307 protein-coding genes, 2 tRNA genes, 1 rRNA gene and 2 pseudogenes are annotated in these 337996 nt (G+C 41.2%); 152 read left to right on the top strand and 160 right to left on the bottom strand.

Going from position 1 to position 337996, the window contains the following annotated elements; genetic code table 11:
• Positions 1-12: 12 nt before the first annotated feature.
• A 5S ribosomal RNA gene (gene rrf, locus PROVRUST_RS06835) occupies positions 13-128 on the top strand.
• A gap of 287 nt (positions 129-415) precedes the next feature.
• Positions 416-841, top strand: a complete 426-nt coding sequence (locus PROVRUST_RS06830; protein ID WP_006814020.1) for a hypothetical protein — start codon at positions 416-418, stop codon at positions 839-841.
• Between the two features lie 112 nt (positions 842-953).
• Here the strand turns inward: PROVRUST_RS06830 and PROVRUST_RS06825 are convergent, their stop codons facing one another.
• From PROVRUST_RS06825 to acs, 7 genes are all read right to left on the bottom strand, one after another.
• Positions 954-2348, bottom strand: coding sequence for a 3-deoxy-7-phosphoheptulonate synthase class II (locus tag PROVRUST_RS06825; protein ID WP_006814018.1), 1395 nt, complete (start codon positions 2346-2348; stop codon positions 954-956).
• Positions 2349-2578: 230 nt separating this feature from the next.
• A complete protein-coding gene (locus PROVRUST_RS06820) occupies positions 2579-2986 on the bottom strand; it encodes a cupin domain-containing protein (protein WP_006814017.1) in 408 nt (135 codons plus the stop codon).
• A gap of 32 nt (positions 2987-3018) precedes the next feature.
• The gene (locus PROVRUST_RS06815) at positions 3019-3546 is read right to left on the bottom strand and encodes a prephenate dehydratase domain-containing protein (protein WP_006814016.1); all 528 of its coding nucleotides are present in this window, start codon (positions 3544-3546) and stop codon (positions 3019-3021) included.
• A 22-nt stretch (positions 3547-3568) separates the two neighbouring features.
• On the bottom strand, positions 3569-4267 hold the full coding sequence (locus PROVRUST_RS06810; RefSeq protein ID WP_006814015.1) for an RraA family protein: 699 nt from the start codon (positions 4265-4267) through the stop codon (positions 3569-3571).
• A 382-nt stretch (positions 4268-4649) separates the two neighbouring features.
• Positions 4650-6299 carry a cation/acetate symporter ActP gene (actP, locus tag PROVRUST_RS06805; RefSeq protein WP_006814014.1) on the bottom strand — a complete coding sequence of 550 codons (1650 nt, stop codon included), beginning with the start codon at positions 6297-6299 and terminating at the stop codon, positions 4650-4652.
• Positions 6296-6607 carry a DUF485 domain-containing protein gene (locus PROVRUST_RS06800; RefSeq protein ID WP_006814013.1) on the bottom strand — a complete coding sequence of 104 codons (312 nt, stop codon included), beginning with the start codon at positions 6605-6607 and terminating at the stop codon, positions 6296-6298. The genes actP and PROVRUST_RS06800 overlap by 4 nt, the downstream gene beginning before the upstream one ends.
• Positions 6608-6780: 173 nt before the next feature.
• Complete coding sequence (gene acs / locus PROVRUST_RS06795; RefSeq protein WP_006814012.1) at positions 6781-8736, bottom strand: acetate--CoA ligase; 1956 nt, start codon at positions 8734-8736, stop codon at positions 6781-6783.
• 395 nt (positions 8737-9131) lie between these two features.
• Here acs and sodA point away from each other — a divergent pair, with 395 nt between their 5' ends.
• The 3 genes from sodA (at position 9132) to PROVRUST_RS06780 (ending at position 11495) form a co-directional block, all read left to right on the top strand.
• The gene (gene sodA / locus PROVRUST_RS06790) at positions 9132-9758 is read left to right on the top strand and encodes a superoxide dismutase [Mn] (RefSeq protein ID WP_006814011.1); all 627 of its coding nucleotides are present in this window, start codon (positions 9132-9134) and stop codon (positions 9756-9758) included.
• Positions 9759-9902: 144 nt separating this feature from the next.
• A complete protein-coding gene (yiiM, locus tag PROVRUST_RS06785; protein ID WP_006814010.1) occupies positions 9903-10583 on the top strand; it encodes a 6-hydroxyaminopurine reductase in 681 nt (226 codons plus the stop codon).
• A gap of 6 nt (positions 10584-10589) precedes the next feature.
• Positions 10590-11495, top strand: coding sequence for a LysR substrate-binding domain-containing protein (locus tag PROVRUST_RS06780; protein WP_006814009.1), 906 nt, complete (start codon positions 10590-10592; stop codon positions 11493-11495).
• 45 nt (positions 11496-11540) lie between these two features.
• Here PROVRUST_RS06780 and PROVRUST_RS06775 read toward each other — a convergent pair whose 3' ends face one another.
• Positions 11541-12416, bottom strand: a complete 876-nt coding sequence (locus tag PROVRUST_RS06775) for a pirin family protein (RefSeq protein WP_006814008.1) — start codon at positions 12414-12416, stop codon at positions 11541-11543.
• A gap of 266 nt (positions 12417-12682) precedes the next feature.
• Between PROVRUST_RS06775 and PROVRUST_RS06770 the strand changes: the two genes are divergently transcribed.
• The gene (locus tag PROVRUST_RS06770; protein ID WP_006814007.1) at positions 12683-13360 is read left to right on the top strand and encodes a hydrolase; all 678 of its coding nucleotides are present in this window, start codon (positions 12683-12685) and stop codon (positions 13358-13360) included.
• A gap of 83 nt (positions 13361-13443) precedes the next feature.
• Here PROVRUST_RS06770 and PROVRUST_RS06765 read toward each other — a convergent pair whose 3' ends face one another.
• The gene (locus tag PROVRUST_RS06765; RefSeq protein ID WP_006814006.1) at positions 13444-14568 is read right to left on the bottom strand and encodes a T6SS immunity protein Tli4 family protein; all 1125 of its coding nucleotides are present in this window, start codon (positions 14566-14568) and stop codon (positions 13444-13446) included.
• Complete coding sequence (locus tag PROVRUST_RS06760; protein ID WP_006814005.1) at positions 14555-16213, bottom strand: esterase/lipase family protein; 1659 nt, start codon at positions 16211-16213, stop codon at positions 14555-14557. The genes PROVRUST_RS06765 and PROVRUST_RS06760 overlap by 14 nt, the downstream gene beginning before the upstream one ends.
• Before the next feature lie 284 nt (positions 16214-16497).
• On the opposite strand from PROVRUST_RS06760, the gene PROVRUST_RS06755 reads away from it, so the two are divergent.
• Positions 16498-17040: a toxin-antitoxin system YwqK family antitoxin gene (locus tag PROVRUST_RS06755; RefSeq protein ID WP_006814004.1), complete on the top strand. Its 543-nt coding sequence runs from the start codon at positions 16498-16500 to the stop codon at positions 17038-17040.
• Between the two features lie 55 nt (positions 17041-17095).
• Here the strand turns inward: PROVRUST_RS06755 and trpS are convergent, their stop codons facing one another.
• The 11 genes from trpS to pilM form a co-directional block, all read right to left on the bottom strand.
• On the bottom strand, positions 17096-18139 hold the full coding sequence (trpS, locus tag PROVRUST_RS06750) for a tryptophan--tRNA ligase (protein WP_006814003.1): 1044 nt from the start codon (positions 18137-18139) through the stop codon (positions 17096-17098).
• An 82-nt stretch (positions 18140-18221) separates the two neighbouring features.
• Positions 18222-18908: a phosphoglycolate phosphatase gene (locus PROVRUST_RS06745; protein WP_006814002.1), complete on the bottom strand. Its 687-nt coding sequence runs from the start codon at positions 18906-18908 to the stop codon at positions 18222-18224.
• Positions 18905-19579 carry a ribulose-phosphate 3-epimerase gene (gene rpe, locus PROVRUST_RS06740; protein ID WP_006814001.1) on the bottom strand — a complete coding sequence of 225 codons (675 nt, stop codon included), beginning with the start codon at positions 19577-19579 and terminating at the stop codon, positions 18905-18907. The genes PROVRUST_RS06745 and rpe overlap by 4 nt, the downstream gene beginning before the upstream one ends.
• Before the next feature lie 36 nt (positions 19580-19615).
• Positions 19616-20446 (bottom strand): adenine-specific DNA-methyltransferase, encoded by an 831-nt coding sequence (dam, locus tag PROVRUST_RS06735; RefSeq protein WP_006814000.1) that lies wholly within the window; start codon positions 20444-20446, stop codon positions 19616-19618.
• Between the two features lie 83 nt (positions 20447-20529).
• Positions 20530-21444: an SPOR domain-containing protein gene (locus PROVRUST_RS06730; RefSeq protein ID WP_006813999.1), complete on the bottom strand. Its 915-nt coding sequence runs from the start codon at positions 21442-21444 to the stop codon at positions 20530-20532.
• A 295-nt stretch (positions 21445-21739) separates the two neighbouring features.
• On the bottom strand, positions 21740-22828 hold the full coding sequence (gene aroB / locus PROVRUST_RS06725) for a 3-dehydroquinate synthase (protein ID WP_006813998.1): 1089 nt from the start codon (positions 22826-22828) through the stop codon (positions 21740-21742).
• Positions 22829-22869: 41 nt separating this feature from the next.
• Complete coding sequence (gene aroK, locus PROVRUST_RS06720) at positions 22870-23391, bottom strand: shikimate kinase AroK (protein ID WP_006813997.1); 522 nt, start codon at positions 23389-23391, stop codon at positions 22870-22872.
• 506 nt (positions 23392-23897) lie between these two features.
• Positions 23898-24938, bottom strand: a complete 1041-nt coding sequence (locus PROVRUST_RS06715; RefSeq protein WP_006813996.1) for a transporter — start codon at positions 24936-24938, stop codon at positions 23898-23900.
• Positions 24925-25464 carry a hypothetical protein gene (locus PROVRUST_RS06710; protein WP_006813995.1) on the bottom strand — a complete coding sequence of 180 codons (540 nt, stop codon included), beginning with the start codon at positions 25462-25464 and terminating at the stop codon, positions 24925-24927. The genes PROVRUST_RS06715 and PROVRUST_RS06710 overlap by 14 nt, the downstream gene beginning before the upstream one ends.
• Entirely contained in the window at positions 25457-25996 is a 540-nt protein-coding gene (locus PROVRUST_RS20515) for a PilN domain-containing protein (RefSeq protein ID WP_006813994.1), read from the bottom strand. Before PROVRUST_RS20515 ends, PROVRUST_RS06710 begins: the two co-directional genes overlap by 8 nt.
• Entirely contained in the window at positions 25997-26824 is an 828-nt protein-coding gene (pilM, locus tag PROVRUST_RS20510) for a pilus assembly protein PilM (RefSeq protein WP_006813993.1), read from the bottom strand.
• A gap of 116 nt (positions 26825-26940) precedes the next feature.
• Between pilM and mrcA the strand changes: the two genes are divergently transcribed.
• A complete protein-coding gene (gene mrcA / locus PROVRUST_RS06695) occupies positions 26941-29478 on the top strand; it encodes a peptidoglycan glycosyltransferase/peptidoglycan DD-transpeptidase MrcA (RefSeq protein WP_039854678.1) in 2538 nt (845 codons plus the stop codon).
• Positions 29479-29576: 98 nt separating this feature from the next.
• Here mrcA and nudE read toward each other — a convergent pair whose 3' ends face one another.
• Entirely contained in the window at positions 29577-30131 is a 555-nt protein-coding gene (nudE, locus tag PROVRUST_RS06690) for an ADP compounds hydrolase NudE (protein ID WP_006813991.1), read from the bottom strand.
• A 299-nt stretch (positions 30132-30430) separates the two neighbouring features.
• Between nudE and PROVRUST_RS06685 the strand changes: the two genes are divergently transcribed.
• The 4 genes from PROVRUST_RS06685 to pckA all read left to right on the top strand — a co-directional run bounded on the left by PROVRUST_RS06685 (position 30431) and on the right by pckA (position 35732).
• Positions 30431-32530 carry an IgaA/UmoB family intracellular growth attenuator gene (locus PROVRUST_RS06685; protein WP_006813990.1) on the top strand — a complete coding sequence of 700 codons (2100 nt, stop codon included), beginning with the start codon at positions 30431-30433 and terminating at the stop codon, positions 32528-32530.
• 67 nt (positions 32531-32597) lie between these two features.
• Positions 32598-33008: a ribosome-associated heat shock protein Hsp15 gene (gene hslR / locus PROVRUST_RS06680; RefSeq protein WP_006813989.1), complete on the top strand. Its 411-nt coding sequence runs from the start codon at positions 32598-32600 to the stop codon at positions 33006-33008.
• A gap of 28 nt (positions 33009-33036) precedes the next feature.
• Positions 33037-33909, top strand: a complete 873-nt coding sequence (gene hslO, locus PROVRUST_RS06675) for an Hsp33 family molecular chaperone HslO (protein ID WP_006813988.1) — start codon at positions 33037-33039, stop codon at positions 33907-33909.
• A gap of 203 nt (positions 33910-34112) precedes the next feature.
• Positions 34113-35732 carry a phosphoenolpyruvate carboxykinase (ATP) gene (gene pckA, locus PROVRUST_RS06670; RefSeq protein WP_039854675.1) on the top strand — a complete coding sequence of 540 codons (1620 nt, stop codon included), beginning with the start codon at positions 34113-34115 and terminating at the stop codon, positions 35730-35732.
• 91 nt (positions 35733-35823) lie between these two features.
• Here the strand turns inward: pckA and PROVRUST_RS06665 are convergent, their stop codons facing one another.
• Entirely contained in the window at positions 35824-36522 is a 699-nt protein-coding gene (locus PROVRUST_RS06665; protein ID WP_039854673.1) for a pirin family protein, read from the bottom strand.
• 449 nt (positions 36523-36971) lie between these two features.
• A complete protein-coding gene (locus PROVRUST_RS06660; protein WP_006813985.1) occupies positions 36972-38174 on the bottom strand; it encodes a BaiN/RdsA family NAD(P)/FAD-dependent oxidoreductase in 1203 nt (400 codons plus the stop codon).
• A gap of 376 nt (positions 38175-38550) precedes the next feature.
• Between PROVRUST_RS06660 and pitA the strand changes: the two genes are divergently transcribed.
• Positions 38551-40038, top strand: coding sequence for an inorganic phosphate transporter PitA (pitA, locus tag PROVRUST_RS06655; protein ID WP_006813984.1), 1488 nt, complete (start codon positions 38551-38553; stop codon positions 40036-40038).
• A 127-nt stretch (positions 40039-40165) separates the two neighbouring features.
• On the opposite strand, the gene uspB is transcribed toward pitA, so the two are convergent.
• Positions 40166-40501, bottom strand: coding sequence for a universal stress protein UspB (gene uspB / locus PROVRUST_RS06650; protein WP_039854671.1), 336 nt, complete (start codon positions 40499-40501; stop codon positions 40166-40168).
• A 417-nt stretch (positions 40502-40918) separates the two neighbouring features.
• Between uspB and uspA the strand changes: the two genes are divergently transcribed.
• Positions 40919-41353 carry a universal stress protein UspA gene (gene uspA, locus PROVRUST_RS06645; RefSeq protein WP_006813982.1) on the top strand — a complete coding sequence of 145 codons (435 nt, stop codon included), beginning with the start codon at positions 40919-40921 and terminating at the stop codon, positions 41351-41353.
• A gap of 266 nt (positions 41354-41619) precedes the next feature.
• Positions 41620-42954 carry an NADP-specific glutamate dehydrogenase gene (gene gdhA / locus PROVRUST_RS06640; RefSeq protein WP_006813981.1) on the top strand — a complete coding sequence of 445 codons (1335 nt, stop codon included), beginning with the start codon at positions 41620-41622 and terminating at the stop codon, positions 42952-42954.
• 80 nt (positions 42955-43034) lie between these two features.
• On the opposite strand, the gene rsmJ is transcribed toward gdhA, so the two are convergent.
• Complete coding sequence (gene rsmJ / locus PROVRUST_RS06635) at positions 43035-43805, bottom strand: 16S rRNA (guanine(1516)-N(2))-methyltransferase RsmJ (RefSeq protein ID WP_039854665.1); 771 nt, start codon at positions 43803-43805, stop codon at positions 43035-43037.
• Positions 43798-45840 carry an oligopeptidase A gene (prlC, locus tag PROVRUST_RS06630; protein ID WP_039854663.1) on the bottom strand — a complete coding sequence of 681 codons (2043 nt, stop codon included), beginning with the start codon at positions 45838-45840 and terminating at the stop codon, positions 43798-43800. The genes rsmJ and prlC overlap by 8 nt, the downstream gene beginning before the upstream one ends.
• 286 nt (positions 45841-46126) lie before the next feature.
• Here prlC and PROVRUST_RS19735 point away from each other — a divergent pair.
• The 7 genes and pseudogenes from PROVRUST_RS19735 (at position 46127) to PROVRUST_RS06600 (ending at position 52134) form a co-directional block, all read left to right on the top strand.
• Positions 46127-46221, top strand: a tRNA-Sec gene (locus PROVRUST_RS19735).
• 236 nt (positions 46222-46457) lie between these two features.
• Positions 46458-47492 carry a virulence RhuM family protein gene (locus PROVRUST_RS06625; RefSeq protein ID WP_006813976.1) on the top strand — a complete coding sequence of 345 codons (1035 nt, stop codon included), beginning with the start codon at positions 46458-46460 and terminating at the stop codon, positions 47490-47492.
• A gap of 1 nt (position 47493) precedes the next feature.
• Positions 47494-48273, top strand: coding sequence for a hypothetical protein (locus PROVRUST_RS06620; RefSeq protein WP_006813975.1), 780 nt, complete (start codon positions 47494-47496; stop codon positions 48271-48273).
• A 154-nt stretch (positions 48274-48427) separates the two neighbouring features.
• The gene (locus tag PROVRUST_RS06615; protein ID WP_039854661.1) at positions 48428-48652 is read left to right on the top strand and encodes a hypothetical protein; all 225 of its coding nucleotides are present in this window, start codon (positions 48428-48430) and stop codon (positions 48650-48652) included.
• A 994-nt stretch (positions 48653-49646) separates the two neighbouring features.
• Positions 49647-51017 carry a hypothetical protein gene (locus tag PROVRUST_RS06610; protein WP_006813972.1) on the top strand — a complete coding sequence of 457 codons (1371 nt, stop codon included), beginning with the start codon at positions 49647-49649 and terminating at the stop codon, positions 51015-51017.
• Positions 51018-51565: 548 nt separating this feature from the next.
• Positions 51566-51757: pseudogene (locus PROVRUST_RS06605) on the top strand (hydroxyacid dehydrogenase); the annotation flags it as partial.
• A 20-nt stretch (positions 51758-51777) separates the two neighbouring features.
• Positions 51778-52134, top strand: coding sequence for a DUF7079 family protein (locus PROVRUST_RS06600; RefSeq protein ID WP_148449423.1), 357 nt, complete (start codon positions 51778-51780; stop codon positions 52132-52134).
• A 340-nt stretch (positions 52135-52474) separates the two neighbouring features.
• Here the strand turns inward: PROVRUST_RS06600 and PROVRUST_RS06595 are convergent, their stop codons facing one another.
• From PROVRUST_RS06595 to PROVRUST_RS06535, 13 genes are all read right to left on the bottom strand, one after another.
• The gene (locus PROVRUST_RS06595) at positions 52475-52837 is read right to left on the bottom strand and encodes a YibL family ribosome-associated protein (protein ID WP_039854928.1); all 363 of its coding nucleotides are present in this window, start codon (positions 52835-52837) and stop codon (positions 52475-52477) included.
• A 100-nt stretch (positions 52838-52937) separates the two neighbouring features.
• A complete protein-coding gene (locus PROVRUST_RS06590; RefSeq protein WP_112835839.1) occupies positions 52938-54059 on the bottom strand; it encodes an SPOR domain-containing protein in 1122 nt (373 codons plus the stop codon).
• Positions 54060-54127: 68 nt separating this feature from the next.
• Positions 54128-55243, bottom strand: coding sequence for a hypothetical protein (locus PROVRUST_RS06585; protein WP_006813965.1), 1116 nt, complete (start codon positions 55241-55243; stop codon positions 54128-54130).
• Between the two features lie 18 nt (positions 55244-55261).
• Positions 55262-58006, bottom strand: a complete 2745-nt coding sequence (locus PROVRUST_RS06580; protein ID WP_006813964.1) for a fimbria/pilus outer membrane usher protein — start codon at positions 58004-58006, stop codon at positions 55262-55264.
• 81 nt (positions 58007-58087) lie between these two features.
• Positions 58088-58885, bottom strand: a complete 798-nt coding sequence (locus PROVRUST_RS06575) for a fimbrial biogenesis chaperone (RefSeq protein ID WP_006813963.1) — start codon at positions 58883-58885, stop codon at positions 58088-58090.
• Positions 58872-59639: a fimbrial biogenesis chaperone gene (locus PROVRUST_RS06570; RefSeq protein WP_119246295.1), complete on the bottom strand. Its 768-nt coding sequence runs from the start codon at positions 59637-59639 to the stop codon at positions 58872-58874. Before PROVRUST_RS06570 ends, PROVRUST_RS06575 begins: the two co-directional genes overlap by 14 nt.
• A 13-nt stretch (positions 59640-59652) precedes the next feature.
• Positions 59653-60231 (bottom strand): fimbrial protein, encoded by a 579-nt coding sequence (locus tag PROVRUST_RS20505; protein WP_006813961.1) that lies wholly within the window; start codon positions 60229-60231, stop codon positions 59653-59655.
• A gap of 21 nt (positions 60232-60252) precedes the next feature.
• Entirely contained in the window at positions 60253-60834 is a 582-nt protein-coding gene (locus PROVRUST_RS20500; protein WP_006813960.1) for a fimbrial protein, read from the bottom strand.
• Between the two features lie 22 nt (positions 60835-60856).
• Entirely contained in the window at positions 60857-61408 is a 552-nt protein-coding gene (locus tag PROVRUST_RS06555) for a fimbrial protein (RefSeq protein WP_006813959.1), read from the bottom strand.
• Complete coding sequence (locus PROVRUST_RS06550; protein ID WP_006813958.1) at positions 61392-62117, bottom strand: fimbrial biogenesis chaperone; 726 nt, start codon at positions 62115-62117, stop codon at positions 61392-61394. The genes PROVRUST_RS06555 and PROVRUST_RS06550 overlap by 17 nt, the downstream gene beginning before the upstream one ends.
• 84 nt (positions 62118-62201) lie before the next feature.
• Positions 62202-62744, bottom strand: coding sequence for a hypothetical protein (locus PROVRUST_RS06545; RefSeq protein ID WP_006813957.1), 543 nt, complete (start codon positions 62742-62744; stop codon positions 62202-62204).
• A gap of 366 nt (positions 62745-63110) precedes the next feature.
• On the bottom strand, positions 63111-63434 hold the full coding sequence (locus PROVRUST_RS06540; RefSeq protein ID WP_039854658.1) for a helix-turn-helix domain-containing protein: 324 nt from the start codon (positions 63432-63434) through the stop codon (positions 63111-63113).
• Between the two features lie 787 nt (positions 63435-64221).
• Entirely contained in the window at positions 64222-66510 is a 2289-nt protein-coding gene (locus PROVRUST_RS06535) for an FdhF/YdeP family oxidoreductase (protein ID WP_039854656.1), read from the bottom strand.
• A 1513-nt stretch (positions 66511-68023) separates the two neighbouring features.
• On the opposite strand from PROVRUST_RS06535, the gene PROVRUST_RS06530 reads away from it, so the two are divergent.
• From PROVRUST_RS06530 to PROVRUST_RS06450, 17 genes are all read left to right on the top strand, one after another.
• Positions 68024-68299: a helix-turn-helix domain-containing protein gene (locus PROVRUST_RS06530; protein ID WP_006813953.1), complete on the top strand. Its 276-nt coding sequence runs from the start codon at positions 68024-68026 to the stop codon at positions 68297-68299.
• Positions 68300-68449: 150 nt separating this feature from the next.
• Positions 68450-68998 (top strand): type 1 fimbrial major subunit FimA, encoded by a 549-nt coding sequence (gene fimA, locus PROVRUST_RS06525; RefSeq protein WP_006813952.1) that lies wholly within the window; start codon positions 68450-68452, stop codon positions 68996-68998.
• An 80-nt stretch (positions 68999-69078) separates the two neighbouring features.
• Complete coding sequence (locus PROVRUST_RS06520; RefSeq protein ID WP_006813951.1) at positions 69079-69615, top strand: fimbrial protein; 537 nt, start codon at positions 69079-69081, stop codon at positions 69613-69615.
• Between the two features lie 64 nt (positions 69616-69679).
• Positions 69680-70378: a fimbria/pilus periplasmic chaperone gene (locus PROVRUST_RS06515; protein ID WP_039854655.1), complete on the top strand. Its 699-nt coding sequence runs from the start codon at positions 69680-69682 to the stop codon at positions 70376-70378.
• Positions 70379-70469: 91 nt separating this feature from the next.
• Positions 70470-73106, top strand: a complete 2637-nt coding sequence (locus PROVRUST_RS06510) for a fimbrial biogenesis usher protein (protein WP_006813949.1) — start codon at positions 70470-70472, stop codon at positions 73104-73106.
• Between the two features lie 43 nt (positions 73107-73149).
• A complete protein-coding gene (fimF, locus tag PROVRUST_RS06505) occupies positions 73150-73653 on the top strand; it encodes a type 1 fimbrial adaptor subunit FimF (RefSeq protein ID WP_006813948.1) in 504 nt (167 codons plus the stop codon).
• Between the two features lie 34 nt (positions 73654-73687).
• Complete coding sequence (gene fimG / locus PROVRUST_RS06500; RefSeq protein WP_039854653.1) at positions 73688-74179, top strand: type 1 fimbrial minor subunit FimG; 492 nt, start codon at positions 73688-73690, stop codon at positions 74177-74179.
• A 14-nt stretch (positions 74180-74193) separates the two neighbouring features.
• Complete coding sequence (locus PROVRUST_RS06495) at positions 74194-75129, top strand: fimbrial protein (protein WP_392397986.1); 936 nt, start codon at positions 74194-74196, stop codon at positions 75127-75129.
• Positions 75130-76038: 909 nt separating this feature from the next.
• A complete protein-coding gene (locus PROVRUST_RS06490) occupies positions 76039-76377 on the top strand; it encodes a helix-turn-helix domain-containing protein (protein WP_039854920.1) in 339 nt (112 codons plus the stop codon).
• Positions 76378-76459: 82 nt separating this feature from the next.
• The gene (locus PROVRUST_RS06485; RefSeq protein WP_006813944.1) at positions 76460-76993 is read left to right on the top strand and encodes a fimbrial protein; all 534 of its coding nucleotides are present in this window, start codon (positions 76460-76462) and stop codon (positions 76991-76993) included.
• A gap of 71 nt (positions 76994-77064) precedes the next feature.
• Complete coding sequence (locus PROVRUST_RS06480; RefSeq protein WP_006813943.1) at positions 77065-77595, top strand: fimbrial protein; 531 nt, start codon at positions 77065-77067, stop codon at positions 77593-77595.
• 27 nt (positions 77596-77622) lie between these two features.
• Entirely contained in the window at positions 77623-80148 is a 2526-nt protein-coding gene (locus PROVRUST_RS06475) for an outer membrane usher protein (RefSeq protein WP_006813942.1), read from the top strand.
• A gap of 76 nt (positions 80149-80224) precedes the next feature.
• Complete coding sequence (locus tag PROVRUST_RS06470) at positions 80225-80965, top strand: fimbria/pilus periplasmic chaperone (RefSeq protein ID WP_006813941.1); 741 nt, start codon at positions 80225-80227, stop codon at positions 80963-80965.
• A gap of 34 nt (positions 80966-80999) precedes the next feature.
• On the top strand, positions 81000-81626 hold the full coding sequence (locus PROVRUST_RS06465; RefSeq protein WP_039854650.1) for a fimbrial protein: 627 nt from the start codon (positions 81000-81002) through the stop codon (positions 81624-81626).
• 52 nt (positions 81627-81678) lie between these two features.
• The gene (locus tag PROVRUST_RS06460; RefSeq protein ID WP_006813939.1) at positions 81679-82578 is read left to right on the top strand and encodes an MrpH family fimbial adhesin; all 900 of its coding nucleotides are present in this window, start codon (positions 81679-81681) and stop codon (positions 82576-82578) included.
• Positions 82579-82729: 151 nt separating this feature from the next.
• Positions 82730-83149: a fimbrial protein gene (locus tag PROVRUST_RS06455; RefSeq protein ID WP_248696627.1), complete on the top strand. Its 420-nt coding sequence runs from the start codon at positions 82730-82732 to the stop codon at positions 83147-83149.
• A 155-nt stretch (positions 83150-83304) separates the two neighbouring features.
• Positions 83305-83844 carry a DUF2058 domain-containing protein gene (locus PROVRUST_RS06450; protein ID WP_039854648.1) on the top strand — a complete coding sequence of 180 codons (540 nt, stop codon included), beginning with the start codon at positions 83305-83307 and terminating at the stop codon, positions 83842-83844.
• Between the two features lie 17 nt (positions 83845-83861).
• On the opposite strand, the gene PROVRUST_RS06445 is transcribed toward PROVRUST_RS06450, so the two are convergent.
• Complete coding sequence (locus tag PROVRUST_RS06445) at positions 83862-84560, bottom strand: RluA family pseudouridine synthase (RefSeq protein ID WP_006813936.1); 699 nt, start codon at positions 84558-84560, stop codon at positions 83862-83864.
• Positions 84561-84737: 177 nt separating this feature from the next.
• On the opposite strand from PROVRUST_RS06445, the gene PROVRUST_RS06440 reads away from it, so the two are divergent.
• On the top strand, positions 84738-85226 hold the full coding sequence (locus PROVRUST_RS06440; protein WP_039854645.1) for a cold-shock protein: 489 nt from the start codon (positions 84738-84740) through the stop codon (positions 85224-85226).
• Between the two features lie 85 nt (positions 85227-85311).
• Here PROVRUST_RS06440 and hypT read toward each other — a convergent pair whose 3' ends face one another.
• Positions 85312-86220, bottom strand: a complete 909-nt coding sequence (gene hypT / locus PROVRUST_RS06435) for a hypochlorite stress DNA-binding transcriptional regulator HypT (RefSeq protein WP_006813934.1) — start codon at positions 86218-86220, stop codon at positions 85312-85314.
• Between the two features lie 405 nt (positions 86221-86625).
• On the opposite strand from hypT, the gene cuyB reads away from it, so the two are divergent.
• The 6 genes from cuyB (at position 86626) to dmsD (ending at position 93942) form a co-directional block, all read left to right on the top strand.
• Positions 86626-87333: a cysteate racemase gene (gene cuyB, locus PROVRUST_RS06430; RefSeq protein WP_006813933.1), complete on the top strand. Its 708-nt coding sequence runs from the start codon at positions 86626-86628 to the stop codon at positions 87331-87333.
• 89 nt (positions 87334-87422) lie between these two features.
• A complete protein-coding gene (locus PROVRUST_RS06425; RefSeq protein WP_039854644.1) occupies positions 87423-88724 on the top strand; it encodes an anaerobic C4-dicarboxylate transporter in 1302 nt (433 codons plus the stop codon).
• A 568-nt stretch (positions 88725-89292) separates the two neighbouring features.
• Entirely contained in the window at positions 89293-91737 is a 2445-nt protein-coding gene (gene dmsA, locus PROVRUST_RS06420; protein ID WP_006813931.1) for a dimethylsulfoxide reductase subunit A, read from the top strand.
• An 11-nt stretch (positions 91738-91748) separates the two neighbouring features.
• Positions 91749-92366, top strand: coding sequence for a DMSO/selenate family reductase complex B subunit (locus PROVRUST_RS06415; protein WP_039854643.1), 618 nt, complete (start codon positions 91749-91751; stop codon positions 92364-92366).
• A gap of 1 nt (position 92367) precedes the next feature.
• Positions 92368-93225: a DmsC/YnfH family molybdoenzyme membrane anchor subunit gene (locus tag PROVRUST_RS06410; protein WP_006813928.1), complete on the top strand. Its 858-nt coding sequence runs from the start codon at positions 92368-92370 to the stop codon at positions 93223-93225.
• 102 nt (positions 93226-93327) lie between these two features.
• Positions 93328-93942: a Tat proofreading chaperone DmsD gene (dmsD, locus tag PROVRUST_RS06405; RefSeq protein WP_006813927.1), complete on the top strand. Its 615-nt coding sequence runs from the start codon at positions 93328-93330 to the stop codon at positions 93940-93942.
• A 49-nt stretch (positions 93943-93991) separates the two neighbouring features.
• Here the strand turns inward: dmsD and PROVRUST_RS06400 are convergent, their stop codons facing one another.
• The 6 genes from PROVRUST_RS06400 to codB all read right to left on the bottom strand — a co-directional run bounded on the left by PROVRUST_RS06400 (position 93992) and on the right by codB (position 100462).
• A complete protein-coding gene (locus PROVRUST_RS06400) occupies positions 93992-94597 on the bottom strand; it encodes a protein-methionine-sulfoxide reductase heme-binding subunit MsrQ (protein ID WP_006813926.1) in 606 nt (201 codons plus the stop codon).
• A complete protein-coding gene (gene msrP / locus PROVRUST_RS06395; protein ID WP_039854641.1) occupies positions 94597-95607 on the bottom strand; it encodes a protein-methionine-sulfoxide reductase catalytic subunit MsrP in 1011 nt (336 codons plus the stop codon). Before msrP ends, PROVRUST_RS06400 begins: the two co-directional genes overlap by 1 nt.
• Before the next feature lie 89 nt (positions 95608-95696).
• Positions 95697-97061 (bottom strand): heavy metal sensor histidine kinase, encoded by a 1365-nt coding sequence (locus PROVRUST_RS06390; RefSeq protein WP_006813924.1) that lies wholly within the window; start codon positions 97059-97061, stop codon positions 95697-95699.
• Positions 97058-97729: a response regulator transcription factor HprR gene (gene hprR / locus PROVRUST_RS06385; RefSeq protein WP_006813923.1), complete on the bottom strand. Its 672-nt coding sequence runs from the start codon at positions 97727-97729 to the stop codon at positions 97058-97060. The genes PROVRUST_RS06390 and hprR overlap by 4 nt, the downstream gene beginning before the upstream one ends.
• A 206-nt stretch (positions 97730-97935) precedes the next feature.
• A complete protein-coding gene (locus PROVRUST_RS06380) occupies positions 97936-99222 on the bottom strand; it encodes a cytosine deaminase (protein ID WP_006813922.1) in 1287 nt (428 codons plus the stop codon).
• Positions 99215-100462: a cytosine permease gene (gene codB / locus PROVRUST_RS06375; RefSeq protein ID WP_006813921.1), complete on the bottom strand. Its 1248-nt coding sequence runs from the start codon at positions 100460-100462 to the stop codon at positions 99215-99217. Before codB ends, PROVRUST_RS06380 begins: the two co-directional genes overlap by 8 nt.
• An 805-nt stretch (positions 100463-101267) precedes the next feature.
• On the opposite strand from codB, the gene dcuC reads away from it, so the two are divergent.
• Together dcuC and PROVRUST_RS06365 are read left to right on the top strand one after the other, a co-directional pair.
• Positions 101268-102542, top strand: a complete 1275-nt coding sequence (gene dcuC, locus PROVRUST_RS06370) for a C4-dicarboxylate transporter DcuC (RefSeq protein WP_006813920.1) — start codon at positions 101268-101270, stop codon at positions 102540-102542.
• Positions 102543-102557: 15 nt separating this feature from the next.
• Positions 102558-103823: an amidohydrolase gene (locus PROVRUST_RS06365; protein ID WP_006813919.1), complete on the top strand. Its 1266-nt coding sequence runs from the start codon at positions 102558-102560 to the stop codon at positions 103821-103823.
• A gap of 162 nt (positions 103824-103985) precedes the next feature.
• Here PROVRUST_RS06365 and PROVRUST_RS06360 read toward each other — a convergent pair whose 3' ends face one another.
• The 12 genes from PROVRUST_RS06360 to PROVRUST_RS06305 all read right to left on the bottom strand — a co-directional run bounded on the left by PROVRUST_RS06360 (position 103986) and on the right by PROVRUST_RS06305 (position 120096).
• Positions 103986-105227: a M20 family metallo-hydrolase gene (locus tag PROVRUST_RS06360; RefSeq protein WP_006813918.1), complete on the bottom strand. Its 1242-nt coding sequence runs from the start codon at positions 105225-105227 to the stop codon at positions 103986-103988.
• Positions 105228-106003: 776 nt separating this feature from the next.
• On the bottom strand, positions 106004-106288 hold the full coding sequence (locus tag PROVRUST_RS06355; RefSeq protein ID WP_039854640.1) for a helix-turn-helix domain-containing protein: 285 nt from the start codon (positions 106286-106288) through the stop codon (positions 106004-106006).
• Positions 106289-107213: 925 nt separating this feature from the next.
• Positions 107214-114335 (bottom strand): inverse autotransporter beta-barrel domain-containing protein, encoded by a 7122-nt coding sequence (locus tag PROVRUST_RS19730; protein ID WP_006813916.1) that lies wholly within the window; start codon positions 114333-114335, stop codon positions 107214-107216.
• A gap of 321 nt (positions 114336-114656) precedes the next feature.
• A complete protein-coding gene (locus tag PROVRUST_RS06345; RefSeq protein ID WP_006813914.1) occupies positions 114657-115082 on the bottom strand; it encodes a YbaY family lipoprotein in 426 nt (141 codons plus the stop codon).
• Positions 115083-115108: 26 nt separating this feature from the next.
• Positions 115109-115537, bottom strand: coding sequence for a winged helix-turn-helix domain-containing protein (locus tag PROVRUST_RS06340; protein ID WP_006813913.1), 429 nt, complete (start codon positions 115535-115537; stop codon positions 115109-115111).
• 330 nt (positions 115538-115867) lie between these two features.
• The gene (locus tag PROVRUST_RS06335) at positions 115868-116359 is read right to left on the bottom strand and encodes a hypothetical protein (RefSeq protein WP_006813912.1); all 492 of its coding nucleotides are present in this window, start codon (positions 116357-116359) and stop codon (positions 115868-115870) included.
• On the bottom strand, positions 116349-116993 hold the full coding sequence (locus PROVRUST_RS06330) for a hypothetical protein (protein WP_006813911.1): 645 nt from the start codon (positions 116991-116993) through the stop codon (positions 116349-116351). Before PROVRUST_RS06330 ends, PROVRUST_RS06335 begins: the two co-directional genes overlap by 11 nt.
• The gene (locus PROVRUST_RS06325; protein WP_006813910.1) at positions 116971-117522 is read right to left on the bottom strand and encodes a hypothetical protein; all 552 of its coding nucleotides are present in this window, start codon (positions 117520-117522) and stop codon (positions 116971-116973) included. Before PROVRUST_RS06325 ends, PROVRUST_RS06330 begins: the two co-directional genes overlap by 23 nt.
• Positions 117506-118255, bottom strand: a complete 750-nt coding sequence (gene sctJ / locus PROVRUST_RS06320) for a type III secretion system inner membrane ring lipoprotein SctJ (RefSeq protein ID WP_006813909.1) — start codon at positions 118253-118255, stop codon at positions 117506-117508. The genes PROVRUST_RS06325 and sctJ overlap by 17 nt, the downstream gene beginning before the upstream one ends.
• 3 nt (positions 118256-118258) lie before the next feature.
• Complete coding sequence (gene sctI / locus PROVRUST_RS06315) at positions 118259-118555, bottom strand: type III secretion system inner rod subunit SctI (RefSeq protein WP_006813908.1); 297 nt, start codon at positions 118553-118555, stop codon at positions 118259-118261.
• A 53-nt stretch (positions 118556-118608) separates the two neighbouring features.
• Positions 118609-118923, bottom strand: coding sequence for an EscF/YscF/HrpA family type III secretion system needle major subunit (locus PROVRUST_RS20495; RefSeq protein WP_006813907.1), 315 nt, complete (start codon positions 118921-118923; stop codon positions 118609-118611).
• 9 nt (positions 118924-118932) lie between these two features.
• A complete protein-coding gene (locus PROVRUST_RS06305) occupies positions 118933-120096 on the bottom strand; it encodes a PrgH/EprH family type III secretion apparatus protein (protein ID WP_272519355.1) in 1164 nt (387 codons plus the stop codon).
• Between the two features lie 249 nt (positions 120097-120345).
• Here PROVRUST_RS06305 and PROVRUST_RS06300 point away from each other — a divergent pair, with 249 nt between their 5' ends.
• The 19 genes from PROVRUST_RS06300 to PROVRUST_RS06210 all read left to right on the top strand — a co-directional run bounded on the left by PROVRUST_RS06300 (position 120346) and on the right by PROVRUST_RS06210 (position 139742).
• Positions 120346-121122, top strand: coding sequence for a helix-turn-helix domain-containing protein (locus PROVRUST_RS06300; protein ID WP_006813905.1), 777 nt, complete (start codon positions 120346-120348; stop codon positions 121120-121122).
• Entirely contained in the window at positions 121112-122815 is a 1704-nt protein-coding gene (gene sctC, locus PROVRUST_RS06295) for a type III secretion system outer membrane ring subunit SctC (protein ID WP_006813904.1), read from the top strand. The genes PROVRUST_RS06300 and sctC overlap by 11 nt, the downstream gene beginning before the upstream one ends.
• Complete coding sequence (gene sctW, locus PROVRUST_RS06290; RefSeq protein WP_006813903.1) at positions 122806-123903, top strand: type III secretion system gatekeeper subunit SctW; 1098 nt, start codon at positions 122806-122808, stop codon at positions 123901-123903. Before sctC ends, sctW begins: the two co-directional genes overlap by 10 nt.
• Positions 123904-123926: 23 nt before the next feature.
• Positions 123927-125993 (top strand): EscV/YscV/HrcV family type III secretion system export apparatus protein, encoded by a 2067-nt coding sequence (locus tag PROVRUST_RS06285; protein WP_006813902.1) that lies wholly within the window; start codon positions 123927-123929, stop codon positions 125991-125993.
• Between the two features lie 11 nt (positions 125994-126004).
• A complete protein-coding gene (locus PROVRUST_RS06280; RefSeq protein WP_006813901.1) occupies positions 126005-126409 on the top strand; it encodes an InvB/SpaK family type III secretion system chaperone in 405 nt (134 codons plus the stop codon).
• Between the two features lie 6 nt (positions 126410-126415).
• Positions 126416-127708 carry a type III secretion system ATPase SctN gene (sctN, locus tag PROVRUST_RS06275; RefSeq protein WP_006813900.1) on the top strand — a complete coding sequence of 431 codons (1293 nt, stop codon included), beginning with the start codon at positions 126416-126418 and terminating at the stop codon, positions 127706-127708.
• On the top strand, positions 127705-128160 hold the full coding sequence (locus PROVRUST_RS06270) for a hypothetical protein (protein ID WP_006813899.1): 456 nt from the start codon (positions 127705-127707) through the stop codon (positions 128158-128160). The genes sctN and PROVRUST_RS06270 overlap by 4 nt, the downstream gene beginning before the upstream one ends.
• Positions 128135-129280 carry a SpaN/EivJ family type III secretion system needle length determinant gene (locus PROVRUST_RS06265; protein ID WP_006813898.1) on the top strand — a complete coding sequence of 382 codons (1146 nt, stop codon included), beginning with the start codon at positions 128135-128137 and terminating at the stop codon, positions 129278-129280. The genes PROVRUST_RS06270 and PROVRUST_RS06265 overlap by 26 nt, the downstream gene beginning before the upstream one ends.
• 2 nt (positions 129281-129282) lie before the next feature.
• Complete coding sequence (locus PROVRUST_RS06260) at positions 129283-130212, top strand: FliM/FliN family flagellar motor switch protein (protein ID WP_006813897.1); 930 nt, start codon at positions 129283-129285, stop codon at positions 130210-130212.
• Between the two features lie 2 nt (positions 130213-130214).
• Complete coding sequence (locus PROVRUST_RS06255; protein ID WP_006813896.1) at positions 130215-130880, top strand: EscR/YscR/HrcR family type III secretion system export apparatus protein; 666 nt, start codon at positions 130215-130217, stop codon at positions 130878-130880.
• 16 nt (positions 130881-130896) lie between these two features.
• The gene (locus PROVRUST_RS06250) at positions 130897-131169 is read left to right on the top strand and encodes an EscS/YscS/HrcS family type III secretion system export apparatus protein (RefSeq protein WP_039854915.1); all 273 of its coding nucleotides are present in this window, start codon (positions 130897-130899) and stop codon (positions 131167-131169) included.
• Entirely contained in the window at positions 131166-131960 is a 795-nt protein-coding gene (gene sctT / locus PROVRUST_RS06245) for a type III secretion system export apparatus subunit SctT (RefSeq protein WP_006813894.1), read from the top strand. The genes PROVRUST_RS06250 and sctT overlap by 4 nt, the downstream gene beginning before the upstream one ends.
• A 17-nt stretch (positions 131961-131977) precedes the next feature.
• Positions 131978-133063: an EscU/YscU/HrcU family type III secretion system export apparatus switch protein gene (locus PROVRUST_RS06240; RefSeq protein WP_006813893.1), complete on the top strand. Its 1086-nt coding sequence runs from the start codon at positions 131978-131980 to the stop codon at positions 133061-133063.
• Between the two features lie 129 nt (positions 133064-133192).
• The gene (sicA, locus tag PROVRUST_RS06235; protein WP_006813892.1) at positions 133193-133732 is read left to right on the top strand and encodes a type III secretion system translocator chaperone SicA; all 540 of its coding nucleotides are present in this window, start codon (positions 133193-133195) and stop codon (positions 133730-133732) included.
• On the top strand, positions 133647-135437 hold the full coding sequence (sctE, locus tag PROVRUST_RS20145) for a type III secretion system translocon subunit SseC family protein (RefSeq protein ID WP_377093657.1): 1791 nt from the start codon (positions 133647-133649) through the stop codon (positions 135435-135437). The genes sicA and sctE overlap by 86 nt, the downstream gene beginning before the upstream one ends.
• An 18-nt stretch (positions 135438-135455) precedes the next feature.
• Positions 135456-136766: an IpaC/SipC family type III secretion system effector gene (locus tag PROVRUST_RS06225; RefSeq protein WP_006813890.1), complete on the top strand. Its 1311-nt coding sequence runs from the start codon at positions 135456-135458 to the stop codon at positions 136764-136766.
• A 77-nt stretch (positions 136767-136843) separates the two neighbouring features.
• Complete coding sequence (locus tag PROVRUST_RS06220) at positions 136844-137773, top strand: IpaD/SipD/SspD family type III secretion system needle tip protein (protein ID WP_169305265.1); 930 nt, start codon at positions 136844-136846, stop codon at positions 137771-137773.
• A gap of 55 nt (positions 137774-137828) precedes the next feature.
• On the top strand, positions 137829-139472 hold the full coding sequence (locus PROVRUST_RS06215; RefSeq protein ID WP_006813888.1) for a hypothetical protein: 1644 nt from the start codon (positions 137829-137831) through the stop codon (positions 139470-139472).
• A 9-nt stretch (positions 139473-139481) separates the two neighbouring features.
• Entirely contained in the window at positions 139482-139742 is a 261-nt protein-coding gene (locus PROVRUST_RS06210; RefSeq protein WP_006813887.1) for an acyl carrier protein, read from the top strand.
• A gap of 51 nt (positions 139743-139793) precedes the next feature.
• On the opposite strand, the gene PROVRUST_RS06205 is transcribed toward PROVRUST_RS06210, so the two are convergent.
• From PROVRUST_RS06205 to PROVRUST_RS06180, 6 genes are all read right to left on the bottom strand, one after another.
• Positions 139794-140744, bottom strand: a complete 951-nt coding sequence (locus PROVRUST_RS06205) for a carbamate kinase family protein (RefSeq protein ID WP_006813886.1) — start codon at positions 140742-140744, stop codon at positions 139794-139796.
• Between the two features lie 77 nt (positions 140745-140821).
• Positions 140822-142384, bottom strand: coding sequence for a permease family protein (locus tag PROVRUST_RS06200; RefSeq protein WP_006813885.1), 1563 nt, complete (start codon positions 142382-142384; stop codon positions 140822-140824).
• A 256-nt stretch (positions 142385-142640) separates the two neighbouring features.
• Positions 142641-144056 carry a YlbE family protein gene (locus tag PROVRUST_RS06195; RefSeq protein WP_006813884.1) on the bottom strand — a complete coding sequence of 472 codons (1416 nt, stop codon included), beginning with the start codon at positions 144054-144056 and terminating at the stop codon, positions 142641-142643.
• Complete coding sequence (gene fdrA / locus PROVRUST_RS06190; RefSeq protein WP_006813883.1) at positions 144056-145606, bottom strand: acyl-CoA synthetase FdrA; 1551 nt, start codon at positions 145604-145606, stop codon at positions 144056-144058. The genes PROVRUST_RS06195 and fdrA overlap by 1 nt, the downstream gene beginning before the upstream one ends.
• Positions 145596-146519: an oxamate carbamoyltransferase subunit AllH family protein gene (locus tag PROVRUST_RS06185; protein ID WP_006813882.1), complete on the bottom strand. Its 924-nt coding sequence runs from the start codon at positions 146517-146519 to the stop codon at positions 145596-145598. Before PROVRUST_RS06185 ends, fdrA begins: the two co-directional genes overlap by 11 nt.
• 19 nt (positions 146520-146538) lie before the next feature.
• On the bottom strand, positions 146539-147144 hold the full coding sequence (locus tag PROVRUST_RS06180; RefSeq protein ID WP_006813881.1) for an ankyrin repeat domain-containing protein: 606 nt from the start codon (positions 147142-147144) through the stop codon (positions 146539-146541).
• A gap of 589 nt (positions 147145-147733) precedes the next feature.
• Between PROVRUST_RS06180 and PROVRUST_RS06175 the strand changes: the two genes are divergently transcribed.
• A complete protein-coding gene (locus PROVRUST_RS06175) occupies positions 147734-148672 on the top strand; it encodes a LysR substrate-binding domain-containing protein (RefSeq protein WP_006813880.1) in 939 nt (312 codons plus the stop codon).
• Between the two features lie 7 nt (positions 148673-148679).
• On the opposite strand, the gene PROVRUST_RS06170 is transcribed toward PROVRUST_RS06175, so the two are convergent.
• Complete coding sequence (locus PROVRUST_RS06170) at positions 148680-149600, bottom strand: alpha/beta hydrolase (RefSeq protein ID WP_084789699.1); 921 nt, start codon at positions 149598-149600, stop codon at positions 148680-148682.
• Positions 149601-149615: 15 nt separating this feature from the next.
• Positions 149616-151661, bottom strand: a complete 2046-nt coding sequence (locus PROVRUST_RS06165) for a TonB-dependent receptor domain-containing protein (protein ID WP_172459974.1) — start codon at positions 151659-151661, stop codon at positions 149616-149618.
• Positions 151662-152246: 585 nt separating this feature from the next.
• Here PROVRUST_RS06165 and emrA point away from each other — a divergent pair.
• A complete protein-coding gene (gene emrA / locus PROVRUST_RS06160) occupies positions 152247-153419 on the top strand; it encodes a multidrug efflux MFS transporter periplasmic adaptor subunit EmrA (RefSeq protein WP_006813876.1) in 1173 nt (390 codons plus the stop codon).
• A gap of 4 nt (positions 153420-153423) precedes the next feature.
• Positions 153424-154953: a DHA2 family efflux MFS transporter permease subunit gene (locus PROVRUST_RS06155; RefSeq protein ID WP_006813875.1), complete on the top strand. Its 1530-nt coding sequence runs from the start codon at positions 153424-153426 to the stop codon at positions 154951-154953.
• A 60-nt stretch (positions 154954-155013) separates the two neighbouring features.
• Here the strand turns inward: PROVRUST_RS06155 and paaY are convergent, their stop codons facing one another.
• The 13 genes from paaY to paaA all read right to left on the bottom strand — a co-directional run bounded on the left by paaY (position 155014) and on the right by paaA (position 166563).
• Positions 155014-155607, bottom strand: coding sequence for a phenylacetic acid degradation protein PaaY (gene paaY / locus PROVRUST_RS06150; protein ID WP_006813874.1), 594 nt, complete (start codon positions 155605-155607; stop codon positions 155014-155016).
• Between the two features lie 30 nt (positions 155608-155637).
• Positions 155638-156579, bottom strand: coding sequence for a phenylacetic acid degradation operon negative regulatory protein PaaX (paaX, locus tag PROVRUST_RS06145; protein WP_006813873.1), 942 nt, complete (start codon positions 156577-156579; stop codon positions 155638-155640).
• Between the two features lie 153 nt (positions 156580-156732).
• Entirely contained in the window at positions 156733-158046 is a 1314-nt protein-coding gene (gene paaK / locus PROVRUST_RS06140) for a phenylacetate--CoA ligase PaaK (protein WP_006813872.1), read from the bottom strand.
• Between the two features lie 119 nt (positions 158047-158165).
• On the bottom strand, positions 158166-159368 hold the full coding sequence (pcaF, locus tag PROVRUST_RS06135; RefSeq protein ID WP_006813871.1) for a 3-oxoadipyl-CoA thiolase: 1203 nt from the start codon (positions 159366-159368) through the stop codon (positions 158166-158168).
• On the bottom strand, positions 159365-159805 hold the full coding sequence (gene paaI / locus PROVRUST_RS06130) for a hydroxyphenylacetyl-CoA thioesterase PaaI (RefSeq protein ID WP_006813870.1): 441 nt from the start codon (positions 159803-159805) through the stop codon (positions 159365-159367). The genes pcaF and paaI overlap by 4 nt, the downstream gene beginning before the upstream one ends.
• The gene (locus tag PROVRUST_RS06125) at positions 159802-161370 is read right to left on the bottom strand and encodes a 3-hydroxyacyl-CoA dehydrogenase (RefSeq protein WP_006813869.1); all 1569 of its coding nucleotides are present in this window, start codon (positions 161368-161370) and stop codon (positions 159802-159804) included. The genes paaI and PROVRUST_RS06125 overlap by 4 nt, the downstream gene beginning before the upstream one ends.
• A 2-nt stretch (positions 161371-161372) precedes the next feature.
• Positions 161373-162182, bottom strand: a complete 810-nt coding sequence (gene paaG / locus PROVRUST_RS06120) for a 2-(1,2-epoxy-1,2-dihydrophenyl)acetyl-CoA isomerase PaaG (RefSeq protein ID WP_006813868.1) — start codon at positions 162180-162182, stop codon at positions 161373-161375.
• 2 nt (positions 162183-162184) lie between these two features.
• Entirely contained in the window at positions 162185-162958 is a 774-nt protein-coding gene (gene paaF / locus PROVRUST_RS06115) for a 2,3-dehydroadipyl-CoA hydratase PaaF (RefSeq protein ID WP_039854909.1), read from the bottom strand.
• Between the two features lie 11 nt (positions 162959-162969).
• Positions 162970-164025 (bottom strand): 1,2-phenylacetyl-CoA epoxidase subunit PaaE, encoded by a 1056-nt coding sequence (gene paaE, locus PROVRUST_RS06110; RefSeq protein ID WP_039854630.1) that lies wholly within the window; start codon positions 164023-164025, stop codon positions 162970-162972.
• Between the two features lie 10 nt (positions 164026-164035).
• Positions 164036-164536 carry a 1,2-phenylacetyl-CoA epoxidase subunit PaaD gene (gene paaD, locus PROVRUST_RS06105; protein ID WP_039854628.1) on the bottom strand — a complete coding sequence of 167 codons (501 nt, stop codon included), beginning with the start codon at positions 164534-164536 and terminating at the stop codon, positions 164036-164038.
• Between the two features lie 5 nt (positions 164537-164541).
• Positions 164542-165300, bottom strand: a complete 759-nt coding sequence (gene paaC, locus PROVRUST_RS06100) for a 1,2-phenylacetyl-CoA epoxidase subunit PaaC (protein ID WP_039854626.1) — start codon at positions 165298-165300, stop codon at positions 164542-164544.
• A 10-nt stretch (positions 165301-165310) separates the two neighbouring features.
• Positions 165311-165598, bottom strand: coding sequence for a 1,2-phenylacetyl-CoA epoxidase subunit PaaB (paaB, locus tag PROVRUST_RS06095; protein WP_006813863.1), 288 nt, complete (start codon positions 165596-165598; stop codon positions 165311-165313).
• 26 nt (positions 165599-165624) lie between these two features.
• Complete coding sequence (gene paaA, locus PROVRUST_RS06090) at positions 165625-166563, bottom strand: 1,2-phenylacetyl-CoA epoxidase subunit PaaA (RefSeq protein WP_006813862.1); 939 nt, start codon at positions 166561-166563, stop codon at positions 165625-165627.
• Between the two features lie 325 nt (positions 166564-166888).
• Here paaA and paaZ point away from each other — a divergent pair, with 325 nt between their 5' ends.
• From paaZ to PROVRUST_RS06075, 3 genes are all read left to right on the top strand, one after another.
• Positions 166889-168949: a phenylacetic acid degradation bifunctional protein PaaZ gene (gene paaZ / locus PROVRUST_RS06085; RefSeq protein ID WP_039854622.1), complete on the top strand. Its 2061-nt coding sequence runs from the start codon at positions 166889-166891 to the stop codon at positions 168947-168949.
• A gap of 143 nt (positions 168950-169092) precedes the next feature.
• A complete protein-coding gene (locus PROVRUST_RS06080) occupies positions 169093-169335 on the top strand; it encodes a type II toxin-antitoxin system ParD family antitoxin (protein ID WP_039854619.1) in 243 nt (80 codons plus the stop codon).
• A complete protein-coding gene (locus PROVRUST_RS06075) occupies positions 169328-169621 on the top strand; it encodes a type II toxin-antitoxin system RelE/ParE family toxin (RefSeq protein ID WP_006813859.1) in 294 nt (97 codons plus the stop codon). The genes PROVRUST_RS06080 and PROVRUST_RS06075 overlap by 8 nt, the downstream gene beginning before the upstream one ends.
• A gap of 59 nt (positions 169622-169680) precedes the next feature.
• Here the strand turns inward: PROVRUST_RS06075 and PROVRUST_RS06070 are convergent, their stop codons facing one another.
• Positions 169681-169992, bottom strand: a complete 312-nt coding sequence (locus tag PROVRUST_RS06070; protein WP_006813858.1) for a monooxygenase — start codon at positions 169990-169992, stop codon at positions 169681-169683.
• A gap of 164 nt (positions 169993-170156) precedes the next feature.
• Here PROVRUST_RS06070 and PROVRUST_RS06065 point away from each other — a divergent pair, with 164 nt between their 5' ends.
• The 3 genes from PROVRUST_RS06065 (at position 170157) to PROVRUST_RS06055 (ending at position 174229) form a co-directional block, all read left to right on the top strand.
• Positions 170157-171749 (top strand): lipase family alpha/beta hydrolase, encoded by a 1593-nt coding sequence (locus PROVRUST_RS06065; protein ID WP_006813857.1) that lies wholly within the window; start codon positions 170157-170159, stop codon positions 171747-171749.
• Between the two features lie 142 nt (positions 171750-171891).
• A complete protein-coding gene (locus PROVRUST_RS06060) occupies positions 171892-172971 on the top strand; it encodes a T6SS immunity protein Tli4 family protein (protein WP_006813855.1) in 1080 nt (359 codons plus the stop codon).
• A gap of 187 nt (positions 172972-173158) precedes the next feature.
• Positions 173159-174229, top strand: a complete 1071-nt coding sequence (locus PROVRUST_RS06055; protein ID WP_006813854.1) for a T6SS immunity protein Tli4 family protein — start codon at positions 173159-173161, stop codon at positions 174227-174229.
• A 215-nt stretch (positions 174230-174444) separates the two neighbouring features.
• Here PROVRUST_RS06055 and phrB read toward each other — a convergent pair whose 3' ends face one another.
• Both phrB and proP read right to left on the bottom strand, forming a co-directional pair.
• The gene (gene phrB, locus PROVRUST_RS06050) at positions 174445-175881 is read right to left on the bottom strand and encodes a deoxyribodipyrimidine photo-lyase (RefSeq protein WP_006813853.1); all 1437 of its coding nucleotides are present in this window, start codon (positions 175879-175881) and stop codon (positions 174445-174447) included.
• Positions 175882-175901: 20 nt separating this feature from the next.
• Positions 175902-177404, bottom strand: a complete 1503-nt coding sequence (gene proP / locus PROVRUST_RS06045; RefSeq protein WP_006813852.1) for a glycine betaine/L-proline transporter ProP — start codon at positions 177402-177404, stop codon at positions 175902-175904.
• 770 nt (positions 177405-178174) lie between these two features.
• Here proP and poxB point away from each other — a divergent pair.
• Positions 178175-179899 carry a ubiquinone-dependent pyruvate dehydrogenase gene (gene poxB / locus PROVRUST_RS06040; RefSeq protein WP_006813851.1) on the top strand — a complete coding sequence of 575 codons (1725 nt, stop codon included), beginning with the start codon at positions 178175-178177 and terminating at the stop codon, positions 179897-179899.
• A 61-nt stretch (positions 179900-179960) separates the two neighbouring features.
• On the opposite strand, the gene PROVRUST_RS06035 is transcribed toward poxB, so the two are convergent.
• Positions 179961-180872 carry a DNA-3-methyladenine glycosylase family protein gene (locus PROVRUST_RS06035; RefSeq protein ID WP_006813850.1) on the bottom strand — a complete coding sequence of 304 codons (912 nt, stop codon included), beginning with the start codon at positions 180870-180872 and terminating at the stop codon, positions 179961-179963.
• A 167-nt stretch (positions 180873-181039) separates the two neighbouring features.
• Between PROVRUST_RS06035 and PROVRUST_RS06030 the strand changes: the two genes are divergently transcribed.
• Complete coding sequence (locus PROVRUST_RS06030) at positions 181040-181393, top strand: DUF488 domain-containing protein (protein ID WP_039854614.1); 354 nt, start codon at positions 181040-181042, stop codon at positions 181391-181393.
• 11 nt (positions 181394-181404) lie between these two features.
• The gene (locus PROVRUST_RS06025) at positions 181405-181929 is read left to right on the top strand and encodes a DUF2569 family protein (protein ID WP_006813848.1); all 525 of its coding nucleotides are present in this window, start codon (positions 181405-181407) and stop codon (positions 181927-181929) included.
• Positions 181930-181962: 33 nt separating this feature from the next.
• On the opposite strand, the gene PROVRUST_RS06020 is transcribed toward PROVRUST_RS06025, so the two are convergent.
• Positions 181963-183531 carry an ATP-binding cassette domain-containing protein gene (locus PROVRUST_RS06020; RefSeq protein WP_006813847.1) on the bottom strand — a complete coding sequence of 523 codons (1569 nt, stop codon included), beginning with the start codon at positions 183529-183531 and terminating at the stop codon, positions 181963-181965.
• 309 nt (positions 183532-183840) lie between these two features.
• Between PROVRUST_RS06020 and PROVRUST_RS06015 the strand changes: the two genes are divergently transcribed.
• Both PROVRUST_RS06015 and PROVRUST_RS06010 read left to right on the top strand, forming a co-directional pair.
• Complete coding sequence (locus PROVRUST_RS06015; protein ID WP_039854611.1) at positions 183841-184143, top strand: helix-turn-helix transcriptional regulator; 303 nt, start codon at positions 183841-183843, stop codon at positions 184141-184143.
• Positions 184144-184149: 6 nt separating this feature from the next.
• Positions 184150-185409, top strand: coding sequence for a type II toxin-antitoxin system HipA family toxin (locus tag PROVRUST_RS06010; RefSeq protein WP_039854609.1), 1260 nt, complete (start codon positions 184150-184152; stop codon positions 185407-185409).
• Positions 185410-185498: 89 nt separating this feature from the next.
• Here the strand turns inward: PROVRUST_RS06010 and glpD are convergent, their stop codons facing one another.
• The 6 genes from glpD to PROVRUST_RS05980 all read right to left on the bottom strand — a co-directional run bounded on the left by glpD (position 185499) and on the right by PROVRUST_RS05980 (position 190651).
• A complete protein-coding gene (gene glpD, locus PROVRUST_RS06005; RefSeq protein ID WP_006813844.1) occupies positions 185499-187001 on the bottom strand; it encodes a glycerol-3-phosphate dehydrogenase in 1503 nt (500 codons plus the stop codon).
• A 258-nt stretch (positions 187002-187259) separates the two neighbouring features.
• Positions 187260-188018 carry a DeoR/GlpR family transcriptional regulator gene (locus PROVRUST_RS06000; RefSeq protein ID WP_006813843.1) on the bottom strand — a complete coding sequence of 253 codons (759 nt, stop codon included), beginning with the start codon at positions 188016-188018 and terminating at the stop codon, positions 187260-187262.
• A 28-nt stretch (positions 188019-188046) separates the two neighbouring features.
• The gene (gene glpG / locus PROVRUST_RS05995; protein ID WP_006813842.1) at positions 188047-188892 is read right to left on the bottom strand and encodes a rhomboid family intramembrane serine protease GlpG; all 846 of its coding nucleotides are present in this window, start codon (positions 188890-188892) and stop codon (positions 188047-188049) included.
• A gap of 15 nt (positions 188893-188907) precedes the next feature.
• On the bottom strand, positions 188908-189231 hold the full coding sequence (glpE, locus tag PROVRUST_RS05990; RefSeq protein ID WP_006813841.1) for a thiosulfate sulfurtransferase GlpE: 324 nt from the start codon (positions 189229-189231) through the stop codon (positions 188908-188910).
• A 92-nt stretch (positions 189232-189323) separates the two neighbouring features.
• Positions 189324-189902 (bottom strand): Fe-S biogenesis protein NfuA, encoded by a 579-nt coding sequence (nfuA, locus tag PROVRUST_RS05985; protein ID WP_006813840.1) that lies wholly within the window; start codon positions 189900-189902, stop codon positions 189324-189326.
• A gap of 65 nt (positions 189903-189967) precedes the next feature.
• Positions 189968-190651 carry a hypothetical protein gene (locus PROVRUST_RS05980; RefSeq protein ID WP_039854606.1) on the bottom strand — a complete coding sequence of 228 codons (684 nt, stop codon included), beginning with the start codon at positions 190649-190651 and terminating at the stop codon, positions 189968-189970.
• 55 nt (positions 190652-190706) lie between these two features.
• Between PROVRUST_RS05980 and bioH the strand changes: the two genes are divergently transcribed.
• Entirely contained in the window at positions 190707-191486 is a 780-nt protein-coding gene (gene bioH / locus PROVRUST_RS05975; RefSeq protein ID WP_006813838.1) for a pimeloyl-ACP methyl ester esterase BioH, read from the top strand.
• A gap of 44 nt (positions 191487-191530) precedes the next feature.
• On the opposite strand, the gene PROVRUST_RS05970 is transcribed toward bioH, so the two are convergent.
• From PROVRUST_RS05970 to PROVRUST_RS05945, 6 genes are all read right to left on the bottom strand, one after another.
• Positions 191531-192658: a hypothetical protein gene (locus tag PROVRUST_RS05970; RefSeq protein WP_006813837.1), complete on the bottom strand. Its 1128-nt coding sequence runs from the start codon at positions 192656-192658 to the stop codon at positions 191531-191533.
• A 191-nt stretch (positions 192659-192849) separates the two neighbouring features.
• On the bottom strand, positions 192850-194052 hold the full coding sequence (locus PROVRUST_RS05965; RefSeq protein WP_039854604.1) for a hypothetical protein: 1203 nt from the start codon (positions 194050-194052) through the stop codon (positions 192850-192852).
• 169 nt (positions 194053-194221) lie between these two features.
• The gene (locus PROVRUST_RS05960; RefSeq protein ID WP_006813835.1) at positions 194222-194455 is read right to left on the bottom strand and encodes a FeoC-like transcriptional regulator; all 234 of its coding nucleotides are present in this window, start codon (positions 194453-194455) and stop codon (positions 194222-194224) included.
• A gap of 12 nt (positions 194456-194467) precedes the next feature.
• On the bottom strand, positions 194468-196786 hold the full coding sequence (feoB, locus tag PROVRUST_RS05955; RefSeq protein ID WP_006813834.1) for a Fe(2+) transporter permease subunit FeoB: 2319 nt from the start codon (positions 196784-196786) through the stop codon (positions 194468-194470).
• A 55-nt stretch (positions 196787-196841) separates the two neighbouring features.
• Positions 196842-197072, bottom strand: coding sequence for a ferrous iron transporter A (gene feoA, locus PROVRUST_RS05950; protein ID WP_006813833.1), 231 nt, complete (start codon positions 197070-197072; stop codon positions 196842-196844).
• A gap of 450 nt (positions 197073-197522) precedes the next feature.
• Positions 197523-199853, bottom strand: a complete 2331-nt coding sequence (locus PROVRUST_RS05945; protein WP_006813831.1) for a Tex family protein — start codon at positions 199851-199853, stop codon at positions 197523-197525.
• Positions 199854-200015: 162 nt separating this feature from the next.
• On the opposite strand from PROVRUST_RS05945, the gene greB reads away from it, so the two are divergent.
• The 14 genes and pseudogenes from greB to hemN all read left to right on the top strand — a co-directional run bounded on the left by greB (position 200016) and on the right by hemN (position 214344).
• On the top strand, positions 200016-200501 hold the full coding sequence (gene greB / locus PROVRUST_RS05940; protein WP_006813830.1) for a transcription elongation factor GreB: 486 nt from the start codon (positions 200016-200018) through the stop codon (positions 200499-200501).
• A gap of 115 nt (positions 200502-200616) precedes the next feature.
• Positions 200617-201336 (top strand): osmolarity response regulator transcription factor OmpR, encoded by a 720-nt coding sequence (gene ompR / locus PROVRUST_RS05935; RefSeq protein ID WP_006813829.1) that lies wholly within the window; start codon positions 200617-200619, stop codon positions 201334-201336.
• On the top strand, positions 201333-202664 hold the full coding sequence (gene envZ / locus PROVRUST_RS05930) for a two-component system sensor histidine kinase EnvZ (protein WP_039854601.1): 1332 nt from the start codon (positions 201333-201335) through the stop codon (positions 202662-202664). Before ompR ends, envZ begins: the two co-directional genes overlap by 4 nt.
• 464 nt (positions 202665-203128) lie before the next feature.
• Positions 203129-204172, top strand: a complete 1044-nt coding sequence (pstS, locus tag PROVRUST_RS05925) for a phosphate ABC transporter substrate-binding protein PstS (protein ID WP_006813826.1) — start codon at positions 203129-203131, stop codon at positions 204170-204172.
• 110 nt (positions 204173-204282) lie between these two features.
• Entirely contained in the window at positions 204283-205239 is a 957-nt protein-coding gene (pstC, locus tag PROVRUST_RS05920) for a phosphate ABC transporter permease PstC (RefSeq protein WP_006813825.1), read from the top strand.
• A 1-nt stretch (position 205240) separates the two neighbouring features.
• Positions 205241-206122 carry a phosphate ABC transporter permease PstA gene (gene pstA, locus PROVRUST_RS05915; RefSeq protein WP_039854598.1) on the top strand — a complete coding sequence of 294 codons (882 nt, stop codon included), beginning with the start codon at positions 205241-205243 and terminating at the stop codon, positions 206120-206122.
• Between the two features lie 36 nt (positions 206123-206158).
• Positions 206159-206935, top strand: coding sequence for a phosphate ABC transporter ATP-binding protein PstB (pstB, locus tag PROVRUST_RS05910; protein WP_006813823.1), 777 nt, complete (start codon positions 206159-206161; stop codon positions 206933-206935).
• Positions 206936-206948: 13 nt separating this feature from the next.
• The gene (gene phoU / locus PROVRUST_RS05905) at positions 206949-207662 is read left to right on the top strand and encodes a phosphate signaling complex protein PhoU (RefSeq protein ID WP_039854596.1); all 714 of its coding nucleotides are present in this window, start codon (positions 206949-206951) and stop codon (positions 207660-207662) included.
• 264 nt (positions 207663-207926) lie between these two features.
• Positions 207927-208769 (top strand): ABC transporter substrate-binding protein, encoded by an 843-nt coding sequence (locus PROVRUST_RS05900; protein WP_006813821.1) that lies wholly within the window; start codon positions 207927-207929, stop codon positions 208767-208769.
• Positions 208770-208845: 76 nt separating this feature from the next.
• Entirely contained in the window at positions 208846-209598 is a 753-nt protein-coding gene (locus PROVRUST_RS05895; RefSeq protein ID WP_006813820.1) for an amino acid ABC transporter permease, read from the top strand.
• 1 nt (position 209599) lies between these two features.
• Positions 209600-210351: pseudogene (locus tag PROVRUST_RS05890) on the top strand (amino acid ABC transporter permease).
• Between the two features lie 187 nt (positions 210352-210538).
• The gene (locus PROVRUST_RS05885) at positions 210539-211873 is read left to right on the top strand and encodes an NCS2 family permease (protein WP_006813817.1); all 1335 of its coding nucleotides are present in this window, start codon (positions 210539-210541) and stop codon (positions 211871-211873) included.
• 362 nt (positions 211874-212235) lie between these two features.
• On the top strand, positions 212236-212754 hold the full coding sequence (gene yihI / locus PROVRUST_RS05880; protein ID WP_006813816.1) for a Der GTPase-activating protein YihI: 519 nt from the start codon (positions 212236-212238) through the stop codon (positions 212752-212754).
• 216 nt (positions 212755-212970) lie between these two features.
• Positions 212971-214344, top strand: coding sequence for an oxygen-independent coproporphyrinogen III oxidase (gene hemN / locus PROVRUST_RS05875; RefSeq protein ID WP_006813815.1), 1374 nt, complete (start codon positions 212971-212973; stop codon positions 214342-214344).
• 172 nt (positions 214345-214516) lie between these two features.
• Here the strand turns inward: hemN and ampC are convergent, their stop codons facing one another.
• Entirely contained in the window at positions 214517-215659 is a 1143-nt protein-coding gene (gene ampC / locus PROVRUST_RS05870; RefSeq protein ID WP_039854594.1) for a class C beta-lactamase, read from the bottom strand.
• A gap of 154 nt (positions 215660-215813) precedes the next feature.
• On the opposite strand from ampC, the gene PROVRUST_RS05865 reads away from it, so the two are divergent.
• A complete protein-coding gene (locus PROVRUST_RS05865) occupies positions 215814-216692 on the top strand; it encodes a LysR substrate-binding domain-containing protein (RefSeq protein WP_039854591.1) in 879 nt (292 codons plus the stop codon).
• 57 nt (positions 216693-216749) lie between these two features.
• Here PROVRUST_RS05865 and PROVRUST_RS05860 read toward each other — a convergent pair whose 3' ends face one another.
• From PROVRUST_RS05860 to PROVRUST_RS20140, 29 genes are all read right to left on the bottom strand, one after another.
• Complete coding sequence (locus PROVRUST_RS05860; RefSeq protein ID WP_006813812.1) at positions 216750-217037, bottom strand: helix-turn-helix domain-containing protein; 288 nt, start codon at positions 217035-217037, stop codon at positions 216750-216752.
• Positions 217038-217096: 59 nt separating this feature from the next.
• Positions 217097-217336: a helix-turn-helix domain-containing protein gene (locus tag PROVRUST_RS20320; RefSeq protein WP_006813811.1), complete on the bottom strand. Its 240-nt coding sequence runs from the start codon at positions 217334-217336 to the stop codon at positions 217097-217099.
• A 296-nt stretch (positions 217337-217632) separates the two neighbouring features.
• Positions 217633-218601, bottom strand: coding sequence for a fimbrial protein (locus PROVRUST_RS05850; RefSeq protein WP_006813810.1), 969 nt, complete (start codon positions 218599-218601; stop codon positions 217633-217635).
• Positions 218598-218873: a helix-turn-helix domain-containing protein gene (locus PROVRUST_RS05845; RefSeq protein WP_006813809.1), complete on the bottom strand. Its 276-nt coding sequence runs from the start codon at positions 218871-218873 to the stop codon at positions 218598-218600. The genes PROVRUST_RS05850 and PROVRUST_RS05845 overlap by 4 nt, the downstream gene beginning before the upstream one ends.
• Before the next feature lie 37 nt (positions 218874-218910).
• A complete protein-coding gene (locus PROVRUST_RS05840; RefSeq protein ID WP_006813808.1) occupies positions 218911-219417 on the bottom strand; it encodes a fimbrial protein in 507 nt (168 codons plus the stop codon).
• Positions 219418-219423: 6 nt separating this feature from the next.
• Positions 219424-219933 carry a fimbrial protein gene (locus PROVRUST_RS05835; RefSeq protein ID WP_006813807.1) on the bottom strand — a complete coding sequence of 170 codons (510 nt, stop codon included), beginning with the start codon at positions 219931-219933 and terminating at the stop codon, positions 219424-219426.
• An 11-nt stretch (positions 219934-219944) separates the two neighbouring features.
• Positions 219945-220925, bottom strand: a complete 981-nt coding sequence (locus PROVRUST_RS05830) for a fimbrial protein (protein ID WP_119246407.1) — start codon at positions 220923-220925, stop codon at positions 219945-219947.
• A 10-nt stretch (positions 220926-220935) separates the two neighbouring features.
• Positions 220936-223452, bottom strand: coding sequence for a fimbria/pilus outer membrane usher protein (locus PROVRUST_RS05825; protein WP_006813805.1), 2517 nt, complete (start codon positions 223450-223452; stop codon positions 220936-220938).
• A 25-nt stretch (positions 223453-223477) separates the two neighbouring features.
• Positions 223478-224146, bottom strand: coding sequence for a fimbrial biogenesis chaperone (locus PROVRUST_RS05820; protein WP_006813804.1), 669 nt, complete (start codon positions 224144-224146; stop codon positions 223478-223480).
• Positions 224147-224204: 58 nt separating this feature from the next.
• Positions 224205-224729, bottom strand: coding sequence for a fimbrial protein (locus tag PROVRUST_RS05815; protein WP_006813803.1), 525 nt, complete (start codon positions 224727-224729; stop codon positions 224205-224207).
• Positions 224730-225245: 516 nt separating this feature from the next.
• Complete coding sequence (locus PROVRUST_RS05810; RefSeq protein ID WP_006813801.1) at positions 225246-226214, bottom strand: fimbrial protein; 969 nt, start codon at positions 226212-226214, stop codon at positions 225246-225248.
• 66 nt (positions 226215-226280) lie between these two features.
• Entirely contained in the window at positions 226281-226601 is a 321-nt protein-coding gene (locus PROVRUST_RS05805; protein WP_006813800.1) for a helix-turn-helix domain-containing protein, read from the bottom strand.
• 34 nt (positions 226602-226635) lie between these two features.
• On the bottom strand, positions 226636-226905 hold the full coding sequence (locus tag PROVRUST_RS05800; protein WP_006813799.1) for a helix-turn-helix domain-containing protein: 270 nt from the start codon (positions 226903-226905) through the stop codon (positions 226636-226638).
• Positions 226906-227164: 259 nt separating this feature from the next.
• Positions 227165-227662, bottom strand: a complete 498-nt coding sequence (locus tag PROVRUST_RS05795) for a fimbrial protein (RefSeq protein ID WP_112835953.1) — start codon at positions 227660-227662, stop codon at positions 227165-227167.
• Positions 227663-227673: 11 nt separating this feature from the next.
• Complete coding sequence (locus PROVRUST_RS05790) at positions 227674-228189, bottom strand: fimbrial protein (RefSeq protein ID WP_006813797.1); 516 nt, start codon at positions 228187-228189, stop codon at positions 227674-227676.
• A gap of 8 nt (positions 228190-228197) precedes the next feature.
• Positions 228198-229169 (bottom strand): fimbrial protein, encoded by a 972-nt coding sequence (locus tag PROVRUST_RS05785; protein WP_006813796.1) that lies wholly within the window; start codon positions 229167-229169, stop codon positions 228198-228200.
• An 11-nt stretch (positions 229170-229180) separates the two neighbouring features.
• Complete coding sequence (locus PROVRUST_RS05780; RefSeq protein WP_006813795.1) at positions 229181-231691, bottom strand: fimbria/pilus outer membrane usher protein; 2511 nt, start codon at positions 231689-231691, stop codon at positions 229181-229183.
• 27 nt (positions 231692-231718) lie between these two features.
• On the bottom strand, positions 231719-232387 hold the full coding sequence (locus tag PROVRUST_RS05775; protein WP_006813794.1) for a fimbrial biogenesis chaperone: 669 nt from the start codon (positions 232385-232387) through the stop codon (positions 231719-231721).
• A 56-nt stretch (positions 232388-232443) separates the two neighbouring features.
• A complete protein-coding gene (locus tag PROVRUST_RS05770; RefSeq protein WP_006813793.1) occupies positions 232444-232974 on the bottom strand; it encodes a fimbrial protein in 531 nt (176 codons plus the stop codon).
• A gap of 505 nt (positions 232975-233479) precedes the next feature.
• Entirely contained in the window at positions 233480-233758 is a 279-nt protein-coding gene (locus PROVRUST_RS05765; RefSeq protein ID WP_006813791.1) for a helix-turn-helix domain-containing protein, read from the bottom strand.
• Between the two features lie 72 nt (positions 233759-233830).
• Positions 233831-234340: a fimbrial protein gene (locus PROVRUST_RS05760; protein ID WP_006813790.1), complete on the bottom strand. Its 510-nt coding sequence runs from the start codon at positions 234338-234340 to the stop codon at positions 233831-233833.
• Positions 234341-234349: 9 nt separating this feature from the next.
• Entirely contained in the window at positions 234350-235327 is a 978-nt protein-coding gene (locus PROVRUST_RS05755; RefSeq protein ID WP_006813789.1) for a fimbrial protein, read from the bottom strand.
• 10 nt (positions 235328-235337) lie between these two features.
• Entirely contained in the window at positions 235338-237872 is a 2535-nt protein-coding gene (locus PROVRUST_RS05750) for a fimbria/pilus outer membrane usher protein (RefSeq protein ID WP_112835959.1), read from the bottom strand.
• 9 nt (positions 237873-237881) lie between these two features.
• Positions 237882-238550 (bottom strand): fimbrial biogenesis chaperone, encoded by a 669-nt coding sequence (locus PROVRUST_RS05745; RefSeq protein ID WP_006813787.1) that lies wholly within the window; start codon positions 238548-238550, stop codon positions 237882-237884.
• 37 nt (positions 238551-238587) lie between these two features.
• Entirely contained in the window at positions 238588-239112 is a 525-nt protein-coding gene (locus tag PROVRUST_RS05740) for a fimbrial protein (RefSeq protein ID WP_006813786.1), read from the bottom strand.
• Positions 239113-239522: 410 nt separating this feature from the next.
• Positions 239523-240968, bottom strand: a complete 1446-nt coding sequence (gene glnG / locus PROVRUST_RS05735) for a nitrogen regulation protein NR(I) (protein WP_006813785.1) — start codon at positions 240966-240968, stop codon at positions 239523-239525.
• A 9-nt stretch (positions 240969-240977) separates the two neighbouring features.
• The gene (glnL, locus tag PROVRUST_RS05730) at positions 240978-242027 is read right to left on the bottom strand and encodes a nitrogen regulation protein NR(II) (protein WP_006813784.1); all 1050 of its coding nucleotides are present in this window, start codon (positions 242025-242027) and stop codon (positions 240978-240980) included.
• Positions 242028-242194: 167 nt separating this feature from the next.
• Positions 242195-243604: a glutamate--ammonia ligase gene (gene glnA, locus PROVRUST_RS05725; protein WP_006813783.1), complete on the bottom strand. Its 1410-nt coding sequence runs from the start codon at positions 243602-243604 to the stop codon at positions 242195-242197.
• Between the two features lie 367 nt (positions 243605-243971).
• Positions 243972-244748: a PadR family transcriptional regulator gene (locus PROVRUST_RS20140; protein ID WP_223844748.1), complete on the bottom strand. Its 777-nt coding sequence runs from the start codon at positions 244746-244748 to the stop codon at positions 243972-243974.
• A gap of 424 nt (positions 244749-245172) precedes the next feature.
• Here PROVRUST_RS20140 and typA point away from each other — a divergent pair, with 424 nt between their 5' ends.
• A complete protein-coding gene (typA, locus tag PROVRUST_RS05715; protein ID WP_006813780.1) occupies positions 245173-246996 on the top strand; it encodes a ribosome-dependent GTPase TypA in 1824 nt (607 codons plus the stop codon).
• A gap of 94 nt (positions 246997-247090) precedes the next feature.
• On the opposite strand, the gene PROVRUST_RS05710 is transcribed toward typA, so the two are convergent.
• On the bottom strand, positions 247091-247642 hold the full coding sequence (locus tag PROVRUST_RS05710) for a helix-turn-helix transcriptional regulator (RefSeq protein ID WP_039854575.1): 552 nt from the start codon (positions 247640-247642) through the stop codon (positions 247091-247093).
• Between the two features lie 401 nt (positions 247643-248043).
• Here PROVRUST_RS05710 and yihX point away from each other — a divergent pair, with 401 nt between their 5' ends.
• From yihX to fabY, 3 genes are read left to right on the top strand one after another with little or no spacing between them, the layout of a single operon-like run.
• A complete protein-coding gene (gene yihX, locus PROVRUST_RS05705) occupies positions 248044-248658 on the top strand; it encodes a glucose-1-phosphatase (protein ID WP_006813778.1) in 615 nt (204 codons plus the stop codon).
• A gap of 60 nt (positions 248659-248718) precedes the next feature.
• Positions 248719-249156 carry a D-aminoacyl-tRNA deacylase gene (gene dtd, locus PROVRUST_RS05700; RefSeq protein ID WP_006813777.1) on the top strand — a complete coding sequence of 146 codons (438 nt, stop codon included), beginning with the start codon at positions 248719-248721 and terminating at the stop codon, positions 249154-249156.
• 22 nt (positions 249157-249178) lie between these two features.
• Positions 249179-250102, top strand: a complete 924-nt coding sequence (gene fabY / locus PROVRUST_RS05695) for a fatty acid biosynthesis protein FabY (protein WP_006813776.1) — start codon at positions 249179-249181, stop codon at positions 250100-250102.
• A gap of 60 nt (positions 250103-250162) precedes the next feature.
• Here fabY and PROVRUST_RS05690 read toward each other — a convergent pair whose 3' ends face one another.
• Positions 250163-251941 (bottom strand): AsmA family protein, encoded by a 1779-nt coding sequence (locus PROVRUST_RS05690; RefSeq protein WP_039854572.1) that lies wholly within the window; start codon positions 251939-251941, stop codon positions 250163-250165.
• 126 nt (positions 251942-252067) lie between these two features.
• Positions 252068-253456, bottom strand: a complete 1389-nt coding sequence (locus PROVRUST_RS05685; protein ID WP_006813774.1) for a uracil-xanthine permease family protein — start codon at positions 253454-253456, stop codon at positions 252068-252070.
• A gap of 234 nt (positions 253457-253690) precedes the next feature.
• On the opposite strand from PROVRUST_RS05685, the gene gltS reads away from it, so the two are divergent.
• The gene (gltS, locus tag PROVRUST_RS05680; RefSeq protein WP_006813773.1) at positions 253691-254905 is read left to right on the top strand and encodes a sodium/glutamate symporter; all 1215 of its coding nucleotides are present in this window, start codon (positions 253691-253693) and stop codon (positions 254903-254905) included.
• Positions 254906-255005: 100 nt separating this feature from the next.
• On the opposite strand, the gene recG is transcribed toward gltS, so the two are convergent.
• Genes recG through gmk form a run of 5 tightly spaced genes read right to left on the bottom strand, consistent with a single transcriptional unit; the run spans position 255006 to position 260934 of the window.
• Positions 255006-257087, bottom strand: coding sequence for an ATP-dependent DNA helicase RecG (gene recG, locus PROVRUST_RS05675; protein WP_039854567.1), 2082 nt, complete (start codon positions 257085-257087; stop codon positions 255006-255008).
• 9 nt (positions 257088-257096) lie between these two features.
• Positions 257097-257810 carry a tRNA (guanosine(18)-2'-O)-methyltransferase TrmH gene (gene trmH / locus PROVRUST_RS05670; protein WP_039854565.1) on the bottom strand — a complete coding sequence of 238 codons (714 nt, stop codon included), beginning with the start codon at positions 257808-257810 and terminating at the stop codon, positions 257097-257099.
• 31 nt (positions 257811-257841) lie between these two features.
• Entirely contained in the window at positions 257842-259959 is a 2118-nt protein-coding gene (spoT, locus tag PROVRUST_RS05665) for a bifunctional GTP diphosphokinase/guanosine-3',5'-bis pyrophosphate 3'-pyrophosphohydrolase (protein WP_006813770.1), read from the bottom strand.
• 19 nt (positions 259960-259978) lie between these two features.
• Positions 259979-260254 (bottom strand): DNA-directed RNA polymerase subunit omega, encoded by a 276-nt coding sequence (gene rpoZ, locus PROVRUST_RS05660; protein WP_006813769.1) that lies wholly within the window; start codon positions 260252-260254, stop codon positions 259979-259981.
• Positions 260255-260310: 56 nt separating this feature from the next.
• Positions 260311-260934 carry a guanylate kinase gene (gmk, locus tag PROVRUST_RS05655; RefSeq protein ID WP_006813768.1) on the bottom strand — a complete coding sequence of 208 codons (624 nt, stop codon included), beginning with the start codon at positions 260932-260934 and terminating at the stop codon, positions 260311-260313.
• 289 nt (positions 260935-261223) lie between these two features.
• Here gmk and ligB point away from each other — a divergent pair, with 289 nt between their 5' ends.
• A complete protein-coding gene (gene ligB / locus PROVRUST_RS05650) occupies positions 261224-262933 on the top strand; it encodes an NAD-dependent DNA ligase LigB (RefSeq protein ID WP_050767611.1) in 1710 nt (569 codons plus the stop codon).
• Between the two features lie 9 nt (positions 262934-262942).
• Here ligB and PROVRUST_RS05645 read toward each other — a convergent pair whose 3' ends face one another.
• Positions 262943-263557, bottom strand: a complete 615-nt coding sequence (locus PROVRUST_RS05645; protein WP_006813766.1) for a trimeric intracellular cation channel family protein — start codon at positions 263555-263557, stop codon at positions 262943-262945.
• A 123-nt stretch (positions 263558-263680) separates the two neighbouring features.
• On the opposite strand from PROVRUST_RS05645, the gene PROVRUST_RS05640 reads away from it, so the two are divergent.
• Positions 263681-265009: a YidR family protein gene (locus PROVRUST_RS05640; protein WP_006813765.1), complete on the top strand. Its 1329-nt coding sequence runs from the start codon at positions 263681-263683 to the stop codon at positions 265007-265009.
• 291 nt (positions 265010-265300) lie between these two features.
• Here PROVRUST_RS05640 and PROVRUST_RS05635 read toward each other — a convergent pair whose 3' ends face one another.
• Positions 265301-265624 carry a YceK/YidQ family lipoprotein gene (locus PROVRUST_RS05635; RefSeq protein WP_039854562.1) on the bottom strand — a complete coding sequence of 108 codons (324 nt, stop codon included), beginning with the start codon at positions 265622-265624 and terminating at the stop codon, positions 265301-265303.
• A 333-nt stretch (positions 265625-265957) separates the two neighbouring features.
• Between PROVRUST_RS05635 and PROVRUST_RS05630 the strand changes: the two genes are divergently transcribed.
• Entirely contained in the window at positions 265958-267616 is a 1659-nt protein-coding gene (locus tag PROVRUST_RS05630; protein ID WP_006813763.1) for a putative transporter, read from the top strand.
• 222 nt (positions 267617-267838) lie between these two features.
• On the opposite strand, the gene PROVRUST_RS05625 is transcribed toward PROVRUST_RS05630, so the two are convergent.
• Entirely contained in the window at positions 267839-269095 is a 1257-nt protein-coding gene (locus PROVRUST_RS05625) for a valine--pyruvate transaminase (protein ID WP_006813762.1), read from the bottom strand.
• A gap of 204 nt (positions 269096-269299) precedes the next feature.
• A complete protein-coding gene (locus PROVRUST_RS05620) occupies positions 269300-269878 on the bottom strand; it encodes a DNA-3-methyladenine glycosylase I (protein ID WP_006813761.1) in 579 nt (192 codons plus the stop codon).
• Between the two features lie 200 nt (positions 269879-270078).
• Between PROVRUST_RS05620 and glyQ the strand changes: the two genes are divergently transcribed.
• The 10 genes from glyQ to PROVRUST_RS05570 all read left to right on the top strand — a co-directional run bounded on the left by glyQ (position 270079) and on the right by PROVRUST_RS05570 (position 282444).
• Positions 270079-270987 (top strand): glycine--tRNA ligase subunit alpha, encoded by a 909-nt coding sequence (glyQ, locus tag PROVRUST_RS05615; RefSeq protein WP_006813760.1) that lies wholly within the window; start codon positions 270079-270081, stop codon positions 270985-270987.
• 9 nt (positions 270988-270996) lie between these two features.
• Positions 270997-273066, top strand: coding sequence for a glycine--tRNA ligase subunit beta (gene glyS, locus PROVRUST_RS05610; protein ID WP_006813759.1), 2070 nt, complete (start codon positions 270997-270999; stop codon positions 273064-273066).
• A gap of 231 nt (positions 273067-273297) precedes the next feature.
• Positions 273298-273374 (top strand) — tRNA-Pro (locus tag PROVRUST_RS05605).
• A gap of 624 nt (positions 273375-273998) precedes the next feature.
• Positions 273999-275609 carry a dipeptide ABC transporter periplasmic-binding protein DppA gene (dppA, locus tag PROVRUST_RS05600; RefSeq protein ID WP_039854558.1) on the top strand — a complete coding sequence of 537 codons (1611 nt, stop codon included), beginning with the start codon at positions 273999-274001 and terminating at the stop codon, positions 275607-275609.
• A 177-nt stretch (positions 275610-275786) separates the two neighbouring features.
• Positions 275787-276806, top strand: coding sequence for a dipeptide ABC transporter permease DppB (gene dppB, locus PROVRUST_RS05595; RefSeq protein WP_006813757.1), 1020 nt, complete (start codon positions 275787-275789; stop codon positions 276804-276806).
• Positions 276807-276817: 11 nt separating this feature from the next.
• Positions 276818-277720, top strand: coding sequence for a dipeptide ABC transporter permease DppC (gene dppC / locus PROVRUST_RS05590; protein WP_006813756.1), 903 nt, complete (start codon positions 276818-276820; stop codon positions 277718-277720).
• Between the two features lie 13 nt (positions 277721-277733).
• Positions 277734-278714: a dipeptide ABC transporter ATP-binding protein gene (dppD, locus tag PROVRUST_RS05585; protein ID WP_039854553.1), complete on the top strand. Its 981-nt coding sequence runs from the start codon at positions 277734-277736 to the stop codon at positions 278712-278714.
• A complete protein-coding gene (gene dppF / locus PROVRUST_RS05580) occupies positions 278711-279721 on the top strand; it encodes a dipeptide ABC transporter ATP-binding subunit DppF (protein ID WP_006813754.1) in 1011 nt (336 codons plus the stop codon). The genes dppD and dppF overlap by 4 nt, the downstream gene beginning before the upstream one ends.
• A 195-nt stretch (positions 279722-279916) precedes the next feature.
• Positions 279917-280615, top strand: coding sequence for a HAMP domain-containing protein (locus tag PROVRUST_RS05575; RefSeq protein ID WP_039854550.1), 699 nt, complete (start codon positions 279917-279919; stop codon positions 280613-280615).
• 293 nt (positions 280616-280908) lie between these two features.
• Positions 280909-282444, top strand: coding sequence for an insulinase family protein (locus PROVRUST_RS05570; protein WP_039854547.1), 1536 nt, complete (start codon positions 280909-280911; stop codon positions 282442-282444).
• Positions 282445-282491: 47 nt separating this feature from the next.
• Here PROVRUST_RS05570 and PROVRUST_RS05565 read toward each other — a convergent pair whose 3' ends face one another.
• Entirely contained in the window at positions 282492-283484 is a 993-nt protein-coding gene (locus PROVRUST_RS05565) for a serine hydrolase domain-containing protein (protein ID WP_039854544.1), read from the bottom strand.
• Positions 283485-283736: 252 nt separating this feature from the next.
• Here PROVRUST_RS05565 and PROVRUST_RS05560 point away from each other — a divergent pair, with 252 nt between their 5' ends.
• Complete coding sequence (locus tag PROVRUST_RS05560) at positions 283737-284795, top strand: NAD(P)H-dependent flavin oxidoreductase (RefSeq protein ID WP_006813747.1); 1059 nt, start codon at positions 283737-283739, stop codon at positions 284793-284795.
• Between the two features lie 38 nt (positions 284796-284833).
• Here the strand turns inward: PROVRUST_RS05560 and yhjD are convergent, their stop codons facing one another.
• Both yhjD and PROVRUST_RS05550 read right to left on the bottom strand, forming a co-directional pair.
• A complete protein-coding gene (gene yhjD, locus PROVRUST_RS05555) occupies positions 284834-285826 on the bottom strand; it encodes an inner membrane protein YhjD (protein WP_050767610.1) in 993 nt (330 codons plus the stop codon).
• Between the two features lie 180 nt (positions 285827-286006).
• Positions 286007-286408 (bottom strand): DUF1090 domain-containing protein, encoded by a 402-nt coding sequence (locus PROVRUST_RS05550; RefSeq protein ID WP_006813745.1) that lies wholly within the window; start codon positions 286406-286408, stop codon positions 286007-286009.
• A 227-nt stretch (positions 286409-286635) separates the two neighbouring features.
• On the opposite strand from PROVRUST_RS05550, the gene PROVRUST_RS05545 reads away from it, so the two are divergent.
• From PROVRUST_RS05545 to darG, 4 genes are all read left to right on the top strand, one after another.
• Complete coding sequence (locus tag PROVRUST_RS05545; protein ID WP_039854902.1) at positions 286636-287478, top strand: 23S rRNA (adenine(2030)-N(6))-methyltransferase RlmJ; 843 nt, start codon at positions 286636-286638, stop codon at positions 287476-287478.
• Between the two features lie 117 nt (positions 287479-287595).
• A complete protein-coding gene (gene gorA, locus PROVRUST_RS05540; protein ID WP_006813743.1) occupies positions 287596-288948 on the top strand; it encodes a glutathione-disulfide reductase in 1353 nt (450 codons plus the stop codon).
• A 170-nt stretch (positions 288949-289118) separates the two neighbouring features.
• Entirely contained in the window at positions 289119-289760 is a 642-nt protein-coding gene (darT, locus tag PROVRUST_RS05535) for a type II toxin-antitoxin system toxin DNA ADP-ribosyl transferase DarT (protein WP_006813742.1), read from the top strand.
• Between the two features lie 13 nt (positions 289761-289773).
• Positions 289774-290814 (top strand): type II toxin-antitoxin system antitoxin DNA ADP-ribosyl glycohydrolase DarG, encoded by a 1041-nt coding sequence (gene darG / locus PROVRUST_RS05530; RefSeq protein ID WP_039854900.1) that lies wholly within the window; start codon positions 289774-289776, stop codon positions 290812-290814.
• 86 nt (positions 290815-290900) lie between these two features.
• Here the strand turns inward: darG and PROVRUST_RS05525 are convergent, their stop codons facing one another.
• Both PROVRUST_RS05525 and PROVRUST_RS05520 read right to left on the bottom strand, forming a co-directional pair.
• On the bottom strand, positions 290901-291500 hold the full coding sequence (locus tag PROVRUST_RS05525; protein WP_006813740.1) for a glutathione S-transferase family protein: 600 nt from the start codon (positions 291498-291500) through the stop codon (positions 290901-290903).
• 50 nt (positions 291501-291550) lie between these two features.
• Entirely contained in the window at positions 291551-292249 is a 699-nt protein-coding gene (locus tag PROVRUST_RS05520; RefSeq protein WP_006813739.1) for a helix-turn-helix transcriptional regulator, read from the bottom strand.
• A gap of 223 nt (positions 292250-292472) precedes the next feature.
• Between PROVRUST_RS05520 and PROVRUST_RS05515 the strand changes: the two genes are divergently transcribed.
• The 6 genes from PROVRUST_RS05515 to PROVRUST_RS05490 are packed head-to-tail and all read left to right on the top strand — an operon-like array spanning position 292473 to position 298232.
• The gene (locus tag PROVRUST_RS05515; RefSeq protein WP_006813738.1) at positions 292473-293693 is read left to right on the top strand and encodes an ABC transporter substrate-binding protein; all 1221 of its coding nucleotides are present in this window, start codon (positions 292473-292475) and stop codon (positions 293691-293693) included.
• Between the two features lie 47 nt (positions 293694-293740).
• Positions 293741-294604: a carbohydrate ABC transporter permease gene (locus PROVRUST_RS05510; RefSeq protein ID WP_039854539.1), complete on the top strand. Its 864-nt coding sequence runs from the start codon at positions 293741-293743 to the stop codon at positions 294602-294604.
• A 2-nt stretch (positions 294605-294606) separates the two neighbouring features.
• Positions 294607-295419 carry a carbohydrate ABC transporter permease gene (locus tag PROVRUST_RS05505; protein ID WP_006813736.1) on the top strand — a complete coding sequence of 271 codons (813 nt, stop codon included), beginning with the start codon at positions 294607-294609 and terminating at the stop codon, positions 295417-295419.
• A 12-nt stretch (positions 295420-295431) separates the two neighbouring features.
• Entirely contained in the window at positions 295432-296481 is a 1050-nt protein-coding gene (locus PROVRUST_RS05500) for an ABC transporter ATP-binding protein (RefSeq protein WP_006813735.1), read from the top strand.
• On the top strand, positions 296471-297220 hold the full coding sequence (locus PROVRUST_RS05495) for a ribonuclease Z (RefSeq protein WP_039854536.1): 750 nt from the start codon (positions 296471-296473) through the stop codon (positions 297218-297220). The genes PROVRUST_RS05500 and PROVRUST_RS05495 overlap by 11 nt, the downstream gene beginning before the upstream one ends.
• A complete protein-coding gene (locus PROVRUST_RS05490) occupies positions 297207-298232 on the top strand; it encodes a LacI family DNA-binding transcriptional regulator (RefSeq protein ID WP_006813733.1) in 1026 nt (341 codons plus the stop codon). Before PROVRUST_RS05495 ends, PROVRUST_RS05490 begins: the two co-directional genes overlap by 14 nt.
• Positions 298233-298276: 44 nt before the next feature.
• Here the strand turns inward: PROVRUST_RS05490 and mobB are convergent, their stop codons facing one another.
• Together mobB and mobA are read right to left on the bottom strand one after the other, a co-directional pair.
• Positions 298277-298795 (bottom strand): molybdopterin-guanine dinucleotide biosynthesis protein MobB, encoded by a 519-nt coding sequence (mobB, locus tag PROVRUST_RS05485; RefSeq protein ID WP_006813732.1) that lies wholly within the window; start codon positions 298793-298795, stop codon positions 298277-298279.
• A gap of 2 nt (positions 298796-298797) precedes the next feature.
• A complete protein-coding gene (gene mobA, locus PROVRUST_RS05480; RefSeq protein ID WP_006813731.1) occupies positions 298798-299385 on the bottom strand; it encodes a molybdenum cofactor guanylyltransferase MobA in 588 nt (195 codons plus the stop codon).
• Positions 299386-299599: 214 nt separating this feature from the next.
• Here mobA and PROVRUST_RS05475 point away from each other — a divergent pair, with 214 nt between their 5' ends.
• The 5 genes from PROVRUST_RS05475 (at position 299600) to spfP (ending at position 305244) form a co-directional block, all read left to right on the top strand.
• Positions 299600-299869, top strand: a complete 270-nt coding sequence (locus tag PROVRUST_RS05475) for a YihD family protein (RefSeq protein WP_006813730.1) — start codon at positions 299600-299602, stop codon at positions 299867-299869.
• Between the two features lie 6 nt (positions 299870-299875).
• Positions 299876-300871, top strand: a complete 996-nt coding sequence (locus PROVRUST_RS05470) for a serine/threonine protein kinase (protein ID WP_006813729.1) — start codon at positions 299876-299878, stop codon at positions 300869-300871.
• A 33-nt stretch (positions 300872-300904) separates the two neighbouring features.
• Positions 300905-301528 (top strand): thiol:disulfide interchange protein DsbA, encoded by a 624-nt coding sequence (dsbA, locus tag PROVRUST_RS05465; RefSeq protein ID WP_006813728.1) that lies wholly within the window; start codon positions 300905-300907, stop codon positions 301526-301528.
• Positions 301529-301857: 329 nt separating this feature from the next.
• On the top strand, positions 301858-304662 hold the full coding sequence (polA, locus tag PROVRUST_RS05460; protein WP_006813726.1) for a DNA polymerase I: 2805 nt from the start codon (positions 301858-301860) through the stop codon (positions 304660-304662).
• A 534-nt stretch (positions 304663-305196) separates the two neighbouring features.
• Positions 305197-305244, top strand: a complete 48-nt coding sequence (gene spfP, locus PROVRUST_RS20780) for a small protein SpfP (protein ID WP_438361642.1) — start codon at positions 305197-305199, stop codon at positions 305242-305244.
• Positions 305245-305359: 115 nt separating this feature from the next.
• Here spfP and yihA read toward each other — a convergent pair whose 3' ends face one another.
• The gene (gene yihA / locus PROVRUST_RS05455) at positions 305360-305974 is read right to left on the bottom strand and encodes a ribosome biogenesis GTP-binding protein YihA/YsxC (RefSeq protein WP_006813724.1); all 615 of its coding nucleotides are present in this window, start codon (positions 305972-305974) and stop codon (positions 305360-305362) included.
• 270 nt (positions 305975-306244) lie between these two features.
• On the opposite strand from yihA, the gene ppiA reads away from it, so the two are divergent.
• From ppiA to argD, 3 genes are all read left to right on the top strand, one after another.
• Positions 306245-306817, top strand: a complete 573-nt coding sequence (ppiA, locus tag PROVRUST_RS05450; RefSeq protein ID WP_006813723.1) for a peptidylprolyl isomerase A — start codon at positions 306245-306247, stop codon at positions 306815-306817.
• Positions 306818-307195: 378 nt separating this feature from the next.
• Positions 307196-307771: an aminodeoxychorismate synthase component II gene (locus PROVRUST_RS05445; protein ID WP_006813722.1), complete on the top strand. Its 576-nt coding sequence runs from the start codon at positions 307196-307198 to the stop codon at positions 307769-307771.
• Between the two features lie 131 nt (positions 307772-307902).
• Positions 307903-309120, top strand: a complete 1218-nt coding sequence (gene argD / locus PROVRUST_RS05440; RefSeq protein WP_006813721.1) for a bifunctional acetylornithine/succinyldiaminopimelate transaminase — start codon at positions 307903-307905, stop codon at positions 309118-309120.
• Between the two features lie 44 nt (positions 309121-309164).
• Here the strand turns inward: argD and PROVRUST_RS05435 are convergent, their stop codons facing one another.
• The 3 genes from PROVRUST_RS05435 to crp all read right to left on the bottom strand — a co-directional run bounded on the left by PROVRUST_RS05435 (position 309165) and on the right by crp (position 311663).
• On the bottom strand, positions 309165-310289 hold the full coding sequence (locus PROVRUST_RS05435) for a hypothetical protein (protein ID WP_006813720.1): 1125 nt from the start codon (positions 310287-310289) through the stop codon (positions 309165-309167).
• A 394-nt stretch (positions 310290-310683) separates the two neighbouring features.
• The gene (locus tag PROVRUST_RS19725; protein ID WP_006813719.1) at positions 310684-310833 is read right to left on the bottom strand and encodes a hypothetical protein; all 150 of its coding nucleotides are present in this window, start codon (positions 310831-310833) and stop codon (positions 310684-310686) included.
• Positions 310834-311030: 197 nt separating this feature from the next.
• Positions 311031-311663 (bottom strand): cAMP-activated global transcriptional regulator CRP, encoded by a 633-nt coding sequence (gene crp, locus PROVRUST_RS05430; RefSeq protein WP_006813718.1) that lies wholly within the window; start codon positions 311661-311663, stop codon positions 311031-311033.
• A gap of 330 nt (positions 311664-311993) precedes the next feature.
• Here crp and PROVRUST_RS05425 point away from each other — a divergent pair, with 330 nt between their 5' ends.
• Positions 311994-312398, top strand: coding sequence for an OsmC family protein (locus PROVRUST_RS05425; RefSeq protein ID WP_006813717.1), 405 nt, complete (start codon positions 311994-311996; stop codon positions 312396-312398).
• 77 nt (positions 312399-312475) lie between these two features.
• On the opposite strand, the gene PROVRUST_RS05420 is transcribed toward PROVRUST_RS05425, so the two are convergent.
• The 3 genes from PROVRUST_RS05420 to PROVRUST_RS05410 are packed head-to-tail and all read right to left on the bottom strand — an operon-like array spanning position 312476 to position 314601.
• Positions 312476-313342 carry a phosphoribulokinase gene (locus PROVRUST_RS05420; RefSeq protein WP_006813716.1) on the bottom strand — a complete coding sequence of 289 codons (867 nt, stop codon included), beginning with the start codon at positions 313340-313342 and terminating at the stop codon, positions 312476-312478.
• Between the two features lie 60 nt (positions 313343-313402).
• On the bottom strand, positions 313403-313621 hold the full coding sequence (locus tag PROVRUST_RS05415; RefSeq protein WP_006659547.1) for a YheU family protein: 219 nt from the start codon (positions 313619-313621) through the stop codon (positions 313403-313405).
• Positions 313618-314601, bottom strand: coding sequence for a hydrolase (locus PROVRUST_RS05410; RefSeq protein WP_039854527.1), 984 nt, complete (start codon positions 314599-314601; stop codon positions 313618-313620). Before PROVRUST_RS05410 ends, PROVRUST_RS05415 begins: the two co-directional genes overlap by 4 nt.
• Positions 314602-314703: 102 nt before the next feature.
• On the opposite strand from PROVRUST_RS05410, the gene PROVRUST_RS05405 reads away from it, so the two are divergent.
• Positions 314704-315309, top strand: coding sequence for a LysE family translocator (locus PROVRUST_RS05405; RefSeq protein ID WP_006813714.1), 606 nt, complete (start codon positions 314704-314706; stop codon positions 315307-315309).
• Between the two features lie 65 nt (positions 315310-315374).
• Here PROVRUST_RS05405 and murP read toward each other — a convergent pair whose 3' ends face one another.
• Complete coding sequence (gene murP, locus PROVRUST_RS05400; RefSeq protein ID WP_006813713.1) at positions 315375-316841, bottom strand: PTS N-acetylmuramic acid transporter subunit IIBC; 1467 nt, start codon at positions 316839-316841, stop codon at positions 315375-315377.
• Positions 316842-316868: 27 nt separating this feature from the next.
• Positions 316869-317780: an N-acetylmuramic acid 6-phosphate etherase gene (gene murQ / locus PROVRUST_RS05395; RefSeq protein ID WP_006813712.1), complete on the bottom strand. Its 912-nt coding sequence runs from the start codon at positions 317778-317780 to the stop codon at positions 316869-316871.
• A gap of 249 nt (positions 317781-318029) precedes the next feature.
• On the opposite strand from murQ, the gene PROVRUST_RS05390 reads away from it, so the two are divergent.
• The 3 genes from PROVRUST_RS05390 to adiA all read left to right on the top strand — a co-directional run bounded on the left by PROVRUST_RS05390 (position 318030) and on the right by adiA (position 322370).
• On the top strand, positions 318030-318890 hold the full coding sequence (locus PROVRUST_RS05390) for a MurR/RpiR family transcriptional regulator (RefSeq protein WP_006813711.1): 861 nt from the start codon (positions 318030-318032) through the stop codon (positions 318888-318890).
• A gap of 307 nt (positions 318891-319197) precedes the next feature.
• The gene (locus PROVRUST_RS05385; protein WP_231705399.1) at positions 319198-320001 is read left to right on the top strand and encodes a TauD/TfdA family dioxygenase; all 804 of its coding nucleotides are present in this window, start codon (positions 319198-319200) and stop codon (positions 319999-320001) included.
• A gap of 98 nt (positions 320002-320099) precedes the next feature.
• The gene (gene adiA / locus PROVRUST_RS05380) at positions 320100-322370 is read left to right on the top strand and encodes an arginine decarboxylase (protein ID WP_006813709.1); all 2271 of its coding nucleotides are present in this window, start codon (positions 320100-320102) and stop codon (positions 322368-322370) included.
• 96 nt (positions 322371-322466) lie between these two features.
• Here the strand turns inward: adiA and PROVRUST_RS05375 are convergent, their stop codons facing one another.
• From PROVRUST_RS05375 to PROVRUST_RS05365, 3 genes are all read right to left on the bottom strand, one after another.
• The gene (locus tag PROVRUST_RS05375; RefSeq protein WP_006813708.1) at positions 322467-323177 is read right to left on the bottom strand and encodes an Lnb N-terminal periplasmic domain-containing protein; all 711 of its coding nucleotides are present in this window, start codon (positions 323175-323177) and stop codon (positions 322467-322469) included.
• Positions 323178-323192: 15 nt separating this feature from the next.
• Positions 323193-324416: a hypothetical protein gene (locus PROVRUST_RS05370; protein WP_006813707.1), complete on the bottom strand. Its 1224-nt coding sequence runs from the start codon at positions 324414-324416 to the stop codon at positions 323193-323195.
• A gap of 441 nt (positions 324417-324857) precedes the next feature.
• Positions 324858-326792, bottom strand: a complete 1935-nt coding sequence (locus tag PROVRUST_RS05365) for an ABC transporter ATP-binding protein (protein ID WP_006813706.1) — start codon at positions 326790-326792, stop codon at positions 324858-324860.
• Positions 326793-326943: 151 nt separating this feature from the next.
• Here PROVRUST_RS05365 and kefG point away from each other — a divergent pair, with 151 nt between their 5' ends.
• The 4 genes from kefG (at position 326944) to slyD (ending at position 330211) form a co-directional block, all read left to right on the top strand.
• Complete coding sequence (gene kefG, locus PROVRUST_RS05360) at positions 326944-327504, top strand: glutathione-regulated potassium-efflux system ancillary protein KefG (protein ID WP_006813705.1); 561 nt, start codon at positions 326944-326946, stop codon at positions 327502-327504.
• A complete protein-coding gene (gene kefB / locus PROVRUST_RS05355; protein ID WP_006813704.1) occupies positions 327497-329305 on the top strand; it encodes a glutathione-regulated potassium-efflux system protein KefB in 1809 nt (602 codons plus the stop codon). Before kefG ends, kefB begins: the two co-directional genes overlap by 8 nt.
• A gap of 10 nt (positions 329306-329315) precedes the next feature.
• Complete coding sequence (locus PROVRUST_RS05350) at positions 329316-329519, top strand: YheV family putative zinc ribbon protein (protein WP_006813703.1); 204 nt, start codon at positions 329316-329318, stop codon at positions 329517-329519.
• A gap of 86 nt (positions 329520-329605) precedes the next feature.
• The gene (gene slyD / locus PROVRUST_RS05345; RefSeq protein ID WP_006813702.1) at positions 329606-330211 is read left to right on the top strand and encodes a peptidylprolyl isomerase; all 606 of its coding nucleotides are present in this window, start codon (positions 329606-329608) and stop codon (positions 330209-330211) included.
• Between the two features lie 59 nt (positions 330212-330270).
• Here the strand turns inward: slyD and PROVRUST_RS05340 are convergent, their stop codons facing one another.
• Positions 330271-330492: a SlyX family protein gene (locus tag PROVRUST_RS05340; RefSeq protein WP_006813701.1), complete on the bottom strand. Its 222-nt coding sequence runs from the start codon at positions 330490-330492 to the stop codon at positions 330271-330273.
• Between the two features lie 234 nt (positions 330493-330726).
• Between PROVRUST_RS05340 and fkpA the strand changes: the two genes are divergently transcribed.
• The 9 genes from fkpA to tuf all read left to right on the top strand — a co-directional run.
• A complete protein-coding gene (gene fkpA / locus PROVRUST_RS05335; RefSeq protein ID WP_006813700.1) occupies positions 330727-331470 on the top strand; it encodes an FKBP-type peptidyl-prolyl cis-trans isomerase in 744 nt (247 codons plus the stop codon).
• Between the two features lie 341 nt (positions 331471-331811).
• On the top strand, positions 331812-332516 hold the full coding sequence (locus PROVRUST_RS05330) for a helix-turn-helix transcriptional regulator (RefSeq protein WP_006813699.1): 705 nt from the start codon (positions 331812-331814) through the stop codon (positions 332514-332516).
• Entirely contained in the window at positions 332513-332917 is a 405-nt protein-coding gene (tusD, locus tag PROVRUST_RS05325) for a sulfurtransferase complex subunit TusD (RefSeq protein ID WP_006813698.1), read from the top strand. The genes PROVRUST_RS05330 and tusD overlap by 4 nt, the downstream gene beginning before the upstream one ends.
• A gap of 25 nt (positions 332918-332942) precedes the next feature.
• Positions 332943-333302, top strand: coding sequence for a sulfurtransferase complex subunit TusC (gene tusC / locus PROVRUST_RS05320; protein ID WP_006813697.1), 360 nt, complete (start codon positions 332943-332945; stop codon positions 333300-333302).
• A 39-nt stretch (positions 333303-333341) separates the two neighbouring features.
• Complete coding sequence (gene tusB, locus PROVRUST_RS05315) at positions 333342-333629, top strand: sulfurtransferase complex subunit TusB (RefSeq protein ID WP_006813696.1); 288 nt, start codon at positions 333342-333344, stop codon at positions 333627-333629.
• 136 nt (positions 333630-333765) lie between these two features.
• Positions 333766-334140: a 30S ribosomal protein S12 gene (gene rpsL / locus PROVRUST_RS05310; protein ID WP_004265905.1), complete on the top strand. Its 375-nt coding sequence runs from the start codon at positions 333766-333768 to the stop codon at positions 334138-334140.
• A gap of 97 nt (positions 334141-334237) precedes the next feature.
• Positions 334238-334708, top strand: coding sequence for a 30S ribosomal protein S7 (rpsG, locus tag PROVRUST_RS05305; RefSeq protein ID WP_006813694.1), 471 nt, complete (start codon positions 334238-334240; stop codon positions 334706-334708).
• A gap of 86 nt (positions 334709-334794) precedes the next feature.
• A complete protein-coding gene (gene fusA, locus PROVRUST_RS05300) occupies positions 334795-336921 on the top strand; it encodes an elongation factor G (RefSeq protein ID WP_006813693.1) in 2127 nt (708 codons plus the stop codon).
• A gap of 76 nt (positions 336922-336997) precedes the next feature.
• A partial coding sequence (gene tuf / locus PROVRUST_RS05295; protein ID WP_006813692.1) for an elongation factor Tu occupies positions 336998-337996 on the top strand: 999 nt, incomplete at its 3' end.

Raw genomic sequence — 337996 nt, 5'->3', positions numbered from 1 at the left:
AAACAGAATTTGTCTGGCGGCAATAGCGCGGTGGTCCCACCTGACCCCATGCCGAACTCAGAAGTGAAACGCCGTAGCGCCGATGGTAGTGTGGGGTCTCCCCATGTGAGAGTAGGGAACTGCCAGACATTAAATTAGCCGAGAAGCCACCCAATGGGTGGCTTTTTTGCGTTTAAAGATCACTGAAATAATTCTAATCATTATTTACCAGATATTGCTTTTAGTTCTATCCCTCACCTTATTATTATCACGTTTGTAGATAAAAACGCCATTAAATGTAAATGCTATAGATTAACATTGTTAAATTGATGTTTAATTATGTTGGTAATATACTATTAAAAATGGTTATTTTTATCTAATCAAGTTATTGCGTAGCTAAAAGGATGGATTTATGTTCATCCAATAGGTGGATAAAATGAAAAGCAAGAATAGTGAAATTTTTGAACAGATTATTTCTGTTAATAAACAGCAAGAAAATGAATTTAATAATGGTCAGGATGGTGCTCTAATTCTTTCTTTATTAATGATATTTTTAATTCCGCTCTCTTTGTTTGTTATGATGAAAAATTATGTAGGAATGGATAATAGTCTTATCGCTACTATTGGGGTTGTTGCACTAAGTTTATTGATTGCTATCGTTTTATATAAGTCTTTGAAAATTAATACTCGTTTTATTGAAAAACGCCCTATGTTAGAGAGACTTCTATCTCAATATAGTCCGAATGATAAAAATGAATTTGAAAAATTACAGCTTGAAAGCCAGCGTGAACCAAGCTTACTTTATAAACTCGTTGATGACTGGCTACAAACCGAAAAGATGTTGGCAGTTACGGTCAAATGAAGTGTTAACTTATTTTTATGATAAAAATCTCCCTATACCTACAGGGAGATTTTTGTATGAATTGTTTGTTGATATGCCTAAAGCATGCAAATTGTCGTTTTAGTCAATGTTATTACCAGTTTTGACCAAGAAAATAAGCTAATTCAAGTGACTGCATCCTATTTAGTCTAGGGTCACACAGGGTCTGATACTTATAAGATATATCGTTGGTATTGATTTCTTGAAGTCCACCCGTACATTCAGTGACATCTTTTCCTGTCATTTCTAAGTGTAATCCACCAGGGTGTATTCCTGCATTTTTTAATACACTGATAAATTGCAAAACCTCATTTTTCATATCTGAAAAATGCCTTGTTTTATATCCGCTGTTTGTACCCTTTGTATTCCCATGCATTGGATCAATCATCCAAATTACAGGAGCACCGTGGTTTTTTACGGCGGCGATTAGGTTAGGTAATGAATCAAGAATATTATTAACCCCCATTCTGATAATCAATATTATTTTTCCTAACTCATTGTTAGGGTTTAATTTATCAATCAGTTCTATAAGGGTTTCTGAACTTATTTTTGGGCCACATTTAATACCAATAGGATTCTCTATGCCTCTTAAGTATTCAACGTGTGCTTGATCGATATCTCTCGTTCTTTCACCCACCCAGACCATATGAGCTGAGCAGTTATACCATTTTTGATCACTTGAATCCTGTCGTGTCATCGATTCTTCATACGGAAGTAGCAATGCTTCATGGCTGACATACATAGACTTTGAGGTGTTATCTTTGTTAGAAAGATAGCTAGAGGTCCGATAAAGCTCTTCTAAAAAATGTATATAGTGAGACTGTTCGGTTGACCCAGGATAAATTTTTATGTTGCAGCGATAAGAGTACTCGGGAGATTCAGATGAATTCACCGCTCTAATTAAATTCAACGTTGCAGATGAATGATAATATGCGTTCAACATTCTATGGGGGTCAGGTGTCCGGCTGGCATCAGTAAAGTCTAGCCCATTAATAATTTCACCTCGGTAGCTAGGCAGTTCTATCCCATCCTGCGTTTCAAATGGGTTACTACGGGGTTTCGCATATTGTCCTGCGATTCTGCCTATATTGATAATGGGTAGTTTAATTGATTGATGTATTAATCCTGCCATCTGACCAAAAGTATAAATCAGATCTTTAATTACTGTTGATTTACAACTATCAAAGGATTCTGCGCAATCACCTCCTTGTAATATAAAAGCCTTACCTTCTGTAGCGAGGGAAAGTGTTTTTTTAAAATGTCTAATTTCTGAAGCAAGTACGAGTGGCGGGTAGCTTTTTAGACGAGTTTGATAATATTGCAAAGCACACTGATCAGGATATTCTGGGTTCTGCTCAATGGGAAAATCTTTCCATGAAGATGGAGACCATGAATTTAGCGAGTTTTTCTTAAAGAAAGGATAGCCTTCAGCGTTAGAAATATCGTCATGTTTTCCCGTAATGACGTCATAATCGAAAGAATGTAACATATCCACTCCTTAACTATGAAACTAGGCACATCTGGGTATTACTGGTGTTTCATAGTTACTATTTGAAATAGAGCATTAGGTCAAAAAAGACAATAACGGCCTATAAAAATGCTAAATGCATCTTTAATGGTTTAATTATCTCAATATATTTAAGGCAAGTAGTCGCCCAATATGGGCAATAATGCTGCTTTAAATTCTGGTGAAAACTAATCTTAAGGTATTAATATCTCCTAGGAACAGTCAGCTTTCTTCTGGGAAGTATTAAGGTAAGTTTCAATCGATCCATTTTGTCTTGCCAAATAGTCTTCTCTAATTGGCGTATACACATCGATAACTTCTGATGGCTCTAGTGCTTCAGCATCATGGGTAGCCCAAGAGGGAATGATAAAAGAGTCACCGGCATGTAAATACACCGTTCTTCCATCAACCGTTAAACGCAATGACCCTTTTAAGATAGTTGTTGCAGTCTCATGTTCATGTACATGCTCAGGAATGATTGCGTGTGGTTTAAACGTCCAAAATGCCATGGTAAAGCCGGTTCCATGGATAAATTTTGCTTGTATTTTACTTTCTTCACCTTCGCTACGGTTCAGATCCATATCGTAGGAGGTCATTTCATTCGATAAAAATAGACTCATGATGCACCCTTATTTTGGGATGAAAGATATGATTAGTTGATTTTTGTATGAATGGAGAATCCCATAGGCACGGGACCAAAATCATGCAAGATAGTTAAGTGATTACTTTCGGCAGCTTTAAGCGTTGTAATGCAGGCATCAACTGTGCCTTTTGCACACTGTAATGCGGACTCACTATTTGAATTAAATAAAATAGACTCTATGCTAGGATTTAAATGATGTATTTCAGAAATTAAATCTTTAGGTGCAGGATGTGAACCTACGGATTTAATTTTCTTAAACTCATTGAATCGACTAGCAAATAACATATTGTGTGTATCCATTACAAAGCAATCTGTTAATTTTAATAAATTTAAATTTTTAAAAACGATATTATGTAAATAAGGATAAACAATACAGCCAAGTAAAATACAGTCTGTATCTTTTTTTATTTTTTCTACTGCATCTTCTAACGTTTCATGAAGTATGACATTTCCATGAAGTTTTTTTTGCTCTAACCAATAATGGGCAGCTTTTTCACAATTTGTATCTTTAGGTCCTAATGTATGGATGTTAAACATAATATTATTACCTCTCGCTAATTTATATTCTTCCTGTTTCGTTAATTAACTCTGGTAATCGCTGACCAGACTTTATTTTTGTCAACATGGTGTTTTCAGTGCTACTAATTGAAATTGCTTCACTAATTACTTTGTCGATTAAATTAAATGGAATAACGACAGAGCCATTTTCATCGGAAATAATTAAATCTCCAGTATGTATAATGTTATCTTCGATTCTACAACTAGTACCTGTTTCACTTACACAGTAAGCCCCCTGTGTATCAGACGGTATTATGTTACTTGCAATGACTGGGATATCTAGCTCTCTAAGCTCACTGATATCTCTTACTGCTCCTCCTAGGATGATGGCATTAAATCCCAACTTTTGAAAATAGGTACAGCTCATTCCTCCTGCCAGTGCTGCATGCTTGAGTAAATCTCCGGCACCAGCTACGTATACTAATCCATCAGCAGAGTTCAGTTCAGGTACAAGAAATTGGCGTACTTGTTCCCACGTTGAGGGTTGTTTATCTGTGATACTTTTCCCTTTTTTAACCAGTCTCCATTGAACGGTATAAGCCTGTCCTACCGTGTAATAATTAGTAATATTTAAAGATAATAACTGATGAGATAATACATCACCGGATTTAAGTCCATCTAATATATCTATAATGGTTGATGTGCTTATTTTAAGTGACTTTATTTTATCTATTATATTTGAGTCTATTTTTTTCATCATGATTATTTATTTACCTTTAGTTAGAATAATTGGCAATTTAATTAATAGTTCTAATCCATAAAATTAGCAAGGTTAAAAATGCAATAATTTTTAGTAGAATTGTATTAATGGTTATTTTTTTATAAAAAATAAAGTTATATTTATATGAAAACAAAGCATTAGTTATCTAATAATTTTATTGTCATAATTTATTTTTATTTGGCTATAAGTAAGTATTGTTTTTTATATTGTGATTATAAGGACTTAGTTTCAATTATTTATTGTTATTATGTTTATTATAAATAATATAAATATTTTCCATTGTATTAAATTAACTCATTGTTATTTTAGAAATAAAAAAACGACTCAAAGAGTCGTTTTTCAGAGAAATAAAAATATTAATTTAGTGGGATTTACCTTGCTCTATACCAAGACCAATCTGTGAGCGAATAAATTGCTCTTTAAATCGAGATCTCTCCATCTTACCTTGCTCTGAATTATCCGTAACAGAGAATAACCATGAAGCCACAAATGCGACAAGCATAGAGAAAATGGCTGGGTATTCGTACGGATAAATAGGTTTATCATGGTGTAAAATGGTTACCCAGATTGTAGGGCCTAAGATCATTAACACCACCGCAGTAATGAGCCCTAACCAGCCACCGGCAAGAGCACCACGCGTTGTTAGTTTGCTCCAATACATTGATAGCAGAATGATTGGGAAGTTACAGCTTGCAGCAATGGAGAACGCTAAGCCAACCATGAAGGCAATATTTTGCTTTTCAAATAAAATACCTAAACCGATAGCGACAAAGCCTAAGATAACGACGGTGATTTTGGAGACTCTCAGCTCATCTCGCTCATCTGCTTTACCATTCTTCATTGCCATCGCATATAAGTCATGGGACACAGCTGAAGCCCCTGCTAAGGTTAATCCAGCAACAACCGCTAAAATAGTGGCGAAGGCTACGGCAGAAATAAAGCCAAGGAAGAAATTGCCACCTACCGCATCGGCAAGGTGAATCGCGGCCATATTGGTGCCACCAATTAATGCCCCTGCGGCATCTTTAAAGGCGGGGTTTGAACCCACCAGAACGATAGCACCAAATCCAATAATAAAGGTCAGTATGTAGAAATAACCGATAAATCCAGTTGCGTAGAATACGCTTTTACGTGCTTCTTTAGCATCACTTACCGTGAAGAATCGCATAATAATATGGGGCAGACCGGCAGTACCAAACATTAATGCTAACCCAAGAGATAGGGCGGATATGGGATCGGAAACTAAGCCTCCGGGACTCATAATCGCAATACCGTTTTTATGAACTGCCACCGCCTCTTTGAATAAGGTATTGAAATTAAATCCAACATGTTTCATGACCATAACCGCCATGAAAGTTGCTCCGGCTAGCAATAAGATTGCCTTGATAATTTGTACCCAAGTGGTTGCTAACATTCCGCCAAACAAAACATAAAGCACCATTAAGATACCGACAATCACTACCGCAACGTGGTAATTCAATCCGAAGAGTAATTCGATCAGTTTACCGGCACCAACCATTTGAGCAATGAGGTACAGCGCCACAACAACCAGTGAGCCGACCGCCGATAATATCCTGATTGGTCGTTGTTTCAATCGATATGAAGCCACATCCGCAAAAGTATAGCGTCCAAGATTTCGCAAGCGCTCTGCAATTAAGAAGAGAATAATCGGCCAGCCAATTAAGAACCCGATGGAGTAGATTAATCCATCGTACCCAGAGGTATAAACCAGCGCGGAGATCCCTAAAAATGATGCTGCTGACATAAAGTCCCCAGCAATCGCCATACCATTTTGGAACCCGGTAATTTTACCTCCCGCAGTATAGTAATCAGAGCGAGAGCGTGTTCTTTTTGATGCCCAATAAGTGATATATAACGTAAAGCCAACAAACAGCAAGAACATGATGATGGCTTGGATATTGACGGGTTGGCGCTCGACATCGCCAGTTAGCGCCTCAGAAAAAGCCATCGATGAGGTAAAAAACAGAATAAGCGAGAGTAAGACTTTCATTTTTCTACCTCTTGTAAAATTTCCGCGGTTAAACGGTCATATTCCCCGTTTGCACGGATAACATATAAACCCGTTAGGATAAATGAAATAACGATGAGCCCAACCCCAACAGGGATACCTCTTGTGATATAGGAGCCTTCAGAAATGGGGGTTCCTAGCCAGCTAGGATCAAACGCGATAAGAAAAATAAAACCAACATACAGAACTAATGTTATTGCAGATAATAACCATGAAAAGCGACTACGTTTTCTCACCAGTTCTTGGAAGCGAGGGTTATCCTCTACCTTTTCGTAAGCAGTAGCATTCATCAGAGTTCTCCTCTGTTATTGTATAATTGGTATACTCTTTTTCCTCAAAGGGCAGATTTTAGGGCTACGTTTGGCTACCCACAGAATTAACTGGGTATTTTGGCGAACTCTATTTCTACTTATTGAATGATACTGAGTATTTATTAAAGGTCGCCCGTAGGCGACCTGTAGGGTTATGACATACTCATTGACTGTTTTTCTTCTAGCAGTTTTTCGACAACACCTGGATCTGCCAGTGTGGAGGTATCTCCAAAGTTACTGGTGTCCCCTGATGCAATTTTTCGAAGGATGCGGCGCATTATTTTGCCGGAACGTGTTTTTGGTAAAGAATCTGTCCAATGTAAAACATCTGGGGTTGCAATCGGGCCAATTTCTTTACGAACCCAATTACGAACTTCGGTATACAGTTCTGGTGATGGCTCTTCACCGGATATCAACGTGACATAGGCATAAATTGCCTGACCTTTGATACTGTGAGGAATACCGACGACAGCGGCTTCTGCAACTTTTGGATGTGAAACGAGAGCTGACTCAATTTCTGCGGTACCTAAACGGTGGCCAGAAATATTCAGAACATCATCCACACGTCCGGTGATCCAGTAGTAACCGTCCTCATCACGGCGAGCACCATCACCACTAAAGTACATACCTTTAAAGGTAGAAAAATAGGTTTGTTCAAAGCGCTCATGGTCACCAAATAGTGTACGAGCTTGACCTGGCCATGAATCCACAATCACCAAGTTACCTTCTGTTGCGCCATCAAGTGGTTCGCCGAGGTTATCGACCAGTGCAGGACGAACACCAAAGAAAGGTAAGGTTGCAGACCCCGGTTTTAAGACAGTAGCTCCCGGCAGCGGGGTGATCATGAAGCCACCAGTTTCTGTTTGCCACCACGTATCAACCACAGGGCAGCGGCTATTTCCCATTTTCTTATAGAACCATTCCCATGCTTCTGGGTTGATAGGTTCACCAACGGATCCCAAAATACGCAGAGAATCTCGGCGAGTACCTTCAATGGCCTTATCACCTTCAGCCATTAATGCACGGATAGCTGTTGGGGCGGTATACAGGATATTGACTTGGTGTTTATCTACCACTTGAGCCATACGATTAACGGCAGGATAGTTTGGAACACCTTCAAACATCAGCGTTTTAGCACCATTGGACAGCGGCCCATACAGTAAATAACTGTGACCTGTTACCCAGCCAACATCTGCTGTACACCAATAGACCTCATTCTCATGATAATCAAAGGTATATTTAAAGGTGAGGGTGGCATATACCAAGTAACCACCTGTGGTGTGGAGAACCCCTTTCGGTTTTCCTGTTGAACCGGAGGTATACAGAATAAATAAAGGGTCTTCCGCATTAATTTCTTCAGGAGGACAGTCTGCGCTCATACCTTCGGTGAGCTCATGCCACCAAAGATCTCGGCCTTCAACCCAGCTTGGTGCATTACCCGTACGGCGGTAAACAATCACGTTAGAAACCGTCGTGACTTGCGGATTCATCAAGGCATCATCGACATTCTTTTTCAGCGGAATAGCGCGCCCTGCACGTAACCCCTCATCTGAAGTTATGATCAACTTAGCTTTACAGTCGATAACTCGACCAGAAACCGCTTCTGGAGAGAAGCCTGCAAAAATAACAGTGTGGATAGCTCCGATACGTGCGCAGGCTAACATTGCGACAGCAGCTTCCACCACCATTGGCATATAGATAGCAACAACGTCTCCTTTACGGATACCTTGTTTTTTCAGCACATTAGCAAACTGACACACATCGTGGTGCAGTTCACGGTAAGTGACATTTTTTGATGCAGAAGGGTCATCACCCTCCCAGATAATGGCAGTTTGGTCGCCTCGAGTAGCAAGGTGACGGTCTAAGCAATTGGCACTGAGGTTGAGGGTGCCATCTTCAAACCACTGGATATTGATATGCCCAGGATCGAAAGAGGTATTTTTAACGCGAGTGTAAGGTTTAATCCAATCAACGATTTTTCCTTTTTCGCCCCAGAATCCTTCGGGGTCTTGAATAGAGCGTCGGTACTCATCGTTATACTGTTGTTCGTTAATCAGGGCATTTTTTGCAATATCAGCAGGAACGGAATGTTTAGTTATTTGAGTCATATTATTATCTCCTTGCAGATGTTAATAATATGTCAAAAAACAGTTAACTGAAGTATCGATGCTTATTTTGTTTTTCTTTTGAGCGGAAGATCACGTATTAATAGTCATGGGATTTGCAGTATGATCATTTGATGCTAAATGCTTGTTTGGAATTAAACTCTACAAATATAACCATTATTGAAATTAAAGAAAAATAAAGGGTAATAATAATGGCATTAGTTACTGAATAAGCTAGTGATGACAGAGAATGAGAATAACCACATAATTCACATGGGTTTGATAATGATTTTCATTAACAACAAAATAACTATAATGGAGTGGTGTTTACAAAACGCAGTTACTGAAGTCCGATTCAGTCTGTGAGGTAGAAAGATAAGTCACTGGAGACTAACAATATGAGTTATACATTACCTGCTTTACCTTATGCTTATGATGCGCTGGAACCTCATTTTGATAAACAAACCATGGAAATCCATCATACTAAGCACCATCAAACCTACGTTAATAATACCAATACTGCACTCGAAAAATTACCTGAATTAGCAGGTTTGGATATTGATGTTTTAATTCAAAAATTAGATCAAATTCCTGCGGACCAACGTACTTTTGTTCGTAATAATGCGGGCGGTCACTCAAACCACAGCCTGTTCTGGAAAGGTCTAAAATTAAATACTGAGTTAAAAGGCGAATTGAAATCAGCGATTGAGCGTGATTTCGGTAGCGTTGATGCGTTTAAAGACCTATTTGAAAAAGCCGCTGCGACACGCTTCGGTTCCGGTTGGGCATGGTTAGTCTTAAAAGATGATGGCAAGCTGGCGGTTGTTTCTACGGCAAACCAAGATAACCCATTAATGGGTGAAGCTATTTCTGGCACATCGGGTTATCCAATCATTGGTTTAGATGTTTGGGAACACGCTTATTACCTGAAATTCCAAAACCGTCGTCCTGACTATATCAAAGCATTCTGGTCAGTTGTGAACTGGGATGAAGCGGCAAAACGCTTTGCAGACAAAACAAAATAAATTTTCTGTCTGTGACTGATTTACCTATCAACGCGGTTCTGATGAGCCGCGTTTTTTATTTCGTCTGGTTGGACGATTATTGTTATCTGTATGCGCATTCTTTAGAATGAAAATTATTTCATACAGTTTCATAGAGAGCCTACCATGCAAATTTATCCTCAAGTTTTTATTGGATCAGTTCAAGAAACACAGCATTGTGGTGTTAGCGCCATTCATAAACGAGGCGTAGACGATGTGTTGGTGTTAGGGTCTTTAGGAATTGAAGGGGATGAGCAAGCAGAAAAACGCTATCATGGTGGGCCCGATAGGGCGCTATGCCATTATCCTCAAGAGCATTATGAGTTTTGGCACCATCGCTATCCTGAGCTCGAAGACTTATTTGCTCCTTGTGCATTTGGTGAAAATTTATCAACTCTAGGTATGACCGAAGAAAGTGTATTTATCGGGGATATTTATAGCTGGGGTGATGCACGAATTCAAGTGACTCAACCTCGTTCTCCTTGCTACAAACTCAACGGATTCACTGGGATCGAAAATTTTGCCCAAGTGATGCAGGATGAAGGGCGTTGTGGTTGGTTATATCGGGTGATTAAAGGGGGAAAAGTTGGCAGCAACATGCCAATGAAATTACTCAGCCGTAATAGTGATGTTTCTGTACAAGAAGCTATTATGATTGCTTTTCATGCACCCTATGATGAAGAATTGTATCAACGCCTTCTCTCTGCTGCGGGGCTATCTGCCAGTTGGAGCCTCACCATGCAAAATCGGCTAGACAATCATAAGATTGAGGAATTTCATCATCGTTTATTTGGCAAGGGTCGCTAATCCACTATGCAATATGACCTGAACGATCTCTATTATTATGTGAAAGTTGTCGAATGTGGCGGTTTTTCTCAAGCAGGATTAGCGCTAGGTATTCCAAAATCTAAGCTTAGCCGACGAATTGCAGATTTAGAGCAGAAACTGAATGTTTCTTTAATTTACCGTTCGACTCGGCAATTTCATGTTACGGAGATCGGACAGGTTTTTTATCAGCAATGTAAAAATGTGGTGGATGAAGCGAATATCGCCCATGAGCTGATTTGCTCTGTTCAAACGCACCCTAAAGGCACCATAAAGCTGTCTTGCCCTGTGGCGTTATTGCAAGTGTACCTGCAAGATTTATTGATTGATTTTATGGTGAAATATCCTGACATCGATGTCCAGATCTTGGCCGTAAATCGTCCGGTTGATGTGATCAGTGAAGGGCTCGATCTGGCATTAAGGGTACGGTCTCTTCCCCTTGATGATTCTGGCCTGATGATGAAAGTATTGGGATATTCCCGGCGAGTACTTGTTGCTAGCCCATCATTATTTATTGAAAAAGGTGAGCCGACGGAGCCTGAGCAGCTGGTCAATTACCCAATGTTAGGGAATACGGAGCATTCCCAGCGTTATACTCTCACGCTTAAAAATAATGATGACCTAAGTTTTACTCAACATTTTACGCCTAAATTAGCAACGACCGATGTTTTGACCCTTTACCATGCAGCATTGAAAGGTGTTGGAATTGCCAGATTACCTCTTGGCGTTGTAGAAAAAGAGTTGCAGACAGGGGCGCTGGTGGAGGTGCTACCAGAATGGAAATTTCCAGAGGATATCATTCACGCGGTATACCCATCCCGTAAAGGATTACTGCCTTCGGTACAGCTATTACTCAGTTATTTAGCCGAAAATATTTCGCCGGAGGTGAAATAAAAAACGCCCTAATCGAGAGCAATTAGGGCGTCAAGTTACACCAAACTAATTTGTATTGGGAATTCGACCAAATTTCCCACTATTAAAGTCATTGATTGCTTCATTGATCTCTTGAGTGGTGTTCATCACAAACGGACCATAACCCACGACTGGCTCATCAATAGCTTCACCACTGAGGAATAGAACTAAAGCATCATCAGTGGCTTCTAACACGATATTACTGTCGCTGCCATCAAGGATCATCAGCTCACCTTCAGTTAACGCAGTATGACCATCCACATATATTGAGCCTCTCAGCATCACTAAGCCAACATTGCGACCCACTTTAGTTTGGATACCGACGGTTTTTCCTTTATTCAGCCGTAAGTCCCAAACATCCAGAGAGGTAAATGTCCGTGCGGCACCTGAGTGGCCTAAATAGTCACCAGCGATCACTCGCAAGACACCTGCATCATTTGGCAGATCAATATTTGGGATGCTATCCCGTTGCAGTAATTGATAACCCGGTGCAGCCAATTTATCTTTTGCTGGTAGGTTAACCCACAATTGCACCATATCGAGGGTTCCACCATTCTTCATAAAGTCATCAGATTGATATTCCTGATGCAAAATTCCGGATGCTGCGGTCATCCATTGCACATCACCGGGACCAATCACGCCACCTTCACCGGTTGAATCGTGGTGGGCAACTTCGCCGTCATACACGATAGTTACAGTTTCAAACCCTTTATGTGGGTGCTCGCCAACGCCACGATTGGCCGCATCAGAGCTTGGAAAACTATGAGGTCCCGCCCTATCGAGTAACAAAAATGGGTTCAAATATTTTCCATGATTACTGTAAGAAAACATGGAACGAGCAGGGAAGCCATCACCGACCCAATGGCTACGAGGGGATTGATAAATACCAATGATTTTTTTCATGGTTTGACTCCTAAATTCAGTTTTGATGAATGAATAATAGAAGAGTCTTGGAGAGGTGAGTAGAGGCAAAAATGGATTTCATTGTTGCAAAAATAGGACAATGAGTTAGGAAGACATTATCCTATTTATAGGACGGTGTTTATCAAAATCCAGACTACTCAGCTAAAAATCGATGTATTACTGTAAACAGCAAGAAAAAGAGCCTGTCAGTGTTCTATTTTCTAACCTAATAATGTTTACGACTTTATCGATTAAGAGGTTCTATTATGAGTAATCCAGCAAATTTCAATGGTCAGCGTCCTGTTATCAACCCAGATGATGCTGTTATGTTGTTGATAGACCATCAAAGTGGTTTATTCCAAACGGTCGGTGATATGCCAATGACTGAATTACGCGCTAGAGCTTCAGTCCTAGCGAAAATGGCATCGTTAGCGAATATTCCTGTTATTACGACCGCTTCAGTTCCTCAAGGTCCTAACGGTCCATTGATCCCTGAAATTCATCAAAATGCACCCCATGCGCAATATATTGCTCGTCGTGGTGAAATTAATGCGTGGGATAACCCTGAATTTGTTGCTGCGGTCAAAGCGACGGGTAAAAAGCAGTTGATTATTGCTGGAACTATTACCAGCGTATGTATGGCATTCCCTGCGATTAGTGCAGTAGCGGATGGTTATCAAGTTTTTGTCGTTATTGATGCATCTGGCACTTACAGCAAAATGGCTCAAGAAATTACATTAGCACGCGTTGTTCAAGCTGGGGTTGTTCCAATGGATACTGCGGCTGTTGCCTCTGAATTACAAAAAACATGGAATCGCGAAGATGCAGCAGAATGGGCACAGGCTTACACTCAAATCTTCCCTGCTTATCAACTGCTAATTGAGAGTTACACCAAGGCTCAAGACGTTCTCAGCAATAATGAGCAATTAGATTCTAACCGTTAATTATCTGATTGATTGCAGCCTTTATGTTAGGTAAAGGCTGCCTATTTATACCTTCAGTATTTGAAAAATCGCTCTAGTGTGAATTAAAACGCATTCGGTTTATAACGCAGAGAACCAACAATCCGATCCCAAATTTCAACCATTTGAGCATCGCTGTACGAAGAGAATTTATTTCGATTATTCATACCTACATGTAGTAATGGCATCATTTCAGTTGATATTGCTTCATTAGCAAAAAGCCAAAAATCATAATAGGGTAAGTTGGATATCCTTTTATTCTCCATCTTAGAATAAACTTCCTGATTTCCTGCCATTAACCATTCTTGTATTGGAATGTTATTAATCGATAAATTTCCTTTTTTTATTGTACGCATCCCTTGTTGGCTCATTGCCTCATTTATCTCTTTTTCTCTATTTAATAATGTATCATCAGATCCAACGTAACGATTATCAGATTCCAAGAACAATAAAAGCTCATCATTTTTATAGGAAAAAGCGATCTTTTGTTGATGTTTGTTAGTATCATCTAGAATAAAGCCATTCGGGATACAAACGCCTTTATCTGTAGGGATTTCATGATCTAACCGTCCACTTAACCGAGAAATAAGCGATTGCATAGCAGCCAATTGAGAATGTTTTGTATTCGTTTCAAACTCACTAAATCCAGAAATATCTATATATGATTTTTTTTCTTTTGCATACTTATCTGCTGATAAATCTAAAATTTCCGTCGTAATAATAAATGCAATAAGATTAGTATATACATGCGCCTCCAATATTCGATATGCATCATCAGCTCCGGGTTTATTTCTGTCAAAAATAACGCCCTTACCATCCGGTAATAGGATCACCTCTTTCAGGTATGGAGCATTCTTCATCTCATTTTCAGGGCGGTTAATCGCTTCTCGAAGCTCTTCTTCTCGTAGTTGAATTCGTTGTTTAAATGCAGGGGGGTAAATAAACTTACTCTCTATTTTAAAATCATCAATATAAATTTGGTCATTCAATTTGTTATTAAATGACTCAGGAATATCGATAACATAACGCCCAATACACTGGGGTTTCGTTTTTTCAAATAAGGTATCAATCATCACGTTTTCCTTGTCTGTCAACTCAGGGAGTTGATAAGGTAATAAATACCAAGTCAGCCCTCCCACAATAAGCACAATACCTAATATTCCAACGAATAATGCCTTATTCCGCCGCACGAATATCCACCTCTTGTACTATTTTAATTATCGACTGCAACGTGAATTTAATGGCTTCACTGTACTTCTCAGGATTCAACCCACTGACTTCATAAGCATCTTGATGGTCAACATTTGTCGCTAACCATCCTTTAAGTAAAGGGTATTTTTTTATTTCATGTAACGATTCAACGGGAACAGTTCCATCTCCAGCCGTATTTGATTGTGTTAATAAGTATTCACAATATTCCCCATTGGGGAGTTGAACTATCTGACGGTCATGTGTTGTATATTGGGGAATAAAAGATTGCCCTGTATATGGATTTTGATATTTTTTATTTTCTTTTACCCATGTTAAAAAACTATCTGATTTAACTTTTTTTCCATAAAAAACATAGGTGTTCGGATGATATTTTCCTTGTTCCATCTTAATCATGAATGTTTTAACAGAACCTCTCATTAACTTAGCATAAGATTTTTCATTCTTTCGTATGGTTACTTGATCCTTATCCAAAATATCCGGCTCATAAAGTCGCCACCACACATCATTTCGTAAATAAATCTCTTCGAATGGATCAACTTTCGGGTAACTTTCTCCTTCTTCAAACTTGAGCCAATTTGAAGGGTATTTTGGTGAGGGTAATAGTTGTAAAGGAGCAGGTGCAAATGCCAACACCGACATGAGTTCCTCTGCATTCTTTCCTAAAACCAGACCTGCGGTACCTTCCTTTCCTGCCCCTGTTTTCATTCGACGATATGCCGCAGGTGAACCAATGTCAGGAATAACCCCGTGTACGATACCTAAAATTTTCTCTTTGGCACCTAAAACTTGAGAGGCATAACGGGCAATCAATCCTCCCATGGAGTGCGTGACAATAATGACTTTTTCTACTGCCAAACCATGCCCATGTTGATACTTGTAGGTTTTTATAACCTCATTAATATAGTCAACCAGTTGAGCCGCTGATATGGCATTATCAACCAGCCAGTTATATCCAAAAACATGGACTGGGAATAAAAAATGCTTGAAGTGACTCAGTTCTTTTTCCGTAAAATCAGACTCATAACTTTCATCATTTTTTTTACTTACTGCCTGTAATTGACTTAACACTCCATTAATATTTATCGTTTTATCTATTTGCTTCGCCAATACTGGATTGGTCATTCGCTTTATATCTCGTTGCCAATCATCGATCAATGTAGTTTGAAATACATCTAAAAACTCACCATAACTGAGATAAAGGGCTTCACCCCAATGGCGTTCTTTCCGACTCGGAAATAAATTACCATCATCTGAATAAACAGTGAGATTACTGGATTTAATCTTACCTTCACCATCAACCTTGGTCGTATCAACATTTAATAGTTCGCGTCTTTTTTTACCATTTAATCCGACGAACGGTAACGTATCCGCGCCTTTAATCCAATCAGCTCTCCAGATAGGTTGGTCATCCATATTATTTTTTAAATTCGTTCCCATAATCCCTGGGATAAAAATGACAGGTATAGCTTTAGTTGGCGGCACGATGCATTTAGCTTCGGCATTGAGCGATTTATGTTGACGTTGAATATCAACCCAACTGCATTTCCCATTTTCACTCCAATGAGGTCTGTGATACGAGACGTGTTGGCATTCACCTATTTCGGGGGAGTCTTTCTCTGACATAATATAAATCCTTTTAAACAAACTTAAGACAAATAGATTAGCCTAATTTAATTTAAGTGTCTTCTAGTTAAATCCGCTTTTCATTGTTCTGCACAACTAAATCAGGACACTTTCTTAAGGAATTTTGTTCATACTCAACTGTATTGATTCTTCAATTAACTTTCTTGCCATTCAAAATAAGAAGATTCTGCTTCATTTCCTCAGAGACAACATGAACTATCGTGGCACTCAATATATTTTGTGCATCTTCAAGTCAGTAAATGGCTTGAGTTAAAAGGATAGTGATGAAAATTATCAATATTGCGATTGTGTTCTCTGTGACCTTAGCGTTGTCCGGTTGCCTTTCTCAGCCAGCCTCTCAGGGTGATAACGGCGTCCCATTAGAAGAGTTTAAAGAGTTAGAAAACTTGAGAATGCCTGAGCTAAACATCCCCGAAGGCGCTCCTGATGGTGAGTATGTTGAGCGTTATCCGAATGGAAATATCCAATTTAAATCGTGGGTTAAAAATAACTGCCTAGATAAAAATATCTACACTTACTACGAGAATGGTAAGTTGAATATGCATATCCCAGTGAAGAATTGCAAGGTGGATGGGGTGATTAAGTCTTACCTCGAAAATGGTAATTTAGATACAGAGATGGGATACAGTAATGACCGCTTAAATGGCGATTATAAATCCTATTATGATACGCCAAAAAATAATCTACACATTAAAGCTAGCTTTGTGAATGGCTCTGTTGAGGGTGCGCTTGAAGAGCGAGATCAAAATGGAGAATTATCAAAATTAGGTTATGTGAAAGATGGCAAGCTGTATTCAGCAAATTAATCTAAAAAATAAAAAGCCAATCAAATGAATTGATTGGCTTTTCGGTGACGATAACTTACAGCTGTGGACGTTTTACAAAGCCGATCGCATCGTAAACTTTATCTAAAGTTTCTTGAGCGCGTGCTGCGGCCTTGGTTGCACCTTCATCCATTATCTGGTTTAGCAGCGCTTCATTGTTACGGAACTCATGATAGCGAGCTTGTAAGTTAGTCAGCATCTCAGAAACCGCTTCGGCAACAGCGCCTTTCAGGTGACCGTACATTTGACCTTCAAATTCAGCTTCCAGTGTTGCGACACTTTTGCCTGTTACGCCAGCTAGGATATCTAATAGGTTAGAAACCCCTGCTTTGTTTTCAATATCGTAGCAAATACGTGGCGGCTCTTCAGAGTCAGTCATTGCACGCTTAATTTTCTTCACAACGGATTTTGGATCTTCTAACAGCGCAATGACGTTATTGCGGTTGTCATCAGATTTTGACATCTTCTTGGTTGGCTCTTGTAGCGCCATCACGCGTGCGCCACCATCTTTAGGAATGAATGGTTCAGGTACAGTAAAGATCTCGCCGTAGATGGCATTGAAACGCTGTGCAATATCACGGCTCAGCTCAAGGTGCTGTTTTTGATCTATCCCAACAGGAACTTGGTTAGTTTGGTAAACCAGAATATCGGCAGCCATCAGGACTGGGTAGTCAAACAGACCCGCATTGATGTTTTCTGAATGGCGTGCTGATTTGTCTTTAAACTGCGTCATACGGCTAAGTTCACCGAAATAGGTATAGCAGTTTAATGCCCAGCTCAGTTGTGCGTGTTGTGGTACATGGGACTGAACGAAAATGGTACTTTTCTTAGGATCAATACCGCAAGCTAAATAGAGCGCTAATGTATCGAGGGTTCTTTTACGCAGCTCAACCGGATCTTGGCGAACAGTGATGGCATGTTGGTCAACGATACAGTAAATGCAGTCGTAATCATCTTGCATCTTAACCCACTGACGTAACGCCCCCATATAGTTACCGATGGTTAATTCACCGGAAGGCTGTGCGCCGCTGAATACAATAGGTTTCTGGGTTGGTTTGGATTTCTCAGTGGGTGTACTCATTTTTTTGTCTGTCCTTTTAGTATTTTTATACCCTTTTAGATTTCGAGCTGTGAGTGAGTACAGCTCGAATTATTGGGGAGTTTTATTTCGATAAATCAATAACGGAGAGTAACTCAGAAAAATGAGTTAACACATAGTCTGGCTCAGTAATTGCGATTGACTCACCGTAGTTGTAACCGTAGGTTAACCCTACGCTTGGGCAGCCAGCACTGTGGGCTGCGATAATATCATTACGGGAATCACCGACAAAAAGCAATTCTTCTTTGCGTAATCCAAACTTGCCCATGGTTAAATACAACGGCGCTGGGTGCGGCTTGGTTTTTTTCACATCATCACCGCCAAGCACTAAAGAAAAGTAGCTATCAATGCCTAGCTTTTCTAATAATGGCGCAACAAATGGCGTTGGCTTATTGGTAACGATTGCCATTGGCAGGTTATGTTTTGCCAAGGTATCTAGGGTCTCTTTAACTTCAGGGAATAGCTGACTGCCAGTATTAACTGTCGTCGCATAATGCTTATCAAAATTCTCACGCGCATTTTTATGCAATTCCGGAGTTAGTGTAACGCCCGCCCATTCCAATGCGCGTTTAACTAAAATATCAGCACCGTTACCGACCCAAATGGAGACACGTTCTTTACCTGCTGGTGGAAGATTCAACTCTTCTAGGGTTTTATCGATAGCGTCGGCTAAGCCACCTGCGCTATCAACCAGTGTGCCATCTAAATCAAAAGCAATTGCCTTAATACTTTCTAAAACTGCGTGTGTCATTGAGATACCTTTTGTAATTCTTTACGCATGGCATCGATAACCGCTTTGTAGTCAGGTTGACCAAAGATTGCGGAACCCGCAACAAAGGTATCTGCACCTGCCGCTGCAATCTCAGCAATATTGTCTACTTTAACGCCGCCATCGACTTCTAAACGAATATCATAACCACTTTCATCAATCATTTTACGAACTTGGCGCAATTTGTTCAGTGTTTGTGGGATAAAAGATTGGCCGCCAAAACCAGGATTTACTGACATCAGCAAGATCATGTCGACTTTATCCATCACGTAATCGAGGTAGCTTAGGGGAGTTGCAGGGTTGAATACTAGACCCGCAGTACAGCCACTTTCTTTGATTAATTGCAATGTTCTATCAACGTGTTCGCTGGCTTCAGGATGGAAACTAATATGCGTTGCACCTGCTTTTGCAAAATCAGGAATAATGCGATCTACGGGTTTAACCATCAAATGCACATCAATAGGTGCGGTGATGCCGTATTTTCGTAGTGCTTCACAGATTGGTGCCCCGAAGGTTAAGTTCGGTACATAGTGGTTATCCATTACATCAAAATGCACAATATCTGCACCCGCAGCGAGGACTTTGGCAGTATCTTCGCCTAAACGAGCAAAGTCAGCAGATAAAATAGATGGGGCAATGAGAAAATCTTTCATAATTGTCTCCGATTATTCGTCGTTGTCTGACAGTACCTATAGAGTTTTCGATGTTCCCGCGTATAAAGCCAAGAGCTCATTGACTTTGGCACGGTTCAATATATTTCGACTAATAGTGCGACGTACTTTAACAATATGCAGCTGTGCTTGATGATACCACTCTCGAGTCAGTGGGGTCTCATGATTTGAAATCAGTACGGGAATTTCGCGTTCTGATGACAACTTATGTGCCAGTAATGCTAAATTTTGCTGCTCTTTTGCGTTGAATGAATTGGTATGATAAGCCGTAAAATTAGCCGTTTCAGAAAGCGGCGCATAAGGCGGATCACAGTAAACAACGGAGCCTACTGGCGCATTGAGTAATGTCTCGCTGTAGCCTTGAGTCACGAAGATCGCATTTTGTGCTTTTTCAGCAAACCACAGTAATTCGTCTCGTGGAAAATACGGTTTTTTATAGCGCCCAAAAGGGACGTTAAATTCACCTCGTAAGTTATAGCGGCATAACCCGTTATAGCAATGGCGGTTGAGATACAGAAATAGGATGCTACGTTTTGCGGGGTCTTTAGATTTGTTAAAGGTTTCCCGCATTAGATAATACTGTTCAGACGTATTATATTCAGGTGTGAATAGCTGCTGTGCTTCTTCAATAAAAGCATCAGGTCGATGTTTAACCGTGTTATAGAGGTTGATTAAGTCACTGTTAATATCTGCTAGCACATATGAATCATAGCTAGTGTTTAAAAACACTGACCCTGCACCTACGAAAGGTTCTACTAAGCAATTACCTTGTGGAAGATACTTCTTAATCTCTTCCACAAGTGGGTATTTACCCCCAGCCCATTTTAAAAAAGCGCGTTTCTTTTTCATGCCGTCTTATTATTACAATCGTTTAGAGTAACTCTGTCGGTACTCTTTCAGGACAACACATATGCGCCCGGGGAAAAACGTTGTTATTTTTGATCCTGTTTAACTTGTTTCATATTGCGAACCCACGGTTTTTTAGCTTGAACTGGCGCAGGTAATTTTGCAATTGCGCTTTTAGCTTCATTGACTGAGCTGTAGTTTCCGTGGATCAAAACATACCAAGTTTGCCCATTACGAATGGTTTTATAGACTTGATAGTTAGCGAGTTTATTCTCTTTAGCGAATGCTTCCAATGTATCTGAGCGGCTTGCGCTGCTTAATTGCAGAGTATAGCTGCCGGATGCTGCTACCGAATTACCGCTTTGGTTACTAGCTGCAGGTTTAGTCACTGGTTTAGATTGAACAGGTTGTTTCTGCTCAGCTGGCTTAGTCGCTTTTGGTTGAGTTTTTTCTGGAGAGACAGGTTTAACCGCAGGTTGCTGTTCTACCGGCTTAACTTGTGATGGTGTCAACGGAGTCACATTTTGCGCTGGCGCTGTTACTTCAGGTGGTAAGGTTTGGCCTTGATTGAGTGCATCCGCCACATCGCCAGGAATTTCAATACGTTCACCGAGACCATTAGTTTGAATTTGTGGCTCACTTTGGGTCGGGGTTGGATTGATTTGCTGACCGTTTAACTCTTGAGTTTGACCTGGTTGAGTTAGTGTTTGGCTATTAGAGTTAGTTAGTGATGATGAACCGGATAAATCGATATTACGTTCATTTGCACTATCTGATTGTAATTTCTCATGCTCTGTTGGTGCTTTTAACGCGGAACTGATAGCAATGATCAGTAACAACAACACTAAGACCCCAACACCAATCATGATGTGCTGGCGTGATAGTGTGATTTTTGGCTTAGCCGTGGCAGCGGGACGCGAGCGTCCTGTTGGTCTGTCTGATGTATCAGGCCTTAAATCATTTTGTGCTTTAGGCTGATTATCTGGTTTAAATTCGTCCATTTTCCTCTCCCGAAATGAGTTTGCCTGTAGTAGAGATAAAATGTCTCTTATCGTTACGACCTGTTCACGACCAAACAGTGTGTTACTGCTTACTTTTAAAGGATAGATTGTTTAGCAAATTCATTCCAATTTCAATGAGATTGCTATTATCTTAGCCACTTAATCAGTAATTCGTTTATAGGTGTTAGGCTGAGCCTATAATTTAACGACTTTAGTTGATATCTGCCAGTAACATTTCAAAACCCCTGAAAATAATCAGGAATAAATAATGCTTTTTACGTAAAGTCGCAAAACCTTAAGGCATGCAGGAGGTGATTGCAGCCACGACTGTCGGTGCATCCACATCAGAACGCATTTCGGCGTGTCCAATCGTGGTTGGGAGGATTAAATGTAATTTCCCGCCCATCACTTTTTTATCTCGCATCATGTGAGGTAAATAGTCATCTGGTTGCATTTTTTCAGGACCCGTGACGGGTAAGTCAGCGCGTTTTAGTAGAGCGATAACACGTTGGGTTTGCTCTGGTGTAAAGCGACCCATTAATTCTGCAGTTTTAGCTGCCATAACCATACCCGCAGCAACCGCTTCACCATGTAGCCAAACGCCATAGCCCATTTCAGCTTCAATGGCATGACCAAAGGTGTGCCCAAGATTGAGTAGCGCACGTAATCCACTCGTCTCTTTCTCATCAGCGGCAACGACTTGAGCTTTGAGCTCACAGCAACGGCGAATACAGTAGGCCATAGTTTGGTTATCGAGTGCCATTAAGGCTTCGATATTATTCTCTAACCAACTGAAAAATTCACCATCCAGAATTATGCCGTATTTGATAACTTCGGCGAGTCCTGAGGAAAGTTCTCTTTTGGGAAGGGTTTTTAAGCAGTCTAGGTCGACAATGACAGAAGCGGGTTGATAAAACGCCCCGATCATGTTTTTACCTAGAGGATGGTTAACCGCAGTTTTTCCGCCAACAGAAGAATCTACTTGAGATAACAGGGTGGTTGGTACCTGGATAAAGCGTACGCCACGCTGATAACTGGCAGCGGCAAAACCGGTTAAATCACCGATCACTCCCCCACCAAGAGCAATGAGAGTTGTGTCGCGGTTATGGTGCTTTTCGAGTAATGCGGTAAAAACATCATTCATGATGAATAACGATTTGTACTGTTCACCATCAGGAAGAATGATCGAATCGACTTTCACTCCTGATGCTTCGAGAACATGTTGGATCTTATTCAAATAGAGTGGCGCGAGAGTTTCATTCGTCACTATCATTGCTCGTTGACCCGCAGTTAGTGGCCAAAATGCATCCTGTTGTTGGTACAATCCAGGTGCAATATTGATTGGATAGCTGCGTTCATCCAGAGTAACAGTGACTTTTTCCATCTTGCTTTTACCTTGAATTCATTACATCTGATTTAAAAGGATTAGTTCTTTTCTAACAGCTCAATGATTTGGTTAGCAACAACTTTAGCGCTTTGCTCATCTGTATGGATCGTAATATCTGCGATCTCTTCATACATAGGGTTGCGTTCATCGGCTAATTTTTCTAAAACTTCGCGTACGGGTTCATCCACTTGTAATAGAGGACGTTTTTTATCACGTTGTGTGCGAGATAGTTGTTTCTCAATAGTGGTTTCGAGATACACAACGACACCACGAGCTGATAGGCGATTACGAGTCTCTTTAGATTTAACAGAGCCGCCACCAGTCGCTAGAACAATGCCTTGCTTCTCTGTAAGTTCGTTGATGATTTTCTCTTCACGATCGCGGAAGCCTTCTTCACCTTCGAGGTCGAATACCCAGCCTACATCTGCACCAGTGCGTTTTTCAATCTCGTGATCGGAGTCGAAAAACTCCATATTAAGCTGTTGAGCCAACTGACGACCAATAGTGCTTTTTCCGGCTCCCATTGGTCCAACCAGAAAGATATTGCGTTTCTCTGCCATGTTTTTTGGTATTACTACGATTATTCGTTAATGATCACCCGCCCCGCCAATCGAATTAGCGGCGGGACCTAAACTGAAACCTCATTAATTGATGATGTGAGATCAGATATGAAAATTATCTCAATACATCAACCTGAATTGCAACTACATAAATCTGGCACTCAGGAAACAAAGTGTCAGATTTGCAGTTACTGGTTTCTATATTTGAGCTGTCTACATTACATAATGCATTGATTAGCATGAGTTTTAACAGGCTATAAAACCCACAAAAAATGAGGGAAGCTGTTAATTCTAAAGCAAAAATATTGTTGCTATTTTATAAGCAGTTGACAGCTTGTTCTTTAATCTACCGATAGTTAGAACACTTAATGGATAACCTTGTATGCTAAAACGACCTCAGCGTCAAATTTATCCGGTAGGTTTATAGAATAAAAAATAATAATTTCATCGAACTTACGCATTTTAAACATTCAACTAATTGAATGTATGGATGTTATTTTTTTATGCTAAATATTGATAAGTTTTGGTGTAATAAAAACGATCAAAACGCGCCGATCAATATGTTGAAAGCTATTTGTAAATAAATTTCCTAATAAGGGTAGTTGAGATAGAAATGGAATACCAGCCTCCGTTTTTTCCTGTTTTTGTTGAAAAATGCCCCCAAGAATTAATGTGTCATTATTTTTTATCGTGACCGATGTAGCTATCTCTTGTTTATTAATGGATAAATGGTGATTTTGGCTGGTAGTGATGGCGGTATCGGGAGAGTTATGGCTAATTTTCAATACCATTTCCACCTTGTTATCCCGTGAAATCGTTGGTGTGACTTCCATACCAAGCACCGCGTCCTTAAATTGTACATGGCTTTTTTTATCTGTATTTGTGACATAGGGAATTTCAGTACCTTGCTGAATACTGGCAGGTTTTTGGTGAGAGGCAACCAGCCTCGGGCTAGCAATAATCGACAATAAATTTGCTTTTTCTAGGGCACTAAGCTTCATTTCTAATAGCCCATCCCCCAATTTTAAAATGTTCAATGCCACTTTCCCTGGTTCGGTGTTATAGCGGTTATATCGGCTATGGTGTGGGTTGGTTGCCATCTCTCCCAGCATTCCCCACTCTAATCCCAAGGCCTGTAATGCCGTACGGGTGCTACTCACAATATGGGCGGTAATTTGCACTTGCTGCTGAGGAATATCTTTTTGTTTTAGCCATTCGGTGATCAAGGCCATCCGTGGTTTACTCTCGGTGATGATTAGGCTATTGGTTGTTGTATCGAAGCTTGCTTGCCCCTTTTCGGATAATAGCTTCAGATCAGTTTGGATTATCTGCTGGTAAACCAATTGCGCATCCACCGAAATTAACGGAAATATTTTTTCACTTAATGGTTCTTCAACGGGAATAATTTTGGGCGTATGTTCTGCAAGTAATGGAATGTCTTCATCGGGCAGTAACGCTATAAACGGGTCTCTTCCTCTCTCGGCATAGCTCATCATGCAGAACAATAGAGGGAAAATCCCAATATAAAAAATGTTATGGTGACTCATGATTTTCCTCCTTGAAAAACGATACTGACAGCGTAGCCACTAACGCATTATTTTTTTGTGTTAATGAAACTTCAGATAAGCGCCAGTGGTTTAGTGAGGGGTGGATAATAAGAGACTGGATTAAATGGATAAGATTGTTAAATTCGCCTTGTATTTCTAATTGATAGCGTGAGTTTTCAACATCAATTGGCTGTAGTTGATTCAATATCACCCTTGAACGTGAAACAGCGTGTTGTAAATAAACAATAAAAGAGTGGGGATCCGATGGCGAATCTGTGGATGATATGTCCCCTTGTATTTGTTGTTCTAGCTGGTGCAATGATGGGTTTTGAGTGAAAAACTCGTGATATTGAAGATTATCGTTGTGTAGCTGTACATTGGCATCATTAAGGCCATTTTGTTGTTGGTTCTGTACTTGCCAATAGCCGTAATAACTGACAATAGAACCTAGAATAAGTAATAAAATAATCAGGATAGACTGTTGCCAAAGTGGGCAATACCAGAATCGATGAAAACTGTTATTCATCGGTTCCTCCTTCAAAATTGGCACTAACATGTAATTGGTTGAGCGCTTTTATTCGTCGAAGTTTAATTAGCTGAACATGGTCAATGTGAGGGTTATCCATAAGTTGAGAAGAGAGTTGATGAATATCTTGAAAATAATAACTATGGGCTTTTAGCTCCAAACGTTGCTCCCGTAGCTGGAAAGAAGAAAGCCAACTTTTTTCGGGTATTATGGATGTGAGCGAGGTTAATAAATTTAATAACGATTGGTTGTATTGAGCATCTAGATCAATTGTTTTTCGGCGATTCAATAGCTTTTCTAATTGCTGCTGTTTTTCATTAACTTGATGTTTTAGCTGCTGTAATTTTTGTCGTTGTTCTTGATGATGGGCATGACGAATTTTGGATTGTGCTATACCAAGAGTTTGCAAGATAGTCCAGTACCCCCCTAAACTCACAAAGAGAACGGTCATCATAAAAGCGAATATAAAAAATAGTCGCTTCTGCTTAAGGGTATTCTGTGTGCGCCACGGAAGAAAATTTACTTGGTACATTCAAATATCCTTATGACGAAGTGCTAATCCGGCTGCAATCACAAAATCCCCTAGTTGGCGAGGAAGTTTGATGGGATAGTGATGAAAAGCTTGCAGTAAATCCCATTGCGGAGGTGAATCAGGTTGTGAATGGTCACTAATGTAATAGATGGGTAATTTTAAATATTCGAGGTCATTAGTTAATAATGGAATTATTTGGGTGATGTCGGTCAATTGATTATCTTGAATATGGTTATAATTTGCAGGTTGGCTGATAGGGCCAGACCATAACCATTCGCCATTCCGGTAATGGATTAGCCAACTTTCATCGGGAAGATGGGCTTGTTTAGCGAGATAGCGAAGTGCAATCGGTGCGATATCTACAGCTGAGAGTGAATAGCCACTCTCCTTGAGTAAATGTTGCCAAAATAGGATATCGGATTGGCGAGCCGCATTGAAATAGACTTGTTGATTGATGATGCGATAATCCACCGAAAGGTCTTCCGCTTGCATCGGAAACCGTTTTTCGATTTGAGTTTGTAAATACCAGCCTAATTCTGGTTGTTGCAAATTCATTTGATTGGGTAGGCTAACTTGCTGCTTTAATGTTCTCATTGAAGGTAGTGCAATGGAAACTGAACAATTTTTCGGTAATTTCTGACGCCATTGCTTTAAAATATTCAGTAAAATTACGCGTTGTTCCTCAAGGACTAAATGATTTATTTCAGTGGGTAATTTTTGCTGCCAGCATTCACATAATGACCAGTATTTTCGGTGTTTTTTAGCAGCAACAAGTTGAATGTGATGCTGAGAAAGTTCAATTCCAATGTTCCATTTTGGTGAGTACATACATAATGTCCTTATCATTAACAATTAAATTACGTTTTCTATTGCGCTGTATAAGCTTTATACTATGCGGCTGTGATATCTAAACCCGCCTGTCAGTTGAGTATGGGAATTCTTCGGTGAAGTTCGTAAAATATTTTTTGATTCTTGTGGTTTGTTGCATTTTTTTGGGAACCGCTTCGATTTATGGCATGTATAAATATGTCGAGGGCGAGTTACCTGATGTCGCAACAATGAAAGACATCCGTCTGCAAACCCCAATGCAGGTATTCAGTGCAGATAATGAACTGATCGCCCAATATGGTGAGAAACGCCGTATTCCATTGCCACTAACTGACATTCCACCGATGTTAGTGCATGCCTTTATTGCGACTGAAGATAGCCGCTTTTATGACCATCATGGTATTGACCCGATTGGTATTTTCCGAGCGGTTACCGTTATGGCATCATCGGGGCATGCTTCTCAAGGGGCGAGTACAATCACCCAGCAATTAGCGAGAAACTTCTATTTAAGTCCTGAAAAGACATTGATGCGTAAAGCAAAAGAAGCTTTCCTTGCCATTCGCATAGAGCAGCTTTTCACCAAAGACGAAATTATGGAGCTATACCTGAATAAAATTTATTTAGGTAACCGAGCTTATGGTGTGGGTGCCGCGGCTTATGTGTATTTTGGTAAAACAGTCAATGAGTTGACCTTAAGTGAAATGGCGATGATTGCGGGGTTACCAAAAGCGCCATCGACGTTTAACCCGCTGTATTCTTATGAACGCGCGATTAACCGACGTAACGTTGTACTGATGCGAATGTTGGAAGAGAAATACATTACGCGCGATCAGTACGAACAAGCGAAGAGTGAAAAAATTGAAGCGTCATACCATGCACCGAAGGTTGATTTTTCTGCCCCATATTTAGCCGAAATGGCGCGCCAAACTATGTATGAAAAATATGGTGAAGACGCATATACCGACGGTTATAAAGTTTACACAACGGTGGTGCGTAAAGATCAATTGGCTGCAACTGAAGCGGTCCGCAATAACTTGATTGATTACGATATTCGTCATGGCTATCGTGGTCCTGCTGAAGTGCTATGGACAGCCAATGAAACCCCATGGACGCAAGAGCAGATTGTTGAAAAACTGAAAAAACTACCCACATATGGCCCATTGATCCCTGCGGTTGTCATTGCGGCAAATAGTAGCGATGCGAAAGTGATGTTAGCCGATGGTTCAGACATTCAAATCTCTATGGCTGGTGTTCGCTGGGCACGTAAATTTATCTCTGATACTCAACAGGGTGGAACACCAACTGCGGTGAATAAAGTGGTGCAGGTTGGAGAACAAATTTGGGTTCGTCAGGTAAAAGATAGCTGGTGGTTAGCACAAATTCCGGATGTTAATGCCGCATTTGTGGCATTGAATCCAAATGATGGGGCTGTGATAGCGTTAGTGGGCGGTTTTGATTTCAACATGAGTGAATTCAACCGCGTCACCCAATCTCTGCGCCAAGTCGGTTCGAACATTAAACCATTCTTGTACACCGCAGCGATGGATAAAGGCTTAACGCTAGCCTCATTATTGAATGATGTGCCGATTAGTCGCTGGGATGCAGGGGCTGGTTCAGATTGGCGTCCGAAAAATTCACCGCCACGGTATGATGGTCCCATTCGTTTACGCCAAGGTTTAGGGCAGTCGAAAAACGTGGTGATGGTGCGGGCTATGCGTGCAATGGGTGTGGATTACGCCGCAGATTATTTAACCCGTTTTGGTTTCCCAAAAGAAAATATTAACCGCACAGAAGCGTTGGCGTTAGGTGCTCCGTCGTTTACACCAATGCAGATGGTTCGTGGCTACGCGGTGATGGTTAATGGGGGATATTTAATAGACCCTTACTACATTTTAAAAATTGAAAATCATAATGATGAAGTGATTTTTGAGGCGGAACCAAAACTGGCCTGTCCGGAATGTACCGATATTCCAGTTATTTATGGGGATACGGAGCGTACTATTGCAATCAGGGATTCAGAAGATGATGCAACGGAAGAAGTGACACAATCTCACAGCAGCGTCGTTAATCAGGAACCAACAATGGACGTTCCAGCTGCGGCTGAGCAGGTTCGTTCAGAGGATAAGTATGCGCCTCATGTGATTAGTACTCCGTTATCTTTCTTAATTCGTGATGCGATGGTTACCAATATTTATGGTGAGCCAGGTTGGTCTGGTACGGGTTGGCGAGCTGGACGAGATTTAGCTGGGCGACGGGATATTGGCGGTAAAACAGGAACAACCAATAGCTCGAAGGATGCGTGGTTCTCCGGATATGGGCCTGATGTGGTTGCATCTGCTTGGATTGGCTTTGATGATAACAAACGTACTCTAGGCCGAACGGCTGCGGGTGGTGGTGAAGCCGGAGCTAAGAGCGCGCAGCCGATTTGGGATGATTTTATGAAAGTCATTCTTGACGGTGTTCCCGTTAAAACCATGAAGCCACCAAAAGGTATTATTTCAGTTTCCATCGATACGCGAACAGGTAAATTGTCATCAGGTGGGCCGTCACGAAGTGAATACTTTATTGAAGGTACTGAGCCGAAAGAACGTGCGGTACAAGAAGTTGGAACGATGATTTCAACAGATGGCGGATCAAGCCAAGAACTATTCTAATCTCGTTATTGTGATCTTTATTACACCCCATCGTTTCTTAACATGGGGTGTAATTATTTTAAAGCTACGTAAATGCCAGAGATGGATAATATTTTGTATTACCCCGCGTTATTTTTTAGATAACGCTCAACATAGAACAGCGCACTAATATTACGAGCTTCATTGAAATCAGGGTGATCGAGTAACTCCATCATTCGAGCTATCGGCCATTTAACTTGTTGTAATGGTTCGGGTTCATCGCCCTCTAGCTTTTCATTGAATAGGTCATTAGCAATGAGGATATTCATCTTACTAGAGAAATAAGATGGGGACATGGTGAGTTTTGCCAAAGGAATAATTTGGCGGGCACCATAGCCAATTTCTTCTTTGAGTTCGCGCTGGGCAGCATCAAGAGGCTCTTCTCCAGGGTCAACAGCTCCTTTGGGGAAACCCAGCTCATAATTTTCAATACCAACGGCATATTCACGAATCAAGATTAGGTGGTCATCGATGATCGGAACAATGAGAACCGCTTCGCGTTTTGCTGGACGCATTCTTTCATAAACGCGTTTTTCACCGTTGCTGAATTCGAGATCAACAGATTGGATGCTGAATAATTTGGACTGTGCGATATCTTGAATATTCAGGATTTTTGGTTTTTTGAGTTCCGTCATAACGATTTCCGAACCAGATGATTGAATCTATGGATAAAAGCATTTTTTCGATGAGAAAGATGGCCTTTACCTTGTCCTTAACTATGACGCATATCAAAAAAAAATGATAGAGATTATAAGGCAGAGAAAATACTGCTAGTATAATTACCTAGAAAAAGAGTATCGCAGAATGAGTAAAAAATTATATTTACAAGGTATTGTAAAGTAGAACAAAACTGAAAATAGAATAGGAATTGGCTGATATAGGGATTCACATTGAATTGCTATGCTTGCTGGTAGACAGTTCCATTGGGATAAACATGCTAAACACTATCATTATACTGGCTCTGATTGTAGCTAGCCTAATTATAATGGTTCTCTTCCTATTCTTCAGGCGGGGACGGCGTTCTAGCGTCTATCAAATACCCTCGTTAGCCGCTCCTTCATTTAAAAAAATGATTGAATCAGACTACCAAATCCTATCGCAGTATCTCAATCATAACGCTTCAAAAAATATTCACGTACCGTCACAACCTGCTTGGCAAATTAAACGAAATTCGATTGTTGCAACGATTTGCAATGCCGTCACTCGGTTTAATCTTCGGCAAGAACAAGGAAATAGCTGGCGCTATTTTATTGATACGGTTGAAGTGCAATTGCCTGAACAACTCGAACCCTTTTTGCAGCGGCAAAACGTGATGGAAATCATTGATACTGACCATCTACCGCTCATTGTGGCATTGAATAGCCACTCCCTGAAAGAGTTTAGTCATGAGTGGTCTGCGTCCTCTTCTGTGGAGTCTGTGTTACCAGAAGCCGCTATCCAAGAAGGCGAGCAAAACACGATTCAATTATTAAAAGTACGCAAAGAGAGTAAAGAAGAGCATCGGCTACACAATTCATCGGGATGGCTAGGAGCCATAGTGGTGAGTCTAAGCTTCTTTTTAGGCTACCTCACGATGATTTCTATCCCGGTTTTACAAGGATGGGGACTGACTTTTGCGATAATCGTCTTTTGTATTGGCGTATTTTTACTGTTTCGGTTACGAATTCTTCCCAAGCCTTATCAAGATGTACAGTGCATTTATGGGCAACCCAAACGCTGGGAGCTCTATGGTGAGTTAGATAAAAAGTACTCATCGACAGTCTCTATTGGAGGGGTAGATCTTCACTATCCTTCTTATTGGACTCCTTATCTAAAATATGAATTAAATCAAGCAACTAATATTGATCTCTATTCTTCGGGGGAGGTAGTGAAATATGGTCGCTGTCTCTCCATTCATGAAGAAGAGCGTTATTACCCTTACAAGCGATTTAAAAAGAACATATTGATGTTCTCTAGTGCCTTACTTTTTTTGGTACTTACGATGACTTATCAACCCATTAGTTTGCCAATTAAACTTGGCATTGCATGGCTAGAGGGTACTCACAAAGTTGTTGTTACAGACCCAATGGAATTGAGCATAAAAAAAATTAAGGTTGGGGATACGCTGTTAGCAAAAGGGGTGGGTATGTGTTATCGCCCCCCAAATTTGAATGATGAAAATCAGGCACTTTTTGTGCCTTTTGACTGCTCCGGAATGTATTGGAACAACATCAATTTGGTGACTGAGCCACAGTCTGAAACGGTAAATCATGCCATTGATTTACTTAATAGTGTTAAAAATCAGCTTCACCCTGATAAAGATGCCCCAGGAATTAACCCCAGATTACAACGAGAAATTATGAAGTCAGGGATGAATATTATCTTTGATTTTTCGGAAATAATATTAAAAACCAATGCATTATGTGGTGGATCAGAGAGTTGCGTTAAACTCAAAAATGCGTTATCTAACCTCGGTGGTAGTGCGGATGATTGGTCTACTCTAGTGAAAAAAGCATCATCAGGAAAATTAAGCGGGGCACACGTTTTATTACGTGCAGGAAGTGCTGAGGCCTTGGAAAAGTTAGTTGAAGACACCACATATGATTTCATCAGGAAAGAAATTGAAAAAGAAATTCGTAAACTCAATAGCCCCCCTCCAGGCGGCGTGTTGTTGATTAGCGATGAAAATCATCCATTAGTTGATTTGATTCCAATAAATTCCTTCAATGAAATGACGCAGTTACAGCGTTGGTATGAACTTCAACGCTTAGCGAGTATTTTGAATAACACACCGTTTGACGTGCAAGGTGTCGTGACGAATTTATCGGTTGATGCAAATGGAACGCTGTATATTTCGCTCCACGAGGCATTAAATGAAGATGCGTTACCGCTCTTTGTTTGTCGGGCTATGTTTATTCTTTTTCTGGCAATATGTGTTGTAATCAATGGTTCATTAATAATTATACGAGTTTTGAATAACAAAAGGCGTTTACGTAAAATCACTGAATATTACGATAAATGCTATGAGGTCGATAATCCTTCCGCGCCTAGATAGTATTATCCTTCCGATATAATGGAAGCCTCATTTTGGTTTTAATTCAAACTGATATTGAGGAGGCATCATGAAACAATCATCTGTAGAACCCGTTCGCCTCGATAAATGGTTATGGGTTGCACGTTTTTATAAAACACGTTCAACGGCCCGTGAGATGATAGATGGCGGGAAGGTTCACTATAATGGACAGAGAACTAAGCCCGGGAAAATTGTTGAGATAGGCGCCTTGATCAAACTACGGCAAGGAAATGATGAGCGTATCATTGAGGTGCTTGAGATCAGCAATCAGCGTAAAGGCGCTCCGGAAGCTCAATTACTGTATCGTGAAACAGCTGAAAGCATCGAACAACGTGAAAAAATGGCGATAGCACGCAAAATGAATGCGTTAACTATGCCCCATCCAGACCGACGTCCTGATAAAAAAGAGCGTCGAACTCTGCTAAAATTTAAACAAACTAATTCCAATGAATCGTCTTAATAGACGGTCTGAGTAATAGAGAGAAATTATGGCTAAACAAGACCAACTTCATCGTTTTCTATTTGAACAGCATGCTGTGCGTGGGGAAATGATTACTGTCGATGAGACTTTTCATCATATTTTACAAAATCATGATTATCCAGAAGCGGTAAAAGGTCTGCTGGGTGAGTTACTGGTTGCGACCAGTTTACTGACTGCAACATTGAAATTTGATGGTGATATTACCGTTCAAATTCAAGGTGATGGCCCCGTAAAATTAGCGGTTATTAATGGTAATAACTTACAGCAAATGCGTGGTGTTGCACGCGTTGATGGTCCGGTAGTCGCGGGTAGCACTTTAAAACAGATGATCGGTAATGGTTTTATTGTCATCACTATCACGCCAAAACAAGGCGAGCGCTACCAAGGTATTGTGGCTATTGAAGGCAACAGTATTGAAGAAAGCATAGATGCTTATTTCCGTCAGTCTGAGCAACTACCAACTCGCTTATTTATTCGTGTTGGTGAGTTAGATGGCAAAGGTATCGCGGGTGGTATGTTGCTGCAAGTTCTGCCAGCAGCGGAAAATTCTAGCCATGAATTTTTTGATCATCTAGTACAACTGACAGCCACGATTAAAGGCAAAGAGCTTAGCGAGTTAGATATCAAAGAAGTGCTACATCGTTTATATCACGAAGAAGATGTGACGCTGTATGACCCTCAATCTGTTGAGTTTCGTTGCACATGTTCTCGGGAACGTTGTGAAGCTTCATTGATTACACTTTCCAACGAAGATGTTATGGAAATTTTACACAAAGATGGAAAAATTGATATGGAGTGTGAATTCTGTGGCACACACTACGTATTTATTGAATCCGATATTGAAGGGTTAAATAATGAGCGTAATCAGCAACTTCACTGATACGATTTAGCAACCTATTTATGTGACGAGGGTGCAATTCTGCACCCTTTTTTGACAAATTTAAAGGATTATAACGTGCTCTAAGTCTCATTATGAATTAAAAAAAATTATGCTTTTTCAATTCTTTGATAGCTATCGCTGTTAATTAGTCGTAAAGATTTATGATCGTCGGCAGAATAGCTATGTTTACCAGGAGCAATATAATGAGCGCTAAAAGCATTACCCTGAAGGATCTCGAAAAGTACGGCATTCATGACGTCGCAGAAGTTGTTTATAACCCTAGTTATGAACTGTTATTTCAGGAAGAAACCAAGCCAGGTCTAGAAGGTTATGAACGCGGTACAGTAACGACTTTAGGTGCTGTTGCTGTTGATACCGGTATTTTTACGGGTCGTTCTCCAAAAGATAAATATATCGTTCGCGATGATATAACTCGTGATACCGTTTGGTGGGCAGACCAAGGTAAAGGTAAAAACGATAACAAACCTATGAGCCAAGAGGTTTGGAGCAGCCTGAAGCACTTAGTGACCGAGCAGCTCTCTGGCAAACGTCTGTTTGTTGTCGATGCATTCTGTGGTGCTAACGCAGATACGCGTCTGAAAGTCCGTTTTATTACGGAAGTTGCATGGCAAGCTCACTTCGTTAAAAACATGTTCATTCGTCCTTCTGAAGAAGAATTAGTCGGTTTTGAGCCTGACTTTATCGTGATGAATGGCGCAAAATGCACTAACCCGAATTGGAAAGAGCAAGGTCTGAATTCAGAAAACTTTGTTGCATTCAACTTGACTGAGCGTATGCAGTTAATCGGTGGCTCATGGTACGGCGGCGAGATGAAGAAAGGGATGTTCTCTATGATGAACTACCTGCTGCCATTAAAAGGCATTGCATCAATGCACTGTTCCGCTAACGTAGGTGAAGATGGCGACGTTGCTATTTTCTTCGGCTTATCGGGTACAGGTAAGACAACACTGTCTACCGATCCAAAACGTAAGTTAATTGGTGATGATGAGCACGGTTGGGACGACGACGGTGTATTCAACTTTGAAGGCGGTTGCTACGCGAAAACAATCAACCTGTCTAAAGAAGCTGAGCCAGATATCTATGGTGCTATCAAGCGCGATGCATTACTGGAAAACGTCATGGTATTGGCGGATGGCTCTGTTGATTTCAATGATGGTTCAAAAACTGAAAATACGCGTGTTTCTTACCCAATTTATCACATCGAAAATATCGTTAAGCCTGTTTCTAAAGCGGGGCACGCGACTAAAGTTATCTTCCTGACGGCAGATGCATTCGGTGTGTTACCACCAGTTTCTCGCTTAACGCCAGAACAAACTCAGTATCACTTCTTGTCAGGTTTCACGGCGAAATTAGCAGGTACTGAACGTGGTGTGACGGAACCAACACCAACATTCTCTGCATGTTTCGGTGCTGCCTTCCTATCTCTACACCCAACGCAATATGCGGAAGTGTTAGTGAAGCGAATGGAAGCTGCTGGTGCGAAAGCTTATTTAGTTAACACAGGCTGGAACGGTACTGGTAAACGTATTTCTATCAAAGATACACGCGCAATTATTGACGCTATCTTAAGTGGAGATATTGAGAAAGCGGATATGATTAAGTTGCCAGTTTTTGATTTAGAAGTCCCAACTGCATTACCGGGTGTGGATACGAATATCCTTGACCCACGTAATACTTACGCGGACAAATCACAATGGGATGAGAAATCAAAAGATTTAGCTGACCGCTTTACGAAGAACTTCGATAAATACACAGATACTCCAGCGGGAGCTGCACTGGTTAAAGCCGGTCCAAAATTGTAATCGCATCGAAATTCCGTGATAAAAATAAGGCGCTACCGAGATAGCGCCTTTTTTGCCTTAAAAATAAGTGAGTACTTATTCACATCTGTATTTATTCCATTGCTGGCAAGTCAAATAACAGAATTTCACTGTCATCATCAGCATGGATAGTCAGCTGACTTTCTTGCCAAACAGCTAAACCATCGCTGGTCGTTGCTTTTTGACCATTAACTTCAATGCTACCTTTCACGACTTGTATCCAGACGACGCGTTTATCGGCAATCTCATAAGTATCGTGTTCTTTGGCCGACAATGCCCAGCGCCATAAGGTCATATCTTGGTGGACTTTTAGCGACCCTTCACGGGCATCTGGGGACAGTACAAGCTGCCTACCATTCTTAGAGTCAAAACGTTTTTGTTCATAGCGTGGCTCGATACCATTGGCATTTGGCATAATCCAAATCTGGTATAAACGCAGCGCTTTTTCATTATCCGGGTTGTATTCAGAGTGACGAATACCGGTGCCCGCGCTCATGATTTGGAATTCTCCCGCAGGGATTTGTTCCATATTGCCCATGCTATCTTTATGTTCAACTGCGCCATCAAGGACATAAGTCAATATTTCCATATCCTTGTGTGGGTGAGTACCGAAACCTTGTCCAGCGGCAATATAGTCCTCATTGATGACCCTCAATGCAGAGAATCCCATAAATTTTTCATCGTAATAGCTAGCAAATGAAAAAGAATGCCAACTGTCGAGCCAGCCATGGTTGGCGTGCCCACGTTGATTTGCTTGGCGTAAATAGATCATAGAGTCATCTCCTAAAAGCGTATATCCAACTTTCATTGGGCTTTTTCTAAACTTGTTGATGATAGTTTAGCCAAATTAACGCCAGAGAGAAGTAGGGGAAATTAATCATAGGATCCAAAAAATTTGAATAAGATTTCGGTCGCTAATAAGAAAATTTTGTATCAAGAAATAGAGATATATGACGAGGAGATAAAAAAATAGCCAGCATGTAAGCTGGCTAAAGTAAACACTGGAAGCAATGTGAGCAATGTCGTACCTCCAACAAGATGCTGACTAAGTTAAGCACCCTGCGGAAGATGTGATAATGATAATAGTTATCACTATCGTTTGTAAAGGGTTATTTTTAACCAATTTGATATTTATGAGAACCTAATTCTCAACTGTATGATTTGTATGTAATTAAATAATATCCATTATTTTTCAATGGATTAAATAAAATTATCAAATAGTTAGCTATTTTGAGATGCTGGTAAACTTTCAGCACAAGCAGAGGCGGAACTCCATGCCCATTGGAAGTTATACCCACCAAGCCAGCCAGTGACATCCATCACTTCCCCTATAAAATACAGGCCTGGAGCTTTAAGCGATTCCATGGTTTTAGAGGAAATTTCATGGGTATCGACTCCGCCTAAAGTCACTTCAGCAGTGCGATATCCTTCGGTTCCATTAGGTTGAACTTGCCAGTAATGGAGTAGGTTATCTAATGCCTCAATCTGCGGATGGTTGAGTTGTTTGAGTGGGCAATCGGGGAGTTGCCCTAGTTGTTGAAGAACATCAAGCAAGCGTTTCGGTAGCAATGTCGCTAAGGTATTTTTCAATGATTGATTCGGACGGTGTTGCTTTTCATTGGTCAGGAATTCCCTCACAGAAGTTTCTGGAAGTAAGTTAATACTCACATACTCCCCCGGTTGCCAGTAATTCGAAATCTGTAAAATGGCAGGGCCAGATAAGCCTCTATGGGTAAACAAAATATTTTCTTTAAACACCACGCCGCAGGCTGAGGTGACGGTAGCTGGGACGGAAACCCCTGACAGTACCTGTAGAGTCTCCAATAGGGGCTTATGAAGCGTGAACGGTACCAAGGCGGCTCGGGTTGGCACGATAGTGTGTCCAAACTGCTCTGCGAGACGATAACCAAATGGCGTTGCTCCTAGCCCCGGCATAGAGAGCCCTCCGGTAGCTACAACAAGTGAGCGAGCACTTACTTGAGAGCCATTAACGGTGACGATATATTCGTTATTTATTTTTTCTACGTGGGTAATTTCACTGCGTAGTTTGATGCTAACATTGGGTAAATTACATTCATTTTGCAGCATATCGACGATATCTTGCGCACTATTATCACAAAATAACTGTCCGAGTGTTTTTTCGTGATAAGGAATCTGATATTTGCTTACGAGAGAAATAAAATCCCATTGGGTATAACGTGCAAGGGCTGATTTACAAAAGTGAGGGTTAGTCGAAAGGTAGTTACTGTGATCGGCGTACATATTAGTGAAGTTACAGCGACCACCACCTGACATAAGAATTTTTCGACCTAATTTTTTGCCGTTATCCAGTACCAAGGTATTTAAACCACGCTTACCCGCGAGTGAAGCACAAAATAGTCCAGCGGCACCAGCCCCTAAAATAATAACGTCGATATTTCTCACGATTAAAATTCTCTATATACTTGATTTTTAATATATTTGATATTACTGATGGGGGTATTTTACGCTATTAGATAGCGGTTGTAATGCAATGGATTAGAGAAGAATTGATGAAAAGTATATCAGACGTATTATAATTAGGGAAAACTGCGAAAAAAGACTATTTTGCCTTCGATAATCTGAAATTATCCTAAAAAAGTTTCAAAAATTCAGAATAACTTTGATTTGGGTAACGTTATGATATTTAAGGGGTAATGTCTAATTGGTGTTTTTTTGATGGGTAGTTAAATCAAAAAAAGGTCAGATTTCGCTTCCACCGCTAGCGTTTGTCAATGATAATGCGCCGCGTTCATGTCCAACCTATAATGGCTTAACGTCTATGCTACATCTTTTTACAGGTTTAGAATTTTACACGGGTCTATTATTAGTTCTAGCACTGTTATTTGTGCTGGTCTATGAGGCTATAAATGGTTTCCATGATACCGCAAATGCGGTCGCGACGGTTATTTATACCCGAGCAATGCGAGCTCAGTTCGCAGTTGTCATGGCGGGAGTTTTTAACTTTTTCGGCGTCTTGCTGGGAGGGTTGAGCGTTGCGTACGCCATTGTTCACCTCTTACCAACAGACCTTCTACTCAATGTGAGCTCTGCTCACGGCCTTGCAATGGTCTTTTCATTGCTATTGGCTGCTATCATCTGGAACCTTGGAACCTGGTATCTCGGAATTCCTGCATCAAGTTCTCACACCCTGATCGGGGCAATCATTGGTGTTGGTTTAACCAACGCATTGGTGACTGATTCATCCGTGGTTGATGCATTAAACATACCGAAGATGATCAGTATTTTCATGTCGTTAATTCTTTCACCCGCTATCGGATTTGTGATTGCAGGGCTGATGATTTTTGTTTTGCGCCGTTATTGGAGCGGAACTAAAAAGCGTCGCCGAATTCACTTAACACCAGCAGAACGTGAGAAAAATGATGGTAAGCGTAAGCCGCCATTCTGGACGCGTACTGCGTTGATCCTATCTGCAGTCGGTGTGAGTTTTTCTCACGGTGCGAACGATGGGCAGAAAGGTATCGGTCTTATCATGCTGGTTCTGATTGGTGTTGCACCAGCTGGCTTCGTCGTCAATATGAATTCTAACGGTTACGATATCGCAAGAACTCATGACGCTGTTGTTCATCTGCAACAATACTATGAGACACATAAACCAGCATTAAACCACGCGATTGAAAATACCCCAGCGTTAGCAGAAAACAAACCTGAAGAGGGTGAGTTTCACTGCGACAGTTCACGTACGCCAGTCATCTTAGATCAAGCTCAGAAAATGCTGAGCGGGATTCAAAGCTATGATGAGCTGACACCAGAACAACGTAACCAAGCTCGCCGCCTGCTAATGTGTATCTCTGATACTGCAAATGCAGTTGCCAAGTTGCCAGAAACTAGCGCGAAAGATGCTAGCTTACTGAAGAAACTAAGCAATGACCTGCTGTATACCGTTGAGTATGCACCGCTGTGGATCATCATTGCCGTCGCACTGGCATTGGCACTGGGAACGATGTTTGGTTGGCAGCGTGTGGCTGTGACTATCGGTGAGAAAATTGGTAAAAAAGGAATGACTTACGCTCAAGGGGTTTCTGCACAGGTGACTGCGGCAGTTTCTATCGGGGTAGCAAGTTATACGGGTATGCCAGTTTCAACGACTCAGGTTCTCTCCTCTGCGGTTGCAGGTACCATGGTAGTTGATGGTGGTGGTGTTCAGAGTAAAACTATCAAGAGCATCGCTCTAGCATGGTTACTAACGCTGCCAGTTTCAATTTGTCTATCAGGTGCTTTATATTGGATCGCACTGAAGATTATTTAATGGTCTTCCGTAGAGCTCGAAAATAACATTTGGGCTCTATGCAAAATAGAAACATTCTAAAATAGTGATTATCGGTTTCGGTCATCACTATTTTTTTATATTGAATGGGTTACACGATAAATTACAACTAATTGACTATCAGAAGGTAAATCAGGCTCACAACGACCAAAATACTCAATCGACTGATGAGCATAAATTGTTTACGGATCCGTTCACAACGAAAAATGACGTCGGGATCGTAGTGTTCAAGATACTGCTTGCTATTGATATAGCGAACTAAGCGAAGTTGTTTATTAAGTTGACCATGAGTGGTAAAAAAGCCATTACCATCAACGGATTGATAGAGTAAAGGATCGGAATCCCTCAATATAGACAATAAAACACGAATAGAAGAAAAATAGCGCATCATATTTAAAATGCACAGAATGCAGAGTGCCCAAAATAATGCAACCATACTGAACATAATCCCCTCCTTAGAACGAACTGATCAAACCGCCGTTGTCACTAAAGGAAACAAAGCCAAAATATTGCACTTACTCGATTAATTTTTATTGTAGGATAGTTTTTTGCTTAAAAAAAGTGCAATTGACTCAAAATTTTCATTCTAGGGATGGATATTTATCGACTTTCAATTTAGGGATGGTTAATTACACTTAGATATATCACGGAAGCTCGAATTTTGGGTGGATGTATATTAAAATTGAATGAATGATGTTATTGTTTTATCAAATGTTATGTCTATTTATCGTTAAAAATTTAATCTGCTAGATGTGATCACGACGACACTTACTCATCACTATTTGCAGGTATAGTATATTCATAAGATATTGGTGAATGTCGTTAACCACCAGTTAAATCAGCATTTGGAAGGAGTTTACTTATGGCTTATAAACATATTCTTGTTGCGGTAGATTTGTCACCTGAAAGTAAAGTATTACTGGATAAGGCTGTTTCAATGGCTAAACCGTACGGAGCCAAAGTATCCATGATCCATGTTGATGTAAACTACTCGGATCTTTATACCGGTCTTATCGATGTGAATCTGGGTGACATGCAGCAACGTATCACTGATGAAACCCGTAACTCACTGAAAGATCTCTCTGCTGGTGCAGGTTATGAGATCCAAGAAACCCTCAGTGGTAGCGGCGATTTAGGTCAAGTGTTAGTGGATGCTATCAAAAAATACGATATGGATTTAGTTGTCTGTGGACATCACCAAGATTTCTGGAGCAAGTTAATGTCCTCTGCTCGCCAGTTAATTAATACCGTTCATGTGGATATGCTGATTGTTCCATTGAATGACGAAGAAGAATAATCTGTAATCTCTAACTTGATAATTATTCACTAAAAACGCCTGCTTATGCAGGCGTTTTTTTTACGCCAAATTACTCGGTGAAAGGGAATGATTGGCAGGTCAAGAAATTTTTTTTGCAAATGAGTAAAAAAAAACCTTGAATTAAGAATACAAACTAGTGATATATTCAATAGGCAAACACAAATCGACCTCACATTTCGCAAAAAAAAAGATAAGAAATAGTGAGGCTCCTCACAACAATATCCACATAAAAAAGGAAGTCAAAGATGGCTCAAACACTATCTTCGTTCTTGGAGTCTGTCCAAAAAAGAGACCCTTCACAACCTGAATTCCTACAAGCAGTGCGTGAAGTATTCACCTCCCTGTGGCCTTTTATCGAACAAAATGAAAAATATCGTGATCAAGCTTTGCTGGAACGCTTTGTTGAACCAGAAAGAGTGATCCAATTTCGCGTTTGTTGGGTTGATGACCACGGTAAAGTACAAGTAAACCGTGCATGGCGTGTCCAATTCAGTTCTGCCATTGGTCCGTTTAAAGGCGGAATGCGTTTCCATCCATCGGTTAACTTATCCATTCTGAAGTTTTTAGGCTTTGAACAAACCCTGAAAAATGCACTGACAACCCTGCCTATGGGCGGCGGAAAAGGTGGCTCTGACTTCGACCCTAAAGGTAAAAGTCACGGTGAAGTTATGCGTTTCTGCCAAGCTCTGATGACTGAGCTTTATCGTCATTTAGGCGCAGATACTGATGTTCCCGCTGGTGATATCGGGGTTGGTGGACGTGAAGTTGGCTTTATGACAGGGATGATGAAAAAGCTGTCTAACAATACGGCGTGTGTATTTACCGGTAAAGGTTTGTCTTTCGGTGGTAGTTTAATTCGTCCAGAAGCAACCGGTTACGGGTTAGTTTACTTCACTGATGCCATGCTAAAACGTCACGGATTAGGCTTTGAAGGCATGCGTGTTGCTGTTTCAGGTTCAGGTAACGTTGCTCAATACACGATTGAAAAATGTCTGGAACTGGGTGCGAAAGTGGTTACTGCATCAGATTCTAGCGGTACAGTTGTCGATGAAGATGGCTTTACACTCGAAAAATTAGCGCGCTTAGAAGAGATCAAAAATAATTATGGTCGAGTTGAAGAGTACGCGAAAGAGTTTGGGCTGACTTACTTAGCGGGCAAACAGCCTTGGTGTGTACCTGTGGATATCGCACTACCATGTGCAACGCAGAATGAGCTGGATGTCGAAGCCGCTAAAGTATTGATCCAAAATGGCGTGAAAGCGGTTGCGGAAGGCGCGAACATGCCAACAACAATTCCTGCAACTGACCTATTCCTTGAAGCGGGTGTTCTGTTTGCACCAGGTAAAGCTGCTAATGCTGGTGGTGTGGCAACATCAGGTCTGGAAATGGCTCAAAACGCAGCGCGCTTAAGCTGGAAAGCTGAAAAAGTGGATACTCGTCTGCACCATATCATGTTGGATATTCACCACCATTGTGTTGAGTTTGGTGGCGAAGGTAAACAAACCAACTATGTACAAGGTGCGAACATCGCGGGCTTCGTCAAAGTCGCTGACGCTATGTTTGCACAAGGTGTTGTGTAATAGTTAACTGAAAACGTACGCGAAAGGGCGGTAGTACAAGTTTATTGCCAATTGTACAAAACGCCCTTCGCCGTTACGTTTTAATCACTGTTTTTAATGCATGGATAAATATCGAATCGATGGCTTTTAGTCGTAACCGCGGAAGGTGCTTTTTGTCCCGCTAGAGGTTCCGCATAATCAGGGCGTTTAACCACAACACGGCGTTTTGCCAACGCGATTGCAGGAGCGAGTAAAGAATCTGCATCATCATCGGCACCCACTAATGACTGAAATACCCGCATTTCCTTTTTCACTAACGCGCTCTTCTGCCGATGTGGATACATTGGATCGAGATAAATCACGTCTGGCGCATCTGTAATTTCTGCTAATGCATGGAGACTCGACGCGTGGATCAGTGACATACGTGCTTGTAGCCATTGACCAATTTCAAGATCCTGATAGCCGCGTTGCAAGCCATCATCCAGCAGTGCCGCGACGACAGGATGACGTTCTAGCATGCGGACTTTACAGCCCAGCGCTGCCAGCACAAACGCATCGCGCCCTAAACCCGCTGTAGCATCAATCACATCCGGTAAATAGTCTTTTTTGATCCCAACCGCTTTGGCAACGGCTTCACCTCTACCGCCGCCAAATTTGCGCCGATGTGCCATTGCCCCTGAAACAAAATCCACAAAAATGCCACCTAATTTAGGTTCATCCATTTTACGTAATTGTAGATTTTCAGGCGTTAAGACCAGCGCCATTAGCGCATCTGGAGTATGGACTAACTGCCATTTTTCAGCGAGTTGGGATAGGGTGCCGGCATCGGCACCCTCTTCACAGATTAATTGAATTGCAATGTGATCAGCCATGAATGCCATAGCTCTTCAACATCGCATCCAATTCTGGTTTACGGCCACGGAAACGCTCGAACAGCGCCATTGGTTCTTCTGAACCGCCACGACTTAAAATATTATCGAGGAATGATTGACCCGTTTCACGGTTGAAAATACCTTCTTCGGAGAAACGCGAGAATGCATCAGCTGCCAAAACATCCGCCCATAAATAGCTGTAATAACCCGCAGCGTAGCCACCAGCAAAAATATGGCTAAATGCATGAGGGAATCGGCTCCATTCAGGGGATGGTACAACCGCAACTTTCTCTTTAATAGCGTACAGGGTTGGCATGACGCGTGCGCCTTTCGCTGGGTCATATTCTGCATGTAACGTGAAGTCAAACAGACCGAACTCTAGTTGGCGTAGGACAAACATTGCTGATTGGTAGTTTTTTGCCGCTAGCATGCTGTTCAGCATTTCGGTTGGCAGTGGTTCGCCTGTTTCATAATGACCGGAGATAAATTCCAGCGCTTCAGGTTCCCAGCACCAGTTTTCCATAAATTGGCTTGGCAGCTCAACGGCATCCCATGGAACACCGTTAATGCCAGCAACATCAGCAACATCAATTTGGGTCAGCATATGGTGCAGACCATGGCCAAACTCATGGAACAGCGTAATGACTTCATCGTGAGTAAACAGTGCAGGCTTATCACCAAGAGGCTTGTTGAAGTTACAAGTCAAATAGGCGACAGGATTCTGTAGGGTGCCATCCTTATGCACCATGCGGCCAACACAGTCATCCATCCACGCGCCACCACGTTTATTCTCACGGGCATATAAATCGAGGTAGAAGCTACCACGTAGTGTGTCGGTATCATCATATAATTCAAAGAAACGCACATCACCATGCCAAGTTTCAACATCATGACGTTCTTTGGCGGTTAAACCATAGATACGGTGAACCACTTCAAACAGCCCATTTAATACGCGCTGTTCCGGGAAATAAGGGCGTAGTTCTTCATCATTTAATGAGAATTTATGCTGTTTTTGTTTTTCGCTGTAGTAGGCGAGATCCCAAGATTCGAGGGTATCGACACCATAATGCTCTTTAGCAAAGGCGGTTAAATCTGCTAATTCGTCTTTACCTTGTTGATGCGCACGATCGGCTAACCCATTCAGGAAGCTTAATACTTGCTCTGGGGATTCAGCCATTTTGGTAGCGAGAGATTTTTCTGCGAAGTTTTTGAAACCGAGTAATTGCGCCAGTTCGTGGCGCAGTGCCATTAACTCTTCAATCAGTTCGCTGTTATCCCATTTACCTGCATTTGGCCCTTGGTCAGATGCACGGGTACTGTAGGCTAGGCTCATTTCGCGGCGCAATTCTGCGTTATCCGCGTAAGTCATCACAGGCAGGTAGCTTGGCATATCCAGTGTGAGTAAATACCCTTCTTCACCTTTGGACTCAGCCATGGCTTTGGCCGCTGCAATAGCACTTTCTGGCATTCCAGCTAGCTCGCTTTCATCTTTGATAAGCTTGCTCCAACCCATGGTCGCATCAAGCACGTTGTTACTGAACTTAGAGGCGATTTCTGACAAGCGTGCTACGATCTCGCCGTAACGTTGCTGTTTTTCAACGGGCAGGCCGATGCCGGATAATTCAAAATCACGCAGGGTATTTTCAATTGATTTTTGTTGTGCTCGGGTTAGCTTATTAAATTCATCGCCTTCTTTAAGGGATTTATAAGCTTGATACAGTGGCTCATGTTGCCCCATCCAAGTGCTGAACTCAGACAGTAAAGGAAGACATTGTTCATAAGCTTCCCGCAGTTCTGGGCTATTTTTGACAGAATGCAGGTGACTAACGGGAGACCAAACGCGGGACAGTTTATCGCTCGCTTCTTCTAATGGTTGGCACAGGTTATCCCAAGTGTATTGGTCATTGGCAGCCAGTAGGTTTTCAACAGTTTGGCGATATTCGCCTAAAACGTGTTGTACGGCTGGAAAAATATGCGCAGGTTCAATGCTTGAAAAACGTGGTAGTGCAGAATCGGTCAATAATGAATTTGTCATAAAAAACATCCTTGATGCAGGCTTGCGCTCGAAGGCCAAGGCTTACTGTGCTGACAATAAAAGTAGGTGGAATGATTCGTTAAATAAATCAGTGCACCGTTATGAATATAAGCAAGTATATGGGGGCAGATATGCAAAGCTCAATATCACAATTGTGCTTTTTGTTATTGCGGTTTAACAAATTGTGGCACGGGTTATTGGTTTGTATCAAGAATTTGAATGGTTGTTCTTACAATACCTTGGAAAATAAATAATTCAGTTTATAATCGAACTCCTACCAAGTAGAGGAAGATCGTCGTCTCCGGTGAGGCGGCTGGATTTCAAATCCAGTTGGGGCTGCCAGCAGTCCCGGGCAGGTTCGACTCCTGTGATCTTCCGCCACGATTTGCTTCTTTCGTCATGTCTCAAAAACTTCTTGTTAATTAATCAATCCAATTCTCTATAGCTTGTCCTAATTTGTGAATGTTTGTTGGTATTTACTACCATTAAAAACCGCGTTTTTTCTGCTGCTAAGTGATGCGGAGAATATGGCTATTTTTGTCAGCCTTATCTTTTGTGGTGACATAGTATATTGTTGGTCATAATTTATTCTTAGCTCGTAAATTGGGGGCAATTTGATGAGTGAAAATCTTCCGGAAGCACCACAGGGTGAATTTGTTTTATTTCGTAGTGTTGATGGCCAAACTCGCGTCGAATGCCGCTTTGAATCCGATACGCTGTGGTTATCTCAGGCTGAAATTGCCAATCTTTATCAGGTAACACCTCAGGCAATAACTCAACATGTTAAAGCTGTTTACGAAGAGGGTGAGCTTGTACAAAATTCAACTTGTAAGTCTTTCTTACAAGTTCGACGAGAAGGTAATCGGCAGGTTAATCGCAACACACTGCATTACAACCTCTCAATGATCCTCGCGATTGGTTATCGCGTCCGTTCGGTTCGCGGTACACAATTTCGCCAGTGGGCAACACAAACTTTAGAACAGTATCTGATCAAAGGGTTTGTGATGGATGATGAGCGGCTGAAGAATCCGCCTATTGGTCAGTCTGTTGTGCCTGATTACTTTGATGAGATGCTCGAACGCATCCGTGATATTCGCGCCAGTGAGCGGCGGGTGTATTTACGAGTGAAAGAGATCTTCACTATGGCAGCGGATTATGAGCCTTCCAATAAAGAAACCACTCGTTTTTTTCAAACCATCCAAAACAAACTGCATTTTGCTTGTACGGGAATGACTGCCGCTGAACTTATTGCCAGTCGCGCAGATGCCAGTCAGCTGGATATGGGATTAACCAGCTATAACTCCGACGAAATTCGTAAAACCGATGTAATTATTGCAAAGAACTATCTACGTGAGAATGAGCTCAAAGAGTTAAACCGTATCGTCAATATGTGGCTCGACTTTGCAGAAGACCAAGCATTGCGCCGCAAGCAGGTTTTTTTACAGGATTGGGATACCAAGTTGGATCAGTTTTTAAGTTTCAATGACCGTGACGTATTACAAGGCGCTGGTGAAATTAGTAAGAAAGTGGCTGATGAAAAAGCCAAAGAGATATTTGATGTTTATGCTCAAAAACGTCGTCAATTAAAAGAGGCTGAAGGGGCAAGGGCGAATATTGCGGCGCTGAAAGATTTACTGAAAAAAGATAAGTAAAATGTATGGCGAAGGTCGCTACGCTCCTCGTTATTTTTTATATGCCCACTACAGGGGCATTAGTTCTCTTTTTGCCAAAATTAATCCTATGGGAAAGACTGAAATGATCAGATTCAAACCTACCGTAATTACTTTCGCAGCATTTCTCTTAAATGCATGTTCACTTGGCACAGCACCAAGCAATCCACCAGACCCAAATAAAATAAAAATAGCATGTGAACAACGCAATGGCACTGGAGTACTAATTGAGCTACGTATAACGCTTAATCGAGATATGTCATCTCTATCAACGGGATTTGAAGAATATAACCTTTATTCCTCTAGTGCTAAGGACTCAACATGGAAATTTAAAAAAGACTTAGCACATATCACCGTAAGGAAAGATAACGACAAATTTTTAATTGATTCAAGTCACGACGGATATGGATACACGTGCACACTCCCAAAAAATGAAACAACTAATTCAATCTCTGCGAGAGATTACAAATCAGAAAATGCGCTCAAGGATGAGAAAATAGTCAAAGAATACGAAGATGAAAGAAGAAAATTAGAGATAAAAAACAAACCAATAATGGATAGAGCGAAAAAGCAATGCTCGATGTATCTGAGTGATTTAAAAACAAAATATACTTTCAACAACGCAAAGATAACTCATGTATCTTCAGGCGGTTCTCAAGGGATTACAGTGTGTGTAATTATGGCGGAGGACCCTATTTACAAATACTATCACACAATAATTGTTACCGGCAGAGGCCAAAACTACGAATACAGAATCAATTGATGCGCACATCAATAAAAATGGATATCAAAAAAACATAATGAAAAAACTAATAGCAACCATATCATTAATATACTCTCTTTCTTCATATGCATATGGATTTGAAATTCCTTGTAGGCTAGTTGGAGATGATGGGAAGCCAAACGGAAAAATATCCATGGTCATCCCATACAAAGACCGAGCGGAAATCATCACGCCGAACAATACTCGAATTGTTGTTCCTTACTACGGAGATGCTGATGGCGCGGGATGGGAATATCAGAATGAGAGATGGGTTGTGCTCATCGGGAAATCATCCGAATCAAGGATCAGCGTAATGGCTGCTGGCTCTAAAAATGACTTCATATGTGGGGGGTTCTTAGATTTACCAGAAATTTTCTAGCCGACCGTGAGACGTTGGCAGGGTGTCGGAGTGCAGGCATGATAAAATATCTTATGGGGAGTGAAACAGCCCATACTCGGAGACTTGTTGCCTTTGAATTTACGCACCGTTTCTGATCGAAGTAAAGAAACGCCTAAGTGCACATTTGCATTATATTAGTTTTATAAAAATTACCGGATGGCAGGGTTACAAAGATGTGTAATGCAGAAATAGAGTGACCATGCATCATGTTATCTCCAAGAACTAGTCTAAAAACTAGTATTAAGATTATCACTAATTTAAGTGATACCAACTGTCTGGAGATCTAAGGGGCCAGTCTAATTACGTCTCCTAACTCATTCACTTACTACGTTCAGATGAGTCTGCGGCTTTATCAGGCTCCAGATGTACCAGAGCCCCATGACAGCGTCATGAGGCTCTGGTACTCTAAATCTTGTGCATACATTGCTAAGATTCCGATTCGCACTCCAATTTTAGCAATGGGAAGCTCGCTTGTCACGACTTCCTTAAAACCATTCAACGACATTAACACTCTATGCACCACTTGATTGACTCGGACTTAGCCCGGTCTCCGAAATGATAAACAGGCAAATTGTGGTAGTAAAACGTACCGGAACACGAAATTCCGGCTCTGCCTCCGAATCACGCTGCGGTATCGAAAGATTACAGTGCGTACCTGATAAGAGCACCAATCAACGGACTAGGGATTTTTTGGATTGCACCGTCGAAAGAAGCCCAACCTAACCAGACTTAGCTAAATTAGCCAGCTAAGAAACCATGACCCAATAGCTGATCGTGGAGAAAAGCAAAGACAAACAATAGATAAAGAAATGCCGAATAGTTTTTGTGGTTCTATGTTTTAAATGATTGTTGTTTTAGCTGAACTAATCTTAGACAGGCAGATAGACATCCAAAAGTGGACACTGTTAACTTCTTACCAAATTAGTCGAGAGGCAAGCAGGTCACGCTAATTAATTTCATAAGGTGGGATTGCGTGGATATTCAATCAATCAAAGAATCAAGATTTAATGCTCTTGCGGCTTATGCGAGGAATCCAGATGTTAAGCTTATTAGCGAAGAGGTTAGTTGGTATCAAACAGATGATCTATGCATTGTGGCCTGTATGATATTTGATAGTATTGATGGTGAATATGCAGGAAATATAATGGCAAGAGATGAAGCGGAAAGGTATCGTCATGTAGCTCTGACAAGCTTTTTCTCTGATATTGAGCTTGCAAAGGTCGCTTTATTCAGAAGAATTGAAGAATGTCACTCGAATATTGATAGTATTCGCTTACAGTATCAGGATGAAGTTAATCCCCCAACTCCAGTTGACTTCTTTACACCGTTGAGAGGGACGAAAGATAGACTAGACCCTTTATTTGATGAGTTGATTAACAACCCAATGCATTTGTCCGCAAAAAATATTATTGAGCCAATGATGCGATGGCACGAGGATGCCGATGGAAATTTTATCGAGCAGTTTCAAACCACCGGCTTTAAGCAGCGGATTTGGGAGTTGTATTTATTTGCTATGCTCATCGAGAATGATGTAATAATTGAGCCAAGAGAGGCTATTCCTGATTTTATATGTGATAGTTTCTATAGTCGTTTTTGTGTAGAAGCAACCACTGTAAACCCAACAGTGACACGAGGCGTAGTCGAATCCATTCCAGTGTCATCTTCCCTAGCAGAATTAGAAAATATTCAGCGTAACTATTACCCAATCAAGTTCGGTAGCGCTTTATTTTCCAAACTGAGAAAGGAGTACTGGTTAAAGGAAGCATGTGTTGGAAAACCTTTGGTTTTTGCAATTACTGATTGCTTAAGTCCTGAATCAGGAAAAATTTCTAAAGTCTCATTGGCATATTATCTATATGGTTATATTCATGAATGGCAGCATGATGAGAACGGTCAATTACAAATACTACCACGACGAATTGACGAACATAGATGGGGTGATAAAGTTATACCTTCTGGCTTTTTCAATCTGGAGAACTCTGAACATATAAGTGCTGTTATATTTTCAAACGATGCGTCATTTGGTAAATTTAATAGAATGGGATTAATTAATAGTTTTGCTCCCGAGGGAACTCAGATGAGGCGGGTCGGAACACAGTATGATCTAGATCCTAATGCCACAAAGCCGTTGCAGTTTGATTTAAACGTTAATGATGAAAGTTATCAGGAGTTATGGATTGAAGGGTTAGATGTTTATCACAATCCTAACGCACTTATTCCTTTATCACCTTCAATTTTCAAAAATGCAGCTCATTACTATTTGTTGCCTGATGGAAATGTAAGGTCTAATTTTCCAGCATTTCAGCCGCAAGGGTCTATCACTCGGATAAGTCTCCCTGAATAATCTTGTTTGGGCTGGGGACAGATGCTGAACTATAAGCAAAGTAATACTAGAATTACTACTAATCTGGTTTATCGACCAGCAAGCTTGTTGATTAACTAGCACCAGCATATTTGTTTTGGTCTTACTCTTCCAAAGATAACGTGAGCTTGAGCTAATGGATAATTAGTACATAATAAAAGAAATTTTCCATCTCCCATCCCCCTCAAAAACCAATCTGGGGGCATTAATGGGGGCACTGCTATTTATCCATCTCAATAAACTCATTTAATATCAACACTATTACTCACCAAATGCGACTCCTGTGATCGCCACGATTTGCTTCTTTCGTCACGTCTCAAAAACTTCTTGTTAATTAATCAATCCAATTCTCTAGAGCTTGTCCTAATTTGCGGATGTTTGTTGGTATTTACGACCATCACAAATAGCGTTTTTTTTTGCCGCTAAGTGATGCGGAGAATATGGCTATTTTTGTCAGCCTTATCTTTTGTGGTGACATAGTATATTGTTGGTCATAATTTATTCTTAGCTCGTAAATTGGGGGCAATTTGATGAGTGAAAATCTTCCGGAAGCACCACAGGGTGAATTTGTTTTATTTCGTAGTGTTGATGGTCAAACTCGCGTCGAATGCCGCTTTGAATCCGATACGCTGTGGTTATCTCAATCCTGGATTTGTGAGCTTTACGGTAAAGCTAAAGCCACGATTAGTGAGCATATCAGCAATATTTTTACTGAAAACAAGTAAGCAAAAGAAGTGATGTGGTGAATACAAGTCAACTGTTTACAGACAAAGACCTCTGTGCGGCATTATCCGACATATTTGTGGACAATCGGGTGGATTATCAATATATCGCCTCAGTCGCAAAACATTTTCCCGTTGAGTATGTTCAAGTCATGCTGTGTCGGTATGTTGCTCCTATTTGTTACTGTAATCTGTTATCTCCTGTACCTTCGGTATGGACTTATTTTGATGCGGATGAATTATGGGAAGATATTGGTATATTGAAAAATAAAGAGCAAAGCATATTTGGTAAATTTAAAAGAGATCTCTGTACGTTATATTTCAAAAATAGACTTAAGCCAGAGTGGCAAGAATTAATGTGTTTTTTGCAAGATTAGCTGATTTCTCTCTATAAAAGTTGGTATTTACTACCATTAAAAACCACGTTTTTTCTGTTGCTAAGTGATGCGGAGAATATAGTCGAATGCCGCTTTGAATACGAAACGTTGTGGTTGTCTCAAACCATGATTTGTGAACTTTAGGGTAAAGCCACGCTCAGCGAGCATATTAGTCAGGTATTTACTGAGGGGGTTAGTTGAAGATTCGGTTTTACCAAACAACTGCGGACACAGCAAATATTGGGGCTAATGACTGACAGTTCATAATAACGCAAAGGAGATTAAGAACCTGCCAGTATTAGTCGGTCATGATAAATTTTTAGTTAGGTTGATTTTCTAACTAGAAATCAGTTTTAGAAAAACCTGTCATAGCATCCAGCTCCATTTCGCGACCTAATGCCGTCATGGGGTGGACAATAACGAGGCCTCGTACGGATTTCTTCAGCTTGCCCATATCCGCTTGCTCTTTCTTCGTGATCGGGCGCTTGAATGGCATATCCATCAACTTTTGTGCTTCTTTGCTGAGCTTCTTGTTACGAGTTTCCTTCACGCGAGCGATCTCAACTTCCAGCGTCGCTTTTTCTTTCTCAAGTTCGGCGTATTTTTCTGCTTCGTTCGTCAGCTGCATACTTGCCATCTGGTGACGAACAAGGTCTAAGCGGTCGCTAAGCGTTTTGATTTGTGTTTTTTCAGTTTCTTTCATCATTATTTAACCGTGAATAAATTTCCTGCCGGCAAGTATACATCATTCTGGATTAGAGGGGGAAAGGGATACGATTTTGAAGCGATCCCATAAAATAGGTTTAGTGTAATTCAGATTGAACGTGTTTTAGGCTACGGGCCCAAGGTTTATCTTTTTGTAGACCCCGCGGCAGTGCTATTAAGGCCTGTTTGGCTGCACTCATCGTTGGATACTCTCCATACACCAAAACATACCATTGTTGACCATTTCTGATGGCCTCATACACCAAATAATTGCTCAATTTATGTCGACGAGCGCGGTCATAAAGCCCTTCAGCACTGCCCGCACTGCCTAATTGTAATGTGTAATGGCGAGGAGCAGCAGAGCGAATATCGCCGCCTAAATTAGTATGTACAGAGGCGTTTTTCGTTGCTGGGATCGTCTCTTCTATGGGTTTGCTAGGCATGTCGATTGACATCGATTCTACCCGTTCAGTTTTACCTTTTTGTTCTGACGGTGGTAATACAAGGGGAATGATCACTTCAGTCGGTTCGTCAGAAACGGTTTTGTTCTCTGCTGGTATAGTTTGTTGCTGAGTATGAGCTTTATGTGCAGCGGCTAGCATCAGGCGTTCACGGTGCTCGGCAATAGGTTGCCATATTTTAGTCAGCGCATTTTGCAGTCGACGCAATGTGGTATAAATCCGGTGCGGTTGGCGGTTTTTTAAAGCTTCCAGTAGCGCATGATTTTCCTCGGCGGAAAGTTCGATAGCGTTAACTTGCAGTTCTGCTTGAGCGGGCTTGGTAATAGGTAAACTGATTAAGTTGTATGAATATTGTTGGCAACGTTGTTCATCAACGACTTTTGTTGTGATAACGATATCTTCCTGAATGTCATTCAAGGCTTGTTGCGCTCTTTCACGCACTTCATTATTCGCGTCGATGGCTTTTTCCAGCCACCACGTTGCACAGACTGAGTTTTGAGGGCCGCCTTCACCAGTGAAAAACAGAATTCCCAAATGGTATTGACCGAGAGGGTAACCCTGCAATGCGGATTGCTGAATATAGTAACGCCCTTTGGCGAGATCGATAGGCACGCCATCTCCATTGATGGATTGCACGCCGAGGTCGTGAATTTGCTCTAAGGATGTTGGCGATGTGACTGAAAGTGCAGGGCGGCACAATAGAAGCGAAATTCCCATTAGTAATAATAGGAAAGACCAGTGGTGGTGAGTAAATATCATGAGATTCTTATCTTTGGATTATAAAAACTTAGTGGTTTGTTGTTAAAACCACTAAGCAGCTAGGCAGGTTATTCCCAATCAATGGTGACGGTGGCGGTGGCAGAAGCGGCGCCAGATTTAAAACCTTCTCCAAGCGCACAGAGGCTAAAACGGTAAGGCACTTGGTGTGAACCGGTAGTGAGCACGCCTAAATCAACTTCATTTGATGGTGGGGTCAGGCCGCCAGAACCAAAATGGGTCCCAGATATATTACAGGGAGAAGTTATTGATTTAATTGAGGCTCGTACAGTTGCAGGAGCAACCTCACCAGTGGCATCCATCGTCATTTTTAAGTCGTTCGAGTATGTTTGAAGTGTTCCCGTAAGTGTTAATTTAGCGGGAGTAACAACGTTATTATTACCAGTACAATTTATGGAAAAATTGCCATCAACCACCCCTAAAACATCCTTACGATTCCCCCCTGGTGTACCAGAGGTATTACCTTCCCAATCCCAAACATTGACCTTGCCGAAATCAATCGTAGGTGGTGTAGAAATAGAGCAAGATAACGGCGTTTTTACTGTAATATATCCTGCTGAGGAAAGGGGGATCCCTGTTTCCATGTATAGGCCAGCATAAAAAGCAGGGATGCTATACTTCCCTGACTGTGCATTAGGCCCCACATAAATAGCCACCGTCCCATTAAAAGAGAGACTTCTTCCTGCCCCCATCGGGTTAGGAAAACTATTATAAGATGTCCCTGTAACACAATATGTAAATGGAGACTTTTGGATCACTGCGCTACCGGTAGCAGTCGTCTTTCCATAAGAATTAAACGTGGCTCCACCATTTTGCCCTCCTCCTCCAGAGGTATTGGCTGTAGCATCCTTTACAATAAAAAGGATGTCTTCAGCAATCTTTAATCCCGTATATTTACCATCTGAGGATGTATATGTTGTACTTGCACTATTAAAAACCGTATTATTATCTGTACTACGAATATTAAAGGCAAAACAGCTTTGATCCATCAAAGTTTGGTACCCCCAACCTGTTGCTGAACGATATGTATCATTAACAGCATCGCTCCATACTAAACCATCGCCTATATCATATTCACCAGAAGGTCCGCTAAGAGATAAAGCGTGAGGCTGACCTAGCAAAAAGAAACAAATACTCCCAATCAATTTATAAAAATAATATTTCATATTTTATTAATCCTTTTATTACCCAAAGTTTGTCCATTGTGAAAATGGAGATTTTTCTTCATTCGCTAGGTCATCTAATGTCTGTATCTCTGAAGCAAAGCTAACGGGTTCTTTCGCAGGTAACACCACTTCAGCTCTACTTTCAGTACCGCAGGTATAGGTCACTTGACGAATTGGCATGTCTGCAGAGATGTCAACATAGCGCAAATCAAAACTCACCTGACATTGTTGTGCGGCAGCTTCCCCCCATTTCACCAACAATTCCCCCGTTTCGGGTAATCCCGTGAGGTACACCTGCCCTGCATCCCCGACAATGCTGCTAATATTTTCAGCGCTGTTATCGGACGTTAAGGTGGCAATCGCCCCAAATGGCACATATTTGGCACCTTGTTTTAAGGTCATTAACACTTGGTAGCCGATACGGGTACGAAAATTCGCTTTCACCACCGCGCCTTTGGTTGGGTAAACGTTGGTATTGGATTGCGGTAAATCGACGTTTTCAGGTAGCGTACTTGGGTCTAAGCCAATGCTGTTTTTGTTATAGTCGGACAGATAAGGCGCCACAGCATAGCCTCGCCAATCGGTCACGGCAGTTCCGCCATTAACACTGACACCCTCGGCACCCGGCGCACTGATCAGCGCGACAGAATCCCCCATGGAGCGGCTTAAGGTTAGCCCCTCGGAATGCAGCAAAGCACCACCGCTGGCGTTCATATTGATTGACTGGGAATTATTGCTATAGCTATAACCTGCACTGACGCTGCCTTTGTTGCCTTGATAGCCGGCATTCAGGTTGGTGTTCGCAATTTGCCCTTTATTTCCCCAGCTTTGTGACGCGCCATAAGACAGCTTGCCATCCATCATGTTGCCGCTGAGACCGCTATTATTTTGTGTGCGACCATTTTGGTCTTGGCTCATGGAATAGGTGGCATAAATCGACTGTAAATCACGGTTTTGGGTAAACACACTAAACGGCACGCTTAAGTTAAAGGAGAGCTGGCGGTTTTCCGGCCAGTTATTGTGGCTGTCTTTTACGCGGTCGATATTGTAATTCACACCATAACTGATCCCTTTAAAGCTGTTGCTGTAGCCCATGGATAAGCCTGTTAAGGTTCGGCTGCTACCCCAGTAATCATCACGATTAGCGCGAAAATGCAGTGAGCCATACTGTTGCATCTGTTGGCTGAGTTGGGTTTGGAAGCTGCTACGACGACGCTGCAAAGTCCATGGGCTGAGACCATCCTCAAGGCGATAACCTTGGCTGTTAAATTCACTGAAATTATAGAAATGCTCCGTGGAGTAACGTAATGCGGTTAAATCCACCGACGTGCCTGTTGCCATTAAGCTTTTTGAGTAACGGATACGGTAGGATTGCCCAGTTTTTCGCTCACTGGAGCTGGCAACTTGGTTAGAGTAAGTAAATTTTGCGGATGAGTGAGTGACGTCAGTGGAGACGGCACCGAAGTCCCCTAAAGAGACCCCAGCTCCTGCACTCAGTGATTGATAATCTTTTGCCAGCAAAGCACCGCCATACACCGTGACATCGTTATGCAGTCCATAAACGGCGGTACCGAGAATAAAGTCAGAGCGACGGGAGCTCGTGGTTAAGCCGCCATCATAACGACCAGAGGCAATTTCATATTTCCAACCTCCCGGGCGTAACATAACGGGAAGGGATGAATAAGGCACCACAAACTGGCGTTCTGAACCATCAGCTTCCGTGACCGTGACGTCGTAATCTCCAGATAACCCCGCTTGCTGGATATCATTGATATAAAAGGGTCCCGGTGCCACATAGGCCTCATACACGATATTGCCATTTTGGCGAATAGTGACGCGGGCATTACTGTTGGCAACGCCACTAATTGCTGGAGCATAGCCGCGTAATTGGCTTGGCAACATCTGCTCGTTGGAGGTCAGCTGCACGCCCTTAAAGGGAACGCCATCAAACACATCACTGCCCGTACTGCTTTCACCGACTAACAATGTTGAGCGCAATGCACGAATATCCCGTGATAGCGTGGTATTTGAAAAGTAGGTTTGGGTATTGGTTGTGGCGGATTGATTACCGCTCCCACTGTATTCGAAACGAGAGTGTGTGAGGTTACTGCGTAGACGCCACGGTCCCGCATTAGCGCCCAATCGTGCGGAAGCAAATACGTTAGTATTTTGATTTTTTTTGCCGTGATCATAACGGCTCGTTGTGCGACCTGCGCTGATGTTATAGTTTGCCATTAATGCGGGAATACCATCATCCCACAATGAAGGATCTGCATTACGATTGACTTGAGATTGCATCGCCACTTGCGGCACGCTGATGTTTAATCGCAAGCGTGATAAATCTAATCGCGTTGTTGCTTGCGGGATCAATGCCCCGAGATCTGAAATAAATTCGTCATTGGGTAAGTCTTTCAGTACGGGAATTTGCGGCACATTGACACCAAAAGTGTCGAGCTGTGCAGGGGTTAATTCAGGCGCAATCTCACCTTGGGCATTTTTGATAAAATTGAGTGTGAATTGCCCCACATCTTGTTGGTTAACAAAAACGGAAACGGTGTATTCCCCTTCGGCAACGCCACCGGCTTGTGAGAAGGCGGATAAATCCACGTTTGTGTTTTCACCAACCACCCCTAAAAAACTGGGGTCAAAGTAATCTTCTGCTTGTGTTGGGGCTATTGCAAATAGCAATAAACACGCCAGCGGGTGATAACGGAAAAAGGGAATTTTTGGCTGATGTCCCGCAATTTTATGGGCTTTCTTCATGGTCTTCCTTTATCTTGCGAATGCAAGAACCCCCCCGTTGCTTATGAGCATCGGGTGAATTTGTTTATCTGTATAGTGCGGTTACATTGCTGAGAGTTGGCGTGTTCTCATTTGGTTGGTTCCGCCATCGTCTTCCATTAACTGCCAATGAATGTCGTTTGCGACATGGCTGGCATCAAGGGGCCATTGCGCCTCACCAAAGGGGGGAACCATGCGTGAGGGACTTAAATTCAGGGCGTTTTTCCCCACAGACAGTGACGCTAACGTGACATAAAAAGGCGTCGGGTTTTTCAGCGTTAGCGTATTTTTCGTGCGCTGAAATTGCAGCTGTTCGGCGATATTATCGAGATTATGTTCCGGTAATCCCGCAGGGCGATAAAACAGCTTCAAGTTATTTTGTACCGCAAGGATCATTTGCGCGCCTTCAGCTGCATCTTTTGATTGTGCGGGGATCGCAGTCAGTGACAACTGCGCAATCGACTCTTTATCTTGCGTTAATAAATTATGCTTTTGAAGAATACGCAATGTGAGCGTTTCGCCCGGTTCGAAGCGTTGTAACGGCGGTAATGCAATAAATGCCGTCAGGTTTGCATCTGCTGTATCGCCCGTAGTTTTGCTTGATGAACTCCCTTCCCACGGTAATAGGCGCGCCTGTAATAAATAGGGTATCGCGGTATTATTGGTGAGCGTGTACGTCACCCCATTTTTGGCATCATGGGGGTAAATCACACGGGTTGAATGCAGCGTTAGCCCATTGATTTGGTCTTGTAGGTTATTTGCCCATGCAGGCTGGGTAAAAAGTGCAGTCAATAGGGCGACTCCGCTAACCAGGCGATATAACACAGGCTTTTTAATCTTCAATAAATTAATGTTGTTCATCGCGAGTAGCTCCTGATTGAATATTCCCCTGATAGGCAGTGCTCATATCCCCATAATCGGTGATGACTCTCCACTCTGCGTGTGTGGCACCGCCTTTTACGGGGTAAGTTTGTGTGGAGAAGGGCGCGATCATAGGGCCCAGTTCTCGTACATCAATGGGGTGCTGATTGACACTCAACTGCGCTAACGTGATGTAATAAGGCGTTGGGTTGCTGACTTCGAGCTGTTGACCTTGATGGCGAAAAGTCAGTTGGCTTGAGGCAGTTTCGATGCTCATGGGTAACCCTTTCGGGCGATAAAATAGTTTGATAACGTTGCGGATCCCCACAGAAACTTGAGCGCTAGTCATCTCGCCTTCGGGGGCGTTAGCTTTTGTGGTGGCGGGGATCGCTAATAAACTTAAATAAAATACGGATTCTCGGTCCGTAGGTAGCTCCGCGGTACCATTACGAACAATGAGCAGCGTGTTTTGGCTCTCTTTTTCTAAGCGGAACATCGGTGGTGTCGCAATAAATGGTGGCGCGGGTTTGTGTGCATTTCCCTCGGGGGTATTGATGACATCGGCTTTGATTAAGTAAACCTGTGGGCTGCTATTTTTGATGGCAATTTTGGCATTTGGGTTTGCTGCATCGAATATGACGCGAGTTTGGGCTAAACGCAGTCCGCCTTCTGCTGCGAAAGATAGCGCCGAAAAATTGCTGCATATCAATAAAATAATTAGAGCGCGATAGTCAGAGAAACGATTTGAAAACATACTTATTACCCAATTAGTCATATAAGAAGCTAAACGTGACGGTTGCGGTGAGTTCACCATTTTGCAAATTGTCACTGGCCGTGCAGGTGCCGCAGGCAAGCACGGCAGTAAAATCAAGTGAGCTATTTAATCTCTCCACATTGCTGGTTCCACCCGATGGCCATGTCTTGATGGTAATGACCTCATTGCCGGATTTCGCAGTATTGTCATTGGCATTAAAAAGCGTATTTCCGGGGGTGGATAGCCTAACGCCATAGCCTTTTGTGGTACTGGATGCATCGGCATAGAGCCGTTCATTGTTATCTGCGGCGAACGTATTTCCTTTGACCGCAATTCTGGGTGTTAAAAAATAGCCTTGGCACCCTGTGAGGGTTAACGTGAATTGGCTACTTTGCTTATTGTTTGGGAGCTCATCGTAGGGCAGTGGCGCACCATTGTTGTACGTGACGGTATTTGGTACTGTCACATCGCAGCTACCGCCATAAAAAAAAGCTGAAAATGAGACGGTCGTTGAGGCACTTCCTGCCTGTAATTCACCGGCTGGTAATAGCAACCCTACAATCACGCTAAAGAAAGAAAGTTTTCGTATCATTGTTATTAACAGCCTTCAAAATCAGTTATAGAAAAAATTAAATGTTAATGAGGCGGTCAGTTCACCACCTTGTAAGTCATTGGCGGTGCATGTTCCACAGCTTACCGCCGCCTTCAGTGGGATTTTTCCATCCAATGTGTTGGCAAAGGTCTTAGACCATTCTTTGGTGGCTAGCGCCGTGATTTTTTTATCGGTAGCGAGGTTGTCATTAGCAGTAAAATTAGTATTACCTTCTGTGGATAATAAAATGCCATAACCTGTACTGGTGCTGCCTGTACTGACAAAAAGGTCTTTTCCTGAGGTGCTATCAGAGTCCCCTTCGATAGTTATCGAGGGGGTCAATCCGTAACCTTTACAGCCAAGGATAGTGATATCAAAGGGCTCGCTAATATCGCTGGTCGTTGTGATTTCTTCTGCGGGAATCAGATCCCCATTACGGATTGATACGGTAGATGGCGCCGTAATTTGGCAGCCACCACCGACAATGCTGGCACTGATTTTGGTGGTTGCCGTGGTTGCCGCCATTGCGGATTGCCCCATGCTTGCCGCATACAATGCGGTGGGAATGAGCAGGGAATAGAGTGACTTTTTAGTCAGTGTCATGATGAGTTCCTATTTTTAGGTATTACTGAAAAATAAGGTTAAACGTCAACGAAGCTGAGAACTCACCGGGGATAGCCTCCCCATCCACGGGCCCCACTAAACCCACGAGAAAAGTCTCTTCAGTTTGGTGATAGTTCTCTTTGGTCAGTGGTGTTAAGGCAATTTGTTCACCGCGTTTAAAGGCTTTGCTTGTGTCATAAAAATCACTCAAGGAGAGCGGCGTGCCGTCGCTGAGGCGTAACATAAACCCTGTGCTGTTTGGGGTTCCATCCAAGAAAATGGTGCTTTCGTTATAGGGGGTATTTCCCTGTAACGTAATTTTTGGGGTGAGATTTCCCGTTTTATCCACACAGATAAATTGTGCTTTCAATGGCTTAATTTGATGCGTGGTAACCGCGCCTTGAAAATCGGATGTACGCATCGGTGTAAATTGCAATGAATTGGGGATGCGAATTTCACACCCGACATCATCGGTGATTACTGCTTTAATCTCGGTATTTTCTGCCAGTGCCACGTGCCAGCTGTTAAGTAACATGGCAAAAAAAACAATGAGTAATTTATTGAATTTGCGCATGAAACTGGTCCTTTCCGCCATAGTCATTAATGGCTTTCCATTCAACAGTGCCTTGTCGTTGAACGTGGGAATAGGTGATGCTGCCAAAAGGCGCAATCATGTTATTTCCTTTTGTTGTGCTCAAAGGAACGGATTTATTGGCAATTTTTACGCTGTCTAATGTGATGTAGTACGGGGAAGGATTGGACACTTGAACCCCATTATTCACACTTGAAAATTTCAGCGATTTCATGGCTTGTTGCTGAGTCATGCCTAAATGATTCGGGCGATAAAACAGCTTGATGACATTTCCCGTCGAAACTTGTACGGCGCCATCAATATTATTTTGTGGTGTATTCAGCCCTTTTTCGCTGGTCGGCATCGCGACGGTACGAAAATAAAAAACAGATTCTTTATCTTGCGGGAGCACCACGTTTTTTTTCATTATGCGAACTTGATTGGTCGAACCTGACTCTAATCGGAATAACGAAGGAGTCACCACAAAGGGAGTCTCACCATTGTCACCATAGGGGGTTCGCAAAATTTGTGCTTTGACTAAATAAGGCGTGAGTGATTGACTCGAGCTGGTGATCCCCACACTTTTTCCGGTGGTGTTATCACTTTCTGAAAAGATAATTCGAGTGGTATCGATAGCGATCCCTGCTATCGATGAACCAGATAGCAATAGCAAGCCAGCGCAGATCCCTTGTATAAATCGGTTGTTTCGCATTTGTCTATCCTCATAGTCTTTGTGGCAGAATGTAGGTAAGACGGCGCCCGCCTTACCTCAGTCTACTGAGTTAATTAAATCGAATTAGTCAACGATATAAGCAACTAAGATGGGTGCACTGTAGGAACCTGCATCAGGTGAATCTGTTGTCGTTGCCATACCGACTTTGAAGGTATATTGAGCGTCAGTATTTTCTGCACCAACACCAAATGCGATTTTTTCGCCATTAGTGACGGTGGCATTAGCTTCGTTTTTAATCATAAAACCAACGGTTTTCGAATCGTCAGAAACAAAGAGGTTATGTTCGTTGTTACCCACTGAAGTAATACCTTGAATGATCAGGTTGCCGTTTTCACCCTTGGTACAACCGACTAAAGTAACCGGCATATCAACGGGTGTAGAGGACATTGCATTGACAGCAGCAAAGTCTGAATCTGATTCACCCACTGAGGTTTTTAAAACACCTACGTTTAAGACTGATTTACCGCCATTGATAGTGACATCACAAGTTGTGTTGGTCAGGATCCCTTGCAAAGTCACTTCTGCAGAAGGTGCAGCCATTGCGTTTAAACTTACACAGGAAGCGCCAGCGAATAATGTTGTTAACGCTAATTTTTTAAAAGCCATATTGAAATTCCTTTATATATAAAAAATAAAAAACGAAATAAAACGTACTTCAAGAAACCAGTGAAGGTGGCGATACATTTACCCACATTCACAGCAAAAACAGACGCGCTCATTGAGCTAAAAGCAAGCGTGTCTACAATGATTTTTGTATTAATCTAATTTGACTTAATTAATTAAAAAAATAGATAGCTTTAAATAAAGCCATATTAAAAATATTTATTGAAATAAATAGAAAATATCCATGAGAAATGGATTTTTAATTTAATGGTTTTTATGGATTAATAATATTAATCTTAATTAATAAGTTGGTTTAATTTAAATAAAGTTAAATTTAACGCTAATATAGTGTTATTAATCCACTGTGATTTATTTTGAAATTAGAGCACCATGTTGCTCAAATAATAAATTAAACTCACCGTAAAGCTCAGGTTCCTTAGTTTCTATACGTTCAGAAACAAAGAAGAAGAATGTTTCTAAAGATACACCCAAGTAATGAAGCAAAATACATAAAGTAGATAACGTTATTTCACAGATACCATTTTCATAGCGTGAAATCTGTTGTTGGGAAACTCCAATGAGTGAACCTAATTGTCTACCTGATAATAATCTTTTCCTTCTTAAGCTTGCAATTTCATCTGCGATAGCTTGAGAAAATGATTCTGTAATTCTCTCTATTTTTTTCAAACTCATCATAAACCTTACATAAGAATCAATTTCAAAACATATTAAACAAATGCGTAAGCACGAATCTGTTTTTATTTTTAAACAATATATGAGTAAAAACAATAGTAGGAAATTTATGAGTTTGTTCATTTAAAGCATGATTTACATATTACTAACACGCTAGCTTTGTTAAATTAAATAAATAACAAAAGGTTGCGATATCCTTACTCGTAATGTGCTTAAAATTGGTAGTGATAAACTTCATTTTTTGTCACTTTAAGAGTCGAATACAGAATTAAGTATTAAAAATAACATTTATTAACACTTACATTTTGAAATCTTGATGTTAAAAGGGTGCCCTCTAATTGAAGTTAAAAAAAACAATAAAATTCAATCATCTATGCTTTATTTTATAGATACATGCTTAGTAACAATTATGAATTTAAAATCGAAGGTATAAAAAAATATGTCGAAATGTGACTTTTATGACATTAAACAACATTTAATTTGACTTAGGGGGTGATTGATTGTGATGTAAATCACATTTGATTGGATTAAAAATAACACAATGGCTTTAAGACTGTTGTTTCATTTATGGTATTGAAACAAATTTAAGTGGGGGAGGCTGGTCAAAATGAGGAATTTAGTGGTATAGCCTTCAATATCAGTCTGAAAGCTAGGATAAGGGCGCTATAACTTACACTGCTCAGTTTGTATCAAACCATTATTCCCAAAAATGACATTTATATGCCTAGCATTTCAAAAAAAAGCAGCCTCGATGTGTTATCAAGACCGCTTTATCTGGGCACAATAACTAGCTGGCAACATCCACTTTTTCCAAAAGAATTGGAATGTTTTTATAAGCTGGAATACCACTTTGAGGATCAAAATTATCGAGCGCAATTAAATTATTGGCTTCAGGGAAATAGGTAGCAACACAGCGATCGGCCATATCATAGATCACCACCTTCAGATTATCTAAACGGCGATTTGTGCGCTTTTGTTCATTATCTAAAGCGATAATATTGACGCGATCACCCGCAGATAAATTTTGTTTTTTGGCTTGAGCTTCGCTAATAAACATCACATCTCGTTGCCCAAAAACACCACGATAACGGTCATTCATCCCATAAATCGTCGTATTATATTGGTCATGACTGCGTAGCGTCGCCAAAATTAACTCACTGTGTATTGCGGATTTGGGATCTTCAATAACCCCTTTGGTTGTCATAAAGTTAGCTTTTCCAGATGATGTTAACCACTTACGCTGTGAGGCTGCATTGGTTAGATGGAAACCACCAGGAACACGAATTCGTGCATTATAATCTTCGAAACCCGGTAATATAGCTTCCATGGCATCACGAATTTTATCGTAATCATCAATAAACTCATCCCACTCAACTTTCGTGTGAGGAAGAGTCGCTTTAGCGAGTCCAGCAACAATTGCACATTCAGATTTCAAATGTGGGCTGGCAGGTTTTAATTTCCCGTGGGAGGCATGTACCATCGACATTGAATCTTCAACGGTAATACTTTGTGGTCCAGATTTTTGAATATCTTTTTCCGTACGCCCTAATACAGGGAATAAAAAGGTATTTTTTGAGGTTAACAAATGTGAGCGATTGAGCTTTGTTCCTATATGAACGGCTAAATCGAGTTTTTTCATTCCGCTATAACAGGCATCTTTATCTGGCATTGCAACCGCGAGATTTCCACCCATACAGATCAGCGCCCGCGCACTACCTTGTGAAATGGCTTGCAGACTTGCAACCGCAGCATGCCCAAAAGCTGCTGGCGGCTTAAAGCCAAAACGTTGTTCAATTTTATCTAGAAATGCTTGGCTTGGTTTTTCTGTGATACCAACAGTTCGGTCACCTTGTACATTCGAATGACCTCGTAATGGACAAATTCCTGCACCATCTCTACCAATATTACCTTTTAATAACAGTAAGTTGACAAGTTGCTGAATATTTTGAGTACCATGTTGATGCTGAGTAATTCCCATGCCGTAACAAATTATGGTGCTTTTTGCTTCAATGTAGAGCTGAGCGATTTGCTCTATTTCACTTTGAGTTACACCACTAATAGATAAAATATCCTCCCAGCGGGTAGACAGAATATCGTGTTTAAGCGCATCAAAACCAACAGTGTGGTTTTGTATAAATTCATTATCTAATATTGGGGCTTGCCCTTTGGCTACTGCGGCATCGTGTAGCTCAATAATTACGCGCATGATACCTTTCATTAGAGCGGTATCCCCACCAATGCGCACTTTATAGTAATGTTCTGCTAAAGGGGTAGACTCAAGCGTTAACATTTCGATCGGATCTTGAGGGTAGGTAAATCGTTCTAATCCCCTCTCTCGAAGTGGATTAATGGCGATAATTTTAGCGCCACGTTTTGATATTTCCCGTAGGGAGCTGAGCATTCTGGGATGGTTAGTGCCCGGATTATGACCAATGCAAATAACCAAATCCGCTTTATCAAAATCTTCCAGTAACACCGTTCCTTTGCCGACCCCTATCGCAGCAGCAAGACCAACGCTGGTTGGTTCATGGCACATATTCGAGCAGTCAGGGAAATTGTTGGTACCGTATTCTCTGGCAAAAAGTTGATATAAGAATGCGGCTTCATTAGAGGTTCTACCGGAGGTATAAAATTCGACAGAGTTTGGGTCGGGGTAATGGGATAAGAGCTGACCTATTTGGTTGAATGCATCATTCCATTCTATGGGTTCATAATGATCGGTTTGAGCATTGTACTTCATTGGGTGAGTTAAGCGCCCTTCATTTTCTAAATCGTAATCTGCCCATGTTAACAATTCACTGACAGTGTGTTTCGCAAAAAATTCAGGTGTGGTTTTTTTTGCTGTCGCTTCCCATGCCATGGCTTTCGCACCATTTTCACAAACATCAAATGATGCACTGTGTTTAGGATCTGGCCATGCACAGCCAGGGCAATCAAAACCTTGCGGTTTATTCATTTCAAACATGGTAATAATATCTGGCACTATTTCCATTTGCTCGCGTATCGCTTCAGCAACGGCTTTAACTGCCCCCCAGCCTGCAGCAGGCCCAGTATAATCTTCAATTTTTTCTTTCATTTGCATTACTCTTTCTAATTTAAATATAACAAAAAATAAACATTGATTTATTACAGTCTAATTATGATTTGAATAGAGCGAGAAACATCGGTTTATTACAGTCTAATTATGATGAGAAACTAAATTCATAACCAATAAAAACATATCAAATATTAATAATAACAATAAGAGACTACCTTATATTAATAAAGTGATAATTTATTAAAGGCAAATCAAATTTTCATTTGACCTTAGATTGATTTGATATACCTCAAGATAATCTCAATCACTTGAAAATACTGGGGTTTTATTCTTGATTGAGTTGTTTTTAGGCCTATTTCGATAATGGAATCTAAAATTCCCATCAAGAATTCGACTATTTTCAATTAAGCATTTATCCGTTTCATCATAATAGTAAATATGCTAATCCTTTGGTTTATCTTATTTTAAATAAAAATTTAGGGGTGGATGCATTCTTTTTTTACTACGAATTTTTTCATTAGTTGATGTTATTGAGCAAAAGGCTAAATCGTATTTTGACATTTATCAGCAATATTTTTATACGTTTGGCTAGAAAAGTACGGGCTAATTACTTGCCATATTGGAAGCGTAGTCTCATTAGTACCCTTCGTGATGGTCCATAGTCTATTTTTTCAATGCTCATTTTTCCTGTGAAGTGCTCACATCAGATTTCAATCTTTCATTAAAATTCTAAAATTATTCTTACCTATTGGAACGGTTATGGATTAGGGGGGAAATCTAGAATGGTGGGATTGCCCTGAAAGCGTTGTGAATGCGAATCATTAATAATTATTGACAATACTCTCATGGTGAGTTGGTGCCTCTAAATGAAGAACAACTTATTAATAACCTTTCAAATATTATAAATATAGAATTTTTTTCTAATTAAAATGTCATTTTATATATTAGTAAACTATATTGATTATTGATCGAGGTCATTTTTTTTATATTTTTTTTTACATAATTATAACTTTTTAGTGTATTGTTTTGGCGTCTATAATTGTTGGTTATTTCTGTTTTGATTATTTTATTCTTTTATCTATCTTATTTTGCAATCAGTCTTTTTATGACTGATTATTAAAAAAACTCTTATTTCGGATATTTTTGTTTTGTATTAAATATTCAAAATCTAGATCAAGTTTTTTGTTTTTTCTATTTTATGTGGAATTTACTTATTTATTGTAAATTATTGTTTCTAAATTACGCGAATTGCGCGTAATTGATTTTTAACGTCTAAATGTCTAAATTCGATTTTCATTTTTTGTGTCAAATTTAACTTTGGTTAGACTTATAATAAATAAAGACTTTTTTTTACTCTCTAGCTGAGTTGATCGAAAAAACCGATCAAAATTAGCACTCATAATAGTTACTGGCTATCAAATATCACTTATTTGATCGGAAAAACCAATTTTTAACTATAAGTATCATTCTATACCTTAATAAGAGTTGACGAATATTTCCTTTATCGACAATACATAAAATTAGTCAACTAAAATGATTTGAGAGGTTTAGTATGCAAGAGAATGATCCGCTATCAAATAATATTGGCAAAATGTTGAAGTCTTATCGTAGGAGAACTGGATTAACCGGAACTGAATTAGCGAAAAGAATTAATGTCAGCCAACAGCAAATATCACGTTATGAAAATGGTGTTAATAATATAACGTTTGATAAGCTAATGATCCTATTCAATGCTCTAGAGATGAATAGATATGATATCGATATTTTTTTTGAGCAAATAAAATGCTTTGCTGATCCCTATGAACACGGGAACTCAAAAAACAGGTAATAGCATCTAAAAAACATTTAAATTTAATTGAATTATAAAATCGTAATTCAATTAAATTCGATCATTTTAATTATGGTGTTATCAGGCGTCATTTAACCCTCTTGTATTATTAATTTTTGCAATAAATAAACATAAACATAAGGAATCTTTATGAAAGTTAAATCATTAGCACTTGTTGTTGTTTCTGCTCTGTCTTTAAGTTCAGTTGCTGCTTTTGCTGCAACCACAACAGTTAATGGCGGCACTGTACATTTTAAAGGTGAGTTAGTAAACGCAGCGTGTGCTGTTGATGCTGGCTCTGTAGAGCAAACTGTTCGCCTTGGTCAAGTTCGTACCGCTAAGCTGGCAAAATTAGGCGATACCAGTGGTCCTGTTGGTTTCAATATCCAGCTGAATGACTGTGACACTGAAGTTGCAACTTCTGCAAAAGTTGCTTTCACCGGCGTATCTGCTAACGCAGCTAACCCAACAGTATTATCCGTTGCTTCTTCTGCTTCAGGTGCAGCAACAAATGTTGGTATCCAAATTTTAGATGGTAAAAGCGTACCATTAGGTCTGGATGGTGCAACATTTGGTAGCCCGATTACGTTAAATGATGGTGCTAACGTGCTGCCATTCCAAGCTCGCTACTTCGCATTGGGTGCAACCACTGCGGGTGTTGCTAATGCGGATGCAACATTTGCTGTTCAATACGAATAATCACTAAAAAACGTTAAGGATATCGAGTTAGATAAACCAAGGATGGTTTTTTATAAACGAAACTAAAAAGGTGAATATTCATGAGAGGGCTGATGCTTGGTCTACTGCTTCTGTTTTCCCCATTTCTGCAAGCTGGAAATAAATGGAAAGTTCAGCTTCCCGGCGGCGGAATGCGCTTTCAAGGGGTGTTGATTGCAGAGGCTTGTAGTGTCGAAACGTCAGATCGAACTTTGACCGTTAACATGGGGCAACTGCGAACCAATATGTTGCATGCTCCGGGTCAAGATACGGCACCCGTTATCTTTGATATTCATCTTCGAGAATGTACTCAGGCTGTCAGTGAATATGTTTCCATCACTTTTTCTGGGGTCGCGAATGATAAGAACCCCGATATATTTTCTGTTGGTGATGAACCGAATACTGCGCAAGGCGTGGGATTAGCTATTTTTGATTCAACCAATACGTTGATTCCTATAAACAGCACACCTCGAAGAATTGATCGCATCACCAATGGTGATATGACATTACATTTTGTCGCTAAGTATCGTGCGACTAGCTATGAAATTACCGGTGGAAAGGCCAATGCACAAGCATTGTTCTCGCTAACCTATGAATAAGAATCTAAAAAAAATAGTCACAGATATTTTAAATTTTTTTAGTCAAAGAAGGACAGATGTAAACATGAAAACAAGAATAACTCGTCAACTTATTACAGCCTTATTTATCTTACTCTGTTCTGGTGTATCCACTCAGGTCTATGCAGGGGTTGCATTAGGTGCAACTCGCGTAATTTATCCTGCGGATCAAAAGCAGGTTCAACTTGCCGTAACAAATAATGATGACAAAAGTGTATTTCTTATCCAATCATGGGTAGAAAACGCTAACGGCCAGAAAGATAACCAATTTGCGATTACACCACCACTGTTTTCGATGAAAGGTAAAAAAGAAAATACGTTACGCATTATTGATGCAACAAATAACCAGCTACCGAAAGATAGAGAAAGCCTTTTCTGGTTAAACGTTAAAGCGATACCGGCGATGGATAAGGCTCAGATGAACGAAAATACGCTGCAACTTGCCATTATCAGCCGTATCAAATTGTATTATCGCCCAACCGGTTTATCGGTTTCTCCGGATACCGTTGCTGAAGCATTGCGTTTCAAACGACAAGCTCAAGTGCTGTCTGTTATCAATCCAACACCGTATTACGCCACAGTGACAGATCTCAATGTCGGTTCAGTGAAATTGGAAAATACCCTCGTTCCTCCGTTTGGTGAGGTATCTATTAATGTGCCTGTCAATGCGAATGGTGCGATTAGCTATAAAACCATCAATGATTACGGTGCGTTAACTGCGAAAATGACAGGGAAAACTCAGTAAAGGCTGGCTTTCTTATTCTTAATAAAGCGCTAAATATCATTCTGAATCAAAGAGTTTACTGAGAGACGTCATTGATCGGATTGGAGGGATCATGTCATATCTGGCATCTGAAAAAAGGCAATTAATTTCGGAAAAAGGATCATTTTTGGGATGTAGATTTGATCTGCGTTTTCCCTTAATTCCATTGACATTCTTTATTGGCATATCTCTGTATCCCTCTTGGGCAGGGGCTGAGCTGTATTTTAATCCGCGCTTTTTGGCCGACGACCCTTCCGCAGTGGCTGACTTATCGGCTTTTGAAAAAGGGCAAGAGGTTCCAGAAGGTACTTACCGTGTGGATGTCTATCTTAATGATGGCTATCTGTTTACACGTGATGTTCGCTTTGTCATTGATGAAAATAATAAAGAATTATCGCCATGTGTAACTCAAAGTGAGTTAGCCAAAATGGGGGTAAATACGCTCGCTATTCCTGAGATCAGTAAATTAGCCAAGGATACTTGTGAGCCTTTAACTTCATTGGTCACCGATTCAACCGCGAGATTCGATGTTGGTTTACAGCGTTTAAATATCACTGTTCCTCAATTATTTATGAAGGATAGGGTCCGAGATTTTATTCCGCCAGAATTATGGGATTCGGGTATTACAGCTGGAATTTTAAACTATAGCCTGACAGGAAGTAATGCACGTAACCAAGATGGTAAAAACAGCAGCTACAGCTATTTAAACCTGCAAAGTGGATTAAATTTTGGGGCGTGGCGCTTACGTGATAACTCGACATGGAGTCACAGTACAGGGAGTGCGAACAGTGAAACGCGTTGGGAGCATATTAATACTTATCTTGAACGTGGGATTAATCAGATTCGTTCCCGTTTAACGATTGGTGACAGTTATACGCCAGGTGACATTTTTGATAGCTTTAATTTTCGCGGTATTCAATTAGCGTCGGATGACAATATGTTACCGGAAAGTCAGCGAGGCTTTGCGCCCGTTATTCGTGGGATGGCACAAGGTACGGCAGATGTTTCCATTAAACAAAATGGTTATGAAATCTACCGTAATACTTTCCCGCCGGGGCCATTTGTTATTAATGATCTCTATGCCGCAGGGAGCAGTGGCGACCTTCAAGTCACGATCACTGAAGCAGATGGTTCAACCAAAAGTTTTACAGTGCCTTATTCATCCGTACCTTTATTACAACGTGAAGGTCACACGCAATATGCGGTCACGGTGGGTGATTACCGTTCGGGTAATGGGCAACAAGAAAAACCAACCTTTTTACAAGGTACAGTAATGCGTGGTTTATCATATGGTTGGACACTATATGGTGGAACGCAATTGGCAAATCGCTATCAAGCGATTAATGCGGGTATCGGTAAAAATATTGGCATATTTGGGGCGCTATCTGTCGATATTACTCATGCGAATGCTAAGTTGCCAGATGACAGTAACCATGAAGGGCAATCAATACGGTTCCTATATAACAAGTCTTTGAATGAGACGGGCACAATTATTCAGCTTGCTGGTTATCGCTATTCCACAAAAGGGTATTACTCATTTGCGGATACGACTTACAAGCGCATGGATGGATACAACTTGGCAACCCAAGATGGTGTCATCTATGTCACGCCAAAATTCTCAGATTATTACAATTTAGCGTACAACAAGCGTGAAAAAGTTCAGTTGAGTTTAACTCAGCAAATCGGAGAGCAATCCACTTTATATGTGACGGGAAGTCATGAAACGTATTGGAATACTAGTAAATCTGATAAGCAATTACAGGTTGGTATTAATACGCTAATTGAAGGAATTAACTGGGGCTTAAGTTACAGTTTATCTAAGAATTCTTGGCAAGAATCGAATGACCAAATGTTGGCGCTGAACGTGAATATTCCGTTTAGTCATTGGCTTCGTTCAGATAGTCAGTCTATCTGGCGCAATGCCAGTGCTAGCTACAACGTATCCAATGATCTGAAAGGGCGAATGACCAACACCGCCGGTTTGTATGGCACATTGCTAGAAGATAATAATTTAAGTTATAGCGTACAAACTGGGTATTCCGGAGGTGGGCAAGGGACGTCTTCGGCGACTGGGTATACCTCGTTGAATTACCGTGGGGCATATGGTAATGCGAACGTCGGTTATAGCTATACCGATAGCTTCCGCCAAATTTATTACGGCTTTAGCGGCGGCATTTTAGCGCATGCTAACGGCGTCACACTGAGTCAGCCGATGAATGACACTGTGGTATTGGTCAAAGCACCGGGTGCTGGGCATGTCAAAGTTGAGAATCAAACTGGCGTAGAGACAGATTGGCGTGGCTATGCGGTTTTACCGTATGCCACCGAGTATCGTGAAAATCGCATTGCTCTCAACACAAACACTTTGGCGAATAATGTTGACCTCGAAGATCCGGTTGTGAGTGTTGTTCCTACTCGTGGTGCGGTTGTCCGTGCAGATTTCCACCCTAAAGTCGGTGTGAAGGTATTGATGACATTGCTGCGAAATGGAAAACCCGTGCCATTTGGTGCGGTCGTTTCCTCAGAAGAGAACAGCGGCGGCAGTATTGTTGCGGATGATGGTCAAGTTTACTTAACCGGATTACCACTCTCGGGACAGCTTATTGCTCGTTGGGGCGATGGTCCTGATGCACAGTGCCATGTTAACTACACTTTGCCGGAACAGAGCCAGCAAGAAATACTCAGTAAGTACCGTGCAGAATGCCTCTAAGGAGCGAATAGTGTCTGACAAATCAACCGTTTTTTCTGCCACGATGCTGACATTTATGCTGCTATGTCAAAATGCATTTGCCGCAGACAGTACGATAAATATTAAAGGCAATATTAAGGATAATACCTGTGCCGTTGCCCCGGGATCACAAAATCAAGTTGTTGATTTACTGATAAATGCGGTGAAACAGCTACATTCTAACGGCGAAGTGACGCCGCTTGTTCCATTTAGTATTGACCTCACGCCTTGTGGGACAGCGGTGACAGCGGTCAAAGTCGGTTTTGTGGGCATTGCAGATGGAAATAATAAGTCATTACTTGCTTTGGAGGCGGGTAGTGCCAATGCTTCTGGCGTGGGAATACAGATCTTAGATGGTGCTCGAACGCCTCTGGTACTCAATGCAGATAGCAATAATATTTCATGGACACCCTTGATGGCTGGTAAGAGTAATACGCTACATTTCAATGCCCGATTAATGGCCTCTAAAACGCCTGTCGTGGCTGGGCATATTCGTGCAACCGCAACTTTTACTCTTGAATTTCAGTAAGCGGGGGGATGTCATGATAAATAAGAAATGGAAAATGAGGACGGCACTGATATTGGGATTGATCTCGTTATCCATCACGTCAACATTTGCAGCAGATGTAACTGTTACGGTTAATGGAAGTGTGGTTGCTAAGCCTTGTACGGTAGCGACAACAACCGCGAATGTGGATTTAGGGGATCTGTATACCTTTAATTTGGTGTCTCCAGGTGCTGCTTCACAATGGCATGAGGTGACGTTGGATTTAGTGAATTGCCCGGTTGGAACATCTGCGGTAACGGCGACATTCAAAGGAACGACGGATACCACGGGATATTACAAAAATCAGGGAACGGCGACGAATATCCAACTGCAATTACAAGATACCGCGGGTAACAATTTAAATAACGGCGTTCAGAAAAAACTACAGGTCAATGACTCTACATTATCGACAAGTTTCCCGTTACAGGTTAGAGCATTGTCGGTGAAAGGCGGTGCGACGCAAGGAAGCATACAAGCGACTATTGATGTCACCTACACTTATCAGTGAGTTACGTTATGAATATAAAAAAAGTGTTGAAGTTACTGTCGGTTAACGCGTTTATTTATTTTGCTGGGATTTCTTCAGCATCTGCATTTACCTGCCGTGACACAACAGGCAACGTCTTGAGTTACACTCAAAGTCCTGCGACTGCAAATGCCTACGTTAATCTGGTACCCAGTGTTCAAACGGGACAAAACTTAGTTGTCGATTTATCGCAATCCATTTCTTGTCGGAACGATGATCCTACAGGACGAAAAGACTTAGTGAGTATGACCAGAGGTTCTGCTTATGGTGGTGTTTTAACAAATTTTACAGGCTCATTAAGGTACTATGGTTCTAGCTATCCATTCCCATTAAATTCCGCAACCCATCAACAAAATTTCAATTCAGGTAGTTTTACGCCTTGGAATACGCAGTTGTATCTGACGCCAGTTTCAGCGGCGGGGGGTGTTGTACTAAAAAAAGGAACGCATTTTGCGACGCTGGTTATGTACCAAGTCGGCTCGGATATCCCCGGTGGCGGAAATATCAATACATCGACATTTACATGGAACTTATACGCCAATAATGATGTGGTTGTTCCTACGGGTGGCTGCGATGTCTCTTCTCGTAATGTTGTGGTGACATTACCTGAATATCCAGGCAGTGCTCAGCCTGTCCCTATTTCTATTCATTGTGCATCCAATCAAAATATTTCTTATTACTTATCTGGTGCGACGGATACCAGTACCTCGATATTTGCGAATACGCTTTCTGGTACTAATACGGCAACAGGAATTGGAATTCAAATATTGCGTAATGGAACGGCGATCTCTGCTAATCAGAATGTCCAGTTGGGGCGAGTCGGAACATCGGCAGTAAATTTAGGTTTAACGACCAATTATGCTAGAACGAAAGGGCAAGTTACGGCCGGAAAGGTGCAATCTGTGATTGGTGTAACTTTCATGTACGACTAGAAGTACATCAAGGAGCCGCAATACGCTGGGAGTATTGTGGTTCTTTGGTTTGCTATCTTTATATACTATTTTTTACTCACCTCGAATAGCTTAGTTTTCACTCCGTTTTTTCTTGATTATTTTACTCTCTAGCACTCATCTAATATTAGAAAAAAGAAACCTTATTTATTATCCCATCTATATTCAATAGACTGTATTTTATCTGTATAAAGATATTATCATGGTTGAACTTGCCCTCTGTTATCTAGAGTCGTTGCTTAGATATAACGTCATCAATTTTTTGGAGGATGACGCTGTTGCATTCAAAGGATATGGGTATAAATTGATGTGCAATGAGATTTTTTATTCAATTTCTAATGTCTTTATTTGAAATGGTATTTTTTAAGATAAGCGAATTACATCACTTAAATACAGTGATTCATTATTTATAACAAGAATTTAATTGTAGTTTTTTGTAGATTTGCACCTGTAAAAAGAGTGAGGCTTAATGATTTGATTTATTTTGGTTTTTTTGTTTTATCCTTTCTTTCTTAATGTTTCAATTACTCTCTATTTGTGTTTTTTTGATGAAAATCAAGTTTTTCTGTTACTGATCACGAGTAATTATTAAAAAATGTTAATTTAAGGTAAAAATATTGTTTTTATTAATTTTATAGATATAAATATTGGAATGTTAATGTCTAAATCTGATTTCTTTAAAAAGAATAAAAACTTTAATATTACATAATGTGCTGTTATATAAAAACATAATTGAATTGTAAAAAGTGTAAATATAGCTATTTCGGGGGAGTCTCATATTTCCATACATTTGATTTAAAATAATCACTCCTTATAATTGTAAGCACTTAAGGCAATTATTCTTAAAACCAATTAAGTTAAAGATGTTAATTTGAGATGCAGTTATTAATTATGAATAAAATTAATTTAGATTTAAAAAAATACAATTCATCAGAGAATGTATTTTCCTTATACTGTGGACTAGTTATAAGAAAAATTAGAAAAGAAAATGGTATTTCCGCATGTGAACTAGCAAAAAAAGTAAATATTTCACAGCAGCAAATGTCCCGTTACGAACGTGGAATCAATAAGTTTAGTATTGACATGTTATTTGATATAACAGTTGCTTTAAATATTCCATTTGAAAGATTAATCAAAACTGTGATTTCTGAAGTTCAAAAATCTCCTTCAGATAATGCAACTATATTAAAAAATAAAATATCAGCGTCTGATATGATTTATTTTTATTAACCAAATTAAATAAATTTATTTATTTATGTAAAACACATATAAATATTTATATGTGTATCTATATCTATCGTTTGAGGAAAGTATGAAAAAGATTATTTTAGCAACACTGATTTCTGGCGTAATGAGTTCATCTGCATTAGCTGTTGATGCAGGTAGCGGAACAGTAACATTTTCTGGTTCTATTATTGAAGCACCGTGTTCTATTGCTCCGGGTGAAGAAAACCAAGAAGTTGCATTGGGCCAAGTATCTAATGTGACTTTAGATAATGGTAGCGAGTCATCGGCACAACCTTTCCAGATTAAATTAGAAGGTTGTAATCTCAAAGGTGATAATCAAGTTGCCGTCACCTTCAAAGGAACCGAAGCGGGAACAAATACGGGTTATTTACAAATCACGGGCGATGCAACTGGTGCAGCAGTAAAGATCATGAATGGATCCGGCGCTCAGATTAAAGTTAACTCTAGTGCTAAACAAAATTATGTTGAAGGAAATAATACATTAAAATTCCAAGCATCATTAATTGGATTACAATTAGTTGATAAAGATAGTAAACCTCTTCCTGTTACACCAGGCCAATTCCAAGCGGTGACTAACTTTACATTAGCATATAACTAAATAAACCTTTATAAGATGCTCCTTCACCACGAGTTAATGAGACTCGTGGTGTATATCTTAATGGCTATAATATGAGAATAAAGAAAAAAGAAGTTATTTTTTTATTACCATTTTTTTTAATATTAATGTTTTCCAGATGTTCTTTTGCAAAAAACTCAATGGATCTCATAATGCAAGGTAGCATTATGGATACCGCATGCGCTATTGATACGGGATCTTATGAACAATCTATTGATATGGGAGTTTTGCCTCTCTCATTAATAAAGAATCAAGGTCAGGGACAAGCTCAGGATTTTTTTATTACATTAATTGGTTGCAAGCTAACATCTTATACTGGGGAACTGTGGAAAACTTTTGATATTTCCTTTGAGGGGCCAGTTAATGGTAATTGGTTTTCTGTGTCAGGCTCTGCTCAAGGTGTTGCATTATCATTAACGGATTCTGCTGGGGAATCAATTTACCCAGGGGGAAAACTACTTCCTAAAAATATAAAATCTGGAAATAACATTTTAAATTACCAATTTAAAATTGTTTCAGATAGGACACCGTTGCGTGCTGGGGAATATCAGGCATCGATCCGCTTTAAACTTGATTACTACTAAATAATAAATTATTGACAGATTTTAGGAATGTTTTTTATGTCTTCGTTACCTATTTATACACCGCAATTAAAATGTTTAAGTATTATTCTTGGATTAACGGTCGGTTTTATTTCGTCAGCAGCGACTGCGACTAATTATATGGAATTTAATACTGACGTTTTAGATTTAGAAGACAAAAATAACATTGATTTAAACCAATTCTCTCGTGCTGGGTATATTATGCCCGGTATTTATAATTTTACGTTAAAAGTTAACAATGAACAGATCTCTGATGTCGAGATACCTTACTATATAAGTGAGCATGACCCCGAGAATAGTTTGCCTTGTTTATCCCCTGAATTGGTTAATCAATTAGAATTAACACCCGAGTCATTGAAAAAATTGACATGGTGGCATGATGGGCTGTGCCTTAATGAGAATAGCTTACCCGGATTATTATTGAGAGGGGATTTAGCTACGTCATCGTTATATGTCAGTATTCCTCAAGCTTATATGGAATATACCTCACCAAATTGGGATCCGCCTTCCCGTTGGGATGATGGAATATCGGCATTACTTCTTGATTATAATGTCAATGCTAATACAACACGCTCCTACATTGGAGGCTCAGACTCCTCCTCGGTAAACAGCAATGGAGTGACGGGGATTAATTTGGGCGCTTGGCGGTTTAGAGCGGACTGGCAGAGTCGTTATACTCATACCACGGGTCGACAAGGTAGCAACCAAACGGATTTCACTTGGAACCGTTTTTATGCTTATCGAGCATTGTCGGCATTAAAGGCTAAATTAGTGTTGGGTGAAGACTATCTGGCCTCAAATATTTTTGATGGATTCCGATTTCTTGGTGCTAGCCTCCAATCTGAATTGAGTATGATGCCGCCGAACTTACGTGGATATGCTCCGGAAATAACAGGGATAGCAAAAAGTAATGCGACGGTAATTATCATGCAACAAGGGCGAGTATTGCATGAAACCCAAGTTGCTTCAGGACCTTTTCGTATCCAAAATTTAAGTGATGCCATAACGGGAACGTTGGATGTCATTGTTAAAGAACAAGATGGTTCTGTGCAAGAATTTCAGGTCGATACAGCAAACTTGCCCTATCTGACAAGACCTGGACAAATTCAATATAAATTAGCGTTAGGACAGCCAACGAATATCGACCGTCAGAGTGAAGGGGAAAATTTTATTACGGGAGAATTCTCTTGGGGTATAAGCAACGGTTGGTCTTTAATTGGCGGTAGTTTAAATAGCCAAAATTATAATGCGTTATCTATTGGTCTTGGTCGTGACTTACTTGCCTTTGGCGCGCTTTCATTTGATGTAACACAGTCTATTGCTCGTTTGTCGGGCGAAGATACATTAAGTGGTGGCTCATATCGCATCAACTACTCTAAGCGATTTGAACAATTCGATAGCCAAATACAATTTGCAGGCTATCGTTTTTCGGAGCGTAGCTATATGAGTATGAGTGATTTTCTGAATGCCCAAAAAACGGGTGAGCGCTATTACGGTAGTAAGGAATTGTACACGATATCAATGAATAAAAATTTCAACGATATAGGACTATCGCTATATTTAAACTACAACCATCAGACATATTGGGATCGACCGGACAATGATTATTATAGTTTGATGCTATCGAAATATATGGATATCGGTTCGATTAAAAATGTGAGTATCAGTGTATCTGCTAATCGTAATTTTTATAATGGAGTTAAAGATGATAGCGCTTATGTATCATTATCTTTCCCATTAAGTAATGGGGCCAATGTTGGCTATTCGATGAATACAAGCCGCGATGATACCACCAACCGAATTTCTTATTATGATCGATTAGGTGATAGAACAAATTATCAAATCAGTGCTGGAGCAAATCGAAAAGGCGGCACCGCAAGTGCCTTTATTACTCATCAAGGTGATAATGCTCGTTGGTCAGCAAATGCGAGTCATACGAATAATCAATACAGTGCAATTGGTTTGTCCGCCGCTGGTGGCTTTACTTTAACGACAGAAGGTGCGGTAGCTCACCGCATGAATAATCTAGGTGGAACTCGCCTACTTGTTGATACGGATAGTGTTCCCGATATTGCTATTCGCGGTGTTGGTGCTCCAGTCGCATCGAATCGATTTGGGAAAGCGGTTATTTCCGATGTCAGTAGCTATTATCGTAATAAGGCTCAAATTGATTTAAATAAGCTGCCTGATGATGTTGATGCCCAGCAGTCAGTTGTTCAAGCAACATTAACAGAGGGAGCGGTAGGCTATCGTTCATTTTCCGTTATTTCAGGTCAAAAAATAATGACCGTAATTGCATTAAGTGATGGCTCTCATCCACCATTGGGTGCTCAGGTAACAAATCACAAAAAACAAAATGTTGGGATTGTTGGTGATTTAGGTAATACCTATATTAGTGGTGTTCATTCCTCCGAAGTTATGAATGTCTCATGGGGTAAAAATAGGTCTTGTGAAATTATTTTCCCATCTGAATTAATGAATCGAGAAATCCAAGATAGCTTATTACTTCCTTGCCATGAAGTAATTAAAAGCTAAGAGATTTAATCAATTTTCATTTTCAAAGATTATTGAATTTAACCAGATAAAAGTTATAGATAAAGGTAATAACCAAATGAATATTAAAACGATATTAATTAGTGGTATTTTTGGATCTTTAGCCCTAATTAACCTATCCGAGGCTGCAGTATCATTAGATAGAACAAGAATTATATTTGATGGGGAAAATAAGTCAGTTTCTTTAAGTATTAATAATAATAATAAACAGCTTCCATATCTTGCTCAGGGATGGATTGAAAATGAAGAAAGTAAAAAAATAACGTCGCCATTAATTGTACTTCCACCAGTTCAACGATTAGAACCAGGGAAATCAAGCCAAATGAAAATTGAATCTCTACCCAGTATAAAAAATTTACCACAGGATAGAGAATCTTTATTCTATTTTAATATGCGTGAAATTCCACCTAAAAGTGATAAACCAAATACATTACAGATTGCATTACAAACAAAAATAAAATTATTTTATCGTCCGGCTGCCATTGCACCACAACAAAATAGCGCACCATGGCAAGAAAAAATGCAGCTTGAAAAAAAAGGGAATCTTGTTATTGCTAAGAACTCAACGCCTTATTACATCACAATAATTAATGCTGGTGCTCATGCAAATACGGATGCAAAAGAATTTAATCCCATCATGATCGCACCGTTTGGTGAGGAAAATATAGGAATAACAAGTGAACAGTTAGGAAATACACCAGTCATTACCTATATCAATGACTATGGTGGTCGCCCAAAATTGACGTTTGATTGTAAAAATACAATATGCTCCGTTGCAGCAAACTCATTAACTAAATAATAAAATCAAAATGAAGCTAAATGGAGATATCTTTATGATCTCAACTATATATCGCTGGCTGTACCAAGAATATACCATCGGTGCACTTTGCTTAGTTGCCGTATTGCCCGCGGTTGCCAATGATAACCGTTATTTATTCCGGCCTACAGATGGCTGGGAGGTTGATGGCCAACATGGTGTCATTCATGTTTCAGGGTCTTTAACTGAAAACCCATGCGAATTAGCGATGGAGTCCAGTAACCAATCGGTATCGCTGGGCAATATTTCATTCAGTGAGCTGAATCATTCTGAGCGAACAATGCAACCTGTGCCATTCAAAATTGAGTTGTTAAATTGCTTACAAGTCCAAACTGAGCTGCAAAATTTCCAAACGGGGCAATCAGTGTGGAGTAGCACACAACCCGCGGTTAAAGTTAAATTTTTAGCAGCAAGCGTACCTGAAAACGCCAATATTATTCGTATTAATGGTGCGCATGGTTTTGGATTACAAGTCGCCAATTCAGCTGGGCAAATGTTGCCAATAGGAAAAGCGAGTAATCCTACGTTAATCTCATCGGGTCAAAATAGCCTAATATATTATGTCTCTGCAATAAGAACGTCTGGCCCACTTATTCCCGGTGCTTTCTCTGCATTGATTGCATTTGAAATGCTATATGATTAATTCCATCGTATTTAAATATACTGATTGATAAAAATGAATAGGTAATAGCGTAATGCTAAGAAACAAAAATATTTTTTTTATAAAATTAATTATACTGACTCTATTATTTATAATTAATTTTAATGTGAGTGCAAACCCATTAAACCCGAATAGTATTTATACCACTAGTATAAAGCATCCACTTGTTAATGGTGCGTATTCTACAATTCCGGAAACAGTAGGGCCTTATTTTTTATATATCCCCGATGATATTAGAAATAGTACCAATCCAGAGTGTAATATTAAAGTTATTGTAACAGCTAAGACGTCAATAGGTACATTTCAAACGATGGCATCTCCATTCTCTTATCTTTTAGATGGTTTTAGTAATATATATGCTTTAGGAGTAGTGAAGTCGTATACGGTCACACGAAATTCTTCAAAGCATTGCAATGATACACTTCTTGATTTTGGTGTGAAATATGGACGATTTGCCGTTGGTTATATAAACGTATTTGCTACTCAAGTCTCTTCGTCGGGTTATGCAGATATGTGTTTACGAATATTTATAAATGAGAAAGAAGTGGGCACAACGTGTTCAATCCATGTTCCAGAAATTCCGGTATTGCCTTCTTGCGATATATTTATGCCATTAACCCTATCTCACGGTGAAGTGAATGCAAATAATGTGAACGGTAATATTGCCAAGGTTAATGGTGATATCACATGTACTGGGGACATGAGTGCGACATTTCAATTTTTACCTGAAAATGAAGTTGATTTATCACAAGGTGTCAAAAGCCAATTGGATGTGTGTGTTTCAGGAAAGTGCATGTCGAATAATGTGGTTCAAGCCGAGATAAAGAAAAATACCCATTTAGCATTCTCCGTTAATTCAACATTATCTGCATTGGGGAATCCTGAGCCTGGTTCGAGGGTTGGAAATGTCGTTCTATCGATTGTGATTAATTAAAACGCAGCTTATTGACTATAACGATTGGAGTATGAATCGCTATGATGATTTTTATTAAAATAATAAAAAAAGAGTCTTTTTATTATTTACAGTATTTATTAACACGTTGATTATTTTTTTTAGTGGTTTTTGTTTTGCAGAAACGTATTCATTGACGATTAAAGTTGATGTGATTGAAAGTACCTGTGATATTTATGGTAATGACGGACCTGGTAACCCTATTGAGGTTTCATTTGGTGAAATGAACTTGAATGGTTTCACCAGCGAAAGGTATACCAGAGATATTCATTACGCTATAGACTGCGGTGGTAATACATCGAGTAACCCAAATTTAAAACTCAAGTTTGAGAGTGATATTTCAGATTTTGATGCCACTTTAGTGAAGACATCAAATCCAAAATTAGGTTTAAAAATTCAAGCAGATAATAAGTTATTATCCCCTAATGAGTACCGTAATTTTACCTATTCTAACAAGCCATTACTGAGTGTATCTCCGGTTTTGGATGAAGGGAAAAAGATCGAGTTTGGGGCATTCACGGCAATAGGAAGGCTCAAGGTGGAATATCAATAATCTCTTTTTTACGTATAGAAATAGCCCATGACTTAATGTCACTTGGATATTGGCGATATGGGGACAGTCAGAGCCTTTGCTCCCCATTCCCTAACACTCCCGCTGAAATAACAGGTATAATCCCTCAAATCTTATTCAATGGGCTTAAAACCAATATGGCAAAACTTACCTTACAAGAGCAGATGCTCCAAGCGGGACTCGTCACCAGCAAAAAAATGGCGAAAGTCCAAAGAACAGCAAAAAAATCACGAGTTCAGGCTCGAGAAGCTAGAGAAGCCGTAGAAGAAAACAAAAAAGCACAGCTTGAGCGCGATAAGCAGCTAAGCGAACAACAAAAACAAGCGGTGTTATCGAAAGAAGCAAAAGCACAAGTGAAGCAGCTAATTGAAATGAATAGAATTCATATCGCAAGAGGCGATATCAGTTTTAACTTCACTGATAATAATCTCATTAAAAACGTCTCTGTGGATAAAACCACTCAAGCTCAGCTCATTAGTGGGCGTCTCGCCATCGCGCGTTTATTAACGGACAACCCAGAAGTGAATGAATACGCGATTATCCCTGCGGTTGTTGCCGACAAAATTGCTCAGCGTGATGAGAGCTATATCGTATTAAATAATGCATTGAGTCAGGAAGCGCAAGACGAAGACGACCCATACGCAGACTTTAAAATCCCTGATGATTTGATGTGGTAATTCGCAATAATATCCGCTTAGAACGGGCTGGCATTATGGGTATTGAGCGGTTCACCGGTGACCGGATGGATAAAATCCAGTTCGCAGGCATGTAACATCAATCGCGGAGTCTGTTCGGTTCCTAATAACAGGCGACCACCATATAAATCACAGCCCAAAATCGGGTGCCCTAACAGCTGGCAATGAATACGGAGTTGGTGAGTCCGCCCCGTTTCTGGCGTAAGTTGCACCCGAGTTAACGGTAACTGCCCCCCATCATCCAACTCTCGATAAAAACGTTCAATAACCCGATAGTGGGAGCGAGCGGGCTTGCCATTAATTGCACTAATCGACATGAGCGGGAACAGCGCGGGATCTTTAGCTATCGGTGCATCAATCACACCTTCATCATCATCCAAATGCCCACAAAGTAGCGCACTATACATTTTGCCTACAGTGCGTTGGCTGAATTGGTGGCAAAGGGCGGCATTAATGGCTTTATTGCGAGCCACCACCATCAATCCTGATGTCCCAAAATCGAGACGATGAACCAGCGTACATTCAGGAAAAATTTTGACCATACGATGATGCACTGAATCCAAATTTTGGGGATTTTTTCCCGACAGGCTAAGTAGCCCCGAGGGCTTATTGATTAATATCAGGTGGTCATCCTGATAGAGATACTCAATCGGATCATGGCAAAATGGGGCAATAAAGGTATCAATAATGGTAGACATCGGGCTATCCGGACGAAGAGTGAGGCTGGATGATAACCAATTTTAAGCAGACTAGCGAACCCACTATTCACGCACCAAAAAATTATCATCTAGACTTAAACCAAAGGCGTGGTCTGTACAAGCATTGTGTTTTATACTGCGCGCTGTGAACACTGAGTAAATATTAAGTAGGCGGTAATAACGATGAACGGAATAATCACAACGTGGTTTGAAGAGAAAGGTTTTGGCTTTATCAAAGATGAAAATGGGGATAACCGTTATTTTCATGTGATTAAGGTCTCCAATCCTGATCTGATCAAGAAAGATGCGGCGGTGACTTTCGAACCGACTACCAATACCAAAGGTTTGTCTGCCTATGCCGTTAAAGTCATACCGGAAAGCAAATATATTTATATTGCAGGCGAGCGCATTAAACTGACTGCGATAAAATCCTTCCGTATTTATTATGAAGATGTACCCGCAGATACCCGTATTGATAAAGAAAATACGGTGCTGTCTATTGGCGCCTTGATGAACAGTATCAAACCTAAATCTGACATTAAGCCGGGTCAAATGCGTACACTGAAAAAATTAATTATCGAGACGCTTCATGGCACGACGCTGACTTTTACCGAAGACGAAATTGATGTCGATGATACGCTCAAGCAGTTAAAATCTATCAAATAATTGCTTCCAATATTCTGCCGTTAGCGTTGTGCTGGCGGCAAAATCTTTGCATTTCCATCCTATCACTAGTTGCCTATCTTACCTGCTATAGATGCTTTAAATCTTCGGGTATATTTTTCTTTAAGATCCGCCAAAAATCTTCTGCGGTTTTATTTAATCGCGTATTCATGCGATAAATATAAACTTGGATAGGAATTGTCAGTTCAGGGGTATTCAAACAGGCTAGTTTCTTCTCTTTCAATTCGTTGATAACAGAATAAATGGGTAACCAAGCAATACCATGCCCATCTAATGCCATGTTTTTCAATAACTCACTCATTGAAGACATAAACAGAGTTTTAGAACTGATGGCTCCAAATTCACTTAACCGACGATTGACCAACCTTCCCATATATGAGGCGCTGGTATAATTCAATAACGGAACTTCGGGCTGGTAAATATCAAAAAGGGGCTTTCCATTTTTATCTGTCGCACAAATGGGGTATAGCTCGGATTCAAATACGTTTAAGCAGCAAAAAGGAGATTGCATTAAATCTTCGTCATAGAAAGAGATAATAAAATCACTCTTACCCTCCCTTAGTGTGTTGACCACTTGCACGACATCGATGGCTTCCACATGATAAACAAACTCCCCACCATAATCAGACAATGAATGCACTAATTTGGGTAGCAGAGCTAACGATAATGAATGTGCTGCGGCAATTTTGATATTCGGTAGGCTCAAAATATTATGCCCTGACAGCTCATTAAGGTTGCACTCCAATTGCTGCAAAAGGCTGCGAGCTTGTGAATGAAATATTTTACCTTCTTCAGAAAGCTGTAAGGGTGATGTTGTTCTATCGAATAACTCTACGCCGATTGCTTCTTCTAACGCTTTAATTCGTCGGCTAAATGCGGGCTGAGATAGATTTCTTTGTTCTGCTGCATGAGAAAAGTGGCGACAAGATTCTAGCGTTAAAAAGTCATACAGCCACTTAGTTTCAATATTTTTCATTTGCTTGGCCTTAAAATGACATAAAACGGAAAGATAATAACAATGATGTTTAACGTTAATTATTAGTTACACTATTCAATATTTATTGTGGCACTATTATTCGTATTATGCATGCCGATAACGTTTCAAACATTAATAAAAATCAAACTCTATTTTTTATTTTGATAAAAAGTGATAAATATTAGTTATTAACCACGAGTTTAATGAAGTAAATCGAAATAACCAATAAATTTGCTATGCACTTTTTGCATCAGCCTATACATACTTGCATTTCTCTTACGCTCAGAATACTGATAAATCTTATTCATGCTTTAATTCATTGAACAAATTAATAATTAAGTTCATTTGAAATATTCAAGTATTTCAATCAAAGAATTAAGATATAAAATATTGGGAGTTTTAATTATGAAAGGTTTGATTGGTGTTCTAGGTGGAATGGGACCCGCGGCAACTGTCGATTTATTTAATAAATTTGTTACTTTTAATCATGCAAATAAGGATCAGGAACACATTCCATTAATAATATCATCTATCCCAGATATTCCAGACCGTACAGAGGCACTACTCAATCATGGGGTTTCACCGCTTCCATTGATGGAGGACTATCTTCAAAGACTTGAAGTTGCAGGCGCAGAATGCATCGTTATTCCTTGTAATACCGCTCATTTTTGGTTTGATGAGCTTAAGAAATCATGCCATGTAGAAATATTAAGTATTATTGAAGCGACAATGAATGAAGTTATTTCTACACAGAAAAATAAAATTGGTTTATTAGCTACTGATGCCACCATGCATATGGGGCTGTATCAGCAGAGTATTGAAGATCAAGGTTTGATTTGTATTAAACCTGATAATGAAAACCAAAAAATGATAATGAAAAGTATTTATTTATTAAAATCAGGTGAATTTTCTTTAGCAGAAGACATTATGAAAAAACAAGCAGATATTTTATTTTCAAATGGTGCTGAAATTATTGTTTTAGGGTGTACTGAAGTTCCAGTCATTCTTTCTAATGAAGTTAAATCTCATCCTGATAAATATATCGACTCAACAGGCGCATTAGTTCGGGCGGGTATTAATTGGTATAAAAAAAGAATCGGTAAAATAAATTAAAAATAACAATAATTATTTAAAAACTAAATTAATACAAAAAATAAATTCTCATATTACTAATGACAAAATATTGTCTATTGGAGACGATTATGGTTTTTCTAGAAATCATTGTTGTATTAGGGGCGATTTTCTTCGGGATACGAATGGGAGGAATCGGTATCGGTTTATGTGGTGGATTAGGATTAGCGATTTTAACCATCGGATTTGGTTTACCAATAGGCTCTCCCCCGGTTGATGTTATTTTAATCATCATGACTGTTGTTGTCGCCGCTTCCGCATTACAAGCGGCGGGAGGAATGGATTACCTCGTACGCCTTGCGGGTACATTTATGAGGAAAAATCCAAAATATATCAATATCATTGCGCCGATTACAACGTGGGTAATGACCATTATGGCGGGAACAGGCTTTATCGTGTTCTCCATGCTTCCCGTTATTGCCGAGATTGCGAAAGACTCTGGTGTTAGACCGTCAAGAACACTGGCTGGCTCAGTTGTGGCATCGCAGATTGCAATTTCAGGTTCACCAATTAGTGCCGCAATGGCAGCAATGCTCACCATCATGGAAGGCAATGGCGTCACATTTATTACCGTGATGTCTGTATGCTTACCAGCCTCTTTTGTCGCGGCAATGGTTGCGGCATTCATTGCGTCACGTCAAGGTTGTGAATTAGAGGATGATGAAGTTTATTTAGACCGTTTACAGAAAGGTTTAATCCATAAATATGAAGAGAAAAAAGGGGAAAGCACACCAAAAGAAAAATTCTCTGTCATCTTATTTATTATTGCAACTATCGGTATTGTTATTCTGGCGGCATTCCCTCAATTACGTCCTGGTTTTGATATTGGAAAACCAATGGGGACGCGAGACATCATTATTATCTGCATGTTGAGTGCGGCTTGTTTAATGGTAGTTTTCTGTAAGACATCACCGAACTCGATTGTGTTAGCGTCGACTTTCCGCTCTGGAATGAGTTCACTGGCCGTCATATTAGGTATTGTCACGTTAGGTACCACATTTGTTGATGCTCATATGGTACAAATAAAAGAGATCGCAGGAAATGTTCTTTCTTCCTATCCTATTTTACTCTCATTAGTTTTATTCTTTACCTGTGCATTACTTTATTCCCAAGGGGCCACCACGCCACTCATTATTCCTTTAGCCATCGCATTGGATGTACCAACATGGGCGATACTTGCATCATTTGTTGCGGTTACGGGGGTATTCGTTTTACCGACCTATCCAACCTCATTGGCTGCCATGGAGTTTGACTCAACAGGTTCAACTAGGGTAGGGAAATATATTTTAAATCATCCGTTTATGTTGCCGGGATTAGGCGGAATTATTGCTGGAGTCGCATTCGGTTTCATTATCGCGCCTATGGTGGTGTAACCGTTTAAATATCACCAGCACCAGAGAATAATCGCCAGAAATAGGAAAACGTTAAGATAACTATTTCTGGCTGATTTAAGAGGTTCGACATCCTTAAACAAAATGACATTTAAATTTGATGACTTGGCTTTATTTTTGAGGAATAAATTTTTTCCATCAAAAATAAAGCCTTTTTTATGATCTCTGAATCTTATTTTTCTGGAATAGAAATAACTAATATGGAATAAGAAAACTAAAGTAATTTATTCATCCCGCTACAACCATCAGTAGTATTTTTTGTATAAAACGCTTATTTATGTATTCGAGTATATAACGTAAGTCTAAAAATTACTTATAAAATCAATTGGATAATAAATCTCATTCGCTTAATAAGCCATAACTTTCTTGACCTAAAACAACTCCTCAATTCTTGTGATTGGTATATTGATTAAATCAAAATTTTAATTACTGCCACTTTTGTGGCTCGTAGTTTTATCGCTAATCGCACGCAGGTTGCGTGCCTACATTCAAATAATTATAGCGAACAGACGTCATACCCTTTTAAGCAATCTAAGTGAGCGAGTTATATATGGCCAATATCAAAGAGAAAGCCGCTGTTTTTGCTCCTCTAACCCGTCGTGGATTTGTTAAAGCCGGAACAATAACGGGTTTAGCTGCGGCGGCTGGAGGATTTTCTCTCCCGTTCAGCGCCTCAGCGGAGACCGAGCAAAAAACAGCTGCCCCGGCAGGGGATGAAAAAGTGGTTTGGAGTGCATGCACCGTTAACTGCGGTAGCCGTTGCCCGTTACGCATGCATGTGGTTGATGGTGAAATCAAATATGTCGAAACCGATAATACCGGCGATGACGTTTACGACGGACTACACCAAGTACGGGCGTGCTTACGGGGTCGCTCCATGCGCCGTCGCGTTTATAACCCAGACCGTCTGCGCTATCCAATGATGCGCGTAGGCAAACGTGGTGAAGGTAAATTCAAGCGGATCAGTTGGGAAGAGGCTTATGATGCCATTGCTGACAACATGAAACGCATCATCAAAGAGTATGGTAACGAGTCAATCTACCTAAACTATGGTACGGGTACTCTGGGTGGCACAATGACAAGATCATGGCCACCGGGCGCAACCTTGATTGCTCGCCTGATGAACTGTTGTGGCGGTTACTTAAACCATTATGGAGATTACAGCACCGCGCAAATTGCCGCAGGCTTGAATTACACCTTTGGTGGCTGGGCGGATGGTAACAGCCCATCAGATATCGAAAATTCAAAATTAGTGGTGATGTTCGGTAATAACCCCGGTGAAACACGCATGAGTGGCGGCGGGGTAACTTATTATGTCGAACAAGCACGTGAAAAATCTAACGCGAAGATGATTATCATCGATCCTCGCTACACGGATACAGGGGCTGGGCGTGAAGATGAATGGATCCCAATCCGTCCGGGTACCGATGCTGCGCTAGTGAACGCCATTGCTTATGTGATGATCACTGAAAACCTCGTCGACAAGCCATTTCTCGACAAATATTGCGTAGGTTACGATGAAACCACGATGCCAGCTGGGGCACCAAAAAATGCGCACTATAAAGCGTATATTTTAGGTGATGGACCCGATGGGCAAGCGAAAACACCGGAATGGGCGGCGACGATTACGGGTATCCCTGCGGATCGTATCGTTAAACTCGCTCGCGAAATTGGGACGGCAAAACCCGCTTATATCGTACAAGGCTGGGGGCCTCAGCGCCGTTCTAACGGTGAGTTAACGTCCCGTGCTATCTCCATGCTCGCTATTTTAACGGGCAATATTGGTATTAGTGGCGGTAACACTGGGGCGCGTGAAGGTTCATACAGTATTCCATTTGTGCGGATGCCGACCTTAACTAACCCAGTGCAAACGAGTATCTCTATGTTTATGTGGACCGACGCTATTTTGCGTGGCCCTGAAATGACCGCAACCCGCGATGGTGTACGTGGTAAAGATAAACTGGATGTACCAATCAAAATGATCTGGAACTACGCGGGTAACTGCTTAGTTAACCAACATTCAGAAATTAACCGTACCCACGACATTCTTCAAGATGAATCGAAGTGTGAAATGATTGTGGTAATTGATAACCACATGACCGCATCAGCAAAATATGCGGATATTCTACTGCCAGACTGCACAGCTTCTGAGCAAATGGATTTCTGCTTGGATGCTTCAGCGGGGAATATGTCCTATGTGATTTTTGCAGATCAAGTCATTAAACCGCGTTTTGAAAGCCGCAATATTTATGAAATGACCAGCGAAATTGCTAAACGCATGGGGGTTGGTGAGCAGTTTACTGAAAACCGGACCCAAGAAGAGTGGCTACGTCATTTGTATGAGCAATCTCGCGAAGCATTACCGGAGCTGCCAACATTTGAAGAGTTCCGCGCTCAAGGTATTTTCAAAAAACGTGACCCTAACGGACACCATGTCGCCTATAAGAGTTTCCGTGAAGACCCTGTTGCGAACCCATTAACCACACCATCCGGTAAAATTGAGATCTATTCGGCGCAATTAGCGGAGTTGCAAGACACGTGGGAATTAAATGAAGGGGATGTGATCCATCCGCTGCCAATTTACGCGATGGGCTTTGAACACCATGGCGACCCACTGATGGAAAAATATCCATTGCAACTGACTGGTTTCCACTACAAATCACGAACCCACTCAACTTATGGCAACGTGGATGTATTGAAAGCAGCGTGTCCTCAAGAACTCTGGATCAACCCACAAGATGCGGCTAAGCGCGACCTAAAACAGGGTGACTTAGTGCGTGTATTTAACGACCGAGGCGAAGTACGAATTAAAGTCAAAGTGACGCCACGTATTTTACCGGGCGTGGTGGGAATGGGGGAAGGTGCTTGGTATGACCCAGATGGTAATCGTGTTGACCATGGGGGAAGTATTAACGTGCTGACCACTCAGCGCCCATCGCCATTGGCGAAAGGCAACCCATCACATTCTAATCTTGTTGAAGTTGTGAAAGCTTAAGGATGTCAGTTATGTCAACGCAATATGGTTTTTATATCGACTCAAGCCGTTGCACTGGCTGCAAAACCTGTGAGCTAGCGTGCAAAGACTTTAAAAATTTATCTCCGGAAGTGAATTTCCGTCGGATTTATGAATATGCAGGTGGGGATTGGACAGAGCAAAACGGTGTCTATGGGCAAAATGTTTTTGCCTATTATCTGTCTATTTCTTGTAACCACTGTGACGACCCAGCTTGCGCCAAAGTATGCCCAAGTGGGGCGATGCATAAACGTGAAGATGGCTTCGTGGTTGTGGATGAGGAAGTGTGTATTGGTTGCCGCTATTGCAGCATGGCATGCCCTTACGGTGCACCTCAATTTGACCAAGAAAAAGGTCACATGACCAAATGTGATGGTTGTTATGAGCGCGTGGCAGAAGGCAAAAAACCAATCTGTGTGGAATCTTGCCCACTGCGCGCATTGGATATGGCACCGATTGAAGAGCTACGCGCTAAATATGGCGATTTAGCGGAAATTGCACCATTGCCATCAGCGGAATATACCCATCCGAATATTGTTTTAAAACTGAATGCCAATAGCAAACCTGTCGGTGATACCACGGGGCATCTGGCTAACCCGGAGGAAGTTTAATATGGGCGCGGGAATTCATGAATGGCCATTGATGTTTTTTACGGTCATTGGTCAAAGTGTGGCGGGAGCATTTGTGATGATGGCGGCGGTGCTATTTTGTGGCAAATTATCCGTCGATCTTAATCGCAAAGTGCATTACAGCATGTTTGGTTTATGGGTGTTAATGGGCATTGGTTTTCTGTTATCTACCATGCACATGGGAACGCCGCTGCGTGCATTTAATGCCTTTAATCGCCTAGGTGCTTCTTCGCTGAGTAATGAAATTGCCAGTGGGGCGCTATTCTTTGCATTGGGCGGTTTATATTGGCTATTAGCTGTATTAAACAAGATGCCGGCGGCGCTAGGCAAATTATGGCTGGTGGTGGTGGCGGTATTGGCGGTTATTTTTGTCGTGGCAACGTCTCGAGTCTACCAAATCTCGACCGTGCCAACCTGGAATAACCACTACACTATGATCAACTTTGTGTTAACCGCATTCCTCGGTGGCCCGATTTTAGCTGCCTTGTTATTGCGTGTGGCAGGGTTTGATTTACAGTGTATTCGCCGCGTTCCTGCTATTTGCGTGATTGCGTTACTGGTCAGCGCGGCAGCCGCTATTTCCCAAGGTTTTGACTTGGCGAGTATTGAGACATCGGTACAAAAAGCCACAGATTTAGTACCTGACTACGGTTTCTTAATGGATATTAAAATCGTGGCAGTGGCGATGGGATTGGGTTGCTGGATCATGCCAATGATAGCAAAACGTAATCCATCCATACTGAACTTAGGTATTGGTTTCCTACTTGTGATGGTGGGTGAAATCGTAGGGCGCGGAGTGTTCTACGGTCTGCATATGACCGTTGGAATGGCCGTGAATTAAGCCAGATTGAATTAAAGGCTTAGCAAAATATCGCTAAGCCTTTTTTCTGGTAGGATAATATTAATTAGCTAAGTCACTAATAATAAGCGAATCAAAGACACTATGAGCGAACAATCCTTGAATGATATTGACGTAACTGCGCGAGTGCTTGGTGCTGCATTTTATTACGCGCCAGACCAAGTGCCTGATATTATCGAATTATTGATTTCGTCGAAGTGGGTAGAGGATTGGCCCTACGGTTCCGTCGAGCAAAAGCAGGCGATTACTGAGAAAATGACGAAGGCACAACGTGATGATGAAACCTTGGACGAGGCTTATCAGCGATTATTTATCGGGCCTTATGCGCTGCCATCTCCACCTTGGGGCTCGGTGTGGTTAGATAAAGAAAATGTGTTATTTGGTGAGTCGACGTTGCAATTACGTGAGTGGATGCAACGCAATAAGATAGATATTCAGCTGACGCAAAATGAACCGGAAGATCATTTTGGCTTGCTGCTGATGATGACCGCCTGGGTGGCAGAACATTGCCCAGATAAATTAACAGAATTATTAGCGCAGCATATTTTGCCTTGGGGCTTTGCCTATTTAAATAAAATGCAGGAAAAAGGCGATTCACCATTTTACGTGGGGCTGGCGGAATTAGCCCAATTAACCTTAGCTGCGTGGCAGGAAACGTTAAACATAGTAGCGGATAAAAAAATTATTTTTTATCGTTAAACTGGATTTATGTTGGCGACCATTCCGTGTCGCCAACCATTTTCAATCCCTATATCACCGCTGGTTTTTTCAGACTCCAAGTTCGATAAGCAAACGCACAACCGACAATTACCAAATAGATAATCGGCTCGGGTGTCATGGTTTTCATGGATAAAATATAGTGTGTGATAACCAGTAACAGGGTGGGATAAAGCAGCGTATGAATTCTTTTCCACCACACACCTAAGCGGATCCGTATGCCATTGAATGAGCTGATCGCCATCAAAAACAGGCAAAGCCAACCGACCATACCGAGAATTAAATACACACGAGAAAACACCTCTTCGAAAAATAGCGCTAAATTATTCACGCCAATTTCCAATAATAAATAACTACTTAAATGCAGTGCCGCCCAGAAAAAACACCATAATCCCAGCAATTTTCGAGTCTGAAACAGGATGTTAAACCGCAATAAACGTACCGCTAATGGGATTAGGGCGATAAGCACTAGCAAACGTAAAGTGGCAATTCCCGTATAGTGTTGGATATCTTTGGCGGGGTCAGCACCGAGTTGCCCTGAATCAATTAAAAAAATCAGCCAGAGTAAGGACAGTAACCCGACTAAATGGAAAAAAGCTTTAGTTCCCCACAGGAGCCAGCGATTTTCTTGAGGCATCAATAATATCTCCGTAAATCCATGCCCTGATACAAACTCGCCACTTGTTCACCATAGCCATTAAATAGCAAGGTGGGTTGTCGAGTCACTTGTCCTAGTCCCCCTGCGCCAATAAAACGTTCTGTGGCTTGTGACCAACGGGGATGGTCAACGTTCGGATTCACATTGGCATAAAAACCGTATTCGCTAGGAGCGGATAGATTCCATGTGGATTGTGGCATCTGTTCAGTTAAATGAATTTTGACGATGGATTTGATGCCTTTAAACCCATATTTCCACGGTACGACTAAGCGAATTGGCGCGCCATTTTGATTTGGTAACGTTTTCCCATATACCCCAGTGGCCAATAATGTGAGCGGGTTCATCGCTTCATCCAGCCGGAGTCCCTCAACATACGGATAAGGCAATCCACCGCCAATGTAGCGACTCTTTTGCCCCGGCATTTCTTCCGGTGCGTAGCGGGTTTCAAAAGCGACATATTTGGCTTTGCTGGTGGGTTCAACTAATGCGAGTAGCTTCGCAAGAGGAAAGCCGACCCATGGGATCACCATTGACCATGCTTCGACACAGCGCATGCGATAAATACGTTCCTCAAGGGGAAATTTTGTATTGATATCATCTAAATTGAGGGTGAGTGGACGATTGACTTCACCCTCGATAGTCAGTGTCCACTCATCGGTTTTTAGTGTATGGGCATTCTCCGCTGGGTCGGATTTTCCCAGTCCGAACTCATAAAAATTATTGTAGCCAATCACCTTATCTTCAGGTGTGAGGACCAGTGAAGAGGATTGATACTCTTGCGGTTGAATAAAAGTCAGTTCTTTTCTGGGCACGGTGGGCACGGCAGGCTGATCGTCACTGAACCACGAAAATAACCCCGCATTGGCGGTCGAGGCAACCGCAAGACCTGCGGCGCCAACGCCTAATACCTTTAGCAGTTCCCGACGCTTCATAAAAAAGACGGATTCAGAGGTCACTTGAGATGACGGAATTTTAGGGGACTTTTTCATTGTGCGCTCCATAGCAAAAGATTTATTGGGTTTGTTATACCGAAAGCGCAATCAAAAATAGCTGACAGTAAGATGACAAATTTGTCATCTTACTGAGTTGTTGGAAAACGCAACGTTACCGTGCTAGTGCCTTCACGGTGTTCAAAATCAACGGTACCCTCATGTAGCTCGACGATAGCTTTGACAATCGATAGACCTAGGCCCGTTCCTTCTGTTGTACGCGCATTATCACCGCGCCAGAAGCGGGTAAAAATTTCAGGGTTGTTCAGCAGCATTTCACCATGATTCTCGATCTGGATGATCACGCACTGATCTTGCTGGCTGATTGTCGTCATGACTTGAGTTTGAGGATCGGAATATTTAATGGCATTAGAAACTAAATTAATTAACACCCGAGTGAGCAGAACTTTATCGACAAATATCGATAGGGAGGATGGCTCGCAATATAGCGAAATTTGTTTCTCTTCTGCATAAGCAGAAAATAGCTCATAAACCTCATTAACTAACGTAGATATAGACAGGTTTTCTCGATTTAACGGGATGTTTTTATTTTCTGCTCGTGCAATAAACAGCACGCTTTGGATCATCTGTGCCAGTTTATCCAGCTCTTCGATATTACTGATTATCATGGCTTCATATTCTTCAACACTGCGTGAGCGTTGCAGGATAATCTCATTTTGTACGCGAATAGCATTTATCGGTGTTCTCAGCTCATGGGCTAAGTCGTCGGCTAATTGCGTCAATTTGACAAAATCATGTTTCAGCCGCTGGCGCATGATATTCATGGATTCCCCCAGCTCTTTCAGCTCTTGGGGAAGTTGTTCAATATCAATGGGATTATTAAGAGAGTGAACATCGGTTTTTACGGTAATACGGCTTAATGATTGAATATCGGATAACCCTTTTTTCAATAGCCACAAACTTAATATTCCCATCAGTAAAATGGATAAGACCGAAATCAGCAAACTTTGGGTCAAATATTGGTTTAGCACGCCGCTTCGGTCGACGGAGACTTTACCTAATACCACATACAATTGACCCATTGGCGAATTCATCTCGAAATAAACCGCGGCAATTGGGATACCTTGAGATGTTTGCCAATGATTGATGGCATTAATATTCAGTTGCTCAAGATTGACGAGTTGCAGGCGATGGGTATTGAGTGGTTCCGAATGGGTTTCCACCAAGATATTTCCTGATGCATCCGATATTTGAATAATATCTTGGCGCATGTCCATCATACTTTGAAAATACATGGGGAGCGTTTTGATATTAATGCCGCTGGCAATCAGTTTAGATAGTTGGTTCGCGCGATTAACCAGTAAATTATTATCCTGCTCTGCTAGCTCACTTTTGAGTGAGTGATACAAAATCCAAGTCACAAAGCTGGCATTGGCAACCATCAGAATGATAAACAGAGAGATTAATTTAAAGCGTAGGGACTTTTTTTTCATTCTGTCGGCCTATTAAGTCGATATCCCATTCCTCGAATGGTTTCAATGAGCTTAACGTCAAACCCATCATCAATTTTTTTGCGTAGTCGGCGAATTGCCACATCGATGATATTGGTATCACTGTCAAAATCGATGCCCCACACTTCACTGGCAATTAAGGTTCTGGGTAATATTTCATCGCAATGCAGCACAAAAAACAGTAATAAAGAGAATTCTTGGCGAGTCAGAATGATTTTTTGGCCGCCACGTTCTACTTCATGACGGACTAGGTCGATTTTTAAATCGGCAATCGTCATGTTGGTTGAGGTGGGTTGATGAACTTTTAATTGATTTTTAACCCGAGCCAATAACTCAGAAAAAGAAAAGGGTTTTACTAAATAATCATTGGCGCCTAATTCTAACCCTTTTATACGGTCATCAACGGCATCACGGGCGGTGAGGCAAATGACAGGAATATTTTTAGAGGTACGCAATACTTTCAGGATATCCCAGCCATTCATACCGGGTAGCATAATGTCGAGAATGACCAGCTGGTAATTATTTTCTAAGGCAAAGTAGAGCCCATCGCGTCCATCGGTGGCTACATCAACCAGAAAGCCGGCTTCTTCTAAGCCATTTTTTACCCAGCCTTGGGTTTTCAGATGATCTTCAATTAATAGTATTTTCATGCACTCCAACTATCACCTCAATTTTGCTTAATTTCATCTTAATCAAGTTTTCAGAGGTTGAACAATCAAAAATTTATGGTGGAGCAAGGAGGTGATTGAGAAGTGAAAATTATCGATTAATTTAATTTAGAGCGGTATTCAATTGAAATTGCTCACCCATCCATAAGGAGGATGAGCAATATAACGGTATTAAACTTTGCGCTAACTTACGATTGATAACCGTAACGCACAGTTTCAACGTCGTCGAGTTGGATCTGGGTAACCGTCGGCTGGGTGGTGGCAATTACGCGACCATCGCGGACAGAATAACGTACTGGAACCTGGCGGCGCACAGCATCAAAACCATTCTCAGCTGGCAGGATCAGCAAGCTAGCGCGTTTCCCTTCAGTTACGCCATAATCTTGTAGGTTCAGCGTCTTCGCACTGTACTCAGTGATTAACTTCAGACCATCATTGATCTGACCGTAACCCATCAGTTGGCAAACATGCAGTCCCATATGCAGCACTTGCAGCATATTCGCTGTTCCTAATGGATACCATGGGTCGAACACATCATCGTGACCAAAGCAGACATTCACATTGGCGGCCAGCATCTCTTTCACGCGAGTAATACCGCGGCGTTTTGGATAGGTATCGAAACGCCCTTGTAAGTGAATATTCACTAATGGATTCGCCACAAAGTTAATTCCGGACATCTTCAATAAGCGGAATAAACGAGAAGCGTAAGCGCCGTTATAGGAATGCATCGCGGTGGTATGACTTGCGGTTACACGAGCGCCCATCCCTTCACGGTGAGCAAGGGCAGCAACAGTTTCCACAAAGCGAGACTGTTCATCATCGATTTCATCACAATGCACATCGATTAAACGGTCATATTTCTGCGCTAAGGCAAACGTTTTATGCAGTGATTCTACGCCATATTCGCGGGTAAATTCGAAATGGGGGATAGCGCCAACAACATCTGCACCTAAACGCAGTGCTTCTTCTAATAGCTCTTCCCCGTTCGGGTAAGACATGATGCCTTCTTGTGGGAAGGCAACGATTTGCATATCGACCCACGGTGCCACTTCTTTTTTCACTTCCAGCATCGCTTTGAGCGCCACGAGGGTGGCATCAGAAACATCGACGTGGGTACGAACGTGTTGGATGCCGTTAGCGATTTGCCACTTTAATGTCTGCCATGCTCGGGATTTTACATCTTCATGGGTCAGTAGCGCTTTACGTTCTGCCCAACGTTCAATTCCTTCGAACAGTGTGCCGGATTGGTTCCAGTTAGGTTGCCCCGCCGTTTGTGTGGTATCCAAATGGATGTGCGGCTCAACAAAAGGTGGAATGACTAAACCGCCTTCACCATCGAGGCTATTAGGTAAGATTTCACCTTCTGTATAAGGAACAATGGCGGTGATTTTTTGGTTTTCGATATCGATACGCCACAAACCATCACGTTCAGGTAAGCGGACATTATAGATATGTTGGACTTGTTGATTAAGCACGGGTCATCTCCGAATTGGTGACGCGAAAGCGATTCATGAGTGGATTTAAAATCACATAGCAGAAAGCGCCGCCAAGAACGGCGTTCACAGGGACAATGCCCGGTAGCCAATGTCCTGCGGCAACACCCGCAGCGACAGCGATTATCGCACTCATATTCACATCGCGCATTTTGCTTGCGTCAAAGGTGTTATAACGATGACGGTACATTAAGTAATCCGCAATAATAATGCCACCGATTGGTGGGATGGCGGCGGATAAAAAGGTTAGCCAGCTGACAAAATTATTGTATAGCCACAGTGCGCAGATGGTGCCCACTAAGCCGTTGACGATAGATAACGTTTTGCTTGATAGCCCGGTGATGTTAGCGAAGCCTAAGCCGGAGGCATACAGCGCATTGTCGTTGGTGGTCCAAATATTCAGACCCAGTACGATAATCGCAGGTATCAGCAGCCCTTGAGCTATCATGACGTCAGAAATATCTGCCATTCCGAGGGAGGCGGCGCCCGCAGCACCAAAGATAAACATCAATGAGTTACCGAGGAAGAATGCCACAATCGCCACGAGGACGGCAATTTTTGGTTTGCGCCCGAAGCGAACGAAGTCTGCGGTTAAGGTTCCGGCGCTGACAAATGAACCGACAACCATCGCAAGCGCTAAATTGAAATCAATTGGTTGTGCTGGCGTGATAGCTTGCAAGGTACTCAAACCGCCTGCGCCAGTGACCGCGAGATAGACAGAATAACTACCTAAAACGGCAATTGCCGGAACCGCGACAATCGACAACACCGTTAATGCTGATATCCCGAAGAACACTGTGACGGTCATCAAAACACCGGAAACGCCAATCAACATATTGATGTCCCAGCCCGTCGCCTTACCCACTGGAATGGCAAACATAGCGACACCGACGCCGAACCAGCCGACCTGTGTACCACCGAGTAAGAAAGAGGGGAGCCAAGAACCGCGAATACCGAAGGAATAACGAGCGAGAAGGTGAGTTGTTAAGCCAGTTTTTGAACCAATGAAACCAAGAAAGGCGGTGTAGACACCAAGAATAAGATTACCGATAAGAACTGCGAGGAAGAAATCATTGAAACTAAGACCGGTACCGAGAGCACCTCCGGTCCACATACTTGCGGAAAAGAACGTTAAACCCAGCATTACAAAGGTTAATGCGAGTCCGCCTTTTCGCGCGGATATGGGCACTGGCCCATGACTGTAATTTTTATCCCCAGACACAATTACCTCCCGTTACTATTCTCAGGCCAAAAAAATCTGACGAATTCTATAGCCACCAAAATAAAAAGCAAACGTTTTCTTTTCTAGTTAAACATAATTAATGCATTCGGATTTTGTACGCTTTTCGTTCGACTAATGTAGTGGGTAGGGAGGTGGGATTGGGCTCTAGCCGATTTATCTGCCAGATAAATTAATTGAAGTGTAAAAATGGTAAATAGAATTTAGACCCGATAAATCAGATTAGTTAAAAATAAAATGCTTCCGAATAAGAGTGAGTTAATTGATGATGCCTTTTATTTATATTTGTTCATTTTGTAATAAAATTAAAACTAAATTATTTTTAATAAAATATGATGTTTTTTATTCGAAAAATAGGGAATGAGGCTAAATTTTTAAATTATAGGGAAATAAATGTCTACTCTGGCTGGAATTTTATTCTCCGAGTTATCGTTTAAATTTAACAAATTCTTAAATGGTTAATTTAGCAGTAAAATTTTACTGAAACTATAGGGTTGTGGCACTTGGGTTAAATTGGGTTAAGCCCGGTTAGATTAAAAACAAATAAGATGTTTCTCTCCAGTTAAATATATAATTCGAATTAAAATATATTTTTAATCTTAAAAAATAACCGCATGATAATTTTGTGGTAGGTCACAAAATAGCAGGTGAATTCTCTATTGGAGAATAAAATTGATATCCCTCAATTAAATAAAACAATTAATGCTCACAATGAATTACCAACCAAAAAAATTTTTTTCTTTATTTATTCTTATCAATTTAACCCGGGAATATAAGAGGTGCGGTCATGATAATTCAATTTATCGCGGCATTAGTTATTGTTATTACGATTTATCTTTTAATAAAAAAATATGAAACACGGATGGTATTAATTGCGGCTGGACTGGTGCTTTGTATTATCAGCCTTGTTCCGATGCAAGCCTTGGCGGCGTTCAGTGAAAGAATGGTCTCCGCTCCATTGATTCAGGCGATCTGTTCGAGTATGGGTTTCGCTTATGTGATGAAATATACCAAATGCGATAAACATTTAGTTTTGGTTTTATCCAAAGTATTAAGTCGTCTTGGATTCTTTCTGATCCCCGCCGCTGTGGTGTTGACATTCTTCATCAATATCGCGATTCCTTCCGCTGCAGGCTGTGCCGCGGCAGTAGGGGCAACATTGATCCCGTTATTGATTGCCGCACGTATTCATCCTGCGATTGCTGGTGGGGCTGTTCTCTGTGGCACCATTGGGTCGATGTTAAGCCCTGGTCTGTCTCATAACCCTTTTGTCGCTCAAATGTCGAATATGAGCATCGTTGACTTAATTGCTCGTCATGGTCCTTATAGCCTCGCAGTAGGTGGAATTGCAGCGGTTTCTTTAGCTGTTGTTGCTCTGGTCAAGAAAGAGTACAACATGAAAGTGACTTTAGAGACTAACGGAACGGCGGAACAAGGACAAAATGTTGCGACAGAACAACCGAATTATCTGTATGCAACGGCCCCTTTTATTCCTTTAATTTTATTAATTTTACCGTTTATGGATGCGCTGAAAGCGTATCAAATTACCGTACCTGCTGCGATGGTGATCGGGGCAATCTATGCACTGGTGATTACTCGTACAAATCCATCAACCATTACCAAAGAATTCTTTAAAGGAATGGGAAATGCTTATGGTGATGTCTTGGGGATCATTATTGCTGCCGCTGTATTCTCTGCGGGTCTAAAAGCCTCAGGCTTAATTGATTCATTCATTAGTTTCCTGATCCATTCACCGGAATTTGCTCGCTGGGGTGGAACACTGGGTCCATTCTTAATGGGGATTATTACCGGTTCAGGTGATGCGGCAGCATTTGCTTTTAATGAAACCGTGACGCCATTTGCTCAACAGTTTGGTTATGAAATACCGGATCTTGGTATGGCTTCTGCAATTTCAGGGGCTTTAGGAAGAACCATGTCACCACTGGCGGGTGCCGCGATTGTCTGTGCGGGTTTAGCCAACGTTAACCCGATGGAAATTGTTAAGCGTACCGCACCTGGCATGATTGTCGGGGTGATCTTTATTGCACTAATTATGCTTTAATTGTAAGGAGTTACTATGTCAGTCATCACATTAGAACAATTGATAAAATGGCGTCGCGAGTTCCATCAATATCCTGAAATTGGTTGGTCTGAATTTTTAACCACGGCGAAAATCGTTAATATATTACGCGACCTCGGTTTAGAGGTGAAAGTGGGCACTGCGGTTATTAATCCCGAGTATGCCTTTGGTCGCCAGCAGAAAGTGGTGGATAAGGGATTAGGTGTCGCCAGAAAGCATAATGTGAGTGAGGCGTTATTAGCTGAAATGCAGGAATTGACCGGTTGTGTCGCTATTTTTGATAGTGGAAAACCAGGTCCAACTGTTGCTCTACGTTTTGATATTGACTGTGTCGGTGTGACGGAAAGCAGTCAAGAAAACCACCGACCAAAAATGGATAATTTTAGTTCCTGCCATCCAGGGGAAATGCACGCTTGCGGTCATGATGGGCACATTTCTATTGGTTTAGCTGTTGCCCATTGGTTAGTGGCGAATAAAGATAAATTAACCGGAAAAGTAAAATTGCTGTTCCAGCCAGCGGAAGAGGGCGTGCGTGGTGCAAGAGCCATGGCAGAAAGTGGGATTGTAGATGATGTTGATTATTTCTTAGGGGCGCATCTCGGTTTTATCGCCAACAGTGGGGAAATTGTGATTAATCCAACGCATTTCCTTTGTACCACTAAGCTGGATTTTCGTTTCAAAGGTGCGCCATCTCATGCAGGGGCAGAGCCTGAGCTAGGGTTAAATGCGCTTGCAGGTGCTTGCCATGCAACAACCCAAATGCTAGGAATTTCTCGACACGGTAAAGGCATGTCTCGCATCAATGTCGGGGTTTTGAATGCGGGTGAAGGTCGCAATGTCACGCCATCTTATGCACAAATGCAGGTTGAAGTTCGCGGTGAAAATGAAGAAATCAACCGTTTTATGAGTGAAAACGCCACTCGTATGGCAGAGGGTTCAGCACATAGCTTCCAATTAGAAATGGAAAGCGAAGTCATGGGGGAAGCTGTTGATTTAACCAATGACCAAGAGCTGATTGATACGCTCACCAATGTTGTTGGTCAGCATGGGGAATTAGCCGCAGTGGCGACTCGACCTTTCGGGGGCAGTGAGGACGCGACTATCCTTGCTAAACGCGTACAGCGTAACGGTGGGAAATCACTCTATTTTGTGGTGGGTGCAGATAGAACCGCTGGGCATCACCAAGCCGGTTTTGATTTTGATGAAAATGAGATGCTAACCGCCTATAAACTTTATACGGGTTGCTTATTATCTTTGTTATAAATTAATCTGAAATATTTTTCTAAAATAAAGAATCAAATAGCTGGAAGTTTTCGACTTGCAGCTATTTTTTTATTTCTAATTTATCAAAGTCAAAAAATGACCTTTATATTGTATAGAAACAATAAAAATAAAGGTCATTGCGATAATTTATGATTGGAAAAATTATTTAGCGAGGGAGTACAGTGTCTCTTTTAGTAAATCGGCGGCAATAATAATATCGTTAAAGTCGGTAAACTCATCGGGATGATGGCTGATACCGTCTTTTGATGGCGTAAAAATCATAGCGGTTGGGAATTTTTTCGCCATATTCATGGAATCATGCCCTGCACCGCTCAACATAGTCATATATTTCAATTGCTTTTCAATACAATGCTGCTCAATGACATGGCAAATTTCATTGTCTAATTTCACTGGATTCTCGGATGAAATTTCACGGATATTGATGGATACTTCGTTGTCATGTTCAGATTTTTTTATGGAATCTTTAAGATGATCGGCGACGCGGCGAATACTTTCTGGTTCGATGCCACGAATATCAACTAAAAAATTAACCTCTCCGGGAATGACATTCATGGAGTTCGGATAAACGTTTAATTTTCCGATAGTACCGACGGTTCCCCAAACTGCTTCTTTACAGGCTGCTCGGTTCAAATCATCGATAATGGCAGCGCTGGCGACTAAAGCATCATGGCGCTGGTACATTGGCGTGGCACCAGAGTGGTCGGCGTGACCGGTCACTTTAACGCTATAACGTGTCGGGGCCGCAATCCCATTCACGATACCGACATTTTTCTCTTCCAATTCCAGTCGGCGACCTTGCTCAATATGGAGCTCAATAAAGGCAGAAAAATAATCATCGGGTAATTTACATTGTTCAATTTGCTGGCTGTTATAGCCACACTCATCGATAACCTCAAAGAAATTCTTCCCATTATCATCAAGATTTAACGCCCATTTTTCGTTGTCTACAGCACCAAGTAACACTTTGCTACCAATACATGAGAATCCAAATCTGCTGGACTCTTCTGCGCGGAAGACGATCAGCTCAAGGTCTCGGGATAATTGCTGTGGCTGAAATTGCATTAGGGCATAAAATCCAGCAACGACTCCGAGTGTGCCATCATAAGCTCCACCATCGGGAACAGTATCAAGATGTGAGCCAGTACCGACGGCGGGTAAATCAGGATTTTTACCAGGTAAGCGGCAAAATATATTACCAATGGCATCTTGGCGAACGATAAACCCGGCTTGCTGCATGGTTTCCATCATATATTGATGGGCTGCTTGGTCAGTGGGAGTATACGCTATACGTGTGACTCCTTTATTATTGGGATGAGAAGAAAATGACGCTAATTTTTCAAATAATAATTTCATTTTATTAGTAGAAAATAATTCCCTAGTCATGAAAACCTCTTTTATTAAACGTAATCGGATATATTTAATTTTGGTGTGTTAAAAATAAAAATAGCAATGTGAGAAATAAGGTTTGAAAATTATATAAATATAAGTAAGAGACTATTGAATATACCAATATGACAAATCTAAGTTGGATGTGTCAAACAGAAGATAGGAAAGATAGGGATTGTATGATATTTATCAAATTACTGATATTAAACGAAAAAATAACAATGTTTACGTTTTCAAAACACAGTTCAGAGCATGGTTATAATTAAAGAATAATTTTAAAAATTAAATTATTTTTTAATTTAGAATTGAATTTATATTTTTAAATTACTATTTTAATAAGGCGTTTATTTTAAATAATTATTTTACAGAGATAATTTGTATTTTTGTTTTCATACTGTCATTAATTGTTATTTTTTATCTTTAATTGTTAGCACCTAAATAGTTGTAGTAGAGTGAAATATTATTGTTACGTTGAATTTTTCAACCGCTGTAAGCGGAGCTGTGATTATCTCGGTAAGATGAACGTCGGTGTTTATGGATGGAATGGAACACTAGGTTGTTTTACTTATTATCACTTGATTTTGCTACTGAGTTTCGCTGAATAAATTGAGTCGATAGGTAAAATAAAAAGTAAAAGCCTTCAAGTTAGCTTTTACTTTTTATGCTGACTTATCATAATTAGAGTAAATTGAATTACGTTACTCAAATATAGAGTAATTTTGTTTTTTAACCAAAATCTTCACCTATTTAAAAATGAAGCGTAATGACTCATTTTATGCAAAAGATTCAACAAATTCTTGGGCTTTATGTACAGGCTTAATCTCGAGATCTTCTTGGAAGATATCACTGAATATATCACTGATATTTACATTCAATATTTTTGATACTCGAGCTAAACAATCAATATCAATACGATTAACACCACGCTCATAACGAAACAGCTGTTGTTCACTGATATTGCACTCTCGTGCTAATTGGAAAACAGTATAGCCTTGAGATTTTCTTAATGATTTAACTTTTTGCCCGACAGCGTAAGCAATAGGAAATTTTCTATTCATAAACATTCTCTATTAAATTATTTTATTGGAATAACGTTAAACATGAATCCTTAGACCTTATAAATATCATTTTATATAGTCTTTGTGTTTTCATTTTTAGCTGGATATATAGTGACCATTGGGAGTCACTAAGTAAATGATATACTATCCTTATAATTGTTTTCAATTGATCAAAAAATGACTTTTTAAATATTATAATTATTATGTTCAATATTTTTTAATATTTTGAGCTTTGATAAATTTATTATTTTCAATGGGTTAAATTTGATTTCATATAATGAGTAAGTAAATGGAAATTTTAATACATGACCAATATCCAGTTTTATGCTTCGATCATTTACTGTCTTGCAGGATTATAATCCAAAAAAATGCAAAATAAAACATGAATAATATTCAATCAATCTATTTATTTCATGTGATTTAGCTTAGTTATTTTCAATTTTTGGTTTATTTGATTAAAGAGTCAAACTAAGAAGATCGTTATTTGATCAATTTTATTTTTTATTACACTAAATATATCTAGGAATGTTGATTAATAAATTTACAATTGAGTCTTTCCATTTTTTTGTTTTTAGTTTGATTCTGATTTTGGGGCTAAAGATATTATGTAGAGATATAGCCATTTTGTATGATAATTAACATGAAAAGTTATCGTTAACATTATTTTGATAAATTTTTCATTAAACGTATTTTTCTTGATAACTACGCTTCTATTCCTCTCTTTTAGTACATGAAAATACACTTTTTTAGATTGTTAGGTGGGCAATTAAATTTATACGATGAGCTGTAAGTATATTAATTTTTTTGTGATTATATTACATCAAAGTTAGGTAATTATGCTTATATCTTAGTGATAGAAAGGGAGAGTCAGTTGATAAGGAAGCGGTTGTTAGTAAAAACAGGGAGCAAAGCTCCCTGTTTTTGATTAATTATTTTTTCCGTTCCATGAAAAGTGATGTTTAAGTTCATCACTACTTCCTAAGAAACTTAACGTGGTGGTAATGTTTCCGCTACCACTGTGATTTTCATAACAATTATTTTTCAATACCTTTCTGTAAATATCGTTATTACTGTAAACATAGTCATCATTAGTATTCGGAGTACTGATTTCAGGATAGCTAATGCCCGCAGCCCCCGTTCCAGAATATTCACTAGAGAGAATCTCATGTTTGACATAAATAGGCGCCAGCAAACGTCTGCCATTAGTATTAATATTCATAGTCGGTGCAATCACAAGGTCGATAGTTCTATCCGTTAGATAATAAGCGCAAATGTTTCTTTCACTCGTTTGTCCTTCAAGAAAATACTTAACTTTGTGCCCTAATGTTTGTTGACCAATTTCTTTTGGTGATGTCACCTGAATCGGAGTATCTATCACCACAAATTCATTTTTGAGTTTATGACTCGATTTACCTGTCGCCGAAATTGTGACCTTTAAATTTCCCGATTGGCTGAAATATTCACGTTTAGGTGGAAGCGTAATTTTTTGAATACCCGCTTGAACTGTGACAGGATATTCAAAGGTATTACCATTTGGCTCGGTAACAACAGCTTTGATTGTCGCCGCGGTATCAAATTCACTGCTACCATTTAATGACCAGTTAATTTCCAAATTATCATCGGTATAGACGGGTGACCAATTACTTGTATTATCTTGTCTATTACCATTATTTCCGTAGGTAATGATATTTGCGCTGATAGCTGGTTTGGTATAAACCTTAACACGATATTCCCCACTAGTTTGCTCAAAATAATCGTTGGCTTTTACTGTCATGATGAGATTCGCTTCACCTTTCGCAAGGTCTTTTAACGTACCATTTTTTTCTAAATTAACGACACTGTCAGCGCCAGAAGTCCAAACAATATCGGCTTTGGAAGGCACTGTTATTTGAGTATTTTGTAGAGCAAAATGACCTTTTTCATCGGTAATTTCTTGCTCTTTTTGCGCAAAATCGATATTAAAGCGAGCTTTAGCTAGGTTGTAAGTGACCTCTTGGCTTTCCGATAAAAACTGTTCGGTTTCTTTGGAACGAATCGTTAATTTGGTCACTCCAGGTTTTACTTGAGTAATAGCGCCTGAAGCAGAATCAATTTGAGCAATACTGGCATCTTGGCTGATATATTCCACAGGGATACTGGCTGCATCAGTATGATTAAATGCAGATTGAATAGGATGATTGTTATTATCCGCCCAAGTTGCCGAAATTGTACTATTACTGGTTAAGGTTAGATTTGGTCTGGCTTTCTCAACCTCTAACTCATAGTTAGCTGCCGCAGATTTATACACGCCATTTCCATCGATGCGCGCCCAAATCTTAGTGCGTCCTGCTTTTTTCAGTTTCACTTTCCCTTGATTATCCACGGTTGCAATACTGGTGTTATCACTTGACCAAACAGGGGCTGCTCCAGCGGGTAAACCTTTGATAACCTGTCCATTATCAGTTATTGATGAGTAAGTTAAACGTTTTTGAATATTATCAAAGCGTAAAGTCGGATTGATAGCATCCACTTTTATATTCAGTGGGTTAGCGATGATGTCACTGCCCACTCTAGCGGTTAATCTCACCGTACCTTGTTTGGTGGCCGTTGCCGTAGAGGTATAGCTACCATCTTGGTTATTGGTGATTCTCGCAATAGTGAAGTCAGTATTGGGTGCATTACTATTGATAGTCACTATTTCATTGCTGAGTGGGTTACCAAAATCATCCTGTAACTTAATCGTGAGGATGGTTTCTTCTATACCATCAGGGCCAATATCCATTTTACTGGCAGTAAATGTCGAGTTTTGGCTATTGACGGCTCCCGCATTGACTTGAACTGGGGTGGCCACTTTATTTTGGCTGCTTGATAGCACCGCGGTCATCACTAATTGTCCCATTTGGTGGCTGGTGACTTTTACGTGTGCGACACCTTGGGCATTAGTCACCGTCGAGTGAGCAAACGGCTCTGCTTTTCCTTGCAGGTGCCATGAAACATGAATACTTGGGAGTGGATTATTAAATTGATCCACAACGGTGGCGTAATAGGTCACTCCAGTTTGGTTTCCTGCCTGCATATGGTTAACGCTTGGCATCAAACTAGAAATTGAACCATTGGCAGTATCTCCCTGTACCGTTAAGGTTTTGGTCTGAGGTAAAGATTGAGTACCAATATCGACGGATAAAATAGCAGTATCCGCTTGCTCGCTGCTGACGGAAACTTGATAAACTCCGTCATCTACAACGGTTACCGGCGAGATAACAACATGATTTTTATCCTTACGAACATGAATAGCTGTTTGTTGATTGACCAATGGATTACCAAATTGATCTTTTAATACTAGTTTTAACGTTGTCGGTTTACCCGCAGTGACCGTACTTGGCGTTAAATTCAATGATGATTTACTGACATCAAGTGCGCCTTGAACGAAAGCCACTATTGGGGCTCTAGCACTATTTTGTGATATCAGATTAAGGCTGACTAATGCTTCACCGATGGTATCTCGTTGAACTTGGATCGCGCTACGGCCCGTTGTATCTGTCATCGTCTGGTTATCGGATAATAGAGTATTATCATTACCCACCCAAAACACAGGTACTCCAGCACCTAATAAGTTGCTATTAGCATCTTCAAAAATTGCACTATAGGTGACGGAGCGACCAACGGTTTCAGTTGTTTTACTAGCGGTGATCCCGCCTCTCACACGTGCGGTTTGGCTATCCGGAGTGATAGTTAGAGACACAGAATTATCCAACGTCACATTATTTGCTTTTACCTTAATCAATGTGCTTCCAGCTTTAACGCCACTCAATTTTCCGCGATAAACGCCTTTACTGATTTCGTTAAATCGTGGAGTAGCGATACTTAAATTGGCTGAATAATCGAGAATAATTTTATTGGCTAAGCCGGTTAATGGGTTACCAGTATTATCTTTTAACGTGATGGTGATGTTGGTTTCACCCGTCGCAGCGATAATAGAAGGCACTGCGAGTGTCACGCTCGAGGCACTACGAGACACTGTACCTGCAAGAAACTCAATTTGATTGGTTGTCTCTTTGGTTGATTGCCCGACGATAGCAGCGACCTTACCTTTCCCGGCAACGGTGCTAGTTAGGGTTATCTGCGCAATACCATTATTGTCCGTTAAGCTAACAGGCTGAGAAAGTTCGCCAATATCGCTACGCCAACCAACGGCAATGCCGGCTGGTGCTGGATTGTTGGTCGCATCTGTGACTGTCGCTCGCAGTGTAATGGGATTTGTACCATCGGCAGGTGCTGTGGTTTTTCCTACTATATTAATATTTTTTAGATGTGCGGTACTGCTATCCGCAATCAGTCCAATCATTTTTTGGCTGGTGACAGAACCCGTTTGTGCGGATATATCAAATGTTCCAGCAAGATTACCGCTGATATTAACTTGGTATTCGCCGTTATTCGGCAGCTCTCTAGCTCCTGATAAACTGAGTCCGGTGTTGTTCTTACTCCATTGGATATTTTGCCCTAATACTGGGTTATTCCATTGGTCTCTTAAGATGAGCGTTGCTGTCGCTTGTTCGTGATTATTTGCCACGATAGTTTGTGGTTTTATCTCTAATACACTGTTTTGTTGATGAGGAATGTCCGCCATAAATTGGATATTCTGGTGAGCTGTTTGGCGATTCATCAATTGTGCGGTGACTTGTGTTTCACCTGAAATATAACCAGACAGTTCAACTTTAGCTTGCCCTCTTAGGTCAGTCACGGTGGTGTTGGTGCTTAACCGGTTATGATTGGTTAACCATGTCACTGGAGTACCAATTAATGGGTTTTGCTGATCGTCAATTACGGTGGCCGTTAAGATAACAGTTGGTGTTTGTTGACTAATTTGAACTCGATCAGTCGAAGAGACGATAGTCACCTTAGCGGTATTATTATCTGCGAGGGCTTTGATATGCTTAGCAACAGGTTGTGATTGTGAGCCCACCACATTTGCCGCAACCATAATATCGCCCGTAGCTTGGTTAGTGGCCAGTTCTGCTTTTACTCTACCGTCGACGGTGGTTTTGGAGAACGGAGTTAACGTGGTAATCGTTGCGCCATTGTTGGCTTGTAATAGAACGTCGATACCTTCAACAGGATTACCAAAGTTATCTGTGACAATAACATCCAACAGGGCTTTATCATTCCCATTGGCGATGATAGTCGCTTTATTGATAGCTAATGTTGCCACTTTGGCTTGGTTTTTATCTGCGACAAAAGTAATAGGTACTGCCAATTGTCCATTCCCATTGGTAGAGGCAGTCACAATGACAATTCCGGCTTTATTACTGATGATTGACGTTGTTGCAATCCCTTGAGCATTGGTTTTGGAGGTTTCTTTCTCAAAGTGAAGCTCAGATCCATTGAGGTTAGATAACCAGTTAACATCAACATCAGAAACTGGGTTGTTGTTGGTATCAAGGACTTTTGCAGTATAAGTTACAGCGGTTCTGCCATCTGCAATATAGCTAGCTTTTGGCTCAGGTAGCACATAGTCAACCTTGGCAGTTTGACCATTTGCGGAGAATAAAAGGGTTTTATTTAGAGTGTGATTACCAACTGAGGCTGTGATAGTTGCACTACCAGACTGGGTGCTGGTGATCTGTGTTTCTGAAATACCTTGATGATTGGTCACGACTTTATCGTTAGTTAACTGACCTTTATCTGTGGCAAATTGAACTTCAACATTGGGAATAATATTGCCGCTAGCATCCGTTACAGTCACGGTTAATGTATTGGGTGTTATCCCATCAGCGAGAGTATGGGATTGCGATGCGTGAAAATTTTGAGGCCTTATCATCGCTGATTTTATATCGGGAATAAAGGTGACCGTGAGATCCTGAGACTCCCCCAAACCAGCGCTAGCTGTGATCAGTACATCGCCAGCAAGGGTGCTGGTGACAGTGGTAGAGGCAAAACCGTTTTGATCGGTGCTGGTGGTGTTGCTACTGAAAGAGACCTTATTCGGATTTTTGTCTGAGCTCCACGTGACCCGTGTGTTAATCAGTGGGTTGCCGTTAGCATCTTTTAATTGCGTTTTGATTTCGAGTGGCGTTTTACCATCAGCAGGCTGTGACTGCGAGATGTTGGTCATCAATTTGGCAATTTGCGTTGTGGCACCATCAGCAAGGACAGAAACTTTGATTTCTGGAAAAACGGCATTGCGTGCTTTAGACACTAAAACAAAATTTTCCGGTGTCGTTCCGCTTGTTAATATCGCTTCATATTGTCCTGCAGCGATACGGGTAAAGCCACTGACGGTTGTTAAATTGGCAGTATTAGCGGAATTTACACTTCGTGCGGCTGTCTTATTTGCCACCACTTTTTCAATGCCAATTTCATTTGCGGCGAGGTCAATGTAGTTTCCCGCTTTATCTCTGATAGAGAGAGATAACTTTTTTGTATTTTTACCATCAGCAATTAAGTCGATCTTTCTGGGGGTTAGTGCACTTTTTATGGGATAAATCGCCGGCTGGGTGACGACAACACGTAACATGGTATTGGGTGATATATTCCCTTTTTTATCGATAGCAACGGCGCTGATGGTGTAGTTGTTAGCACTTTTGGCATCATTGCGATAAGCGGGGAGAACAAGACTATATTTACCATTTTCTTGAACAATATGACCTCCGGCAGCAACCAGAGTCTCTGCGTTCCATTTTAAATGGCTAAGACCGTATTTACTGGCCACCGTGAAACTCAGTGGAATTTTTTCCCCTGCATAGCCGGTTATAGAATTAGCGATATTTAACTGAATAACATCATTTTTCTTATATTCCAAAACAATATGATTATTACGGCTAACGAAATCGTAGCGGTTACCCATTAATGAACGGAATGTGGTCACTGATCCAGGGTCTAAATGTTGTTTCCATGTTTTACCAAATTGGTAATTTAGCTGGAGACCAAAGCGGGAATCTTGTTTACTGGCCTTCCCTTGGCGGTGCTCAGCATTAAATGTGACTAATGGAATTGGCGTATAGTTGAGTCCGGCAGTAATGGAATAAGGGTTTTGTTGTAGATTTTTTGTGCCGAATAGAGCAACGCTATCCCCATAATATTGTTCGTAGGTAAGTTTTCCACCAATGTGTGGATAGCTTGGTAGCCAGCCTTCAGCACGGACATCCCAACCATTGGAAGGACGAGCAGAATGATCCGCTAAATCTCGAGAGCTTCTCCAGCCACTTAGACGATGATAGCTATTGGCAGATAATTTTAAGAAGTCACGACGATATTCGACACCCAGCCCTAAACGGGAATGTTTGCGTGAAATATCATAGTCGAAAAATGTATTGCCACCGATCATTTGGCCTTCACCATACCAACGAGCACCGAGACCTAAGTTGGTCTCGATGCGGCCTTCTTTTCGGTGCAAACTGGTTTGACTAAAAATCAGATTATCTTCTGTCTCATACCAAGGCATGAGTAAGTCTATCTGTGAGTTTTTTAACGAAAATTTCTTATCAGCCTCAAGGTGGATTTGTGAGCTACCAAAGCGATTAAACCAATCTTGAGCATAGCTGCTAGCGGCAGTGGTCAGCAGTTCACGGGCAAAAGCTTTCGTTTTTTCTTGATCAGGATTGGTGGAGAAAAATTTACCTGCTTGAGATGCTAATTGAGCGACGCGTATTTCGTTTTCACTTGCTGAAGAAGGCAGAACGATTTCAGGCTTATCATCATCCCATTCCACAATTGGTAGCGGAGCCATTGGGATGTCTAATTCATCGCCAGGCTGTAAATTTTCAAAATTTTGAGAGAAAGTTCGAAATTGGTTTAATTTTCGTAATTGTTGCAGGTTAATATTATATTTGTCTGCAATACTTTGAGCTGTTTCACCCACTTGTAGCGTATAGCGTTGCGTTTCTCTAAATACGGAACGGTTATTTTTAGGTAATAAAAATTCATGTTGCTTATCGTTTTGCTCATTAAAAGCACGAACGGCAACAGGAGTGAAAATAGAGGCTAAAGGAAAAATAATTTGTATAGCAATATTTATCCATGCAATAAATTTTAAACGATGAGGAATGTGGTTCCCTGATCCGCTATTCATTAAATAACTCCGAAACAAAATGGGTAAAATAAATTTTTTAAGTGAGTGATTTTTAAATCCATTTTCCGAAGAATATTTAATGATGTTTATTTATCGGTAATACTCAAAATCATCCTTGATATAAACGTGTTGTGATTATATTTATTATTTCTGTTTGTTCTGCGTGAATAATTTGGAATTGTTTTGGAATTTAAATGAATATTCAGATAATCAATGTGATTTACTGGGCTTTCACTGGGATGCCCTATTCAAAAAATAAATATCTATTAGCAATTAAGCTAATTAAATATTGTCTATTATTTTGTTTTTTATATAACTGAGTTAGATAGCGTTAACTCTTAATGACAGTCTTTCCGAGGAATTCCGAATGACAGGAATGATTTGATTACTCATCATCAATAATTCTCCTTGTACCTCAACGCGTACACTGAGCCCAAAATAACGATCTTGATTTAATAGTTCTTCGGGTAAGTTAATGGAGAAATTAACGGTTCGGCCTGCTTTGCGAGTAGTAAAGCTATAATCATAATGACTTTTTTCTGTGTAATCAGTACCATTTAATGAGGATACTGAAAGGGTAATGAGAGCATCAGCAGGGATATCTATCGATTGGGAGTAGATATCACCTCTGAGATTAAATGTGTTTTTTGATTTATTTAGTGGAGTATTGCATGCTAATAAAAATAAACTACTCACTAATATAAATATTAAAAATAGACTATTTTTTGAGATATAAAATTTAGGCATGATTATCTTTCTTTTATATGAATAGATTATTGGAATGAACGCTTAAAGACTTTTTGGAAAAAGCACCGTACATAGCTATACATGTTTTTTCTCTCATAATTCCTTGTTAATATTGGCATTTCTGCTTTTTCGCCTGTGTATAATATACCGATTCTTGGCAGTGTCATGATCAGATTTTCATCTAATTCAACCTTTTTAAAGGACTGGCGTAATTGTCTGACAAGCTTATAATAACTGCTCTCAGTCACGATGGTTCCTCGTTTCTCCCAAATTTCATGCATCACTTCTCGCTTACTATTGGTTTTCAATAATAATAATTTTAATAAACAGGATTCATTTTCTGATAAATTAATGGTTTTTTTACCGCGAGAAAGTGTTCTTTTCAGTGGGTCATAGACAACCTGATCACATAAAAGAATCATTGGTTCTACTTGTGTGTATTCCATTTTATTCATAATAATTCCCACGAATATAGTTAAATAGAAAAATAATTATATACATCGTAACCGCCAGTAAAGTGGTGTTCAATATAAAAAAACGATGAGGTATACGATAAATAAAAGATTAAATCGTTTTTTTAAAAGTGAACAAGGTGTTTTGATGATGTAAATTTAAACTACTACCTGTGGGTGTATATATCAATTTCAAATTTATTTTTTTTATATTTCTAAAATTTGATAGATGAAAAAAATTAGACTATAGAAAATATAGCCTAAGCTTATCAATATTCGCCGGATGAGAGATTAATAGAGTTTGGATGAAATGAAATAATCTAATCATGGGATTTATATAAACAAGTCATCGTCCTCATCATCAGCGTCATCATTTATATTAATATTCGTCATATTTTTGTTTAATTGGTCAGTAAACGGAGTATTCATTAAGCTGATTGCCATATATCGCTGTAGAGCTTTAGTAAAATCTTTATATAAAGGAGAACCTTCTTCAGATGAAGATTTTAATGTTTTTCCAACTTGCTCAATAAATGACTCTTTTTCACTCCGATTTAGGTTAATCATTGTTTTAAAAACAAAGGCAAATCGAGCTTTTTCATTATCATGATTTTGTAACTCCGTAATGAATTTTGTTACCTTAACATCTGTTTCCTCAGAGATATGGGGAATGTTTTTAGCGTGATAATTCTGTATATCTTTCATAATATTGCGGCTTGTCCAAAGGTTACTCATTTTTGTGTGTAGATCGTGTGTACTCACCGACTTCACTTCATGAGTACCTGGTGTTGAAAAATTATGTGGCGAAAAAGTACTAATCTTCATTGTGGTTTTCCATTACCTGTAATTGCTTTATTAAATTGTTATAGGCTTGCTTATGTTGTTGGTGTATCTGACAGCGGGTTGAGATGGCAAATATTTGTGGTAGTGTTTTTTTAGTCGCAATTTTTGGGGAAAAATAAGTAATTTTATTATCAATTTCAAAAGCAATCGTATTATCGGATGCCGGTATTACAGTTAGTCCTACCATGTTATTGGGAATTTTTGCCTGCAACTTAGCCGGAATATGCAATCTTGCATTGCTTCCATGATGGTATGACTGTGTAAAGTGCTCAGCGACAATCTGTTGCAACCGTTCATCAGAGAACAGAGATGTTAATGAATTCACGAGATGAGTTTCAGTTTGGTTAATGGTCTTCTGATACTCTTTTTCGCTGGTTTCAATCGCATCAATAAAATCATGCAATAATTGGGCTAGGCCATCTTGATAGCCTTGCTGATAGGCGATTGCATGAATAGCTTCTTGAGCTAGTTGAGCTTGCTGATGGCAGTCACTGGCCTTTTGCTGTGCTTGCTTGATCACTGCCTGAGCATATTGATTGGTGCTTAAAGCTTGATGCTTAATCAGCACATTCTCAATCATGGTTTGCTGGATATTAGGTGCTGTTTTTTCTGACATAATGGCAAGTTTCTTCAATAATGTTCCAAGGTAACAACACATTTTCAGAGGTATCAATTAACCGCTGAGTTGAACGACTAAACATATATTTTGCGCGTGCGGAGTAGCTCTCACAAAAAGGGGCTAAACAGGTTAATAGTTGCCAAGCACCCAGTGCGAGTAATGTTTGTGGCGTTGCTACCAACGTATTTTTTACCTGCCATAATGGATGGCTCAATTGTGAATGCAGCTCTTGGTATTGAGATAGCTCACCCCACCATGGAAGTGGTTTTGGGGATTGAATCACACCTAAACCCCATGCCACTTTAGGTAATTGCGCCCAGTTCTGAGCAACTGCATCTGGCAACATTTGTGTATTCTCATCAGGTAAACCGAGAGAATACCGCTGTATCAATTTTTGATTCTGCCGGTGCTGTAATGGCACCGGTAACAGATGGTAGTTATCATGGTTAAATTCTGGGTGAAAATAGCATCCGGGTGCTAAAAAAATATCCTTTTGATCAATTAGCAGTTTATTCAACTGGGTCATCTTTTGGATTCTCCGTTCCATCTTCATTATTCTGTTTTTTTAATCTCTGCGGTAAATACATGAATAATGCAATTAATGAACCGATAATCGCCGCAATTGTTGCAGTGAGAATGACTGGATTGAATGTACGTTCTGGCCCTTTCTTGGTTTGATAGATTAATGGCTTGCGATTAACGATAACCACGGAAACATTGTCATAGGTAGTTTCCGCAAAGCTATTGTTTAAAAACAGTTTTATTTTATTCATCATGACTTTAGGATCTTCATTCCCTGAATAAGTCACGAGACTAGATACTTTTTGTACTGGTTTAATTGGACCATTACCAGCAACAGGGTAGCTGACGTGAACTCGCGCGTTTACCACATGAGGGATCGTCAGTAAAGACTGTTCGAGGCGCTGCTCTATTAATGAAAGCACACGAGTTCGCTCCGCCTGAGGTGAAGCAACCAACGAATCACCCGGGAAGGCATGGATGATTTCTACAGGTCCCTTAGATGGCAAATTATATTGACGTAGCAAGTCTACCGAGATCACAAAATCATCGGGTGAAACGCGGATTGAATCCCCGTTTTTGGAGTCTTGTTTACGTTGTGCTTCAATACCATGCTCTTGTAAAACAGCAAGAACTTCATTGCTTTGTCGTTGGCTGAGGTCACTCAACAGCAATTGGTTATCACAGCCAAGTAATAAGCCAACAAAACCCACTAAGAGAAGCTTTTTCAATATATTCATGATCTACTGTGCTTTTAAAACGGTATCAATCGCCGAGACACTTTTATGAGTCAGTGTGCTGATCATATTCATGGCTAGACTGTAATTACCGACTTGGTTTTGTAATTCCAGAAGTTTTGCTGGATTACTGGGATCGATATTATTAACTTTTTCTATAATATCGGCCTTCTCCTGACCCACTGATGTTGTATATTCAGAGAACAGTTTTTTCACTTTCTCTTCGATTGGCATCGATGGTGCTGTGAGTGCATCAATGTCTACAATATTCGATACTGCAATACTCGAAATAATAGGTAACATAAATTTTTTCCTATAAGGAATAGAGCATCAAAATGCGCGATGCTCATGGGGAATTACACGTTACGAATAATCGCTTGTGCCGCATCTTTAATCGATTTCATTACGTTACTTTGTAATTGACGAGCCATATTATAATTACCACTCAGAGCCGTAATTTTTCCGAGTACTAATGGGTTATCAACTTCCAGAGATTTATCATCCAGCATTGATTTTAATTCATCAGCAATAGTTTTTGTTCTTTCACTAACGCCTGCAGTGCTGCGATACATCATTCCCCACTTGCTATCATTACTGGTTGCTGAAGATGTGACTGTATTTTCAAAATTTGCCCCAACCCAATTCCCCGTTGTTTTGTCAATACCTGACATATTGATACCTCATTGATTAAATTTATTTGCATTAAATAACCAATGGTTTTTACCTAAAAGCGTATAACCATTGACATGGGTGATAAACGATTTTCCAGCAAGTTCATTATTTGCTAGGGAAACAGAAAATTGAATTTGTTTATTTCCCCATTTTTTATTAAATGAATTGGTGAAGTTAATTAAAGAGATCGTCTGTTTATCATTTAAACTATCTCTTATAACAAAGATAACTTTATTACCTTTGGTTATTCTATTCCATTGAACATTGCTTTCTGTTAATCCTAGCTCGGCTTTTTTTAATAAATCATCAAAATTAAAATATTCAATTTTACTTTTTGTATAACAGCTAAAACGTTTAGATATAACTCGGTCAATATCTTCATTAATATTGATATTTTTTTGATTTTTGATAACTCTAACAATAGGATTGCAAGGGTTTTTAATTTCAACTTTTAATAGGCTTGGTACAATATCAATAAGAGTGTCTTCAATTTCAGATTCTAGTTTATAGCTATTGATGATTGTAAATTTCTCATTGTATTTAGCTTTTATTAAATTTTGCCTACTCCAATCTTCATCACGTTGAGAACTTACAATGATCAAGGTTTTATTTTTATTATCTTGTGCGAATGATATTGGATGATGACTATCATTTAGGATATTTTCTAGTGTTTGATATTTTTTATCATCATTATTTTTAGGATTAATTTGGAATGAAAAAATAATTAATAAAATAATGACTAATATTAATAAGATTGTAATGATTTTTTTATTAAAATTGGATTTTTGTTTAACGATAGATTGATTTGATGGGTTTGTTTTAATTTCAGGTGCATTTAAATTCAGCGCCTGAGAAATTAACGAATTCCATCTGTCATTCAATGGCTTGACTGCTATTGGAAATGAGTCTGCTAATAAAACTTCTTGAAAAACGACGGGTAATATATAGTTATTACGACCTTGACTAAATCGAATAAATAGCGTGTCTTGTTGAGCTGGATCAGAATCAATAGAAAATTCACATCGCTCCCCATCACTTGGGATATAATAGGTAGTTAATCCATTTTCATCGACATCAGTGTGATAACTAATGTTGCTATCAATGATAATAAGATTTTTATCTATACTTATCATTAATTCTTGACCATTCATCGGGCCGCTAATAATTTTCATTATGTAATTGCGGCTATTTGTATCTATCATAAATATAATCTCAACTAATAAATTTGATTAAGTCTGTTCGATATCAATAAAAAGTATTAAAGATTAAATTCATTGTTGAGTCAGCTGAATTTATCTTATTCATTCACACTTTGTATTTTCATTTCATATTCCGATTTATTCCGGAGTATTCATTTGTCTTTTATTATCTAATCACCCACTCTACGCTCACTGGAAATCAATGGTTAAGGCCTATTTATAATGTCAGATAAAGAGATTGCTAAATTATTGGAAAGTAGAAATAGTTGCTTTTCTTTACAGGACACATTGGTCTTGTCAATCCCCAAAAGAAATACAGCGACGCTTTTTTATAAATCCGTATATTCTAATTTGAATATTAAAATACAAGAACCCGCTATTTTTATTTGCCAGCTTAAACATTTAAGTGTTGATAATGAATTTTGGGATATATATACCATGAGCGTATCTGAATTGGTTGAGACTCTCGCTATTATAGATACTGCAATGGGACAATCTTTTCTTGCAAAAAAAGAGCGTAAAGTAAATGAACAAGATACTTTTCCAGAATCAATTTTTATTGAAGATGAAATATCATCTCCAATATTAATAAAGAATATTATTATTGACCTAATTATTAAAAATCAAATCCACTTTGAACAATGGTGCGATGTATTAAGACGCTATGAAGCCTATGGCATGATGCGTTTTTTAATTACGTTTGCGCAAAAAGATAAAAATGCCAACATTAACCAATTATGTGTTCGCTATGGTATTTCAGCCTCTTATTTTAGACAGCTATACAGAGAGAATTTTAATAAAACAGCTAAACGAAAAATAATGAGTGTTCGTATGGCACATGCCATTTTGCAATTAATTGAAAGCGAAGATTCAATTCTTGATGTGGGATTAGAGGCAGGATATTGCTCTGCATCTCACTTTACTAATGATATTAAAAAAGAATTGGGCTTAACACCCTCAGAGATAAGGCACCTTGGAGCAATGTTATATGAACAGTAAAAGATACGTAGCGGTTGTTTTATCGCTATTTTTACTGAGTGTAAATATGAATACTGCGCAATCAGAAATGATGATTGCACAGCCAGTTACACAGGAAAAAAACTACGATACTTTCGTTGCAAATAATATTGCAGTAGGAAAAGTATTTGATGCGGTAGCAGAACGAATCAATAAACCGATTATTTTGAGTCGGTTAGCTGCACAAAAGAAAGTCACTGGAAATTTTAATCTTGCGAATGCGGATGAGATGTTTAAAGCATTAACCCGCCGAATTGCCTTAGTTTGGTATGACGACGGTGCAGGGATTTATGTTTATGACAATAGTGAAATGCGTAGCTTAATTATCCCAACCCATAAAGTGAGTAGCCAGCAGGTTATTAGCTACATTCAACGTAATGGAATTTATGACTCGCGCTTCCCTGTGCGTTCACAAGGTGGCGATACCATGCTCTTTGTTTCTGGCCCACCATTATATGTGGAACTGATTAAAGGTGCTGCGTTATATCTTAGTGAACAAGTTAAACAAGAAGAAAAAGGCAGCGGCAATGTAGCGGTTATTCCGTTAAAACATGCTTCTGTTACAGATCGTAGTTACTCATTACGCGGTCAAACAGTCACGGTACCCGGTATGTTATCGGTAATGAGTTCACTGTTTAAAAGCGGGGGTAGCACGGTTGAGGAAACATTAGATATTGAACCTGCCAGGTTGAATTCCTCGGACGATGATATTGATGCGCTGATGGATGCCCCAATTGGTGGCAGCACTAACACAAACAATCGACAAGTGGTCATCAAACGTGGCGGTGGCGCGAAAAGCACCTTTTCTCTTGTGGCTCATCCAGATAGTAACAGTTTGATTGTAAAAGGGAGCCCAGAACAAATTCGCTATGTGCGAGAGCTGGTAAAAAACCTAGATAACCGTCGTCGCCAAGTTGAATTGTCCCTATGGATCATCGATATCACTCGTTCTGAATTAGATAACTTAGGAGTCAATTGGGAAGTCGGTTCTTTTAAAGCGGGTGGCGGGGCTATCTCTTTTAACCGCAGTACATTACCGGATACCAGCAAGTTTCTAGTCCAAATTGATGCACTGAGCAAAAATGGGAATAGCCAAATTGTTTCCCGCCCCGTGCTGTTAACCCAAGAAAACGTCCCGGCATTATTTGATAACAACACCAGCTTCTACGCCAAGTTACAAGGGGAGCGTATTGCCACCTTAGAGCAAGTGACTTACGGAACCATGATCAGCGTGATGCCGCGTATATCTGCGGGTCAAAGTGTGGAAATGGAAGTCAATATTGAAGACGGTGCAGAAAATCGCGATAGCAGCGGAAAAACATCCAATGTTGAAGGTCTGCCTTCAGTTAACCGTACCAGTATTAATACCGTGGCGCGTATTGCGAAAAACAGCAGCTTGTTAATCGGTGGATATACTCGGGAACAATATGTTGAAAATGAAAGCAAAATTCCATTATTAGGGGATATTCCATGGGTCGGTCGTTTATTCAGCCATACATCGACCAACCAACAAAAAATGGTCCGTATTTTTTTAATCCAGCCGCGTTTATTAGATGAGAACGAAGCATGGGATGGGCGACAATTTTCAGAAAGTCATCGTATTACTGAAAAAGATAGTCAGCTACATGGCACGGTGCAGTTCTTGCAGCAATACATGAGGGATTCATGGCAATAACACCACTGAACTACAACAGCCGGATGTTGCTGAACTCGCAAGAAAAAAGCCGTTCAACAACCAAAAACAGTGATGACGCTGGTGAGGTTGCTCGTGGTTTAGGTGTGATAGACAGTGCCAGTGAATATGCCTCGATGTCGATGCTAGCCGCGAGTCATATTCGCCGAGGTAATGCACGAAAGGATAATGAAGAGGAATGGATGCGTTTTGCAGAACGCATTTTGGAAAATAATGCCGATGAAAAAGTATTGCGCATTGAGGGAATATTAAATCGCCAATTAATGACGCCTCAGCAATTACGTGCCTTTTTATTGCAGTTTTTTTTGGATCCCAGTGATTTATTGATGGTATTAGCCGCATTAATTAATAGAAAAAAACTCAAGCAAGAACAAATTGATAGCTTACAAGAATTAGAAAGTTTGTTACTGGCTGAAGATACCCAGCGTACTGCTCAAGCTGGGATCAATGTGGCTCTGATTGCCAAAGCGTTTGCGCAAACATTGCGGGAAAGTGCGGGTAATTTACGCGGGTTATATCGCGAATTTATTGGTTATGACGGTCCGGTTGTATACCTGTACGAGCAATGGGCTGAAGAGATGGAAATGGTGAAGCGTGAAAATATGATGCGCTACCTTGCCCGCGCATTGGCGTGTGACCTGCAAGCACTGCCTCTCGGCGACCTGAATATTAGTGAGTTTGGAAGTTTCTTTACGCGCATTGGGCGACTGCGAGAACTGCAATCTTTAGACCGTATTTTTAGTCAGCAATTTATCCAATCGGGTCTGTTTCGCCATCGAGCGGCATTATCGCAGAGCCATTTGGAAAAGGTGTTGAGCCAATTATTCACCAGTGGCATTCGTAGCCAAGACAGTTTTAGTGACAAAGTTATGCACTTTATTCGTGATGAACTTCAGGTCATGACCAGCGATTTACGGGCTCGGTTTTTACAGCTGCTGATTATTGCATTTTCAGTCATACCCGTCGGCGTATTTCATTCGCTAGAAGCGCGGGAAGAATTACTCGACCAATTAAAAATATACATGGATTCATTACTGGCGCAAGAACAGCGCTTACGTCGTCAGCCATGATTTGATAGGAAATAAATTACCCCATGAACAATTTCACCGGATTTTTATTACAAATCCGTAATCGCCCAGAATTGATGGTTTTAGTCATCATGATCATGGTTATTGCGATGCTAATTATCCCGTTACCTACGGTGCTGGTTGATTTGCTAATTGCACTGAATATTATGATTTCAGTGCTGATTTTTATGAGCTCGTTTTATATAACCCGAGTCCTTAACTTCCAATCATTTCCTTCAATTCTATTAATTAGCACGTTATTTAGATTGGCATTATCCATCAGTACCAGTCGACTTATTTTATTAGAGGCCGATGCTGGAGACATTATTGATACTTTCGGTAAGTTTGTTATTCAGGATAACTTGGTCGTGGGAATGGTGGTATTTGCCATTGTTACGATTGTGCAATTCATTGTTATTACCAAAGGTTCTGAACGTATTGCCGAAGTGGCCGCACGCTTCTCGTTGGATGCGATGCCCGGTAAACAGATGAGCATCGATGCAGATTTACGTGCTGGCGTTATTGATGAAGCGACGGTCAAAATCAAGCGTGGTGAATTGGAAAAAGAGAGCCAGTTATTTGGTTCATTTGACGGTGCGATGAAGTTTATTAAAGGGGATGCAATCGCGGGTATTGTCATTATTTTTGTTAACTTTATTGGCGGCATTTCGGTGGGAACAGCTCAGCAAGGCATGGATGTTTCCACGGCATTAAACACCTTCACATTATTAACTATCGGTGATGGGTTAGTGGCGCAAATCCCCGCATTATTAATTTCCATTAGTGCTGGTTTTATTGTGACGCGCGTAGGCGGCAATGATAAAAACTTGGGTGAAAATATTGTTTCCGAATTATTTGATAATGATTTCACCATTTTAATTACTGCATTAATTGTATTTTTTATGGGGTTCTTACCGGGATTCCCGACAACAATATTTTTATTCCTGTCTTCATTATTAATGGGATTATTTGCGGCACGTTACATTAAAAAACGTAAAAACCAGCGTAACGAGCAGCTCTCTAATCGAGAAAATGTACAAACAGAGGCGACGGAAGGGGAAACTCAGCGTTCCAATGCCGATTTTGACGATGACTATATTCCAGAAACTCTTCCCGTCATTATCTCAGTAAATCAGCAATATAAGCAGCACCTTGAGGATAACGCTTTTTTATCTCGCATGAAAAAAGATGTCTTTATTCGCTACGGCTATCGCATTCCGGATATTGCTATCAATTACTCGCCCATTGTGCCTGAAAATAAAATTGTGGTGCTGATTAATGAAGTTAAAGCGGGTGAATACGACGTTTATTTCCATGGGCATCGCTTATTAACGGCGAACGACGAATTGGAATATCTCGGCATAGAATTAATTAAATATGCCGATGAATATGGCTCCATAAGTACATGGTTCGGTCATCAATATTTATCGGATATTGAGCAGCTTGGATTAATGGCGCGTGATGATGTGACCGAAATGATCGATTGTGTCAGTACGCTATTACTTCGACATATCAATGAATTCTTCGGCATACAGGAAACTAAAAATTTACTGGATGATCTTGAAAGAAAATACCCCGAATTACTGAAAGAATGTTATCGCCACGCCACGGTTCAAAAAGTAACAGAGGTTTTCCAGCGTTTATTAACGGAAAAAATCTCGGTACGAAATATGAAGTTAATCATTGAAACTTTGGTGCAATGGGTGCCAAAAGAGAAAGATAGCATGATGCTGGTTGAACATATCCGCAGTTCAATGGCGCGCTATATATCGTCACGTTTTTCCGTGGATGGGCGTTTAAATGTGCTGATGGTCAATGCGGAAATTGAAGACACCATTCGTCAGGGAATTCGTCAATCATCGGGTGGAGTCTATTTACACTTAGAACCTGAAAAAACCAATGAGCTGATTCAAGCCGCCGAATTAGCTTTAGAAAATAGTTACTTATCAACACGAGATATTAACGTGTTGGTGCCAGTCGATATTCGTCGATTTGTGAAAAAAATCTTGGAAGGTCGTTTCCCAGAATTAGAGGTGCTGTCATTTAATGAAGTCTCTGAAATGGTGAAAGTGAATGTTATTAAAACAATATAAGGAACTTATCAATGAAGTATCGTTTTGTCGAAAAATTAAATGAATTTTTAAATTCAATGGGTCGTAGTGATTTAATTAATTCACAATTAGATTGCCATTCAAATATTCAGTTGGAGATGAATGATTCTCCGGCAATTAATATTGATTTATCCACGGATGAATTAATTATTTGGTGCAATTTAGCTGAATGTAATTATAGCCGATTGGATTCAGTTAGCGCCTCGCTGTTAAGAAGCTTAATCGAGTATCCACCTCGTAATTTTCAACCGGGGCAGCCAGCATTAAATATCATTGACAATACCTTGGTGTTGTCTGCGGTATTAAAAGAAAAGTCTATGGATAACATGCAGTTATTCGCCGATAGTTTTGAAGAATTTTTCGAGCGAGCTAACGAAATTAGAACACAATTAGTGTAACTCATTATGAAACTATTTGATTCCTGCGCACATCCAGTGCGCATTCATGGATGCCTAATCGAGGCTCCTCTTCATGGCGTGTTTATCGGTGAGATTTGTTTTGTTGAGCAATCTCTCACTCAGCCAGAGGTGATTGCTAAAGCTCAAGTGATTGGCTTTAAAGAGGGCATTACTGTCTTGAGCTTGATTGGTCGAGCTCAAGGATTAACCCGCGAAGTGGTTATCCGACCTAGCGGATACCCGTTTGTTTTCCAAATGGGGGAGCATCTTGCTGGGCGCATTTTCAATGCGGCAGGTGAACAAGTGGGATCATTAGTTGATGAAAATATTGAAATTTCTCAGTTAAAAAATCGCTTACAACGGATTGATAACCCTCCCATTAGTGTTACTAAGCGGCGACCTGTAAGTGAACCTTTGGTCACGGGGATCCGCGCTATTGATGGGCTATTAACGTGTGGATTGGGGCAGCGACTCGGTATTTTCGCGTCGGCGGGAAGCGGTAAAACATCGCTGATGAACATGTTGATCAATCATGCCCATGGGGACATTCATATTGTGGCGTTGATTGGTGAACGTGGTCGGGAAGTTATTGAATTTATTGAAGAGTTAAAAACTTCACCTCATGCAGATAAAACAATTTTAGTGTATGCCACCTCGGATAGCCCGCCAATTGAGCGTTGTAATGCGGCGCTATTAGCCACCGCAATGGCGGAATATTTCCGTGACCTTGGACGTCACGTTTTACTGTATGTGGATTCGATGACCCGTTATGCCCGTGCTTTACGGGATGTGGCGTTATCAACGGGAGAGCTACCGGCACGTCGCGGTTATCCCTCATCTGTTTTTGAACAGCTCCCTTTATTACTCGAACGTCCTGGGCGAATCAAAGAAGGGGCAATTACCGCCTTTTATACGGTATTGCTAGAAAGTGAAGATGAATCAGACCCCATTGGCGATGAAATTCGCTCGATTCTTGATGGGCATATTTACCTGAGCCATAAGCTAGCGGGGCGCGGGCATTACCCTGCAATTGATATTCTGCACAGTATTAGCCGTGTATTCCAAAAGGTGACTACACCAGAACATCGACAGTGGGCGGTGGATGTACGAGATAACTTAGCACGATTGGAGCAAATTCAGTTGTACCTAGAGTTGGGAGAGTACCAGCGTGGAGAAAGTGCTGAAAACGACCGAGCATTAGATAAGCAACCAGAAATAACCCGCTTTTTACAACAGCCAATGGATGATTTTGTCAGCGCAGAGGAAACCTTGGCTCGATTAGGTGACCTAGCATCATGATGATTTCTAATCTTTTGGCGTTAACTGAAAAACGACTCGAAAGAGTACAGCTTGAACAGAAGAAACTGCGATTGGCGATGATTCATTTACAGCAGGAACAGGTTCATTTACGCCAAAAGATAGACATTTTATTCACCCACGTCACGGTGTATGAAAAATCAGAAGAATTAAATCAAATTGATTTTTGGGAACGTCAACGATTAAAAGCCGTGGTTTTATCAGAAATCGCCCAATTTGAGTATCAAATAGAAAATATTGTCAGTGAATTATCTAAGTACCATTTATTGAAGCAGCAAATGTCTGAGCGCGGGTTCATTTTGCGTAATAAGTGCGAGAAATTCCGAAAATATCTCAAGCAACAATGTCGTGCTAGATGGTTAAAATTAGAGCATCAGCAACAGAACGAAACTGAGGAACTGTTAGTCCATGTCGATAATAAAATCTATTCCTAACGAGAGTAAATTTAATTCCATAGCGGAAGGTAAAAATACATCGGTAGGTTTTAACCATCAAAAGTATGGTCAACAACACTCAGCGAAAAAAGTGGCTCAAGCTATTGTGCAAAAAAAGATGGAGCAAGCTAACAGCCATAAAAAAAACAAGAATAATGTTGATGAGGGTGGAGTTCCCATCATGATGGCATTATCAGCCAATGTTCAAAACATTCGTTCAGGGTCAAACATCGCGTTATTCGCTCAAATGACCCCAGCGAATGATCAGCCGACTGAATTTCTGATGAAAACAGCGGCGACGGAATCACCACCAATATCGAAGGATGAGGAGGTTATTCCATTGGTTAATATTATGGCAATCCCATTGACGACAAATCAAATTTTCCCCTTAAAGTTAGGGGCTAATATCCCGACTTATGGACATAAAACAAATTCTACGTCGTTAATTGAACAATCATGGCTGGCAACATCGTTGAATCAACAAACAACATTTATGGATTCATCATCACCAAAATCATTTGAAAATAAAAAATTGTCAGCGATAACGGGGCCGTATTTAGCGGGATCGGAAAATAAGGCTTCTACACAGAATAATATTACTCAAGCCAAAGACGCATTGGCCATTGCCGATAAGCCTCAACCGAGTGATGCGCCACAAATGCAACATTTTCCTGATGCCAAAAGCTTCCAGTTGGAGCAATCAGAAATTATTCAGCCAGATCAAATTGATATTACAAAAAATATTGTAGCTCAGGTGATGGCAGAGTCTTCAGTTCGGGCGCCTGTAACTACACCAACGCCTTCGACCCAATCATCTGCTGATAAAGCGGTGCAGTTGGCTGAATTAATGGCATCCGGTATGTCGAATGACAACCATGAAACTGTACCGGCACGAACTCTGAGTTATACATTTAGCCACTGGAAAAATACGCCTTCGGTCTCTTTTACATTAGCGAATCGAGAAGAAGTCGTGGCATCCACTTACAGTTATGAAGTTCAACAGGCTTTGCGAGACAGTCAGCATTTATTCCACGGCGAACAAAAAGTGGTTATTCGACGCGAAGAGCATGAGGGTCAACAACGTCATCAACAGCAACAACAGCAGAACGATGAGGAGTAATCATGCTTAATTTGCGTCGAATCAGTACCCGAAAAAAACAACTTCAAGAATGGCAGCAACGCTTCCAGAACGAAATGACACTGCAAACGCCGAAAGCAGGGGAACGTTATTTTCAACTAACCCTACAGAGTGATACTCAAAAATCGTATGTATTTCTGGCTGCGGAGGATTGGTGCCGCCATCGTTGGCCGAAATTGGCACATTACGCATGGGATATGTTAGACGGCAAGAGTCTGTGTAAGGTTTTTACCTATGAAAATACCGGAAAGACATTTTTCTCCAATCAATTCCGTTGTAGTTCTGTCGAGATTGTCGATGATGAACGCCTACAGCAGCCTTGGTTATCGGTTAAAGAGAAAACCCTTGGTAACGTGTTGCTATCCGAGCCTCTCGAAGGAATGAGCGAGTCAAAGCACAGCAATGGTGCGCTAGAAAAATTTAAGTTACAGGCAGATTGGATCCTTGGATATAGCCATATCAGCGGAAAAGCGTTGCAGTCTATTGCGCTGCATGACGTGCTTTATATTCAGCAATTACAACTGAATATGTCGATTGACGGACGTTTATTTGCCCAGTTTCAAAAGCAACAAGAAGGTATTTTTATGATTGAACATTTAATGACTCCAGAAGATGAGCCGACAAATACTGAAATGGAAGAAGCATTCGTTGATGAAGCAGCTCGTCCTTTTAATGTGAACGACTTGACCGTAAAACTGACTTTTGTCTTAGGACATTCAGAGGTCAGTCTTGCTGAATTAAATCACATGCAACCAGGCACAATTTTCTCGATTGGTGAAAATAAAGAACGAGAAGTAAAAGTGTACGCCAATAAACAATTATTTGCCGAAGGCGAATTGACCTACATTGGCGAAAGTGAAGAGTTAGGCTTGGAAATCACTCGGTTGGTGAGCTTAGGCGATAAAAGGTTATAAGTATGCCGACGGTTCCGAATGAAATTCCATTATTAGTCCTAATCGCATTTTCCACATTGCTGCCTTTTATTATTGCAGCGGGGACCTGCTATTTAAAAATTTCAATCGTACTGATTATGGTGCGTAATGCTATGGGAGTGCAGCAAGTCCCCTCCACGATGGCATTAAATGGGATTGCATTGTTACTGTCCATTTTTGTGATGATGCCGATTCTGCAAGATGTGAATAATCATATGCGCAGTGAACGTGTTGATTTTAGCAATGTGGAGTCAATTGATAACTTTGTTGATAACGGCTTAGGGCGTTACAAAGATTACTTAGTGAAATATTCCGACCCGCAGTTAGTCACTTTTTTTGAGTCAGTTCAACAAGGAAAAAGTGAAGCAGAAGTGAGTGAAGAACAAGCCGAGCCAACATTATTTTCACTATTACCGGCTTATGCTCTCAGTGAAATTAAATCTGCGTTTGAGATCGGTTTTTATATCTATCTACCCTTTGTGGTCATCGACTTAGTGATCTCCAGTATTTTGTTGGCGCTCGGTATGATGATGATGAGCCCTGTAACTATTTCAGTACCCGTAAAGTTAATCCTGTTTGTGGCGATCGATGGTTGGTCATTAATTTCGAAAGGGTTAGTTATGCAGTACTTCGAACTCGCACAGCATTAACTTAGGGGAATGGATGATGGATTCAATCGTTTATGTGAGCAATAAGGCGATGTTGCTGATTGTTATTTTGTCTGCCATTCCCGTGATTGTCGCGACTGTGGTTGGATTGCTGGTGGGTCTTTTGCAGACAGTGACACAGCTTCAAGAACAGACATTACCTTTTGGTATCAAATTATTAGCCGTTTTTGGTTGCTTATTTATGATCTCGGGTTGGTTAGCAGATAAAGTCATGAATTATGCCCTTGAAGTTATGACGGCAGCGTTGCCATCCATAGGGCTATTTGGATGAATCAGGAGATGATTTCTCTGGCATCCTCTGTCTATTTTAATTTTCAGCATGGGTTAATGAAAATTGCTTTAGCTTGGCTACGCATTGCCCCTGTCATGTTTTTTCTGCCTTTTTTGAGCAACAAGCTGCTCAACGGGGGGATCATTAAGAACTGCGTTGTAGCGTATTTGGCGCTAGGAATGTGGCCCTATTTATCGGCGAGAGACATTGATTGGGCACAAATGAGTCTTAGTGAAGTATTTTTATATGAAATTTGCATTGGTATCGTACTGGCACTGATTTTGGGCTTACCGTTTATGATTGCCAACATTATTGGTGAACTGATTGATACCCAGCGAGGGGAAACCATCAGTAGTATCGTGGATCCGGCAAGCGGTAGCGAAGCTTCTGAGCTCGCGGTTTTTATCAGCTATATCGTGTGTATGGTTTTTTTAGCTCAAGGCGGTATGTACCAGCTCGCTAATGTTTTTGCGCAAAGTTACCAATTATTGCCATTTGCTCATGGGTTTACGTCTTTTAACAGCTTGCCGTTGGCTGAATGGTTAAACAAAGCCGTGGTGAATGGTGTTATTTTAACGGCACCCATTATTGTGACGTTATTTATTTCGGAAGTCGCGCTCGGGTTATATTCCCGTTTTTGCCCACAATTAAATGCATTTTCATTATCGCTCGCCATTAAATCGATTATTGCATTTATTGTTTTTTTACTTTATTTCCAAAATGAAGTACCGGACATCTTAGTGAATATGATTTCAATGTCGCCATTGAATAGCGTATTTCTTGATCCTTAATGTAAGTAGAGATTGCTATGGCTGAAAAAACAGAAAAGCCTACCGACAAAAAAATAAAAGACTCTGCTAAAAAAGGACAAAGTTTTAAAAGTAAGGATACGGTTGCAGCCATTGTATTAGTTGTCGGTGCATTAGTTATTGATGGCGCCGCTAGCTTATATGAACTTGGCGGGCTAATGAAAAGAATATTATTGCATCCATACGATATTCATATTGATAATTTACTTTGGCAGTTTTCAAAAATATTTTTAAGTTTGGTTTTGCCTATTTTAATTGCCTGCTTTTTATCGGGGACGATTGTTTCTTTATTACAGAGTCGATTTCGATTGGCAACAGAAGCAATCAAAATTGATTTTACTAAGTTAAATCCAATTGCGGGGTTTAAGAAAATATTTTCTTTAAACTCACTAAAGGAACTTATTAAAGCTATTTTATATTTATTGGTATTCAGTATTTCAGCCGCAACTTTTTTTGTGGTGTGGCGACAAGAGATTTTTATGCTCTATCGAACCACCATCAACGGCATGATGAGTAGTTGGGTAACACTTTGTATTTTATTTGTTTTTGTGTTTCTGGCGGTGGCGGTTTTCATCGTTGTGATTGATGCTATTGCAGAGTTTTTCTTGTTTATTAAAAACTTAAAAATGGAAAAACAAGAAGTTAAAAAAGAATTTAAAGATAATGAGGGTGACCCGCATATCAAGAGCGCTCGAAAAGGTTTACACCAAGAAATCCTCTCTGAGGAAGTGAAATCAAACGTGCGAAATTCGACATTTATTATGGCGAACCCTACGCATATTGCGATGTTAATTTATTACGATTCAAACATTGCGCCACTACCTTTTTTAATGGCAAAAATGCGCGGAGTACAAGCAAAAGCCATTATTAAATATGCACAGCAGCAAGGTGTTCCCGTTGTAAGAGATATTATATTGGCTCGCCAAATATGGCGAACATATAAAAAAGACAGTTTTATTGATGACCAAGGATTACAGAGTGTTATGCAAATAATTACCTGGTTAATTCGTGTTGAATTAGAAAAACTGGGAATAGATGTTGACGAAACATTGGAAAAACTAATTAAAACCGAATCACATTCATAATTTGATAAGGGTGTAAATTAATTATTATTTTGCTAAATCGTTTTTTATAAGAAACAGATTATTTGATTAATTATGATGCAATCATCAGGGTTTGCATCATATGCCACACATTAATAACAAGGTGAGAATATGAATCATACCGCAACCGACGATTTAAAAGACGTTGATATGGAAGCTTTACTCGACAGTATTACCAGCGCCTTAATGGAAGGTGCTACCTATAAAGATATCCACGGTATTCCTCAAAGTACCATGGACGGTATCTATGCTTATGCTTATGAGTTTTATCAGCAAGGTAAATTAGATGAAGCGGAAACCTTTTTCCGATTCTTAAGCATCTATGATTTCTACAATACCGATTATGTCATGGGACTTGCCGCGGTTTATCAATTAACGAAACGTTATGAGAAAGCGACGGAGTTATATGCGTTGGCATTTGTATTGACCAAGAATGATTACCGACCACTGTTCCATGCGGGGCAGTGTAATTTGCTGTTGAAAAAAAGTAGCGCAGCCATTCACTGTTTTGAAAATGTCACCAGAGGCTCAGCAGGAAAAGGGATTCAATGCCAACGCGGTATTAATCGATACGTTTGCAACGTTACGCCAACTGTTGTTTGCTGGAAACTTAACGGAGTTAAGCAACCGCTTACAATTGCTGAATATTGAATCGGCTGCGTTACGAGAAAAAGGGGCTTTGTTGCTCGACTCATTTGCCGTAGCAACAGAGCAACTTAATGGCTCCGCAGCCGAGTTCGACACGCAAAAAAACCAGTTACTTGCCGCAAAAAATGCGTTACATAGCTTAAAGACACAGCAACAGACTTCACAATTATCGATAAAACAGAATCAAGATGAATTGGCGCAGCGACAATCTCAACTCAATGAAAATAAAGCGTCTTTAGTCCAACTCTCTTCATTACCAAACACACCAGAAACCGACAGCGCACAGCTAATGCTGCAAGCAAACATCGCAGAGCTGACTCATCAAATCCAACCATTACAGGTGCAGAATCACCAGCTTACGGAGAACCTCCGGACATTAAATAGCCAAGTGACTACATGTCATGATGATATCAACGTGTTACAGAGCAAATTGGAAGTTATCGCAGAAGATGCAGCTAAATTAGCTCAAAATGCAGATATAGAGCGCCAAAAATTAAATCAATTTATTGAAACTGCGCCACGCCCTACAGAGGTCGATGGGGATAAATGGGAAAACACCATTGCTTTACTCACCATGCTCACCGCTACGCTCAAGAAAGCGATGAATGAAGATTCGATTCGCAACCTCAAAGAGCAAGAAGAGGTGATGATGAAAGTTAGTGAAGCGGCGCGTAAAGACTCCGATAAAAAAGCTAAAGAAGCGGCAGAAGCGGAGCGCAAAGCGGCGGATGCCAATAAAGCAGCCTCTTGTGCGAGCAAGATTTTCAGTTACGTAATGCTCGCAATTTCGGTGATTGCGACGGTAGCGACCTTTGGCGCGGCTGCCCCATTAACCTTAGCGGTAGCTGCGATTGGTATCGCATTAGCGGTGACAGATATTGTTTTAGAAGAAACGGGGCAAGGGAGCTTAATGCAGATGCTTGCCGCTGAAATATCCAGTGCCGTCACCGATATGCTAGTGGCGTTTGGGGTTCCTGAAGAGGAAGCCAAACGTATCGGTAGCATTGTCGGTATGGTGCTTGCAGCGATTGCCTTTTTAGCAATTTCATTGCTTTCAATGTCCTCATTTGTGAAGAACATCGCCAATACGGTCACCAACGTGACCAAGATGTTGGCAAAAAATGTGGGAACTATATTAAAAAGCGCCATTAAGTCTATGCCGAAAAGTTTCACTAATGCTCTCGGAAATATGGCAACTAAAGGTGCCAAAGTTGGACAATCAGCCGCTGATAATGCCGATGAAATGGTTAAGCTCACGAAATTAACCAAGCTAGCAGATAAATTTGATGATGCCCAAGAGATTGCTAAGTCTGTCGAGCAAGTGGGTAGCAAAGTCGATGATGTTAAAGACATTGCAAAAACCGTAAAAGATGTGGCTGCAAACAGTAAAACACAGAGTGTAACGATGGCTCGCTTGGAAGTGGGAATGAAAGGGACAGGCGCTGGGTTATCTGTTGCAAATGCGGCAACGACAGGCGGATTACGTTTAAGTGCCGCAGCGCAGCATAGAGATATGAAAGAGATGTTAGCGGGCATGATGTTAAATAGTGAGGTGATACAGGCTCTTGAAGAATTGCTAAATGCACTAATTAAGTCTGTTTCAAAAAACTATGAACAGTTAGATGAAATGTTCACCACCATGATGAATTCTTTGAATCGCTCAAACAGTAACAAAGTCGACATGCTAAAAACAGCACGCTTCGCTTAATTTTTTGGAGATAATCTTATGACAACCGTAACTCAATCCCTATTTTCTCCAGTATTATCCAAGCCAGTTGGGCAGACAAATGCTCAAGCATCTACACCATCTACAGCAGCAGAAAATACACCAAAATCAGTTACTATCAGTGATATTACAGCGAATGCAGCTGAAATTTCGGGTGAAAGAGTCGCCCTAAAAATCCCAAGTGGCACAGTGAATGCTGAGGCACTCACTAATGCATTAGACCAATTAGATTCCCCAGAAAAAGCGCTGTTATTAAATGATTTACGCACTTTTATCTCTTTGACTCCTGACATGGTTGAAACCACCTTAACTAAGGTGGTCAATGAAAGTACTGAGTTAACAGCAAAAAATATGCTGTTGGATGATGAAGCCGTAATTAAGCAATTTTCACAGGCAATTTATGTGATTTTAGCTGGGTCTTTCTTTAAAGATGTTTTAAATAACCAAGGCGTTACGGGAGTTTCTTCAAAAGAGACTAAATCCGTTCAAGCCGTGAAGAACAGTGAATTTGTTGGGATCATCAGCAGCGACTTGATCGTGGAATTGATGAAAATAATCCGCAAGGTTGTGGCTGAATTAAATATTTCTGATCGTCGTATTAGTGCTGATTTCTTAATGCTAAATGCCAAAATGGTGGAATCCGCTGCGGAATCTACCATTAAAGAAGGTAAAGAGATGTTTGCGGGTGCTTTAACGGGTTTCTTTACCTCATTAGCCATTAGTACCGCAGGCGCTGCATTCCAAGCGCGTTCTCTTCATAAACAAACACAATCGATTAAAAATAATCTAGTCAAAGCGAACCAAAATGGTGCGGCGGCTGATCGCTTAAATGAGTTAAATGCCGGTTCCCTCTCTTCAGCTAATGGACTGAAAGGAAACAATTTATCTTTAAAAACTAAAGATGGCGTAGATGTGGATATGGTGGATAGTGCAACACCAGCACAAAAAGCATTGGCAAACCAACGTGGAGCTGAAGCCGCCCAGCGAACCAATAAATTAGGGTTAGCGGAGCGAGACGAGCATGAGCGCATTATGAATAAAACGCGTGTCCATATGGGGGTTGCAGAACAAGGCTCTCGTTTATCTGACAACGCGGGGCAGATGGCAACCTCCGCTAATCAAGTCAATGTTAAATCGGAAGAAGCCAACAAAATGACTCAACAATCTGTCGCGGATATGGCTCGCTCGGTATCTGCCGATAAAGATAAACAAGTCGACAAAAATAGTGATCTCGTTAAAGAGATGCGTAAAAGCGTCAATGAGATCAAAGAAGAACAGCAAAGAACATTCCAAAGCATTGTTAGGGGATAAAAAGGTTAATTATGATGATGGATACTTTTTCACTCACTAGCTATGCCCATTCTCCCCTGTTAAAAGGGGGGAAGCCCGTGGAATCACAAACGCAGGTGAACACGTCAGTACGTGACGCTGGCCTATCTCCGCTGGATGCCCAGGGAGATGCATATCAACAAGCGACTCAGCATTTTCAACAGTTGGGTTATGACGTTGCCCTTGAGCCTTATCAGGAAAGAGCAGTTTCTTCGGATATTGAGCGACTCAATGATCAAATCAAAGATGTGAAACGTCGAAGTAAACGCGCAGTTGACCGTTATAATCAAGCTTCTCGTCATATTGCAGATGCCGTGGCGGATGGGCGTCCACATGTTCAGGGTATCAGCAACCTAATCGAGAATATCCATTCTGGGTACCAAAAGAAATACGGTGAAGTGGTCAAAGCCTCGACTCAGTATATGCAAGATGTGAATACGGCAGTGGGTAAGATGAGCCAGTATATTACGGCGGGAAGTGATGGGAAAATTCAACTGAAGCCAGAAGCCCTATTACAAGATATGGATAAAATGATCAGTAAATACTCGGGTAAGAGTTACTCAGGTAGTGATCCTGGGGCCTATTTTGGCGGCTGGTCGGCAGATTTCAGTAACGCGACCCCGTTAACTGCCATTAAAGGAACTCAAGAAGAGTTTGAGTTTTGGGATAAAAAGCTTTCTGGGCAAGGGTTTATTGTTGAATACAAGAATAATGAGATCAAAATATATCCTGATATGAAGCCCATTGCTGAAATGTATTATTCGGTTACCCACTCCTCAGCAACTTGGAATGGTAGCGATATTATGTCTCAAGAACTACAGAGCTTACAGACGGCGATTGATGCTCAAAAAAACGCAGTGAATAGTAGCGTTTCAAGGCTTTTAGAAACGTTCCGTCAGGATAATAGTCACTTTGAAACATTAGTTCAGCTATTAATTCAGTTAATTAAAGATTTAAACCAGAACAACAATAGCCTAATCAATATGTGATTTAGGTAATTAATAAATTTTAAAGTTTAATCATAAGTAATTATGAGGAATATTTATGCCTATTGGAAGCACCGCGCTATCAAATAATCGATTGGTAAACTCACCATCCGATCCCCGTAAAATCGCTGATACCAGTGAAATGGCGTCACAAATTGCGTCAGTACATACAGCGCAAAATGAGCGTGTTTTTCCAATTAGTGAAGAAATGAATAATATGATTTCTATTGCGGGAGACCGTAATAAATTGCATCAGCATAATCATATTGAGCAATCGCTCAATATTCATAAATTATTAAAGAGTCGCTACCCTGAAATTACACGGAATATGATTCTGTCGGTAATCTGTGCGGGGGCAAGTGGTAATTTGGCACAGCAGGAAATCAATTATCGCCCAGAGAATAACTTAGTTCTTTTAACATTGCTCAAGCCTGAAGAGTTAAGCGGCATAAGCTCATTATTAGATTCAGCGGCTGATTTAATTACAACACTTTATAAAATGGGAGAAAAAAACTCCCATGCAAAACGCGTATTAAGCCATGAAGAAAAAGTATTTGATAAAAAAATCGAATCGGCATTATTGAAATTGGGGCAGGGTAAACTGCAAGTATTAGCTCAACGATATCAGCAGCAGTATGTTGATCCCTCTATTAAGCAAGTTTTAGAAACCTACTTTAGCCAAGACGAAATTGCTAGCCACCCTATCGATAGCTTTTTGGTTAGCTCACTGAACTATGGTTGTGAACAGCGAGCCGCTGGCGCAATTCGTGAATATGAGCAGCATAAACGTGAAGCTTTTGTCGATAAAGCCTGCCAAATCCACAATATGTTTTTATCTTTGGAAGAAAAAATAGAAACTATTCGCCCACTCAAAATCAAAATGGATTTAGGGGAGCCAAAAGCACCGTCTTTACCGGTATCAGCTCCAGAGGAGGACACGGTTGATGGCCGACAATATTTCCCTGCATCTGCCCCTAAAGAGTCATTATTACCAGCCACCACTACACATAATGAAAATATGTATAATACTTATAATACAAGTAATTATTATGCGTCGCCGCAAGAAATAACGAGCATCAATAACGTCAAATCGGCAGAAGTCACTAGCGAAAAAACGGTTATCGAAAAAGTCTTAGTTGAAAAAGATTCAATTGAAAAAGCTGGGTTGCCTTCGTCATTTCGATCGGTATTGAATGTGGAGCTTTGTGCACCAGTTGTTAAATCGCCAGCGCGTTTTACAACAACGTTAGACGTGCCAATCATCCGTCATATTCAGGAAGTTGTCACCGAGGCTCCGACATTGGTGGAAGAAAAGCAACTGGGTGGAAGTTTTGCGAATAAATATGTTCGCGTATCGATGAATGATCCCGCAACAGGAAAAGTTCGACATTCATGGCAGTTATCTGGAAAGGAAACTAAGCCTGTGACATTAAGTGAACGCGGCGCATTAACCCGTGACTCATCGTTACAAGAAGCCTACAGCCAGAATACAGACATGAAGATTCAAACACAAAATACGGTATTCGCTAACCGATTTGAAGCGGTGGAAGTGGAAGATGAAGTCACTGGGCAAATCAAAAAAACGTGGCAACTGGCGGAGACCAAAACCAGCAAGCCTGTAACCTTGACGGAAATGGGGGCGCTAACCCGTGACCAAGTCGCCAAAGAGAAGTATGACGACAATGGAAAACACTTCTCATAAGGTAACTTAATGACCACACAACATGCGACTGCGCAGCAATGGCTAGAAAATCATATTCAGCAAATGCGGACTTATTCAGGGATTACGAAACAATATTCAATGGATGCTGAGCTTATCGCGGATGTACACATTGATTCTTTAGAGCTGTTAGAGTTGATTGCCGCGGTTGAAATTTATACGGAGCAGCCATTGCGTGATGAAGTGTGGATGAAATGGCGACGTTTACAAGATATTGTGGATTATCTCGCTAAAACCGTGGTCATTAACTAAAAAATGATAAATGCGTTTCCTACTTATCAACCGTAGGAAACGCGAATCGAATTACCCCTGAACAATATGAGTGCCAGTTTCACCGCGTAATGCATCCGGCAATTTTTCAGGTGTGGTGATAATCACGCGTTTTCCACCCTGTTTAATGAATGACAAACTCGCCTCGATTTTTGGTAGCATACTTCCCGCAGGGAAATGCCCCTCTTCCATATAGCGTTGCATATCACTCACGGACGTTTCCCCAAGGGCTTGTTGTTGCGGTTTCCCGAAGTGAATACACACTTTTTCCACGCCCGTGGTGATCACTAAAATCTCCGCTTTTAATTCCTCAGCCAGTAACGCAGTCGATAAATCTTTATCAATGACCGCATCGATACTTTGATATTGTCCATGACTGTTCTTAATGACTGGAATGCCACCGCCACCAGCGGCAACCACCACATATTGGTTATCGACTAGCGTGCGAATCGCTTGTGATTCAATAACATGTTTAGGTTCTGGTGAAGCAACCACGCGACGATAGCCTCGTCCAGAGTCCTCCACAAAATGCCATTCAGGGTTATTTTGCTTTAACTGGTTAGCTTGGGCTTCAGTAAAAAATGCGCCGATCGGTTTGGTGGGTGCATCAAAATTAGGATCGTGCTGATCAACTTCCACTTGGGTGATCATCGTGACCGCTTGTCGTTGATGGCGTTGCATCAGCGCATTAGTGAGTGCTTGTTGAACTAAATAACCAATCCCACCTTGGGTATCTGCCACACAGTTGGCTAATGGGGTTAATGGCAAGCCTTCTTCCCGATGGGCAATTTCTGCACGGCGTAGATCAAGACCAACTTGAGGTCCGTTGCCATGGGTCAAAACAATGTTGTAATTGCCTTCGAGCATATCGCAAATATGTAGAGCCACTTCTTGCACGGCTTTTTCTTGCGCTTCGATAGACTGGCTGTTGTTATCTTTAATAATACTGTTGCCCCCGATGGCAACAACCACGAGTTCTTTCATTGTGATATATCCTGATACAGAGAATTTAGCGAATACGTCGGTGCGCTAGGCACACCGACGATTAAAGGCTGGTTTGATTACGCTGATTTACTGATTTTTTCAGCATGTTCAGGTTGTTGTTGTTCTACCGATTTGCGGCTATCCAAAAAGTGTTTGAGTACAAACAAAGCGGCCATCATGAGGTAAGCGTAAACAAACATCAAGGCTGGACCGGTTGCAATACCTACCGCAGGTGAATGGATGATACCGAAGAATACCAGTACGGCGCCAACTGCCGCGGCAATTGCACCACGTAATGGCTGATTTAAGATAGCGAAGATCGCAATACAGCCCCACAGCATACTGGCTAACGGTGCACCGTTACCTAAGTGAACAAGACCTTGATAATAAACACCTTTGTGTAACAGTGTCTCAACACCAATGGCACTTGCAGAGGTTCCTGCCGCATTCATCACGCTGTTAACCATGGTCAATGCCCAGTTGGCTATCCATGGGAATAGACAGATAAAGATAACGGGCACTTCAATTTTCGGTGTTTCCCGCACCACTTGGTTGGCGGTGACCACGCCGATAAACACCAGAATTGGCACAATAGCGGTCATTGGGATGATGGCTAACATGAATGCGCCGATCCCGAATAGTGGAACAAGGAACATGGTGATACCGGATGCCAATGTATAACCAACACTGGCGCCCATCGCTTTCCAACCCGCGTGACCCACATACACGGTGACAGGGAATGGGTTACCCATAAAACAGCCAACAGTCGAGGATAAACCGTTAGCGAGCATAACTTTACGAGTGTTGTACTCATCGCCAGCCGCGTGAGCACTTTCGATGTTTTCCAAGTCAAAGATATAGTTTGCTAAGCCTAGTGGTACGGCTGAGGCTAAGTAAGGTAATGCATGAGGTAAGCCTTGTAAGAAGCTATCAATATGGATGCCTGGTGGGTTAAAGCCGAATGACACCATGGAATCTTTAATGGCTTCAGTACTTTGTAAACCCGATATCCATGCTAATGCAGTACCCGCAATCAGCAGTAATAAGCCGGTAGGAATACGGGCAAAGATCGGCTTTTTACCAAACCAGTTGATGAAAATTAACAGTAATACGATGAATGAAACGGTTGGCGCTTCAAATGCTTGCAGCATTGGGTTCATCGCCAGTAACAGTAATCCCAGTCCGGAAAGACAGGATAACAGCACGGTACGCGGGATCATCTTACGGATAGTTTCACCTAAGAATGAACCTCCTACGAGGATCATCGCTTCCACGAAACACCAAACTAGCGCGATTTGAATCGCAAACTCAGCATTTTGTGTGGTCTGGTACACCGGCATGATAACCAAGAACGTGACGGTGAAAATAGAGGGAGCACTCGGTCCGGATGGCAACGCGGTGACATCATTACGACCGGTTTGCTTGATCATCTGCTGACCAAAGTAAGCGTAGCTAATACTGGCAAGTAAAACAGCAAAACCAAATGCAGGAGCAATACGGCCGTAAACAATTTCAGAGGGAATTCCAACAACGAAAATTAATAATCCCATCATGGTGAGTAAGTTGGTTAGGTTATTGGTCATCAACCCAAAGTAGGCGGCCAAGTCCCCACGTTTCCACTTAATATTCAATAGATTCATTATATACTCCCCATACCCGTCATTCTTTGAACTGCAGCGTGGTTGGTTGCGTTCATTCGCCCTAGTCACATATTGGTATGTGCCTTGGATTTCATTGACTTGCCGCCTAGCTGCAATTCAAATTATGTTGGGGTTAATTCCATCGATATTTTGAGCTACAGCGCTGTTTTCCATTAAGACTAATCAGGGTATACGTCACTTTATATTTATTTTTTTACCCGACCGAAGTCGGGCGTTATTTAGCTATTGCTGGTGGTTATGCATATTTTTGAGCATAAGAAAGCATGGCTTTTTCAAAACACTCAAAGGGTGGATGAACAATACCTGCACCAATCATGCCGATACCGGCATCTTTATGGGCAATGGCGGTATTGATGACAGGTAAAATGCCGCTTGCAGAAACTTTGGTAATATCAATGGCGGTTGGAATTCCCATGAAACCAAGTAGTGGGATCGTAATATTTGGGTTTTCACCAAGGGTAATCTCACGCATTTGACGAGAAAAATCTACAGCTTCGTCAACGGTACCACCGACAAGAGCAACAATTGCCGGTGCTGTTGCCATGGCAAAACCACCGATACCGTAGGTTTCTGTGATGGCAGAATCCCCAATATCTAAGCCGGAATCTTCAGGTTTATAACCCGCGAACATGGGACCGATAACCTGTTGAGAAGGTCCCGTAAACCAATGACCCGGTAACCCGCTAATGCGTAAACCAAATTCATAACCATTACGTGCCATGGTGGTGACGACGGTGCTGTATTCGATACCATGAGCAGCATCCATCGACGCTTTACACATCGCCATCCACGTAGGGCCTGAGAAATAATCGCTGCTGGCAACAAAATCAAACACTTCTTTTTGTTGAGCCACAGAGAAATTAGTCTGAATGATCCCTGTTGTTAGTGCCTGAATGAGCAATGTGGTTCCCGCATTATTACGGTTATGGCACTCATCCCCCATATGTAGGGCTTGTGCGAGCATTAAACGTAAATCAATTTCGCCAATAATGTTCATTGCGTCACGGAGCATTGGACCTAATACATCGCGCATCCAATTTAAACGGTCGATAACGCTTTGGTCGTTAGCGCCCATCCGTAAAATTTTCGCCATCTGCTCACTGAGGTTGGTGAAAGCGCGGTTACCATAGGTTTTGTTTTCAACGATGTGCATGAACATGGAGGCGGAAGTCACGCCAGCCATCGAACCGACACAATCATGCTCATGGCAAGGAGAGAAAATAATATCTCCAGATGCAGCAACACGTTCTGCATCGGCTAAATCTTTAGCTAACCCTTCAAAGACTAACGCACCCGTGACAGCGCCTTTCATTGCGCCACACATGTTTTCCCAAGCAACCGGAGGACCCGCATGCAGGATGGTATTTTTAGTCATACCCGGAACTACATTAATCGCTTGGTCATAACCGACTAATACAGGTTGGGATTGGATAATTCGCTCAAGAGCTTGCGCATTAGCCGCTTCAATTTTTTCCTGTAATGCCGCGTTATTTTCGATGCTATCTAGAGCGCGGATCACCGCAACGTTACCTTGACCAGGGGGAGTCCAGCTTAAATGGGTCACAGGAACATGTTGTTTTTTCAGGTCATCGCTAAACATTTCGATGCCAATGTTAATTACGTTTAATGGTTGCTTAAATAATGAAGTCATTATGCTTTTTCCCCTTTCCAAACAAACTCACGTCCTAATAAACCGGTATTGGTGCTGCTGCTTGCCCAAATGACATCTGCATCGGTGAGCATTTTGACTTGTGCATCCATTGACGGTGAATCTTGGTCAGTACCGAGAACGTAGCCTAAAATCACCAGTTCACGACCGTCTTTCTTCGCGATATTTTTGGCTTCTTTAATCGCATCAATCATTACGCCAACTGGGTCTTCATGGGAGCCGTAGCCAAGCACAAAGTCCATCATGATGACACCGACTTCAGGATCACGGGCTTCTTGTAGTAAACGCCCGATACGGTTTGTTGGGTCAATCATTGGGTGCGGTTTACCGTTGGTGAAGTCATCATCGCCAAAATCTAGGAAGGTATGGGCGATACTTTTATTGACATCTTTTAAGCGGAAATCAGGGTTTGGCTGAATATTGCTGTACACATCGTCATATTTTTCGAGTGCTGCGAACATCGCTTCATCACACAATGTGCCGCCACAGAACAGTCCGCGAATATATTTTTGCTCTGGTTTCAGTATGGCTCGGACTTCATCAATCAGCGGTAAATTCAGTGGATGCAGGTCTAGCGTCTCTTTTTTAATACCGGTTAACAGAACCGCTTTCAGTGCCGCTTCTTTGGTACCTTGAGCAAAGGTCAGTCCCGGTTCATCATCCGGTAATGGTTGGCTACCTAAGAAACAGACCACAACGGGCTTATGGCATTTTTTCGCTTGCTCGAGCACTTTTTTGGCGACGGAAGGGGCTGGTGGTTTCGAGATTAAGGCAATAACGTGGGTTTCATCATCGGCATCCAGCATTTTTAGGGCATCAATCATCATGATCCCGCCAATTTTTTCGCTAAGATCACGTCCACCGGTACCGATTAGCTGGGAAACTCCTGCGCCAAATTCGTGAATACGCACGCTGAGTTCTTGGCTTCCCGTTCCTGATGCGCCGATGATCCCAATGTTGCCACGACGAACATCATTACCAAAACATAATGCCGTGCCATTAATGATGGCGGTGCCACAATCGGGTCCCATCATCAGTAAGCCTTTGCGGCTGGCTAATTGCTTAAGCGCTAATTCATCTTCAATGGAGACGTTGTCAGAAAATAGCATCACGTTTAGGTCATTTTCTAACGCAATACGAGCTTCACGAGCCGCAAACTGACCATTCACGGAAATGATGGCAAGATTGCTCTCTGGGATATGTGATTTAGCTGAATTGAGTGTGGCATATTTCGCTTCGTGGGTAGAGCCACCTTGGTTCTTCTTATTGAATAACTCTTCGATGGCGAGTAGTGAGGCTTCATTTGCTTCATCACTAGGGCCCTTAATCACGATCATTAAGTCGCCATTCTTCGCGTTTTCTAATTCTGGGGTCAATAAGCCAACATTGCTTAATACACCTTTATTCATCTCGGTTGCCATCGCAACGAATGCTTGCTCAACATTTTCAAGTTGATTGGCTTTCGTTGAAATTGACATCAGGGATACGGAATCAAAATAGGTATTCTTTTTTATGACAACTTTAGTCGACATCTGTTTCTCCAAAATAATGAGTGAGATACAAGGCATCACGAACGCCAAATAGCATGTCGCAACCTGAACTCGACCCGATATTTAAAATCGCTAAAAAATTCGCCTGCATATCGTCGTTATTCCCATCAACAATGGATTGAATAAGCCGATACATATTTTCTCGGTACTCATGGCATAGCGCCTTTTCTAAGGTGACCGCGCTAATCGGTGTGGTTTGTGCTTTTGCCGGTGTAATTCCTTGATAAAATTCGGAATAAATGTCGCTCAAAAAATGGTGCTTTAAGAGCAAAATAGACATTAATCCCACGAGATAATCATCGCCTGTCGGCGTCAATCCAATGCCTAACCCGACAAATTGCGAAATAACAGAAATAACGTCAGAACGTTTTTTTTGTTTTATTAATTCAATTAATTCAACGCGTAATTGAATTAATTTTCTCGCCATTGAAAAATAAAATACATTATCGCCTTGATAATTAAACAAGGTACCTGGATGGTTTTTTAAAATTAAATCTAAATCGTTTATTTGTTTTTTTAAAAATAAAAAATATTTAATATCCTTTTGGTTATTAGGATTATATTCAATAGGTGGTGGTTGCCATTTTTTACATAATTCAAAACTTAGTGAGTATTTTTCACCTATAGTCATATACTGACTATTGATGGTGATAAGGTCTCCATCATGGATATCAAATAGAGAAAAGTCTTTAATTAATAATCGACAGCTGTTTGGTGCATTATCTAATTGTGAGCAAAGTAACGTGAATAAAGAGTTATTAATGGAAAAATTAATCGCTTTATTAAATACCTGCTCAATATGTCCTGTTTCTAACGGCTGGTTTAACAGATGATAAAAATGGGGGGCAGCCGTTAGTCCATATAATATCTGTCGATGGGGCGCGATATTATTCACATGCTTCCTCGATTAGGAATTAAGCACCTGCCGCGACCAGCAATTTTTCAATTTCGTGATAACCTTTTTCACGGGCTAACTCTAATGGTGTTTTACCATATTTATCAGTCATATGTGGATTGGCACCATGTTCTAAGAGTAATTTCACGATTTGCTGTTGCTTCTCTTTTCCATCATTTAATACGATGGCTTCTAATAAAGGAGTCCAGCCAACAAAGTTAGTGTGATTGACATTGATGTCTGTTTTTTCCAGTAATTCCTGAACAATTTCCACATGGCCTTTTTCACTGGCTGGGGTAATACCCACACCACCGAAACGTGTTAATAAATCAAGATTAGGATTGGCGGGTAATACAAGACGTAATAAAGTTAAATCGTTGGTTAGGCAACTTAACAAAAATGGATTAAAACAGGTTTGGTCTTGTTTATTGATATCCACACCAATACTGATTAAATAAGTGATGCAATCATAATGCTTATTTAAACTTGCATTCACAATTGCTGTACGACCTTGTCGGTTCGTCGCGTTAATATCCACACCTTTCTCGACACAATTTTTTAATGTCGCTAATTGACCTTGTTCTGCTGCGTTAAGAAATTCTTGAACTAGTGCGTTGGCTGTCATAACGCTCTCCTGTATTAGGGCTTTAATTTTTATTTATCGATTTTAAATCGATGAATATTTGATAAACAGAGCATACCAATAGGGACTAATAAATAGAATCCATTTAAATATCATTCATCAATAGGAGGGCTGATTGTTGAATTGAATTTAATAATGCGTGCTTTTTGTGCGTGAAAGCATCATTTTAATCGTTTAAATGCCGGTTTTTGGGCTTTTTCCCGGCTTTTTTTGGGTGAAAATTGACGTGTTATGGTGAGTCCAAAATGATTTGATCAGTTCTGTGATACACATCAAATTAGAAGTTTAATAAATGTTATTATTGTAATGATTTTGTAGGTAACGACAAAGTTATGCAAAGTGATTTTAATGTTTTTAATTCAATAATATGAGTTGGTTATATTTGTTTTTCCGTTTTTGACTGAATGTCATTTTAGCTAAGTCTAAACATTAAAAATTAAACATTCCATCAAAGTAAATATTTCTGTTACTCTATAAAAAATGGTGAATAAATAATCGATTTTTCAGGCTATTGAATAGTATTCACATAAAATGCATTTTTGAACGTTTTTTATTCAATACAGGAAACGCGATGAACTCAATTTTTATCGAAGAAAACTTACTGACATTCACCACCGCAGCAAAGTATGGCAGCTTTAGTAAAGCGGCGGAAGAATTGGGGATTACCACCTCGGCAGTGAGCTATACCATCAAGCGCATTGAAACCTATTTGGATGTTGCGCTGTTTATTCGTGATACTCGCAATATTGAGTTAACGGAGGCTGGGTTCTATTTTTACCGCAAAGCCACTGATTTATTAAATGATTTTCATTCGATTAAAAAGAGTATTTACTCCATTGAACAAGGGATTGAAGCGCGCGTCCGAATTTGTATTAATCAGCTTCTCTACACGCCCTATCACACTGCCAGACTGTTACAGATATTAAAAAAACAATTTCCCACTTGCCAGATTACAGTGACAACTGAAGTTTATAATGGGGTCTGGGATGCGATTATTAATAATATCGCCGACATTGCGATTGGCGCTCCCGGTACGTTGATGGATGGTGGCGGGATTGATTATATGGAAATTGGTGCGATTCATTGGCAATTTGCAATTGCCTCTACTCATCCACTGGCATTAATGCCTGAACCCATAGCTGAAAGCCAGCTACGGCTGTATCCCAATATTATGGTGGAAGATACGGCGCATACGATTAATAAGCGGGTTGGCTGGCTATTGCATGGGCAGGAAGCGATACAAGTACCCGATTTTAATACCAAGTGCCAATGCCAAATCTTAGGGGAAGGGATCGGATTTTTGCCCGATTATATGGTCAAAGAGCATGTTAAAAATGGGCTATTAATTCCGAAACAAATACAAAATCCACGGCAGGATTCACATATGTTGCTAGCGACTCAGCACTCTGCAACGGGGTTAGTGACTCAGTGGATCCGTAAAGAATTTACCAACAATGGGATTTTAGCGAATCTGTATAACGATATGCTAAAACCCATTAGTCCACAATAACCCGGATTTAAGGCTGAGATACGGTAATTTCCAGCGCTTGGTTTATCGCATCAGGGATCACGCCGCCATGGGTTTTTCCCTCAAAAAGAGTAAAAGAACATGCTCGCTGGTGAGCCTGAATTTCTTCACAGATTTTGCGCGATGTAATCCAACTTTTTCGAGTTTGGTAATTCTGTTTTTGTTCATCTGTTAGTCGGGTTAAATCAGGTTTTTCTTCTAATCCACCCAGCGCAATGTGGATGGGGGAAGCATTCGCTATGTTAGTCAGTTTCGCTAAATCCACCATTTTTCCTTCCCCCCACCATAATGACGGGCTAGCGGACACAAAATGCTGGAAAGCAGTGGGATGGTTTTGGTATGCCATTAAGGTAAATAAGCCACCGAAAGAGTGCCCAAATAACGTTTGGCGTTGGGTATCAATGGGAAATTGTTGCTCTGCCCATGGTCGAACCGTATCCGTTAAAAATTGATAAAGGGCATCGGAGCCACCTCCTTGTTTGAATGCCTCACCGGATACTTTCGGGGTGTAATCGTAGGTACGCTCTTTTTTAGGGAAAGCTTCATGGTTGGGATACCCCATGCCAATAATGATTGGCAGGGTTTCTGGGGTAAATTTGTTCGCAGCTTGATTGACGGCGTGGGGGTATAGCCCATTGCCATCTAACATAAATAATACTGGACGCTTACCCGTTATGTTCAGGGGGACGGCGCTATAAATACGAAATACTCGCTCGCCATTGCGCAGATCGTGGTGCTGAAGGTCATAAACCTGCTTTGCACTTTCATCAATGCTAGGAATATTCGGGTTAGGCCGAGCCCAAGGACTGGTTGCGATACACATCAATAGGCTCGCCATAAACAGTTTTTTCATCATCGGAATTGCCATCGAACAAGAAGAAGTCGGCGGGTAATTGGCTGCTAGCGTCATACCCGCACTCAGGGATTAGAATGTTACGTTGATATTCGCCCAGTAGCGACGTCCATCTTCAACATCCCAGTTACCGCCATTATCCGCATCGATTTTTGGACCTTTCTCGTTGCCAAGATTTAATACCGCAAGGTTCAATTTGGTATTTTTGAACAACTGATAGGTTGCCCCCACATCCATGGTGGTATAGGCATCACGATAACGAGGAACGGATGAACCATTACGTTGTGCAGCCCAAATTTGCTCGCCTTCATAGTGAACTCGGGTATAGAGATTCAGCTCTGGATTGTATTGCCAATCCAATTTAGCATTGGCTAAATGTTTTGGCGTTTTGTCCAGTGGGTAGCCTTTGAGGGATTCGCCGCTGGTCAGCTTCTCATCATTACTTTTACGTTCTGAATCGGTATAGGTGTAGTTGAGGCTCAGGTTCCAATCTTCAGCGAATGGAATACCCGCAGCCACTTCAATCCCTTTGATATTGGCTTCACCCACGTTGTCATAGGTGTACAGATTCAAATTAGTGATTGGGTCTTTTTCACCAGTGTAATAGCTAGTGAGTTTATTTTTAAAGTCTGTATTGAAGAACATTAAGCTCGCATTAAAGCCAGACTCATGGTCATAAGCAATACCGATTTCTTGGTTAAAGCTTTTCTCTGGTTTTAGGTTGTCATTACCGTAGATAATGCCCAGCCCTTTCTCTGTTGATGTCCCATAAGTTGGGCTGATTTCACGCAAGGTTGGTGCACGGAAAGCCTGTGATACCCCACCTTTAAGGGTAATTTCATCGGTTAAGTGGTAAATCGCATAGCCGCGAGGGTTCCAGTGATTACCATAAAACTCATGGTGATCTAAACGTAGCCCACCGGTTAAGATCAGATTCTCGGTAGCGGTAAACTCATCTTCTAAGAACAGGGCATACTGATCTGCGGTGAGGGAAACATTCTCAGTGGTTTTCGCTCCGGTTGCAGAAGTATCTTTCAATTTTGCATGTTGGTATTGGCTGCCCACCGTCAAAATATTATCCGGTAAGAACGCCACCACTTTACCATCAACGACAGTATTGGTGATTTCAGGAACACGGGCTTCGTATGCAAAATTATACAGCCCAGTTTTCGTATCTTTGGTTTCAGACTTAGTTTTACGCTTTGTTTGTTCTTGATAAACGCTCACTTCCGTTTGGATGATATCCCAGTCACCTTTGTAGGTTAACGCCATATGGTTACGGTCGTTGTGGATCTCTGATTTGGTATTATCGCGACGCTTACCATTGAACATGGAGTATTCAGCTAAAGATTTTCCGGGTTCTGAGTAACGTTCTTGGGTGGTTCTTCCCGCTTCAAATAAGAAAGTTTGATTTTCCATCGGGGTGAAAGTCAGTTTGGCCGTTAAGCTTTTATTGTCTTTCTTATTGTGTCCATCAGGAATTTTATCTTCCTTACGATAATCACCGCCGCCATACAGTTGCAGGCCTAATTTATCTTGGATTAATGGCCCTGACAGGTAGAAGTTACCATCCATGGAATCGCCGCTTTCGCTATTTTCTTGGATGATGGCTCCAGTTGTGACGCTACCATGCCACTCATTGGTCACTTTTTTCGTGATGATATTGATAACACCGCCCATGGCATCTGAACCATACAGCGATGACATTGGTCCACGGATGACTTCAATACGCTCAATCGCTTCAACGGGCGGCATAAAGCCCGCTTCGAATCCACCGCTACCATTTGGACGGGATTCACGGCTATTTTGGCGACGACCATCCACCAGAATTAGTGTGTATTCGCCAGATAATCCACGAATATTAATATCTTGTTTGTTTGCACTACCAACGACGCTCACACCTTCAACATCTTTAACGGCATCAGCTAAGTCACGTACCGGTTTATTTTGTAATTGTTCTGCGGTGATAACGGTAATACTGGCTGGTGCATCACGTAACTGCTGTGAGTATCCGGATGCGGTGACAATCATTTTGTCGGATTCTTCTTGTGCTGTGGCGCCAAACGAGGCAATAGCTGCGCAAACACCCGCAGCAAGTAGTGAATATTGAGAACGCATTTTCATATTTATCCCTAGTAAATCTAAATGATAATAATAATCATAAGTCTTGCGAATATTACCATTGAAACACATCTGAAATAAATAATTAGCTAGCTATTTTTTAGGCGAAGTTTGATCTCGGTTAACTTTTTTTTGCAGAAAATCATCGGAAAAATAGGGGGATTGTTAGTACCAATAAGAGGCTATCAAGGCATTCTAGATAGAATTCATTATTGGCGAGTAAAATTATTTTGATTATCTTATTTCGATATATTCAAATTAGAGTCAGGCAATAGAATAATTTAATAAACTCATCATTTTTAGAATAAATTAAATGCGGAATTGGATTTCTTATTTGTGAATTATTTCTACTGATGAATATTAATATCCTATTTAGATTGTTTTTTTTCGTGGATATTAGGCTATTTAGTCATTTATTATTTTATATCTAATTGAATAAACTATGATTCTCGTCAATTTTAAAATATAAATTTTCACGCGATAATCAATTGAATTTAAAAATAATTGGCTATTGCATTATTACAGTGAGTTCGTAAATATAGTGGATAGAAATATTACTGAATCTTTTGCCTGAGAATTATTATGGAACAATCAACAAATTCAACTGAAACACCGCAAGAAACTAAAATGAAAAATAAAAGAACGTTATGGATGGTGATTGCCACCATTATTATTGTTCTATTATTTGTCGCTTATGGTGTGTATTGGTTTTTAGTCTTACGTTTCCAAGAATATACCGATGACGCCTATGTCTCTGGTTTGCAAATTCCGATTGTTGCGCAAACAACAGGGAATGTGACTCAGGTTAATTTCGAAAATACAGATTTGGTGAAAGCCGGCGATGTATTGGTCGTGTTGGATCAAACCAATGCCAAGCTTTCCTACGAACAAGCTAAACATGATTTAGCCACCACAGTGCGCAAAACCAAAGAGCTGTACATTAATGGGGATCAGTATCAGGCGCAAATCCAACAAAACCGTGTCTCCCTTGCGCAAGCCCAAAAAGATTACCAGCGGCGCATTGCATTAGGGCGCAGCGGAACAATTTCAAAAGAAGATTTACAGCACTCCCAAGAAGCGGTGCAACTTGCCCAAGCCGCGTTGGATATCTCTATTCAACAATATAATGCGAATCGTGCATTATTGCGCAATACCGCTTTGAAAAATCAGCCAGCGATTCAACAAGCGGCAGATAGCGTGCGCAGCGCCTGGATCAATTTACAGCGCACTGAAATTAAAAGCCCAATGACCGGTTATGTCTCCCGTCGTAACGTTCAAGTGGGTTCGCAAGTGAGTTCACAAAGTTCCCTGATGGCGATTGTCCCTGTACAGCCAGTTTGGGTCGATGCTAACTATAAAGAGACGCAATTAGAGAGCGTGCGTATCGGTCAGCCAGTGACCATTAGCAGTGACTTTTATGGTAGCGATATTGTGTACAAGGGAACAGTCGTTGGATTAGACATGGGAACCGGCAGCGCGTTCTCGTTGCTACCCGCACAAAATGCCACGGGTAACTGGATTAAAGTAGTACAACGTTTACCAGTACGTGTGGAATTAGACCCAGAACAAGTGGCTAAGCACCCGTTACGTATTGGTTTATCGATGAATGTCACCATTGATATTAAAGATCAAAATGGGCCCGTGTTATCGGAGGTTCAGCGCACAGTACCGGCCTTTGAGAGTGATGTCTTGGTCTTGAAGCTGAACGAGGTTGATCAGGTGATCGATACCATCATTAGCAATAACGCGGATTAGCCCCATGGCAGAGATTAAACCGCTCAAAGGGGCTAAATTAGTGTGGGCAACCATCGCGTTGTCCCTCGCCACATTTATGCAGGTACTCGATTCAACGATTGCCAACGTGGCTATCCCGACAATTGCGGGTAACTTAGGTGTTTCGGTATCCCAAGGAACGTGGGTTATCACCTCGTTTGGGGTATCGAATGCCATTTCTATTGCGATTTCGGGCTTTCTTGCGAAACGCTTTGGGGAGATAAGGGTCTTCCTGTGGGCTACTGCGCTATTTACGCTATTTTCATTACTGTGTGGTTTTTCCGACAGCCTCGGCATGCTGATTTTATGTCGCGTGTTGCAAGGTGCGGTTGCAGGTCCGGTTATCCCGCTCTCACAGAGCCTGATCATGCGCTGTTATCCACCTAAAATGCAGAACATGGCGTTGGCATTTTGGTCGATGACCATTATTTTAGCCCCTGTTTTTGGTCCTATTTTCGGCGGTTATATCAGCGATAATTTCCATTGGAGCTGGATCTTCTTTATGAATATCCCTCTGGGGATCTTCGTGATCATTGTGGGCTCGATCATTCTTAAAGGCATGGAGTCGACCGTTGTTAAAGTGCCATTTAACGTGATCGGTTTAGCGCTGTTATCTGTGGGTGTAGGTTGCTTGCAAGTATTGCTGGATAAAGGAAAAGAGTTGGGCTGGTTAGCATCCAATGAAATCGTCATCCTTGCGGTGGTCTCTGCGATTGCGCTGGTCTTTATGGTTATTTGGGAACTCACCTCTAAAAATCCGATTGTGGAGCTATCGCTGTTTAAGTCACGGAATTTTACTATCGGAACCATTTCCGTCAGCTTGGCCTATATGGCGTATTTTGGTGCGATAGTTTTGTTGCCTCAGCTATTGCAGGAGGTATATGGCTATACAGCGACATGGGCAGGATTGGCATTAGCGCCAATCGGATTGCTACCCGTGTTGTTCTCGGCACCAGTGGCGAAACTGTCTGACTTCTTAGATATCCGCTGGATAGTCACCTTCAGTTTCGTATTCTATGCCATCTGTTTCTTCTGGCGCGCTTATACCTTCGAACCTTCAATGGGCTTTTCAGCCGTGGTGTGGCCGCAATTGGTGCAGGGGATGGCGGTGGCGTGTTTCTTTATGCCGCTCACAACGCTCACCTTATCGGGGCTCCCTCCCGAAAAACTGGCTTCTGCATCCAGCTTAGCTAACTTTTTCCGGACATTGGCGGGTTCAATTGGCACGTCAATCACCACCACGATGTGGAGCGATCGGGAAGCAGTCCATCATAGTCAGCTCACTGAGTTTATTACTGATTACAATCCGGAATCTCTGGACATGTACCAAGGAATGGCCGCCCACGGGATGACCACGGAACAAACATCCGGTTTCATTGCTCAGCAAATTACCAGCCAAGGGTTGATTATTGCGGCAAACGAAATCTTCTGGTTATGCGGTTGGGTGTTTATTGCGCTGATTGTGACGGTATGGTTTGCGAAACCACCTTTTGGCAGTAAGGCGAACAAGCACTAAGATAAATAGGCGCGTGAGAAGTTAGCACGCGCTTACTTTTTTATGGATTATGAGGGAAATTTATAATCTGGATTTTGGGATCACATCCTCGAAGATCAGTTTTTTACGATCCGCTTCCTCTTCTGCCAATGGGGTCACTTCTTGAAAACTATTGAGGCAGCGAGTTACCAGCGTTTGGTAGTCTTCAGTTCCTTTACTTTTCCACGCAATTTCTTGTTCCGATAGGCTGCGCAACACTTTGGCAGGTGTGCCGACAATCAAACTGTTATCGGGGAAAATAGCATCGGCTTTCACAAAGGCACAGGCACCAACAATCGAATTTTCGCCAATCACCGCGCCATCCATCACCACGCTATTCATGCCCACTAACGCATTGCGCTTAATATGGCAGCCGTGCAAAATCGCGCCATGACCAATATGCCCATTTTCTTCAATTACCGTGTCAAATTGCGGAAAACCGTGCATCACACAGTTATCTTGCACATTGGCGCCATCTTTAATAATTAAGCGTCCAAAATCCCCACGTAGGCTGGCATTAGGACCGATGTAGACATTCTTGCCAATAATGACGTCGCCAATGATAACGGCGGTAGGGTGTACAAAGCTTTCAGGGCTAACAACAGGGGTGATCCCATCAATCTGATAAAACGGCATACAGACTCCTTTAATGCCAACAGGCAAAGATTATGCGGCAGAAAGCTCTTTCAAAACCCCGCCAAAACGTCGGTAATAAGCGCTCGAGGGTTGAGGAAGTTCGCCAAAAGTGGTCTCACATATTTGTGTGACGTACTGCGTAGCACCTTGGTCGATACGTTGATAAATATTGGTACACAGGTGACGAGCGATATGCCCCTCCCATTGGGTGGGTAACAACTCATCCGGCAGTAATGGGTCTTTTAACACGACGCGGCGATAAAAATGGATCAACAATAGACGCAACTGGAAGCACAGCTCTGGCGAAATGACTTGCTCGGAATACTCTTTTAGTAACAAGGCCACGGGACGGAATAAGGTAATAAACTGATGGTAATGCTCGGAAATATCGGGCAGTGACCATGCATCAAAGACGAGGGATTTTAGATTTTTTTCGGAACGGTTAAAGGGATAATCTGCATGGAAATAGACAACATTTTCTGCGGCATTTAATTCACTCAAAAGTGCAGGAATATCGCTTTGATTACTGTTAGGCGCTGCCATTAATGAGGTATTAAATTGCCCAAATCCCAGCCAACTTAACTCTTTTTTGAGGCGGATTTTTTCGTCTTTATCGGCACTTTCCAATAACAGTAAATCCCATTTTCCATTCCATTCAGATTGCTCGCTTAAATAAATTTTGCTTTCAGCGCGGCGAAAACGGCTCTGTCCTCGTTCAGAAATTCGGTAATAGCTGCGACGCCCAATTTTTTCGACATCTAACCAGCCCTCTTTTTGTAGACGGAAAACGGAGGTGCGCACAAAACGGTCTGAAAAGCCCATTGGCTCAAGTAATTTAGTGAGGCTGCCTAACCAGACTTCTCCGCCACGATGATGCAGGGCATCGCCATATAAGGAGCTAATCAATGAGGTGCCACTGATCGGCTGGCTCTCAATGGCGTGCTGAATAAACTGATTGAGCTTGGTTTCCATTATTCGCTTATCCCTAAAATTAATGTATCAGATGCCCACAAATCTTAGACAAAAATTAGACGATTGTCTTGTACTTGCTAAATAGCGTATGGTGCACTGAGTGGAAACCGGATTTAAGACAGGCTGTTGCCAGCCATATCTTAATCTTTTGATTTAAATTGCAATTCGCGTATCAATTACGCGTTGAGCTTTCCCTTGGGAGCGAGGAATATCACCGCAGTTCATAATACTGACGCGGGTACTGATCCCGACCATGGATTTGATACGGTGTTTGAGGTTATGGCAGATATTACAGCGTTCATCGAACGTCAATTGTTCCGGATGCTTCAATTCCACACGTACCGACAAGTTATCCATATTCCCTTGGCGACCAATTTCCAACTGGTAGTGGGGAGATAACTCTTTGAATTGCATGATTTGCTCTTCAATTTGAGAGGGAAATACGTTGACCCCACGGATAATCATCATATCGTCAGAGCGACCGGTGATTTTCCCGATACTGCGCATATGACGATGACTGCCTAAATTCAGGTGCGTTAAATCGCGAGTTCGGTAGCGAATAACGGGCATAGCCTCCTTTGTGAGAGTAGTGAACACTAACTCACCATGTTCACCATCCCCCAAGGTTTTCAGGCTATTGGGGCAGATAATTTCGGGATAAAAATGGTCTTCCCAGATAGTGGGGCCTGAGCACCCTGAATCCGCACATTCCATGGCAACGCCGGGCCCCATGACCTCCGAAAGCCCATAAATATCCAATGCTTTGATACCTAAGCGAGTTTCAATTTCTGTTCTCAGGGATTCAGTCCAAGGCTCAGCCCCAAACACGCCTAATCTCAGTGAGCACTTACTAGCGTCTCCGCCCATGATTTTCTCGAGCTCATCGATAATTGTTAAACAATATGAGGGGGTGACCATGATGATATCAGGCTTAAAGTCAGCAATCAGTTGCGCTTGTTTTTCGGTTTGCCCACCGGACATGGGGATCACTGCTGCGCCAAGACGCTCCGCACCATAATGGGCGCCAAGTCCGCCCGTAAACAGCCCGTAACCGTAGGCGACATGGATTTTATCTCCTCGAGTTGCTCCCGCTGAACGTAGGCTACGAGCGATTAAATCTGCCCAATTATCAATGTCTTGTTGGGTATAGCCAACAACAGTTGGGCGACCTGTTGTTCCCGATGAGGCATGGATGCGAATAATTTTATCCATCGGCACGGCAAAGGTGTCGAACGGGTAGTTTTCACGCAAATCTTGTTTGGTGGTATAGGGAAATTTTTCAATATCACTCAGTTGCTGAAAATCGTCAGGATGAACCCCAGCATCGTCGAATTTCTTGCGATACATCGGCACATTTTCATAGGCGTGAGTAAGTGTCCACTTCATTCTAGCGAGTTGCAGCGCCTCGATTTCATCGCGAGAAGCAAACTCGATTGCGTCGATATTGTCTTGTTGTGTCATGCTCATAATTGCCAGTCCTCGTTATTATAGTTACCAGCACATTTAGGGAATGAAGCGATTAAATGCGTTGATATTTGCCTGTACAGGTGTCGAGCTATCAGGCTTTTTTATATTGGTTAAGATGTTCAGACTCGTTCAATAATCATTGCAATGCCTTGACCCACACCGATGCACATGGTGCATAAACCGTAGCGACCTTGTTTGCGGTGTAGCTCATTGACGGCGGAGATCACTAAGCGTGACCCACTCATTCCCAGAGGATGACCCAAGGCGATTGCGCCACCATTGGGGTTAACCTGTGGTGCGTCATCAGGAAGACCTAACCCACGTAATACCGCGAGTGCTTGAGCGGCAAAGGCTTCATTTAACTCAATCACATCCATTTGTTCGATGGTTAACCCTGCGATTTTTAATACTTTTTGAGTGGCAGGTAGTGGACCAATTCCCATCAAACGTGGCTCGACGCCACAAGTTGCCGTCGCGATGACCCGAGCACGTGGCGTTAGCCCTTGCTGCTTGGCGATGGCTTTTGATGCGATAATTAATGCGGCAGCACCATCATTGACCCCTGAAGCATTGCCGGCAGTCACGGAACCATTATCACGAAAAGGCGTTTTCAGTTTTTGTAGCTGTTCTTGGGTAGTTTCTGGGCGTGGGTGCTCATCTTCACTAATCTGTTGCTCACTTTTGCGCAATTTCACCGTAACGGGAACAATCTCTTCCGCAAAAATCCCTTTTACCCGCGCAGCCTCAGTACGCTGCTGGCTCCGCAATGCAAAAGCATCTTGGTCTTCACGGCTAATATTGTAGGTTTGCGCAACATTTTCCGCCGTTTCCGGCATGGAGTCGGTGGAAAATTGTTTCTTCATTTCGGGATTAATAAACCGCCAGCCAATGGTGGTATCGAAAATTTCTGCCTGACGGGAAAATGCTGAATCTTGTTTTCCCATCACAAACGGCGCGCGGCTCATGGACTCCACGCCTCCCGCCACCATTAACCCAGACTCTCCCGCTTTGATACTTCTGGCAGCAAGTGCAATAGCATCTAAGCCTGAGCCACACAGACGGTTGATGGTGGTACCTGATACAGAGATGGGTAAGCCAGATAGTAGCCCCGCCATGCGTGCCACATTACGGTTATCTTCCCCTGCTTGGTTGGCACAGCCGAGAATAATGTCATCGGTCAGGCTCCAATCCAGTTGTGGGTTTCGTGCCATTAAGGCTTTTAAGGTGATCGCCGACAGGTCATCGGGGCGAAGGGAGGATAATGCACCGCCATAGCGACCAATTGGGGTACGAATACCATCGCAGATATAAGCGTCATTCATGATTGTTCTCCAACTAAACGATGACCTAAACGGTGTGAACGCCCTTGAAATAACGCCAACGGCTTGCCATCTTGATTGACAATTTCCACGGCATATAATCCGTTGCGCTTACCTTGGTGCTGCATTTTTGCGGTTGCGGTGAGGGTATCCCCTTCAAAACCTGGACGCAGAAAATCAATGGAACACATGGAAGCTACCGCCGCATAACCTTGGCTATTACAGGCGTAAGCAAAGGCGGTATCTGCCAAACTAAACAGTTGCCCGCCATGGCAGGTTTTATGACCGTTGAGCATATTGGCGGTCACGCTCATGGTGAGTTGCGCATATCCCTCAGCAACCTCGTCAATGTGCATGCCCATGGCTTTTGCACAGGTATCATCGCGATACATGGCATGTGCCGCTTGTTGGGCGAGGGTAATAGTCGGCAGTGAATTCATGGCAACTCCTTGAATGATAAAGTGGCATAGCCCGCAGCGAGCTTTCGTAATAGCGGATTTGGGCGATAGCGAGCATCCCCATAAAACTCGCTGAGTTGTTGAAGTACCTGCAAAATAGACTCCCAACCCACTTGGGCTCCCCATGCCAAAGGTCCTTTAGGGTAATTCACGCCAAAACGCATGGCATTGTCCGTATCCTCGGCGGTTGCAATGCCTTTATTCACCACGTCCAACGCTTCGTTACACAGCATGGCAACCGTGCGCATGGTCAGTAATGCCGGATAATCTGGCAATACAATCACTTGCTTCCCAATAGATTGGAAAAACGCGATAGCATCTTGGTTCTGTTGGTGGCTATTTTGGGTAGCGCAACTGAGGGTGATAGTCGTTGCCGCAACATAATCCGCCGATAGGTCAAATTGCACGACGGGCTTACCTAAAATTTGCGCATGTTTAGAAGTTAGTTCACCATTTGTTAACATAATAACAACCCCGTTAACAATCAGTGAGGGTGATTGGAACGTATTTTGTTTTGGTTCTTCGAGTGTGATCCCGTTTTGCTGCAAAATGCGTTTAAATTCTGGAAATATTTGCCAATTTCCAGAGGCAATAATATTCAGTGGGTGGGTTAATGTAATGGGTGGCTCAGCATTGGGTTTTGATTGGGATTTATTGTGATCGTAATGATTATCCGGTTGATACCGATAAAATCCACGCCCCGATTTACGCCCTAAATGCCCCGCTTGCACCAATTCTAATTGCACCAATGAGGTTTGAAAGCGTGGGTCATAGCCAAAAGCGTGAAAGACGGATTGGGTTACTGAGTAATTAATGTCATGACCAATTAAATCCGTGAGCTGCAACGGTCCCATGGAAAAGCCCCCCGCATCACGGATGGCACTGTCCAGCGTCGCGGGATTGGCAATTTTTTCTTCTAATGCGCGTAAGGTTTCCGCGTAGAAAGGGCGCGCCACGCGGTTAACAATAAATCCGGGTGTCGAACGGCAAATCACGGGCACCTTGTTAAAAGATAGGGCGAGTGCTTTTAGGGTATCGATAACCACGTCAGCCGTTTCTAAACCACGGATCACCTCCACCAGTTTCATTACCGGAGCCGGATTAAAAAAGTGTAATCCGGCCATGCGCTCTGGATGAATTAATTGGTTAGCAATCGCGGTAATCGATAATGAGGAGGTATTACTAGCAAAAATCGTATTTTCACGACAAATGGCCTCAAGTTCACCGAAAATAGCTTGTTTAATTTCCAGTTTCTCAGCGACCGCTTCGATAACCAAATCAGCGGCTGACAATTCAGATAAGTGATGGGCAACCTGAATACGGGCAAGGGTCGCTTCTGTTGTATGGGATTCCGCTTTTCCTTGGCTGACGCGTTTGCGTAAACGTGCAGAGAGCGCCGCTAAAGATTGCTGCAACACGTGCGAATTTACATCAAAAATTTGTACTTGCAGACCTGCGCTGGCAGCCACTTGCGCAATGCCTATGCCCATGGTACCTGCGCCAATCACAGCGACATTTTGTATCGATGTGCTGAGTGAAGTTTTCATGGTTATTTTCCTTGAAACTTCGGTTCGCGCTTATTTAAGAAAGCGCCCACACCTTCGCGATAATCGTGACTGCGACCTGCTAAGCGTTGTAAATCTCGCTCAAGATCCAGCTGTTCATCAAGGGTATTGGTGGCAGCGCGATGAATGGCTTTTTTAATCAGACCTAACCCATAAGTTGGTTGAGTGGCAAGGTGCTGAGCGAGGGAGTCCACGGTTTGAGTCAGTTGGTCATTGTCGGTGACTTGCCAAATCATCCCCCACTGTAAAGCTTGCTCAGCGCTAATTTTGTCCCCTAACATAGCCATACCCATCGCTCGGGCTTGCCCGACTAAATGGGGTAAAAACCAGCTGCCACCAGAATCGGGAACCAATCCAAGTCGGCAAAAAGATTGAATAAAACTGGCGTTTTTGGCGGCAATCACAATGTCTCCAGCAAGGGCAATCGCGGCTCCGGCTCCTGCGGCAACACCATTAACGGCACAAATAATCGGCTTGGGTAGCGCGGTTAATCGGCGGATCAATGGGTTATAGTAAGTTTCGACAGAAAAACCGAGATCAGGTGTTGCAGATCCCACGGCAACATTGCGATCGTTAAGATCTTGTCCCGCACAAAATCCGCGACCCGCGCCGGTGATCACGAGGCAGCGCACCGTTTCATCCCGTTCGGCAATTTTGAGGGCATCACTCAGTTGGCGGTGCATTTCATCATTAAAGCTATTGAGCCTATCAGGGCGATTCAACGTGATGGTGAGCACGCCATTTTCCTGTGCAGTAAGGATCATCTCTTCGGTGATCACGGTGTCATTTATCATGATTAGCGTCCTGTAAACTGGGGAGATCGTTTTTCGAAAAAGGCGTTGATCCCCTCTTGGCGATCGTCCGTTCCGGCAAGAGCGACAAAATATTGGCGCTCTAGTTTCAAGCCTTCAGTAAGGTGAGTTTCTTGCCCATTGATTAACGCGGCTTTGGCGGCGTTGACTGCCAGTGGAGCGTGACTGGCAATGCGTTTGGCAATAGTTTGCGCACGTTCGAGGACTAACTCGTCCACGCACACTTCACTGACCAGCCCTACGCGTAAGGCTTGTTTGGCATCAATGGGTTCACCTGTCAGCACCATTTGCATAGCCAATGACTTACCGACGGTGCGAATCAGACGCTGAGTACCGCCTGCTCCGGGGATCAAACCCAAGGTAATTTCAGGCAGACCAAAACGCGCGGATTCCCCCGCGATAATCATGTCGCTGGCGAGCAGTAATTCAAACCCAGCACCTAATGCATAGCCGTTGGCTGCACCAATAATCGGCTTAGTAATCTGTGAGAAACGGCGCCAGACTTGCGGGCGTTTATCGGTGATGGCACTGGCGACCGTTTGTTGCTGAAGTTCTTTAAGATCAGCCCCCGCTGCAAAAAAACGTGGGTTACCCGTGATCACAATCGCCCCAATATTTGGGTCTTCTTGGGCGCGTTCTAAATGTTTAACTAGCTGCTCTAAGCACGGGGTGCTCAGGGCGTTGCGTACCTCTGGGCGATTAAGGGTGAGTGTCAGAACGCGGTTTTGTTGTTGGGATAAAATCCAATTATTTTCCATGGTTTCCATCCTTAAACGTCAAAATCCAGCACCACACCATCGCCTTTTGGCCATGCTTGGCAACTGAGAATATAGCCATCGGCTATCTGGTCAGGTTCAAGGCTGTAATTCACCCCCATTTCCACTTCTCCTGAACGCAATTTGCATTTACAGGTTGCGCAAACGCCGCCTTTGCAGGCATAGGGCAAATCGGCTCCTTGGCGTAAGGCGGCATCGAGAATGCTGTCATCTTGGCTATCCATACTGATGTCCAAAGTACGTCCATCAAGGTGAATACTGACTTGGCGGCTTTCGCTGGTGGCATGAGTCGGTTTGAATTTTGCACCAGAGGTATTAAAGCGCTCGGTATGGACACGCTCTTGGGGCATGCCTTGGTGAATTAACGTCTCTTGAGCTTCATCCATCATGGACTCAGGACCGCAAATAAAAGCGCGATCAAATTGACTAAAGTTCAAGAGAGATTCCCCTAACGCTTTGAGTTGCTTGGCATCAATGCGTCCACTGAGTAGCTCGCTTTCTTGGGGTTCTTGACTGAATAGATACAGAACTTGGAAACGGGCGGCAAAACGGTTTTTTAAATCCGCAATGGCTTCTTTAAACATCACGGTACGGCTATTGCGGTTTCCATAAATCAACACAAAGCGGCTTTTCGGCTCAATGTGTAGGGTGGCTTTAATGATGGATAGAAGTGGCGTGATCCCCGAGCCTGCCGCAATCCCGAGGTAATGGGCAGCATGGTGGCTATCGGGTTGATAACCAAATTGCCCTTGGGGGATCATGACCTCCAAATTATCCCCAACATTGAGCTGCTGGTTGATAAAGTTGGAAAAACGCCCCTCATAGATGGCTTTGACCCCAATTTTTAACGTTGCTTCATCGGGAGCGCTACAAATGGAGTAGCAACGGCGTAAATCTTCCCCATTAACTGAAGCTTTTAACGTGAGATGCTGGCCTGGGCGGTAACGGTATTGCTCCCGCAAGGTTTCAGGAATATTGAAGGTGACAGCAACCGCATCTGGCGTATCACGTTCGATGGCGGCAATACTTAAACGGTGAAATACAGTCATGAGCGTGCCCTTAAATACATTTAAAATAATCAAAAGGTTCTAAGCATTCAGTGCAGCGATACAGCGCTTTGCAGGCTGTTGAGCCAAATTCACTAATTTTTTCAGTGTGTTGGCTATCACAACGTGGGCAGCAGATAGCACCCGTATGCTCAGGATGTTCGCAGGCGGTAGCTTGCGGTGGCGCAATGCCAAATTCCCGCAAGCGTCTTTTGGCATCTTGATTCATCCAATCGGTGGTCCACGCGGGGGTCAGTACCACTTCCACATCCACATTTTGAAATCCTGCACTATCAAGAACAGTTTTGATTTCATTGATTAAAAACTCGGTGGCGGGGCAGCCGGAATAGGTCGGGGTAAATCCCACCTGCCAGCCTTGCTCCGTCGGCACAACATGGCGAACCATACCCAGATCGGTGATGGAAAGAGCGGGCAACTCCGGATCTGGAATTTGGTGCAGTTGTTGCCAGATTTGGTGAATATCGGGGGCTTGAAGTTGCATTCTCTGTTCCATCTTCATCACCATTGGCTATTAGGGTAAGCGCGCTGCACAAATTGCAGTTGAGTTAAAATCAGACCTAAGTGCTCGGTATGGCTACCTTGTTTGCCACCTAAGCGGTAGGCTGCTTGTTCTGGCAAAGTGAGAGTGGCTTCTTCCAAGGTTTCTGTGACGGTTTGTAGCCAAATATCGCGTAAGGCTCGTGGGTCGACAGCAATTCCCGCTTCGCTCAGATCAATCTCAATCTCGTCCCCATGAAATAATTCCCCAGTGAAGCGCCATAGACGGTGAATAGATTGCTGAATTTTTTGCTGACTTTGTGCCGTACCATCCCCTAAACGAACCATCCAATTACGGCTAAAACGTAGATGATATAGGGCTTCTTTTAAGGATTTTTCGGCGATAGCGGCGAGTTGTGGGTCGCGGCTTTGGGTTAATGCGCTATACAGTGGAACGTGGTAGGCATCGATAAAAAACTGACGGACTAACGTATCGTTAAATCCCCCATTGGGTTGTTCTACGAGCAATAAATTACTGAATTCACGCTCATCTCGCAGGTAAGCTAGCTTATCTTCGTTGCAACCAGCGCCTTTGAGTTCGGCGGCATAGCTGAGAAAGTTGCGCGCTTGACCGAGTAAATCTAATCCAATGTTGGAGAGAGCAAGGTCAATTTCGATTTCGGGTGCATGGCCGCACCATTCACACAAGCGCTGGGCGAGAATTAACGGCGTATCCCCGAGACGTAAAACATAATGTTGGAGCTGCTGTTGCTGATTCATTCCGTGCTCCTTACATGTTTTTGATGCCATCAGGGATGGTGTAAAAAGTAGGATGGCGGTACACCTTGGTATCCGCAGGGTCGAAAAATTGGCTCTTTTCATCGGGTTGGGAGGCCACTAAATGTGCCGCTTTTACCACCCAAATCGAGCAACCTTCACTACGACGGGTATAAGCATCACGGGCATTTTCCAGCGCCATTTGATCATCTGCCGCATGCAGGCTGCCTACGTGGCGATGGGCTAAACCTTGTTTGCTACGCACAAATACTTCATACAATGGCCAGTCTTGATTGCTCATGGTGTATTCCTTTTTATTTCGTGTGGTTAGGCGGCGGATTTCATCGCTTGTTGTTTATGGCTGTGCGCCATGGCACCTTCGCGAACCCAAGCGCCGTCTTCCCAGCCTTTACGCTTGGCCTCTAAGCGTTCTTGGTTACAAATGCCCTGACCTCTAATCACTTGAAAAAGTTCTTCCCAGTCAATCTCACCAAAACGGTAATGCCCGAGTTGCTCATCCCACTGTAAGTCAGGGTCTGGGATAGTCATGCCGAGGGCTTCCACTTGCGGCACGGTGTTATCCACAAATTTCTGACGTAGTTCGTCGTTACTAAAACGTTTGATTTTCCACGCCATGCTTTGGGCGCTATGGGGGGAATCGGAGTCGTTGGGACCGAACATCATCAGTACCGGCCACCAGAAGCGGTTAATGGCATCTTGCAGCATGGCTTTTTGCTCATCAGTGCCTTGCGCGAGCACCATCACGGCTTCATAACCTTGGCGCTGGTGGAAACTTTCTTCTTTACAGATTTTCACCATTGCACGGGCATAGGGGCCATATGAAGCTCGGCAGAGGGCGACTTGGTTAACGATGGCGGCACCATCGACAAGCCAGCCAATTACACCAATATCAGCCCAGTTCAGGGTCGGGTAGTTGAAGATGGAGGAGTATTTCATTTTTTCATCCAGCATCTTTTGGTAGAGGTCTTGGCGAGTGCATCCCAAGGTTTCTGCGGCGCTGTACAGATACAAACCATGTCCCGCTTCATCCTGAATTTTAGCGAGCAGTACGGCTTTACGGCGTAAAGTTGGCGCACGAGTGAGCCAGTTGGCTTCCGGTAACATGCCAATCACTTCAGAGTGTGCATGTTGCCCAATCTGGCGGATCAGGTTTTGTCTATAGGCATCGGGCATCCAGTCCTTGGGCTCGATGGAAATATCGGCTTCGATTTTGGCCTCGAAGAGTGCCTGATTTTGCTCGCTCATTGATCTCTTCCATTAAAATGATTCAAAAAAATATTTTAAATATAAAAATATGAAACACATTTATTTAACATTAATGCTAGGAATAGTTAACAATAAGATCAATGCCATTTGTGTGGTTTTTGCGATTACCATCACAGTGATTTTATTTTAATTGTTAAATATCAATAAATTAAATTATTCATATTTTGTGTGGTTTTGACGGTAATCGTATTTATAACGGCAAAATGTTTTTTATTTGTTAAATTTAGATTGGCATCTATGATTGGATATATGATACATATTTGTTATCAAAATAAGTTATTGTCGTTTTTCTGGAGAGGGAAATATGCAACATTTAACGAGTTATATAATGGGGAAGTGGGTCAATGGCGCTGGTGAGGGACGCAAAATCTATCATGCGCTGACCAACGAAGCGTTGTATTCCGTCACAACGGAAGGACTGCCATTAGCCAAGAGCCTGCAATATGGTCGTGAAATCGGTGGGGAAGCATTAGCCAACCAAACGTTCCAGCAACGTGGGGAAATGATTAAGGCATTGGCAAAATATCTCTTAGCCCATAAGGATGAGTTATATGCAATTTCTGCACAAACCGGCGCGACAAAAGCAGATAGTTGGGTCGATATTGAGGGGGGAATTGGGACGTTGTTCGCCTATGCGGGGTTAGCCAGCCGTGAGCTGCCTGATGACACTGTTTGGTCAGAAGATGAAATGATCCCGCTCTCTAAACAAGGGCAATTTATTGCGCGCCATATTTTAACGTCTCGCCGTGGTGTTGCTTTGCATATCAATGCATTCAACTTTCCCTGTTGGGGAATGTTGGAAAAACTCGCACCAACGTGGTTGGCGGGAATGCCTGCTATCATCAAGCCCGCGACGGCATCCGCTCAAGTCACCCAAGCTATGGTGAAATTGATGGTGGACAGTGGGTTGGTTCCCGAAGGGGCAATCCAATTAATCTGCGGTGGAGTCGGGGATATGTTTGACCACCTCGATTTTGAAGATGTAGTGACCTTTACAGGCTCGGCAGGGACAGGGCAAAAGCTAAAATCCCATCCGCGTATTCATCAAAAATCCGTTCCGTTCACCATGGAAGCCGACTCACTGAACTGTGCGATTTTGGGTAGCGACGTTCTACCTGAAAGCCCAGAGTTTGCTTTATTTATCAAAGAAATTGCCCGTGAAATGACCGCGAAAGCAGGGCAAAAATGTACCGCAATTCGCCGGATTATCGTGCCAAAATCTCAGTTGGAAAATGTGAAACACGCGCTACTGAAACGCTTATCTGGCGTGACCATGGGCGATCCTGCGGTGGATGGCGTGCGTATGGGGGCGCTGATTAATTTAGAACAGCGCCAAGATGTGCAAGAAAAAGTGGATTATTTGCGAGCAAATGGCTGTGAGTTGCTGTGCGGTGGTAGTTTCACCAACTTACAAGTGATGGGGGCAGATAGCCAAAATGGGGCATTTTATCCGCCTACATTACTGTATTGCGCACAACCATTTATCCACCAAGCAGTGCATGAAACGGAGGCGTTTGGTCCGGTTGCCACTTTGATGAGCTATGACTCATTAGAGCAGGCGGTGCAGCTGGCAATTCTCGGTGGAGGTAGTTTGGCTGGAACGTTAGTCACCGCAGATAGCCAAGTGGCACAATCGGTGATCCGCGCTAGCGCTCGCGCGCACGGTCGAATGTTAATTTTGAATGAAGCGGCAGCGGCAGAGTCGACGGGGCATGGCTCTCCATTGCCGATGTTGGTGCATGGTGGACCGGGGCGTGCGGGTGGTGGGGAGGAATTAGGTGGTTTAAGAGCTGTAAAACACTATATGCAGCGCACCGCTATCCAAGGCAGCCCATCCATGTTAACCGCCATCAGCAAACAGTGGATGCGCGGAGCCGATACCGTTGCCGATGTGGTGCATCCGTTCCGCAAATATTTTGAAGATTTGGTGATCGGTGACACGCTGCTCACCGCTAGACGCACCGTGACTGAGGCGGATATTGTGAATTTTGCCTGTCTCAGTGGTGATAATTTCTATGTTCATGTGGATAAACTCGGTGCTGAGCAGTCGATGTTTGGCGAGCGTATTGCCCACGGTTATTTTGTGGTATCCGCGGCCGCTGGGTTATTTGTGGATGCGGGCGTCGGTCCGGTGATCGCTAACTATGGTATGGAAAATCTGCGTTTTATTGAACCCGTAAAAATTGGTGACACTATCCAAGTGCGTTTAACGTGCAAGAAAACCATCAAAAAAGTGCAGAAAAAAGCCGAAGATAAGCCCAATGGGGTTGTGGAATGGGATGTTCAGGTGTTTAACCAGCGCAATGAAGTGGTGGCATTGTACAGTATTTTAACGCTGGTGGAACGTCGCCACGGGGATTTTTAATGGGGTAAGAGAGGGGGAAATCCCTCTCTATTTCAGTCGGTTATTTCTGGATAAATTGCGCTTGGTTGAGCTGGCTAGCAGTAAAATAAATTCGTTGCTATAGTTGTATGACAGAGTAATACAAAGTAATGGTAGGTGAGTTTATGGCTAGGGTAACCAGTGTGACATTGGGCGAGCATTTCAACCGTTTTATTGGTGACATGATCCAGTCGGGGCGTTATGGCAATACGTCAGAAGTGATCAGAGATGCATTACGTATGCTGGAAGAAAGAGAGCAACGTATTGAATATGTACGTAAAATGGTATTGGATGGGCTAAATTCTCCCGAGAGTGAAAGTAGCATGGATGATATTTTTGCCAGAGCTGAAAAGGACTTAAATGTATAAAATCTCTAAGGTTGCTGAAGAGGATATTTATCAAATTGCTCATTACACCATACGGCAGTTTGGTGTAAATCAAGCCAAAAAGTATCATCATGAATTGAAAAAAACGTTCGAGTTATTAGCCGCTTCCCCATGGATAGGCAGAGAGTGCCATTGGGTATATGAGGGAATGAGGCGTTTTGAATTTAAAAAACATTCTATTTATTACATGCCACAGACCCCATTTATTTTTATTTCCCGCGTTATTCATCAATCTGTGGATGTTGATGAATTCGATTTTATCGAATAAACCTCGGTATTTTTAAATGGGGTAAGAGAGAGTAAAAAAACGCCCTCTCTATTTGAATGCTATTTCTGGATAAATTGTGCTTGGTTGAGCTGGCTGAGGGCAGTATTCACGCTAAAAATTTGTCCACTCACTTCAGGTACACCAAAGGATTTGAGTCGAGCGCTGTGCATTTCAAGGTAGGCTTGCGCATCCGTTTGGTTTGCAAATAAGTAAATCCCACCGGCACGCTGAGTTTGCTGGTTTTCCGTCCAAATTTTCCAAATAAACCCCGGCTCTTGGTTGATGGACTGCGCCAGTCCATCCATTGCAGCCGTCATCTCGTCACCCCACGGTCCTTGGTATGGGAAATCCACCTGTAAAATTACTTGCATCACTGCCTCCTATGGTTGTTGTTTAACTATCATACCCAGTAAATAGTTTTAAACAGTGATCAATTTGGGGGAATGTCATATAAAAATCTGTCCGATAATCCTAATGCAGTTCTTTAATATTTAGGTTATGTTGGCCTACATAACCTAAATTATAAGGATGTGATATGAATCAGGATGAGCAAAATGAAAATATCCAACATAGTTTTTGTAAATTTGATGAGAAGAAACAAGTTTCTTGGGAATGTACAAGGCAACATCGATCACAAAATGCTAAAGCTTACCTCCATTTACCTTCAATCAAAGTTGTTCCCGTAATTTTTTTACCTGGGATCATGGGGTCTAACTTACGGAGTAAGAAAGATAAAAAATCAATCTGGCGCATTCGAACGAATAAGCTTGGAATGGCGATGGATGCTTTTGGTTGGCTTTTGACTTCCGGCAATAAACGGAAAAAATTACTCGCCCCTGAAGCCACAGAAACAGATTCGACCCAAGATGTCGATAATAACGATAATGAATCGACTTATTTTGCGAATTCTCGGCAAAAACGTGGCTGGGGAAGTGTTTTACAATTTTCGTATGCCGAGCCTCTCGACAAATTACAGAAAGAATTGCTGATATGGGAAGATTATTATAACAAGGCAAAAAGTAATGGAATTGGCTCTGCGGATGAGGCGGCTGAATATTTTGCGGGTAATGGTTCGGACTCTATTTTTCAGCATATTTTAGGCAAAAAATTGTCTCCGGATGATACAAACCCGCTTTCGATTGATGAAGCAGGCAAATATCGCCGCTTGCTACTCCCTCTTCACGCTTTTGGCTATAACTGGCTACAAGACAACGCTCAGTCTGCGCAAGACCTCGCCAAATATATTGATGATGTTTTAAATCTATATCGGACGAAAAAGAATGGGGATATTGGACATGGACTGGCGTTTGAAGAAGGGCATGAAAAGGTCATTCTGGTAACGCATTCTATGGGCGGATTGGTGGCGCGTTATGCCTCCGAATTATTAGATACGCCATACAGAGATAAAATCCTTGGGATAGTTCATGGTGTGATGCCAGATTTAGGTTCTCCAACAGCCTACAAAATGATGAAAATAGGGGAGCATTCTTTTCCTATGGGGCTAGTGCTTGGCATGAGTGCAACACGCTTAATGTCGGTATTGGCTCAGTCACCAGCACCTTTACAACTTTTACCTTCGTCGAAATATAACCATGGTCAGCCGTGGTTACGGATTGAAAAAGGTAGCGCTGATGGCGTGACGGATTTGTTGTTACCGCAGAATGGTGATCCGTTTAACGAAATTTACCTCAAGGAAAAAATATGGTGGCAGATGTATGAACCGGATATTTTAGATAAAAAGCAATTTACTATTGATGATAACTTTAGTGCTTATAAAAATATTATTAGATATATAGTCAAACCATTTATGACAAAAATGGACAGTGCTTATCATGATAACACTTACCAATTTTATGGGGCGTATTTTGATGCGAATGACTCGAAAGATTCTCGCCGTTCAGATGAAACGTTGACATGGAAATTACGGGATAAGACCTCGTGGCTATGGGTGTCTGATGACAGTCGAGCAACGGAGGCGTATGGCGATAAACGGGAGTATACGTTACTTAAATCCAGTTTTAAGTGGAAGAATACTTCATCGAGGGATTATGAGGGGGGGCCGGTGATGGCACCGTGCCTAAATACGCCATCAATTTACAGGCTAAAGGTCGATTTAAAGAAATTTTAGAAATGAACGTTGACCATCAAAACGCGTATCAATTTCCACCCATGAAAGGGGATGGTAGTTATGGCGATGGAGACTTGTCCCCGGCGATAAAATTTACCTTGCGCTCCTTATGCCGAATCTTGCAAACGGATGAGGTTAAACCATGATAAGAAATAAATTTATTGTTTTTTTAGGTTTAGTTTTATTGAGCGCCTTAGTGGCGTGCTCTGTACCCAATAAAACCTATTCACGCCCGCTTAATGAAAAGGATTCCGCTGTGATTAATTCTCTGTTTGATGATGCCCCAACCTATTGCTTAGGTCGCTATACGTTTAATTATCCGAAAGCGTTAACACAAGAACTTTCATCGGTGATTACCATTGATGATATGACGATTGAAAGTCAGTTTATTTACCCACCTTCGTTTAAACAACGCATTGAATTACGGGAAGAAGAATTAAAAAAACAGCGCGTGAGTGAGGAGTCAGATGGGCCCTTTTTGAAAGATATTGTGCGATTAGATAACGGGGTCATTTTTGAAAGAAATGAAAGCTATGCTTATCCTGATGTCCTTCGTTTATTAGAAGCTCATGTCTACATTGATAATGTAGCTTTTATTATTAAATCAAAGACTAAAGATGTTTCTAGCTCTAAATATAAAGATGAACAGTTAGAGTACGATGAAAAAAACAAACCATATACGAATAAACCCCAAAAGCTAGCCGCTATGCGATCGTTGATTTCTCGCTTACACGGTCGCCCAAAAAATGAAATTCCGACCGAAAAAGGAATTTGCATTCCTTATGGCTTTATTCAGGATGATGGAAATCCGCACCAAGAAGAAATCTCGATGGTTTTTGAAAACCCTCAATTTTATTGGGCGGTTGATATGGATAACACGATAGAAAGCGAAAAAGAAAGCATGCTGGATAGAGCTGATGAAATAAAGTCTGTTCTCTCTCAATATGGCGGTAAAACCTTACGGAAAGGAAAAACACAATTCAATAATGTGGCGGGTGAGGAGTGGCTAACGTTAGGTCGAGACCCCCGTTATGATAACCAATCCGATAAATTTTATTATTTTCAATATTATGCGAATGAAAAAAATATTGGCTATCTACATCCTTCCGTTAGCATACTGATGCATTCATCGAGTAAGGTTGTTCATTATAGCGACGAGCAAATGGTTGAAATTTGGGACCGTATATTGCAATCCTTTAAACTTCGCCCGAACGCGTATTAAGGTTAATGGCGCAATGAACGGAGCGTCATTGCGCCAGTTATGTATCTTTCCTTGAGCCATAGCCTATTTATTGGCTGACGGAACCTATTGATAGATTGGTGTTTATAGACGAGTCAGCGCATTAACCCACGTGAAGGTTTGTGGGGGCAGTGACGCACAGAAGTAGGGATGAGGTAAAAGTAATCGCATGAAAAAACAGATAATTATCGTGTCATTGGGAGCCTTATTGCTCATGGTGTTAACCGCCTGTTCAGTCGTAAACCGTTCTTATTCTTACACACTCAATGAACAAGATTCCGCTGTGATTAATTCTCTGTTTGATGATGCGCCGAGCTACTGTTTAGGTCGCTATACGTTTAATTATCCGAAAGCGTTAACACAAGAACTTTCATCGGTGATTACCATTGATGATATGACGATTGAAAGTCAGTTTATTTACCCGCCTTCGTTTAAACAACGCATTGAGTTACGAGAAGAAGAATTAAAAAAACAGCGCGTGAGTGAGGAATCAGATGGACCCTTTTTGAAAGATATTGTGCGATTAGATAACGGGGTTATTTTTGAAAGAAATGAAAGCTATGCTTATCCTGATGTCCTTCGTTTATTAGAAGCTCATGTCTACATTGATAATGTGGCTTTTATTATTAAATCAAAGATTAAAGATGTTTCTAGCTCTAAATATAAAGATGAACAGCTAGAGTACGATGAGAAAAACAAACCATATACGAATAAATTCCAAAAACTAGCCGCTATGCGATCGTTGATTTCTCGCTTACACGGTCGCCCAAAAAATGAAATTCCGACCGAAAAAGGGATGTGTATTCCTTACGGTTTTATTCAGGATGATGGAAGTGACCACAAATATAAATTGTCCATGCTATTTAAAAACAGTCAATTTTCGTGGGCCATTGTGATGGACAATTTGTTGGGGAGTGAAGATGAAAGCTTGCTTGAGCGTTCATCCGAGATTAAGCCAGTTATGCGGCAGTTGGGTGCATCCACGTTGAAAAAAGGTCAAGTGCAATACAATATGATTGCCGGTGAAGAATGGCTAATTTCGGGTGAAGAAGATGGCGATAAAAAATACCGTTTTCAATACAATGCGAATGAAAAAAATGTCACTTACCTGAAACCTTTAGTGCTGATTTTGCTCCACAATTCAGGAATATTGACTGTGAAAGAGTATAGCGACGAGCAAATGGTTGAAATTTGGGATCGTGTATTGCAATCCTTTAAACTTCGCCCGAACGCGTATTAAGATTGATAGCGCAATGAACGGGGCATCATTGCACTTTAATATAAACATACTTAGTTTTCTTCTGGTTATATTCATTAATTACGAATATAGAGAAGCACAGTTTGTATGGCATAAAGGATAGAGCCTTATTGCGGAGGTATGACAATCCACTGATTTTTTAAAAGATAGTGGGGCTGGCGATTCATGAGTGAACTCTCCGGGGGCATCAATAAAATTTACCTTATTGTCATACTCCCCCGCTTCCCTGCCTCAAACGCTTCCAACGTATTCAGCCGCGCTTGTTTATGGTCGACAATCGGGGTTGGGTAGTTCAGAGTGACCTGATTAGATTCAGCCCATGTGTGGGGTTCGTGAATAAATTGCTCTGGAACATTTCGAAGTTCAGGCAGCCATTTGTGAATAAAGGTGCCTTGTGGGTCGAATTTCTTGCCCTGCGTGGTTGGGTTAAAAATACGAAACCACGGGGAAGCATCGACGCCAGTAGAGGCTGACCATTGCCAACCGCCATTATTGGCTGCCAATGTGCCATCAATTAACTGGCTGATAAAATAGTGCTCCCCTTTACGCCAATCAATCAGTAGGTCTTTCACCAAAAAACTCGCCACAATCATTCGCAGTCGGTTATGCATCCAACCCGTCTGATTAAGTTGGCGCATGGCTGCATCCACAATCGGGTAGCCTGTTTGTCCCGTTTTCCATGCGGTGAATGCGTCTTCATCAGGGTTCCATTGAATATGCTGAGTCCACTCAATAAATGGTTGATGACGACAAAGGCGAGGGAACGCGACCAATAAATGGCTGTAAAATTCACGCCAAACTAGCTCATTTAACCAACTAAACCCGCCACTGTCAGGGGAATCAAAAATATGTGGATTTTCAGCGAGTAACCGATTTACACACTGACGAGGTGAAAGAGTGCCAATGGCTAAATAAGGGGATAGCTGGCTGGTGCCATCAATGGAAGGAATGTCTCTATCTCGCTGATAGTCTTGTACTCTTTCACGACAAAATAATCTCAATTTTGCCAGTGCGGCCTGTTCTCCAGCAATAAACTGTGGCGCGATTTCTACCGGAGTATGTGGAAACAGTGGCTGAGAATTATCGATGATAATGGGCTCACTTCGTGGCTTGGGAGCGGGAAGTGAGCGGTAATCAGTCATCATTAATTGGCTGAGAAAGGCGCGACGAAATGGTGTATAAACCTGATACATTTCGCCTTTTTGTGTTTGAACTACACCAGGCGAAATTAAGACCGCATCATCATAAGAAAAAACGTTTAGGGATTGGGCATGTTGAGTAACCCATTGGTCACGTTGGCGCTCATTCAATTCATATTGCTGATTGAAAAACAGCGCCTTCACTTGCTGCTGCTTGGCATATTCTAATAGCCATTTCGCGGAATCTGCAAATGTCGAAACCGTGTGGCAAACCAGTGGGATGCCGCGTTCAGCAAGTGCGCGCTGTAGCTCAATAAGGTTTTGGTGCATAAACGTGATTTGCCTTGGCGAGACTCCGTGGCTAGCCCACTGATCGGGTGTTGCAATGAACACGCCGATTACTTGGGAATCAGAGTCCTGACAGGCAGAGGAAAGGGCTTTATTATCGGTGACTCGTAAGTCGCCGCGGAACCAAACAAGGTGACGTGCCGACATACCTTTCCTCTTAGTAATGGTTAATCTAATTTTGGATGCTGATTAATTAGCGATTGACGCTGTTTTTCCAGCTCACTAATTTGCTGTTCAATATCTTCAACTTTCTGCTCGATATTGTCAAAATGCTCGCTCAAAATTTCTTTCGCTTCAGCTCTATCCGAAGCAGCAGGTGTTGCACCACGTAATGGCTTATTGGCCGTTTCAGGCATACGTAAACCTGTATATAAACCAATGAAAGCAATCACGATCAGGTAGTAGGCTGGCATATAAAGGTCATTAGTTGATTCCACTAACCATGCAGCAACGGTTGGTGTTGCACCTGCGATAAGCACTGAAATATTAAAGGCGATGGCTAATGCACTATAACGAATATGTGTCGGGAAAATCGACGGTAAAATCGACGCCATAACCCCAGTAAAACAGTTGAGTAATACCGCTAAACCTAATAATCCAATGAAGATCAAGCCTACGGATCCGCTATTAATCATCATAAACGCGGGGTAAGCAAATAAAATCAGACCTACACTACCGATAATCACAAATGGGCGACGACCAATTTTATCGCTGGTTAAACCAATCAGTGGTTGAACAAATAGCATACCAATCATGATCGCAATAATAATTAACACACCGTGGTCGGTAGAATAGTTCAGGTTATGGGATAAATAGCTCGGCATATACGTCAGTAACATATAGTAAGTCACGTTTGTCGCGATCACTAAGCCGACACAAATCATCAAGCTTTTCCAATATTTAGAGACAACCTCACGAAATGAAACCTTCGGTGGGTTTTGGATATTGGCTTTATCTTGTTGTTCTAAACTTTCAATATGTTGTTGGAATGCAGGTGTTTCTTCTAAAGAGTGACGTAGATAGAGACCGATGATCCCTAATGGCAATGCTAAGAAGAAAGGAATTCTCCAGCCCCAATCGTGGAAGTTCGCTTCACCCACAATACTGGAAATCAGGACAACTACACCCGCACCCATGACGAAACCGGCGATAGAACCAAAGTCTAACCAGCTTCCCATAAATCCACGTTTACGGTCAGGAGAGTATTCAGCGACAAAGATGGCCGCACCGGAATATTCACCACCGACTGAGAAACCTTGAGCAAGCTTCGCAATCAATAATAAGATTGGTGCCCAAATACCGATAGTTTCGTAAGACGGGATCAAACCGATACAGAAGGTACTGACCGCCATGATAATTATCGTCATGGAGAGGACTTTTTGGCGACCATATTTATCACCGAGAACCCCGAAGACCAGTCCACCAAGGGGTCTGACCAAGAAAGGCACGGAGAATGTCGCTAACGCGGCAATCATCTGAACGCTCGGTGATGCGCCCGGAAAGAAGACTTGACCCAGTACATAGGCTAAAAAGCCGTAGACACCGAAATCAAACCACTCCATCGCATTACCCAGCGAAGCTGCGGTGATTGCTTTTTTCAATTTTCCATCATCAATGATTGTAATGTCGTTGATATTTAATGGCTTTTCTTTTTTCTTTCTGATTTTCATGGAACCATCCTCTTATTTGAATTTTTTGCCATATTGTTAGCAATATTTAAGATGTGGGTTTCCCGATCCGACTTGCTCGGACAATCTGCAAATAATGAAAGTTAGTATGGATAATTAAATGCAGTATCTAAACTAATAGAATGGAAATTTATTGCTTAAAAGCTTATTGGATAAGCTATATGAAATTTTTATAGCGAAGCATGTTAATGGGGGAATATTGATTTTTTGTGTTTTTAAAATAGAGCAAAAATATCACCTGTAGATAGTCAAATATGGATCCATTATACGATAATATCGACAAGATGTAAAATTTCGGTATTTTGTTTCGGTTTTGCCGGTATTTTAAGTGGGTAAATTTAGACAGTGTTAACTTTATTTATTTTTAGTTAATTTATTATATTTCAGTCTGTTATGTGACCATGCGCGTAATAAAAATTACGCTATGAAATATTTTGTTATTTTTATATATAAATATCGATAGATTGCCGATTTCAGAGCAAAAATATTAATTAAATAGAATGTTCTTTTTTGAAACGTGCTTGTCCTTTTACGACCTTGAATTTGTCCTGTTATTTCATTCTTCTTTCGATATTCACGGAGGAATATCTCGTTCTGATTTAGAATGAGTGTCACAAGTAGGAATGGGTAATTGATTTAGTTAGAATCCAAAGCATTCAACTGAATAAATATGAATATCAGCACTGGCTGCTAAATGCATCATTGTTATAGCGAATAAGCTAAATTTAATCTGACTTAAAAAGAGTGCCATTATGAAAAAACAGAGTATTGCATCATATGTTGCGAAAGTACTGGATAATGCCGGCGTTAAGCGTATCTGGGGTGTAACTGGGGACTCATTAAACGGTTTAACTGATAGCTTGCGTAAGCAAGGCGCGATTGAGTGGCTGGGGACTCGCCATGAGGAAGTCGCAGCGTTTGCCGCGGGTGCGGAAGCACAACTGACTGGTAATCTAGCTGTATGCGCAGGATCTTGTGGACCAGGAAATATGCACCTGATTAACGGGCTATATGATTGCCACCGTAACCGTGTACCTGTATTAGCCATTGCAGCCCATATTCCATCAAGCGAAATTGGCAGTAACTATTTCCAAGAAACTCATCCAACTGAACTGTTCCGCGAATGTAGCCATTATTGTGAAATGGTCACTAACCCTGAGCAAATTCAGCAGGTTTTGGGTATCGCAATGCGCAAAGCTATTTTGAACAAAGGTGTTTCAGTGGTGGTGATTCCGGGGGATATCGCATTAAAAGACGCTCCTGAATCGGCAAAAGAAACATGGTATCAACCACAAGCGCCATTGATCATGCCTCAGCGCTCTGAAATTGAAAAATTAGCTGAGGCCTTGAATCAATCTGAAAATATTACCCTATTTTGTGGTAATGGTTGCGCGGGTGCTCATGATGAAGTGATTAAGCTATCTGAAACCTTAAATGCGCCAGTGGTTCATGCATTACGCGGTAAAGAGCATATTGAGTGGGATAATCCAAATAGCGTGGGAATGACCGGCTTAATTGGTTTCTCATCGGGTTATCATGCGATGATGAATGCGGATACCGTGGTGCTGCTGGGAACGCAATTTCCTTATCGCCCGTTCTATCCAACCGATGCAAAAATCATTCAGATAGATATTAATGCTGGCAGCTTAGGTTCCCATTGTCACCTTGATATGGGGCTGATTGGCGATATTAAAGCTACGCTAACGGCATTACAGCCTCATTTACAAGCTAAACAGAATCGTCAACATCTGGATGGTGCACTGAAGCATTATGCTGAGGCGCGTAAAGGGTTAGATGATTTGGCTAAACCGGGGCATGAAGGTTTAATTCATCCACAGTATTTGGCAACCAAACTCAGTGAGTTGGCAAACGATGATGCTATCTTTACTTGCGACGTGGGAACGCCAACTGTATGGGCTGCTCGTTACCTGAAAATGAACGGTAAACGTCGCCTGATTGGTTCGTTTAACCACGGTTCGATGGCGAATGCGATGCCGCAAGCAATTGGTGCACAAGCCGTAGATAAAAGCCGTCAAGTTATTGCGATGTGTGGTGACGGTGGATTCAGCATGTTGATGGGAGACTTTATTTCTCTATCACAAATGAACCTGCCAGTTAAAATTATCATTCATAACAACGGCGTATTAGGTTTTGTTGCCATGGAAATGAAAGTGGCTGGCTTTATGACTGCGGGCACTGACTTACAAAATCCAAACTTTGCAGCAATTGCTAATGCCGCAGGAATTAAAGGCATTCGAGTTGAGAAGAGTGAAGATCTGGATAGCGCGCTGAAGGAAGCTTTTGCCCATGATGGCCCAGTAGTCGTGGATGTACTAACCGCGAAACAAGAGCTTTCTATGCCGCCAGAAATTGAAGCACAAGAAGCGAAAGGCTTTAGCTTATATATGCTGAAAGCGATTATGAGCGGTCGTGGTGATGAAGTCGTGCAGTTAGTGAAAACCAACTGGCTACGTTAATCACTGCCATTAATTGTGAGATATATACCCCAATTCGGAGTACCGGATTGGGGTTTTTTCATTAATAGCCTGCGGCAGATTGATATCGCCATAAATGGGCTGCAACCAATGCTCGCCATGGCGCGAATTGCACTAACCAATGTTGGGTCTCTTTGGTGCTAGGCTGCTCGGTGTGGTTTAATAAAGTTTGCAGGTTACGTCGAACTGCTACATCCCCATGTAGAGAACCATCCAGATAGTTAAACCCACGCAGTAGCGCATAACTTATTGTCCAAGGTCCAATGCCTTTGATTGCCAGCAATTGCGCTGTAACGTCTTCGACATTATCGGGTGTAACGGTAAGATCAAGATCGAGCCGCTGGTTTTCAATGGCTTCACAGACGCCGCGCAGTGCAATAATTTTTCCAGTCGAAAACCCCGTTTTACGTAAAATATTGTCATCCACTTGGGCAACCTGCTGTACGGTTGGAAAACACCAAATTCCTGAAGAGTGTTGCATTCCTACGGCTTGAATAAAGCGTCTACGAATGGCAATAGCAGCTAATACACTGATTTGCTGACCGATAATCGCCCAAACTAAGGCTTCAAAGGTACTGGCAGACTGATAGACACGAACGCCCCGCTGGGGAGTGATCAGTTTGCCCAGTATCGGATGGGATAAATAAATATCTTCAAACAGCTCCACGGGTTGGTTGAGCCCTAATAAATGTGTGGCTAAAGTGAGCTTTTCATGTTGCGTTGCACTGACTTGTAACGCGTCGATGTCTAATGAAAAAGTGGCGTTATGATTTTCAATCGACAAGGTAATTTGTGCGGGATATTGTTGCCAGATAATGCCTTTGCGTAAGGTATTTTCTGTCACGATCTCGGCAATATTTTGCGGATCACGTAAGTGAAAGGCAAAAAAATCATCAACTCGGTAGTGAGGGGGCAACAATAATTGGATAGTTTGTGTAGGGGTCATATTCATCATCTTCTTATTTATGACCCTTTTAGGTCAAATTTTGATAAAAATTGCGAGTCGCTACATTTTTAACCGTGGGAGTATGTTAATTTTATTGAATATATAGGGAGTAATTTATCGTGCCCACAGGTATTCATCAACGGGATAGTGGTGAAATAGAAAGAGGAATAATTCCGATGATTTATTGCAAACGGGTGTATGACGCGAGTAGTTCACAGGACGGCTATCGAATTTTAGTCGATAGATTATGGCCACGAGGTATTAAAAAAACCGATTTACAGTGTGACGAATGGCATAAAGAGGTTGCACCCTCAAATGAGTTGCGTAAATGGTTCCATCAACATACCGATCAATTTGATCAGTTTATTGAGAAATATCGTCAAGAATTACAGGCTAATACAGCGTGGCAAGTATTGGTGGAAAAAGCGAGGCATGGCAATCTAACGTTGCTGTATAGCGCTAAAGATACCCAGCATAATCAGGCGCAAGTTTTAAAGGCGTTTATAGAAGAACAATTACAAGAAAAATAAAGGTTATCAGAATGGAAGTAAATTCATCATCAAGTGGAGAACCTTCGCCGGTTTCCTATTCTACACTGAAAAATGAGCTAAAGGTTCAGCCTCGAGGTATTGGTGGTTGGCTGATTTTACCCTTACTGGGCCAGCTGTATATGTTGTGCAATTTAATCTCGATGATGCTACAAGATATTACTTTGGTTAAAGGGGTTTGGTCTCTTGCGACGGATTCAGATTCTGATTTCTATATTGCGGGGTTTGCGCCCACTTTTTATAGTGTTCAGGGGGGGTTGGGCGTGGTGATTGCCTTGATGTTATGGTCTTTTATCGCTGCGTTTAAAGGTAAAAGTAGCACCAAATTATTGTTTATTATTACCATGTTGCTTTATGTATTTATTATCGCGATTGCTCGCATCGCATTTCCACTCGCTTTTGACTTAGAAATCGATTTTAACTATGTGATGAGCTTATTCTATGCCAGCTTGTATTGTTTGATTGGCATTGTTTACTTTTTGGTGTCTGCTCGGGTAAAAAATACGTTTATTCATTAAGTTGCAGGGCTGTGAACGCCAGCCCTGATGCTGTTAATCCGCTAAATCTAAGGTATGCGTGATATTGCACTGTTCCACAAAAGTGTCATCGTGGGAAACGAGCAATAGTGTGCCTTGGTAGTCTTGCAAAAGTTCCTCAAGCAGTTGTTTAGAATCCAAATCTAAATGGTTATCTGGCTCATCCAGCAATAATACTGCGGGTGGTTTTGGGCTATGGATAAGCGCTAATAATGTCGCTTTGAGTTGTTCTCCACCGCTGAGTTTATTCAAGGGTAGCAAGGATTTATCTCCTCGAATCCGCAACATACCGAGTTGAGTTCGCCATTGTTCTAGGGGGATAGCAGGTTGATATTGATGTAATGCTTCAGCAACAGGTAAAGACTTATTTAATAAGTTAAGATGCTGATCCAGATAACAAAACTCCCCACTGATACGATGTTCACCTGAAATTGCAGTAAGCTCTCCCGCTAATACTTTTAAGAGTGTCGATTTTCCGCAACCATTTCTGCCTTTTATATGCCAGTGCTCGCCGCTATACGCAGTGAATGATAAAGGTTGGTTATAGCCGTAAGGCAGCATTATTTGAGAGACAAATACCGTGATTTTTCCGCCTTCACGTTGGTAATTCAATACCATTTTTTGGGGTTTTGTGTGGTTAATTTTATCTTGGTTTTCTTGTAATTGATTATGTAAATTACCCAGAACACGCTGATGGCGTTCAGCAACATTGGATTGTCTTTTCTCTGCGCGGTTTTTTTGCATATCCAGTAATAACAGAGATTGAGAGCCGCTATTACGGATTTGTTCTCCCTGTTTACGTCGTTGAGCCGCTTTTTGTAACGTGGCTTGCTGCTGTTTTTTCTCTTGGCGAATTTGTTTATCTAAATGCTCCCCTTGCGCTTCAATGGCTTTGATTATCAAGGTTTTTTGTTCATCATACAGTGTGTAATTACCGCCGTACTCTTGTAGTCCTTTCTCAGTTAATTCAAAGATAGTATCCATTTTATTGAGCAAATTACGGTTGTGGCTGATCACTAGGCTACCCGCTTTGTGCTGACTAAGCTTTTCGCTTAGCCATTGACGCCCAGCACTATCGAGATGGTTATCCGGTTCATCCAATAATAGGTAGTGTTCAGAATGTAAAAATGCACGGCATAGAGCTAAGCGAGTTCGTTCTCCGCCACTCAGTTGCTCAATCGGGGTTTCCATGGAAACTGGTAACTGTGCAGAATCCAATAGACTTTGCCATGTGGCAGGAAGATGCCATTGGTCTTCCGCTTGCTCAAAATCTGCCAATGTACCGTGACCCGCTTCAATACGAGCAAATACTTGATGTAGTTCATCGACGCCTAACCCCTGCGCAATAGTGTTGCCGGGTAAGCGGGTGAGCTGATCCACATGGATAAATGGCATGTGCCAATTAACGTTACCGCTGCTGGGAACGAGTTGTTGGGCAAGTAAGCGCATCAATACTGATTTTCCACGACCATTGTGACCAATTAGGGCGGTTTTTTGGCTAAATAGCGAACCCGTTAATGGTGGAAATAGGGGCGATTGATGAAATTCAACGGTGAGTTGTGAAAAGTGGCAAACCATCGTCATAGAAACCTCCAGAATATAGAGGGCAGACAACGGGATGCTATCCTTCGCAAAAGAAGAGATCAGAACGTTATGTCTGCCAGGAACAGAAAAATGAATACCTTAAAGAAGGCATTGGAAATATTTTCTGGCAGGACTTAGTTCATCGTCAGGAAGACTCTCTTTGAAAAGTGCAAGATTGCGGACGAATTATAGGCAGGGTGCGAAGAAGATGCAAGCCTAGGTTGTATGAAAAGTAAACTTGCAGTAATTGACCTTTAAATCCATAATATTGTGTGTTAACGGCAATATTTTAATTTAAGGCATAATATATTGGATTTAAGACTGAGTAAACCGAGTGAAATTGTCAAAAAACTCTGTGAAAGATTACGTTTAGAGCGACTGACATTAAAAATGACTCAGCTTGATGTCGCTGAACGTGCTGGAGTGAGTGTAAATACAGTTTCAAATCTAGAGGCAGGGAAAAATGTCAGCTTTGAGAATATTATCCGAGTTGCAATGGTGCTTGGACGTAGTAAAGAGCTTGAAGGGCTGTTTTTACCTAACTTAAATAGTGTTGATGATATTATTCGCTATGACGAGAGTAAAAATCGTCAACGGGTGAAAAAAGGATAGGTGAAAATGCTTAATCGAGTTGATGTGTATTATAACGGATGGGGAGAGCATTGGTTATGGGGAACTCTTGTTTCAACAACCAATATTACGGGACGTCCTCTGATCGCATTTGAATATAGTCATGAGGCTAAAAACAAAGGATTGGAACTTTCATCCCTACTTCTTCCATTACAAGAAACTCAACTTCGCACCAATTTTCCATCTCATCAATTAGGGTTACCTGGCCCTGTTTATGATGCGCTACCGGATGGGTGGGGTATGTTATTAATGGACCGCTTGTTTAAACGTCGAGGTCTGAATGCCGCTAGAATAGGTGCATTAGAGCGTTTAGCTTATATCGGTGATAATGCGATTGGTGCTATGTCATTTGAACCTATTTCCTCTGAACTTGAGAATGGCGAAATTGATATTTCTCTTGAGCAGCTAGCTGCGGAAGTACAAGATGTATTAAATGGGGAAGGGGAACAATTTCTCCAGCAATTATTACAAATTGGTGGTTCCCCTCAAGGCGCTAGACCGAAAGCATTAATCTATCGAGATCTTAAATCTAACTTATTCACCACTGTCAGTTCCCCTAATTTAGAGGCTTGGTTAGTGAAGTTTCCTGCAAACCATGAACACCCTGAAGTTTGTGCAATCGAAATGGTTTATGCAGAATGCTTGCGAATGTGTGGAATTCAAACCCCAGATACTTTACTTTTTACGTTGAAAAACGGGTTAACAGCATTTGCGTCTAAACGTTTTGATAGGGAAAATAATTTGAGAGTACCGATGCAAAGCCTTGCATCTTATACTGGTGCTGACTATACAATTCCTGGGTCTATTGATTATCTTACTTTCTTACGAGCAACCCATAAATGTACGAATGATGTACGAGAGAAAAAGCTTGCTTTCGAACGTGCAGTTTTCAATGTTATCTTCAATAATCGAGATGATCACCCAAAGAATTTTGCCTATGTTATGTCCTCATCAGGGGAATGGAAGCTTGCACCAGCCTATGATGTTACTTTTTGTGAAGGTCCTGGTGGGTATCATCAAATGGATATTATGGGGCAAGCTCTGGAGATAGATCGTGGCTCATTGCTGGGTTTAGCTAGGGATGCGGATATCAGCGAAGTTAATGCGAATGAGATTATTAGTAAGATATGCCAAGTAGCTCAACAATTTACTCGTATTGTTAAGGATAGATATGAAAATAAAATTACTCAGCAAACACTAAAACATATCCAGCAAAGAATTAATGAGAATATGAGAGTATTGGATTAGGTTTAAAAGTAAAAGAGCCAATCTGTGGGTACGGATTGGCTCTTTTGGTATAACAACGAGTTTTTTACGATTTTATCTCTTTGACGAGATTATGCTGTCACAGCCACTTTAGTGTGCTCTGCTAGCCATTGTGCAATGCGCTGTTTTTCTGAATCATTCAGCCACATGCCCAATTTGGTACGACGCCAAATTGCATCGTCTAATTCTACAACCCACTCATTTTCGACTAAGTAACGCAGCTCTGCTTCATACACATTAGCGCCAAATGCTTCGCCAAGATCAGCAAGAGAATTTGCACCCGCCAAAATGAGCTTACTGTTGCTACCGTAAGTTCTTGCATAACGCAGTGCCAGACCTTCTGGCAGCCATTGGTAATGTTGACGCAGCACGCGGGCATAACCATCACGGTCGCAGCCTTCAATATCACCGCCTGGCAGCTGGCCATTTTTAGTCCATGGGCCGCTAGCATGTGGATAGTAAGCTGCTAGTTTACCCACAGCTGCTTCCGCTAATTTACGGTAAGTGGTTAATTTTCCACCGAATACTGATAGTAAAGGTGCTTTGCCTTCTTCATCGTGAATGTCTAATGTGTAGTCACGAGTGATAGCTTGTGGGGAGTCAGATTCATCATCACACAGAGGACGAACTCCGGAGTAATCCCACACAACATCTTGTTTAGTCAGTTGTTTTTTAAAGTGGTCGTTATACACTTTTAATAGATAATTGACTTCGTTTTCGTCAATTTTTACATCTTTTGGATCGCCGTTGTACTCGACATCAGTGGTACCGATGATTGAGAACTCATCCATCCAAGGGATCACGAAGACAATTCGATTATCTTCGTTCTGTAAAATATACGCTTGTGGCTCATCATGAGCGCGTGGAACCACGATGTGGCTACCTTTGATTAGGCGAATACCATAAGGCGATTTCAGTTTTAAGCCATCATCAAAGAACTCTTTTACCCAAGGACCGGTAGCATTGACCAGACCTTTGGCTTTCCAAGTATGAGTTTCGCCAGTGCGTAAGTCTTGAGCTTCAACAACCCATAAACCGTTTTCACGATAAGCGCGAGTGACTTTAGTACGGGTACGGACTTCACCGTTTTTACGTACCACTTCTTGAGCGTTTAATACCACTAAACGCGCATCATCAACCCAACAATCTGAATATTCGAAACCTTTGGTTAATTCAGGTTTTAACACGGAATTTTGGTTGAATTTTAAGCTCTTACTGCTTGGTAAGCTAACGCGTTTTCCTAAGTGATCATATAAAAATAGACCAATACGGATCATCCACGCTGGGCGCAAGTGTGGTTGATGAGGAAGACGGAATCGCATTGGAAATGCGATATGTGGAGCCAGTCGTAACAGAACTTCACGTTCCGCAAGAGCTTCACTGACCAGTCTGAACTCATAATGTTCAAGGTAACGTAAGCCACCATGAATTAATTTTGAACTTGCGGATGAAGTTGCACTCGCTAAGTCTTGAGCTTCTAGCAGCAGTACAGATAATCCACGCCCCGCGGCGTCTGCCGCAATACCAGCGCCGTTGATTCCGCCGCCAATTACAATCAAGTCTTTAGTTTCCATGCATCCCCCTGAGATGTTCGAACAACTTTCTATAATGTTCGTTTTCGCTCATTTGATTGTAATCAAATTTTGTATGTATGCCAACCTGTAATGCATAAAAATAACAAGCGCGTGATGCTAATAACATTTTGTGTATAAATTTAATCTGTTTAATAAATTGTTAATATTGCAATGAAATGACAAGGGGATGAAAAGAAAGGAAAAAGGTAGAAAAAGATGATGGCAGCTGGGCTACCATCATTGAGAGAGAATTTTTAACTAGCAGAGTTCTAATTGAACGTTATGCTGCTCGATGACTTTTAAAATACTGTCAGGGGGCATTTGATTGGTAAAGAGGTAATCAATCAGATTCATATTACCTAAATTTACCATAGCGTTACGACCAAATTTTGAGTGGTCGGTAACTAACATAACGCAGCGAGAGTTTTCAATAATGGCTCGCTTAGTACGCACTTCGTGGTAATCAAATTCTAACAGGGAGCCATCCATATCGATGCCGCTGATCCCCAGAATCCCATAATCCAATCTAAATTGGGAAATAAAATCGAGGGTCGCTTCACCAACAATCCCCCCATCACGGGAGCGCACTTCTCCACCTGCCAGGATCAAACGAAAATCCTCTTTTGGCATCAGCAGAGTCGCCACATTTAAGTTATTGGTCACGACACGTAAATTTTTATGGTTCACTAAGGCATGAGCCACGGCTTCAGGGGTCGTTCCGATATCGATAAATAAGGTTGCGCCATCAGGAATTTGGCTAGCAACATGCTGCGCAATACGTGCTTTTTCATCTGACCACATGATTTTACGGTCATTGTAAGCGGTATTGACGGAGCTAGAAGGCAAAGCTGCGCCACCATGGTGCCGTAAGATCTTATTCTGTTCAGCAAGCTCATTGAGGTCTCGACGAATAGTTTGAGGGCTGACCTCAAATTGTTCGACGAGTTCTTCAGTACTGACATATCCCTGAAGACGCACAAGTTCAACAATTGCATCATGTCTCTGGGTTTGTTTCACAGCGTTAGCCTCTAATTATGAAAATGTTTTATTTGGAGCTTTGGTGTTTAAAACTAAGCCTATTATCCCATACTCCCATCAATAAACCGATGATTAACCCCGAAGTATGTGCGGCATTGGCGATATCCATGCCTAAGAGATCGAAATAGCCAAAAAATAGCCAAACAATAGAGAACACCATTAGCCCACGGGGGATGCCGATACCGATTTCCGGACGACGTTCACCTGTGATCCAAACGTAGCTGACCAGAGCATAAACTACTCCAGATAAACCACCAAAATTGTTTTCGCTAAACAGCGATTGCCCCCAGTTACTAAAGAGTGCGGAGACTAAAAAGATCGTCAACAGTTTTCCTGTTCCCATTTTTTTCTCCACCTGACCTGCCAGAAACCACCACAGAGCAAGGTTGAAGCCAATATGAGAAATGGAAAAATGGACGAGGGCAGGGCTAAACCACCGCCATAATTCACTTTGTTGGTCGCCAATTGGCCAGCCTAAATAAGACAGAACCTCTCGTGGGTCTGCCATGGTGACCCAAAGATATACAATAATAGACAGCAGGATAACCGCGATAGTCAATGGGCCGGATTGCTGTTTTAAATAGCTAAAAGTCAGATAATTACGATATTGAAACTGGGCATCAGTGCGACCTGTTTGCCAGCTGGCTTCAAGATAACGTGGGTCATTCGGATTTTGTAAAAAAATTTCTAGTTCTTTGCGAACCAGCTCAACCTGTTGGTCGTCTGCTAACCATACCTCAAATTGTTGTTGTTCGGATGAAGGTTGGATTTGCAGATGGATATGTTGGCTCGCCATATAGTCGACAAACGCTTGTGCCATCCGTGGGTTAGCAAACGAAATAATATGGATCATGGATGCGTTTCTCGTTTAGAGCGCCGTAATGGCTTGTGGGTATGTCCGTGACCATGCTTCAAACCCGCCATTAATGCTATATACAGATTCGAAACCAATATTAATCAGATATTGTGCTGCACCTTGGCTACTGTGCCCGTGATAGCACATCACCATAACAGTTTGTTCATAATCAGTTTTTTCTAAAAACTGGCTAAGAGTTTCATTGGTTAAATGATAGGCACCCGTTGCATGACCAGCACGAAAACTTTGGGGATCGCGAACATCGACAAGAATTGCACTACCATCGACTAAATGTTGGTAAGCTTGTTCAGGTGTTAGTGTCTCAAAATGGTCCATAAAATACCGGATAGTTAGGAAAAAACCCGTCAGGGATAATCAATTTGGCATCCGTCAATAAATTGCGGATGCCAAAATTAGAGCAGGGAAAATTAGTAGAAAGAGTGCTCGCCACGTTGGTGCTCAGTTAGGTCTTTAACACCTTTCAGTTCACCGTCGAACATCTTCAGTAACTCTTTTTCAATCCCTTCTTTTAGAGTCACGTCAACCATTGAACAACCATTACAGCCGCCGCCAAACTGTAAAATTGCAAAGCCATCTTCAGTGATTTCCATTAAAGAAACTCGACCGCCATGACCTGCTAATTGCGGGTTGATTTGGGATTGTAAAACGTATTCAACACGTTCGATTAATGGCGCGTCATCAGAGACTTTACGCATTTTTGCGTTAGGGGCTTTCAGTGTGAGCTGAGAACCTAATTGGTCAGTGACAAAATCAATCTCCGCATCTTCCAAGAATGGTGCGCTAATTTCATCAACATAAGCAGAGAGTTTTTCAAACTTCAGCTCTTTATCAGTGGCTTCTACAGCACCAGGAGGGCAATAGGAGACACCACATTCGGCGGTTGGTGTGCCTGGGTTAATGACAAATACTCGAATTTGGGTTCCTGGCTCTTGACCTTCCAATAATTTGGAAAAGTGAGCCTGTGCTGCTTCAGTAATATTAATCATAGTCTCTTGCTCAATATAATAGTTGACTGCTTTAGTTGGTTATAATACGCCCATTTACACCTATCCTACAAGGTGCGACACAGTGACCATGCATCAACAGTATGCGCTCCCGCACAAATCAACAATTGTGCAGCGGCATTCATTGTGGCGCCTGTTGTAATAACATCATCAATAATAGCTATGTGTAGCCCATAAACAGAAGTTTCAAGGGTAAATGCCTGATTTAGGTTTTTGTGGCGTTGATGACGTGCTAAGGAAACTTGTGCCAGTGTATCACGAGTGCGTAGTAATGAATTTTGCGAATAGCCAATATTTAGCCATCTGGCTAATCTATCGCCAATGAGTTCCATGTGGTCGAAGCCTCGACGCCAGCGTCGACGCGGATGAGCGGGTATCGTCATCAATAAATCGGGTTTATTCCAGCGTTGCTGACGGTAGCCCATCTGCCAAAACAACAGAAAAATTCGAGTCAATGCAGAGGCCAACTGAGGTTGCCGCTGAAATTTATAATGGTGGATGAGCTTGCGTAGTGGTGCTTGATAGGGGCTAACAGCAATTAATCGTTGCCAAGCGGGGGGATGTCTTAAGCATCGACCACAAGGAATATGAGGCTGTTCGCTAGGTAAGCCACATTGTAAGCAACAGCGAGGCATCATCGGTAAGCTTTTGAGACAAAAACTACAAATGCCCTGATGGGGTAATTTTAGTGATTGATGGCATAGCCAACAGCCCCCTTCCATTGTTAGCATAGGTTCATCCTCAATTGAGAAATTACAATAAAAGCTATAGCAAGAGAGTGTAATCATGGCGCAGTTATATTGGCAGACGGTAGGTGACGGAAAGCAAGATCTTGTGTTACTGCACGGATGGGGGCTGAATGCACAAGTGTGGCAAACACTCATTCCGCGAATCGCTTCACAATTTCGCATTCATCTCGTTGATTTACCAGGATATGGGCGTAGCCAAAATTTTAGCCCCATGAATATTCAGTCAATGGCAGAAACTTTATGGGCGCAGGCACCTAAAAATGCAATTTGGTTAGGGTGGTCGTTGGGGGGATTGGTTGCCAGTCGCATTGCTCTTGACCATTCCAAGGAAGTAAAAGGTCTTATCACGGTGGCATCTTCCCCATGCTTTGGGGCTGAAGATAATTGGGCGGGTATAAAACCTGATGTACTTTTAAATTTTGAAAAGCAACTTTCTGCGGATTTTCAACGTACTGTAGAACGTTTTTTAGCGTTACAAACCCTAGGTACAGAGAGTGCCCGTGATGATGCTCGTACTTTGAAATCCGTCGTATTGGCACAACCCATACCCACGGTTGATGTGCTCAATGCAGGATTGGAGTCTTTGCGTACAGAAGATTTACGTGAAGAGCTGAAAAACCTAGCGATACCATTCTTGCGTATATATGGCTATTTAGATGGTTTAGTTCCGCGTAAAATTGTTGGGATATTGGATGAGATGTATCCAGAGTCCAAATCAGTCATGATACGCCAAAGCGCCCATGCTCCCTTTATTTCCCATCCTGATGAGTTTTCTAAATACTTAATTGAGTTTTCAAATCAATTAGATAAGCCATAAGCTCGCTCATTTAATTGATTTTTAGTTAATGGGGATAGGGTTGACTATAACGTCAGGTAGGAGCCCACTAAGGTATCTTCATTGACTTGCGGATGAAATGCTTTCACATAAACCAAACTGCTCGGTAGATTATTTTTATGATTATATTGAGCAATTTTGGTTTCTAGGCTTTGCATAAAACCATCGAAATCATCAAATTGTTGAAGCTCTTTATGGGTATCAAAAATTTTATAACTCATCCCAGATCCTGATGAATTGGGTTGGATGCTAGCAGCTAGTGTATCGTTGGAAAATAGAAACTGCAGATATATGGCTGATGAATTTGAGGGTTGTCGATATTGTTGCAAATCAGAATTAAGCTGAGTTACGGTTTTTTTCTGAGGTAAATAGGGTGTGTTTATATCTGAATGTGTGATTAAGCCATATAACGTCAACAGATGATCAAAATTACCAAACTCCTTGTTGCGCATTTCAGCATGAGCGGCAATGAGAAAGCGATTTGCTAACGCGTTAGTGGGATGTTCCACCAGTTCTTTTAGTTTGGAGTGATCAGTAAAATGATTTTCGAGTGTTTTAAACTCTTGGTCATGACGGAATTTATCCCCTTCTTTTGTGTACTTATAAACACCATCACTAATTCCTTGGTAATAGTACCGTGCAAGCTTATGTACTTGCTGATTATACGATTGGAAATGGCGAGTTGTATTTAATTGAATAAGGGGCTTACTTGCTTCTTGCTGTTGATGCTCTGTTATTTTTTTGAGTACATTTTTACTGCCTTTTAAGTCGATTTCACGACTCATTTCATAATATTGTTTATAAAATTTCAACGAAGTATAAAAATCTTGAAATTGCAGAACTTCGGTTAGGCATTCACGAAAAACTTTCTTACAGAAACTTTTATTATCAACAGGTTCTTGAGTTGTGATCTGCTCATTTATTTGTGGCGTGGCATGGGATTGGATGCGGCTTTTATTCAACAAATTAATAAAACTAATTCCTTTATTATTGACCTCATTGATTAGAAAAGTACTGGTTAGTCCCCTTGATAAAGAAAGTTTCGCGGAATTGATGAGTATTTGGTTATTGGAATAGTAAGTTTTGATACATTTCTGACTATTGGTATCGTTAATTAATGTGTTTTGTTGGAATGGTATTGATGAAATCAACATGATTGGGAAGCTCCTTACGGTTAGCATGAGCGCTATTGCGAGGCAGGTGAGGTGACATTATGATGAACTTTCAAATGAAGTGAGTCTTAAAAAGCATCTTAAGGATAATAAATCAGATAAACTTCAGATTGTGGAATACTCAAAAGCGCATAAGCCACCGTATTGGGAGTGACTTATGCAGAAGGTGAAAATTAAGAGTCGAGTAGGCTTATTGGTTCATTTTTTTGACGATATTGCTGGAAAATAACGCGATCCAGCGGTAAGCCATTTTTGAGGTTACTGGCTTTGAGGGTTGTTTCTAATGCTTCAATAAACGTGGTGAAATTTTTAAATTCTGAAACACTATTATCTGCTTTAACGAGCTTGAAGACTTTTTGATTAGTTCCCCGATGAGATTGAATGCTGGCGGCATACGTTTCTTGTCCAGCAATAAACTGAAGAAAAATCGCGGGAGCATTATCCGCACTTTGTTGCTTGAGGACTGTTTTTATGTGGTTGAAGGTATCGACTTGCGGCAAATAAACGCCTGCTTGCTGGGTTTCAGTGATCAAACCATGGTGTTGCATAAGCTGTGCAAGGCCGCTATATCCATTATTAATAATGGTTTCATGAGCCGCTTTTAACAGGTGTTGGGTAGTTTGTTTACTGATTTTGTGTGTTGACTGTAACTTGCCTGCAAATTCATTCGATAAATTTTGTAATGCTGGGTGTTGATAAATATCTCTGCCTTCAAATGTATTTTTATAATTTACATCACTCAGGTATTTAAAATATTTAATCGCGAGGTCATGAACCTGCTTATTATATTTTTGAAATTGAAGTTCTTTCTTGTCAGTAATGAGTTTATTTTTCTCTTCTCCAATTCGGTGTTTATTGATTGACTTTATTGCGTCTTCTTTACCGTGGAAATTAGCCGGTAAGCTTATTTTAAACAGGTGCTGGTTATGCTTAATTGATAAATAGTGATCTTTAATTGCAGAGATTGTGTGTAAAAAAGCGGGAGATTCATTTTTTAAGGTAGAAAATTGACTGATAGTTTCATCGTATGAAGGTAATAAATTATTTGCTGTATCGTAAGCCGCATAGGGGCGATTGGCTTCGGTATATGTAGGTAAATGGGTTGCTTCACTGTATGTCAGCAGCCCAGGTAATTGATTTGAGCAGGCTTCATCGTACGAAGGTAAACTGGATAAACTCTGACTTTCTCTTAAAAAATCAATATTATGGTTTGATACTTCATTGATTAAAAATACATTTGCTAGGCTACGAGAGAGGCAGTTTGCTTCAATATTTTGCTTAGTATTGGTTTGAGGGATTGAAGGGGTGGCGGGTTGTCTAGATTTAAATGGATTAATAAATGAACGGCTAAATGTGGATAAAGATTGATTTCTCATATACATCCTCTCTATATATATCAAATGGTTAATGCTTAGTAACCTCCATTCTAAATAGCGAAAGTAAAAATACTTTTAAAAAAGGATGAGAATTAATGAGGGTTAGGAATTTTATGAGGAATATTAAAATTGGTCAGGATTCTTTAACTCAATAGGAAATTCAATAAGACTATTTAATTTTATATACGAAGTGTGAACAATCGTTAATTTCTGGACAACCTTTGCAGCTAGTGCCTGTTAAACAGGCACTGATGTCTACTTTTTCTACTTTCCCCATGCTCACTAGCTTTTCTGCCATGGCATTCACCAATGGAGCAGGGGCATTGAGTTGAGTGCTTAATAACGTGATGTCAGCTTGCCCATATAAAGCAATTAAATCTCTGACTTGTAGCAAGCTGACCATCACGTTAATTCCTTAGTGACAACTATTATTGGAGCAACCGGAACATTGTTGCACGGTTTTAGATTTAATATTGAGAGTAACGCGGCTGCGCACACGGCGTAGAACAGCAATCAACACAATATTAAATAGGAGTACGGCACTTATCGCTATCAAGCTACTTTGTGGGTGCTCACTGAACGTTGCTGTTTGGTAGAACAGTGTTGCAAGGCTATAAGCGACGTTGAGTCCCCAAAGAATAGAGAACATCATCCAGCTTTTATTGGTCTCACGTGCAATTGCTCCCATTACAGATACGCAAGGCACGTACAGAAGAACAAATATCAGGTAGCTATAAGCGCTAATATCAGAACCGAATTTAGCCGCCATGGTGCCCATTGAACCAGATTCCATCTCTGCATCACCCATACTGGCTTCAATAGGGTTAGACAGCGCACTGATTGAGAACGTATCTTTCAGGCTATTCCATGTGTCAGTCACGGCGGATCCAAGCTCATCGAGTAAATCAAATGCTTCAGGATCGAATGGTTCTGCGGTAATTGCTTCTGCGGTGTACAGGGTATTCAAGGTTCCGACGACCACTTCTTTTGCCATGGCTCCGGTAATTAGACCGACAGTTGCTTGCCAGTTATCACTGTGAACCCCAATAGGTTGCAGAACTGGGGTGATGACCTTACTCACGGAGGCTAGTGCGGAGTCATTAATATTATCAACGGGCTTACCGGAAAGAGAAAAGCTATTAAGTGCTCCGATAAAAATACTCGCCACAACAATCACTTTACCCGCACGCAGTACGAAGCCTTTCAAACGTTGCCATGTTTGGATCAGCAATGTTTTCAGGTGAGGAACATGATAAACCGGTAACTCCATAACGAATGGGGATGCTTCTCCGCGCATCAGGGTATGTTTCAATAACAGCCCCGTTAGGATGGCAACTACAATACCAAGTAAATAGAGGGAAAATACAACGCTTGCACCATTTTTACCAAAGAAGGCAGCGGCAAAGACGGCAAAGATAGCCAGACGAGCACCACAAGACATAAACGGTGCCATCAGTACGGTAATTAGCCTTTCTCTAGGCGCATCAAGCGTTCTTGCGCCCATAATAGACGGTACGTTACAACCGAATCCGACAATTAACGGCACAAATGATTTACCCGGTAAACCAAGAGCTTGCATTAACCTATCCATCACGAAAGCAGCACGGGCCATATAACCAGAGTCTTCCAATATGGATAAAAATAGGTACATCATCCCAATTTGTGGCACCAATGGTAGAACGGTATTAATACCGCCCCCAACACCTTGGGCAAGGAATATGGTGAGCCAATCAGGGAAGTTTGATGTTGCTCCAATCCATTGAATTCCATGAATGAAGATAGCTTCAGAGGCGCCTTCAAAGAAGGGCTGTAACGCACCACCGATATTGATCGCTAACACAAACATTAAATACATGACAAACAAGAAAATCGGTACCCCTAACCACCGGTTGAGGATAAATCGGTCAAGGTTTTGAGTGAGGCGGTTGGGTTCGGCGGCACTATTATTGATAGCGGCATTACAGATGCTAGCAATGGATTGATAGCGCGCATCAGCAATCAATAATTCAGGTTCTTCTTGTAAGGCATTTCTGAGGTTAGAGCGAGTTTCTGCCAGTAATTGTTCAGAGACATTAGCACGCTGACGGCTGTAAATATCCCCTTCTAAAATTTGCAGAGCTAACCAACGACGTTGTTGTAGGCTAAATTGTTGAGCCGATATTTTTTCAGAAAGCTCATCTACAGTTTTGAGTAGCTCCGCTGGGTATTGCACTAACGCCTGTTGGCTATTTTGTGGGTGGCTATCAATAGCTTGCTTGAGTTGCTCAAGACCTGTAGCTCGGGTTGATACCATCGGGATCACCGGGCAACCAAGCTGTTTCTCAAGTTGTTTGATATCGATTTCAATACGCTGGCTTTGAGCGATATCTAGCATATTGAGTGCAACGATGCAGGGAACCCCTAACTCAACAAGTTGCAGGGTAAGGTACAGGTTGCGCTCCAAATTGGAGGCATCAACCACGTTGATTAACATGTCTGCTTCACCACTTAAAATAAAGTAGCAAGCAATCTGTTCATCAAGAGATGTTTGCTCAGAAATCGTGGTGAGAGAATAAGTCCCTGGAAGGTCAACCAGTTCAATTTTGTGTTCAGGAGTGTGGAAACGTCCAACTTTACGTTCAACGGTGACCCCTGCCCAGTTACCGACACGCTGACGTGACCCTGTTAACTGGTTAAACAACGTGGTTTTACCTGCGTTCGGGTTACCGATAAGGCCGATAGTTAATGGTTTCATAGTGTATGCCAGTCGTAAAAATAAAAATCTTTATCAGAACAAATCTAATAAATTATTAATTTATTTGCACTTCATCTAAGTTAATGAGCGCTAAATCTTTTTTGCGTAATACTAAGCTCACTCGGTGAGTTTCAATTTGTACGGGATCACCAAATGGGGCGATACGTACCACTTTAAATACCGAGCCTGGTAGCAAGCCAAGAGAGAGGAGTTTTTGGCGATAAGCTGGGCTGATCTCTGGTGAAAAGCCAAGTATTTTGTAACTGCATTGGGGAAGTATGGACATAGTACCTTCCAATTACTGTTTATTCCGTTGATTGAAATGAATATTATCATTTTCAATCAATAGATAGTGTTATTAAGAATAATATTGATAATTATTATTATAAAGTGGTTATCTTTAAAAGAAATAGCGTGGGAAATAAAAATAAATCTAATTAACAATGAGAATCATAATCATCTACCATGTTGTATATTTAGCCTCTTTTTTCGCTATCATTAAATGATGTGGATCAAGAATAGATTTGGTTTGCGGAGTTTTTAAGACAATAAAGACAATGTTAATATTGTTAATTAAAGTCATTAAATAAAACAAAAGAATAGATAGCCAATTGAATTAGCTAATTTAATATTAGCAATAATATTAAATACAAAAAATTAATGTCAATGTGATTAATTATTTTCGGGTGAGATTTAATGAATGCCCTTGCAAAGAATCGCAAGAGCATTTTGGTTATTAACGTTTTTTACCCAATGCAGCGGCAAGTGCATCACTCATCGCACTATTACCAGTATTCGCGGTGTTTTGGCGCGAATTGCCTCGTGGTGCTGGTGCCTTACGTGCATTTTTATCCTGTACAGGGGCAGAACTGCGGGGCGCGTTATTACTGTCTCCGGCTTGTTCATCTAAACGCATCGTTAAAGCGATACGTTTACGTGGAATATCTACATCCAATACTTTGACTTTAACAATATCACCCGCCTTGACCACTTTGTGTGGGTCTTCAACGTAGCTATTTGATAAAGAAGAGATATGCACCAGCCCATCTTGATGAACACCAATATCCACAAATGCACCGAAGTTAGTGACGTTGGTGACCGCACCTTCTAAGATCATGCCCGGTATTAAGTCGTTCATGGTTTCGACACCATCGGCAAAGGTCGCTGTTTTGAACTCAGGGCGCGGGTCTCGTCCTGGTTTTTCTAACTCTTTGATAATGTCAGTGACGGTTGGAACACCAAATTGCTCTGTCGTAAATTCACGTGGGCTTAAGCCATTTAATACTTGGGAATTCCCCATAATTTCTTTTAGTGGCTGACGTACAGTTTCGAGAATTTTTTCCACAATAGGATAGGCTTCTGGGTGAACTGTCGAGGCATCTAGTGGATTATCACCATTGGAGATACGTAAGAATCCGGCACACTGTTCAAATGCTTTAGGTCCTAAACGAGGCACTTTTAAGAGCTGTTTTCGGTTATTAAATTGGCCATTTGCATCACGCCAGTCTACAACGTTTTGGGCAATCATCTTACTGAGCCCTGCAACGCGGGTAAGCAATGGAACAGAAGCGGTATTCAGGTCAACGCCGACGGAGTTTACACAATCTTCAACGACCGCATCGAGCTTACGTGCTAATTGGGTTTGGCTAACGTCGTGTTGATATTGACCTACACCGATAGATTTAGGATCAATTTTTACCAGCTCCGCAAGGGGATCTTGTAAACGACGAGCAATGGAGACTGCACCACGTAGAGTTACATCTAGGTCTGGGAATTCTTGGGCTGCAAGCTCAGAGGCAGAATATACTGATGCACCGGCCTCGCTCACAATCACTTTTTGTGCGGTGACATCAGGGTACTGTTTTTGTACTTCAGCAAAGAAACGTTCGGTTTCTCGGGAGGCGGTTCCATTACCGATAGCCACTAACTCCACATTATGTTTTTGACATAACGCGGCTACGATAGCGGCGGCTTTTGCTGCCTGCCCAGTATGCGGGTAAATGGTGTCGGTCGCGATCACTTTGCTTGTGGAGTCCACAACCGCAACTTTAACACCTGTACGTAAGCCAGGATCTAATCCCATTGTGGCTCGCATACCCGCAGGCGCTGCCATGAGCAGGTCGCTTAAGTTACGTGCGAATACATTAATGGCTTCCTCTTCCGCTTTCTCACGTAAGGTGCTCATGATTTCGGTTTCTAGATGCAATAAGACTTTGACGCGCCATGTCCAGCTGATAACGGCTTTGCGCCATTGATCTGCTGGCGCATTATTGAAACGTACATCGAGATGGCGAGTAATAATTTCTTCGCAATAACTCTCTTTTGGCGGTTCTTCAAATTGCGGGTCACAGTTTAGTGACAATTGCAAAATTCCTTCATTGCGTCCACGGAACATGGCTAAAGCACGGTGAGAAGGAACTTGAGAAACAGGCTCATGGTGATCAAAATAGTCGCTAAATTTCACGCCTTCAGTTTGTTTACCATCAGCAACTACCGAGACAATGTGGGCATTTTTCCAAATATAATCGCGAACTTTGGCCAATAAGGCCGCATCTTCGGCAAAACGCTCCATTAAAATATAACGAGCGCCATCTAAAGCAGCTTTCACATCTGCAACGCCCTTGTCTGCATCGATATAGCGCTGTGCTAATTCTTCAGGAGATTGGCTCGGGTCGTTCCATAAGGTGTCAGCTAAAGGTTCTAATCCGGCTTCAATTGCAATTTGACCGCGGGTACGACGCTTTGGCTTGTAAGGGAGGTAAAGGTCTTCAAGTTCAGTTTTATTTAGTGTGGTATTGATTGCGGAGGTGAGTTCCGGGGTAAGCTTACCTTGTTCTTCAATGGATTTTAGGATGGTTTGCTTACGGTCATTTAACTCTCTCAAATACCCTAAACGGCTCTCTAGCTGTCGAAGCTGAGTATCATCCAACCCTCCAGTGACCTCTTTACGGTAACGGGCAATAAAAGGAACGGTGTTACCTTCATCCAATAATGTGATAGCGGAAAGTACCTGTTGTGGCTGGGTTCGCAGTTCAGCTGCAATAATTTGGCTTAGAGTTTCATTCATGTCGTGTTTAAATACCTACTCAAAGAACGGTGAAAATTTACTGCACAGTTATACTTGGTGGTTGGCATAATTTCCAGACAGAATTTCCATCTAATGCAAGGAAAGTCGCAGATAAATTTTTATAACATCCTATAATCATTCGTTTTATATACCCTTAATGTTATGAATAAGAGCCTGTTAATTACCCGTGAAGGTTGGGACGCTTTAGATAAAGAACTCAAATATCTTTGGAAAGAAGAGCGCCCAAGAGTGACTCAATCCGTCTCTGAAGCTGCGGCTCAGGGGGATCGGTCAGAAAATGCAGAATATATTTACGGTAAAAAAAGATTGCGGGAAATTGACCGCCGCATCCGTTTTTTATCCAAAAGATTAGATCAATTAAGAATAGTCGAACCCGATCCTCGTCAGGAGGGGCGTGTCTTTTTTGGAGCTTGGGTTAAACTTGAAGACGATAACGGAAATATCCGAATTTTTCGTTTAGTTGGTGCAGATGAATTCGATCCGGCAAAGCAATGGATTTCAATCGATTCTCCGGTAGCCCGCGCGCTGATTGGTAAACGGGTTGATGATGAAGTTGTGGTTAGCACGCCGGGCGGGCAAGTAACCTATTTTGTATTAGAAATTAGCTATAAGCCATTATTCAATTAAAGAGTAAAAAAATTCATTAAAACTAAGGTTAGTGATAAATTAGTGGCATAAATATTATTTTTGTTTATTTTCATGAGCAAAATAATTCGAAGGATCTACACTTTGGGGGCTACAAATGCAGGAAAGTTATAAGATTCTTGTTGTCGATGATGATATGCGTTTACGTGCTCTGCTCGAACGTTACCTTACGGAGCAGGGTTTTCAGGTAAGAAGCGCAGCGAATGCTGAGCAAATGGATAGGATCCTAACGCGGGAATCTATTCATTTAATCGTATTAGATTTAATGCTTCCTGGGGAGGATGGATTATCTATCTGTCGTCGATTACGTAGTCAAAACAACCCAATTCCTATCATTATGGTCACGGCAAAAGGTGAAGAAGTTGACCGTATTGTTGGTTTGGAAATTGGTGCGGATGATTATATTCCTAAGCCATTTAATCCTCGTGAATTATTGGCTCGTATTCGCGCAGTATTACGTCGTCAAGCGAACGAATTGCCGGGGGCGCCATCTCAAGACGATGCCGTGATTACTTTCGGTAAATTTAAACTGAACCTCGGTACTCGTGAGATGTTCCAAGGCGAGGAGAATATGCCATTAACCAGCGGTGAGTTCGCTGTATTAAAAGTTTTGGTATCTTATCCGCGTGAGCCTTTATCTCGAGACAAACTGATGAGCTTAGCGAGAGGTCGTGAATACAGTGCGATGGAACGATCAATTGACGTTCAAATTTCACGTTTACGCCGCATGATTGAAGAAGATCCTGCCCATCCTCGTTATATTCAAACGGTCTGGGGTCTGGGGTACGTGTTTGTTCCTGATGGAAGCAAAGCATGAAGCGACTGAGGTTCTCACGACGTAGTACATTTTCTCGTTCGTTATTTTTATTTGTAGCACTACTGTTTGCAAGCCTTGTGACCAGCTATATGGTCGTTTTGAACTTTGTTGTTATGCCTAGCTTACAACAGTTCAATAAAGTGTTGGCGTATGAAGTGCGTACATTGATGACGGAGAAAATGGTTCTACAAGATGGAACCTCTGTGCGGGTATCTCCTGCGCTGCGTAAGAAAATCTATAATGAATTAGGTATTACTTTTTATGCACATTCAGCCGCTATGAATGAAGGGCTGAATTGGGCAAAGGAGTATGATTTTCTTAGTAAAAATATGTCGGAATACTTAGGCGGCAAGGCCAGTGTACATCTTGAACTTGGGCGTGAGTATCCGATATTATGGTTAACTTCCTATCTTGCACCAGATATTTGGGTGCGAGTCCCGCTTACTGAAATTGGTCAAAATCAATTCTCGCAAGTCTTTCGCTATACTCTCACCGTCTTCCTCACTATATTTGCAGGGGTTTGGTTGTATATTCGCTATCAAAATAAACCCTTATTAGAGTTGGAATATCATGCTGGTGAAGTCGGTAAAGGGCATATATTACCGCCAATGCAGGAAAAAGGGGCGACAGAGGTGCGAGCAGCGATCCGCTCGTTTAACCATATGGCTGCCGGTATCAAAACCCTCGAAAATGACCGTACCGTCCTTATGGCGGGGGTGAGTCATGACCTGCGAACACCGTTAACACGAATTCGTCTTGCCACTGAAATGATGAGTCCTGAAGATAGCTATCTGGCTGAATCTATCAATAAAGATATTGAAGAATGTGATGCGATTATCGGTCAGTTCATGTCTTACCTGAAAACAGGTCAAGAGATGGATATGGAATTCTGTGATCTCAATACCATCCTCAATGAAGCTGTGGTGGCAGAAGTTAATGTAGTCGGAGAAATTGAAACGAAACTTGTGCCGGGCCCTGTTATTTTCAATGGAAATCCGCTAGCAATTAAACGCGCGATAACCAACATGATCGTCAATGCATACCGCTACGGAAATGGTTGGATTAAAGTCAGTAGTGGTAAGAATGAAGATTATGTTTGGTTCCAAGTGGAAGATGATGGTGCTGGGATCAAAGACGAAGATATTCACCGCCTCTTTCAGCCGTTTGTTCAAGGGGAAAAAGCCCGTAGTAACACCGGGACAGGGCTGGGGCTGGCGATAATTCGTAGAATTATTGATGCTCACGAGGGGAATATTGAGATCCGTAAAAGTGAGCGTGGCGGGTTTGCTATTAGAGCTTTGCTCCCTCTAAAGGAACGCGAAGACTGATATCTCGTCGTATTTCGCGCTGCAGCGTTGTTGGCTACTCTCAGCTACACGGGTCACATACTTATGTATGCTCCCCGAGATATCTTCGTTTGCCGCCTAGCTGCCACACGAACTACTTAGAGATATGCTGTGTAGAAAAGTATTCTGTATAGAAAGATAGAAAGATAGAAAGATAGAAAGATAGAAAGATAGAAAAATAGAAAAAATTTTTGTCATTTATGACAATATGTCATGGTCATTTTTAAAACTGTAATATTCACATGCTCACTTATAATTAATTGAAAAATAATGGAATAGTTATTTTTCTTTCTCGATTTTCCTTTCTCTTCGTCGATAAAATCCTCAAATGTCATAAAACTGTCATAAATGTGACATGTTGCCGTAACTAAATTGTCCTATTTTCCCTACCGTGACATACACTTTAATTTACTACTTGATTGTTTCTATACATCCCCGGAGGGATTATGAAAATGATGCGTACCACCCTAGCAAGCGTAATGGCAGCAACTTTATCTATGACTGCAATGTCTTCTTTTGCTGCCACCAGCCTGACCGGAGCTGGCGCGACATTCCCTGCTCCTGTTTATGCTAAGTGGGCAGATTCTTATCAAAAAGAAACAGGCAACAAAATTAACTATCAGGGGATCGGTTCTTCTGGTGGCGTAAAACAAATTAATGCAAAAACTGTCGACTTCGGTGCATCTGATGCGCCATTAACAGATGAAAAACTGAAAGAAGACGGTTTGTTCCAATTCCCAACGGTAATTGGCGGTGTGGTTTTAGCGGTTAATGTAAAAGGCATTCAATCTAACCAACTGGTGTTAGATGGTGCAACTTTAGGTGATATCTACCTAGGTAAAATCACAAAATGGAATGACCCAGCCATCGTCAAGTTAAACCCGAATGCTAAATTACCTGACCAAAACATCGCGGTTGTTCGTCGTTCAGATGGTTCAGGTACTACGTTCGTATTCACTAGCTACTTAGCGAAAGTCAGCTCAAGCTGGAAATCAGATGTTGGTGCAGGTTCCACAGTTAACTGGCCGAAAAACAGCGTAGGCGGTAAAGGTAATGATGGTGTTGCAGCCTTCGTTCAGCGTCTCCCAGGCTCAATTGGTTACGTAGAATATGCTTACGCAAAACAAAATAATCTTGCGTATACTAAGCTAATCTCTGCGGATGGCCAGCCAGTATCACCGACTGGTGAAAGCTTCAGCGCAGCAGCGAAAAAAGTTGATTGGTCAAAATCCTTTGCACAAGACCTGACTAACCGTGAAGGTGCGAATGCGTGGCCAATTACTTCAACCACATTCATCTTAGTTCATAAGCAACAAGCGGATGCGGTGAAAGGTAAAGCAGCTCTTGATTTCTTCAACTGGGCTTACGAAAAAGGTGGTAAACAAGCAGAAGCATTAGATTATGCAGTTTTACCTCAAGAAGTCGTGACCGCAGTACGCGCAGCATGGAAAACAGAAGTTAAAGATAGCCAAGGTAAATCACTGTTCTAAGTGAGCCTCGGGTTGGAAAATGGTAAGCGGATGTTGAGGAACAGCATCTGCTTATTCACCGTAGTAACGTAACCCTACTGTGAAGTAGGTATGGAATGAGAACAAAGCGCATGGCCGAAAAAATAACGGCATTTAAAGCCCCAAGCAAATCGGGTGACGTGATTTTTAGCGCACTGGTAAAGATTGCCGCGCTAATTACTCTCCTCATGCTCGGCGGTATTATTGTTTCCCTCATTTTTGCATCCTGGCCAAGTATGCAGAAGTTTGGGTTTTCGTTTTTGTGGAACAAAGAGTGGGATGCTCCTGCTGAGCAATTTGGTGCATTAGTACCAATCTACGGCACCATTGTTACCTCATTGATTGCTCTGATCATCGCCGTACCCGTCAGTTTTGGTATCGCGCTGTTTTTAACAGAGTTAGCACCTAACTGGTTAAAACGTCCATTAGGTATTGCGATTGAGCTCCTCGCTGCAATCCCAAGTATTGTTTATGGTATGTGGGGGCTTTTCGTCTTCGCTCCATTATTCGCAGAATATTTCCAAGAACCTGTCGGCAACGTGATGTCGAGTATTCCTATTGTTGGGGAGCTGTTCACTGGTCCGGCATTCGGTATTGGTATTCTTGCGGCAGGTATTATCCTCGCTATCATGATTATTCCTTACATCGCCTCTGTTATGCGTGATGTGTTTGAACAAACTCCTGTGATGATGAAAGAGTCAGCCTACGGTATTGGTTGTACTACATGGGAAGTGATTTGGAATATTGTTTTACCTTATACCCGTAATGGGGTTATCGGGGGGGTGATGTTGGGCTTGGGTCGTGCACTCGGTGAAACCATGGCCGTCACATTCGTCATCGGTAACACTTACCAGCTCGATAGTCCTTCATTGTTTATGCCGGGTAACAGTATTACCTCTGCACTGGCGAATGAGTTCGCAGAAGCGGAAAGTGGTTTACATACCGCTGCGTTAATGGAACTTGGTTTAATTCTATTCGTAATTACCTTCATCGTTCTGGCGATTTCCAAACTGATGGTAATGCGTCTTGCGAAGAATGAGGGCCGCTAGTATGTCAACATATGAACCTATCGCCGTTAACCAGCAAGAACGTGCTCGCCGCCAAGCGTGGCGTCGCCAAATCAATAGAATGGCGCTGGTTATCTCCATGCTCACAATGGCATTTGGCCTGTTCTGGTTAGTTTGGATCTTATACTCAACAGTAACCAAAGGGATTGATGGTATGTCCCTCAATCTGTTTACCGAAATGACTCCGCCGCCCAATACGGAAGGTGGGGGTCTGGCAAACGCCATAATGGGAAGCGGTTTATTAATCCTGTGGGCAACAGTGATTGGTACACCATTAGGTATTTTAGCGGGTATCTATTTAGCGGAATATGGTCGTAAATCATGGCTAGCTTCTGTTACCCGTTTTATTAACGATATTTTGTTATCTGCGCCCTCGATTGTGGTGGGTTTGTTCGTCTACACCATTGTGGTCGCTCAAATGCAGCACTTCTCCGGTTGGGCTGGTGTGATTGCGCTGGCATTACTGCAAATTCCAATTGTTATCCGTACGACAGAAAACATGTTGAAGCTCGTACCGGATAGCCTACGAGAAGCTGCTTATGCTCTGGGCACACCGAAGTGGAAAATGATTTTATCGATTACATTAAAAGCATCTGTATCTGGGATTATCACCGGTATTTTGCTGGCAATCGCGCGTATTGCGGGGGAAACCGCACCGCTGCTGTTTACTTCTCTGTCGAACCAATTCTGGAGCACCGACATGAGCGAGCCAATTGCTAACTTACCCGTGACGATTTTTAAATTTGCGATGAGTCCATTCTCAGAATGGCAAGATCTGGCATGGGCAGGGGTTCTTCTAATCACCTTATGTGTCCTGTTAATCAACATTATTGCGCGTGTAGTGTTTGCACAGAAAAAACACTAATCCCAGACGAATAAAGATTTATAGAGAGAAGTAACCATGATTAATGCAAACGACATTACAAACAGTAAAATTAAAGTTCGTGACCTTAACTTCTTCTATGGCAAGTTTCACGCCCTGAAGAATATCTCTTTGGATATTGAAAAAAACAAAGTCACCGCGTTTATCGGTCCATCAGGTTGCGGAAAATCAACTTTGCTGCGTACTTTCAATAAAATGTACGAATTGTATGGCGAGCAGCGCGCTGAAGGTGAAATTTTACTGGATGGCCAAAACATCCTAACGGACAAGCAAGATATTGCATTGCTACGTGCTAAAGTCGGAATGGTGTTCCAGAAGCCTACGCCATTCCCAATGTCTATTTATGACAATATCGCGTTTGGTGTACGTCTGTTTGAAAAATTATCTCGTGTGGAAATGGACGAGCGAGTGCAGTGGGCGCTGACAAAAGCCGCATTATGGAATGAAACCAAAGACAAGCTACACCAAAGCGGTTACAGCCTTTCTGGCGGACAGCAGCAACGTCTGTGCATTGCTCGTGGTATCGCAATTCGTCCAGAAGTTTTATTACTCGATGAGCCATGCTCCGCTTTGGACCCAATTTCAACTGGGCGTATCGAAGAGCTGATCACTGAATTAAAATCAGAGTATACCGTGGTGATTGTGACCCACAACATGCAACAAGCCGCACGTTGCTCTGATTACACGGCATTTATGTACTTGGGTGAGTTGGTTGAGTTTAATAATACCGACAAAATGTTTACCACCCCAGAAATGAAACAAACTGAAGATTATATTACTGGCCGCTACGGTTGATATGGAGCCGACGATGGATACGCTGAATCACAACAAACATATATCAGGGCAGTTCAACGCTGAACTGGAACATATCCATACTGAGTTGATGACTATGGGAGGGCTGGTAGAAGAACAGCTCACCAAGGCGATCACTGCGATGCATAATCAGGATGAGGCCCTAGCGCGAGAAGTGATTGCCAATGACCACAAAGTCAACATGATGGAAGTGGCAATCGATGAAGAATGCGTCAAAATCATTGCAAAACGCCAACCAACGGCGAGTGACTTACGCTTGATTATGGCAATATCTAAAACCATCGCTGAGTTGGAAAGAATCGGTGACGTGGCCGATAAAATTTGCCAAACCGCACTGGAAAAATTTTCCCATCAGCATCAGCCATTATTAGTTAGCCTAGAATCATTAGGTCGCCATACAGTCCAAATGCTTCACGATGTTTTAGATGCATTTGCGCGTATGGATTTGGAAGAAGCTATCCGAATTTATCGTGAAGATGAAAAGGTGGACCAAGAGTACGAGGGAATTGTTCGTCAGTTAATGACTTATATGATGGAAGACCCGCGCACCATACCTAGCGTATTGACGGCACTATTTTGTGCGCGCTCCATTGAACGCATCGGCGATCGCTGCCAAAACATTTGTGAATTTATTTTTTACTATGTTAAAGGTCAGGATTTCCGCCATGTGGATGGGGATAATTTAGACAAGATGCTTACCAACAAATAAAAAATGTATTTCGTCGAGTAGTGGCTAGATTGGCGGTATTTGGCTTAGCCACTACTCGTGCTTACCATCTTTCTTCTTGGCTCAATAAGAGTCTTAATCTTGCTTCATTTTAGGGGTCACTCCGATGGATATTCACCCCTTTTTTTATATCTCCATATATTCCAAATTGATATAAATATATTATTTAATATTATTTCAAGTGCTAAGAAATAGTTGATAGCTTGTGATGGTCGATTTACAAAAATTTACCGTTAGGGGTATTCAATGAAAGCTCGTATTCTTACTTCCGCACTTTTAGTTGCAGGTCTGGCGCTGACAGCGAATGTCGCTAGCGCAGACAAATTAGATGATATTAAACAAGCGGGAGTGATCCGCATTTCAGTTTTTGACAGTAATCCCCCATTCGGATTTATTGATCCTAAAACCAAAAAACTAGCCGGTTATGATATCGATATCGCCCAAGCGATCGCCGATGACCTTGGTGTAAAATTAGAACTACGCCCAACCAACCCTGCCAACCGTATTCCACTACTAACCTCTGGTAAAGTTGACCTGATCGGCGCTAACTTCACGATCACCGACGAACGTGCAAAGCAGGTGGATTTCTCCATTCCTGATTTTGCGACAGGACAAAAATTTATTGCCCGTAAAGGTGTACTGAAAACCCCTGAAGATATTGCTCCTCTGCGTATTGGTGCGGATAAAGGTACTGTGCAGGAAGTGACTCTGCGTGAACGTTTCCCAAATACCAAAGTCATTTCATATGATGATACTCCACAGGCCTTTGCTGCACTGCGTAATGGTAATGTCCAAGCGATCACTCAAGATGATGCCAAACTGGTGGGTTTATTAGGTAACTTACCGGAAAAAGTCAAAGCTGATTTTGAAATATCGCCTTTTAGCCTGACAAAAGAGTATCAAGCACTGGCAGCAAGCAAAGGGGAAACTCGCTTAGTTGAAAGCGTGAATGAAACATTGCTGAAACTGGAAAAACAGGGCAAAGCGAACGAAATCTATAACCGTTGGTTTGGACCTGAAACTAAAGCCGCTCAACCTCGCGGAGAGTTTAAATTTGCACCACTGAGTCAGCAGCAACCTCAATCTTAATCATTATTGGTTGTTGAGATTTTCCAAACACCCCTGCCAATCACGCAGGGGTTGTTAGTTATGTAGAGGCACAATTATGTTTGAGACATTTTTTAGCGGTGACTTCTGGTCTGCGCATCTCTTAGCACCACAATATTTAGAGTGGTTTGGCTATGGCTTTTTGCTGACAGTCTGGATTTCCGTCTGCACGATTATTGCAGCCACACTATTAGGTTTCATTGTTGCCTCTGCAAGAGATAGCCAAATTGCCCCATTGCGCTGGTTTGTGAGCGCGTATATTTCAATTTTCCGCAACACGCCATTATTGGTGCAGCTCTTTTTTTGGTATTTCGCCTCAGGGGAAATTTTACCTGCATCGATGATGGAATGGTTGAATACACCCCATGAAGTCCACTTTTTTGGGGTGATGCTAAGCTGGCCATCATTTGAATTTTTAGCTGGGTTTGTTGGATTGACACTGTACACCGTGCCATTTATTGCTGAAGAAGTACGTTCTGGTATTCGTGGTGTACGCCAAGGACAAAAACAAGCGGCATTCGCGCTGGGCTTAACGTCATGGCAAGCGATGAAGCTGGTGGTTTTACCGCAAGCGGTCAAAATTGCCCTACCACCATTACTCGGACAGTATATGAATGTGGTAAAAAACTCCTCGTTGACGATGGCGATTGGCGTTGCTGAACTGTCATATGTTTCGCGCCAAGTAGACAGCCAATCCTTACAAACATTTGCCGCCTTTGGTTTGGCTACCGTGTTGTACATCGCAATCATTGCGTTGATGGAAGGTTGGGGACAGTGGCGACAACAACGTAATTTGGCTCAGGGGGTATAAAATGGATTTTTCAGTCATAGAAGATAACTGGCAGTATTTGCTGTTTGGCGCTTATCCTGATGGGCCTCTAGAAGGGGCGGCTTTAACCTTAATAATGAGCTTAGTGGCGGGTGCAGCTTCGGTTGTATTGGGTACATTAGGTGGTATTGCATTAGCCATGTTGCGCGGTTTTTGGGTAAATTTGTTCGCTGCGGTTTAGGTTTTTTCCGCGCGATCCCCGTTATTATGCTGATTTTTTGGACATATTTTTTATTGCCAGTTGTACTCGGAACGGAGATCCCAGGGATCACAGCGGTAGTCTGTGCATTAGCGTTGATCACGTCTGCCTACTTAGCGCATGCGGTGAAAGCAGGCATTCTTGCTATAGGAAAAGGGCAGTGGCATGCGGGAATGTCTCTCGGTTTTAACCGCTGGCAAGTGCTAGGGTATATCGTCCTGCCTCAAGCGTTAAGAATGATGGTGCCGTCGTTTATTAATCAATGGGTGGCATTAATTAAAGATACTTCCCTTGCTTATATTGTTGGAGTGGCAGAGTTGTCATTCTTAGCTACCCAGGTGAATAACCGCGAAATGGTTTATCCGCTAGAAGTTTTTCTCTTTGTTGCATTTATCTATTTTGTTATGTGCTTATCGGTCGAAATTATAGCGAATCAAATAGCCAAAAAACTCAGTGATAAAAATGCAGTTCATCAGCGGTCAGCCAAACGAGGGCTATTATTTTGGCGACATCAAAAACTGATCGCACTGTCTTAGTGAATTGAAAAATGGCGGTATAATCGCCGCCATTAAATTCAACAATTGAATTTCCAGACAATTATCTTCATCTCTACAGTATCAGTTAGTTAGGACAAAATTGCCTATTAAAATGACGCAATCGTTTTCTTTTTCGTCATTTAGTTGTACCATTAGCCGAAAAAAACTTTTTTTAAGGCATGTTTAAATGAGTAATCAATCTTCTGGCTCTTCGCAACAACAGGGTCTGTTTCAGCGCGTGTTTAAATTACAAGAACACGGAACTACTGCTAGAACAGAAATCGTTGCAGGGTTTACCACTTTTCTGACGATGGTCTATATCGTCTTTGTTAACCCCCAAATTCTGTCTGTCGCGGGAATGGATATCAAAGCGGTATTCGTTACCACCTGCTTGATTGCGGCAATTGGTAGTATCTTTATGGGTCTGTTGGCAAATTTGCCAATCGCAGTCGCTCCAGCGATGGGGTTGAACGCCTTCTTTGCTTTTGTGGTGGTCGGTGCCATGGGATATTCATGGCAAGTGGCTATGGGAGCAGTGTTCTGGGGAGCGGTCGGCCTCTTTATTTTGACACTATTTCGCATTCGTTACTGGATTATCGCGAATATCCCTCTTAGTTTACGGGTGGGGATCACCAGTGGTATCGGTTTATTCATCGCCATGATGGGATTGAAAAACTCCGGTATTATCGTAGCAAACCCAGATACTTTAGTTTCAATTGGTAATTTGACTCACCATAACGTTTGGCTGGGTGCATTAGGCTTTTTCATCATTGCCATTTTAGCTGCACGTAATATTCATGCCGCAGTGTTAGTGTCTATCGCGGTCACAACATTGATTGGTCTGGCTTTAGGCGATGTAAAATATAGCGGTATATTCTCAATGCCGCCAAGTATTACCAGTGTGGTGGGGCAAGTTGAATTTGTTGCTTCATTTGACCTCGCGTTATCCGGCGTTATTTTCGCATTTATGTTAGTTAACTTGTTTGACTCCTCTGGCACCATGATTGGGGTTACCGATAAGGCGGGTATTACTAACGAGCGCGGTACTTTCCCCCGCATGAAACAAGCTTTATATGTTGATAGCTTAAGTTCTGTGGCTGGTTCTGCGATGGGAACCTCTTCAGTGACGGCGTATATCGAAAGCTCCTCTGGAGTTTCCGTCGGTGGTCGTACAGGTTTAACGGCAATTGTTGTCGGTGTTTTATTCCTACTGACCATGTTTATCTCTCCGCTGGCAGGCATGGTTCCTGCGTATGCAACGGCGGGTGCGCTGATTTATGTCGGGGTGCTGATGACCTCCAGCTTGACGCGGGTAAAATGGGATGATTTAACCGAATCCGTTCCTGCCTTTATCACTGCGGTCATGATGCCATTCAGTTTCTCAATTACTGAAGGTATTGCGCTGGGCTTTATCGCTTATTGTGCGATGAAAATTGGTACTGGGCGCTGGCGTGATCTGAGCCTGTGTGTAATTTTAGTGGCGGCGATGTTTTTGTTAAAAATGATCCTCGTTGACGCCTAATATTCGTCATACTTCAAGCTGTGGCGTTGTTGTCTTCTCTCGGCTACTCGGGTCACATACTTATGTATGCTCCCCGAGATAACCTCGATTGACGATTAGCCACAACTTGAATTAGTTAGAATATTGGTCAGGTGATCATTTTCTTTAGGTAAAAGCTATTTAGAAGATTAATACCCCCTCAGCTGGCTCTCCCTTTTTTGTTGCTTGCATGCAACTCAAATTATTTAAGGTATAATCATTAAGGTACTGCTGCGAATGCAAAGTGAGAGAAAATTCACCTAAATTGCAAAGTAGTGCTTTCACCGCTTAAGAGATCCTGCTAGATTCCGCAGCAGAAACTGATTTTATCAAGGTAGCAAACCATGAATTCACCAAAAAAACCAACCAGCAATCTGAAGAAAAAATACCGTAAGACAAAAGAAGAGATTAACGCGGAAGGTCGTGAGCGTAAGCGCGAGAAAAAACATCGCGGTCATAAGTCTGGTAGCCGTAACCAAGATGGCACTTCAAATGGTCAAAAAAATGGGCAAAATACTCAGGCCGACCCACGCCTAGGTAGCAAAAAGCCAATTCCATTAATTGTGGAGGGTAACCAGCCAGTTGCACGCCCTGTTGCGAAAGAAAAAGTCGTCGTTAAAGAAAAAATGACGCCAGAAAAAGAGCTGGAAATGCTAGAAAGTGATGACCGCTTAGATGGCTTACTGGCACGCCTCGAAGAGGGTGAAACCATCACTGAGCAAGAGCAAAACTATATCGAAACTTGCTTAGACCGCATTGATGAGTTGATGAAACTCCTCGGTATTGAATATGTGGAAGAAGAAGGTGACGAAGAGGAAGAAGAGAAGTTTGATGACATTATGCGCATCTTAAAAAGTAAATAATCTCTCCACCTCAATTTTCCTCCTGTAAATTACGGGAGGAAAATTATCACTATCTCCGCTAATCTTCTTTTTCTTTGATGTTGCATCAGATCTGTTTTTCCTAACATCGCTATAATCTTTTCGGTATAGACTCTTTACATAAATCGCCAAAAAATAATCTAAAGAGACATAATTAATAGTGATGCTTTCGAGCTTGTGGTCAATTGAGGAATATGAATGTCAGAGCAAAATATCGTTTGGGATCTTGCGTTAATCCAAAAATATAACTATTCGGGTCCACGCTATACCTCTTATCCAACAGCCTTAGAGTTTAATCAAGACTACGATGAGCAGGCCTTTATTGCAGCCACTCAGCGCTATCCTGAGCGCCCGTTATCTCTGTATGTGCATATTCCGTTTTGCCATAAACTTTGTTATTTCTGTGGTTGCAATAAGCTGGTGACTCGCCAAAAACATAAGGCGGATGAGTATTTACAAGTCATTGAAAAAGAAATTATTCAGCGAGCAGCATTACTTAAAAACCGTACCGTGACTCAGATGCACTGGGGCGGTGGTACACCAACTTACCTCGATAAAGCGCAAGTGAGCCACTTAGTTGGTTTACTGAAAAAACATTTCCATTTTGCACCGAATGCGGAGATGTCCATTGAAGTCGATCCCCGTGAAATTGAACTCGATATGATTGATCACCTACGTAGTGAAGGCTTTAATCGTTTGAGTATGGGGGTGCAAGATTTCAATAAAGAAGTGCAGATTCTTGTTAACCGAGAGCAAGACGAAGAGTTTATTTTCGCGTTAATCAAACGCGCAAAAGAAACTGGTTTCACCTCTACCAGTATCGATTTGATTTACGGTTTACCAAAACAAACGCCAGAAAGTTTTGCATTTACTCTGAAAAAGGTTGCCGAGTTAGCGCCAGACCGTTTGAGTGTTTTTAACTACGCCCACTTACCTAATTTGTTTGCGGCGCAGCGTAAAATCAAAGATGAAGACCTACCAACCGCAGAGCAAAAGCTGGATATACTGCAAGAAACCATTGCAACACTGACCTCGGATGGCTACCAATTTATTGGTATGGATCACTTTGCTCGTCCTGAAGATGAGCTAGCAGTGGCACAGCGTGAAGGAATTTTACACCGTAATTTCCAAGGTTATACCACCCAAGGGGACTGCGACCTATTAGGTCTCGGGGTTTCGGCGATCAGCATGCTGGGGGATAACTATGCCCAAAACCAAAAAGATTTAAAAACCTATTATGCGCAAGTGGAAGAAAAAGGGCATGCTCTCTGGCGTGGGTTGGTATTAACCGATGATGATTGCCTACGTCGAGATGTTATCAAAACCTTAATTTGTAACTTCCAACTGAACTTTGCTCAAATCGAAGCGCTTTATCCCATTGATTTTAAATCTTACTTTAAAGAAGATTTAGAGTTACTGAAGCCAATGGCGGATGATGGGCTGGTGGAAATCAGTGAAACGGGTATCACGGTCACGCCACAAGGGCGTTTGCTGATCCGTAATGTGTGTATGTGTTTTGATGTTTATTTACGGGGGCAGATGAGGCAGCGCCAATTCTCCCGTGTCATCTGAATACTCTTCATATTTCGTGCTGTCGCGTTGTTGGCTACGTTCGCTAACCCTAGTCACATACTTATGTATGCTCCTAGGGCTTAGCTTCTCTTGCCGCCTAGCGACAGAACGAACTATTTAGAACATTCTATATTTTGAATATTTCGCGCTTGGTGCTTTAAATGCTTCGAGACTAATTCTTCACTTTTTCGATTAATTGGTAGGTTGCGTTGATGCGTTCAGGGATTGGATACCATTGGTTGGAGAGCAACACGATGCCAATTTTTTCCTCTGGGATAAATACCGCGTAAGTGGCAAATCCGCTCGTGGAACCCGTTTTGTTATACAGAGCGCGGGATTCCGGTGGCATTGGCGGTTGAATAGCTTCAACTTTTTGAGGTTTCAGCGCCATATCATCGCGATTACCTTGTTGTAATTGTGCCAAAGAAACTGGCCACGGATAGCTTTCCCACATCAAATCTTGCACAAACGAATCCGTCATATACACCCCAGTATGGGTATCTTCCACCGCTTCCTGCCAAGGTTTCTTCACATCGACCACTTGCATATTAATATCTAAAAAACGAATCAAATCTTTGGCTGTGGATTTCAAACCATAAGCCTCGTTATCCAGTATTTGTGGTGTCACTCGGACAGGTTGATGCTGCTTATTATAACCTTGTGCATAATTTTGCTGCTGATCTTGCGGAACCTGTAAATAGGTATGTTTCAGTCCTAATGCCGGTAACATCGTATTTTCCATGGCGTCAGGGAATGTGGTATTCAACTGTTTCGCCGTAATAATTCCCAATAATCCCACACCTAAATTGGAGTAAGAGCGATATTGTCCGATAGGCTTTTCTGGAGACCATTGTTGGTAATAGCTGATTAGCTCGGCACTATTGGTCACGGCATCGGGAACAAAAATGGATAAGCCAGAGGTATGTGTGGCTAAATTCATCACTGTCACTTTATCAAACACTGTATTTTTTAATTCTGGCACATAGTGGCTGACCGCTTGAGAAAAATCGAGTTTACCTTGCCCTTGGGCATAGGCCGCTAAGGTTGCTGTAAATGTCTTTGATAACGAGCCAATTTCATACAGCGTATTATCCGTTACAGGGGCTTTTGTCTGTTTGGATTGAATCCCATAGTGATAAATAAAATGTTTTCCGTCGACGGAAATAGCCACAGACATACCCGGAATTTGCTGCTGTTTCATCAGGGGCTTAATAATGCTATCCACATCATGTTGAGTGAATGCAGCACTTGAAAATGAAGCAAATGCCAAACTAAGGGCGATAGCTGTCTGCCCATGATGAAAAATATTTTTCATATCGATATCCATTTAAATGCAAGTTTTAGTTATGATTAGAGGGCGATAAAATTTGCGCTATAACCGTAGGAAGTGTGACTCTGATGGTGGAGTATGCGGTTTTAATTCAATAATTAAAAACGAGATAAAATTCGATGAGGCAAAAGAAAATCTTATGGCTGACAATTCCCGTCACCGATTACCGCTGAATGCATTGAGAGCATTTGAAGCCTCTGCTCGCCATCTGAGTTTTACGCGTGCAGGGATGGAATTGAATGTGACCCAAGCGGCGGTGAGCCAGCAAGTTCGTTTACTGGAAGAGCAGTTAGGTCTGGAATTATTTATTCGCTTACCAAGGGGATTGGCTCTCACCGATGAGGGTTCGGCTTTATTGCCTGTTTTAAGCCGCTCTTTTGATCAAATCGAAGCGCTATTACAACAATTTGACGATGGCCATTATCATGAAGTGTTGAATATTTCTGTAGTAGGAACCTTTGCTGTTGGTTGGCTATTGCCGCGTTTGTCTCGTTTTTCTGAACTCTATCCGTATATTGATTTACGGATCATGACCCATAATAACGTGGTGAATTTAGCAGGGGAAGGGGTTGATTTTGCTATTCGCTTTGGGGAAGGTCTATGGCCGTTAGTGGACAATACCCCGTTATTTTCTGCACCGCATACGGTGCTGTGTTCAGAAAAAATTGCCAAGCAACTTAATCATCCTACAGATTTGAAAAATTATCCGTTAATGCGTTCTTATCGCAAAGATGAATGGGAAAAGTGGTTTTTGGCAGCAAAAATTGAACCATGGCGAGTTAAAGGGCCGATTTTTGATTCTTCTCGTTTAATGGTTGAAGCCGCTTTATTTTCCGATAGCGTAGCTATTGCCCCAAGCTGCATGTTTGAGCGTGAGTTAAGTGCGGGGGATGTGGTGCAACCGTTTGATATTTCTGTCACGTTAGGGGGATATTGGCTAAGCCGTTTGAAATCCAAGCCGATGACGCCAGCGATGAATATTTTTCGTAACTGGTTACTTGAGGAATCAAAACGCTAATCATATCGGTGCCTAAAAAGTTAGACACCGATTAAAGAAGTAAATTTCTACTTGTGATTAGAATACGACTACTTCTGCTGTGTAATAGTTTTTTTGGAGAGCGTTTTCTTCATTATGGTTATTATGTCTATCAAATTCCGAAAAGAAATAGATTGGTTCTACTGAGAATATTTGAGAGAGAAGGTAAATAGTATCTACGTGGATATTGACTTCTCCATTTTCATAGCGTGATTGATGCTGCTGGCTGATACCCATAAGTTCACTGAGTTTCTTTCCACTCATTCCATGGCTTTCTCTTAGTGTTCTTATTTTTAGACCTACGGATTTGGATATTCGTTTTCCCATGTTATTAACTCCAAATAAATATACATGTAAATTTAATTAATGAAATTTAATTTTTATAGCTAATGAATTATTTGGTTGCGATTGATATATAATAGATCATTGAAATCAACACTAAAATAACTCACGTATTGTGCTAATCTATCTAAACTAATTCTATTAATACCTCTCTCATATCGTGATTGTTGTTGTTCACTGATACCAATCACTATTGAAACATCTAATAATGAAGCTCCTTGTATTTTTCTATAATATAAAATTCTATCACCAACTAATTTTGATATAGGATAGTATTTAGGCATAGATAACCTCATTTATTAAGTGAATTGCTGTTTTATGTACAAAAATGAATGAAAATATTAGCGTATTTTTTAATCAATAATTTTTAGAATGATATGACTTTTATTACTTTATCAGATGAGATTTTAATTAAGAATAGATTTAGATCATTAAAGCATTTTTTATTAAATTAATATGAATTCAATAACAATCTTTTAATGATGGTTTTTATATATTCATAATTATATAAATCTGAAAATATAAAGATTTATTTTTATATTAAATTCTTCTAATTTTTCATTGAACACTTTATCCAACGCTATTCATAAGTAATATTAACGATTGCTGTGCTATTTGCCTTTCCTGGTGTTATTTTATTTGAAATTTTAATATAACGAGCTTTCCAGTTTAATTTATAATCACCAGCAGGTAATTTACTAACTGTGTTATTTTTAGTTTCCAATTTTATTGGAATATTATTACCATTTAGTAACTGTATTGCTATACCCGTAGCTGAATTATTACCCGATAATTTAATCTTGCCTGTCTCTGTATCTACATAGCCTGCACTACTAGTAATGGTCGTTTTTATATTCGTTCCAGCGGCACAATTTAGGGTGATTGGTATATTAACACTAGCACTTACATCACCAATATTTTTAAACTGGGTATCGTACCAATCACCTAAATTTACCGTGTAATTATTAGATTTTGTACTACATTGTGCGACGTTTACTCGAACTGCATTTAGTGGAATATTTAATGTACTGATGTTCCAATTTATATGATTGGGATTTTCTTGAATTAATCGAGCAATAGCACCATTTCTAAGTGTGTTTGATTGTGTCACTCGGCCTCTTTTTTTCAAAACAAAAACCCATCTAGGACCTTCAATTGACCATGTTAGACGGTTAGCTACAGGATATTCCCCATAAAAATCTAAAGCTCCTATACCTAATGCTCTAATTTCTACGTTGACCCCAGGAATATTTGTAGGTGCAATTTTATTTAAATTAGGCGTCCAGCCATTGATATAGCTTGCGTGTAGCCTTGCCTGCCCACATAGCCCATTTTTTTCGGAGAAAGTATTTACATAATCATTGGCAAACCTAATGACAAATACACCTAAATCTCGTGAAGAGTTGTCATCATACTGAACTGTATGTGTCTGCGAAGGTACATTAACATGAATGTTTTTTAAGTTAGGATTTTGAATACAGGCTGAATATGCGCATGTAGAATATAATAATGCCGATGTAACTATTATGTTGAAATTAGATTTTTTCATGGTTTTTTCTCTATAACATTAGATAAGTTTTTTAGATGCTCCTTCTCTATTCGATTAAAATCGAAAAATATAAATATACTAATCTTAAATATATTTGCATATTGATTTAATCTATCTAAGTTAATTCTATTAAGACCTCGTTCATATCTTGATTGTTGCTGTTGACTCACTCCAATCATTTTTGCTAATTGATTTAGAGTTATTCCATTTGATTTTCGATAGTAAGTTATTTTACTACCAATCATTTTAGATACTGGATAATAATTATTCATTATACTTAACTCCTTATAATGAAATTAAAACAATTTTTTAATTATAAGATAAGGTAAATTCAAGATGACTTTTAAATGAACCCGTAGTCATTCCGCTGCCGTATCCGGCCATTCTCGCTGAAAACGCAATTTCAGCGCTGTGAGTTTGACTATTAATGGGAACAGTTAGTTTTGTACCATTTTTCACAAGCGATTTATTTGTTCCTGTCGTTAAATTTAATGCTACATTTTTCGCTGTACCATTATTTATAAAATGATCTGGATTTATTGGGTCAATTGTACCGGTTAGCGTAATAATAGCTCCTTTAGTATTTATAGGGCAATTTTTTAATTTAATGGAGAAGTTAACCCAGGATGATGTTTGGGTATTTTTAATATTCCATATGTTAACTTTCTTTAAATCTATTTGATAATTTTTATTATCAACCTCACAGGGCATAGCAGTCACTGAACCAAATATATTTATTTTAACAGCTTCACCCATAGTAAATAAAGAGTATGTAAGGAGTGGTAGTGCAAGCGCTAGTCTTTTCATGTTATCCATCCTTATTTATAAATAGGTAATAGTTGCAGTAATATTAGCAGATATAGAGCCAGGAACTACATTTCCGACAGAGCTAAATGCCCGAGTTCGTAAAGGAATATTAATTGTAGTTTGATTATTTAACGGAACTAGTAAAACTTTATTATTACCAAGAGGGGTTGTCCCACTACTATTTTGTAATTGAATGGCGATATTTGTTGCAGTCCCTTGGTTCTTATAAAGACTATTGATATCTGCTGCATCAGCAGTACCAGTAAATGTCAATCTCACCTGATTTATGTAGGTTGAACAGTTGTTTAGACTAATGTTGAATGCAGTCCAACTAGAACCTGATTTTGCTGCATTAAATAATCCAGCAGGTAATTTATTTAGGTCAATATTAATATTGCTCCCACCGGAAATATTACAGGTTGCTGCTTTAATATTCCCTGTGAAGTTTAAATTTATCGTGCTAGCTGCAATAGCTTGATAGCTGATAAATAAGCTAATAATAAAAATAAATTTAATCGATTTCATTTTAATTACCTTTATTCATATCGAATATTGACAGTTGCAGTGGCATTAGCTGAGCCAGGGGTGATACTATTAGCTGTTTTTATATATTGAGCTTTCCAATTAAAAATATAGTCACCAGAAGGCACATTATTTTGCAAGCTATTTTTAGTATTTAGCTTGATCGGGTTATTATTTTTATCTAATAATTGTATAGCTATACCTGTCGCACTATTTGTTCCTGTTAATCCTAGTTTTCCTGTGGCAGTATCAACATAACTAGTACTTGTTACGGTTGCTTTAATATTTGTTCCCGCTGCACATGTTAAAGTAATTGGGATGTTTACTGGAGTGCTCGTGGAACCAATATTAGGAAATTGAGTATCATACCAATCCTTCATGTTAATATTGTAAATCGACTGATTATTTTTTAATGAACAATTAACTACAGAAATTCTATAATTATTTGCAAAGCTAAGCGTTGCTCCTAAAAAACTGGTGCCTGTTTTAGTATTGTATTGTGTTAAATTTACAATTTGTCCACTTCTTATCGTACCGGAACTAGCAATTGTTCCTGTTTTTAATATCTCAATGTTCCAACCGACAGGACCTGGTAATTTCCAAGATCCTGATGCTGTAATTGATTTTGTAGGGATATAATCAGGTACGCTAGGGTTATTAAATTTAATCCGTACTCCAACCCCAGGAATATTAGTCGGTACAATTTTACTTGAATTAGCCACCCAGTTATTTACATAGAAAAGATTTAAGTATCCGCCACAATCACTTTCATACTCCATTGAAAAATAATAGTCATCAGTAAATGCTTCAATATAATGCCTTGCCAATACATAGTCATTTGCAAGTAAATTATCATATTGTACATAAATAGTTCTGTCTGGTATGTTGTGATGGGCAGTGTAAGTACCTTTAATGCACTCAGCATAGGATGAGTAAGAATAAAAAAACAGGCACAAGAATAATAAAGTTAATTTATATATTATTTTATTCATTATGATATACCTACTATTGACAAGTTGCAGTAGTTTTATATAAACCCAAATAATTTGATGCACCTGCTAAGTTATAATTAACCTGACACTGCTGCTTATCATTATATTGAATAATAAAATGGCCATTTTCAGCTAGGCCGGATAAATATAATTCACCGTCATTGCCAACCATCCCATTAAGCTGATTGTTATCGGCAAATATAGCTTGTGAGCCAAATGGAACGGGTTTACCGTCAGCAAAGCGAATTACCATAATGGTTCGATAGCCCACATTGGCTGAAAAACTGGCTTTGGCTATGGCGCCACGACTTGGAGAGACGCTTTGGCTAGTGAGTTCCATTTCGGTATTTTCAGGTAATGCTGAAGTATCAATATCAATCGTGTTTTTACGATAGGCACTGAGATAGGGAACTAAAGCATATCCTTGGTTATTGGTGACGACCCCAGCTTGGTTTAGTATAGGGACATCCCCTGCATTAGGAACTTCAATGATTGCCGCAGTTTCACCAAGTTGTTGGCCGAGCACGATGCCGCCGGAGTGTACAACTAGACTACCATTAGCTCCGTAATACAGATTGTAGCTCTCTTTGCTGTAGCCACTCCCTCCCGAGATTTCACCATATTGCCCTTTGTAGGAAGCATTCATATTACCGGATGTACCCGAGTCTTTATTGGTAAATCCTTGCTGCATACTCCAGTTTAAACGGTTATTTAATTGAGATGCGGATACGCCCATGCTGCCCGTACTTGAGCTATTACTGCTACTATTGCTGTTGAAGTTGTAGTAAAACGCATCATCAAATACCGTAAATGGCACACTGATTGAAAATGCGAATTGATGATCATTCTCAGTTTTATTTTGACTGCCTGACGCATGCGAATAACTATTGGTATTCATGTTATAGGTGTAGTTGAGACTATAACTAATACCCTGCCAACTATTGTTATAGCCCAAGGTTGCTGATTGAGTTTTACGGTTACTATTCCAGTAGTCTTCATTGATATAGCCTGCTGATATTGAGCCGTAGGTATCCCCTAAGTTTTGACTTAGTGTAATTTCACCTCGGTTACGACGACGCTCGATTTCTGGGGCGTAGCTGGTATCTCTAAAGCTATCAAATACTTCAGCTAAACTATAGAAACCTTTAGTCGAATAGCGGTAACCCGCTAAGGCAATATTGGTACCGATATCATTAAGATTTTTGTTATAGCGGAAACGATAAGATTGACCACTTTCTTTTTGACCATTACTCAGTGTTGAGTCTGCGTGAGTGATGTCGACAGAAAGTGCACCGAAGCGCCCTAGATTTTGCCCTGTACCAATCGAATATGACTGATAATGTTCACTGAGTTGGCTACCTCCGTAAGCAGTAATGCCGTAAGGTAAACCATAGATTAATGTTAATTGACCAAAGTGGGTCTTATCTACATGGCTATCATAAGAGCGATATTGTCCTGCTGTTGCGCTATAAGACATATAGCCTTCACGCTGTAATACAGGCAAAGAGGCAAACGGTACTATTTGATATTGTTCGCTTCCATTGGATTCCTTGATAGTGACATGCAGGTCACCACTTCCTCCTGTTGGATATAAATCCGTAATTTCAAACGGTCCTGCTGCGACTTCTGTCTGGTAAATGGTGTAGCCATTTTGACGAATAGTAATTTGGGCATTGCTGCGAGCTATTCCTCGAACTACGGGTGCATAGCCACGCAGGCTTTCTGGATACATATCATCATCGGTTGCTAGTTGTGCACCGCGAAATGGTACGCTGTCAAATACTTGCGATGGCGAAACGCTATCGCCCAGCATTAGCTGACTTTTGATTTTATTAATACCTCGAGAGGCATAGGTATAAATAGTGTCCCATTTACCGGACTGGTTATCATTGTTTGACCATGTTGTATAATTACGTAAACGCCATGCTCCAATATTTAAACCGGGTCTTAAGTTAACATAATGAGATGTAGTATCTGATCCATTCTTTTTACGGTCATAATTTTTTGATCCGTTATAACTGTAATTCAGTAATAATGCTGTAATACCATTATCAATATCTGCAAGATCAACAAAACCACGTGGATTTCGTGATAAAGCAATTTGAGGAATACTTAAATAGAGTCTTTGTGCATCGAATTCAAATGTACTTTTTACATCTGGAATTGCGAATAAATTTACACAGCTTTGACCTGAACCTTGTAATTCTGGGTATTCTTCAGTTTTTACACCAAATTCTTTTAAATCCATTAAGGATAAACAAGGTAGTAATTGGCTATTGTTATTTTTATCAAATTTGATGTTTTTTGCTCCAATTAAGTTAGTATTTACATAAATATCAACATAATATTGGCCTGCTAATTGTTCGTTATTTTCAAATTGTGATAAATCAACTACATCCTTATTGGGTAATTCTAAAAAATCCGGATCAAAATAGATGTTATTTCCTGCTTGGATACGATCTTCAGCATGTAAGGATGTGATATAGCCTAAAGATAAAAATAGACTAAAGCATATTTTATTTATTTTCATTATGGGAACCTACAAATCTATAATACTATATTTTTATTTCTGACGGCTCAGATGCGGCACCGTAGTCATTAATAACTTCCCAAGTGACAGTACCATTGTTGGTGCTGTCATTTATTTCAAAAGATGTGGAAGAAAAAGGCGCAGCATAAGATACGTCATTAGCTTTTTTTCCATTAAAGGTAATGCTTTGAAAATTCATAAAATAAGGCGTTGGATTTTTCACAGTAATTTTATTGCCAGATTTTGACCAAATCAGCTGTTTTTGTTCTTCAACAAAATCGACATTTTTTAATGATTTTGGACGATAAATTAATTTCATCTGTGTTTTAAATGCAATCTGTAATGAATTCTCTGTACGTTCTGTCGCAGGAATCGTTTTTACATTTAACCAAAATAATGACTCTTTATCATTGGGTAATTTATTTTCAGTTAAGAAAATACGTAGTGCATTCGTTTTATCAGCATTGAGCCGAAATAATGGTGGTGTGATAGTGAAATCTGATTGTTTTTTTTCATCAATGTTGTCAATCCATGACTGAATTAGATATGGGATTTTATCAGGGTTTTCAACGCTGATGCTAACATCTTTATTTCCTTCATGATAAATTACTCGTGTCCCACCAATAATAACGCCGGCATTAGCAATGTTTGTTATTAAAAATAAAGAGATGAAAAAACTAATAATATATTTCATTCGAACACCATTAAGTAAAAGAAATGAGGTTTAATTCCTTTTAAACCTCATAATTTAATTAGTTATAATTAATTGTAAATGTTGCAGTGCCATTTGCTGGACCGGTTGTAACCGTATCTGATTTTGCAATATAACGTGCTCTGAAATCTAAGCTATTTTCAACACCATTTTTTAACGGGTATGTCTTAGAAGCTGTAAATAATGGAATAATAGTATTTACATCATCAGTAATTTGAATTCCAACACCTGTAGCTACGCCAGTTTCTTGCTTCAGTTTAATAACACTGTCATCACCTAAATAAGATTCGGCATCAAATTTAACTGAGGCTGCGGTTACTGTTGTTGGGCAGTTAATTAATTTTATAGTAAATTTAGTTGCGGCAGCTGTGCTTCCTGCACTTGGTAATGCTTTTTTAGAAACTTTACCTAAATTCACTTTTAATGCATCTGAGCCAGCAGCCAATTCACAGGCTTGATCAGTAATTTCACCCGTAAAATCAATTGTACCATCGGCAGCTAGTGCATTATTAATTGCGAAAATTGAGGTTGCAGCAATTAAAGATGCGAGTAAGTTTTTTTTCATTCATTTCTCTCCATAAAGTATTTTTCAAAAATTGAGAGCGAATAAAATAAACGCTTACTCAACTGATGGATATTTTGTGACTATTTTAATAAATAAACAAGTTTTGCTAATTTTGAATTTAAATATTAATTATTTATATTTATTTTTATTAAATTTCAAATCAACACACTATAGGTTATTTTTCGGTTTTATTTTGTTGATTAACTCTGGCTTGTTTGTTTATTTAATAATTAATATATTAAAATAACAATATAAACCTGAAGTTAAATTTATGATGTTTTTTTTAAACAATATCTCTCGGATATGGTGATTATTTAGAGTTAAATTTTTAAAATCGATTTTTGAGGTAGGGAGTGGTCATCAAATATGTATCATCTTAAAATAATAATATATTTATTAAGTCTATTTAGTATAGTCTAAATTAAATAGTTCATTAGAGTAAAGTTGAGATGAGGAGTGGGAAAAGCGGCTGCCATTATTAACGTCATAATGATAATGGCAGGAAGTTAGGGGAGATTATTCATAACGAATATTGACAGTTGCGGTGGCGTTAGCCGTACCGGGAGTCACTTTTTCAGCGGTTTTTATATAGCGAGCTTTCCAGTTAAAATTATAGTCGCCACTAGCAACCCCATTCTGTAAGGTATTTTTAGTATTGAGTCTGATCGGTGAGTTATTTCTATCCAGTAACTGTATCGCAATCCCTGTCGCGGAACCCGTTCCCGCAAGTTTAATTTTTCCGGTTGCAGTATCGACATAGCCAGCACTGCTAGTAACCGTCGTTTTGATATTGGTACCGGCTGCGCAGTTTAGGGTAACAGGAATGCTGACATTGCTACTGACGGAGCCAATCCCCTTAAATTGGGTATCATACCAAGTGCCTAAATTAACAGTGTAGCTGCTAGATTTTACTGTGCATTTAGCAACATTAATACGTATGGCATTTGCTGGGATATTTAATGAAGATAAATTCCAGTTAATATGGTTGGGATTATCTTGGATTAATTTAGCGACATGACCTGCTTTTAAGCTACCGGATTGAGTCACTGCTCCTGTTTTTCTGATAATCATGGTCCATTGGGGGGCGACAATTGTCCAAGGTAATCGTCCTTGAATAGGATAGCGACTGTAGACATTAATACTTCCTATCGCTGTTGCAACAATTTCAACACTGATACCCGGTATATTGGTTGCTGAAACTTTATTTCCATTAGGCACCCAACCATTAACATAACTTGCATATAAGCGTGCACGGCCACATTGACCATTTGTTCCTGAATAGGTATTTATATTGCCATTAGCAAATTTAACCACAAGTCGACCCAGTTCTTTTGTTGAGGCATCATCATATTGAATTGTGTATGTTCTCGAGGGAACATTAACTATGAGATTATTGAGTCTCGGATTTTGGATACAAGCAGAGATTGCTGATTCAGAATAAATAAAGATAAATATAGACGTTAGTTTTATAAAAAAAGGATTCATTTTTATTCCAAATTAATCGATTCATTTCATTCTGGAAGTTAATTAACTTCCAGTGAAATGTAAAATTTACTTATATAATGAAAAATTTTGTTCTGGTGATAATAAAATTTCAGCTTGAAGTATTTTTTCTCTATCTCGTTTATCATTTGTAATGATATTGGAATTAGATGATGTAAAATCGCTGATAAGTTCATTAATATCAAGCTCTAATATTTCAGAAATAGAATAAATCGTATCCACATGGATACGCATATCACCGAGTTCATGGCGTGACTGATGTTGCTGACTAATACCCAGTTTTTTACTCAGTTGCTGAATGCTCATGCGGCGATCCTTTCTCAATGTTCGAATACGAGCGCCAACAATTCTTGAAATGTTTTTCTGCATATTTATAACCAAAGTTTATTCAATGATAATCAAACTATATTAATGTTTTATTAACTTCATATTTAATTTTTTCTTTTTCATTTTCATTGAATGAAAAAAATTGATTAAGGCTAATATTAAAATAGTTGGCATATTGTTTTAGTCTATCTATCGATATTCGATTATTCCCACGTTCATAGCGTAATTGTTGTTGCTCACTAATCCCTACGCCTTTAGCTACAGCAATAAGGGATAACCCTTTTTCTTTACGCAGTAATTTTATTTTATTACCTATAATTGCAGATACTGGGTAGTAATTGCTCATTATCTAACCTCCATGATTCATTACTACTCGATTGTTAAATATAATCAACAAGGATAAAGTAATAATGTCACTTCAATAATATATTTATCAGGTATTGCATTTTATATCTTGATTTTAATCACATAATTTAAATTTACTCGGGTTACATGGTGGCTATTTAATATAAAATCAATTTTTTTGTGAGATCTTTTCATTAACTGAATAAACTTTAACTAATTAATCTAATATGGATTATTGAAATAAGATTTTTGTTGAATATTTAGTGATAAATAAATGTGAAATCAAGATGGCTTTTAAATGAGCCTCCCGTCATTCCTGAACCGTAACCAGCCATTCTAGCTGAAAGAGGAATTTCAACGGTGCGAGTTTGTTCGTTAACGGGAGTGGAAATCTGATCGCCATTTTTTACTGTTGCTTTATTTAATCCCTGGGCTAAATTTAAAGCGACATTTTTAGCAGTACCGTTATTGATAAAATAATTTGTTGCAACAAGGTCGGGTGTTCCATCAATGACCATAATCGCCTCTTTGGTATCCACTGGGCAATTTTTTAACTTAATCGTAAAATCTACCCATGGGGATGCTTGAGTATCACGAATATTCCAGACATTCACTTTTTTTAGGTCAACCACATAATTGGCTTTCTCTAACTCACAGGGTCGTGCGGTAACATAACCGTGAACGTGGATATTGGCAGCTTGCGCCATGACAGTTAAAGGGGACGCTAGAAGCAATAATGAGAGTGCTAATTTTTTCATTATTCTCATCCTTATAAATAAGTAATTGTGGCTGTAATATTGGCGGATACAGTACCTGCACTCGCATTACCTAATGCACTAAATGCTCGGGTTCTTAAAGGAATACTGAGACTATTTTGTCCAGATAAAGGTACCTGTAATACTTTTTGATTACCTAATGGGGTTATTCCATTGCCACTTTCAAGTTGAACTGCAATATTTTTAGCAGTGCCCATATTTTTATATAGGCTATTGATATTATTGGTGTCAGCCGTTCCGCTAAAGGTCAGTACTATTTGATTAATATAAGAAGAACAGTTATTCATATCAATGTTAAATTGCTTCCAATCTGAGCCACTTTGAGGTTGACTAAATAAGTCAACGGGCATTCTTTTTAAATCAATATCAATATTATTCCCACCCGAGATATTACAGGTTGCGGCTTTAATGTTTCCTTTAAAATTTAGTGTTACTGTACTTGCTGAGAATGCAGGTAAATTAATTAATAAGCTATTCGCAAGTAATAAAGAGAATATTAATTTTTTCATTATTTTTCCTATTCATAGCGAATATTGACAGTGGCAGTTGAGTTTGCACTTCCGGGCGTGATTTTATCTGCCGTTTTAATATAACGTGCCTTCCAATTAAACATATAATCACCGGCAGGCACGCTATTTTGTAAACTATTTTTAGTGTTAAGTTTTACAGGTACATTGTTTTTATCTAATAATTGAATCGCTACTCCGGTCGCTTTATCGGCACCGGATAATGCTAATTTTCCTGTGTTGAGATCAACGTAGCCCGCAGAACTGGTCACGGTTGTTTTAATATTAGCCCCTGCCATGCAGGTTAATGCAATGGGAATATCGACTGAGGTGCTGGTATCTCCAATATTTGCAAATTGGGTATCATACCAATCGCCGAGTTCAATATTATAAACAGACTGACTGTTTTTTAATGAGCAACTGAGTACATTAATTCGATAACTACTTTGAAATCTAAGTGTATTGGCGATAAATCGAGTTCTTGGCGTTGTATTGTATTGAGATAAAACGGCCACATTTCCACTACGGATGGTTCCGGACAATGAAACCATACCTGTTTTAACAATATCGATAGTCCAGTTAGTTGCTCCAGCATAACCCCAGCTTGTGCTTGCGGTTGATGAGCGTTCAGGAAAATATCCTCCATTGAAACGCACTCGAATTCCAATCCCTGATATATTGGTAGGAGCCGTATTATTTGAACTTACAGACCATCCATTAGTAAAGTATTTATCAATGTACCCACCACAATCTTCTTGTCCTTTAACTGCAAAACCATATCCGGAACTGAATCCTGTTACAGTGTGGGATCTCAATACAGTATTATTGGTTATTAAATTATCATATTGCAAATATATGGTGTCATTTGGTATATACCTTATTTGATTATTTAATGGGTTTTGTGTACATGCGGCAATGGAGTATTCTGTATAGAACAATGACGTCCATAATACAGATAAAAAGTAATATATAGATTTTTTCATTTTTATTCCGCCTATTGACAAACCGCAGCTGTTTTATATAGCCCCAAATAGTTCGATACACCCGCCAAGTTATAATTCACCTGACACTGTTGTTTATCGTTATATTGGATAATAAAACTGCCACTTTCGGCTAAACCGGATAAGTAAATTTCACCGTCATTACCGACCATGCCATTTAATTGATTGTTATCTTTAAAGATGGCTTGAGCGCCAAATGGTACCGGTTTTCCATCAGCAAATTTAAGCTCCATCATGGCGCGATAGCCCACATTGGCGGCAAAGCTGGCTTTCACTAACGCCCCGCGGCTAGGTGCAACGGTTTGGCTGGTTAACTCCATTTCTGTATTATCAGGTAGGGCTGAAGTGTCGATATCAATCGCATTTTTACGGTATGCGGTAACATAAGGCACTAAAGCATAGCCTTGATTATTGGTCACTACGCCAGCTTGGTTCAGAATAGGTACATCGCCAGCTTCTGGAATATCCACAATGGCTGCTGTTTCACCTAATTGTTGCCCAAGCACAATGCCACCTGAATGAGCAACTAAGCTGCCATTAGTTCCATAATAGAGATTGTAATTATCTTTACCGTAACTGCTTCCTCCAGAAACCTCGCCATATTGTCCTTTATATGTGGCATTCATATTGCCCGACGATCCTTGCCCTTGGGTGGTATAACCTTGCTGGAGACTCCAGTTTAAGCGATTATCCAATTGGCTTGCGGAAAGCCCCATATTTCCAGAGTTAGGACCGTTACTGCTGCTATTGGTGTTGAGGTTGTAGTAAAAAGTACTATCAAACAGGTTAATTGGAATACTGACGTTCAATGCCAGTTGATGATCATCTTCATTTTGACCTTGGTTATTCCCATTGTAGGCATACGTACTGGTATCACGGTTATAAGTGTAATTAATCCCATAACTGATGCCTCGCCAGCTATTGCTATACCCGAGTGTTGCCGATTGAGTTTTCTTATCACTATTCCAATAATCTTCATTTACATAGCCTATTGAAAGAGAACCGTAATTTTCACCTAAGTTTTGGCTGAGTGTAATTTCACCACGGTTACGGCGTCGTTCAATTTCCGGGGTATAGAGAGTATCTCGAAAAGTATCAAAAACTTCCGATAAGCTGTAAAACCCTTTGGTGGAATAACGGTATCCGGCTAAGGCGATATTGGTTCCGATATCATTCAAGTTTTTGTTATAACGGAAGCGGTAAGATTGCCCTTGCTCTTTGGTATCATCCGTAAATTTTGAGCTCGCATGAGTGACGTCAATAGAAAGCGCCCCAAATTGTCCAAGGTTTTGCCCTGCTCCAATAGAATAAGATTGGTAGTTTTCACTGATCTGGCTTCCGCCGAAAGCGGTGATCCCATAAGGAAGACCATAAATAAGTGTAAATTGCCCAAAGTGAGTTTTATCTACATGGCTATCATAGGCGCGATATTGCCCGCCCGTTACACTGTAGGATAAATAACCCTCACGCTGTAATACAGGTAAAGAAGCAAAAGGAACAATTTGGTATTGCTCACTACCGTTAGATTCTTTAATTGTGACATGTAGGTCACCACTGGCACCTGTAGGGTACAAATCATTGATTTCAAATGGACCGGCGGCCACTTCTGTCTGGTAAATCGTATAGCCATTCTGTCGAATAGTAATTTGTGCGTTACTGCGCGCAATTCCGCGAACAACCGGCGCGTAACCGCGTAAACTTTCTGGATACATATCATCATCAGTCGCTAACTGAGCGCCACGAAACGGTACGCTATCAAAGACCATCGATGGAGATACACTGTCTCCAAGCGTTAACTGGCTTTTAATGCTATTAATGCCACGTGAAGCATAGGTATACACGGTATCCCATTTGCTAGATTGGTTATCACTGCTTGACCAAGTGGTATAGTTACGTAGACGCCAAGCGCCGATATTTAAACCAGGTCTTAAATTCACATAATTTGAGGTGCTATCGGAGCCGCCTTTCTTGCGGTCATAATTTTTAGAACCGCTGTAGCTGTAATTCAGCATTAGTGCATTAATTCCATTATCAATATCCGCTAAATTGACATAGCCTCGCGGGTTTTTGTCTAATGCAATTTGAGGAATACTTAAATACAGCCGCTGTGAATCAAACTCAAAGCTACTTGTGGCGTCAGGAATTACGGCTAAATTCACACAACCATTGCTTGCACTTTGTAGCTCTGGATATTCAGTCGTTTTTACGCCGAAATCATTCAGATCTGTCAGAGATAAACAGGGAATTAGTTTATTTTGGTTGTTTTTATCAAAATTTAATTTTTTGGCACCAATTAGGTTACTATTAACATAAATATCAACATAGTAACTTCCTGCTAATTGTTCGTTATTTTCAAACTGAGTTAAATCAACCGCATCTTTATTGGGAAGCTCTAAAAAATCCGGATCAAAATAGACATTATTATCTGTATTTTTTTCTGCATACAATGATACCGTATAGCCTAAATATAAAAATAGGCCAAAGCATATTTTATTTATTTTCATTGAGAAGTAACCTAATAATTATATCGTCTATATTTTTATTTCTGATGCTTTTTCGGCCGCGCCGTAATCATTAATAACTTCCCATTTAACAGTACCTTTTGTTGCGGTATCATTAACTTCAAATGTTGTCGTTGTTAATGGTGCAGCGTAGGAAACATCATTAATTTTTTTACCATTAAAAGTGACGCTCTGAAAATTCATGTAATAAGGTGTTGGATTCTTAACTGAAAGTTTTTTTCCTGATTTTGTCCAAGTTAACTTATTCTGTTCTTCTTCAAAATTGACATTTTTAAACGTTGTAGGACGATAAATTAATTTCATCTGAGTTTTAAATGCAATCTGTAATGAATTTTCAGTACGTTCAGTTGCAGGAATGGTTTTTATATTTAACCAGAATAAAGATTCTTTATCTGTAGGGAGCTTGTTCTCAGTTAAAAAAATTCTCAATGCATTGGTTTTTTCAGGGTTTAATCTAAATAATGGTGGTGTGATAGTGAAATCAGATTGTTTTTTTTCATCAATACCATCAATCCAGGATTGGATTAAGTAAGGAATCTTATCTGGGTTCTCAACAGAAATACTTACATCTTTACTTCCCTCTGGATAAATAACACGAGTTCCACCAATAATAACACCTGCATAAGCCGTATTAATTATTGTAAATAAAGTAACAAGGGAATAAACAATAAATTTCATATTACCACCATTGAATAAATACTAAGGTTTAATTCCTTTTAAACCTTAATAGCTAATTAGTTATAATTAATTGTAAATGTTGCATTAGCGTTTGCTAAACCGACATCAACACTGTCGGTTTGAGCGATATAACGAGCTCTGAAATCTAAATTATTTTCAACGCCATCTTTTAGTGGGTAAGCTTTAGATGCGGTGAACAGAGGGATAACTGTGTTTACATCATCAGTGATTTGGATACCAACGCCTTTAGCAACGCCTGATTGTCCGGCATCTTTAAGCTCAATAACTGAGTCATCATTAGGGTAAGAGGTTGCATCAAATTTAACGGATGCAGAGGTTACCGTTGTTGGGCAATTAATTAATTTAATCGTAAATTTAGTTGCAGCTGCAGTGCTTCCTGCACTTGGTAATGCTTTTTTAGAGACTTTACCTAAATTAACTTTTAGTGCATCAGAACCTGATGCCAATTCACATGCTTGGTCAGTGATCTCGCCCGTGAAATCAATTGTTCCATCTGCCGCTAATGCACTATTTACAGCAAAGATAGAAGATGCAGCAATTAATGATGCCAGTAAATTCTTTTTCATTCATTTTCTCCAAGAGATATTTATATTTGATAAATTGAGCTTCATTGAAATAATGATTAACTCAATTGATGGATATTTTGTCTTTTATTTTAACTTTAAACAAGTTTTTGGTTTTTTAGATTTAATTATAATTAAATTGTTTTTTATTGGCTTGTTTTGTTACTATTTCACCATAGAGGTTGGATTTTTTAATGAAAAATTCCGATAAACAAATATATTAATAATTTGCATTTAATCATTAATTAAAAATAAATATTAAATATTAATATTTACATTTGATTAATACTTTGTGCATAATTACACGTTATGAGAGATTTATGGGATTTAATGTTCTTAGATGAATTTTTTATGATTGTTGATTTTTGAAAATCAATGGTCTAAATAAGATGGTATATGAAAATGTTCCGGATAATAATTGTGTTTTGTTGTCTTATTTCAATGTTGAAATAAGATTAATCATTAGTGCACGTTCTAAAATAGACTGTACCGCTCTATTTTTATTTTGTTAACTAATAAATTTCTCTGTTTTTTTGACATGTTCACGAATTTTTTTCTTTTCAACTTCAGTAAAAATAAAAAAAGTGACCATGTTAATGCCAAAATAGTCAGCATATTGTTTCAATTTATCAATTGGGATCCGAGACTGCCCCTTTTCATAACGAATCTGTTGCATTTCATCAATACCTACTGCATCTGCAACTTCTTGCAAGGGTAATTTTTTTCGTTCACGAATAAATTTTATTTTATGCCCAATGATTTCAGAAATTGTATGGTTGTTATTCATATGAACCTCTCATTAAAAATAAGCCTTGTTAAGAAATACGTTATTCTCAAAATGATCACCACTAAGAATTTGTTAGTTATAGGTCAAAATAAATTCCACATGGCTGCGAAAGGACCCAGCAGTCATCGCAGTATTTAAGCTGGTCACTCGTGCAGAGAATGGGATTTCTGCGCGATGGGTTTGTTGATTAATCGGCGTTGTAATTTGAGAGCCATTTTTGACGCGAATTTGACTAGAACCAGAAGCTAAATCTAAAGCAACGTTAGTGGCAGACCCGCTATTACGAAAATAGTCTGAATTTGTGGGTTCTGGAACTCCTGTTAAAGTCATGACAGATTCACGGGTGTTGAGAGGGCAATTTTTTAAATTGATACTGAAGTTGACCCATGGAGCTTTTTGATTATTACGGATATTTGCAATATTGACTGTTTTTAGGTCAATGATATAGTTTGTCTGCTCAATCTGGCATGGTGTTGCTTTTATATTTCCATTAAACAGTAAGTTAATATTCTCGTCGGAATAGATATCGAAACAAGTTATTAGCCCACTTAGCAATAATGACTTTAGGAATATGACTTTCATCTGTGAGTCCTATTCATAACGAATATTAACAACGGCATTCGAATTTGCTGTACCCGGTATGACCGGTGCAGCTGTTTTTATGTAACGGGCTTTCCAATTAAAAAGATAATCCCCAGCAGGGACATTATCTTGCAAGTTATTTTTATTATTCAAACGGATTGGATTATTATTTTTATCCAGCAGTTGGATAGCGATACCGCTGGCTTGGTCTGCACCTGCGAGTTTTAGTTTTCCTGTTTGAGGGTCTTCATAACCAGCACTGCTGGTAATCGTGGCTTTTATATTGGCTCCAGCCTTGCAACTTAAGGTAATAGGAATATTGACTGAGGTACTGGTATCCCCAATGTTTTGAAATTGGGAGTCATACCAATCACCCATATCAATAATATAAGTTGGATTTTTTAATGAACAGCTAACAGTATTAATGGTAATGGCATTATTGGGAATATTGAGCGTAGTTAAATACCAAGTTGAATTCACGGGTTTTGTATTGGTCTGGTATAACTGAGCAGCCCTTCCCGGAGTGAATGTTCCCGGTTGTGTAACTCGGCCTGTTTTTTTAATGATGACATGCCAGCTGGTTTCTATGATATTCCAGTTTGGTGTGCTTCTACCAGGGACATAAGAGTTAAACCAAAGTGCGGAACCCGTTCGAATCGACATGCTGATACCGGGAATATTTGTGGGCGCTATAGAATTTGCATTCGGAACCCAGCCATTAATAAATCGCCCATGTAAATCAGTCACCCCACAATCTCGCCCTCTAGGTGAATTGGTATCCAATGGGCCGGTTCCATACGGAATCACGATAGTTTCTAAATCTCGTGTCGTTATATCATCATAAGGAATGTTATAAACTCGGGGGGGAATATTGAACATGAGATTCATAAAATTAGGGTTTTGAATACAGGCGGCTGCTGTATATTGGGAATACAGAAATATACCACTTGGTAGCCATATTTTTTTCAATATCTGTGTGCGGTTCATATGTCTTCCTTTATTGGCATGTTGCAGCTGTTTTATAAAGCCCGAGATAATCAGATAAACCAGTTAAATCATATTTAACATGACATAAAAATTGATTGTTAAATTGAATATCAAATTCCCCTTGTTCACTGAGTCCAGAGAGATATACCTTTCCTTTATCATCAACAATGCTATCTATCAGATTATTGTCAGCAAAGACTGCTTGCGCTCCAAAAGGAACTGGATGTCCATTTTCCATAGTTAGGGTCATAAAAGCTCGATAGCCTAAATTGGCATTAAACTGAGTTTTAACTAATGCACCTCGACTTGGGATAACGGTTCGGCTAGTAAGTTCAATTTCTGTATTATCTGGTAGTGCTGAAACATCAATGCTTAGCGTGTTTTTATGATAAGGAGAAACATAAGGGACCAAGGCATAGCCCTGTTGATTAGTACTGACCCCGGCATTATTTAAAATAGATACATTGGGGGTTTCAGGGATCTCTATTAGAGCGGCTGTTTCCCCTAGCTGCTGTCCAAGAACTAATCCGCCTGAGTGAGCAACCAAGCTACCATTTACACCATAATAGAAGTTGTAATCATCTTTACTGTAGCTACTTCCTCCAGATGCCATCCCCATTTGACCTTTATAGGAGGCGTTAATATTTCCTGTGCTTTGATGGTTTTCATTAATCAAGCCCTGCTGCATACTCCAATTTAAACGATTGTTAAGTTGCGATGCTGAAATGCCTATATTGCTGGAGCTAGAACTGCGATTGTTATTTGTCGTATTAATATTGATATAAGCGGTACTGTCGAAAAAATTAAAAGGAATATTTATGGATAGCGATAATAGATGGTTAATCTTTCCTCTTGTGCCACTGTCCGTTGAGGAAAAATAGTCACGATTTTTATTGTAGGTGTAATTTGCACTATAGTTGATGGCATTCCAGCTGTTGTTATAGCTAAAACTGGCTGATTGGGTTTTTCGATGACTATTCCAATAGTCCTCATTAATATAGCTTCCAGAAATTGCACCATAAGAGTCTCCAAGATTTTGACTTACAGTAGTTTCAGCTCGATTTCGCTTCCGTTCAATTTCTGGGAAATAGTAGGTATCTCGATAACTATTTAACGTTTCCGATAAGCTATAGTAACCATCTGTTGAGTAGCGATAGCCAGCTAATGCGATATTGGTACCGATATCATTCAGATTTTTGTTATACCGGAAGCGGTATGATTGCCCTTGATGGCTTGAATTGTCATTGAGTGAGGCATTTGCGTAAGTGATATCTAAAGATAATGCCCCAAAATCCCCTAGATTTTTGCCAAACCCAAATGATTGAGCATTATAATGATCCGCGTATTGCAAACCACCATAAGCAGTAACGCCATGAGATAGACCATAAATTAAAGAAAGTTGAGTAAAATGAGTTTTGTCTACATGGGTATCATAAGAACGGTATTGCCCACTAGTTGCACTGTAAAATAGGTAGCCTTCCCTTTGTAGAATAGGAAGTGAAGCAAAAGGAACAACGAGATGTTGTTCACTTCCGTCAGTTTCTTTAATTGTGACATACAAGTCACCGCTACTGCCTGTGGGATAGAGATCATTAATCTCAAAAGCACCCGCAGGGACTTCGGTTTGGTAGATAATATAGCCATTTTGACGAATAGTGAGTTGGGCATTACTGCGTGCAATTCCTCTGACAGTTGGTGCGTAGCCTCGTAAGCTTTCAGGGTACATATCATCATCGGTCGATAATTGAATCCCACGAAATGGAACTGTATCAAAAACCATCGCAGGGGAAACGCCATCCCCTAGGGTGAGCTGGCTTTTGATACTGTTGATATTGCGTGAGGCATAGGTGTAAACCGTATCCCACTGATTCACATTATTATCGCTATGAGTCCATGTAGAATAGTTACGTAAACGCCAAGCACCTAAATTGACTCCGGGGCGTAAATTCGCATAGTTTGCTGTTGCGGTTCCTTGATGTTTACGACTGTAATTTTTTGACCCGCTATAACTGTAGTTGAGAAACGTCGCATTTATGCCATTATCAATGTTGGCTAAATCAATAAAACCTCGAGGTGTTTTTTCTAAGGCTATTTGTGGAATACTTAAGTACAGGCGTTGTGTTTTGAAGTTAAAATCACTTTTAGCATCAGGAATGGTCGCTAAGTTTATGCAGTGGTTGATCTCCCGCTGTAATGCAGGAAATTGTTTTAGTTTGATACCAAAACTGCGAAGATCATCCGCAGAAAAGCAAGGGCGCAGTTTATTGTCGCTTTCTTTTTTAAACATTATTTTTTTTGCCGTCATGAAATCATTATTAATATAGATATAGACAAAATAATTCCCCTCTAGTTGTTGGTTATTATCAAACTGAGATAGGTCAATATTGTCTTTATTTATCCCTTCTAAAAAATCAGATTCAAAATATGAATCATCCTCATAAGATTGACTTTTATCGTTATTGAAATTATTTTCAGCATATGAAATGGTCATGCTGCATGAATAAAACAGCACTAAAAAATAACATTCCATTGGTAGATTTTTCATTATAAATGTTTATATTTTTCTCTCTGAGGCTTTGGTTGTTGCACCAAAATCATTGATTAATTCCCATTTGACGACGCCATGTTGAATCAAGTCATTAACACTAAATGTGATTGTTGAAAAAGGTGCAACATAAGAAACATTTTTTAGTTGCTTACCATTGAATGTTATACGCTGAAAGTTAATATAGTAAGGGGTTGGGTTTTTAGCGGTAAGTTTATCGCTAGATTTTGACCATATAAGTTTATTCTGCTCTTGATTAAAATCGACATCTTTTAATATTTGAGGTCGATAAATGAGTTTCATTTGAGTTCTAAATGCGATTTGTAATGAATTTTCTTTGAATTTTACTGAGGGGATGTTTTTAATGTTTAACCAAAAAATAGACTCTCTATTATTAGGTAATATATCCTCAGTCAAGAATATCCGTAAAGTATTAGTGCTTTCTTTTGGTAGTTTAAATAAAGGTGGAGTTATGGAAAAAATTGATTGAGACTTACCATTTTCATCATCAATCCATGATTGAATTAAATAGGCGATATTATCTGGATTTTCAATGTCAATACTGGCATCTTTTCTTCCTTCATTATAAATAACCCGTGTACCTCCAATGATGACTCCTGCATGGCAAGTGGTGATGAATGTAAAAAAAAGTACAAAATAAGTGCAAATATTCTTCATATTATTGCCATCCAAGTTATGTATAACCCTACTAGTTTTAGTTATAGCTAATTAAAAAGGTCGCTGAAGCATTGGCTGATCCTGCGACAACCGGAATAGCCTTAGCAATATAATTGGCTGTAAAATCTAAACTATTTTCAACTGTTGGTAGGATGGGATACTCATTAGAGGGGGTTAGTAGTGTAATGACGGCACTTTTATTATCTGTTAATTGGACTCCAACTCCACTTGCAGCATTCGGTATTGCTTTCAGCGCGATAACTGAGTTATCTCCGGGAAAAGACGTGGCATCGAATGAAACTGTCGCACTATTTATTGATACTGGGCAATTAACGAGTGTAATCGTAAATTTTACGGGAATAGATTTACTACCAACATTTGGTAAGTTTGCTTTTGGGATGCGTCCTAATTGGACTTGGATATTTTTTGATTCAGTTTTTATTTCACAAGCTTGATCAATAATATCACCAATAAACTCGATGGTTCCATCAGCAGCAAAAGTTAGAGAGTTTGGAAGGAATGTTATTCCAGCAATCAATACTGTGAATGTGTATTTTTTCATATTATCGTCTCCTGAAATAATTTATTTGGCTCTTTTGTTGTGAGCTATATTAATTTTAGAAGACTTTTAGTTATTTACTTCGTATTTTTATATTTTTTGTTTTGATATGATTTATTGATAATTTTTAATTATTTGGTGGGATATTCTGTTGCAGTCAAAATGAGTCATTGGTAATGTGCGTAATATATTGTTTGTTCATTTTTTAATTCCCTTAATTTGATTTGTATTTAAGAAAATAAATATTATATCCTTTTTGTGTTTATAATGATGGTGTTGGATTTTGTTTTTAATCTGAACTTGATTTGTTTTATTTATATCATTCTATTTTATTTGATTGTTTTGGTGCTTAAAATTAAACGACGATCTATTTATGAAGTTATAATAAAGATAATAATAGCCCATAAGGGCTATTATTCAATATCGAGTTCTTTTAATTTACGGGTAAGTGTATTTCTTCCCCAGCCTAATAAGCGGGCGGCCTCTTGCTTATGTCCATGCGTATATTTCAGGGCACAGTTCAGCATGGTTTTTTCTAGCAATGGCATTGCCTCATTAAATAAATCTTGCTTACCTTGCTGTAGAGAGGCATCTGTCCATTGTTCGAGCAATTTAAACCAAGGTACATTGAGTTCATCCATGTTCTGGGGGGAGACCTCAGAGGTTTTGGTCGATTTTACTATTTCTTGCTTATTAAATAGATCCGCGGGTAGGTCTTGAGGTAAAACCTCTTGGCTAGCCGCCATAACGGTCAACCAGCGACAGACATTCTCTAATTGACGAACGTTTCCTGACCAGTGATAACGTTGAAGAATCTTAAGACTATCGGGATGGAGAATTTTACTTTCAACACCCAGTTCTTTGGCGGTATTTTGTAAAAAGTAGTGAGCAAGGCGTGGAATATCTTCCGTACGTTCTCTTAATGGCGGTAATTGCACTCGAATAACATTCAGTCGGTGGAATAAATCCTCACGGAACAATCCCTCTTTGACTCGTTTTTCTAGGTCTTGGTGGGTTGCGGCAATAATCCGCACATCGACCTTCACAGGAGTATATCCGCCGATCCGATAAAATTGCCCTTCAGCAAGTACACGTAATAATCGAGTTTGCACATCAAGGGGCATATCACCAATTTCATCAAGAAATAATGAGCCGCGATTAGCTTGCTCAAATCGGCCTTGGCGAACTTGGGAGGCGCCAGTAAACGCGCCTTTTTCATGACCAAATAGCTCTGATTCAATCAAATCTTTAGGAATAGCGGCCATATTTAGCGCGATAAACGGCTCTTTTGCTCGAGGACTATGCTGGTGTAGCGCGTGAGCAACCAGCTCTTTTCCCGTGCCAGATTCTCCATTAATCAACACACTAATTGATGAGCGCGAAAGGCGACCAATAATACGGTACACCTCCTGCATTGCTGGGGCTTCTCCAATCATGGTGGAGGATACTATTGTTGCTTGCGGTTTACCGCCAGCTGCGCTGTTTTGTTCTCGGCTATGATTTAGAGCGCGCTCAACAAGAGCAACAGTTTCATCAATATCAAACGGTTTTGGGAGATAATCAAAGGCACCAGATTGGTAAGCATTCACGGCGGCGTCGAGATCGGAATGTGCTGTCATAATAATAATGGGCAGCAGGGGATGGGACTGTTTTAACTGAGAAAGTAAAGCTAATCCATCCATACCTGGCATGCGAATATCAGATAACAATACATCGGGACAGTCATTTTCGAGAGCGGTAAGTACCGCTGTGGTGCTATCAAAGCAGGTACAGGTGAGCTGCGTATTATTTAATGCTCGTTCAAGTACCCAGCGGATAGAACTGTCATCATCAACAACCCAAACTTTTCCCTTCTGCATAGCTATCTCCTATTTTTTGATGGGTAAATAAATAGAAAACTCGGTATGTCCCGGCCAACTGGTAAACTCAATTTTCCCTGAATGTTGGTCCACCAAACTACGGGCAATGGATAGGCCTAGCCCTGTTCCATCTGGGCGCCCACTCACCATTGGATAAAATAGGGTATCTTGGATTGTGAGTGGAATACCGGGACCATTATCTTCAATATCAATTCGTGCGGCTAGGCGATAGCGCTCCCCCTGTAACATAACCTGAAATGCAGTGCGGGTACGAAGGGTAATATTCCCTCCGGATTCTGATAACGCTTGCAGCGCATTACGGGTAATGTTGAGGAGTACTTGTTCTACCTGATCCGGATAATATTCAAGGTCAGGAAGGCTTGGATCATAGTCACGGATTAAGGTGATATTCTCCGGTTTTTCTAAGGAAACTAAGCGCACCACATTTTCGACGCTGTGATGAATACTTTGCTCGGTTTTGGGGCCGGGATATTGTGGTCCAAGTAATCTATCGACAAGGGCGCGTAAGCGATCCGCTTGTTCGATAATCACTTGGGTATATTCATTAAGCTGCGGGTCGGGCAGCGCCTTAGACAAAAGTTGTGCAGCACCACGTAATCCACCAAGGGGATTTTTGATTTCGTGGGCGAGCCCTCGAATCAGCTCTCGGGCTGCGAGTTGTTGGGCATTTTGCGCGAGCTCTTGGCTAAGACGTCGCTGGCTATCCAGTTGAGAAAGCTCAACGAGAATAAATTGGTCGGATAGAGGTTGAGCACTAAGAGACATCATATGAGAATGACTGTTAACCACCAGAGTGACTTCATTTTCGGTAAAACTGTGCCCCTCTTTTAAGCTGTTAAGCATCAGCTCATCATTTAATGAACAATAATTAAAGAGTAAAGGGAGCGGGGTGCCATACAGTTTGCGTGGGCTTTGGGCTAAAACTTGTAGAGCAGCATGGTTGGCATAATGGATAATCAGGTCATAATCCAGCACTAACACACTGTTGATGAGAGAATCGAGAAGATATTCGGAGGCGGGTAAATGCTCGGTTTTCATGTAATATTGCTCCTGCACTATTTTGGTGCATTATACGTTATTTACGAAGTAACCGATACGTCGACGCCAATATTTGCAGTTCACCACTCAGTTCGTAGAGAAAAGGCCCCATCATTTAGATGGGGCAAGTGCTTCACGGCAACAAAGACTATCAGTGGAACGGCGTGTTACGCACTGTAGTACATTTCAAATTCGAGTGGGTGTGGTGCCATGCGAACGCGTTGGATATCCGCACGCAGTAATTCAATGTAAGCGTCAATAGCGTCGTCAGTAAATACGCCACCACGGGTCAAGAACTCACGATTTTTATCTAATTCTGCCAGTGCTTCATCTAAAGAACCCGCAACCGTTGGGATTTCTTTTGCTTCTTCTGGTGGTAAATCGTACAAGTTTTTATCCATGGCATCGCCCGGGTGGATCTTGTTGATGATGCCATCAAGACCTGCCATCAACTGAGCGGCAAACGCTAAGTATGGGTTTGCTGCTGGGTCAGGGAAGCGCACTTCGATACGACGTGCTTTGGTGCTAGCTACCACTGGGATACGGATAGACGCAGAACGGTTACGCGCAGAGTAAGCTAGCATCACTGGAGCTTCAAAACCTGGGACTAAACGCTTGTATGAGTTAGTCGTCGGGTTAGTAAATGCGTTCAGAGCACGTGCGTGCTTGATGATACCGCCGATATAATACAGTGCCATTTCAGATAAACCGCCGTATTTATCACCTGCAAATAGGTTGACGCCATCTTTAGATAACGACATATGGCAGTGCATTCCGGAACCATTATCACCGACTAATGGTTTTGGCATAAAGGTGGCTGTTTTACCAAAAGCGTGCGCAACGTTATGTACGACATACTTATAAATTTGGGTTTCATCCGCTTTTTTCGTCATGGTATTAAAGCGGGTTGCGATTTCGTTTTGACCAGCGGTCGCTACTTCGTGGTGATGAGCTTCAACGACTAAGCCCATATCTTCCATTGTTGTACACATAGCGGAACGCAAATCTTGTGAAGAATCGACGGGTGGTACTGGGAAATAGCCGCCTTTAACTGCAGGACGGTGGCCTTTGTTGCCGCCTTCGTATTTGGTTCCAGTATTCCATGCTGCTTCGATATCATCGATATGGTAATAGCTGCTGTGCATGCTGTTACCGAAACGGATGTCATCAAATACAAAGAATTCTGGCTCTGGTCCAAACAGAACGATATCTGCAATACCGCTAGAACGCAGGAAGTCTTCCGCACGTTTAGAGATAGAACGTGGGTCGCGATCGTAACCTTGCATAGTGCCAGGTTCTAAAATATCGCAACGAATAATTAAGGTATTATCTGCGTAGAATGGGTCTAACAGCGCTGTTGATGGGTCTGGCATCAGCACCATGTCAGATTCATTGATCCCTTTCCAGCCACCGATTGATGAACCATCAAACATTTGGCCTTCTTCAAAGAAGTCTTCGTCTACTTGATGAGCAGGGATAGTGATATGTTGCTCTTTACCTTTTGTATCAGTAAAACGCAAATCAATAAATCTTACATTGTGCTCTTCGATCAACGATAAAACATGTTCAGCGGACATTCTCGGCTCTCCTGGTCGGGTCTATTCAACAGACGTAGATAATTAAAGTCATACGCAGGTTGGTTTATCTGGCTTTACTGCATTAATGACTCATTCATTAATGACTGAGTAAGCTCTCTATAGGGACTATAAGCGAAAAACGTGCCAACTTTTTAAATCATAGTAAATACTGATTGTTATAAAAGAATAGCAACGATTCGACTAAAAAACAGTCTATCATTGAGCTGGATTGGTGCAAGAGAAAGATTTGTTGCACCAATATGGTGCGTATTATCTATCTGGAGAGGAGAACAAAACAGCTTTGCGCCATTTTCAGACTCAAAGCTGTTTGTATTTATGATTGGATGAGTTAATTCAATGCTCGTGATTATTCATCATCGCTGTCTGTTAATAGCGCATTGACTTCTTCAATCTGTTTTACTGCGTCATTGATGATCGTTGCAATTTGATGAGTTTGTTCTTCACTCAGCTGCTTTAAAACCATTTTATGGCGTAGCAAGGCTTTAAATCGACTTACTGCCACTTCAATATCTTCTGATAAATTACTGCCTTGTTGGAGTTCACGGGCTTTTGCCAACTTACGAGCAATGACAGATTCAATGTCTTTATTCTGTGCTAAATGTTCAGCACCTTCGGCTGTAATGGTGAAGCTTTTGCGATTACGTTCAACAATTTGTGATTCCAAGAAACCTTGTTCTTCCAACAAAGTCAGTGTTGGATAGATAACGCCAGGGCTTGGAACATATAAACCGCTGGAGGCTTCTTGGATATCTTTAATAATTTCGTATCCGTAGCTTGGTTTTTTTGCCACTAAAGAAAGTACCATAATGTGCAAATCGCCGTGATCAAATAAGCGACGTAAACCTTTACCGCGTCCACGACCATGACGACCTTCGCCGTGACAGCCTTCACCGCGTCCACGACCATGACGACCTTCGCCGTGACAGCCTTCACCGCGTCCACGACCATGACGACCTTCGCCGTGGCAGCCTTCACCGCGTCCATGACCATGACGACCTTCGCCGTGGCAGCCTTCACCGTGTTCATGGTTGTTGCGTTCTTCACCATGGCAGCAACCACCATGGCCTCGTTGATGTTCATCATGGTGAGAAAAATAAACATGACGACAAGTGTGTATTCTCATATTAACCTCTGTTATTATTTCGATATATCTAATTTAGATTCTGAGAATACTCTATTCCGATATATCTAAAGTGTCAAATTAGATATATCGAAATAAAGAAAAAGACATTTAAAAGAGTGACAGGCAAAGAAAGTTTATTTTTTATTCTTTTTTTCGGCTGCTAATATTTGCTTTTTAGCGTATTATTCTGTCACTTTGTGATTTCCTAGTGCTGATACCAACAATTTTTTTAAGTATTTTTGCACTGTGACGCAACTGAATGTTTTTTAGCTAAAAACTTTTTTAATAGTGATGGCTTTCACATTTATTCCACTTGTGTGGAAAAACGTGTAAAATAACAGCAAATTAATGTAGAAAGTATGCTTTGGGCTATATAACGACTCAAAAGCATATTCCTTTCCTGTCAATGAAACGGTAAAAATCCTTGTCAATTCAAAACTTAAGAAACATCGCCATCATCGCTCACGTTGACCATGGCAAGACAACTCTGGTTGGTAAATTATTACAACAGTCGGGCACTTTTGGTGAACGTGAAACTGTTGATGAGCGTGTTATGGACTCCAATGACTTGGAGAAAGAGCGTGGTATTACAATCCTTGCTAAAAATACCGCTATCCAATGGAACGGCTACCACATCAATATCGTAGACACCCCAGGCCACGCCGATTTCGGTGGTGAAGTAGAACGTGTTATGTCTATGGTTGACTGTGTTCTGCTGGTTGTCGATGCGATGGATGGCCCTATGCCACAAACTCGCTTCGTAACACAAAAAGCGTTCGACCATGGTTTAAAACCAATTGTTGTTATCAACAAAGTCGACCGCCCAGGCGCACGCCCTGATTGGGTTGTTGACCAAGTATTCGACTTATTCGTGAACTTAGGTGCAACGGATGAGCAATTAGACTTCCCTATCGTTTATGCGTCTGCATTAATGGGTATCGCAGGTCTTGAACATACAGATATGGCAGAAGACATGACCCCGCTTTATCAAGCGATTGTTGATCATGTTGAGCCACCAAAAGTTGATCTGGATGGTCCTTTCCAGATGCAAGTTTCCCAATTAGATTACAACAGCTATTTAGGTGTTATCGGCATCGGTCGTATTAAACGCGGTGTTGTTAAACCAAACCAGCAAGTAACTGTAATCGACAGCGAAGGTAAAACTCGCAACGGTAAAATTGGTAAAGTTCTGACTCACTTAGGTTTAGAGCGTATTGATTCACAACAAGCAGAAGCTGGCGATATCGTTGCTCTGACTGGTTTAGGTGAATTAAACATTTCTGACACTATCTGCCAAGTGGGTAGCGTTGAAGCTCTGCCTGCACTAGCGGTTGATGAACCAACAGTCAGCATGTTCTATTGTGTTAACACCTCTCCATTCTGTGGTAAAGAAGGCAAATATGTGACTTCACGCCAGATTCTGGATCGTTTACACAAAGAGTTAGTTCACAACGTAGCACTGCGTGTTGAAGAAACTCAAGATCCAGATGCATTCCGTGTTTCGGGTCGTGGTGAGCTGCACTTATCTGTTCTGATCGAAAATATGCGTCGTGAAGGTTTCGAATTAGCGGTTTCTCGTCCAAAAGTTATCTTCCGTGAAGTTGATGGTCGTAAACAAGAGCCATTCGAACAAGTGACTTTAGACGTTGAAGAGCAGCACCAAGGTGATGTAATGAAAGCGTTAGGTGAGCGTAAAGGCGACCTACGCGGCATGATGCCAGACGGTAAAGGCCGTGTGCGTCTAGACTACATCATTCCTAGCCGTGGTCTGATTGGCTTCCGTACTGAATTCATGACAATGACTTCAGGTACAGGTTTACTGTACTCTTCATTCAGTCACTACGATGATGTTCGCCCAGGCGAAATCGGTGGTCGTCAAAACGGCGTTCTGATTTCTAACGGTCAAGGTAAAGCAGTTGCATACGCGCTGTACAGCCTGCAAGATCGTGGTAAGTTATTCTTAGGTCACGGTGCTGAAGTGTATGAAGGCCAAATTATCGGTATTCACTCACGTTCTAACGACCTGACTGTTAACTGCTTAACCGGTAAAAAACTGACTAACATGCGTGCGTCAGGTACTGATGAAGCAACCACATTGTCACCACCAATCAAGATGTCTCTGGAACAAGCTCTGGAGTTTATTGATGATGATGAACTGGTTGAAGTTACTCCACAGTCAATTCGTCTGCGTAAGCGTCATTTGACTGAGAACGATCGCCGTCGTGCAGGTCGCTCTAAAGAAGATTAATCGTTAATCTTTGAATTAAAATGGAAGGTGCCAAATATGGCACCTTTTTTTATGCGAGCAAATTGGAAAAATTAGAAGAAATATCAACATTGGGTTATAGATACTTCACGGATTCAAGAAACTGTATTTTTTTAGCTATTTCAGCACGTTGATGTGAAGCTCGTGTTCTTAGTGCAATATTCCATTGTTCAATCGTATCTGCATTTTTAACGAGTATATTATTTGGAGATATGCGTTCTGATTTTACCAACCAAGCGGCTACCTCAGCCCAACTCCAGAGTGGGGACTGACCTTTGATGCGTTGGATTGGGTTGGGAAAATCACCTTTACCTCGAGCTCCGTCTTTAAACAAAGCAATAGCTTGCCTGGATAAATTGGCGAGTTCAGCAATATCACTCAATCCAACCAAGCTTGAATCAATAGATTCTACGCGTGTATTAATGGTGCTAGCGGTTTCAATCTGTTGGATTGCGCTAGAAATGGCATCATCAAGGGAGCTTGCTTCTCTATCAAATTCCAAGTAGACAGTTTTTCCGTAAAAACAAATAAGTGCGTCATCGCATCCCGCATTATAGAGCGCGTCTTCTAATCCTTCAGTATCGGTATTGACACCAGATAAAACTAAAGTGAAATTATGAAGCGCCATAGACATCAATTCCTTAATCAAAATTTTGAATTTAATTAAAGGTGAGGTGGAGGAAACCACCTTCATCCTTTTTATGGGCGACGTATTTTTCTCCCTTGTTGTTTAGAATAAATATACTGTTGACGCTTGTCAACGATATGGCGCCAGAAAATAATGATGTTCGTCTCTGGTGGCGACATTCTATCGTTAATGGGACGGGAAGCAGTGGTGTGAAGCTTTTTTAGGAGTATGTTTGGGATTATGTTATATGGGATTGATTTAAAGGCACCGAAAGCAATCAATTGATCCATTTTGCTTAATCGATAAATTGAAAAAATAACCCTAATAATCACTAATTAGGGCTGTTCAGTTGCCTGAATAATGATTAAAGTAAATTTAGTGAATAACAAAGAGGACAATTTATGCTGTATATCTTCGATATGGGTAATGTGATTATTGATATCGACTTTGATCGTGTGTTTGATAAATGGTCAGAACTGAGTGGTACTCCAAGTTCAGAAATCAAATCCCGGTTTACTTTTGGCAATATCTTCCAATTACATGAATGTGGCAAAATTTCAGATATCGAATTTGCGGAGATGCTCTGTGAAGAGATGGGTATTACGCTAAGTTTTGAAGATTTTGCTGAAGGCTGGCATTCAATTTTTATCTCACTAAGACCTGAAGTTATCGATATCATGGAGCGTTTGCGTGAGCAAGGGCACCGAGTTGTTGTGTTATCGAATACTAACCGTCTGCACTTAGATTATTGGCCAGAACACTACCCAGAAATTGCAGCATCCTCTGACTTCCTGTATTTATCTCAAGATTTAGGTATGCGTAAGCCAGATCCAGAAATTTTCAAATACGTTCTGGAATCAGAAGAGTTTGATGCCGCTGACGCTGTCTTCTTCGACGACGTAGAAGAAAACGTAAAAGCAGCACAAGCCCTAGGTATTACCAGCGTACATGTGTTAAATAAAGACACGGTTCCTGAATATTTCCGTACTTACGACTTTAGTGCTGAAGTTGAATAATCCCGTTCCTAACATGGAGCAACAACATATGTTGCTCCATCTTTTTTATATAGAGTTTCCATGATCGCATTAATCCAAAGAGTTACTCACGCGAGTGTTGTTGTCGATAAAAAAACAGTGGGGCAAATTGGCTCTGGTCTTTTGGTTCTGCTTGGTGTTGAGAAAGACGATGACGAGCAGAAAGCTAAACGATTATGTGAGAAAGTGCTTGGGTACCGCATCTTTGGTGACGAGCAAGGGAAAATGAACCTAAATGTAAAACAAGCGGGTGGAAGCTTACTCGTTGTTTCTCAATTTACGTTAGCAGCTGAAACCAATAAAGGAATGAGACCCAGTTTCTCTGGTGGCGCTGAACCAGAAAAAGCTGACCAATTATATCAGTACTTTGTACAGGAAAGCCGCCAACAAGGCATAGTGACTGAAACGGGAATCTTTGCTGCTGATATGCAAGTGAGCCTAACCAATGATGGCCCAGTAACCTTCTGGCTACAGGTATAGAATACTTTTCCAAGGGGGAAACATGTACCATCTACGTACACCGAAAGATGACATTGAATTTGCAGCCTACTACCAGTTTCGCTGGGAAATGCTGAGAAAACCATTTAAACAACCCCTTGGTTCCGAAAAAGATGGCTATGACCTTACAGCCCACCACCAAATGGTGGTAGATGAGAAAAATCGTATCTTGGCGATTGGTCGGTTGTATATCAATGCTGATAATGAAGGTTCAATCCGTTTTCTTGCCGTTAACCCCGTCATGCAAGGTAAAGGCTTAGGGAAACTGATTATCATGGCGCTGGAGTCGAGTGCAAGACAAGAAGGCGTTAAACGTATCGTTTCGAGTGTTAGGGAGGAGGCCGTTCCTTTCTTTGCCAAAATGGGTTTTGAAACTCGAGGAGAAGTGAGCGGGGAATTAAAAGCACCAGTACGCCACTACCTGATGATTAAACCCATCGAAACCTTAGACCAGATTCTTCATCGGCCTGATTGGTGCGGTGAGTTGCAACAAGCTTGGCATAAATATATCCCTCTCAGTGAAAAAATGGGTGTACGTATTGAACAGTACACAGGAAAACGTTTTATCACCACGATGCCAGAAGCGGGTAACCAAAATCCACACAACACCATTTTTGCCGGTAGCCAGTTTTCTCTCGCCACATTAACTGGTTGGGGAATGATCTGGTTATTGCTGCATGAGCATCAGCTTGGTGGGGATATTATTTTAGTGGATGCCAATATTCGCTATGGTAAGCCTGTCAGCGGCCGCCCAATTGCGGTAGCTGATCTATCTCATCTCAGCGGTGACCTTGATCGCTTAGCGAGAGGGAGCAAGGCTAGGGTGAAGTTAGATGTCCACGTCAGTAACGCTGATAGCCAAGTTGGTGCAGTATTCAGCGGAACTTATATGGTTTTACCCATCGCAGGTGAGATAAAAAATAGATAATGATATAGCGGATAAAAAAGCAGATTTACTTTTGGGGTAACCTGCTTTTTTATTGTCATTTTACGGATTAACAATGGCGGGAATATGCCCATCCATAGGGTAAGTATTTGGCGAGTCAGGTGCAAGTTGTGGCTCTGATGGTGGCATAGATGTTCCCACTGTGGGAGTCACTTTACCATTAACCACCGTACGATAAATTTCATTGCCTTGAAGTGGCTTAGCCGTTAACTCACCATTTATACTGTATGCAAGCGGATCTGCGAGTAAATCCCCTTGTAATGACGTATCAAAATCTCCCCACATTTGAGGTGAAAATCCTGACCATCCCCATTGATTTAAGTCCCCTAAATCAATATTGGTGCCTGTCGCTCGTAAGTTAAAAGGTGCTTTTTGATACTCTTGCTTGACGAGCAATGAGACTCTGGCAATGCCGCGGGTGGTACTACCACTGAGGCTAGCCGCAGCACTATTGTTGCTGCTGGCGATTTCGAGTAAAGGGCGACGGACCATAACTTGATTGATCGTGCTGCTATCAGCGTTGAACGTTGCTTGCCCTTTCCAAATTCCCCACTGTTTCTGTTTGATGAGATCAACATAGCGAATAGTGCCGCTAAGTGCTGTAAATTCAAAAGAGAACTCAGGTTGAATATTCATCAGCAATGACTGCGTCACTGTAAAGTTATCGATGGTGAACGCTGATAACCAAGAGGGTGCTGGTTGGGCAAAGAATGTTAACCAATCTTCAGGTAAAGTATACAGTGCTCCAGCGAGTGTCCCATCAGTAATAGTCAGGGATTTATTGTTACGCTGCCACACGCCACTGAGGCTAAAAATCCCTTTATTATAGTAGCCGGATAGCTTATCAAAATTAAGGTTATCGCCATCAATATTTAATTCGCCGATGAGTGTATCTACTTGTTGGTCATGAATAACCAATTGGTCGACATTGAAATTGATTTTACTTTTAGGGTTGCTCCAGCTGCCTCTCACGACATTAATTTTATCGATTTCGGTGCTTAGTCCCGATAGTGCCCAATCTTGTCCCTGAATATCCACATCGGTGAGCGTCAAATCTTTAATCTGGAGTGTTCGGTCACTATTGATAGCCTCAAAAAGCGCGTCGAAAGTGAGATTATTTTGCCATCCCACTTTATTCATCGAGAGACCATCAATATTAATGCTACCGTCAGCAAATACTTTTCCTTTACCGGAAATATAACCATTATTGAGATAGCCGGTGACTTGGCTAAACTCAGTCACTTGTTCCTGTAATTTTCCTGTCATAGCGACATTACGAAAAGGTAGGGAATTGATGGCCAACTCTCCTGTTGTAAAACGAAAGTCACCATAGCCAAAAGGATGGTTGACGGTAGGTTTCCACGGCGTGATACCACCGGTAAACCCAGCAACCAGCAGGGTGTTTTTTCCTTGGGTTAACTGAATTTTGCTACTTTCAAACTGTAAAACTTTAGCAGAGATAGGGAGATTAGTGCTGGTATCTGAAATCTGAGCTGTAAGCTCCCCTTGTGTGATTGTTAATCGTTGGATGGCTTCACCGTTGATCATATTAAGCCAATTGATATCCACGACAATTTGATCCGCGTTTAACGCTAACTGCTTGTCGCGAGACTCAATTTTTATATCTTGGAAAATAAATTTACCCGGTTCAGCAAATCGATGCCCCATAATGCCGACATTAATATCGAAATCAGTGAATTTACTTAATAACTGACTCGCATAACCTGCTCCCCAACGAGTTTGCAGTGCAATATAAGTGGCAACAAATAAGATCAATAGAAGCAGAAAAATATAACTAATAAATCGAATTAACCTTCTCACGGTAGTCTGCTCCCTCATAAATCAGATAAAAATATAGATGACTAATCTGTCTAAGATATCGACAATTTGAAGGATAGCATACAGAAGAACCGCCAGAGTATTCAACTCTGGCGGCAATAGGAATGATTATTTTTCGTGAGGGAAAATTAGATTCAGAACGATAGCGGTTAAACCACCAGCCGCGATTCCGGAGGAGAATAATGTTTTCAGCCAATCAGGTGCAAATTGCAGGATCAGCGGTTGTTGAGAAACACCCATTCCAACGGCAAGGGATAGGGCGATAATCATAATTGCGCGGCGGTTTAATGGCTCACGAGAAACGATACGTACACCAGAAGCTGCGATAGTTCCGAACATGACGATGGTTGCACCACCGAGCACAGGCTCAGGAATTTGTTGCACAAAACCTGCCACCGCGGGGAACAGTCCCAGCAATATCAACATTAAGGCGACAATGTAGCCAACATAACGGCTAGCAACACCGGTTAACTGAATGACACCATTATTCTGACCAAAACAGGAGTTAGGGAATGTATTGAATACTGCTGAAACAAGGGAGTTCAAGCCATTTGCTAATACACCTCCCTTAATGCGTTTCATATACAGCGGTCCACGAACCGGTTGCTCTGATACATCTGATGTTGCGGTAATATCACCAATGGTTTCTAAAGAAGTCACCATAAAAATTAAGATCAGGGGAACGAGTAAGTTCCAATCAAATGATAAACCGTAATAGAAAGGCTCAGGAACGGTAATCATTGACTGGTTGATATCGCTAGCTTGTGCTGTTGGTAGCATATCCATCCACCAAGCTGCAAGATAGCCTACCGCCATGGCGATAACCAAAGAAGCGACTCGGAGATAGGGGTTTTTCTGGCTGGTTAACAGAATAATCACTGCGAGCACAATGCCCGCAAGCATCAGATTATCAAGGGCACCAAACGTATTGTTATTCAGGGCACTGTATCCCCCACCTATCGAGGTTAATCCCACTTGAATGAGTGATAAACCGATAATCATTACCACAACACCAGAGACCAAAGGTGTAATCACTCTACGTGCTAAATGTAGGAAACGGGAAAGGATTACTTCGGTTAATGACGCGACCATTAGGGTACCAAATAAAGCAGCCATCATTGTAGGAATATCTGCGCCCCCTTGCTGAAGGGCAACTCCCCCCATAATTAAAGGGGCGACAAAGTTAAAGCTTGTTCCTTGAATGGAAAGTAAGCCAGAGCCAACGGGACCCCATGCTCTAATTTGAATCAGCGAGGCAATTCCGGATGCAAACAATGACATACTGATAATACGCTGAGTATCGTGCGCAGGTAGCCCAAGTGCTTGGCAAATTAACATCCCAGGGGTGATAACGGCGACAAACATGGCTAATAAATGTTGGCAAGCAGCAAAAATGGCTTGGGGTAATGGGGGTCTATCTTCAAGGTGATAGATTAATTCACTTTTAATTTGTGCTTTTTTTTCAACACTTTGTTCTTCAGATGTCGTTGTGTTCATTGCTCTAATTCCACCAGCAAAAAGCGCATTTTAAAGAGATAAATATAAAAAGCAATCGTTTGCGCTAAATTTTTTTAATTTACTTTTAAATTGGGAGCATCACATTTTTATATGTTTTAACTTGTATTTATCGCGAATTTTTTTTCTAATCCTACCACCTGCTTTTGGCGTTTTAAGGAAAAAAATAACGTCTAATTAGTTTTAAATAATATTAACAACAGACGAGGTACATAAATGTATCATCTCGATGTCTACGGCACACTGGTCGCAGCCACACTTGTGCTATTGCTCGGACGTAAACTGGTAAAATCGGTTTCATTCCTCGAAAAGTACACCATCCCTGAGCCCGTTGCAGGGGGATTATTAGTTGCTTTTAGCCTCTTGGTCATTAAGCAAGTATTTGACTGGAGCCTCTCTTTCGACTTATCACTGCAAGAACCGATGATGCTCGCGTTCTTTGCAACCATTGGCTTGAACGCAAACCTAGCGAGTTTAAAAGCTGGCGGTAAAGCCTTAATGATCTTCATTTTTGTGGTTGTCGGTCTATTACTGGTTCAAAATACAGTCGGTATCGCACTGGCTACATTCTTAGGTCTCGATCCGCTAATGGGACTATTAGCTGGTTCAATTACCTTATCGGGTGGGCATGGTACTGGTGCTGCATGGGGTAAAATATTTACCGATGAATACGGCTTTAAGAGTGCAACTGAAGTTGCGATGGCTTGTGCAACATTTGGTTTAGTGCTTGGAGGGCTGATAGGTGGTCCTGTTGCACGTTTCTTAATTCGTAATATTCCAACGCCAGGAACGGCGGATGAGGATAAAGATGTCCCTTCCGCATTCGAAAAACCGCAATCAAACCGTATGATTAACTCCATGGTATTGATTGAAACTATTGCATTAATTGCGATTTGTTTACTTGCGGGTAGCTATATTGCAGGCTTATTGGCTGGTACAGCATTCGCACTGCCAAAGTTTGTATGTGTATTGTTCGTTGGTGTGATTTTAAGTAATGGTCTATCCGTACTTGGATTCTATCGCGTATTTGATCGCGCAGTATCCGTTATGGGTAACGTAAGCTTATCCTTGTTCCTTGCAATGGCTCTCATGAGTTTAAAACTATGGGAATTAGCCTCTTTGGCAATCCCAATGTTAGTAATTCTTGGGGTACAAGCATGTGTCATGGCGGGTTATGCGATCTTCGTGACGTTCCGTGTGATGGGCAAAAACTATGATGCTGCTATTTTAGCCGCAGGACATTGTGGTTTTGGTCTGGGAGCAACACCAACAGCGATTGCAAACATGCAGGCAGTGACAGACAAATTTGGTCCGTCTCATCTTGCATTCTTAGTCGTACCAATGGTGGGGGCATTCTTTATCGATATTGTGAATGCGTTGGTGATTAAGTTTTACTTGTGGTTACCTATATTTCCAACAATTGCTGGGTAACCATCAATAAAAAAACATTATAACTAAATGTATAAATGAAGCAGGTATTGCCGTGGACATGGATGTGTTCACGGCAATTTTCATTTCTAGGGAGAGGTTTTTAAGCGTGGCTATATTGTTCGCGTTCAGGAAGCCAACGTTCAATAATGAGTTGTGCATTCTCTGGGTAATTTTGCTGAATATGACGAGCCAAACGTTGCACTTCTGGCAACATATATTGGTCTCTGAGTAAATCGGCCACTTTGAATTCAGCATTTCCGGTTTGCCGAGTTCCCAATAATTCACCGGGACCACGAATTTCTAAATCTTTTTGTGCAATCACAAAACCATCATTGCTATCTCGTAATACTTGAAGTCGTTGCTTAGCTGTGTGAGTGAGCGGCGTTTTATAGAGTAAAACACAGTGAGAAGCGATAGCGCCACGACCAACACGACCTCTTAATTGATGTAATTGTGCCAATCCTAAACGTTCAGGATTATCAATGATCATTAAGCTAGCATTAGGGACATCGACACCAACTTCAATAACCGTGGTAGCAACGAGTAACTGGATTTCGTTATTCTTAAATGCGGCCATGATGCTTTGTTTTTCAGCGGGTTTCATTCGTCCATGTACTAAACCGACTTTTAGCTCAGGTAGCGCGAGTGCTAATTCTTCACTTGTCACTTGAGCAGCTTGGGCCTCGAGAACTTCCGAATCTTCAATTAAAGTGCAGACCCAATAAGCTTGGCGACCTTCATCTAAGCACGCCTGTCGCACTCGCTCAACAATATCATTGCGTCTGGTATCTGGGATTGCAACGGTTGTTACCGGTGTTCGCCCAGGAGGGAGCTCATCAATAATCGATGTATCAAGGTCGGCATAGGCAGTCATCGCCAGAGTCCGTGGAATCGGCGTGGCGGTCATTATTAGTTGATGAGGGTGATTCCCTTGCTGCTCACCTTTCTCACGCAGAGCGAGCCGCTGGTGGACACCAAAGCGGTGCTGCTCATCGATGATAACTAACCCTAAAGAGTGAAAACTAACTTGTTCTTGGAAAATTGCGTGGGTACCAACGACCATCATTACTTCGCCATCGGCAATGGATTCTTGCTGTTGCTGACGCGCTTTCCCTTTTTGCTTTCCAGCAAGCCAGCCTACTTTAATGCCTAAAGGTTCGAGCCACTGTTTAAAGGTATTGGCATGTTGTTCTGCTAGAATTTCGGTAGGAGCCATCAGGGCAACTTGTTTACCATTTTCAATAGCGCAGATAGCCGCGAGGGCAGCAACAAGGGTTTTCCCTGAGCCAACATCACCTTGGATCAGCCGCATCATCGGTGTGTCTCTATGCAAATCTTTTTCTATTTCTGACACAACTCGATTCTGAGCATTGGTCGGAGAGAATGGCAAATTATCTAAGAAAGGTGATTTTAATTTTCCGGTTGGAACGAGTGGCTCTGCATATAGTCGTTCATTGCCTGCTCGAATCGCGAGCATACTTAAATGGTGAGCGAGTAACTCTTCGAGGACTAAGCGTTTTTGCGCTGGATGGTGACCTTTTTCTAACTCACCTAATTCAACGTCTGGTGGAGGATTATGTAATAAACGGATAGCGTCGGGCAGGCTAATTAAACCACGATTTAGCTCTTCAGGAAGAAGCTCTTGGATATTGCCATTATCGAGCATCGCCAAAGCTTGTTCCATCACTTTTCTCAACGTCGCTTGGCGTACCCCTTCAGTCGTTGGGTAAACAGGCGTTAAATTTTCTTGCAGTGTAATATTGTCAGTATCCTGAGATACTTTATATTCTGGGTGAATAATTTCAGGCCCAGTATTTCCCCGGCGAATTTCGCCGTAAGCAGTGACCTGACGGCCTTCAGCTAAGCTATTTTTCATGGCGGCGGAGAAATTAAAAAAGCGCAGCGTTAAATTTCCTGTTCCATCACTGATTAAACAAGTCATCATTCTTTTGCGCCCAAAGACAACTTTGGTTTGTAGTACCTCACCCGTGATTGTCGCTGTTGTCCCCGGAAGTAGGTCTTTTATCTGGTATAAACGGGTATGATCTTCATAACGAAGAGGAAAATGCAGTAGTAGATCCTGAACGGTGTTCAAACCGATTTTACTCATTTTTTCTGACTGGCTAGCTCCGATGCCATGTAATGAAGTCAGTGAAATGGTATTAAGTAGACCACGGTTCATCATTGTTCCTTAACTTTGCTGTTTTCTCTTCATTTTTTCAGTTAACTGCATTTGCATCCACCAAGCATCTTCCGCTTCTATTTGACCTTGTTGATTGATAAATGGTCGGGGAAGGTTCTTACGCTTGGAGACTTCAGCTAATACTGGATAGCCCCCCTCAAAAAGCCACTCCTGCTGCTCTTGCTCAGATAATAGACTATATTCGCGATTATACATGCCAGCAAGTTGCCTTTGGCGCTGTGCTTCATACATGATTAATGCGGATGCTACAGATACATTCAGTGATTGGACCATGCCTGCCATAGGAATGATAATATGCTGATCTGCAAGCGCTAATGCTTTTTGAGATATGCCTTTTTTCTCTTGTCCCATCATAATACAGGTTGGGCGAGTATAATCAATTTCACGAAAATCAACGGCATGCTCTGATAGGTTGGTCGCAAGAACCTGCATACCTTGTGCTTTGATTTGAGCAATAGCATCTTCAGTCGATGAATGGGAAATCACTTTAACCCAGCTATTGCTCCCTGCGGCGGAAGAAACAGAAAGTTTAACGTGCTGATCCGGCCAAATTGCATGGATTTGATGGATACCAATCGCGTCTGCACTCCGAACAATAGCGGAGACATTGTGAGGTTTATGAATTTCTTCGAGGCAGAGTGTGAGGTCGGGCTGCCGCATCGCCATCATTTGGCAAATGCGGCGATAGCGGCGTTCATTCATAGTTAGAGTTCAGTATCTTTAATAATATCGATTAATTACGGTTACGACTGACGCGTAATACGTCCGGCATAATCCGGATTTTACGCATAACGTTTGCGAGCTGAATACGGTTTTTAATCGACAGACGGATAAATGCGCAATAAACACGACCATCTTTTTCCTCGGTGTTCATGCTTTGAATACTCGAATTTGCGCCGTTAATTGCCGCAGTCAAGTTAGCTAAAGCACCTTGATGGTTGATCATATCGACTTTGATTTCAGCGATAAAGTCAGTATCCGTGTCTGTATCCCACTCTACAGCCATAAATTTATCGGGTTCTTTTTGATAACCTCGAATATTACGGCAAGATTCATGGTGGATAACTAGCCCTTTACCTGGGCTAATATGCGCAACAATAGGATCTCCCGGAATTGGGCGACAGCATTTTGCAAAAGTGATTAATACGCCATCGGCACCTTTGATAGAGAGTTTATTATGACTTTCTGTGATGATAGGTTCTTCAGGTTCACTTTGCGGATTGCTTTGTAAGTTACGGGCGACAACGACACTCATTGCATTCCCTAAACCAATTTCGGCAAGGAGATCATCGAGAGAATTGAGTTTCATGCGTGCCAATTCGGCGTCGAGATTTGCTTGTGGGATATCCGTAATTTTGTTACCCGCACCAAGTGCGTGGCTAAGTAAGCGGCGACCTAAGTTAATAGAATCTTCGCGTTTTAAATTCTTCAATAATTGGCGGATTTTTGCGCGAGCTTTTGAGCTGACGACAAAGTTTAACCAAGCCGCATTCGGTCTTGCTCCCGGTGCGGTAATAATTTCTACGGTTTGACCACTGGAGAGCGATTGGGACAGAGGATAAGGTTGGCGATCGACTCGAGCCCCGACGCAGGCATGACCAATATCAGTATGGACTGCATAAGCGAAGTCTACAGGCGTAGCTCCGGTTGGCAATTCAACGATACGCCCTTCAGGGGTGAAAACATAAATTTCATCAGGAAATAGGTCTGACTTTACGCTTTCGATAAATTCAAAGGAGCTACCCGCACTTTGCTGAAGTTCAAGCAGACTTTGCATCCAGCGTTGAGCCTTCACTTGTGCAGTGGTTCCCTGTTCACCTTGCTCTTTATATGCCCAATGTGCCGCAACGCCCATTTCTGCCATTTGGTCCATATCTTCTGTACGAATTTGTACCTCAACAGGCACCCCGTGAGGGCCAATTAATGAGGTGTGCAGGGATTGATATCCGTTAGCTTTTGGAATGGCAATATAGTCTTTAATTCGACCTGGGCGCGGTTTGTATAGGCTATGCATCTGACCTAAAACACGATAGCAAGTATCGACGTCTTCAACGATAACTCTGAAAGCATAAATATCCATGATCGAATGGAATCGCTGCTCTTTGAGATGCATTTTTCGATAAATGGAATACAGGTGTTTTTCGCGACCACTAACGGTACAGGGAACACCGGCTTCAGTTAATCGACCGTCAATTTCAGAAAGGATTTTTTGAATCATTTCTTTACGATTACCGCGGGCGGCTTTAACCACCTCTTTGATAACCCGATAACGGTTTGGGTACAAGGCTTCAAAACCCAACTCTTCTAGCTCGGTTTTGATATGGTGAATACCTAAACGGTGCGCAAGAGGGCTATAAATTTCGAGTGTTTCTCGCGCTATGCGGCGACGCTTATCGGGCCTTAAAGACCCAAGCGTGCGCATATTGTGAGTGCGGTCTGCCAGCTTTATCAAAATGACCCGGATGTCTTTTACCATCGCCATGATCATTTTGCGGAAGTTTTCTGCTTGAGCTTCTTTCTTGTCGCGAAAATTTAGTTTATCGAGTTTGGAGACACCTTCAACCAGACCGGCGACGGTAGTTCCAAACAGTTGCTCGATATCTTGAAATGTCGCTGGAGTATCTTCAATCACATCATGAAGTAGCGCTGCCATCAGTGTTTCGTGGTCCAAACGCATTTCAGCCAAAATACCAGCAACAGCAACTGGGTGAGTAATATAAGGCTCACCACTTGAACGGGTCTGTCCTTCATGGGCATCCCGTGCGACAACATAGGCTTTTTTCAGTAATTCAACCTGCTCTTTAGGGAGGTATTGTTGAATTATGATATTTAGGCTTTCAAACAGATACAAGGCAGACCCACCTTAGTAATTAGCGACGACCTTCAGCGATCGCAGAAACTGCTTGCATTTCAGCAGCATCTTGCTCTTGCTGTTCTTGGCGTTCACGCACATCCAAAATGTGACCGTTAATTAAACCTTCTTCTACTTCACGTAGCGCGATAACCGTATGCTTATCATTTTCTTCTGGAACTAAAGGATCTTTACCACCAGTTTGTAATTGACGAGCTCTACGTGCTGCAACCAGTACGAGGTCAAAGCGGTTACCAATTTTTTCTACTGCGTCTTGAACAGTTACGCGTGCCATAAGTGTGCTACTCCAAAGAAATAAAAAAATGACCTGATATGATACTGAAACTATTCTCAGTCTGCTAGTAATTTGCTGATTAAAGCACCATGCCGCTGAATTTGGCGTTCTAATTTCAGACGCTCAGCTCGCATGATCGATTGTAAATCGCTTAATGCAGTGTTGAAATCATCATTTACAATGACGTAATCGTATTCATTGTAATGTTCAATCTCACCAACAGCTTGTGACATGCGCTTTTCAATGACTTCATCACTATCTTGACCGCGACCACGAAGCCGACGATAGAGTTCGTCTTTTGAGGGTGGAAGTATAAAAATACTACGCGCCTCTGGCATTTTTGCACGAATTTGTTGTGCGCCTTGCCAGTCAATATCGAGAAAAACATCTACGCCGCTTTTTAAAACTTCCTCAATAATCGGTTTTGAGGTGCCATAGTAATTACCAAAGACACAGGCATGTTCTAAAAAATCATTATTCTCAACCATCTGCAAGAATTCTGCTTCGGAAACAAAAAAATAGTGCTCACCATGAACTTCGCCAGGGCGTGCTGCTCTTGTTGTATGAGAAACTGAAACTTGAGTGTCATACAACGGTTGTGTTTTCAACAGAGCTTGGATAAGACTAGATTTACCTGCGCCACTTGGAGCAGAAAGAATATATAACGTGCCTTGTATCATGATGATTTCTTGAAATATTGAGGGTTAGACATAAAAGATAGCGATAAACCCCACATAGTATACACGTACTTAAGGCAACGTGCAGCGATATCAATAAACCATGAATCGTGAATAAAAAAATATTGCTCATGAAAAAATTGTGAACAGGTTCCAGAAAATATATTTAACTTAATGAATATCTCATTTTTTTTGCGAAACGTTTTGCAATTAACGACATATCCAACTGACCACCTAATTATTTTGCCTCAGGATGCTTTTTCCACGAACGGAATAATAGCAAGGACGCGTGATGCACTATATTTTAACAAGAGGCTCTTGGATATTCATGTTATTACAAGTGGTGACATCACTTGCATACGGCATGGAATACCATCAAGCAAAAGATAACTGCGATTCACCAAATCAAAATATCCTAATAAATGATCATCAAAGATTAGGCAATCAGCTCCAAGAGTGGAATAAGAACTATCTAGTAGATGGTTTTAGTCCCATTAATGATGAAGTCTATGATCAGCTATTGTCTAAGTGGCAGCAGCGGCAACGTTGCTTGTCACTTTCTGATAGCTTACCGCAGGTACCGCTCCCGATACTAACGCCTTTAGTAAAGCATCCGCTGCCTCATACGGGGCTAAAAAAACAAAATTTAAATGAAATAACGACTTGGATAGCAAAGCGAAAAGAGATTTGGTTACAACCGAAGGTGGATGGTGTCGCGGTTAGCTTGGTGTATGACAATGGACAATTAGTTTCATTAATCAGTCGAGGCAATGGAGTTGAAGGGCTAGAGTGGCGCAAAAAAGCGGATTTTATCTTGGACTTGCCGAAGGTAATTCCCATAAAACAGCGCGTAATTTTGCAAGGTGAACTTTTTTGGAAATTGAATAATCACGTGCAGAAGCAGCTAGGTGGCTTGAATGCCCGAAGTAAAGTCGCTGGATGGCTTATGCGTAAGAAATTACCAGAAAAAATAGAAGATAATATTGGTATTTTTATCTGGGCTTGGCCCGATGGCGATCTGCAACAGGAAGTTCAACTTAGTCGACTATCAGAAATTGGGTTTGATTTATCTAAAAGGTACAGTCATCAAGTCACCAGTATTGAGCAAATTATTCAAAGGCAAGAAGATTACTTCTCAACGCCTCTCCCCTTTGCAACCGATGGTATTGTCTTAAAAAGTTTTCCTACGCCACCTTCAGCTGCTTGGCAGAGTAATCAAAATAGCTGGGCGATTGCATGGAAATACCCACTACAAAATATTATTAGTGAAATTACAGGCTTAAAGTTTGGTGTTGGGCGTACTGGTATTGTTAACGTTGTGGCATCAATTAAGCCTGTGACTCTTGATGCTAAACAGGTGAGTCATGTGAATTTGGGTTCTCTAAACTCATGGAAGAAAAAGGATCTTTTAGTTGGTGACCATATTCAGTTAACCCTTGCAGGGCATGGGATTCCGAAGGTTGAACAGGTAATTTGGCGAGTAGCCCATCGGGATTATCCTGAAACTATGTTATTAGAACAATTTAATCGATGGAGTTGTTTCTCTTATTCTATTGAGTGTTTACCCCAGTTTGTTGCCCGTTTAACGTGGTTAGGAAAGCAGTTAGGAATAAAAGGGGTTGGTGAAAAAACATGGCAACAATGGGCTGAAAATTATGGACTGTCCCAGCTATTGGAATGGTTATCACCAAGTTGGCAAGGGCAGCTACCCAAAACTAAAACTAACCTGAAACACCTTGAGCAATTGCAAAAAGTTGCAGACCAACCTTTAGCCGTATGGCTAAAGGGATTAGATATTCCATTGAGTAATACTGAGATCAAAAAAATTGATACGATTTCAATGCTCTATGAGCCAACAATTATCAAGTACTTGAAGCTATCGGATAAGCGTGAACAGCAGTTTAAGCACTGGATTGAAGTAACGGAAATTAAGTTAGCATTACAGATTATACAGGAAATAAAAAAGCCATTAGCTCAGGCTAATGGCTTATCGAGATACTAATGCTGGATATTAGTCGGGGTTTTCGTAATTAAATACAGGTAAACCTAAACGATAACGAATAGCGAGCAAACGTGCGCTGAGGCCTGCAATCAGAGTAATGATCACGACAATATCTTTAGGGAGTGGCGTATGTAGTAAACCGATATATAGCCATGCTGCGGCAAAAGAGACACCAGCATAAACTTCTTTTTGGAACACTAATGGAATGGTATTGCATAACATGTCTCTAAGGACGCCGCCAAATACCCCTGTAACCACCGCAGCAATCGCTGCAATAATTGGGCTATAGTTCATATCAAGGGCGATTTGGGCACCTAAAATAGAGAAAACGATCAAGCCGATAGCATCGAGTATTAAAAATAGGCGACGCAAATGCTTCATCATAGGTGCTATCCACATAGTGACTATGGCTGCACCAGCAACGGTCATAATATATTCGGGGTGAGCGACCCAGCCAAGAGGATAGTGACCGAGTAGAATATCACGCACGGAACCACCGCCAATAGCAGTGGCAGAAGCGATAATGATCACGCCAAAGACATCCATCTTCCGGCGACCCGCAGCTAATGCGCCAGTCATGGCTTCAGCAGTAATACCAATGATGTAGAGAACACTTAATAACATGATGGTTTTATTCAATACTATAGTGATTATTAAAGGGTAATATTACTTGCGTAATTTCTCGACTGAGATTTTTTAGTGCTACAAAAAATAGATTAGTTAAAGTAATCCGATAGCCAGTAGTAAATGATGTCAAAGGATAACAGATTGAATAATAAAATACCTTATAAAGAAATATGTATTACTGATAATGCCCGCAATCATCAGCTTACAAATATTAATGTCTGGACGCCGGATAGCCAGTGGTTAGCGTATGATGTTCGCCCCAGTGGTAGCTCGTTTACGGGATTAACCATAGAAAAAATTCATGTTACTACACGACAAGTGGTCGAAATTTATCGTGGAAAACAAGGAGCTTATGTTGGAGTAGTCACTGTAAGCTCAGAAAATCCACCTCGTTACGCGTTTATTCATGGGCCTGAAAATCCAGATGAGCATTGGCAGTACGATTTTCACCATCGTCGTGGTGTTTATGTTTATGATGATAACCTCGATACAGCCTATCCTATCGATGCAATGTGTATTACTCCTCCTTATATCGTGGGAGCGTTAAGGGGAGGGACACATGTTCATGTGTTTAGCCCTGATGGTAAATGGCTTAGTTTTACCTATAACGACCATGTTATGCATGAGCTAGACATTAAATTAGATCAGCGCAATGTAGCAGTGGCGGTGCCTATGGGGGCTGTGAACGTGGAACCTAAAGGACATCATAGAGAATATAGCGGTGATTTTTTTTGTAGCGTAGTGACTCAAACTGTTGCTAGCCCGGCTCCAAATAGTGATGAAATCAGTCGTGCGTATGAAGAGGGTTGGATAGGACTGCATGGTTATTTAAATCGTCAAGGTCAATGGCAGCAAAGAGCCCTAGCTTTTATCGGAGATACGCATAATCAATATGGGGATATTATTCCAGAGGTCTATATTGTAGACCTTCCTGATAACCCTGAAAATTTTAAAGTGCAGGGTGACACACCGTTGCAAGGAACGAAAACTACCCTTCCTGCACCACCTAAAAATGTACAGCAGAGACGGTTAACATATACTCACACTAGAAAATATCCGGGTTTAGCTAAACAGCCAAGGCATTGGCTGCGTTCTTCACCTGACGGGCAATCTATTGCTTGTTTAATGCATGATGACCAAGGTGTTGTGCAACTTTGGTTAGTTGCAACATCGACAGGGGAGTTAACTCAGGTTACTCATGAAATGACTTCAATCCAATCGGCATTTAACTGGAATAAAACTGGGGAATATATCTGCTTTATTCATGATAATAGTGTGGTGAGATGCCATGTGGCCACAGGTAAATTAAAACGGTTGACGGAGCGTACAGAGATTGCTCCTGTTGCGGATGCAGTTGTTTTTTCTCCAAATGATAGGTTAATAGCATTTATGCGAGATATTAATGGGTTTAGACAACTCCATATAGTAGAAACCGGATTAAATAATTAATGATTGATAAAATCAATAATCTGAATAAAGAGATTAATAGTAATCTCTTTATTCAATTGATGATTATTTTATGGTTATTTTTTCATACAACATAAGATATAAAAATAATACTAATTAGTTATTACTAAGCCAATAGTGATTTGGTGAGTAAATATTTTTACTGTAAATAATAGTATGAAATTTAAGATTGATGGCACAAAATGAAATCAAAGCAAATTATATAAAAAAATCAATCATATCTAAAAGTTTATTTAGGTCTTTTAAAGATTGGATTGGCCAATTAATAATTCATTATTTATTAATTGATTTTTGTTGTTTATCCAGTTGTTCTACGCGTTTTTTGGGTGAATCACTGGCTTGATTTCCATCTGATTTTATATAGTCCAAAGGAATTAATAATGTATCCATTAAGGCTGTAAAAGGTAGATCAATGACAAGTAATGGTTTAACTACCCAGCCAGTATCTTCATTTTGGAGCATATCAACACTATTTTTAGTCCCTGGATAATAACTGTCTGTAGGACCGGCATGAGTCATAATACTTGAGCAGCCACTTAATGTAACGGTCAGTGATGTGGTAAGAACTAACGACCTAAAAAAAATCAAGCTTGGCATATAATTAGTGACCTGCATTAAGATGGGCTATTTCTAACTTTAGATTATGATAACTAAAAACAAAAAATTCACAATCATAGAATTATATTATTATTTAAAAGTGGCTTATTAAAAATAGTTCATTTTGTATTACTTTATGTTGAGAATGTTAATAAATAGAAGACAATCTGTTTTTATCGAAACTTTTGAAAATATAGTTTTTAATTGATCTGAACTGTGCTCTACGGCACAACTTATTGATTTCCACTTTGGCATAATCGATTCAGTAACAGGGTTGTTTTGCCCTAGTATGTCGCATGTTTTTGGTAATTGTCATCAAAAGGATAGCGGTCTATGAGTGAATTAGCTCTTACTGTGAGTTTATTAGCATTAGCTGCTGCATTAGGCCTATGGATTGGTAACTGGAAGATCCGTAATGTAGGTTTGGGGATTGGTGGCGTACTGTTTGGTGGCATTATTGTTGGTCATTTTGCTAAAAGCTATGGCTTGCTGCTAAATAACGACATGCTACATTTTATTCAAGAATTTGGATTGATCCTGTTTGTTTATACCATCGGGATACAAGTCGGCCCCGGCTTTTTCTCTTCTCTGCGCGTCTCAGGCTTAAAACTAAATGGTTTTGCCTTGATGATCGTGATCCTTGGTGCCGTAGTGACGGCGGTGATCTATAAAGTCGCAAATATTCCTTTACCGATTATTTTAGGGATTTTTTCTGGTGCGGTAACCAATACCCCCTCTCTTGGTGCGGGTCAACAGATCCTATCTGACTTAGGCTCTGACCCTAGCTTAGTGGGGCAAATGGGTATGGGTTATGCCATGGCTTATCCTATGGGAATTTGTGGTATTTTACTGGTGATGTGGCTAATACGGGTTATTTTCCGTATTGGTGTAGATAAAGAAGCTGCCGAGTTTAATAGCTCGAATGTTCAATATCGTGATGCGCTACAAACCATGAATATTGCGGTACGCAATGCCAATCTCGATGGTTTGATGATGCAAGATATTCCTATGTTAGGTAGCGAAGAAATCGTTTGTTCGAGACTAAAACGTGGTGAAATGTTGATGGTGCCTCAACCAAACACTGAAATTCATCTTGGCGATTTACTTCATGTTGTCGGATTAAAAGAAGATTTAAATAAAGTTCGTTTGATATTAGGGGAGGAGGTGGATGCTTCTTTATCGACATCCAGCTCTGTATTGCATTCAGTTCGTGTGGTAGTTACAAATGATGCTGTGTTGAGTAAAAGGCTGAAAGAACTGAATTTAAAACAGAAATATGATGTGGTAGTCACGCGATTAAATCGTACAGGGATTGATTTAGTTGCAAGTAACAATTCGGTTCTACAGTTCGGGGACATTCTCAATATTGTGGGTCGCCCAGAATCAATTGAAGCGGTGACCGCTTTACTTGGAAACGCTAAACAAAAATTACAGCAAGTTCAGATGCTGCCAGTTTTCATTGGTATTGGTTTAGGTGTTGTTTTAGGTTCTATACCCATTTTTCTTCCTGGTTTTCCAGCTGCTTTAAAGCTGGGTCTAGCCGGTGGACCTTTAGTGGTTGCCTTGATTTTAGGGCGGATAGGCACTATTGGTCGACTCTATTGGTTTATGCCACCGAGTGCAAACTTGGCATTACGTGAGTTAGGAATAGTAATGTTTTTAGCCGTAGTTGGGCTGAATTCGGGAGGGGATTTTATTGAAACTCTCATTCATGGTGATGGTTTAACATGGGTTGGATATGGGTTATTAATCACGTTTATTCCATTATTTGTTACAGGTATCGTGGCGCGGGTTTTTGGTAAAATGAATTACTTGAGCTTGTGTGGGGTGCTTGCGGGTTCAATGACAGATCCTCCGGCATTAGCATTTGCTAATAATATTCACCCAACAAGTGGTGCTCCGGCTCTTTCTTATGCGACGGTCTATCCCTTGGCGATGTTTCTTCGCATAATTTCACCCCAGCTGTTAGCCATTGTATTTTGGGCATTATGATATTTAGATAGAAAAATTATTGGGAATAAAAAGAAAAGTATCCGTCTATATAGGGGAAGAATTGGGCTTTGTTCCAGCCATAAATCGTATCTGAAAAGTGTTTTAATACCCATGAATAGTATTTGTCTTGAACAAATATATTCGATTTAAATTATGGAGTTCTCGCTAATTTTTAGCCCTTTCTTTGATGGAAAGGGCTTTTTTTAACGTCTTCTAATAGGATTAGTGTTCAGATTCTTGAAACGCTTTCTCTAATTCTTGAGCAAGGATTTTGATACCTTGCTCAATTTTTTCTGGTTCTGGTACGTAGTTCATGCGCATACATTCATGGGCATGCTGCCAATTATCTTCGATTCCCGGGAAGAAATAGTGACCCGGCACCATTAAAACACCACGAGCTTTCAAACGGCGATATAATTCTAAACTACTGATAGGTAGGTCTTTAAACCATAACCATAAGAAAATAGCACCTTCAGGTTTGTGGATCAGGCACTTCTCTTCTGGAATATAGCGTCGAATAATTTTAATGACTTCTTCAACGCGTTTTTTATAGAACGGCCCCACAACATTTTGGGACAGATTAAACAGGTCATCACGCTGGATCATTTCAAGTGCTAATGCCGGTCCAATCCCTCCCGGTGCAAGGCTGATAATGCCATTCATATTACTCACAGCATCGATCAATTCTTCGTTACCAATGATGATCCCACAACGTGTTCCTGGCAAACCGAGTTTTGATAAACTCATGCACAGAATGACATTTTCATTCCAAAATGGTGTTGCATCGCTAAAGATAATTCCAGGAAAAGGAACACCGTAAGCGTTATCAATCAGTAATGGAATATTATGTTGCTTGGCTAGTTGATCGAGGTGCTCAACTTCTTCATCGGTAATAACATTACCTGTTGGGTTTGTTGGTCGAGAAACACAAATAACGCCAATATCTTCCGTGATTTCTAATGTATTAAAATCAACGTGATATTTAAATTGTCCGTCAGGCAAAAATTCAATCTGAGGTTTATTTGCAACAAATAAATCTTCATCTAACCCTGAATCGGCATAACCCACGTATTCAGGAGCAATAGGGAATAGAACTTTACGCTTGATACCATCTTCAAAACGACCAGCTAGCAAGTTAAATAGGTAGAAAAAGGCACTTTGGCTGCCATTAGTGAGTGCGATATTTTTTGCACTGATATTCCAGCCTAGTTTTGCTTTTAGGGTTGCCGCTAGCGCTTTCAACATGGCATCTTTGCCTTGAGGACCATCGTAATTACATAATGTGTCCGTCAATTTTCCATTTTCACACATGTCAGCGAGTAAAGTCTGGAAGTAGGTATCCATTTCAGGGATATGAGCAGGGTTACCACCTCCAAGCATAATTGAGCCCGGAGTCCTTATGCCTTCATTCAGGTCTTTCATTAATTCTGAAATCCCTGAATTTTTAGCAAATTTATTACCAAATTTAGAAAAATTCATCGTATTAATTCACATAGGTTTATTAGATTGTTAATGGAATTTAAAACATACCTTGCTCCCCTCTGGAGTTCAATAGCTTAATTAGAGATTTTTTGGAAATAAAATATCAATTAAACTAATGGTAGTGGTTTTTTGATTTAATATATTAAAAAATATTGGTCTATTTCTCTTATTATAAACGTGGGGGCATCAATAAATACTGATTTATCTATATTGGCAACAATTCACCAAATGGTCATTTACCATGCCAGTTGCCTGCATACCAGTTGCCTGCATAAAAGCATAACAAGTGATCGAACCCACAAATTTAAAACCCCGTTTTTTTAGAGTTTTTGATAAATTTTTAGATAATTCAGTTTCTGCTGGAACTTGGCTTGATTCTGTCCATTTATTCACAATTGGCTGGTGGTTTACTGACTCCCAAATGAATGTGGAAAAATCCTCACCATTTTTTTGCATATCCAAATAGGCTTTTGCATTTTCAATAATGGCATTGATTTTTAAGCGATTACGAATAATTCGAGGATCTTGCATCAAGCGCTCAATATCAGAGTCATTCATTAATACCACTTTTTCAGGAACAAATTGATGAAACAATTCTCGGTATCCTTGGCGTTTCTTTAAAATCGTATACCAAGAAAGTCCCGCTTGTTGTCCTTCCAAACAAATCATTTCGAAGAGTTGTAGACTGTCTTTGGTGGGTTTACCCCATTCATTATCATGATAAGCAATATATTCCGGGTCTTGGTTAACCCAGTGGCAGCGAATTGGTGATGTTTCCATTTTTCATCCTTTTTCTAATGAGGTTACGCTTGAGACCAAGAATAACTTCTTTATACTGGATAAATAACCAGTTTTAAAGGGGTGGAATTAATTTTTTTCCTTTTTAGAATGATTACAGATGTATTCATTGCTGTATATCTGACGGTCAACGGGTATACTGGACACTTTCTTAAATTTCACGTATCGCGTGCGGATCTAACATGCAAAAGTTTGATACCAAAACCTTCCAAGGTCTTATCCTGACATTACAGGATTACTGGGCGCGCCAAGGCTGTACCATTGTTCAACCACTGGACATGGAAGTCGGCGCTGGTACTTCACACCCAATGACGTGTTTGCGCGCTTTAGGTCCAGAGCCTATTGCGGCAGCTTATGTGCAGCCATCTCGCCGACCAACTGATGGTCGCTACGGCGAAAACCCAAACCGTTTACAACATTATTACCAGTTTCAGGTAATCATTAAGCCATCACCTGACAACATCCAAGAACTCTACTTAGGCTCATTAAAAGAGCTGGGTGTTGATCCAACGGTTCATGATATCCGCTTTGTTGAGGATAACTGGGAAAACCCAACATTAGGTGCGTGGGGACTGGGCTGGGAAGTTTGGTTAAACGGTATGGAAGTCACTCAATTTACTTACTTCCAGCAAGTGGGTGGGCTTGAGTGTAAACCTGTAACGGGTGAAATCACTTACGGCCTTGAACGTCTTGCCATGTATATTCAAGGCGTTGATAGCGTCTACGATCTTGTTTGGTGCGATGGCCCTCTGGGCAAAACCACTTATGGTGATATTTATCATCAAAACGAGGTTGAGCAATCTACCTATAACTTTGAATATGCAAACGTTGATTTCTTATTCAAATGTTTCGAAGAGTATGAAAAAGAAGCCCAATACTTACTTTCATTAGAGACTCCTCTGCCGCTTCCTGCGTATGAGCGTATTCTCAAGGCTGCTCATACTTTTAACTTACTGGATGCCCGTAAGGCTATTTCAGTAACCGAACGCCAGCGCTATATTTTACGTATTCGTACCCTGACTAAAGGGGTTGCAGAAGCTTATTATGCTTCTCGTGAAGCGCTGGGTTTCCCTATGTGTCATAAGAACTAAGAGGCTGTCATGACTCAACAGACTTTCCTTGTGGAAATCGGCACAGAAGAGTTACCGCCGAAGGCTCTTCGTTCATTAGCCGAATCCTTTGCAGCAAATTTTACTGCTGAATTAGATGGCGCAGATATTTCTCATGGTGCCGTAACTTGGTTTGCAGCACCTCGTCGTTTGGCTCTAAAAGTGGCAAATCTTGCAGCTGCTCAGCCAGATCGCGAAGTTGAAAAGCGTGGTCCAGCGATTTCTCAAGCATTTGATGCCGAAGGTAAACCAACTAAAGCGGCTGAAGGTTGGGCTCGTGGTTGTGGGATCACGGTAGATCAAGCTGAGCGTTTAACGACGGATAAAGGTGAGTGGTTACTGTATCGTGCTCAAATGAAAGGGCAAGCTGTCAGTGAATTACTGATTGATATGGTTAGCCGTTCACTGTCGAAATTACCGATTCCAAAATTAATGCGTTGGGCAGATAAAGAAACCCAGTTTGTACGCCCAGTACATACGGTCACTTTACTTCTTGGCAGCGATGTTGTTGAAGGTGAAATTCTTGGTATCAAGAGCGGTCGTACTATCCGTGGTCACCGTTTTATGGGTGAAGCTGAGTTTACTATCGACAACGCGGACCAATACCCAGAAATTCTTCGTGAACGCGGTAAAGTCATCGCTGACTATGAAACACGAAAAGCGACAATTAAAGCGGACTCAGAAAAAGCTGCTCAGGCGCTGGGTGGTAAAGCTGATTTAACAGAAAGCTTGCTGGAGGAAGTGACTTCTCTGGTTGAGTGGCCTGTAGTATTAACGGCAAAATTTGAAGAGAAGTTCTTAGACGTTCCTTCAGAAGCGCTGGTCTATACCATGAAAGGCGACCAAAAATATTTCCCTGTTTATGATAATGCTGGCAAATTAATGCCAAACTTTATCTTTGTGGCAAATATTGAGTCTTCTGATCCACAACAAATTATCTCTGGTAACGAAAAAGTGGTTCGTCCACGTTTAGCGGATGCGGAGTTTTTCTTTAAAACTGACCGTAAGCAGCGTTTAGAAGATAATTTGCCACGCTTAGAAACCGTATTGTTCCAGCAGCAACTGGGAACATTACGTGATAAAACCGACCGTTTAGAAGCTTTATCAGGCTGGATCGCGAGTAAAATTGGGGCAGATGTTAACCATGCAACCCGTGCAGGCTTACTGGCGAAATGTGATTTGATGACCAATATGGTCTTTGAATTCACTGATACTCAAGGTGTTATGGGCATGCACTATGCTCGCCACGATGGTGAGTCAGAAGATGTTGCTTTAGCACTAAAAGAACAATATCAGCCACGTTTTGCAGGTGATGAATTGCCATCTACCGATGTTTCTGCGGCATTAGCATTAGCAGAAAAAATGGATACCCTTGCTGGTATTTTCGGTATTGGTCAGCACCCTAAAGGGGATAAAGACCCATTTGCTTTACGCCGCGCAGCACTGGGTGTGTTACGTATTATTGTTGAGAAAGGCTACCAGCTTGATCTTGTTGAAATGACACAAGAAGCGGTACGTCTGTATGGCGATAAACTGACAAACAAAAATGTGGTCGATGATGTGGTTGAGTTTATGCTGGGTCGCTTCCGTTCTTGGTACCAAGAATTGGGCTATAGCATTGATGCCATCCAAGCTGTGTTAGCACGTCGTCCAACTCAGCCTGCTGATTTTGACGCACGAGTAAAAGCGGTGACGCATTTCCGCTCTTTAGATGAAGCTCAAGCGTTAGCAGCTGCAAACAAACGTGTCTCTAATATCTTGAGTAAGTCAGATGAAAAACTCGCGGATAGCGTGTTAGCTTCTGTTCTGAAAACACCTGAAGAAGTGAAATTAGCAACGCATCTAGTTGTACTGCAAGATAAATTGGCCCCGATGTTTGCAGAGCGTAATTACCAAGAAGCATTGGTTGAGTTAGCCTCTTTACGTGAAGTGGTTGATGAGTTCTTCGCGAATGTCATGGTTATGGATGAAGATCCCGCTGTACGTAATAACCGCTTAACGTTATTAAGCCAGCTTCGCGAGTTATTCTTAAAAGTTGCAGATATTTCCGTCCTGCAATAGATTGATTTTTAGTCAATTATTTTCTGAGTAAGAAAATAATGCCAAAAAAATGAATTACTCCAGCTAGACATAAATAAGCGCTAAAATATTTTTAGCGCTTATTTTTTGCCCAAAATTGAGGCGGAAACTAAGAAACCATACCATTTTGATGGTTTTATCAGCATACGAACAGTTTTAGCAAAAAATAGGGTTGACGATCCCCATTCTTGGCAGTATTATTCACACCGTTTTCGGCGAGTAGCGCAGCTTGGTAGCGCAACTGGTTTGGGACCAGTGGGTCGGAGGTTCGAATCCTCTCTCGCCGACCAAATTCCAAAGCCCACCTCATAGAGGTGGGTTTTTTCGTTTTTACCATTCCCATTTTTATCCTCTATTTCTTTTGATTGTATAAAGAAGTTCAAAATCCTTACTTGGTCTTTCCTCTTATTTTTATTCGTTATCCACCTGTTGGCATTTTAATCGCTATTTCGTTAAAACACCTTGATGATATATAAATCAGTAAATAATTCATTATCGTATAAAAAACAGGCAAAACAATAAATTATCAAATAGTTTTATATAAATTCTATTTGGAATTTTATACCGTCATTTTTTGCATTGAACCCTATTTTCGTTCAGTAATTCAGCACTTAATCACAAATATACAAATATTTAACCTCCCTATAAAAATCTATTCATTATTATTTCTGTGGTTTTAACGGCTACTTATTAAACATTTTGATAACATTTCAAACTGATTTTTTACTAAAATCATTCTTAATATGTTATTTAAGCTAAATGCTAGCAGTGAATGATGCTATTGACGAAATGGTTTCCAGTTGATTAATTGCTCAATGAATAACAAAAAATACAGATACGGAATCTGTCTTGTTCAAGAAGATTTCAGTATTCAATAAAACAACATAACACCACACGCCACAGGAGCATTACCAATGACGCTCTCTATGAAGAAGACAGGTTTTTTAACAGTCGGTTTAACATTAGCTGCATTAGCAGTTTCTGCGTCTGTACAAGCTAAGACTTTAGTCTATTGCTCTGAAGGTTCACCTGAAGGGTTTAACCCGCAGCTATTCACTTCTGGAACCACCTACGATGCGAGCTCAATCCCGCTATATAACCGCTTAGTTGAATTCAAGTTGGGTACAACAGAGATTGAACCGGGCTTAGCTGAAAGTTGGGAAGTGAGTGATGATGGGAAGGTCTACACGTTCCATCTTCGTAAAGGGGTGAAATGGCACTCGAACAAAGATTTCAAGCCAAGTCGCGATTTTAATGCGGATGATGTCATCTACACATTCATGCGTCAAAAAGATCCTAATCATCCATATCACAAAGTTTCTGGCGGAAGCTATGAATACTTTATGGGAATGGATATGGATAAGATTATCGACAAAGTGGAAAAAGTTGATGATAACACCGTTCGCGTAACTTTAACTCGCCCAGAGTCTCCGTTCCTAGCTGATATGGCGATGGACTTTGCATCAATCCTGTCTGCGGAATATGCAGACCAAATGATGAAAGCCAAAACGCCAGAGAAAGTGGATCTTAACCCAATTGGTACGGGGCCTTTTGAACTACAACAGTATCAAAAAGACTCCCGTATTCTGTATAAAGCGAATAAAAACTATTGGGGTAATGTACCGAAAATTGATCGTTTAGTTTTCTCTATCACGCCTGATGCTTCTGTTCGTTATGCAAAATTGCAAAAAAATGAGTGCCAAGTCATGCCATATCCAAATCCGGCTGATTTGGAACGCATGAGAAATGATAAAGAAATTACATTGATGGAACAGCCGGGTCTGAACGTGGGTTATCTCTCGTATAACGTTGAGAAAAAGCCACTGGATAACCAAAAAGTCCGTCAGGCACTATCTATGGCAGTGGACAAAGATGCCATTATCCAAGCGGTATATCAGGGTGCAGGCCAAAAAGCGAAAAACTTAATTCCACCGACTATGTGGGGTTATAACGACGGCATCAAAGATACTGAGTACAACCCTGAAAAAGCGAAAAAATTACTGGCTGAAGCTGGCTTCCCTGAAGGTTTTGAAATCGATCTATGGGCGATGCCAGTACAACGTCCATATAACCCAAATGCGCGCCGAATGGCTGAAATGATCCAAGCGGACTGGGCAAAGATTGGCGTTAAATCAAAAGTCGTTAGCTATGAGTGGGGTGAATACCTAAAGCGTGCGAAGAGCGGCGAGCCTCAAACTGTAATGATGGGTTGGACTGGCGACAACGGGGATCCGGATAACTTCTTTGCTACGTTATTTAGCTGCGCAGCTAAAAAACAAGGTTCTAACTACTCCAAATGGTGTAACCAGAGCTTTGAAGATGTGATTCAGCCGGCTCGAATGACCTCTGACCATAACAAGCGCGTTGAGCTATATAAGCAAGCTCAAGTTGTCATGAACGAGCAAGCGCCAGCGCTGATCATCGCTCACTCAACCGTGTTTGAGCCAGTGCGCAAAGAAGTCAAAGGCTACGTGGTTGATCCATTAGGTAAGCACCACTTTGAAAATGTAGATATTGATAAGTAATTGTTTTTAATCTGCAAATGCCCTTCGTTGCCTTTGCGTAACGGAGGGCGTTTTCTCCTCTGATGTCCAGAAGAAACAGATAGATTTGGTTATTTGTGAGCAGATGGAAACATTGTTTTTTCTGACTAGCCAAACGGACTAAGAGCCGTCAACGGCATTATTAAAGAGACTCAGGATATGCTGCAATTTATCCTCCGACGACTGGGGCTTGTGATCCCCACATTTATCGGTATCACGCTACTGACGTTTGCCTTTGTTCATATGATCCCGGGCGATCCGGTTACCATTATGGCGGGTGAACGCGGTTTATCACCTGAACGACATGCGTATCTCATGGCTGAATTAGGGCTCGACCAGCCACTTTGGAAGCAATATCTTCACTACCTGAACGGCATTATGCACGGTGATTTAGGGATTTCCTTAAAAAGCCGCATTGGTGTTTGGGAAGAATTCGTCCCACGCTTTTTTGCAACAGTGGAACTTGCCACATGCGCAATGATTTTCGCTATCTCGGTGGGAATTCCTGTAGGCGTTCTCGCCGCAGTAAAACGAGGCTCTATCTTTGATCATACGGCGATCGGGCTTTCTCTAACAGGTTATTCAATGCCGATCTTCTGGTGGGGGATCATGTTGATCATGCTGGTCTCCGTTCAATGGGATCTAACTCCGGTTGCAGGGCGGGTGAGTGATACCGTATTTATTGACGATTCAAATCCGCTAACGGGTTTTATGCTGATTGATACCCTAATTTGGGGAGAGGACGGGGACTTTAAAGACGCGGTTGCACATTTGATTTTACCATCAATTGTATTGGGTACCATCCCTCTTGCAGTCATTGTCCGGATGACACGTTCGGCGATGCTGGAAGTGTTAGGGGAAGATTATATCCGTACTGCAAGAGCAAAAGGTGTAAGCCGTGCTCGCGTAATTTTAATCCACGCTTTACGTAATGCATTATTACCTGTGGTGACGGTGATTGGTTTACAGGTTGGCGTCATGTTGGCAGGGGCGATTTTAACAGAAACTATTTTCTCATGGCCGGGACTCGGTCGCTGGTTAATTGAGGGGCTACAACGCCGAGATTATCCAGTGGTACAAGGTGGGGTTTTATTGATTGCAGTCTTGATCATTCTTGTGAACCTCTTAGTAGATGTGTTGTACGGCATCGTTAACCCTCGTATTCGTCATAAGAAATAAGGAGCGCGAAAATGTCTCAAACGACTGAATCTAAAGTTGTCAGCGCCCCTAAGCCGATGACGCCATTGCAAGAATTTTGGCACTATTTTAAACGTAACAAAGGTGCCGTTGTCGGGATGTTCTATATCATCCTGATGGTATTGATTGCGATTTTCGCAGGTGTGCTGGCTCCCCATGCGCCAGATGAGCAGTTCCGCGATTATTTACTCAACCCACCAGTGTGGATGGAAGGGGGAAGTTGGCAATTCATTTTAGGAACGGATGATGTTGGACGCGATTTACTCTCTCGCCTAATGTATGGCGCAAGGTTATCACTGTTAGTTGGCTGCCTCGTTGTTGTGTTATCTCTGATAATGGGGGTCACTATCGGCGTAATTGCGGGCTATTTTGGTGGTGTGATCGATGCTCTCATTATGCGCGCCGTGGACATTATGTTGGCATTACCTAGCTTATTATTGGCTCTGGTACTGGTGGCGATTTTCGGTCCTTCCATTGTTAATGCCTCAATCGCATTAACCTTTGTCGCTCTACCTCACTATATTCGACTCACCCGAGCGTCGGTGTTGGTTGAGGTGAACCGTGATTATGTCACTGCCTCTCGTGTTGCGGGGGCTGGGGCGCTGCGTCAAATGTTCGTTAATATTTTACCTAACTGTCTTGCCCCCTTAATTGTTCAGGCATCGTTAGGGTTTTCAAATGCCATTCTTGATATGGCTGCCTTGGGTTTTCTGGGAATGGGAGCACAGCCTCCAACACCAGAATGGGGAACCATGTTGTCTGATGTATTGCAATTTGCACAGAGCGCTTGGTGGGTTGTGACGTTCCCTGGATTAGCAATTTTATTAACTGTATTAGCGTTTAACCTGATGGGTGATGGTTTACGCGATGCATTTGATCCAAAACTCAAGCAGTGATGAGGTAAATCTAATGGCATTGTTAAATGTAGAACAACTTTCGGTTCACTTTGGTGACGAAGGAACCCCGTTTCGCGCCGTTGACCGCATCAGCTATAGTGTTGAAAAAGGACAGGTTGTTGGGATTGTCGGTGAGTCAGGTTCAGGGAAATCAGTGAGCTCTCTGGCTATTATGGGATTAATCGATTATCCCGGAAAAGTCATGGCACAATCCTTACTGTTCGATGGCCGTGATCTGCTATCTATTCCTGAAAAAGAGCGCCGACAAATTGTCGGTGCTGATGTGGCGATGATTTTCCAAGACCCAATGACCAGTCTGAATCCTTGCTTCACGGTGGGATACCAGATTATGGAAGCGCTGAAGGTTCACCAAGGGGGAAATAAAAGTACCCGTAAACAGCGTGCAATTGACCTACTCAATATGGTGGGAATTCCAGATCCACAATCACGTCTCGATGTTTATCCCCATCAATTATCCGGTGGAATGAGCCAACGAGTGATGATTGCGATGGCGATTGCCTGCCGCCCAAAATTACTGATTGCGGATGAACCCACAACGGCGCTCGATGTGACTATTCAGGCACAAATCATCGAACTATTGCTGGAATTACAGCAGCAAGAAAACATGGCATTAGTGCTGATTACCCATGACTTGGCCTTAGTTTCTGAAGCGGCTCACCATATTATTGTGATGTATGCGGGACAAGTGGTGGAATCAGCCAAAGCGAAGGATATTTTTAAGCATCCGAGACACCCTTATACCCAAGCGTTATTACGCGCCTTGCCGGAGTTTGCCAGCAATAAATCGCGTTTGGCATCGTTACCGGGGGTTGTTCCAGGGAAATATGACCGACCACAAGGTTGCTTACTCAATCCCCGTTGTCCCTATGCGACAGATCGCTGTCGAGAAGAAGAGCCAGAATTACAAACGATAGGGGATCGTCAAGTGAAATGCCATATGCCGCTGGATGATATGGGGAGACCAACATTATGAGTGAGCAACGTACAAATGGAACTCCGTTACTTAAAGCGGTGGATTTGAAAAAATATTATTCCATCAAAGGAGGACTCTTTTCAAAAGAGAAAACCCTAAAAGCGTTGGATGGTGTTTCTTTCGAATTAGAAAAAGGCAAAACCCTCGCGGTTGTTGGTGAGTCGGGCTGTGGTAAATCTACTTTGGGTCGCTTGTTAACCATGATAGAGCAGCCCTCTGAAGGGGAGCTATATTATCAAGATCAAAACTTATTAGTCGAAGATAAAGCGGCAGAAAAATTGCGTCGCCAAAAAATTCAGATTGTGTTTCAAAATCCTTATGGCTCCTTAAACCCACGTAAAAAAGTAGGACAGATTCTTGAAGAACCACTGATCATCAACACATCGCTGACGAAAGAGCAGCGTAAAGAAAAAGTGTTGTCGATGATGGCAAAAGTTGGTCTGAAAACAGAGCACTATAGCCGCTATCCACACATGTTTTCTGGTGGTCAGCGTCAGCGTATTGCTATCGCACGCGGATTGATGCTTGATCCTGATATCGTCGTGGCGGATGAACCTGTATCTGCACTCGATGTTTCTGTACGTGCGCAAGTTTTGAACCTGATGATGGATTTGCAGCAGGAGCTAGGACTTTCGTATGTGTTTATTTCCCATGACTTATCGGTGGTTGAACATATTGCGGATGAGGTGATGGTGATGTATTTAGGGCGTTGTGTGGAAAAAGGGACTAAAGAGCAAATTTTTAATAACCCTCTACATCCTTATACGCAGGCGTTACTTTCAGCAACACCTCGCTTAAATCCAGATATGCGACGTGACCGTATCAAGCTAACTGGCGAGTTACCTAGTCCGCTAAATCCACCACCAGGGTGTGCTTTTGCGGCTCGCTGCCGACGTGCATTTGGTACCTGTACTCAATCTCAGCCTGCGTTAACGAATTACCATGAGCAATTGGTTGCTTGTTTCGCCGTTGAAGAAGATGAAAAACAGGGTATTGCAGTAAATTAATCACCTAAAACGGCAGAAAGTAAAATTCTGCCGTTTATTTATACGGCTCTCATTCCCCATAGCGGTTAATTTGGAGATTATCCCAAATACGCAATCTTTCTTTTCTAAAGATGCTCTTTTACGTCTAAAATCAAGTATACTATTCCTCCTATTTTTTTCTTTGAAAAAACAGTTTGCATCAGGAAGGTTGTGGGAATGAACATCCGAGTCCAGCGCTCACTAACGTTTAAGAGTATGATCGTATTCTTTGTGATTACGTTACTTTTTCTCGCCCTTTTTTTAACTATTCAATTCACCTATCTTTTGGATCAGCGCAAGCAAGATTATCTAAATCAGCTGAGTAATGCGGTGGTTCAAATTCAAAAGCCATTAACAGATTCACTATTGAGCTCAGATTTAAATGAAGCGAAAAGGTTGTTAGTGAGCTTGAAGACTTCCGGGATTATGGGTAATGCGATTGTGACCGTTGATAATGTCACCGTCATGAATTTAAGTTTTTCGACGCCGAAACCGATCCCAGAATGGTCATTACCGATGATTGGTATCCCCGTGGAAGTCACGGTGCCCTTGTATGCGTATGGTACGATGGCTCCATTAGCTAAACCTCAAGGGTATTTGACGCTTCGGGTTGATTCGAATCGTGTATATCGTTTCGCACTGAATACCTTTGCGTTACTCACCACCACTTACTTGCTATTGGCATTGATTATTGCCATCGCGATGACTTGGTGTGTCAGCCGGATGATCGTGAGACCACTGCGTAAAATGGCCAGCGAATTACAGTCTTCTCAAGCGGTTAATCATCTGGAAACACCTGAATATCATCAAGATGATGAACTGGGACTATTGGCCAAAGGTTATAATCGTCAAATAAAACGACAAAATTCAGATTAAGCCATGAACATGTTCTGAGGTTTGTGGTCTAATATCATTACATATACCTATCAGATTGTTAGTGCTGAAGTTCGGGTGATTAATATGTTGATTAACAATGATAATGCTTCAGGTTGCTGAGGCGTGCCCAATACTCGCAATAACATGCAACGATGGTTTCTCGGGTATAGTGATAAATAGAAATTTGATAAAACCAAATTATGTCGCTTAACCTGATAAATTAGCGCTTTTCGTTAATTCATTTGTTGCAATTTACGGTTAAATACAAGGATATAAAAAACATAGGGGTCTACATGCAGGGCTTGAAAGTTCGGTATATTATCGGTGTTGTTCTCTTGTCAGTGACTGGTTTCTCCAGTGCTGAAGCATTACAACCTGATCCAGCATGGCAGCAAGGAAAGCTAGAGAATGGCTTTAATTGGCAGTTATTACAAACACCACAACGCCCAAATGATCGCATTCAACTTCGGTTAGCTATTAAAACGGGTTCATTGTCAGAAAAGGCCAGTGAAAAGGGTTACAGCTATCTGCTTCCTAGAATGGCGTTGTACCATCAAACTGAAGCGTTCCCAGCTAGCGTATTACAAGATTTTTGGCGTCAGGCTAGTGATCCTGACATGCCACTTCCTCCAGCGGTTGTCTCTTACGACTACACAATTTATAGCTTAAGCTTACCAAATAACCGTCCTGATTTAGTTAAACAGGCGTTAAATTGGTTAGCAACTTCGGTAGCTGGTGCAAAATATACAGAAACCTCGCTACATAACGGACTTACCGTTAAAAATCTTCCTGTTGCAACCTTACCTGTCAATGCCAATGATCCTGTTTGGCGTGCGCGTTTAAATGGGTCTGCGATGTTAGGTTATGACCCTGGTCAGAAACCAAACGGCAATGTGGATTTGGCGAGTGTGAATTCGTTTTACCAAAAATGGTATACCCCTGATGTGATGACATTATATGTCGCGGGTCATGTCGACGCTCGCATGTTATCAGACAGCATTACTCAAGCCTTCTCCCCTTTAGAAGGTAAGCGTTCTGAGCCTGTTGCGGTTGCAGTATTATCGGCAGTGAAGCCACAAGCCATCGATATTCTTCAAGAAAACCAATCAAAGGATACGTTATCGTTGATTTGGGATATTGATTGGTTGCCGATTAAGGATTCGAATGTTCTTCTACGTTACTGGGGTAGTGATTTAGCCCGTGAAGCGATTTATCGTTCATTACAGAGAACTTTTAACCAGAAGTTTCCTGGGGATGAAGTGACTTCTGGATTAGATTGCCGAGTACAATACCAAAAAGCGAGTTGTACACTGGCAGTGACTGCGTCACCAGAAAAAATGGCGGCAGTATCGGATGTGATGCTGAGTGAGCTAGCGACGATTAATCAGAATGGTATTGATCCCGAACTGTTTAATGCCATGATGAAAGAGAAACAACTGCAATTATCTCAGCTGTTTGCTGCGTACGCGCGTACCAGTACAGATGTATTAATCAGCCAGCGTTTGATTTCTCAGCAAAATGGTGTGGTGGATATCGCCCCAGAACAGTATCAATTGCTAAGACAGACATTCTTAGGCTCTCAGAATATTGATCAAGTGAATATGGAAGCGCGTCGTTTACTTTCTCAAGAGGCTGCAATTGTATTAGCTCAGCCAAAAGAAAAACAGACGATGGATGCCGAGCAAATTCGCCAAAAATTCACTCAAACTTTGTGGCCAACACTGCCTGTTCCTGTTGTTGATGCATCGCCAGAAGCTTCAAAAGTAGTTGAACAGCAAGAGAATGAGCCAGCACCAGCGTTGCCAATTCCCAAGCCGCTGACGCGTTGATTATTGTTTGTTTGGCATAGATAAAAATAGCCCTCTTGGGCTATTTTTTATTGAGCAGTCAGCAGCGATTCCACGGCATTAATCAACATACCTCGTTCATCACGATTATCCACAAAACCAGCAACACAGGTTTGAGTTTCAGGTTCGTAGTATGCTACTGATCCCCAAAAACCTAAGTGAAAGTAAAGTGTTATACCATTGACCTTTTTAGCCATTATACCAAGGCGATAATGTTCAGCTCCCTCATGAGTTCCCATTCTCAACATGGTATTCAAGGTTTCAGGACTAGTAAAAATCTTGCCAGTAAACAGTGCCTCAAAAAATAGTGCCATTTGTTTCGATGACATTACCAGGCCGCCGCCGCCATACGTATCCATTGACGGGTGCACATCTGTACAATCCAGTTTGCCCAAATATTGTCTAGCTCTAGGCTCTGTTGTCGTTGGTGCCTCCAAATATTCCCAATAGGCTGTTTTCAGCCCAACCTCATCAAATCTGAGTAGCTCCCTAACGGCCTCGCCAAGAGGAAGTCGGGTTGCACGTTCAATAATGTCCCCTAACAGAATGTATCCAGTATCGGAGTAAATAAACGCTTCTGAAGGGCCAAACAGCGGAAAATCTTGTTGAACATAGCGTTCAATTTGCTCTAAGCGGCTCCATTGATAATCCGGTTGCTTTAGAACATCTTTAAGGTAATTCGCATCTGCGTGATCCAGTAATCCGCTACTATGGCTCAGTAAATGGGCGATGGTTATTGCATCAATATCATATTTTTGAGCCAGTAATTGGCTAAATTTAGGGGAAATATAATGGGAAATACTGTCTTCAATGAATAATGCACCCATTTCTGCAAGACGCAGAATTGCTGCCGCTGTAAACGGTTTGGTATTACTAGCGATGCGTAGAGGGGTATCTATTGTTAAGGAATTTCCGACAAGATCATGACCTCTAGCACAGAATGAGCCAACACTGTTTTGACGTTGATTATGGTAGTAAAGCACCACACCGCAAGGTAAATCTGTTAACTGAGAAATTGACATGTCAGGCATCCTTTGGGATTAGATTCCAATATCTTAGCGAGTTTATTCGAGGAAAATGCATTCATTAAATGCGGTGAAGCGTTGAAGTGGATGATTACCACAATAAATGAGGTCAGCATCACATTCAAAGCGAAGAATTTTGCCTAGTGCTAATGGTCATTGATTTTATTCAGTGCTCAGGTATTTTTGTTCTTTCTATAAGAATAATAAGTACTCACCAACATCACATTGAAAGAAAGGTAAGGAAGCAGCATGAGTAATTCCGATAGATTTATGCGTCGCCTAGGTTTACGTTACCCGATTATCCAAGCGCCAATGGCGGGAGTTTCAACTCCCTCGTTAGCCGCCGCAGTAAGTGAAGCAGGTGGACTTGGCTCTTTAGGATTGGGGGCTAGCACTGTTGAACAGGCAAGAACGATGATGACAGCCACTAAAGCACTGACTGACCAACCATTTAATGTGAATGTATTTTGCCATCGTCCTCCTCAGCGTAATGACCAAAATGAACATGCATGGATCGAGTGTTTAACTCCCTTATTTCAACAATTTAATGCCATCCCTCCAGAGCAATTAAATGAGATTTATCTCTCATTTTTAGATAACCCTGAAATGTTGCAACTCCTTTTAGACATGAAGCCTGCGGTTGTCAGCTTCCATTTCAATATTCCGTCCCCCGAGATAGTGAAAGCTTTGCAGGGGCGTGGGATTTATACCATGGCGACGGCGACAAATTTGCATGAAGCTCGGCAGATTGAGCTGGCTGGTATTGATGCGATTGTTGCTCAGGGAATTGAAGCTGGCGGTCATCGAGGAATGTTTGATGTACAAGCAATAGATCAAGAATTAACAACAAATCAGCTGGTTATACAGCTGGTCAAACAGACACAATTACCGATTATCGCTGCTGGTGGCGTGATGAATGGCGAAGATATTAATGATGCGCTGGCAAACGGTGCGGCGGCTGCACAGCTAGGAACTGCATTTTTGTTGTGTCCTGAATCGGCAGCAACAGAAGGATATCGCCGCAAATTAAAAAGCCAGACATCAGATAATACGGTGTTAACTACCGCTATTTCAGGGCGTCCTGCTCGGGGGATTCTCAACCCATTGATTCAACTGGCAGAGCAATATGGTACCGACAAATTACCTGATTATCCCGTTGCCTACGATGTTGCTAAACAACTTCATGGGGCGGCTCTAAAGTGTGGAAATGATGGTTTTGCGGCTTATTGGGCTGGGCAGAAAGTGGCGAGATCTCGGGAAATGAGTGCAAAAACATTAATGGAAACATTGATTAAAGAAATGAGCTAAATAGCGGGGGAATGGGATTTCTCCATTCCCCAACTAAGTTAAGGTGCAATAACCTCTTCTTGGCTGCCTTTAGGCTCATCAGTGGCAATCCATGCCGCACAGAATAGTGTCAATCGCGCAAAGAAATAGAAAAACGCCATCAAGCCAAGTACCGAACCAAATGCGGCACCAGAAGGTGAGGATGCGAGGCTCGGTAAAATCCACGTCATCACCGATTTAATAATTTCAAAGCCGATAGCCGCCAATAATGTTCCTTTTAGGAGTGAACGGCGGCGGTGTTGCATACGTGGCAGTATCCAAAAAATCCATAAAAATAATAAGAAATTAGCGGCGATAGAAATGGTTAAACCAATCAGTGTCCATACGGGACGTAGCCATTCGATACTGTCTAAACCGAGTGTGCTGACAATCGTTGCTTGTGCCGATCCTGCTACTGAGGTAAGCGTAATGGTCACGATCAAGGCAATCAGTAGGCCAATCAAGGCAAAAAAATCACGTACGTAGCGGAAAATAATATTTTCTTGTTCTGCTTGGTTGTGTTCCCAAACGGGACGTGATTGCGCCAAAATGGCTAAGCGTAAGTTATTTACCCAGTTAACCCCAGAGTAGACCGCTAATGCTAAACCCGTTAACCCAACTGTGGTACGTTGGCGAATTGCGGTATCAATGGTTTGCTCCAGAGTATTTGCCAGAGTTGGGTCTGTAATATTGGCAGAGATTCCACGGACTAATTTCTCAAGCAATTCAGGGTTGCTAGCTAATACAAAACCCGCTGCTGCAAAGCTAAACATCAGTACGGGGATTAATGATAAAAAGGAAAAATAGGTAATCGCAGCGCCAAACTGATTTCCCATGCGGTCAGTAAAGCGTTGAGCAGTACGAATTAAGTGAGCGATAAAAGGAATATCACAAACAAAATCGACTACGCGCATGGAAAATGAAAGTGCTTTTTTACTTCCATCCAAGCTTTTATTGAGCGTGGATTTGAGTTTACTTTCGTCTTTTGGTTGTTCATTTTGCATGTTTGACATGCGTTCCCCTTTTTTCACTACTTATCAAAATATGCTTATAATTCACGGTGCTAGATTATTTTATACTATAGCTTAAGTTTGCCGATAATTTCACACTAATGCCGTTATTGATCCAAAATTCGGCATTAGCGTGAAAGAAAAGTCAGAAAATAATGATTTGATTAAGTGGTGATTTTTTAATTACAGAGCATCTTTAAAGGTTTTTAATTCTGCTTCAGCTTCTTGAAGTTCGGTTTTGGCTTCAGCTAATTTACGTTCACGTTTGGCGACTTTATCGGTATCCCCTTTCTGAATACTTTCTTGCAATTCAGCTTCACGTTCTTTTACTTCTTGCAGTTTTTCTGCCACATCTTTTTGGCTATCTTTATACAGTGATTCTGGAGTGCAATAGCGATTAACGTTGTCTAGTGCTCGCTGTAAACCGTCAAGGCGATGGTTATTACCATTAGCTTTGGCGTATTCAATTTGCTTTTCAATATTCTGTTTTTTGATTTCACAGCCATTAGGTGATTTAGCGGCTAATGCATGAGTATTTAATGAAAAAATAGCAAGAATCGATGCTGCAACAAATACTGTTTTCATTTGTTTTCCTTATAGAGTTTCTAATTTAATTTAGGGTAACTTTTTATATAAAAAAGGTCATGCAATATTTGTTGTGTTTTGAAGCTATGACAATTACCTCTAATTTTAGCTATAATGGCGCGAAAGAATTTATTCGGTCTATTTTTTATTCAACAGACCCTCTTTACAGACTCTATTTAATAGCCGAAAAAGTGGCTGTTAAAAATCCCTCAGGAAATAAACGCGACATGTTAAGTTATCGTCACAGCTTTCACGCAGGCAACCACGCAGATGTTCTTAAGCATACTGTTCAGAGCCTGATCATTGAATCTCTTAAAGAAAAAGAGAAGCCCTTTCTGTATCTGGATACTCACTCCGGCGCGGGTCGTTATCAATTAACGAGTGAGCATTCAGAAAAAACGGGTGAATATCTCGAAGGGATTTCGCGTATTTGGGATCAACCAGATTTACCAGAAGAACTGCAACCCTATATGAGTATCGTGCGTCGTTTAAATGAAAACGGTCGTTTACGTTATTATCCGGGGTCCCCATTATTGGCTAAACATTTGCTGCGTGAGGACGATAAACTGATTTTAACGGAATTACATTCAAGTGATTATCCGTTATTGCGTGCTGAATTTTTAAAAGATCACCGTGCGCAAGTCTCCCGTGAAGATGGTTATCAACAATTAAAATCAAAACTACCACCACAAAGCCGTCGAGGCTTTATGTTGATGGACCCGTCTTATGAGATGAAGTCTGATTATGAAACGGTCGTGAAAGGGGTTGTTGAAGGTTATAAACGCTTTGCTACTGGTACATACGCCATCTGGTATCCTGTTGTTTTACGCCAACAAATTAAGCGTATGGTGAACCAGTTAGAAGCGACTGGTATCCGCAGAATTCTTCAAATTGAATTGGCAGTACGCCCGGATAGTGACCAACGCGGTATGACGGCTTCCGGTATGATCGTGATTAATCCGCCTTGGAAACTTGAACAGCAAATGAAAAATGTATTGCCATGGTTGCATAAAACGCTGGTGCCAGAAGGCACTGGGCATACATTAGTTGAGTGGATTGTACCTGAGTAACAATAGACTCTAGCTATTGCAGTAACAGGCAATAGCTATCTTAAATGTTTATGTTTACATAGCATAATAAGAGAATATTAACGTATTCGTAATTCAACAAATGGGAATCACCAAGTTATGAGCAAACATTACGACTATATTGCAATTGGCGGCGGTAGCGGCGGTATTGCGTCAATGAACCGTGCGGCGATGTACGGACAAAAGTGTGCCCTGATTGAAGGTAAAGAGTTAGGTGGCACTTGTGTTAACGTCGGTTGTGTACCGAAAAAAGTGATGTGGCATGCAGCGCAAATTTCTGAAGCAATTCGCGCCTATGGTCCAGACTATGGTTTCGATACCACTATCAATGATTTCAACTGGAAGAAATTAATTGAGAGCCGTACTGCTTATATCGACCGTATCCACCAATCTTACGATCGCGTACTTGGCAATAACAAAGTCGATGTGATCAAAGGTTTTGCTCGTTTTGTTGATGCCCATACTGTTGAAGTTAATGGCGAAATTTATACGGCAGATCATATTCTGATTGCAACGGGCGGTCGTCCGGTGATCCCAACCATTCCTGGTGCAGAATACGGTATGACTTCCGATGGTTTCTTTGAACTAGAAGCCTTGCCAAAACGTGTTGCGGTAGTCGGTGCGGGTTATATTGCAGTTGAATTAGCGGGTGTATTAAATGGCTTAGGTAGCGAAGCCCATTTATTCGTGCGTAAACATGCGCCACTGCGTGCTTTTGATCCGTTAATTGTTGAAACCTTAGTTGAAGTGATGAATACCGAAGGTCCAACACTGCATACCGAGTCTATTCCAAAAGAAGTCGTGAAGAATGCCGATGGCTCCCTGACCTTGAAACTTGAAAATGGCCATGAGCAAACTGTCGATGCGCTGATTTGGGCGATTGGTCGAGAGCCAATGACTGATAATCTGAATCTTGAAGCGACCGGTGTAGAGCTAAATGAAAAAGGCTACATTAAAGTCGACAAATATCAGAATACGAATGTTGCTGGTGTTTATGCTGTGGGTGATAACACGGGTGCAGTTGAGCTGACGCCAGTTGCGGTTGCTGCAGGTCGTCGTCTGTCTGAGCGCCTATTTAACAATAAGCCGGATGAACATTTAGACTACAGTAATATCCCAACCGTGGTATTTAGCCATCCGCCAATTGGTACTGTAGGTCTGACTGAACCTGAAGCTATCGAGAAATATGGCGCAGACGCGGTGAAATGCTACAAATCTTCATTTACTGCAATGTATACGGCAGTCACTTCCCATCGCCAACCATGCCGCATGAAACTGGTGTGTGTCGGTGAAGAAGAGAAGATTGTAGGTATCCACGGTATTGGATTTGGTATGGATGAAATCCTGCAAGGCTTTGCGGTCGCACTGAAAATGGGCGCCACCAAGAAAGATTTCGATAACACCGTCGCTATTCACCCAACTGGTGCAGAAGAGTTTGTGACAATGCGTTAAGTTTCATTTAACTCTCTTTAGCTATAGCAAAAGGCGCAGCGTCAATCTGCGCCTTTTGGCATTTTAGGATAGAGTTATTGCATTAATATCGTTATGTTCATTTAGAGCCGTTTTACCGTCTGATTTTTTAAATGTATTTAAATAAGGCGAGTTAAGCACAAGGATGATTAATGAGCATACCGAAAGAACCCAAAATATATCATATTGTTCATGTTGATAGATTAAGTTCAATTTTTGCTTCAAATGGATTGCTATGTGATGCTGAAGTTATTTTTCAGAATTTATCTGGAACAAATATAGGTATCAGCAATATAAAAAAGCGTCGACTTACCGAACTACAATTATCAAGCCATTCGAATTTATATGTTGGTCAGTGTGTCCCTTTCTATTTCTGTCCTCGCTCTATCATGCTGTATGTCATACATAGAGGAACAAATACAAACTTAACATATCAGGGTGGGCAAAACAGCATTATACATCTTCAAGCTGACCTTTATGCTAGCGTTCAATGGGCAAAAAAACATAAGAATAGGTGGGCATTTACGTTATCTAATGCGGGCTCTTATTTCTTTGAGGATAGATGTGATTTATCACAACTCAATCAGCTTGTTTGGCAGGATATTCAGGCAACTCAATGGCAAAATTGCAAAGAAAACAAACAAGCTGAATTCTTGATGGAGCGTTATTTTCCGTGGCATCTAGTGGAACAAATCGTCGTTCATTCTCAAGATATACAACAAAAAGTTATCCAATTATTAAGGATGGAAGAACATCGACCACCTGTTACAATTAAGTCTGACTGGTATTACTAAGGAGGCCGTGAAAGTGATTGAAATAACTCGAGGTGATCTTTTACGTGCTGATGTAGAAGCCATCATAAATACGGTCAACTGTGTTGGAGTTATGGGGCGAGGTATTGCATTACAGTTTAAAAAAGCCTGGCCTGATAACTTTAAGGCTTATGCTGATGCTTGTAAGAAAAAACAAGTTCAGCCTGGAAAGATGTTTATCTTTACTACACAAGAATTAGCTAACCCTCGCTTTATTATTAACTTTCCCACTAAACGTCACTGGCGTGGAGCTAGCCTTATTGAAGATATCGACTCAGGCTTATCTGCACTGGTAAAAGATATTCGAAAGCTGGGTATTAAATCAATTGCGATTCCTCCACTAGGAGCGGGTTTAGGTGGTTTAGATTGGACTATTGTTCGTCAAAAAATTGAAACGGCGATGGAACCTTTAGATGATGTTCATGTGCTGATTTATGAGCCCTCAGAAGACGTAGGAAATGTCAGAGTTGCTCAGCAACAAGAAATACCAAAGATGACCACTGGTCGTGCTGTATTGATTGAGTTAATCCAACGATATTTAAAAGGTTCTCTTGACCCATCCATATCTTTATTGGAGGTTCATAAATTATTGTATTTTATGCAGGAAGCAGGTGAGCCATTACGATTAAAATATCAAAAAGCACATTATGGTCCTTATGCGGAAAATTTACGTCATGTATTAAATATTATTGAGGGACATTTTATTTCTGGCTATGTTGATGGTGGGGATATACCCAATAAAGAACTTCACTTGATTTCTGGCTCGGTTGAAATGGCACAAAAATTTTTACAGCAGTATCCAGAGACTCGTGAAAGATTTGAAAGAGTCTCTGCTCTTGTTGAGGGGTTTGAATCTCCTCAAGGATTGGAGCTGCTAGCAACAGTACATTGGCTGCATAAATATGAACAAGCAAAAACAACTCAGGAATTACTTGCCGCTTTGGATGAATGGAATGAAAGAAAGCAAATAATGACGGAAAGACAGGTACAAATTGCCAAAGAGGTACTGAGTACTAAAAACTGGCTGGTAGAATAAGCTGACTTGATGGCGGTACAAAGTCTGAAGACGATATCTCCAGACTTTGATATAAAATACTTTATATTATTAAATCTATCTTGGGTTTACATTCCCATCAGCGCCGCAATTTCTGGATGGGTTGATAAGTTATCCATATACGTTTGCATAGCTGGAGTGGCGGCGTAGTTGCAGTATTTAATTAAAAACATCACAAAGCAGCCTACATAGACATCAACAGCGGTAATTTTTGCTCCGCAAATATAGGGTTTAGCACTTGCTAAGCCTATCTCTAGCGTGGATAAAGTACGTTCAACGGAACCGAAACCGAATGATTTTTGCTGCTCTTCATTTAATTCAACGCCTAAATCTCGAACGGTAAATGCAGATTCAATTGGACCCGCCGTAAATAAAAACCAACGATAGTAAGCGCCTCTTTCAGGGCTATTCAATGCAGGTGCAAATTCCTTTTCGATAAATTTATCGGCAAGATAAAGACAAATAGCGGCACATTCCGTGACCACCACATCACCATCAACTAACGCCGGGACTTTTGCCATCGGATTAATGGCAAGGTATTCCGCGGTATGCATCTCTGCGCCGTAAGCTAATTCAATTCGCTTATAGGGAACGCCCATCATTTTTAACAGTAAATCGACGGTATTACCGCGGGACATGGCATTGGTAAACAGAACTAGCTCGCTCATCTTGGTTTTCCTTAAATGAAGTAGAAAACCTACTATAAGGGAGAGCTGTGTCAGAAATTGTCAGGAGTGTCACAGAGAATTTCTTGTTTCCAACGGGCGAGTAAATAGCTTTTTGGGTACGGCAGGGCATCACTTAAAACTGTATAAGATTGAATTCTATCGAGGCGAAAATGACGATAACTTCGACGTAATTCACACCATGCCGCCAGCACTTGGGTCTCTTTCATATAGCCGATGGCAATAGGCCAAATGACCCGTGAACTGGCTTTTCCTTTGATATCTGAATAATCCATTTTTGCCTTGCGTTCTTCTCGCAGGCTAAAGCGTAAATCTTTGGCTATCTCATTGTTAATACTTTCAAAATGTGTAGTTGGGGCAAACAGCGTATTGCGGTTGAGGATCGCTTGAGATTCTTTAGCCACCACTGAGTTAATTTTATTAATCGCGCGTATTGCGGAGTTTTTCAGTTCCTCATCTGCATTACTTTGTACCCAGCGTAAGCCCAAAATTAGTGCTTCCAACTCATTTTCATCGAACATTAGTGGAGGCAGTAATAATCCACTTTTTAATTGATAGCCAATGCCAGCTTCCCCAGTGATCTCTGCACCTTGATCCCGTAATGACTCGATATCGCGATAAATAGAGCGAACGCTAACACTTAATTGGGTGGCGAGAGAATCAGCCGTCACCGGATAGCGTTTTTCTTTTAAGATTTGTAATAGTGTCAATAAACGCTGGGTACGGGTCATGGAATTCTCAGTTAGGACGTTATGCAGTGAATAGCTCACCATACTAAAGAAACCCGCTTTTTAATGCCAATCTTCTTATATGCACTCCACGAAATCTTCACCGTACATTCATCTTACTGTCATCTTTCAGCCGTAGCCTGCCATAGCAATTTGAACGCGCGTGCAAAAAATATCATCCAACAAAAGCTCGTATAACAAGATAGAAAAACACTAGGAGAAGCAAATGGTTAAGCGCACATTATTGGCATCGGCTCTTATCGCATCCACCTTTGGAGCCAGTGCCGCCGAGTTAGTGATTGCAGGACGAGATAGTGGCTACGGTGATGCCATGCAGTTTGTGGTGGACGAATATAAAAAAATTAATCCAAAGACGGAAATCACATTAGTGAAACGCCCAAGTAAAGGGCTGTATGAAAGCATTGTGCTCTCTATGCGAGAGAAAACAGGTAATTATGATGTGGTTTTAATGGATGATACTTGGGCGCCTGAGTTTCTCGCTAATAAGTGGTTATCTCCATTACCTAACTCGCTAGAAGATAAGGATTTTATTCAATCTACTCTAGATATTGGACGTAACCCTGATGGTAGCGGAGCGACTTATGCGTTACCCATGGTGGGAAATGTTGCGATGTTTGCGTGGAACAAAGATTTGTTTGACCAATACCAATTAAAACAGCCACAAACATGGACGGAAGTTCTGAGCTCGGCAAAAACCATTAGTCAGGATGGTAAGGTCAATGGAGTGGTTTATCGTGGCGTTAAAGGCAACCCAATCGTGACGGGATTTTTGCCAATTTTGTGGGGATATGGTGGCGACGTTGTCGATAGTAATGGCAAACCAACATTAAATACGCCGCAAGCTAAACAGGCTTTAGAGACTTTCTTAGCAATGAAGCAATATGCGCCGAAAGGCGTGGATGTGTATAACGCTGATGAAGTGCGCGATGCATTGCAAAAAGGCACTGCGGCGATGGCCATTGAAGTGTGGCCAGCGTGGGTTCCCGATCTCGATAATGCCAAGGTGTCTAATGTGGTTGGTAAAATGGAAATGATGGCGCCACCAGCACAAACAGGGCAACCGTCGCCAATGCTCGGAATTTGGCAACTGGCTATCCCTGCTGATGCAAAAAATAAAGCGGAAGCCGAACAATTCTTAGCTTTTGCAAGTAGTGCCGCAATGCAAAAAGCGTTAGCGCTGAATTTTGGGACACCACCGACTCGCCAAAGTGTTTACGCTGATCCGCAAGTGGTAAGCAAATATCGTTGGTATCCACAGCAAGCTGCCGCATTACAAGCAGGCAAAGCACGCCCGCGTATCCAAAACTGGGCAGAAGTCGAAAGTATCTTAGGAGATTTTCTTCAAATGGCAATGATGGGGCAAATGACTTCAGAGCAAGCTTTGCAACAAGCCCAGAAACGTATTGAGCGCACCACCAAAAAATAAAATTGCTTCAATGGCGCTAGCTTTTAGCGCCTTTATGGATGCTGAGTATGTTATTTGAAAACCGTAAGCAGTTATTTTGGCTACTGTTACCCGCGCTGATTATGTTGGGACTGTTGACCCTGTATCCCATAGTATCCGTGCTGTATAACGCCTTTGGACAAATGGACTATATCGATGATAGTTACCATTTTATTGGCTGGACGAATTTTTCTGAATTATTCGATGATTTCTTCTTTTTAGCCGCAATAAAAAATACCTTTATTTTTACGTTGGTTGCGTCCATCGCCCAAGTCTTACTTGGATTGTGGCTCGCATTGCTGTTTAACCGCCAGTTTTATGGGCGCAAATTTGCATTACCCATCATTATCTATCCGATGATGCTTTCTACGCTGGTGTGCTCTTCAATTTGGCGCTCTTGGTATAACTACGATTTTGGTTTCTTAAATAGCGTATTGGTCAGCATGGGGTTACCTCCTCAAGAGTGGTTGTTTAATCCAGATTTAGCGCTGTATGCCATCGCATTGGTGGATACCTGGCAATGGACGCCAATGGCATTTCTGATCATTTTGGCCGGGTTGCAGTCGATTCCTAAAGATATTGGTGAAGCTGCTATGGTGGATGGTGCGAGAGGCTGGAAATCCTTTATTTACATCACATTGCCACTGATTAAAAAACAACTGATGCTGGCATTTTTATTACGCTCAATCGACACATTCAAGCTTTTCGACAAAGTGTATGTGATGACGGGGGGTGGGCCGGGCAACTCCACCGAAACCTTATCCATGTTTGTGTATAAATACGGCTTCCGTTTCTTTGATTTGGGTATGGCAAGTGCAGCTGCATTAGTGATGCTAGCTATTTCATTACTAATGACGCTGATTTATGCCCGCAACGTGATGAAAGGGAGCTGACCATGAAAGCAAGATTACACACTGTTGTTGTTTGGTTGGCGGTATTGATGATGGCGCTACCCATTATCTGGATGTTTGGCACGGCCTTTAAATCGCCTGGAGATATTTTGCAGTCCGGAGTTAATTTATTGCCTAGGGAACTGAGTTTATCTGCGTTTGAAAAACTTTTTGAAGGCGATTTACTGCGTTTAGTCGGTAATACCGTGCTCATTTCTACCGGTGCTACTGCGGTCTCTATCCTATTGGCGTTCTTTTGCGCCTACGCGCTTGTTCGATATCGCTTTCCCGCCAAACTGGATAACGTGTTTTTACTCGGGGTGCTGATTATCAAAATGATGCCGCCGATTGTCATTGCTATCCCTCTGTATTCGTTAATGAACCAAGTTGGGCTACTGAATACTCGCATCGGACTTATTTTGTCTTATCAGGTGTATACCTTGCCATTTTGTATTTGGATGTTGCTGGGTTTTATTCGTGATATTCCCCTCGAGATTGAGGAAGCGGGAGCGATGGATGGGGCAAATCTATTGCGTCGATTAGGCTATATCGTATTTCCACTGTGCGCCCCGGGTTTAGTGGCAACCGCCATTTTTTCCATGATCCTCGGCTGGAATGAATTTTTATTCTCGCTGCTATTTATCCACACACCGGACAAATTCACCATTCCATTATTTATCTCCAACTTTATGACCGAAGACGGCACTGCATGGGGAGAAATGATGGCAATTGGCATTGTCTCGTCATTACCCATGTTGGCGTTGGCGGGTTACATGCAGCGCTACTTATTACGTGGCTTTTCGATGGGATTGAAATAATAGGCATTTATCATGAAAAAACTCGAATTGATTAAGTTAGGTAAAAGCTACACAGGACAGCGGGTGATCCCTCAGGTTGATTTATCCATTGAGGCGGGGGAGTTTGTGGTATTTGTGGGACCTTCGGGCTGTGGGAAATCCACATTATTACGGATGATTGCTGGGCTAGAATCAATTACCGACGGTGAGTTACGACTTAATGGCCAGCGTTTAAATGATGTTCATCCTTCTTTGAGAAAAGTGGCGATGGTATTCCAATCCTATGCGCTATATCCCCATATGAGTGTGGAAAAAAATATGGGGTTCCCACTTAAAATGGCGGGGATCGGTAAAGAGGATATCACTCAAAAAGTACGAGCGACCGCTGAACACTTACAGTTAACGCATTTACTTAACCGCTTACCTTCTGAACTTTCGGGGGGACAACGTCAGCGTGTGGCGATTGGTCGTGCCATTGTACGTGATCCCGAGTTATTTTTGTTTGATGAACCGCTGTCTAACCTCGATGCTAAGCTAAGAGGCGAAATGCGTATCTACTTGAAAAAACTACATCAGGCCTTGAAAGCGACCATGATTTACGTCACCCATGACCAAGTAGAAGCTATGACGCTGGCAGACCGTATTGTGGTTCTGAACCAAGGTCGTATTGAACAAATTGGCACCCCTGAAACATTGTATAACCAGCCTGCTAATAAATTTGTGGCGTCATTTATTGGCTCTCCGGTGATGAATTTTATCGATCCACAAACCTTACGCGAATTAAAAATCACCAAGATCTTTTCAGAAGAAACTGCGGTTATCGGTGTGCGTCCAAATCAAGTCGTTGTGGATAGCGAATGTCCCGATGTATTAATGCCAATTTCGGTGGTGGAACCTTTGGGGCATTCTCGCCTGTACTATGGTTCATTTCCGGGCGGCTCGCCTTTTTTAGTGGAAAGCAACCATATTTATGATGTTGGTGATGCTTTACCCATCAGCTTGTCGCGCTCAATTTTGCATTTATTTGATCAGCAGGAACAACGGATTGAACTGACTAATACAAGGAATGCAGATGCTGCCTAATTTTCAGGTAACCGTGGTAGGAGCTGGCGATGCGTATGATTGCGAACGAACTAACGCCAGCATTTTAGTGGAAGAGTCCGGTTTTAAATTGTTGGTGGATTGTGGTCCAACAGTACCCCAGAAAATGTTCAAAATGCATCAAGCGGATGAGTTGGATGCGATTTATATCACGCATTGCCATCCTGACCACTGCCTTGGCTTGACCTCATTATTAAATTGGATGGATAGTTATCGGCGTAAACGCCCACTGACTATCATCGCTCAACAGGCTCAGTGGGAAATCTTGGCGCCGTTATTGCATTTTGCTCACTGGCCAAAACCTCAATTAGGGTTTGAGATTATTAGAAAATATAGTGAAGAGATTCAATCGATTGGCTCTTGGAAAGCCACTACGTCGCCAACACAACATTCAGTCAGCAATTTAAGTTTGCATCTCACTAGCGGCTCAGGACATCGATTATTTTATTCCGGTGATGGTGAAATATCCCTACAGGGTGAACAGCTTGCATTGCAAAGTGATTGGGTATTTTTGGAATGTGAAACCTTAAATTCTCACCCTAGCCATGGCTCGTGGCACTCCATACAACAGCGGTTTCAGTGCCAGACACCAAAACCCAATAGCCAATGGCGGCTGTATCACATTGAGCCGCGCTATCGTGAAAAATTGAGCCAGCATATTGTGCCTTATGATTTTATTCAATTGGCTGAGCAGGGAGAAATACTCCATGATGCCCAGTAAAAAAATAACCGCTGAGGATGTTGCCGAAGCTGCGGGTGTCTCTCGTTCCTCGGTATCTCGCGCCTTCACGGATGGGGCGAGTATCCATCCTCAGAAGCAGAAAAAAATCCTCGAGGCAGCCAAGCAACTCGGTTATCAACCCAATTTTTTTGCTCGAACATTGAGTATGCCTACTCAAAAAAAACGCTCCAATATTGTGGCGATCTTAGTGAGTGATTTATCGAACCCGTATGAATCCTATCTGTTTGAGGTTTTATCGCGAACGTTACAGAGCCATGGAAAACAGCCGATGCTGCTGAATGTGAAGCTGGAGGATGACCTCGATGAGGCAATCTTACGGCTATCGGGGTATCAAATTGATGGTGTCGTTGCAGTCGTTGGTTCTCTGCCCGCTGACCATTTTCAGCAGTGTTTGAAATTGTCTTTACCGCTCATCACGTTAGGTCGTTCAGACACCACAGGGATTATTCCCTCAGTACAAACGGATAATATGTTAGTGGGAGAAATGGCGGCGGAGCATTTGCTGAGCTTAGGATTGAGAAAGTTTGGATTTCTTGCTGGGAGGCAGGATGGACAAGCATCCAACGAGCGTTATCAAGGATTTAAACGGTGTTTGATGGCGGCAGGCGTGACGGAGTCAATTTACCTACAGGCGGGTAGTTATAGTTATCAAGCTGGATTTGACACGGCTTGGCAGCAAAGAGAACCGTTAATGCTGTTAGACGGCATATTTTGCGCTTCAGATTCACTTGCCATGGGGCTGATGGATTGTTGTCGTCAAAAACTAAATTTGTCTATTCCCCAACAATTGAATGTGGTGGGGTGTGATGATATCCCGATGGCGGCATGGCAAGGTTATCAACTAACCACATTAGCACAGCCAGTGAACGGTATTGCTCAGCACGTATTAGCCTTGCTTGAGGGGATTTGGATGAAGTCAGAGGATAGCCCCAATATGGTGAGGTTGGCTCCGGAATTAAAAGTGCGCGAAAGCACTAAAATGAGAGGATAGATAAAAACGCCTAGGGTTAGGCGTTTTTATGAGTTGCGGATGCGTTATTGGCTTTTTTGCCACCAAGAAACGATATAGTCGGCAATTTGCTCTGGGTTATTTATATCCAGTTGTGGCACGTTAGTATCGATGATTTCATTACTGGCCACTGCGACCACAAATTCATCAATTAAACCATTAAGCGGTTTACCTACTTCCGATCTAAACAGAGCGATTTTGTCGATCGGTTCGCTTTTAAATCCTTCTACCAAGATCAGATCCAATGATGTTGGATCGAACCGGCTGGCAAGGTAATTGAGATCCATTTCATCGCATTCAGGGGTTTCAGTCATGAGCGCCCAACGCTGATTACTGGCAACTAAGGTTTGGTCGGCACCGGCTTTACGCAGTTCGAAGCTGTCTTTACCCGGCTTATCCACTTCCATGTCGTGATGGGTATGTTTAATCAAACCTACACGTACATTGCGCTGTCTCAGTAACGGAATCACTTTTTTTAATAAGGTGGTTTTTCCCGTTCCGCTATAGGCGGTGATCCCGAGGAGAGGTAAGGTATTCTGGTTCATAGTTATTTTTGTTGCAGCTCCCAGTTTCGGCTATCTTCCGGTGTATTTAAATTGGCAAATGTTTCGGTTTCAGAGGTAAACATAATGCTCTTTGCATGCACTTCTCGCATAAATAGCATTAATTTGCGATCCCCGCGAGCGAGGTAATTATCCAGCGGTTTTTGTAGTGAGCGATGGATTAGGGCAAAGGTTGGGTGCTCCCGTTCACTATCACAGGCATAGCAAGCAAGATGCTCCCCTTTTTCGTGAAACATTTTTTCCGCTAAATTACGGGGAAACTCGGGGACGTCACACGGTACAAATAGCAGCCACTCAGTTTTTGCCTGATGTAATGCGGCTTGCATTCCCGCTAATGGACCCGAAAAATCTTCAGTAAGATCGCTAAAAACCGGTAATTGGCTTTGGCGATAACGTGCTTGGTTGCGATTGGCATTAATCATTAATTGCCCAACTTGAGGTTGCAGTCGTTCGGCAATATATTGATATAGCGGCTTACCGAGTAAAGGAACCAGCCCTTTATCCTGCCCGCCCATTCGCGTACCTTTGCCTCCTGCGAGGATCACACCTGTGATTAACTGACGAAATGGCATGTTCAATATCTCTGAAAATCTTAGCGAAAATGTTTCAACGAACTTAAAAAATTTATTAAGTATAGTAATTGCTAAAATTTATTCTATTTTCCTATAAAATCAATGAATATTAATACAAGAGATAGTTAAACTTTACTTAGATTGACAACAGTTCTCTTTTTCTCTTGTATGATTATTGGTAACTTGTATCGAATATTCGTGATAAGGAATAAACATGAAATGCCATCGCTTAAATGAAGTTATTGAGCTTCTGCATCCAGTATGGAAGGACAACTCAGATTTAAATTTAGTGCAATTATTGCAGAAACTGGCTGATGAGGCGGGTTTTACCGGCAGTTTATCTGAACTGACTGATGACGTATTAATTTATCATCTGAAAATGCGTGACGCCGATAGTAATGCGGTGATCCCGGGAATTCAAAAAGATTATGAAGATGATTTTAAAACCGCACTTTTACGCGCGCGTGGCATTATAAAAGACTAAATAAACATGGATGCAATTGAACAATCGAGTTTCCATTTTGGTGGGATCTCTCCTGATATGATCCTCGATGCCCTGATGGAAGCGGGGATCTATCCAGAGTCAGGCTTAACAGAGTTAAATAGTTACGAAAATCGGGTTTATCAGTTTCAGGATGAGAATCGCCAACGCTATGTGGTGAAGTTTTATCGTCCTGAACGTTGGAACCGTTCCCAAATCCAAGAAGAGCATGACTTTACTCTTGAGTTGAAAGAGGAAGGTTTAACCGTTGCTGCGCCATTAGAGTTTGCTGGGCAAACGGTACTTGAGTTTGGTGGATTTATGTTTGCAGTCTTTCCTAGCATTGGTGGGCGCCAATATGAAACAGACAACCTATTTCAGCTTGAAGGTGTCGGCCATCTATTGGGGCGAGTACACCAAATAGGTAAGCAGAGAAACTTTGCATTTCGTCCGACTATCGGTGTTGATGAGTATCTCGACCAGCCGAGAAAGATTCTGGCAGCAAGCCCATTAATCAAAGAGCGTGATAAAGAAAAATTTTTAAGCTCATTAGATGGTTTGATTGCGCAGGTTAAATCCCATTGGCCAGTAGAACAGTCATTCATTCGCCTACAGGGGGATTGCCATCCCGGTAATATTTTGTGGCGTGATGAAGCGTGGTTGGTTGATTTTGATGATGCACGCAATGGCCCTGCAATACAGGATTTATGGATGTTGCTGAATGGTCCTCGCCAAGAGCAAATTATCCAGCTCGATACTTTATTAGAATCGTATAACGAATTTTGTGATTTTGATGTACGTGAGTTGAAGCTGATTGAACCGCTACGAGCAATGCGAATGGTGCATTATTTGGGATGGATTACTCGCCGCTGGCAAGATCCTGCTTTTCCTAAAGCATTTCCGTGGCTACAAACAGCCGATTTTTGGCAACAGCAACACATTGAGTTTGCCGAGCAAACCAAACGGTTGCAGGATGCCCCTTTGCAGTTGAACCCGCAATATTAATATTTAAGACTTTGTTTTTGGAGAAAGTTGTCTATGAAAAGAATCATGTTGGCTTTAATGGGTATCGCCATGTCTTTTGGTGCAGCGGCAGCAAATTACACGGAAGGTAAAGAGTACACAGATGTAAAACCACCGGTACAAAACTTGCCACAGGTTGTGGAGTTTTTCTCTTTCTACTGCCCACACTGCTATCAGTTTGAAAGTGTGTATAAAGTGCCACAAACGGTAGAGAAAAACTTACCAGAAGGTGTAACGCAAGCACGTTATCACGTTGATTTTTTAGGGCCTTTAGGTGCTGATCTGACCCAAGCATGGGCGGTGGCAATGGTGCTAAAAATTGAAGATAAAGTGACGCCAATCTTGTTTGAAGGTATCCAGAAAAACCAATCAATCAATAGTGCCGCGGATATCCGTAATGCCTTTATCAAAGCTGGTGTTTCTGGTGAAGAATATGATGCAGCACTGAATAGCTTCGTCGTAAAATCGCTGGTAGCGAAACAACAAAATGCAGCACAAGACTTAAAACTGCGTGGTGTTCCAGCTCTGTTTGTTGATGGAAAATACCAAATTCGTAACAACGGTATTTCAGTCGATAATCCAGAAGATTATGCTAAAGAATACTCAAAAGTTGTGAACTTTTTAGTCAATAAAAAGTAGTGACCTAAGATAGCGGCACCTTGCCGCTATCTTTTTATTTACTGACTGTCCGTTATCAATATCCACAATTTGACCAGATCCCATTCTTTGCGATAAATCAATATCATATTCGCTAACTTATTGATTTTATTTTCTAGTTTTCTTATTGCAATTTTATTACTTGTTGAATCTGTTAGACAACCTAAAATTACCCACAAAGTTATCCACAGGATGTTCAGGTGGGTAACAGGTGGCAGATGAGTAGGAAATTGAATCTCAAGGTGTATCTAAAGCCACATTGTGGCATCCTATCTCCCATTCATTCCCGATAAACAAGATGATGACAGACTATGGCTCAAATTGCTGAAAATCCCCTTATTTTGGTAGATGGTTCTTCTTACCTTTACCGCGCTTATCATGCATTTCCTCCATTAACTAACAGTGCTGGCGAACCAACCGGTGCAATGTATGGTGTGCTTAATATGCTGCGTAGTTTAATCATGCAATATAGCCCAAGCCATGTCGCTGTTGTCTTTGATGCTAAAGGGAAAACATTCCGCGACGAGCTATTTGAAAGTTATAAGTCACACCGTCCGCCAATGCCTGACGACCTACGTGCACAAATTGCACCGTTACATGAAATGGTTGAAGCGATGGGATTACCCCTGCTGGTGGTACCTGGGGTTGAAGCTGATGATGTGATTGGAACGCTGGCACGCGAAGCGAGCAGTAAAGGGATGCCTGTGTTGATCAGTACAGGGGATAAGGATATGGCACAGCTCGTTGAGCCAAATATCACCCTGATCAACACCATGACCAATACCATTTTAGGTCCTGAAGAAGTTGAAGCAAAATACGGGGTTCCACCTAGCTTGATTATCGATTTCTTGGCGCTTATGGGGGATTCTTCAGACAACATTCCCGGTGTACCCGGTGTTGGTGAAAAGACTGCATTAGCGTTATTACAAGGGATTGGTAGCTTAGAAGCTATTTATAATGATTTAGAAGCGATCGCCCCATTAGGCTTTAGAGGCTCAAAAACCCTTGCACCAAAAATGGCTGAAAACCGCGAATTAGCGTTCTTATCGTACCAATTGGCGACAATTAAAACGGATGTTGAGTTAGAAAAGCCGTGTGAAGAATTAAAAGTGTCTGAGCTTGATGCAGATAAACTCCATCAGCTTTTTAGCCGCTATGAATTTAAACGCTGGTTAGTTGATGTTGAAAATGGCAGTTGGATGGATGCTAAAGGCGCAAAACCAAGTAAAGCAGCTGAAAGTTATCGCACCCCAGAAAATAAGCCCGCCGCAAAATCTAAACCGACTGCACCGACTTTAAGTGCCGAAAACTACCAAACTATTTTAGACAAAGCGGAGTTAGCACTGTGGGTGAAAAAGCTCAGTGAAGCTTCTCTGTTTGCGTTTGATACAGAAACCGATAGTTTAGATACCCAAGAAGCTCGCTTGGTGGGGATGTCATTCGCGATTGAAGCGGGGCATGCCGCTTATTTACCTATCGGTCATGATTATCTGGATGCGCCTGTTCAACTATCACTTGATGATGTTATCGCTGTGATGAAGCCAATTCTTGAGAACGAAAAGATTGGCAAAATTGGACAAAATCTTAAATACGATGCAGAAGTACTGGAAAATTACGGTATTGAACTGAAAGGCATTGCATTCGATACCATGTTGGAATCCTATGTGTTGAATAGTGTGGCGGGCATGGGACGTCATGATATGGATAGCCTAGCGGATCGTCATCTCAACCATAAAACAGTGAGTTTTGAGGAAATCGCAGGCAAAGGTAAAAAACAGCTGACATTCAACCAAATTCCATTAGAGCAAGCGGCTAATTACGCAGCTGAAGACGCAGATGTCACTTTATTACTGCACCAAGCGCTATTCCCTCAGCTTGAAGAAGAACCGAAATTAGCCCACGTATTCCAAAATATAGAAATGCCATTAGTGCCAGTATTGGTGCGAATGGAACGTAAAGGCGTCCTGATTGATGCACCAACGTTGGCGGCACAATCTAAGATCATTACGGCGCGTCTGGCTGAGCTGGAAAAACAGGCGTTTGAACTAGCGGGTGAAGAGTTTAATCTGGCATCCCCGAAACAGCTGCAAACTATTTTGTTTGAAAAGCTTCAATTGCCTGTTATCAAGAAAACACCAAGTGGTGCAGCTTCAACGAATGAAGAAGTGCTTGAAGAGCTGGCTCTCAATCATGAATTACCAAAGTTACTGTTGGAACATCGTAGTTTAGCCAAACTGAAATCTACTTATACTGATAAGTTACCGTTGATGATCAACCCAAAAACGGGGCGTGTGCATACTTCGTATCACCAAGCGGTCACTGCAACAGGTCGTTTATCTTCTCGTGATCCTAATCTGCAAAATATTCCAGTGCGTACGGAAGAAGGTCGCCGTATTCGCCAAGCCTTTATTGCTCGCAAGGGCTACAAAGTGATGGCAGCGGACTATTCACAGATTGAACTGCGTATTATGGCGCATCTTTCCCAAGATAAAGGCTTATTAACCGCCTTTGCAGAAGGGAAAGATATCCACAAAGCGACAGCGGCAGAAGTGTTTGGCGTACCGTTAGACCAAGTGACCAGCGACCAACGTCGTAGTGCAAAAGCGATTAACTTTGGTTTGATCTACGGAATGAGCGCATTCGGTTTAGCGCGTCAATTGGGGATCCCGCGTGGAGAAGCCCAGCGCTATATGGATCTCTATTTTGAACGCTACCCGGGTGTTCTGCGTTATATGGAAAATACCCGTTTGCAGGCATCAGAACAGGGGTATGTTGAGACCTTAGAAGGTCGACGACTCTATCTGGCAGATATCAAATCAAGTAACGGTATGCGTCGTAAAGCGGCTGAACGCGAAGCCATCAACGCACCAATGCAAGGGACAGCGGCAGATATCATCAAAAAAGCGATGATTGCAGTGGATCACTGGCTACAAACAGAAAAACCAGAAGCAGACATGCTAATGCAAGTGCACGATGAATTGGTGTTTGAAGTGAAAGAATCCGAACTAGAGAAGGTGCAGGCGAAAGTGCAAGAGTTGATGGAGCAGAGCATGAAGTTGGATGTTCCTCTAAAGGTGGAAGTTGGTGTTGGCATGAACTGGGATGAAGCCCATTAATCCGCAATACTCGTCATATTTCACGCTGTGGCTGTGTTGGTTTCACATAGCCACTTGGGTCACATACTTGTGTATGCTCCCCAAGCTGTCTTTGTTCACGGCCTTGCCACACATGAACTATTTAGAATATTGATTAGGTAAACAGCTTTAGAAGCAAAAACGAAAAATTAAGAGCTAAGCGAAGCAGAAAGATAATGTTAAGGCATCCCAAAGGTTGGCGACAATTTTTGGGGTGTTTTTTATGTTTGGCGTATTTTTTTAGTGGTATTTACGCAAAATTTGGCAGCGTTTTGTTCCCTTTAAATTGCAGATAATTCATGGTTAATACACTGAATTTTAAAAATATCGGCTAGATTTTGGGGGATATATTTATGCGATGCAGATCTCATAAATATGTAGTAAAAGTACATTTTTATGATTTTAACGGACGATTATGCGAGCTGAATCGTAGTAAGCTTTGAAAAAAAACTACAAAAAGTCTTTTTTTCGAGCGAAAAATAAAGTACATTATCAGGCGTAGGGTACAGAGGTAAGATGTTCTATCTTTCAGACCTTTTACTTCACGTAATCGGATTTAGCTGAATATTAGCTGCTCCAGTCAAAGTTTTTGACTGGAGCATTTTTTTTGCCTAAATTTTAGTGAATTTATTACAATGAGCCGTTGTACGCCAACATCGACGTACAAGATATAGGTAGGTTATTCCGCGGCAGTGCTGTACCAATTGTCTAATTTGATACGTAGCTTATCGATACCAATCTTTTTCGGCGCAGAGAAATATTCAACTTCAATATCACCGTTTAGCGGAGCCAATGCTTGGCGAACGTCCATCAACTGTTTCTTTCTGGCACCGGAAGCGAGCTTATCAGCCTTAGTGAGCAGCACGAGGACTGGAATGCTCATTGCAACAGACCATTCGACCATTTGCATATCAAGATCTTTCAGTGGATGACGAATATCCATCAATACCACTAATCCTTTGATACATTCCCTTTTTTGCAGATATTCACCGAGAGCTTGCTGCCATTTGCGCTTCATCTCTTCGGGAACTTCGGCATAACCGTAGCCTGGAAGGTCAACTAGGCGGATGCCTTCTTCAACTTCAAATAAGTTGATGAGCTGGGTTCTTCCTGGTGTTTTACTTGTACGCGCTAAGCTCTTTTGCTGCGTTAGTGCATTTAGTGCGCTTGATTTGCCGGCATTTGAACGGCCAGCAAAAGCAACCTCAATTCCAGTATCTTTCGGTAGATGACGGATATCGGGTGCACTGATGACAAATTTTGTCATGTGGTAGTTATGGTTTTTAATTGCCATTGGTGGTTCTCCCTGAGTAGCCTCAAAAGGCTGGGGGGATTATAGCGATTGAATAGCGGACAAACAACAAACTACGTCTATTTGAGGTGATATCTATTTTAGAACAACATTATTGGAGCTATTTTTTAGCAAAATGACACTATAATTAGGTATCTCTAGCGAAATGAAATGATTTGGCGTAAATAAAGGTAAATCTTTAGCAATCCACTGCGCTTCGCTCTAGAATTGGAACATTAATATGTTATTTGGTATTAACAAAAGGGACCTTGAATGTTGAAACGAATTTTTGTGCCATTATTGGCTATCTGTGCAATGAGCACGACCTCCCTCGCATTAGCGGCTGGTGAAACTTACGTTAAATTAGTGACTTCGGCTGGTGATATTGAATTAGAGCTAAATAGTAAAAAAGCACCCGTTAGTACCGAAAACTTTGTTCAATATGTTAATGAAGGTTATTACAATGGCACGACATTTCATCGTGTTATTCCGGGCTTTATGATCCAAGGCGGCGGTTTTAATAAAGAACTACAGCAAAAACAAACGCGCGCACCAATTAAAAATGAAGCTGATAATGGATTACGTAATTTGCGTGGAACCATTTCAATGGCTCGCAGCGCAAATAAAGATAGCGCAACCAGTCAATTTTTTATTAACGTCGCAGATAATGCATTCTTAGACCATGGCCAACGCGACTTTGGATATGCCGTATTTGGTAAAGTGGTAAAAGGAATGGATGTTGCAGATAAGATCTCTAAGGTGAAAACGGAGAACGTAGGCCCTTATCAAAATGTGCCTGTAGAACCTATTACAATTATTTCTGCGGAAGTGATTAAAAAACCTTAACTTTTGTTAGCGGGTGGGTAAGTTATTCAATATTGCCCACCTTATGTTTAATTTCTCTCTTCTGTATTTTCCTCAGTATTCATCCTCAATTCGCGATATAACTTACTAATATTCTTATTTTATTGTATTTAAAACAATTTTTTATACGCATTAATGTTGTTATGAGAATGTGAATATAATCCCATGATTTTTATATGGATTTTTCTAAATGAAAAGGGATTACTTGATTTAAATAGGCTATTTTCCTGACTAGGCTGTGCTATGATAGCCGCCCCTCATAAAAATGTATGGTTTTTGGGTGGTGTTCTGATTGCCAACCTCCATAAATTATGTATGAGAAATAATTTATAATGATAAAAATCAGTCGGATAGGCTACTATGCTTTTACTTATTGATAATTACGATTCATTTACTTACAACCTCTACCAATACTTTTGTGAACTCGGTGCGGAAGTGGTTGTGAAACGAAATGACGAAATTACCCTCGAAGAGATTGAACAACTGGCTCCTACACACTTGGTGATCTCACCAGGTCCTTGCACACCAGATGAAGCCGGAATTTCTCTTGAAGCGATAAAATATTTTGCTGGGAAGTTACCTATTCTAGGTATTTGCTTGGGACATCAAGCGATTGGACAAGCTTTTGGTGCGTCAGTGGTGAAAGCCCGTGAAGTGATGCACGGCAAAACGTCTTCAATTCACCATAATCACCAAGGGGTATTTAAGGGGCTTAATCGGCCACTGACGGTCACCCGCTATCATTCGTTAGTGATTGCTGCGGAAACTCTCCCTGCTTCCTTTGATGTCTCTGCATGGTCACTAAATAATGGTGATATTGACGAGATTATGGGAATTCGCCATAAAACCCTGCCTATTGAAGGCGTCCAATTCCATCCAGAAAGTATTTTGAGCGAGCAGGGGCATGAGCTACTGAATAATTTTCTCAAGTATTAATCTCTGGATTTAGCACTCTTTCAATTTAATTATGCATATTTGCCCCTTTGCTATTGCTCTTTTTTGATTTTTTATTCATATTTGATGCTTATATTTTCACTTAGGCATTAAGTAAAGAGCAGGTGAGGGGTATGACACAACATCAAGCGGTAAATCGGCAGACATTTGACCAAGTCATGTTGCCTATTTATTCTCCAGCAGAGTTTATTCCAGTTAAAGGTCAAGGTAGCCGTGTTTGGGATCAACAGGGCAAAGAATACATTGATTTTGCTGGTGGTATTGCCGTATTAGCATTGGGTCATTGTCACCCAAGTCTTGTTGCAGCGGTGCGTAAGCAAAGTGAAAAACTTTGGCATGTGAGCAATATTTTTACCAATGAAGAAGCACTCACACTGGCACAGAAGCTGATCAATGCAACGTTTGCCGATCGTGTTTTCTTTGTTAACTCAGGCGCGGAAGCGAACGAAGCGGCTTTTAAACTTGCTCGTCATTACGCCATTACCAAACATAGCCCGTATAAAACCAAAATTATTGCATTTAAGCAGGCTTTTCACGGACGTACATTTTTTACTGTCTCTGTGGGTGGTCAAGCCAAATATGCTGATGGTTTTGGTCCAAAACCTGCCGATATTATCCATGTTCCTTTTAATGATCTTGATGCGGTCAAAGCTGTCATTGATGAAAATACCTGCGCTGTGGTATTAGAACCTGTGCAAGGGGAAGGTGGTGTGACGGCTGCAACACCAGAATTTATGCAAGGTTTACGTCAACTGTGTGATGAAAATAAAGCATTGCTGGTATTTGATGAAGTCCAAAGTGGTATGGGGCGCACTGGCAAGCTATTCTCCTATATGCATTATGGTATTGCGCCGGATGTATTAACGACGGCAAAAGCACTCGGTGGTGGCTTCCCTATCAGTGCCATGATAACGACCAATGAGATTGCTCAAGCGATGGAAGTTGGGTCTCATGGTACGACGTATGGCGGTAATCCATTAGCGTGTGCGGTAGGAAATGCTGCATTTGATATCATCAATACCGATGAAGTGTTAGATGGCGTTGCAAAACGTCGCGAATTATTTGTTTCTCATTTGAATAAGCTCAATGATAAATATGGAATTTTTGCTGAAATTAGAGGCATGGGTCTATTAATTGGTGCGGAATTAGATGGGAAATTGCTCAACCGTGCGAAAGATATTTTGCAAGCTAGTGCGGATGAAGGCTTGATGATGTTAAGCGCTGGTTCCAACGTATTGCGTTTTACGCCATCTTTGATTATTTCTGAAGAAGAAATAAACAGTGGAATGGAAAAATTAGCGACAGCGATTGAAACATTATTAGCGAAGTGATCAGATAAACACTCAAAGAGGTAAAGCCTCTTTGAGTGTCAGTATTATTTTCGGGCTAGAATTCTATCTTTTATCATATCCATTTTTTGTTTTTTTACGCTAATATCCTCTCTCAAGCTATCTATTTTCTTTGAATTTCTTTCCATTTCTTGATGAATTTTCATTAGGAATGAGTCTTGAGCTCGTATGTTATCTGGCGTTCTTATTCTGTGTTTTTGTAATCGAGTATTGGAGTTGTTTTGTTCTTGGACAGATTTAAATGCATTGTGTAATTTTGTACTTTTACTGGGTGTGCGTTCAATCTTTATATTTTGATGATTTTGGGTATGTTCCGTTGATTTTATTGTTTTCCCTGATGTGTAAAGCTCAATTTTTTTCCCGTTAATTTTTTTTGTTCTGATTGTGTTGAAATCGGATTTGGAATTTTTCAACATCATGTCTTTATCATGAGTTTTATGATTAGAATATTGATTATCTACTGGATTTGTATTTTTTATTTGTCGTGGAATTTTACTTCCTTTAATTCTTTTTATTTCTTTAGGTAATTGAAAATTAATTATAATATTGAGTTTTTCAGCGTCACTAAGTTCAGGCTTTGTATAAAATACGGTAGGAGGAAATTCTGTGTTTTTAAGATTGAGCAGTGTGTGGTCAAGATCTGCTTTATCTAATGTTACTCTCACTCGCTCATCTAATGTAGCGATATGTTGTGAATTTTTAGTCGTTTTTTCTAATAAATTTTTACATCTATCAATGAGTACAGTAATTTTTTGAGGGGTATTATCTTTAGCGGTTTTTTTTACGTTTTTTTCATTCTTAACATAGGTATTTTCGAAGAGATGATCACTCTTCCCAAGCAACCGTTGTAAAGCCTCAATTTTTATATTGGTCTCTCTAATTACCGGGTGTAAGTTTTGATAAGTATTTTCTTTATTACAATCCCTCAGTTTTAGCTTGGTTGTTTTAATCGCTTCATCCCACATATTTTGGAATTTTTTATTTTCATTTAATGACTTCGTTCTATTATGAAAATCGATAACAGGAAATATTTTTGGAGATGAATTTGTTTCAATAACCTTATTCAGAAATAGATACTTTTTTTCAGATTGTAGAAATGTCGATGGGGTACTATTTCTAACATTCGGTGAATTTATGATTGTGCCTATCATGATTGCTTCTCCTAATTATTTATCTATTTCAATGCTATAGGAGTTTTAGATAGAATTGATATAAAAAATCGATTCCATTAAATAATTAGCTAATTGATAAAAAAAAGCCTAACAAATACGCGTTAGGCTAAAGGGGTGGCATATCGATTGTAGGATTGAGACGTGGCGAATAAATAAAATTAATTAGATAAGTTTTTAAAAAATGCAAAACTCTTATTAAAACCAATAAAATGCGTATCAATATTTTTGTTAAACGGAGTACCAAAAATAACTTTTGCTTTAGGTGTAAATGAGTGTTGTGTGGGTTGATTATTAGGAACTAAGCTTCCAATTTTGAGTGAAGATATAAAATGAGGTACACGAGTTTCTTTAGCTTGAGTAGTTGATTCTTTTACTAAAATTGGAAATTTTTTGGGGTCGAATTCGCTGATTGTAAGCGTTCAAAGAATGCCTGACGCTGTAAAAAAGTTTGGTTATTACCGCTCTTAGTTGTACCGGCATGGTAGATGTAGTTTGATGGTGTTAAATTATTAATCTGTTTCATAAATAAAATCCTAAATGATTGCTGGCTAATTATTCAGTATTTTATATATAAGGATTGTTAGACTAATATCAAAAAGCGCTGCTATTTTGAACAGAAAGTATATGATGGGCAATATTAGGAATGAAAAACAGCCATATATGAGATATATACAGCTGTTTATATAAAGCCCAGTAAATATTACTGGACCAAAATAAAAATTATCGAGTACCGTAAACGACGATCGTTTTACCATGTGCAGAGATCAAATTTTGATCTTCTAACATTTTTAAAATACGACCTACAGTTTCGCGTGAACACCCAACGATTTGACCAATTTCTTGACGAGTAATTTTGATCTGCATACCGTCTGGGTGAGTCATTGCATCAGGTTGTTTTGCTAAATTTAATAAGGTTTGAGCGATACGACCAGTCACATCAAGGAATGCCAAGTTACCGACTTTTTCTGATGTAGTTTGTAAGCGGCTTGCCATCTGCGCAGAAAGGCGCATCAGAATATCTGGATTAACCTGAATTAGCTGACGGAATTTCTTATAAGAAATTTCAGCGACTTCACAAGCAACTTTAGCTCGAACCCACGCAGTACGTTCTTGCCCTTCTTCAAATAACCCAAGTTCACCAATGAAGTCTCCCTGATTTAAGTAAGAGAGAATCATTTCTTTGCCTTCTTCATCTTTGATTAAAACAGCCACTGAACCTTTAACGATATAGTAAAGGGTTTCTGCTTTTTCACCCTGATGGATTAGAGTGCTCTTGGATGGATACTTATGAATATGGCAGTGTGACAAAAACCATTCAAGAGTAGGGTCTGTTTGTGGCTTGCCGAGAACCATTAGCGTTATCCTCTGTATGTTATTGCAACCCTTCAGAAAATTAAGGTGAAAGGCTGACTTTAAAATTTCTAGCTTGGCATACTAAGTTGCGTTAGTTACCCATAATTAATGCTCGTTATAGGTCAAAAGCAAGTTAATATCAATTGTATAATATAATCAATTGAATCGTTGAGTTTTGATCTTAATCCTATCAACTAAGCATTGTTTGTATCATATCCAATACAGAAAGTCTTCCCTGTATCGCTTCAGCCTAATAATGCTGATATAACATTATTCAGATATATGGAACAATGTAGCCTTTAATAACGACATTTTTCAAGGGGAACAAAAATGGAAGCACGCGTAAAGTGGGTTGAAGGGCTCTCTTTCTTAGGTGAATCAGCATCTGGGCATCAAATCATGATGGATGGTAATGCTGGAGATAAAGCACCTAGCCCAATGGAAATGGTCTTGATGGCAGCAGGTGGATGTAGCGCGATAGACGTGGTGTCTATTTTACAAAAAGGTCGCTACGATATTACCGACTGTGAAGTTAAACTCACATCCCAACGCCGTGATGAAGCCCCTCGTTATTTCACGCACATCAATTTGCACTTTATTGTTGTCGGTCGTGAATTAACCGAAAAAGTGGTTGAGCGAGCCGTACAACTTTCGGCTGAAAAATATTGCTCAGTCGCGATTATGTTAGAAAAAACAGTAAAAGTAACCCATAGCTTCGAAATTAAAAATATCTAATTACTTTTATGTTATTAGATACTTATCTTCAAAGAAGGTAAGTATCTATGTAAGTATTCATTTAATTTGATATGGCTTTATTCACTTCGCTGCTTAATTAGCTTTTCAACTAATGGCATCATAATGAGCTCCATTGCGAGCCCTAATTTTCCCCCAGGTACCACAATGGTATTCATCGCCGAGATAAATGAACCGTTAACCATCGAAAGCAAATAAGGAAAATCAATCTGTTCTAACCCTCTAAAGCGGATCACAATGAAACTTTCATCCTGTGATGGGATAGCTTTAGCGGAGAATGGGTTCGACGTATCGACGGTTGGAACGCGTTGGAAATTAATATGTGTGCGCGAAAATTGCGGAGTAATATAGTTAATATAATCACCCATAGAGCGCACTACGGAATCCATCACCGCTTCTCGGGAATGTCCTCTTTCCGTCGTATCGCGGATCATTTTTTGAATCCACTCTAAATTGACAATCGGGACAACACCGACCAGTAAATCTACATGTTTGGCAACATCATGCTCAGGTGTCACGACACCGCCATGTAAACCCTCATAAAATAATACATCGGATTTTTCTGGCAGAGACTCCCAAGGCGTAAAGGTTCCCGGTTGGAGACCATAAGGTACGGCTTCATCATAGGTATGCAGATATTTTCGAGATTGCCCCTGACCTGTTTTAGCGTAATCAATCAACGTTTGTTCTAGCAGAGCAAAATCATTCGCTTCGGAACCAAAATAACTAATATGGCGACCTTGTTCACGGGCTTTACGGATTGCCATATCCATTTCTGGGCGGGTATAACGATGAAAACTATCCCCTTCAAGGGTTGCAGGGCGAATATTTAGCTGGTGGAATATTTTACGAAAAGCTTGGCTAGTAGAGGTCGTTCCTGCGCCACTCGATCCGGTGACGGCAATGATAGGGTGTTTCTTCGACATAGTGGACTCCCTGTTTTACGCTCATGACCACTATTTCAATAAACAGCGAATGAAGCGGGATTACGGGCGAAACTGGTTATTAGGCATAAAATTTACGGATTCATGTAGCTCAGACCAGACTAGCACAATTTCCCCAGAAACTAACTGCCGTTTCACATCATTCACTTTGTCTTGTAAGCTTTTTTCATGAGTACCATAGTCGGTGCCTTCACGTAATACATAGCTTTCAATCAGATTTTCGAGGGTTTCAGGTGCTAAGTCTTTCCACGGAATAATCATGATTTGTTCTCATTTAAATAAGCCGTTAGCCATAATGGGATACGCGTTTCTAACCACATTTGAGGTTTACGGAAACTGCCCCCCACAAAACCAACGTGACCTCCATGTTCAGTCATTTGGTACTCAATATTGTGAGGCAATTGGCTGAGGTCAGGAACGACTTCAGGGGCCATAAAAGGGTCATCTTTGGCATGAATAATCAGCGTAGGCTTGGTGATATGTGACAGTTTTGGTAATGCACTGCATTTTTGATAATAGTCTGCCGCATCGTCAAACCCATGAATACGAGCCGTAATGACATCATCAAATTCTCGAATTCGTTTCAGTTGCTTTAGTTGCAAGAGATTCAGAGGAAGTGATCCTGGATAGCGAACTAATTTACGGCTTGCATTACGTTTTAAGCCATTAAGGAGATAGCGTTGGTACAACTGGGAAACCCCAGTTTCCATTTTCAGGGAGCAGGCTTCTAGCATTAAAGGTGCAGAGACAACGACACCCGCGTCCAAATCTGCGTTTTCACCTTGTTCTGCCAGATAGCATGCCAGCATATTACCACCAAGAGAATAGCCTACTGCGGCGGTTGGTACATCTCCCCATGTCTGCTTCAGCCAATGTAAAAAATAGCCTGCATCACTGGTTTCACCAGAGTGATAGATTCGTTTTTGGCGATTAGGCTCACCGCTGCAACCTCTAAAATGCATGATCACGCCGAGCCAACCCTGTTTTTGGGCACTCTCTAGCATCCCGTGAGCGTAGGGGCTTTTAAAATTTCCTTCCAATCCATGAAAAATAACTAAACGCGGCTTGGTGCTCGCGTGTTCAGGTTTTTCACTCCAAGCAAGATCAATAAAATCACCGTCGGGTAATTCTAATCTTTGCCATGTCGGGATTATTCTTGGGGTACGCCTAAATATCCTTGGCAGTAAGGTTTGGAGATGTGGGTTTTTAGCCCAGCTCATTGGACGGAAATTATCTGACATAGCCTTATATTTTATTTATTGGGGACTCTTGTGAGTCACATAACATACTGTTATTTTTTTGTGATGCAAGTAAACATATTTAGGTTGAGGTTTAAATTATAAATGACTCTGGGGCTAATTTTTTCACTATTTACGTTTTTATTCATTGCCGCCGTCACTCCAGGGCCTAACAATATGTTATTGACCTCATGTGCAGCTAACTATGGATTTCGTCGTAGCATAGGATTATTACTAGGAATAATGCTTGGTATGCAGTCTATTCTTTATCTGTCTGCATTCGGCATTGCGGCATTACTATTATTGTATCCAGCAATTCATATTGTACTGAAAGCTATCGGTAGCCTCTATTTATTATGGTTGGCATGGAAAACTACCATGGCAAATTATGAACCTTTAAAAACAGATAGCAAAGCACCAAAGAGTATCAATTGGTTTCAGGGGGGGTTATTACAGTTCTTGAATCCAAAAGCTTGGATGATGGGATTAGGGGCTGTAGGGAGCTTTAGCTTACCGGGAGAGCTATTTTCACAATCGATTATTGTGATGAGCATTGCTTTTGTGATTGTGAATTTTACAGCAGGTTTAATTTGGATGGGATTCGGCTCTTTGATCGGTTCATTCTTACGTAGCCGCCGTGCATGGTTTATTTTTAATCTCGTAATGGGCTTACTGACAGCCGCTTGTGTCCCCCTAATTTGGTTGGAATAAGCATTCAACGAATAAAAAAGAAAAAGGCACTGATAAAGTGCCTTTTTACTCAAAAATTAAATCTATTAATCCAAATCTACATTTTTACTACCAAACAGGTATGTAAAGATAAATCCGCAAAGATAAGCGACCAAGACTCCGCCTACATATACCGCCATTGCGGGTAATACGCCTTGGGCTGATGTCATTAATGGAATAGCAATTAATCCGGAAGGACCGAAAACGGTGTTCAAACCAACGGGTAATCCCATCCAAGCTACGGTACCGACAAAGAACCCACCGGCTGCACCACCGAGACATGCGGTTACAAATGGTTTTACTCTAGGTAATGTAACGCCATAAATCAGTGGCTCACCGATACCTAAGAAGCCCGGGAACAATGCTCCGCCAATCTGACTACGAGTCACAGATCCTTTTTTTGCTTTTACATACAGAGCCAAAGCCGCTCCAACTTGGCCTGCTCCCGCCATGGCAAGAATTGGGAATAATGAGTTAAAGCCTTGGGCTTCAACCAATGCCACGTACACAGGAATAAATCCTTGGTGTACCCCAAACATCACTGCGATTAAGAATAGACCGGCTAATATAGCTGTACCAATAGGATTTCCATTTAAATGCATGAATAGCCATGACATCCCATCAAATAACCAGACACCTATTGGCATGATGAAGATAAAGGTTGCGGCGCCCACGATAAGCAGTGTGATAGTTGAGGTTAAAATAATATCTAGGCTAGCCGGGATGACTTTACGTACTTGCTTTTCAACCCACGCCCCAAAGATACAGGCGATTAATATACCGATAATATTTCCGCGTGGATCAATGTACCAGCCAAAGAAATCCGTCATTCCGGAATAAAAGCCTTTGGTTGCAGCAGGATCGTAACCCAAAATAAATAGTGCAGCGATAATCGCTCCATTAACGCCACTTCCTCCAAATGCTTTTTGGGCGTTATAGCCGATTAATAATCCCATAAAGGTAAATAATCCTTTACCAAACACGCTCATATAAGCAATTAAACTTTTCAGTGAGTCAAGCTGGCTGGAATCTGCGGGGAATAAGTTTTGGTTAGCGGATAATAGTGCCAGCAGTGATGCAAGCCCCATCAGTAAACCCGCTCCGATAAAACCCGGGATTAGTGGTGTAAAGATGGTCGCGAATTTTGATAAAAAACGGTGAATGCCACTGGTTTGTTTCTTTTTCAACTGTTGTTTATTAGCGGAGGCGATATCCTTCAGATCCTGTGGTGCATTAGGTTGAATCTCATTTGCTTCGTCATTTTCTAGCATTTGTTTCATTAAATCAGCGGCAGCTTGCGCTTTCCCCGGTCCGAGAACAATTTGCAGTTGGTCATCACTTTCGAGGACGCCCAGCACACCTGCAATTTTTTTAATCGCCGCTTTATCTACATGTTGAACATCATTTAATGTAAGTCGTAAACGAGTCATACAGTTACCACACTGTTTGATGTTACGACCGCCACCCACCAGTTGCAGGATCTGCTGGATCATTTCATTATTTATTTTAGACATACTGTTTTTCTCATAAGTGTCCGTTGATTAGACAGACTTTGCGATGTTGAGGGCAGTGCGAATAAAGCCGTTATTGTTAGCGAGTAGTTGACGGGCTTCATCCGCATTTAAGCCTGATAAAATCATCAAAATTGCGGTCTTACAGTGTCTATCACATTGTTGCAATGCCAATTCTGCGGTGTTGCGATCACACTCAGTCGCTTCCATCACGATGCGAGTTTGGCGCTCAATTAATTTGGCGTTAGTCGCTTCAACATCGACCATTAAATTGCCAAAAACTTTACCGATACGGATCATGGCGCCCGTTGTAATCATATTGAGGATCAGTTTTTGGGCAGTACCCGCTTTCATTCGTGAGGAGCCCGTAACAACTTCAGGACCAACTACTGGCGTGATGGCGATATCAGCGGCTTGAGATACTGGGCTGTCAGGATTACAGCTAATGGATGCCGTGGTTGCACCGACAGAATATGCATACTTCAGTGCACCAAGTACGTAAGGCGTTCGCCCACTTGCTGCTATACCAACGAGAATATCTTTTGAATTGAAATGAATATCTTTTAAATCTTGCTCGCCAAGATCTGGCTTGTCTTCGGCATTTTCTACCGCCCGAAAAATGGCTTGATGACCACCCGCAATTAAGCCAATCACTTGTTCATGTGGCGTTCCGTAAGTCGGTGGGCATTCACTGGCATCAAGGATCCCTAAACGACCAGATGTTCCGGCACCAGAATAAATTAAGCGACCACCATTAAGGAAAGCTTCGGCAACTTTATCAACTAATTGAGCTATTTGTGGTAAGGTTTTTTCCACCGCTACAGGCACTTTTTTATCTTCATCATTGATGACTTTCAGCATCTCAATAGTGGACAGTTGGTCAATATCCATGCTCGCAGTATTACGGCTTTCCGTTACCATCTTGCTTAAATCAATTGTCATAAAAATTGCTCCGAAATTTTATCATGGCAGTATGCTATGGAATTTTTTATTCCTACGATGTGATGAATGTCACGGAGTTATCTATTCTAGCTTGCCAATATATAGGAATAATTTTGTTAATTGTCCCTTTAATAATCTAATTTATTATTGAATTTAAAGGAATAATCTCTTGGCATGATATTTCTATTGTTGGAATAATTTATTTGTAAATGGTCAATAATTTACGGATATCTCTTTTCTGAGGGCGCTATGAATTTACTCGATACGATGACCTGTTTATTACCTCGGCTTGCTGAGAACCAACAGAAAATTGCACAATTTATCTTAGAGAATCCACAAAAAGTACTGAAATTGTCTTCTCAGCAGTTAGCGGAACAGCTTGGTATCAGCCAATCTGCCATTGTGAAATTTAGCCAAAAATTGGGTGTAAAGGGGTATCCTGCGCTGAAATTGGCATTGAGTGAAATCATTGGGCGTCAACAGCAGGAGCATGTTAGCCCACATATGGCGTTACATAATCGGATTGCTCAAACCGATAGCTTGATGGTGGTGGCGCAAAAATTAGCATTGGAAAAAAATAACTCAATTACAGAAACGACAAAACGTATTGATTTTAATCAGTTTGAAAAAATTGTTGAGATCCTTGATAGCGCCCAGCGTGTACAGATTGTTGGTATCGGCGGTTCAGGCTTAACGGCGAAAGATCTTAGCTATAAATTGCAAAAAATAGGCATTACGACGCTGGTGGAACCTGATCATCATGTGCAAATTGCGGCTGCACTTACGCTTACCCCCAAAGATGTTCAAATTGTAATTTCCTTTTCAGGGAAGCGAAAAGATATGCTAACGGCTGCTAACATTGGTCATAATAATGGTGCTTGCGTGATTGCGATTACGCGCTCTAAAGATTCCCCTTTGGCACAGTTATCTGATTACGTATTAGAAAGTATGGCGGAAGAGAATGAATGGCGCAGTTCTTCCATCTCTTCAAGGACGGCGCAAAATACCCTAACCGATTTATTGTTTATGGCGTTACTACAAAAACGTGAAGACAAAGCCAAGGCTCTGGTGATGAATGCAAAGGTCATGATCAATCAATTGGATGAGTAAAATTTTAATATAAATAATGATATGTTTAATTAAAAAATGCAGGTATTCATAATTTAAATAACGGTATTAGAATACATTTTTATTTTTTAAATTTGGTATTTTTGCTTTAATAAATGAAGTTAAATAATATTCAATTTAATTAAATTGATATTATTTGTTAATCCTTAAATTACAATTGATGTTGTGTGGTTATATTTTTCCGGTAAATATATTCTTCTCAAATGTTATCTTAATATCCATTGTGAGGAATATCATGAACGCGACGATAAAATGGCAACCAATGATGTCAACGGGATTTGGTGCGAAGATGTCTGCCAATGATTTTATGCAAGCAGACACAAATAACATTAAGAATTTATTAATGCGACAAGGTTTTTTAGTCATCAATAAGCTTAAATTTGATGTGCTGGCGTTTCGGGATATGTATACCCAGTTTGGTTCAATCGTTGAGAGAGTTGAACAACATACAGAAGCGGAGCCTGAATGCCGAGATGTGATGCAACTGGATGGTAAAAAAGACCGATTATTAACTGGTCGTAATCAGCTTCCTTTTCATGCGGATGGTGGCGTATTGTTATCACCAGTCGATCAGATATTTTTGTATGCTAATGAAATTAAAAATATGAAATTTCATGGTGCAACAATCATTTGTGATCAAGTTTTAGCATTAAAAGAAGCCCCTCCTCATTTAATTAAAATACTCAAACATGAAACCTTTCAAGTTCGAGCGTTGGATCGTGGTTGTAATATTGATATTTCAGTGGATGGGTGGTTCGATATGGAACAGGAAGGATGGTGCAATTATCCTGTTTTTACCGATTTGGGATGGATAGAGCAGATGCTGATTTATTTCCCTTTTAATGACGGTCAACAAGCTAATTGGGAATCACGTATTGTCGGATTTTCTAAAGAGGAAACGAAAAAATTCTTTGCTGAATTAGCCGAATTTATAAAACAGCCTCGTTATTCTTATAAACACTATTGGGAAAATGGTGATTTGCTTATTATGGATAACCGGCGAGTGCTCCATGAACGAGAAGAATTTGAGGATGATAAAATTATTCGCCACCTCTATCGTGGGCAAACAACGGATTATTCATTATCTGAATAGATAATACATTCATTAACTCTCAATTTTGCAATAATGCCTAATCTGAGTTAAGAATAGAGTAATGATTTTTTTATTTACTATTTGAAAGGGTATTATTGATGAGAGCGCTCATTGTTTATACTGAGTTAACTGATGAAGATTCCGTGATTAGCCATGCAGTCGCTAGGCTTGCAAGTGAATTAAACGATGAGCATGTGGAAACGGTCATTATTCGTGATTTTGAAGATGGTTTGGCATATATTCGCTCAAACTCCAGTATTGATTGCCTGCTCTATGGACGGGATATGTCCGATAAAGAAGAGCAGGCGCAAGCCCATCGGCTAATCACGCAATTGCATCGTCGCCAAGAGGATGTCCCCGTTTTCCTATTAAGCGATCGTGAAGAAGCCCTTGTCGCCTTTGATAGAAAAATGATGGAGCAAGTGGATGAATTTGCGTGGATCCTTGAAGACTCTGCTGACTTTATCGCAGGGCGAGTACTGGCTGCGATAATCCGTTACCGAGCTCAATTACTACCTCCTCTGATGAAAAGCTTGATTAAATACAGTGATGTGCATGAACATTCATGGGCTGCACCGGGACATCAAGGGGGCGTGGGTTTTACTAAGACGCCTGCGGGGCGTATCTATCATGATTTCTTTGGTGAAAATCTGTTTCGTACTGACATCGGTATCGAACGAGTCGCAGTAGGTTCGCTTTTGGATCATACTGGCGCATTTGGTGAGTGCGAGAAAAATGCCGCGCGTATTTTTGGTGCCGACCAGTCCTATTCTGTGGTGGTAGGAACCTCTGGCTCGAACCGAACCATTATGCAGGCGTGTATGACCGATGATGATGTGGTGGTGATTGACCGTAATTGCCATAAATCTATCGAGCAAGGATTGATTTTAACAGGGGCAAAACCTGTTTATATGGTCCCAAGTCGTAACCGTTATGGGATTATCGGCCCAATTTACCCAACTGAAATGTCTCCAGAGGCGATTCAAAGAAAAGTGGCAAGTAACCCATTAACAAAAGATAAAGTAGGCAAAAAACCTGCTTATAGTGTAGTGACCAACTGTACCTATGATGGGGTGTGCTACAACGCGCGTAAGGTTCAAGATTTACTGGATAAATCCCTCGATCGTATTCATTTTGATGAAGCTTGGTATGGCTACGCACGTTTTAACCCTATTTATCGTGACCATTTTGCGATGCGTGATGAGGAACGAAAAGCAGATGACCCCACTATCTTTGCTACTCACTCAACACATAAATTACTTAATGCCCTCTCCCAAGCCTCATTTATTCACATCAGAAATGGGCGTAATGCCATAGATTTTAATCGCTTTAATCAGGCTTATCATATGCATGCGACCACATCGCCGTTATATGCGATTTGTGCATCAAATGATATTGCTGCCGATATGATGGACGGTAACAGTGGTCGTTCTTTAACCGATGAAGTGATCCGCGAAGCCATCGACTTCCGCCAATCTTTGGGGTATCTGTATAAAGAATTCCAAAATGATGGCGAGTGGTTTTTCAAACCGTGGAATCAGGAGACAGTAAAAGACCCTGCAACAGGCGAAGTTTATCCCTTTGAATTTGCGCCGGTTCCTTTGCTGATGAAAGAACAGAGTTGCTGGGTGATGAATCCTGAAGATACATGGCATGGTTTCAAAAATATTCCTGCTGATTGGGCGATGCTAGATCCGATTAAAGTGAGTATTTTGGCTCCAGGCATGGGAGATGATGGTAAATTACAAGATTCTGGTGTTCCTGCTGCATTGGTGACGGCGTGGCTCAATCATTATGGTATCGTCCCAACAAGAACGACAGATTTTCAAATTATGTTCCTGTTTTCTATGGGAATTACCAAAGGTAAATGGGGAACGCTGGTGAATGCGTTACTCTCCTTTAAGCGCCATTACGACACCAATACGCAATTGAAAAAAGTGCTTCCGGAAGTGGTGGAGGTTGCTCCTGAGATTTATGGAGATATGGGACTTCGTGATCTTGGGGATAAAATGTTTGCCTATTTACAGCGCAATAATCCGGGAAGCCAGTTGAACCAAGCCTACTCTGAATTACCGCAAGTGATGATGAGCCCACGAGATGCCTACCAAGAGATTGTCGCTAACCGCGTGGAAGCCGTTCCTCTCGATAAGTTAGCGGGACGTATCGCTGCTAACTCGATTATTCCTTACCCACCGGGTATTCCAATGTTGTTATCGGGTGAAAGTTTTGGGGAAACCCATAGTCCTCACATCGGTTATTTACGTAGTTTGCAGGCATGGGATAGCGAGTTCCCAGGTTTTGAACATGAAACCGAAGGCACAGAAAAAATTGATGGGAAATATCATGTGATGTGCGTGAAGGGTCAATAAATTTATATCGTTAGATAAATAATTTTAAGTAAAAATAGAGTCCCATATGGAAATATAGGGCTCTATTTTTTTGCGTACTTGATTTATATGTAGAATCTAATTTCTTATTTTTTTTGAAAACTCATTATCGATTAATTCAATAATCGGAATTTGCTGCTTATTAATAAACTGTTCTTTTTCAATAAATCCCAGCTGAATGCAATATTTAAACGCATATCCGCTAGCTAATAATTTCCAGTTAAATTTAAATTCTGGGTAAGTTTTCTTGGCGATTTTATAGATACTTGTTGTGCAGTTATTCCACATGGAATGATATCGTTCATCCGTATCTTTGAGCTCATTGACTTTATGCATATAGTTTAAAAATAATAACGTGACTAGCTCGTGATCTAGGTTTAAAGGATAGATATAAACCTGCTCATTACGCAAATTGACTCTTGTACCAATCAAATCTTGTTCATCCGCCACGACATAAATAATGTCATAGTGATAGAAAAATCCTTTCCAAACAGAAAATTCTTGATGTGATTTTCGCCGTGTTTCAATGGAGAAAGAAACATATTCTCCATTGGCAAAACCAAAACTAAGAAAAACATGGGCGATCACTTTTCCTGTCCAATGGGACTGTACTAAATCCACACTGCGCAAATCGGAAAGATTGTAGCTCTTTGTATTCCAAATATATTTATTTTCATCTAAAAACTGAAAGGACCTAAAATTGTGGATCGTTATTTCAGCGGTATCACTGTTAAGCTCCATATGAGGTTTATAGCGATATTCCGTTCTCCAATCATCTTTTGGATTCATAGACTGACCGTAAAGTTACATTTTTAATAGTACAGACATCGCTCGGGAATAATCTAAAACAATCCCTGGAGTCCATGTCATGATACTTGCATGTTTTCTTAGCTGGGACATAACCCATAATTCAGGGCTAAATAGCAGCTTCAGGAGGAGCATAAATCCGCCACGCTTCTCAGTAAAGTAACCCTCGGTGCTTTTTATTAATGCAAGAGAGACCACAGTTGAGCAATTTCGGTTAGTGAGATTGTAAGTGGTATCTTTGCGATATTCATTCCAAAATTCGTCTAACTTTTCTTTGCTTACACCGTCGATTGGGATTGTGAAATTAGAGGGTGGTGCAATTTTCATTTCGTCGTTATAACTGATTTGGAAAACGCCAGAATCGTTATTTTCTTCAGTCGATTTTAAAATTTTCAAGAATTGAGAGGTATCGCGTTCAATATCTTTTTCTGGGTAATGGCTAATATAAACCTCATCAAGTTCAAAGGCGACGTGGCCTGTACTGATCACCCCTAATGAATTGCGAGAGACAATGTAGCGTTGAATAAGTTTAAAAAAGAGTGGTAATTGCCCTGTGGTTGTCCAAACATGCAAAACCGCTTTTTCTCTATTTTTATTATTAGTCTCATTCTCTTCATTAGCCTCATTTTCATTTGATTTTAGGCTATCAATATCCGCTAACTGACTACTTGTGACGAAGTAATAAACAAAAAATGAATCAAGGGAATAAATTAAAATCAGAGTCCCAACATCCCAATATATTTGACGAGACGAGTAATCAAAGGACCATGGAATAAAATTCCACAGTCCTATCATGAATTCAAGAACGGAAACAGCGAACATCAGTTTCCAGCGTTTAAACTTAAGCACGACGCTGTTTGACATCTTCCAAACAGAGCTCACCATCAAATATAAGCCGGTAATAAAACCGGATAATACCGTTTCCCATGCATGAATTTTAGAAAATAAAACGACATAGACCATAAACAGTAAAACGAGTCCGCGGCTGATCCTTAGCCCTCTAGCCGCTCCAGTACAATAGGCTGCACAAAAAAATGAGCGGATAGCTTCTAATAAGATAGGAATACAGAGGAGGATAATAAATTCATAGGGATCGGCGAAAAAAGGTAATAAAAAAAAGCAGATGCCAATTAAAGCACCAAATAATGTTATTGAGAGAATAGCCCAAAAATATCGCTTAGCCGTTTCTCTTCCGTAAAGCATTGTTATTATATAGATCATAGAATACCAGCCATGAAATAATATCAAAATAAGAATAGTTAAATTCTCACTTGGATGATTTTTAATGTGTGCAATTATGAATATTATAAAGGCTTTCTTTCGATGGAAAAAATAGCTTATTTAAGCGATTATTTTTTAGAACGTAATATTATGAATAATAAAGAATGTTTTAATATTCTTTGATTTTTTATTTAGTTAAAAATACTCATTTATTGCTATCGAATGAAATATCAGACCAGCAATTATAATTAAGTGCTGTTAAACATATGTAAATTGATGGAAATATAAGATTTTTATTACTAATTAATATTTCATATCTAGATATCCCATTTTTACTTGTGTAATTGGACTTAAATTAGGTGTGTCATATGTATAGACAATAAAAAGCCCTAGTTAATAACTAGGGCTACATCTATCGATTTAAAAGCTTAAGCCGCAGAGCTAACCCGCTTCAAACTCACTGGTCATCGTTTCTAATTGCTCTTGCAGGTCCATCCACTCCATTTCAACATCCTCAAGTGCGGATTTTTGTTCTGTCTGTTTTTTCAAACAGTCAGTTAACTCTGCTTTTTTGTCTTGTTCGTAAATTGCAGGATCGGATAACTTGGCTTCTAACTCATTCAAAGACGTCGAATATTTTTCCATCTTTTTTTCCAACTCCGTAATTTTTTTACGGATAGGTTGGGTCAGTTGACGGAATTCGGCATCGCGACGTTTTTGGTCTTTTCTATCTTGTGCCGTCACGGTTGATGCGCTGGCTGGTTTGTCTTTTTCTAGCAGATCGCGAGTCTGTTGTAACTCGAGTTTGTTTTGCTCAGCTAGCCATTGTTGATAATCATCTAAATCACCATCAAATTGAGCCACCATACCGCCATGAACCAGATAAAATTCATCCGTTGTTGAGCGCAATAAATGCCTATCATGGGATACCACCACTAATGCCCCTTCAAAGTCCATTAGCGCATCAGTAAGTGCTTGACGCATATCTAAATCAAGGTGGTTAGTCGGTTCATCGAGTAACAGTAGGTTAGGGCGCTGCCATACCACTAAAGCTAAAACTAAGCGCGCTTTTTCACCACCAGAAAAACGGCCCGTTGGATCCGTGACTTGGTCGCCTTTAAAGCCAAAACCACCTAGATAATCACGCAGTTGTTGCTCGGTTTGGTCAGGTGCAAGGCGGGCGATATGCTGTAATGGCGATTCATCTGCATGCAAATATTCTAATTGATGCTGAGCGAAGTACCCAAGCTTGATGCCTTTTGAGAGCGAGATTTTCCCATGTAATGGAGGCAAATCACCCGCAAGCATCTTGATCAAGGTCGATTTACCTGCTCCGTTACGGCCTAGTAAGCCGATACGTGAACCGGGAACTAGGTTCAATTTAATGGATTCTAAAATCACTTTTTCGGCGTAACCTGCGCTGACTTTTTCCATTTTCAATAATGGGTTTGGTAAGCTTTCGGGTTTACGGAATGAAAAATGGAAGGGGTTATCTACATGTGCTGGAGAAACCATTTCCATTTTTTCGAGCATTTTAATCCGGCTTTGAGCTTGTTTTGCTTTAGTGGCTTGCGCTCTAAAACGATCAATATAACTTTGTAAGTGTGCAGCTCTAACTTGTTGACTCTCATATAAAGCTTGTTGCTGTGAAAGCTTCATCGCGCGTTGCCCCTCGAACGATGAATAATTGCCGGTATACTCGAACATGGATTCTTGCTCAATATGCAGCACTTTGTCGATGATTGGGTCGAGGAAGTCCCTATCATGGGAAATCAAAATCAGGGTGCCAGAATAGCTTTTAAGCCATTTTTCCAACCAAATCACTGCATCTAAATCTAAGTGGTTCGTCGGCTCATCGAGCAGCAACAAATCTGAACGGCACAATAACGCTTGTGCAAGGTTCAAACGCATACGCCATCCACCGGAGAATGATTTTACTGGGGATTGTAGCTGGGCTTGACTAAAACCTAAACCGTGGAGCAAGCTAGAGGCTCTTGAGCGGATCGTCCACGCATCGATAGCATCTAATTGACCGTGGATCACGGCAATCCCATGACCATCATTTTTTTCATTGGCGTGTTGTAGCTTACGCTCTAATTCACGGAACTCTCGGTCACCGTCAATCACATATTCAATACAAGGGATATCAAGGGCTGGAGTTTCTTGGTTTACCCACGCCATTGACCAATTACTTGGAAAGGTTGCTGATCCTGCCTCTGCTTGCAGTTCGCCCTTTAAGAGTGCCAGCAGTGTTGACTTCCCGCAGCCGTTTTTACCCACTAACCCAACTTTTTGTCCTGGGTTGATAGTCGCAGTTGCATTGTCCAACAGAACACGTACACCTCGGCGAATTTGTAATGAAGAGAAAACAATCATAGAAACCGTCTATTGAAAATATGTTAAATTATCGAGTTGGATATATTTGAGTAATAAAGTTATTACAGAAATATATTAAGCTTAAAGTACATTTTTGAGGCTGCATGGTAACGGAAAATTATCCGTCTGACACGCCTTTGAGGAGGGAAAGATGTCAAATACACCGAAAGTGCTCGTAGTCTATGCTCACCCATATCCAAATGAATCTGTTGCTAATCGTCAGTTACTGAATGCTATACGTGATTTTGAGCATGTTACTGTTCATGATTTATATGCGACCTACCCCGATTTTTTTATTGATATCACGGCTGAGCAAAAGCTTCTTTGTCAGCATGACATCATTGTATTTCAACATCCTCTTTACACTTATAGTTGTCCCGCTTTACTGAAAGAGTGGTTTGACCAAGTGCTAACTCGGCGATTTGCAACAGATCAGGGCTACCAAAAACTAAAAGGAAAATATTGGCGCTCGATTATTACTACCGGGGAACCGGCTACAGCTTACCAGCATGGTGGATACAACCGTTATCCATTATTAGAAATACTTCGTCCGTTTGAATTGACGGCATTGATGTGCGACATGCAGTGGTTATCGCCAAGTATTATTTATTCTGCTCGTCGGCTGGAGGGGGAACGACTACAGCAAATGATTGGTGAATATAAACAATGGATGCAGCAACCCTTAAGTACCGGAGGAAATCCAAATGGATGAACTGAACCTTTTCGAGTCAGTGATCATATTTCTGTGCGCGGGTGTGGTTATGGTGCCGATTGCGCAAAAAATTCGTTTGGGAGCGGTGCTGGGGTATTTGCTAGCAGGCATCATAATTGGGCCCTTTGTATTCGGTTTTATTCACAATGTCGACGATATTCTGCATTTTTCCGAAATGGGTGTGGTTTTTCTAATGTTCCTGATTGGGTTGGAATTAAAGCCCTCTAAGCTTTGGGAACTTCGGCGATCAATTTTTGGCGTAGGCTCAGTTCAGGTTGTCGTCACTGCTGCGATTATGGCTGGGTTATTAATTCTTGCACAATTTTCATGGCAAGCGGCGGTTGTTGGTGGGCTCGGTATGGCAATGTCCTCCACGGCAATGGCATTGCAGTTAATGGATGAAAAGGGCATGTCTAAGCAAGAAAGTGGGCAGCTCGGTTTTTCTGTTTTACTTTTTCAAGATATGGCGGTTATTCCAATAATGGCGTTGATCCCACTCCTCGCAGGGGATACAGGGAGTAGCGACTGGTATAAAATTGGCTTGAAAGTTGTCGCTTTCGCTGGATTATGGATTGTCGGGCGTTATCTATTACGTCCATTATTCCGATTAGCGGCTAAGTCTGGTGTACATGAAATTTTCACAGCAGCTGCGTTACTGGTGGTTCTCGGATCAGCACTAGTGATGGAAAGCTTAGGTTTTTCAATGGCGCTCGGTACGTTTATGGCGGGGGTCATGCTAGCAGAAACGGAATTCCGCCATGAGCTAGAAATCAATATCGATCCATTTAAAGGGCTGCTTCTGGGATTATTTTTTATCTCTGTGGGTATGTCCCTTAACCTACAAGTCCTATGGAGCTACCTGCCACAGGTCTTAATTGCCGTGGTTGCTTTGGTGGCTGTAAAAGCGTTGGTTTTATATGGGTTAGGTTTTGCAGCTCGTTTACGCAATGGCGCAAGGGCTCAATTTTCTGGGGTACTCAGTCAAGGTGGGGAATTTGCATTTGTGATTTACGCGACAGCATTTGGAGCGAGTGTTATCAACGAGGTGCAGATGGATTTACTGTTGGTTGTGGTGACATTATCCATGATGACAACCCCACTTGTGATGCAGCTGATAGATGCTTATTTGAACCGTCGCTATAATCAACAACCTTTTTCCACAGAAAAACCGTTTGTTGAGGATAATGATCCCCATGTTATTTTGGTTGGTTTTGGGAGAATGGGGCAGGTTGTTGGTCGCTTACTCATGGCGAATAAGGTGAAAATTACCGTATTAGAGCAAGATGTCACCGCAATTAGTACCATGCGCCGCTATGGTTACACCGTATATTATGGGGATGCTAGAGACCTTCAACTATTACGCTCAGCGGGGGCAGATAAAGCAAAATCGATTGTTATCACTAGCAATGTTCCAGAAGAAGTGATGGAAATAGTCCGAATTTGCCAAGAAAACTTCCCTAATTTACATATTATTGCTCGTGCTGAAGGGCGTTTAGAAGCTCACGAATTACTGCATAGTGGTGTGACAGATTTTAGCCGTGAAACTTTTTCCAGTGCTTTAGAGATGGGAAGCAAAGCATTAGTCAGCACAGGAATGCATCCTCACCAAGCTTATCGAGCGAAACAGCATTTCCGTCGTCTAGATATGCGTATGCTAAGGGATGTCGTTCCTGAAAATGAAAATAGCGACAGTGGCCAAATATCACGTATTAAAGAAGCTCGCCGTGAATTAAACGAGCTTTTTGAAAAAGAGATGCAAAGAGAAAATCGCCAGCCTCATAGCTGGAATCGCGAACAGTGAAGGTAGAAAAATGGCGTCAACACGTAAACGCTTTATTGCGGGGGCTACTTGCCCTAAATGCCAGTCCCAAGATACTTTGATGATGTGGCGTGAAGATAAAATTGATGTAGTGGAATGTGTGAAGTGCGGCGATCAACAACGACAAGTTGAGGGTGATGCAACGGAGCATGTTAGAAAACAAGAAAAAGTAATCGGTATTTTTAATCCAGAGTAAGAGAATTTTGTCAATTCTCAATACAGCACACATGTTTTCCGGTACAATTGGCAAAAATTTTTCCCTTACGGGTCGTAGGAGATGTCATGAAAGTAGCAAAAGACTTGGTTGTGAGCTTAGCTTACCAAGTAAGAACAGAAGACGGTGTTTTAGTTGATGAGTCCCCAGCCAGTGCGCCAATGGACTACCTGCATGGTCGTGGTTCTTTAATTTCTGGTCTGGAAAAAGCATTAGAAGGCCGTGAAGTTGGTGAACATTTCGATGTTGAAGTCGCTTCAGACGATGCATATGGTCAGTATGATGACAACTTAGTTCAACGCGTACCAAAAGATGTATTTATGGGTGTTGATGAGTTAGAAGTGGGCATGCGTTTCTTAGCTGACACTGATATGGGTCCTGTTCCAGTTGAAATCACTGGAATCGAAGGCGATGAAGTTATCGTTGATGGTAACCACATGTTAGCGGGCCAAAACCTGAAATTTAACGTTGAAGTCATGGCTATCCGTGAAGCAACAGAAGAAGAAATCGCACATGGACATGTTCATGGTGCAGATGGTCACGACCACGACCATGACCACGAAGGTGGTTGTTGTGGCGGTGGCGGTCATAGCCATGGTTCTGAAGGCGGTTGCTGTGGCGGTGGCGAAGGTCACGGACACGGTCAAAAACAAGGCGGTTGCGGCTGCCACTAAGCCTTAACTGTTTGTAGAAAAGGAAAGCTTATGCTTTCCTTTTCTCGTTTTAGCCCACATTAGTAATGTGGTGGCGGAGTTTCTTCCTCTGGACGTGCGAGATGGGAAGATTGTGATGCTTTTAATCTTTCAGCGACAATTCGGAGATGCTCTTGCATTTTTGACAGTTGCATTTGTTGCTCTGTGATCACTTGGTTAAGTTGTTCAATCGTCAATTCTTGGAAAGCAACTTTACTTTCTAAAAGTTCCAACCGTTGTTCAAAAGTATCTGATGCATCCATTTTAGACTCTCCTTATGGGTTCTCATCATAAAAAAACATCATAATAACCGAACATTACAAATCAACAGATAAGTTTTACTTAAAGGTATAGGCGTTGAAACCTCTTTTTGTTAATGTGGTCTAAGATATTCTTATATTAATTGTGTTAACTGACAGCTTGTTTTTTAAATTAAAGGAACAGCTATCAATAAAAGTGAGTCTCAAAGACTCGAATAATAGCTATCGGAGATTAGGATGAAATCACTGTTTAAGGCAAGTCTATTAGCAACGACATTAGCGCTGACATTTGCGGCACCGCAAGTCATGGCAGCAGAAGCAAAAGCGCAAAGCAGCGCATTCAAAAATGCAGAAGAGCGTAATGCTTACGCACTAGGTGCCTCTTTAGGCCGCTACATGCAGAATTCTTTAGATGAGCAAAAAACCATTGGTATCAACCTGGATAAAGCTCAACTACTTGCCGGTGTTCAAGATGCATTCAACGGTAAAAGCAAAATGACAGATGCTGAAGTTGAAGAAACTTTACGTCAATTTGAAGGTCAAGTAAAAGCAGCTGCTGAGAAAAAAATTAAAGACGAAACTGTCGCTAATGAGAAAAAAGGTGCTGATTACCGTGCTGCATACGCTAAAGAAAAAGGCGTAGTAAAAACGAAATCAGGTCTGCTATACAAAATTGAAAAAGATGGTACAGGCGCAAAACCTAAAGAAGATGAAACTGTTGTTGTTCATTATAAAGGAACTTTAGTTGATGGTTCTGAATTCGATAGTTCATATGCACGTAATGAGCCACTGACAATTCCATTGAATTCAGTGATCAAAGGCTGGACTGAAGGTTTATCTAACCTGAAAAAAGGCGGAAAAATTCAGTTAGTGATCCCACCAGAATTAGCATACGGTGAGAATGGCGTTCCAGGTATCCCTGCAAACTCCACATTGGTCTTTGATGTTGAATTATTAGATATCAAACCAGCTGCAAAATAATTTTTCTCTATGAGACAAAATTGATGAAACCCAGACTTGTTCTGGGTTTTTTTGTATTCAATGGTCAATACGAGACGAAAAAAATAGTTTTGTATAAGCCTTGAGAGAAAATTTGTATTTAAAAATCTTAAATTGCATGAAACTTGTGATAAAACATACTCTCTTGCATTCATTCTCTTGACGGCAGCGCCTCGTAGTTTTAACTTCAATAGATTCGTTTTTATTTTTTATCATCATATACGTCAGCTATGAGCAATAAAATGAAGGCAAATTAGTCGAATAATGAATGCCTTGCTAGCCGACGTGATGAATTTTATACACTTTAGAAGGATGAAGTTGAAATGTCTGATGCATTACAATCCCATGATCTCAGTGATATCAATATTTTAGATAACCAACCTTTTACTGAGACAGACCATGAAATTTTAAAGTCTTATGAAGCTGCGGTTGATGGACTCGCTATGCTAATTGGTGAGCATTGTGAAATTGTTCTTCACTCTTTGGAAGACCTAAAATGTTCAGCGGTGAGAATAGCAAATGGTCAGCATACTGGTCGTAAAATTGGCTCACCAATTACTGACCTCGCGTTAAGAATGCTACACGATATGGCTGATGCGGAATCCAATGTATCAAAAGCTTACTTTACTAAGGCAAAAAGTGGCGATTTAATGAAATCGGTCACTATTGCGATTCGTAATCGTAAGCAGCGTGTCATTGGTTTATTGTGCATCAATATGAACTTAGATGTTCCTTTCTCTGAGATTATCAAAAGCTTTGTGCCAGAAGAAAAGCAAGAGATTACATCTGATGTTAACTTTGCATCGTCTGTTGATGATCTTGTTGCACAAACTTTGGAATACACCATTGAAGAAGTGAGTAATGATCGCAACGTATCGAATAACGCGAAGAACAAGCAAGTTGTACTCAACCTTTATGAAAAAGGTATTTTCGATATTAAAGATGCGATTAACCAAGTTGCAGATCGCCTAAACATCTCTAAGCACACCGTTTATTTATATATCCGCCAATTTAAGAGTGGTGAATGAGTAAGCCAAACCCATTAACTTACTGCTTATTAGTCACTGGACCTGCTTATGGCACTTCGCAAGCTGCGAGTGCCTACCAGTTTGCCAAAGCTCTACTGAAAGCGGGGCATATTTTGAAAACCCTATTTTTTTATCAAGATGGGGTTCTCAACGGTAACGTGCTCACCTCACCGGCTACGGATGAATTCGATTTAGTCAATGCATGGCGGAAGTTAGCACAAGAATCTGGTTGTGAAATGCATATCTGTGTCGCCGCAGGATTACGTCGTGGAATTATTGATAAAGAGCAAGCAGCCTCATTATCATTACCTACACATAATTTATCGGACGGTTTCATCATGAGTGGTTTAGGCAGTCTTGCTGAAGCTATGTTAACAACTGACCGCACTATCCAGTTTTAAGCTGCGATTTTATTGAAGGTATCTTGTGAAAAAAATTGCCTTTGTTTTTACCACCATACCTCATGGAAGTGCCAGTGGGCGAGAAGGGCTAGATGCATTGTTAGCAACATCTGCATTGAGTGACGATATCAGTGTTTTCTTTATTTCTGATGGTGTTTGCCAGCTACTCGGATATCAACAACCTAAAGAAATTCTGGCGCGCGACTATATCTCGACATTTAAAATTTTGCCTCTATATGACATCGAAAATATTTACATATGTATGGACTCATTACAGGAAAGAGGCATTAGCCAACAAAATGAATGGGTTGTTCCTCCGGAGTTTTTAACGGCGCAGCAAATCAAAGAAAAATTGTCATCTTGCGATGTCGTGCTTAAATTTTAAGCTTGCGCTCAAATTTTGATCTGTAGTAGGATCCCGTCCATGCTATACACAATCGCTACCTCCCCGTTTAAATGTGATTTTCCCGCTATATTGCGGTTAATAACAAACAATGACGCTGTTCTACTGATGCAAGATGGGGTTGTCGCCGCCATTGCGCACTCAAAGTACCTCGCTGAATTACAAAACAGCGGTGCTCAAATTTACGCCTTAGATGTTGATATTAACGCCAGAGGATTGCAGAAAAAAATTTCTGACAACGTTTCTATCATCACATATCAAGGTTTTGTGACACTGACTGAGGCTCATAAGCAACATTTTGCCTTATAAAGTCACTAAAAGTTGTATATTTCTTGACACCTGAGCCAGTCGGCAATAAAATTTCGCGTCCTCGTGTATCGTCATGTTGGCGAACGAGGTCAAAATCCGTGTTTACGAAGCAAAAAAACCAGGAGCTTTTTTAATAATGGCAACTATTAATCAGCTGGTACGCAAATCTCGTAGCTCGAAAGTTGTTAAAAGCAACGTTCCAGCACTGGAAGCTTGCCCGCAAAAACGTGGCGTATGTACTCGTGTATATACTACCACTCCAAAGAAACCAAACTCAGCATTACGTAAAGTATGCCGTGTTCGTTTAACTAACGGTTTCGAAGTTTCTTCCTACATCGGTGGTGAAGGCCACAACTTGCAGGAACACTCCGTAATCCTGATCCGTGGCGGTCGTGTTAAAGACTTGCCAGGTGTGCGTTATCACACCGTTCGCGGAGCACTGGACTGTTCTGGTGTTAAAGACCGTAAGCAAGCTCGTTCTAAATACGGCGCGAAGAAACCTAAGGCTTAATGGATTTCCGTTAAGTAAGGCCAAACATTTTCATCTTAATGTCAAAATACTCTCGTAGAGTTTTGGACAAACCTGAATTAACAACGGAGTAATATCCATGCCACGTCGTCGCGTAATTGGTCAACGTAAAATTCTTCCAGATCCTAAGTTCGGATCAGAATTACTGGCCAAGTTTGTGAATATCCTGATGGTAGACGGGAAAAAATCTACTGCTGAAGCAATCGTATATAACGCACTTGAGCTCCTTGCTCAGCGTTCTGGTAAAACTGAACTTGATGCATTCGAATTAGCACTGGATAACGTGCGTCCGACTGTCGAAGTTAAATCTCGCCGTGTTGGTGGTTCAACTTACCAAGTTCCAGTTGAAGTTCGCCCGGTTCGTCGTAATGCCCTGGCAATGCGTTGGATCGTTGATGCTGCTCGTAAACGCGGTGATAAATCTATGGCACTTCGCCTGGCAAACGAATTATCAGACGCTGCTGAGAACAAAGGTTCATCTGTTAAGAAACGTGAAGACGTTCACCGTATGGCAGAAGCTAACAAGGCGTTCGCACACTACCGTTGGTAATTTCTTACTGATATTAGTGATGTATCTCAGGGTAGCCTTTCGCTACCCTTTATATGATAAATTGAACGCCCACGAGAGAGGAAAAAATGGCCCGTCAAACGCCCATAGCACGCTATCGTAATATCGGTATCAGTGCACACATCGACGCCGGTAAAACCACAACTTCTGAACGTATTCTGTTCTATACTGGTGTAAACCATAAAATTGGTGAAACTCACGAAGGTTCTGCAACAATGGACTGGATGGAGCAGGAGCAAGAGCGTGGTATTACTATCACTTCCGCTGCGACTACGGCATTCTGGTCTGGTATGGCAAAACAGTTCGAGCCACACCGTATCAATATCATCGACACCCCAGGACACGTTGACTTCACAATCGAAGTAGAACGTTCTATGCGTGTTCTTGATGGTGCAGTAATGGTTTACTGTGCGGTTGGTGGTGTTCAGCCACAGTCTGAAACTGTATGGCGTCAGGCTAACAAATATAAAGTTCCACGTATCGCGTTCGTTAACAAAATGGACCGTATGGGTGCGAACTACTTACGCGTTGTTGAGCAATTAAAAACGCGTTTAGCAGCTAACCCAGTTCCACTTCAAATTCCAGTAGGCGCAGAAGAAGGCTTCACTGGTGTTGTTGACCTGATCAAAATGAAAGCGATCAAGTGGAGCGATGAAGACCAAGGTGTTACCTTCGAATACGAAGATATCCCTGCAGATCTTCAAGACTTAGCTGAAGAATGGCACAACTATTTAGTTGAATCCGCAGCAGAAGCATCAGAAGATCTGATGGAAAAATATCTGGGCGGTGAAGACCTGACTGAAGACGAGATTAAAGCTGCACTTCGTCAACGTGTTCTGGCAAGCGAAATTATCCTGGTTACTTGTGGTTCTGCGTTTAAGAACAAAGGTGTTCAGGCGATGCTGGATGCAGTTGTTGAGTACTTACCAGCACCTACAGACGTACCTGCAATCAACGGTATTCTGGATGATGGTAAAGATACTCCAGCTGAGCGTCATGCAAGTGATGATGAGCCGTTCTCCTCTTTAGCATTTAAAATTGCAACTGACCCGTTCGTTGGTAACCTGACATTCTTCCGTGTTTACTCCGGTGTTGTTAATTCAGGTGATACTGTACTGAACCCAGTTAAATCTAAGAAAGAACGTTTTGGTCGTATCGTTCAGATGCACGCTAACAAGCGTGAAGAGATTAAAGAAGTTCGCGCTGGTGACATCGCGGCTGCTATCGGTCTGAAAGACGTAACTACAGGTGATACTTTATGTGCTATTGATGCACCAATCATCCTGGAGCGTATGGAATTCCCAGAGCCAGTAATCTCTGTTGCAATTGAACCAAAAACTAAAGCTGACCAAGAAAAAATGGGTATCGCACTTGGCCGTTTGGCTCAAGAAGATCCATCATTCCGCGTATCAACCGATGAAGAGACTAATCAGACTATCATCGCTGGTATGGGTGAATTGCACTTGGACGTTCTGGTTGACCGTATGCGTCGTGAATTTAAAGTTGAAGCGAACGTTGGTAAACCTCAAGTTGCTTACCGTGAAGCAATCACGATGAAAGTGACTGACATTGAAGGTAAACACGCGAAACAGTCTGGTGGTCGTGGTCAGTACGGTCATGTCGTTATCGATATGTACCCACTGAACAAGGCAGACAAAGACGGCGTCAACATGGAATACGAATTTGTCAACGACATTAAAGGTGGTGTGATTCCTAGCGAATACATCCCTGCGGTTGATAAAGGTCTCCAAGAGCAGCTGAAATCTGGTCCATTAGCTGGTTACCCAGTTGTGAACATGGGTGTTCGTCTGCACTTCGGTTCTTACCATGATGTCGACTCCTCAGAATTGGCGTTTAAATTGGCAGCATCGCTGGCATTTAAAGACGGCTTCAAAAAAGCGAAACCAGTTCTGCTTGAGCCAATCATGAAAGTTGAGGTGGAAACACCTGAAGACTACATGGGTGATGTAATTGGTGACCTGAACCGTCGTCGTGGTATGATTGAAGGTATGGATGACTTACCTACTGGTAAAGTTGTTCGTGCACAAGTACCATTATCCGAAATGTTCGGTTATGCTACTGACCTGCGTTCTCAGACACAAGGTCGTGCTTCATACTCTATGGAGTTCCTGAAGTACAATGAAGCGCCAAACAACGTTGCACAAGCTGTAATCGAAGCTCGTAACGCTAAATAATCGATTTTTATCGATAACAACTTTAATTTAAGTTCCTTCTTTATAGTAAAGAGGGAACTCCATAAGGAATAGAGTCGTGTCTAAAGAAAAATTTGAACGTTCAAAACCGCACGTTAACGTTGGTACAATCGGCCACGTTGACCACGGTAAAACTACTCTGACAGCAGCTATCACTACTGTTCTGGCAAAAACTTACGGCGGTAACGCTCGTGCATTCGATCAAATCGATAACGCACCAGAAGAAAAAGCGCGTGGTATCACCATCTCTACTTCTCACGTAGAATATGATACTCCTACTCGCCACTACGCACACGTAGACTGCCCAGGACACGCCGATTATGTTAAAAACATGATCACTGGTGCTGCTCAGATGGACGGTGCAATCCTGGTTGTTGCTGCGACTGATGGCCCAATGCCACAAACTCGTGAGCACATCCTGTTAGGTCGCCAAGTAGGTGTTCCTTACATCATCGTTTTCCTGAACAAATGTGACATGGTTGACGACGAAGAACTGTTAGAATTAGTTGAAATGGAAGTTCGTGAACTTCTGTCTCAGTACGATTTCCCAGGCGACGACACTCCAGTTGTTCGTGGTTCAGCACTGAAAGCGCTGGAAGGTATCCCTGAGTGGGAAGCGAAAATTGTTGAATTAGCCGGTTACCTGGACAGCTACATCCCAGAACCAGAGCGCGCAATTGACCGTCCATTCCTGCTGCCAATCGAAGACGTATTCTCAATCTCTGGTCGTGGTACAGTAGTAACAGGCCGTGTTGAGCGTGGTATCGTTAAAGTTGGTGAAGAAGTTGAAATCGTTGGTATCCAAGACACGGTTAAAACAACTTGTACTGGCGTTGAAATGTTCCGTAAACTGCTTGACGAAGGTCGTGCTGGTGAGAACGTTGGTGTTTTACTGCGTGGTACTAAGCGTGAAGAAATTCAACGTGGTCAAGTACTGGCTAAACCAGGTTCAATCAAGCCACACACTACTTTTGAATCAGAAGTTTATATTCTGAGCAAAGATGAAGGTGGTCGTCATACTCCATTCTTCAAAGGCTACCGTCCACAGTTCTACTTC

It is taken from the genome of Providencia rustigianii DSM 4541 (assembly GCF_000156395.1).
GTDB classification, from domain to species: domain Bacteria; phylum Pseudomonadota; class Gammaproteobacteria; order Enterobacterales; family Enterobacteriaceae; genus Providencia; species Providencia rustigianii.
This window is presented reverse-complemented; position numbering and strand designations above follow the sequence as displayed.

Excerpts from the sequence above, each read along its gene's own strand:
- PROVRUST_RS06830 (WP_006814020.1), top strand. The coding sequence starts at position 416 with ATGAAAAGCAAGAATAGTGAAATTTTTGAACAGATTATTTCTGTTAAT.
- PROVRUST_RS06825 (WP_006814018.1), bottom strand. The coding sequence starts at position 2,348 with ATGTTACATTCTTTCGATTATGACGTCATTACGGGAAAACATGACGAT.
- PROVRUST_RS06820 (WP_006814017.1), bottom strand. The coding sequence starts at position 2,986 with ATGAGTCTATTTTTATCGAATGAAATGACCTCCTACGATATGGATCTG.
- PROVRUST_RS06815 (WP_006814016.1), bottom strand. The coding sequence starts at position 3,546 with ATGTTTAACATCCATACATTAGGACCTAAAGATACAAATTGTGAAAAA.
- PROVRUST_RS06810 (WP_006814015.1), bottom strand. The coding sequence starts at position 4,267 with ATGATGAAAAAAATAGACTCAAATATAATAGATAAAATAAAGTCACTT.
- actP (WP_006814014.1), bottom strand. The coding sequence starts at position 6,299 with ATGAAAGTCTTACTCTCGCTTATTCTGTTTTTTACCTCATCGATGGCT.
- PROVRUST_RS06800 (WP_006814013.1), bottom strand. The coding sequence starts at position 6,607 with ATGAATGCTACTGCTTACGAAAAGGTAGAGGATAACCCTCGCTTCCAA.
- acs (WP_006814012.1), bottom strand. The coding sequence starts at position 8,736 with ATGACTCAAATAACTAAACATTCCGTTCCTGCTGATATTGCAAAAAAT.
- sodA (WP_006814011.1), top strand. The coding sequence starts at position 9,132 with ATGAGTTATACATTACCTGCTTTACCTTATGCTTATGATGCGCTGGAA.
- yiiM (WP_006814010.1), top strand. The coding sequence starts at position 9,903 with ATGCAAATTTATCCTCAAGTTTTTATTGGATCAGTTCAAGAAACACAG.
- PROVRUST_RS06780 (WP_006814009.1), top strand. The coding sequence starts at position 10,590 with ATGCAATATGACCTGAACGATCTCTATTATTATGTGAAAGTTGTCGAA.
- PROVRUST_RS06775 (WP_006814008.1), bottom strand. The coding sequence starts at position 12,416 with ATGAAAAAAATCATTGGTATTTATCAATCCCCTCGTAGCCATTGGGTC.
- PROVRUST_RS06770 (WP_006814007.1), top strand. The coding sequence starts at position 12,683 with ATGAGTAATCCAGCAAATTTCAATGGTCAGCGTCCTGTTATCAACCCA.
- PROVRUST_RS06760 (WP_006814005.1), bottom strand. The coding sequence starts at position 16,213 with ATGTCAGAGAAAGACTCCCCCGAAATAGGTGAATGCCAACACGTCTCG.
- PROVRUST_RS06755 (WP_006814004.1), top strand. The coding sequence starts at position 16,498 with ATGAAAATTATCAATATTGCGATTGTGTTCTCTGTGACCTTAGCGTTG.
- trpS (WP_006814003.1), bottom strand. The coding sequence starts at position 18,139 with ATGAGTACACCCACTGAGAAATCCAAACCAACCCAGAAACCTATTGTA.
- PROVRUST_RS06745 (WP_006814002.1), bottom strand. The coding sequence starts at position 18,908 with ATGACACACGCAGTTTTAGAAAGTATTAAGGCAATTGCTTTTGATTTA.
- rpe (WP_006814001.1), bottom strand. The coding sequence starts at position 19,579 with ATGAAAGATTTTCTCATTGCCCCATCTATTTTATCTGCTGACTTTGCT.
- dam (WP_006814000.1), bottom strand. The coding sequence starts at position 20,446 with ATGAAAAAGAAACGCGCTTTTTTAAAATGGGCTGGGGGTAAATACCCA.
- PROVRUST_RS06730 (WP_006813999.1), bottom strand. The coding sequence starts at position 21,444 with ATGGACGAATTTAAACCAGATAATCAGCCTAAAGCACAAAATGATTTA.
- aroB (WP_006813998.1), bottom strand. The coding sequence starts at position 22,828 with ATGGAAAAAGTCACTGTTACTCTGGATGAACGCAGCTATCCAATCAAT.
- aroK (WP_006813997.1), bottom strand. The coding sequence starts at position 23,391 with ATGGCAGAGAAACGCAATATCTTTCTGGTTGGACCAATGGGAGCCGGA.
- PROVRUST_RS06715 (WP_006813996.1), bottom strand. The coding sequence starts at position 24,938 with ATGAGTCACCATAACATTTTTTATATTGGGATTTTCCCTCTATTGTTC.
- PROVRUST_RS06710 (WP_006813995.1), bottom strand. The coding sequence starts at position 25,464 with ATGAATAACAGTTTTCATCGATTCTGGTATTGCCCACTTTGGCAACAG.
- PROVRUST_RS20515 (WP_006813994.1), bottom strand. The coding sequence starts at position 25,996 with ATGTACCAAGTAAATTTTCTTCCGTGGCGCACACAGAATACCCTTAAG.
- pilM (WP_006813993.1), bottom strand. The coding sequence starts at position 26,824 with ATGTACTCACCAAAATGGAACATTGGAATTGAACTTTCTCAGCATCAC.
- nudE (WP_006813991.1), bottom strand. The coding sequence starts at position 30,131 with ATGACGGAACTCAAAAAACCAAAAATCCTGAATATTCAAGATATCGCA.
- PROVRUST_RS06685 (WP_006813990.1), top strand. The coding sequence starts at position 30,431 with ATGCTAAACACTATCATTATACTGGCTCTGATTGTAGCTAGCCTAATT.
- hslR (WP_006813989.1), top strand. The coding sequence starts at position 32,598 with ATGAAACAATCATCTGTAGAACCCGTTCGCCTCGATAAATGGTTATGG.
- hslO (WP_006813988.1), top strand. The coding sequence starts at position 33,037 with ATGGCTAAACAAGACCAACTTCATCGTTTTCTATTTGAACAGCATGCT.
- pckA (WP_039854675.1), top strand. The coding sequence starts at position 34,113 with ATGAGCGCTAAAAGCATTACCCTGAAGGATCTCGAAAAGTACGGCATT.
- PROVRUST_RS06665 (WP_039854673.1), bottom strand. The coding sequence starts at position 36,522 with ATGATCTATTTACGCCAAGCAAATCAACGTGGGCACGCCAACCATGGC.
- pitA (WP_006813984.1), top strand. The coding sequence starts at position 38,551 with ATGCTACATCTTTTTACAGGTTTAGAATTTTACACGGGTCTATTATTA.
- uspB (WP_039854671.1), bottom strand. The coding sequence starts at position 40,501 with ATGTTCAGTATGGTTGCATTATTTTGGGCACTCTGCATTCTGTGCATT.
- uspA (WP_006813982.1), top strand. The coding sequence starts at position 40,919 with ATGGCTTATAAACATATTCTTGTTGCGGTAGATTTGTCACCTGAAAGT.
- gdhA (WP_006813981.1), top strand. The coding sequence starts at position 41,620 with ATGGCTCAAACACTATCTTCGTTCTTGGAGTCTGTCCAAAAAAGAGAC.
- rsmJ (WP_039854665.1), bottom strand. The coding sequence starts at position 43,805 with ATGGCTGATCACATTGCAATTCAATTAATCTGTGAAGAGGGTGCCGAT.
- prlC (WP_039854663.1), bottom strand. The coding sequence starts at position 45,840 with ATGACAAATTCATTATTGACCGATTCTGCACTACCACGTTTTTCAAGC.
- PROVRUST_RS06625 (WP_006813976.1), top strand. The coding sequence starts at position 46,458 with ATGAGTGAAAATCTTCCGGAAGCACCACAGGGTGAATTTGTTTTATTT.
- PROVRUST_RS06620 (WP_006813975.1), top strand. The coding sequence starts at position 47,494 with ATGTATGGCGAAGGTCGCTACGCTCCTCGTTATTTTTTATATGCCCAC.
- PROVRUST_RS06615 (WP_039854661.1), top strand. The coding sequence starts at position 48,428 with ATGGTCATCCCATACAAAGACCGAGCGGAAATCATCACGCCGAACAAT.
- PROVRUST_RS06595 (WP_039854928.1), bottom strand. The coding sequence starts at position 52,837 with ATGAAAGAAACTGAAAAAACACAAATCAAAACGCTTAGCGACCGCTTA.
- PROVRUST_RS06590 (WP_112835839.1), bottom strand. The coding sequence starts at position 54,059 with ATGATATTTACTCACCACCACTGGTCTTTCCTATTATTACTAATGGGA.
- PROVRUST_RS06585 (WP_006813965.1), bottom strand. The coding sequence starts at position 55,243 with ATGAAATATTATTTTTATAAATTGATTGGGAGTATTTGTTTCTTTTTG.
- PROVRUST_RS06580 (WP_006813964.1), bottom strand. The coding sequence starts at position 58,006 with ATGAAGAAAGCCCATAAAATTGCGGGACATCAGCCAAAAATTCCCTTT.
- PROVRUST_RS06575 (WP_006813963.1), bottom strand. The coding sequence starts at position 58,885 with ATGAACAACATTAATTTATTGAAGATTAAAAAGCCTGTGTTATATCGC.
- PROVRUST_RS06570 (WP_119246295.1), bottom strand. The coding sequence starts at position 59,639 with ATGTTTTCAAATCGTTTCTCTGACTATCGCGCTCTAATTATTTTATTG.
- PROVRUST_RS20505 (WP_006813961.1), bottom strand. The coding sequence starts at position 60,231 with ATGATACGAAAACTTTCTTTCTTTAGCGTGATTGTAGGGTTGCTATTA.
- PROVRUST_RS20500 (WP_006813960.1), bottom strand. The coding sequence starts at position 60,834 with ATGACACTGACTAAAAAGTCACTCTATTCCCTGCTCATTCCCACCGCA.
- PROVRUST_RS06555 (WP_006813959.1), bottom strand. The coding sequence starts at position 61,408 with ATGCGCAAATTCAATAAATTACTCATTGTTTTTTTTGCCATGTTACTT.
- PROVRUST_RS06550 (WP_006813958.1), bottom strand. The coding sequence starts at position 62,117 with ATGCGAAACAACCGATTTATACAAGGGATCTGCGCTGGCTTGCTATTG.
- PROVRUST_RS06545 (WP_006813957.1), bottom strand. The coding sequence starts at position 62,744 with ATGGCTTTTAAAAAATTAGCGTTAACAACATTATTCGCTGGCGCTTCC.
- PROVRUST_RS06540 (WP_039854658.1), bottom strand. The coding sequence starts at position 63,434 with ATGAGTTTGAAAAAAATAGAGAGAATTACAGAATCATTTTCTCAAGCT.
- PROVRUST_RS06535 (WP_039854656.1), bottom strand. The coding sequence starts at position 66,510 with ATGAAAGAAAAAATTGAAGATTATACTGGGCCTGCTGCAGGCTGGGGG.
- PROVRUST_RS06530 (WP_006813953.1), top strand. The coding sequence starts at position 68,024 with ATGCAAGAGAATGATCCGCTATCAAATAATATTGGCAAAATGTTGAAG.
- fimA (WP_006813952.1), top strand. The coding sequence starts at position 68,450 with ATGAAAGTTAAATCATTAGCACTTGTTGTTGTTTCTGCTCTGTCTTTA.
- PROVRUST_RS06520 (WP_006813951.1), top strand. The coding sequence starts at position 69,079 with ATGAGAGGGCTGATGCTTGGTCTACTGCTTCTGTTTTCCCCATTTCTG.
- PROVRUST_RS06515 (WP_039854655.1), top strand. The coding sequence starts at position 69,680 with ATGAAAACAAGAATAACTCGTCAACTTATTACAGCCTTATTTATCTTA.
- PROVRUST_RS06510 (WP_006813949.1), top strand. The coding sequence starts at position 70,470 with ATGTCATATCTGGCATCTGAAAAAAGGCAATTAATTTCGGAAAAAGGA.
- fimF (WP_006813948.1), top strand. The coding sequence starts at position 73,150 with ATGCTGACATTTATGCTGCTATGTCAAAATGCATTTGCCGCAGACAGT.
- fimG (WP_039854653.1), top strand. The coding sequence starts at position 73,688 with ATGAGGACGGCACTGATATTGGGATTGATCTCGTTATCCATCACGTCA.
- PROVRUST_RS06490 (WP_039854920.1), top strand. The coding sequence starts at position 76,039 with ATGAATAAAATTAATTTAGATTTAAAAAAATACAATTCATCAGAGAAT.
- PROVRUST_RS06485 (WP_006813944.1), top strand. The coding sequence starts at position 76,460 with ATGAAAAAGATTATTTTAGCAACACTGATTTCTGGCGTAATGAGTTCA.
- PROVRUST_RS06480 (WP_006813943.1), top strand. The coding sequence starts at position 77,065 with ATGAGAATAAAGAAAAAAGAAGTTATTTTTTTATTACCATTTTTTTTA.
- PROVRUST_RS06475 (WP_006813942.1), top strand. The coding sequence starts at position 77,623 with ATGTTTTTTATGTCTTCGTTACCTATTTATACACCGCAATTAAAATGT.
- PROVRUST_RS06470 (WP_006813941.1), top strand. The coding sequence starts at position 80,225 with ATGAATATTAAAACGATATTAATTAGTGGTATTTTTGGATCTTTAGCC.
- PROVRUST_RS06465 (WP_039854650.1), top strand. The coding sequence starts at position 81,000 with ATGATCTCAACTATATATCGCTGGCTGTACCAAGAATATACCATCGGT.
- PROVRUST_RS06460 (WP_006813939.1), top strand. The coding sequence starts at position 81,679 with ATGCTAAGAAACAAAAATATTTTTTTTATAAAATTAATTATACTGACT.
- PROVRUST_RS06450 (WP_039854648.1), top strand. The coding sequence starts at position 83,305 with ATGGCAAAACTTACCTTACAAGAGCAGATGCTCCAAGCGGGACTCGTC.
- PROVRUST_RS06445 (WP_006813936.1), bottom strand. The coding sequence starts at position 84,560 with ATGTCTACCATTATTGATACCTTTATTGCCCCATTTTGCCATGATCCG.
- hypT (WP_006813934.1), bottom strand. The coding sequence starts at position 86,220 with ATGAAAAATATTGAAACTAAGTGGCTGTATGACTTTTTAACGCTAGAA.
- cuyB (WP_006813933.1), top strand. The coding sequence starts at position 86,626 with ATGAAAGGTTTGATTGGTGTTCTAGGTGGAATGGGACCCGCGGCAACT.
- PROVRUST_RS06425 (WP_039854644.1), top strand. The coding sequence starts at position 87,423 with ATGGTTTTTCTAGAAATCATTGTTGTATTAGGGGCGATTTTCTTCGGG.
- dmsA (WP_006813931.1), top strand. The coding sequence starts at position 89,293 with ATGGCCAATATCAAAGAGAAAGCCGCTGTTTTTGCTCCTCTAACCCGT.
- PROVRUST_RS06415 (WP_039854643.1), top strand. The coding sequence starts at position 91,749 with ATGTCAACGCAATATGGTTTTTATATCGACTCAAGCCGTTGCACTGGC.
- PROVRUST_RS06410 (WP_006813928.1), top strand. The coding sequence starts at position 92,368 with ATGGGCGCGGGAATTCATGAATGGCCATTGATGTTTTTTACGGTCATT.
- dmsD (WP_006813927.1), top strand. The coding sequence starts at position 93,328 with ATGAGCGAACAATCCTTGAATGATATTGACGTAACTGCGCGAGTGCTT.
- PROVRUST_RS06400 (WP_006813926.1), bottom strand. The coding sequence starts at position 94,597 with ATGCCTCAAGAAAATCGCTGGCTCCTGTGGGGAACTAAAGCTTTTTTC.
- msrP (WP_039854641.1), bottom strand. The coding sequence starts at position 95,607 with ATGAAAAAGTCCCCTAAAATTCCGTCATCTCAAGTGACCTCTGAATCC.
- PROVRUST_RS06390 (WP_006813924.1), bottom strand. The coding sequence starts at position 97,061 with ATGAAAAAAAAGTCCCTACGCTTTAAATTAATCTCTCTGTTTATCATT.
- hprR (WP_006813923.1), bottom strand. The coding sequence starts at position 97,729 with ATGAAAATACTATTAATTGAAGATCATCTGAAAACCCAAGGCTGGGTA.
- dcuC (WP_006813920.1), top strand. The coding sequence starts at position 101,268 with ATGATAATTCAATTTATCGCGGCATTAGTTATTGTTATTACGATTTAT.
- PROVRUST_RS06365 (WP_006813919.1), top strand. The coding sequence starts at position 102,558 with ATGTCAGTCATCACATTAGAACAATTGATAAAATGGCGTCGCGAGTTC.
- PROVRUST_RS06360 (WP_006813918.1), bottom strand. The coding sequence starts at position 105,227 with ATGACTAGGGAATTATTTTCTACTAATAAAATGAAATTATTATTTGAA.
- PROVRUST_RS06355 (WP_039854640.1), bottom strand. The coding sequence starts at position 106,288 with ATGAATAGAAAATTTCCTATTGCTTACGCTGTCGGGCAAAAAGTTAAA.
- PROVRUST_RS19730 (WP_006813916.1), bottom strand. The coding sequence starts at position 114,335 with ATGAATAGCGGATCAGGGAACCACATTCCTCATCGTTTAAAATTTATT.
- PROVRUST_RS06345 (WP_006813914.1), bottom strand. The coding sequence starts at position 115,082 with ATGCCTAAATTTTATATCTCAAAAAATAGTCTATTTTTAATATTTATA.
- PROVRUST_RS06340 (WP_006813913.1), bottom strand. The coding sequence starts at position 115,537 with ATGAATAAAATGGAATACACACAAGTAGAACCAATGATTCTTTTATGT.
- PROVRUST_RS06335 (WP_006813912.1), bottom strand. The coding sequence starts at position 116,359 with ATGAAGATTAGTACTTTTTCGCCACATAATTTTTCAACACCAGGTACT.
- PROVRUST_RS06330 (WP_006813911.1), bottom strand. The coding sequence starts at position 116,993 with ATGTCAGAAAAAACAGCACCTAATATCCAGCAAACCATGATTGAGAAT.
- PROVRUST_RS06325 (WP_006813910.1), bottom strand. The coding sequence starts at position 117,522 with ATGACCCAGTTGAATAAACTGCTAATTGATCAAAAGGATATTTTTTTA.
- sctJ (WP_006813909.1), bottom strand. The coding sequence starts at position 118,255 with ATGAATATATTGAAAAAGCTTCTCTTAGTGGGTTTTGTTGGCTTATTA.
- sctI (WP_006813908.1), bottom strand. The coding sequence starts at position 118,555 with ATGTTACCTATTATTTCGAGTATTGCAGTATCGAATATTGTAGACATT.
- PROVRUST_RS20495 (WP_006813907.1), bottom strand. The coding sequence starts at position 118,923 with ATGTCAGGTATTGACAAAACAACGGGGAATTGGGTTGGGGCAAATTTT.
- PROVRUST_RS06305 (WP_272519355.1), bottom strand. The coding sequence starts at position 120,096 with ATGAAAATTATTAGCGGCCCGATGAATGGTCAAGAATTAATGATAAGT.
- PROVRUST_RS06300 (WP_006813905.1), top strand. The coding sequence starts at position 120,346 with ATGTCAGATAAAGAGATTGCTAAATTATTGGAAAGTAGAAATAGTTGC.
- sctC (WP_006813904.1), top strand. The coding sequence starts at position 121,112 with ATGAACAGTAAAAGATACGTAGCGGTTGTTTTATCGCTATTTTTACTG.
- sctW (WP_006813903.1), top strand. The coding sequence starts at position 122,806 with ATGGCAATAACACCACTGAACTACAACAGCCGGATGTTGCTGAACTCG.
- PROVRUST_RS06285 (WP_006813902.1), top strand. The coding sequence starts at position 123,927 with ATGAACAATTTCACCGGATTTTTATTACAAATCCGTAATCGCCCAGAA.
- PROVRUST_RS06280 (WP_006813901.1), top strand. The coding sequence starts at position 126,005 with ATGAAGTATCGTTTTGTCGAAAAATTAAATGAATTTTTAAATTCAATG.
- sctN (WP_006813900.1), top strand. The coding sequence starts at position 126,416 with ATGAAACTATTTGATTCCTGCGCACATCCAGTGCGCATTCATGGATGC.
- PROVRUST_RS06270 (WP_006813899.1), top strand. The coding sequence starts at position 127,705 with ATGATGATTTCTAATCTTTTGGCGTTAACTGAAAAACGACTCGAAAGA.
- PROVRUST_RS06265 (WP_006813898.1), top strand. The coding sequence starts at position 128,135 with ATGTCGATAATAAAATCTATTCCTAACGAGAGTAAATTTAATTCCATA.
- PROVRUST_RS06260 (WP_006813897.1), top strand. The coding sequence starts at position 129,283 with ATGCTTAATTTGCGTCGAATCAGTACCCGAAAAAAACAACTTCAAGAA.
- PROVRUST_RS06255 (WP_006813896.1), top strand. The coding sequence starts at position 130,215 with ATGCCGACGGTTCCGAATGAAATTCCATTATTAGTCCTAATCGCATTT.
- PROVRUST_RS06250 (WP_039854915.1), top strand. The coding sequence starts at position 130,897 with ATGGATTCAATCGTTTATGTGAGCAATAAGGCGATGTTGCTGATTGTT.
- sctT (WP_006813894.1), top strand. The coding sequence starts at position 131,166 with ATGAATCAGGAGATGATTTCTCTGGCATCCTCTGTCTATTTTAATTTT.
- PROVRUST_RS06240 (WP_006813893.1), top strand. The coding sequence starts at position 131,978 with ATGGCTGAAAAAACAGAAAAGCCTACCGACAAAAAAATAAAAGACTCT.
- sicA (WP_006813892.1), top strand. The coding sequence starts at position 133,193 with ATGAATCATACCGCAACCGACGATTTAAAAGACGTTGATATGGAAGCT.
- PROVRUST_RS06225 (WP_006813890.1), top strand. The coding sequence starts at position 135,456 with ATGACAACCGTAACTCAATCCCTATTTTCTCCAGTATTATCCAAGCCA.
- PROVRUST_RS06215 (WP_006813888.1), top strand. The coding sequence starts at position 137,829 with ATGCCTATTGGAAGCACCGCGCTATCAAATAATCGATTGGTAAACTCA.
- PROVRUST_RS06210 (WP_006813887.1), top strand. The coding sequence starts at position 139,482 with ATGACCACACAACATGCGACTGCGCAGCAATGGCTAGAAAATCATATT.
- PROVRUST_RS06205 (WP_006813886.1), bottom strand. The coding sequence starts at position 140,744 with ATGAAAGAACTCGTGGTTGTTGCCATCGGGGGCAACAGTATTATTAAA.
- PROVRUST_RS06200 (WP_006813885.1), bottom strand. The coding sequence starts at position 142,384 with ATGAATCTATTGAATATTAAGTGGAAACGTGGGGACTTGGCCGCCTAC.
- PROVRUST_RS06195 (WP_006813884.1), bottom strand. The coding sequence starts at position 144,056 with ATGACTTCATTATTTAAGCAACCATTAAACGTAATTAACATTGGCATC.
- fdrA (WP_006813883.1), bottom strand. The coding sequence starts at position 145,606 with ATGTCGACTAAAGTTGTCATAAAAAAGAATACCTATTTTGATTCCGTA.
- PROVRUST_RS06180 (WP_006813881.1), bottom strand. The coding sequence starts at position 147,144 with ATGACAGCCAACGCACTAGTTCAAGAATTTCTTAACGCAGCAGAACAA.
- PROVRUST_RS06175 (WP_006813880.1), top strand. The coding sequence starts at position 147,734 with ATGAACTCAATTTTTATCGAAGAAAACTTACTGACATTCACCACCGCA.
- PROVRUST_RS06170 (WP_084789699.1), bottom strand. The coding sequence starts at position 149,600 with ATGACGCTAGCAGCCAATTACCCGCCGACTTCTTCTTGTTCGATGGCA.
- PROVRUST_RS06165 (WP_172459974.1), bottom strand. The coding sequence starts at position 151,661 with ATGCGTTCTCAATATTCACTACTTGCTGCGGGTGTTTGCGCAGCTATT.
- emrA (WP_006813876.1), top strand. The coding sequence starts at position 152,247 with ATGGAACAATCAACAAATTCAACTGAAACACCGCAAGAAACTAAAATG.
- PROVRUST_RS06155 (WP_006813875.1), top strand. The coding sequence starts at position 153,424 with ATGGCAGAGATTAAACCGCTCAAAGGGGCTAAATTAGTGTGGGCAACC.
- paaY (WP_006813874.1), bottom strand. The coding sequence starts at position 155,607 with ATGCCGTTTTATCAGATTGATGGGATCACCCCTGTTGTTAGCCCTGAA.
- paaX (WP_006813873.1), bottom strand. The coding sequence starts at position 156,579 with ATGGAAACCAAGCTCAATCAGTTTATTCAGCACGCCATTGAGAGCCAG.
- paaK (WP_006813872.1), bottom strand. The coding sequence starts at position 158,046 with ATGAGCATGACACAACAAGACAATATCGACGCAATCGAGTTTGCTTCT.
- pcaF (WP_006813871.1), bottom strand. The coding sequence starts at position 159,368 with ATGAATGACGCTTATATCTGCGATGGTATTCGTACCCCAATTGGTCGC.
- paaI (WP_006813870.1), bottom strand. The coding sequence starts at position 159,805 with ATGAATTCACTGCCGACTATTACCCTCGCCCAACAAGCGGCACATGCC.
- PROVRUST_RS06125 (WP_006813869.1), bottom strand. The coding sequence starts at position 161,370 with ATGAAAACTTCACTCAGCACATCGATACAAAATGTCGCTGTGATTGGC.
- paaG (WP_006813868.1), bottom strand. The coding sequence starts at position 162,182 with ATGATAAATGACACCGTGATCACCGAAGAGATGATCCTTACTGCACAG.
- paaF (WP_039854909.1), bottom strand. The coding sequence starts at position 162,958 with ATGGAAAATAATTGGATTTTATCCCAACAACAAAACCGCGTTCTGACA.
- paaE (WP_039854630.1), bottom strand. The coding sequence starts at position 164,025 with ATGACTGTATTTCACCGTTTAAGTATTGCCGCCATCGAACGTGATACG.
- paaD (WP_039854628.1), bottom strand. The coding sequence starts at position 164,536 with ATGGAACAGAGAATGCAACTTCAAGCCCCCGATATTCACCAAATCTGG.
- paaC (WP_039854626.1), bottom strand. The coding sequence starts at position 165,300 with ATGAATCAGCAACAGCAGCTCCAACATTATGTTTTACGTCTCGGGGAT.
- paaB (WP_006813863.1), bottom strand. The coding sequence starts at position 165,598 with ATGAGCAATCAAGACTGGCCATTGTATGAAGTATTTGTGCGTAGCAAA.
- paaA (WP_006813862.1), bottom strand. The coding sequence starts at position 166,563 with ATGAGCGAGCAAAATCAGGCACTCTTCGAGGCCAAAATCGAAGCCGAT.
- paaZ (WP_039854622.1), top strand. The coding sequence starts at position 166,889 with ATGCAACATTTAACGAGTTATATAATGGGGAAGTGGGTCAATGGCGCT.
- PROVRUST_RS06080 (WP_039854619.1), top strand. The coding sequence starts at position 169,093 with ATGGCTAGGGTAACCAGTGTGACATTGGGCGAGCATTTCAACCGTTTT.
- PROVRUST_RS06075 (WP_006813859.1), top strand. The coding sequence starts at position 169,328 with ATGTATAAAATCTCTAAGGTTGCTGAAGAGGATATTTATCAAATTGCT.
- PROVRUST_RS06070 (WP_006813858.1), bottom strand. The coding sequence starts at position 169,992 with ATGCAAGTAATTTTACAGGTGGATTTCCCATACCAAGGACCGTGGGGT.
- PROVRUST_RS06065 (WP_006813857.1), top strand. The coding sequence starts at position 170,157 with ATGAATCAGGATGAGCAAAATGAAAATATCCAACATAGTTTTTGTAAA.
- PROVRUST_RS06060 (WP_006813855.1), top strand. The coding sequence starts at position 171,892 with ATGATAAGAAATAAATTTATTGTTTTTTTAGGTTTAGTTTTATTGAGC.
- PROVRUST_RS06055 (WP_006813854.1), top strand. The coding sequence starts at position 173,159 with ATGAAAAAACAGATAATTATCGTGTCATTGGGAGCCTTATTGCTCATG.
- phrB (WP_006813853.1), bottom strand. The coding sequence starts at position 175,881 with ATGTCGGCACGTCACCTTGTTTGGTTCCGCGGCGACTTACGAGTCACC.
- proP (WP_006813852.1), bottom strand. The coding sequence starts at position 177,404 with ATGAAAATCAGAAAGAAAAAAGAAAAGCCATTAAATATCAACGACATT.
- poxB (WP_006813851.1), top strand. The coding sequence starts at position 178,175 with ATGAAAAAACAGAGTATTGCATCATATGTTGCGAAAGTACTGGATAAT.
- PROVRUST_RS06035 (WP_006813850.1), bottom strand. The coding sequence starts at position 180,872 with ATGATGAATATGACCCCTACACAAACTATCCAATTATTGTTGCCCCCT.
- PROVRUST_RS06030 (WP_039854614.1), top strand. The coding sequence starts at position 181,040 with ATGATTTATTGCAAACGGGTGTATGACGCGAGTAGTTCACAGGACGGC.
- PROVRUST_RS06025 (WP_006813848.1), top strand. The coding sequence starts at position 181,405 with ATGGAAGTAAATTCATCATCAAGTGGAGAACCTTCGCCGGTTTCCTAT.
- PROVRUST_RS06020 (WP_006813847.1), bottom strand. The coding sequence starts at position 183,531 with ATGACGATGGTTTGCCACTTTTCACAACTCACCGTTGAATTTCATCAA.
- PROVRUST_RS06010 (WP_039854609.1), top strand. The coding sequence starts at position 184,150 with ATGCTTAATCGAGTTGATGTGTATTATAACGGATGGGGAGAGCATTGG.
- glpD (WP_006813844.1), bottom strand. The coding sequence starts at position 187,001 with ATGGAAACTAAAGACTTGATTGTAATTGGCGGCGGAATCAACGGCGCT.
- glpG (WP_006813842.1), bottom strand. The coding sequence starts at position 188,892 with ATGATCCATATTATTTCGTTTGCTAACCCACGGATGGCACAAGCGTTT.
- glpE (WP_006813841.1), bottom strand. The coding sequence starts at position 189,231 with ATGGACCATTTTGAGACACTAACACCTGAACAAGCTTACCAACATTTA.
- nfuA (WP_006813840.1), bottom strand. The coding sequence starts at position 189,902 with ATGATTAATATTACTGAAGCAGCACAGGCTCACTTTTCCAAATTATTG.
- PROVRUST_RS05980 (WP_039854606.1), bottom strand. The coding sequence starts at position 190,651 with ATGCTAACAATGGAAGGGGGCTGTTGGCTATGCCATCAATCACTAAAA.
- bioH (WP_006813838.1), top strand. The coding sequence starts at position 190,707 with ATGGCGCAGTTATATTGGCAGACGGTAGGTGACGGAAAGCAAGATCTT.
- PROVRUST_RS05970 (WP_006813837.1), bottom strand. The coding sequence starts at position 192,658 with ATGTTGATTTCATCAATACCATTCCAACAAAACACATTAATTAACGAT.
- PROVRUST_RS05965 (WP_039854604.1), bottom strand. The coding sequence starts at position 194,052 with ATGAGAAATCAATCTTTATCCACATTTAGCCGTTCATTTATTAATCCA.
- PROVRUST_RS05960 (WP_006813835.1), bottom strand. The coding sequence starts at position 194,455 with ATGGTCAGCTTGCTACAAGTCAGAGATTTAATTGCTTTATATGGGCAA.
- feoB (WP_006813834.1), bottom strand. The coding sequence starts at position 196,786 with ATGAAACCATTAACTATCGGCCTTATCGGTAACCCGAACGCAGGTAAA.
- feoA (WP_006813833.1), bottom strand. The coding sequence starts at position 197,072 with ATGTCCATACTTCCCCAATGCAGTTACAAAATACTTGGCTTTTCACCA.
- PROVRUST_RS05945 (WP_006813831.1), bottom strand. The coding sequence starts at position 199,853 with ATGAATGAAACTCTAAGCCAAATTATTGCAGCTGAACTGCGAACCCAG.
- greB (WP_006813830.1), top strand. The coding sequence starts at position 200,016 with ATGAATAAGAGCCTGTTAATTACCCGTGAAGGTTGGGACGCTTTAGAT.
- ompR (WP_006813829.1), top strand. The coding sequence starts at position 200,617 with ATGCAGGAAAGTTATAAGATTCTTGTTGTCGATGATGATATGCGTTTA.
- envZ (WP_039854601.1), top strand. The coding sequence starts at position 201,333 with ATGAAGCGACTGAGGTTCTCACGACGTAGTACATTTTCTCGTTCGTTA.
- pstS (WP_006813826.1), top strand. The coding sequence starts at position 203,129 with ATGAAAATGATGCGTACCACCCTAGCAAGCGTAATGGCAGCAACTTTA.
- pstC (WP_006813825.1), top strand. The coding sequence starts at position 204,283 with ATGGCCGAAAAAATAACGGCATTTAAAGCCCCAAGCAAATCGGGTGAC.
- pstA (WP_039854598.1), top strand. The coding sequence starts at position 205,241 with ATGTCAACATATGAACCTATCGCCGTTAACCAGCAAGAACGTGCTCGC.
- pstB (WP_006813823.1), top strand. The coding sequence starts at position 206,159 with ATGATTAATGCAAACGACATTACAAACAGTAAAATTAAAGTTCGTGAC.
- phoU (WP_039854596.1), top strand. The coding sequence starts at position 206,949 with ATGGATACGCTGAATCACAACAAACATATATCAGGGCAGTTCAACGCT.
- PROVRUST_RS05900 (WP_006813821.1), top strand. The coding sequence starts at position 207,927 with ATGAAAGCTCGTATTCTTACTTCCGCACTTTTAGTTGCAGGTCTGGCG.
- PROVRUST_RS05895 (WP_006813820.1), top strand. The coding sequence starts at position 208,846 with ATGTTTGAGACATTTTTTAGCGGTGACTTCTGGTCTGCGCATCTCTTA.
- PROVRUST_RS05885 (WP_006813817.1), top strand. The coding sequence starts at position 210,539 with ATGAGTAATCAATCTTCTGGCTCTTCGCAACAACAGGGTCTGTTTCAG.
- yihI (WP_006813816.1), top strand. The coding sequence starts at position 212,236 with ATGAATTCACCAAAAAAACCAACCAGCAATCTGAAGAAAAAATACCGT.
- hemN (WP_006813815.1), top strand. The coding sequence starts at position 212,971 with ATGTCAGAGCAAAATATCGTTTGGGATCTTGCGTTAATCCAAAAATAT.
- ampC (WP_039854594.1), bottom strand. The coding sequence starts at position 215,659 with ATGAAAAATATTTTTCATCATGGGCAGACAGCTATCGCCCTTAGTTTG.
- PROVRUST_RS05865 (WP_039854591.1), top strand. The coding sequence starts at position 215,814 with ATGGCTGACAATTCCCGTCACCGATTACCGCTGAATGCATTGAGAGCA.
- PROVRUST_RS05860 (WP_006813812.1), bottom strand. The coding sequence starts at position 217,037 with ATGGGAAAACGAATATCCAAATCCGTAGGTCTAAAAATAAGAACACTA.
- PROVRUST_RS20320 (WP_006813811.1), bottom strand. The coding sequence starts at position 217,336 with ATGCCTAAATACTATCCTATATCAAAATTAGTTGGTGATAGAATTTTA.
- PROVRUST_RS05850 (WP_006813810.1), bottom strand. The coding sequence starts at position 218,601 with ATGAAAAAATCTAATTTCAACATAATAGTTACATCGGCATTATTATAT.
- PROVRUST_RS05845 (WP_006813809.1), bottom strand. The coding sequence starts at position 218,873 with ATGAATAATTATTATCCAGTATCTAAAATGATTGGTAGTAAAATAACT.
- PROVRUST_RS05840 (WP_006813808.1), bottom strand. The coding sequence starts at position 219,417 with ATGGATAACATGAAAAGACTAGCGCTTGCACTACCACTCCTTACATAC.
- PROVRUST_RS05835 (WP_006813807.1), bottom strand. The coding sequence starts at position 219,933 with ATGAAATCGATTAAATTTATTTTTATTATTAGCTTATTTATCAGCTAT.
- PROVRUST_RS05825 (WP_006813805.1), bottom strand. The coding sequence starts at position 223,452 with ATGAAAATAAATAAAATATGCTTTAGTCTATTTTTATCTTTAGGCTAT.
- PROVRUST_RS05820 (WP_006813804.1), bottom strand. The coding sequence starts at position 224,146 with ATGAAATATATTATTAGTTTTTTCATCTCTTTATTTTTAATAACAAAC.
- PROVRUST_RS05815 (WP_006813803.1), bottom strand. The coding sequence starts at position 224,729 with ATGAAAAAAAACTTACTCGCATCTTTAATTGCTGCAACCTCAATTTTC.
- PROVRUST_RS05810 (WP_006813801.1), bottom strand. The coding sequence starts at position 226,214 with ATGAATCCTTTTTTTATAAAACTAACGTCTATATTTATCTTTATTTAT.
- PROVRUST_RS05805 (WP_006813800.1), bottom strand. The coding sequence starts at position 226,601 with ATGCAGAAAAACATTTCAAGAATTGTTGGCGCTCGTATTCGAACATTG.
- PROVRUST_RS05800 (WP_006813799.1), bottom strand. The coding sequence starts at position 226,905 with ATGAGCAATTACTACCCAGTATCTGCAATTATAGGTAATAAAATAAAA.
- PROVRUST_RS05795 (WP_112835953.1), bottom strand. The coding sequence starts at position 227,662 with ATGAAAAAATTAGCACTCTCATTATTGCTTCTAGCGTCCCCTTTAACT.
- PROVRUST_RS05790 (WP_006813797.1), bottom strand. The coding sequence starts at position 228,189 with ATGAAAAAATTAATATTCTCTTTATTACTTGCGAATAGCTTATTAATT.
- PROVRUST_RS05785 (WP_006813796.1), bottom strand. The coding sequence starts at position 229,169 with ATGAAAAAATCTATATATTACTTTTTATCTGTATTATGGACGTCATTG.
- PROVRUST_RS05780 (WP_006813795.1), bottom strand. The coding sequence starts at position 231,691 with ATGAAAATAAATAAAATATGCTTTGGCCTATTTTTATATTTAGGCTAT.
- PROVRUST_RS05775 (WP_006813794.1), bottom strand. The coding sequence starts at position 232,387 with ATGAAATTTATTGTTTATTCCCTTGTTACTTTATTTACAATAATTAAT.
- PROVRUST_RS05770 (WP_006813793.1), bottom strand. The coding sequence starts at position 232,974 with ATGAAAAAGAATTTACTGGCATCATTAATTGCTGCATCTTCTATCTTT.
- PROVRUST_RS05765 (WP_006813791.1), bottom strand. The coding sequence starts at position 233,758 with ATGAATAACAACCATACAATTTCTGAAATCATTGGGCATAAAATAAAA.
- PROVRUST_RS05760 (WP_006813790.1), bottom strand. The coding sequence starts at position 234,340 with ATGAAAGTCATATTCCTAAAGTCATTATTGCTAAGTGGGCTAATAACT.
- PROVRUST_RS05755 (WP_006813789.1), bottom strand. The coding sequence starts at position 235,327 with ATGAACCGCACACAGATATTGAAAAAAATATGGCTACCAAGTGGTATA.
- PROVRUST_RS05750 (WP_112835959.1), bottom strand. The coding sequence starts at position 237,872 with ATGAAAAATCTACCAATGGAATGTTATTTTTTAGTGCTGTTTTATTCA.
- PROVRUST_RS05745 (WP_006813787.1), bottom strand. The coding sequence starts at position 238,550 with ATGAAGAATATTTGCACTTATTTTGTACTTTTTTTTACATTCATCACC.
- PROVRUST_RS05740 (WP_006813786.1), bottom strand. The coding sequence starts at position 239,112 with ATGAAAAAATACACATTCACAGTATTGATTGCTGGAATAACATTCCTT.
- glnG (WP_006813785.1), bottom strand. The coding sequence starts at position 240,968 with ATGCAGAAGGGAAAAGTTTGGGTTGTTGATGATGACAGTTCTATCCGC.
- glnL (WP_006813784.1), bottom strand. The coding sequence starts at position 242,027 with ATGAAAACCGAGCATTTACCCGCCTCCGAATATCTTCTCGATTCTCTC.
- glnA (WP_006813783.1), bottom strand. The coding sequence starts at position 243,604 with ATGTCCGCTGAACATGTTTTATCGTTGATCGAAGAGCACAATGTAAGA.
- PROVRUST_RS20140 (WP_223844748.1), bottom strand. The coding sequence starts at position 244,748 with ATGAGAATACACACTTGTCGTCATGTTTATTTTTCTCACCATGATGAA.
- PROVRUST_RS05710 (WP_039854575.1), bottom strand. The coding sequence starts at position 247,642 with ATGGCGCTTCATAATTTCACTTTAGTTTTATCTGGTGTCAATACCGAT.
- yihX (WP_006813778.1), top strand. The coding sequence starts at position 248,044 with ATGCTGTATATCTTCGATATGGGTAATGTGATTATTGATATCGACTTT.
- dtd (WP_006813777.1), top strand. The coding sequence starts at position 248,719 with ATGATCGCATTAATCCAAAGAGTTACTCACGCGAGTGTTGTTGTCGAT.
- fabY (WP_006813776.1), top strand. The coding sequence starts at position 249,179 with ATGTACCATCTACGTACACCGAAAGATGACATTGAATTTGCAGCCTAC.
- PROVRUST_RS05685 (WP_006813774.1), bottom strand. The coding sequence starts at position 253,456 with ATGAACACAACGACATCTGAAGAACAAAGTGTTGAAAAAAAAGCACAA.
- gltS (WP_006813773.1), top strand. The coding sequence starts at position 253,691 with ATGTATCATCTCGATGTCTACGGCACACTGGTCGCAGCCACACTTGTG.
- recG (WP_039854567.1), bottom strand. The coding sequence starts at position 257,087 with ATGAACCGTGGTCTACTTAATACCATTTCACTGACTTCATTACATGGC.
- trmH (WP_039854565.1), bottom strand. The coding sequence starts at position 257,810 with ATGAATGAACGCCGCTATCGCCGCATTTGCCAAATGATGGCGATGCGG.
- rpoZ (WP_006813769.1), bottom strand. The coding sequence starts at position 260,254 with ATGGCACGCGTAACTGTTCAAGACGCAGTAGAAAAAATTGGTAACCGC.
- gmk (WP_006813768.1), bottom strand. The coding sequence starts at position 260,934 with ATGATACAAGGCACGTTATATATTCTTTCTGCTCCAAGTGGCGCAGGT.
- ligB (WP_050767611.1), top strand. The coding sequence starts at position 261,224 with ATGCACTATATTTTAACAAGAGGCTCTTGGATATTCATGTTATTACAA.
- PROVRUST_RS05645 (WP_006813766.1), bottom strand. The coding sequence starts at position 263,557 with ATGTTATTAAGTGTTCTCTACATCATTGGTATTACTGCTGAAGCCATG.
- PROVRUST_RS05640 (WP_006813765.1), top strand. The coding sequence starts at position 263,681 with ATGATGTCAAAGGATAACAGATTGAATAATAAAATACCTTATAAAGAA.
- PROVRUST_RS05635 (WP_039854562.1), bottom strand. The coding sequence starts at position 265,624 with ATGCCAAGCTTGATTTTTTTTAGGTCGTTAGTTCTTACCACATCACTG.
- PROVRUST_RS05630 (WP_006813763.1), top strand. The coding sequence starts at position 265,958 with ATGAGTGAATTAGCTCTTACTGTGAGTTTATTAGCATTAGCTGCTGCA.
- PROVRUST_RS05625 (WP_006813762.1), bottom strand. The coding sequence starts at position 269,095 with ATGAATTTTTCTAAATTTGGTAATAAATTTGCTAAAAATTCAGGGATT.
- PROVRUST_RS05620 (WP_006813761.1), bottom strand. The coding sequence starts at position 269,878 with ATGGAAACATCACCAATTCGCTGCCACTGGGTTAACCAAGACCCGGAA.
- glyQ (WP_006813760.1), top strand. The coding sequence starts at position 270,079 with ATGCAAAAGTTTGATACCAAAACCTTCCAAGGTCTTATCCTGACATTA.
- glyS (WP_006813759.1), top strand. The coding sequence starts at position 270,997 with ATGACTCAACAGACTTTCCTTGTGGAAATCGGCACAGAAGAGTTACCG.
- dppA (WP_039854558.1), top strand. The coding sequence starts at position 273,999 with ATGACGCTCTCTATGAAGAAGACAGGTTTTTTAACAGTCGGTTTAACA.
- dppB (WP_006813757.1), top strand. The coding sequence starts at position 275,787 with ATGCTGCAATTTATCCTCCGACGACTGGGGCTTGTGATCCCCACATTT.
- dppC (WP_006813756.1), top strand. The coding sequence starts at position 276,818 with ATGTCTCAAACGACTGAATCTAAAGTTGTCAGCGCCCCTAAGCCGATG.
- dppD (WP_039854553.1), top strand. The coding sequence starts at position 277,734 with ATGGCATTGTTAAATGTAGAACAACTTTCGGTTCACTTTGGTGACGAA.
- dppF (WP_006813754.1), top strand. The coding sequence starts at position 278,711 with ATGAGTGAGCAACGTACAAATGGAACTCCGTTACTTAAAGCGGTGGAT.
- PROVRUST_RS05575 (WP_039854550.1), top strand. The coding sequence starts at position 279,917 with ATGAACATCCGAGTCCAGCGCTCACTAACGTTTAAGAGTATGATCGTA.
- PROVRUST_RS05570 (WP_039854547.1), top strand. The coding sequence starts at position 280,909 with ATGCAGGGCTTGAAAGTTCGGTATATTATCGGTGTTGTTCTCTTGTCA.
- PROVRUST_RS05565 (WP_039854544.1), bottom strand. The coding sequence starts at position 283,484 with ATGTCAATTTCTCAGTTAACAGATTTACCTTGCGGTGTGGTGCTTTAC.
- PROVRUST_RS05560 (WP_006813747.1), top strand. The coding sequence starts at position 283,737 with ATGAGTAATTCCGATAGATTTATGCGTCGCCTAGGTTTACGTTACCCG.
- yhjD (WP_050767610.1), bottom strand. The coding sequence starts at position 285,826 with ATGTCAAACATGCAAAATGAACAACCAAAAGACGAAAGTAAACTCAAA.
- PROVRUST_RS05550 (WP_006813745.1), bottom strand. The coding sequence starts at position 286,408 with ATGAAAACAGTATTTGTTGCAGCATCGATTCTTGCTATTTTTTCATTA.
- PROVRUST_RS05545 (WP_039854902.1), top strand. The coding sequence starts at position 286,636 with ATGTTAAGTTATCGTCACAGCTTTCACGCAGGCAACCACGCAGATGTT.
- gorA (WP_006813743.1), top strand. The coding sequence starts at position 287,596 with ATGAGCAAACATTACGACTATATTGCAATTGGCGGCGGTAGCGGCGGT.
- darT (WP_006813742.1), top strand. The coding sequence starts at position 289,119 with ATGAGCATACCGAAAGAACCCAAAATATATCATATTGTTCATGTTGAT.
- PROVRUST_RS05525 (WP_006813740.1), bottom strand. The coding sequence starts at position 291,500 with ATGAGCGAGCTAGTTCTGTTTACCAATGCCATGTCCCGCGGTAATACC.
- PROVRUST_RS05520 (WP_006813739.1), bottom strand. The coding sequence starts at position 292,249 with ATGACCCGTACCCAGCGTTTATTGACACTATTACAAATCTTAAAAGAA.
- PROVRUST_RS05515 (WP_006813738.1), top strand. The coding sequence starts at position 292,473 with ATGGTTAAGCGCACATTATTGGCATCGGCTCTTATCGCATCCACCTTT.
- PROVRUST_RS05510 (WP_039854539.1), top strand. The coding sequence starts at position 293,741 with ATGTTATTTGAAAACCGTAAGCAGTTATTTTGGCTACTGTTACCCGCG.
- PROVRUST_RS05505 (WP_006813736.1), top strand. The coding sequence starts at position 294,607 with ATGAAAGCAAGATTACACACTGTTGTTGTTTGGTTGGCGGTATTGATG.
- PROVRUST_RS05500 (WP_006813735.1), top strand. The coding sequence starts at position 295,432 with ATGAAAAAACTCGAATTGATTAAGTTAGGTAAAAGCTACACAGGACAG.
- PROVRUST_RS05495 (WP_039854536.1), top strand. The coding sequence starts at position 296,471 with ATGCTGCCTAATTTTCAGGTAACCGTGGTAGGAGCTGGCGATGCGTAT.
- PROVRUST_RS05490 (WP_006813733.1), top strand. The coding sequence starts at position 297,207 with ATGATGCCCAGTAAAAAAATAACCGCTGAGGATGTTGCCGAAGCTGCG.
- mobB (WP_006813732.1), bottom strand. The coding sequence starts at position 298,795 with ATGAACCAGAATACCTTACCTCTCCTCGGGATCACCGCCTATAGCGGA.
- mobA (WP_006813731.1), bottom strand. The coding sequence starts at position 299,385 with ATGCCATTTCGTCAGTTAATCACAGGTGTGATCCTCGCAGGAGGCAAA.
- PROVRUST_RS05475 (WP_006813730.1), top strand. The coding sequence starts at position 299,600 with ATGAAATGCCATCGCTTAAATGAAGTTATTGAGCTTCTGCATCCAGTA.
- PROVRUST_RS05470 (WP_006813729.1), top strand. The coding sequence starts at position 299,876 with ATGGATGCAATTGAACAATCGAGTTTCCATTTTGGTGGGATCTCTCCT.
- dsbA (WP_006813728.1), top strand. The coding sequence starts at position 300,905 with ATGAAAAGAATCATGTTGGCTTTAATGGGTATCGCCATGTCTTTTGGT.
- polA (WP_006813726.1), top strand. The coding sequence starts at position 301,858 with ATGGCTCAAATTGCTGAAAATCCCCTTATTTTGGTAGATGGTTCTTCT.
- yihA (WP_006813724.1), bottom strand. The coding sequence starts at position 305,974 with ATGGCAATTAAAAACCATAACTACCACATGACAAAATTTGTCATCAGT.
- ppiA (WP_006813723.1), top strand. The coding sequence starts at position 306,245 with ATGTTGAAACGAATTTTTGTGCCATTATTGGCTATCTGTGCAATGAGC.
- PROVRUST_RS05445 (WP_006813722.1), top strand. The coding sequence starts at position 307,196 with ATGCTTTTACTTATTGATAATTACGATTCATTTACTTACAACCTCTAC.
- argD (WP_006813721.1), top strand. The coding sequence starts at position 307,903 with ATGACACAACATCAAGCGGTAAATCGGCAGACATTTGACCAAGTCATG.
- PROVRUST_RS05435 (WP_006813720.1), bottom strand. The coding sequence starts at position 310,289 with ATGATAGGCACAATCATAAATTCACCGAATGTTAGAAATAGTACCCCA.
- PROVRUST_RS19725 (WP_006813719.1), bottom strand. The coding sequence starts at position 310,833 with ATGAAACAGATTAATAATTTAACACCATCAAACTACATCTACCATGCC.
- crp (WP_006813718.1), bottom strand. The coding sequence starts at position 311,663 with ATGGTTCTCGGCAAGCCACAAACAGACCCTACTCTTGAATGGTTTTTG.
- PROVRUST_RS05425 (WP_006813717.1), top strand. The coding sequence starts at position 311,994 with ATGGAAGCACGCGTAAAGTGGGTTGAAGGGCTCTCTTTCTTAGGTGAA.
- PROVRUST_RS05420 (WP_006813716.1), bottom strand. The coding sequence starts at position 313,342 with ATGTCGAAGAAACACCCTATCATTGCCGTCACCGGATCGAGTGGCGCA.
- PROVRUST_RS05415 (WP_006659547.1), bottom strand. The coding sequence starts at position 313,621 with ATGATTATTCCGTGGAAAGACTTAGCACCTGAAACCCTCGAAAATCTG.
- PROVRUST_RS05410 (WP_039854527.1), bottom strand. The coding sequence starts at position 314,601 with ATGTCAGATAATTTCCGTCCAATGAGCTGGGCTAAAAACCCACATCTC.
- PROVRUST_RS05405 (WP_006813714.1), top strand. The coding sequence starts at position 314,704 with ATGACTCTGGGGCTAATTTTTTCACTATTTACGTTTTTATTCATTGCC.
- murP (WP_006813713.1), bottom strand. The coding sequence starts at position 316,841 with ATGTCTAAAATAAATAATGAAATGATCCAGCAGATCCTGCAACTGGTG.
- murQ (WP_006813712.1), bottom strand. The coding sequence starts at position 317,780 with ATGACAATTGATTTAAGCAAGATGGTAACGGAAAGCCGTAATACTGCG.
- PROVRUST_RS05390 (WP_006813711.1), top strand. The coding sequence starts at position 318,030 with ATGAATTTACTCGATACGATGACCTGTTTATTACCTCGGCTTGCTGAG.
- PROVRUST_RS05385 (WP_231705399.1), top strand. The coding sequence starts at position 319,198 with ATGTCTGCCAATGATTTTATGCAAGCAGACACAAATAACATTAAGAAT.
- adiA (WP_006813709.1), top strand. The coding sequence starts at position 320,100 with ATGAGAGCGCTCATTGTTTATACTGAGTTAACTGATGAAGATTCCGTG.
- PROVRUST_RS05375 (WP_006813708.1), bottom strand. The coding sequence starts at position 323,177 with ATGAATCCAAAAGATGATTGGAGAACGGAATATCGCTATAAACCTCAT.
- PROVRUST_RS05370 (WP_006813707.1), bottom strand. The coding sequence starts at position 324,416 with ATGATCTATATAATAACAATGCTTTACGGAAGAGAAACGGCTAAGCGA.
- PROVRUST_RS05365 (WP_006813706.1), bottom strand. The coding sequence starts at position 326,792 with ATGATTGTTTTCTCTTCATTACAAATTCGCCGAGGTGTACGTGTTCTG.
- kefG (WP_006813705.1), top strand. The coding sequence starts at position 326,944 with ATGTCAAATACACCGAAAGTGCTCGTAGTCTATGCTCACCCATATCCA.
- kefB (WP_006813704.1), top strand. The coding sequence starts at position 327,497 with ATGGATGAACTGAACCTTTTCGAGTCAGTGATCATATTTCTGTGCGCG.
- PROVRUST_RS05350 (WP_006813703.1), top strand. The coding sequence starts at position 329,316 with ATGGCGTCAACACGTAAACGCTTTATTGCGGGGGCTACTTGCCCTAAA.
- slyD (WP_006813702.1), top strand. The coding sequence starts at position 329,606 with ATGAAAGTAGCAAAAGACTTGGTTGTGAGCTTAGCTTACCAAGTAAGA.
- PROVRUST_RS05340 (WP_006813701.1), bottom strand. The coding sequence starts at position 330,492 with ATGGATGCATCAGATACTTTTGAACAACGGTTGGAACTTTTAGAAAGT.
- fkpA (WP_006813700.1), top strand. The coding sequence starts at position 330,727 with ATGAAATCACTGTTTAAGGCAAGTCTATTAGCAACGACATTAGCGCTG.
- PROVRUST_RS05330 (WP_006813699.1), top strand. The coding sequence starts at position 331,812 with ATGTCTGATGCATTACAATCCCATGATCTCAGTGATATCAATATTTTA.
- tusD (WP_006813698.1), top strand. The coding sequence starts at position 332,513 with ATGAGTAAGCCAAACCCATTAACTTACTGCTTATTAGTCACTGGACCT.
- tusB (WP_006813696.1), top strand. The coding sequence starts at position 333,342 with ATGCTATACACAATCGCTACCTCCCCGTTTAAATGTGATTTTCCCGCT.
- rpsL (WP_004265905.1), top strand. The coding sequence starts at position 333,766 with ATGGCAACTATTAATCAGCTGGTACGCAAATCTCGTAGCTCGAAAGTT.
- rpsG (WP_006813694.1), top strand. The coding sequence starts at position 334,238 with ATGCCACGTCGTCGCGTAATTGGTCAACGTAAAATTCTTCCAGATCCT.
- fusA (WP_006813693.1), top strand. The coding sequence starts at position 334,795 with ATGGCCCGTCAAACGCCCATAGCACGCTATCGTAATATCGGTATCAGT.